Consider the following 461373-nt stretch of genomic DNA (forward strand, 5'->3'; position numbering starts at 1 on the left):
GATCTTTCCCTACGCCTTGCGCCTGATCATGTCAGCGCTTGTCGGGCAGGCCGACGAGGCGGAGCGGGCGGCGCGCTCGCTCGGCGCAGGACGCTGGACAACGTTCCGGCGGATCACGCTGCCGGCGATTCTGCCGGGCGTGGCGGGCGGCTGGGTGCTGGCATTCATCAACAGTTTCGACGAACTCACGGCCACGATTTTCGTCACGTCGCCTACGACGATCACGCTGCCGGTGCGCGTCTACATGAACATGAGCGAGACGGTCGATCCGAGTGTGGCGGCGATCTCGACACTGCTTATCGGGCTGACGCTGGCAGTGATGCTGGTGCTCGATCGGATCTATGGGCTGAACAAGGTTCTGGTTGGAAATCACTAAAACATGCAAAAGACATACGATATCGCCGTCATTGGAGGCGGCCTGGTCGGCATGGCGATCGCCTACGGGCTTGCCAAGCGCGGACAACGCGTCGTCGTTTGCGATGGCGAAGACAATTCGCTACGTGCCGCACGCGGCAACTTCGGATTGGTCTGGGTGCAGGGAAAAGGGGGCACCTGCACGGATTACGCTCGCTGGTCGCTGCACTCGGCCAACACCTGGCAAAGCTTTGCCGACGAGTTGTTCGCACGCACTGGCGTATCCGTCGGCTTTCAGCGGCCCGGCGGCTTCAACATCGCGCAAACGCCGGAGGAACTCGCGGTCAAGGTCGACAGCATGCGCAAGTTGCACGAAGCCGAGCCTTCGCTCGTGTACGAAGTGCTCGATCACGACGCGCTCGCCGAGCGCCTGCCGGCCATTGGCCCCGATGTAGCAGGTGGCATCTATTCCAAGAACGACGGTCACGTGAGCCCGCTATACACGCTGCGCGCGCTGTTCGCCGCCTTCGAGCAGGCGGGCGGCGAGTATGCGCCGAACGTGCGGGTCACCGACATTCGTCAGGTCGGCAGCGCCTTTCGCGTGAGCATGGGCGAGACGTCGCTCGACGCGGGACGCGTCGTGCTGGCGGCCGGTCTGGGCAATCGCGAGCTGGCGCCGATGGTGGGACTCAGCGCGCCCGTCAAACCGCTGCGCGGCCAGATTCTCGTGACCGAGCGTGTCAAACCTTTTCTCGACTATCCGACGATCTATGTGCGTCAAACGGTCGAAGGGTCGGTCATGCTCGGCGACTCTGCCGAAGACGTGGGCTTCAACGACGGTGTGACCCCCGACGTCCTGGCCGACATTGCCCGTCGCGCTATCGCGCCGTTCCCGCTGCTCAAGAACGTGCGCGTGGTGCGTGCCTGGGGCGCATTGCGCGTGATGACGGCGGATGGTCTGCCGATCTACGAAGCCTCCGAGGCCTGTCCGGGGGCGTACCTCGCCACCTGCCACAGCGGCGTGACGCTTGCCGCCGCCCATTGTGAAACCATCGCGCCGTGGATTCTCGGCGCGTCGCGTCCCGCGCTACTGGATCATTTCTATGCCAAACGTTTCGCTGCTTAAGTCGCTGGCGCGCAAGGATAGCGCGACGGTGCGCATCACGATCGACAGCACGCCGGTCGATGTGCCGGCCGATATGAATGTGGCGGCCGCGCTGCTCTTCGCAGGTGTCACGGCGTGCCGGACGACGCCCGTGACGGGGAGCGACCGTGCCCCGTTCTGCATGATGGGCGTGTGTTTCGACTGTCTCGTGGAGATCGACGGTGTGCCGAACCGCCAGGGGTGCATGACGCCTGTGCGTGAGGGCATGCAGGTGTGCCGAATGGACGGAGCGAGGAGTGTGGCATGAGCACGAAGATCGTAGATTTGCTGGTGGTTGGCGCGGGGCCTGCCGGATTGGCCGCGGCGCTGGAAGCCAGGCGTCATGGGCTTGCCCCGCTGGTCGTGGATGAAAACGGTTTGCCCGGCGGACAGATTTATCGCAGCGTCAGCCGCTCGCCGCTGGCCGACCCAGGGGTACTCGGGCCGGACTATCTGCATGGGCGGGCGCTGGTCGACGCGTTCACGTCGGCAGGCATCGCCTATTGGCCGCAGACGCTGGCCTGGCAGATTGGGGCAGACAAACGTGTGTCCGTCACGCGGCAAGGCGCGGGCGGTGGCACGTTGCAGATCGAAGCCGGTGCCATCGTTCTGGCGAGCGGTGCGCAGGAGCGCCCCTTCCCGATTCCCGGCTGGACACTGCCCGGTGTGATGGGAGTGGGGGCGGCGCAAACGCTGCTCAAGGCATCGGCGCTGGTGCCCGACTCGCCGGCGGTGTTGGCTGGGTGCGGCCCGCTGCTCTATCTGTTTGCGTGGCAACTGATCAATGCCGGTGTGCCGGTGCGCGCCATTCTCGATACGGCCGAGCCGAGCGCTCGGCGCAATGCGCTGCGCCATGCCGGTGGGGCCTTGCGTGCGCCGTCGTATCTGATGAAAGGCTTCAAGCTGCTGCGTGCGATTCGCGCAGCCGGTGTGCAGCACGTCAAGCATGTGGAGGCCTTGCGCGTCATCGGGGCCACACAGGCCGAGGGCATCGAGTATGTCGTTGGCGGACGCACCGAGCGCATCGACACGGCGCTGGTATTGCTGCATCAGGGCGTGATTCCGAACACACAGGTCACGCGTTCGATCGGTTGCGAGCACGTGTGGGACGAGGCGCAGTTGTGCTGGCGTCCGAAGACCGACGCATGGGGCGAGACGAGTTTGCCGGGCATCTTCGTGGCCGGTGACGGCGCGGGGATTGGCGGTGCGCTGGCGGCCGAGCCGTCGGGACGACTTGCGGCCGTGCAAGCCGCCGTCAAACTCGGCAAGCTCGACGGCGCGAAGCGCGACTCACGGGCACTTTCCTTGCGCCGCGAACTGGCGGCGCACACGGTGATTCGCCCGTTCCTCGACGCGTTGTACCGGCCGGCCGAGGCATTCCGCGCGCCGGCCGACGACAGCACCATCGTGTGCCGTTGCGAGGAGGTGACGGCCGGGGATGTGCGTCGCATGGCCGGGCTGGGGTGCGTCGGTCCCAACCAGACGAAGAGTTTCTCGCGTTGTGGCATGGGCCCGTGTCAGGGTCGTTTCTGCGGGCTGACGGTCGCGGAACTGCTGGCGCAGGCGCAGGGCTGTGCGGTGCCGGAAGTCGGGTACTACCGAATCCGTCCACCGATCAAGCCGGTCACGCTGGGCGAGTTGGCCACGGCGGTCGAGGCCCCCGAATTCCTGAGCGAGCGCGCAGGCTTCCCCAAGTAGGTGAGGTGGGCTCGCGCCTCTCACCTGCTTTTTTTATTCCTTTTGGAGACGTGGTCAATGAGCGATATTCAACGCCATCACACGAACGCACGGATGAGCCGTGTCGTGGTGCATAACGGAACGGTCTACATCGGCGGTCAGACGGCCGACGATCGCACGCAGGACATCACCGGGCAGACGCAGCAAGTGCTCGCGAAGCTCGACGGGTATCTGAAAGATGCCGGGATCGACAAGTCGCGTCTGCTCTCGGCACAGGTCTGGCTCAAGGACATCGAGTCCGATTTCGCCGGCATGAACGCCGTGTGGGATGCGTGGACCAGCCCGGGCAACACGCCCACGCGCGCCACCGTCGAGTCGCGTCTCGCGGCATCCGATCTGCTCGTCGAGATCGCGGTGATTGCAGCGGCGAAGTAAGCCCTAAAGGCATACGGCATGCGCCAGTCGGGCCCGCGATCGTTCGCGGGCCTTTTTCATGGGGAACGCGTCGCGCACATCAGAATGCTCAGCTAAATGCAGTGATGAATGGAATCCGTTCGTTGGTTGACGCCTCGTATCGTTGAATGGAAAGTCGCGCAGGCATAATGCGCAAGCCGGCAGGCGAAACGACTTTCTTAAACCAATGACGCCCCGGACGTTGGCGAAATGACGGATCAATCGAAACACCAGGTAACACGCAAAACATCGCAAAGAGGGCGGGACTTCTCTCGCCGCGTGCTGGGCTTGCGCAGTCTGGGCTGTGTCCTGAGCGCCATCGCCGTTTTCACCGTGTTTCAACATATCGGTGCGTCGCACTTCGCCTATGGCGTCTGGGCACTCAACGCGTTTCTCTGGCCGGCCTTTGCACACGCCATTGCCCTTTCCGCTGTCGACCCGGTCGCAGCCGAGCGTCGCAATCTGTTGTGCGACTCGGCGTTCGGCGGGGGCTGGGTGGTGGCGATGCACTTCAGCGGCGTGCCGTCCGCCGTTCTGATCTCGGTGTTGCTGATGCACAATGCGTCGGCGGGCGGCTACCGGCTGCTGCGCGACGGGATTCTGGCGATGATGGCTGGTGGCGTGCTCACCGGCGCGGTTATCGGGTTCGGGTTCGAGACCGACATTGCATTGTCAGAGTTGGTGGCGAGTCTGCCGCTGCTACTGATCTATCCGACGCTCGTCGGCCTGACCAGCTTCCGCTTGGCGAAACGGCTCTCGACAAGCGAGCGCGCGCTGCGCCGGATCAGCGATCAGGACGATCTCACATCGCTGCTCAATCGCCGGTCATGGATGCGGGCACTGACCCATTGCTATGCGGACAAACGCACCGGCCGGTCGGGGACGGCGAGCATTGCCTTAATCGATATCGATGGATTCAAGGAAATCAACGACTTCCACGGCCATCTTCAGGGCGATTCGCTGATCCGCATGCTCTCCGACGTGTTGTCGAGCGAATTGGGCAGTCATGACGTGATCGGCCGTTACGGCGGTGACGAATTTTGCGTGCTGTTCGACGGACAGACGGGCGACAGAGCGCGTAAGAAGCTGGAGAAGGTTCGTGCCATGTTTGCCGAGGCCACGCGCGGGCTGGATGCGTCGGGTAGCGTGACCTTGAGCGTGGGTGTTGCCGATTTCGACGGCGACCTCGTCTCGCCGACCGCATGGCTCGCACTGGCCGACGGCGCACTTTATTCGGCCAAACGCTCGGGAAAGGACCGGATCGTGATTGCGCATGTCGGCAGTCAGTTCGACGGGGCCGTGGTGAGATAGCCCCCGGGCACTGGCGCGTGGTGCTTGTCGATCAGGTCGTCGGAGCGCGTCCGAGCCGGCGTTCCAGCGCGGTCTTTGCCTCGGGCCACTCGTCGTCGATGATGCTAAAGCGCACCGAATTGCGCTTGCGCCCGTCGGGCATGATGCGTTCGTGGCGCACGATCCCTTCCTGCCTGGCGCCGATGCGCAGGATGGCGGCTCTGGACTTCTCGTTCAACTCGTCGGTCGTGAATTGCACGCGAACGCATTGCAGTGTCTCGAACGCGAACGTGAGCAGCAGATATTTGGCTTCGGTGTTGATGCTCGACCGCTGGGCGGACTCGCTCAGCCACGTATGACCAATCTCCAGCTTCCGGTTGGCCCGGTCGATTTTCCAGAATCGTGTGCTGCCGACGACCTTGCCGGTGGCCGTCGACACGATGACGAACGGCATGACGGTGCCGTCTTCGCGTCCCCGCAGCGCCTTTTCGACGTAGTCGTCGACCGTCTCCGGTCCAGGCACGACGGTCACTTTCAAATTCCACAGTTCCCCGTCGGCGGCGGCAGCGAGCAGTGCCGGCGCGTGGTGGGCTTCCAGGGGATGGAGTTCAACGCTGCTGCCGACCAGCGTGGGTCGCATCGCGTCGGATGGAGAATCAGTCGTGGCCATGGGGAAGCGCTTGGATGAGGGGGCTGCCTGCAAAACGTCGATTTTGCCCTGAGCGCCTTCCGGCGACAAGATGACGGCCGCGGGTCATGCATGGCTGCGTGCGAATGCGCCACCGCGCCTACATGCCGAATTCGCGTAAGCCTTCCAGATCGAGAATCGTCAACACGCCGTAGTCGACTTTGACCAACCCCGCCTGCTCCAGCACTTTGAGCGCGAGATTGACACGCTGACGCGACACGCCGGCGAGATAGCTCAGTTCTTCCTGAGAGATCTGCACGGTGTTGTCGTCGGACGGGTACAGGTTCGGATTGAACATCGACGAGAGCGAACGTGCGACGCGGGCATCGGTGTCCAGCAGACGTTCGTGTTCGACAGCCGCGATGAACTGGCCGAGACGCTCGTTAAGCTGGAGCGTCAGAAAGCGGTTGAACGGGATGCTGGTGTCGAGCAACCAGTCGAACGTGGCGATCGGCATGTGAGCGACCACAGAATCGCGCAGCGCCATCACGTCGTATTTTCGGATCTCGCGCTTGAGCACCGATCCTTCACCGAACCAGGCGCCCGCAGGCACCCCCGTGAACGTCACCGACTTCCCGCTGGCAGATGCCGTCGCAATCTTCACCAGCCCTTCGATCACGCCGAACCATGCGTGCGTGGGGTCCCCCTTGCGGCACACGTAGCCGCCATTCTCGACAGGTTTCACCTGAATTTCCGCTACCACGCGTGCGCGCTGTTCCGGCGTCAGACCTTGCGCCCACACGCTGCGCTGCAACAGGGTTTCGAGCGACATATAGGGATTTTCCCTTGATTGTCATCCGGGTGACAAATCCGCCGTGAGCCATGAGGTATCTTCGCCTTGCCTGGCAGCGCCGAGACAAGCATTCATGGCGGTTCGTACACGACGCCGAAACACAAGTATAGAAGCTGCCGACTGCCGGGCATAGCCGTCGTCGCTCCGTATTGCAGACTTGCAAGAACTAAGCAGGGTACCGAACCAACGCGTCGTTTCCGGACGCGACTTGCACCAGAGAATGAGAGAGCGTGCCACACGCACGCGCGCCGACCGAGCCACGCCACTCCCCCTCGACGGACGTCGAATGGTGGCGAGACACAGGAGACAGGCATGCAGGAGCGGACCACTTTCCCGCGCTTATTGCTGGCCCATGCGGCAACGCGTGGCGAGCGCACGGCGTATCGGGAAAAAGATCTGGGGATCTGGCAAAGCTGGAGCTGGCAGGAGGCCGCGCAGGAAGTCAGGATGCTGGCCTGTGCGCTGGCATGCGCCGGGTTCAAGCGGGGCGATAACCTCGCCATCGTCGGCAACAATCGCGTGCGCCTGTACTGGGCGATGACCGCAGCGCAATCGCTGGGTGGCGTGGCCGTGCCGTTGTATCAGGACGCCGTCGCGGCGGAAATGATTCATGTGCTGGAAGACGCCGAAATCGATTTCGCCATCGTCGAAGACCAGGAGCAGGTCGACAAGCTGCTCGAATTGCGCGAGCGTGTGCCGCGTCTGTCGAACATCATCTATGAAGACCCGCGAGGGCTGCGCAATTACGACGCCGCCGGCTTGCTGTCGTATGCCGATGCCGTGGAGCGGGGCCGCGACTTCAACGCCAGGCATCCGCGCTACTTCGACGAGGCGGTGGCCAGCGTCGATCCCGAGGACACAGCGACGATCCTTTACACGTCCGGCACGACAGGCAAGCCCAAGGGCGTGTGTCATTCGCACGCCGGTCTGATCGGCGCGGCGTTTCATGGCAGCGCATTCGACAAGCTCGCGCCCGGCGACGAAGTGTTGTCGTACCTGCCGATGGCATGGGTTGGCGATCATCTGTTCTCTTACGCGCAGGCATTGGTGGCGGGCTTCACCGTCAATTGCCCCGAGTCGCCCGACACGATCTCGACGGACATGCGCGAGATTGGACCGACCTATTACTTCGCGCCGCCACGCGTTTATGAAAACGTGTTGACGCAAGTGATGATCCGCATGGAAGACGCGAATCGCCTCAAGCGAAAGATGTTTGCGCATTTCATGAACGTGGCGAATCGTTGCGGCGCTGCGGTGCTCGACCGCCGTCCGGTGCCGCTACTCGACCGGCTGCAATATGCCGTGGGCAATCTCTGTGTCTACGGGCCATTGCGCAACACGCTCGGCATGAGTCGGATCCGCACGGCGTATACCGCCGGAGAAGCGATCGGCCCGGATCTGTTCCATTTTTATCGTGCTATCGGCGTCAACCTGAAGCAGTTCTACGGGCAGACCGAGACGTGCGCCTATGTCTGCCTGCAACCGGACCGTCAGGTGCGATTCGACAGCGTGGGGCCGGTCGCGCCGGGCATGGAAATCAAGATCGCCGACAGTGGGGAAGTGCTGGTGCGCGGCGTGGGATTGCTCAAGGAGTATTACAAGCGGCCCGACGCTACGCGCGAAGCGCTCGACGAGACCGGCTATTTCCGCACGGGCGATGCCGGCATCATCGACGCAGACGGTCATCTACGCATCATCGATCGCGCGAAGGACGTGGGCAAGCTCGCCAGTGGCTCGCTGTTCGCACCGAAATACATCGAGAACAAGCTCAAGTTCTTCGCGTACATCAAGGAAGCGGTCGCGTTCGGCGATGGGCGCGACGGTGTGTGTGCGTTCATCAACATCGACATGGACGCCGTGGGCAATTGGGCGGAGCGGCAAAGCCTGGCGTATGCCGGGTACGTCGATCTGGCCTGTCATCCACAGGTCGCCGAACTGATTCTGGGCTGCGTGGATGCGGTGAATGCGGATCTTGCCAAGGAGTCGGCTTTCTCGGCGGCACAGATTCAGCGCTTCGTGATTCTGCACAAGGAGCTGGACCCGGACGACGACGAACTCACTCGCACGCGCAAGGTGCGTCGCGCCTTTATCGCGGAGAAGTACGGCGTGCTGGTCGACGCGTTCTATTCGGGCAAGTCGTCGCAGTTCATCGAGACTCGCGTGAAGTTCGAGGATGGGCGCGAGGGCAGCGTGAGCGCCACGCTCACGATCCATCCCGCTCGCGTGGTGGGTGCTCGGGCCCCTGTCGACGACCCTGCGCCTGAAAAATTGCGCTGCGCCGCCTGATGCTCGCAACGACCCCTCATCGGAACTCGGCCAGTTCCATGTAATTCGCAAGAATTTCGCAGGAGAAGGCATGAACGACAACCGTAAAACCGGCGACATCTTGCTCGATTTGCAGCACATCAGTCTGTCGTTTGGTGGCGTGAAGGCATTGACGGACATCTCGTTCAACGTGCTGGAGCACGAGGTCCGCGCGATCATCGGTCCGAACGGCGCGGGCAAGAGTTCGATGCTCAACGTGATCAATGGCGTCTATCACCCGCAGCAGGGCACGATCGTTTTCCGGGGGCAGGTGAGACAGCGGATGCATCCGACGTCGGCCGCCCGTCAGGGAGTGGCGCGCACGTTTCAGAACATCGCCCTGTTCAAGGGCATGACGGTGCTCGACAACATCATGACGGGGCGCAACACCCGGATGCGCTCGGGCCTGCTGGCCAGCGCGATCTGGTGGGGCCGTGCGCGTCAGGAAGAAATGGCCAATCGCGCCAAAGTCGAGGAGATCATCGACTTCCTCGAAATCCAGCACATTCGCAAGACACCGGTTGGCCGGTTGCCGTACGGCTTGCAAAAGCGCGTGGAGCTGGCGCGTGCGCTGGCCGCCGAGCCGGAGCTGTTGCTGCTCGACGAGCCGATGGCCGGCATGAATCTCGAGGAGAAGCGCGATATGTGCCGCTTCATTCTCGAAGTGAACGAGGAGTTCGGCACGACGATCGTGCTGATCGAGCACGACATGGGCGTGGTGATGGATATCTCCGACCGGGTCGTGGTGCTCGATTACGGCAAGAAGATCGGCGACGGCACCCCGGCCGACGTCAGAAGCGATCCCGAGGTGATTCGTGCCTATCTGGGCGCGGCACAGGGGATGCCCGCCGCGGCATGACAGACAGACCGTCGGCGACGCCCGGCGACGCGTTGACGACTTGGAGACATCGATGCAGTTCTTTCTGGAAATTCTGATCGGCGGGTTGCTCTCGGGGGTGATGTATTCGCTCGTGGCGCTCGGCTTTGTGCTGATCTTCAAGGCCTCTGGCGTATTCAACTTCGCGCAGGGTGCGATGGTGTATTTCGCCGCGCTCAGCGTCGTCGGCCTGATGGAGCGGGGCTTGCCGCTGTGGCTGGCCGCCATTGGCGCGTTCGGCGTCATGGTGCTGGTCGGGGTCGCGACCGAGCGCTTCGTGTTGCGAAAGCTCGTGAACCAGTCCCCCATCACGTTGTTCATGGCGACGATCGGCTTGTCGTTCTTTCTCGAGGGATTGGCGCCGCTGTTGTGGGGCAACGAGGTGCGGCCGCTGTCGCTGGGCATTGTGGATGAACCCATCGCGTCGATCATGGACTCGACGGGCGTGCTCGTGAGCAGCTTCGATCTGGCGGCGGCCGGCATTGCCGCGGTTCTGGTCGCGTTGCTCGCGCTGTTTTTCAAGGCGACGAGCATCGGCCGGGCGCTGCGAGCCGTCGCCGACGATCATCAGGCGGCGCTCTCGCTGGGCATTCCGTTGCAGCGGATCTGGGTGGTGGTGTGGAGCGTGTCGGGGTTTGTCGCGCTCGTGGCGGGCATGCTCTGGGGCTCGCGCAACGGCGTGCAGTTCGCGCTGACCATGACCGCGCTCAAGGCGTTGCCGGTGTTGATTCTCGGTGGTTTCACGTCGATCCCCGGTGCGATTGTCGGCGGGTTGATCATCGGTGCGGCGGAAAAGCTTGCGGAGATCTATGTGCCGCAACTGCTGCAAAGTCAGTTTGGCGGAAATTTCGGGGGCATCGAAGGCTGGTTCCCGTATGTCTTTGCACTCCTGTTCCTGCTGGTTCGCCCGGAAGGGCTGTTCGGCGAGCGGCATATCGACCGGGTCTGATCCGGCGGTATTCAACGCAGAACGCACGCATTCATCGCAGAGGCCATCCATGTTTTATCGCGAAGCTGGGCAGTTCAAGACGTCTTATGAAGCCGACAGCCAGATTTTCCCGATCCGGCAAGATCGGATCGCCGTGTGCACCGTCCTCGCCATTGCCTTCGGCGTGCTGCCGTGGATTGCTACCGAATACTGGCTGACGGCGATTCTGGTGCCGTTTCTCGTGTTCTCGCTCGCCGCGCTGGGCCTCAATCTGCTGACCGGCTACGCCGGGCAATTGTCGCTGGGTACGGCGGCGTTCATGGCGGTCGGTGCTTACGCGTCGTACAACTTTCAGTTGCGTATCGAGGGCATGCCGATTCTGGCGTCGTTTGCGCTCGGGGGCGTTTGTGCCGCACTCGTCGGTATCGCGTTCGGCTTGCCGTCGTTGCGCATCAAAGGCTTCTATCTCGCGGTCGCCACACTAGCGGCACAATTCTTCGTGCTGTGGGTGCTCACGAAGTTTCCCTGGCTCTCGAACAACAGTTCGTCGGGCGTGATCACCGCACAGAAGATCTCCATTCTGGGTGTAGACGTCGATACGCCAGTGCGCAAATACCTGTTCGTGCTGGGCGTGGTGACGGTCATGGCGCTGGTGGCGAAGAATCTGGTGCGCTCGCATATCGGCCGCGCCTGGATGGCGGTGCGCGATATGGACGTGGCTGCCGAGGTGATCGGCATTCCGCTGATGCGGGTGAAGTTGCTGGCTTTCGCCGTGAGTTCCTTCTATTGCGGCGTGGCGGGCGCACTCTACGCCTACTGTTATCTCGGTTCGGTCGAGCCGGATGGCTTCTCGCTCGATCTGTCCTTCCGCATTCTGTTCATGATCATCATCGGTGGCGTGGGCAGCATTCTCGGCAGCTTTCTGGGGGCGGCCTTCATTCTGCTGCTGCCGATTCTGCTCGACAGCACGCTGCCCACGATCGCCACGTTCCTGCATTTGCCGTTCACCAACGCGACCGTCTCGCATATTCAGTTGATGGTGTTTGGCGGTCTCATCATCTTTTTCCTGATTGTCGAACCGCATGGGCTGGCGCGGCTTTGGCAGATTGCCAAGGAGAAGCTGCGAATCTGGCCCTTCCCGCATTGAGTTTCGCCTGGTTCGCGCACCGGGAGTTGCGCGCTGCCAGACACGTTTTGCCATGAATAAAACCACAGATGGAGACACAGCATGAACACGAAACAGTTAGCGGTCTCGTTGGGTACGGCGCTCGTGCTCGGCATGGGGAGCGTGGCCACATCGTTCGCACAATCGAACGATCAGTTCATCGCGCTTGCCGACTACCGCGTCGGCCCGTATGGCGCGAACGGGCAGTCGTTCTATGGCGGTTTCATCGATTATCTGCAATACGTGAATCTCAAGAACGGCGGTGTCAACGGCGTCAAGCTGACGTGGGAGGAGTGTGAGACGGAGTACAACAACGCCAAGGGCGTGGAGTGCTACGAGCGTCTCAAGGGCAAGAACCCCGTGACCAAGGGCACGGCGTATCACGTCATGGCGACGGGCATTTCCTATGCGTTGATCGACAAGACCGCAACGGATCAGGTGCCGCTGGTGATGATGGGCTATGGCCGCACCGACGCGGTGGACGGCACGGTGTTCCCGTGGGCCTTCCCGCTGGTCACCACGTATCAGATGCAGGCGTCGGCCATTATCAAGTTCCTCGCGGACAAGAATGGCGGCTCGCTGAATGGCAAGAAGATCGTCTTCCTCTATCACGACTCGGCTTACGGCAAGGAGCCAATCGTGGCCATGCAGGCAGAGTCGAAGATCAACAAGTTCAACCTGATCGAGATTCCGGTTGCGCATCCGGGTAACGAACAGGGAGCGCAGTGGCTGCGCATCCGTCAGGAGAATCCTGATTACGTGGTGTTCTGGGGCTGGGGCGTGATGAACCAGACGGCGCTCAAGGCGGCGCAGAAGGTTGGCTATCCGCGCGAGAAGATCATCGGTAGCTGGTGGGCCGGTTCCGAGGAGGACACCATTCCGGCAGGCCCGGCGGCCAAGGGATATATGAGCGCAACGTGGAACGTGGCGGGCAAACAGGTGCCGCTGATTGCCGACATCGAAAAGGTGGTCTACGGCGCGGGTAAGGGCAATATGCAGGATCCGTCGAAGGTCGGCTCGGTGCTCTACAACCGGGGCGTATCGGCGGCGGTGGCCACGGTCGAAGCGCTCAACACGGCGCAGAACAAGTTCGGCAAGGGGAAGGTCATGACCCCGGTGCAGGTGCGCTGGGCGCTCGAGAACCTGAATATCGACGCCGCCCGACTCAAGGCGCTGGGCGCGACCGGTCTGCTGCCCGATATCAAAACGAGCTGCGAGGATCACGAAGGGTCGGGCAAGGTGCGCATCCAGCAATGGGACGGCACGAAGTGGGTGCTTGTGTCCGACTGGATCGAGGGCAACCGCCGTCTGATTCACCCGCTCTTCGAAGCATCGGCCAAGCAGTATGCCAAGGAGAAGGGTATTACCCCCGCCTGTTACAAGATGTGATCGACGCCGTCGCCCGCGTGCCAAGGCGCGGCGCGGGCGACGGCTGGCGAACTACGGCCGGTGAATGAACCCGGCAGCATCGATCCCGGAGTCATGCATGGAAGCGAGTTTGCGCGTCAATAATATCGAAGTCATTTACGACCACGTCATTCTCGTGCTCAAGGGCGTGTCGCTGATCGTGCCGGAGGGCAAGATCGTGGCATTGCTCGGGGCCAATGGGGCTGGCAAGAGCACGACGCTCAAGGCGATCTCGAACCTGCTCCATGCCGAGCGGGGTGAGGTGACGAAGGGCACGATCGACTATCGCGGCGAACGTGTCGAGAAGCTCACCCCGAACGGGCTGGTCAAGCGCGGGGTGATTCAGGTGATGGAAGGACGCCACTGCTTCGGGCATCTGACCATTGAAGAGAATCTGCTCACTGGGGGGTATGTGCGGCATGCATCGCGCAGCGCCCAGCAGCATGCGCTCGAGCGAATCTACGCCTACTTTCCGCGCCTGAAGACGCGTCGGAAGTCGCAAGCGGGTTACACCTCGGGCGGCGAGCAGCAGATGTGCGCGATCGGCCGCGCCATGATGGCGCAGCCGTCGATGATCTTGCTCGACGAGCCATCGATGGGGCTCGCGCCACAGATTGTGGAAGAGATCTTTGCCATCGTGCGCGACCTGAATCAGCGCGAAAACGTCAGCTTCCTGCTGGCCGAACAGAACACGATGGCGGCGCTGCGCTATGCGGACTATGGCTACATCCTCGAGAACGGCCGGGTGGTGATGGATGGCGACGCGGCGTCGCTGCGCGATAACGAAGACGTCAAAGAGTTCTATCTCGGCATTGCCAAGGATGGCGCCAGCAGCGCAGGGAGCTTTCGCAACGTCAAGAGCTATCGGCGGCGCAAGCGCTGGATCGCATGAGCATTGGTGTGCCCGGGTGAGTCGCTGTCCGTTAATTCACAACGTATTTCCGTCTATATGAACGATTACTTCGACACGCTGGAAACTCGTGCGCCGGAGGTTCGCGAGAAGGCCCTGCTGGCCGCATTGCCGGCGCACGTGTCGCATGCCCAGACGCATGCGCCGTACTTCGCACAGGCGCTCGGGGATGTCGATGCGAAGGCCATCGGGTCGCGCAGCGCGCTGGCCGGTCTTCCCGTGACCCGCAAGTCGGATCTGACGGCGTATCAGGTGCGTCACCCACCGTTGGGCGGGATGAACGCCACACCTCTGAGCGGTCTGGCGCATGTGTACCAGTCGCCCGGTCCGATCTACGAGCCGGATGGGCGCGGTAGCGACTGGTGGCGTTTTGCGCGTGCCATGTTTGCGGCGGGCTTGCGGCCGGGCGACCTGGTCTACAACACCTATTCGTATCACTTCACGCCGGCCGGCATGATGATCGAGACGGGCGCGGCCCGGCTGGGATGTTGCGTGTTTCCGGCCGGGGTCGGGCAGACGGAGATGCAGCTCGATGCGATTCGTCATTTGCAACCCGTGGCGTATGCCGGCACGCCGTCGTTTCTGAAAATCCTGATCGAGAAAAGTGATGCGGCAGGGGCGGATATCGGCTGCATCCGCCGGGCGACGCTCTCGGGCGAGGCGCTGCCGCCGTCGCTACGCGACTGGTTCAAGACGCGCGGCATCACGGCGCGGCAGTTGTATGGCACGGCCGATCTGGGGTTGATCGCGTTCGAGAGCGATGCACAGGCAGGATTGATCGTCGACGAGAACGTGCTGGTGGAGCTGGTGGAGCCGGGCGGCACGAAGCCGGTGCCGGAAGGCGAGATCGGTGAAGTCGTGGTGACGAACTTCAATCCGGACTATCCGCTGATTCGCTTTGCGACGGGTGACTTGTCGGCAGTCGAGGCGGGCATCAGCCCGTGCGGACGCACCAACATGCGGCTCAAGGGCTGGCTCGGACGTGCTGATCAAACGGTCAAGGTGCGTGGCATGTTTGTTCACCCGGGGCAGATCGGCGAGATCGGGAAGCGGTATCCCGAGCTGGTTCGTCTGCGCCTGCGTGTCGAGGGCAGGGTCGGCGACGATCGGATGCGTCTGATTTGCGAGACGAACGCCGCGCCGGCCGAGGGTCTGGCGGCTCGCGTGCAAGAAACACTGCGCGATGTGACGCGGTTGCGAGGCGAGGTCGACTTTGTCGCCGCCGGGACACTGCCGACCGATGGGAAGCTGGTCGAGGACGCGCGGGCTTACGATTGATTTGCCGCCCGCGCCCGCAAGGCCGTGGTCGGAAACCGGCCCGATCGTAGCCATCGTAGTTCGACGCTACCGTGGGCCGGCCCGCCGCCGTCAGATCTTCGAAAGCGACGCTGGCGGCGCTGTCGGGACGGCCTCACTCTCCACCGCTCGCTTATGCTTCGAGCCTGCGAGCAGGATCCCCAACGCGGCCAGCACTGCCGGTATCGCGAGAATCAGGAACAGTCCGGCATTGCTCCAACCCGCTGCGAGCAGAATGGCCCCGCCAAACGAGCCCGCAACCGCGCCGATCCGTCCGATGCCGAGCGCCCATGCCACACCGGTGGCACGGTTGGACGTCGGGTAATACGCGGACGCGATCACGTTCGCGCAGACCTGCGATCCGCTCACACAGAATCCGGTCACGAAGATGCCCAGCGCCAGCCAGAGCGCGCCATCGGCAATCGCCAGCGACGCCAGCGCGAGCGCACCCAACACATAGGCCGCGGCGACCACTTTATATGGGTGGAACCGGTCGATCAGCACGCCCAGGACAATCGCGCCGAGCACACCGCCGCCCTGCAACAGTCCGGCAAACATCGACGCCTGTTTGAGTGTCAGGCCGCTGCGCTCGGCCAGAATCGGCAGCCAGTTGATGAGCAGGTAGAGCAACAGCAGACTCATGAAGAACGCCAGCCAGAGCAGCAACGTGCCGCGCCGGTAGTCGCGGTGGAACAGTTGCACCACGGGCGACGACGGGAGGCGATCGTCGGCAGCGGTGTATTGCTGACCGGTAACGACGCGTCCCGGCGCGACGCGCGCCAGAATTGCCGCGATCTGCGTCTGGGTGCCTCCCCGGATCGCCAGAAATCGCACCGACTCGGGCAACGTGAACCACAGCACCGGCACGAGCGCCAGCGGAAGCAGGCCGCCAACGGCGAGCAGTCCACGCCAGCCGATCCCTGCCACAAGGTAGGCCGTCACCACGCCCCCAAGTGCCGAGCCGAGGGAGAAGCCACAGAACATCAGCGTGAGCAGGGTGCCACGGCGTCGCTCGGGACTGAACTCCGAGGTGAGCGTGATCGCGTTGGGCATGGCGCCGCCCAACCCGAGGCCTGTCAGAAAGCGAAGCGCGATCAGCCATTCGACGTTCGGTGCGAACGCGGCGCCGGCGCTTGCGGCACCGAACCATGCGACGGACAGGAGCAGGACACGACGGCGACCGATCCGATCCGCCATCGGGCCACTACAGAACGCGCCCACCATCAGCCCGAGTAGGCCGGCGCTGAACAGAGGCCCAAGCGAGACCATCGACAACTGCCACTCGGCGCGGATGTGAGGGGCGATAAAGCCGATGATTGCGATGTCGAATCCATCCAGCGCCACGATCAAAAAGCACATCGCGCTGATCATGATCTGGAAGCGCGACACCGGGGTCGCGTTGATAAAGTCCCGCACGTCGACTGACGTGTGCCGGGTGTCGTGCTTGTCCATGAATGTGTCTCCTGTCCCGATGCGGCGATGCGATGTCGCCGTTTTATGTAGATGGTCCGGATGATGCTGACGGCTATGCGGCGTGTTCGCGCAATGGGGTGGCCTTGGCCTCCACCTGCGCGATGAACGCCGGATCTCGCTCACGAAGATCTTCGTGACTGACGCGTCCCGTGCGCCGCATGTAGTCGTATGCGAAGCTCACGGGGTCGAGGTGCATGCGCTGATCGACGGATTCGTACCAGTCGAGGCTGCGTCTGGCGGCGTCCTGAAAGCGATCCGACGCACTGCGGCGGCTTTGCTCGAACGATGCGAACGCGGCGGGCACGTCGTTGCGATGGGCCGACAGCGCTTCGAACAGGGCGATGGCGTCTTGCATCGCCATGCGCGTGCCCGAGCCGAGCGAGAAGTGCACACTGCGCAGGGCGTCGCCAAGCAGCACCACGTTGCCATGCGACCAGTGCGCATTGCTCACTACGCGTGCCTGAAACCAGTTCGACCGGTTGGTCAGCAGCGAATGGCCGCGCAGATCGTCGGCGAACACCGTCTCGCAAAACGCGCGGCTCTCGTCCTCGGTGGCGGTATCGAGGCCGCAGCGTTGCCACGTCTCGGGGTCGACTTCCACGAGGAACGTTGATCGATCGGGGCCGTATTGATACGCGTGCGCGATGAACACGCCATGCGGTGTCTGACGGAAGATCAGCGACACCGGGTGGAAAAGTTGCGAGGTGCCATACCACGCAAATTTGTTGCGTCGCTCGTCGAAGCTCGGCTGGAAGTGTTCCGCCATGTGCGTGCGCACTTCGCTGTTCACGCCGTCGGCGGCGACGATCACATCGGCGTCCGGCAATTGTGACGGATCGGCGATGTGGCTCTCATAGCGAACGTCGACGCCCGCGTCCGCGCAGGCTTGCTGCAACACGCGCAGCATGTCGATCCGGGACGTGCGCGAGAAAGGGTTGTTGCTCAGGCGAACGGGCACGCCCTGATGGACGATCTCCATGTCGTCGCAGCGCGTATGGTGCGCCGTGAATTTGCGGAAGAACGCCTCGTCCGCCTCTTTCAGAAAGGCGAGCGCAATGTCGGAGAAGACAACGCCCCAGCCATACGTGGCATGGGCGGCATTGCGCTCGTGGACGACGATCTCGTCTTGCGGATGGCGCTGTTTCATCAACAGCGAGAAATACAGGCCGGCGGGTCCGCCACCGATGACGGCGATTCTCATGATGGGCTCCTTGATCTTGGGCTGGCGAGGATGACGAGGACCTCAGGCAATGCGAGTCAGCGGTTGTGCGCTCGCCACGGCCAGCAGGGCGCCGGCGTCAGGCACCACCGGTGCCAGACCGAGGTGATCGAGCATCTGGCGCACGGTGCTCACGGCAGTCGACGTCACGGGCAGGCCGAGCCGGTCCTGTGCGATCTGGATCGCGGGCAACGATGGCATCTGCACGCAGGCGGACAGCACGACAACGTCGGCATTGGCCGTATTGAGCCGCTTCACGTCGTCGAGCAATTGCATGGGGTCGCGGCGTCCGACCTCGAGGTTGTCGGGAATTTCGAACGACAGGGCGTCGAGCACTTCGATGCCTTCGTGTTCGATGTACTCGACCACCGCCTGCGTCAGCGGCTTCATGTAGGGCGCCATCAGCGAGATCCTGCGTGCGCCCAGCGTCTTGAGCCCGGCCACGAGCGCCCCGGCCGACGTCATGACCGCGGCTTCGCAATGGTTCTCGCGCGCGACGCGACGCAGGTCTTCCTCGACCTGACGGTGGTAGCCCGGTCCCATCGCCATGATGGCGACGAGGCATGCCGTACTCATGACATCCACGCGCGCATCGGCGAGTTCGGCGGCGCAGCGCAGTCCCTCGGCGTTCATCGCCTCCAGTTCTTCCCTGACCACGCGATGCATGCGCATGCGGCTCGAATGGAAGGTGAAGCGTTCGGGCAGGATCTGCTCGCGCGAGCGCAGCATGGCGGGAATCTCGGTCTCCATGGTGGTGTTGGAGCTGGGCACGATCTGCCCGATGCGAAATGGAGTGGGGATGGGGGTCATGGGGTGATGTCTCCTGCGAGTGAGAGGGCTGCGACGTCTTGGCAACAGGCGCGGTATTGTTCAAGCGCCTCGCGTAGAACCGATGGCATCTCGATCGACTCGCGCGCGCCGCGCTGAATGCAGATCGGCGTGAGTCGTGCAATGAAGGCGATGTCGTTGTCGGCTTTGCGTGCCGTCATCAGCAAGGTGAAGGTTCGGGTGCGGATCTGCGCGACTTCCACGGTGACGTCGAAGGCATCGTCTGGCCAGAGCGAGCGGCGGAAATCGAAGTCCAGCGCCCGGGTAGGCGTGCCAAAGCCATGACGGTGCTTGACGGCCTGCGGTGTGCCGCCGAAGAGCGATCCGTAGAACAACTCGGCGATGGAGATCACATAGTCGGAGAAGGTCGCCGTGTAGACGACGCTGGCCGGATCGCACTCGCCCCAGCGCACCTGACGCCGCACCACGAAGGGGCGTTCGCTCACCACGTATTCGGTGCTGATCATGCGTCCGCCTTTGCCGTTTGCGCGGCATCGTAGGGAGTAATTCCTGCCGTTTCCGCGGCGAGGCGTGCGGCGATGGCGGCTCGCAGCGAGGCCTTGTCGACCTTGCCGACGCGGGTCACGGGAAATTCGTCGACCGCCTCGATGCGTTCCGGGCACTTGAACTTCGCCAACCCGTGGCCGACGAGAAACTCGGCAAGCTCGGGGACGGAAGGGGCGACATGCCCAGGGCGCAGGATGAGATAGACGCAACCGCGCTCGCCGTACAGCGGATCGGGCATGGCGACCAGCTTGGCGTCGGCAACGGCAGGATGATGGCTGACAAACGCTTCCACTTCCTCGCAGCCGATCTTCTCGCCGCCACGATTGATGTTGTCGCGCAGACGACCTTCGAAGGCGAAGCAACGCACGCCGTCGATGACCTTCTCCGTCACCATGTCGCCGGTGCGCACGAAGCCGTCCGGCGTCAGTGTCTGGGCCGTTGCCTCGGGAGCCTTGTAATAGCCGCGCAGGCTCGACGGTCCACGGAAGCAGAGTTCGCCGGCGGTGCCGTCCTCGGCGGGCGTATCCGTGCCCGGAAACAGCACGCGAATATCGTCGTCGTCGCATCCGGACAACCCCTGGGTGTGGTGACGCAGCGCCGCTGGCAGATGCGGGCCGGCCCCCATGAGCAGGCCTTCGGTCGTGCCATAGAGGTTGAAGCATGGCACGCCGAGGTGGGCTTCCAGGGAGTCGGCGCGGCTCATCGTGCCGAAAAGTTGCAGCGACGACAGATCGTGCTTGCGGACATCCTTGTACGCGATCATTTGCGGTGCAACGGGGCCGATCGACAGGCCATGCGTGACGCGGTGTGTCTCGATCAGCGTGAGCATACGGGCGATGTCGACACGCGGCATCAGCACGGTCGTCATGCCGGTCGCCACGGTGGACGCCAGCACGTAGAGCTGACCGGCGTTATGCAGCAGCGGCAGCGACCAGATCATGCGGCTGTGTTCGGTCATGCCGATGTGGTGCATCCACGTCAGCGAGTGACCGATGTATTCCGCATGAAAGCGCGGAATGATCTTGGGCACACCCGTCGTGCCGCCCGAGAGCTGGAAGCTCAGGACATCCTCGCTGCCGATATGAAGGTCGGCCAGCACGTTGCGGGCACGCTCAAGTGGCATCGCGTTGATCAGACACTCGACGGCGTGGTAGCCCTTGTCCGCCGGGTCGTTCTGCTCGGTCGGTTTTCCACGCGCCACCAGCAAATGCTCCAGCGACGGGTGCCGCGCCATCATCTGATGGGCAAACCCAACGAGATCGAAGGCAGAGAAATCGGCTTGCACGAAGTAGCCACGCGCCTCGGACTGTAAAACCAACTGACCGATTTCCACTTCCCGGTATTGCGGCACGGCGCACACGGGGACGACGCCCGCCTTATAGGCGCCCATCAACGCGACAACCGTGTCGACGGTGGTGCCCATCTGGAAGATTGCCCGGTCCCCCGGACGCAGGCCCAGTTCGATGAGCGCGGCGCCAAGCCGTTCGCTGCGCGCGTCGAGTTCCGCGAAGCTCAGCGTGGCCTCGTCACTGAGGTAGGCGGGGCGCTGAGGCACGCGCGCGGCGGTGGCCCGCAAGGCGTCGCCGAGGGTGGTGTCCACCCAGGCATTCGACGCGAAATACCGCTGCGCCAGGTCCGGCGGACAGTAAGTCACGCCGTCGATACGGTGATAGATACCGCTCATGTTGTCTCCTGCACGTTCCTGTGGCGACGTTATGTGCGCGGGGCGATCCGCACGACGTCGCGCTCGTAGCTTTCGATACGGCCGTTGAGCCCGCCAGTGAACAACCCGTACCAGACAGCGGGTTTGAGGCCCATTGCCCGACGCTCGAAGGCAATCGGCACGTCGCTGGAAATCACGGTGTAGTCGCCGAGGGTCTCGACGCGGCACGATGGCAGCCCACGAGCGGCCTCGGTCAGCGCCGAAAATTCGGGCACATTGAGGACGAAGATTTGCAGTGGCTGTTGCGGATGTTGCGATGACGCGCTCATGACTGACGCTCCCCATGCAGACGTTGACCGAGGCGCTGCGCTTTGCGTTGCCACACGGTATCGATGCAGGTGAAGGCAGCGCCCCCCGCCCGGGCCTCGTCCTCGATTTCCATGGCGGCTTCGAGCGTGGCCGACGCGTCGCGCGCATCGATGCCTTCCAGCGCGCGCAACTTCCGGGTGATCTCGATGAAGTAGCCGTTCGGGTCGCGGAAGTAGATCGACTCGATCACCTCGTGCGCCGTCTCGGTCGAGACTTCCACGCCGCGTGCTTCGAGCCGCATCTTCCAGGCGCGCAGCGTTTCCGGGCTGTCGACCAGCCATGCGGTGTGCGTGGCGTCGAACACGTGGTCGTCGGGCAAGGGAGGGCGGCCGGGACGTTGGGCGAGCGACGCCGGTTCCTCGCTGCCCAGATAGTAGAAGAAGGCGATCGTGCTGCCGTGACCGCTATCGAAGAAGAAGTGCAGGAAATCCGGATGCGTTGCCGGCCCCCAGCCGCGCGCGGAGATTGTGTGAATCAGCGGCAGACCGAGGACGTCGCGATAGAACTCGACCGTCTGTCGCAGTCGCCAGGTTGGCCGCGCCGTGTGATCCACGCCTTGCAGACGCAAGGCGAGATCGGCTGCGGGGATGTCGTTCAACTTCATGTCGGGTCTCCCGAAGTTCGGTAATGCCGTTGGGGGATAGGGCGTGTCATTGGGGGAAGGTCTCGCGCAGCCAGTCTTGCAGCAGGCGACCGGCGATGTAGCGTCCCGCCTCTTCACCTTCGGCCAGGGCGCGGCCGTGGTGATCGCCGCGCACGCGCCGGTGTGACTTTTGCGTTGTGCCGAGGCTGGCGTAGATGTCTGCGATGACGCTGGGAAAGCACGCCTGATCGCCCGTGTATTCGATGAGCAGTGTGGGCTGCACGATGGCCGGTGCCGTTTTCGACAGCAAGGCATTCGAGGACAGCCCGGACCATGTCGAGAGCCAGGCCTCGGGAGAGCAGACGCGGCCAAAACCCACGGAACCGTAGTTCGAGGTGAACGGGTCGCTGCCCCACAGGGAGCCGAAACGGCGCTCGGAGGGATCGAGCGTCAGGTCGAAGCAGCGCAGGTCGGCATCGGTTCGCCAGACGGTCATCAGCGGTGTGTGCGCTGCCATACGGCGCAGACGGGCGTCGGTCTGATCCGCTTCGCGCTTGAGACGTTCGCGTGCACCCTGACGTGCGGCGATCAAATCGCGCGCCATCGCGTCGAGGCGTGCCACACGTGCGGTCTGCGCGGCGCGGTAGCGTGTCACGAAGTCGGCGTCATACCGCGTTGCAAGGGCGGCCCCCGACTGTCGCGGCACGAACCCATTGGCGGGATCGAACGGGTCGAGTGTCGGGTCGACGGACAGTGCATCATGCTCATTGGTGACCGACGGATCGATGCAGGTCTGCAACAAGGCGCCTTGTCCGGGGTGAGGGGCAATGAAAACCATCCCGTCGATGAGGGGCATGTCGAGCGAGGCAAGCTTGGTCGGGCGGCCGCCGGGCGTGCGTTCGATACGGGCTTGTGGCGCTAGCCCGGATTGCTGCGTGTAAAGGGCGTAGAGGCCGCTGCCACCGGAATTGCCGAGCAAGACGATGCGCTTGAACCCGGCGTCACGCAGGAATCGCAGGCTGGCGGCAACGTCATAAAGTGCGAATTCGTGCTCCAGCCGCATGTCGTTGCCGACCGAGCGCGGAGCCTGTGTCCATGCGGCATAGCCGGCATCGACGATATCCGGGATCAGGTAGTGGCACGCCATGAATTCGCGCGGATGCATGATGCAAACCACCGTATCGGGCGAACCCGCGGTGTAAAGCGCGCCGCTGGTTGCCGCGCCGTCTGCCGTGCGAAGAACGACGTTGCGGGTTGTCGCACCCAGTGGCAGGTCTCGCGGATTCCAGTCCGTGTTGAGAAATCCCGCCGTCGCGCCTTGCGCGTCACTACGGCCAAGCTGTTGCTGACTCATCTCCTCACCTCCTTTTTTTACATACTAGTTCAATTTTTTACGAATGAGTAAACATTTTATTGAAAATTTGACGGAGGCGTAAAAAGTCTCGATCTTGAGCGTGCACAGGGCTTTGCGCGGCAAGGGAATTTGGTTATCGTTGGGGTTTTCTGACGCCTGCGTCAAAGTAAGGACTGAACGTCGTCATGAGCAAAGCACAGACAAAAAGCGACGCGTTGCGGGAAAACATTCTGGAAGTCGCCACGCGGCTGTTCATCGAGCGCGGGTTCGACGGGACGAGTTTCAACGACATTGCCGATGTGGTCGGCGTGAGTCGTCCGGCGCTGTACTACTACTTCAAGAGCAAGGAGGCGATTCTTGAGGTGCTGACCACGGTGGTCACCCGGGCGGCGGGGGAGTTGGCTTCTGAGGCCATGCCGGAGGACTTACGGCAGCCGTCGGCGATGTTGCGGCATCTGGTGATGCGTCACGCACATCTGATCCTGACGCATCCGCTGCAATTCCGTGTGGTGGAGCGCAACGAAGACAACTTGCCGCTCAAGCAGCGGAAGCTGGCCGAGCAGTCGCGTCGCGCCGTGCTCGAGCAGTTCCGGCAAGCGATTGAGTTGGGTATCGAACGCGGTCAGTTTCGCGTGATGGATGCGAAGGTCGCCGCGTTTTCGATCATCGGCATGTGTAATTGGACGGCGTGGTGGTTCACGCCGTCCGGTCCGCGCAACGCCGACGAGATCGCAGGGCAGATCGCCGATATGGCGCTGCGCGCCGTCGAGCAGGAGTCCGGACGGCAACTCAGCGAGCAGAGTGCAGCGGGGGTGTTGAAGCTGCTACGCGACGACATCGATTTGCTTGAACGGCATATCAAGCCGTAGCGCTCGCTTAACCGCCTGACGGAAACGGGCCCACCGTAGCTCGGGGCCGTTTCCCGCCAAGCGCCGTTCGTGTCGTTGCAACTTACTTGTCGGTCGTGGCTGCGATGCCGACAAGCACGTTCGGCGCGACGAAGGCGACATAATCCTGTCCCCGCAGCCGGGCGATCTGTTGGAGATAGCCGCTGAACTGTGACGACTTGTCGCTGGTTTTATTCCCGAGCGCCGAATCGATCTCAAAGCCGTAGTAGACCGGAATGACGGCCTTGTCGTTGACGACCCAACGGATCACTTCCGTGACGGATTTGACGCCATCGTACTGCTTGTGGAGATTGGCGATGTCGTCGGCGTAACGCTGCTGATAGCTCTGGCGCGAGGCCTCGAGCGATGCGGTATTCGCGCCTGAGTTAGCCTTGTCCAGTTCTGCTTGGTAGCGTTCCACTTCGGACGCTGCGTAAGCCCGGGCGGTATCCCACACCTGCTTGGCTTTCAAGGCCGAGGGGCCGTCCATGCCAGCCGTTTGTGCCTGACTCTTTTCGTCGATTTGCTGCAACTCGGCCTTCTTCTCTTCGAGGAGCTTCGCGTAGCGAGCGGCGTCGCCGGCGGACCCTTCGATCGCTTTTCCGAGGTTGTCGTTGCTCGCCTTGAGATAACCATTGATCTCGTCGATTTTTGCGTCGCGGACCTTGTTCAGGGCGGCGACGGCATTATCCAGTTCGCAGCGATATTCAACCGCCGTGCGATTGCTGTCGTCCTTGAGCTTTTTCCAACTGGTGGCCTTGCAGGCGGCGCGCTCGGACAACACGGAGCCGTAGGTGTGTGTGGCATCGACAGGGTCATTGGCGGCTTTCACCTGACCGACTTCGGAGTCCTCGCAACCGGCCAGAAGGGCGCAGAGCAGCGCGGTGACAACGCAATATCGTGATCTCAGATTCATGTCTTCTGTTTCTTGTAAAAACGATGGCCCCTCATCGCTGGCGCTGGCGATACGCAGATGCCCTCGATGTTGGACAGGGGGGGGGATTGCCACGGGTTGGCGGTAGACGCCGAACCGCCAGAGGGATAACGGCATTTTTATGAAGATGTTTAATAAGCCGGAGGATCCCTGTGGCGTGCGCTGAGGGCCGGGATACCGTTGCCCCATAAAAAATGGCGCCGAGAGCGAAATGCTCGCGGCGCCATGGTTCGGTGTAACGGCGCGAAACGCGCGCCGTAGTCCGACAGCAGACTTACATCGTTACCGTGTCGGCGACTTCCTTGAAGTCTTCGATCTGGTCGAAGTTCATGTACTTGTAGATCTTGTCGCCGTTGGTGGCGAGTACGCCCATGTCGGCCATGTACTCTTCCTTGCTCGGGATCTTGCCGAGGCGCGAGCAGATGGCAGCCAGTTCCGCCGAGCCGAGATACACGTTCGTGTTCTTGCCCAGACGGTTCGGGAAGTTACGGGTCGACGTCGACATGACGGTCGCGCCTTCGCGCACTTGAGCCTGGTTGCCCATGCACAGCGAGCAGCCCGGCATTTCGGTGCGCGCACCTGCCGTGCCGAAGACACCGTAGTGACCTTCTTCAGTCAACTGCTTCTGATCCATCTTCGTCGGAGGGGCCACCCACAGCTTGACCGGAATGTCGCGCTTGCCTTCGAGCAGCTTCGACGCGGCGCGGAAGTGACCGATGTTGGTCATGCATGAGCCGATGAACACTTCGTCGATCTTGGCACCGGCCACGTCGGACAGGGTCTTCACGTCGTCCGGATCGTTCGGGCAGGCCACGATCGGCTCGTGGATGTCGGCCAGATCGATCTCGATGACCGCAGCGTATTCGGCGTCGGCATCCGGCGAGAGCAGCTTCGGATCGGCCAGCCATTGCTCCATCGCCGTGATACGGCGTTGCAGGCTGCGCGGGTCCTGATAGCCCTGAGCGATCATCCACTTCAGCAGCGTGACATTGCTGTTGAGGTATTCGATGATCGGTTCCTTGTTCAGATGCACCGTGCAACCGGCGGCCGAGCGTTCGGCGGAGGCATCCGACAGTTCGAACGCTTGCTCGACCTTCAGGTCCGGCAGGCCTTCGATTTCAAGGATACGGCCGGAGAAGATGTTCTTCTTGCCTTGCTTGGCGACGGTCAGCATGCCTTGCTTGATCGCGTACAGCGGGATCGCATTGACAAGGTCGCGCAGCGTGACGCCCGGCTGCATCTTGCCCTTGAAGCGGACCAGCACCGATTCGGGCATGTCCAGCGGCATCGTGCCGGTGGCTGCCGCGAAGGCGACCAGACCCGAGCCTGCCGGGAAGCTGATGCCGATCGGGAAACGGGTGTGCGAGTCGCCGCCCGTGCCAACGGTATCGGGCAGCAGCATGCGGTTCAGCCACGAGTGGATCACGCCATCGCCCGGACGCAGGGCGATACCGCCGCGGGTGCTGATGAAGTTCGGCAGCGTCTGGTGCGTCTTCACGTCCACCGGCTTCGGATAAGCGGCCGTATGGCAGAACGACTGCATGACCAGATCGGCAGAGAAGCCGAGGCAGGCCAGATCCTTGAGTTCGTCGCGCGTCATCGGGCCGGTGGTGTCTTGCGAGCCGACCGAGGTCATCTTCGGTTCGCAGTAGGTCCCCGGACGGATGCCTTGACCTTCCGGCAGACCGCAGGCGCGGCCAACCATCTTTTGTGCGAGCGAGAAGCCACGGCCGCTGTCGGCCGGTTGCTGCGCCAGTCGGAACAGCGTCGAGGCGGGCAAACCGAGGGCTTCGCGCGCCTTGGTGGTCAGGCCGCGGCCGATGATCAGGGGAATGCGGCCGCCGGCGCGCACTTCGTCGAACAGCACGTCGGACTTGACCTGGAATTCGGCGATGACTTCGCCGTTCTTCAGCGCTTTGCCTTCGTAAGGGCGCAGTTCGATGACGTCGCCCATTTCCATCTTCGACACGTCGAGTTCGATCGGCAGGGCACCGGCGTCTTCCATGGTGTTGTAGAAGATCGGGGCGATCTTGCTGCCCAGGCACACGCCGCCGAAGCGCTTGTTCGGGATGAAGGGAATGTCTTCGCCCGTGAACCACAGCACCGAGTTGGTGGCCGATTTGCGCGAGGAGCCGGTGCCGACCACGTCACCCACATAGGCGACCAGATGGCCCTTTTCCTTGAGCGATTCGATGAACTTGATCGGGCCGCGCTTGCCGTCTTCTTCCGGGGGGATGCCGGGGCGTGCGTTCTTGAGCATCGCCAGCGCGTGCATCGGAATATCCGGGCGGGTGGTGGCGTCGGGTGCCGGCGACAGGTCGTCGGTGTTGGTTTCGCCCGTGACCTTGAACACGGTCACGGTCAGGCTTTCCGGCACTTCCGGACGGCTCGTGAACCATTCGGCATCGGCCCAGCTTTGCAGCACGGCGCGCGCATTGGCGTTGCCTTTGTCGGCCAGTTCCTTGACGTCGTGGAACTGATCGAACATCAGCAGGGTTTTCTTGAGGGCGTCGGCCGCGACGGTGCCGACTTCGGCGTCCGACAGCAGTTCGATCAGCGGCTGAATGTTGTAGCCGCCGAGCATCGTGCCGAGCAGTTCGGTCGCACGGGCACGTGAGATCAGTGCGCAGGCGGTCTCGCCCTTGGCGACGGCGGCCAGGAAGCCGGCCTTCACGCGAGCGGCTTCGTCCACGCCGGCGGGCACGCGATGGGTAATCAGGTCAAGAAGGGTCTGCGCTTCGCCGGCAGGCGGGTTCGTCAGCAATTCGACCAGTTCGGCAGTCTGCTGAGCCGTCAGCGGCAGGGGAGGAATACCAAGCGCGGCGCGAGCGGCCACGTGAGCACGATAGTTTTCAAGCATGGGGAGACCTGCTGTGTTGCGTTTCGGGGGAAGGCTTTTCAGGCCTCCAAGGCTATACCGGGCGCTACTTTGACCGTAATTTTAGTCTCGGGACTTCCTTCCGTCAAATGTCTTATATCTTATATAAGAGTTGAGTGGCGTGATTGAGACGCCGACAGGGGCGAATACCTGCCGACATCCGGTATCGGTTGCACGGAAACGTTTCAGTGCGGCTGTCGGGATTCGCAGGCCGCACGGGGACGGGAGGGCCGCCGCGAGCGCCCTGGAGCTTTGATTTTTCGGCCCGAGCGATTGAGTTTTGATGTGAGATGCCGCATGCCGGGCGATCTGTCTTGTGAAGCCGAGATGTCCCGGTTACGCTGGTTTCCAACGACTGCGCGGCTCAATTCGAAGGCGTTGATGCAGGCGAGTCGTTCTCCCCGCGGTGTACCTCCACCGCACCTCTCCTTGCTGTCCCCCCAGGTGGCAAGGAGCCTGAACCGCCTCTATTCGAGGCGGTCTTTTTTTGTGCGTCGTATCAGCGTGCGACTGCCCCGTTACACGTTTACTTCCCTTCGGGGGAGGAGGGAAGCATGGCGTCGGGCGCGCCGTCGTGCGATATGAGGATCGCCAGCCAGCGCGAGCTCTCGAATTGGGCTGCGATCACCATCACGAGGACAGTCAGCGGGGTCGACAGAATCGCACCCGGCACCCCCCACACCAGTGTCCAGATCCCCAGAGCGAACAGACCGAAGAGTGGATCGGTGTTGGTGCTTTTCGCCTGTAGTTTGGGCTGGACGAGATTGTGGGCGATCTGGAAGATCGACAGTGTGACGGCGAACACCACGAGCGGCACCGTAATCGAATCGCTATGGATCGCCGCGAATAACGCAGGCACGACGCTCGCGACGAACGGCCCGATCACAGGCATGAAGGCGAGAAGGAACACCGTCACCGCCCAGAAGGCCGTATTGGGCAGTTCGGCGAGGCGGAAGACCAGTGCGGAGATCACAGCAATCGCGAGATTGATTGCCGTCTGGGAGATCAGATACGCCTGAACGCCATGCACGATCTTGTTGAGCACAATGCGCTGCGAATTCGCCCGAGCCTCGTTCGTCGTAATCCGCAGAATTTTGGGGTTGTTGTTTCTCGTCGCCCCGAACAGCATGAACACCAGAAACAACACGGTCAGAAATGCCATCGATACGGCATTGCCCAACCAGGAGGCAAGGCTGTGCTCGAGTTTGGGTAAATCGATCAATCCGAGCACGGTTGCCAGATCGAACTTCCGTCCGAAGCCCACCGTAGCGGACCGGATGAGGCGATCGAGCTGGCCCGGCAAGTCGGGGGATTCCTTGATGAGATCGCTGATGCCTTGAAGCGTGATGATGAAGATGCTGTAGGCGCTGAAGCCCACAATCGCCGCGGTCGCGATCAGGATCAGCCATTTCGGTGCTCGCGGCAGCAGACGAACGACCACGGCGACAATGCCCGAGATCAGAATGCGCAGGAGAATGGCGAGGAAGAATGGAATGAGTACCGGGCGAAGAAAATACAGGATCGCCAGACCTGCGGCTACGCCCGTTGTTGTCTGTGCAACGGACCCGGGTGTTGTTGTCATGATGGATCTTCTTTACGGTGGAGGCTGAAAACGCGCCTCGATTCGCGCGTCTTTCGTCCGCAAGAATATCAGGCTAATTTGTTCCGGGGATAGGGCGTCCATATCGCATGACGGCGGAGCCATCGCGGGCCGGACGTGCAAAAAAGGGGCCGCCCTGCGATGTCCGCAGGCGGCCCCAGTCATCGTTCCAATCTTCTCGCGGATCACACCACTCGTTGGCTTGCGATAGCGCTTACTCCACTTCTTCGATCTCACCCGGTTTCCAGGTCTTGTCGAACCACGGATCAAGCGGGCCGTAGAGTCGCAGGATCGTGAACCACCCCTTGCCCGGCACCGTCTGCATCCAGTTGGCTTCCTTGCCCTTGGGCGCGACCGGGCCGAAGTACAGATCGACCGACCCGTCCGCGTTGGCGATCAGCTTGTCGCGCTTGTTGTTCTTGCTCGGGAACGGTTGCGAGGTCTGGAGTTCGGAGCGGGTCTGCGGATCATAGATGACCACCGACCAGAAGTCCTTTGCGGGTACGTTCTTGGGGATGCGCAGTCGATAGTGCTTCGCGCCGTCGAGGGGCTTGCCCGTCGAGTCGTCGCTGGCAACGGCATATTGCGAGCCCGCACCGACCAGTTTTGCCGCCATGGCCGGTGTGTTGACGGTTGCGACATAGAAGAAGTTCGTGCGCGCATCGAGGTCACGCCCCGAGAGGCCGTCACCGCCGAGCCAGCGATAGTCGTCGCCGATAAAGCTGATGCGCCATGCACTGTTCGGATACAGCGCTGCGCGCGGATCGCGACTGCGGAAGCTGATGGACCGGGCGGTGGCGTTACCGACGGCGACCGCATCGGTCAGAATCTTCGTCATCCGTTCGTCGGGCGAGAATTTCTTGCCTTTGCGAATGCCGATCGAGGCAGCCAGGCCCCGCAACTCGGGATCGATGAAGCCGATCGGCTCCTTCTGAATCACGTGATCGAGTTCTTCGAAGAACGCGAAGGTGTTGGCATGCACGGTGTTGAAGGCTTGCTTGGAGGAGTTGATGAACTCCATCTTCGGCGGATTCTTCGCCCGGCTCAGGGAGTAGATCTTGAAGCCGTCGCGGAACATCTTCGACGCGGCGTCAGGTTTGCCGTCCACCAGGAATCCGCGCAGGACCACGAAGTTGACATAGGAGGGCGAGTAGGAGATGAAGTACTCGCCACCGTCCTTCACGTCCTTGGGGAGCTTGCCCTTGTAATCCGGCGGCACGATCAGGTACTTGCCGCCCTTGCCACGATCCGGGCCGGGAGCGCCCATGTCGACCACGAAGCGGAAGAATGCATCGTTGACCGTCCCCGGGCCGCTGCCCGGCGGCACTTCGACCACGGTCGGGCCGTCGGTCTGCAAGTCGAGCATCGAGAACGCGTAGACCGTGTCGGTGTTGGCGGTGAGCAGAAGCGGATTGGAGTCCGCCAGTTGATCGTAGATCGTGGCCTGATTGCTCTTGGTGGCACCCAATGCAACCGTCGATCGACGAATGGCTTCGATGCTCGCGGCAGGCATGAGGTTGAGAAACACCTCCACGCCACGCAGGAAGTCGAGGTTGTCGAAGGCCAGCTTCGCGGTCTCCTGTGTCGGCACGCCGTCGACGAAGTTCAGCGTGCCGATGCGGGTCTGGACGGTATCCGGCGTCAGGATCTCTGGCGGAATGTAGGTATTGAAGCCGCGCGTGGGTGCTGCGCCTTCAGGGGCCTTTTGCGCATAGACGCTCGGGGCGCAAAGCGCGCCGATGAGTGTGGCCGCGACAAGGCTTCGGTTACGGTTGAATTTCATTCACTTCTCCATCGTTAAAGTTCTTGCAAAGGAGATGCCTGTTTAGAGCCGCTGAGAACCGCGCCTACGCGAGCATGACCTGAGCCGATTACGTCTGCCAAACAATCCTGTTGACGATGCTCAATCCCAGTGGCTGGGCATCCAACGCCAGCTCGCGCCGTACCGGACCCAGTGACCCGGTATCCAGCGATGCCCGACCCGCACCGGTTGCCAATGCCCGGGTTCCCAGATATATCCCGTTGCGGCCCAACGCCAGTGGCCGGGGTCCCAGACGTAACCCGCGCGTGCAGCTGGCACCACCTCCACTCGTGCGGCTGGCGGTTCGTGGGGGGCGATGATGATCGTTTCTGCAAAAGCGATGCCGGTCGCGAGCGTGAGCGCGGCGGCGCCTAGCCATGTGTAAAGGGACTTCTTTGTCATTCAGTTTCCGTTTTCTATGGACAAGCGATAACGTCCGGTGAGTTTGTTATTGCGCCGACAAGGCGGCTTCTTCTGCGCCGCAATTGGCTGTCGACGTAGCACCCTTGGCGCGGACGGCCTGAACTTCCTTGCGAGCGGCCTTCACGTCGGCGAGAAATTGCGCATTGGTATGCAGCTTGGCCACCGTGGCGGCGCCCATCGTGCGTCCGGCGTCCACGTCACTTTGCCAATGGGCATTGCAGACGACCCGGCTTTGGCCAAATTCCAGACCGCGTTTGAGCAGCGCATCGGCGCGATCCGGGCTGATTTCGGCCAATACGAGTGCCCAGGCCCAACCGGCAGCCGTGTGGCCCGACGGGTACGAGCCGTCGTGACGCAGCAACGGTTCCTGCTCAGGCAAACAGGTGCCTTCGTTGTGAACCACGAAGGGGCGAGTGCGGTTGTATTTGTTCTTGACGCCGTAGGTCGACATCCCGGCATCGGTCAGGACTCGCTCCATCAGGTGGTACAGGTGAGGCGTCTTCTTTTGGTCGATGTCGACGCCCATCGCGCAAGAGAAGTTCTTGGCCGGTTGTGGAAACACCAGATCGGCGTCGAGACGTGCGACGTCGGCACGCGCCTTGCCGCGCAACGGCACGGTGGCTTCGCGTGCGGCTTCGTCGCGGGCGAGTGCAGCACTGCCTTCGGCCGGCGGTGGTCCGAGCAATTCGAGACTGTTCGGCAAATCCTTTTGCGGGAGATAGCCGGCTGCGAACTTGAAGTGCGGGTCGGTGATCTTCGGATTTGCCGAGCTGTCTGACGCGCTCGCTGATGCGCTGGCAATACCCAGCAGTACTAAGCCGAACATGCACGTCAATGGGTGATTTCTAAGGCGCATGGATGATGATTCTCGCTTCAACGTGATGGAAAATTGATCGCGCATTGAGCATTGGATAGTCGGCTTTTGCGGCAACGAAAGTGACTGACGATCAGGGGGCTGGTGCAAAAAAGTCGGAAAACCATTCAGCGAATTGCTTCATGACAGTTGTTCCCGGACTGTACCCCGGGTCCTTTCGGGAAAAACGGCGCGAGCGGTCAAATGAGTCAAATTGGCGATAAGAATGAGACGAAATCGAGGCGTCATCGCGGTGGCGGACAATTGGCCGGGCTTTGCGCCGTTTTTTCGGGCGTCGTTATCAAACCGAAGGCACCGCCTGTATTGAAATCAGGAACTTCGTGACCTTGGCGGTTTTCGGGTCCATCAGGCATTCGAAGGAGAACTTGCGCCAGCCGGCGTCGAATCTCGCCTGACCGATACCGATCAATTTATCGTTGCGAATCAGGCTGAGGGTGTTGGGTTCGCTAGTGCCAAGGAAGACGCGATCCACGCCCTTGAGCTTGCCGTCGAAAGCCGACTGCGCGTTTGGGCGGCAAATGAATTCGGCGACCTGCTTGGCGCGCGACCATCCCCGTGCGACGGCGCGGTCGCTTGGCGAGCGCAGGCCGGCAATGTTCGCGTCGATCACGCGCTGCTGGGCCGGCGACACAACAGTTGCCGCCCGAGGTTCGGACGCGGTGTCTTCCAGAGACCCGCAGTAACCCAACGAGGCGACAACGAGTCCGCAGAAGCCGAAGAATGATCGTTTGCACATGGAGTCGACAGCACTATCAAAAATCGTCACCCCGACGTGAGCCAAGAGGCATGGCGGTCGCCGGGGCCTAGAACTTGAAACCGATACCGGTGAGGAAGATGTCGCTATCGCGATCCGACCTCGACATCACCCGTGACCATGCGACCTTCCCAACCCATCGCTTCGAGAACGAATAGGAAGCACCCATCGTCAACAGACCGGAGACGACGTCTCGCCGTCCGCCGGCTTCCGGGTTGGCATGGTATTGATGCCACGTGAAGTAGGGACCGAACCCTACGCTTAGCCCGAGGCGATCGCCGAGAAAGCTCTGGCCGAGCGATAGCTGCGCGGTCATGCCTTGCCGGTATCCGATATCGCTTTTTCCTTCGTTAATGAACGCTACTGCGCCGTCGAACCAATCATTGAAGGCGTGACGGTATTCCACTGAATAGGCCGGTGCGTTTTGCGACGTGCGGCTATTCACCACGGATAAGCCGCCCAATGCGTATAACGTGTGCTTTCCTGCAACTGCGGCGGGCGGCGCGTGTGGCTCGCCGCGTGCCAGATCGTTGAAGCGGTAGCGAACGCCGAGCATGTACGTCGCGGTGTCGATGCTGCGATGCGTGTGTACCCAGTTGGTCCGGAATGACACGGCCCAGTGAGGCCGGAAATACCATGCGAGGTACGCGCTGTACATCATGCCCACGCCATGCTTGTTTTCGTACGCCCGGTCTGGGCCGGTCGCAACCGTATCGAAGTAGGTATAGGGTCCGAGACCGATCCCTGCGTCGAAACGTCCCGCGAAAAATTCTCGGTGCGCCCAAAGCTGCAGTGCAAATCCATCGCGATGATGGTTCGTCACATGCCCTTCGTTGAGCCATGTGAAGGACACGTCGAAATAACGGTGTATGGGCTGCTGATAGTCGAAGCTCCACGCGTAGGTTCGTTCGCGCCCACCGTCCAGCTGCTTCATGTCACCGGGATAGACCCCCACTTGCTGTGCGTACACCCCCGAGCACCACAACGACAAAATTAACCACAGGCTTCGTCGAAACAATTTTTCAATTCCCTTGCGTCGTGCAAAAAAAGCACTTTGGGGGATTTGACGTCTTAATGCGCCGAAGGATGTTTGAAAAACCGAGCCTGATTTTTGATTTTTTGCTTGGGTGGCCGAGGGGGTGTTGCGGTCGGTTTTGACGGTGGTGGTTGTGCTCAATGCGCGGGATTTCGCATGTTTGGCAAACGCTATCGCCTCATATTCAAAGACCTACTTCTAAGCGCTCACCTATCGTGCTGGCATTCGTGGGCAAGTGTGCCACTGGGTAGTTGGTGTGTCCTCGCGTGATGAAACGGCGGCCGAGTCGCTTTGTGGATTTCGAGCGATGACGTTGAAAGATGGCGTCTGTGCCAATTGCCCGAGAAGGCAATGGGGCGTCGTTCCTCGTCAAACGCACCGCTGCCCATATATTTTTCGATAGAGTGGGCAATTCATGAACAAGAACCAATTTCGCAAGGTATTCAGTGAGCGTCTTGGGATGCTGGTAGCCGTAGGTGAGGACGCGAAGAGCCAAGACAAAGGACTGGGTGCTGGTAACGGAGGCGGTGCTGTCGCCGATGTCCATGTCGTCTCGGACATCAAAGGCGTAGTGCTGGCGATTGTTCTGGCGCTAGCGGAGACGACGGCATTTGCCCAGTCCTTGCCCACAGGCGGTCAATACACGGCGGGCTCGGGCACGATCAGCACGAACGGCGGCACCATGACCGTCGATCAGAACACCCAGCGCGGTGTGATCAACTGGAACACGTTCAACGTTGGCTCGGGTAATACGGTTCAGTTCAATCAACCGAACGCTCAGTCCAAGACGCTGAACATCGTCAGTGGTGGCGTGCCCTCGAATATTCAGGGCAGCCTGCTCGCCAACGGTCAGATCTTCATTCAAAACTCCAGCGGCATTCTCTTTGGTAAGGGCGCCGTGGTGAACGTCGGTTCGCTGCTGGCGACGACTAAAGCGATCGATCCGAACGCGTTTATGAATGGGGACGTACTGACGTTGTCGTCGACGGGCAAGAGCGGTTTAGTGCAGAACGACGGCAACATCCAGGCCTCGGGCTTTGTCACGCTGATGGGCGATCAGGTACGCAACACCGGCTCAATCACAGTGCCGGGCGGTCAAGTGGTGCTCGCGGCGGGCGATAGCGCCACGGTGGCGCTGGCCAACGGCCAGGGCTTGAGCCTGACGCTGACCAACGCGACAGCCAGTGCCTTGGTGGAGAACAGCGGTCAGATCGTGGCGGATAACGGTTCGGTCCTGCTGACCGCGCGCGGTAGCGACACGTTGCTCAAAACGGTGATCAATATGTCGGGCGTAGTGCAAGCCGGCTCAGGCGCCATCGTCGCGGATGCCGGCAGCACGGGCGACGTGATCGTCACAGGCAAGCTTGATGCGTCGAACCTGAGCGCAGGTGGTGTGGGCGGCGACGTGGTTCTCTCAGGCAACCGCATTGGCCTATCGGACACAGCGCGTATCGATGTGAGCGGCGATGGCGACGCAGGCTATGCGGTCATCGGTGGCGACACCCTACACAAGATTTCCGGCACCAAGGCAGCGGCATTGATCGACAACGTGACGTTCGCCGACGCGGTGCAGATCGACCGTGGTGCGCAGATCATGGCGCGTTCGGTGCATGGCAATGGCGGCTTTCTGGAGACATCAGGCCGCTATCTGAACATGCAAGGTCAGGTCGATGCGTCGGCACCGAACGGCAAGAACGGCTCGTGGCTGATCGATCCGACGGATGTGACGATTAGCACGGATGACGACACAAACTACACCGGCCCGTTGGGCAACGGCACGTTCAATTGGAATACCGGGTCCGAGACGGCGGTGGTGAACAACGGCTCGCTGGTCGACGCGCTGAACAGCGGCACGGACGTGACGATCACCACGGCGAGTGATGGCCCTGCCACGGGCAATATCTCGGTGAAGGCAGACATCGTCACGCATAGCGCCCAGAGCGCAAACCTGACGCTGCTTGCCAACAACAGCCTGTACATCGGCGATCAGACGGATGCGCGAATTGCGGCGGACGGCGACGGTGCGCTCAACGTCAATATGGTGGCAATTGACGGCACGGCGTATGTCGGAAGCACCGGCAACACTGTCACGTTTGACACGAAGGGCAACGTCAGTATCACGGGGGGGAGTGAGACCTCGGGTGCGGTGGGGCTGCAACTGGCCGGCAACGTGAACGTACTCTCCGGCAATGTGGCGCTCACGGGGGCGTCCGACAGCCAAAATGCCGTAGACGCCGTTAAGAACTCCTCGTTGAATGTGACCGGAGGCCGCCTTCGCGTCGACGGAACGTCTGGGTCCGGAGTGGGCGTCCACCTTACCAGTCTGCTAGTTAGCGGAAGCGGTGCAGTTGAAATTAACGGATCAGGTCAAACGGGGGTTTCGCTATCCAGCCTGAATGTATCCGATACCGGGGCCGCCAATATTTCCGGCCAAACCAGTCGGTCAGGTGGCTATGGAATCAGCATAACCAATGCGAATGCATCTGGTCACGGTGAAATCTATCTTCATGGAACGTCGTCGGCGACGACCGGGGTGGGGTATGGAGTTTATGTCTCTGCTACGAGTGCTGCTCAAGACTCTTTAGTTCGTATTGAAGGAGAGAGTAATGGCGGTGATAACGGCGTTGGAATCTACATAAAAAATGCCACTGTTCGGGACAATGGTTCAGCTATTTTCAGTGGAAGTAGCTCAGGGGCAGGGGATGCGGCTTATGTGTACGCCATGTTGGTTCTCGATCAAGCAAAACTCGATGTCACGGGTACCGCCACCGGTTCGGGCGTGGGCGTCGATGCAACAAACATCAACACTTTGGTTAACGGTTCTATCAATATCTCGGGGACTTCGGCTGACGGCGATGGGAGCCGAATCAATGGTGCTGTGGGCGTGGGCTCCAACTCCGAGGTCAACGTTAGCGGCAATAGCACGAATGGAAACGGCACAGTTTTGGGGGCGGGCGGTTCGGTCACTATTTCTGGTTGCGGTACGTTCGACATTTCAGGCGGCTCGGCGAACGGCACTGGGACTCTGATCAACGGCGGCGTGAACGTTTCGAACACCGGTACTGCCAATATCACGGGTAATTCGACCGAGGGAAACGGCACGGTGATCCACGGTTCGATGAATGTCTCCGGGAGCGGTACGCTCGACATTGGCGGTAGCAGCGCAAACAGCACGGGCACGCTGGTGGATCTGAATGGTTCTATCAGGACGGCTGACAACGGCGCTACCACCATCAAGGGAAATAGTACCGATGGTCCCGGCGTGCTCGTCAACGGCACCTTGAATGTCTCCGGGAGCGGTACGCTCGACATCAGCGGCAACAGCGCGAACAGTACAGGCACGCTGGTGGACCTGAACGGTTCCATGGGGACGACTGACAACGGCGCTACCAGCATCAAGGGAAATAGTACCGATGGCGCCGGCGTGCTCATCAACGGCACGGTGAATGTCTCCGGGAACGGCGCGCTCGACATCAGCGGCAACAGTGCGAACAGCACCGGAACGTTGGTGGACTCGAACGGTTCCGTCAGCACAATTGACCAAGGATCCTCCAACGTAGCTGGGCGTAGCACGGACGGCACCGGGGTGGTCGTTAATGGTTCGTTCAATGTGTCAGGCAACGGTTCCGCGAATGTCAGCGGCCACTCAGCCGACGGCAAGAGTCTGGTGGGGGAGTTTACTGCCAGTGATGACAGCTCGATATACGTCACCGCGCCAGGTGCGGGTGAGGGCGACATTGTTCTGCACCTGTCCGGTAACGTGAAGTGGGGCCTCGATATTCTTCCCGAGAACACTACGCCGATAGACCCGACCGATCCCGTCAATCCGACAAATCCAACGGACCCGACCAACAACACGCCGGAAAATCCGACCAGCGGGGATTCCGGCGGTGGGCACAGCAACACCGGTGCGATCGTGGGTGGCGTGCTTGGTGCCGCCGGTATTGGCGGGGCGCTGGTCATGAGCGCCCATGGGGTGATGTACCTGGAGCAGCCGGCAGAGTTGATTGTCGACATCGGCGACTTGTCTTATTGGGGCAGAGTGTCGCTCGAACATCTACAGATCGATTTGAAGGGCGGTCAGGCGGAACTTGCGCTCCGCAGTCCGACTGGGCCACTCAAACGTCAACTCAAACTTTTAGATGGTGGCGATGGTGTGAAGCACTACGCCTCGGTCGATGCGAAGACCGGCGTTAAGTCGGATCTGACGTTTGATCCGAAGACGAGCGAATACTTCTACACGGAGACGGGAATGAAGGCGGGGCAGCCGTACAAGGTCTCGGCCCACGGCTGGCTCAAAGCGCATACCTCGATTGGCGCGCCTGCACCATTGCCGGAGTCGGCAAGCTGGGCTATACGGCCAAGCGCAAATGCAAAGTGATACGAGGTGATTGGCAACCGGTCGTGACGCTCGTTTCGGGAACACCACCGCGTTCCCTTGTCTTGTTCACCTCCCCTTCACATTGGTGGTGGAGGGGAGACTCTCCCTGCTGTTCTTCAAATATCCCACCTCGCAATACGGCTCTGACGCAATCTCTCGTGCTTCCCTGAACGAGGTGTTTGCGAGCCTCGGATTCTTCATTCTTCAACGAAAGAACCTGACGACTGTCGTTTCGGTAAGGCCTGCGATTGCCGGTAGATGATGAGTCTCAGGTTGGCATTCAAACGAGAGCGTTCGTTATTCAAAGATTCGTTTCCAGGCGCTCACCTATCGTGCTGGCATTCGTGGGCAAGTGTGCCTTGGGGCACCGAATTTGTCCGCGCGCAAGACGAGAGTGCGCTTGGGTCGGTAGTTCGATCTTGAGCGACAACGTCGAGGGGGGCGTCGATTTGCCTGAAAAGGCAGAGCGGCGTGATCGTTCCTCGTTGCGCGCCGCTGCCCACATATTTATCGATAGGGTGGGTAATTCATGAATAAGAACCGATTCCGTAAGGTGTTTAGTGAGCGTCTGGGCATGCTGGTAGCCGTAGGTGAGGACGCTAAGGGCCAAGGGAAGGGACTGGGTACTGGCACCGGAGGTGGTGCTGTCGTTGATTTACATGTCGTCTCAGGGATCAAGAGCGTGGTGCTGGCGATTGTGCTTGCGTTGGCGGAGACGACAGCGTTCGCGCAGTCGCTGCCCACAGGCGGTCAATACACCGCAGGCTCGGGCACGATCAGCACGAATGGCGGCACCATGACCGTCGATCAGAACACCCAGCGCGGGGTGATTAACTGGAACACGTTTAACGTGGGTGCGGGTAATACGGTTCAGTTCAATCAACCGAACGCTCAGTCGAAGACGCTCAATATCGTCAGCGGTGGCATGCCGTCCAATATTCAGGGCAGTCTGCTCGCCAACGGTCAGATCTTCATCCAGAACTCCAGCGGCATTCTCTTTGGTAAGGGCGCGGTGGTTAACGTCGGTTCGCTGTTGGCGACGACCAAGGCGATCGATCCGAATGCGTTCATGAATGGGGACGTGCTGACCCTATCGTCGACGGGCCAGAACGGAAAAGTACAGAATGACGGCACGATCAATGCGTCGGGTTTTGTGACGCTGATGGGCGATCAGGTGCGTAATACCGGCTCGATCACGGTGCCGGGCGGGCAGGTGGTGCTCGCCGCGGGCGATAGCGCCACAGTGGCGCTGGCCAACAGCCAGGGCCTGAGCCTGACGCTGACCAACGCGACAGCCAGTGCCTTGGTGGAGAACAGCGGTCAGATCGTGGCGGATAACGGTTCGGTCCTGCTGACCGCGCGCGGTAGCGACACGTTGCTCAAGACGGTGATCAATATGTCGGGCGTGGTGCAAGCCGGCTCAGGAGCGATTGTGGCTGACGCAGGCAGCACAGGCGACGTGATCGTCACGGGCAAGCTCGATGCGTCGAACATGAGCGCGGGTGGTGTGGGCGGCGACGTGGTGCTCTCAGGCAACCGCATCGGCCTATCGGACACAGCGCGCATCGATGTGAGCGGCGATGGCGACGCAGGCTATGCGGTCATTGGCGGTGACACGCTGCACAAGGTGCCGGGCACCAAGGCAGCAGGATTGATCGGCAACGTGACGTTCGCCGACGCAGTACAGATCGACCGTGGCGCCCAGATCATGGCGCGTTCGGTGCATGGCAACGGCGGCTTTCTGGAGACGTCGGGCCGTTACCTGAACATGCAAGGGCAGGTCGATGCGTCGGCACCGAACGGCAAGAATGGCTCGTGGCTGATCGATCCGACGGATGTGACGATTAGCACGGATGACGACACAAACTACACCGGCCCGTTGGGCAACGGCACGTTCAATTGGAATACCGGGTCCGAGACGGCGGTGGTGAACAACGGCTCGCTGGTCGACGCGCTGAACAGCGGCACGGACGTGACGATCACCACGGCGAGTGATGGCCCTGCCACGGGCAATATCTCGGTGAAAGCAGACATCGTCACGCATAGCGCCCAGAGCGCAAACCTGACGCTGCTTGCCAACAACAGTCTGTACATCGGGGATCAGACGGATGTGCGAATTGCGGCGGACGGCGACGGTGCGCTCAACGTCAATATGGTGGCAACTGATGGCACGGCGTATGTCGGAAGCACCGGGCATAACGTGACCTTTGACACGAAGGGCAACGTCAGTATCACGGGGGGGAGTGAGACCTCTGGGGCGGTAGGGTTGCAACTGGCCGGCAACGTGAACGTTGTCTCCGGCAACGTGGCGCTTACGGGATCATCCAATAGCAACGTTGGCGTCAAAGGGCTTGAGAACTCCGCGATAAATGTGTCCGACGGTCATCTCGATATCAATGGTTCGTCGGGTTTGTCGACTGGCGTCGATATTTCAAACTTGACGATTGACGGAACCGCCACGGCTGGACTGACAGGCGCGGGAAGAACGGGCGTAGCCGCAGACAATATCGTTGTGTCGAATAGCGGCGCGCTTGACATTTCCGGTATCGGAACCCCGCCAAATGAGGGCTACCACGGAACGGGTGTCAAAGTCACGAACCTCACGATCGGAGGGAGTGGCTCTGTCAATATCACTGGTGAAGGCCGAGTCCTTACTAAAGACCTGGATAGCCACGGTGTCATTGCGGACAATATCAGTGTTTCCGAGCACGGATCGCTAAATATCGCCGGCGAGTCTCTTGGGAGAAATGATTCTTCCGCGGTGAACATCGCAAACCTCAGTGTTTTCGGCGACGGCAGGGTCAACGTGACGGGGAATAGTACCTATAACGGTTCATTTTCCCCCTTCGGCGTTATGGCGAATAACATTAGTGTGTCGGAAAATGGCTCGCTCAATGTCACCGGTGTCGCGCAAACAGGGCAAGCAGTTCACGTCACCAATGTCTCAGTCTCAGGCCACGGATCGCTCGATCTTGTTGGCACCTCGAACTTCAGTAATACCAATCAAAACGACGCGGCAGTCTTCGTCAACAATCTGAGCGTTGCTGACGAGGCTTCCGCCAATCTCACGGGGTCGGGTTTTATCGGAATTAATGTGAGTGTCGTTCGCGTCTCCGACCATGCCTCGGTCAATTTCACTGGCAATGGGGGTAAGTTCACTGGCGTCAGCATAGGAGGGCTTACCGTTTCTGGCGGGACCGTAGATTTCAACGGGACTGGCCGCGGCACGGGCTCGGGCGTTGTTGCCACTAATGTCAATGCGTCCAACGGCGCGTTAATTTCTTTCAACGGAACGACCTCCGGAACGGGTAACGCCGTTTGTATAACCACTGCTATCGTCTCCAGTGATGCCTCAATTGACGCCATCGGAACAGCGACTGGATCAGGCGCAGGAATCAATGTAACCAATGTGAGGGCCTCTACCGGCAGTTCACTCAATTTCACAGGGACTGCCGCTTCGGGGGGCGGCATTGTCGCAACGACCGTAAACGTTTCCGGTGGTTCGGCTAATTTCAGCGGGACCAGTGGGGGAGCGGGTGCAGGTATTTCCGCCAGCCACATCGTTGCTTCCGGCGGTTCAATCGATCTCACTGGAAATGGCACTGGATCCGGGGCAGGCGTCAGCGCCACCGACGTCACCGTTTCCGGCAATGGATCCATGCATTTCAATGGCGCCAGTGCGGCGAGCACGGGTGTTGACGCCAATCAGGTCATCGCTTCCAGTAACGGCGCAATCGATCTCATTGGACATGGCGCGACAGCGGGCGTCTCGGTCACTGACGGGAATGTCTCCGGTGGTTCAGTAAAACTGAACGGCACATCAGAAGCCGCGACAGGTGTCAATATTGCCAATCTCACGGTAAGTGGCGACGCTAAGGTAGAGGGTGTTGGTACCGGCGCGACGGGGGTGATTGCCGACCAGATCAATGTCCTGGACAACGGGGTGCTTGATATTGCGGGCAATGGCACCGGAGCGGGAGCGGGCGTCCTCGCCGCTAATGTCACCGCTTCCGGCAGCGGAGCCATTCATCTCAATGGCACAAGCGCGGCGAGTGCGGGTGTTGACGTCAATCACGTCGAGGCTGCCGGAAGCAGCGTCATCGATCTCGTTGGGAATGGCGCCACAGCGGGAATCTCGGCAACGGACGTGAATGCGACCGGTGGCTCGGTGGCGATGAACGGCACATCGGACACTGCAACGGGCGTCAATATTGCCGATCTGACAATCAGTGGCGACGCTAAAGTGGGGGTGGTGGGCACTGGCACGACGGGAGTGATTGCGGATCGCATCGATGTTGCAGACAACGGTGAGCTAGGAATTTCCGGCAATGGAATCTCGACGGATACGGCGCACGGTGTGATGCTGGCGAATCTTACGATTGAAGGCAGCGGCTCCGCCAATATCACTGGAATCTCGAACGGTAGCGACAAGGACAATATGTCTTTCGGCGTTGACGCAAATAACATTAGTGTCTCCGGTCTGGGGTCCCTCAATGTTGTTGGCAATACCGCAGGGCGAGAGAGATCTGCAGGGGTTAACGTAACCAACCTCGATGTCTCGGGCGACGCTTCAGTCGACGTGACCGGTTATTCGTCCTATGGTGGGTCGTATTCCGCCTATGGCATCAGAGCGACCGACGTCAACGTTTCCGGAGGCGGTACGTTCAATGCCACCGGTACCGCCGTGGCAGGAGAGGGCGTTGGGGCGACGAATGTCCATGTGTTCGAAAGCGGCTCAATCGATATTGTGGGTAGCGTTGCTTCCGCTAATCCCAATCAGACAGCCGCCGCCGTTGCGTTAAGCGGCTTTGAAGTCTCGGGAAGCGGCTCTGCGAATGTCACGGGGGCAGGGTTTGTCGGCATCAAGGCAAACAAGATCACCGTTTCCGACGATGGGAAAATCAATCTCTACGGTACCGCCACGAATACTTCGGGCATCGGCGTTGTTGCTACGAACGTCACTGCATCCGGCGGCTTGATCGATGTGGACGGTGCGAGCGCTGGCTCAGGCGCAGGCGTGAGCGCATCCAACGTTACCGCGGCTGGCGGCGTCATTCATCTCGCCGGCGTCAGCACTGGATCGGGGGCCGGCGTTAGCGCAACCAATGTCAGCGCGTCCGCAGGCGAGATCGATATCCTGGGAACCAACACCGGATCGGCGGCTGGCGTCAGCGCCACCAACGTCGCCGCTTCTGGCACGGGCTCTATCATTGTCAATGGCACAAGCACTACGACTGCTGGCATCGAGGCGCAGCATGTCGTTGCTTCCGAGAGCGGTTCCATTGATCTGACGGGAAGTGGCGTCACGTCGGGTATTGCTGCATCGGAGATCGATGTTTCCGGCGGCGTGGTGAAGATGAACGGCACGTCACAGACCGGAGACGGCGTCGTTCTGTTGGCCAGTGTGAAGGTATCCGGAGATGGGGCGCTGACGATCGCTGGCAACAGCGTCTCGGGAAGCGGCGTTTCTCTGCCGGCGGATGTCGATATCTCAGGCGGTCGCATGACGCTGATCGGATCATCCGAGTCTGGCGTTGGCCTTTCCGAGGCAGGCGGCTCAGTCAACGTTTCGGGAAATGGCGTAGCGGACCTCTCGGGTACGTCGAACGATAGCAGCGGTGTACAAATCGGGTCGGACGTCAATGTCTCAGGTGCCGGCGCTCTGAGCGTTTCCGGAATTTCGACCAATGGCACCGGCACGTTGCTCGATGGCGATATCAACGTGAACGACAGTGCAACGGTAGACGTCTCGGGCACCTCGACGAGTGGGGTCGGCACTCAAGCTGATGGAGCGATCCATGTTTCGGGCGATGGCCGGACAACCTTCAGAGGCACATCGACGAACGGCGTTGGCACCCAAGTCGGAGGGGCGATCGATGTCTCCGGCAACGGCCGCGTCAACGTCTCAGGTACCTCTGCGAGCGACGCAGGCGTACTTCTCGATCCGACCGGCTCGGTGACGGCATCGGGTGAAGGCTCCGCGACAATCTCGGGCAATTCGATGGATGGCGTTGGCGCGCAAATCAACGGAACCGTGAACGCTCGCGAGAACGGTTCGATCATTATCCTGGGACGCTCGGAGAACAGCACTGGCGCACTGATTGACGTCAACGGCTTGGCGAGTGCGTCGGACAACGGATCGATCGATATCTCTGGTGCGTCGACGAACGGTAGTGGCGCTCAAGTCGATGGCCTGGTCGACATTAAGGACTATGCGTCGGGTAACGTGTCGGGCATGTCGACGAACGCGCAAGGGATGGCCGTCGGAGCGGACGGTGTCATCAAGACATCCGATAACGGGTCGAGCCACATTACCGGAAGCAGTCTGAATGGTAGCGGCGTGAGCATCGATGGCTTGGTCGATGTGTCGGGAAGTGGTTTGGGGAATATCAGCGGCAACTCGACCAACGGCGTAAGTATGGTTCTGGGGAACCATGCCCTGATCGCCGCGAGCGACAACAGTGTGCTGAACGTGAGCGCACCGGGCAACGCGAACGGCTCCATCGCCGTGAATCAGTCGGGCGACGCAAAGGTCTACATCGACTACAACATTCCCGATAACAACGGCAATACGACCCCGGTAGACCCCACCGATCCGACAGGGCCAACGAATCCGACAAACCCCACCGACCCGACGACCAATACGCCGGGAGACGGCGGCGTCACCAATCCCTCAACCGGCGATTCGGGCGGCGGGAGCAACAGCGTCGGCGGAATCGTTGGAGGTGTGCTCGGTGCCGTCGGTCTTGGCACGTTGATCTTGAACACCCACGGTGTGATGTACCTGGAGCAGCCAGTGCCGTTGGCCGTGGATTCGGGGGATGTGTCGTACTGGGGCGAGGTGTCGCTCGAGCATTTACAGATCGATCTGAACGGCGATCAGGCGGAGATCGCCCTTCATACTCCTGACGGACCCGTCAAACGTCAGCTCAAACTCCTGGACGGCGGCGATGGCGTGAAGCACTACACCTCAGTCGACGAACAGACCGGCATCAAGTCGGATCTCACTTTCAACCCGAAGACGAGCGAGTACTTCTACACAGAAGCGGGGACAAGGGCGAGCAAGGCCTACAAAGTCTCGGCCCACGGATGGCTCAAGGAGCGGGCCACACTCGGGGCGCCGTCGCCATTGGCGAACGCGTCAATGCCGGTGGATCAGACGGCGCATGCCGCACAAGTCAGCTCGATTGCGAAGTGAGTGGATTGGCGCCGTGGCAGACACTGCTGCCGCGGCGCCGACTGACGACAAACGGAAGAGCCGAACTGTGCGGAACCTAACCGAAAGCCACCGAAATCGCTGGCGGAAAATCATCACGATCGCCGCTGTGCTGTGGGCATTGACGCCTTGTGCACAGGCGATTTCGCATGCTCCGGAAGTGCCGCTTTCGGTGCATCGGAACGGGCAAATCGTCGCCGGGAGCATCGCTATTCGGGTTGTGCCAGAGCTCGCGACGCTACCGGCAGGCATGCGTGAGGCACTGGAGTCTGCGCTCGCGCAGATGACCGAACCTGCGCCGAAAACACTTCAAGACGTCACGCAATGGTCGGAGCGTCTGACGCAAGCACTCCGGCAAGGCGGCTTTCCCGTGGGATTGGTCGTCATGACGGCAGACGATTGGGAAACAGCCAACCGCACCGGGTATACGGTGTTTTCCGTCTATCCCGGCCGGGTGAGTCACGTTGTCCTTCAGAACCACTCACGAGCCAAGGACGGGCACCTTATCAAGGTGATTCATCAGGCGTTGTGCAACACGCAGGATCTGAGCGCGACGTCGTGTGTCTTGCAAACGGCCAATCTCGAGCGCACGACGCAACTGCTTCAGGACATTCCTGGCGTCAGAATGGACGGCACGCCTCAGGCGGCACCGGGCGAAGGAACGGGGGCGGTGCAGCTTACGTTCAGCGTGGCAGAGCAGGGCGAACCGTACACGTTTGGCGCGAGCATCGACAACCAAGGGGTGGAGTCCACAGGGAAGACCCGCCTTGGTGCGTCGGTGTCCGGCAACAACGTGTTCGGCATCGGCGACAACTATGCCGCCAACGTGTTTGTGACGAACAAGCAAATGTGGACCGGCGGTGTGATGGCCAGCGTTCCGCTCGGCGATCAGGGGTTGCGCGCCACGGCGGGCTGGAGCGCACAGACGTACAGCATCAACGCCGGAACGGCGCTCTCCGGTCTTTCGAATACGGCGAACATCGGCATCGATTACCCCTTCACGCGTGGGCTGGACCGAAACGTTCGCGGGCAAATCCTGCTGTTGCACACCAACTCGAAGACGACCTGGGATGACTTCGACTTCAGTACACGCAGCACGCTCAGTTCGGTGCGCTTCCAGATGCAGGCCGACAACGGTGATCGCCAGATCGCCCTGAGGGCGGAGCCTTGGAGCGTCGTGGGCGCGATCACTGTTGGACATCAGAGTAGCGATGAAGCCAGTTTTGACGCAGGACCACAGCGCGCTGGCAACTATGCAAAGTTCACGCTGCTGGGTTCGAAGATCTGGCAGATCGGCGGCACCGGCAACACCTACGTGCTAAGCCGGTTGAACACGCAGTGGGCCAGCAAAAACCTCGACTTCAGCGAAAAGATGATGCTCGGCGGCCCAAGTGCCGTGCGTGCCTACCCCATCGACGAAGAATCCGCAGACGATGCCGCCGTGCTGAACCTTGGTCTCTATCACCGGTTCCCGATCTTCCCCGGCCATCAGCTACAGCTTGGCACGTTCGTTGACGTTGCCTTCGCCCGCATCAATCACGATCCGTGGCCGGGCTGGAGTTCCGGGTATGTCGGCATTCCCAATGTGCGCAATGAACGGCTGCTCAGCGGCTATGGCGTGAGCGCGGACTGGCTGACTCCGATCGGGCTGACGTTGTCGCTGTCGCTGGCGCGACGATTCCCGTTCTCGCCCGCGTCGTGGTCGCAGTCGGCGTTGCCGACGCAGGTATGGCTCGCGATGAGCTGGAGCCATTGAACCCGGTCCAATTTTCGAGAGAATCCAATGGATATCAGCCTGAACAACTTCGAGTACCTGTGTTATCGACGCGACTACGAAGCCGCTGGTCGAGAGCTTATCCGCTTGCTGCGCGTGCTCGATGAGAACTACGGGTACCTGCGCGGCCTCGATGGGTGGGCCCAATCGGCTGAGGCGCGACCGATTCTGGACGAGCACCTGCTGGTGCGCCTGACGTCCGCCATCAGTAGTCTGGTTGCCGATCCGGAATTCACATTTTCGGAACAGGGGCTCATGCAGATTACGCATTTTCAGCGCTGGATCGCTGCGCTATTCGCGTCGAGCCCGTTCCGGAATGCGGATCATATTCTGCGCGCATTGGGCATGGACAATATGGCGCGCACCGAGTTGAGCATTCCGCCCAAGCTGATGCACAAATTCCAGTTGTTCTATTTGCCGGAGTCGGAAGTCCGACTGGACTGGGACATGCTTTGGAAGTTCGACAAGAGGATGGCGGCAAGACTGGCGATTACGCTCATGTCGTCACGCTTTCTCGGCACGCCTGCCGCGCACCAAAAGCGCGAAATGCTGTTGCGCTGGCTGCCTGAGCGGCTCGACGAGATCGATAGCCTGGACGATCTGCCGGTCGGCGTGCTGCACGACGCCTACATGTTTTGCAGCTACGCCGATCTTCCGGGCAAGCACGACATCAAGAAGCCGATCAATACCTTGATTCGGCGCAAGCTCCAGAGCCTCGGTCTTTTTGACACGAAGCGACAAGCCGAGCGTCCGGCCGGTGCGAACAAGCCGGTCGCCGTAGTGGTATTGGAATGGTTCTCCAAGAACCATTCCATTTACCGGACGCATTCACTGACCATGTCGGCGATGCGTGAGCGGTTCCATGTGGTCGGTATGGGCTACGAGAGCCGCGTGGACGAAGTGGGGCGGGCCATCTTTGATGAATTTGTTCCCATCACGGGGGGTAATTCGTGGGCAGATGCCAGTCAGATTCGGGAGCTGTGCGAAGCACGAGACGCACAGGTAATGTACATGCCCAGCGTCGGTATGTTCCCTATCACCATGGTGATGGCCTGCCTGCGCGTCGCGCCGCTCCAGGTCATGGCGCTTGGTCATCCGGCGACAACGCACGGGCATGCCATCGACTATGTCGTTGTCGAAGAGGATTACGTGGGGGATGAGAAGTGCTTCAGTGAAAAGTTGCTGAAGCTGCCTTCCGACGGCATGCCCTATCGACCGCCAGCCGCCATGCTCGATATGGATCTCAAACCACTGCCCCGCACGAACAATGCCGTGCGTATCGCGGTGGCGGCCACGACCATCAAGCTCAATCCGCGGTTCTTCGAGATGTGCGGGCGCATTGCGCGCGAATCCAGCGTTCCCGTTGAGTTCCACTTCCTCGTCGGGCAGGCCATCGGCCTGATGCGCCCGCAGTTGCAGAATCTGGTCCGGCGCATGATGGGAGGCAGCGGCATTGTCTACGGCCATCAGGACTACGAGGCCTACATGAACGTCATCGCGGGATGCGATCTCTTCATGAATCCGTTCCCGTTCGGCAATACAAACGGCATTGTCGATACCGTCTGGGCCGGCTTGGTGGGCGTATGCAAGACGGGGCCGGAGGTCAACGAGCATATCGACGAAGCCATGTTCCGTCGGCTTGGATTCCCTGCGTGGATGATTGCCCGGAACGACGAGGAATACTTTTCGGCGGTCAAGCGACTGGTGGAGAACCCCCAGGAGCGCTCGGTGCTCGCAAAGAAGCTGGCCGGTCCGCAGGCCATTCAGAAGTTGATTTTCGAAGGTCGTCCCTCGATCCTCGGTCAACGGTTGGACGCGCTTTGGCAGCAATTGCACGAGGTGCGGCATGCATGAGACGCGAAAATCCGCACTGCGCCGATATACCGATCCGGTGTTTCGAGACCACTATTTCGTTGGGAGCGGCATTGATATCGGTGTCGGGAACGACCCGCTGTCCAACTACGCCTATCTCTTCCCGGGCATGCGCAATGTCGTGAGTTGGGATCTGGCGCAGGGTGACGCCTTGGCGATGGAGGGGCTTGAGGATCGCGCCTTCGATTTCGTGCATTCGAGTCATTGTCTGGAGCATCTCACCAATCCGTTCGAGGCAATCGGACGTTGGCTGGATCTGGTCAAGCCGGGCGGATACGTTGTCGTGACCGTACCGGACGAGGACCTGTACGAAAAGGGCGTGTGGCCGAGCCGCTTCAACGCCGATCACAAGTTCAGTTTTACGATTCATAAACCCCGCAAGGCGCTCGCGCAGTCGGTCAATGTCAGCGATTTGGTGCGAGCGTTCTCGAACGTGGCCGCTTGTGAGCGAATCGTGCTGGTCCGCCATCACTACGATGAGCGAGCGCACGATATCGATCAGACGATTGGCGGAAGTGCGGAATGCGCGATTGAGCTGGTGCTGCGCAAACGAGAGGTGCGTAGCGCGAGAGCCATGATGGCGAGTGCCGATCGACAACCCGACGCCGAGTCGGTCGTGACGGCGTACCGGCAAACGCTGGAGCATTACCCCTATCACTTTTCCGTCTATCACCAATTCTTCCTGGTCCTCCTGAACCTCGGACGCGTGGCCGAGACAGAGACGCTTTGGAACTACGCCGTGCAGCGACTCCCGAACAGGCACGACGTGTGGCTGTATCAAGCGCTTAACAAGATGGGGATGGGGGAGATCGAGTGGGGCTTTAGGCTTCGCGAGGCACTCATCAGGAAATGGCCTTGGGAGCGACGCACTGAGGCGCAGCCGCCGGTTTATCCCGCGTGGTCGGGGGAGTCGCTCGAAGGGCGATCCATTGTGATCTGGAGCGAGTTTGGTCTGGGCGACGAGATTTTCTTTCTGCGCTTTGCCGCAATGCTGAAGGATCAAATGGGCGCCAGCCATGTGAGCGTTGTGTGCCAGAACCCGCTGTATGAACTGTTTCAAGCCGCGTCGCGGGTCGATGCGGTGTACTCGGTCTCCCAAGCGCAAGCAGGCGAAGTGGCACACCACGATTACTGGGTGTACCCCTACGACATTCCGGCTTATCTGCCCCTGGATCTCGAGCATTTGTCTGCATCGATTCCGTACTGCCACGCGACGAGAACTGAACGGCTCCCGATGAAACCCGGCAGGGAAGGCGCATTGAAGGTCGGCATCGTTTTCAAGGGCGCACCGACTCACGAGAACGATCATTGGCGGTCGCTTTCGTCGCTCAGTGTGCTCGATCCGTTATTCGAACGAGACGATGTCACCTTCTACAGCCTGCAAAAGGGAGAAGGGGCTGCCGAGGCGGCGACTTATGCTGCACGACTTCCCAATTTCATCGATCTGGGGCCAACGCTTCAGACATTTAGCGACACAGCGGCATGCATGGCGGCGATGGATCTCATCATCAGTGTCGATACCTCGGTGGCAAATCTTGCCGGCGCGATGGGCAAGCCACTATGCGTGTTGCTCCCACCCTATGGCGATTGGCGTTGGCATTACCTCCGGGACGACAGTCCCTGGTATCCGTCGGCCGCACTATTTCGCAGGCCATTGCACGAGGACTGGCGGGGTGTCGTTTCGCGTGTGAAGGCGTATCTGGACACATTTGCGTCGAGCAATGCCCCTTGCCCCGCAGAGCGGGCAGCTGGCGCAGTCAAGGACAGGGAGGTGGCGAATGGTTGAAGGGGAGGCGTTCATGGGCGGTGTCGGGTGGGCGGGAATCATTACGCTGAGTGTCAACTTCGCGATATTCATGCTCGCCGACGGTGCCCTGGATGAGACGTGGCATTGGGTCGCCGTTGAAGTGGCGCTGGCGCTATTGCTCTTTGTCAGGCCGGCACTGGTCATCTTCGGTGTGATGGAGGGCCATCGCCTGTGTGACGGGATAAACACCGTGAAAAGCAACGCGAAGGGACGTTTGGTGGGAATGGCGCTTGGATTGCTGGGCGTCGGTTGGGCTTGGATTTTGGCCCGGTAACCCGCGCGTCCGGCGATCCCCAAGACGAGATAACAAAGCGATGCGGATTTATCGAACGTCTCATTGGCGGCAAGTCGTGCGGTCCGATGGTTACGCACCGAAATCTCATTTCAGCGCGGGATATCGGGTGTGCGCTTCGGGCGCCAGCGGCGTCTGTATACCCACGTTAAACATTCGCTTGTTCATGCGAATGATGGTGGTTTCCATGCTTCGGCCCAGGAAATGACCGGTCGCGGCGCGTCCGGCGCGCTTCGCAGCGACGGGCCGACACGCGACTGCGATGACTGAAGCAAGCCGGAGGACACACGGTGTTTGCATTGATACTGACTGAGTCGACGTTTCTCGACGCGAACACGTCGTCAGTTGAAGCGCCTTCAAGCGGGGATCACGCGAAAGTGGAAAGGCTCGTGCGCTCGATGTCGGACGACGGGCATTACTTCCTGACGTTTCACGTGCTCGAAAAAGCTCTGATGGCGATCGAAAAGGGTGTTCCCGACGTCGTCGTCATTGATTTACGGCGGGTGCGCTGGGCCTCGCTCGATCGGATCAGAGTCGTGCATCTGCGCAATCCGTCGGTGCCGATTCTGGTCATCGGCGTTCGAATGACAGACCACGAGGAGGTGATGGCGCTCGACGCGGGCGCAAGCGAATGCGTCGATGCCTCCTGCGCGCCACTCGTCTTTCTGGCGCGCTTGCGTGCGCTGGTGCGACGGCCACTCCGCAACACCCGACGCCCCACGCACATCCATATCGGCGCTTACGAACTGTGTGTCACCACACGTTCGGTGCAGGTGGCCGGGCATCCCATCGCGTTGACGGATCTTGAGTTCGATGTGGCCTGGACGCTTTTCTCCAACTTCGAGAAGACCGTCTCGAGAGAAGCGCTCTTGCGAAATGTCTGGCGCCTGAATGTCGATCGGGAAACACGTCGCATCGATGTTCTGGTGGTCCGGCTACGCAACAAGCTGCAATTCAGCCTCACGGGTGAGCTGCAACTGGCCGCTGTGCGAGGGCAAGGTTATCGGATTCTGCGTTCGGCAAAACCGGTTGATGAGGATCGCGAGTGGCCCGCGATCTCGCAACGACCGTGGCAGTCAGACCACGCTGCGCCGAATTCCAAACGCCGGTAATGCCTTTGATGCGGGAGGGGCGCGGCGGTGCGCTAATTCAATATCGTTCTTGTATTTGTCAAAGATGATGGCGAGGGACATTCAATAGGCTTGTGTTGCGGGGAGCGTTGACCCACTGGCGACGCCCCCGATCATCCATCGAGTCTGTGTCCAAGGGGGGGGCGTGCAAGCGAATGAAGCGGGTAGATTTGCATTTCCTCGGCGTTGGCACCTCTGGATCGCCATTGCCGTAGCCGTCGTCCCCATGATCGCGGCGGTCTGCCTCGCGTATTGGCATGCGAGCCGGGCGCTGGACGAGGAGGTCGAACTGCAAGCCCACCGGGTGCTTGTCCACGTCGACTGGATGCTGGGCAATGCGGCCGAGGCGGCAGCGAGAGTGCGCGGCGAGGCAGGAAGAAACTGTAACGACGTGGTCCTGGACCTGCGCAAGCAAGTCGACTCGGTACTGTTCGTCAGGTCGGTGGATTTGTTTGTCGATACCTCCACTGTCTACTGCAGTTCGCTGTACGGTAATTACCACCGCGAACACGATGTCTCGGACTACATCGACGGTCGTCTACAGATTCTTCCCCACAGCGGGACCCTTCCCGACTCCACTCTGTTCTTGTATCGGAGCGCCGCGCAAGGCCGCGGTGCGATTGTCGCCGTTGACGGACGGCACGTCCGCGATGTGCTGGTGCTGATGGCACGCGACGGCATCGAGATGACCGTGCACGTCGGGTCGGTGTCTATCGGGAAAGAGGGGCTCATTACCGTGCCGTCGAGCGCCCCGAGTAGCACGGTTGTGTTGCGTTCCAAGCGGTTCCCCGTGCTGGTCCGGGCGGATAGTCCCAAGCTGGAGCTGGCGCGGCGCGTGATCGCCGACTATTCCGGATTGTTGATCGCCTTCGCGATGCTGAGCGTGCTTGTCGGCGGCGTTGTGAAGCGGGGGCTGGCTGCCGTCGGCTCGCGGCGTCATGAAATGGTGCGGGCATTGCAGTTCGGTGAGTTCGTCCCCTATTTTCAGCCGCTGGTTTGCGCACAGGAAGGGCGATGGATCGGTGCGGAGATTCTCGTTCGGTGGATTCACCCGAAGGAGGGCGTGGTGATGCCGGACAGCTTTATCCCGCTGGCCGAGTCGAGCGGACTCATCGTGCCGATGACACAGGCCCTGTTTCACTCGGTTGGGGAAATGATGGCCGATGTGACGCTGCCGCCGAATTTCCGGCTGAGTTTCAACGTGAGCGCGCGCCATATGAGCGAACGCTCGATCATCTCGGATTGCGACGCATTGCAAGCAGCGCTGGGTAAGGGGCGCGTGCAACTTGTGCTCGAAGTCACGGAGCGCGATTTGCTGGACTCCGAAGTCGGCACCATCGCAATAATCGACGCGCTGCACGCGCGCGGCATCAAGATTGCCATCGATGATTTTGGCGTCGGGCATTCAAGTCTTGGCTACCTTCGCGACTTCGATATGGATGCCGTGAAGATCGACAAGACCTTCGTGGCCAAGATCGGTGGGGGAGCCCTCTCCCAGCGAGTGCTCGACAGCATTCTGGAGATGGCGATGAAGCTGGGGCTGATCATCATTGCCGAAGGCGTTGAGACATCGCGCCAGCGCGATTACCTGTGCGAGCGGGGCGTCCCGATTCTGCAAGGCTATCTGTTCGGCCGTCCGATGCCGTTTCATCTTTTTATTTCCCGACTGGCTGAGCGATGCCAGGCGGGCGCAAGCCCAGCGCAGCACACGTGCCCCACGGGTTCGTGATCCGCCGGGCGACTGCGATACGTTTTTCACAAGGTAGGGAGAAGGAAATGCGCGTAATTCTTGCTGACGATCATTCTGTGGTTCGTTATGGCATGCGAGCGGTGATCGAGAGCAATGACATGGGGCGCGTAGTGGGCGAGGCCGAATCGGTCGAGGGACTGATTCGCGTGCTGCGTGAAACGCCGTGCGATGTCGTTGTCGCCGATCTGTCGATGCCGTCGTCTTCGGAGTGCGATGGCCTGGTGCTGGTCGAACGCTTGCGCCGATTGTTTCCCGGCATCCCGGTTGTCGTTTTCACGGAGATTCGCAATCACGGCGTCGTGAACATGTTGATCGCGCGGGGCGTTGCCGGAATTGTGGACAAAAGCGGCAGTCTTCACGATCTGGTGCTGGCCCTGCGGGCCGTCTCCCGGGACCAGCGATTCATCAGCCCGGAGATCCGGAGTTTGCTTCGCGATGCGGAGATTCCCGACAGTCAGCTTGGGCGAGATGTGGAGCTGACTCGCTCGGAATTCGAGGTCGTCAGACTGTACGCCAACGATGGATTAACGATCTCCGAGATTGCCAAACGTTTGAATCGAAGTCCAAAGACCGTGAGCAAGCACAAACGCAGTGCGCAACACAAGCTGGGGCTTCTGACGAATCAACAACTCATCAGCTTCTATCGTGGCAATGCAGGCGTCGCGTAACGACGCGATGGCGTCAATGATTTGAAAGCGTTGACGGGCTGTCTCACCCCCTGTTGCTACCCGATTGGGGAAGGGGGAGACAAAAGAGACCGAATTCTGAGACGCAAGGGAGAGCCATGTTCTCCCATGTTGACGAAAATGCTCCCATGATCCCCGAGATGCCATTCGGCCGGATCGATTGGATGAGCAGCAACCACGAAGGCTTAACGGTGGAGGCGTGCCATACGGGAAAAAAGGACTTATCGGCTTCCGATAGCGAGAGTGTCTGGCTTGTATCAACGGGGGAATGCCATGCAACTGCAATCACAATCCGATCGTTATGTATTGGTGGACGGTGGAATCAGTCACATGACGGGCATCAGAGAAAGCGTCTATTCAAGCGGTATCGGTCTTCGCGTGGTGCGAAGCCTTATCGAGGCTTTGGGGGGCTGCACAGACGGCGAATTGCCCGATCTGGTACTGGTCGGCGTTCGCGATTCGAACGTCGACGCGATTTCCCGCTGTCATGACGTCTTGCGGCAACACGACACATCGATCATTGCGTTCGGCCCCGTCCAGGAGCCTGCGCTGCGGGTGCGATGTTTCAGGGCCGGCGCCGTCGACTACATCGATTCGGGCGCATCTGCCAAGGAGCTGGATTTACGCATCGGCATGCATCTCAAGCATCGACCGACATTTGCCGCAGTTCCGTCGTCAGGGGAGGGGCAGGAGATTACGGGATCGCGCAAACACGAAATCTATCATCTCGCTGTGAAGTACCTTGCCCAAACCGAGATCGGCAACATCTCTCAGCAATCTCTGGCTTCACGCATTGGCGTTTCGGTGGGACATCTAGACGCCGCCTTCCGGACTGTTCTGGGCTATAGCATCGTGCGATTTCTCAAGCGACGCCGCATGGAAATTGCGACGGTGCTGCTCAAGGGAAGCAACATGAGCGTGACCGCGATCGCCGAACTTCTGGGGTTTTGCGATGGCGCCAACTTTGCGACGGCATTCCGGCAGGAGATTGGGAAAACCCCTTCCGAATACCGGTTTGGATTGCGTGACGACTGCGAAGACGGATGTGCCGTAACGGTGACTGATCTGGTGGCCGCCGCCGGCGCGTCTCGATGGCGGTGCAGCGACTATGCGGGAGCGACGCCATGATGAACCCGCAGCGCCCCATCCCCTCGCGTGGGGATGGGAGTCGAGCTGGCACCAATGCCACGGTGCGCTCCACGATCTGGATACTGAACGAGCGCCCCGAGGCGTTCGCTGATGTGGTTGGCGAACTTCGCGCGCAACTCTTCGACGTGCGGGTGGTGAGCGATGGGTGGACGAGCTATTACGAAGCCCTCGTGTCTGCGCCGACCGCTTTCGTCGTCGATGGCGCGCTCACCGGAATGGATGCCAGAGCGTTCTGCTGCCTGGTGAGCGGCGCCCCCCGCCTTCGTGGCGTTCCCGTCATTTACATCGATGTCGAGGGGGCCAGTGAGGCTCGTAGCCGTGCGTTGGCGTCCGGGGCATCTGACTGCATCGTGTTCCCCTTCATGCCGGAGGAGTTGATTGCGCGCCTGCGGCTCCAAATTCGCATCGCGCGTAGTGCGAGCGATCCGGTAGAGCTTCAACGCGCTGACCGCGCATCTCGGAGCACGCGCACCGCGATGACGTTGATCAACGGTGGCCGGATCGCCGACATGAGTGCGAAGACGTTGGCTAACGCCGTAGGAGCGAGTGATCGTCGCTTGTCTCGGGACTTTAAGGAAAAGCTCGGGGTGTCCGTATCCGAGTACCTGCGGCGAGAAAAGCTGGGGCGCGCAGCATGGTTGCTGCAACACTCAGGCATTTCGATCACGGATGTGGCGCATGAAGTCGGTTTCCGGAGTCCGTGTAATTTCAGCGTCGCATTCAAGAAACACACTGGACTGACGCCTTCCCAATTCCGCGCCAATGGACAGTCGTCAATGGTGGACCGCGAGGGAGAGGACAATTCGGTTACCTCAGCGCGTTGAATGATCCTATGTGTCTTGCATACAAAATTCCATATATTCATATGTAGTGCTAGGTGATAGGTGATCCTCGCGTAAATGCAAGGCGATTCGAATGACGGAATCGGAAGGGTATGTGAGGTCAGACAAGACGAATAGACAGAAAGCGACGTTGCAGAAACGGAGTCTAGATGCTTAGTTTGGCTAAATTAGTGGTATTTTTACCGATTGCGGGCGACATCACTTCCTCATATTTCTGTAGGTGCCCCTAACATGGGTTCCGGTGAAGACAACCAATGCGTGATGTCTTCGGGTTCCACATATTGAACGATGGTGCTAAGGAAATTTAGGCATGCCCACCAACTCCGGAGCGGACGCTTACGGCCTGCAGTCGACTAACGGCGTCACATTTTCGACTGCCTACCTCCTTCCCGAGGTGCGCAACGACGCTTGCCGAAAGATCATCAGCCCGTTCTTCGATGCGCGTCATATCAAGAGTGAAAAGGGCGGGAATCTCGAAGGTGCATTGACGTCAACGCATATCGGCAGGCTTTTGGTCGGCGAGACGGCTTTCAATTCACAGCGACATGAGCGAAGCCGGAAGTTGGCGTTGAGCACCAGTCTCGATCAATACCTGATTCAGTTATTCGTTTCGGGCACGCTGGATGGCGATTGCGATGGCCGACCCGTTGTGGTGCGTCCCGGGGACATCATCGCGATGGATCTTTCGCGCGTTGCCAACACACAGATTAGTCCTGGCGCTACGGTGAGCTTGATCGTCCCACGTGAAGCCATCGACAAATCCACGGGCGGGCGGAGCATCCACGGCACCGTACTCAAGGCGGAGCATGCCGTCACTCGGCTGCTCGCCGGCTTTCTCGTTAGCTTGGCGGACGTGGCAGGCGAGATCGAGGGCGAGGAGGCGCTCGGTGTCGAGAGCGGCGCTGTCAATCTGCTCGCCGAGATCCTCGCCAAGAAATCCGATGCGGCGCTATTCAACGAAGACTCGGTGCTCTCGCGCGTCTTGCGCAGTCAGGTTCTCTCCTATATCAACGCCAATCTCACGTCCCCCTCCTTGGGGCTGGATGCCATCATCGCGCGATTCCGCGTCTCACGTGCGCATCTCTATCGTATTTTCGAGGCCGACGGTGGTATCGCAACGGTGATTCGCAACAAGCGACTGGACGCGGCTTATCGCGCACTGACGCAGGGGGGCGGGCGAGGGGCCTCGTCCATTACACGTCTCGCGCACGAGCTGGCTTTTTCCGGGAGCAACCATTTTCTGCGGGCCTTTCGGGCGCGGTTTGGCGTAACGCCGAGCGAGGCGCGTGAACTGGCCTTTTCGTTCGAGCTTGCCGATCAGGGCGTGGCTAGCCTCTATTCGCATCTGTTGAATTACGCAAATCCGGCCACGGAGCATTTGGTCGAACCGGTCTCGGTACCGTTGAAAAAACTAGCGCCATTTTCCGACGACCTTCTGAAGGCTGCCAGCGCCGGCGTCAGACCACCCAAATGAAACGGTGACGGCTATTGGCGCGGGATGTCGGCCGCGACATGGATAGCCAACTGTCCGTCTTGCGACATCGTCAGCGAGAGGCATTGCGGTGCGTCGCCCGAGACCCGGCTCGCCAGGATTTCCCGCGAGATTCTGGGCAGGATTTGCTGGTTGAGATAGGCGTCCACGCCGTGTGCACCGGCATTCAGTGTGAGGCACCGTCGTACCAGCATCGTCACCAGCGAGTCGTCTGCGAGAAGCGTGATCCCACGCTTGCGCTTCAGGCGCTGCGCGACTTTGGCGAGCTTCATCTGCACCACGTCCCCGAGCGCCGGCGTATCCAGGGGGCGGTACACCAGGGTCTGAACGCGAGCCAGCAACGCGCTGGGGAAGCGTGACGTCATCGCCGGTCGAATCGCGTCGAGCAGTGTGTCTTGGCCCGCATCCGCGTGGGTCGCGGCCATAGACTCGATCGTGTTGGCCCCGATACTCGACGTCATCAGAAAGACGCAGTTGCGGAAATCGATGGCCCGCCCGTCGTCATCGCGCGTCACGCGGCCATCGAAGATTCGGCAGAGCAGGTCAAGGACATCCCGAGGCGCATACTCAAGCTCGTCGAGCAGAACCACGCTGTACGGCCGTTGACGCACGGCCTCGGTCAACACGCCTTCCAGCCCGTGGCCGACGGCTTCCGGCAACGTTCCGGTTAGCCGGAACACGCTGTGCGATTCCCGGTGTTCGGAAAAGTTGAGCGGGATAAGCGCTGCCTCACTGCCGAACAAGATGTCGGCCAACGCTAATGCCGTTTCTGTTTTCCCGACGCCCGAGGGGCCGGTTAGCAGAAACGCCCCCGCCGGAGCATGCTCCGGCGTGAGTCCGGCATTGGCGGTGCGCAGGTGCTCGACGAGTCCCTGCACGGCGTCTTGTTGACCGGCCACACGCGATCTCAAAGGCGCATCCAGCGAGAGGAGGTCGCGCGGCTCGTCGACCATCAGATTGCCGACTGGAATCCCTGTCCACTCGGACACGATCTGCGCAACAACCCGTGCATCGACGTCAGCGGACACCAGCGGCGGCGCGTCCTGCGCTTGAGCCAGCGCTTCGCAGGCGAGTGCCAACGCGTAGGCATCGCGCGCCTCAGGCGCCGCGTCGCGCTGTGCTCTTATGGCATCGACAAGTTCGCGCTCGCTCGCGCAGCGCACGCGAACGTCGTCGACTTCCGCTCTGGCTGCATGAAGGGAGACCTCGAGATCCTTCAATCGTTGGGATGCGCTGGTGCCGCCTTCCGCGACATCGAATTCGAGCGTCGCCTGTTCAATTTCAAGCGCGCTGAGTGTTGCCGAGGCTTGTTGAAGCGCCGCAGGTTCGACGTCCAATGACATCCTTACGCGACCGGCGGCGGCATCGAGCAAGTCGAAGGCCTTCTCCGGTAGCTTGCGCGTCGGTATGTAACGACGCGCGAGTTTAACGGCGGCCACCAGCGCTTCGTCGCGAACGTGCACCCGATGGAAAGTCGCGTAGTGCCACTTGAGTCCGCGCAGCATCAGGCAGGCGGCATCGTCGTCCGGCTCGTCGACCTCGATCATCTGGCAACGGCGCGCCAGTGTGGCGTCGTGCTCGAAGATCGTCTTGTATTCGGCCCACGTCGTCGTTGTGATCGTTCTGACGTCGCCGCAGGCAAGTGTGCGCTTGAACAGATTGGCAATGTCGGTGCCGTGTATCGTGCGATGGGGGTTGAAGAGCGTTTGGACTTCGTCAATAAACAGAAGTACCGGCTCGGCGGATGCCTGCACGGCATCAATGACGGCACTCAGCTGCTGTTGGAATTCTGCCCCGTTTTCGGCGTTGGTCCTCAGTGACTCGAGGTTGAGCGCCAGGATACGAAGATCGCGAATCACATCGGGGACATCGCCATTGGCCACGCGCAGCGCCAGACCATCGATCAGGGCGGTTTTTCCCACGCCGGGGTCGCCAACCAGAATCGGGCTGTTCTTTCGACTCTTGGCAAGGACTTCCACCACTCGCTGGATCTCCCGATCGCGCCCGAAAACATCATCGAGTTCTCCGCTGCGTGCGCACTCCGTCAGATCGGTTGTGTAGCGTGCCAACGGTGCAACGGTACCCCCGCCGCTGGATGCCGATGCGCCGCACGAGGCTCCCGTGCCGGCCATGCTCGACTCGAACGAGGTTTGCAACATCGACTCGACGAGCGCGGAAGGGGCACTGAGGGGTTGCGGCGTTTCGCATGTTTGTGCGCCAAGTTCGGGGAGAAGCTTGCCGACCTGAGTGCTGCTGAAATTCAACAACGGCCAGAGAGACGGGGCGCGTAACACATGCGGGGAATCGACGATGACCTGAAGCAAGTTAGCCGAACGGATCGGCCAGTGGCGATGGTCGGCGCAGGCGTGCAGCAGGCTCACCAACTGCGAGGACAGTATCGGTTCCTTGCGCAGATTGCGCGGCAGGCGGTCGATGGTGGACATCAAGACGTCCCAGAGGACATCCACGTCGATGCCGTAGTGATTCATGATGGCGGGGATGTCGCCATCGCCGGCTTCGAGAAGCGTCAGCAACCAGTGTTCGACGGTGATCTCGTCGGAAAGTCGTAGCTTGCAGAGACTCGCGGCGGCCTCCAGCGCCATCGCGCAGTGGGTATTGAGGCGTTGCAGGACAGGGGTGGTATCGCGAGTTGTCATGTCAGGTAGGCAAGAAATCCGGGGAAAGGCGTGAGGCTCTGCAAGCATCCGGTGCTTGCGCGGGAGATGCGTTGGCAGTTTTCGCTAAACCGTATTACCCAGACTTGCCACCGCATTGAGTGGGCGCTTTCGGCTCGAGATGGGGCCGACGCCATGATTCACCTTAGCAATGCTCGCCACGCCTTGCCTTTGAACTTTTGCAAAGGCCGTTTGATCGCGATCCTGACGTACTTGCAGATTCCCGGCCGCCTTGCACAGCGCCGTCTCCGACATTGGCGCAGGGGCCGGATGCGGCTCCCCGCGCATTCCCATCACGGTGTCAGAGCTTGAGCTTCGTGACCTTCGTGCCGTTGATCGACACATCGCCCATCAAACCGGTGTTGGTCATCACGACGACCTGAACGGGTGCGGTGGCGGTGGTGGTGTCGACGGCACCGTTTGCACCGACCTTCACCAGCGCGACCGACGCCCCTGCACCCGCTGCCCAGCCTTCCGAATGGCGGAACTCGTCGAGCGCACTCTGCGTCATGAACAAGAAGACGATTGCCTTCGACTGCGCGCCGGCCTGAAGACCCACCGACAGCGACGACGTGTTGTAGTAGCCGACCGAGTTGCCGCCAATGCGCAGCGCGCCATTGCCGGACTGTCCGCCCACGATGAAGCCCGCCTGGATCACCTCCGGGAAGACCAGCACGCCGCGCGATTTCGCGACAAGCTCACGAGAACCTTTGACGGTGGAGTAAAGACGCGACAACGTTGCGTCGACGCTGGCGTCGATGGCGGCGCTCTTGGACGCATTGGTCGCAGCGGTGTCAGGTTTGTCGGCGGTGGTCGTGCAACCGGCGAGCGCAAGGCTGCCAACGACGAACGCAGCCGCGACCATCGACATGGGGTTTCGTTTCTGCATCGCTCTTCCTTATGGGTGGTAATTCGCAGTCAATTATCGGTACGGCTTATTCTGTCACGCAGCCCTTTTGGCACAAGATCCCACCGTCTCATTTTCCTCTCCAATTTGTCTCGCTCCGCCGTTTGTGGCTTGTCATCGCGAGCGATTTGAAACATTCTGATTCGACGCGTCTGCTTCGCGCGGTGACACTCCGAGCGCCGCAACCGCATGAACGTGCATGCTCGCCTGCGACTTCACTCGTGGGCGATTTTTGTTGTCCGAATGCAAAAGCCTATGGGGGCCGGACGATTGGGCTCTGGTTGCGATTCAAAGAAAAACGACGGTTATTCAAATGCTGGCATTCCGAATTTCTACTATTTTTCTCGCACGAACAGGCAGATGTCTTCGTTGGCGGCAATCGATGTGCACGAGTGCGTCGCGACAGGGCAATCGCATCCGATGCATCCGATATTGAGGTGAGGCTGCGCCAAATGCGTTTGCATCGACTCGTCGGCCGCATCTCTCGCTTCCCGGTAATCGTGGCCGGAAGCCTTAGCGCTTGACACCGGCCCCCAACCATTTCCATTGATATTTCGACCAACGCCAGGCGCATGCCCGGCCTTGACGCATGAGGACTTTCTCGTGATGCCACCCCGTCTGTTTCGCCGGATTTCACCCAGCGCGGCCTCGCTCCGGCGGCCTGCTTTCGCATTGGGTGCCGCGGCGCTCCTGGTGACAGCCGCCCCCGCCAGCGCCACGGAAGGTGCGCTAGGGCGCCCGATTACCGGTACGGCCGTACAGCCCGGTATCGGGGTTGTGTCGCCCGATCCGATCTGGATCGCGAGCTTCTCCCAGATCTATTTCGACGGGAGCGTAGGAGGAAATCGGCAAGTGCCCGTGGCGGGCAAGACGTCGCTCGGGCTTGACGGACAGATTGCCTTCACGCTCGCCACGCTGATGAGGACATGGGGGACGAGCGCGGGAGGATGGAATTTCGCGTCGAGCTTCACGCTGCCCTATATGTGGACCAACGTGAAAGCGTCGCTGGGCGTGGGTGGTCACAGCGCGAGTACCTCACAGCGCGCATCCAACCTGTTCGATATCAGCTTCGCACCGATCATTGCCGGGTATCACTTCTCGCAGAACGATCACATTGCGTTCTCGCTCAACATCTGGGCACCGACCGGGCAGTACGATCCCAACTCGTTGGCTAATACGGGCCTGAACAACTGGACTTTCATTCCCCAGGTGGCCTATACGAAGTACGTGCCGTCGTATGGACTGGAGTTCGACGTCGTGGCCGGCGTGCAGTTCTACACGCGCAATAACGCTACCGGCTATCAGAACGCGCCATTGTTCACGCTCGACGTGATGGGGTTGAAGAAATTCGCGAATGGCCTGGGCGTGGGTCTCGTCGTGGGCACGACGCAGCAACTTGGCCACGATAGCGGCGCTACCGCAGATCGTCTGGGCGGCTTTCGTGGGCAGGATGTGGCGCTTGGCCCGATCGTGACCTATGACACCAAGATCGACGGGAAACTGCCTTTGTCCGTCTCGGCGCGCTGGGTGCCGACCGTTTCCAGCACCAATCGATTCAAGAGCACGCAGACGTTCATGGCAACGGGCACGCTCATCTTCTAGCAACAGGAAATCTTAATGAAACTTGTGATATTGGCGTTGGGGCTGACGCTTGCCGTACCCGCATTCGCTCAGAAGCCAAGTGTCTATCCGGCGCATGGCCAAAGTATGGAGCGTCAGATGAATGACGACGGGGCATGTTACGGATGGGCACGGCAAAACACCGGCATCGATCCGACCATGTTGGCGATGCAGACGGTGCCTCCGCCGGTGCCGGTGGGTGGGCGCGCCGTAGGCGCCGCCCGCGGGGCAGCGGCAGGCGCTGTTGTCGGTGAGCTTGGGCACAACAACGTGGGGCATGCTGCGGCAGTCGGGGCAACGGTAGGTGCCGTTGCGGGCGGTGCGCGACAGCGGGGTCGCTACGTCGCCGAGGCCGAGATGGCACAAGGCGCGAAGATGTCGCAGATCGATACCTATTGGCGCGCGTATGGCGCCTGCATGGAAGGGCGCGGGTACACGGTCAGATGACGCCGTGATCGCTTGGGGGCTTTGGATTTTCGATAGTCGCGATTGAATATCCGCTCGGTCCGCACCAGGGTGCCTGAGTGTGCTTGCATGGACGATATGCCGGCGATTACTCTGTTTTTGGATCATCTGCGCGACCCCTTCCTCAAGGGGGAAGCCCCCGGCAGGTGATCTACCCCGACGATGCACACCATGCATCCTCCATATCCTGTCCCCGCAGTGGCATGGAGCCTGAACCGCCTCTTTCAGAGGCGGTTTTTTTTCGGCTCGTCGCGATCGGAGCCGTACATCTTTGGTTGCCGACGGAGGTCAGCTTCCCATCGTCCCGGCAGATGCCTCGCGTCGACAACGACGTGCATCTGCGTCCCGTTCTGCGTTTCAAAGGGAAATTGCCGCTATTCAAATGCGTATTTTCTCACCCTCACTTAACGTGTCGCCGTGAAGGGGAGCGTGTCCTTGTCGTCGGCTCATGATGCATTCCTATGCCTCACAAATTGGGCGTGGCGTGGGTCGAGCCGATCACCGAACGTATGCGGCGCTCACAGGTTCCGGGGTCGAAGCGGTTCGCTGCCGATGGGGTGGAAAACCAGGCACCGAGGCGTGAACGAGGCACAGAAGCCCATCTGTCTCATTCTTAGAAAGGTTGAAAAAAATATGTCTCGGCACTCGCAGAATCTACGGCGATTTCGTCCTGTCAAGAAAAGTCCGCGCGGACAAAGTCATAAGGTGCCTGCGGCCGTTCTTGTCATTCTGTTGAGTGGCGCATTGGGTGTGGCACATGCGCTCGACCCGCAACCCGTCGTGAAAAGCAGCACCAAATCGATGGATACGATCATGGCGTCACTGCTCGAAGTCGGCAGCGTCGGCCGTGCAGTCACGATTCCGCTAAGCACGCCGAAAGCTGCGCAGGATGCCGCCATCGACGACATGGTGACGCTCGGCCGGTCGCTTGCCCTGGCGGATTCGCATAGTGACGCGTTGGGCGCTGCGCAAGCGTCGGCCAATTCGGCACGCTGGGCGGCGCGCAGTACCGCTGGACATTACGGGCCTCGTCTGGATGTTCAGATTCAGGGCGGCCACGAGCATTCGACCTCGTCCGACGAGACTGCGAAGAATAATCCGATCGCTTTGCCGAATCACACACGAGTGGATTCGACAGTCGTGTTGCGTCAGCCGGTGATCGATATACCGGCGCTGCAAGCGTATCGGCGCGACGACAAGCTTGCCGCAGCCGCATCGGACAAGCGAGACCAGACGCAAACGGACGTCTTCTTCGAAACGGCGCAGGCGTTCGACCAATTGCTGCAATTTCAATTACTGATCGATTTAGCGCAGGAACATCGGGAGCGCATGCAGTCGTTGTTGGGCTATATGACGCGCCGCGCAGCGGGCGGGGGCGCGACGCATGCGGATCGCGACCGCGTCTACGCGATGTCGCTCGCTGCCGACCGGGATATGGTCGATGCCCGCAGTCAATACGAGCGGGCACAAGTCGCCTATGTGCGCTTGACGCGCGTGCGACCTTCCGCACTTCTGGTCTCACCGATCAAGACGTTGTTGCCGGATACCCCGGAGGAGGCCATCGATCAGATGCTCGCCGTCAACCCAGGGCTTCAGGGGTTGCGCAAGCAGATCGAAGCTGCTGACTACGACCGGGCCAGCACGCGCGCGGGCGTATTGCCCAAGGTGGCGATCGAGGCTGGCGATTACTACCAGCGCAATGCCAGCGGCATCAGCGGGTCCACTCGCGACAAGCGCGTGATGCTCGTCATGTCGATGAATGTGTTTAGCGGCGGCAGCGATTATTCCGCCGCTCGCGCTCAGGCCGAGCAGATCAATGAGCTGAAGTTGAAACTCGACGACACGGTTGCCAAGGCGCGCGAGCGATTGACCGTCAATTACCTGGCATTGGATTCGGTCCGCTTGCAGTTATCGATCGCCCGCGAAGAAAACAAGGCTAATAGCCAGGTCGCCAAGGCGTTCGATGCGCAGATGGCGTCGGCCAACCGATCGCTTCTCGATGTACTCGATACGTACCAAAAACTCTATCAAAGCCGAGTGAGTATCGTGAAGCTGTTCGTCGCCGAGCGCCAGGCAACGTATCAGGTCCTCAAGGACGTTGGCACGTTCGCGGCGCTCTACGACGAAAACGCAAAGACGACCGCGACGCCGTAAGTCGCCCAGAGCACCTCAAGCAATCGAGCACTAGACCAAACAGGAATCGAACATGGCTGGACATGGCGGGGAAAACAACAACTATTGGCCTGGCTTCGTCGATGCGTTGGCGAACATGATCATGGCCATGATCTTCATGGTCATGATCTTCATGATCCTGATGCTGCACTACAAGCTCAATTCCGGGCGCATTGTTCAGTCGGCCCTGGAACAACAAGCGAAAGCAGCGAGTGCCGCGTCGGCGTCTCCCTCTCCCCAGAGCGCGTCGCCTCCCTCGCCGCCACAGGAGGCGAAAACGCCGAGTCAGGAGTCCAAGGCTGAGGCGACTCAGAAGAGCCAGGATTCACAGGCGTTGCTATCGCCCCAGCAACCGGTCAGCGCCAGCACGAACGTCACAGGCGTGCTTGGGGACCCCGATCCTATTAAGGCGGACCACGGCGATTACCTCGGTGCGCGCCCCGGAGCGGGCAAGAATCCACCTACCGTGACTGGCACGGGAAGTGCCTTGCGAGTGGTCTATGCGGATCAAGGTTACGAGTTGGATACGCAGGCCAAAGCGAAATTGAATAGCCTGACGATGCCGTTGAAGTCGCGTCCTGGTATGCACCTCAAGGTGATCGCCGCGGCGACCCTGGGCGTGGGCTATTCGGATTCGCGGCGTCTTTCGTACTACCGGGCGCTTGGAGTGCGCAATGCCTTGATCGAAGCGGGCTGGTCTGCGGCCATGATCGACATCGAAATCATCGATCACAAGGACACCGGGCAATCCCAGGACGTGTTGATCCAACCGATTTCGCCACAGACGGCTGCATCAAATGGCACACCGTAGACCCATTACCGTGACCCCGAAGGGGTTTGTCGTGGCGTTGGCCGTGTGCGTGCTGGCGCTCCTCATCTGGTCGTGTTTCATGCCTATCGCCCGCATCGTGCGCGGCGATGGCCGAGTCGTGCCGTCCGGGCACAGCCAGATTGTTCAGCATCTGGAGGGCGGCATCATCAGTCAGATACGGGTACGCGAAGGCGAACAGGTTCGTCGCGGCGATGTACTGGTGCGGGTACAGGATACACAGGCCAGCGCCGCGCGCAGCGCCGACGAATCCAAGATGGCCTACCTTCGCGTGAAGATGTCGCGCTTGCAGGCCGAGGCACAGGATGGCCCGATGGTATTGGCCGATGGCACGGAGAAAGACTCGCCGCTGATCCGTTCGGAGATCGAGGCCTTCGAGGCACGAAGGACGCAGGCCGAGCGGCAACGCTCGGTGATGAAGGAAGAGCTTGCGCAGAAGAACAGCGAGATTGCGGTGGCGAGAACACGGTTGTCGAGCCTGCAAGGCGAGATCGCCATTGCGCAGAGCCAACTGCGTCTGATTACCGGGCTGGTCGCGCAGAAGGCGGCTTCGTCGCTGGAGTCACTGGAGGCGCAAAGCCGTGTGCAGCGCTTGAGTAGTGCGATTCAGGAGACGCAGGCCGAACTGGTCAAGCTCGGCGGTGCAGCCAAGGAGGCCCAGGCGCGCATTGCCGAATACGACGCGCGGCGGCGCTCGGAGGCAAGCGCGGAGCTGGCGACGAGTCAGTTGGAATTTTCGCGAACCGAACAGGAATTGCGCTCGCAATCCGATCGCCTCGAGCGCACCGAAGTGCGCTCGCCGGTCGATGGAATCGTCAACCATGTCTACATCAACACGATAGGTGGCGTGGTCAAGCCGGGCGAGCCGATCGTGGAGTTGACGCCTATCGACGATAGCGTGTTGATCGAGGGGCGCATCAGGCCGTCGGACCGCGGAGAAATCCGCGCAGGGCTGCCGGTGAAGATACGTTTCAGTGCTTACGACTACGCGGCCCTGGGAACACTGGCCGGCACCGTCGAAGAAGTCAGCGCGGACACGATCGCCGACGCGCATGGCGATCGCTTTTACCGGATGAGCGTGCGCGTGCTGGCAAAGACGCAGGCGCATGGCAAGTTTGCCAAGCCTGTCGTGCCGGGGATGACGGCCGTTCTCGATGTGGTGGTCGGTGAGCGAACGGCGATGCAGTACCTGCTCTCGCCAGCTTTCCGATTCTACGAAAGCGCGTTTCGAGAGGCGCGTTAAGGCTTGGCGAGCAGGAACAGATTTCATGAGATTGGAACGGATTTACTTAAGAGGGGCGGAACATGATTAAAACGTCGAGGTACTGGGTCGGGCTGATGTTGCCGTTGATCGTGATCCTGATCGGCGGGGTGATTTTTCGGGAATTCATTGTCGATGTGGTGAGCCGTAATCCGACATTGAATCTGTCGATCATGGCCGCCGGCGTCATCGGGATTTACGTGTGTCTGCAACGCGGGGTGGCGTTCCAGCGCGAAGTTCAAACCCTGAACCAGTTCACCGCGGTTTATGCGAAGGTGGCCGATCCTCTTGCGGCGGCCAAAAAGATTGCCAATCGCGAAACGCATATGGCGGAACTGCTCAATGTTCTCGGTGGATTGCGCGGGCAACTGAACAACCGTATCGAGCAGGTATCGCTGCTGCGGGCCTTTGAAGCGGTCAAGGGCGCCTATGGAGAGAGCTTGTCGCTGCCGAATTTTCTTTCGGGTTTCATGATCGCCATGGGGCTGTTCGGCACCTTCATCGGGCTGCTGGAGACGCTGCAGAACACGGCGAGCTTCATCACCAGCATCACGTCGTCGAACACCGACGGCAACGCCGACAAGGCGGTGATGGCCCTGATCGAGGGGATTGAAGGGCCGCTGTCGGGGATGGGCACGTCGTTCAGCGCGTCGTTGTTTGGCCTGATGGGGTCGCTGATCCTCGGTCTGATGATCAGCAGCTTGTCCGCGTTCAGTTACCGCATCGAGCATGCCGCCCGTCGGACCGTCGATGAGGTTGTCAACGTCGAAGAGGAGAGCGCGGCACCCGTCGAGGCGCTGTCGCCTCAGCAGATCATGCAACTGGCCTCGCAGATGGCCATTGGCCTGGACCGCATGACGAATTTCTCCGAGCAATTCGCGCATCAGGCGCAGTCGCTGTTGTCGGCTACGCACATGCATCACGACGACGCGGCGAAGTTGAGCGAGACCATCCAAAGGCAAACCGATGCCTTTATTGAGGATATGGCTGCGGCACGGCAAGCCCAGGCGGATTCGCAGCAAAGTCTGGCGCGTATTCACGAGTCTTTGCATGCCGGTGTCGTTCCGGTGTTGGGCGAACTGCATGAAACGGTGCAATTGCAGGGCAAGGAACGTCGGGTACAGGAAGCACAACGTCAGGTGCAGGACGCGCGCGAGCACGAGAAGGTTGAGCACATGCTGGCCGATCTGAGTGGGCGCCTCTCCGAAGTGTCGGCCGTTCAGGCGGCTCACACCGGCGAAGCGGCCACGATGGTCAGAGCGGCCAAATTGGCGGCGGATTCGGTGTCGCGCCTGTCGGGCGCCATCGTCACGTTCCAGTCAAGTTTCGAGGTCTTGCTCAGTGAGGTGTCGGCACAGATTGCCGAGACAGGCCGGCCGCCGACTGACGTGCATGCCCCCGAGCGCCGTAGTTGATTGGTTTGAGGACGTGCTTCGAACATTGAGCGCCCTCGTTGTGGTGGCTTGACCCTAGGTTGGGGCAGGAGGATTCAGATGGATACGAAACAGCAAACAGCATCGGGCGGTCACGCCCTTATCGTGCCGGTCACGCACGGCCAGACAATCGACATTCCCGTGCAGGCGTCGGCGGTCTCGCGCTACTACGTTCAGGGTGTCGACGTCGTTCTGGAGCTCAAGAGCGGCGAGCGGGTAGTGCTCGCCGGTGCGGGCCCGGAGGCGTTCGACAGCGCTCACCCTTTGCAGGTGACGTTTGAACACGGTGCGCCAACGCTGTTGAAAAGCCATTTGCTGCCGAGTATGGGCCAGGTGGTTGTCGCCGATACGGTCAAGACATTGGTTCCGCAAGACGCGAGCAAAGACGCGGCGAATGCCGCCAATGCCGCCAATGCCGCGAAGCTGGCGCATACCGAGAAAGCGCTCGCTCAAACGCAGAAAGCACTCGAAAGCACGAAGCAGACGCTGGCCGAAACGAAGCAGGAACTGGAACAGTCGCAGAAGGCGACGGCCTCGGCCGAGCCCACGCCGCCTGCGACGCCCGCGATCGGCGAGCTGCTCAAGGCAGGCAACGGCAACGAGCAAGGCGACGGCAATCCCGACGAGGTTCATCTGAGGAAGTTTGACGCTCAGGAGCCCCCGCAGATCGTTCCGCCGGCCGGGCGCACCGGCTCCCCTCCGACCGATCCGGGCTCACCTCAGGTGATCCATGTCGGCAAGGTCACGATGAACGTTGTGCTGCTGGCCTCGACGGATATTGTCGAATCAGGCAATACGATTTATGGCCCGTATGGTGCGCCGGGGGCGAATAAGGATTCGTCGCCACCTGCGCAAACGGCCATCGCGACGGTGCAGGTGCCGGAGGGGAAGACTTTCATCGCCAATCAGGGCGATGGGGGGACGTTCACCAAGATCATGCACCTCACCATGACCGGGGCGGGGGTGCCGAAAAGCCTGACGCTCAGTGGCGTGCCGGCGGACTGGACGATTCCAGGCGCCACCCGGAATGCCGATGGTACGTACACGATCGATCTCACGAAGTTCGCCAGCCCCAACGGCGAGAATCAGTACGACATTCCCGTGACTTATCCCATGGTCGCGGTCGATCCCAACGCCGTGATTCACAGCAGTAATCAATTGACTTTCACGATGGTGGTGGATCAGGGCGGCGACCTGGTCTCTGTCGACTGGGTGCAGACCGTCGTCGTCAAAGACGTGACGCCGGGTTCGGCCGACGACGGGCTCTATGTCGACCCTCATACGGGCGAATCCACCCTTGTGCTTCCGGCTCAGGGGATCGGCTACAACATCGTGGCAGGCGGTAACGACACGATCGTCGGCGGCTTGAACGACGATACGATCGTGAGCGGTACGGGCGGTAACAACATCGACGGCAACGGTGGCGTCAACACGGTGAGCTACGCGAACGCGAAGGCCAGCGTGGTCGTCGATCTGGGAGCGGGGACCGTCACCGGCGGGGGCGTGGCGGCGGATACGGTCAAGCATATCCAGAAAGTGATCGGCTCGGACTTCGGCGACACGATCATCGGTACGACCGATACGGTTGGGATCACCGGCGGGGCCGGCAACGACACGATCAAGCCGGGCGGCGCGTTGAACGTCGCCATCGACGGTGGTGGCGGCATCGATACGTTGAGCTTCGAGGGCACCTCGGGGGACGTGGTCGCCAATCTGAAAACGGGCGTCTTTTCCGGCGCCGGTGGTAACGGCACGGTCGTCAACGTCGAGAATCTCATTGGCGGCAATGGCAACGACACGCTGACGGGGACGACCAACACCACGTCCATCAAAGGGGGCGGGGGCAACGACACGTTCGATCCGGGCGGCGCGACTTATGTGGTCATTGAGGGCGGTGCCGGCGGCAACAATACGCTGAGTTTTGCGGGCACGAAGGGTGATGTGACCGCGAATCTGAAAACGGGCGAATTCTCCGGCGCCGACGGTAACGGCAGGGTCTCCAACGTCCAGAATCTCGTCGGTGGCGATGGCAACGACTTCCTGACGGGCACGACCGATACCAAGTCCATGATTGGAGGAGAGGGCGACGACACGTTCGATCCGGGCGGTGCCATTAACGTCGCTATCAACGGCGGTGGCGGCAACAATACGCTGAGCTTCGCGGGCACCGCCGGTGATGTGGTCGCGAATCTGAAAACAGGCGAATTCGCCGGTGCCGACGGTTGCGGCACGGTCGTCAACGTCCAGAATCTCGTCGGCGGCGATGGCAATGACTTCCTGACGGGCACGACCGGCACCAAGTCCATCAAAGGGGGCGGGGGTGACGATACGTTCGATCCGGGCGGCGCAACTTATGTGGTCATTGAAGGCGGCGCTGGCGGCAACAATACGCTGAGCTTTGCGGGCACGAAGGGGGATGTGACCGCCAATCTGAAGACGGGCGAATTCTCCGGTGCCGACGGTAACGGCTCGGTCTCCAACGTGCAGAATCTCATCGGTGGCGATGGCAACGACTTCCTGACGGGCACGACCGACACCAAATCCATGGTTGGGGGGCTGGGCGACGACACGTTCGATCCGGGGGGCGCCAGCAATGTCGTCATCAACGGTGGTGGTGGCACCAACAATACGCTGACCTTCGCGGGCGCCACGGGGGACGTGGTCGCGAATCTGAAAACGGGTGAATTCTCCGGTGGTGGCGGTAGTGGCACGGTTGTCGACATCCAGAATCTCATCGGCGGCAATGGCAACGACTTCCTGACGGGCACGACCGACACCAGGTTCATGACTGGCGGCGCAGGCGACGACACGTTCGACCCGGGGGGCGCCAGCAACATCGTCATCAATGGTGGCGGCGGCACCAACAATACGTTGAGCTTCGCAGGCACCACGGGCGATGTGGTCGCGAATCTGAGAGCGGGGGAGTTTTCCGGCGCCGACGGTAACGGTTCGGTCTCCAACGTGCAGAATCTCATCGGCGGCGACGGCAACGATTTCCTGACGGGCATGGTCGATACCCAGTTCATCAGGGGGGGCAACGGTAACGATACGTTCGATCCGGGGGGCGCGACTTATGTGGTCATCGACGGCGGTACAGGCGGCAACAATACGCTGAGCTTTGTGGGCACCAATGGGGACGTGACCGCGAATCTGCAAACAGGCCAGTTTTCTGGTGCCGATGGTAACGGCGAGGTCACCAACATCCAGAATCTCGTGGGCGGCAGCGGCAATAACATTCTGACGGGGACGACCGACACCTTATCCATTAATGGTGGCGCAGGGAATGCCGTGATCAACCCCGGGGGAGCCGGGGCCGGGCATTCTGTGTACATCGACGGCGGCGACGGCATCAATACGTTGAGCTTTGAGGGCTACACGGATTCGGTGACGGTAAATCTGTTCGTAGGCACCATGTCTACCGCCGACACCAGCGGTATTGTCACTCACATCCAGAGAGTCGTCGGTGGCGATGGCGATGACTACATAAAGGGCAGGGCCGATACCTTATCCATCGTCGGTGGCAAAGGAAACGACACGATCAATCCGGGCGGTGCCAAGAACATCAGCATCGACGGCGGTGGGGGCAACAACAATACGCTGACCTTTGCGGGTTTCAACGGCGTGACCGCGAATTTGAGCGACGGTACCTTTTCCGGCGCAGCGGGCGCAGGCACGGTCATCCACATACAGAATCTCGTTGGCAGCGATGGCAACGACGTCTTGACGGGCCGCAGCGATACCCTGTCCATCTTCGGTGGCGGCGGCAACAACACGATCAATGCCGGGGGCGCGACCCATGTGTCCATCGACGGTGGCACCGGGACCAACAATACGCTGACTTTTGTAGGGACCACGGATGAGGTGACTGTGAATCTGGCCGCCGGAACCTTCTCTGGAAACGGCGGGGGTACGGTCACCCACATCCAGCATGTCATCGGTGGTGACGGTGGTAACACGCTGACGGGCACCACGGACACGTTATCACTCGTCGGTGGCGCGGGCGACGATACGTTTAATCCCGGCAAAGCGGCCAACGTGACGATCGATGGCGGTGCCCATGGCACCAACACGCTGACCTTTGCGGATTTCACGGGGGACGTGGTCGTGAATCTGAGCGCCGGCACCTTCACCGATGCCTACGGCAAAGGCAAGGTCAGCAACATCCAGAATCTCGTCGGTGGCAACGGCAACGACATCCTGACCGGCAGAGTCGACACTTTGTTGATTGATGGAGGTGACGGCGACGACACGATCGACCCGGGGGGCGCTGCGAGTGTGATCATCAACGGTGGCGGCGGGACGAATACGCTGAGCTTCGCCAGCGCGACGAGTAGCGTGGAAGTGAGTCTGAAAGACGGCACGTTCTCGGGGGGCGACGGTGCTGGCAGCTTGAGCAATATCCAGAACATTATTGGAAGCCAGTTCGACGACACGATCACGGCCTCCGACGACGCGCCAACCCTGATCGATCCGGGGCAGGGCAATGACGTGATTATCGGCAGCACCGTGACGATGACCACGTTGACTTATGCAAACTCGAAGGCGGCGGTCACCATCGATCTCAACCATGGCAGCGTCACCGGCGGCTACGGCTCAGACACGTTCACGAATGTTCGAGGCTTCGTCGGTTCGAACCATGACGACACCTTTATCGGCGCCATTGCAGGCGCCAACCTCAATGGCGGTGGTGGCGTGAACACGCTCAGCTTCCAGGGGATGACGGATGGCGTGAATGTGAATCTTCTCGCGGGGACGGTGACGGGCAGCTTTGGTTCGGAAGTCGTCACCAATTTTCAGAATGTGATCGGCTCGAGTGGAGACGACACCATCATCGCCGCCGCCGGGATCAGCACGGTGGATAGCGGTGGTGGCAATGACACCCTCTTCGGCGACGCGCAGGGGGGGACGACACTGTCGTTCGCCGGAGCCGGGGCGGGATCGGCAATCGTCATCGATCTGAGCGACGGTAGTGTCGGTGGCCACGCGAGCGGAACTGCCTCGGGAACTTACGGCGCCGACTCGTTCACGAGTCTGACCTTTTCCGATATGGTCGCCGTCGTGGGAAGCAGCGGCGACGACATCTTCAAGGGTGCCGGGGTCGATGGTTTGACTTTGGACGGCGGCGGCGGCGTCAATACCTTGTCGCTGGAAGACGCGACCAGCCCTCTGACGATCAACCTTGGTGCAGGAACGGTCACCGGCGACTTCGGCTCGGAGACAATCTCCAACTTCCAGCGGGTGATCGGCGGCAGTGGCGACGATATCATCAATCCGGGCGGGGCGCATGGCGTGATCATCGACGGTGGAACCGGCACCGATACGCTGACGTTTTCGGGCACCACGGGTGCGGTGCAGGTGGATCTGGGCGCAAATACTTTTTCCGGTGCTGACGGCGACGGCACGGTTTTCAATATCGAAAAAATCATCGGCGGTGACGGCAACGATACGCTGATTGGCACAACCTCGACACAGTCCATTCTCGGTGGCGATGGCGACGATACGATCGATCCGGGGGGCGCTGCCAACGTGTTCATCGATGGCGGGGACGGAACGAATACGTTAAGCCTGACCCACGCAGTAAGCTCGGTATCAGTGAATTTGGGGACAGACACTACTGCAGGCGATCTGTCGGGAGGCGACGGTACCGGCAAGGTGACCCACATTCAGAACGTGATGGGAAGCGGTTTGGGGGACACGATCGACGGATCCGGTCAGACAGTTGGTTTGAACCTGAACGCTGGCACCGGTGCGGGGCATGCAACTATCACTGGTGGCAGCGGGAACGACATCATCGATGTCAGCCATTCCGGAGACGGCGCTACGGTCCACGGTGGCGGGGGCAATGACATCATTATTGTTGGCGAGGACTTCATTTCCGCCGCATCGCACTCGCTTGTCGATGGCGGAACCGGCAACAATACCGTAGAGTTCGCGGCGGGTTCATTTGCACCGAACTCAACATTCTCATTTTCCAATTTATCGCCGTCGATTCAGCACGTCAGTACGCTCGACGTAAGTAGTGCCGGAACGACTACCAACTTCACGCTTACGACTGACGATATCAACCGCATGGCTGGTGGCGGCACGGGCGAGACACTCACCGTCAAAACGGTGATCGGCGGTCACGTTAACGTGGCGATGAGCCCAGGGCAGACCTTGGATGTCTCGTCGGGAGCCGATGGCGCGGTGCAGACCGTCGTCTACAATCCTGGGGGCGATATGGTGGCCAAACTGCTGGTGACGCACTGAGATGACTCGTCCCCGCCCACTCCCCGAGTTTGTCGCACGGCTGCACAGCCTGACGGATCAATGGCCGATGGCTGCATGGTGGCACCGCTTCGTCGAAATCGGTTTGGCCAGCGTAGTGATCAACGTTTTCGGCCTGGCGACGCCGCTGTTCTCGATGCTCGTGTACGACAAGGTCATCGGCAACAACATTCCCGATACGCTTTACGGTCTGCTTATCGGCATGGTGTTGTGCGTTGGTCTGGACTGTGTGCTGCGCCTGATTCGAGCGTTCTATGTCGAGCAGATCGCGTGGCGCGCCGACATCGAGATGGATCAGCGCCTCGTCAGTAACATTTTCAACCAGCGCAAAGGCCTGACTTACGCTTCCGGCGCGTTGATCAGCCGTTATCGAGACCTCATGGTTAGCCGTGAGGTGCTCACTTCCAGTTATATGTTGGCGATCGCCGACATGCCATTTCTGGTGCTCTACCTTGTCGCGCTCGGCATTATCGGGGGCTACATCGTGCTGGTGCCCTGCGTGATCGGCGGGATACTCGTCGCCGTCAATTTGCTGCTCAAGCAACCCGTCACTGCCTACAGCACACGGGCGCGACAGGAAGATGCCGCCAAGCTCGCGCTACTTAGCGAGATCACCACTCAGGGTGACCAGATCAAGGTCAGCCCGTGGCGCAATGACTTCACGCAGCGCTGGACGGGGCTAGCCGAGAAGGTCGCGTTAAGCCGTAGCAAGATGCGGTTCTGGCAAGCGATTGGCTACACCTCGATCGCCGACGGTGGTTTGCTCATCTGGGTGGCGACCTTGACCCTTGGCGTGTTGATGGTCGATGGCAACACCCTGACGATCGGGGCATTGACGGCGTGCTCGCTGTTGTCCAGTCGTGCCGCCTCGCTGCTGGGAGGCGTGTTGCTGGTCATCGAGCGTTTCGAGATGCTACGCCGAACGCGACATGAGTTCGATACGATGATGACCTCCGCCAGTTCACCGGTGTCTCAGGAAGACATCGCAGAAATGCCCGCTCCGGAGACGGTGCGCGGGGAAGTTCGCGCCACCCAGGTGCACTTCCAGTTTCCCGGGCGCACCAAGCCGTCGTTGCAAGGCGTCGACCTTGTGATCCGGGCTGGCGAGCGCATCGGCATCGTGGGTAACAACGGATCGGGTAAGAGTACCTTGCTACGCTGTCTTGCCGGCGTCATCGAGCCGACGCAAGGCACGCTGACGCTGGATGGCGCGACACTGACCCGATACCCGGTCGATTGGCGTGCGCGGTGGCTGGCGTACAAGCCCCAGGATCCCCACCTTTACGAGGGGACGCTGGCGTTCAATCTACGCAGTCCCGATGCCACAGCGGACACGAAGACCCTTTGGGCCGCGATACATGTGGCCGGCATCGACAAAATGATCGAGCGTGCCACGCTGACCCTGGATAGTCCGATCACCTCGGGCGGTGTCAACCTTTCGGGCGGACAACGTCAAGCCGTTGCGCTCGCCAGAGCGTTAGCCACCGGGGCGGACTTCCTTTTGCTCGACGAGCCGACCGCAGGGCTGGATCAGGACGCCGAACGCGGCATTATTGAGCGTCTGCTGCCCTTTTGCGAAGACAAGACGTTAGTCGTCTGCACGCATAGCCTGGAGCTGCTCAAGAAAATGGATCGACTGATCGTGGTGCAGGACGGGCGCATTCTGGCCGACGGATTGACGCGAGAGGTACTGGTGGCTTGAGGGTGCTCGGACCGCTAGTAATTGACCTGCGAATTGAATGAAGCATGACTAAGACGTTGTATCGACGGAGGTATCCCCAACGCCTCAGGATGTGGGGCGCGACGTTCGGGGCCGGTAAATCTATGGGTAAAGGGCACAACAACGAAGTCCGACGTGAACCTCTCCTGCCTCGGCGCAGAGCCTGGTATGTCTGGTGGGCCGTCGTTGCGACAGTCGCCGCCTTGATCGGAGCGATTCCGGTGGTTCACGCATACCTCCTGAAGGTGCTTGGGTGAGCGGCAACCCCGGCCCCCCTCAAGGCCGGTCGGTAAACGGTATTCCACGCCGGCACGCTTAGTGGCATTGCCAATACCGATTCGTGCACCTCGTTTGTGCGCAGTGAGGAACGAGCCGCATGTGAAGCAAATGGCTCGGCGCCTCCTCACATCCAGCACGCGCGACCTATACTTTTTGAATGTTCTCATTCGCGAGAAGGAGGCGCATGTGTGCCCAATGGATTTCGCCGAACATCACGCGTAATCACGCATCCAACCCCTGCCTGTTTCTTTTCGTATGAGGAGAACATCATGGCCCGCAAATACATCGATTGCCGGGAATTTCCGAGCGATACGAACTGCTCCGTCGCACTCAGTGCCGATTCCGAAAGCGAGTTGCTGGAGGCGGCCGTGCAGCATGCGGTCACGGTTCACAAGCATGCCGATTCGCCGGAACTGCGCTCACAACTGAAGACGCTTTTCCATGACGGGACCCCGCCAGTCGACGCGCCGCGTCATTGAGAACGTATTCGTTCTTTTGCTGAGACTCTGCGCGGCGCCTGTCGCGCAGATAAGGATGTGAAGCGTTGCGCATATATGCAAAGCGCTGGAAATTGGTTATCGGCGCATGGGACTGGAGCAGATAATTCGCGGCTTCTGTCTTTTGTCTGGATCACCGTATGTCCGTGTCTCGTTTCCTGACCCGTATGGCGCATGCCACGGGAGCCGCCTCGCTTGCTGCGACGCTTTTTCTGACGGGTGGTGCGGCGCTTGCGGCCACGGATGTCGTTACCATCGGTGCCCCATTGCCTGTGACCGGGGCTCTCTCGCCCGAGGGCACGAAGCTTCGGCAGGGCTATGACCTCTGGGTGGAACGCGTCAATGCGCAGGGCGGCATTCAGGTGGGCAACAAGCGTCTGCCGGTCAAGCTTGTGTTCGCCGACTACCAGTCGAATACGCCGCGCGCCGTGCAACTGACCGAGCGCCTGATTACCGAAGACAAGGTCGACTTCCTGTTCTCGCCGTTCGGCTCCGGTGCCACGAAAGCGGCCAGTACCGTCGCCGAGCGCTATCAGGTGCCGATGATTGCCTCGTCGGCATCGTCCAACGAAGTGTTCGATCAGGGCTATAAGAACCTGTTCGGCATCTATACCGACAACAGCACGTTGAGTGAGCCGCTCGCCGAACTCGTGCACGACAAGATTCCGAACGCCAAGCGCGTTGCGATCCTGGCGCGTAATGACTTGTACCCCCTCTCGCTGGCGAGGGAGTTCGAGAAGTCGGCGGTCAAACGCGGCTTGCAGATCGTCTACTCGCAGCGCTACCAGATCGGCTCACTCGATCACTCGGCAGAAGTCACCGAGATCAAGGCTGCGCGTCCGGATTGGATCATCGTCACGGGGTATATCAACGATCTGATTCTCGTGCGCAAGCAGATGGCCGACCAGAAGCTTGGCGCACCGGCGGTCACGATGATCAACGGCCCGGCTTACGACGAGTGGATCGACGCGGTGGGCAAGCCGTTGGCCAATAACGTCACTACGGCAAGCTGGTTCCATCCGGTGTTGGCCTATCAATCGACCGACGTGTTCGGCTCGACGGCCGCGTTCGTCCGTGCGTTCCAGGGCAAATACCATAGCCTGCCAGACTTCACGCAGGCGTCGGGCGCTGGGGTAGGCGTGGTCTTGCAGCAGGCGATCGAACGAGCAGGTACGCTCGATCGTGAGACGGTGCGCGAGGCGTTGCGCAAGGGCGGTTTCAAGACGTTCTTCGGGACGATCTCGTTTGCGCCCTCGGGCATTGCAAACTCGTACACGCCGCCGGTCTTCCAGGTGCAGGGCGGCCAGGTGCGCGTTATCTACCCCGCCAATATCCGCGCGACCGAATTCCGCGTCGGTGTGCAATAACCGTTCGGGCGCAGTGCGATGTTGTCCGCGCAGATCGTTGCCAACGGCCTGATATTGGGCTGTCTTTACGCGAGCATCGCCGCTGGATTTTCGTTGGTCTGGGGCGTGCTCAATATCATTAACCTGCTGCACGGTTCGTTCATCGTGCTGGGCGCCTACCTGGCGTTTTACGCGCAGCGTGAGTTTGGCATCGACCCGTTCGTCTTTGCGCCGTTGGCTGGCGTGACGTTGTTCGGGCTCGGGCTGATCGTGCAGAAACTGGCGATCAACCGGGTGCTGGGGCGGCCGGTGTTGCTGACGCTCACGCTGACATTCGGCCTCAATCTCGCTTTCGGCGATGCGATGATCGAGGCGTTTAGCGCCGACTACCGCAAGGTCAATCTCACGCATGACTTCGGTTTGCTGACGCTGCCTGGTGTCGTGCTGCCGCTCGACCGTGTGGCGGTGGCAGCGGAATCTCTCGCGATCACGGCCTTGTTGTGGTTGTTACTGCGCTTCACGAAGCTGGGCCGCACCATCGTTGCTGTACGCATGGATGCCGAGGCCGCATCGCTCATGGGGGTGAAGACCGCGGCTGTCTTTTCGCTCGCGTTTGCCATCGCGGCCTTCACGGCTGGGGCGTCTGGCGCATTGCTGGCGGTGATCTTCCCGATCTCGCCGCTCATGGCTGCCGGATATCTGGGCAAGTCGTTCGTGGTCTGTATTTTGGGCGGGCTGGGTAGCGTGCCGGGCGCGATTGCCGGCGGACTGGTGCTCGGACTGGTCGAGAGTGTCTCGTCGGCGGTGTTTGGTCCCGCGTACACCACCACCGTTTCCTTCGTGCTGTTGCTGCTCTTGCTCTATGTCCGCCCGGGCGGCATGTTCGGCAGGAAGAGCTTTGCCTGATGCCGGGCTAGCCGATATCTCTGTAACTGTCTCAATGACTAAATCGAAGCTACTGGGCCCGGCGGGGCTGGTCGTGGCGCTGGCGCTCGCGGCGGTGGGGATCGCCTTGGACGGCGGCCCATATTGGATTCGGCTTGCCACCACGTTTGCGATGTACGGCACGTTGGCGCTGTCGTGGAACATCATCGGCGGCATGGCCGGGTATCCGTCTTTCGCGAGCGCGGCGTTCTTCGGGCTGGGCGCCTACACAGGCGGGATTCTGGTGACGCATGGCTGGCCGCTTGCGGCTGCGGTGCTCGGCGCGGCTGTGACGACGGGGGCCGTGGCGGCGCTGCTGGGTCTGCTTGTGTTGCATCTGCGCGGACATTACTTCGCCATTGCGAGTCTGATGATTACCGAGGCGTTTCGTGAGATATCCAACAATGCCGGTGATCTGACCGGCGGCGGCATGGGGCTGACGTTGCCCATGCCGGCGGGTGACGCACTCTCGCACGCGCGCCTTTTCCTGTTCGCCATGACGCTGTGCTGTGTGGGCGCAGCGATTGCCTGCGCGCTGATTTCGCGGGCGCGGCTTGGCGTCGCGTTGCGGTGCATTGCGCAAAATGAAGCGGCGGCGCTGACCATCGGCATCGATGTCCGTCGGGCCAAGAATCTGGCGTTCGCCTATTCGAGCTGTTTTGCGGGCGCTGCCGGTGCGGTCTATGCCGCGTGGGTCGGCTATATCGATCCGAATGATGTGTTCGACGTCATGCTGGCGGTCAAACCGCTCGTGATGGTGTTGCTCGGCGGCGCGGCCGTCTGGGTCGGTCCGCTGGTTGGCGCATTGGTCTTCATCGCTTTCGAAGAACTGGTGTGGCGCAACATGCTGCACTTCCACAGCGGCCTGTTGGGGCTTTTCATCGCATTGCTGGTGATCTATTTCCCAGGTGGTCTGGCCGGTGTGTCGGGCTGGTTCGGCGCTCGCTGGCGCCGGCTGGGTCTGACGTCTTCACGGAGTACGGCATGAGCGATCTGCTGACGCTCGAGGGCGTTACACACCGGTTCGGTGGCGTGGTGGCGGCGCGCGATGTTTCCTTTTCTCTGCGACCCGGCGAGATCGTCGGACTCATTGGGCCCAACGGTGCGGGCAAGACGACACTGATCAATCTCGTGACCGGCGTTATCAAGCCCAGCGCCGGCAGTATTCATTTTGAAGGGCAACGCATCTCGGGCTTGCCGCCGCATCGGATTGCGCGCAGTGGCATTGCTCGCACCTATCAGATCGTGCAGCCATTCCCTGCGATGACGGTCCTCGAGAATGTCGAGGCGGCCGCGTTATTTGGTGGTGGGGCAGCGTCGCGGGCTGAAGCGAGTCGTCGGGCGCAGGAAAGCCTCGAGACCTGTGGCCTGGGGGATATTGCCGAGGCGAACGCCGGGGCGCTATCGCTTGCCGAGCGCAAACGACTCGAATTCGCCAAGGCGCTCGCGTTGCGGCCACGCCTGTTGCTGCTCGATGAGGTCAACGCGGGTCTCAATGCGTCGGAACTGGACGAGGCGATCGCGCTCACGCGCCGGCTGGCGGCGCAGGGCGTGACGATTTTGCTGGTGGAGCATCTGATGCGGCTGGTGCTGCAGGTCTGCGACCGGATTCTGGTGTTGCATCAGGGCGCGTTGATCGCCGACGGGGCGCCGGCGCAGATTGTCGAGAACGACGCTGTGATCGCGGCCTATCTGGGGCAGCGGTATCAGTGTCGCAAGCGCGAGGGTACGTCATGACGCAGCCATTGTTGCGTGTTTCGTCACTTGGCGGTGGCTACGGGGACGTGAAGGTGCTGCACGACGTGTCGTTGTCGCTCGCGGCTGGCGATCTTGCCTGCATCGTCGGTTCCAACGGCGCGGGCAAGAGCACATTGTTGCGAACGCTGGCCGGACTGCAGAGGCCGTTTGCAGGCACGGTGCACTTCCGGGGTGTCGAAACTGGCGGCTGGCAGGCGCCTCGGGTGGCAGCGCAAGGACTGGTGCTCGTGCCGGAGGGACGACGTCTTTTCGCGGGGCTGAGCGTGGAGCAGAACCTGATGATGGGGGCGCATCTGCGCAGCGACGGGCGCGATGCTGTCCGAACGTCACTAAGCGATGTATACGCGCTGTTTCCCCGGTTGCACGAGCGTCGGCGGCAGGAAGCGACCACGCTCTCGGGGGGCGAGCAGCAGATGTGTGCGGTCGGCCGGGGGCTGATGGCTGCACCGGCCTTGCTGATGATCGACGAGTTATCTCTGGGGCTGGCACCCGCGATGGTCGATCTGTTGGTAGCGGCGCTAAGTGAAGTGAATCGCCGCGGTACGGGCTTGCTGGTCGTGGAGCAGGACGTTGGCGTTGCGCTGGAACTGGCGCGTCATGGTTTCGTGCTCGACCACGGCACGATCACTCGCAGCGGGGCGTCTGACGCACTGTTACGCGACCCCGCCATCGGGGCGGCTTATCTGGGTCTCGCGGCCGGCTAGGCGGCTGTACGTCGGCGTTGTGCACGGGCTTTGCATGACGCCGATGCCATGATTTTTCGCCTTTTAGTGTTCTTCGCATTCGACAGGAAATATCGCCATGACCACGCAAATCCACGACTCGCACGAGGCGAGCCCTGTGCGTAAATCGATCGACTTCTATTTCAGCTTCATTTCCCTGTGGTCCTACATCGGCAGCGAGCCGTTTCAGGCGTTGGTCGAGCGCCAGCAGTTGCAGGTCAACTACAAGCCGATGGATCTCTACCAGGTCTTTCAGGCGACGGGCGGCAAGCCTCCGCATGAACGTCCGCCTGCACGACAGGCCTATCGGCTTGCCGAGATGGCACGCTGGCAGGCCATTCGCGGCATACCGCTCAACGTATCGCCGAAGCACTATCCGGTACAGCCGTCACACGGACACCGCATGTTGCTCGCCGCGCAGGCGGATGGAGAGGACGTTAGCCGCTTCCTGCATCTGGCCCTGCGGGGCGTATGGGCCGATGAACTGAACGTTGAAGACCCCGACACGATTCGACGTCTGGCCGATCAGGCTGGTCTCGACGGGGCAGGGCTTTACGACATCGCAGCGGAACAGGTGTGGGTCGATCAGGAGGCGGCGCTTACGCAAGAGGCGCTGGCTCGTAATGTGTTCGGCGCGCCGTTCTACTTCTACCGAGACGAGCCATTCTGGGGGCAGGACCGGCTGGAGTTGCTTGAACGGGCGATTGGGCTTGGGTGAAGGGGCGTGTTTTCTACGACCATGGCAAGCAGGCATTCTTGCTGCGGCGAGATTCGAATACACGGAAGGGGGCCCTCTTCCTTTTTTGATGCAGCGGCGGCTGACGTCGGTGGCACTGAGGGGGGAGTGTAACCATACGCGGCCAACGTGGCAGCGGTACGCGGAATCCTCCGCGATTGCCACGTGAGGGCATCAACGGCTAACTTCACAGAATTACTAAGATGTACGATATATTCTTCGGGAATTCATGATTCGCTATAGATGAACCGGAGGGAGTGTGTCAAAGAACTACAAGTGGCTAAGAAATGGGGGCGGCAGAAAGGTCAATGTGAGTACACCCATGTCATGGAGTGCCCGTATCTCCACTGCTCGAGATTTTCTTGACCTGGTCTTTAAGATCGTAGTTGTGCTACTTCCTTTCCAAGGCATTGTGCTGTTTTTCTACTTAAACGGCATTGGGCGGCCGGATCTATTCTGGCCGACATTGTCTTCGGCCGCGGGTTTCTTCTCGCTCATACAGACTGCATTGGTGCTTGCCGGTCTCGTATTGTTCTGTCTTGCAACGCCTTCCATTATTGCAGCGCAGTTAAGCAGCTCATATATCAATGGGCAAAAAATGCCCATGCAAGCCTCTCTATTAATGATAGCTCCGGGCTTTGGCGCGTCGGTCGTGTACGGTATCCATTCCGTATTTCGAGCATATGACTACTCCATAAATCTAAGTTCTTATTGGAGTACGGGGGCTGCGTGTCTGATGCTCCTCGTTGCGTTTGGGGTCGTCTATGCAAGTCCAAGTTGGTTCCCAATTCTCACGGTTGACGAAAAGAAGTCGAAAAAGGCGAGGCTTTGGTGGTCTCTGCTCCGCGTCGGAATCGCCGGAGTCGCTGCTATTTATTCACTTATTGCGGTATTAGGGGCGACACTTTTTGCAAAGATCATCGGAGTCATTGATGGACCTAACATCGTGGTCACGATTTTCACGATGTTGGCCTGCTCTCTGCCTGGGGCGCTTTATCTCGTTGGTATCAGCCGAGGGCAGACCGTCGCCCGTTCAGTTGCTGCGGCGGTGTTCTTTGGCGCCGCCATCTTGATGCCCGTATTTTTTGTTGCGCGCAGTGCATTGCTTGCCTTCGCATTTTTTACACTTACCACGGTGGGGGTGGTTGATCGTGAGCAGCGCGACTTTGCTGTTTACGACAGTTCAAAGCGAGCAATGTTAAAGAAGCTAGGTTTCGAGGCAGAGGACGTGTTTGTAAAGGGATTTGTCCGGTTTCAGTTCGGAGATATAAAGCTCCTGTGCGTGGATGCCTTTGATCCAACGAAGACTGGGGTTGCCGATATGTTCCTTAACCGACGTGGCGAAAGTGCTCTTTCAGAGTTGCCCAAGACGGCATGTGCTGTATTGGGCAAAGACGAAATTAGGGTTGTGCAATTGCCAAAATAAGGTGGTCGGTAGCGCCCGATGTGAGAGTTGTCGCGCGCTGCATGCGCTTATTGGGCCTGTCGAGGTTAGGGGCGCGCGGATACGGACTTGAAATCTCCGATTGCCACTGAGGTTCCACAGGTCCAACGTCTGGTCTAGCTGGGCTTTTTTCGATGAAAACATGCTCATACGTGGATTTTGCCTCAAGACAACGGAGCCGAGACGACTTGGACGCGGTGCTCAAACCGGACTTCTGACGTTTCTAAAATTCAGATCAGCCAAAGCGATGCGGTACCGAGCGCTTCGGGCGGGGCGGTAGGGGCATTGATGCAATGGGAGATCGACGAGTGGATGCTCGAATCCATCGCCTCTCAAGTGCGTTGCCCTGTGTAATGGTTCATGGCCGGTAGAGATCAAAGGGGGAAGACTGAAATCGGCCAATTTCGGTCAGTCGACGTGACCGGCCCAGATCGTCGACAATTCGACTTTATCAAGAGCGGCGCTGAACGGATGGAGGCAAATATGGGACCAAAAACACAAGAGCTGGTTGAGGTGTTAGCCAAACTCGCCGATCTACTTAAAACCAACGGCGGACAGCACTGGCGCGCTTGGTTGCTTCGTGCCAAAGCTCGTTTAGAAAACGCGGATTACTCCGGTATTGAATATTTGCTTCAAGCGTACGGAGGTATGGGCTCGTTCAACGACTTTGTTGCGGCACAGAGCGCTATAGACGGGCAGCCCACCGGGAAACCCGGGTACGTTGAACTGGACGATGAGATAGATGGCTTAAGAACTAAGGCGTGGGAGCTTGCAACAGACATCAAGCGCAACCACGAAGTCCAGCGTACCTGACTATCGAATTCGTCTCGGCTAACCGCATCAGGCAGATCTCGGCCAAGAAGGGACGTTCGACGTCGACACCAAGATCTCGGATGATTCGCGCTTGGATGACTCATTTCCATTGGTAAGCTGCTGCTCGCACGAACTGCGCACGGGCCTCCTCTGGCAGCCATGAAAACCGACGGTTTAGCCAACTGTCACAAGCGTCGCAGCACTCCGAAATGTCCGCTTGCTGCCAGTTATCAAGGCGACACGCCTCCATCCAGAGCTGCCCAAATAGTGCCCGACCCTCAGAGTCATCTGCGAGTTGCTCTAATACAGCAGAAGCGAATGTCCATGGCTTTTCCCAATCGAGAAACGCAATCGCAGCCTTGATGAGTTCCGATTTGGCCATGATAAGAAAACGAACTATAGAGAGTCGACAATAGCACGACCGGTGTCTGGCTCTCGTGGAGGCTGAAAGACCGTTTCGGGTCGGAAGCCGCTATTAATCACACTGCAGCGCGTTCGTCATCGCCTTATCCAAACCGCCGCGTCTAATGGCGCAATTTCCTTCTTTTGCGGAGCACCGTCCAAAAAAGTCAATGACTACTATCGGGGAAATCAAAGAATTCTGGCGGAGGCGGTGAGATTCGAACTCACGGAAGGGTTACCCCTTCGCTGGTTTTCAAGACCAGTCCATTAAACCACTCTGGCACGCCTCCGGGGCGTTGCGCACGACCTGGTGTCGTGGCGTGGGATGCCGTCTGAGGTGACGGCTTTGGGATGCGTGCGGTCCGGGGGAATCGGCGTCGGTACCCCGGCGCAGTCCGGTACCGCACGGCAGCCGGCATTATACCCGCTCCTCTCGCCATGTGAAGCCTTCCTTGCGCCCAAATTGCCTCGCACCCCGCTCAAATCCTAGTGCTTTCCTCATCCACCCCTTGTCTTGTTCCCGTCCGGCATGCATCATGCTTCAAGACGTGCGGTGAACGCCCCCCGCGTTACCGTGCGAGGCCAGACATGACCCGGAGACACCGCATGGATGCCGACACCTCCCGCGATTCCGCCCAAGAGACGTCAAATGACGCCAGCGGCGAGCGCGTGACCGACGCCCCGCCTGCCAACGCTTTTTCCTGGCAGATTCCCACCCTGTACAACATCGGCGTCGATGTCTGCGATAAATGGGCCGATGGCACCAATCGTCTCGCCCTCATTCACGAAAGCGCCGACGGCTCGCTCGTGCGACTCACGTTCGACGTCCTCAAGCAACTCTCGAATCAACTCGCCAACGAGTGGCGCGCCAACGGTGTCAAGGCCGGCGACCGCGTCGGCATCTTCCTGCCGCAATCGCCCGCCACACTCGTCGCTCATGTCGCCGCCTATAAACTCGGCGCGATCGCCGTCCCGCTCTTCACGCTCTTCGGACCGGAAGCGCTTGCCTACCGGCTGCAAAATTCCGGCGCCGCCGTGCTAGTCACCGACCTCGCAAGCATCGGAAAAATAGACGACATCCGTGCCGAAATTCCGGATCTGCGACTCGTGTATGTCGTGCACGACGACCTCCCCGAAGCCCATCACCACGTCGCCGACGATCAGGATTGGGGCGTTGCCGAAGACGGCCTGCTCGCCCTCTGGCCCGCCATCGCCTCACGTGATCCGCACTTCGAGCCGGTTCAAACCCGCGCCGACGCCCCCGCACTCATCATCTATACCTCCGGCACCACCGGCAAACCCAAGGGCGCGCTCCATGCGCATCGGGTACTACTCGGCCATCTGCCGGGCGTGGAGACGTCGCACAACGGCTTTCCGCAAGACGGCGATCTGATCTGGACCCCCGCCGACTGGGCCTGGATCGGCGGACTACTCGACGTCCTGCTGCCGGCCTTGCACCACGGCGTGCCCGTCCTCTCGCGGCGCTTCGAGAAATTTGATCCCGTTGCCGCATTCGATTTGATGGCACGCCACGGTGTCCGGAATACCTTTCTGCCGCCGACAGCCCTCAAGATGCTGCGCACCGTCCCGTCGCCTCGTGAGCACTGGCCGCTGCAACTGCGCTCGGTCGCCAGCGGCGGCGAGTCGCTCGGCCCCGAATTGCTGGCATGGGGACGCGAGCACCTCGGTGTCGACATCAATGAGTTCTACGGTCAGACGGAATGCAACATGGTGGTGTCGTCATGCGCCGCAGAATTTCCGGCACTGCCCGGCGCCATCGGACGTGCGGTGCGTGGCCACGATGTCACCATCGTCGATGACGACGGCACGCCGCTTCCGCGGGGATCGGTCGGCAACATTGCGATCGCTCGACCCAATCCGGTCATGTTTCTCGGCTACTGGCACAACCCGGACGCCACGATGGAGAAATATCGCGGCGACTACCTGCTCACAGGAGATTCGGGATTTGTGGACGAACAGGGCTACATCACGTTCACCGGCCGCTCGGACGATGTGATCACCAGCGCCGGGTATCGCATTGGCCCCGGACCCATCGAAGACTGCCTGATCCGACATCCGTCGGTGCAGTTCGCGGCGGTGATTGGAGAGCCCGACGAGCTGCGCACCGAAATCGTGAAGGCGTTCGTGGTGCTGCGTGAAGGACACGTGCCGTCCGACGCCCTGGCAAAGGAAATTCAGGATTTCGTGAAGCAACGCCTCGCCGCGCATGAGTATCCGCGCAAGGTGGTCTTCCTGCCGGAGTTGCCGATGACAGTCACCGGCAAGATCATTCGCAAGGCATTGCGGGAAATGGGCACTGCGCTGGGATAATCCCCGCGCAGGGTGGATAGCGTCGGAGGAGGAGAGAGTGCGCCGGGTAACGGCGCATTTCTCTTTGAGGCACGTCGTTATCCGAGCGTGAGCAGCACGACAGTCAATTACTTTCCGTCGCGTTCCAGGAACATGCCCTGAAGGTCGTTCAGGAAGCGTTGGCCCAATTCGGTCGGGGCGATGCGCTGAGGGTCGTCCACGAGCAAACCCTTTGCGACGCCCGCCGTCAGCGCCTTGGCAATCTTCGCCATCGGCAAACCGGTCCGGTCCGCGAAAAGCTCGCTCTTCACGCCATCCGTCAGTCGCAGTGCATTGAGCATGAATTCGAACGGCAGATCACGCACGTCCACCTCCCGCTCTTCCTGAACCGCATTGCCGGCTGCCGCTGTTTCCATGAACCGTTGCGGATGCTTGTGGCGAATCTGCCGCAGCACCCGGTGTGGGAACGAAATCTTGCTGTGCGCACCGGCACCAATGCCGAGATAGTCGCCGAATTCCCAGTAATTCACGTTGTGCTTCGCGCGTCGATGCGGCTGCGCATACGCCGACACCTCGTAATGCCCATACCCCGCCGACGCCGTGCGCTGCGCGATCCAGTCCTGCATGTCTGCCGCGGTGTCGTCGTCCGGCACGGTCGGCGGATACTTGTGGAACTGTGTGTTCGGCTCGAGCGTGAGGTGATACAGCGACAAATGCGGCGGTGCGAACGACAGCGCGGTTTCGACATCCTGCTGGCACTGCGCCAGCGTCTGGTTCGGCAACGCGAACATCAGATCGAGGTTGAAATTGTCGAAGTTCGCCTGGGCGATCTCGATGGCGTGACGCGCTTCGTGACCGTCGTGAATACGTCCGAGCGCCTTCAGATGCTCGCTGTTAAAGCTTTGAATGCCGATGGACAACCGATTGATGCCGCTCGCCCGGAAGCTGCGAAACTTGTCGGCTTCGAACGTGCCGGGGTTCGCTTCCATGGTGATTTCGGCGTCGGCATCGAGCGGCAGCAGCGCGCGCAGATCCGAGAGCAGACGGTCCAGCCCGGCGGCCGACAGCAGGCTCGGCGTGCCGCCGCCAATGAAGACGGTGTGCACCGGACGTCCCCACACCAGCGGCAACGCCTGCTCCAGATCCTGACGCAGGGCGTCGAGATAGGCTTGCTCCGGGAACGCCTGCGCGCCGCCGTCGCCACGCCATTCGTGCGAATTGAAGTCGCAATACGGGCACTTGCGTACACACCACGGAAAGTGAACGTACAACGACATCGGCGGCAGCGCCGGCAAACTGATCTTGCCGGGCCGCAGGAAGTTCTGCACGGGCAGCACGGACTCACTCATACCGCTCACGCCTCCCGGCTCAATTTTTCCAGCAACACGCGCAAAGCCCGCGCGCGATGGCTATGAGCGTTCTTGACGGCCGGGTCGAGTTCGGCAGCCGTCTGATTCAGCGAGCGGATCAGAAAGTGCGGATCGTAGCCAAAACCATGGGCGCCGCGAGCGGTGTCGACGATTTCTCCGTCCCAGCGTCCCTCGGCAATGATCGGCTGCGGATCGTCGGCATGACGCACCAGCACAAGTGCCGCGAAGTAATAGGCGTCGCGATAGCCCGGGGTGTCGGCATGCGGCGCGAGTTGCTCGATCAGATGACGGTTGTTCGCGGCATCCGATTTTTCACGTCCGGCACGTGCAGCGTAGCGAGCGGAATACACGCCCGGTGCCCCCCCCAGGATCGGCACGCATAGCCCGGAGTCGTCCGCCAGGGCGGGCAGGCCGGTTGCCGACGCGGCATGCCGTGCCTTCGTCAACGCGTTCTCGATGAAGGTCACGTGGGGCTCTTCGGCTTCGGACACGCCGAGCATGCCCTGCGGCACCAGCTCGATGCCGAGCGGCTCGAACAACGACGCGAATTCGCGTAGCTTGCCCGGGTTGTTCGACGCCAGCACGATCTTCTGCATTGCCATCGTCAGACTCCCAATGCGCGCTTTTGGGCGTCGATCAATTGGCGAATGCCTGTATCGGCCAGATCGAGCAGCACGTTGCTTTGCGCGCGCGTGAACGGGGCGCCTTCGGCCGTGCCCTGAATTTCGACGAAACCGCCTTCGCTCGTCATGATCACGTTCATGTCGGTATCGCACGCGGAATCTTCCGCGTAGTTCAGATCGAGTACCGGATGCCCCTGATACAGCCCGACCGAAACGGCGGCGACGTGCGCACGGATGGGCGACGACTCGAGTTTGCCCTCGGCGATGAGTTTCGAGACAGCGTCGTGCGCGGCGACAAATGCACCGGTAATCGAGGCGCAACGCGTGCCGCCGTCGGCCTGAAGGACGTCGCAGTCGATCTGGATTGTGCGAGGGCCGAATTTTTCGAGGTCGAACACGGCGCGCAGCGAGCGGCCGATCAGGCGCTGAATTTCCTGCGTGCGTCCGCTTTGCTTGCCACGGGCGGCTTCGCGATCGCTGCGGGTGTGCGTGGCGCGCGGCAGCATGCCGTACTCGGCGGTCAGCCAGCCCTGGCCGGAGTCACGCAGGAAGCCCGGCACTTTCTCTTCCACGCTGGCGGTGCAGATGACCTTGGTTTCGCCGCATTCGATCAGCACCGAACCTTCGGCGTAGCGGGTGTATTGGCGGGTAATGCGCACGGGGCGCAGTGCGTCTTGCGCACGGCCGTCCGGGCGGGTGATTGGCGTCATGAGTGATTGTCCTGCGAGGTGAATTTATGCGGCAATACCCGAATGGTATCGCTAAACGCGTCTGGCTTGGCGCCGCGGCCCGGTGCCGCGTGCCGATTCCTGAGCGTCGGGCCGGAAAATGCGATAATCGCGTTTCATCCATGCATGCGAATCCGATTGCTGCACCCCCTCGCGGAAAAACTGTCACGAGGCTGTGGTACCGGACACCCCGATGAAAGACAACAACATCTACAGTATGACCGGCTACGCCAGCGTCACGCGCGACATTGCGCATGCCGATGGAGCCGCAGGCGCGAGCGTGTCGGTCGAATTGCGCACAGTCAATTCGCGCTTCCTCGATCTGGCATTCCGCATGCCCGAAGAAGCGCGTGCCTGCGAGCCAGTGCTGCGCGAAGCGCTCACTGCGAAGCTCTCGCGCGGCAAGGTCGATATTCGTATCAATGTGCAGCGTCCCGAGAGCGGCACGAACGGCGCCCTCAATCTCGACGCCGTCAAACAACTCTCCGATCTCGAACAACAAGTCCTCGCCATCTTTCCCGATGCGGAACGCATGCGCACCGGCGAAATCCTGCGCTGGCCGGGCGTGCTCGGCGAAGAATCGGTGACGGCCGAAGCGCTGCGTGACGCAGTGATCGACGCCGGACGCACCGCCATCGGCGATCTGGTCGACGTGCGCAAGCGCGAAGGCGCGCAGCTCAAGGCCAGCCTCATCGAGCGTATCGAAAACATGGAGAAGATCCTAACGGGCCTGCAACCGCTGGTGCCGGAACTGATCTCGCGCCATCAACAGAAGATCATCGATCGTTTGCAGGAAGCGCTGGGTATCGTGGTGCCGGAAGGCTCGGCCGCGCCCGGCAAGGACGAAATCGCCGAACGTATTCGTCAGGAAGTGACGATGTACGGCGTGCGTATCGACGTGGCGGAAGAACTCACGCGTCTGGACGCTCACCTGAAGGAAACCCGCCACATCCTCGACAAGGGGGGATTGGTCGGCAAACGGCTGGACTTCATGATGCAGGAGCTCAATCGCGAAGCGAATACGCTCGGCTCGAAGGCCGCCTCGAAGGAACTCGCCGATGCCTCGATGGAGCTCAAGCTCTACATCGAGCAGATGCGAGAGCAAGTGCAGAATCTGGAGTAAGTCGCATGACCCCGCAATCACAAGTCCCGCCGCCCGCCCTGCATGCCGAATACCCCGGCAATCTGTTCATGGTGGTTGCCCCCTCGGGCGCGGGCAAGTCCACGCTCGTCAACGCGCTGCTCGCGCAGGACAGCGAGGTTTGCCTGTCGATCTCGTGCACCACACGGCCACCGCGCCCGAACGAGGAAGAGGGCGTGCACTACAACTTCATTTCGGTCGAGCAGTTTCTGGAGCGCCGCAAGCGTGGCGAATTTCTGGAAAGCGCCGAAGTGCACGGTAACTACTACGGCACCTCGCGCGTGTGGATCGAGGATCAGATGCGCGAAGGTCGCGACGTGCTGCTGGAGATCGACTGGCAGGGCGCGCAGCAGGTGCGCAAGCGTTTTTCGAACGCGGTCGGCATCTTCATTCTGCCGCCGTCCATCGAGGCGCTGGAAGAGCGGCTGAAGAAGCGCGGCACGGATGAGCCGAAGGTGATTGCGCGACGTCTGCTGGCGGCGGGTGGCGAGATCGCCCACGCGCCCGAAGCCGACTTCATCATCATCAACGACGAGTTTCAGCGCGCGCTCGATCAACTGCAATCGGTCTTTACCGCTGTGCGTCTGCGCTTTGCTTCGCAGTACGCCCGTCACAAGACGTTGTTCACGGATCTGGACATCCACGCGCCGAACGATCACCAGTAGCACCCGACGCCTGTCGGCGGCACTCGCGTTTTGCGCGAGCCTTCGCCGGCTGCGATAGAATACGCCTTATATCAAGAAGGAACCTCCTTATGGCCCGTATTACCGTTGAAGACTGCCTGAAACGAATCCCGAATCGCTTCGAGTTGGCACTTGCCGCGACCTACCGCGCCCGCCAATTGGCGCAAGGTCACACCCCGAAGCTCGAGAACAACAAGGACAAGCCGACCGTTGTCGCGCTGCGCGAAATCGCAGCGGGTCAGGTGGGCATCGAGATGCTCAAGAAAGTGCCGCTCTGATCGGGAGACTGCACTGATGCGATGTGACGCTCCGGGCCGCTCGACGATGCAGGTACACGTATGAGTCATGCGAAATCACCGGCCGCGTCCATCGCTGCGGATGAACCCAAAGCGGGGGAGCCGAAGCCCGAGCGCAAGAAAAAGAAGGGCGAAAGCGCCACGCGGCAGTACATCGACGCGCTGCTAGAGCAGTCGTACCGGCATCTGTTCGGTCCGACGGCAACGCCTGAGCAGCCGCGTAAGCATGAGGTCGTTTCGATTGCCCGTCTCAAGGGCATGCTTGGGGAGTACCTCAAGGAAAACGACCTCGCGCAAATCAAAGAGGCATTCCAGTTCAGCGACGAGGCCCATCTGGGCCAATATCGCCAGAGCGGACAACCCTACATCACCCATCCCGTCGCTGTTGCCGAGATCTGTGCCGAGTGGAAGCTCGATGCGCAATCGATCATGGCCGCCCTGTTGCACGACGTGATGGAAGACCAGGGCGTGACCAAGGCCGAACTCGCCGAGCGATTCGGCCCGAAGGTCGCGGAGCTGGTCGACGGTCTGTCGAAACTCGACAAGATGGAGTTTCGCAGCCGGGAAGAAGCGCAGGCCGAGAGCTTCCGCAAGATGCTGCTGGCGATGGCGCGCGATGTTCGCGTCATTCTTGTCAAGCTGGCGGACCGCCTGCACAACATGCGCACGCTGGGCGTCACGTCGACGGAGAAGCAGCGCCGTGTGGCGCGCGAGACGCTCGATATCTACGCCCCCATCGCGCACCGTCTTGGCCTGAACAACACTTATCGCGAGCTGCAGGACCTGAGCTTCGCGAATTACCATCCGCGTCGTTACGCCGTGCTGGACAAGGCCGTGAAGGCCGCACGCGGCAACCGGCGCGAAGTGGTGGGCAAGATCCTCGACGCCGTCGAGAAGGCGCTCACCGACGGCGGTGTCAGCGCCGATGTCTTCGGGCGCGAGAAAACGCTTTTCAGCATCTATAACAAGATGAAGGAAAAGCAACTGTCGTTCTCGCAGGTGCTCGACGTGTACGGCTTCCGTGTCGTTGTCGAATCGAATGCGCAGTGTTATCTGTCGCTTGGCGTTCTGCACGCGCTCTACAAGCCGGTGCCGGGCAAGTTCAAGGACTACATTGCGATCCCGAAGGTCAATGGCTACCAGTCATTGCATACGACGCTCGTCGGCCCCTTCGGTACCCCCATTGAATTCCAGATTCGCACGCGCCGCATGCATGAGATTGCGGAAGCGGGCGTTGCCGCGCACTGGCTGTACAAGAACGGCGGCGCGGATATGAACGATGTGCAGAAGCATGCGCATCAATGGTTGCAGTCGTTGCTCGACATTCAGAGCGAGACCGGCGATTCGACCGAGTTCCTCGAGCACGTCAAGATCGACCTGTTCCCGGATGCCGTCTACGTTTTCACGCCCAAGGCGCGCATCATGGCGCTGCCGCGAGGCGCGACCGCGCTCGACTTCGCGTATTCGGTGCACAGCGATCTGGGCAACCAGTGCGTTGCGGTCAAGATCAACAACGAGTTGCTGCCGCTTCGCACCGAGTTGAAGAACGGCGACATCGTGGAAGTCATCACTGCGCCGTATTCGAAGCCGAACCCCGTCTGGCTCGGGTTCGTGCGCACGGGCAAGGCGCGCTCGGCCATTCGCCACTACCTGAAGACGATGCGTTTCGCCGAGTCGGTACAGCTTGGCGAACGTCTGGTGGAGCAGGCTCTCAAGGGCTACGGCCTGACCATGAACGAGATTACACCCGAAATCTGGGACAAGCTCGCGCAGTGGACCGGCAACAAGGATCGGCAGGACATCTTCGCCGATATCGGGCTGGGACGCCGTGTGGCGGCGGTCATGGCCAAGCGTCTCGCCGTGCTCTCGTCGGGCAAGGAGAGCGAGAACGATACCGATAGCCCGGACGATCCCGATTCGCCACGCACGGGCGACGAGAATGTCGGCCCGCCGGTGCTCATCACGGGCACGGAAGGCATGTCGGTGCAGTTCTCGTCGTGCTGCCGTCCGATTCCGGGCGACGCCATCATGGGGTACATCGGCATCGGCTTGGGCATGGCGATCCACACGACCGATTGTCCGGTCGCACGCCGCATTCATCGCAAAGATCCGACCCGCTGGATCGACGTCGCGTGGGCACCGCAGCCGGGACGTCTGTTCGACGTCGGCATCAAGGTGCTCGTGCATCACAACCGCGGGGTGTTCTCGCGGGTGGCGGCCGACATCACCGCGTCGGACGCCAACATCGTGCACATTGGCATGGACGAAGTCGTGCCGGACGAATCGGCCACGCTGCGCTTCCTCATTCAGGTGAGCGACCGCGTGCATCTGGCGAACGTGATGCGTCGTATCCGCGTGAGTCCGGATGTGATGCGGGTCGCGCGCGAGCGCCCGAGCGAGCGCCATCAGGAAGAACTACACGCCATGCGTGTGGCGCGCGAACGCGGCAACTTCTGACGAGACGGCCGGCGCCCCGTCGATCGTGGCGCGCCGGCGCAGTCTCTGCCGCTATTTCAACATCCCGCAAGTCTTTGTGAATGTCGTCGTCATTCCGACGGCGGATAATGCACGTCCAAAATCTCGATCTGTTCGAGTCCCGCCGGCGTGCGCAGCGGCACGATGTCGCCGATCTTCGCCTTGGTGATCGCGCGGGCGATGGGCGAAATCCAACTGACATGTCCCAGATCGAGATCGACCTCGTCGATGCCGACGATCATGATCTTGTGTTCGTCGCCCTGAGAATCGGCATAGGTCACTTCCGCACCGAAAAACACTTGATCGACGTTTTCCTGACGACGCGTGTCGACGACCTCGGCATTATCGAGACGTCGCGTGAGAAAGCGAATGCGACGGTCGATTTCGCGCAACCGCCGCTTGCCGTAGATGTAATCGCCATTTTCGGAGCGATCACCGTTGGAGGCCGCCCACGACACGATTTTCACGACTTCGGGACGTTGATTGTCGATCAGGTCGAGCAACTCTTCCTTCAGACGACGATAGCCGGTCGGCGTGATGTAGTTCTTGGTACCTGGCGGAATCTCCGGGGCACCGGCGTCGAGATCGTCATCGTCGTCGCCGCTGTCTTCCTTGACGAAGGCTTTGTTCATAAGTCCAGGCACGCGACGAGCGCGTACAGAAATGCGTTTCGGGATGCCTGCATTATAGGTTCGATGTGCTCCGGGCATATGGGCGAGTCCGATTTGCCCGGATTTGCCGGCTGGCCATCATGCACAGGTGTCATGGAGTGTGCCGCCAATGTCCTCTACAATCGGTTCACCCCGCCTACCTATGACCGCAGGAGAACAGCGCCATGACTGATTCCACGAGCCCCTTTCTTGCCGTGCTCAAGCCGCATCTGAGCGACATCGGCGCCTTTACCGTGCAGCGCAGCCTGCCCAGCCTGCCGTTCAAGACGGTCGGGCCGTTCATCTTCTTCGACCACATGGGGCCGGCTACGCTCGCGCCGGGGCAGGGCATGGACGTTCGTCCGCATCCGCATATCGGTCTGGCGACCGTCACTTACCTGTTCGACGGTGAGATCTGGCATCGCGACAGTCTCGGCAGCGACCAGCGCATCACGCCGGGGGCGGTGAACTGGATGACGGCGGGGCGCGGCATCGTGCATTCGGAGCGCACGCCGCAAGATGTCCGCGAGCGAGGCGGCGACGTGCACGGCATTCAGACGTGGGTCGCGCTGCCGCAGGCCGACGAAGAGACCGAACCGACGTTCGCCCATCACGAAGCGTCGGCGTTGCCCGACATCTTTTTGCCGGGCGTGCATATGCGCCTGATACTCGGAGAGGCGTTCGGCGAGAAGGCACCGGTGAAGGTGTTCTCGCCGATCTTTTATCTGGCCGTCGACATGGAGCCCTGCGCGGCATTCGTGTTGCCGCCCGAATACGCCGAGCGCGCCGTCTATACGGTGCAGGGCGAGGTGACGGTGAACGACGAGGCGTTGCCGGAACAGCGCATGGGCGTGCTCGCCCCCGATGCCGATGTGCGCATCGTCGCAGGCGATAAACCCGCGCGGCTGATGCTGCTCGGCGGTGCCCCGCTCGATGGCGAGCGCTTCATCTTCTGGAATTTCGTGTCGTCGAGCCGCGAGCGTATCGAACAGGCCAAGGCGGCCTGGACGGCCCAGCAGATGGGCACCGTGCCCGGCGAGACGGAGTGGATTCCGTTGCCCGAGCGCAAGCCGTCCGCAAATTAAGTCGCTTTCACGTGTCGCATTCCTGCGCCTGCTGCCGATGCCGTCGGCCGCAGGCGTTTTTGATGCGACGAGCGCTATGGCATATGCGTATCACGCACTTAGCACGATGACAGAACAGTGGCGCTCCTCAAGGAGTCGGTGCGAGACCGCGCCGAAGTTGAGGCGGTCGCCGAAACGTGGCTGCACGCCGAGGACGAGCAAATTGTGTTTGCCGTGGTGAATCTGGTGCAACACGGCCTCGTCGACCTTGCCACCGGCAAGCAGGCGGGTGCGCAGCTTTACGCCATTACGTTCGGCCAGCGCGTGCAGATTTTCCATCATGGCGGCCTCGGCGGCATCGGGCCGTAGCACGCGCGGACGCCAGCGCCGGTGGAGCATGCCCGGCGCGACGCGCGCGGAGACGTGCAGGGCCGTGACGGGCGCGTTTGCCGCCCGCGCCAACGTGATGGCGAGTTCGGCGGCGTGCCGCGAGTAGTCGGTGCCAGAGACCGGTACGAGGATGCTCAGCGGCGCGTCGGGGCGACGAACATGGTCGCCATGCGCGAGGACGATGCCGATGGCGCCATCGAACGCCTTGGTCAGCGGCAGGACACCCGTGGGCAAGGGGAGCGGCGGGACGTCCGAGTCCGATTCCTCGCCGGGAGCGTCGAAACCGGCAATCACGAAGCCGTACCCCTTGGCGATTTCGTCGGAAATCCGGGTGGCTTCGTGACTGCTGTCGGGGCGCGACGCCTCTTGTTCGTGCGCGGTATCCGACGGATCACTCGTGCCGAAATCGCCTTCCTCGGTCGCTTCGCTCACGCGCTTGTCGTCGTGCGCTTCGCCCACGGGTTCGTGTTTCGGGGCGTCGGTGTCACTGTCGGACGACGGTTTTGACTTGTCCCCGTCCCCCGTTGTCTCGCCTTCCTTAACCGGGCCGTGCGGCAGTTCGGGGGTCTTTTGCGGCGGTTTGCCCGTGCGCTCGCGTAACACCAGCCGTGACGCCTCGCGTGCGTGGTTCGGGTCCGAATCGTCTTCGACACCCGGCGTGCCGGGGGCGCGCGCCACCGCCAGCGTGGCTGCCGCGAGGGCGATGTCGTAGGCGTCGCGTCCCGCGCCTTCCTCGTCGGAGCCCTCGTCGTTTGGCGGGTTTTCGGGGTGCTTGACGGGTTTGCGCTCTTGGTCAGCAGTGTCAGACCTTTGTGTGCGCTCCGCCGTCTTCCCGCCATCGGTGTCGGCCGGCGCAGGCGCCAGCACCGTCGTGAGCGTGCCACGCACGCCGGCAGTCAAGCCGGCGATCCAGGCGGCGAAGCGTCCGTTGGCGCTGGCATCGACGGCGGCCAGAATGCGTTCGACGTTCGGGAGGAAGTCCTTCTCTTCGGCGGCCTCTTTCTCCAGCCGCGCCTTTTCCTGTTCGGAGAGCGGAATACGAACGAGCGCGCGCCGCAGCACCGGTGGCATGATGAGCGTGGTGATCAGCGCCATGATCACGATCATGGTGAACAGATCCTTGCTGAGGACACCGAGCGACAGCCCGATGCTCGCCACGATGATCTCGGTGGAGCCGCGTGCGTTCATGCCGGTCGCAAGTGCAAGTGCCTCGGCCGAGGACATGCCACCGAGGCGTCCGCCGATGAAACAGCCGGAGAATTTGCCGATGCTCGCGATGAGGATCAGGCCGGCGACCAGTCCGAGCATGCGCCAGTCGAACAGGATCGTCAGATCGACCGACAGGCCCGCCACGCCGAAGAACACGGGCGCGAAGAGGGCGACGATCAGACCGCGCAGTTGGGCTTCGATCTGTTCGGTGAGAATGGGCGACTGTCCGATCATGACGCCCGCCATGAAGGCGCCCAGCGCCGTGTGTACGCCCAGCTTGTCGGTCGCAAGCGCCAGCACGAAGGTGATGACGAGAATGGCGCTGAGCACGGGCATTTCGCTGGTGAAGCGGTCGTTGGTCCAGCGCACCGCCACAGCCACCGCCCGTTTTCCCACGGTGAAGCACAGCACGATGAACAGCAATGTGCCGCCGAGGCTGAACGACAGATGCCCGAGATCGATCGAGCCGCTCGCGCCCAACCCGGCAATGGCGGCGATGATGATCCACCCGGTGGTGTCGTCGAGAATGGCGGCTGCGAGAATGATCTGGCCGATGTTACGGCGCAGATAGTCGACCTCGCGAATGACCATCGCCACGACCTTGACCGACGAAATGGAGAGTGCCGTGCCGAGGAAAAGCGAAGTGACGAGTCTCGCCTCGGGGTGGGGCAGAAGGTGGTCGGGCAGGTGCCAGCCGAGTGCGAACCCGCAGGCGAACGGGATCAGCATGCCACCCGCGGAGGCAAAGATCGCCATTCGCTTCATGCGGCGAACGAGGCCGAGATCGGTTTCCAGTCCGGTGGAGAGCAGAAGCAGCAACACGCCCAGCTCGGAGACCGCGTCGAGCATCTTTTTCTGGGCTTCCGAGTCGGGGAAGACGGCGTGCTGCTAGGCGGGCATCAACGCGCCGAAGACGGACGGGCCGAGTAGCACCCCGGCCAGTAGCTGCCCCATGACCGCCGGCTGCCGCAGGCGCTGCATGACCTCGCCTAGCAGACGGCCTACGAGAACCAGCAGAAGCAGTTGAGTGAAGAAGATTGCCGTGCCGTGGCCTGCGTGCATGAGCCTCCCTGCCTGTCGTGGGACGGCGCGCGCGCGGGACGGGAACCCGGGGCGCTAAAGCGCGTCCGTACCGATTTGTCCAGTTTTGCGATTACCATGCTTCAAGCTGGCGGCTGTATCCGATGAGTGACGGCCGCTGTTAACGCAATTTACCATGCTCAATACGAACCTATGAACGATACCAACCTCGCCAGTTTCGACGCCGACGTGCTGGCCGTCTCGCATCAGGTGCCTGTGCTGGTCGACTTCTGGGCGCCCTGGTGCGGCCCGTGCAACGTGCTTGGCCCGTTGCTGGAGAAGCTCGAGGCGGAAGCCCAGGGGCGCATTCGTCTCGTGAAAATCAATGCGGATGAGAACGCGCAGCTTTGCGCAGAATATGGCGTGCGCAGCCTGCCGACGGTGGTGGCGTTCGTCGACGGCGAGCCTGTCGACCAGTTTGTCGGCGCATTGCCCGAAGGCCAGTTGCGCGCGTTCATCGACCGTGTGGTGCCGAATCCGGCGGAGATGGCGCGCCGTGTGGCGCGTCAGGCGTTGCAGGAAGGAAAGCCGGAGGTCGCTCGCGACGCGTTGCAGGCCGCCCTCGCGCTCGATCCCGCGCATGACGACGTGCGTCTCGATCTGGTGGACGTGCTGCTCGGCATGGGCGACGTCGCAAGCGCGCGCACCGAACTGACGTTGCTTTCCCCGCGCACGGCTGCCAGCGGCGACGCCCGCATTGCTGCACTGAATACGCGCATCGCTGCGGCGGAGCAGGCCAGCCATCTGCCCCCGGCGCAGGCATTGCTGGCGCGCGTGGCGGCGGAGCCGGATAACTTGCAGGCGCGCCTCGATCTCGCGAATCGTTATCTGGCGGATCGTGCCTACGAGCCGGCGTTGCAGGCGCTGCTGGACATCGTGCAGCGCGACCGCACGTTTGGTGACGACGCCGGCCGCAAATCGATGCTGGCGATTTTCGACGCGTTGTCGGAAACCGATCCGGCCACGGTCGCCGCGTGGCGACGCAAGTTGAGCGCTGCGCTCAACTAAACGCTCTTCCATTTCACTACTGACTGCATGCCGATGACTGTCCCGACTTTGATTACCTTTGCGCCCGATCAGGCGGGCGAAGCCGTCTTCGATCATCCCGCCGAAGCGCGCCGCGTGAGCGGCAATCCGCAACGGGTGACGCGCCCGTTCTATACCGATGCGCTGGGCGAGTTCGATTGCGGTGAATGGACGTGCGAACCCGGCGCGTGGCGCATCGCGTTCGGCGCGCATCGTCAGGAGTATTTTTCGGTGATCGAGGGGCGTATCCGCATCCGCGATCTGGATGGCAATGCGTCGGAGTTCGGGCCGGGCGATGCCTGCGTGATCCCGGCAGGCTTCGAAGGGGTTTTCGAGGTGGTGGAACCTGTGCGCAAGCACTTCGTGATGTTCGAGCGCAAGGCGCAATCATGACGCGCCTCGTATTCTTCTGCGGTCACTCGGGCGCCGGCAAGACGACGCTCGCGAAACGGCTGATCCGCCCACTGATCGCGCGCAGTGGCGAGGCGTTTTGTCTGCTGGACAAGGACACGCTTTATGGCGATTACAGCGCGTCGGTGATGGGCGCGTTGACCGGCAATCCGAACGACCGTGATAGCCCGCTGTATTTGCAGACGTTGCGCGAACCGGAGTACGCCGGACTGCTGGAAACGGCGCGGGAGAATTTGCGCCTTGGCGTGAATGTGCTGGTGGTCGGGCCGCTTTCGCGCGAGTTGCGCGAAGGGCTGCTGTTCGACCGGGCATGGCTCGGCATCGATGACGATGTGGGCGTTCACGTGGTCTGGGTCGATCTGGACGAGGCGCAAGCCAAGGCGCGCATCGAGAGTCGCGGCAATCCGAACGATGCCTACAAGCTTGCGCATTGGGACGAGTACCGCGTGCGTCGTTTTCTGCCGCCCGCTGCTGCGTTCCCCGGACTGGTCCGTTTCGACAACACGGCACCGACGCTGGACGACGACGAGCGGCTGTTGCAAACGCTGTTGGCACAGACGCGTTGATTGTCGAAATTCGTTCCAAGGGAAAAGTCTTAAAAGGCGGGTGACGAGGGGAAACGGGGGAGGGGCGTTGCTAAGGTATGGGCACTTTCCTCCCTGGCCCTATGCCGACCATGTCCCTGCCTCTTTGCCCGTTGTCTTCGTCTGCGGCTGGTGTCGCAGGCCGCTTGCGCAAGTTCCTGTCTCTCGTGCTGATGCCGGTGGTCGGCCTGAGCGTTGTCGTTTCGGCGATGGCGCACGCCGGTGGGCCACCGATGCCCGGCATGCCTCGGCTGAGTACGGTGGCGCTGCCGTTACCGTCATCCGCCGGAGATTCCCCGGCATCAGGCGATAACGCCGTCGGCCAAGCGCTCACGTCTGAAGACGCCCCCACGATGGCGCACATTCGCGAGCGCGGACGCATCGTGCTCGGCTATCGGCAAACCGCCGTGCCATTTTCGTATGTCGATGTGAAGGACAGACCGATGGGCTTGGCATGGGCACTCTGCCAACGCATTGTGCCCAAGCTGCAACGCGAACTCGACATGCCGGACCTGCGCATCACACCCGTTCGCGTGATCGAGCAGATGCGCGGCCCGCTGGTCAAGGCCGATGCCATCGACATCGATTGCGCACCGTCAACGGTCACCGCAGCGCGTGAGCGGCAGGTGGCGTTCAGTCTTCCCTACTATGCGGCCAATGTTCGCCTGATGGTCCGGCAGGGAGCCGGCATCGCGTCCATCGACGACATGCGTGGTCTGCGGCTCGCCGTCGTGCAAGGTACCACCGCCGAACGGCTTGTGCGCGCTCAGCACGTTCGCACGGGCTTCCAACTGCTCATGGCGCGCGACTACGCCGACGCGTTTCGCATGCTGCGCGAACATCGCGCTCAAGCCCTCGCGCTCGACGACGTGCTTCTCGAAGGACTACGCGCCACGAGCAAGTCGCCAGACGTGTTCGAGATCGTCGGGCCGCCGTTGTCCGATCAGCCAGAACACTACGCGCTGGTGCTGCCCAAGGACGATCCCGCATTCAAGGCCCGGGTGGACGGCGCGCTCGCCGAAATGTTCCGCAACGGCGAGGTCGCCAAGCTTCAACGGGAATGGTTTCAAACCACCGTGCCCCCCTTCGGACACCGCCTGAATGTGGAACCCTCCGCCGAGGTGCTCGCCGTCTGGGACGCCGGTGCCCGCTACGGTATCGCTTCCGATGGCGACCCAATAACGCCCCACCCGGCGCACGAGGCCTCCGCCACGCCTCAACCTCCCGGCAGCTAACGCTCGCTTTCCGTTTCCCCGCTTCCCATCACCCCCGTTGAGTGCCTCCGCGACACGTCGTCGCCCCCCCAACGAAGGACCGATGCCCCTTTCCGCCTCTCAGACATAAACCCAACTCGCTGCAGAAAGGGGCACCGGTCCGTCTCGCCCACTCCCTTCGGTTCAACTCCCTTGGGGGCGCATTTCCCCCTTTTTTGACTTCCCGCATAAGCTAATGACTAAGGTTTCTTTGCCCTACCCCCGTCGTACCTGTAAATTCCTATCGTGCTGTTAATCCGATAGGAATTTGCTGTGAACGGTTTCAAAGAAGTCAACTGGAAAGTCGCCGCCAAACGCGTCGCACTCGGTCTCTCCATCTGGTTTGTCGCCCAAGGCGCTGTGTCGACGGCCATGGCCGCCCCCGCCAAGACAGACGCCTCTGTCGTCGCGCTGCCCGCCGTGAACGGTGACCTGACCGGCACCCTCAAGAAAATCCACGACACTGGCCTGATCACGCTGGGGTATCGCGAAGCCGCGATTCCGTTCGCCTACGTGAACGACAAGGGCAAGCCCGTCGGCTATACGATGGATCTCTGCTACGCCGTCGTCGACGCTGTGAAGTCGGCCCTCAATATGCCGAATCTGCGCGTGCGCGAAATGTCCATTACCCCCCAGAACCGCATCCCGCTGGTCAAGAACGGTACGGTGGACCTCGACTGCGCACCCAATACGATTACGCCGGAACGCGCCGAACAGGTCGGCTTCAGCAATCCGTACTACGTCTCCGAAGTTCGCCTGCTGGTGAATAAGAAGGACAATATTCGCGGTCTGGAAGACCTTAAGGGGCAGAATCTCGTCGCCTCGGCCGGCTCTACCGGAGAACGCCTGGCCCGCCTTCAAGCCGATAAGGGCGGCTTTCGTGTGATCCCCGCCCGCGATCACGGCGAGTCGATGATGACGCTGGAAACCGGACGCGCCAAAGCGTTTGCGCTGGACGACGTGCTGCTCGCCGGCCTGCGCGCAACGGCACGCGAACCGGGGGACTTCGTCATTGTCGGCGCGCCCCTTGAGACGGAACTCAACGCGCTGATGCTGCGCCGCGACGATCCGCAATTCAAACGTTTTGTCGACACAACGCTGGCTCACCTCTTCAGCTCGGGCGAGATCCGCCGCATCCAGCGCAAGTGGTTCCAGCAACCGATTCCGCCGCGTAACGTCAACCTGAACCTCGAGCCGAGCAAGGAAGTGATCGAGGTCTGGCATAAAGGGGCGCAAGTGACCGAATGATGCGTGTCTGAGGCGCGCGCGGGCAGGGTGCCCGCTGCATTTGCCTCCGTGACCATGACCGGGTCTCGAGCCCGCCGATAACGATATCGGCGGGCTTTTTTGTTTACGCGTTGTTTACACCCGCTTTACCCCTTTTGTCCCCGTCTTTACACGCCGATCCGTATCTTTCAGTGCACGGCTGGCATGCGCATGCGAGGGCGCGTCGCGTCCGTGGCGTGCCGGCCGCCACACGATAGGGAGTTGTCATGGACTGGTTATATCTCGGCGTCATCGCGGTGTTCGTTGCCACGACCGTCGGCTTTGTCGCGTTTTGCGCGTCGGTAGGGGGGCAGCAATGACAGCCATGTACTGGCTGAGCGGCGGACTCACGCTCGCGCTGCTCGTTTATCTCGTCTACGCGCTATTCAAGCCGGAGGACCTAGCATGACACTCAATGCCTGGATCCAGCTCGGCGTCTTCCTCGTCGTGCTGCTGGTGCTCGCGCGCCCGCTCGGTCATTTCATGGCCGACGTGCTCGCCGGCGAATCTCGTGTGAACCGCTGGTTCGCACCCCTCGAACGTGGCCTCTACCGCCTGTGCGGTGTCGATCCTGAAAAGGAAATGCACTGGCGCGCCTACGCGGTGGCATTGATCGGGTTTAACGCCCTTGGCGCCGTTGCCGTCTACGCTCTGCAACGCTGGCAAGTCTGGCTGCCGCTCAACCCGCAAGGGTTCGGCGCTGTCACGCCGGATTCGTCGATGAATACGGCCGTGAGCTTTATCTCGAACACGAACTGGCAGGGTTACGCGGGCGAATCGACCATGAGCTATCTGACGCAGATGCTCGGTCTCGCCGTTCAGAATTTCATGTCGGCCGCAACGGGTATTGCGGTGGTCATCGCGCTCATTCGCGGCTTCGCGCGCCACACGGCACAGACGATCGGCAATTTCTGGGTCGATATGACCCGCATCACGCTTTACATTCTGGTGCCGCTGTCGATCGTTATCGCCGCTGTGTTCATGAGTCAGGGCGTGATTCAGAATTTCGACGCCTATCAGGACGTGGGCACGCTGCAAGCCACGCACTATGACAATCCGGTGGTGGGCCCGGACGGTCAGCCGAAGCTTGACGCCGCCGGCAAGCCGGTGACGACGCCCGCCGTGACGCAGACGCAAACGCTGCCGATGGGGCCGGTGGCCTCGCAGGAAGCGATCAAGATGCTCGGCACGAACGGTGGCGGCTTTTTCAATGCGAACTCGGCGCATCCGTATGAGAACCCGACGCCCCTGTCGAACTTCCTGCAAATCCTCGCGATCTTCCTGATCCCGGCAGCACTTTGCTCGACGTTCGGCCGTATGGTCGGCGATCGTCGTCAGGGGCTCGCCATTCTCGCCGCCATGACGATTGCATTCTCGATTGCTGCGGTCGCCACGGTGTCTGCCGAGCAGGCGGGCAACCCGGTGCTCACGACGCTCGGCGTCGACCAGCAAGTCAGCGCCACGCAAGCCGGCGGCAACATGGAAGGCAAGGAAACGCGCTACGGCATCGTCGCGTCGGGCATTTTTGCGACGGTCACGACGGCCGCCTCGTGCGGCGCGGTCAACGCCATGCACGATTCGCTCACGCCGCTGGGCGGCATGGTGCCGATGTTGCTGATGCAGTTGGGCGAGGTGGTCTTCGGCGGGGTCGGTTCGGGCCTGTACGGCATGCTGGTCTTCGCCATGCTCGCGGTGTTCGTGGCCGGGCTGATGATCGGCCGCACGCCGGAATACCTCGGCAAGAAGATCGAAGCCTTCGAGATGAAGATGGTCGCTGTAGCCGTGCTCATGACGCCGCTGCTCGTGCTGTGTGGCACCGCGCTCGCGGTGCTCGTCACGGCAGGTCAGGCGGGCGTTGCGAACCCGGGTACTCACGGCTTCTCGGAAATTCTCTACGCCTATAGCTCGGCGGCGAACAACAACGGCAGTGCGTTTGCTGGTCTGTCGGCCAACACGCCGTTCTACAACAACACGCTGGCGATTGCGATGTGGTTCGGCCGTTTCTGGGTGATTGTGCCGGTGCTGGCGATTGCCGGTGCACTTGCACGCAAGAAGCGCATTGCCGCTACGTCGGGCACCTTGCCCACGCATGGCCCGCTGTTCGTCGTGTTGTTGCTCGGCACGGTGCTGCTGGTGGGCGCGCTCACCTATGTACCGGCGCTTGCACTCGGTCCCGTCGCCGAACATCTGGCGATGATCGGTGCGCATTGAATATTGAAATGAGGCATTCGAGGCACTCATGAATCAAACCTCAGGAAATACCGTTACCCGGCCGGTCGGCGAAGGGCACACCTCGGCGACCAAGTCGATGTTCGACCCCGCCATTGTGAAGCCGGCCATCGTGGACTCGTTCCGCAAGTTGCATCCGCTCACTCAGGCCAAAAACCCGGTGATGTTCGTGGTGTATGTCGGCAGTCTGCTCACGACCGTGCTCTTCGGCATGGCCGTGGCAGGCCACGCCGAGGCGAGCGCACCGTTCATTCTCGCCATCACGCTCTGGCTGTGGTTCACGGTCTTGTTCGCGAACTTCGCCGAAGCGCTGGCGGAGGGCCGTAGCAAGGCGCAGGCTGCATCGCTGCGTCAGGCGAAGAAGAACGTGCCGGCCAAGCAACTGCGTGCGGCCAAACGCGACGCGGAATGTCTGGTGATCGACAGCGCCAGCCTGCGCCGAGGGGACTTCGTCCTCGTGGAAGCCGGCGATGTGGTGCCGGCCGATGGCGAAGTGGTGGAGGGCGTGGCATCGGTCGACGAATCGGCCATCACGGGCGAATCTGCCCCGGTGATCCGCGAATCGGGCGGCGACTTCTCGGCCGTGACCGGCGGCACGCGCGTGCTCTCGGACTGGGTCGTCATGAAGGTGACGGTCAACCCGGGCGAGGCATTTCTCGATCGCATGATCGCGATGGTGGAAGGTGCGAAGCGTCAGAAGACGCCGAACGAAATTGCCCTCACGATTCTGCTGGTCGCTCTCACGCTGGTGCTGTTGCTCGCCACGGCCACGCTGCTGCCGTATTCGATCTACAGCGTGTTCGTCACGCAGGCGGGGCATCCGGTCACGATTACGGTGCTCGTCGCGCTGCTGGTGTGCCTGATTCCGACGACCATCGGCGGCTTGCTTTCGGCCATCGGCGTGGCCGGCATGAGCCGCATGATGCAGGCGAACGTGATTGCCACGTCGGGCCGCGCGGTGGAAGCGGCCGGCGACGTCGACGTGCTGCTGCTCGACAAGACCGGCACGATCACGCTAGGCAACCGTCAGGCGTCGCAATTCGTGCCCGCACCGGGAGTGGATGAGCGCGTGCTGGCCGATGCCGCGCAACTCGCGTCGCTCGCCGATGAAACGCCGGAAGGCCGCAGCATCGCCGTGCTCGCGAAGCAGCGCTTCAATCTGCGCGAGCGCGAGATGAGCGGTCTGCATGCGGTCTTCATTCCGTTCACCGCGCAAACCCGCATGAGCGGGGTGGATCTCGCCGACAAGCAGATCCGCAAGGGCGCGGCCGATGCTGTCAAGCGTTACGTAGAGTCGGCCGGCGGTCTGTGGCCGGTCGCACTGGCCACGTCGGTGGACGAGATCGCACGCCGTGGCAGCACGCCGCTGGTGGTCGCCGAGCAAGACGCGCAAGGCACTCGCGCGCTGGGCGTGATCGAGCTCAAGGACGTGGTCAAGGGGGGTATCAAGGAGCGTTTCGCCGAGCTTCGCCAGATGGGGATCACGACGTTGATGGTCACGGGCGATAACCGTCTTACGGCGGCGGCCATTGCGGCCGAAGCGGGGGTCGACGATTTCCTCGCCGAAGCCACGCCGGAAGCCAAGCTCGCGACGATTCGCAAGTATCAGGCCGAAGGCAAGCTGGTGGCGATGACCGGCGACGGTACGAACGACGCCCCGGCGCTCGCTCAGGCCGATGTGGCCGTCGCGATGAACTCGGGCACGCAAGCCGCGAAGGAAGCCGGCAACATGGTCGACCTGGATTCGAATCCGACCAAGTTGATCGAGATCGTCGAGATCGGCAAGCAGATGCTGATGACGCGCGGCAGCCTCACGACGTTCTCGATTGCGAACGACGTGGCGAAGTACTTCGCGATCATTCCGGCCGCATTCGCCACGACGTATCCGCAACTCGATACGCTCAACGTGATGCGTCTGGCGAGCCCTTCGTCGGCCATTCTCTCGGCGGTGATCTTCAACGCGCTGATCATCGTGGTGCTGATTCCGCTGGCACTCAAGGGGGTGAAGTATCGCCCGCTTGGAGCGGCGACGCTGCTGCGCCGCAACCTCGTGATTTACGGTCTGGGCGGGATTCTGGTGCCGTTCGTGGGCATCAAGGTCATCGACATGTTCATTGCCGCGATGGGCTGGGCCTGATCGCGAGGCTTCCGGACACGACGGCCGAGGCTGGCCGCGTGTCCGGGCCACATTGCTGAAACTCTAAGGAATAGACGTCATGAAAACCCTCTTGCGCCCGATGCTGAGCCTGTTCGTCGTGCTCTCGGTCATCACGGGTCTGGTGTATCCGCTGGTCGTGACCGGCATCGGCCGGGCGGCGTTCTCGCGCGAAGCCGCCGGGAGTCTGATCTACAAGGATGGCAAAGCCGTTGGCTCGTCGTTGATCGGTCAGAACTTCGACGAACCGAAATACTTCTGGGGCCGTCTGTCGGCCACGGCACCGATGCCCAACAACGGTACGGCCTCGGGCGGCTCGAACTTCGGCCCGCTCAACCCGGCACTCGCCGACGCCGTGAAGGGGCGCATCGCCGCGCTGCGTGCCGCGGATCCGAGCGCCACGCTGCCGGTGCCCGCCGATCTGGTGACTTCGTCCGCGAGCGGTCTCGACCCGGACATCAGCCCGGCGGCCGCCGAGTATCAGGTCGCCCGCGTCGCCAAGGCGCGAGGCCTGAGCCCTGACGCCGTGCGCTCGCTCGTGGCGCGCTACACACAAGGCCGCCAATGGGGCATTTTCGGAGAGGCCCGGGTGAATGTTCTGAAGCTCAACCTCGCGCTGGACGGACTGACGCCCGGCAGCGTCTGAAAACCGTATCCGCAGGCGGGGCCGGCGAGTGAATCGCTGGTCTTGCCCGGGCGCCTGCGGTAGATTGGCGGCACGCCCCGGCGCGTGCCGCTTTTTTGCATCACCGGGCGACCGGTGATTTGATATTCGCCACGCCCGATCTTCTGGCGTGGCGCACGCCTTCACAGTGGACTGATCCGATGGCTGGCATGGAACGCCCCGATCCCGACGAATTGCTCGACAAGTTGCAGCGCGACGAAGCGCGCGATCAGCGTGGCCGGCTGAAGATTTTCTTCGGCGCGTCTGCTGGCGTCGGCAAAACGTTTGCGATGTTGCAAGCCGCACGCAAGTTGAGCGAGGAGGGCACCGACGTCGTTGTCGGTGTGCTGGAGACGCACGGCCGCGAAGAAACGGCGCGCCTGCTCGAAGGGCTGGAAGTCCTGCCGCAGAAGACCGTCGAGTACCGTGGACGCGTGCTGCGCGAATTCGATCTCGACGGCATGCTCGCGCGCAAACCGGCCGTAGCGCTGGTCGATGAGTTGGCGCACGCGAACGTACCAGGCGAGCGCCACATGAAACGCTGGCAGGACGTGCACGAGTTGCTCGATGCGGGCATCGACGTGTACACCACGCTCAACGTGCAGCATCTGGAGCGACTCAACGACGTGGTGGGCCAGATTACCGGCATCCGCGTGTGGGAGACGTTGCCTGACCGCGTGTTCGATCTGGCCGACGAGGTGAAGCTGGTCGATCTGCCGCCGGACGAATTGCTCGAGCGCATGCGTGAGGGCAAGGTCTACATGGCGGCGCAGGCCGAACGCGCCGTGCGCAACTTCTTCCGCAAGGGCAACCTGATTGCCTTGCGCGAACTGGCACTGCGGCGCACAGCCGACCGTGTCGACGCGCAGATGCGCGAGTACCGTGCGGATCAATCGATTCGTCAGGTCTGGCAGGCTCGCGAGCGGCTTCTCGTTGCCATCGGGCCAGGGCCGGAGGGCGTGGCGCTGGTGCGGGCGGCCGCTCGGCTGGCGGCGAGTCTGCGTGCCGACTGGCTGGCTGTCCACGTGGAGACCCCCGCGATTCTGCGGCAATCGGCGGCGCGCCGCGAAAGCACCTACGCTACGCTAAAACTCGCGCAGGAACTTGGCGCGGAGACGCTCACGCTCGACGGCGCGCAAGCCGCCACCACGCTGCTGGCCTATGCCCAGATGCGCAATGTCTCGAAGCTGGTTGTCGGTGCGAGTGGCGCACGGCGCTGGTGGACCGCCAGCACACCGCTCCACGAGCAACTGATACGGCTTGCGCGCGGTGTCGATGTGGTGCTGATCGGGCCGGCCGCCGGGGACTCGGCCGCCGACAAACGCGTGGTGCGCGGCGACTGGCGCGACTGGTTCGAGACCGTCCCCGAACTGGGCCTCGTCGGTGGTCCATGGCGCGCGTATGCGTGGGCGGTCGGTATCTGTGGCGCGGTGTCGCTTGTCGCTGCGGAACTGACATCGTTCCTCGACCTTGCGAATATTGCGATGCTGTATTTGCTCGGCGTGATCGTCGCCGCGATGCGCCTCGGGCGTGGGCCGGGGGTCCTGGCTTCGTTTCTGTCGGTGTTGGCGTTCGACTTCTTCTTCGTGCCACCGAAGATGTCGCTCTCGGTGTCGGATACGCAGTATCTGCTGACGTTCGCCGTGATGCTGACGGTCGCACTCGTCATCAGCCATCTCACAACAAGTCTGCGATTCCAGGCGAGGCTGGCCACGTGGCGTGAGCGCCGCACGGGGGCGGTGTATGCGATGGCTCGCGAACTGGCGGCGGCGCTGACCACGCCACAGATCGTGGAGATTGGCTCGCGCCACGTGCGCGAAGTGTTTCAGGCGCGTGTGGCGTTGTTGTTGCCGGACAGCCAGAGCAGTGTGCGTCAGCCGGTGGAGAACGCGAGGGCAGAGACGATGCCCGCGCACATCGATACCGATGTCGCGCAGTGGGTCTATGACCGTCAACAGGCGGCAGGGCAGGGCACGAACACGCTGCCGGCGTCGGACGCCTATTATCTGCCGCTGCGCGCACCGATGCGCACGCGTGGCGTGCTGGTGGTGGCGCCAGAACCCGATGGGGGCGGCGCTATCGGCACGCCGGAACAGCAGCGTCTGCTCGATACGTTCGCGGCGCAGATCGCGTTGGCGCTCGAGCGCGTGCATTACGTGGAAATCGCTCAGGACGCGCTGGTGACGATGGAGTCCGAGCGACTGCGCAACTCGCTGCTCTCGGCAATCTCGCACGATCTGCGCACGCCCCTGACATCCATCGTGGGTTTCGCGAGCATGCTCAGCCGCAATGCGCAAACGCCCGGGCCGCTGCGCACGGAACTCGTCGATGCCATTCACGAGGAAGCGCAACGCATGACGGGACTGGTGACCAATCTGCTCGATATGGCGAAGTTGCAGGCGGGCGGCGTGCAGCTCAATCGGCAGTGGCAGATGCTCGAAGAGGTGGTGGGTACGTCGTTACGCGCGAGCCGCCGGGTGCTTGCGGGACATGACATCACGACCCGATTGCCCGCCGATCTGCCGCTGCTGCGCTTCGACGCCGTGTTGCTCGAACGGCTCTTTACCAATCTGCTGGAGAATGCGGCGAAGTATTCGCCTGCCGGGTCCCACATTGAAATTGCCGCGCGTGTGCACGGCGACGACGTTGAAGTCAGTGTGAGCGACGATGGTCCCGGCCTGCCGGCGGGAATGGAGGGCCGTATCTTCGAGAAGTTCATGCGAGGAGAGAAGGAGTCCGCCAAGCCGGGTATCGGTCTCGGGCTGGCCATCTGTCGCGCCATTGTCGAGGCGCACGGCGGTAGAATTTACGCCACCAATGTGCCTGAGGGGCACGGCGCGCGATTCGTCTTCACGTTGCCGGTAGAGACACCGCCGGTAGCCCCGGAGGCGCCCGAAGGCGCTGACGAGGATGAGTCGAATACGATGGATGCGATGGACACGAAAGACGACGGCCCGCAGTCACCCCGCCGCGCAGGCGCAAACGCTACACGACAACATGAGTGAACCCACCATCACCATCGTGGTGATTGAAGACGAACGGCAGATCCGACGGTTTCTGCGCACCTCGCTGGAGGCCGAAGGCATGGTCGTGCACGAGGCGGAAGCCGGACGGCAGGGCATGGTCGAAGCCGCGACGCGCAAGCCCGACTTGCTCATCGTCGATCTGGGCTTGCCGGATATCGACGGCGTGGAGGTCATTCGGGAAGTGCGAAGCTGGACCGATATGCCGATCATCGTGCTCTCCGCCCGCAACGAGGAAGCCGAAAAGGTCGTGGCGCTCGATGTCGGTGCCGACGACTATCTGACCAAACCGTTCGGCGTGTCGGAGTTGCTTGCGCGGATTCGGGCGCAACTGAGGCGGCATCACCGGGGCGGTAACTCGGAAACGCTCGACGAAGCGTTCTCGTTCGGTGACATCAACATCGATCTGGCGAGACGCAAGGTCACCCGCGCGGGCGAGCCCGTTCACCTGACGCCCATCGAGTACCGGCTATTGGTCACGCTGGTGCGGCATGCGGGGCGTGTGCTGACGCACCGTCAGTTGCTCAAGGAAGTGTGGGGGCCGTCGCACGTCGAAAGCAATCACTACCTGCGCATCTACATGGGACACCTTCGCCAGAAGCTGGAGGCAGATCCGGCGCAGCCTCAGCACATCCTGACCGAGACGGGCGTGGGCTACCGGCTTGAGGTGGACGCGATCGGGTGACACGTTGGCCGGAGAGTGCCGACAAAGCGTGCGTGCCGAGGGCGGTGACATGCGGGTAGGCGGCTAGGGCAGCACGATGCCCAGTGCCCCGTGCTCAATGCCCGGCGGCCAACGCGCCATGACCCTGTCGCCGATGGGGCGTTCGGCGGCAATGCGCCAGCTTTGCTAAAATCGCGATGTTCCATCCGGCGTGTCTGGCAATCTCCCCTGCGGTGAGATGCCGAGCTGCAATCTTGCAACGTTGGCGCTCCGCCATTTCATTCGACATCCGATGGAATCCATTGTCAGGACGGCCTGACAATCGGCTCGCTTTTCTTCCGGGGACGACCCCGATTTATGTCATCGGAGTCAGTCATGGCCTGGATTCTTCTCGTTTTTGCCGGTTTGCTCGAAGTGGCGTGGGCCGTCGGCCTCAAGTACACGCAAGGTTTTTCGCGACTGGTGCCATCGGTCTTCACGATCGCGGCCATGGTCGGCAGCGTCTGGCTGCTGGCGCTTGCCGTGCGCTCGCTCCCCCTGGGGACGGCATATGCCATCTGGACCGGCATCGGCGCGGTCGGCGCTTTTGTTCTGGGCATCATTCTGTTCGGGGAATCGGCCTCTGCCGCCCGTATCGCGAGCGTGACGCTGATTCTGGCCGGACTGGTCGGACTCAAGCTGACGGCTGCCTGAAGGCGTTCCCGGCCCGGCGCCGATCGGGCGGTATCCCCAATGTTCGGCACCGGTGGTGCGTTGCCGCAACGCGCGGCATAATGGCGCGGTAACGGCCGAATTCCCTTTCGGCGGCGGTCCGGTGGCAAGGGTTCGCCCTCGGCCTTCATCCGTCACTTCAGTCCGGACGGCGTGGCGGTACCGCGCCCTGCCGGTTGGCCGTTATCGCGTCGGCAGTCTGAGGCGCGTGATCGTGCGACGCCGTCATGTCGGCGGCAGCGAGGTCACCATGCTTGAATCGATTGCGCTTGGCGCAGGGCTGTCCTGGGGCAGTGGTCTGCGGTTATATCTGACGGTGTTCTGCGCGGGACTGGCGGCGCGTCTGGGCTGGCTACATCTGCCGCCGTCGCTGATGGTGCTGACGTCGACGTGGGTTATTGCCACCGCCGGCGTGCTGACGCTCATCGAGTTCTTCGCCGACAAAATCCCCTTCGTCGATAGTGCTTGGGATGCCGTGCATACCTTCATCCGCATCCCGGCAGGGATCGTGTTGGGCGCGGCAGCGCTGGGGCAGATGGACCCGACAGTCACGGTGCTGGCCGGTCTGGCGGGCGGTGCCCTGGCAGGAACGGCGCATCTGGCCAAGGCGGGCAGTCGCGCGCTGATCAACACCTCACCGGAACCTTTCTCCAATGTCGCGGCCTCAGCCGGCGAAGATGTGTCGACGGTGGGCGGATTGGCGCTTGCGTTCTTCCTGCCCGCCGTTTTTCTCGTAATGTTGCTGGTCTTCGTCGTGCTGGCGTGGTGGTGGTTGCCCCGCGTCTGGCGCGGATGGCGCTCATTGCTGGCGCGGGTCAAAGGATTGAGGAACGATGGGGTTCACTGAGGTTGCCCGCCAGTCGTGGCGGATGTTCCTGCGCGACTGGCGCGCGGGCGAGTTGCATCTGCTTCTCGTCGCACTGTTGCTGGCGGTCGGCGCACTTTCCAGCGTCGGCTTTCTCTCGGATCGGATGCAGGGCGGGCTCGAGCGCGACGCGCGGCAGATGCTCGCCGCCGATCTCGTCGTTCGCAGCGACGCGCCGTTGTCACCCGACTTCACCCGTCAGGCGCAAGCCGACGGGCTGGCAACGGCGGTGGTCGCCAATTTTCCAAGTATGGCCAGCGCCATGGGCGAGGGCGGGCAGGTCAGCGCGAGCCGTTTGTCGTCGCTCAAGGCGGTCAGTGACGGCTATCCGCTGCGCGGACGCGTGCGGACCGCGCCGGATGCGGGGGCAAGCACGCCCGATGCGCCTGCTCCCGGCATTCCCGAGCCGGGCACGGTATGGGTCGATGCCGCCTTGCTCGACGCGCTGCATGTCAAACCCGGCGAGTCCATTCGTGTCGGCAACCGGGCGCTGCGTATCGCCGCCGTCATCACGCGCGAGATGGATCGCGGATATGGCTTCGGATCGCTGGCGCCCCGCGTCATGATGCGCTTCGACGAACTACCGTCGACGGGGCTCGTGCAGTTCGGCAGCCGCATTACCTATCGCCTGTTGCTGGCGGGCACAGACGCCCAGGTCGGCAAGTTCGCGGCATGGGCGCGTCCGGCGGCCGAGCAGGCGCGGGGCGTGCATCTCGAATCGTTAGAGGACGGGCAGCCGCAGGTGCGGCAGACGCTCGACCGCGCCGAACGCTTCCTGTCGCTGGTGGCTTTGCTCGCCGCCGTGCTGGCCGCCGTGGCGGTCGGTATCGCTTCGCGGCGCTACAGCGAGCGCCATCTCGATGCCTGTGCCGTGATGCGCTGCCTGGGACTGCCGCGCCGGGCGTTGCGCGGCATGGTCACGCTCGAGTTCGTTGGACTTGGCCTGATCGGCGGCGTGCTTGGCGTCGCACTCGGCTATGCGGCCCATTGGGTGCTGTTGGCTCAGTTGGGTGACGTAATTCCGGCGGGGCTGCCTGCACCGACGTGGCGTCCGGCGGTCTTCGGTCTGACGAGTGCACTGGTGATGCTGTTGGGGTTTGCTTTGCCGCCGTTGCTCCCGCTGTCCGAGGTCGCACCGCTGCACGTACTGCGTCGCGACGTGGTGGGCGGTGCCCGTCGGCAAGGCTGGCTGGCCTATGGCGCGAGTGCGCTCGCTTTCGGCGCCTTGTTGCTGTTTGCCGCACGAGACCTGCGCCTGGGGGCGATGGTGGCAGGTGGATTTGTGGCGGGTGCGGTGGTGTTTGGAGTGCTCGCGTGGTTGGCCATTCGCGCGCTGGCTGCGTGGGCCCGGCGCGCCGGCTCCGCCGGTGGCGCCATGGGGGGCATTGGATGGCGATACGCCATCGCCGGTTTGCGCCGTCGTGGCCTCGGCAGTGCCTTGCAGGTGGTGGCGCTCGGCCTCGGGTTGATGGCGTTGCTGCTGTTGGCGGTCACGCGCAACGATCTCGTGGCCGGCTGGCGTCAGTCGAGTCCGCCCGACGCCCCGAACCGTTTCGTCATCGATATTCAACCGGGGCAGGATGCACCGGTCCTCTCGCAACTGCGCGCGGCAGGGCTGCCGGATGTGCAGCTGTCGCCGATGATTCGCGCGCGTCTGACCGCCATCAACGGCAAACCGGTGACGGGAGAGCGTTATACGGAAGAGCGCGCGCGACGTCTGGCCGAGCGTGAGTTCAATCTGTCGTACACGGCGGGATTGCCCGAGGGGAACCGCGTGACGGCCGGGCAGTGGTACGGCGACACGACGACGCCACAGATTTCCATGGAGGAAGGCATTGCGAAGACACTGGGGCTGAAGCTCGGTGACACGCTGCGCTTCGAGGTCACGGGACAGACCATCGACGCGCCCATCACGAGCTTGCGCAAGCTGGACTGGGGCTCGATGCGTGTGAATTTCTTCGTCGTGATGCCGCCAGCGGCGCTGCGCGATTTTCCAATGACCTGGATTACGTCGTTCCATCTCGAGCCAAAGCAGCAGCGCGTGGCGGACGCATTGGTGCGCCAGTTCCCGAACGTGACGGTGATCGACACGGGCGCGTTGCTCGCGCAGATTCAGCAGATCCTGTCGCAGGTGATCGACGCCGTACAGGCGCTGTTCCTCTTCACGCTCGCCGCGGGTGTGCTGGTGCTGTACGCGGCACTCGCCGGCACGCGCGACGAGCGCATGCGCGAGAGCGGCATTTTGCGCGCGCTGGGGGCGTCGTCGCGGCAACTGCGCGACGTGCATCTGGCAGAGCTGGTGACGGTCGGCGCGCTCGCCGGGTTGCTGGCCTCGCTGGGAGCGGGTGCACTCGGCTGGGCACTGGCGCGTTACGTCTTCGAATTCGCGCTGACCTTCAATCCGTGGCTGCCGGTGCTGGGCGTGGGTGCCGGTGTGCTGTGCGCGCTGGCCGGCGGATGGAGCGGTCTGCGCGCCGTGTTGCGCCAGTCCGCGCTGCGCACGCTGCGCGAGGTCTGAGGGCCGGCCCCCGAGTCGACGGCCAGGCGGGCGCGGCATCATGCCGCGGCCTCCCATTGGGCGACGATGGCAGACGTTGTAGGCCTCGGGCACAATAGCGGCCATGACGACCGAAAACACCCCGCAAACCTCTCCGGCAGACGACGACACGCAGGATACGCCTGCGCAGCCGACTGCCTTCTCCCTGCTCGGCGGCGAAGATCGCGTGCGCGAACTCGTCGACCGTTTCTACGATTTGATGGATCTGGAGTCGGAATTTGCGGGCATTCGCAGCCTGCATCCGGCGTCGCTTGGCGACTCGCGCGACAAGCTCTTCTGGTTTCTGTGCGGATGGCTGGGCGGCCCCAATCACTACATCGAACGCTTCGGCCATCCCATGCTGCGCGCCCGTCATCTGCCGTTCCCGATCGCGTCCAGTGAACGCGATCAATGGCTGCGCTGTATGGCGTGGGCGATGCAGGACATTGGTGTGGAAGTGTCGTTGCAGGAGCGGCTCATGCAGGCGTTCCACGGAACCGCCGACTGGATGCGTAACCGCGCCGGCTAACACCTCGCTGCGGCAATTACCGGCTAGCCGACGCGGTCGCGCGTGCTGGCAGGGCAGGTTGCCCGTCCAGCACCGCAAACCTGCGTGACGGTATCGCGGGTCAGCCACGTGAGTGCAGACCTCGGCGTCGTGAGACCGAGGCGCGTGGCTTACGCGACTCTCTATGGCCTAGGGACGCGGGCTTTCCGTTCGTGAGAGCGTTTCCAGCGCGTCCTGGTAGTCATCCGAATCCTCCGAAACGAGCGTGCGCGTGTCGGATTCGGCATCGAAGAACTCGTCGTGGTCACCGGACACGAGCGACGCGGCGTCATTGATATCCGCATTATTGGAACGATCTGCCGGCGGTGTCGGATTCGCCGTCACGACGCGTGGAACGACCGTGACACCCTCCAGGACGAACTCCATCGTCGGACGGGGCTCCACGTGCACGTAGCCGTTATCGCCATCGATCACGACATAGTTCACACGGGCCTCCGCCGCGACCACCTGATCGACTGACGCGCGTCTGTCGCGGCCGTCGATGATGGTTCCCAGCACCTTGTTTTGCACGAAATCGGTTGCCGCTGCCACGCCGTCGACGATGGCGGTGCTGGTATCTTCGTTGGCGGCGTCCTTCAGCCAGGTGGGTACCGGTATGCCTAACGTCTCGAGCAACGGCGCGGCGCCGTTGTGCACGGCGCCGAACACCAGCGGGCCGTTGGTGGCCGCCATGTTCGCGATGCCGCCGTACTTCTTCAGCGATTCGATCCCCGTCCAGTGCCCAACCGTCTCGAAGAGGTTCGTGTCGCGAATCTCCGTGCCCGGAATGTCGGACGAGCGGGCGAACTTCGCGACGGCGATGAGCAGATTCGCAACTTGTACGGTGGCCGAAATGGCATGCAGAGGAATGTCGGCATAGTCTTTCCAGTCGTGTTCCATCGAGTTGACGGCAACGGCCAGTGCCGTGGTCTTTGCGATGACGTTGACCAGATGGCCGACGAGCGCGGCATTACGCGCGCCACGGTGTGACTGAATGGCGCTTTGAAATTCATCCCATCGCCCCATTGTCAGGTCTTTGGGGGCTTCCGGCATGGTGATTTGCACCTGAGCGCTGGCACCGGCATTCGCGGTGTAGGAGACCTGGGGAACGTGGGTGGAGGGTGTGGAGGACGAGGTGGAGCCTATCGACATGAGAATCTCCCGGGCGATGCGTTAGCGTTAAATCGTGGCGAGAAAGCGTTCGGCGTCTGCGCCGACGGCGGCATAGGCCGCGTTTTCCCGGGAGGTCTCCAGGGCGTGCATGGCGAGGTCCCTGGCGAGGGCACCATCCCCTAGCTTCGCCATGCACTGCGCGCAAATCCATGTCGGTTCCGGATCGTCGGGCGCGAACAGGGAAACGGTGCCGAGCGGTGCGATGGCCAGCGCGTACTCCTCGCGTGCAAAGTGGGCATAACCGACCAGTTTGTTCACGCTGATGTCCAGCGGGCGTTCCTTGAGGAGCGGATAGAGCAGATGGAGGGCGGCCTGGTAATCGGCAGCGTTGTACGCGTCGCGGGCCTCGTGATAGCGCAGCGTAGCGGTGTCTGGCGGGGCGGAGGAATGCGCATGCCCGGTGACATCGCCGCGGGGGGGCGGGGGGAGGTATTGCGTAGGGTGCATGAGAGTGACTTTCCGGTTGGCATCGTTTCGGATTGACGGGCACCGCGTGCAGGGCGCCCGGACGAATGCTACGGTCGACGCCATCACCGTCTCTTTCGAAACGTGGACAACAATGTCGTCAGTTCTCTATGCGTGAACACATTGGGAAAAGCGGGGTATCACGCGCTCCGCGTATGCCTAATTCGGCGGCGTTGGGCCGATGCCGTGAAACCTTTATCCGACGGCGGCGTCAGCGGTGTCCGCTGCACCGGAGACACCTTCGTGACCACGCAGCGACCGTACTGGTGTGACAGCGTCGGATTGTCCCTTGTCACTCATGCGTAGTTCGCGCGACTATGTGGCGTTAAATAAGGAGACGCCACATGAGTACCGAAGCCCTCTTTCGGCAAGACGCCTATCTGCGCCAGTGCGAGGCCCGTATCACGCATATCGACGAGACCGGCATCATGCTCGACCGCACCGTGTTTTATCCGCTCGGCGGCGGACAGGCGGGAGACGCTGGGCAATTCGTGTTGGCTGACGGCACGACACTCACAATTGCCGATACCCGGAAGTCGAAACAGGAAGGCGCAACACCCGACGATGCGGTGCATGTGCCCGCCGAGGGACAGGCGGACTGGCTGGCCCGCTTGTCGGTGGGAGATACCGTTCGTGCCGAGATCGATTGGGAACGACGCTTTCGCCATATGCGCTTTCACACGGCGTCGCATCTGATGTGCGCGGTACTCCCGCACGCGGTCGACGGGTGCAGCATCACTACGGAGTATGCGCGCCTCGACTTTGTGACGAACGAGCCGATCGAGCGCGAGACGGTCGAAGCCGGGTTGGCGGCGCTGGTGGCGGCGGCACGGCCGGTGGCGATCGACAGTATCAGCGACGAAGAAATGGCGGCGCGTCCTGAACTGGTTCGTACAATGAGCGTTAAGCCGCCGGTGGGGCTGGGACGCGTGCGGCTGGTGCGCATCGAAGGGATCGATTTGCAGCCGTGTGGGGGCACGCATGTGGCCAACACCTCGGAGATCGGGGCGTTGCGTGTGGCCAAGATCGAAAAGAAGACGTCGCGCACGCGCCGGGTGGTGTTGGCATTCGCCTGAGTCTGGCATCATGCGAGCCATCCCCTAATGTTCACCCCCGCATGAGGAAGATCGATGGCGACTCCGGCAGCAGACCTATCCCCGCAAACGCAACCGTGGCGAGCCGTGCTCGATTTCTGGTTCGGCACCCCGGATTCTCCGGAATACGGCATGTCACGTGTCGAATGGTTTCGTAAGTCGGAGACGTTCGACGAGGAGATCCGCACGCGTTTCGGTGCGCTGCATGCTCAGGCGCTTGCCGGGGAGTTGGAGGACTGGGCGCAAACGCCGCTGGGCGCCTGCGCGTTGATCGTGGTGCTCGATCAGTTCTCCCGCAACCTGTTCCGGCATCAGGCGAAGGCGTTTGCGGGCGACGCTCAGGCGCTGAGCGTCGCGCGGCGTCTGGTGGAAGCGGGTGACGACCAGCGCCTACCCACGGCGCAGCATCGGGTGTTCGCTTATCTGCCGTTCGAACACGACGAGTCGCTGGAGAGTCAGCACCTCTCACTGACGCTGTACGAGCAATTGGCGAAGAGGTCGGGGACGGTCGATAACCTCGATTACGCGCGCAAGCACGCGGTCATCATCGAGCGTTTCGGACGCTATCCGCATCGCAATGCGGCGCTGGGGCGCGTCTCGACGCCGGAGGAAATCGCCTTTCTGAAGGAACCGGGTTCGTCGTTCTGACGATGGCCGGATGGCGCTCAGCCCCGGCGGCGCTGGCGCCATTGAATCGCGATATAACCGATGACGTAAGCGAGTGCGCCACCGATCACGGCGCAAGCGGTGAGGCCCGCGGCGAGATGCAGCGTTGCGGTGCCGAAATCGAAACTCGTCAGTTGCGACCAGAAGGTCTCGCTGGCCTGTGCCGCGGCGGCCACCGTCGCCTCGATTTCCGCCTGTGGCGAGCCGTCGAACATCCAGCGGCCCAGACGATGCGCCCCCACATACACGAATGGCACCGTCAGGGGATTGGTGATCAGCGTGCCAAGGGCGGCAAGGAGGAGATTTCCGCGCAGCAAAGCCGCCGCGAGAATCGCCACGAGCATCTGACCGAACGGAATCAGAATCCCGAAGAAAACACCGCACGCCAGCCCAATGGCCACGCCACGCGGCGTGGGCTGCCACAAGCTACGGCGAAGCAGTAGGCCGGCATGCGGGCGTAGCCAGCGTGAACGCAGCAGCCGCATCGGGCGGAGCATCTTTAACATCATGGGCAGGTTGCTCGTCGAGGAAGGTGTTGACCCAGGCGGGCATGAGGTGGGTGCGGGTGTTGAATACCCGCATGCAACGGATGTCTGAGTGCTGGGTGCGGCAGGAGTTCAATGACGAGGGGAGAGGGCGCTGCGCGACGTCCCGGGCTGGCCGGCCGCAATGGTCGGAGGGAGACAAAACGGTCGCTGCGCAGCGGCAGTGCCGCGCAGCGATGACACCGATAGGCTTAGATCTGCGTTCGCTGATGCGCCCAGCGATCGACCTGCGACGGCTTGAAATGTCGCATTGTCTCGAGCAGCGTTTCCGGCGACGCGGCGATCTGCAACTGATCGAGCTGTGCCCCTTTGAGGAACTGTTCCGTCACCATCGACTGGAGGAACACCATCAGTGGATCGTAGTAGTTCTCGACGTTGAGCAGACCGATCGGCTTCGCGTGGTAGCCGATTTGCAGCCAGGTGAAGACTTCGAACAGTTCTTCGCACGTGCCGATGCCACCGGGCATGGCGATGAAGGCATCCGACAGATCGGCCATCATCTGCTTGCGCTGGTGCATGTTCTCGACGACGTGCAACTCCGTCAGCCCGGTGTGGCCGACTTCCTTTTCCATCAGCGCTTTCGGAATGATGCCGACGACCTGACCGCCATGGGCCAGCACAGCGTCGGCGATGATGCCCATCAGCCCGACCTTGCCGCCGCCATAGACGAGGCGAATGCCGGCTTCGGCCATGCGACGTCCCAACTCACGCGCTGCTTCGGCATACGCGGGGCGCACGCCTGTCGCGGCGCCACAATAGATACAGATGGATTTGACTTCCGACGACATGCTTTACTGCGCTCCCTTGATAGCTGCTTTGGCGGCGGCTGCCTTTTGCGCCATCTGTTCGTAGAGTTGGCGAGCGTTGCCCTTAAGAAAAGGCGCCATTTGCGAAACGATGTGATAGCTGGCTTGGTGCAGACCCGCGCCAATCTCTGCCGGATCGTTGTATTTGCGCGGATTCATCACGAACTGATAAGACAGCCAATACGTGGAAAGTACCACCATGTTGGTGGTCACCACGTCGATTTCCTCGGGCGTAATTTCCATTTCGCCATCGGCCACGAGCAGGTCGCACATTTCGCGTGCAAAACGCTTCTTGTGGCCAACGATCTGCTTGAAGTGCATCTCGAGCGTGCGATTGCGCGAAAGCAGATCGTTCAGGTCGCGATAGAGAAAACGGAAACGCCACAGAAATTCGGACATGTACTCCAGGTATGTCCCGACCTCTTCGAGGTTCGGTTTGTGATCGTCAGGCAGTCGCAACCGGCGTTCGATTTCCTCCTCGAACTGCGCGAAGATGCTGTTGATGATGTCGTCTTTGTTGCGGAAGTGATAGTACAGATTGCCGGGGCTGATTTTCATCTCCTCGGCAATCGTCGTGGTCGTTACGTTCGGTTCGCCGATTTCGTTGAAGAGTCGTAGCGACACTTCAAGAATTCGTTCGCGGGTACGGCGTGGCGGCTTTGCTTCCATGTCTGTCGGCCCCGGTTAGCGGCAAGCTCGGCGAAGGAGGTTCTCCGCTTGCGTCTCTCAGTTGAATGTCAGGTATACGGCGAACGATTATACCCGGCAGCCGCGTACTGCCAAACAGGGGGACGGGGACTCGGACCGATATCAGAAAACCGCTGTACGTACCAGATCGACGATGACGGGCCCGGCGAGCGAGGCCCAGGTGAGCAGGCAAAGGCCGAGTGCGATGAGGACCGCCGCGCTCCCAAAATCCTTCGCACGCTTGGAGAGTTCGTGCCGTTCGAGCGAAATACGGTCGATGGCGGCTTCGATGCTGGAATTGACCAGCTCGATGATGAGAACGAGCAGAACCGAGCCGATGAGCAGGACGCGCTCGACTGCAGTAACGGGCAGGAAGATTGCCGCCGGCAGGAGGATGGCGGCAAGCGCCAGTTCCTGCCGGAAAGCGCTCTCTTCGAACACGGCAAACTTGAACCCGGACAGCGAATACTTCAGGGCGCGCCAGGCGCGCATGACGCCCCGGTTGCCCTTGTACGGATTCGGTTGTTTGTCGCGTGGCGGCGGGTGATCGATGAACAAGCGTCAGGTTCCTCGCCGCAACGGGCTCTGGAGGTGGATCAGATCGCGGGCGCGAGCGACGGCTCGGGCTTGCGCGGATGCAGATGCGAGACGAATTCTTCCGACGCGGCCTGCCACGAGAACCGCTCGGCCCAGGCCCGCGCACTCGCGCGCGACACCTTGAGCGCATCGAGGCAGGCTTCACGCAGATCCTCCCGCAATGCGCCGGCGTCGCCCTCGGGGCAGCCGTCGAGTACATCGATCGGGCCCGTCACCGGGTAAGCGGCGACCGGCAGACCGCAAGCCATCGCCTCAAGCAATACCAGACCAAATGTGTCGGTGCGGCTTGGGAAGACGAACACGTCGGCCGACGCATAGACCTTCGCCAGCTCGGGCTGGGAGAGCATGCCAAGATAATTCACATCGGGGTAGCGCGAGCGGAGTTCGGCCAGTTGCGGCCCTTCGCCTGCGACCCACTTCGAGCCCGGCAGATCCAGCTTCAGGAAGGCTTCGATGTTCTTCTCCACGGCAACGCGCCCTACGTAGAGGAAAATCGGATGTGCTGAATTTAGCACATGTGCGTCCTGCACACGGAAGATGTCGAGGTCGACGCCGCGCGTCCACAGCACCACATTGCGAAAGCCGTTGGCTTCGAGATCGCGCTTGACCACCGGCGTCGGCGCCATCACCGCGCGCGACGGCTTGTGGAACCAGCGCAGGAACCGGTAAGTCGCGTTCAGCGGAAAGCCGAAACGTGCCTGCACGTATTCGGGGAAGCGCGTGTGGTAGGCCGTGGTGAACGGAAAGTCGTTGCGGATCGCCCATTTGCGCGCGGCCATGCCGAGCGGGCCTTCGGTGGCGATGTGCAAGGCGTCCGGGCCGAACTCCTCGATGCGGCGCGCTACGCGGCCAGCGGCAAAGAACGCGAGGCGGATCTCGGGGTAGGTCGGGCACGGAATCGTGCGGAATTCCTGTGGCGTGAGTAGTTCGACGCGGTGGCCGGCGGCTTCCAACTGAGCGCGCGTGTTCTTCAACGTGCGAACCACGCCGTTGATCTGGGGATCCCAGGCGTCGGTGATGACCATGATTTTCATTGGGCGCTCCTTCGCGCACAGGGTGCGCATCGGTGACACACACGCAATGGCGTGTGAGGGGGGCGCACGTGCGGCGAGACGCTGCCGTGCGTGCGCGCAGGGTTATCGAACCGGTTTCGCCGCAACGGCTGCGATCACGGAGAGTGACGCGGGCTATGCCCGCGGCATGGGGTCAGACGCTGACCGGCGTGGCTTTTACGCTGGCTCGTGTGTTGCGCTTTTGCGTCCAGTAGATGATGCGCAGCTCGCCTTCGGTGGTCTCGACGAGCGCCGAGAGGCTCTCGACCCAGTCGCCGTCGTTGCAGTAGAGCAGGCCGTCGATCTCGCGAATTTCGGGCTTGTGAATGTGGCCGCACACCACGCCGTCGCAACCGCGCCGCCGTGCCTCGTCCGCCATGACGTTTTCGAAGGCGGAGATGAAGTTCACGGCGTTTTTCACCTGATGCTTCAGGTACTGCGACAACGACCAGTACGGGAAGCCGAAGCGCGTGCGCACACGGTTGAACCAGCGATTGAGGAGCAGCGTGAGCGTGTAGAGCGAGTCGCCCAGATACGCGAGCCACTTGGCGTGCTGGATCACGCCATCGAACAGATCGCCGTGGGTGATCCACAGGCGCTTGCCGGTGAGCGTGGTGTGAAACGCCTCGTCGCGCACGGCGATGTCACCGAACGCCAGTCCGCAGAATTGGCGTGCCGCTTCGTCGTGATTGCCCGGCACGTAGATGACTTGCGTGCCCTTGCGTGCGCGGCGCAGCATCTTCTGCACGACATCGTTGTGCGCTTGCGGCCAGTGCCAGCCACGGCGCAGATGCCAGCCGTCGATGATGTCGCCGACCAGATACAGGTAGTCCGACTCGTGATGGCGCAGGAAGTCGAGCAGGTATTCCGCCTGACAGCCTTGTGTGCCGAGGTGAATGTCGGAGAGCCAGATCGTGCGGTAGCGGGTGATGCCTTCAGGGGGCGGATCGAGCGGGTCGGGCGTGTCGGGCGGCAGATCGATCGTGGAGGGCGGCGAGGCGGGGGGGCTGGCGGGCGGGGTGGCGGAGCGGCCCGGGGGCGTGTCGACAAAGTGACCGGCGCGAGCCGCAGGTGTTGAGATCGGCAACTCGAAGGTGGGTGTCGTCGTCATAGCGGCTCGCACGTCGCGTTGAACATGCGTGCATTGCGCCATGACTTCGTGAAGGGACGATGACAGTCATGCGCGTGTCGCGAAAGTGTCTTGAGACGTCGCGGCAATACGACACCGCAAGCGCGACCCGTGCGCGCGCGGTGCGTGCCTCAGACGTTGTGCCGCAGTCCTTGCGCCACGCGCTCCAGCGTTTCGAGCACCAGTGCCCGCGAGCGCGGGTGCGTGCCCAGCGAGACATGTCCCAGACGGTCGAGCGCGATGTTGTGCGCGCCGGGCAGCACCGAAGTCCGAACGGGATACACCACGTTGTCGTGATACGTGTAAATGGACGTGATGCGAGCGCGTTCCGCATCCGTTTCGCGGCTCGCAAGCGCGACGAGCCATTCGCTGCCGATGCTCATCTGACGAACGTTCTGGCCGATGCCGTGGCGCGCATGCAAGGTGCCGAAATGCGGCGAGCCGAGCGTGATCGTATGGACGACGGGCAAGGTCGGATAGCGTTGCAGGCAGGCGCGCGCCGCGAGTCCTCCCATGCTGTGGCCCACGATGACGACGGGCAACCGCGTGCGTTCTGCAAGCGATTGTGCGGCGTTCGCAATAGGCGAGGCGTAGTCGTCGATGTCGCCGAATATCGGGCCAAGGTTGATGGCGTCGCAGTGGTAGCCGGCATCCGCAAGATGATGCGAAAAACGCAACCAGAACGCACGATTGCAGCCGTAGCCGTGCAGCAGTAGCACCGCAACGGGACGCGCCGGACCGCCGGGAAGCGGGAGCGCAGCGGCGCTGCGCCAGGGCTGATAGAGGTCGAGCAGCAGGATCGACGCCGCGCATTCATACGCCCACACGGCGATATTCGTGCCGGCCGGCGTGCGCCGTTCCTGCGAGGGGTCGCCGTGGGCCGCCATGATGAAGCCTGCCGCCAGACCGATGGCGTGGGACACGGGCAGCCAGAGCAACGTCCACAGCACAGTCGTCCAGGGGCTGTGCCAGGCGGCCCAGGTCGCGACGGCGACGACGATGGACAGCGCGACTTCGATGCCGCCGTAGATCAGATGCGCTCGGGAAGGGCGCAGCACCGGGCGGTTGGCCGGCGATGGCGTATTCATTTGCCGAGCACGCTCACGAGACGCGTGCCGGCGAGCCGGTCGTGAACGAACTGGTGATCCGGCATCACACGCATGGCCAGCGCCCAGAGCACGACCCAGCCGGCGAGCAGGGCGACGCTACCCCAGCCGGTGAGGCCGAGCGCCCAATCGAGCGCCATGGCGGGCAGCACCCACAACCACGCGAGCGCGTATCGCAAGAGGGCGCGGCCGACGCGCACGGGTTGCCCCTGGGCATCGACCAGGCGAATCTTCCACGTCTTCATCGCCAGTGTCTGGCCACCGTGCGTCCAGAACCAGACGAAATACGCCCCAAGGACGAGGAATAGCCAGGTTTGCATCGCGTGGCGGTACATCAGGCCGCTGCGTTGCTGGGTCAAGGCGCTGAAAAGGTATCCGGCGAGGAACAACACGCCGAAGAGCAGCAGCGATTCGTAGACCATCGAGAGCAGGCGGCGGCGCAACGTCGGTACGGCGTAGGTGGCCGGCCTCCCGGGAGGCGGGGGTAACGATGTCGTGGTATCGGACAAGCGAGGCGGCGCGGTGGGCTGCGTGGGCTGGGTGGCGGAGTCGGTCATCGCGGCGTGGTCTGGAGTCTTTTTGTCGGGGGCCGGGAACCGCGCCGATGTGCCGAGGCGCCAATGTATCGGCGTTTCGACGTATCGGCGCAGGCAGCTTGTGGCCGGGCCTGTCGAGCCATCTGCCGCTCATTATGCGGAAGAATGCGCCGATGGGCCAGCCACGCCCCCAGGGGGCGCCCGGTAGCCGCAGAAATGCAAACGGCCGCCCGAAGGCGGCCGTGGCGGCACACATTGCTGACGGGTGCGTCAGTTGTGGTGGTAGATCTCGGAGTTGAAGACCGCGTCGCCGTTCTTGTCGGCGTTCGCCGCACCGGCACTGGCAGCGCCGGAACTGGCACCCGCAGGGGCCGACGCTGCCGACGAAGGTGCCGGGGCCGGCTGCGCGCTCGGCGCGGACGCTCCCGACGGCGCCGGGGTTGGCAACGCACCATTCTTGGCCGCGGGGCCCGTGTCCTTGCGATGCACGACGGCGTAGGGATTCTTCACACCGGGGCGGCCCGACGGCGGGGCGCTGACCACATTGGGGCGGTTCGCTTGCTTCTTGTCGTCGGCGGCCAGACGCTTTTTCTGTTCTTCGGTGAGTTGCTGGTACTGCTGCCACACCTGCGCCTTGCGCTCGGGCGGCAGGGTCTTGGCGTTCTGGTAGCTCTCACGCGCCAACTGGCGTTGTTCGGGGGTCAGGCCGACCCAATCGGCCATACGGTCGTGCAAACGCTTGCGGCCTTCGGGCGACAGCGTATGAAAGCGCTTGGCGATCTCGATCCACTTGTCGCGCTGGCGCTCGCTCATGCGATTCCAGTTTTGCGCGAGCGGGGAGAGAGCATCCTGCTGGCTCGGCGTGAGCTTGGCCCACAGGCCGCCGGGCGACGGCGCGGCGGCCACCGGTGCGCTCGCAGTCGCGGCGGCGCCGGTGGTGAGGCTGCCGACCGGAGCACTGGCCGGGCCGGCGGCGCCGGGCGCCGACGTGCCGGAGATGACCTGCGGCGCATCGGACACCGGATCCGGGGCTTGCGAGCGGCGCAGCGCGGCCGTGCCGGCGAGCGCGGCCACGATTAGCGCGGCGACCAGAAAAAGTACGTTGCGTCGCGTCACTGGTCGGTCTTGAGTGGGGGAACTACTGGGCACGCTTCAGATACGCGTTGAAACCGTGATCGGCATAGGCCGACAGCGGCAGTTCGTCGCTCAATACGGCGGCATCGATATCCGCCAGGTCCTGAATGTGCTGCTGATGTTCCCAGTACGCGATACCCGCCAAACCGATCACCAGCGCGGCGAGCGGCCACAGCAGGCCCAGGCGTCCCAGTTTGTCGAACACGCGCCGCGGCCCGCCAATGTCCGGCGAATGCACGGCGCCCACACCCGCGAGTACCAACGCCGGTTGCACGACGGCGACCGGTTCCGGCTTTTTACGGGCGAGCGCCTCCTGGCGAGCGGCAGCCAGCCGGGCCGCGATATTCGGCGACGGCGTGTCGGACGCTTCGTCCAATGCACGCCGCACGCGATTTGCGAAGCGGATTTCCCTCGTTTCCAGATCGTGACTCATAACCTGATCCCTTTTGCCTTCAACGCCTGCGCCAACGCGTGTGTTGCACGCGAACAGTGCGTCTTGACGCTGCCTTCTGAACACCCCATCGTGGCGGCGGTCTCCGCAACGTCCATGTCTTCCCAGTAACGCATGAGGAAGGCTTCTCGTTGACGTGTCGGTAGTTTCTGTATTTCCGTCTCGATGATGGTGAGGATTTCAGCACGCGAAACGGAGTCCTCGCTGCTCTCGGTCTGCACAGACCCATCCTCGCCCAGCAAGGTTTCCAACGGGTCGAAATCATCGCGTTCGTCGTCGCCGGGGCCGGCAAGATTCGAGAAGAGCGTGACCCAGGTGTTGCGCACCTTTTGCCGACGGAAATAGTCGTGAATCGTGTTCTGGAGGATGCGCGTGAAGAGCAGCGGGAGGTCGGCCGGCGGCTTGTCGCCGTACTTCTCGGCGAGCCGGATCATCGCATCCTGAACGATATCGAGGGCGGCCTCGTCGTCGCGAACGGCATAGACGGCCTGCTTGAAGGCGCGCCGTTCAATGCCCGCGAGAAAATCCGCCAGTTCCTTGTCAGATGCCATCCGGTGGGGTACACGCAGCGTTTGCCGCTGCGCCTGTGAAATGCCGTGTAAGCGTAAAGATCACGTAAAGTTCGCGTAGTCGGAGCGGATGCTACCAAAAACGCGCTTCGCTGTAACCGCTTTTGCTTCCGGTTGTGTCACGTTGCGACGGCGCCGGGCTCGCCAGGTTCCTATCGTGTGAAGATTGTGCACCAGCGTGGGGCGGCTTGGCGCGCGGTGTGGGAATTCCGCAAGCCTGACTTTGCAATCATGCTGCAAATGCATAAACTCGCTTGACCATTTTGCTGCGAACCGGTAAGGTTGCCAGTTCGCAATATCTGTGATTGTCTCAATATCGGCACGCCTATCCGGGGTGTCCATCATTCAGACGCGCAGCTTGAGCCCGAACCATAAGTTCGCGGGGAGAGCACCCGATCAAAATTTTTGCCGAAACTTTGAAAGGTCGACGATGAACATGCCAAGCGCGGAATTCTCCGAGGCGGAAGCTACACGCCACCAAAACACTTCCGAAGACATGATTGGCGCCGAAATTCTCGTGCGCTCGCTTCAGGAAGAAGGGGTCGAACATCTGTGGGGTTATCCCGGCGGTTCGGTTCTCTACATCTACGACGAACTCTACAAGCAGGACAAGATCCAGCACATTCTGGTGCGCCATGAGCAGGCAGCCGTGCATGCGGCCGACGCTTATTCGCGTTCCACCGACAAAGTCGGCGTGTGCCTCGTGACGTCGGGCCCCGGTGTGACCAATGCGGTTACCGGTATTGCCACGGCGTACATGGATTCGATTCCGCTCGTCATCATTACCGGGCAGGTGCCCACGGCCGCTATCGGCCAGGACGCCTTCCAGGAGTGCGACACGGTCGGGATCACGCGTCCGTGCGTCAAGCACAACTTCCTCGTGAAGGACGTGCGCGATCTCGCCGCCACCATCAAGAAAGCCTTCTATATCGCCAAGACGGGCCGTCCGGGTCCGGTGCTGGTCGATATTCCGAAGGACGTATCCAAGGCGCGTTGCCGCTTCGAGTATCCGAAGTCGGTGTCGCTGCGCTCGTACAACCCGGTCACGAAGGGCCACTCGGGCCAGATTCGCAAGGCGATGAGCCTGCTGCTCTCGGCCAAGCGCCCCTATATCTACACCGGCGGCGGCATCATTCTGGCCGATGCGTCGAAGGAACTGAATCAGTTCTGCGATCTGCTCGGCTATCCGGTGACCAATACGCTCATGGGCCTGGGCGGGTATCGCGCGAGCGATCCCAAGTTCCTCGGCATGCTGGGCATGCACGGCACTTACGAAGCCAACATGGCCATGCAGCACTGCGACGTGCTCATCGCCATCGGTGCGCGCTTCGACGACCGCGTGATCGGCAATCCGGAGCACTTCTCCTCGACCGCACGCAAGATCATCCACGTCGATATCGACCCGTCGTCGATCTCCAAGCGTGTGAAGGTCGACATCCCGATCGTCGGCGACGTGAAGGAAGTGCTGCGCGAAATGATCGAAAATCTGCAGACGGCCGAACATGGCCCTGACACCGCGGCACTTGCCGACTGGTGGAAGCAGATCGAGGAATGGCGTTCGCGCGACTGCCTCGCCTTCGATCGCAAGAGCGAGATCATCAAGCCGCAACATGTGGTCGAGACGTACTGGAAGCTCACGAACGGCGACGCCTTCGTGTGCTCTGACGTCGGTCAGCACCAGATGTGGGCTGCGCAATACTATCGCTTCAACCAGCCGCGTCGCTGGATCAACTCGGGTGGTCTGGGCACCATGGGCTTTGGCCTGCCGGCAGCCATGGGCGTGAAGATGGCGCATCCGGATGCCGAAGTTGCCTGTATCACCGGCGAAGGGTCGATCCAGATGTGCATTCAGGAGCTCTCGACGTGTCTGCAATACCGCACGCCGATCAAGATCCTGTCGCTCAATAATCGCTATCTGGGCATGGTTCGCCAGTGGCAGCAGATCGAATACAGCAAGCGCTACTCCAGTTCGTACATGGACGCGCTGCCGGACTTCGTGAAGCTCGCCGAGGCCTACGGTCATGTCGGGATGCGCATCGAGAAGTCGTCGGACGTTGAGCCGGCACTGCGCGAGGCGTTGCGCCTGAAGGATCGTACGGTATTCATGGATTTCCAAACGGATCCCACCGAAAACGTCTGGCCGATGGTCCAGGCGGGCAAGGGCATCAGCGAGATGCTGCTCGGTTCGGAAGATCTGTAAACAGAGGCGCGTGCGCCGTCAGTCGCCGCCGGTTGGGCCGGCGCGGGTGCGACGTCCCCACACTAGGACAATCCGGGATACACCATGAGGCACATTATTTCTGTTTTGCTCGAGAACGAGCCGGGCGCGCTGTCGCGCGTGGTCGGCCTTTTCTCGGCGCGTGGCTACAATATCGAGACGCTCACCGTCGCGCCGACCGAAGATCGGTCGCTCTCGCGCATGACGGTGGTCACGACAGGCTCCGACGACATCATCGAACAGATCACCAAGCACCTGAACCGGCTCATCGAGGTGGTGAAGGTGGTGGATCTGACCGAAGGGGCGCACATCGAGCGCGAGCTTATGCTCATCAAGGTTCGCGCCGTGGGCAAGGAGCGCGAAGAGATGAAGCGGATGTCGGATATTTTCCGCGGCCGCATCATTGACGTTACTGAAAAGACCTACACGATCGAGCTCACCGGGAATTCGTCGAAACTCGACGCCTTCATCGACGGGCTGGATCGTACGGCGATTCTCGAGACGGTTCGTACCGGTGGCTCGGGGATCGGGCGCGGAGAGCGCATCCTGAAGGTCTGACCGGCAACGGCAACGCGGTAAGCGGATTTCGATCCATTCTGATTTCAGTTATTTTTTGGCATGACGGGACAATTCCAAATGAAAGTTTTCTACGACAAAGACGCCGACCTCTCCCTCATCAAGGGCAAGCAAGTCACGATCATCGGTTACGGCTCGCAAGGCCACGCTCACGCACAGAACCTGAAGGACAGCGGTGTGAACGTGACGGTTGGTCTGCGCAAGAACGGCGCTTCGTGGAACAAGGCGGTCAACGCCGGCCTGAACACGCAGGAAGTGGCAGAAGCCGTGAAGTCGGCCGACATCGTCATGATGCTGCTGCCGGACGAGCAGATCGGCGACGTGTACAAGAACGAAGTGCACGACAACATCAAGCAAGGCGCTGCGCTGGCCTTCGCGCACGGCTTCAACGTGCACTACGGCTGCGTGATTCCGCGTGCTGACCTCGACGTCATCATGATCGCCCCGAAGGCCCCGGGCCACACGGTGCGCTCGACGTACTCGCAAGGCGGCGGTGTGCCCCACCTGATCGCCGTGGCGCAAGACAAGTCGGGCGCCGCTCGCGACATCGCACTGTCGTATGCGGCGGCTAACGGCGGCGGCCGTGCCGGTATCATCGAAACGAACTTCCGCGAAGAAACCGAAACCGACCTGTTCGGCGAACAAGCCGTGCTGTGCGGCGGTACCGTCGAGCTGATCAAGGCCGGTTTCGAGACGCTGGTCGAAGCCGGTTATGCGCCGGAAATGGCCTACTTCGAGTGCCTGCACGAACTCAAGCTGATCGTCGACCTGATCTATGAAGGCGGCATCGCCAACATGAACTACTCGATCTCGAACAACGCCGAGTACGGTGAGTACGTCACCGGCCCGCGCGTCGTGACCGAAGAGACGAAGAAGGCGATGAAGCAGTGCCTGACCGACATCCAGACCGGCGAATACGCCAAGTCGTTCATTCTGGAAAACAAGGCTGGCGCCCCGACCCTGATCTCGCGTCGTCGTATCACGGCCGAGCACCAGATCGAGCAAGTCGGCGGCAAGCTGCGCGCGATGATGCCGTGGATTGCCAAGAACAAGCTCGTCGACCAGTCGAAGAACTAAGTACGACGCGCCGCACGATGCGTATGCCCAAGCGGTTCCGGGCGTTCGCATCGGCGGCGGACGGTGGGGTGGAGTGAGCGCGTCACGCGCATTGCTTCGCGAACCGTCGCTCAGGGCCGTCCGTTTTGCCGTAGCCGTCGCTATGGCAGAGCGGACGGCTTTTTTCGTGTGTGCGCCGAATCGGCGGCGTTCCCGGGGAATTACCCAGGGCAGTCTCCGGCTTTGCCTTTATGACGCGAACGTGTCGATTGGGGAAAAAGTGTCGCCGCGCCGCGCGCATTGCTACAATGCCGCCACGCCACGGTTTGGCCCAAAGCAGGTCGACCCGCTCACTCAACCGTTTTACCAAGGACGCGAGTTCAATCGCATGAATTATCCTCACCCGATCATTGCCCGTGAGGGCTGGCCCTTCCTGGGTATCGCCGTCGCCGTCGCGCTCGTCGTGCATTTCATGGCTGGCGTGTTTTGGGCCGCGCCGTTCTGGGTGATTGCCCTGTTTGTTCTGCAGTTCTTCCGCGATCCGCCGCGTCAGGTGCCGCAACAGGCTGGTGCCGTGCTCTCGCCGGCCGATGGCCGCATTGTCGCCATCGAAACCACGCAGGACCCCTATGCAGGTCGTGAAGCGCTGAAGATCAGCGTGTTCATGAATGTCTTCAATGTTCACTCGAATCGTGCCCCGGTTGACGGCACGGTGACCAAGGTGGAATATTTCCCGGGACGCTTTTTCAACGCCGATCTCGACAAGGCATCGCTCGAGAACGAACGTAATGCGCTGGTGATCGACGTAGGGGGGCAGATCGTCACGAGCGTGCAGGTTGCCGGGCTCATCGCACGCCGGATTCTCTGCTATGTGAAGCCGGGCGACACGCTCACGCGCGGCCAGCGCTATGGCTTCATTCGTTTCGGTTCGCGTGTCGACGTGTATCTGCCGCTGGGCTCGCGTCCGCGTGTGGCGATCGGCGACAAGGTGTCGGCGACCTCGACGATTCTCGCCGAGCTGTAAGCCAGGCGCATACCCCGGAAACCCCGGCCGCCAACGGCGATGTGACGTCGAATCGTGCGTCGCTGTGTCGCGGCCTGCAACTGCTTTCGCTTCTCGCGTTCCAATAGCGGTGATCCGTCGCGGGTTCGCCCGCAGTCTCAGCATCGTCAAGGAGGTACAGATGCCGGAAAACCATCGCGGCCGCTTGCGCAACAATGTCAGGCATCTCTCGCCGTTCGGCCGTCACAAGAATCCATCCGCAGAGCCATCGATGAACGAAGACCACGACCAGGGTGCGGAGGACGATCTGCCGGTGCGTCCGCGCAACCGCGGTATCTACCTGCTGCCGAACGCTTTCACGACGGCCGCGCTGTTCTGCGGCTTCTTCGCGATCGTGCAGGCCATGAACGACCGCTTCGAGCAGGCCGCCATTGCGATTTTCTTCGCCATGGTGCTCGACGGCATGGACGGGCGCGTGGCGCGCATGACCAACACGCAGAGCGCATTCGGCGAGCAATACGATTCGCTCTCTGACATGACCTCGTTCGGCGTGGCGCCAGCGTTGGTGATGTACGAATGGATTCTCCACGAGATCGGCAAGTGGGGCTGGCTCGCGGCGTTCGTCTATGTGGCGGGGGCGGCACTGCGGCTCGCGCGCTTCAATACGAACATCGGTGTGGTCGACAAACGCTTCTTCCAGGGATTGGCAAGTCCGGCCGCTGCGGCGCTGATTGCCGGCTTCGTATGGATCACGATCGACAACAAGTTGCCGGTCAATGTCTTCTGGATGCCGTGGGTCGCCTTCGGTCTGACAATCTACGCAGGCATGTCGATGGTGTCGAACGCGCCGTTCTACAGCGGCAAGGCGCTCGATGTGCGCCAGCGTGTGTCGTTTGGCGTGGTGTTGCTCTTCATGGTCGGCTTCATTCTGGTGTCGTCCGATCCGCCGCTAGTGCTTTTCGGGCTGTTCTGCCTGTACAGCATTTCCGGCTATGTGCTCTGGGGGTTCCGCTTCCTCAAGGGCCGCCGTCAGCGCATTTTCGGCGAAGTCGACGAATAATTCGGTGGATGCAAGAGGCAAGGGGCGTCTCGGTGCGTCCTTTGTCACTTCGGGCTGTCAGTGTTGTCACGCGAATTCGCACGGCGATGCTGTAGTCTTGCGAATGCAGGCTCAGAAGTACCCCCTCGGCTCCGGGCATGTCGTGGTAAATCCGGCGGTTCCGGTGCCGTTTCCGTTGTTCTACGTGACGAAGGAGAAATCATGGGCATTCTGGACTTCGTAAAAGAAGCAGGCGAAGCGTTGTTGGGCAGCAAGGCGCAGGCCGCCGAGGCCCCCGCACCGGGCCCCGATGCGGACGACGCCAACCGCAAGGCTGCCGAGGCCATCGAGAACTACATCAAGACGCAGAATCTGGATGCCACTGGCCTGACCGTGACATTCGACGGTGCCTCCCGGACGGTGACCGTGTTCGGCGTGGCCGCCGATCAGGCGACCAAGGAAAAGATTCTGCTGTGCTGCGGCAATGTGAAGGGCGTCGAGAAGGTGGACGACAAGATGTCGGTGTCGACGGCTTCGGCCGAAGCGTCGTATCACACCGTGGAGAAGGGCGACACCCTGTCCGCCATCTCGAAGAAGGTCTATGGCGACGCCAACAAGTACAACGTCATCTTCGAAGCCAACAAGCCGATGCTCTCCAGTCCGGACAAGATCTATCCGGGACAGGTGCTGCGCATTCCGCCGGCCTGATCCGGCGTACGTTTCGTGATGCCCAGCCCGGCCCTGTGCCGGGCTGTTTCATTTGGGTGGTCGCTCAGGCCCGGCACCGGCGCGCGCCCGTCTGCATGCGGCTTGCGGCCCGCGCTGCGCGTTGCGAAATCACCTGATTGCGACTATATTGGCGCTCATGATTTCAGGCGTCACCCCGGCTTCGGGCCTTTCTCTCGCACCGCCATTGCTATGCCGCCATGCCGTTTCCCGCTTGCGGGCCGGCCATGCCTGCGAGCGCGTCGCGCGCTGATTCCCTCCCGGTAGTTGCCCGCCCGCAGGACGATCCGCCGGCTGTCTGGCTTGCGCCATGACGGCGGGGCGTGGGCGCCGGCGCGTCATTCGGCACGCGGGTACGCCGCATCGAGACATCAAGAACAAACCGAACCCTACAAGATCCCCACAGGAGAAAGTCATGGCCGATAAGCTGATCATTTTCGATACGACCCTGCGCGACGGCGAACAGTCGCCGGGCGCATCGATGACGCGCGATGAGAAGATTCGCATCGCGCGCCAACTGGAGCGTCTGCGTGTGGACGTCATCGAAGCGGGCTTTGCCGCCAGCTCGAACGGCGACTTCGACGCCATTCAGGCCATTGCCGGCATCGTGAAGGACAGCACGGTCTGTTCCCTCGCCCGCGCGAACGATCGCGATATCGCCCGTGCCGCCGAGGCGCTCAAGGGCGCGAACTCGTCGCGTATTCACACATTCATCGCCACGTCGCCGCTTCACATGGAAAAGAAGCTGCGCATGACGCCGGATCAGGTGTTCGAGCAGGCGAAGCTTGCGGTGCGGTATGCGCGTCAGTTCACGGACAACATCGAATTCTCGCCGGAAGACGGCAGCCGTTCGGATCTGGATTTCCTGTGCCGCGTGCTCGAAGCCGTGATTCACGAGGGCGCCACGACCATCAATGTGGCCGATACGGTGGGCTACGGCGTGCCGGAACTGTATGGCCAGCTCGTGCGCACGCTGCGTGAGCGCGTGCCGAATTCGGATAAGGCGGTGTGGTCGGTCCACTGCCACAACGACCTGGGCATGGCCGTCGCCAATTCGCTGGCGGGCGTGCAGTTGGGCGGTGCGCGTCAGATCGAGTGCACGATCAACGGTCTGGGCGAGCGCGCGGGCAACACGTCGCTCGAAGAAGTCGTGATGGCGCTCAAGACCCGCAAGGACTACTTCGGTCTCGAACTGGGTATCGATACCACGCAGATCGTGCCGGCCTCGAAGCTGGTCTCGCAGATCACCGGTTTCAACGTTCAGCCGAACAAGGCGGTGGTGGGCGCGAATGCATTTGCTCACGCGTCGGGCATCCATCAGGACGGCGTGCTCAAGGCACGCGACACCTACGAGATCATGCGTGCGGAAGATGTGGGCTGGACCGCGAACAAGATCGTGCTCGGGAAACTCTCGGGCCGCAATGCGTTCAAGCAGCGCTTGCAGGAGCTGGGCATCGAGATGGAGTCGGAGCAGGAGGTGAATGCTGCATTCACTCGCTTCAAGGAACTGGCCGACCAGAAATCCGAGATCTTCGACGAAGACATTCTGGCCATCGTCTCGAACGAAGCGCAGGCCGAGCGTGGCGAGCATTTCTATCTCGTGTCGATGGCGCAGCATTCCGAGACGGGCGAGCGCCCGAGCGCCCGCGTGGTGTTCACGGCGCAAGGCAAGGAGTTGATCGGCGAGGCCGAAGGCAACGGGCCGGTCGATGCGGTGCTCAACGCCATTGAGTCGCAAGTGAAGAGCGGTGCCGAGCAATTGCTGTATTCGGTCAACGCCATCACGACCGGCACCCAATCGCAAGGTGAGGTAACGGTGCGTTTGTCGAAGGCCGGGCGCATTGTGAACGGCGTGGGCACCGACCCGGATATCGTCGCGGCATCGGCCAAGGCGTATCTGTCGGCGCTCAACAAGCTGTATTCGAAGGCCGAGAAGCTCAACCCGCAACTCACACCGTGATCGATGCCGCGGCCATCGTGTCGAGGGTCGCGGTATCCGGTAAAACGCCCGCATCCGGAAGTCCGGTATGCGGGCGTTTTGCTTCGATTGGTTCTGAGTGATTCCGAGCGGCGATGGCGAGGGGCGGAAGCCGCGTCAGAACAGGTTGTTGTCCCGTTTCTCACGCAGCGGATCGGGGCTGATCTGTGTGGTTTTGACCACGCCGTCGGGGTCGAAATAGAAGTTCATCATCGAGTACCAGACCTCGTCCTGCTTGAAGCGGTAGGTCCAGACTTCACGCTTCATGAGCGGAAAATACGACGTCTCGACGGGCACGCCAAAGTGATGCAGCACGTCGGTCTTCGTCCACTTGTCGATTTCGACCTTGTTGAACTCCTGCGTCGAGAGCACTTGCGTGGTGCTCAACAAGCGGCCCTGAGCATCGAAGTCCGCTGCGATCGTCTCTTCGCCGAAGGGCTTGGTCGGATAGAGCCAGCGGGTGACACCCGGAGCGAGCGGGTAGACCTCTTTCGGCTTGCCCAATTGCGCCTGCACCTCGGCCTGCGACGCGCTGGGCGGCAGTTGCTGCCACGGGGGCGTGAAACAGGCGGTCAGCGACAGCGTGAGCGCGCCGGCGGCGAGCCAGCGCAGCGCGGCGACGCGGCGTGAGGTCAGGGGAGGCGTGTCGGAACGTGATGTTGTCGGGAATGCGATGCCCGCGCGTGCCTGGGGGAGATGCTTCATGGATGGCCTCGCGTCAATGGAAAAGGGCCGCAGAGCGGCATGCCGATAGCATACCTCCGTGTGCCTCATCGTGGGGCGTCTCGGCTTGCCCCACGGGGGCCGGGACGTTATGATTCGCGCCGAGACAGTTAATGGGGCCCCGATGAAAGTTCAAGTCTTGCTGGCGCGTTCGTGCGCGATGTTGTGCGCCGTCGGCCTGTTGGCAGTGGCCGGACTTGCGCACGCGGCGCCGCCGATCCGCCTCGCCCTCATCGAAGGGATGAGCGGGCCGTTCGGCAACGCCGGCGCCATGGTCGAACACAATTTGCGCTTCGCCATCGAGCGCGTCAATGCGCGCGGTGGGGTGAAGTTGCGCGACGGCGCGCATCCGCTGGAACTGACGGTGTTCGACAGCAAGGGCGCCGTTGAAGATAGCCTGGTGCAGCTCAAGGCCGCCGGCGATCTCGGCATCCCGTTCGTCTTGCAGGGCAACAGTTCGGCCGTCGCGTCGGCACTGATCGATGCAATCAACAAACGAAACGCCCGCGAGCCGGGGCAGCGCATGCTGTTCTTCAATTACTCGGCCGTCGATACGGCGTTGACCAACGAACAGTGCAGTTTCTGGCATTTCGCGTTCGACGCCAATGCCGCCATGCGGATGCAGGCGCTGACCGAGGCGATCAAAGACGACGCGAGCATCCAGAAGGTCTACCTGCTCAATCAGGATTACAGCTTTGGCCGGCAGGTCGCCGGTCTCGCCCGTCAGATGATCGGTGCGAAGCGTCCCGACGTGCAGATCGTGGGTGAGCAGTTCAGCCCGGTCGGGCGCGTGAAGGATTTCACGCCTTATCTCGCGCGGATTCGCGCGGCCGGTGCCGACACGGTGGTGACCGGAAGCTGGGGCAACGATCTGACGCTGCTCGTGAAAGCGGCGCGCGAGCAGGGGGTGGAACTCAAGTTCTACACGTTCTACGGCAACGCGCTGGGCGCGCCGGCGGCCCTGGGGGAGGCGGGCGTGGGGCGCGTGTATGCGGTGGCCGAGTGGCACCCGAACGTGGGGGGCGAGGCGTCTGATGCGTTTTACAAGGCGTTTCGTGCGCGCTATCCCGAAGCGCGCGACGACTATGCGTTGCTGCGCATGAGCGTGATGATCGACATGATCGCCGCCGCGCTTGAGCAGGCGGGCACGACCGATGTCACGACGGTGGCGCGTGCGCTTGAGAATCGCCGGATTCGCGAAGCCCCGGCCGACGCCTGGATGCGTGCCAACGACCATCAGATGATCGAGCCGCTGTACGTCTCGGTCATGCGTCGCGCGGGCGAGCCGGGCGTGAAGTTCGATAACGAAGGATCGGGCTTCGGTTTCAAGACGGTGATGGAGTTGCCCGCGAGCAAGGTGGCGCTGCCCAGCACTTGCCGGATGGCTCGCCAGCGCTGATTCGGCGAGGGGGGAGGCCGGCCGGGGCCGATGGCGTCTCGATTTGTTGCGATTTTCCGGATAATTGATGGAAATTTCCCTGATTATTCCGGGAAGATCGCGATTTTCGACGTCCGAATCCATCGGTTAGGCCCGCCCAGCGCGGCGAAGCGTGGAAAAATGTGGCATCTGGATAGCAACTCCCGTATAATCGCGCACTTGCAGTTTTGTTTATGTGCGGCAACGCCGCGCATGTTTTTGTAAGTTCACGGCACGGCCTTTCTTCCGTGACCGCATGTCTCCAAAGGAAATGAAATGACTGTTGAAACCACCAAGAAGTCGGACGTCGTGGCGCAATTCGCCCGCGCCGCCAACGACACCGGATCGCCCGAAGTGCAAGTTGCGCTGCTGACCACGCGCATCAACGAACTGACGCCGCACTTCAAGGCACACATGAAGGATCACCACAGCCGCCGCGGTCTGCTGCGCATGGTGAGCCGTCGCCGCAAGCTGCTCGATTACCTCAAGGGCAAGGATGCGGACCGCTACCGCGCCCTGATCGAGAAGCTGGGTCTGCGTAAGTAAGCGATTACGATTACGACGAGATGCCTGTATCAGCGTGCTGATGCAGGCATTTTGTTTTTGGGCATTGCCCGATGGATGTCATGAGGACATCTTCGGGTCTTCAAAAACCTGGCCATCGCGCCGGGTTCCCGGTTTACGGGGCCTCGTCGGCAAGCAGGGCTTGTGTCATTCCAGGGTCGCCTCTGACACGCACGGCAACGCGCCGAGCAACGCTGGAATGGCATAACACTCCCCCCTGTAAGGCGTCGGGATCACCCCGGCAGCGATATCGCGCCGCTGCTGCATTCGCGCGATTCGATATAGGAGTGCAAATGTTCAATAAAGTCGTGAAGTCTTTCCAATGGGGACAAAACACGGTTCGCATGGAGACCGGTGAGATTGCCCGTCAGGCATCCGGCGCTGTGCTCGTCGATATGGACGATACCGTCGTGCTCGCCACGGTCGTGGGCGCCAAGAAGGCCAAGGCAGGTCAGGACTTCTTCCCGCTGACCGTCGACTATCTGGAAAAGACTTACGCCGCCGGCAAGATCCCGGGTGGCTTCTTCAAGCGTGAAGGCCGTCCGTCGGAAAACGAAACGCTGACGTCGCGCCTGATCGACCGTCCGATTCGTCCGCTGTTCCCGGAAGGCTTCTACAACGAAGTTCAGGTCGTGGTGCAGGTCGTTTCGCTGAACCCGGAAGTGCCGGCCGATATCCCGGCCCTGATCGGTGCGTCGGCTGCGCTGGCCATCTCGGGTCTGCCGTTCAACGGCCCGGTCGGCGCTGCACGCGTTGCCTACGTTGACAGCCAGTACGTGTTGAACCCGTCGCGCGAGCAGATCGCCAAGTCGAAGCTCGACCTGGTCGTCGCTGGTACGGAACAAGCTGTGCTGATGGTGGAATCGGAAGCGCAGGAACTGCCGGAAGACGTGATGCTGGGCGCTGTGGTGTTCGGCCACGAGCAAATGCAAACGGCGATCAACGCCATTCACGACCTCGTGCGCGACGGCGGCAAGGCCGAGTGGGAATGGGCCCCGGCTGCCAAGAACGAGGCACTGATCGCACAAGTGCGCGAACTGGCCGAAGGCCCGTTGCGCGCCGCTTACCAGACGCGTGAAAAGCAAGCACGCACGCAACAACTGCGTGCCGTGAGCAGCGATGTCATCGCCAAGCTGGGCGAAGCCGCAACGGCCAAGGGCGAAGCTGCTCCGGACGACATCGAAGTCGGCAACATCCTGTTCGATCTGGAAGCCAAGATCGTGCGTAGCCAGATTCTGGCAGGCGAGCCGCGTATCGACGGCCGCGACACGCGCACCGTGCGTCCGATCTCGATCCGCACCGGCGTGCTGCCGCGTGCTCACGGTTCGGCGCTCTTCACGCGCGGCGAAACGCAAGCGCTGGTGGTGGCTACGCTGGGCACCAAGAGCGACGAGCAGATCATCGACGCGCTGCAAGGCGAGTACCGTGATCGCTTCATGCTGCACTACAACTTCCCGCCGTTCTCGACGGGTGAAACGGGTCGCGTGGGCTCGCCCAAGCGTCGCGAAATCGGTCACGGACGTCTGGCCAAGCGCGCGCTGGTGGCTTGCCTGCCGGGGGCAGACGATTTCGGTTACACCGTGCGTGTGGTGTCGGAAATCACTGAGTCGAACGGTTCGTCGTCGATGGCATCGGTGTGCGGCGGTAGCCTCGCCATGATGGACGCCGGTGTGCCGCTGACCTCGCCGGTCGCAGGTATCGCCATGGGCCTGATCCTCGATGGCAACAAGTTTGCCGTGCTGACCGACATTCTCGGCGACGAGGATCACCTGGGCGACATGGACTTCAAGGTGGCCGGTACGTCGAATGGCGTGACCGCACTGCAGATGGACATCAAGATCCAGGGCATCACGAAGGAAATCATGCAGGTCGCATTGGCGCAAGCCAAGGAAGGCCGTCTGCATATCCTCGCCAAGATGACGGAAGCCCAGTCGGGCGTGCGCACCGAGCTGTCGGAATTCGCGCCGCGCATGGTCACCATCAAGATCAACCCGGAAAAGATCCGTGACGTGATCGGTAAGGGCGGTTCGGTGATCCGTGCACTGACGGAAGAAACCGGCACGAGCATCGACATCTCGGACGACGGCGTCGTGACGATCGCCAGCCCGAGCGCCGAAGGTATCGCCGAAGCGAAGCGTCGCATCGAACTGATCACCGTGGAAGTCGAAGTCGGTCAGGTGTACGACGGTACCGTGCTGAAGCTGCTCGAGTTCGGTGCCATTGTCTCGGTGCTGCCGGGCAAGGACGGTCTGCTGCACATCTCCGAAATCGCCAACGAGCGCATCAAGGACATCAACGAGTACCTGAAGGAAGGTCAGCCGGTGCGCGTGAAGGTGATCCAGCAGGACGACAAGGGCCGTCTGCGTCTGTCGCACAAGGCGCTCACCGACGAAGAAAAGCAGGGTGGCCCGGCGCTGGTCAAGCGCGAAGGCGACGCCCAGTAATTCCGGTGTCGGCATGATGCCTGACGGCGCGCTTCGGGCGTGCCGTCAGGAGAAGGAAAAACGGCGACTCTGCTGAGTCGCCGTTTTTTCATCCATCGCACGGATCGGCAAAATAATGCGGAAAAAATGCGAGAAGGGTATTTACAGGAAATGGGTTTGTCATTAGAATCTCATTTCTCTGTTCGGGGGGTATAGCTCAGCTGGGAGAGCGCTTGCATGGCATGCAAGAGGTCAGCGGTTCGATCCCGCTTACCTCCACCACGGATTCAGAAGCTTGATTTTCAGGCTGCGTCGGAAGAGCAAGATTCTTGCAAAAACGATGCAAAAAACTTGAAAATAAAGCTTCACAAGCGAAGAAATGTTGTTTAGAATAGCGTTCTTCGCGAAATGCAGTAAAGCGAAACAGACAAAGTTTTGACGATTTTGTCCCCTTCGTCTAGAGGCCTAGGACATCACCCTTTCACGGTGAGTACAGGGGTTCGAATCCCCTAGGGGACGCCAGAATTGATGCCGGTAGCGAGTCGGTGTCAGTTTGAAAATGCCAGCAGTTTGTGGCGTAAAGCCCGCTGAAAGTTTGGCGGGTTTTTTTGTCGGTTTTGGAGCGGTAGTTCAGTTGGTTAGAATACCGGCCTGTCACGCCGGGGGTCGCGGGTTCGAGCCCCGTCCGCTCCGCCAAAACCCACGAAGTTCGGTGATTTGCGCATGAAAGTGCGGCAATGCCGGACAACGAGCAGGAAAGCAAAGTGAGTCACATCACGATGCTGCAGCAAGTTTGGAGCGGTAGTTCAGTTGGTTAGAATACCGGCCTGTCACGCCGGGGGTCGCGGGTTCGAGCCCCGTCCGCTCCGCCAAACGAAGAAAGCCCAGGCTGATGCCTGGGCTTTTTTTATCTTCTGACGCCTGTCTCATTCGTGTTTCGAGGCCTTGCAATGAGACCTTTCGGCGGTGCCGGGAGCGCGAATTTCCCTCAATGATCCTGTCTTAATAAGTCGTGCGGATTTTTCGCGTGTTATTGGAAAAATCTGTGAATCTGGTGCATAAGGGGGCGATGACAGGGTGAGGCGGATTTTTATGCCACCTCACCGTGAGTCCCTTCGATCAGCGCACGAGGCAAGGTCGCTTCGGATCGAATTTCCACTCGGGCACGAGGTATTGCATGGCCGCGCTGTCGTCGCGTGCGCCAAGGCCGTGTTCGAGATAGAGCGCATGGGCTGCTTCGACGGCATCCATGTCCAGCGTGACCCCGAGCCCCGGCACCGTCGGCACCTGAACATTGCCGCCGACAATTTGCAGCGGATGTTTCGTGAGGTACTGGCCATCCTGCCAGATCCAGTGCGTGTCGATGGCCGTGATCTTGCCCGGTGCAGCCGCTGCGACATGCGTGAACATCGCCAGCGAGACGTCAAAGTGATTGTTCGAGTGCGATCCCCACGTCAGGCCCCATTCATGACACATCTGCGCGACGCGCACAGAGCCCTGCATCGTCCAGAAGTGCGGATCGGCCAACGGTATGTCGACGGACTGCAATTGAATCGCATGACCCATCTGACGCCAGTCGGTGGCAATCATGTTGGTGGCTGTCGGCAAGCCTGTGGCGCGCCGGAATTCCGCCATGACTTCACGGCCTGAGTAGCCGTTCTCCGCCCCACAGGGATCTTCGGCATAGGCCAGCACGTCGTGCTTGTCGCGGCATAGTCGGACCGCTTCGGCGAGCGACCATGCACCGTTCGGATCGAGCGTCACACGTGCCTGCGGAAAGCGTTTGGCGAGTGCCGTGACCGCTTCGATTTCGGCGTCGCCGTCGAGCACTCCCCCTTTCAATTTGAAGTCCTGAAAGCCGTAGCGAGCGTGGGCAGCCTCGGCCAGACGCACGACAGCGTCGGGCGTCATGGCGACCTCGGTGCGAACACGTTCCCAGTCGTCGCGTGCTGCCTTGTTATCCGCGTAGGGCAGGTCGGTGACGTGTCGGTCGCCGATGAAGAACAAGTACCCGAGCATGGCGACTTCGCTGCGCTGCTGACCTTCGCCCAGCAAAGCCGCGACGGGTACCTCGAGATGCTGGCCGAGCAGATCGAGCAGTGCTGCCTCGAGCGCTGTCACCGCATGAATGGTCGTGCGCAGGTCGAAGGTCTGCAAACCGCGTCCCCCGGAATCGCGATCGGCGAAGACGCGACGTGTCCGACCGAGGATCGCCTGAAGGTTCGCGATCGACTGGCCGACCACATAGGGGCGTGCGTCGTCGAGCGTCTGGCGGATCGCTTCGCCGCCGGGCACCTCGCCAACGCCGGTGTGTCCGGCGCTGTCCTGAAGGATGATCAGGTTGCGCGTGAAGAAGGGGCCGTGCGCGCCGCTCAGGTTCAGTAGCATGCTGTCGCGGCCGGCGACGGGGACAACGCGCAGATCGGTGACGATGGGGGTTCGGCTCATGGCGGGTAGACGTTGATCAGACCAAAAGGAGTGAGATGTCATGACACACATTTGTTGTATGTCGTCAGACAACATTCTATGGAAAGTTCGCGTCTATGCCTTTGCGGGTTTACCCGTTTTTACTGAAGGAGCCAGAATTTAACGGTCTGAGCGACAGAGGGCGGTGCCACGCATCGCTCGTGGCGCCTGCGATTTTGTTGTCGTACAACTTGTGTTCGATGGGGGAGGGGCGCGTAAGCCACTGCCGCCCCTGACTGTCTGACGAAGCCGCTATCTTGCGATCGATACATCAACGTCGTTGCACTTCACCCGCACGACCCAGTGCAGATAAAGCAGCAACCCGACGGCGGCGATAGCGATGCTTGCCGTGTTGGCGAACCAGAAGCCTGCTGCGCCGTGCAGCCATGTGGGTGACAGACCGCCGACGTCGAATCCCAGCACATAACCGCCGCCGAGGCCGACGCCCCACAACGACACGGCATAGATGATGGTCGGCACGACTGCCACCTTCCATGCGCGCAGGACGAACACGGCGTTCACTTGCAGGGCATCGAACAGGTGGTAGAACGCGACGATGGCCAGTAGCGGTGTGGCGACCACCGCCACCTGTGCGTCGGACGTGTAGGCCGCCAGAATCAGCGGGCGGCAGAACCACATGAGCGCGGCGAGTATCAGGCCGAGCGTGCCGGCAAACTCGACGCCTCGCCGTCCGACCAGACGCGCCAGCGCAAAGTCGCGCGAGCCGATGGCCTGCGCGGTGAGCGTCGCCGTCGCAATCGCAATCGACATGGGCAGCATGTACATGAGCGCGCCGAGGTTCGCGGCAATCTGATGGCCGGCAAGCGTCACGTCGCCCAGACGGGCAATGAAAATCGCCATGAACGAGTACGCCGTCACTTCGATCAGGTAGCTCAGGCCCATCGGCACACCCAGCTTGAGCAGAGCACGAATGGCTTGCCAGTGCGGCCAGCAGAAGCGGGCGAAAATGCCGAACTCGCGCAGCTTCGCATGACGTGCCATCAGCGTGAGCCCCAGTGCGCACGACACCCAGTTGATCGCCGTCGTGGCGATGGCGCAGCCCGTGCTGCCGAGCGCGGGAATCCCCAGTCGCTCGATGCCATAAATCAGCGCGAGATTCAGTGGCACTTTCAGCGCCAGTCCCGTGACCTGAATCATCATGACGATGCGAGGCTGTGCCACGGCCGTCGAGAGCGACGAGTACACGCGAAAGAGCAGGGCGGCGGGCAAGCCGAACGCGAGAATCTGGAGATAGGCGCTTGCGCGGGCTTCGAGTTCCGGGGAGGCTTCGGAGAGTTGCAGAATGAACTGCGGATGCGACAGCAGCAGGGCGCCCGGCACAGCGAGGAACAAGGCAAGCCAGATCGCCTGGCGGACTTCCTCGCCAATGGCTTCGCGCTCGCCGGCACCGAACAGCTGAGCGGCAATCGGGGAGAGCGCCACGAGGATGCCCATCAGGCCGACATACACGGTGATGTAGATCGAACCGCCAAGGGCGAGCGATGCGAGATCGAATGCAGACGCGCGTCCGACCATCGCCGTGTCCATCACCCCGAAGGCGATGACGGCCAACTGGCCGATCAGGACCGGCCAGGCCAGCCCGGCAATGCGTTTGATGTCATGCCACATGGCGTCAGGCGATCAGCGCGGGCGCGCGGCGCGGCGCCACGGACGCTCTTGCAAGACGTAGAGGCGGAAGCGCTCGTCACGGTCGGCGGCACGGCGGCCTTCCCAGAGCTGACGCCATTCATACGGCGCGAGCGACAGCGGTTCGCTGTAATCTTGCGAGTCCTGGCGCAGCAGCACGTCGCAATCGTCGTTGGCCGAGCCGAAGCGCATCTTGCCGAAATACGCGAACGAGGCCAACTGTGCGTCGCCCACGCGCGCGGTGCGAATGCAGGTGTAATCCGCGGGCAGATGGGCGGCGATTTGCGCGGCCACGTCGCGATACGTTCTGCCGTAGTTCACGACCGGCAGCCACAGGGTCATGAGCAGCACCCACATGAGGGTGGTGCCGCCGGAAGACAGCACCACACTGCGCCACAGTACCTTCGGGCTGCGCGACACACGCCATGCCACCAGCGCGACCCAGGCGCCCGTGACGAGCAGGGCGCTGAACAGCGTGATCCAGCTGAATTCGGGTTGGAAGCCCGGCACCAGACGCCGCAGGTTGCGCGCCGTGGACGCCGGGAAGCCGGTAATGCCTGCCAGCCAGACGATCCAGACGAAGCCCGCCAGGACGGTAAACGACAGCACTGCGAACCAGTCGATGGCGTTGATCGTGCCGCGCTTGAGCGTGGGCAGGCCGAACGCGGCGATGACCGATAGCGGCGGCAGGGCCAGCATGAACAACTGGTTGCCCTGTTGCGCTTGCAGCACGATCAAGACAAGCATCGCGATGGTGAACGCCAGCGCAATCGCGATGTGCGGGGCACGTCGCATGCCGCGCCACGAGTACAGAGACCACGCTGCGAGCGGCCATGCCGGCCAGGCGAACAGCGCGAGGTTCTTGGCGATATAGCTGAGCGAGTTGAGTGTCGGGCCGCTGAACGCGTCTACGCCGATATCCGCCCATTCGCCGAGCCATTGGCGCGCGCCGTCGGCAAATTTGAGCGCGGCGAGTGGCCAGGTGCAGGCAATAAGCAATGCGATCGGCGTGGAGACCAGAAGCAGCATGCGCAGCGGCAGGGCGCGGCACACCACGGCCGTGGCAATGCCTGCGATCCAGAGCGAGAGCGTCATCAGTGGCGACGACGCGAGCGCCATCCCACCCAGCGCGAGGCCGAACCACACCGCACCCTGACGCGGCTTGTCGAGACTGCGAACGAGGCCGTAAATGGCCATCGAGATGAGCGTGAGCTGTCCGACCGTCGAGGTGGTTTCGTGCCCGCGCTCCGTTAGCCCGAAGCAGGCGAGCAGGATCAGCAGCGCGCCGTCGGCGAGCGTGCGTCCGTAGTCGCGCGGCTCCGGTTCGCCGCCGAATGCGTACTTGAATGGTTGCACTTCCGGGCGACGGCCGAGCAGGTAGGTGCCGTACCAGATGAACGTGCAGGTGATGTAGAAGCACAGGCCGGTGACGATGCGTGCGGCGTCGGGCGCGTCGAGCCAGGAGAACGTGCGAATAGCGAGCGCACCGAGCCACGAGACAAGGGGGCCGCTGTCGTAGATGGGTTTGCCGGCGATGTTCGGCAGCAACCAGTCAGACAACTGACCGTGCGCCATCGTCCACATGATGCCGAAGCCGGCAGCATCTTCGTTCTTCCACGGATCGCGACCGAATAACCCCGCCAGCACATAGATGACACAAATGGCGATCAGCAGCGAACGCGGTAGCGCGCTGGTGGCGGAGGCGGTGATGCGAACTCGTTTCATAGGCCAGACGACAGGACCGGCGCGGCGGCCGGATCGGGAAGACTCAGGGAGCGAGCCGGAACTGGCTCGGGGGTGAAACCTGGGGTGATGCTTGGGGTAACGCTACGGGAACACGTGCGGACACCGGAAAAGCCGACAGTATGACAGTAACCCATGCCATGGCGCAGGCCAGACCCAACAAAAAAGGGCAGCCTGAGCTGCCCTTTTCCGATGCTTTCCACAACGCCGGGGTGTTGCCCCTGATGTGCTGGCCCGCCAGTGTCTGCCGGGCCCCGCATCGCGTTGTCTGGCGCGTCGCCGATGAAACTTAGGCGATCTTGCCGCCGGCGCGGTTGCCGAACTTCTGGCGGAACTTGTCGACGCGGCCAGCCGTGTCCATGATGCGCTGTTCGCCGGTGTAGAAGTTGTGCGAAGCCGACGACGTTTCGATCTTCACGAGCGGGTAGGTCTTGCCATCCTTCTCGGCGGTTTCCTTGGTGTGGATCGTCGAGCGGGTGATGAATTCGAAGTCGACGCCGGGCGTCATGTCACGGAACAGGACTTCGCGGTAATCCGGGTGGATGCCTTCTTTCATGATGTACCTTGGGGTTAAGTCGGTAGCCAGTCTGCGCGGGAGGACGTTCGCCTGGAGGGAATGACCCAAGAGCCGCCCCGTTGGCCCGCTAACGCCGTCGCCGTCTTGCGACTGGGATGGCGTCAACCACTTTCCGGGTGAGTAAAACGCGCATTATGCCATGAAAACAATGACTTTCGCAAAGTTTTCATGGGGTTGCAGCCGGGGGCTGCGGCGTGCCGGGGTGGGCCTGGTCCTGGCTGCCGGGCGCCGCCGCGGGATCTTGCAGGAAATATCGGGAAAACAGCGTGTACAGGGCCGGATATTCGTCTCGGAAGGCCTCCGGGGCGACGAAGAATGCCTCGGCGCACACGGCGAAGAACTCCGATTCATGTTCGGTGGCGTAAGGATCGAGCAGCGATGTCGAGGCAAAGGCGTCCCACCGGGCGTCGGGGACGTTCGCCACGTGGTGGCAGAACTCCTCGTAGGCCGGGTCGAAGACGTCGCACCAGACTTCCGGCGTCAGATCGCCGTGCAGACGCCGCAACATGGGCGGTACCCCATCCGCTTCGCCGCCTTCCATATCGATTTTGTGGACAAATTCGTGGATCACGACGTTGTAAGCCAGTACGTCGCTCGCCTGCACGTCTTGCCACGACAACACCACCGGGCCGCCTTCCCAGGCTTCGCCGCTCGCCTCCTGCTCGACGTCGTGCACTACGCCGGCCTCGTCCTGCACGGTCTTGCGAATCAGGAATTCGCCCGGATACAGCACGATGCCGGTCCACCCGCGATACAGCGCGCTCGGCAAATGAAGGATGGGCAGACAAGCCTGCGCGGCCACCGACACGCACATGGCGTCGGTCAGAGGCAGATCGTGCGCAGTGGAAAAGTGCTTGCTGGCCAGAAAATCGGTCGCGAGTTCGCGAAGCTTGTCCAGATCCGCGGAGCTTCGTCGAGCGAGAAACGGCAATGCGCTCACGACCTCGTGCCAGAGGGTGTCGTCAATGGCCGGGCGCGGGGTCGAAAGTCGCAGGCGGGCAAGCAGGGTCTTGAGCATGAAAAGCGTAGCCGGAAATATGACGCTGCCAAAACGGGGCGGGCGCGTGCTCGTGCACCCGTGGCGCATCGATTCTAATTTAGCTGCTTTTGAATTGCCGCAAAGATTGCGCCGCACAGCGCCACGATGGCGATGAAGTGGAAGCCGTCGATAAACGACAGGAACGACGCCTGGCGCTGAATCATCTGGGCAATCTGAGCGAGTGCGGCGCCGTGGGCTTGCGAGGCAGCAACGCCGGCGTGGGTGAGCGCATTGGCGAGCGAGTCGAGCGTTTGGGTGAAGATCGGGTTGAACGGATTGGCGACTTCCGTCAGGCGCGTGCGATGCAGCGCTTCCCGGTGCTGATCGAACGCCACGATGGTCGACACGGCGAACGAGCCGGAGAGCTGGCGCAGAATGTTCTTTAACCGGTAGCCATGCACGAAACTCTCGTGATCAAAGGTGCGAAACGTCAGATTGGCGACGGGCAATACGGTGAAGATGCCAAACACGGCCTTGAGCGCCAGCACGCCATAGAGTTGCGACTGGCCGGCGTCCGGTGGCATCGAGCCGAGCCACAGGCTGGTGGCGATCGTCATGACGAAGCCGGTCACGATCAGCAGCTTCTTGTTCGTGATGAATTTGGCGACACGGAAGTACGCCATCAACAGGAATACGGTGAGCAGTGCCGAATAGCCGAGCAGTTGGCCGGTACGCTCGACGGTGAAGCCGAGCCCCTGTTCGAGCATGCGCGGCATCAGATAGCTTTGCGTATTCGCCAGATAGTAATAGGCGGCGTATAACACCAGCCCGACCTGAAACTCTTTGCGGCGCAGCGATTGCAGACGGATGAACGGCGATGGATGCTGCCACTGGTGATAGCCGAACCACACGAGCGCACCGACGCCGGCGACCGTCAGCAACGGTAGCCACGGCGTTTGCAGCCACAGCGAGTAGCGCATCTCCTGGAGCACGACCTGAAACGCGCCCATCGCGAGGGCGAACGCCATGAACGGCGCGAATGGATAGCTGCCGCCGGTCGCGCGATCGCGCAGGCGGCCGACGTCGGGCACCGAGAACCAGGCGAGTCCGGCAAGCAGCACGGCAGGTGGCGCGGTGCACAGGAACAGCATGCGCCAGGTGTATTCGGAGACGAGCAGCCCGCCGATGAGCGGCGCGGCGGCCGAGCCGGTGAACAGCAGGAGCGCGAATGTCTGCACGGTTTTGCCGCGCCGCTCCGCCGGCACGCTGACCTGTGCAAGGATGCGGCACGAACTCATCCAGCTTCCCGCGCAAAAGCCCTGGCATGCCCGGGCGATCACGAGTTGCGTCACGCTTTCGCTGGTGCCCGCGAGGAGGGCGCCACAGGCGTAGAGCAGCAACGACGCCGTCAGATACCGCCGGTAGCCAATGCGCTCGACGAACCACTGCTGCTTAAGGATGGCGAGGACCGATGCAATGCCATAGGCGGTCGTCATCCACACGAACTCTTTGGGGGAGGCATCGACGCCGCCCGACACGTAGACGGCGAAGTAGACGAGCAGCGCGTTCTCGAAGAACTCCAGCCCCGGGATCAGGCCGAGCGCGTAGCGATACGCCTCGACACGCATCGGCCGCAGCGGGTCGGCGGGCGGCGAAGCGTCGGAACCGGTCGGCGGGGCGGCAGATGTCATGGCGGGTGACAGCGATGAAGTTCAGGGGCCAGCGAGGCGTCAGGGCGACGAATGCTTGCGAATTCGCGCGGCGCGCTCTGCCAGCAATTCGTCTGCGGGCACGCCGCGCAGACGCTGTTCGATGTATTGCAGGTCGTGCGTGATCTGCGTCTCCAGCTTTTCCGCTTCGCGGAGTTCGCGGCGCACTTGCGCTGTGCGCTCGCGCAACGTGTCGAGTTGCGAGTGCAGGGCGTCGCGAACGACTTGCAGATCCTCTTCGTTCATGCGCGATTTGCCGGATTCGACCTGCCGCATCGGGCGCTTGAGCATTTCCGTGATCGCGGCGATCGAGAAACCGAGTGAGCGCATACGCAGAATGCGGCCGAACGTGGCGAGATCCGCCTCGGTGTACATGCGATAGCGTCCGCCGCTGCGGGCCGGCACCACGAGATTCAGTTCCTCGTAATATTTCAGCGTGCGCGCCGTCACGCCAAGCGCGGCGGCGGCCTGACCGACGGTCAGCAGGTGTGCGTCATCCGTCGGGGGGGTCGTGGATGACTGGGGAGCGAGATCTGCGGGCATGCGCTTGCCTCCGATCGGAAGATGAGCGCAATGCTAGCACAACCTATACGTGAACGTATAGGTTTGAGTTTTTGGTGATGTGAATCGAAAGCTTGGAGCGACACATATGCATCGGCCCGACGGGCTAGGGCGGGGAACGCCTGTGCTGGTCGGGCCGAAAGCCGCGGGGATATGACGGGGCGTCGCGGTATTGTTGTTAGCGCGCCGTCAGATTCGGTGCGGTTTCCCATCGAATGGCGCGAACCCCCGGCGTATCGCCGAGTGTCGAGACCAGGTGCACCAGCGCCGCGCGACGACTACGCTCGCATCGCAGCACGTAGTCGAGTTCCAGCAGGTAGCCGCCCGAGCGCTCGAGGCGGGAGGCGGTCTCCGGCATGAGTTTCTGCGAGCGCAGCGCGTAGCGTACCTTGGCGTCGATGGCATCGGCTTTGGACGCGAGCGTGAGCACGACCAGACGATATTGCGGCGATGTGAGACCGTCAGCCGGCGAGAGCATGGGATTCGATGCGCTTGAAGCGGGCGTGAGCCGGGCGCGGGCGCGATCGAACAGCGTAGGGATAAGCATGTGCAGCGTCATGGTGTCCTCCTGAATCAAGGGCCTGAGACGGCGGATGCCGGGGCTTGGCGACGCATGGCGATGGGTTCGCGCGCGGACTCGCAGTCCGGAGGGACGAACGAGGCGCGTGCGACGCACAAGGCCATACATGAATTCGACGCAAGCGTCGGCAGGCTTCGCATGCTGTTCGCCATCGACGAATCGAATACCGTCGAACAGAGGTGCCAAACGTGCCATTCCGGATGTGCGGACACATCCATCAATCGCTGAACTGCGGTCAGGGGTGCGGAAAACGGATCGCCTCGTGAGGTCGCCGGTGGCTGCGAGGCCATCGGGATGTGAGGCGATCAATGCACTACCGCTGCGGCATGAAGACCGGCAGCGGCAGTCGGAGACGACTGCGGGTTACCGGGCCAACGCCTCGCCGGACATTGCCGACGCTTGCGTGCTACTAGAGCAACTGCCCACGGAAAACTCCGTCGTTATTGGAAAGACGTCAGTGTAGGGATTTGACGCGCATCTGTAAAGGAAGAGGCGGGATTTCGCGGCGTTTTGTCGCGAAATTGACGACAATTCTTTCGATTTTGATGGGTTTTTGTGATTTTTCGGCGATTCGCCTCATGCGGCGGCAAGTGCGGATGGCCGTGCACGGCGCTCAGTCCGGCAGTACCTTGCCGGGATTCATCAGTCCGAGCGGATCGAACGCGTTTTTCAGCGTCCGCATCAACGCCAACTCGACCGGCGACTTGTACTTCGCCGAGGTGTCGCGCTTGAGTTGGCCGAGGCCGTGCTCTGCACTGATGGTGCCGCGATGCGCATGCACGCTGTCGTGGATGGCGGCGCTCACCGTCGACTGATATTGCGTGAGGAATGCGGCGGGATCGACGCCTTCGGGCGCCATTACGTTGTAGTGCAGATTCCCATCGCCCAGATGGCCGAAGGTGACCATGCGCGCGCCCGGCGCCACGCGTTGGACAATGGGGTCGGTGGCGTCGAGAAACGCAGGCACCTGCGACACCGGCACAGCGATGTCGTGCTTGATGTTGAGTCCGGTGGCCGATTGCGCGAGCGGAATGCTTTCCCGCAGATGCCAGAGCGCGTTCGATTGCGCGAGGCTGTTCGCGACGATGGCGTCGCGCGCGATGCCTTGTTCGACGGCGGCGCTGAGCAGGCGCTCCAGCAGATCGCGGGCATGGGCCTCGCTCTCGCTGTCGGAGAGTTCGAGCAGCACGGCTTGGGCGTAGTGATGGGCGAACGGGTAGCGCTGCTGAGGGAAGACTTGCGCCACGAGCCGGAGGCAAAAGTCCGACATCAACTCGAAGCCGGTGAGCAGGGGGCCCGCCATGCGTTGCGCCAGATTAAGCAGCGCGAGTGCTTTTGCCGGGCTGTCCAGCGCGGCGAGCGCTGTCGTGCGGGCGGCCGGTTCTGCAAAGAGTTTGAGCGTTGCTGCGGTGATGAGGCCGAGCGTGCCTTCCGCACCGATGAACAGATCGCGAAGGTCGTAGCCGGTGTTGTCCTTGCGCAGTCCACGCAACCCATCCCAAAGTTCGCCTTGCGGCGTGACGACTTCCAGCCCGAGACACAACTCGCGCGCATTGCCGTAACGCAGGACCGCGGTGCCGCCTGCGTTCGTCGCGAGATTGCCGCCGATGGTGCAACTGCCTTCTGCGGCAAGGCTCAGCGGGAACAGCCGCTGCGCCGCCGCGGCCGCCGTCTGCACATTCGCCAGCAGGCAACCGGCTTCGGCGGTCAGTGTCATGTTCTCGGCGTCCACCTGCCGGATACGGTCGAGACGACGCAGACTGATGACAACCTGACGCCCGCTCCGGTCGGGCGTTGCACCACCCGCGAGGCCGGTATTGCCCCCTTGCGGCACCATCGGCACGCCGTGCGCGACACACAGACGCACGAGTGAGGCGACCTGCGCGGCATCGGCGGGGCGCAGTACGGCCAGCGCATGTCCGGTATAGCGCTTGCGTTGGTCGATGAGGTAGGCGTCGGTGTCGGCGCGCTCAAGCAGCACATGATCGCGGCCCAGCAGGTCGCGACATGCGCTCAGAAAGGGGGCGCTATTCATGGCAGGAGGGCAGCATGGCGGAAGGGTTTTGCACCGATCGTGCAGTTCGCGAAAGCGGCGCGCGTGACTAGCGTGCCGCTGCGGCGCGGGCTTTTGCCGCCCGCTTGAAGGGCCGCAGATAAAAGATCGTCGAGAAGAAAAACACGATGGACAGTGCCGTCTCGATCCATGCGAGCGAGGCCGACGGCCCGGTATCCGTCATGCCGCGTACTACACCTTCTGCGAGAAACAGCAGGATGAACATGCTCGACCATTGCAGCGTGTACAGATTGCCGCGCAGCACACCGCGTAATGGCAGCAGCAGGAGTAGCGCCTTGAGGACGAGCCAGGAGCCCCCGGGACGCAACGGTGCGAGCCACAGCTCCCACGCGACCGACAGCACGATCAGCGCGAGCAGACTTGCAATGCTCAGCCTGCGCAGCCCTTGCGCGCCGTGGGGCGCTGCCTGGGTAGCGGGGATGGGGGGCGATTGCGGCGTCTGATGTGTGTGATGCGACATTCCCGCGTCGTAGGCATCGGCCCCTTGGGGCAGGTCGGGCGGTGTGGCAGTCATGGGCTTGTCTCGTGGGCCGGAACTACTGCAAGGGAGGCGTGCGTCACGCGCGGTGCGTGACGCAAACGCTCATTCTGCCAGCTTGGCGGCCGCGCGTGCGAGTCGCGCACCGAGTGCCGAGGCCAACTGGCGCTCTTCGGCGGAGAGCGGGTTGCCGTCATGCGCGAAATGCGTGGCCCCGTAAGGTGAGCCGCCGGTACGGGTGCTCGAGAGCGCGGGTTCTGTGTAAGGCAGCCCCATGAGCAACATGCCGTGATGCAGCAGGGGGATCATCATCGACAGCAGCGTGCTTTCCTGGCCGCCGTGCAGGCTGGCGCTAGACGTGAACACGCACGCGGGCTTCCCGGCCAGTGCGCCAGAGAGCCATTGCGGTGTGGTGCCGTCGAGAAAGTACTTCAACGCGGCCGCCATATTGCCGAAGCGCGTGGGCGATCCGAGGGCCAGGCCGGCGCATTCCTCGAGATCGCGCAATTCGACATAAGGCGGGCCGCTGTCCGGAATGTCCGGTGCGCTGGCCTCGCAAACGGTCGAGACGGCGGGAACGGTGCGCACGCGGGCCTGCGCACCGGGCACGCTGTCGATGCCGGCAGCGATGCATTGCGCGAGCTGTGCGGTGGTGCCGTGACGGCTGTAGTACAGGACGAGAATTTCGGTCATGAAGTCGAATTGGCTGGGGCAAGGGGCGACACTCGCCCGAGCCTCGTATCTTGAGGTGAAAAGCTGGCGAAAAGTGCGGGTATTATAGGGTGTTCCTATTGGCGTAACGGTGCGGGCGAGCGCCCGCCGTGCCAGCGTTCTCATTCAGGAGCCCGATTTGTTCAAACTGTCCCGCATCAATTGGAATAACGTTCGCCAACTGCTGAGATACGCGCTTGCGCGGGCTCAGGACGACCGGATTCCGCAAGTGGCGGGTAGTCTGACGTTCACCTCGATCCTGTCGATCGTGCCGCTGTTCGCCGTGACATTCGCCTTGTTCACGGCCTTCCCGATCTTCAATTCGTTTCGCGACGCCTTGCAGGGGTTCCTGCTCGAACACCTGATGCCCGAGAGCGTTAACGCGCAGATTTTCAACTACCTGAATCAGTTCGCCTCGAAGGCGAAAAGCCTGACGGCGTTCGGTCTGATTGGTTTGCTGGTGACATCGGTGCTCACGTTGATGACCATCGAGTCGGCGTTCAATGTGATCTGGCGCGTGCCGCGCCCGAGACCGCTTGCGCAACGGCTGCTCATTTACTGGAGCTTGCTGACGCTCGGTCCGTTGCTGTTTGGCGTGAGTCTGTCGATCAGTTCCTACGTGTTCACGCAGTCGATGTCGTTGGTGAGCACGCTGCCGCCGGTGGTGGCGTCGTTGCTCAGCCTGATTCCGCTCGCGCTGACCGGCGTGGCCTTTATGCTGATGTATGTCTACATGCCAAACTGCAAGGTTGACTGGCGCGATGCGTTGGTCGGCGGCATTGTGGCGGCGCTGGCGTTCGATCTGACCAAGCGTGGCTTCGGCATGTACATTCGTCAGTTCCCGACTTACACGGCGGTGTATGGCGCATTTGCGGCGGTGCCGATTTTCCTGCTCTGGGTCTATCTGTCATGGCTGGTCGCGTTGCTCGGGGCGACGATCACATCGGTCCTGCCTGCGTTGCGTCTCGGCCATTTTCAATATCCCCGGTTTCCGGGCAGCGATCTGCTTGACGGCCTGACGCTCATCCACCTGCTCAATCGCGATCGTGAAAACGGAGGCAGCGGGCGAACGACGGCGCAATTGGCGCGCACCATGCGCACGAGCCTAGATCACGCCAATGATCTGCTGACCCGGCTCGAGCGCATGGCATGGGTGGGTCGGTTGACCCTGCAGCCGCCGGCTGAACGTTGGCTGTTGCTCGCCAATCCGCGCACGACTACATTGGCCCCGCTTGTCGCGCAGCTTGCGCTTAACGTCGACGAGTTGGCGCGGCAAATGGAACGCCATGCGCTCGACGGCGCCCACGTTGCCGAGATGCTGCGCGAAGGCAAATGGGACGTACCGCTCGCCGACGCACTGCCGCGCGCCGTCACGTCGGACGATGATGGGGCGGACGCGCTGGCCGAGGCCGAGGCGGGGAGTCGGGAAGCCCCGGCGGGCCATCCGGATCAGGCAGGTTCCGACGGACAGGATGGAAGGGACGGAAGGGACGGAAGCGACGGACGTCGCGGACCTGATGGACCTGGCGGACGTCAGGGTCGCGAGAGCGCTAGAGCTTGATGCGCCCCAGACAGATGTCCCGGAACATCACCCAGTCGCCCATCAGACTGTAGAGCGGGTGACGAAACGTCGCGGGCCGATTCTTCTCGAAGAAGAAATGGCCCACCCACGCGAACGCATAGCCGCAAACGACAGCCGCGAGCAGCCACCATGCGTTGCCAGTCACGGCGAATGCCACCAGAAAGGCGATCACTCCCCACGAGCCGACGAAATGCAGGCGGCGGCAGACGGGATTGCGGTGCTCACCGAGATAGAACGGATAAAAGTCGGCAAACCGGCGAAATGTCGGTGCACCATCGTGCGTATCTCGCATGACAAGCCTCCTCGTTAGCGAAGGTGACGCGCTCAGTGTCGCATGAATTTCACGAGGGCATCGAGCAGCGCGTCCGGCTGTTCCGTCATGATCGCGTGCCCGGAATCCACGACCTCCACCGTCACCGGTGCACCGGCCGCGCGTAGCGCATCGAGCAGTGATTGTGCGGCACGCGGCGGTGTCATCTGATCGCGCTGTCCCAGCACGGCAAGCACCGGGCATTTGACGTGCGCGGCAGCTTCCGTCCCCTGATCGTAGCGATTACACGCCTCGAAGTCGGTGAGAAACACCTTGGCGGGATTGCGCTGTGACACCCGTTCCATCAGTCGTTGGTTACCACCCCAAGTCCAGAAACCCGGGCCGGGCGCCGAGGGCTTGGCTGCGAGTGTGCTGTGCGACCACGCGTTAACCAGCGCGATGGCCTCGGGTTCGCGCTCGGCGGCCGCTTCGAGCAGAACATCGGAGACCTTCATCGGGTAAGCGGTGCCCACGAGGGCGATCCGCGACACGCGCGCGGGATGGCGTGCGGCGGCGTCGAGCGCGATCAGCGACCCCATGCTGTGCCCGACCCACGCGGCATTGCCGACGCCGGCAGCGTCGAGCACGGCCACCACACGGTCGGCCATGTCGCCAATCGTCTTCAAGGGCGCACCCGTGCTGCGGTGGTGGCCCGGCAGATCCAGTGCGAGCACGTTCATGCCATGATGGGCAAGGTATCGGCTCTGCAATCCCCACACACTGTGATCGTGTTGCGCGCCGTGCAGAAAGACAACCGTGGGCTGGCCAGGGTCGATCGACTTGCCGGCGGTATAGGCATAAACGGTATGGCCTGCAATGTCGAATTTCATCGGGCTTGTCCCCTGGACGAAGGTTTGATCGCCGCTTTCAGGCCGCGCTTGAGATCCTGAATCAGGTCGTCGGGGTCTTCCAGACCAATCGACAGGCGTACCGTGCCTTCCCCGATACCGGCGGCGGCGAGTGCCGCGGCGTCCATGCGGAAATGGGTAGTCGATGCCGGGTGAATGACAAGCGAGCGGGCGTCTCCGACGTTGGCCAAGTGGGAAAAGAGTTGCAGCGACTCGATAAAACGACGTCCTGCCGCGCGGTCTCCGTTCAGGTTGAAACTGAAGACGGCGCCCGCCCCCCGTGGCAGCAAACGTTTGGCCAGCGCGTAATCGGGATGCGATGGCAACTCGGGGTAGGCCACGCTCGCTACGGCTTCATGCCCGGCCAGGAACTCCACCACTCGACGGGCATTGTCGACGTGACGTGCCATGCGCAGCGGTAGCGTTTCAATCCCCTGCAGCAACTGCCATGCTGCCTGCGGATGCAGGCAGGCGCCAAAGTCCCGCAAGCCCTCGCGACGAGCGCGTAGCAAAAATGGCGCGACGGAATTTTCTTCCGCGAACACCATGCCATGGAAGCCGTCATAGGGCTCGGTCAGTTCGGGGAATTTGCCGCTTTTCTCGAAATCGAATGTGCCGCCGTCGACCAGAATGCCGCCGATGGTCGTGCCGTGCCCGCCAAGGAATTTGGTGGCGGAGTGATACACGAGGTCGGCGCCGTGATCGAAGGGGCGAATCAGCCACGGCGTGGTGAATGTGCTATCGACCAGCAACGGCACGCCGGCGTCGTGGGCAATCTGGGAGACCTGCGGAATGTCGAGGACATCGAGCCCCGGATTGCCAAGCGTCTCGCCGAAGAACAGCCGGGTCTCAGGGCGCACGGCGGCGCGCCAGCCCTCCAGATCGCCCGGGCGGACAAACGTCGTCTCGATGCCGAAACGTCGCAAGGTGTAGTGCAGCAGATTGTGCGAGCCGCCGTACAGCGCACTCGACGCCACGATGTGTGCGCCGGCCCCCATGAGCGTGGCAATGGCCAGATGCAGCGCAGCCTGACCGCTCGCCGTCGAGATCGCGCCGGCGCCATTTTCCAGTGCTGCCATGCGCTCTTCGAAGACGGCATTCGTTGGATTGGAGATGCGCGAATAGACATGCCCTGCGCGCTCCATATTGAAGAGCGCGGCTGCCTGATCCGAATCGGAGAAGACGAACGACGTGGTCTGATAGATCGGGGTCGCTCGCGCACCGGTGACGGGGTCGGGGGCGGCCCCGGCGTGAAGGGCGAGTGTATCGAAGTGCGGGACTGACATGTCGGAGAGGGCCTCGCGGTTGGCTTGACGTTGACTTGGCACTGACTCGTGATGCGGGCTTTACGTATACGGCAATCCTAGCACCACCTTCGTGCGCTCCGACAGGCTTTGCAGACGTCATCAGGGAAATTGCGGTGTTGTCCGACGGGTAAGGTGCGGCAATGTCCGAACACTCACAAGGAATCGGCCGAAAACCCGCGCCATACGGACATGTGCGCGTCTTGCGCCTTTCCTTTTCAGGCGCTTTCCGATAGCATCCTTTGAACATGTTCTAATCACTAACTACGCGGAGACAACGGCGTGCGTGCCAGTGATCCGTCTCGCAAGGCGAAGTTTGGCGGAAGTCTGGCAATGCGTCCGGCGGCAGCGTTCTGCCACGATTGCCCGAGCAACACAAAGAGGAGTGTGTGCCATGCGTGTGTCTGACATCCTGAAAGTAAAGGGCAACACCCTTTTCACCGTGACCCCGGAGACGTCGCTGGCCGATGCTGTCGACACGATGGCGGAGCACGACATCGGTTCGCTCGTCGTGATGGAGTACGGCGATCTCGTGGGCATGCTCACGTTCCGTGAAATCATCAATACGATCAGCAAGAACGGCGGTACCGTGGGCAGCTCCACGATTCGCAAGGTGATGGACGATCATCCGCTCACCTGCACGCCCGAGACGGACGTCAACGAAGTACGGCGCATGATGCTCGAGCGTCACGCCCGCTATCTTCCGGTGATGGACAACCGCACGCTCATGGGCGTGATTTCTTTCTACGATGTGGCGCGCGCGGTCGTCGAGGAGCAATCCTTCGAAAACCGCATGCTCAAGGCCTACATTCGTGACTGGCCGGCCGAGGAAGCGGAAAACGCGAAGTGAGTGAGGCCAGCCAGCGCGGGGCACGCGGCGAGGGCCACCAATCACGTCTGCTGAAGGAACGGCGCTTCGCGCCGTTCTTCTGGACGCAGTTTCTGGGCGCGATGAACGACAACGTGTTCAAGATCGCGTTCACGTCGCTTGTCACCTACCACGCATCGCTATTCCAGAACGTCGACGGTAAGACCGCGGCGTTCCTGATTTCGGCCATCTTCATTGCGCCGTTTCTCCTGTTTTCCGCGACCAGCGGCCAGATTGCCGACAAGTGGGACAAGGCGCGCCTGATCCGCTTCGTCAAGTCGCTGGAGATCGCGATCATGGCCGTCGGCGCGGCCGGCTTCCTCTGGACGAGCGCGCCCTTGCTCTTCGTCTGCACGTTTTTGATGGGGCTGCACTCCACGCTGTTCGGCCCGGTGAAGTATGCGTATCTGCCACAGCATCTCGCCAGTCACGAATTGGTGGGGGGCAACGGCCTCGTTGAAATGGGCACCTTCGTGGCGATTCTGATCGGCACGATCGTCGGCGGAGAGATTGCCGGCGCAGGGGCGGGGTCGTTGCCATGGCTCGGCGGCGTCTGCCTTGGGCTGGCGTTGTTGGGACGCCTGGTGTCGACGTGGGTGCCGCAAACGCCGGCTGCCCAGCCGGATCTGCGCATCAACTGGAATCCCTTCACCGAGACGTGGCGCAATCTTCGGATCGCGCGCACCGACCGCGCGGTGTTCCAAAGCCTGCTCGGTATTTCCTGGCTTTGGTTCCTGGGAGCGACCTTTCTCGCGTCGTTCTTCAATTTCGCGCATGACGTGCTGAGCGCTGACCCGGACGTCGTCACGCTGCTGCTCGCCATGTTCTCCGTCGGTATCGGCGTTGGCTCGTTGCTGTGCGAGCGACTCTCGTCCGGCAAGGTGGAAATCGGGCTGGTGCCGTTCGGCTCGATCGGCATGACCGTATTTGCTGTCGATCTGTATTTTGCGAGCCGGGGCGGGGCTGGCGGTGCCGCACTGCAAACGGTCGGACAGTTCATCTCTCAACCGGCCCATTGGCGAATTCTCGCGGATCTGTTTCTGCTGGCCATGTTCGGCGGGTTCTACAGCGTACCGTTGTACGCGTTGATTCAGAGCCGCAGCAAGCCGTCGCATCGTGCGCGCATCATCGCCGCGAACAACATTCTCAATGCGTTGTTCATGATCGTGTCCGCGCTCATGGCGATGGCGCTCACGCGCGCCGGATTCAGCATCGATCAGTTGTATCTGGTGACCGGCATTCTCAATGCGCTGGTCGCGGTCTATCTCTACACGTTGCTCCCGGAATTCCTGATCCGATTCGTCATGTGGTTGCTGCTGCACACCATCTACCGTATCGACGTCAAAGGGGCCGACCAGATTCCGGACGAGGGGCCGTGCGTGCTGGTTTGCAATCACGTGAGCTTCGCTGACGCGGTGATCATCGGGGCATCGATCCGGCGGCCGGTTCGCTTCGTGATGGACCATCGAATTTTCCGCATCCCCGTGTTGTCCTGGTTCTTCCGAACGGTCGGTGCGATTCCGATTGCGCCGGCGCACGAGGATGCAGGGGGGCTCAACAAGGCCTACGAGCAGATCGCAAAGGCGTTGGAGGCAGGCGAGGTCGTCTGTATTTTCCCCGAGGGGAAACTCACGGCGTCGGGTGACGTGCAGGTTTTCCGTCAGGGCGTGCAGCGCATTATCGAGCGCAGTCCCGTGCCGGTCGTGCCAATGGCGCTGCGCGGACTGTGGGGGAGTTTCTTCTCGCGACACGGCGGCGCGGCAATGACGCGCCCGTTCAAACGCGGCATCCTGAATCGACTGGAGCTTGTCATCGGGGAACCGGTGGCGCCCGCCCAGGCTACCCCCGAGGCGCTGCGCGAAAAGGTGCTCAAACTGCGCGGCCCGTGGCCAGTCTGAACTGGCCTTAGGACTTAGGAGAAACGCGTCGCGTCGTCGGATGTTTCCGAAGCCGGGGGTGGGCATTGCTCAAAATGCGGTGATTCGGGCGTCCGACGTCACGGTATGCCGCACAGGGCGGGGCGGGGCGGCGGGATCGCTGGCATAATAGGGCCTTCCCGTCTCACCCGAACCTGATCCCCGTATGTCTGGCAATACGCTTGGAACCCTGTTTACCGTCACCACTTTCGGCGAATCGCATGGCCCGGCCATTGGCTGCGTCATCGATGGCTGTCCGCCGGGAATGGCGCTCACGGAAGCCGACATTCAGGTGGAGCTGGATCGCCGCCGTCCTGGCACGTCGCGTCACGTCACGCAGCGAAATGAGCCTGACGCCGTTGAGATCCTCTCCGGCGTATTCGAGGGCGTTACGACAGGCACGCCGATCGCGCTGCTTATTCGCAATACCGATCAGCGCAGCAAGGATTACGGCAACATCGTTCAGACGTTCCGTCCCGGCCACGCCGATTACACCTATTTGCAAAAGTACGGCGTTCGCGACTATCGCGGTGGCGGTCGCTCGTCGGCGCGTCTGACGGCACCGGTTGTGGCCGCCGGCGCGGTCGCCAAGAAGTGGCTGGCCGAACGATATGGCGTGCAGGTGCGCGGTTGCATGACGCAGCTCGGCGACATCGAGATCCCGCAGACCGATTGGTCGCAAGTGTCGCAGAACCCGTTCTTCGCGGCCAACGCCGACGTGGTGCCGCAACTTGAAACCTATATGGATGAGCTTCGCAAGGCCGGAGATTCCGTCGGAGCGAAGCTGCGTGTCATTGCGTCCGGTGTTCCGGTCGGGCTGGGTGAGCCGTTGTTCGATCGCCTGGACGCAGACATTGCCCATGCCATGATGGGGTTGAACGCGGTGAAGGGAGTGGAGATCGGGGCTGGTTTCCGTAGCGTCACCCAGAAGGGCTCGGAGCATGGCGACGAACTGACCCCGGAAGGCTTTGTCGGGAACAATGCCGGTGGCATTCTCGGCGGCATTTCCACGGGGCAGGATATCGATGTCTCGATCGCGATCAAGCCCACGTCGAGCATTCGGACGCCGCGTCGCTCGATCGATGTCACGGGCCAACCGTCGTCGGTGGAGACTTTCGGTCGTCACGACCCTTGCGTGGGTATCCGCGCAACGCCGATTGCCGAAGCGTTGCTGGCGCTTGTGCTGATCGATCATGCGTTACGCCACCGCGCGCAGTGTGGCGACGTGCACGTGAGCACGCCTGTCATCCCGGCACGTGTGCCGGAGTAAATACGCTGGACTGACGACGATGCGCGCGACCCGCAGCGAGTGCTGTCAGTTGCGCAAACCAAAAACGCCAGACGAGTTGTCTGGCGTTTTTTTTACGTCCTACTCCTTGCATTGCGTGATCGGGCGTTCGTCCTTCGCGGTGTAGAGCGTGCCTTCCGGTCCTTTGCTCCACCAGACGAGTGTCGATCCGACATGTTTCTCTCCGCTCGCTGCGCGCGCGGGCTTGAGGACCTCCCGCTTGCCCATCCAATACAGCGTAACGTTACCGCCCAGATTGTGATCGTCATAGACGACCAATGCGACGTGCGCGTTGTCACACAAGTACGACACCGACTTTGCCTGCACGGCGCCACCGGTGAGCGCGAGCGCGCCCGTCAGTGCGACACCCGACAACCTGATGGAAGTTCTCGACATCATGCCTCCTTGCCATTGGCGTTGATCCGACATCGATATGACGGCGATTGCGTGAGCGAGTTGCGAAATGGCGCGTCATCTATGGCTTGCAAACAAAAACCGCCGGACGAGCCGGCGGCAATACGACATTACATGTTCGGGTAGTTAGGCCCGCCACCGCCTTCCGGCGTGACCCACACGATATTCTGCGTCGGGTCCTTGATGTCGCACGTTTTGCAGTGCACGCAGTTCTGTGCGTTGATTTGCAGACGCTCCGAGTCGTCGTCGTTCTTCACGAATTCGTACACGCCCGCCGGACAATAGCGTTGTTCGGGGCCCGCGTATTCGGCCAAATTGATCCCGACCGGTACGCTCGGGTCCTTGAGCGTCAGGTGAGCAGGCTGGTTTTCTTCGTGGTTGGTGTTCGAGATGAAAACCGACGACAGACGGTCGAATGTGAGCTTGCCGTCCGGCTTCGGATAGACGATCGGCTGGCATTGCGCGGCCGGCAGCAGGCTTTCGTGATCGGCCTTCTTGCGATGGATTGTCCACGGCATTTTGCCGCCCAGCAGCTTCTGCTCGATGCCGGTCATGAGCGTGGCGACGGTCAAGCCCTTCTTGAACCATTGCTTGAAGTTGCGCGCCTTGTTCAGCTCTTCGTGCAGCCACGACTGCTCGAATGCTGCCGGGTAGGCAGTGAGTTCGTCGCGTTGACGCTCGGCGCTCAGCGCGTCGAAAGCGGCATCGGCCGCCATCATGCCGCTCTTGATGGCCGCGTGACTGCCCTTGATGCGACTCACGTTGAGGAAGCCCGCCTCGCAGCCAACGAGCGCCCCTCCCTTGAATACGAGCTTCGGCAGCGCCAGCAACCCACCCGCCGTAATGGCGCGGGCACCATACGAGAGGCGCTTGCCGCCCTCGAGGAAGTGGCGAATCGACGGGTGCGTCTTATAGCGCTGGAATTCCTCGAACGGGGACAGATACGGATTGCTGTAATCCAGACCGACGATGAAGCCCACGGCGACCTGATGGTTCGGCAGGTGGTAGAGGAACGACCCGCCGTAGGTCTGCGCATTGAGCGGCCAGCCGGCCGTGTGGATCACCAGGCCTTCCTTGTGCTTGGCCGGATCGATTTCCCACAATTCCTTGATGCCCAGACCGTAAGCCTGCGGATCGCGGCCTTCATCGAGGTTGAACTTGCGCATCAACTGGCGCCCGAGGCTGCCGCGTGCACCTTCCGAGAAAATCGTGTATTTGGCATGCAGTTCCATGCCGAGCTGGAAGTTCTCGGTCGGCTCGCCGTCTTTGCCAACGCCCATGTTGCCGGTCGCCACGCCCATGACCGCGCCATCGTCGTCGTACAGGATCTCGGCGGCCGGAAAGCCAGGGAAGATCTCGACGCCCAGCGCTTCGGCCTGCTGGCCGAGCCAGCGCACGACGTTGCCCAGACTGATGACGTAATTGCCGTGGTTCTGGAAGCAGGCCGGCAGCAGCCAGGACGGGGTGGGGGTGGCGCCCGTCTCGTTCAGGAACAGGAAACGGTCTTCCACGACGGGGGTGTCGAGGGGGGCACCGAGTTCCTTCCAATTGGGGATGAGTTCGGTCAGCGCACGCGGGTCCATGACGGCGCCCGACAGAATATGAGCACCGATTTCCGAGCCTTTTTCCAGCACGCAAACGGAAATTTCCTTGCCGGCTTCCTGCGCACGTTGCTTCAAACGGATAGCCGTGGACAGGCCGGCCGGACCGCCGCCAACAATGACGACGTCATATTCCATCGACTCCCTCGGGCCGTACTGCTCAAGCAGCTTGGGATCCATTGATGCTCCTGTTATAAACGTTAGAATTCGTGGGTGCGGCCATTTTCCGGGAATGGGGAACACCTCGCAACCGCATATTAATAGCACGATCGTTCGGTTTGGTAGGTAGGAAGCTCTAGCGGCGAGCCTTGCGGCGGTGCCGTTTTTCAACAGGTGTTTGGGGTTGAGGGAGACGACGATGGGGCGTTCGCTGAATCTGGAAGGCAAAGTGGCGATGGTGACGGGAGCATCGAGCGGGCTCGGCATGCAGTTTGCCAAGGTGCTCGCCCAGGCCGGGGCCAAGGTCGTGCTTGCCAGCCGCCGGGTGGAGCGGCTCAAGGAGTTGCGCGCGGAGATCGAGTCGCAGGGTGGGGCAGCCCACGTCGTACCATTGGACGTGACCGACTACGACAGCATTCGGGCGGGTGTCGCGCATGCCGAGACCGAGGCCGGGGCCATTGACATTCTCATTAACAATTCGGGCGTGTCGGCGCAGCAGCGGCTGGTCGATGTGACGCCTCAGGAGTACGACTACGTTCTCGGCACGAATACGCGAGGCGCTTTTTTCGTGGCGCAGGAAGTCGCCAAGCGCATGATCCGTCGTTCGAAGGGGGATCCGCAGCGTCAGCACAGAATCATCAATGTGGCGTCGGTTGCGGGGCAACGCGCCATTTCCATGCTCGGCGTGTATTGCGTCAGCAAGGCCGCGGTCATCCATATGACGCGAGCAATGGCACTGGAGTGGGGGCGTTTCAACATCAATGTGAATGCGCTGTGTCCGGGCTATATCGACACCGAGATCAACCACGAACATTGGCAGACCGAGGCGGGTCGCAAGTTGATTCAGATGTTGCCGCGTCAGCGGGTGGGGGAACCAAGCGATCTCGATGGACTGATTCTGCTTTTGGCCTCGGACGATTCTCGATTTATCAATGGCTCGATCATGACCGTCGACGATGGTCTGGCGGTGGGATGAGCCATTTCAAGCCGAGTGCCGCGATGATTCCGTCGATTGCGCAGGCCGGGTGCGATGCGGCAATCGGGGATTGCCCGAGGCAGTCAGCCGCGTGAGCACGGGCGCATAATTTGTCGATGCTCACGGGGTCGTGACGGGTGTTGCGTTGACGTCGGACCCCGAATCATCTTGAGGACAACATGCGTAATCCAGGCTGGCGGGGGCTCATCGGAGTCGCGCTTGCCCTCGCCGTTACTGCGCTGCCCGTGGCCGCGCAACCCTATAAGGCCGAATACTCGCTGTCGATCGTGCCGGACGCCGGCACGCCGTGGGGCAAAGGCACACAGCTCTGGGCGGACATGGTGCGCGAGCGCACTCGCGGGCGCATCAACATACGGTTACACCCGGGCGCCATGCTTGTCGGTGGCGATCAGACGCGCGAGTTCACCGCATTGCGCCAGGGCGTGATCGACATGGCGGTCGGCTCGACGATCAACTGGTCGTCGGCAATCCCCGAATTCAACGTCTTCTCCTTGCCGTTTCTGCTGCGCGGCTACCGGTCGCTCGACGCGCTCACACAAGGCGACGTTGGGCGTGAGCTGTTCCGCCGCGTGGAGGAGCAAGGGGTCGTGCCGTTGGCGTGGGGGGAAAACGGGTTCCGACAACTGAGCAATTCGCGTCGTCCGATCCGTGCGCCAGAAGATATGCGAGGCCTGCGTTTCCGCGTTGTCGGGTCATTGCTGTTCAACGACATCTTCACGGCGCTGGGCGCAGTGCCCACGCAGATGACATGGAACGAAGCCATTCGGGCGATACGCACACGCAAGATCGATGGTCAGGAAAATCCGATCACGATCTACAACAATGTGCGACTCGATACGCTGGGGCAACGCTACATCACGGTGTGGGATTACGTGGCAGATCCTATTCTGTTCGTCGTCAACCGTCAGGTCTGGGAGAGTTGGTCGCCACAGGATCGTGACATCGTGCGCGAGGCGGCGATGGAGGCCGCACGCTTCGAGGTCACGCTGGCCCGGGAAGATCTTCTGAGCACCGGGCGCGGCACCTGGGAGGATCTGGAGGCGCGCGGCGTCAAGGTCACGCGACTCACGCCGGATCAGCGTCAGCGCTTTGTCGATTCGACGCGCGCCGTCTATACGAAATGGAAGGCGCTGGTCGGGCGCGATCTGGTCGAAAAGGCCGAAGCAGCGGTGAAAGACGACGCGTCGCTCAACAAGCCGAACGATATGAGCGTGCGCAAGTAATCGCGGAGGACGTGGGTTCGGAAATGTCCGAGGTACCACGCTCACGTCGTCCGAAAAACCTGCCGGTTCAGGCAAATCACGGCGTGGTGCCACACGCCCATCCATCCGAAGCGCTACACTTTATCCCCATGGCGCCCTGTCATCGCACGACGGGGCGTTGATTTTCAATATGGGGAATTTGCAGTGTCGTCAGAATACAAAGAAGTCTTTCGCATGAGCATGCCTATTCGCTGGGGCGATATGGATGCGTTCGGGCATGTCAATAACACCGTGTACTTTCGCTACATGGAGCAGGTGCGGATCTCCTGGCTGGAGTCCCTGAACATTGCGTCGGAAGAGAGTTCGACGGGCGAAGGGCCGGTCATTATCAATGCGAACATGACGTTCTTGCGCCAATTGCGCTATCCGGGCGATATCGATTGCCGCATGTTCGTCGGTGCTCCAGGACGTAGCAGTGTCGACACCCGATTCGAGTTACGCCGTGCCGATACGCCCGACGTGGTCGTTGCCGAGGGCGGCGCGAAGATCGTCTGGGTGAACTACAAGGAGGAGAAGTCGGTGCCGCTGCCGGAAGCCGTGCGGGCGCTGATGGCGTGAGATCGCTGCCGGGGCATGAGGAGCGCGTCGTATGCGCTGCGCATTCTCTCGCGGTTCAGTTGCCGAGCAGTCGCTGAACGAGTTCGGTGGCCGTGCCTGCGCCGTACTTCTGCATCAGACGTGCGCGATAGATATCGACGGTGCGCGGGCTGATGTCGAGGATCTTGCCGATCTGTTTGCTGGTCTTGCCTTGCACGAGTTGCGCGGCGATTTCGCGTTCGCGGGCCGTCAGAGCTACGGCGACCCGGCGCGTAGCGGACATATCTTCGAAGGTCCAGAGGCCCGCGGCATGGGGATCCTGAACGTCGAGCGAGCGCCCTGTTACGTGGCACCAGAATAGCTCGCCGTTGGCGCGACGCATGATGCGCTCGTCAGCGTAGACCCCTTGAGTGCTCATGATCGGGGGGATACGTTCGCCGATGCGCTCGAACTCCTTCGGCGATGGATATAGCACTTGAAATGACTGGCCGATAAGGGATTCGTGCTCGTAGCCGAAGATTTTGCCGAGCTGACGATTGCAGTCTTCGATGATGCGCTGGCGAGAAATGACCAGGCCGACTGGCGCGATGTGAAAGGCTGTCTGGTAGTCGAACGTCGGCATGGGGGGCGGTGCGGGTCCGGTCAGGCCGCGTGCCGGTGCTGCGCGATGGCGGCTCGATACGCGGGGAGATATGTAATTTCACGTATTGTGCCCCATTTGCCCGCCACCGTAAGCTCTATGATTGCATGAGGTGCATTGTCCTGGCGGTTGGCGGGGCGGCGCAAGCCTCGCAACGCGTGAGAGCGCGGCATAATTTCAATTCTCAACCGAGGGAAAGGGACAAACGATGAACAAGGTATACGCCAGCGCCAAGGAGGCGCTTGCCGGTGTCGTCGCAGACGGGCAAACGCTCGCCGTCGGTGGCTTCGGCCTGTGTGGCATTCCGGAGGCCCTGATCGCCGCGTTGCGCGACTCGGGCGTCAAGGGGCTCACCTGCATCAGCAACAACGCCGGTGTCGACGGCTTTGGTCTGGGTCTGCTGCTCGAGACGCGTCAGATCAAGAAAATGATTTCCTCGTACGTTGGCGAGAACAAGGAATTCGAGCGCCAGTATCTGGCTGGCGAACTCGAACTCGAATTTACGCCGCAAGGCACGCTGGCAGAGAAGCTTCGCGCCGGTGGTGCGGGCATTCCGGCGTTCTTCACGAAGACCGGTGTGGGCACCGTGGTCGCCGAAGGCAAGGAAACGCGCGAGTTCGACGGCGAGACATACGTGATGGAGCGCTCGCTGCGCGCCGACGTCGCGCTGGTGAAGGCTGCCAAGGCGGATCGTGCCGGTAACCTTGTGTTCAATCGCACGGCGCGTAACTTCAACCCGATGGCCGCCATGGCCGGCAAGATCACGATCGTCGAAGTCGAAGAACTGGTCGACACCGGTTCGATCGACCCGGACGACGTGCACCTGCCCGGTATCTTCGTTCAGCGCATCGTGCTGAACGCGCATCCGGAAAAACGCATTGAACAGCGCACGGTACGTGCCAAGTAAGCGCCGAGATCAAGGAGATAACCATGGCATGGAATCGTGATGAAATGGCTGCGCGCGCGGCGCGTGAGCTCGAAGACGGCTTTTACGTCAACCTCGGCATCGGTTTGCCCACGCTGGTGGCGAACCATGTGCCGGCGGGCATGGAAGTGTGGCTGCAATCGGAGAACGGCCTGCTCGGTATCGGCCCGTTCCCGACGGAAGACGAAGTCGATGCCGACATGATCAACGCAGGCAAGCAGACGGTCACCACGCTGCCGGGCTCGTCGATCTTCTCGTCGGCGGACTCGTTCGCGATGATCCGCGGTGGTCACATCAACCTGGCGATCCTCGGCGCCATGCAGGTCAGCGAGAAGGGCGATCTTGCGAACTGGATGATTCCGGGCAAGATGATCAAGGGCATGGGCGGTGCGATGGACCTCGTTGCCGGCGTGGGTCGCGTGGTCGTGCTCATGGAGCATGTTGCCAAGGGCGATGCCCACAAGATCCTCAAAGCTTGCGATCTGCCGCTCACGGGCGTTGGCGTGGTCAACCGCATCATCACCGACCTCGGGGTGATCGATGTCACGCCGGATGGCCTGAAAGTGGTTGAGCTGGCGTCGGGTGTGACGAAAGAAGAAATTTCGCAGAAGACCGGGGCGCCGCTCGATACGAGCGCTGTCTGAGGTCAGGGTGAGGTGTCAGTCGGCTCCTGTTGCAATCGCGCAGAGGCCTCCTGACACGCGGTGTTGCTGAGGGTTGCCGTGGCCGTTGAACCCGGTGATCAGTGGAAGGCGAAACGGGCGGGGAATTTCCCCGCCCGTTTTGTTTTCAGGGTGTCGGCACACCCTCTGCGGCGTTTGCGTTCAGACGTTCGCCGAGCGTTGCAGGCGGGGCGGTTACTGCGCGACCCAGCCACCATCCATGTTCCATGCCACGCCGCGGACCTGCGCGCCGGCGTCGCTGCACAGGAAAACGGCTAGCGCGCCAAGCTGTTCCGGCGTCACGAACTCGCCCGACGGCTGCTTTTCGCCAAGTAGCGACCGCTTTGCCTCATCGCCCGAAAGATGCTCGCGTGCGGCGCGATCGTCGATTTGCTTTTGCACGAGCGGTGTGAGAACGAAGCCCGGGCAGATCGCATTGGCTGTTACGCCTGTCTGCGCGTTTTCCAGTGCGGTGACTTTTGTCAGGCCGACGATGCCGTGTTTGGCGGCGACGTAGGCCGATTTGCCAGCCGAGCCCACGAGCCCATGGACCGAGGCGATATTGATGATCCGTCCCCAGTTGCGCTGGCGCATGCCGGGCAAGGCGAGCCGCGTGGTATGAAACGCCGAGCTCAGGTTGATCGCGATGATCGCGTCCCATTTGTCCGTCGGAAAATCCTGAATCTCGGCAACGTGCTGAATGCCCGCGTTGTTGACCAGAATGTCGACGCCGCCGAATTCCGATTCGGCGTATTGCATCATCGCTTCGATCTCGCTGGCGCGGCTCATGTCGGCGCCGTGATACCCGATCAGCGTGCCGGTGTGCCCCGCCTTGGCCGCCGTTTCGGCAATGGCCCTGCGCGCTGCATCGGCGTCACCGAAGCCGTTTGTGATGAGATTGGCTCCCTGTGCCGCGAGTGCCTGTGCCATACCGAGACCAATGCCGCTGGTCGAGCCGGTCACGAGGGCGATTTTTCCTTTCAACATTGCATGGTCTCCGTGCGGATGAAGGGTGGGGGATTTGCCCGCAATCGATGAGCACGTCCGCGAACTGCGGTTTGATGCGGTTCATAAGTCGCCTCATTCTAGCTTACGGTTCCGGGCAGGCGCGGTAGAATTCGGGTCTGGAAACCGATCCGATGAGTCTGCCATGTCGAGCCACGTGCCACGTCTGTCGAACGTTCAGTGTCTGAGTCCCTCCGGTTTGCATCGGATGGCGTACACGGAATGGGGCGACCCCGAGAATTCACGTGTGCTGATTTGCGTGCACGGACTCACACGGTGCGGTCGCGATTTTGACGCGCTGGCGAAGGCCTTCGCGAACGACTACCGTGTCATCTGTCCCGATGTGGTCGGCCGAGGGCAATCCTCGTGGCTGACGAATCCCGCGGGTTATGTTGTGCCGCAGTATGTCGCCGACATGGTGACGTTGATTGCGCGACTCGGTGTGTCGTCGGTGGATTGGTTCGGCACTTCGATGGGCGGTTTGATCGGCATGGGGCTGGCAGGTTTGCCGGATACACCGATTCGCAGTCTGTTGCTCAACGATGTGGGGCCGCATATCGATGCCTCTGCATTGGCTCGCATCGGTCAATATGTAGGGATTCCGAAGCGATTTGCATCGTTGGACGAGGGGGCGGATTACCTTTGGTCGATTTCTTCGGCGTTCGGACCGCATACGCGTGAGGAGTGGCTCGCGCTGTGCGAGCCGTTGCTCAAGGCCGAAGGCGACGGTTACGTATTGCGCTACGATCCTTCCATCGGTGCTGCATTTACCGCAGTGCCGCCGGAGGCCATTGCGGCAGGCGAAGCGGTACTCTGGGCGTCGCTCGCCGCGTTTTCCGGGCGCACGCTGGTGGTGCGCGGGGAGCAGTCGGACCTGCTCTCGCGCACAACGCTCGAACAAATGCTGGCGCACGCACAACACGCGCGCGCCGTGGAAATCGTCGGCGTGGGACACGCGCCGACCTTTGTGCATGCGGATCAGATCGAGATCGCACGCCGATTTTTTGACGGATACGCCGACTGACACTCGCCGGATGGCGCAGTGCAGGGTGGTCCGAAGTGAGAAGAACACGAGGAGTCTTACATCATGGCAGTACAACGTTTCTACGTCGAAAAGCGCTGGTCGGACATGGCCGTACATAACGGCACCGTTTATCTGGCCGGTCAGACGCCCGATGACCGCTCGCAGGATATGGCGGGGCAAACGCGTCAGGTCCTTGCGCATATCGACCGTCTGCTGGCGGAAGCGAACAGCGACAAGTCGCTGATTCTCTCCTGTCAGATCTTCATTTCCGATATGAAGTACTTTGGTGAGATGAATCAGGTGTGGGATGAGTGGGTGCCTGCCGGCAATGCGCCCCCGCGCGCCACGGTGCAGGCGTTGCTCGCCGATCCTGCCATGCTCGTTGAAATCGTGGTCGTGGCGGCGCAGCGCGAAAGCTGAGTTCCCGACCCGCATCATCAGGGGCGCTCGTCGCCCCGTGTTCCGACATGAACCAACATCAAGCACCGACATCCGCAGGCACTCATTCGACAACGGCGCCCGGTGCTACGAATTCGGCGGCGGGCGGCAGTGAGCCGCCATTGCCCGCTACGCTGAGCGACGCCCTGGCGTTTGCCGAGAAGCTGTGCGCGGCGCATGTGCTCTCGTCCGGTGAGCCGATCATGGCGCATGCGCGAGGCATGCTTGCCATTCTCGACACGCTGCGCGTGGACGAGGCCACCCATCAGGCCGCAGCGCTGTTCTCGGCGGCCGAGTTCCTGCCGGACGCACAAGCCACGCTGACTCAGACCTTCGGTGCCGAAGTGGCCGCGCTCGTCATTGACGTGCGCAAGTTGCAAAGGCTCTCCGGGGCGGGCTCGCGCGCTGCGCAGGCCATGCCTTCCGACGGTCGCGATCGCGACGCCTCGGCCGAGCGCAAGTCGCAGGTCGAAGGGTTGCGCAAGATGCTGCTTGCGTTCGCGCAGGACATCCGTGTCGTGATGATCAGGCTGGCATCGCGTCTGCAATCGCTGCGCTGGTATGCGGCAGAGAAAAAGACGCCGCCCGAGGACATGCCGCACGAAGTGCTCGAGATCTACGCTCCGCTCGCGAACCGGTTGGGGATCTGGCAATTGAAGTGGGAGCTCGAAGATCTCGCGTTCCGCTTCCTTGAGCCGGTGACCTACAAGCAGATCGCGAAGTTGCTCGAAGAGAAGCGCGTCGAGCGTCAAACGTTTATCGAAGGGGCAATTCAGCGACTTCAGGACGAATTGGCGCGAGCCGGGGTGAAGGCCGAGGTTTCCGGCCGACCGAAGCACATCTACAGCATCTGGAAGAAGATGCGCGGCAAGGCGGTCGACTTTGCCGAGCTGTACGACGTGCGGGCGTTTCGCGTCATCGTCGACGACATCAAGGATTGCTACACGGTGCTGGGCATTGTCCACAACCTGTGGCAGCCGATTCCGAAAGAGTTCGACGACTACATCTCGCGTCCGAAGCCCAACGGTTACAAGTCGCTCCATACCGTAGTGATTGGCGACGATGGGCGGGCGTTCGAAGTGCAGATTCGCACCCACGAAATGCACCACTTTGCCGAGTACGGCATCGCTGCCCACTGGCGCTACAAGGAAGCGGGGCAGCGCGGCTACGGCGGCGCGTTTTCTGCGAGCGAGGCTTACGACGAGAAGATCGCATGGTTGCGTCAGTTGTTGGCGTGGAAGGACGACGTTGCCGACACGGTGGGCGCGGAAGGTGCCGTGCAGCCGTGGGAGCAGCTCAAGCGCGCGACCATCGACGACCACATCTACGTGCTGACGCCGCAGGCCCGCGTGATTTCGCTGCCACAAGGCTCGACGCCGGTCGACTTCGCCTATCACTTGCACTCGGAACTGGGGCACCGGTGTCGCGGCGCGCGCGTCGATGGGGCGATGGTGCCGCTCAACACGCCGTTGCAGAACGGGCAGACGGTCGAGATCGTGACCGTCAAGCAGGGGGGGCCGTCGCGCGACTGGCTCAATTCGCAACTGGGGTATCTGCAGAGTCATCGGGCACGCCAAAAGGTGCGCCAGTGGTTCAATGCCATCGACCTTGAGGAGACGATTGCCCACGGGCGCACGCTCATCGACAAAACGTTGCAGCGCGAAGGCAAGACGTCGGTCAATCTGGAGGAACTGGCGGCTCGCCTGGGTTTCCGGACGCCGGACGATCTTTATGCGTCCATCGCCAAGGATGAGTTCAGTCTGCGGCACGTCGAGCAGGCGCTTTCGGGCAACTTGCCGGGGCCGGAGCCTCGTGACGAGGACACACTTGTCGCGAAGAAGAGCCTTGATACGAGTGTCGCTCAGGGGGCGAAGAGTGGGGTGCTGGTTGTCGGCGTCGGCGCGTTGCTCACGCAGTTGGCCAAGTGCTGCCGGCCAGCGCCACCGGACACGATCGTGGGATTCGTTACTCGGGGCAAGGGCGTTTCGATTCACCGTCAGGATTGCGCGAGTTTTCAATCCATGAAAGCGCGTTCGCCTGAGCGGGTGATTCAGACTGCCTGGTCGGCAGATGTGCTCGAAGGGCGCGGTGTGGCAGCGTATCCGGTGAATATCCAGATCGAGGCTACGGACCGTCAGGGGCTATTGCGCGATATTTCGGAAGTGTTCTCGCGGGAGAAGCTCAACGTGACCGGCGTCAGTACTCAGTCGCGCGGGGCGCAGGCATTCATGCAGTTCACCGTGGAAGTGAGGGACGGCGGGCAATTGCAGCGTGCGCTTGCCCAACTCACCGGGGTGGCGGGCGTGGTGTCGTCGCGTCGGCGGTAAGCGGTTGTCTGAGGAGGGGGGCGGCTGGCGGGTGCTGGTGGTTTCAGCGGTATCAGCGAGTTGCGTGGAATCGGTGGCTGACCGATGTCAGGTTGGCTAACCAAAATTGGGCAACGTACTGACGTAAAGCCGTGTGAGGGAATACGCGCAAACGCCTTGTTTAATGCGGTTTTTCGTCGGCAGGCACAATAATCGCTTGGCGACTCGCTGAAACCTTGCTAGAATCTCGTTCTCTTGCAGTAGGCTCGTAGCTCAGCTGGTTAGAGCACCACCTTGACATGGTGGGGGTCGTTGGTTCGAGTCCAATCGAGCCTACCAACGAATTTGATGCATTACAGTCCGCGAGACCCCGCAGACACAGGCGCTGGAAAAAACACTCATGTTCATGATCGCCCGAACTTTCACAGTGGTGAAGGTGCGACGTTAAGTCGAGGGTGTTTTTCGTCTGGATGTAAGGAATGAAGAGACGGCCTCGACAACAGTCGAGGCCGTTTTTTTTCGTGGTTTGCCGCGTGGCATTGGCCGCGCGTGACGTTTTTGCGCATGGGAGTGCGACATGATTTCGGTACGTTTGCCTGATGGTTCGCAACGCCAGTACGAAGCCCCGCTGACGGTGGCGCAAGTCGCCGGTTCGATCGGTGCGGGTCTGGCCAAGGCTGCCCTGGCGGGCCGCGTTGACGGCAAGCTCGTCGATACGTCTTATCTGATCGAGCACGACGTGAGTCTTGCCATCGTGACGGACAAGGACGCCGACGGCCTGGACATCATCCGTCACTCGACGGCCCACTTGCTGGCCTACGCCGTCAAGGAGCTGTTCCCTGAGGCGCAAGTGACGATCGGCCCGGTGATCGAGAACGGCTTTTACTACGATTTCTCGTTCCATCGCGCTTTCACGCCGGAAGATCTCGCCGCCATTGAGAACAAGATGCACGAGCTGGCCAAGAAGGACGAGCCCGTGACGCGCGAGGTGCTTTCGCGCGACGACGCCGTGCGCCTGTTCATGTCGATGGGCGAAAAGTACAAGGCGGAGATTATCAAGTCGATCCCGGCAACGGATGAAATCGGTCTGTACCGCGAAGGCAAATTCGTGGATCTCTGCCGTGGCCCGCACGTGCCCTCTACGGGCAAGCTCAAGGTCTTCAAGCTGATGAAGGTCGCTGGCGCCTATTGGCGCGGCGACGCCAAGAACGAGCAACTTCAGCGCATCTACGGCACGGCCTGGACGAAGAAGGAAGATCAGGACGCGTACCTGCACATGCTCGAAGAGGCGGAAAAGCGTGATCACCGCAAGCTCGGTCGCGCGCTGGACTTCTTCCATATGCAGGAAGAGGCGCCGGGCCTCGTCTTCTGGCACCCGAAGGGCTGGACGCTCTGGCAGCAGGTCGAGCAGTACATGCGCCGCGTCTATCGCAACAACGGTTACCAGGAAGTGAAGGGGCCCCAGATTCTCGACCGTTCGCTGTGGGAGAAGTCGGGCCACTGGGATAACTACAAGGACAACATGTTCACGACGGAATCGGAGAACCGGGCGTACGCGCTCAAGCCGATGAACTGTCCGGGGCATGTCTTGATTTACAACTCGTCGCTGCATAGCTACCGCGATCTGCCGCTTCGCTACGGCGAATTCGGCCAATGCCACCGTAATGAGCCGTCGGGTGGCTTGCACGGCCTGATGCGCGTGCGAGGCTTCACGCAAGATGATGGCCACATCTTCTGTACGGAAGACCAGATTCTCGACGAATGCGTGAACTACACGGCCCTGCTGCACGCTGTGTACAAGGATTTTGGCTTCACGGACATGATCTACAAGGTTGCAACGCGTCCTGAGCACCGTGTCGGGTCGAACGAGAATTGGGATAAGGCCGAATTTGCGCTGATGGAGTCGCTGCGCCGTTCGAATTGCGAATTCGTCATTGCCGAGGGCGATGGCGCGTTTTATGGCCCGAAGATCGAATACACGCTCAAGGATGCGCTCGGCCGCCAGTGGCAGTGCGGCACGATGCAGGTCGACTTCTCGATGCCGGAGCGCCTGAACGCCGAATACGTGACGGAGGAAAATGGCCGCAAGCGCCCGGTCATGCTTCACCGTGCGATTTTGGGTTCGCTTGAGCGTTTCATCGGCATTTTGATCGAGCACCATGCTGGTGCAATGCCGGTCTGGCTCGCGCCGGAGCAGGTAATTGTGATGAATGTCGCCGAAAAAACGGCCGATTACGCTCAAGAAGTGACGAAAAAGTTGAAAGAACAAGGGCTTAGGGTCCGGGGCGATTTGCGCAACGAGAAAATTAGCTATAAAATACGCGAGCACTCGCTGCAGAAAGTTCCCTATCTCGTTGTAGTGGGGGACAAGGAGCAGGAGGCGAATACGGTAGCCGTGCGTGCCCGTGGCGGCGTGGATCTGGGTGTGATGCCCGTTGACGCGCTCATCGAACGTCTTGCGCAGGAATGCGCAACGTTCCAATAACGCCTGTCGGACAGCGCGGCTAAATTTTTGACTTTTTTCGAGGATAAGCAACATCGCTACCGATAAGTCGCATCGCATTAACGGCGAAATTACAGCGCCTGAAGTGCGTCTAAATGGCGTCGACAATGAGCCACTCGGCATTGTGAAACTGGCAGAGGCTTTCCGTCTGTCCGAAGAGGCTGATGTCGATCTGGTGGAAATTGCACCGACCGCGAATCCGCCGGTTTGCCGTTTGATGGATTACGGCAAATTCAAGTACTCGGAACAGAAGAAGGCGCACGAGAACAAGCTGAAGCAGAAGGTTGTTCAGATCAAGGAAGTCAAATTCCGACCTGGCACCGACGATGGCGACTACAACGTCAAGTTGCGCAATCTGAAGCGGTTCCTCGAAGACGGTGACAAGACCAAGATCACGCTGCGTTTCCGCGGTCGTGAGATGGCCCACCAGGAAATCGGCGCTCGTATGCTGGAACGTCTGAAGTCCGATCTCGAAGAGTTCGGCCAGCCGGAACAGATGCCGAAGATGGAAGGCCGTCAGATGATCATGGTCATCGCGCCCAAGAAGAAGTAATGCCGCGGCGGTGTCGAATGACACCGCCGGGTGGTAAGGAATTGCCGTCATTGCCCGTCAGGGCGTGACAGCGATGCAGGGTGCAGTCTGACCCTGAACACAAGTGATCCCGGGTTCTACAAGGGGCGCGATTTTGGCGTCACACCTGTGATCATGTTAAAAACTCGGAGTTTTTCATGCCTAAGATGAAAACCAAGAGCGGTGCCAAGAAGCGCTTTCGCGTGCGTCCTGGCGGTACCGTTAAGCGTGGTCAGGCCTTCAAGCGTCACATTTTGACGAAGAAGACCACCAAGAATAAGCGTCACCTGCGCGGTGCCGTCGGCGTTCATGAGTCTGATCTGAACTCCGTACGCGCAATGCTGCCCTTCGCTTAAACCCCGACTTAGATAGGAGAGAAATATGCCTCGAGTCAAACGTGGGGTCACCGCACGGGCCCGCCATAAGAAAGTCATCGCAGCAGCCAAGGGTTTCCGCGGCCGCCGCAATAACGTCTTCCGCATCGCCAAGCAAGCGGTTATGCGCGCTGGGCAATACGCCTATCGCGATCGCCGCAACAAGAAGCGCGTGTTCCGCGCTTTGTGGATTGCGCGTATCAATGCAGGTGTGCGTCAGCACGGTATGACTTACAGCGTGTTCATCGCTGGTCTGAAGAAGGCCTCGATCGAACTCGACCGTAAGGTGCTGTCCGACATGGCCATCAACGACAAACCGGCATTTGCCGCGATTGTCGCTCAGGTGAAAGCCGCCGTCGCAGCCTAAGCTGTAAATAGCGTATAGCGCGTTTTACCGCGCGCCATTCGCCAGGAGGGGGCTCTCATCGGAGCCCCCTTTTGTTTTTCGCTCGCCTTTTCATGCGGCCATCTCGACCGCCTAACTTGAGTCTGTAGCATATGGATCTGGAACTTATCGTCAGCGATGCGCAGCGTGCGTTCGCCGCCGCTCCCGACGCCGCCGCGCTGGAAAACGAGAAAGCCCGCTTTCTCGGCAAGACCGGCCAACTGACCGAGTTGCTCAAAGGCCTCGGCAAGCTTGATCCCGAAGCGCGCAAGAGCGAAGGCGCACGGATCAATGCGGCCAAGCAACAGATCGAAGGCGCCCTGCAGGCGCGCCGCCAGGCCATGGCCGACGCGTTGCTCGACGCGCGCCTGTCCGCCGAAGCCATCGACGTCACGCTGCCCGGCCGAGGCCTGGGCGCAGGCAGCCTGCACCCCGTGCTCAACACCTGGGAGCGCGTTGAACAGATTTTCCGTTCCATCGGCTTCGACGTGGCCGACGGCCCCGAAATCGAAACCGATTGGTTCAACTTCACGGCACTGAACAGCCCCGAGAACCACCCGGCGCGCTCCATGCAGGACACCTTCTATGTCGAAGGTAACGACGATGCGGGCAAGCCGCTGCTGCTGCGCACGCACACGAGTCCGATGCAGGTGCGTTACGCGCGCATGAACAAGCCGCCCATCAAGGTGATTGCACCGGGCCGCACGTATCGTGTCGACTCCGACGCCACGCACTCGCCGATGTTTCATCAGGTCGAGGGGCTGTGGATTGCCGAAGACATCAGCTTCGCCGATCTGAAAGGCGTCTACACCGATTTCCTGCGCAAGTTCTTTGAGCGCGACGACATTCAGGTGCGTTTCCGCCCGTCGTACTTCCCGTTCACGGAACCGTCCGCCGAAATCGACATGCAGTTCGAAACCGGCAAGAACGCCGGCAAGTGGCTGGAAATTTCCGGTTCGGGGCAGGTGCACCCGTCGGTGGTGCGCAATATGGGGCTCGACCCCGAGCGCTACATCGGCTTTGCGTTCGGCTCGGGACTTGAGCGTCTGACGATGCTGCGCTACGGCGTTCAGGATCTGCGCCTGTTCTACGAGAACGACCTGCGCTTCCTGCGCCAATTCATGTAATCGATGCCGATGGCCCCGGGCTGGCGCGCAAAGTCGCTGCCACCGGGCCTCGGAAGTGAAGACTTAACTGCGAGCGAACTGATCCATGCAATTCTCTGAATCGTGGCTGCGTACCCTGGTCGACCCGGATTTGTCGACGGACGCGTTGGCGCACGCCCTGACGATGTCCGGGCTCGAAGTCGAGGAAACCGACCCGGTCGCCCCGCCGTTTGCGGGCGTGGTCGTGGCCAAGGTGCTCGAAGTCGCCCGTCATCCGGACGCTGACCGTCTGAACGTCTGTCAGGTCGACGCCGGCACTGGCGAGACGCTCACCATCGTGTGCGGTGCACCGAACGTGGCGCCGGGCATCAAGGTGCCTTGCGCGACCGTGGGCGCCGCCTTGCCTCCGGCCGAAGCCGGTGGTGCGCCGTTCCAGATCAAGATCGGCAAGCTGCGCGGTGTGCAGAGTTTCGGCATGCTGTGTTCTGCACGTGAGCTGAAGCTCTCGGAAGACCACGCCGGTTTGATGATCCTGCCGGACGATGCGCCCGTCGGCATGAATATCCGCGAGTATCTCGATCTGGACGACACGGTATTCGTCGTCAAGCTCACCCCGAACAAGGCCGATTGCCTGTCGCTGCTCGGTATCGCTCGCGAAGTCGCCGCGATTACCGGCGCGCCGCTCAAGGATCTGCCGGGGCAGGGGGCTCAGGCGGCAACGATCGCCGACACGCTGCCGGTGCGCATCAGTTCGCCGGAAGGCTGTGGACGTTTCGGTGGCCGCATCATTCGGAATGTGAACGCTGCCGCGCCGTCGCCGCGCTGGATGGTGGAGCGCCTCGAGCGAGCCGGTCAGCGCAGCATTTCCGCACTCGTCGATATCACCAACTACGTGATGCTCGAGCTCGGTCAGCCGTTGCACGTCTATGACCTGAACCGTCTGCAAGGCGGTATCGATGTGCGCTTTGGCCGCGCGGGCGAGACGCTCAAGTTGCTCAACGAACAGACCGTGACGCTCGACGAGAGCGTGCTCGCGATTACCGATGCCAGCGGCCCGATCGGTCTGGCCGGCATCATGGGCGGCGACTCGACCAAGGCGGGGCTGGAAACACAGAACATCTTCCTCGAAGGTGCGTTCTTCTTCCCGCAGGCGATTCAGGGCCGTGCGCGAAAGTACAACTTCACCAGCGATGCGTCGCACCGTTTCGAGCGCGGCGTCGACTTCGCCGGAAACGTGCGTGCCCTTGAGCGCGCCACGCAACTCGTGCTCGAGATCTGCGGCGGCCAGGCGGGTCCGCTGGAAGATCACGTCGCGAAGTTGCCGGAGCGCCAGCCGGTGAAGATGCGCGTCGCACGTGCGATCAAGATTCTGGGTGTACCGGTTTCCGAGCAGGAGATGAGCGCTATCTTCACGCGTCTCGGTCTGCCGTTCACCCTGCAAGACGGCGTGTTCGAAGTCACGCCGCCGTCGTATCGCTTCGACATCGAGATCGAAGAAGATCTGATCGAAGAAATTGCCCGCATTTACGGTTTCGATCGTATTCCTGCCAATCCGCCGGTTGCCGCAAGCGCCATGCGCCCGACGCAGGAAGGCCGCCGGTCGCAGCACGCCGTGCGCCATGCCGTGGCGGCGCGCGATTACCATGAGACGGTCGGCTTCAGCTTCGTCGATGTCGAGTGGGAGGCGGACTTTGCCGGTAACGACAACCCGATCAAGCTGCTCAATCCGATCGCCAGCCACCTTGCCGTGATGCGCTCGACGCTCATCGGCAGCCTGATTGCGGCCACCCGTTACAACCTGAATCGCAAGGCATCGCGCGTTCGCGTGTTCGAAATTGGTCGTACCTACCATCGCGACAACACGGTGGCTTCGGGCGAACTGAGCGTCGGTGGTTATCGCCAGCCGTTGACCGTGGCGGCGCTGGCTTACGGTCCGGTGTTCGAGGAGCAGTGGGGGGCTACTACGCGTCAGGTCGACTTCTTCGATGTGAAGGGGGATCTGGAAGCGCTGTTGGCGCCGCGCACGGCACGCTTCGTGAAGGCCGAACACCCGGCGCTGCATCCGGGACGCAGCGCGGCCATCGAAGTCGACGGCAAGCGTGTGGGCTTCATTGGCGAGTTGCACCCGCGTTGGCAGCAAAAGTACGATCTGCCGCACGCACCGGTGCTGTTCGAGATCGAGGCAGAGGCACTCTTCGTGCGCGACGTCGCGAGCTACGAGGACATCTCGAAGTTCCCGCCGGTCACACGCGATATCGCCCTCGTGGTCGATCAGGCGCAGCCGGTACAAGGGCTGATCGATGCCATGCTGGCCGCCCGCGATGAAGACCCGGCGTGCAGCGTGGTGCAGTCGGTACGGTTGTTCGACGAGTTCCGGCCGAAGGCTGGCACGGCATCGGGCTCGCTTGGCGCGCAGGACAAAAGCGTGGCGTTTCGTGTTACTCTGCAAGACCCCTCGGGTACGTTGCAGGACGAGACGGTCCAGGGCGCCATTAACGCACTGGTACAACGGGTAGAAGGGTTCGGCGCACGTTTGCGCGCCTGAAACTCACTAAAAGATCCGGTTGCGAGTTGGTCATCGCACTGTCATCGCCATCGCGTGGGACGTATGAACGAAATGAATCCTGGTGAATTTGAAGCCATGCTTGCAGCGCAGCGTATCGCGCTGGGACGCAGCGAAGTGAACGAGGTCTCGACCGAAGCGCCGACGCTGACCAAGGCCGAACTGGCCGAGTTGCTGTTCGAGCACGTTGGTCTGAACAAGCGCGAAGCGAAGGATATGGTCGAGGCATTCTTCGAATCGATCCGCGACGCGCTTGAGTCGGGCGACAGCGTCAAGCTGTCCGGCTTCGGCAACTTCCAGTTACGCGATAAGCCGCAACGACCAGGGCGTAATCCGAAGACCGGCGAGGCGATTCCGATTGCCGCACGTCGCGTCGTCACCTTCCACGCCAGCCAGAAGTTCAAGTCGATCGTTGAGTCTGGCGCAGTGAGCAAGTAAATCCCGGCCGCCGCATTCTGTGGCGGCCGCTGGTTTTTCGTCCGCAATCTAACCGTCGTCCGACTCCGCTAACGCCGCGATGGATCACGTTGCCTTGCCGCCGATTCCCGCCAAGCGTTACTTCACCATCGGTGAAGTGAGCGAACTGTGTGGCGTCAAGCCGCACGTCCTGCGCTATTGGGAGCAGGAGTTCACGCAACTCCGCCCAGTCAAACGGCGCGGTAACCGGCGGTACTACCAACATCATGAAGTCCTGCTGATCCGGCGTATCCGGGAGTTGCTCTATGAGCAGGGCTTCACCATCAATGGCGCGCGTAACCGCCTCGAAGCCGACACGCCGCGTGGCGGTCGCGCCTCGGCGGGGGCTGCCGCAGAAGGTGGCGTGCCGCCAGCGGCCGAAGCCGACGCCGCGCTCGACGTCGGCGACTTGCGCCGCCGTCTCGAATCTCTCCTCGATCTGCTCAAGTCCTGAGTCACCGGTCGCGTCGATGTCCGACGCGTTCGCTTTTTCGCTATCGAATCGCCACGGTCACCCCTATCCAGGGCGAAGGGGGCACGTCATTTGACCGGGCCACCCTACCTCGGGATTCTCCTAATGCGGGGGCGGCCGAATTGTCCGTAATCCGAGATATGGCTCGGCTAGGGCAGGGAGGTGCTCGTCTGGCATGATGAGCGGCATACATTCCCCGATTGAGGCGACGTCAGACGACTTCCGGGGGCGCTTCGATTGCCTTACACTTGCCGGAAACGATGGCGTCCGTTAGCGATGCCCCTTGGATCCTATTGACGATCAGGCCAACACCGACCTTCTTGCGCGGGGGCGCAAAGGCTGAAAGGATCTCGACCTATGGCGGAACCGAGCACGACGGGAGCGCGGCGCTGGCGTTGGGCGACGTCTTATCGTTCAATCGTCGCGATTCTGATTTTCGGTTTCCTGATTCTGGTCCTCGTCTGGACCGCTGTGCTTTGGCGCATCGCCATCGAGCACAAAGCCATTCTGCGCGACACGGCAGCTTCTGCATCCACCGTCGCCACCGCACTCGAGCAGCAGACGCTGCGCGCCATCCGTCAGGTCGATCAAATCGCGCGTTTTGTGAAGTATGAGTACGAGCGGCGGCGCGGCGATTTCGAGCTGACGCGCACGCTGACCGAAGGCATCGTCACGGATCGCTTCATGGTGTTGGTCAGCGTGGCGGATGCGAAGGGGGATGTCATCGCCGCGACGATGCCCGGTGCTGCCGGCGTGAACATCGCTGACCGGGAGCACTTCCGGGTGCATCTGGACAATGCGAGTGACGGCCTGTTCATCAGCCATCCCGTGTTCGGGCGGGTCTCGCACAAGTGGGTCCTCCAGTTCAGCCGGCGACTGAATACTCCCGACGGTAGTTTCGCGGGCGTGGTCGTCGTATCGCAGGAACCGAGTTACTTCACGACCGACTTCTACACGAACGCCGTGCTGGGCCAGTACGGCCAGATCGCCGTGATCGCCGACGACGGCGCACTCCTCGCACGCAGTACCGGTGCCAGCGTTGCCATCACCGGCACGGGAGAGTTGCCGCCGTTCGCGGCCGAGCAGCGGAATTCCGGTGTCCATCGCGATCCCATCGATGGTGTCGAGCGCATCGTGGCGTACCGCCATTTGCGTGACTACCCGCTGGCAGTGCAGGTCGGTTTGTCGATGGATGAGGAGCTGGCCGAGTATCGCCACGTCGAGCGCGTGTATCTGACGATGGCGACCTTCGTGTCGGTGGCGCTCGTGGTGTTTTTCGCGCTCATTGCCTATCTGATGCAGCGGCTTATCGGTCGCGACCAGCAACTGACGCGTCTGATCTCCTACGACGCGCTGACCGGACTTCCCAACCGCTATGCCCTGATGGAATCGCTGCGACGGGCCTTGGCCGATCCCGATCAGGTTGGCAAAGTTGCGTTGCTGCACATCGATCTCGACAACTTCAAGAGCGTGAACGACACGTTGGGCCACGCGCAGGGCGACGAGATCATTCGGCAGGTGGCCGAGCGGTTTGCACCGCGCATGCCGCCGGGGGCGATGCTGTCGCGTTTCGCGGGCGACGAGTTCATGGTGCTGCTCGAAGGCGACAGCGCGCCGTCGCAAGCCGAGCCACTGGGCGAGACCCTGCTCGCTGCGCTCAAGGCGCCGATGGTGGCAGACGGCACGTCGTTTGCGCTGCACGCGAGTATCGGTGTGACGTTCTGGTCGAAGGCGGACGAGACCGAGGCGGATCTCATCAAGAAGGCGGATCTTGCGATGTACTCCGCGAAGGAAGCTGGCAAGAGCGTCGTCCGCGTCTATTCGCAGCAGATGACGTATCAGGCGCATCAGCTTGTCGTATGGGAACGGCAGATGGAGCAGGCGCTGGCCAACGGCGAGTTCTTTCTCGCTTACCAGCCCATCGTGGCGCTCGAGTCCGATTGTGTGCGCGGCGCGGAGGCGTTGATTCGCTGGCGCCACCCCGAGCGCGGCGTGCTGAGTGCGGGGGAGTTCATCCCGCTGGCGGAGACGACCGGGCAGATTGTCGCCATCGGCGAGTTCGTGTTGACGCAGGCATGCCGTCAACTCAAAGCCTGGCGAGGCACACCGATGGCGTCGCTGCGGCTTGCCGTGAATGTTTCGTCGGTGCAGTTCTGGCGCGGCGACATCGGTGAGCTGGTCGAGCGGCTCATGAAGGAATACGAGATTGAGCCGAACCGTCTCGAACTCGAAATTACCGAGTCGGTGATGGTCAAGAATCCGGCGCTCGTGGAAATGAAGATCGAGCAATTCAAGCGCGTGGGTGTGCGTATTGCGCTCGACGATTTCGGTACCGGTTATTCGTCGTTGTCCTATCTGACGCGTTTTCCAGTCGACACGCTCAAGGTCGATCGTTCGTTCGTGGAGTCGATTCCCGATTCGTCGCGATCGTGTCTCATGATTTCGAACATCGTCAATATTGCGCGCTCGTTGGGGATCGAATTGATTGTCGAGGGGGTGGAGAACGAACGGCAGCTCGATTGGCTACGTCATTTCGTGCCGTTGTGTGCTCAGGGTTATTTGTTTTCCCGGCCGGTGGAAATCGAACTGCTAGATTCGGTAATCGCGCGTTTCGGTATTTGCCGATAAAGCGGTGATAAACGAAAAGAAGACATTCTGCTAGTTAATAGATTAAATAGGCATTCGTAATAAATCGAACGCATGCCGTTTTTTCGTACGGATTCATCGTCGGAGTGCTATAGAATTAACGGGTTTTCGCGATGATGCCAAGCGATGTGTGTGGATGGCTGCGAGCCGTTGCCAGCGGTGCTTGAAAGCGAGGATGGCAGGTTGTCAACAGCTTGCAATTGTCGGGGTGGACAATGCAGGGTGATCAGGGTCCGAAGGCGCGGGGCGCGACATGCCGGGGATCGGGAACGAGGAAAAGAGTTTGACGCGCAGACCAGAATTGGCGGGAATTCGCCGGCACGATGGATGCCAGTTGCGACCAGAGCTTCTGTCCGGGGAAAAGACAGAACGCGACTCGAATGAGGCGGATACTTTGCCAACGTAAGAAATGAAAAATATTAGAACGAGCGTTTGATTTTCGGATGAGGATAAGGCATTGGCTTTATGCCGCCTGTATCTCGGTCGGCGTGCTGGTCGCCTGCTGGGTTGCGGCGGACAGGACTGCCACGTCGCTGGTCGGCGACAAGCTTGCACAGAGTGTCGACGCCGGGCAAACGGTGGCCGACCGGGTGGCCGACGGCATGATTCACGCGATCAATACGGATCTGGCGATGGTGCGGGCCATCCCCTCCACGTTGGCCGAGGTGGACCTGCTGCGCGACGTCCTGCGTCCGGAGAGCGGCGGCACGGCTCAGGCAGAGGTCGTGGATCGTGCCAATGAGTTTCTACGTGGGGCGCAGGGGTATTTCGGCGTCGACCGCGTATGGGTGATCGACACCCGCGGCGTGTGTGTTGCCGCAAGCAACTTCCGCGACGCACCGTCGCCCATCGGCCAGTCGGTCGCCGACAAGCCCTACGTCACCAATGCCTTGTTGGGCGCGCGTTTCGAGAGTTACGCGGCCGGTTGGGAGCATCAGGCGCCCGGCCTTTATTTCAGTGCCCCGGTATATCGTGAAGGCGCGCTGATCGGTGTCGTGATGACCAAGATCGGGCTCACACGCCTGCGTCATTGGGTCGGCAGCGGCGAGTCGTTCGTCACCGACGGCAACGGCGTAGTCATCATGGCCAACGATCCGCGTTTCGAGAATCGCTTCATGCTGGACGGCAAGGTCGGGGCGCTGTCCGACGCGCAGCGTCAGGCGCTTTACCAGCGCAATGACTTCGCCCGCATGCCGATCACCCAGTTCAAGCGCGCGCCGGGCCGCTCTAACGCCTGGGTGCCGCAGGAATTGCTCGACCGGATGTCGGAGTTCGACGAGTTCCGCAAACCGTTTGTCATCACCTCGCGGCCAAGCTCAAGCAACGATCTGATCGTCTATGCCGTGGAGCAGGTCGACGCCTGGGAAGCGCTCACGCGAGAGCACGCCAAAGACTTTGCCTTGTGTTTCCTGCTGTATCTGGGGGGTGTCGTCATCGTGATGCTTGCCGGCTGGACGTACTGGCGCGAGCGTGTGCAGCATCGCGAGACACGTCAGTCGAACGAAGAACTGCGTGCGGTGAACAATCAACTGGCGTTCGAAGCCAGTTACGACGAATTGACGGGGAGCCTCACGCGTCGTTATTTCTTCCATCGCTTCGACCAGTTGCTGGAAGCCGCACAACGCAAGAATGAGCCGATGAGCCTCATCGTGGCCGATCTCGATCACTTCAAGTCGATTAACGACACGTATGGGCATGCCATCGGCGATCAGGTGCTGTGCCGTTTCGTGCTCGTGTGTTCGTCGACGTTGCGGGGCGATGATCTGATCGGCCGTATCGGAGGCGAGGAGTTCGCGATTCTGCTGCCGGGGGCAAGCGAGCGCGATGCGCTGCGAGTGGCGGATCGTATCCGTGAGCGTTGCAAGCGTGAATCGCTCGAAGGCAGCGAACCGCCGCTGCGCTTCTCGGCGAGTTTCGGCATCACGGAATGGCAGGATGAAGATTCCCCGATGAACATGGTCGAGCGCGCCGATATGGCCTTGTACCGCGCCAAGCGCGCCGGTCGTGACCGCTGCTGGGTGTTCTGATCGGCCCACCGGGCTAAGGCCCCGGCATTCGCCGGGGGCCGCCAATCTCACGATATTCCGTCGCCGTTACCAATGTCACGTTTGGTAACCAAAGAACGGGCACTCCATTCCGCATTTCACGGGAACTCAGCGGTCTAACGAGTCAGGCAGGCGCGGTAAAGATCGACGACATGCGGAGATCCGGTACCGATCGCGCTGCGCGAGACTCGAATAGCTCATGCGGGAGGTTTCATCGTGAAACGCATACTCATGCTGGCAGGCGGTGCCGCCGTCGCTGTGATGATGGCCGGTTGTGTGGCCGTGCCGTATGGCGCACCTGCCTACGGTGGCGGCTACTACGACAGTTATGGCTACGCCCCGGGATACGACGCCGGATACGCGGGGTACGCGCCCGGCTATGCGGTAGCCCCCGCGCCGGTGGTCACCTTCGGGGTATCCAGTGGCTACTACGGCGGCAGATACTACCGGGGATGGCATGGCCGTGGCCGCGGTTGGGGCTGGCATCACTAATGCGACGCCGGTGGCTCAGGCTGCGGCGTCCGGCGCGTTGTGGTGGCCGGGCTCAGAACTCGGACAGCGCGAAATCTTCCTTCGAGACGTCGCATTCCGGGCAGCGCCAGTCCGTGGGGACGTCGGCCCAGCGAGTGCCGGGGGCAAGGCCGTCATTGGGTGCGCCTTCGGCTTCGTGATAGATCCAGCCGCAGATCAGGCAGATCCAGCTCTTGAATTCGGTCGGGGTGTCCAGCGTGGTGGTCATGGTGTCGGGTCAACTGGGAAAACTTATGCGACCCGCATTGTAAGGCACGCGCATGGCGGCGCACCGCTCGCGGGCGATGCCTCGTACGCAAAGTTAATCCAGATCAATTTGAGGGGGAAGTCTGCGCGGGGTAGGCCGGGTGGCCACGACGGCGGGGGCAGCAGAGCCAACGTGGGAGCGCGCGCGCCGGTAACCACCGGCGCGAGAGCCATTACCAGTGAATCTGGTTGAGGAAGATCGGCGCCATCTGCGCAAGCGAATTGAGCAGCGACATAGCGGTGTCGCGATGCGACACTTCCCGCCACAGCCGGCTTTCCTTGACCACGCGCTCGCGGTCTTCCGCCGTTTTCACCTCGGGCGAACGCAGCTCCTTGATCAGGTCGATGACGGACGCGCGATCGACGGTTTCCGTCACGGAGTGATGGGCGAGCAGATCGTCCAGATGCACACGCTCCGCTTCGGTAAGGGGCGTGTCGGCAGGCGAAGACTGGGTGGAAGGGGTAACGGACGGTTTGTCGGATTGGGTCATACGAGACGTTCTCCCGAAGTCACTGAAAAGCGAAACAGCCGCTGAATGTCAGACCTTGCAAGGGTCTGAGGTCATGCATGGCGAGGTATCGCGTGACTCCATCATAGGCCGATTCGCTTGCGCTGCGAACCCTTACCCGAGCGCGGCGTCTCGCGATTTCGCGCAAACCGGCAGGTGATTTCCCGCCGGTTTTCCGCATGTCAAAGCCATGACATCTCCGCACAGAAGCGAGGCGAAACGTCAAGCGTAAAAAATTTATCCAAGGCTGATGCCGAAACGGGCAATCCTCTTGACAACGTGTGTTGGCGGGCGTTTCGACGGGGTGTCGCCGGGTTATCCAGTGGGTTATCCACAGAAGCTGTGGGTAACTCATCGAGTCAGGGGCTGCGGCGTAACGGTGCCGGTAGGTGTCAGCGCCGTGACCTGCCGATGAACCGTCACCGGAACAGCGGGCGCAGCATCAGCAGCGCGAAGAAGAGCGCAACACCTACCGGCAACAGACCGGTGAAGAACGCGGGCCAGGGCATACGGCCCCGACGGCGTGCGCCGAACGATGAAATCAGGCCGGCACAAAGACACAGTACGCCAACGCCCCACGTAGGATGCGGACTCTTGAGCACCCACGCCGCAGCCGCCAACAATCCGACCCAGGCGAGCGGCATGGCGCCGGGCGGCGGCGGTGCGACCTTGACCGGTGCGGCTTTGGCGTGACGTGATTTGTCGGACGAAGTGGGCGAGTCGGGGGTGTTGGGCGTATTGGCTGGCATTGAGATTCCGGTAAATCGGGGCGTGCGCAGCACCGGATCGGGTGGGCACGCGAAAGACGCAGCATAACAAACGTCGACTGCGACCGCTCAGGACGTCAGGCCATGCCAGATGCTCGCCCCGGGCGACGGTGAGGTCGCGTAACTGTCGCGAGCCGGGGCGTCCACGTACCAAACGTTCGTCGAGTCGGTGTCGCGCGTGGGTGCGAAGGCCGGGGGCGTGGCACAGCGGTCGTCGAGGTCGACGTATTGCTTGTGGACGATGCGATTTCGCGTCGAGAGGGGAGGTGTCGCGGGCATCGCGAAGCTGCGAGGCGCTTCGACCGTCGTCGGGGAGGCTTTCACGGCAACACACGATTGATGGAACGGATCGGTGGGGGTTGCGACGCCCGGGGGCATCGATTGCGCGTGAACGCGAGCGACCCCGGACGCCATGAGCAGGCAGCAAGCGATGAGAGTACACCGCAACGAGGCGATGGCATGTGGCGCAGGCAGACCCTGGGGCGTGGCGTGTCTCGGGTGTCTCGGCGGCATGGCGGGCTCCGTCGGGGCGGTCGTGGGGACGTCGGCAGCTTGAGTATGGAAAGCTGCGGTATGACGTTTCCCAGACCCTTAAGCCAATATCGTGCCGGAATCCCTAAGTGGATGATTTTTTTGGGATAGTGAGCGGGAAGCGAAGGGGGCGCGCGGTTTGCCCATCATGAAGTGTTGCAGTTCCGAAACGTGCGCCTGAGAATCGAGCCATGCGCGCAGCACAATGAGACGCGAATTTCAGAGTGCTTCGATACTGTATATAATCACAGTATTTCCCTCCACGGCGAGACAGAACCTCTCATGAAAGCCAATTATTCCATCGCCGAAATCGAGCAGGCGATCAACTACTGGACGGGCCGTCAGGCTGCCGACAGCCACTGGTCGCTCTGTCAGTCGGCGCGCGTGCTGGCCAACGTTTATGGCGAGATGATTTATCGCCGCGAGACGAGTATCGCGGCCGACACACTCGATGCGGAACAGAGTCAGGCCATCGAGACGGCGCTGTACCAGATGGAGCTGGGCCTCGCGCCGTGATTCAGGAGGGAACGGGGTTCGGCGAGCGTTGGTGTGCCGAGCGCTGTTCGAGCCAGTGTTCGAGATCGCCTGCCGACAGCGCGGGCGAGAACAGATACCCTTGCGCTACGCGATAGCCCTGAGCGACGAGCAGATCGCGCTGGGCTTCGTCTTCCACCCCTTCCGCCACTACCGTCAAATGCAGATTGCGGCCGATGCTGATGATCGCGTTGGTCAACGCGCGCACCGTTTCGTCGCGAGTGATGTCGTGTACGAAACTGCGGTCGAGTTTGAGTTCCGAGACGGGCAGCCGGCGCAGATAACCCAGACTCGAGTAGCCGGTGCCGAAGTCGTCCAGCGACAGGCGCACACCCATGTTGTGGACTTCATCGATGATGCGCAGCGTGCTCGGGTTGTGATCCATCAGCACGCTTTCCGTGATCTCGATGGCCAGACAACTCGGCGGCAATTCATGATCGGCGAGGGTTTCGGCAATCAGGCGCGGCAGATCGTGATCGTGGAAATTGGTCGGTGAAAGGTTGACCGACACGTTCGGGATGCCGATACCGCGCCGCCGCCAGTCTGCCAGTTGACGGCACGATTCGCGCAGCGTCCACATTCCCAGTTCGCCGATCAGGCCGCATTCTTCCGCCAGCGCGATAAAACGCGACGGTGGTACCTCGCCGTGTTGCGGGTGTGTCCAGCGGGTGAGCGCCTCGGCGCCATACACGGAGTCGTCGAGCAGGTTGATCTGCGGTTGATAGAAAAGCTGAAGCGTTTCGCACCGCAGGGCATCGCGCATGGCGGTCTCCAGTTCGAGACGCTCCTGCGCGTGGATATTCATGTCTTCGTTATAGAAGCGCGCACTGCCCGGGCTGGTCATCTTCGCCTGATACATCGCCATGTCGGCCCGTTGCAGCAGCAGGTCGAACGCGTTGCCGTGGTTCGGGTACAGGCTGATGCCGAAGCTCCCCGAGGGGACCAGCGTCACACCATCGACCTGACATGGTGCGGTCAGTGCGCTGCGCATGCGTTCGACGGCGATGTCGAGGCGTTCGGGATCGCACTCGGTGAGCACGGCCACGAACTCGTCGCCCGACAGGCGCGCCACGATATCCGCACCGCGCAGTGCGCGTCGCAGGCGCTGGGCGATCGTGCGCAGCAGCACGTCGCCGGCCTGATGCCCGAGCGAGTCGTTGACCTGTTTGAAACGGTCCAGATCGATGAAGATGACGGCCATGCGCGTGTTCAACTCATGCGCGCTGGCAATCGCCTGCGCGGCGAGCACGCCGAGCATGCTTCGGTTGGGCAGGCCGGTAAGGCTATCGGAGAAGGCCAGTTGGCGGATGCGCGTGCGCGATTCGTCGCGCTCGAAGGCCAGCTTGCAAAGATGCACGCACACGTCGACGAGCCGCTCGTGCAGGGCGTCCGGGCCGCGCGGCGTTCGGTAATAGAACGCCAGCACGCCGAGCACCCGGCCGTCGTTCGCAATGATCGGCATGGCCCACGAAGCGGCCAGCCCGAATTCGGCTGCCATGGTGCGGAAATCGGCCCAACGCGGGTCGTTCGCGATGTCGGTGACGATGACCGGCCGCGCCTGGAAGGCCGCTGTGCCGCAAGTGCCGACATTCGGGCCGATCGCCACGCCGTCGATGATCTGGTGATATTTCGCAGGCAGGCTCGGCCCCGCCTGCGGCCGCAGCCGGCCCTCGGCATCGACCCGCACGACCGAGGCCATGACTTCGGGGGCAATCTGTTCCAGTTCCCGACAGACGAGCGTGAGCACTTCTACGAGAGGGGCGTCGCGCACCATCGCGGCGAGCGCCTTGTGTTGCAGCACCTCCTGAATCTTCGACTGCGTGATGTCGGTAAACAGCACCACGGCGTTGAGCAACTTGCCGTTCGCGTCGAGAATCGGGTTCGTCACGACCGAGACCCACAGCGGCTGATGTTGTGCGGTGTGCACGAGCACTTCGCAGTGCGAGCTTCGGCCATCGCGGGCCATCACGAGGCAGCCTGCGAGCGCTTGCTTGACGTCCACGGCCGGTGCGCCATCGGCAAGTTCGCCAACAGAGGGCTCACCAAACGGGACGTGAACGGACTGGCCAATCACTTCGTTTGCCGCGTAGCCGAGCATGCGTGTGAAGCCGGCGTTGATGTAGCAAACGTGGCCGTTCGCATCGGTGATGAGCACGGCATTATCGGTCTCGTCGACCCCGAGCGAGAGCAGGTGCAGGCGGGCGCTGTCGGCCGCCTGACGCTCTACGCGGGCAGTGACGTCGACCGCGAGCTTGATGACGAAATCGAGCTTGCCGGCCTCGTCGAATACCGGGTTGTAGGTGGCTTCGAGCCAGACGGCGCTGCCGTCGTGGCGACGACGGCGAATCTGTCCGGTGTGCGAGCGTTGTGTGCTGAGGACTTGGGCGAGGGCGTCACCGCAGGTGGGATCGTCCGGTTCGCACAGCATGGCGTGCGGCTTGCCGATCAGGTCGGCGCGCGTGTACCCGAAGACCCCGAGCAGTTTGTCGTTGACGTCGACGATGGTGCCGTCGGGCGTGAGCGTGAGCGTGCCCAGCGAGCGGTCGAGCGCTGCCAGCAGCGCCTCGCGCCCGGGGGCCAGGGCGGTGTCGGCGAGGGGCGGTGAACCGGGCACGACCATCGAAAGGGCCTCCTCGGACGTCCTTCGGTCATTGTCGGGGGTGACTTGAGCTGACACGCCAAAAACGCTTTCAAGTATAGCGACCTGCGGCGGCAGGCTCACATGGGAGAAACCGGGAGAGCGTCAGACGATGGCGCCATGCCGGGCAGACAACACGAGCTTGGGTGAGGTGTGCGGGCCGGTGTTGGGCCGGGCCCGCCGGCTTCAGGCTGCCTTGACGCGAATTCGCACGCCATCGACCGATACGGTCTGACCGGCGCGGATCTTGCAGGTTTTGCGGGTTTCGATCTGGCCGTCGACGCTGACCGCGCCGTTGGCCACCATGACTTTGCCCGCGCCGCCCGAATCCACAACGCCGGTGAGCTTGAGCAAGTCGTTCAGGGCGACGAATTCGCCCGTGAGTTCAAAAGTTACGTTTTGCATGATGGAGCGGATACTACGTAAAAACCCGATGCCCGTCGACTGTCGCGGCGCATCGCGCGAAAGAAGGCATCCCGTCGTCTCACGACTGGATCACCTGTTCGATCCGCCGATCGGGAATCAGCCACATGGCGGCAACCAGCGCGTACAGGGCGAGCGAGACGGCCGGCACCACGAAGGCCAGCCCGATGGCCAGCGCATAGGCCACCACCGACAGCTTGCCCTTGACGTCGCGCCCCAATGCGGCGGCGAGTTTCGCATTGCCGTCTTCTCCGTGCACGGCAAGCAGGGTGCGCGTGAGTAGGTAATACGCCACGGCCGCCATGAACAACACAATGCCGTAGAGCGCTGTCGGCCACGCGGTGAAATGATTGTCTCCCAGCCAGTGCGTGACGAACGGAATCAGCGACAGCCAGAAGAGCAGGTGCAGGTTGGCCCAGAGCACACCGCCCGAGACCCGCTGCACGACGTGAAAAAGATGGTGATGGTTGTTCCAGTACAGGCCGACGTAGACGTAGCTCAGGATATAGGTGAGGAACGTCGGCGCCACCGGCAGAAGGTCGGCCAGTTCGCTGCCGTGCGGTGCTTTCATCTCGAGCACCATGATCGTGATGATGATGGCGATCACACCATCGCTGAAGGCTTCCAGTCGGCTTTTGCCCATCGTGCTCGTCGCTCGTTGTCAGTCGTGGTTCGGGGTCACAGTACCGCCACGCGGTTGCGGCCGGCTTGCTTGGCCGAATACAGCGCGCGATCGGCGCGTTGCAGCAAGGTGCTGAATTCGACGTCGTCGGGCGCGAGGCTGCCGACACCGATGCTGGCGGAAAAACGCACCGGACCATTGGGACCTGGCACGCTGGCATTGCCGATGGCGGCGAGCAGACGTTCGGACGCCTGCAGCGCGCGCTGCGCATCGGCCTCGGGCAACAGGACAGCGAATTCCTCGCCACCGAGACGGCCGATCACGGTGCCCTTGCGTAACGTTGCCCGCAAGACCAGCGTCAACTCGACGATGACCCGGTCACCCATCGCATGCCCCCACGTATCGTTGACCCGCTTGAAGTGATCGATGTCGAGCATCAGTACCGACAGACGCCGCTGTTGCGTGCGGGCGGCGGCAAACAAACGGTCGGCCTGCATGAGGAAGGCGCGGCGGTTGAGTGCGCCGGTCAGACCATCGCGCATGGCCATATCGCCGAGCGCCTGATTGACACGACGCAGTTCGAGTGCGTCCACCACAAGCGCGGACAGATCGGCGAGCAGGGCGCGCTTCTCGTCGTCGAGCGTGCGCGGCCGGCGGTCGATCACACACAGCGTGCCCAGACGATGGCCCTCCGGTGTGCGCAGCGGTGCGCCGGCATAGAAGCGGATGTTCGGCTCTCCCGTGACGAGCGGGTTGTCGGCGAAGCGTCGGTCGGCGCGGGCATCGGGCACAACGAAGACGTCGTTGCCGAGAATGGCGTGTGCGCAGAAGGCCATCGAGCGCGGCGTCTGCGAAGTATCGATACCTTTGTGCGCTTTGAACCACTGGCGCGTTTCGTCAATCAGCGAGACGAGCGAGATCGGTGTGCCGAGCACGTAAGAGGCCAGCCGCACGATGCGATCGAACGCCGGTTCGGGGGGAGTATCGAGGATCTCATAGCGGCGTAATGCTGCGAGACGCTCCGCCTCGTTCAGACTGGCGGTCCCAGCCTGCGTCAGCCGAGGAGTGGGCGCGGGCACAGGCGTAATCGGTTCGTGTAGGTTGGTTCGGGATGCGGTCATGTCGTGGCGGGCGGGCAAGGCCCGGCGATGGGACGACAGCAGCGCCGCGGAGGCGGGCTCGGCCCACGCGTTCGGCGACTGCACGAAAGGCGATGCTGACTTCGCAGACGGCTCAGGCGATACGGGCGATTGGGTGTGCGACATCGGCGAGCCTCGATCGTTGTCGTCGACCAGGCCGAGGGGGTCGAAAACGCCCTTCACGCGAATAGTGCCGTCAATTCTGCCGCGCCTGTCGTCGCTTGGCAAATGCGGCGGCGTCACGCCGTCTGTAGCATTCGCCCCCTTCGCCCCCTTCGCCCCCTTCGCTCCGTTTGTGCGCCACAGCGCACGCGCGGCTTGCGCGATGTCGTGAGCGCTGTCGCGCATGGGGTCGACGTTGCCGGACGCGGGCAGAGCAGGGGTCATGATTTGACTTCGAATGCTTCGCCGGTTTCGAAGAAGTTGCCACCGGCAATGTAATGAAGACTGCGCGACACGCCGGGCTCGAATTGCCAGTGCCCGTCGCGGAACGCGCGTGGATCGGCCCAGGCCGCGACGACCTCGCCGAGAAACAGATCGTAGCGATCCTGATTGTGCGGTTCGGGAATCACACGGCATTCCAGCCACGCGAGGCATCCGTCGATGAGGGGCGCCGCGATGTGCGAACCGGCGAACGCCTGCACACCGGTGCCATCGGCGAACTTGTCGGTATCGCGTCCGGAGATTGAGCCGACGGCCAACGTTTCACGAGCGATGGCGCGTGCGGGCACGTTCAGCGAAAACTCGCCGGAGGCTTCGACCAGCTCACGCGTGAGCGTATTGCGGTCGATCACGACGGCGACTTTCGGCGGTGAGAAATCCAGCGGCATCGACCACGCGGCGGCCATGACATTGCGGCGCGACTCGTGGGCGCTTCCCACCAGCACGGTCGGTCCGTGATTGAGCAGACGGTAGGCTTTCGGCAGTTCGACAGGCAGGCGTTCGGTCATGGCGGGCACTCGGCAGGCGTGGTGTGATGTCAGGCGGCCAATGATAGCGTGGCCGGGAAAAACCGAGGGTGCCCATGACGAAGGCCGACATCCGAAAAAGGCGGCCCGCAGGGTGAGCTGCGGGCCGAACAAACGGCACGGTGCGGGGAGCGCGTGCCGGATCAGATGTGCCTGCAGTATTTCATGCGTTCGTCCTAGTCCGGTCCCCATGCTGTGGGGGAGTGCGACTCCTATGCTGAGGCGCTGAGGTGACAAGCGCTGCATCGTGCCGACGTTTTTCGCGCGGGGAACGCCCGCGAGTCTGTCGCGACCCCATGACACGATCGAAGCATGCTCGCCATGACGGTCGGCAGGAAAAGCGGGATGGGGGCATTTTCAGTTCCCGGCGTGGCTGTCGGGCGATGCCGTTCCCCCGCAGTGCCATCAGCGGGCGCCGATGAAGTACCATTTTCGGTGACGCGACGGTGATGCCATGCCGTCCGCCCGCTTATCACAGACGATGGACTGGAGACACGACATGACGACCGATCGGCGCATTACGTTCTTTCACGCTCCCAACACTCGTTCCTCCGGCGTGCTCGTGCTGCTCGACGAGTTGCAGGCCGAGCACGACCTTCACCTGCTGCGCTTCGCGACGGGCGAACAACGCGGGTCGGAGTATCTCGATCTCAATCCGATGGGAAAGGTGCCCGCCATTCGCCACGGCGATGCCATGATCACCGAACAGGCGGCCGTTTACATGTATCTGGCCGAGCTGTATCCGGAGAAAGGGCTGGCGCCCATGCCGGGTGATCCGCGTCGCGGGCCGTATCTGCGCTGGATGGTGTTTTACGGTTCATGCGTCGAGCCGGCCGTCGTCGACAAGTCGCTCGGTCGCGAAGGGGCCGAGCGTTCGCGCTCCCCGTATGGCGACTACGATTCGGTGATGTGGACGCTGGAGCGGCACCTGTCGCGTGACGCGGGGCCGTGGTGGCTGGGCGAGTCATTTACGGCGGCAGACGCCCTGTGGGGCAACGCCATGCATTTCCTCACGCACTTCAAGCTTGTGCCTGAGACACCGTCCGTGAAGGCCTACGTGGAGCGCTTTCGCGCCCGTGAGTCGTTTGCACGCGCGCAAGCACGCGATGCGGCGTTGGCGAAGCAGCTTGCCGCGTAATCGGGTCGGTTCGGCCTGACGGGGGGGGCGGCCTGGGCTTAGTCCGGCAGAACGTCGATGCGTGGTTCGCAGTCGATGGGGAAGTTGACCGAGTTGGCGACGTAGCATTTGGCGTGCGCTTCGCGGTGCAGTTCAGCCGCCAACTCGGCATTGCCGCCTGCACGGATCGTGACGTGCGGGCGCAGCAGAATGCGTGTGAAGCGGCCTTCCTGTGCCGTGTCGATCATGGTGCCGATGGCGTCGTCGGTGTACCGTTCGACGACAACCCCGGCTTCGGCACAGAGGTGCAGATACCAGAGCTTGTGGCAGGCACTGGCCGCCGCCACCAGCAGATCTTCGGGATTCCAGCGCGCCGGATCGCCGCGAAAGGCAGGATCGGACGAGCCGGGGATGGTCGGTTTGCCGTCGGCGCGAATCTCGTGATTGCGTCCGTAGTCGCGATAACCCGACGTGCCGCTGCCTTGGTTGCCAGTCCACTCGACGCCGATTCGATACTGGTGTTCGCCTGATGCCATGTCATCTCTCCGCAAAGGGGCGGTAGCCAGGGAAGTTGGGGAATTACCGGGCCCGCCCGTGATTCTCTCAATTGCGGACATTCCCGGCTGGCCATTTTCGGCCATCAATCGGTCCGATTCGGTCCCGCCTCTCCCGATCGATCCGGTGCGCCAGAGCGAGACGGCGTCAGGCCAGCGGCTCGGTCGTCAGTGCGCGCGTGAGGCCGTGCATCGGGCGACGCATCGCCACGTCGAACGGATTGGTTTGCGGCCCGATCAACTCGGCCTGACGGCGCAGCAACTCCACGACCATCGGCAGTCGATCCTGCGACAGCCGGGCGGCCAGCGTGCCCACGCTCAGCGCGGCGACCGCGTGCCCGGTGCGGTCGAAGACCGGCACCGCGACCCCTGCCATACCGTCGAGCACACCGCTATTGCTGCCGGCATAGCCCAACTGACGCACGCGTTCGATCTCGGTGCGCAGATAGACCTCATCGAGCACACCGTAACCGCGCAGTCGCGGCACGTTGAAGCGAATGATCTCCTCGCGCTCGGCTTCCGGCAGGAAGGCGAGAATCGCCAGACTTCCCTGACCGACGCCCAGCGCCACACGTCCTCCGATGTCGCCGGTAAACGAACGGATCGGGAAGGGGCCCTCGCACATGTCGAGACAGACCGCATCGAAGCTGCTGCGCACCAGCAGAAAGATGGTGTCGCCAAGGCTGGCGCAAAGACGTAGCAAGGATGGGCGGCACAGGGTGCGCATGCCGCTCGGGTTGCCGGCTTGCGCGGCCATGGCGAAGAAGTCGATGCTCAGCCGGTAGAGCTTGGACGTCTCGTCCTGCTCCACCACCTGCTCGGCGATAAGCGCGTGCAGAATCCGATGCACCGTCGCCTGGCTGAGACCAACCGCTTTGGCGATGTGGGTGACGCGCTCGCCTTCGGGCTTGGCGTCGCCCAGTGCACGAATGACGGCAAAGGTGCGTTGCAGAATGCCCGCGCCAGCGGATTCCAGCGTCGACGACTTCGGCGCGCGGGGGGAATCGGAGGTGTTCATCAGGGTCTCGAATATTCCGTCAAACGAAATACTATCGTAAGCGGATGTCTCTTGAAAACTAGCGCGCTGCGTCGAAACTCGCAAAAACCACCAATATTCGCCATAAGTTAGGGATTATCCCGAGTCGGTGATGCGAAATGAAACTGCTCGCCCATCCAACAAATATTCCGTCAAACGAAATAATCATAAAATTTATCTCATTTCACGGAATCGTTATCTTGCGGCAAGCAATTTGGCTCGCTACTGTTCGGTGCAATTGCATTTCTTGCGGCGTGCATGCGCCCGAAGGTAGTGACCATGTCTTTCCTGACTTTGACGGATGTTTCCAAGACGTTTGGCGAGTTGAACGCCGTCTCGAACGTCAATCTCTCGGTGGAAAAGGGCGAGTTCGTCTCGCTGCTCGGCCCTTCGGGCTGCGGCAAGACCACCACGTTGCAGATGATCGCGGGCTTTGTCGAAGCCACGACCGGGCGCATAACGCTCGACGGGCGCGACATCACGCATATGCGCCCGAACAAGCGCGGCCTGGGCATCGTGTTCCAGAGCTACGCGCTGTTTCCGCACATGACGGTGGCGGAGAACGTCGGTTTCGGTCTTGAGATGCGTGGGGTCGACAAGGCGCAGCGTCAGGAGCGAATTCGCGAAGCGCTGGCCCTGGTGCGTCTGGACACCCTTGGCCATCGCTACCCGCGCGAACTCTCCGGTGGTCAGCGTCAACGCGTGGCCATCGCCCGTGCGGTCGTGATCGCACCGCCCGTGCTGCTGCTCGACGAACCCATGTCCAACCTCGACGCGAAGCTGCGCGAAGACATGCAGTTCGAGTTGCGCTCGATCCAGCGCAAGATCGGCACGACCACGATCATGGTCACGCACGATCAATCCGAAGCGTTGTCGATCAGCGATCGTGTGGTCGTCATGGAAGCCGGACGCATCACGCAGGTCGACACGCCGTACCGTGCCTACGAGCGCCCGGAAACGCCGTTCGTCTCGCAGTTCATTGGCAAGGCCAACATGCTGGCCGGCCGTGTCACCGCGCGTGACGACCAACATCTGCACATTGAACTGGGTGCACAACTGATGCAGCGCGCCGCGCTGGCGGAGCTCTCGCCCAGAGATCGCGGCATGGCCGTGGGCGACGCCATCACCCTGTGCCTGCGTCCGGAAAAGGTGCGTCTGTGCGCGCCGTCGGCCGGCCGTCTGTCGGCCACAGTGACGAGCCGCTTCTTCCTCGGCAGTCAGTGGCTGTACCGCGTCGACAGCCCGTTGGGCGAAGTGCTCGTGTGCTGCCAGAACGAAGGCGGCGAGCCGCTGAACGAAGGGGTGCCGGTCGGGCTGGACTGGCAAGCGGAAGCGGTTCGCTTCGTCTCGGCAGGAGCCAGCGCAAATGGCTGAGACGCTGCAAGTTCCGCGTACCGAAGCGGCGCCCGTCACGCGTGCCCCCTGGCATGCGTATTTGCCGATGTGGGTCATGAGTGCGCCGGCCATGCTGCTGTTCGTGGCGCTCGTGCTCATCCCGCTGCTCATGACGCTGGCGCTCACGTTCTATCAGTTCGATCCGGCGAGCGGCCCGATTGCGGCGTTCCAGTTCGAGAACTATAAGGAAGTCCTGTTCGACGCGTACTTCCACACGATCTTCCTGCGCACGTTCGGCATTTCGCTCACCGTCACCGCGGTGTGCGCGGTGGTGGGGACGTTCGAAGCCTACGTGCTGTCGCGCATGGGCGACCCGTGGCGCTCGCTTTTCCTGCTGGTGATTCTCTCGCCGCTGCTCGTGTCCATCGTGGTGCGCGCCTTTGGCTGGAGCATGTTGCTCAGCTCCGGGGGCCTGATCAATCAGGCGTTCGGCCTGCTCGGGATGGGCCCATACAAGATGGAGTACACCAACTTCGCGATCATCGTCGCGCTGGTGCATGTGATGCTGCCGTTCATGGTCATTCCGGTGTGGACGTCGCTGCAACGTCTCGATCCGCAGACGGAAAACGCCGCGTTGTCGCTGATGGCATCGCCCGCGACCACGCTGCGCCGTATCGTGCTGCCGCAACTGGTGCCGGGCATTCTGTCGGGCAGCCTGATGGTGTTCGGTCTGTCGGCCAGTGCGTTTGCGATTCCGAGTCTGTTGGGCGGACGCCGTCTCAAGGTCGCCGCCACCGCCGTGTACGACCAGTTCCTGAGTTCGCTGAACTGGCCGCTGGGCGCCACCATCGCCGTGCTGCTGCTTGCAGCGAACCTGATCGTGATGCTGACGTACTACCGCCTGCTCGAGCGCCGCTATTCGCGCAGCATGGGTTAAGGCCAGGGCACGTCTCCCGCAGAACAGAACCTATTCGCCATCATGCGTAAAAACAGTCCTCTGGCGCTTGCGTTCCATACGCTCGTCATCCTTTTCGTCCTCGCGCCGATGATCATCGTCGTGCTGGTCGCGTTCACGCCGGAACAAACGCTATCGCTGCCCACACGCGGCCTGTCGCTGCGTTGGTTCCGGGCGATTCTCGACTACCCCGATTTCATCGCGTCATTTTTCACCAGCCTGAAGCTGGCGTTCCTGTCGGCCACGATCTCGTTGGTGATCGCGTTGCCGGCGGCGCTCGCCATCGGTCGTTCGCGCTTTCCGGGCCGTAATTTTCTCAATGGTCTGCTGCTTTCGCCGCTGGTGATTCCGGGGCTCGTGCTCGGCATTGCACTGCTGCGCTTCTTCGCGATGCTCGGCGTGAGCGGCTCGTTCGCGGCGCTCACGTTCGCGCACATGATTATCGTGACGCCGTTCATCATGCGACTCGTGCTGGCGTCGATCAGCGGTCTCGATCGCAGCGTCGAACATGCCGCGGCGTCGCTGGGCGCTGGCTCGTGGACGACCTTCCGGCGCGTGACCATGCCCATGATCCTGCCGGGCATTACCGGCGGCTGGCTGCTCGCGTTCATCAACAGCTTCGACGAACTGACGATGTCGGTCTTCCTCACGGCGCCGCAAACCGTCACGCTGCCCGTGCGTATGTACATGTACGCGACCGAATCGATCGATCCGATGATGGCGTCCGTCTCGGCGCTGGTCATCGCGGTGACGCTCGGCGCGATGCTCTTGCTCGACCGTGTCTACGGCCTGAACCGCATCCTGATCGGCCAGCACTGAACGCACGCGCAAAGAAGATTCTCATGTCCCGCTCTTCCCATTCATCGCAAGACTTGCGCGCGCCGGGTCATCCGCAACTGGCGCGCGTGGCCGAAACGTCGCGCCCGACGGTAACGTTCTATCTGGACGGCGAGCCGGCGCAGGCGCTGGCGGGCGATACGTTGCTCACCGCGATCCTCACGCATCAGCGTCACGTGCGCATCAGCGAATTCAGCGGCACGCCGCGCGCGGGCTTCTGCCTGATCGGCGCGTGTCAGGACTGTTGGGTGCGATGCGAGTCCGGACCATCCGGGCCATCTGCGGGGGGCGATGCACAGCTATCGCGCCTGCGCGCGTGCTCGACGCAGGTTCAGGACGGCATGCGCATCCTCACGCGTGCGGCTGAGACCCACGAGGTGCACGGGGGCTCGCATGACTGAGCGTTCCGACATCGTCATCGTTGGCGCCGGCCCTGCGGGCATTCGCGCTGCGCAGACGCTTGTGGCGGCCGGACTGCGTCCCGTCGTGCTCGACGAGAACATTCGCTGGGGCGGGCAGATCTACCGTCAGCCGCCGGCGGGCGCCGGGTTCACGCGAACCAAACAGGCGTTGTACGGCTTCGAAGCCGCCAAGGCCGATGCCATTCACAGCACCATGGCGGCGTTGCTGCCGCAGGTCGACTATCGACCGGAGACCCTGGTGTGGGCTTGCGATCCAAAGCAACTCCATACGATGCACGGTGGCCGCGAAACGCCGGTGTCGTTCACGCATCTGATCATTGCGAGTGGCGCGACCGATCGCGTATTGCCGCTGCCGGGCTGGACGCTGCCGGGTGTATACACGCTGGGCGGTGCGCAAGTGGCGCTCAAGGCGCAGGGCTGTGCCATCGGCGAGCGTGTCGTGTTCGCGGGCACCGGGCCGCTGCTCTATCTCGTGGCGTATCAGTACGTGAAAGCCGGCGCGAACGTGGTCGCGGTGCTCGACACGAGTGCGTTCGCGAATCAGGTCAAGGCAACGCCGCGACTGCTGAATCAGCCGGCCACGCTTGCCAAGGGCCTCTATTACGTTGGATGGCTGCGGGCACGCGGGGTACGCATCGAACATGGCGTCACGCTGGCAGGCGTTGACGGTACGGCAGGCGTGCGGGCGATTCGCTGGCAGCGCGACGGCCGCGAGCACACGCTCGAATGCACTGCCGTGGGACTGGGCTTTGGCTTGCGCCCCGAGACGCAACTGGCTGATCTGGCGGGCTGCCGTTTTGTCTTCGATGATCTCAATCGTTGCTGGCTGCCTGAGCGCGACGCTGCCGGGCGCAGTTCGCAGCCCGGCATCTATCTGGCGGGAGACGGCGCGGGCATTGCCGGTGCCGATGCCGCCGAACTCGCGGGCCGACGCGCAGCATTGGCCTTGCTCGAAGATCTCGGCATCGCGGCACCGGCCATGGCCGGCGCACCCGATGCCATCGCCATCGAACGTCAGCTCGCCAGTATCCGCCGCTTTCGCGAGGGGATCGAGCAGGCGTTTGCGTTGCCGGAAGACCCATCGGTGCAATGGCCTGACGACATGCTCGTGTGCCGTTGTGAGGAGGTCGATGCCCGCACGTTGCGCGATTGCGTGCGCTATGACGGCGTGACCGAAATTAACCGGCTCAAGGCGCTGACCCGCGTGGGCATGGGGCGCTGTCAGGGGCGTATGTGCGGCGAAGCGGCGTGCCATCTGCTGGCGGAGGCGAGCGGGCAAACGCTTGCTCAGGTGGGACGCCTGCGTGCGCAGGCCCCGATCAAACCGATTCCGATTGCGCCGATGCTGTTCGACGAAAACGTTGCGGCCATCCCCGAGGAGGCACGCGATGAGTAAGACCTTGCATTACGACGCTGTCGTCGCCGGTGGCGGTCTGGTGGGTGCGTCGGCCGCGCGTGCGCTGGCCGAGCGCGGCCTGCGCGTGGCGCTGTTCGAGCGACGCTATTGCGGTGCGCAGGCCAGCGGTGTGAATTATGGCGGCGTGCGCTGCCAGGGCCGCCCGGAAGAACAACTGCCGCTCGCCATGCGTGCGCGCAAGCTCTGGGATCGCCTGCCGGCGTTGATCGGCATCGACGGCGAGTTCGTGCGCTCGGGCCATCTGCGTCTTGCGCGTCGCGAGAGCGATCTGGCGCCGCTCGATGCCTGGTCGGCGATGGCGAGCCGTTATGGACTGGACACAACGGTGCTACGCGGCGCCGAATTCCGCCAGCGCTTTCCGTGGCTGGGTGACGGTGCGGTTGGCGGCTCGCTGTGCATGAGCGACGGCCATGCGAATCCGCGTCTGGTCTCGCCAGCGTTTGCGCGTGCGGCCCGTGCGCTGGGCGCCGACGTTCGCGAGCGCACCCCGATCACCTCGGTGGTTCACGACGGCGTGCGCTTCCAGCTCACCGCGCAACCCGAGCAGGGCGACGCATTGCATGTCAGCGCCGACTGGCTGCTCAATACCTCCGGTGCCTGGGCGAACCACATCGCGGGCACGTTCGGCGAGCGTGTGCCGATGCATGCCATCTACCCGAACATGTGGGTCACGGAGCCGTTGCCGAAGTTCATCGGCCACAACCTCGGCGTGTATGGCGGTGGCGTGTACGCGCGTCAGGTCGAGCGCGGCAACTGTGTGATCGGCGGCGGACGCGGCACCGGCGACGGCGAATACGCACAGCCATCGGCCGACACCACGCGTGCTGTGATGCGCGAGGCGTGCGCCTTGCTGCCGGCGCTGCGCAATGCGTTGCTGATCCGCACATGGAGCGGCGTGGAGGGCGAGACCCCCGATAACAACCCGATCATCGGCATGAGTCGCACGACACCGCGTCTGGTGCACGCCTTCGGCTTCTCGGGCGGCGGCTTCTTGCTGGCGCCGGGCGTTGGCGAGGTGCTCGCGGATCTGGTCGCCGACGGCGAGACAGCGACACCGATCGATGCGTTTGCCGTCGACCGGTTTGCGCCGGTGACGGCCGAGGCATGACAGGCAAACGATTCCCGCACGTTCGAAGTTCGTCCCAACACAACATTCCTGACATCCTGAAAACGCAAGGAGAACCACGATGAAGCTCACCCGAAAGGTCGTCATGTGCGCTGCGGCGCTGGCATTGGGCGCGAGCAGCGCGGCCTGGTCGCAGTCCAAAACGCTCTACATCGGCATGAACGGCGGCCCGATGGAAAAGGCTTATACAAGCCAGGTGTTCCCGGAATTCGAGAAGGCCAATAACGTGAAGGTCGTGGTCGTGCCGGGCACGTCGTCCGATGTGCTGGCCAAGTTGCTCGCCAACCGCAACAGCCCGCAGATGCATGTCGTGTTCCTGGACGATGGCGTGATGGCGCGCGCCATCAGCATGGGCGTGTGCCAGAAGCTCGACGACTCGCCTGTGCTCAAGGAGCTGATGCCGTCGGCTCGCGTGAAGGACGACATGGGCGCCGGGGTGCAACTGGGCATGACCGGTATCGGCTACAACACCAAGCTGTTCAAGGAGAAGGGCTGGGCTGCGCCGACGTCATGGACCGACTTTGCCGATCCGAAGTACAAGGGCAAGGTGGTGTTCCAGTCGGCCTCGAGCAGCACCTTCGGTTTGCACGGCTTCCTCGCACTGAACCGCATCTGGGGCGGCAGCGAGACGAACGTCGAGCCGGGCTTTACCAAGTGGGCCACGACCGTGGGGCCGAACGTTGTCGAGTACATTCCGAACTCGGCCAAGCTCTCGGAAATGATCCAGACGGGCGAAGCGGCCATCTTCCCGCTGACCCCGACGGCCGTGAGCGATCTGCAGGACAAGGGCATTCAGGCCGGCTATGTGGCGCCGAAGGAAGGCGCGGTGCAGTTGCTCGTGGACCTGTGCGTCGTGAAGAACAGCCCGGACAACGCCATGGCGCAGAAGCTCGCGCAATATCTGCTGTCGGCCAAGGGCCAGACGCTGGCGGCCGCCGCCGGTGCTTACATCCCGACCAACCCGCAGGCCACCGTACCGCCGGCGATGCAAAAGCGCCTGGGCAAGATCGACGAACTGGCCAAGAACCTCAAGACGGTGGATTGGGACGCCATCAATCAGCGTCGCGCGCAGTGGGATCAGCGCTGGAACCGTCAGATCGAGCAGTAATCCGGACGCGGCGGTCGCACGTGTGCGCGTGAAATCGTTCGTGCGCCGTGTGAATGAACAACGCCGGGCCCCTCAGGGTGGCCCGGCGTTGTCGTTTGTATCGCTGTGTTCGCACAAGGCGCGTCGCTCAAGTGCCGTTACATCGCATCGGACGTGGCGGCGAGTGCGGCGAAGGCGCCCACGAGTTCGGCATGATCGGCGGGGCTCGTGAAGGCATGAAGCGATTGGGCCGGCTCTTCCAGCATCAGGTAGCCCAGACTCCACGTGGAGAACGCCCCGAGGGTGTCCGGCGGGCCGTCGAGCAACACCTGAATGCCGGTGTGGTTACGCGACGCCTCGATGCGCTGACGGGCGTCGGCGAGCGCCACGCTGGGGCCTTCGATGTATTGGTAGAACCTGGCGCCATCGAATAGCAACACGCCGGTAATGTCCTCGGCGGCGTTGAATCCGCGCGAGTTGACGATAATCTTCGAGAGTTCTCGCAAATCGAGATCGGGCACTGCGCGACTTAGGTAGGCATAGCACTCGATCATCCGATTCGTCTCCGCTTAGTCATCCGATTCGTCTCCTTTTAGGTAGGTCGTGTCCCGGTGCGCGACGTTGGCGTCGATGTCGCGTCAACGCGCATTAGAATACCCCATGTGCCAAGCCCGTGAGCTCAAGTGCCATGCCGATCAACTACCTACGTGGATTCACCCAGCCGGTGCGCACGGACGCGGCCAACCGGCGCCTGGGCTGCTCGCTCGCGTTTGTGGCGGGTGCGGCGAATGCGGGCGGTTTCCTTGCCGTCGGGCAGTACACGTCTCACATGTCGGGTATCGTCGCGGCGCTCTCCGACAATCTCGCGCTCGGACAAGTCCTTCTCGTGCTCGCCGGCCTCAGCGCTTTACTGGCGTTCCTGCTGGGCGCGGCGACCTCGTCCGTGCTGATCCTTTGGGGGCGACGTCACCATACCCATAGCGAATATGCCGCGCCGCTCATGCTCGAAGCGTTGCTGCTGTTGACGTTTGGCGCCATGGGCGCCAACCTCGAAGACCAGCGCGTGCTGTATGTGCCGGCGACCGTGGGCTTGCTGTGTTACGTCATGGGGTTGCAGAATGCCATCATCACCAAGATTTCCCGGGCCGAGATTCGAACGACACACGTGACGGGGCTGGTGACCGACATCGGCATCGAGCTGGGCAAGATGGGCTACTGGAACCGGCCCGGTATCACGGGCGAACTGCCGCACGTGGCGGGAGACCGGCAGAAGCTGCGATTGCTCTGTGCGCTGCTGGGAATGTTTTTTCTGGGCGGGCTGACCGGTGCGCTCGGTTTCAAGCACTTGGGTTTCTCGGCGACGATTCCGCTCGCCGTGGTGCTCATCATGTTGGCCATTGTGCCGTTGCTCGACGATATCGCACGACATCCTCACTGATCTTGGCGCTGGCATCTCATCGGGCCATCGAATATGACCACACGCTCGGGTGTACCCCGTCTGCGGACGAGGGCTGGAAAGCGGTTACGCGCCTTATTCGACAAGTTCGACGACTATCCGTCGTTGGTCGGCGTTGTGGGGACGGTCATCGCGTTGGCGATTCTGATCGGGGTGGTGATGCTGTTGTACGCCGATCGGCGGGCACGAGACGTGTACGCACTGGAGCGTGCCCAGAGCGTGGCATCCGTCGTGGCGACGAGTCTCGGCGGCAACATTGCCCTCTACGAGGCGCTGCTCAAAGAGATGGTGCGCGAGGCGGAGAATTCGAATACGCCGCTTTTTCCCGAGCGGGTGCGTGACCGCGTGCGCTTCGGGCAGGCACTGAGCCGCGATTTTCTCGACGATGCCTACATCGTGGACAAGACGGGGCAAATTGCCGCGCCGCTCGAGAGCACCGATGGCAAGCCAGTGAATGTTGCCGATCGCGACTATTTCCGCTCGCACGAGGCGAACCCATCGCTAGGCCTCTATGTCTCTCAACCCTACTCGTCGCGACTACACAAGGGGGTACTGTCGGTTGCGCTCACCCGGCGCATTGCCGGCCCCGATCATTCGTTTGCCGGTGTGGCAGTCATCGCGTTGCGGCTCGACCGGCTGAACGCGCAGATGCACGATGTCGACTTCGATGACCTCAAGAGCATCAGCGTCGTGGAAGAGAAGGGGACGGTACTCGCGTGCAAGCCATGCGCGCAAGGTCAGCCGGGGACGTTGGTCAAATTGCCGGGCGACGCGACACGCTATCGGAATCTGACGACGGCGTTGTCGTTTCCGGCAGGGGCTCGTGCCGTGGACTACCGATCGGTGCGCGTGCCGGGTGTCTCGATGTTCGTGGTGGTGACGCCTTCGACACAGGCGCTCATCAGTGGATGGCGCCGTCACGCGGTGCTGCTTGGCCTGATTGCGGCCACGTGCGCAGCCACGCTTATCGCAGGCTCATGGCTGCTCGTAGCGGCGATCCGCACACGTGCCAGTACGGCGGCGCAACTCGTGAGCCTGTCCGTGACCGATGGCCTCACGGGGCTGAGCAACCGACGTGCACTCGACGCCAAGCTCGCGAGCGAATGGCGTCGGGCAAAACGCTCGGGCAACCCGCTCTCGGTGCTGTTCGTGGACATCGATCACTTCAAGCACTTCAACGACAAATACGGCCATTTGACCGGCGACGATGTTTTGCGTGCTGTCGCGAAGAATATCGGGGGGCATACCCGCCGCGACACCGATATGGTTGCGCGATATGGCGGCGAGGAGTTTGCGGTGGTTCTGCCCGATACGGACGCTGTGACTGCGGCTGCCATGGCCGAGCAAGTCCGCCGTGACGTCGAGCGACTGCATATCGCGCACATAGGCAGCACGACCGGCATGGTGACGGTCAGCGTCGGCGTGGCCACGGGCGTCGCGGGGGAATGCGATAGCGCAGAGGCCGTTCTGAAGGCTGCCGACGAGCAGCTTTTCGTCGCCAAGCAAAGTGGCCGAAATCGCATCAGCATCATCGTGCTGCGCAAGCCGGAAACGTCCGGCGATGGCTTGGGGAAGTCGGGGCCGGCGGGTAGCGCAGGTGGAGCGGGTGGAGCGGGTGGAGCGGGCGGCACGGACAACGCAAAGTGACCAAGGCAACGGCGTGCCGGCGCTAGGGCGCCCCCTGCGCGGCTACGGTGTCAGCATGGCGGCAAGTCGTAGCAGTTCGCCTTGGCGATGGCAGCCGGTCTTGCGCAGTATCGCGGACAGTTGGGTGCGCAGTGTGCTGGTGCCGAGACCCAGGACTTCACTACATTCGCCAATGGTCAGTCCCGCCACGAGATGATGAAAGAGGCGGGCTTCGGCTTGCGTCAGGGAAAAGTGCTGGCGCAGGGCGGTTTCGGTCGGAACATTGAAGATGCTGCGCCGTTCGATTCGCACGCCGATTGCGGCGCGCAGACCGTGATTCATTGGGCTGCTTAGCGGGCGCAGCGTCATCCGGTACGCATGTCCCCAGGAGTCGGGCAGCACCAGCGATACGGGTTCGCGGCTGACGCCGACCTGCCTGAGGGAATGCACCAGGCGAGTTTGCCATTCGGGCTGACGATGCATCAGGCGGCGCTGCTTGAGCAGGAGCTGGCTGTCGTTGCCGCCCAGCAGCACATCGAGCCCTGGCGCAAACTCCAGCACCCAGCCATCGGGCGACGCGATGAGAAAGCCTTCGCGCGCCGGATCGAGCATCTGGCTGAGTGCACCGAGGCTGGCGCGCGCGGCCGCGCGTCGGGCGAAGAACGCGGCGGCGAGCTGGCGTTCGTACTCGGCGATTTTGGACGCATGAGCGAACGACGGTTCAACGATATGCATGCGCTGAATGCTCAGGGCGGTGAGGGCATCGTCGTCGTTGCAGATCACGACACCTACCAACTGCTGGAGTTGGTAGGGGCGCATGAATTCGTTCCAGAACACGCGGTCGTTCGGCGACTCGTGCTTCAGGGCGACGGACGAGTCGTACCAGGTGCCGGCAGGGGCGTCCCAGAAGCGGCGGGTTGAGTCGTCGTACTGGTAATAGCGCTGCGCGTACTCCTCGATCAATCGAGCTTCGTGCCCGGCCTGTTCGACGAAACGAACCGAGCGGCTCTGTTTGTCATGGCAAAGGAATGTCGCGGCGTCTGCGCCGAGAAATTCGCGCGCTGTCTGCACGACATCGAGCCAGTCCGCATCTCCCGCGCCGACTGCCCGGACCGCCTCCGATGCCCGCCGAAAACTGACGTCGTTCGACATGGAACTCCCCCGCTATCGCTTTATTTCTGCTGAGCCTGATGCCCGATTTTCGCGAAGTGTAGCAGAACGGGCTGTCGGATTTGAGAGGGGCGTCAACTGTGATTTGTGCAGGCGACAAGCTGTCGCGGCGCTGCGACAATGCAGCCATGTCGGGAAAGCCGCAGGCGACCGGGAATCATCGATGCAAACGTATCCCGGCGCAGATTCAATACACTCAACACGTCATACGGGGAGCACCATGCGCTATCGCCAATTCATTGCAGCTTGCCTGTGCCTGACAGGGGCACTGATGTTCGGCCAGGCGAACGCCCAGTCGTATCTGGGCGCGGGAGATCTGGGCAGCATCCGGCAGTCGAATCAGACACCGGCGCTCAGCCCGGCCGTGTCGGCGGTGAGTGGGCGTGCCGAGAGTGTGACCGATGCCCAGAGCGCCAGCGCGAGCATCAATCGCACGGCAAGCGAGCGCAACGGCCCGGCTACCGGGCCGAGCCAACAGGAGATGGCAGCAACGGCCCGTGCGCTCGATACGCGCGATCTTCAGCATCCGCGCCAGACTCGCACGTTTGACAGCCTTTCCCGGCCGTCGCGGCCGGAGTAATCCGCATTGCCGGGATGAGGCTTACTCCGCCATGGCGGGAATGGCACCTTCCTGGAACAGAATGCGCGGTGCGTCCATCGTGCCGTCTTCTGCATCGACCAGCACTTCGTAAGCGGCGATACCGGCGAACCCGGACGCCATCGATTGCGCAATGCGCACGGCGCCGAATTCGGTGCTCGCCTGACGCAACTCGCCGGGCTGCAATACGCCGTCTTTGTTCTTGCGGTAGGGCACGACGATGTATTTGGTGGATTTGGCGTCGCTCATGGTGTCACTCACGATGAAGTTGTGATGATGGGGAATGTAGCATGAGTACTGTATAAAAATACAGGCCTTTTTGTGCCATCCGACATGTCGTGAAACGGCGTCGATACCGCGTCGTGCCGCGGGCGTCGCGCCTGCCGAAAGGGGATGGGGGATGCAACAGCGCTGCAAAGGGTCTGCTCAGCCGACGCTGTGAGGCCTTTTTTGTGTGCGCGAGGTAATTTTTCTCGGTCGGTTGAGGAGGGGATAGCGCTCCGTCTGGCGGGGCTGTCGAGCCCAAACAACGTCACGTAATGAGTAAATAACTACTAAATGGTCGTATATTCCCGCCTCGCTTGATAGCCTGCCGGTCGACTCGCGACTTGCGACCAAAACGAAAAGCACTGAGAGCGTGGAATGACTGCAGGCAACCTGATTTCGGCAAACCGGCTACACGACGGCTTGGTCGTGTGGCTGGACAAGCAACACAACTGGGTGGACGACCTGACGCAGGCGCATGTGTTCGACGCGCAGGATCTCGACCAGGCCCAGGCGGCTGCGCAGGCGGCGCAGACGGCCAATTTGATCGTCGATCCCGTACCGCGTCCTGCGCAAGTGGGCGATGCGGGCCCCATCCCGGTGGATTTTCGCGAGCAATTGCGCTCGCGCGGCCCGTCGGTTCGCGAAGACCTCGGCAAGCAGGCCGCCGAAGACACGTTGCAAGCGGCGCTGGCCCACGCTCCCGCATTGACCGTGGCACCGGAGCACGCCGGCATCTACCGCTATGACCCATCTGAGCGAGAGTTCCTCAAAGACCGTGCGAAGGAGTTCGGCCAGCAGGTCGCCCGTCGTCTGAGCGGCGAACTCAGCGAAGACGCGTTCAAGGTCTATCGCCTGATGAACGGCCTGTACCTGCAACTGCACGGCTACATGCTGCGGGTTGCCATTCCGTATGGCACGTTGAGCGCGGTCCAGTTGCGTCAGCTCGCCTATGTGGCGAATCGGTTCGACAAGGGGTATGGGCACTTCACTACGCGCCAGAACCTTCAGTTCAATTGGCCGACGCTCACGGACTCGCCAGAGATCCTGTCGAAGCTCGCCGATGTCGATCTGCACGCCATTCAGACGAGCGGCAACTGCATTCGGAACGTGACGACCGATCAATTCGCCGGTGCGGCGAAGGACGAAGTGGTCGATCCCCGCGTGTACGCCGAGATTCTGCGTCAATGGTCGACGGACCATCCCGAATTCACCTATCTGCCGCGCAAGTTCAAGATCGCCATCACCGGCGGTCAGACCGACCGTGCTGCCGTGCGTTTTCATGACATCGGCATTCTCGCCCGCACGAACGACCGCGGCGAAGTCGGCTTCCAGATTTACGCGGGCGGTGGCCTGGGTCGCACGCCGATCGTGGGTACGTTGGTGCGCGAGTGGCTGCCCGAGGCGGATTTGCTGCGTTTCGTCGAAGCCATCCTGCGCGTGTACAACGCGCTGGGGCGTCGCGACAATATCTACAAGGCCCGCATCAAGATCCTGATCAAGGAGATGCAGCCTGCGAAGTTCATCGAGATGATCGAGGAAGAGTTTGCGCGCATTGCACTCTCGCATCGCCCGCTTGGCGACGACGTCATTGCCGCGATTCGCGATCGTTTCGTCGTGCCCGAATTCGAAACGTTGCCCGAGGTCTCGAGCGAGTTTGCGCAAGCCTACGAGCGCGACATCGAATTCCGTCGCTGGGTCGACACCTGCACGCACGAGCACAAGGTGCCCGGCTATATCAGTGCGGTGGTCTCGCTCAAGCCGGCGGGCGGCATTCCGGGCGACGCCAGTTCGAAGGAAATGCTGCTGCTGGCCGATCTCGCCGAGCGCTATTCGTTCAATGAGCTACGCGTGACGCATGAACAGAATCTGGTGTTGCCGCACGTCAAGCGCGACGAACTGCACGCGCTGTGGTCGCGCTTGAAGGAGGGCGGTTTGGCTACGCCCAACATTGGCCTGATTTCCGACGCGATTGCTTGCCCGGGGCTGGACTATTGCGCGCTGGCCAACGCGCGCTCTGTGCCGGTGGCGCAACGCATCGCGCTGCGCTTCTCGGAGGAGCAACAACGCGATATCGGGCCGGTGACGCTGAACGTGTCCGGCTGCATCAATGCCTGCGCGCATCACCACGTCGCCCATATCGGCATTCTGGGTGTCGACAAGGCGGGCAAGGAAAACTATCAGATCACGCTGGGCGGATCGGCCGACGAGAACGCTGCCGTCGGCAAGATTCTCGGCCCGGGCGTCACTTACGAGGCTGTGCCGCAGGTGATCGAGAACATTCTCGACCGTTACCGCGCGCTGCGTCACGAGGGCGAGCGCTTCATCGATACGTTGGGACGCGTTGGGGCAGAGGAATTCAAGGGAGCTTTGCATGTTGATTGATCGAAACGGACTGCCTGCCGCGGACGTCTGGACTTATCGCGGCGCGGACGAGCCGGTCGCCACTGTCGCTCGCAGCAAGGACGTGTTGCCGCTCGACGCGTGGCTTGCCGCGAACGAACAGGGCACGGCGCCTGCCGGCATCCGTGTGCAGGGCCATGACGATCCGGAACGCATTGCTGCGCTCTTGCCGCAACTTGAACTGATCGTGATCGAGTTTCCGAAGTCGCGTGATGGGCGGGGTTTCACGCTGGCGAAATTCCTGCGTGAGAAATGGCATTTCGAAGGCTCGATCCGCGCTGCGGGGCCGTTGCTGCCGGATCAACTGGCGATGTTGTGGGCCTGCGGTTTCGACAGCCTGCTCTCACCCTCGGATGTGCCCACGGCGCGCTGGCACGAGGCCGCGCTGGCGGCGCAAGGGCGCGCAGCGCGACCCCGCACGCTGCTGGAACGTCTGAGCGCGTGATGCTCGCGCGTCGGGCTGGTTGTCCTTAGACGCAGGCGTGAACCGAACCACACGATCTACCTGTCGGAATTCGCCAAGCAGTATATGGCGGTGTTGATACGACTAGCCCGCAGCAACGAGTGGGTACACCTCGCAGGCAGACCGATGGTTCGGTACGCGCAAAGTCGGTCACGAAGCAAACAGGCGATGATTGCACGCGACCCCGGACCGCCATGGTGATGGCGCTCCGGGAGGCGGCAATCAATACGTCAACGAAATATTGATAAGGTCATTGAATGCACCCGAGGTCACTGCCGACGAATCATCAGTCGCCAGATTCACGCCAAGCTTCAGTTTGACTGGAGTACTGGCCCCGATCGAGGGGGCGGTCACGCCCGACATAGCGAAAATGTTGTCCCCGGCAGGGAGTTGCTGGCCGTCGGTCAGGCCAAACTGGGCGCCGGAAGAGACGATGTGGTACGAAAGATGCGACTTGCTCGACGTATAGTCGCCGGATGCCGGGTTCGAGTCGCCTTCGGCCGCGGACGGCTGCATGGTTAGCCCGACGGGTGTCGTTAGCGCGTTGCACGAAATGGTCAGGGACTGGACCTTCTTTGTGGCAGCGGCCGTGTTCAGGTCAGTGACGCTGACCTTCCCGAAGTCGATGGCCGGGCCGGCATCGATCGTGCAGCTAGGCTGAAGCACGTGCACGGTGTAGTGCATTTGCGGGCTATTGATCGTGGTGGTGGCGGCTATGGCTGGCATTGAGCAGACAGCGGCGAGCAGGAAAAGGGAGTGTTTCGTCTTCATAGTCTATTCTCAGTACGTGATCGCGTATGTGGCACCCATCACGTAGTCGCCGGGCGGAGCGTTCCTGTGCACGAAAACCAGAACTGGCACGAAGTTCTGATAAGAACCATGGGCAGCGATGGAGATCGTTTCGCCGTTAGCTAGCACGTTTACCTCGCCTGGTACCTGCACCCCGCCGTTTGCTAACGGCGTCTTCCAAATATCGTCCCTCGTTGTATCCCATCCATCTACGGGGATTTGTGCTTGTATCTCGACGCCATGATCTGAATCGGGTGCGTACCAGGAAAAGCCCTGGACCTCGAGATCCGGCGCAGCGACGAGTTTTACGGCGGAGATGGTCGCTGGTGTCTCACAAGAGATTTTTACGTGTGCGGCCGTCGGCACGTCTGGATTCGTTACCAGATCACCCGTCCCTCCCCCTATCGCTTCGGTACCCGTGACAGCGTTCAACTCATAGTCTGAATTGAGCATATTGGCGACACAGCCAGTGGTGACCTGCTCACCATGGATATGAAGAGTGCCTTTTGACGTTTCCTCTGCCCGCGACGGGAGCGCAAGCATCAAGGCGGCGAGCGACAGGGCGGCCCCTGCGATCAGTTCAAGTTTTTGCGATTTCATTTTCTATTCCCATGGAACCCGGTCAGTACGACATCGTCACCTGGATCGGCGTGTTCACTTCGTGGCCCAGCGTTGTCGTGTTACCAGTCTCGGTGGCGCCCGTTAATACCCTGAGTTTCAGCTTCAGGTCTAAGCTGCCGCCGTCGGCGATTGGCGGAATGCCATCGCCGCCTGTGGCGAGTAGGTCCTCGTTAGGGCGGATCACATGGCCATCGGTTGCATTGGTGCCCCAGTCAGGCTGGACGCCATCGACACTCAACTGGAAGGCAGTGTCGGTATCCGGATCCGCAACGCCATCTGTGCCCAAGCCGACCGCAAACCGATCGGGTCTGTTGGTGGTGGCCGTACCGGCGAACTTCAGTGCGCTCGGCGTGGCGCTCAGGCCATCACATGACATATGCAGGGAAAGCGGCTGCGTGAGGCGGCCCGCAGACACTTGGGATTCCGTAATCTGACCAAAGTTGACTTGTGCCTGGTCGACCACGCAGGTGTTGGTCACGATGACACCTTTCAGTTCTAGGTTGTCCGTGGCCGTTTTGGCAGATGCGGTGCTGCTCAGCATTGCCAGTGCGGCCAACGCTGCAAGGGGGGGAAGGAGTTTCATAAAGTATCTGGTTGACTGATGACGCGTGCGGCTCAGTAGGTCAGCGCGACGGTAACGTCCGTCGAGAAATGGTTGGCACCCACCGGCGCGCCGCCCGTTTTACCTTGTACCGGCTGCGCCTGCAGCTTGAGGTGGTAGGTGCCGTGCTTGAAGTCGGTCGCTACGCTATCGAGCAAATCGGTGTTCGGGGTGATCACGGACTTATCCGAGGCCTTGGTGCCAAACGTGTCTGTTTGGTCGCCGTTGACCGTCAGCTTGACGGCGATATCGCTGTCGGCGTTCGGAGCGGTTCCGTTATCGCCAATCGCCACGGCGAAGCTATCCGGGTTGCCGGTGGAGGCAGTGCCATTGAAAGACAGGCTCGATACCTTGACCGTGGTGCCCGTGCACTCGATATCCACCGAGAACGATTTGGGGGTTGCAGTGCCGCCTGTCACTTCGCTCGGGGTGACCTGACCCAGGTCGACGTCCGTCTTGGAAACGGTGGAGCAGGCGGTGGGGACGATATCGGCGCGCACGGTAATTTTGCCGGTCGCGTCGGTGGCGTGTGCCATGCCAATGCTGGCCGCCAGGAGCGACGTCGCCAGCAGCGATTGATGAAATTTCAACGTTCTTTCCTCGAAGGGATGATAAGGACCGGGATGTGCTGCCTGCCGGTTGCCTATTGCCTATTGCCTGTTGCGACGAATGAAATCGATCCCACATGTCTTCACGTGGCGTGCCTGTGAAGGGGGGCTTCTGCCATGTGAGCATTCATCATTCAATTCAAAGCAATGTGAAAAACTGTCGATATATCAGTATTGAGTTTGGTGATTAGGAGTTGATGGGATAATTAAGTTGGTCGGGTGGGGGAATTTAGAAATAAAAATACTGTTAATGATTAATAATGTCTGTCATCGATGATAATTTAATCTTATTAATAAAAATAAAATTATAAATAAGATTTTTAAAGTGGTTCGGTAGGAAAATTTTCCATGGAGAAAATATTTCTCCGGCCAGTCGTCTCCGCGCTTCGATTGGTAGGGAATTTAATCCAATGAGTCGATCTGCTGCATTAACGTAATCTAGTCGCCAAAATTTTATGAGAGAGCCGAAATTCATCCCGGGATTTCGGTGGATTGATTATCAAATAATCAGTCGTGGTGCCGATCTTTGCGCGCACCAGATAACAGCGGCGATACTCTCTTGAGCGAATGGATTTGCGTAATGGATCCAAGGTGTCGTGGATTTTTCTCAGAAAAAATGTCACCTGGAAGCGCAACACATGATCAATCGATGCGAAGTAATCATTGGCGTTCAGATTGTATTGAGCATGAAGCAAAGAGTTCAAATGCAAGTGCGCAAAAATGAGAAAAGTCTCGGCATATTGTGAGATTTCCTTGATGTCGCGCCTTTCCCATGTGTTTGCATGTCGTGGCTTGCGTGGCGTCACGCGGCATGACCCACGCGTTGTCCCATGCTGACTCCGTCGCATGGGGCATTTCGGGGCTGATCGGCGATAGATGTCGCCGTTGCGGGGGGGGCACAGACGAGGCATCCTGAATACCCGCAACCCCATTTGCACAGTGGGGCTTCAATACCTGCGGAGTTTCGGATTGTTTGAATTTAACCAGGGAAAATTGCGAATCGTCTCATTTCCCTGGCGCGCTGCTCAGAATACACTCTCCCCTCTTTCGTTTCGAATGGTTATGTCTGTCTAGTTTTTTTCGGCATACATAGGTGGCAACGATATTCATTGCTCGAAGACGAGGCGGAGATTTAAAAATTGATAGGTGAGGTCATGTGGAATGGGCGGATCGGTACGTGTTGGTTGGTGACTGTCTTGCTGGTTGTGTTCGCTCCGCATTGTGTTGCGGTAATGCCCATGTCCCCGACCGTTTCGCGTCTCTCACCGGTGAGAAATGCAAATGTTGGTGAGTGCACGTTTTCGGCACCTCCTTTGGAATTCGGGAGCGTCAGGCTCACCGATATTCGTTCATCCGTCGTTCAAAAGAATTGGGATGTAACGCTGACCTGCCCAGGCGTGGTAACCCTGACCAAACTTATGCTTACAAGCCCGGCCGTAGGGGGAGGCGCAAGGAGTGGATACGCGTCTTCGAACCAGAACCTCAGGGTGCAGGTGCGGTTGCGCGAGAGTTGGCATGGTTTGCCTGCGCATACGGTGATCGAAGGTGGCAAGAATTTGCTGCTGGGCCATCCAATAACGGGCGTTTCATTTTCGCTGCCGCTTGAACTGACGTTACTTCCTGCGGACGGTATCGACTGGTCGAAGCGAGATCAACTGGCGCTCATCGTCGGAGCACTTGCGGGTAAGTTGCGGTTTTCCGCGAGGTATTGAGCACGCTAACGGGGTATTTAATGAAAACAAAAACCGTTGCTCAGATTTTTATTGCTGTTTTTTTGTTTTCGGTGCTGCTGAATCCGAATGTTGGTTTGGCTGCGACCGTAGATGCAAGTTTTGGCTTCTCCGCGTTGGTTAGCAATGGTGTCTGTGAAGTTCCAAACGTGACATTCGATTTCGGGGAGGTTTCGCAAAGCGCGTTTAATGCAGGAAATGTGAAAAAACAGTTTGGCATAAACGTGCAGTGCGATGGTGCAACGTTGCCCGTTAGCATCGCGTTTTCCGCGGAAAATGGAGACGAGGTATTTCGGTATTCGGCAAGTCCTGGTGTTGGGTTGGCTCTGACAATCAAGTCACCTAACTACCCATTGATAAATAATATTCGCGTAAAAAACGATATGCCTATCGATCTGAGTGGGTTAGACGCCAATTCGAAATTTGATATCTTGATGGATGCAAGAATTTTTCCGATGGCGGATTCGGGAGAAAAGCCTTTTGTCGGTCAATTCAATGGGATTGTCACTGTGAAATTTACGTATTAATCGAGGGGAAAATGTTTTCAAGACTGCTGAGATATTTTTCGATCTCAATGATGTTGATGCCCATGCTTGTACATGCTGGCGTGGAAATCGTACCGCTACAGACGAATGTGGTTGACTCGGAAAAAGAGGCGACCCTCACTGTTGAAAATAAGGATGTCAAAGCTATTCTTGTTCAGGTTTGGGCAACTCCGCATGAGATCGTTGGGGATCATGGCGAGAAGGTGCCCCTTGTTTTTTCGCCACCACTTTTCAAGCTCGAGCCCGGGGCGACTCAAAAAGTTCGAGTCATTTACCTAGGTGGTCCGGTTGTTGATCAAAAATTGTATCGACTCGATGTCCAGGAGGTACCGCCGGCGCCGGAAAAAGGTGGGGCGGTTGTGCAATTTGCATTTCGTCACATTCTTCCCTTGACGATAAGCAACGAACACATGACACGAGAGGCGATGGAGGACGCCGAAAAATCTCTCAAATGGAGTATGGAGGGAGAGAATCTGAAGTTGGAAAATCCCACGCCGTTTGTATTTATTATTGATCAAGTAATTATCGGGGAATCGAAAATAAAACTGGATGAAAATAATCAGCTCACTGTTTCCGCGCATTCCAGCCGGGTTATTAAGGCTGCTGATGTGCAAGGAAAGATCCCCCGGGCGAGCGGGAATGAGGTGAAGTTCCGGTGGTTTAATGATATGCATGTTCCCGTGGATGCAGTATCAAAGTATTCCGCATTAAATGATGTTGGGGCAGTCGCTGCGGAGGACGCGCCTGCCAAGTGAGTCAATGTTGTTCATGAAATATCGATCTATATGTTGGTGTAATGGAACGTAAATTTAATTGTTGAAATCATAAAAAATACTAAGAAAATGTCCTCGCTTTTGGCTCGGCTTCTGGTTATGTCTGGCGTAGGGTTGTGTGTGGTAACGCCGCCGGCTCGCGCCCAAAAGTTCAATGCCGAATTTCTAAAAGGCTTGCCGGGAGGTCCCTCGGTAGATCTGAGTTATTTTGATAAATCTTCAGGGCCGCCGCCTGGAGATTACAAATATGATCTTCGTCTGATGGGGCGGCTGATGGCGTCTCGCAGTGTTCGATTTGGTAAGGACGGCGAGCCGCAAATCACGCTGGCGATACTTGATGCTGTTGGCGTTGATGTGAGCAAGCTCGAAGGTGCTGCAGTTGCCAAAGCGCCTGCAGCTTCGGCCGCCGATGAAGCGACCAATCATGCTGATTCTCTTCAGGCAGACGCCGGAAAATCCGTTGCCGATCCGGCGTCGGAAGTCATTAATCTGCCAGAGTTATTGCCCGGTGCACGCGTAGCTGTTAAGGCGAACGAGAATGTCCTGGATTTCGAGATCCCGGGGAAGTGGCTCAAGGAGAATGTGTCGAATTCAGAATCGAAATTCGATGCATTAAGCTATAAGAATGGGGTTCCCGCAGGGTTTCTCAGCTACAACGTGGTAGCAAATCGCCAGTGGAATCACACTAATCGAAGTACATACTCGGGAATTTTTAATTACGGTGCCAGCGGCGGCGAAGACCTGGACGGCTGGGGGTTTGTGGGTAGCGGCTCGTATTCGCAGGGGGACGGCAACGGATCGAAGTTTCAAACAGGCGATAATTACCTGGCCAAAGATTTTCCCCAGATACATGGCCGTCTTGCCGCTGGCGCTGCCAGTGCCGGCAGTAGTCTATTTGGTGGGTATTCCCTGAAGGGGGTGAACCTGTCTAGCGACATGCTCATGTACCCCCCTGGGTATGATCAGTCCACCCCAACCATACGCGGAATTGCCAATTCGAATGCCACTGTGACGATCTATCGTGCCGGTCGCCCGATTGCAACGAAAGTGGTCCCTCCCGGTCCGTTCGCGATCGACGATCTCGTGAGCGGCTTTGCCTCCGGAACGTATGACGTGGTCGTCCGGGAGGCGGATGGTCGTGAAACGCATTCGCCGGTGACGTTTAACAGTGTGGCTCAGCAGCTCCATCAAGGTGTTTGGACCTACAATTTTTCCGCCGGTTTGCCGAACCACGCCACAGTCGGGGGCAGTTCCCCGCTATTTGAGGCCGAAGCTTCGTATGGTTTTACCGACAGTTTGACGTTCCTCGCGGGGGCGGCTTATCACAGCAGATACCAAGGAGTGGGCGTTGGCATCGCCTCCAGTTTAGGTGTGCTCGGAGGCGTAAGCGGGATATTGAGTTTTGCTCGTAGCCGGGTATTTGGGCCCAGCGCTTCCGGAGCAAGCCTCAACGCCAGCTATGTAAAATCCTTCGGCCTTTTTACGGTGAACCTCAACGAAGTTCATAACTTCGGTAATTATCGTTCGCTTCAGGACACCTTCGAAGGCGTGGGTGGGGGCGTTGAATATGATCAATTTGGTAATGTGCTCAGCAGCTCCGCACCGAAGTTTCTTATTACACGAGATAACTGGAATGCTGGTGTATCTGCGGCACTTGCCGGTGGTTCGCTATCGGCTTCGTTGAACGAAACGAAATATACGAGCGGAGATGTCAGTAGGAATATTTCCTTGTCCTACTCGCATTCATTGGGGCGTGTCGGGAGCGTTGCGCTCACATACAGTGACATGCACAACATCAACCAACGTGCCGAGCAGCAAATCATGGCGACCTGGACCTTGCCGCTCGGGAAGAGTATTGACGTTTCATATAGTTATGCAAATTCATTTGGCGATGGCGCCCAGAACCAGGTCACTGTTTCGCAATCGCAACTCGGCGACCGGCACCAGTTCGACTATTCGGTCGTAGGGCAGCTCGGCGCCGGGGCAAACGGTGTCCAGGCTAGCGCGACTTATCGATCGCCATTTGTAAAGCTTCAGGCGTTTGATTATCAGGCGGGCGCGACTAACAGTTCGCAACTGTCGATGTCGGGGAGTGTGGTGGCGCACGGCCATGGCCTGACGGCATCGAGTCAGCAGATCAACGACTCGTATGTGATTGTTGATGCGGGATTGCCGCACATCGCCTTGGAGAATTATCTGGAACTGGAAACGGACCCTTGGGGGTTCGCAATTCTCGGAAATGGCGAACCGTATCGGCGGGAGAATTTGTCTCTGGTCACAAGAGATATTCCTCAAGGATACGACGTTAAAAATGGCACCGTAACCATAAGGGCACGACACCACGCTGCATCGATCGCCAAATTCGATACGTTTGAAAACAGGCGGGCGTTGGTTACCGTCACACTACCCGATGGCAAGGCGGTGCCGTTCGGCGCCTATGCGGAGGACAGCGCTGGACGGGAGGCTGGGTGGGTGGGGCAAGATGGTCAGTTGTTTGTCGAGAATCTTGTGGCTCATGGAAATGTTTTCCATATCAAGCACTCGAATCAGCATTGCGACATTCGTTTCGATTTACCTGAACATCCTGTGGGAATATATGATACCGCCGCTGTTACATGTGAGATGAAAGAGTCCTCCCCATCACCGGCTCAGGAAAATGCAAAGCATCCGCTTGGGACGCGCGTGGATCGTCCTGATCGCAATGTGACCGCTTCGGGGGCGGCGGCAAAGGATGCAATTCACCCGAAAGCAGCTCACGTTGCGAGTCTTGATCAAGAGATCGGTGATCGTAAAAATAACGCGGCCGAAAGTCAGCCGTTGCGCAACAGGCAATCCGCTTCCGCACTAGATATGGTGATGGATGTGGTGGCTACCCCGATTATTCCGGATCGGCCTGGTTCCGTTCCCATTGGGCCGTCCAAAATGTCGGCAGAGATTCATTCGGAGTTGACTGGGCGTCCGACGGATCAAATGCTATTGCCTTCGGTTGCGCCGAAGGAGCGAACGGATTGTCGCGTTGCCGCTGCCCTACCGGGACAAGCGTTCATAGGAAAAATGGGGGCCGCTCCTCTCGGCGAGAATAGTCCGTCTAACTGCTTCGCTTCCACGTTGTCGAAAGATTTCGCGCAGCTTTATGCTCGTCCTTAGGTGCTGGGGATTCTGCCTTGATCAGCTTTGTGCGGCGTCATGAATTTGTGCCAATCCCATCGCCTTCGGCATAAAAGCGAATCCACCGTTGCACCATCCCGGTTCACGGATTGTCCATGGGCCCCGGCATGATCCTGTGGGCATGACCTTGCCACCGGGCGATTCCGGGTGGCGAATTGCCTTTCTTTGTATTACATTCGGTCTCCGATGCGCTAGGGGAATAGGTCGCATCGTCCCAGCGCTCAATATATTCAAATCGAACGGCATCTCAGAGCACTGGTGTTCGAGAACTGCCGTACTGCGGGGGAAAGGCCGAATCTTCTCGGTCGCCGGTCGCCATGCACGGCCCAATACGAGAGGATATCCGTGGTCTCACGCAAACTCAGGCGTGCTTCGCGCCGTACTCAAAAAGCTCAATTCCCATCGACCACAGCGCTGGCGAATCCCGGCGTGCGCGACGCGCTTCCGTCGTTGGCCAGACGTCCGTTTGGTATGCGAATCGTTCGAACTGCTGGCAGTACAGCGGTCGCACTGGCGCTCGCCGGGACCGCGCCCGCGCTATGGGCCGCCGGGACATGCAGCACGGGTGACATAAGCGGCTGCGGTGCATCGGGAGGCGATGGTGCCTCGGAGCGAGGTGGCGCAGGCGGGGTCGGCAACGGGCAGGGCGGCGGTTCGAGCACGATGGATACCAACGGCGTGACGGTGCCGGTTCCCGGCGCTTGGGGACTACAGGGGACAGGCGGCACCGGCGCGTCCGGCGACGGCATCCCGGCGTCGGACGGGTCGCCGGCAGTTGTCATCGCCTCCGGTAACTTAACGATCAACACGTCGATGAGCGGCCTCGACGGCAGCGCCGGCACCAGCGGCACTAACTTTGCCACAGGTGGCAATGGCGGCAACGCCGGACTTTTTTATTCCGGCAGAGAGATCTTCGTTGCGGCCGCGCTTACCGGCGGTGCCGGGGGCAAGGGCGGCGCCGCCGTCGGTGGCGTAGGCAACGGTGGCGGCGGCGGCGGTGGCGGGGCCGGCATGATGTCTGCCGCGGGATCGGCGCCGATCAACAATTCGGGGACGATTACCGGAGGGGCTGGCGGTGTCGGCGGTTCCGGGGCCTTTGGCGGTGGCGGTGGCGGGGGCGGCGACGGGTTGCTCGCGCTCGGCGGGCGCGCCGACATCGTTAACACGGGCACGATCACGGGCGGTGCCGGAGGGGCCGCCGGTACCGCTACCGTCGCCGGCGGCACAGGGGGCAGTGGCGGCATCGGCGTCAATCTCGCGGGCACAACCAACGCGCTTGCCAACGCGGGAACCATCTCGGGCGGCGCCGGTTTGATCGGCGGTGTCGGCGTACGTACGCGCGGTAACGACTCGATCGTCAATGCGGGCCTCATCATGGGCGGGATGGGTAACGGTGGCACGACGCGCGCCGCGGCCATCGAGTTCGGTGGCCTGAACAACGCGCTGAAGCTGCTGTCCGGCTCGGTGATTCTCGGCGATCTGTTATTCGACGCAGGCGCAAGTGCGACTATCGCCGCCCGCGAACCCGGGCTGACGCTGAACAATGCTGTAGTTCTGAGCGACGCCGCCTCGAACGTGATTGTCTCTACCGCGGAATCCAGTTTGACGATGTCGGGCGCGGTATCGGGCGCTGGCACACTGACGCTCGGCGGCATCGATTCGAATGTTCTGACGATGACGTCGGTCAATACATACACCGGAGCTACAACGATCGGCAGCGGCACGCTGGCGCTAACAGGCAACGCAAGCATAGCGGCATCGTCGGGGGTGACGGTGGCCGGTGTGGGCGGTGTAGGCGGCGTGTTCGATATTTCGGGCGTGACGGCCGGCACATCGATCAAATCGCTTTCCGGAGGCGGCGCCGTGCGGCTCGGCGGCCAGACGCTGTCGCTCACCAACGCGGCCGGGACATTCGATGGCGTCATCGACGGCGCCGGCGGAGTACATCTGGTCGGCGGCACGCAGACGCTGACCGGCGTGAATACCTATTCCGGTGCGACGACCGTCGATAACGGCGCGGTGCTGGCCCTGACCGGCAGCGGAAGTGTTGCGTTGTCGAGCGGTGTGACGAATAACGGCACGCTCGATATTTCTGCGACGACGAATGGCGCCTCGCTGACGGGCCTGACAGGGCTGGGGACGGTCTCGCTCGGGGCGCGCACGCTAACGTTGACGCAAGCAGCAGGCGTCTTCTCAGGCACGATCGCCGGCACAGGTGGCCTGACGCTGAACGGCGGCACGCAGACGCTCGCGGGCGCGAACACCTATACCGGGGCAACGACAATCAATGCGGGCACGCTCGCGCTTGGCGCCGGCGGACAGTTGTCGTCGGCGACGACAGTGACGCTGGCCGGCAGCGGCGCTACGTTCGATGCCTCCGCTGCGGGCGCGCTAACCCTGTCCGGTCTTTCGGGTGCGGCGGGTACGCGCTTCGCCCTTGGCGCGAGCACGCTGACGGTCGATGCTGCGACCAACGCCACCTATGCCGGCGATCTCACCGGCAGCGGGGTTTTCGTCAAACAGGGCGCGGGCATGCTGGTGCTCAATGGGGCAAGCTCCGCTTTCACCGGTACGACCACTGTCGGGGCAGGCGCGCTGGAGATCGGCGACGCCGCGCATGAGAGCGCAGTGCAGGGCGGCAACGTCGCGGTCGGTTCGCAGGGCACATTGCGCGGGCACGGCACGATTCTCGGCAACGTGACCAACGGCGGCATCGTGGCGCCGGGCGGGTCTATCGGTACGTTGAGCGTCGCCGGAAATTACACGCAAGCGTCGAATGCAACGCTGGCGATCGAGGTCAGTCCGACGACGGCATCGCTGCTCAAGGTGTCGGGCAGCGCGACATTGAACGGCGTGCTCGCGATTACCTACGACCCTGGCACCTATCGGTCGACGCGATACACCCTGTTGAGCGCGGTGAACGGTGTGAGCGGCAGATTTTCCTCAGTGACCGAGGCGGTCTCGGCCGGTACCGAACTTGGCAATCTTCGCTCCGCCCTGAGCTATGGAGCGAACGACGTGACACTCGCGCTCAACGAGTCGGCATCCGGCGGCCTGGGGGCTTCCGATCCGTCGGGGGGCGTGGTCATTGCGCCTAAGAACACGAGCGTTTTCACCGCCCTGGGGACGGCGGCGCTGATGAACGCCCAGTCGGCGACGGCAGCGGTGCTCGACCAGGCCACGAGGCGGTCCGTCGGGACGGGGCTGGCGACCGGCGATGCCACCTCTGACGGCCCCACGGTCTGGGCGAACGCGACGGGACTTCACGGGCGTTTGTCCGGCGCCGACGGCCAGCCAGGGTTTCAGGAAAACCGCTACGGCTTCCTCGCGGGCGCGCACAAGCGCGTGGCGGGCGATACCTTCGGGTTGGCAGGCGGCTATTCCCATGCCGATCTCTCGGAGGCGGGCACGGCGAACTCGGGCATGATCGATACCCTGCGGCTGGCCGCCTACGCGAGTCGCGAGATCGGCCCGGTCGACGTTGCGGCATCAGTCGGTTACGGCCTAGATTTCATATCGCAGAAGCGCCCGTTCGCTGGCATCGGCACGGCGCAAGGTGATCATATCGGGCAGGAGTTCACGGCAGCGGCACAGGCGAGCGCGCCGTTGTCGATCGCCGGAGTGGTGGTCACGCCGCGTGTCGGTTTGCGTTATGCCTATTTCCACGCCAACGGCTTCGACGAAAGCGGGGCGGGTGGACAGGATCTGCGTGTTGGGACGGACAATACACGCAGCCTTCAGCCGTTCGTGGGCGTAACGTTCGATAAGGCATTCGGAGATGCGGTGCGTCCGATGCATGCGCAATTTCGCGCTGCCTATGCCCACGAATTGCTCGATGCCGGACGGGCAATCACCGTGGCCTCACAGGACGGCACGATTTTCGTGGCGCCGGGCACGCGCCTGGCGCGCGGCTATCTGACGCTTGGCGCGAGCTTCGGCGTCACGCTCGCTAAGCATCTGGACGTCTCCCTCGCCTACGATGCGCTCATCAACACCGCTCGCGCATCTGCGCAGGCGGGCAGCCTGAAGGTGACCTACCGGTTCTGATCGAGATCGGCGTGGTCGACGTGCTGAGGACCCGGTCTCGCCAGCACCGAACGCAGGAACCGGTGTTAAGCCCTGGCAGGATGGCGTTTGCGCTACCGTACTCACAACACGGGGCGCGGGACATTTCGGTCAATGCCGCAAATGATCCCGTCGACCCCGGACACATGTTTGCTCGAATAGACGTGTCCCACGCTGCTATCGAAGTAAAGACTGTCCCCGGCACCAGCCGAAACTCGGCATCGTTCTCGAACTGCAAGCGCAAACTGCCCGACAGGGCGAGAACAAATAGCTGGATTGCGAGGAGGCTGGGGATGAGGTGTGGGGCTGGACTGGCCAGCCTTTTATAGACAATTAAGCTGTACGAACCAACGGATTGACTCAAACGAAAAAACCCGCACAGTCAAAGACTGTGCGGGTTCAATTCTTGGTCGGGGCGAGAGGATTTGAACCTCCGACCACCTGCACCCCATGCAGGTACGCTACCAGGCTGCGCTACGCCCCGTGAGAAATGCGTCGTTTAGATGCATTGCTCGAAAGCAGGCGATTATAGCAGAGCTTTTCGCGGGAAAGGAAGAGGCGATGCGCATCGCCCGCATATTTTTTTACATCATGCGCGAACGGTACAGCGTATGCGGCGCGCGAAACCCCATGATGGTTATCCCGGATGTGGAATTCGAGGGGCCTCACGATAATGGAATTCCGCCTAAATCCTGCCCGTCGGGGCCCGGAGACAAGCAATGCCGCAAATCCTGGGGTTTGAGGCCGCACGCGATCTTCTTCTCGCGCAGCGCGCGCACTACGATGTGGCGTATCGTGATTTTCGCTGGCCGGTTCTCTCTCACTTCAACTGGGCGCTGGACTTCTTCGACCCCCAGGCGCAAGGCAATCATCATCCCGCCCTCTGGGTGGTAGAAGAGGACGGTCGCGAGGTGCGCCTGTCCTTTTCCGAGATGTCCGCGCGCTCCAATCGTGTCGCCAATTTCCTGCGCGCCCAAGGGGTATCACGCGGCGAGCGCGTGTTGCTCATGCTGCCTAATCAGGTCGAACTCTGGGATCTCATGCTCGCCTGCATGAAGCTCGGCGCCGTCATGATTCCGGCAACGACCTTGCTCGCTGCCGCAGACCTCGTCGACCGGCTCGAACGCGGCCGTGTACGCCACGTCATTACTACCGCACGCGACGCGCTCAAGTTCGCCAACCTGGCCGGCGACTACGGGCGCATTGCCGTCGGCGATAACCCGCCCGGCGGATGGACGTCGCTTGCCCCGGCCTACGATGCCTCGGACGTATTCACGCCCGACGGCGCCACGCTCGCCACCGATCCGCTCCTGCTGTACTTCACCTCCGGCACTACGTCGCGCCCGAAGCTCGTGCTGCACACGCATCAGAGTTACCCCGTCGGCCATCTCGCCACCATGTACTGGCTCGGCCTGCAACCGGGCGACGTTCACTGGAACATCAGTTCGCCAGGCTGGGCGAAACACGCATGGAGCTGCTTCTTCGCGCCGTGGAATGCGGGCGCCACCATCTTCATCTACAACTTCGCCCGCTTCGACGCGCGTGCCGCGCTGGAGACGGCGGCCCGCTGCGCTGTCACCACGCTGTGCGCACCGCCCACTGTCTGGCGGATGATGATCCAGGAAGATCTGGCAAGCTACGCCGTGAAGTTCCGTGAACTGATCGGCGCCGGCGAGCCGCTCAATCCCGAGGTGATCGATCAGGTCAAACGCGCCTGGAACATCACGATTCGCGACGGCTATGGTCAGACCGAAACGTGTTGTCAGATCGGCAATTCGCCGGGACAGCCGGTGAAGCCGGGGGCGATGGGGCGGCCAATGCCGGGATATCGCGTCGTATTGCTCGATCACGACGGCAATGAGGCCGACGAAGGTGAGATCGCACTCGTCCTTTCGTCACGGCCGACCGGTTTGATGCAGGGCTATGAAGACGACGGCGAGAAGACCGCCGAGGCCATGCGCGATGGCTATTACCACACGGGGGACGTCGCCATGCGCGACGAGCGGGGCTACTTCACCTATGTCGGCCGTGCGGACGATGTCTTCAAGGCATCGGACTATCGCATCAGCCCGTTCGAGCTGGAAAGCGAACTGATCAAGCATCCGGCCGTGGCCGAGGCCGGTGTGGTGCCAAGTCCCGATCCGGTGCGGCTCGCCGTGCCGAAGGCATTCATCACCCTGCGGGCAGGCTTTCACGCAGACGACGCCCTCGCACTCGATATCCTGCGCTTCTGCCGCGATCACCTCGCACCGTACAAACGTATCCGACGCATCGAATTCTGCGATCTGCCGAAGACGATTTCCGGCAAGATTCGTCGCGTCGAGCTTCGTCGCACGGAAGAGGGGCGCGATCTGCAAGGCCGTCGCGAGATGGAGTTCTGGGACGTTGATTTCGCCGATCTCAAGTGACGACAAGGACGCGGCGAGCGGCGAGTGCCGGTAGCCAACCGTCGCTTCGCCACTCGTCGCGTCGCCCGTCCCGCCGTCGTCGTGCGGGCATGCTTCACCGCATGTGTTGAATCACCAGCTCCGCACCCAGCATCGCCAACCCCACGAAGAAGCAGCGACGGAATACCACGGCGCTGACGCGCCCTCGCACCCACTGGCCGAAGAACATCCCGCCAAGCGCCGGTGCCAGCGCCAGCAGTGACACACCGATCGCATGGCCGTGGAAGATGCCGTCACGCGCCAAACCGGCGGCAAGTGCAATCGTGGAAACGGTGAACGACAGACCGAGTGCCTGTACCAGATCGTCCTTCTCGAGATCGAGCGCCTGCAGGAACGGCACGGCGGGAATGACGAATACGCCGGTTGCCGCCGTCACCAGTCCCGTGACGACGCCGATGACGCCGCCAAGCGCACTGACCCGCGCACCGGGCCAGCTTTTCGGCACATGCAGCCGCACCGCCGCGAGCCCTAGTGCGGCGTAGGCGAGCAGCGCCACACCAAGCGCCATGCCGGCGAAGTCACCGCCATTGGCCAGCCAGCCACCCCCCGCCCATGTACCAATGCAAATGCCGATCAGCATCGGCCACAACCGCCTCGCGAGCGCGACAAAGCGCGGTCCCGCCAGAAGTTGCCAGATATTGGTCACGAGCGACGGCACGATGAGCAGCGCCGCAGCTTCGGCGGTGGGCATGGCCAGGCCGAGCAGTCCTACCGCCACTGTCGGCAGGCCCAGCCCGATCACGCCCTTGACGAAGCCGGCGAGCAGGAAGGTCACGAGCCCCAGCGATAGCAGGGGGAGGAGAGCGTTCAGGTGTTGTGTATTCATCATGACGCCAGTATCGGCGTGCGATGCCGGGTCGCCAATGCGGCTTTCGCGCAGGTGGGCTCAGGCAGACGCTGAGGCTGTGCCGGTCGCCGGCAGCGCCGTGTCCGGCGCCGCCCGATGGTGGCCCTTCGGCGGATAAGGTCAATGGGTTGGATGATCGCGATTCATCGGGCATTCATGCGCGTTCATCGCTTAACTGGCGTCAGTCGTCCGGCATGTCGGAGGCGGCGCGCCGGATTGACGTGGCGTCCGACGCGCTTTGGCATTTTCAGTTATGCTCAGGCCAAATTCGCGCCGTGCCGCGCATCGAGCGTGTCCCCCGGAGTTCCGGCTCCGGCGGTCGTTCCGGTGCCGTCGGCACCCCGTAGACCCCCGTACGCCGCCGAACTCGCACCGCTCACGGCCTTGCGCCGTGAATAGTCTCGGCGACGAAAGCCATGCCAAAGCATTGCGCCAGTCCAGAGGGATGGAAGTTGGAAAAACAGAATCGTCAACACGAACACACCGCTCACACCGGGCAGCACGACGCTCATGCGCTGCTTGACCGGCGTCTGGCACTCATCATGCAGCCCGCTCATCGCGCCCTGCTCGGCGAGGGGCTGTCCGGCATCGAACGTGAAACCCTGCGCGTCGAAGACGACGGGGCGCTCGCCCTGACGCCGCATCCGCGTGCGCTCGGCTCGGCCCTGACGAACGAAGAGATCACGACCGATTACTCCGAAGCGTTGCTCGAGTTCATCACGCCGCCGCAGCGCGACGCCGCCGACGTCATCGCACGTCTGCAAGAGATCCATCAGTTCGCCTATCGCAAGCTCGGCACGGAGTTGCTCTGGAGCGATTCGATGCCGCCCGCACTGCCGCCGGAAGCGGTGATTCCCATTGCCGACTACGGCACGTCGCACATCGGCATGCTCAAGCATGTCTATCGCCGCGGCCTTGCGCTGCGCTATGGCAAGCCGATGCAGTGCATCGCCGGCATTCACTACAACTTCTCGCTGGCCGAACCGGTGTGGGAGTTGCTGCGTGAAAGCGAAGGCGCGAAGGATTCCGCCCGCGACTATCAATCGGCTCGCTACGTCGCGCTTATTCGCAACTTCCGCCGCTATAGCTGGCTGCTAATGTATCTGTTCGGCGCCTCGCCGGTGCTGCACGCGGAATTCCTGCGTGGCCGCCAGCATGGCCTGGAGTCGTTCGACGAAGGCACGCTCGGTCTGCCGTATGCGACTAGTCTGCGCATGAGCGATCTGGGCTATCAGAACAGCGCGCAGTCCGAAGTTTCGCCGTGTTACGACTGCCTGCCCAGCTATATCGATGCACTCACGCAAGCCGTGAGCCAGCCGCATCCGGCTTACGAGGCGCTGGGTACCAAGCGTGACGGCGAGTGGATTCAACTCTCGACCAACTTGCTGCAAATCGAGAACGAGTTCTACGCCACCATTCGCCCGAAGCGCGTCACGTACAGTGGCGAACGCCCGGTGCAGGCGCTGGCGCGCCGTGGGGTGCAATACGTGGAAGTCCGCTGCATCGATATCGATCCGTTCCAGCCGACTGGCATCGACGTCGATACGGCTCGCTTCATCGACGCCTTCCTGCTGTTCTGCGCGTTCGAAGACAGCCCGTCGTGCTCGAACGCCGAGAACCTCGAGAATCGCGACAACTTCGCTCACGTCGTCAAGGAAGGTCGCAAGCCGGGCCTCGTGTTGCATCGTGGTGGCGAAGCGATCACGCTGTTCGACTGGGCTGAGGAACTCCTCGATCGCATCGACCGCACGGCCGCCGCCTTCGACGCACAGCGCGGCGCAGCGCACTACGCACATACGATGTCCCTGCAACGCGCCAAGGTGCAAGACGTGTCGCTCACGCCGTCGGCGCGCGTCATGGCGGCGCTCGAGCCGCTGCGCGGTACGAAGGGCGGCGCGTTCCAGGCGTTTTCGCTCGAGCAGAGCAAGCGCCACGCGCAAACGCTGCGCGACATGCCGCTCGACGCAAGCGTTATCGAGCACTTCGAGACGCTGGCCCGCAAATCGCTCGACACGCAGGCCGAACTCGAACGCACGCAGGTCGGAGACTTCGATGCCTTCGTTGCCGCCTACCGTGCAGGCACGCTTGGTACCGTTTCCGTCTGACGCACGGACCACCACGCCACGAAAAAAGCGCCTCTCGGGGCGCTTTTTTCATGCGTGCGATGTCGGCGAGATTACGCCATGCGTTACCCCAGAACGCCCAACTGCCATGTGAAGAAGACGGCAAGCCCTGCGCCGATGGTGAGCAACTGGTGACGCGTCGCCGCACAGACCGCAATCGCCACCAATGCCGCCACGAGCTGGGGATTGCGCCACGTCAGTTCGAGCCCGTTGCCGTGCGGTGCAAGCGTCATCGGCACGATGATCGCGGTGAGTACCGTCACCGGAACGAACGACAGTGCCTCGCGCAGCCATTCGGGAAACCGCACGCGGTCGCCCAGCACGAAGATGCCCGCCTTGATGGCGAACGTCACCGTCGCCATGCCGAGAATCGCCAGAACGTAGTTCATTTCGCACCTCCTGCGGATGCGTCTTGCGAGCGCAGACCGGTGCGGTCGTCGGGCGTGTTGGCGCCGAGGCTGCCCCCGCGCTTGCCATTGGGCGATGCCCGCCTGCCATCGCGACGTTTCGCGTGCAGCGCCAGCATGCCGGCAGCGATCCCGAGCGTCACGGCCACGAGCAAACCGAGCTTGTACGGCAGGCCCTGACAAAGATAGGCGCTCGCCCCTGCAACTACGGTGGCGATGGCCCACGGCATGCGGGCCATCTGCGGCACGATGATCGCGATGAACGTGGCGACCATGGCGAAGTCCAGCCCGAGCGTCTGCAAGCGTGGGAATGCGGCGCCGAACAACAGGCCGGCGAGCGTCCAAATCTGCCAGTTGATATACATCGACAGGCCCGAGCCGAGGAAATACCAGTGCCCCATCGGGTCGTCCGGCTGTCGGTGAAAATGACTGCTGGTCACGGCGAAGGTCTCATCCGTGAGCAGGAAGCCGAGCAACGCCCGCCAGCGAAGGTTCAGATGCCGCACGTGGGGCAACAGGTTCGCGGCATACAGCATGTGACGCAGATTGACGATCAGTGTCGTGGCCCACAGCACGACGTAGCCTACGCCGGTTGCGAATAGCCCGGCGGCGATGAACTGGCTGGACCCGGCGAAAACGGCGAGCGACATGAGTTGACCGTGCCACGTGGCCAGCGGCGTGGTCGCGACCAACGCCCCGAAGATCAGGCCGAACGGGGCCGCGCCGACGATCATCGGTACGGTATCGCGGACACCCGCGACAAAGCTGGTCGCTCGGGACGGAACCGGCATGGTGAGGACTTTCCTGAGAGTGAGCGGTGGAGAATGACTGCCTGGAGGATAGCGCCAGCACCGGCCCGGACGCTTGTACATTCTTGCGCTTGCCCGCCGAGACGAAAACGGCCACCCGTCGGGTGGCCGTGTGTGCGAGGCGACCGTCTGTCAGTTTGCGCGGGCAGACATGGCAGACGTTGAACTGGCCTCAGGGATGCTTGAACATATCGAGAATGCGAGCTTTCTCACTGGCGTCCACTCCCCCCGGCGAAGGGGGCTGGCCGGCAGCCGGCGGCGGCGCCGCAGGCGAGGGCGAACGGTTGCCGAAGAAGGGCAGCGAGAAACCACCGCTGTCGTCGTCGATACCGATGTTCGCGACAAAGCCGTTGCCCGGCAACTTATCGGTCTCATAAAGCTCGCCGTTCACCACGCTGACGCCTTCGGGCATCGCCATCTGCTGCTGCGGCACGCCATTGAGCGCTACGCCCATGTACTTGGTCCAGACCGGCAACGCCAGTTGTGCGCCGAATTCACGGCTGCCCAGCGTCTTGGGCTGGTCGAAGCCAAGCCATGCCACGGCCACCAGCGAGTGCTGATAACCCGCGAACCAGCCGTCGAGCGCGTCGTTGGTCGTGCCGGTCTTGCCCGCCAGATCGGTGCGCTTGAGCACATTCGTGCCCGAGCCGGTGCCGCGCTGCGCCACCGTTTGCAGCAGGCTATTCATGATGAACGCGTTCGGTGCCGAGATGGCGCGGGCGGCGTTCACGCCGGCCACTACCGGCGTGGCCTTGTTCAACACGTTGCCGCGCGCGTCGCGGATCTCGCCGATCAGGTACGGCGCCACGCGATAGCCGCCGTTGGCAAATACCGCGTAGGCACCGGCCAATTGCAGCGGCGTCGTCTGCCCGGCACCCAGCGCCATCGGCAGATACGGCGGCACTTTGTCGGCATCGAAACCGAAACGGGTCGCGTAGTCCTGCGTGTATTGCGTGCCTGCGAATTGCAGCAGGCGAATCGCCACGAGGTTCTTCGAGCGTTGCAGACCTTCGCGCACGGTCATCGGGCCGCTGAAGGCATCGTCGTCGTGCGGATCCCACGCCTGTCCACCGGTTTGGGCGGGCGGCAGGTTGAGCGGGCCGTCGAGCACCATCGTCGCGGGACTCACGCCTTTCTCGATGGCCGCCGAGTACACCACGGGCTTGAACGTCGAGCCCGGTTGGCGCCATGCCTGCGTGGCGCGATTGAACTTGCTCTGATTGAAATCGAAGCCACCGACCAGCGCACGGATGGCGCCGTCGTCCGGCGAGAGCGAGACAAGCGAGCCCTGAACTTCCGGCAACTGAACGATGCGCCACTTGCCACGCGGGTCCTTCATGACGCGAATGATCGAGCCCGGACGGATGCGCAGCTTTTCGCTGGCTTTGGCCGAGAGCGCCGACGCAGCAAAGCCGATCCCGTCGCCGTTGACCGTCACGGCGTCGCCCGAGAGCGGAATCGCCGTAATCTGAGACGAACTGGCGGCCACCACGACGGCGGCGATCAGGTCGCCATTGTCGGGATGTTCGAGCAGCGTGTCTTCGATCAGTTGCTGACGGTCGGGCATCGCGGCAGGTAGCTCCACGAAGCCTTCCGGGCCACGGTAAGCGTGGCGTCGTTCGTAATCGAGCACGCCCATGCGCACGGCCTCGTAGGCGGCTTGCTGCTTCTTCGAGTCGAGTGTCGTGATGACGGTCAGGCCGCGCGTGTAGGTATCGTCCTTGTATTCGTCGTACACGGCCTGACGCACCATTTCGGCGACGTACTCGGCGTGCACGTTGTACTCGTTGCCGGACGTGCGCGTGCGAATCGGCTCATGCAGAGCGTCTTCGTATTGATTGCGCGAGATATAGCCCAGATCGAGCATGCGCTTGAGGATGTATTCCTGCCGGATCTTCGCGCGCTTCGGGTTGACGATCGGGTTGTAGGCGGACGGCGCCTTGGGCAGTCCGGCCAGCATGGCCGCTTCGCCGAGCGTGATGTCCTTCAGGTCTTTGCCGAAGTAGATGCGTGCCGCGCTTGCAAAACCATACGCCCGTTGCCCCAGATAGATCTGGTTCATGTACAGCTCGAGAATCTTGTCCTTGGACAGGGCGGACTCGATCTTGTAGGCGAGCAGCATTTCGTAGATCTTGCGCGTGGCCGTCTTCTCCCGCGAGAGGAAGAAGTTGCGCGCGACCTGCATCGTGATCGTACTGGCGCCTTGTGCGGCGCCGCCGTGCAAGACGTCGGACACGCCAGCGCGCAGAATGCCGATGAAATCGACGCCGCCGTGGTCGTAGAAGCGGTAGTCCTCGATGGCGAGCACAGCCTTCTTCATGACATCCGGAATCTGATCGATGGTGACCAGACTGCGACGTTCCTCACCGAATTCGCCGATCAGTACGTTATCGGACGTGTAAATGCGCAGCGGCACCTTTGGCCGGTAGTCGGTAATGACATCCAGCGGCGGCAGGTTCGGGCGCATGACGATCAGCGCATAGCCGACGATCAGCGCACCAACGATGGCCAAGCCTGCCAGCGTGACAAGGATCGCGGCAATCGTGCCGAAACCGCGTTGTCGCCCGGAGGTGGATGGCGAGGCAGCAAGGGCAGACGGCGCCCGGGGCGTATTGACGGGGGAGGTGCGGTGCACCCGATCAGACGGTGCACGAGGCGGCAAACAATGCTTCAAGGACATACCCAACGAAAATTGCAGGATGGGAACAGGCCAGCCGGCCTAGCGCTGCGTGGATCCCCGCCGCGCGGCGAAATCGGTGCAGTATGCCACGCCCGGCGTACCACCCTCCAAAAAAATGGAGGAGGCGTCTGCACGGCAAACCGCGAGAAGTTGGTGCGGCGGCGAGGGCGCGGGAACGTTTCCCGCTCGCCCCTGGGTGACGAAGTCAAAAAAACGGGACTCACGCAGCCAGTGCCGGTCGCCGGCTCAGCGACGCGCTTCGGTCGCCATGCGCAAGGCCAGCGCGCCCAGCACGCCGCCCATCAGCCAGCGTTGAATGCGCAGCCAGGCTGGGCGTTGCCCGAGGAATCGGGCGATGCTGCCGGCCGACAGTGCAACACAGGCATTCACGGCCACGCTGGCAACGATCTGCGTGGCGCCCAGCGCCAGCGATTGCGTGAGCACACTGCCGTGCTCGGGGTGCACGAACTGCGGCAGCAATGCGAGGTAAAGCATCGCGATCTTCGGGTTGAGCACCGAGGTGAACAGGCCCATCAGGAACAGACGCCGATTGCTGTCACGCGCGAGCGGGCGCACTTCGAATGGCGAACGGCCGCCCGGTTTGAGCGCCTGCCAGGCTAGCCAGAACAGGTAGATCGCGCCGCCGAAGCGCAGCAAGTCGTAAGCGAACGGCACAGCGAAGAGCAGGGCGGTGATACCGAACGCCGCACTCAACATATAGAAGACGAAACCCAACGCCACGCCGCCCAGTGAGACCAGACCCGCGGCCGGCCCCTGACACAACGAGCGCGAGACCAGATACATCATGTTCGGTCCCGGTGTGAGGGCCATGCCGATGGCCACCAGCGCGAAGGCCAGCCAGGTCGAGATTGCGGGCATTTGAATGGCGTATGAATAAGGCAAACCGCACGATACCACGCTCGCGAGGTGCACGCCGGTTGAGTGAAAGCGGGGTTCGTTCGCTGCGAATTCAGCCGAGCCGTTTGAGAAAAACGGTCATTTCCTTCTCGGCCTGCCGGTCGCCGTGCGCTTGTGCGGCGGCGATACCGCGCGTCCACGCATCGCGGGCACCGTCGATGTCGCCTGCTCCCTGCCGGGCTTTGCCCAGCAGCTTCCAGGCCGCCGTATATGCGGGATCGAACGCCACGCAACGGGTCAGATGGTCCGCTGCAATGGCGAAGTGCTGTCCGTCCAGATAGGCCTTGCCGAGCCCAAAGCGCAATAACGCGTTGTCTTTGCCGGCCGCCAGGAGTTTCTCAAGTCCTTCGATCATGTTTTGAATATATCGTATGTATATATAAAAAATGACATAAGATCATGCGCTCTTCCCGAGTTACCAGTCGTGTCGAGCGATGGGGTGCCCGGCGTTTGCCGTTTCGGCTTGCAAGACAGGTGGTGCAAGGCGTCCCTGTACGTTGCCCCCTTGATTTGCATCAATCCGACGTCGGCCGATGGCTTGGCGCGTGGGCACGTAAACCCGCAGGATGCTCAAGTCTGGCGTGCGACACGCCGATGTGACAAGTATGACCGGTCCGACAGAGGCCGGCCCCGGGGTGAGAAAACCCACTACGTAAGACGGAGACGACAGCATGTTGCGTAGCTTTTCGATCAAGGCGCGCCTGGGCATCACGATGGCGCTGCTGGCGGTATTGCTGATTCTGTTGGGCGCGCTCGGCATTGCCGGCATGACACGCACGGGAGATGCCCTTCGCGAAACTTACGCCAATCACCTTGCCGCCACTGTGGCGCTAGGCAAGGACAATGCCACGCTGGCGCGCACTCGTGCCATTCTCGATCGCGTGGTGCTTCATCCCGAATCTCCCGATGCCGACAAAGTGGCGGCCCGCGCGCGCGGCATGATCAAGGACGCGAACGCCGCATGGGCCGCTTATCAGGCGTTACCGCATGGCGCCGAGGAGAAGCGGCTGGCCGACGATGTGGCGGCACGGCGCGCCACGTTCTTCGCGCAGGGGATGGACCCGATGCTGGCAGCCATCGACGCGCGCGATCGCGCGGCGATGGACGACCTCACGATGAATGTGCTGCCCAAACATTACGCCGCACTCACCACCGCCAGCGACGCGTTGGCTGCCTACAAGTTGAAGCTCGGGCAAGAGACTTACGAGGCGTCCATGTCGGAACTGGCGGCGTTTCGCTGGTTGAGCATCGGTGCGACGGCGTTGGGCGTGCTCATGGCGATTGCCTGCTACTTCTCGTTGCGTGGCGCGATCATGCGTCCGTTGGCCGAAGCGTTGAGCGCTTTCGAGAACATCGCGGCCGGTCGACTCGACAACCAGGTGCAGGTGCGCGGCAAAGACGAAATGTCGATGCTCATGCGCGGACTGGACACGATGCAGTCGCGACTTGCCGGCACGATTCGCGGCGTGCGCCGCAGTTGTGACGCCATGGCGACGGCCACGGCGGAAATTTCGGCGGGCAATACCGATTTGTCGGCGCGCACCGAGCAGCAGGCGGCGTCGCTGGAAGAGACGGCCTCGTCGATGGAGCAATTGACCGCGACCGTCAAACAGAATGCCGACAATGCCCGACAGGCGAGCCAATTAGCCGTCAATGCCTCGGATATCGCGGCGCGAGGCGGTCAGGTCGTGGCGCGGGTGGTCGATACGATGCAGGGCATCTCGACGAGTTCGTCGCAGGTGGTGGACATCATCAGCGTGATCGACGGCATTGCGTTCCAGACCAATATTCTTGCGCTCAACGCTGCTGTGGAGGCGGCCCGAGCCGGCGAGCAGGGGCGCGGTTTCGCTGTGGTGGCGGGCGAGGTGCGCACGCTGGCGCAGCGCAGCGCCACGGCCGCGCGCGAGATCAAGACGCTCATCGAGGCGTCGGCACAGAAGGTGGCCGATGGCTCGACACTGGTGGCCGAAGCCGGTCGCACGATGGACGATATCGTTCAGGCCGTGCAGCGCGTGACCGACATCATGGGCGAGATTTCCGCGGCGTCCGATGAGCAGAGCGGCGGCATCGAGCAGGTGAATCAGGCCGTCACGCAAATGGACACTGTCACGCAGCAGAACGCCGCGCTCGTGGAGCAAGCGGCGGCGGCCGCCGCGTCGCTGGAGGATCAGACCCATGCGTTGCGCGAGGAAATGGCGCGCTTCCAGTTGGGCGACGAAGCACTGGCGGCGGGCGGGGCACGGCGTCCGGCCCTGCATGCCGTGGGCGCGGCGTCGCTTTCGATGGCTGCGTGATGGGCGTTCGGCACGCATGCCGAAGACACCGTGAAAGGGCTCGGCAGGGTGGCACAGGGGCTGGGTTCATGGCGGTGGCGGGCTGAACCGGGTACCATTGCCCATCTTTTGCTCAGTTGAGGGTGTCGAAGTATGAAGCGAGTGGCGCAGATGGCGGCGGTGACGATTCTGGTCGGCGTTGTGGCCGGCATGGCGGGATGTGGCCCGATCAATCAGATGAGCCGGCCCGATCCGGCAACAGGTCGACTGCTCGACCAGGGAACCGAGGCCGATCGCTTCATGGTGCTCAACTGTATCTATCACGGCTGGAGCGAGTTGTCGCAAAACGTCGACTCGACGTCGTATGCCCGTAAGGGCGCTGATCGTGTACGTGTCTATCGCGGTCAGGACGCCGAAGGCAAAGCGATTTACAACCCGTATGTCGACATCATGCAAGGCGGTTTTGGTTCACGCCTGCAGTATTTCGAGCTGCCCGGCAGCAACCTGTCGCGAGACTACGAGAAGACGGTCAAGCGCTGCATGGTGCCGTACTCGGGCAGCAACGACTGACGATTGATACGTTGACGAAGACTGCGCATCGGCAGTCAGTGGTTCGGAAAAGAAAAGCCCCGGCAGGTCTTGTCGGGGCTTTTCTTTTTGCGGTGTGGTGCGCGGGCGCACGGCGCTTGATCGCGATAGACACGCCTCAATAGGAGGAACGTTGTTCCCAGTTTGAGGATGTGCGTCCGAACCCCTTAGCCGTGAAAGTCCTCGCGGGCTTCGACGACTTCCTTCACTACCCCCTGACGCACGAGGAAATCGCCGAATTTTTCGCCCGCGTCGCGCTCCTTTGCATAGCGCTGGAAGAGCGGCGTCAGTTCGGCAACGATCTGATCTTCGCTGAGCGACTCCTTGTACAACTTGTTCAGCCGCTGACCGTGAAAGCCAGCACCCAGGTACAAGTTGTACTTGCCCGCCGATTTGCCGACCAGACCGATTTCGGCAATGTAGGGCCGGGCGCAGCCGTTCGGGCACCCCGTCGTCCGAATGGTGATTGGCTCGCCGGCAAGTCCCACGTCGTCCAGCACGGTTTCCAGTCGCGTGACGAGGCCGGGCAGGGCGCGTTCGCTCTCGGCCAGCGCCAGGCCGCAGGTCGGGAAGCCGACGCACGCCATCGAATTGATTCGCAGCGCGCTTTGATGCTTGCCGTCGAGCAGGCCGAATTCCTTGACCAGCGCTTCGATCTGCGGCTTCTTTGCGTCGCTCACCCGGGCGACGATCAGGTTCTGATTGCCCGTGATGCGGATATCGCCGTCATGTACTTTTGCGATCTCGCGCAAGCCGGTCATGAGCCGGTAGTCGTCCCAGTCCTTCACGCGCCCGTTCTGGATGAAGAGCGTGAGATGCCACAAATCGTCGGCCCCTTTGAGCCAGCCGTACTGATCGCCGTTGGTCGTGAAGTGGAACGATCGGGCGGGCGCGAGCGACCAGCCGAGGTAGCGGTTGAGCTCTTCCTTGAACCACTCCACACCACGGTCGTCGATCGTGTATTTCAGGCGCGCATGTTTGCGGTTGGTACGGTCGCCGAAGTCGCGCTGCACGAGCAGCACTTTCTCCGACACCTCGACAATGCGATCCGCCGGGATATAGCCGATGACGGTCGCCGTGCGCGGGTACGTCGCCGCGTCGCCGTGCGTCATGCCCATGCCGCCGCCGACACTCACGTTGAAACCTTCGAGCTTGCCGTCCTCGCCCACCATGGCGATGAAGCCCAGATCGTTGGCATAGAGATCGACGTCGTTGTTCGGCGGAATGGCGATCGCGATCTTGAATTTGCGCGGCAAATAATGCTTGCCGTAAATCGGCTCGTGATCTTCCTTGCCCTCGCCCAGACGCTTGTCGCCCAGCCAGATCTCGCGGTATGCCGTGGTTTGCGGCAGCAGATGCCGATCGATCTTCAGGCACCAGTCGAGTGCCTCGGCGTGGGCGGGGGAGAGGTGCGGATTGTTGGAGACGAGGGTGTTGCGGTTGACGTCGCCGCACGCGGCAATGCTTGTCATCGCCACTTCGTCGATGCCTTTGATGAGAGGTCGCAACTGGTGCTTGAGCACGTTGTGATACTGCACCGTCTGACGCGTCGTCAGGCGAATCGTGTTGCCGCCGTACTTTTGCGCGAGATCGTCGAGCTTGAGCCATTGCGCGGGCGTGCACACACCGCCCGGCATGCGCAGGCGGATCATGAACTGGTACGCCGGTTCGAGTTTCTGCTTCTGACGTTCGCCGCGCAGATCGCGGTCGTCCTGCATGTAGGAGCCGTGAAACTTGAGTAGCTGGGCGTCTTTCTCGAAGATGGCGCCCGTGAGCGGATCGGCCAATCCCTCGGCGATCGTGCCGCGCAGGTAATTGCTGACGTCCTTGATCTTCTCGACCTCGGAGCGCGCCGCCGACGGGGCGGCGCTGGCTGGCTTGGTTTGCGTCATGTGGGCTGCTGTGTCGGTAAGTGCGCTGCGTGGCGCGGATCTTGTGGGGGCATGTGCCGCGATCAGTAGACGTCGCGCTGATAGCGCTTCTCGCGCTGTAACGTCTTCACATACTCGGCGGCCGCGTCCTGCGCCAGCCCGCCGTGCTCCGCCACGATGTCGACGAGCGCCGTATGAACGTCGCGCGCCATCTGGTCGGCGTCGCCGCAGACGTACAAGTGTGCGCCTTCCTGCAACCATTCATACAGGGCTTTTCCCTGCTCGCGCATGCGGTGCTGCACGTAGACCTTGTCGTGTGTGTCGCGCGAGAACGCGAGGTCGATGCGGGTCAACGCGCCATCTTTCACGTAACGCTGCCATTCGCGCTGATAGAGAAAGTCGGTGCGGAAGTGGCGATCGCCGAAGAAAAGCCAGTTCTTGCCCGGCGCGTCCAGTGCCTGACGCTCCTCGACAAACGCCCGGAACGGCGCGATACCCGTCCCCGGGCCGATCATGATGACCGGCGCATGGGTATCCGACGGCAACTTGAAGTTGCGGTTGGCTTCAATGTAGACCGGCACCGTCTCGCCTTCGCGGGCCGTGTCGGCCAGGTACGTCGACGCCACGCCGCGGCGCGCACGACCGTGACTCTCGTAGCGCACGGCGCCAACGGTGATGTGCACGGCGTCCGGGTTGGCGGCAAGACTCGAAGCAATCGAGTACAGGCGCGGCTGTAGCGTGCGCAATGTGCCGACGAACTCCGCGGCCTTCACCTTGCGGGCCGGGAACTGACGCACCACGTCGAGGACGTCGCGCCCATAGAGATAGTCGCGCAACGCCGTCTCGTTACCGGCAGCGAGCAGTGCCTTGAGTTCGGTAGACGCGGTGAGCGCCGCGTACTTTTCCAGAAACGCACGGGATAAGGTGGTGATGTCGTAGGCGCGCAGGAAGGCCTCGCGCAAGGAGAGCGTGCTGTCCTGTGTGGTCGTAGTGGCTTGCGGGTCAAGCGCAAGGGTGTCGATGAGCTCGTCGACCAGCACGTCGTCGTTTTTCACGACGACACCCAGCGCGTCGCCCGGTTCGTAGGTAAGGCCCGCGCCTTCGAGCGACAACTCGATGTGATGCACTTCCTTCGACGACCCCCGACCGGACAGCGTGATGTTCTCGATCACGGTGGCGTCGAACGGGCGCTTGCGGCTGTATTGCGTCGACGCCGCGGCGGCGGGCGTGCCACTGGCGAGGGCCGCCAGGGTCAGGCTTTCGGCCGACCCGATTCCCTTGACGGAAGCCGTAGCCGGGGCAGCGGGGGCTGCCGGCGTGGCAACTCGCTTGAGGGCTTCGACGGTGTCCTCGATCCAGCGCTCGGCGGGGGCGTCGTAGTCGACATCGGTGTCAACGCGGGCGACGAGGCGTTCGGCGCCCAGTGCGGCCAGCCGGGCATCGAAGTCCTTGCCTGCCTGGCAGAACTTCTCATAGCTCGAATCCCCCAACCCGAACACGGCGAATCGCGTGCCTTCGAGTTTGGGCGCCTTCGCACCCTGCAGGAAATCGTAGAAATCGCGGGCGTCGTCTGGCGGTTCGCCTTCGCCCTGAGTCGACACGGCCACGAGCAACAGCTTGTCACTCTTCAGACGCGACGCCTTGTAATCCCCCATTGCAAACAGGTCGACCTTGAAGCCCGCGTCGAGCGCACGCGCCTTCGCGTGCTCGGCGACTTCCTGTGCGTGGCCGGTTTGCGAGCCGTAGAGAATGGTCAGGTGCGGGGCGGCGGCGCTGGCAGTGGTGGCCACAGGCGCTGGCGCACCGGCCTGTCGCACCGCGTGATTGATGCCCGCAAGAAACCCTCGCACCCAGGCGAGCTGCTCGGTGGAAAGGCCGTCGACCAATTGACTGAGCAACTGGGACTGCTGGGCATTAAGGGGCGTGGTCTCTTGCATGTCGTTCCTGACTCCAGGGGCCGGACCCGTGCGGAAGCCCAGGCGGGTCAGACCCGTCAAGCCACCCCCCGATGGACCGGCAAGGGGATACTCAACACCATATCGGCCAGCCTTTAGAAATTAAAATAATAAAATTTAATTTTTATATATCCAATTTCCATATGGGAATATAGCGGGAGCCGGAAGCCGGCCTGTGGAGGCGTCATGGACGTAGGCTGGAATACGCGCGATGACAGCATGTTCGCGGTCAAATCGAGGGCAGGTGATGCGTAATCGGGGTCGGATGTGCGCACGATGCTCACGCGTCGAACGGGTGTTCGACGGTCCGGTGCGCGGGATCTGCGACGTATGCGGCGGACACGCCGGAAGTCCCCGTGTGACGGCTTTCCCGCTCGGTGGGTGCTGGGAAAACGTGCTATGCTCCTCGCCGTGATTGATCAGGTCCTTCCAAGCACCACTTGATTCTCGCAATCCGCTAATCGGTCAGGCCGTGTCGCGGAAGGTTTCGTAACCCGCTATTTCTCGAGACACTCGTAGAAAAGGTGAGCGCAAAATGAGTTTGATGGAACAATTCCAAGCGAACTCGTACCTCTTCGGTGGCAATGCCCCCTACGTCGAAGAGCTGTACGAATCGTATCTTGATAATCCGGCTTCCGTGCCGGACAACTGGCGCCAGTATTTCGACGCGCTGCAAAACGTTCCCGCTGTTGATGGTTCCAACGCCAACGACGTGGCTCACGCCCCGATCGTGGAGTCGTTCGCCCAGCGCGCCAAGGCCAATGCCTTCGTGTCGCGTGCGGGTGCGTCCGACCTGGCGGTGGCACGCAAGCAGGTTCACGTGCAGTCGCTCGTTGCCGCCTACCGCTTCCTCGGCGCACGCTGGGCCAATCTGGATCCGCTCAAGCGTCAGGAACGTCCGGCAATTCCCGAACTGGAACCCGCGTTCTACGACCTGACCGAAGCCGACATGGACAGCGTGTACTCGGCAGAGAACACGTACTTCGGTTTCGAACAGGCCAGCCTGCGCGACTTGCTCAAGGCGCTTCGCGATACGTACTGCGGCTCGATCGGCGCCGAATACATGTACATCAGCGATCCGGTGCAAAAGCGCTGGTGGCAAGAGCGTCTGGAGAAGGTGCGTGCAACGCCCAACTTCACCGCTGAAAAGAAGAAGCACATCCTCGAACGCCTGACGGCCGCTGAAGGCCTCGAGCGTTACCTGCACACCAAGTTCGTCGGCCAGAAGCGCTTCTCGCTCGAAGGCGGCGAATCTTTCATCGTGGCGATGGACGAACTCGTCCACCACGCCGGTGCCAAGGGCGTGCAGGAAATCGTGATCGGCATGGCCCACCGTGGCCGTCTGAACGTGCTGGTCAATACCCTCGGCAAGATGCCGGCGGACCTGTTTGCCGAATTCGAAGGCAAGCACGTGGACGACCTGCCGGCCGGTGACGTGAAGTACCACAAGGGCTTCTCGAGCGACGTCTCGACGAGCGGTGGTCCGGTCCACCTGTCGCTGGCGTTCAACCCGTCGCACTTGGAAATCGTGAACCCGGTGGTCGAAGGTTCGGCCAAGGCGCGTATGGATCGCCGCGGCGAAGCCGATGCAGCCAGCGTGTTGCCGGTGCAAGTTCACGGCGACGCCGCGTTCGCGGGTCAGGGTGTCGTGATGGAAACGCTGAACCTCGCGCAAACGCGTGGTTACGGCACGCACGGCACGGTGCACATCGTCATCAACAACCAGATCGGCTTCACCACGTCGGACCCGCGCGATGCCCGTTCGACGACGTATTGCTCGGACGTGGTCAAGATGATCGAAGCGCCGGTGCTGCACGTGAACGGCGACGATCCGGAAGCGGTCGTGCTGGCCATGCAACTGGCCCTCGAATTCCGTCAGGAATTCAAGAAGGACGCCGTCGTGGATATCGTTTGCTACCGCAAACTGGGCCACAACGAACAAGACACGCCGGCTGTCACGCAGCCGCTGATGTACAAGAAGATTGCCCAACACCCGGGCACGCGCGCGCTGTACGTCGAAAAGCTGGTCACGCAAGGCGTGATCACGGCCGAAGAAGGTGCGGGCTTCGTCGCCGCCTACCGCAAGGCCATGGACGACGGCCATCACACCGTCGATCCGGTGCTCTCGAACTACAAGAGCAAGTACGCCGTCGACTGGGTGCCGTTCCTGAACAAGAAGTGGACCGACGCCGGCGATACGGCGGTGCCGCTGAACGAACTCAAGCGTCTGGCTGAGCGCATCACCACGATTCCGGCGAACTTCAAGGTTCACCCGCTCGTCGAGAAGGTCATCAACGACCGTCGCAAGATGGGCGAGGGCGAGCAGCCGCTCGACTGGGGTATGGGTGAGCACCTGGCGTTCGCATCGCTGGTCTCGTCGGGCTTCGCTGTGCGCCTGACCGGTCAGGATTCGGGCCGCGGCACGTTCACGCACCGCCACTCGGTGCTGCACGATCAGAACCGCGAACGTTGGAACGACGGTACCTACGTGCCGCTGCAACACGTGGCCGACGGTCAGGCCAACTTCACGGTGATCGACTCGGTGCTGTCCGAAGAAGCCGTGCTGGGCTTCGAGTACGGTTACTCGACCGCCGAACCGAACACGATGGTGTTGTGGGAAGGCCAGTTCGGTGACTTCGCCAACGGTGCGCAGGTCGTGATCGACCAGTTCATCTCGAGCGGTGAAGTGAAGTGGGGCCGCGTGTCGGGCCTGACGATGCTGCTGCCGCATGGCTACGAAGGCCAGGGTCCGGAGCACTCGTCGGCACGTATCGAGCGCTACCTGCAACTGTGCGCCGATACGAACATGCAAGTGGTCCAGCCGACCACGCCGGCTCAGATCTTCCACCTGCTGCGTCGTCAGATGATCCGCCAGCTGCGCAAGCCGCTGATCGTGTTCACGCCGAAGTCGCTGCTGCGCCACAAGGAAGCTGTGAGCGATCTGTCGGAACTCGCGAAGGGCGGTTTCCAGACGATCATCGGCGAAACCGATGCGTCGATCGACGCCAAGAAGGTCAAGCGCGTCGTCGCCTGCTCGGGCCGCCTGTACTACGACCTGATCGCCCGCCGTCGCGAAGAGAAGTTGAACGACGTTGCGATCATCCGCGTGGAACAGCTCTATCCGTTCCCGCACAAGGCGTTCGAGAACGAGTTGAAGAAGTACGAAAACCTCGCCGAAGTGGTGTGGGCCCAGGACGAGCCGCAAAACCAGGGTCCGTGGTTCTACATCGAACACCACCTGATCGAAAGCATGAGCGCCGGTCAGAAGTTGGCTTACGCGGGTCGCGCGGCCTCGGCCTCGCCTGCCGTGGGCTACTACGCCAAGCATTACGAACAGCTCAAGCAGTTGCTCGATACGGCTTTCGGTCGCCTCAAGGGCGCGACCGTGGTGCAGTAACCGGTTAGGTCTTACAGCGGTCGTCCTCCCCCAGGGACGGCCGCTGCCGTATTTCCGAATTGAACGTTTATCGAATCCAGGATCCAGAAATGGCCATTGTTGAAGTTAAAGTCCCCCAGTTTTCCGAGTCGGTTTCCGAAGGCACGCTGCTCGACTGGAAGAAGAAAGTCGGCGAAGCCATCGCCCAAGATGAAACCGTGATCGAAGTCGAGACCGACAAGGTCGTGCTCGAAGTGCCGGCGCCTGCCGCTGGCGTGATCGTCGAAGTGAGCGCCGGTGCCGGCGACACGGTGACGTCGGAACAGATCATTGCCAAGATCGACACCGAAGCCAAGGCAGGCGCTGCCGCACCGGTCGCCGCCAAGCCGGCGGAAGCCGCTGCGCCGGCTGCCGCTGCTGCCCCGGCCGCTGCCCCCGCAGCCGGTGGTGCTTCGGGTGGCATCGCCAGCCCGGCCGCCGCCAAGGTGCTGGCCGAGAAGAACCTTTCGGCAACCGACGTCGCCGGCTCGGGCCGCGATGGTCGCGTGACCAAGGGCGACGCGCTGGCAGCGGGTGCCAAGCCGGCCGCTGCTGCCTCGTCGATCCCTGCTCCGGCACAACGTGCCGCGCTGCCGTCGGTGGCCGCTTCGGTGGGCCGCGACACGTCGCTGGAAGGTCGTCCGGAACAACGCGTGCCGATGTCGCGCCTGCGCGCCCGCATCGCCGAGCGTCTGCTCCAGTCGCAACAGACCAACGCCATTCTGACCACGTTCAACGAGGTCAACATGAAGCCGGTGATGGATCTGCGCAACAAGTACAAGGACAAGTTCGAGAAGGAACACGGCGTGAAGCTGGGTTTCATGTCGTTCTTCGTCAAGGCCGCTGTGCACGCGCTCAAGAAGTACCCGGCCGTGAACGCCTCGATCGACGGTAACGACATCGTCTACCACGGCTACTTCGACATCGGTATCGCTGTCGGTTCGCCGCGTGGTCTGGTGGTGCCGATTCTGCGTAACGCCGACCAGATGAGCCTGGCCGACATCGAGAAAAAGATTGCCGAATACGGCAAGAAGGCTGCCGACGGCAAGCTGTCGATCGAAGAAATGACCGGCGGCACGTTCTCGATCTCGAACGGTGGTGTGTTCGGCTCGATGCTGTCGACCCCGATCATCAACCCGCCGCAATCGGCCATTCTGGGCGTGCACGCCACGAAGGACCGCGCTGTGGTGGAGAACGGCGAGATCGTGATCCGCCCGATGAACTACCTGGCCATGAGCTATGACCACCGCATCATCGACGGCCGCGAAGCCGTGCTGAGCCTCGTCGCAATGAAGGAAGCGCTGGAAGATCCGGCTCGCCTGCTGCTCGACCTGTAAGCGTTAGCGCGCATTGCGCGGTGTTGCCCGGCCATGCAAGTGGCCGGCGCACCGCGCCTCCCCCTGCCGTCAACCTTCACTGAGTCTCAAAATGGCAAATAAAGAATTTGATGTCGTCGTTATCGGCGCCGGCCCTGGCGGTTATATCGCCGCTATCCGCGCCGCACAACTTGGTTTCTCGGTCGCTTGCGTCGAAAAGTGGACCAACCCGGCCGGCAAGATGGTGCTGGGCGGTACCTGCCTGAACGTCGGTTGCATCCCGTCGAAGGCACTGCTGGCCTCGTCGGAAGAGTTCGAAAAGGTCGGTCATCACCTGGCCGAGCACGGTATCACCACGTCGGATGTCAAGATCGACATCGAGAAGATGCTCACGCGCAAGCAAGGCATCGTCGACAAGATGACGGGCGGTATCGAGTACCTGTTCAAGAAGAACAAGATCACGTGGCTCAAGGGGCACGGCAAGATCGTCGGCAAGAGCGATGCCGGCTATCAGATCGATGTGGCGAGCGACCCGGCCGAGTCGGTCATCGCCAAGAACCTCATCATTGCCACGGGTTCGAAGGCGCGTCATCTGCCGGGCATGGCGGTCGACAACAAGCTCATCTCGGATAACGAAGGTGCGCTCTCGTTCGACACCGTGCCGAAGAAGCTGGGCGTGATCGGCGCTGGCGTGATCGGTCTGGAACTGGGGTCGGTGTGGCGTCGTCTGGGTGCCGAAGTGACCGTGCTCGAAGCCTTGCCGGACTTCCTCGCAGCCGCCGACGCCGGCGTTGCCAAGGAAGCCGCGAAGCAGTTCAAGAAGCAAGGTCTGGACATCACCGTTGGCGCGAAGGTCAGCGAAGTGAAGACCGGCAAGAACAGCGTGACCGTCAGCTACACCGACAAGGAAGGCAACGCCAAGACGCTGGAAGTCGACCGTCTGATCGTGTCGGTTGGCCGTGTGCCGAACACGGAAAATCTGGGCCTGGACAAGATCGGTCTGGCGACCGACGAGCGCGGCTTCATTCCGGTGGATGACCACTGCCGTACCAAGCTGCCGAACGTGTATGCGATCGGTGACGTGGTACGTGGCCCGATGCTCGCGCACAAGGCCGAAGACGAAGGCGTGCTGGTCGCCGAAGTCATCGCCGGCCAGAAGCCGCACATCGATTACAACTGCATTCCGTGGGTGATCTACACCTCGCCGGAAATCGCCTGGGTCGGCAAGACCGAGCAGCAGTTGAAGGCCGAAGGCCGTGAGTTCAAGCCGGGCCAGTTCCCGTTCGCGGCCAACGGCCGCGCACTGGGCATGGGCTCGTCGGACGGTTTCGTGAAGGTGCTGGCCGACGCCAAGACCGACGAAATCCTCGGCGTGCACGTGATCGGTCTGAATGCTTCGGATCTGATCGCCGAAGCCGTGGTGGCGATGGAGTTCAAGGCCGCGTCGGAAGACATCGGCCGTATCTGCCACCCGCACCCGTCGCTGTCGGAAGTGATGCGTGAAGCCGCTCTCGACGTCGAGAAGCGCGCGCTGAACAAGTAAGTCGCTTTACGCTGACGTGTATGAACAAAGGCGAGGTGACTCGCCTTTGTTTTTTCTTGATCCCCTCTGCCCCCCGGCCCGTCGCCGCTCTGCATGAACGTTCGCGAATATTACCAACAAGAATTGGCCGCGCGCGGCTACCAGCCCGATGAAGCGCAGGAGCGCGCTGTCGAGCGTTTGCAACAGTGCTATGACGAATGGGCGGCCTACAAAGCCAGGCGCTCGAACACGCTCAAGAAGTGGCTCGTGCATCCCGACTTGCCCAAGGGCGTCTATCTCTGGGGCGGTGTGGGGCGCGGCAAGAGCTTCCTGATGGACAGCTTCTACTCGGTGGTGCCGTTGCAGCGAAAAACGCGTCTGCACTTCCACGAGTTCATGCGTGAGGTGCACCACCAGTTGCAGGCGCTCAAGGGGTTGCCCGATCCGCTGGACGAACTGGCCAAGCGCATCGCCAAGCGATATCGCCTGATCTGCTTCGACGAGTTTCACGTCTCGGACGTGGCCGACGCCATGATCCTGCACCGCCTGCTCGCAGAGTTGTTCAAGAATGGGGTGCAGTTCGTGATGACGTCGAACTACCGCCCCGACACGCTGTACCCGGACGGCCTGCATCGCGATCGTGTGCTGCCCGCGATCCGTCTGCTCGAAGAGAAGCTCGACGTGCTGAACGTCGACGCGGGCGTGGACTATCGCCGTCGCACGCTGGCGCAAGTGCAGGTGTATCACTATCCCCTCGGGAACGAGGCGAACCGCGCATTGCGCGCGGCGTTTGCCGAGATCGCCGGGGTGCCGGACGAAAGCCCGCTGCTGCATATCGAGCAGCGTGAGCTCAAAGCACTGCGCCGCGCGGGCGGGGTGGTGTGGTTCGACTTCCATACGCTGTGCGGCGGCCCGCGTTCGCAGAACGACTATCTCGAACTGGCCAATCGCTTCCACACGGTCGTGCTGTCGGACGTGCCGAAGATGGCGCCGCGCATGGCCTCTGAAGCGCGCCGCTTCACGTGGCTGGTCGACGTCTTCTACGATCACAAGGTCAAGTTGCTGATGTCGGCTGAAGTGCCGGCCGAGGAGCTGTACACCGAAGGCACGCTCGCCAGCGAATTCACGCGCACGGTGTCGCGTCTTGTGGAGATGCAGTCGCTGGAATATCTCGAAGCGCCGCGTCGCGTGGTGGATACCTCGCTGACGTGAGCTCGATCGTCTGATCGCTGTTCATCTGGACGCACTACGCCCCTCGACGGCGCTTGCGGGCTGTCCGATCTCAGGCCCCGGTGGATATGCCTGAATTGTCCTGTCGTGCCGGGCGCGCAGGCTCAGCGTCCGTTACGATCACGCTGACGTTGTCGCGGGTCGGAAGCGGGCGACGATGGTGCAGAGGGCGGCTGCGGCTGCCGCTGCTCGCGCAGATGGTTGTAAATATCGCCACGCAAGTCCCCCTGCGGACGCACTTCCTGGGGCTGTGGCGTTCGTGACGGTCCGGGGCGTGCGCCACCATGGTTGTCACCGTGCCCGGTCGGGCGATCGGCAGCTTGTGCGAACCAGCCCTGGAAAAAGCGGTCGCCCGACGACGATCTGGCCGATGCACCGAGTGCGGCGCCGGCCAGCATGACGAAGCACATCATCCGGACAAGTCGGGTGTGACGCATGTTGCCACCTCCTTGTCGGTTGAACTGCCGTGTGCCGCACACCGGTATCGCTTGCCGGAACGGCATGCGCCAAAGGGTGTCACGGTCTTGCGGCTACGCTTTGAGAGTAAGAGGGCGCGAGCCTGCCTGCTGTAATGATTTGTAAAGCAATGTAAGCCCGCAGGTGGGGTTGCCATACGTCGCCTACCATGCGCTGTTTGATCGACGGAGTTTTGCGATGCGTAAGTTGTCAATCGCCGGCATTTCCCTTGGGGCGCTGGTTGTCGTGTTGGGGTTGCTCTTCGGCACGCCGTATTACACATTGTGGCGCGCACGCGACGCCGCGAATGCCCGCGACGCGACCGCGCTGTCGTCGTATGTGGACTATCCGGCCGTTCGGGAGAGCCTCAAGACAAGTTTGCACGACGAACTCGCGCGTCAGATGGACAAACAGCGCGGCAACGCGTTTGGGGCGCTGGCTCTCGCACTTGGCGGTTGGGTGTCGGATCGCGTGGTCGAAGCGCTGCTGACGCCCGAAGCGGTGGCCGCCATGTTGCGTGGCGACAGCACCGGGCTGCCACCCGCGCCGGGGGCGCCGGCCCCGCGCGATGCCGTGCCGCAGCCTGCGCCGTCGCCGCAAGGCGAGAGCAGCCCGCCAGCAGCGCCAGCCGCCCCGTCGGGCGGCAGCGAGTCGTCAGCCCCGGATACTGCCAATGGATCGTCGGCACCGCCGCGCACCATCACGCGCACCGAATTTCAGGACTTCAGTCACTTCCTCGTGCATGTCTCGCGTAGTGACCGTCCGGAGCGCGTCGTGACGTTCACGCTCACGCGCCGTAATCTCGTGCAATGGCGTCTGACGGCGATTGCCTTGCCGCCCCTGTAGTCGTCAATTTCATTTCTGTATCGGGGACGTAGGTCATCTTGAAAGCGATTTTGAATCTGGTGTTGTGGCGACGCCTGTGCGTGGCGATTGCGTTGTTGGGCAACACGCTCTTCGCGATGGCGGCCACCGATTTGCCGACGCCGGTCGGTGTATGGCGAATCGTCGATGAAACCGGCGATCCGAAGGCGCTCATCACCATCACGGAGAAGGAGGGTGAATACGTGGGCGCGCTAACCAAGAGTCTCGGCAGAAGCGACGCGCTCGAGCGTCGCTGCAACGACTGCACCGACTGGCGCAAGGGCAAGAAGCTCCAGGGATTGCAGATCATGCGTGGCTTGCGCAAAGACCCGGACAGCGACGAATACGTCGGCGGGAGAATTCTTGATCCGGACAGCGGCAGCGAGTACGGCTGCAAGGTGCGCGTCGTCGACGGCGGCCGCAAGCTCGAAGTACGCGGCTACTTTGGCATCTCGCTGTTGGGCCGCACGCAGACCTGGATACGGGAGCAGTAACGTCGACAGTTGTGCCGTCACCCGACGGAATTGTCGGTATTCGTCAGAGGAGCAGGGCGCTTTTCGGCTAGAGGACTTCCTCAGCACGGCGCCACGCCTTTGGCGTAATCTTCAAAGCGACTCACGCATGCCATCGGGCGCAAACGCGCGGTAAGCGGTGGCTATCGCGAGTCCAACGACAATCAATTCCGTATCCGGGAGGATGACAACCATGAAGCAGATTTCTAACGCGACGTCGTGGCGACGTCTGGGTGCTCACGCGCTCGTCGCAGTAGCGCTGTTGGGTGGTGTGGCCAAGGCCGCAATGGCAGCCGACGACACGTCGCCGGTCGGCGTTTGGAAGACCATCGACGACAACACCGGCAAGCCGAAGGCACTCGTCACGATCTCCGAAAAGGACGGCGAATACGTCGGCACCATCACCAAGGGACTGGGCGAGAGCGATGATCCCGAGCGCGTATGCACGGCCTGCACGGACGCCCGCAAGGGGCAGAAGATGCTCGGTATGCAGATCATTCGCGGCGTGCGCAAGGATGGCGACACTTACGGTGGCGGCAAGATCCTCGATCCGGAAAACGGCAAGGAATACAACTGCAAGATGACGGTGGTCGACGGCGGCAAGAAGCTCGATGTGCGCGGCTTCATCGGCATTTCATTGATCGGTCGCACGCAGACCTGGATTCGCGAGCAATGAGCGTGACGTAATGGTTTCGGCGCGACACGCGTCTGCCCAATTGCAAAATAAAAAGACCCGGACGAGATGAAGTCCGGGTCTTTTTTGCTTGAGCGGTGTCTCGCTGCGTGGTGTCCGGCATCGAACGGTGTCGTTAGACGTGCTCCAGCAAGTGCACACGGCAAAGCCCGGGCAGTGTCGCTTCACTGTCCGGGTTCGCCGTCGTCGTTGGAGCCTGCCCTCCGTCGACGTTCCCCCTCTCGCGATTCTCTTGTGTCCCTCGATGCCTGACCGGCGCCGCCTCGCCTTACTTGCCGAGCCCGCCCAGGCCACCCAGTAACCCGGTAACAGGTGCGAGCAGGCCACCTGCGCCTCCTGCGCCACCAGTGCCGGAACTGGCCAGCGTCGTCAAAGGTGAGGTGACGGTACTCAGCAGGGTCGTGACGGGCGCCAATGCGTTGCCTGCACCGCCGCTGCCGCCACCCCCTGTGGGGTTCGTCGCCCCACCCAGCAGACCAGTGACTGCGCCCAGCGGATTGCTGCCCGTCGAGCCTGTTCCCCCGGACAGTCCGCCGAGCAAACCGGTCACGGCGCCTAACGGATTGCTGCCGCCCCCTGTGGTCGGTGTCACGGTCGTGTTGCCGACGTTGGCAAGCACATTGCCCAACGCGTTTGGATTCGCCGTGCTGGTGCTGCCGGAGAGCAAGCCACCTGCACTCGTTACGGTGTTACCCAGCGCAGCCAGCGGATTGCCGAGGCTGGCAACGACGGCGTTCGGTGCTGCGCCCTTGACCTGCGCACTCGCCGAATTCAATGCACCGCCCAACGTACCGAGCAAGCCCGCAACCGGCGCACCGAGACCGGTCGTGTTGCCGACCGTCTGCGTGGTCGTGACGACCGTGTTCGTGATCGGAGAGATCGCCGAGGAGAGCGCCGTTGTCGCTTGCACGACAGGGGCGCTGGTCAGTGCCTGGGTGAGCGCCGCGCCGCCTTGCACGCCGCCCTGACCGACTGTCGCGACGACGTTGCCCAGCACGCCGGTGAGTGTATCGACCGGCGTGTTGGCGAGCGGCCCGCTCTTGCCGATGCCGGCGATGCCACTACCCAGCGAGATCCCCGCTTTGCCGAGATCCGACACGACACCACCGGTGCTCGAGAGCGTGGTGCCGACCGGGTCGGTGCCGGATTTGCCGAGTTGGCCGAGGCCGTTGCCAACTCCCGTCCCCAGATCCGTGACGGCGTTACCGGTTTGCGTGAGTGCGCCACCAAAGCCTTGCGTGGCTTGCGGCGATACCCCGGGAATCGTCGTGCCGGAAACCTGATTGCCGACGGCGCTCACCACCGAGCCGACCGAGCTGACTACGCCGTTGCTGGTCGTGGCCGGATTCGTCGGGTTGGTCGGATCGGTCGGTGAGTTCGGGTTCGTGGGGTTGGTGGGCGTGTTGGCTGTGGCCCCACTGCCGCCTCCCGAACTGGAGCAGCCGGTAACACCGACGATGCCCGCCACCATGGCAGCCAGCAACGTAGGGTGCAGAATCTTCGACATGACGTTTCTCCTCGTGAGGCCGTCGCGCGTGCGCTCAGACCTTGGTCGACGCACCGCGGTTGTTCGAGACCAGACCGGCGATATCCTGATCGGCCTCGAAACGAAGACGGAAGGTTTCGCTCTTCAGGGTGCGAATGCTCTGCACCAGGAAATCGTGAATCGCGGCGAGTTCGCTGTGGTCGTAAGCGGCGCTGACCGCTGTGAGCTCACGCGAGACCGACGACAGGAATTGCTCGATCTGCGCACAGCGTTCTTCGATGGGGTGAATCATCACCATGCGGCGGTCGTGCGGGTTCTTCTCGCGCTCGACAAAGCCCGCACGCTCGAGCCGGTCGATGACCGTGGTGATACCGCCCGAGCTCACACCCATGAGTTCGGCAAGCTGACCCGCAGTGATCGATTCCAGTTCGAGAATCAGATCGAGGGCGTTCAGGTCGGTGACATTCAGGCCGAGCTGCTCGGCAAGTGCCGAGTGATAGAGCGCGGTGTACACGGCGAGCCGGCGTCCGAGCGAGCGGACGATGCCGGCGACGAGTTCGTTACGGTTCGTGTGTCGGTCGCTCATGGTGCCGTGCGTTCCGTTGAGCGGGGAGGCAGTCGACGTCGCCCCGGAGGCGGCACCCGACTCGGTGCCGTAGGTGTTATGACTGTGGCCATTTGTGAAGCCGTTGCCGGTCTCGCGCATTGCCACGGGTTCGGAAATTTGCGGGGCGGATTCGCCATGACCGCGCATCAGAACGCCGGTGTCGGATATGAAGCGGGCCATGGCATCTCCTTATCGGTTCAACATGTGATGCATGCGCACAATGCGCGATGCAACGTTGGGCTGGCGATTACTTGCCGACGCTCGCCACGCTGCCGAGCAAACCGGTCACCGGTGCGAGCAGCGAGCCGAGACCACCGGTAGCGCTACCCGAGCTGCCACCTGCGGCGCTCGTTACCCCCGAGAGCAGGTTCGTGACGGGGGCCAGCGGGCTGCTGCCGCTACCCGACGAGCCACTTCCCCCCGTCAGGCCACCGAGCAGACCCGTGACCGGCGCCAGCGGGCTGCTGCCACCCGAGCCACCGAGTCCGCCAAGCAGGCCCGTGACGGAGCCAAGCGGGTTCGACGCACTACCGCCACCGCCGGCGGTCGTCGTGCCGAGATTGCCGAGCAGCGAGCCGAACGGATTCGACGAGCCGGTCGACGTCTGGCCGTTCACGAAGCCGCCGAGACCCGAGACCGTGTTGCCGGTGGCGATCACCGTGTTGCCCAGTGCACCGACGACCGGATTCGGCGACGCGCCCTTGATCGTCGAGCCGACGGTGCTGACCGTGCCGCCAAGTACCGTCAGCAGGTTCTGCACCGGACCGCCGAGGCCCGTGGTGGCGCCGACTGTGCGCGTGGTGTCCGAGAGCACATTGGTGATCGGATTGACGGCTGCCGAGAGGGTCGACGTGACCTGTGTGACCGGGCCGCCCGAGAAGGCTTGCTTCAGGATTGACCCGCCGGCGATGCCGCCCTGGCCGACCGTAGCGACCACATTGCCGAGAGCACCGGTGAGCGTGTCGACCGGCGTGCCGGCGAGGGGGCCGCTCTTGCCGATGCCGGCAACGCCACTACCCAGCGATACCCCTGCCTGCCCCAGATCGGTCACGACGTTGCCGGTGCTCGCGAGCGTGATACCTACCGAGTCTGCCGAGGTGCCGGTTTTGCCAAGGCCGTCGCTGACACCGGTACCCAGGTCGGTCACGGCCTTGCCGGTATTCGAGAGGGCGCCGCCGAAGCCTTGCGAGGCTTGCGTGGAGACGAGCGGCAATTGGGTGCTGGAGACCTGATCGCCCAGCGCGCTGACGACGTTGCCGGCGGAGCTCACGACCCCGCCTGCGCCGCTGGCCGAGGTGCCGATGGCATTCGGTGCGCCCGTGGTGCTGGCTGCGGGGGCGCCGCTGCCGCCACCGCCGCTGGAGCAGCCGGTGAGGGCGATGACGCCGATGGCGGCCGAGGCCAGAAGGGTGCGTTGAAGTACGTTGGACATGATGGCTATCTCCCTTGATCGTTCTGAATGTTTGCCGGCGACGTGTCGCGCGGTGATGTCGTTACTTCCACTTGATGAACCGGGGCCGCTCGCTGTGATGCCGTTGTGTCCGGGCGGCATGCGGGGTGCGCCGGATCCGGACCCCTCCGGCCCGATGCGTAGGCATCGGAGCGAGGGCCGGATCGCGGCGGTCACAGGCGGGCGGAGGAATCGCGCGGGTCATGATCGATCTGCCTCTGGATGACGTTATCGAGTCCGGGGTGCCGAGTTACTTCTTCGCGCCGAGCAGGCCGCCGAGCAAGCCGGTCACCGGTGCGAGCGGGCCGCCGTTGTTGCTACCCGAACCACCTGTTGCACCACCGACAGCCCCCGTCACGGCGCCGAGCAGCGAGGTCACCGGGGCGAGAACGCCACCCGAAGTCGAGCCGGAACCGCCCGAGCCAGCCGACGTACCTGCCCCAGCACTTACCGAGAGCGAGCCGCCGAGGCCGCCCGTCAGACCGGAGACGAGGTTGGTGACCGGTGCGAGCGGGTTGCTGCCCGAGGCACCGCCTGTGGCGCCGCCGAGGCCGCCCGTCAAGCCGGCGACGAGGTTGGTAACCGGGGCGAGCGGGTTGCTGCCCGAGGCACCGCCCGTGGCGCCGCCGAGGCCGCCCGTCAGACCGGAGACGAGGTTGGTGACCGGGGCAAGCGGGTTGCTGCCCGAGGCACCGCCCGTGGCGCCGCCGAGGCCGCCCGTCAGACCGGAGACGAGGTTGGTGACCGGGGCGAGCGGGTTGCTGCCCGAAGCACCGCCGAGCGAGCCGGTCAGACCCGACAGCAAATTGGTGACGGGCGCGAGCGGGCCGGTGCTCGTCCCCGTGCCGCCGCCGAGGCCACCGAGGGCCGAGGTGAGCGGGGCGAGGGGGTTGGTGCTCGTCGGGGTGCCGTGAACGACACCGCCGAGGCTGGCGACCGTGTTGCCGACACCGGCGACGATACCGCCCACATCTGCTGCGATCGGGTTGTTGAGCTGGCCGCCGATCTTGGTGCCAACCCCTGCCAGACCACCGCCAACCTGCGCGAGCAGACCCGCGACCGGTGCGCCGAGACCCGTGGTGTTGCCGACCGTTTGCGTGGTGTTGGTCACGACGTTCGTGATCGGCGTGATGGCCGACGAGAGCGACGAGGTGAGTTGTTGCACCGGACCACTTGTGATGGTTTGCGTCAGCCCGCCACCGAGCGCTTCGCCTGCCTTGCCCACCGAGGTCACGACGCCGCCGAGCAGCGTGGTGACACCGTTGATCGGGGTGTTGCCCAGCGGCCCGATCTGGCCGAGGCCTGCGACGGCGCTGCCGAGTTGTGTGCCGGCCGTACCGAGGTTCGAGACCACGCCGCCTACGCTGGCGAGCGTCGGATTGAGTGGGTCCTTCACGGAGCCGAGCTTGCCCAAGCCGTTGGTCAGGCCGTTACCGAGCGTCTGTACGGCGTTACCGGTGGAGACGACCGCGCCGGCCAGACCGCTTTGGGTTTGCGAGCTGAGCAGCGGCAATTGGGTGCCGGCGAGCGTCGTGCCCACGTCGCTGACCGTCTTGCCGACTTGCGTGACAACGCCCGTGCTGGCCGTGCCGGCGACGGTGCCGATCGGGTTGGTCGCGGCGGGGCTGCCGTTGCCGTTTCCATTACCGTTGCCGTTGCCATTCCCATTCCCGTTTCCATTTCCGTTCCCGCTGCCGTCGCTGCCGGGACCCGAACCGTCGGGAACCGTGCCAGCGCCCGTGCCGCCGCCACCGCCGGTGCCGGCGCTGGTGCCACTGCCACCACCGTCACCGAGCGAGCCACTGGTACCGCCCGAGCCGGAACTGGCGCAGCCGGTCATCGTGATGACGGCAAGCAAGCATGCGGAAGCAAGGAGGTTGCGTTGGAAGTTGTTCATGATGGTGTCCTCTATCTGGTCTGTTTGGTCTTCAGGCAAGCGCTTCTTGCGCGGCCAATCGGGTGTTCATGCGTTGTGCGATGAGTGCGAACAGGAGCGCATTGACGACCGCGCTATCGGGGCCCGTCATCGCCTGGGCCGAATTCGTATGGCTGCTGCTGTGAGCGCCGGCCGCGTCGGTCGGTGTGGCGGTGGCGCGTACGCCACCGCCTTCTTCACCGCCCCTCCCTGGGCTTGCGCCTCTACGATCGTCTTCGGCAGCAGCGCTGCGCTGCATGGCCGCGATGCGTTGCCGCTCGGCCGTGACGGCTGCGACGGGTTGCATCGTTTGTTTGGTATTGCCAATGATCATGGTGTCCCCCGGTGATCTTTAGCGTTGCGATGCAGGGATATCCGCAAGAGCTGTGCCAATCTCTAAATCCGGGTTTGAATAAGCCTTCTAGTTTTTCTCGCGATGGGCTGGAAAGCCTGTATTTATTTGCGTTTCAGAAAACAAGAATCTTTATGATCGAGAGATCGGTGGCTGTGCGACGAAGGGGGGGATCAGGGTTAACGCCATCGGAAATTGGCGAATTTCGGACGAATTGCTGTTCCCGTTACGGGGGGCGTTACGGGGGACGTTACGTAACGCTGGCAGGGGAAATGACTTTGGAACTCAGTGAATATGAAGTTGGATGAGCGATTCGGGTAATGCCTGAGCAGAGAAATTGATGTGCGCGCCGTAATTACCAATAATTACGAGGGCGTGCCAGCACAAACCGCCGTTGAATTTGTATTGCAATACGAATGAAAAACCGATGGGCGAGCGTGCTGGATGCGGGGGGCTTGTCGGCGAGGCGGGCGCTGGCAGGGGCGTGGCAGGCAAGATGGCCGGCGGGTAGGGATAACACCGTCTGACATTGATGCCCGGATCGGGCGCGTGATCAGACAGGTAACGACGACACAATGAATAGTTATTTAAATAAGCGCTGCATTTATTGATGGAGGCTTCCCCGCTGTGTGTGGCGCCGCAACAATCATGGTTTTCCCTCTCGAGGGTTGCATTGCCTGGTTTTGGAGTATTGTTTGATCAATTCATGTAACGCTTTTTTACATTCTCCCGGGTGATTGGTAGTAAGACTCTAGTTTTTGTGATTTAGATTAAATTAGCATCGGAAAAAAATAGTACGCCACAGCAATGGTTGTTCCTACAAGCAAAGAAATATTGGCGTACAACGTAAAAGAGGTTCGAAAGCCTTGCGGCGCAACGAATCCATGGCCGAAGTCAAGAGTTGATAAGCGATACGGCGAGTCTGCGCCACACGACCGAAAGGCCGGTGACCTCTCGCTGTGTATGTCAACGGGCGCCTGTCGCCTAAATGAGGGAGGGTGATATGAAACTCAGCAATCGTTTTCGACTGTTTGCTCGCGACGAGCGAGGCGTGACGGCATTGGAGTACGGCATCCTCGCCGCCATCGTCGCGGTAGTGATTGGTGGCACGGTCTTCGGCAGCCTGGGGACAACCTTCAGCCAGGTCTTCTCAAAGATTTCGTCGGCAGTGACTGCCGCGGGCGCCTGATCGATCCACACACGCAGTACGAAGCCAGTCAGCAAACGATAAATGTCAGCATGCGGCGCGTCTAGCGTAGAGGCCCGTGCTGGCAATATGGGGAAGGGCGCCGTTCGACAGATGGCGTCATTCGCGGCGATGAAAGGCTGTATTCGCGAGGGTGCGGACCATGCGAGTCAGGCAAGCAGGCAAGGTCGGTCGACAGCGCAGACTGTCACGGCAACGAGGTGTCACGGCACTTGAGTACGGCATTCTGGCCGCGATCGTGGCGGTGGTGATCGGCGCTACGGTGTTCACGAATCTGAGCGGCGTGTTGTCGAGCGCCTTCAGCACCGTGACGTCGGCAGCCACCTCGGCGGCGTCGCACTGATGCGAGATCTCCGGTGCTGACCCTGCTGTGGCTGTTGTGTGTGCCGATCGTGATGACCGACCTGATTGCCCGTCGTATCCCGAATGTCTGGTTGTTGTGTGTCGGGGCGCTGGCGCTGGTCTGGGTCGTGTGGCAGGCGTGGCACGGCGGACCTCGCGTGTTGTGGGTTCACGGCCTTGGCGCGCTGCTGGGATTGGTCGTACTGCTACCTTTCTGGTGGCGTGGTGTGATGGGGGCCGGTGACGTCAAGCTCTTTGCGTTGATCGGTCTGGTGGCGGGTTACCCGGCGCTCTTGCCGGTATGGTGTCTGGCCAGTGTGGCCGCCGGCGTACATGCGCTGGTGTTGCTCACGGGACGGTTGAAGTGGCTGGCACGGTGGGGCGATGCACTGGCCACCTCGCGTGTGTGGCAACGAATTCTGCATTGGCGGGACGGGCGAATCGGATTGCCTTACGGAGCCTATCTCGCGGCGGCGGCGCTGGTGGTGAGGTGAGTCAGGTGGTGGAAGTGCGGCGGCGCCGCGTGAAACCAAAGATCCAGCGCTAACTGAGGTGTGGCAGTCGCGGGGTGATGAGTGCTGCTTCAGGCAGCACCATAAAAACGGGAGGCGCGGGCGACGCCGCGCAAATGGGTCGGACCAATGCGTCGCCAAACACGGCCACTGAGCGCCGTGCGCGACGGGGAGTATCGGCATGAAACGGTCTGGGGCGCAGGCAAGGGCAGGGTGGCGACGCGCGAGTTCTCGCGGCGTCGCTGCGCTGGAATTCATGCTCATCCTGATGATTCTGCTGCCCGCGTTTTATGTCGCCGTCGCCTTCTCCATCAATATTCTCGCCCGCCAGATGCTCACGCAGGCCGCCTCCGAGGCCGGCCGGGCGATGCTGCGCGCCGGCACGATGTCGCAGCGTCAGGCCTATGCCACGCAGGCGATCAACAACACGTTGACCTGGCCGTCGGCATCGGCCGTGACCACGAGTTTCGCATCGGATGCGAGCGCACCCTGCCCAGCGTCGGCCACCAGCGCCAGTTCGCAATGCATCGCGCGCGTCACGTTGACGTTGGCACAGCCGATGGTCGTCAGTTGGCCGGGGCTGAGCAACCTGGTGCCACAAAACATTGTCGGTACGGCGGCGGTCACGCTGGATACGTCGACGTTGGGCGGGAATTGAACCCGCATTGAGCGGTTGTCGGTGGGGTAGCGCAAGCATCAAAGCGACGTGAGGTTTTGCCAGTTGTCATGCCGCCGGTCAACCGGCGTCCCGCAAGTTGTGACTGAACGGCCGACAGGCCCCAAGCCATGAACAAAGCCACCAAGATTCTTGCTGCTGTGCTGGTTGTCGCCGGCGTGCTGCTGGCGCTCTTCGCGTTGCGCCTCGGGACGGCTAACGCACCGGCGCCGGCCACGACGCCGTCGCCGGTGACACAGACGCTCACGCAACGCTATCCGGCCGTGGTGGCGGCCAAAGCGCTCGTGCCGGGTCAACCCATCGGGGCGGACGGCGTGAAGCTCGAACAGTTCGATAGCCAGACAGTAGGCGGTTTCGCGAACCCGGCCGACGTCGTGGGGCGCGTGCCGCTCGTCGCCCTCGCGGCGGGGGTGCCCGTCACCCAAAACACGCTCGCACGGGGTCTGGCGTTGCAACTCGCGCCCGGCGAGCGCGCCGTGGCCATTCCCGTGACCGAAACGGTGGGTGTGAGCAACCGCATTCGTCCGGGCGACTACGTGGACGTCTTCTTCACGATGAAGACCACTCAGCCGGCGGGAGCGACTGGCGGACTGGTCGATGACACGCAGTCGCGTCTACTGGCGTCTCGCGTGCGTGTACTGAGCTATGGCGTGGCGTCGCTCGACGACGTGACGCCGCCGCCTGCGGCGCCCGGCGTGGCGTCCACCGTGCAGGCCGCAACGAACCCGCCGCCACCGCCCCAGCAAGCGCCGGCAGTCAGCAATCAACCGCCCATGCCGGCAACCGCAGCGGTCGTGGCCGTGCCCGTGGCCGACGTCAACCGTGTGGTGCTCGGCACGCAGCAGGGCAAGATCACGCTCGCCCTGCGTAACCCGAGCGACGATGCCCTGCCCGATACGGCCCTGTTCCCGTCGCCCCCTCCGGTCCTTGCCGGCAAGTCGAGCCTGAAGGGGGATGACAAGGCTGCGCTGAACACACCGGAGAATCAGGCCTATGCCGGGATCGCCACGACGGGGCTCGCCGGAGAGCCGGTACGCCGGCCGGCTGCCCCGCGCGCGCCCGGTGGCGGAAGCGGAGGTGGGGGGAGCGGCACGATCGAGGTCGTGCGCGGCGCAGAACGCACCACGGCGTCCTACTGAATCGTTGGAAAAGCTTGCAAAGACCGAACTTGTTGATGTTACCGATGCAGTGACGTTGGACCGAAAACGCCACGCCACTTAACCGACACAGTGACCGATACAGCCACGCCATGATCAGAAGCCAGGTTCGCACTGCCAGACGAGACGCCAGACGGGTGACGGGAATGCTGTTGTGCTTCGCCGCGCTGATCGCGTGCGGCGCCACGGTCGCGGTGCGTCTGGCGGATGCCGCGGACCCCGCTTCGGGCGCCGGGGCGCGCTCGCTGACGATGGGTGTTCACGAGCAGCGCGAATTGCAGGTGCCGGGCTCGCTCGAGCGTGTCGCCGTGGCCGATCCGTCCGTGGCCGATATTGTCGTGCTAAAGGGCACAGGCGGGCGGCGCGGCTCGGTGCTGGTCGTGGGCAAGAAGGCCGGCACCACACAGGTCTCTGCGTGGCCGCGCGGTGGCGAACCGGTGCGCTGGCAAGTTCACGTGACGGGTGATCTGCAGAGCGCGTTGGGCGATACGGGCACGGCGACTGTCGACGCACGCGGCAATGCGGCCCTCATCAAGGGGCATGCGAACACCATCATCGAACACAGTGGGCTGCAATCGGCGGCAGTCGATGCGACCGGCAAAGGCGGTGTCGTTGTCGACCGCTCGACGGTGGGCGATACCGGTGTGGTGCAGGTCGACGTGAAGATCGTCGAAATCAACCGCAACATCCTCAATCAGTTGGGTGCGAGCTTCAGCGCGTCGAAGAAGACAGGGTCGGGGAGCTTTGGCGTGGCCTCGGCGCTCAACTCTGCATTCGGCGGCGGTTCCGGCGCGAGCAGCGTGTCGAACTTCGGGTCGTTCTTCGGCTCGATTACCCGGGGCGCCTTCAGCATGTCGGCCGAGATCGATCTGCTGCAATCGAACGGCCTCGGCCGGGTGCTGGCCGCCCCGACGCTGGTGGCCCTTTCGGGGCAGAGCGCGAGCTTCCTCGCCGGTGGCGAGATCCCGGTGCCCCAATCGGGCGGCCTCGGCACGACGACGATCGTCTATAAACCGTTTGGCGTGGGCCTGACCGTCACGCCGACGATTCTCTCGCCGAATCGCATTGCATTGAAGGTCGCGCCCGAAGCGTCGGACATCGACTATACCAACGCCATCGTGACCGATTCGACACAGATTCCCGCGATCACCACTCGTCGTGCGGACACGACCGTCGAGCTGGGCGATGGCGAGAGCTTCATCATCGGCGGTCTGATTTCGCGAACGACGACCTCCGCTGTCGACAAGGTGCCGCTGCTCGGCGATTTGCCGCTCATCGGCGCGTTTTTTCGTAATCTGAAGTACAGCAGCGCCGAAAAGGAACTGGTCATCATCGTGACACCGCATCTGGTCAAGCCGGTGGCCCGTGGGGCGGATATCCCGCTGCCGGGCGATACGCGAGAGCGTCGCCCGGGCCCGGTCTGGGGGGCCTACCTGATGGGCGTGGCAAGCGACAGCGAATTACCGGGATTCTCGAAATAGCGCCGATATCGGCAGGAAGGCGGCATCGAGCGAGCAACAGCGAGAGCCGGGGACAGGGCAGTAAGGAGTGCACAAATGAACGCACCGACGCGAATACTGGACACCATGACAGAGTTGCATCGCTTCCTTTTTTGCAGTGCGCATGCCGGCCACGGGCAGTGGCTTTCGGCGGCGCTGCGCGAAGAGGGGGTTGTGCTCCAGGAGGCTGGCCGTCCGGCGCAATTGCAGCAGCGCATCGGCGATCTCGACCCGCAGGTCGTGCTGCTCGATTTCTCCGGCGAGCCGACAGGGCACGCGGAGGACAGCCCCGACGGCGGCATCGCTGCGGCCACCGAACTTGCGCACATGCTCAAGCGCGTGGCGCCCAAGCTACCTCTGGTGGCCGTGGGCTCGATGGTGCGCGCCGACGGCATGAAAGCGGCCATTCGCGCCGGCGTGCACGATTTCATCGACATGCATTCGACGCACGAGGAGGCGCTCGACGTCATCCGCCGGGTGGTCGAACACACGCCCACCGCCAACGTTGCATCACCGCAGCGGCATGGCCGTTTCGTGGTGCTGCTCGGTGCTCGGATCGGAGTCGGGTGCAGCACGCTCGCGGCACATCTCTCGCAACTCGGGCAGGAGCTGTCCGTAGGGGGACATCCCGAGAAGACGGTCAAGGCTCCGAAGGCGCCGAACAACAAAGACGACAAATTCGATTCGTCGCTCCTCGGTCACGTCGCGCTGCTCGATCTCGGTTTGCCCTCGGGCGATGGCCTGTTGTATCTCAACACGCAGAGCCAGTTCAGTTTTGCCGAGGCGGTGCAGAACCTGCGGCGTTTCGACGAGACGCTCGTGCATACCGCTGTCTCGCACGCGCCCAGCGGCCTGGCGGTGCTTCCGCTACCGCTCGATCTCGGCGACATGCGCAGCGTGGCGGCGGCCGACGCGTTGGCGCTGACCGACCGTCTGCGCGCGTTCTTCGATCTGATCGTGGCAGATCTCGGCGGCTTCTCGAATCCGGCGTTCGTGGCGAGCCTCGTGCGTGCGGCCGACGAAGTCTGGCTTGTAGTCGACCAGAGCGTGGGGGCAATCGTCTCGCTCGCGTCGTTGCTGCGCGATCTCGAAGAGAAGAGCGTCGAGCGCGACCATCTGCATCTCGTGCTCAATCGTTACGATCCCCGTTATGGCATGGCCGCCGATCAGATTGCCAAGCGATTCGACGTGCCGCTGCTCGCCACGTTGCCCGATCGTCCGCTGGCGATGCTCTCCGCGACCAATCAGGGCAAATTGATTCTCGATACCGCGCGCAGCGACCCGTATGTGCGCGCGTTGCAACCGCTTGCCGAACGGCTGCTCTCGGCGCAACACGCCGGCGCGGCGCAACGTCAGTCCTCGGGCTGGCTGGGCCGATTCATGGGAAAGCATTGATATGACCGACTCCATCGAATTTGCCGACGACAAGCGCGCGTTTGCCAATTCGCAGCAATTCCAGGACATCAAGACCGCTGCGCACGAACACCTGCTCGCGCGGATCGAGGAACTCGGCGCCGAGTTCGGACGTTGGAGCCGTAGCGCGATTCAGCAGTTCGTCGATCTGGAGATGGACGGCTTCGTGCGGCTGCGTCGCATTCCGATCAACGAATCGGAGCTGCGCCAGATCTCGGATGCCCTCACGAAAGAACTCGCCGGTTTCGGCCCCATCGAAGATCTGCTCGCAGACGCGGCGGTGGAAGACATTCTGATCAACGGCTACAACGACGTCTACGTTTCGCGCCACGGGGTGCTGGCCCGCGAGGCATTGCGTTTCTCGGACAATCAGCATCTGCTGCGCATCGTGCGCCGCATTCTCGCCCCCATCGGCCGGCGTCTGGACGAGTCGAATCCGATGGTGGACGCGCGTCTGCCCGACGGCGGGCGTCTTAACGTCGTCATCGAGCCGCTCGCGGTGGACGGGCCGGTCGTCTCGATTCGTAAGTTTCGCAAGGACCCGCTCAAGCCGTCCGACCTGCTCGCGCTCGGCAGCTTCAACGAGGAGATTTACGGTCTGCTCGAAGCGGCGGTGCGCTCGCGTTGCAACATTCTCGTCTCCGGCGGGACCAGCTCGGGCAAGACGTCGCTGCTCAATGCGCTGGCCAGCTTCATTCCGGCGACCGAGCGCGTGGTGACGGTCGAAGACACCGCGGAACTCTCGCTCAATCACCCGCATGTGGTGCGGCTCGAGTCGCGTCAGGGCGGCTTCGACGGCTCGGGGGAAGTGACGATTCGCGATCTGATTCGCAACAGCTTGCGGATGCGTCCCGACCGGATCATCGTGGGCGAAGTGCGCGGCTCGGAAGTGCTGGAAATGATGCAGGCGATGAATACGGGCCATGAAGGATCGATGGCGACGATTCACGCCAATTCGCCGCGCGAGTGTCTCTATCGTCTCGAGATGCTGGCGGGCTTTGCCGGCTTCCAGGGCAGCGAAAGCAGCCTGCGCCGGCAGATCACCAGCGCGCTCGATTTCATCGTGCAGATTGGCCGGCTGTCGAGCGGACGCCGGCGCATCCTGTCCATTACCGAAGTCACCGGCGTGTCGGATACGGTCATCTCCACGCAGGAGCTCTTCCGTCACGAATCGGTCGTCGGCCCCGACGGCGAAGAGAAAGATCGCTGGATCTCGCTGGGCATTTCGCCGCACTCGCCGAAGTTGCAGCGATACAAAGAGCAAACGCGCAATGCGGCGGCCGCCGCGCAGGCCCAGAACAATCCGCCGCCGGACTCGGGCGGTGGCGGCTTCTTCGGACGCCGGCGATGAATCCCGTCGTGCTGTGGGTCATCTGCATCGCACTGCTGCTGATCGCGGCAGGGCTGGAGCTATGGCGCCGCACGCAAAAGCGGGTGAGAGATCAGGCGACGAGCGCGTTTCTCGAACGGCAACTCGCGAACAATGCGCCGCGATTCGCTGCCAGCGAAGGGGCCGTTTCCCGCACGCCGCGTCGCAAATCGTTGCCGTGGGAGTTCTTCTTCGAGCGCGCCGGCGTCAAGCCCGATCCGACGTTCTATACGTTGCTCATTGCGCCAGGGGTGTTGCTGGTGTTTGTGTTCTGGGTCTGGCAGGGGCCGTTCTCGGCCATCGTCATTCTGGCGCTGTATGTCATCGGGAATGTGTTGCGTTACTGGTTCAAGGCGGCTCGCCGCCATCGTGACATCGTGCGTCAGCTACCGGTGTTTCTCGATGGCATGGTGCGCATGCTGACGGTCGGCAACAGTTTGCCGGCCGCGTTCCAGACGGCCTCCACGAACGCCGATATGCCACTGCGCGAATTGCTCGAGCGGGCAGTGCGACAGGTGCAGGCCGGGGTGGATCTGGACGTGGCGCTCAAGCAGATTGCGCGCGTGTATCAGGTCGAGGAGATTTATCTGTTCGCGTCCGTGGTCGATCTGTCGACTCGCTTCGGCGGGCGCGCCGATCAGATCCTGTCGCGCATGGCGGGCTTCATGCGCGATCGCGAGCAGGCACAAGCCGAGCTGTACGCGTTGTCGTCCGAGACCCGTCTGTCGGCATGGGTGCTGGCCGCGCTGCCGATCATCGTGAGTGCCGTGCTGATGTTGCTGAATCCGAAATTCTTCGAGCCGATGTTTCAGGAGCCTTCCGGTCTGAAGCTGTTGGGCATCGGTCTGGGTCTGGAAGTGTTTGGTGGCTTCGTGTTGTACCGGTTGGCGAAGTCGCTGTGAGCGCGAGGGATCTAACGAGATGAACCTGACGTCGCTGTCGTCCTTGATGTCGTCTGAACCGCATCTGTGGATGATGTTGGGCCTGCTGATGGTTGCGGCCGGATTGCTGCTGGGCGCGTCGGCCATTTTGCTGCGCGCGGTGCGGCAGGGACGTAGCGAACGCATGATCGATCAGGTGCTGGCAAACCGTCAGCAACAGGCGCTGGCGGCGTTGCGTGCCGCGACGGCTTCGGGCGGATTGCGTGCGCAGGGCGATGACGAAGGCGCGCAGACGATCGACGGTGGGCAGCGGGGGTGGCGCTCGCTCATCGACCGCGCGTCGGCACTTGGCAAGCAGTGGTCGGAGACGCGCCTCGGGCAGCATCTGATCGCCGCCGAAGATCGGTTGTTACTCGCGCAATGTGGTTACGACAGCGTGCGGGCCAAATCGCTCTTTCTGTTCGCCCGGGTGGCGCTGGCCGTGACGCTGCCGTTGCTTGTCTGGCTGTGGTTTCCCGGGGGCGGCGGCCTTGGCACGATTTTGCGTTTGATCGGCGCGGCCGGAGCCGGGCTGCTCGCCCCGAAGTTCTACGTGCAGCGCAAGGCAGGACAGCGCCGTCGCGATCTGGTCGAGGAACTGCCGCTGCTCATCGATTTGCTGCGCTTGTTGCAAGGCGTGGGGCTGTCGATGGATCAAAGCTTGTACGTGGTGGTTTCCGACTTCCGCGAGGTGCTGCCGATTCTGTCCAAGGAGTTCGAGAACGCCAACCGCCAGCACGCCTCGGGGCGCGGGCGCGAGGCATCGATGGGCCGGCTGCGCGAAGTCTACGACAACGACGATCTGCGCGCGCTGGTCCGCCTGATCGTGCAGGTCGAGCAACACGGCGGTGCGGTACAGGAACCGCTGCAACAGTTCAGTGACCGTCTGCGCGAGCAACGCCGCCAGACGATGAAAGAGCGCATCGGCAAGCTCACCGTGAAGATGACGTTGGCGATGATGCTGACCCTCCTGCCTGCACTGATGCTGGTGGTTGCAGGCCCGGCGATTCTGTCGCTGACCAAATCGATGGAGGCCATGCAGTGACTATGCCAATTCCGACACCGCTGCACTCGGGCACTGTGGCGATGACTGGTGTCCGACACGACCACAAGACCGGACGCGCGATTCGCGTGATGACGGGCTCGTTCATCGCTGCACTGTGCGCGGCAACGCTCGCCGGATGCGGTGGGCCGCGCATTGGCGGATATGGTGCGCCCTCGGCTGCCGCGCTGATGCAGGCGCAGCAGAACGACGAGGAGAAGGCCAAGGCCGCCAAGCCGGACTCGCGTGAGCTGTATCTGTCGATGATTCGTCAGATGCAGGAGCAGGGCTCGTATTTTGCGTCGCTCGCGCACATCGAACAGTTCCGTATTCAGTACGGCAGCGCTCCGGATATCGACATTCTGCGAGCCGATGCCCTGCGCGAGACCGGGCAACCTGAAGCTGCCGAGCAGGCGTACCGCACGTTGCTGAGCGGTAACGAAGCCGCTGCGGCGTGGCATGGACTCGGGCTGGTAGCGGCGCAGCGCAAGGATTACGCGGCGGCGGCGCAGTCGTTGCGCGAAGCGGTGTCGCGCGCGCCGACGGAGGCCTTCTATCTGAGCGATCTCGGCTTCGCGCTGTTGAACAACGGCGATACCGGCGCGGCACGCGTGCCGCTGGCGCAGGCGGCCGAGTTGCGGCCCGACAGCCGCAAGGTGCTCAGCAATCTGGCGGTGTACCTCGTGGTAACGGGCGAGCGCTCGCGTGCCGACGACATGATGATGCGCGCGAAGATGCCGCAGGCCACGCGCGACGCGATCGACAAGCTCGCCGCCGATATCAGCGCGCAGGTGAAAGCCCGTCGGGCGGCTGCGAGTGCCACCGCCGCACGTGCCGCTGCGCAAGCCGCAGCGACGATTGCACCCCCGATGGGGGTATCGACGTCGTCGGCGACTTCGCCTACCGTGTTGCCATCCGCTTCGTCGTCAGCGTCGCCTGTGCAGGGCGGGGCGGGAAGCCTCGGTGGGACTGGCGCTATCGATGGCCCCGTGGTTGTGCGTCTGACCTCGGGCAGCGATTCGGGCACGGGACAAACCAAAACGCAGGGCAAGGCCACAACGACGGACGCCAAGCTGGCGCGTGCCGGAGATGCGACGCGCAGCGACATGCCGACGTCGATGCTCGATCGCTTTGGTCATTCCCAATGAAGCCATGAAGCTGTGAGGCAGTGCTTTCTCCATTCATGCACGGCGCAGAACATCAGATGCAAGTCACGCAATATCAGGGAGACGCGATGATGGCAGTCCAGAAATTACAAGGAAAGTCGGGCTCCCGGCCGCTGCGGGTGGCGCAGCTTACCGTCGCGGCAATTGGGCTTTTGGCAGGCGTGGCCGTCGCGCAAAGCAACGCGCCGATCACCGGTTCGATGGGCAGTGCGGACGCCCGAAACGTGGCGGCCCCGGTGCAGGCGCAAGCCACTCCCGTGGTGCAGCAGATGCCTGCTGCCGGCGATGCCGGGCAGGCACAGGTAGCGCAGACCGCGCCGGCGGCACAACAATCACAAGCGAAATATGTGCCGCAAAACGTGGTTCGTCGAACTACGCCGCTGCGCGTCGGCGAGCATGCTCGCGACGGCATGCTGGGCGACGAGACCGAAGGATTGCTCGCGCTGCAAGCCAGCAATCTCGCTGCCGGACCGGGTTTGCCGATGCTGGGGTCGACCGCCTCGCGTGCCTACAAACGCTATCTGGATAGCTTCAGTTATCCGATTCCCCAGTTCTATCCGACGATGATTCAGAGCGACAGCGGAAGCGGCGGGGGGGCTGGCGGTGGCGGCGGTGCTGCGCCGGCAGCGACGGGGGCTGGCGCGAGCCAGTGAGGCGTCATGACATCGCGTGCGCGTGTGCGCCAAATGGATCGCTCAACGCCTTCAATGCCTGAAACGCCTCCCGGCGGGCGGCAGCGTGGATCTGTGCCGGTCATGTCGCTCATCTTCGTGATCGTGGTGCTGATCCTCGCGTTTGCCCTCGACGCAGGCAACGCATTCATGCAGCGCCGCAATTTGCAGCGCGCCGCAGATATGGCAGCACTCGCGGGCGCGCAAACGCTTCCGGGCTGCGCCAACACCACGTCGTTCGCCGCAGTAGCGTTGGCGAATGCGAACGCGAATATCAATGCGCCGACGCTGAAAGTGTCGTCGGCATGCGGCGTATGGACGTCGCCCGCCGCTAACGCGACCGGCCCGGGTACGTTCGTTGCCTCTACGCCGGGCAATGCGGCGAGCGGTAACGCCGTGTCGGTCACGCTGTCGCTGGACGTGCCGTCGTTCTTTGATATTGTCGGCACCCGCACGATCACCGCTAACGCTATTGCTCGCAAGGCTCCCCCAGTGGTGACGTTCACGGTCGATTCGGGGCTGCTCGCGCTTAACGCCAGTAATTCGCTCCTTGCCCCGTTGCTAACCCAAGTTGGACTTACGCCGACGGTTTATGTCGGTGCAGCTCAAAAGCTGGTCGGGGTCAATATCACGCCGATGGGGTTGCTTCAGGCACTCGGGATCGGCGTGACAGGGGACATCGACGTCGGGACGCTATCGGGATTGGTCAATGCGAAGAGCCTCAAAATTAGCGATTTGCTCCAAGTCACGAGAACCGCACTGGCGACGCAGAATGGTGCCCTTTCTTCATCGGTATCGGCTTTGGATGGTTTGATCAGCGTGATGGCGGGAGGGACAGGCAGTGTGATGTCATTGCCTGTCAAATTATTCGGGACCGCGACGACGCCGGGTATTTTGGCCAATATTGATATGGCGGGTGTGAGTGCCGCGAATGCGCTTACGGCAAACGTTGGCGTGGGTGATTTGATTACCGCTGCGATCATTGGGGGCAACGGAACAAACGCGATCAGTATTCCGTCACTTTCAATTCTTGGCGGCACGGTGTCCGCCACCGCCAACGTGATTTCACCGCCTCAAATCGGTATCGGCGGTGTGGGGGCTCAGGCTACCTCTGCGCAAGTTCGCCTGGTTCTCGGCGTGAACACTACGGGAAGCCTGCTGGGCGGGATCTTGAGCGGGCTGAACACTTCGCTGTCGCTACCCCTGACACTGGAAGTCGCGCAGTCTACTGCAAAGGTTACAGCGCTCCAATGCGGTGCGGTTCCGTCCGCAACACTGACGGCAACGTCGGGGCTGGTGAATGTCTGCGTCGGTGAAGATCCCTCCGGAGCGACAGTTACCACGAGCACTAACAGTTGCACGACTGTTTTGACTCAGCGGACAAAGATCGCGCACTTGCTTGGACTGATCGACGTGAAGGCAAATGTCAATCTGTCGCTTGGAACTAACGCCGCCGGACCTCAACTGTTCTCCGGGCCGTTTCCACAGGTGTGGGGGCCGGTAGGAACGAGTGTGAATTTGAGTCAGATCGTGGGCGCGTTGCTGACCGGTTTGACGCTGGACGTCAGTGCTTCGGGGGCTGCTGCTACAGGAGACATCGGGTCGGGACTGGCAGGCAATGTTCCTGCGGCATTGGCTGGCAGTACGATCTCGACCGTCAATTCCTTCCTCAGTCAGGCGGCTAATGGCGTAAAGGGCTTGACAACCGGGTTGACGGCAACCCTCGGCGGGGTGCTGGCGCTCAACTTACCTCAGGTGGCCGGCGGCGTTACTGGTCTTCTTACGGGCCTGGGGAATACGTTAAACGGTATTGTGACCGGCCTGCTCGGTGGCGTTTCCGATTTCGTATGCAACTTGATGGGGAGCGGGGCGCAAAGCTGCCGAGCTTCAGCCATAGGCGGCTCCATCAGCACCAGTAATGTCTCCCCTGTACTCGGCAGCATTCTGTACACCTTGCTCAACCCGTTGCTCACACCGCTCAGCAACCTGTTGAACACGCTGCTCTCGTCGCTGGGGATCACCCTCGGCATGACGACGGTAACGGTAGACAGCATCGACTGCCAGAACGGCCTCGTACAACTCGTGCAGTAGCGAGGCCCCGCACGACGGGGCCACATCCGGAGCGCAAACGTAGCAAGACTGAAACATTGAACTTCACCATGACGACCGCAGAGTGCAGTCGTCGACCAGCGGACCAGCATGAAAAGCAAGCCAGTACGTGAAGATCTCGACGTGTACGTGTGGGAAGGCAAGTCGGACATTGCCGACCGTGTGGCGCATTGCCTTGCGAGCTTCGATATGGAAGTCATTCGCGCCGACGGCATGGACCTGTCGCGCGAGCGTACCAAGACGCGGCCGTCCATCGCGGTGGTCAGCGTATCGGTGATCGAAGGCGCGTCGACCAATGCGCAGGAATGGCAACTGGGCCACGGCATGCCCGTGATCTGGGTCGCGACCACGCCGCGCGAGAACGATCCGCGCGTCTATCCGCCCGAATACAGCAACATCCTCACGCTCGACTTCTCCGGCGCGGAACTGCGCACGCTCATCTTCAAGCTCTCGGGCGCCATCGCCGAAGCCGACCGTGCACCGGCACCGGCCGACCCGCTCGTCGCCCAGTCGAGCGCGATGCTCGGGCTGCTCGCCGAAGTGGACGCCTTCGCCGACTGCGATTCGAACGTCCTCATCCACGGCGAGACCGGCGTGGGCAAGGAGCGCATCGCCCGGTTGCTGCACGACAAACAGAGTCATTACGGGCAGGGGCCTTTCGTTGCCGTGAACTGCGGCGCGATTCCCGACGGGCTGTTCGAGTCCCATTTCTTCGGTCATGCCAAAGGGGCCTTCACCGGCGCCCTGTATTCGCACAAGGGCTATTTCGAGCAGGCCAACGACGGCACGCTCTTTCTCGACGAAATTGGCGACCTGCCGCTGTACCAGCAGGTCAAGCTGTTGCGGGTGCTCGAAGACAGCGCCGTGACGCGTCTCGGGTCGGCGCAGCCGGTGAAGCTCGATTTCCGGCTGGTCGCGGCGACCAACAAGAACCTCAAGACGATGGTGCGCGACGAACTGTTCCGTGCCGATCTGTTCTATCGGCTCGCCGTGATCGAGCTGCATATTCCAAGCCTCGAAGAGCGCGGCCCCGTCGATAAGCTGGCTGTCTTCACGGCTTACCTCGGGAAGGTCGTGGGCGACAGCGAGGTGGGCGCCCAGGTGCCGCCATGGCTGCGCGAACTCGTCGAGGGCGGGGTGTTTCCCGGCAATGTTCGCGAGATGCGCAATATCGCCGAGCGCGTGGGCATCATCTACCGCCAGTTGGGCGGCTGGGACGAACGGCGCATCCGCCCGATCTTCGACGCCCTGGCCATCGGCACGGTCGTTCGCAGCGACGATCCGTCACGCGGCGGGGCGCTTACCGATCGCGCCCGTTGGGACGCGACCGAGCGCGCCCGCATCGTCACGGCGCTCGACGCGAATGGCTGGCGGCGTCAGGACACGGCCAACGCCTTGGGCATCAGCCGCAAGGTGCTCTGGGAGAAAATGCGCAAGTATCAGATCCTCGGCAACGACTCGGAACTGGCCAACGAATACGAAGCGTGAACCGATCCCCGTCTTTCGCGTGGGCAACGGCTTGATTTTCGTTGGCATGACGGGATTTGTCTGACAAGAGGGTTCCACCCGGAGGAACTCTCATGGACCCCGTAGTTGCGCGGTGTCAACAGATGAAATCGGGCGGACACAATTGCGCATTCCCTGCTTGGAAGAGCGCGTCGCAATGGATAGAATTGTCGGCTATTGCGGGCATGCGGTTATCATTCCACAAATACGCAGGTCTCAGATCCTCGGGACGGAGTCCGGGGTGGCGATTGAATGCGACGAATAAGGGTCGTGAAACGATCCGGTCGATAACAGGAAAACAGATCAGATGAAAATCAGTGATTGCCGGGGGCGGTTATGGTTGGGCGTGGGGGTGGCATGCCTGGCAGCCTGGGGAACGTCAGCGGGAGCGGCAGATGCCGTCAGGGATGTCACCGGTGCGACGCCCGCGCAACTCGCGGCTCCGGCAGTGCCTGCGCAATCGGCCGCGGCTCCGGCAACCGCCTCGGGGGCGATTCAGGAACTGCGCGACCGGATCCAGAACAAGGAAGTGACCGAACTCCGCACGACCTACAACGGCCGTTACGGTGCAAGCCTGCTGTTCTATCCGCAGACGATGGGCTACTACGTTGCGCTGTTCCATGAAGGGCAGTTCTGGCGCGTGGTGAAGGTGAACAACGAGAAGAAGGCCGAAGCGCTGTACGGCGACTTCGTCCGCCAGACGCAGGTGCTCGCCGACGTCGAAATTCGTCGCATCAAGCTCGAAGCCCAGAAGGCGATGATGGAGCGTCAGCTTGCCGAGAGCGAAGCGCGCCTGAACGCGGTGCAGAGCGACCTGGCGATCCAGCGTCAGCAGGAGCAGGCACTGGCTCAAAACCAGCAGGCCGTGCGTGAGCAGGCTTCGGCACTGGAAACGGAACGCACCGCCGCGCGCATTCGCCTGACGGACCTGCAAGGCCAGATCCGCTCGCTGGAAGCCGAGCAGAACAGCGCCGATTCGGATCTCGTGCGCTCGGTCAAGGGCACCAGCAACCGCAAGACGACGCGTCGTCATTAAGTGCGTTGCGCGTCGGCCGCCTGTCGGTCGACGTTTCAGAATATGGGAAAGCCGCCTTCATTCGGGCGGCTTTTTTCATGGGCGAGCGATGTGCAGCGTGGCCGGCAACGCCCGTCTGGCGGGGCGGTGCGCAGTTTCGCGCGTGGGCTTACACCCAATCGGCAGGACTGTCGACACGCGATTCGCACAGGATTGGTATATGTCTCGCATTTGCAACTCGAAAGGCGGTGCCGTGCGTAGGCTGCCGTCGCGCGAAGGGGAGGCTAAACCCTTGCTGTGTCGCGCTGGTCATGGGGCTCCGGCCGAATTATCCTAGCGGAGCCTGTCATGTAGAACGTCCGGTACTCAGCAACTGTCCGGACTGGCGAGGGAACCGGCGCCCAGTTAGAATAGCGCCCATTTTGTGCAGCGCAATAAAGCGATTACCCAAACCTTATGACGCAAAACATACGACACGGGCAGCGCCCTCAGGCCATGCCCGCGCTCATGGTGGCGGCCATCGGCGTGGTCTTCGGCGATATCGGCACCAGCCCGCTCTATGCGCTCAAGGAATGCTTCGATCCACAGCACGGCATTCCGTTTAATCCGCAGGCCGTGTTCGGCATCATCTCGCTGCTGTTCTGGGCGTTGGTCATTGTGGTTTCCCTTAAGTACGTGCTGTTCGTGATGCGCGCGGACAACCGTGGCGAGGGGGGCGTGCTCGCGCTCATGGCGCTGAGCCTGCGCAGCGTGCGTGCCGGCAGCCGGTGGGCAACGGTGCTGATGATGCTCGGTATGTTCGGCGCATGCATGTTCTACGGCGATGCGGTGATTACCCCGGCCATCTCGGTGATGTCGGCGGTCGAGGGGCTGGAGATCGCTGCACCGTCGCTATCGCGCTTTGTGCTGCCGATCACGATCGTCATTCTCATCATCCTGTTCTCGATGCAGAAGTCGGGGACGGCCAAGGTGGGCCGTCTCTTCGGGCCGGTGATGGTGACGTGGTTCGTGATTCTGGGCGTGCTAGGTGTGTACAACATCGTTGCCGCGCCGGAGATCATCAAGGCGATCAACCCGTACTACGGCATCCATTTCATTCGCACGCATGCGTTGCAAGCCTATATCGTGCTTGGCTCGGTGTTCCTGGTGCTGACCGGCGCCGAAGCGCTGTATGCCGACATGGGGCACTTCGGGATTCGTCCGATCCGGTTCGCATGGACGGCATTGGTGTTCCCGGCGCTGGCGTTGAATTACTTCGGGCAGGGCGCGCTGCTGCTGACGAACCCGAAGGCCATTGAAAACCCGTTCTTCCTGCTGGCTCCGGACTGGGCGCTGCTGCCGCTGGTGATCGTGGCGACGGCGGCGACGGTGATCGCCTCGCAAGCCGTGATCTCGGGAGCGTTCTCGCTGACCAGTCAGGCCATTCAGCTCGGCTACGTGCCGCGCATGAAGATCCTGCATACGTCGGATCGCGAGATCGGGCAGATCTATATGCCGGTGATCAACTGGTCGCTGCTGCTGGTCATTATCTGGATCGTGCTGGCGTTCAAGTCGTCGAGCAATCTGGCGGCTGCGTATGGTATCGCCGTGACGACGACGATGGTCATCACGACGATCCTTGCCTGCGTGGTCATGGTGAAGGTCTGGAACTGGAACAAGTTCCTGGTGGCGCTGATCATCGCCGGCTTCCTTGTGGTCGACTTCGCGTTCTTCGGCGCGAACCTGATCAAGGTGGAAGAGGGCGGGTGGTTGCCGCTGGCGCTGGGCGCATTCCTGTTCTTCATGCTGATGACGTGGCACAAGGGACGCCAGTTGCTGCGCGAGCGAACGGCGGCCGACGGGATTCCGCTCGGGCCGTTCCTGCAGGGGCTGCTCGCGCATCCGCCGCACCGTGTGGCCGGTACCGCGATTTATCTGACGGGAGGCAACACGCTGGTGCCCGTGAGCCTGCTGCACAACCTCAAGCACAACCGCATCCTGCACGAGCGCACCATCTTCCTGACCTTCCGCACTGTCGATGTGCCGTATGTCGAGGATGCCAACCGTATCGAAGCCAAGGATCACACCGGTGGCCTGTACAGCGTGGTCGCCACCTTCGGTTTCAATGAGACGCCTGATGTGAAGGAGGTATTGCACCTGCTCGAAGAGAAGACGGACATGCACTTCGAGTTGATGGATACGTCGTTCTTCCTGGCGCGTGAGACGGTGGTGCCGACCAAGCTGCCGGGCATGTCGATCTGGCGCGAGCGTCTGTTTGCCTGGATGCACCAGAATGCGGCCAAGCCGACCGATTTCTTCAGCATTCCTGCAAACCGCGTGGTCGAGCTGGGAACGAAGATCGAAATTTGATGGCGGTGCCGCGCCGGTGCGAAGAGGGCGTGGCACGCGATAAGGAAAGCCGGTGGAGCGAAATCTCCACCGGTTTTTTTACGTCCGCCGGGGGCAAAGAAAAGGCCCGCGATCCGAAGATGGCGGGCCTTTGCGTCGCGTTCACTCGCAGCGCGCAAGTCACGCGCCGACGGTGTGTTGCTTACCGCTTGAGCTTGGCAAACGCTGCGGCCATGGCGCTCACCGTTTCCGGTTCGCGCTGACGACCCCCGCCACTACCCCCGCGATGGCCTCCGCCGTTACCGCTGCGCGCACCGCCGCCGCTGCTCGGACGGTCGGAAGCACCCGCCACCGGCAGATCGTCGTTCAGTCGCATGGTGAGCGAGATACGCTGACGTCGCGGATCGACTTCGAGCACCTTGACCTTCACGATATCGCCGGCCTTCACGACTTCGTGCGGGTCTTTGATGAACTTCGTCGACATGGCGGAAACGTGTACCAGGCCGTCCTGATGCACGCCGATATCGATGAACGCGCCGAATGCCGCCACGTTCGTCACCACGCCTTCGAGTTGCATGCCCGGCTTCAGGTCGCTCAGTTTCTCGACACCTTCCTGGAAGGTTGCCGTCTTGAACTCCGGTCGCGGATCGCGGCCCGGCTTCTCGAGTTCGGTCAGGATGTCCTTGACGGTCGGCAGGCCGAAACGTTCGTCAACAAATTCCGTGGCCGAAACGCTGCGCACGACCGAGCCGTTGCCCATGACTTCGCCGATGGTCTTCTTGATCTTCGCCAGAATGCGTTCCACCACCGGGTACGCTTCCGGGTGGACCGACGAGCGATCGAGCGGATTGTCGCCGCCATTCACGCGCAGGAAGCCTGCGGCCTGCTCAAAGGTCTTGTCGCCCAGGCGCGGCACCTTCTTGAGGGATTCGCGGTTCGGGAACGGACCGTTGCTGTCGCGGAAGTCGACGATGTTCTTGGCGAGCGTGCTGTTCAGGCCCGAAACGCGGGCGAGCAGCGGGGCGGATGCCGTGTTGACGTCGACACCGACGGCGTTCACGCAATCCTCGACAACCGCATCGAGCATGCGTGCCAGCTCGCGCTGGTTCACGTCATGCTGATACTGCCCCACGCCAATGGCCTTCGGCTCGATCTTGACGAGTTCGGCCAGCGGATCCTGGAGACGGCGGGCGATAGAGACGGCGCCGCGCAGCGAGACGTCGAGGTCGGGGAATTCCTTTGCCGCAAATTCCGACGCCGAGTACACCGAAGCGCCCGCTTCGGACACCACGATTTTCTGAAGCTTGAGTTCGGGGTGGCGCTTGATCAGTTCGAGGGCGAGCTTGTCGGTCTCGCGCGACGCCGTGCCGTTACCGATACTCACGAGTTCCGCGCCGGTGGCGGCGGCGATCTTCGAGAGTCGCGAGAGCGAGCCGTCCCAATCGCGGCGCGGCTCGTGCGGGTAAATGGTGTCGGTGCCCAGCAGCTTGCCCGTGGGGTCGACCACGGCCACCTTCACGCCGGTGCGCAGGCCCGGGTCCAGACCGATCACGCCCTTCGGGCCGGCCGGCGCGGCGAGCAGCAGCGCCTTGAGATTGCGTGCGAACACGCGAATGGCCTCGTTCTCGGCGCTTTCACGCATCTGCGTGAGCAGTTCGGATTCCAGGTGCGGTTGCACCTTCACGCGCCAGCACCAGCGGCAGACATCCGCCAGCCACTTGTCGGCGGCGCGGTTCTGCTGGCGAATGCCGAAGTGACCGGCGATCACGCCTTCGCACGGATGCGGGACCTGGGCGTCGAGTTCTTCGCCGAGGCCCAGCTTGACCATCAGAATGCCGAGGTTACGGCCACGGAAGAGGGCGAGCGCGCGATGCGACGGCACCGCCGCGATCGGCTCGTCATAGTCGTAGTAATCGCGGAATTTCTCGCCTTCCTCGTTTTGCTTGCCGTCGACGACCTTTGACGACACGACGCCCTGATTCCACAGGTAATCGCGCAGTTTGCCGAGCAACTCGGCGGTTTCGCCGAACTGCTCCGACAGGATGTCGCGGGCGCCATCGAGCGCAGCCTTGATGTCGGCCACGCCTTTCTCGGCGTCGACAAATTTGGCGGCTTCGGTTTGCGGGTCGAGCGTCGGATCGGCGAGCAACGCCTGTGCGAGCGGGTCGAGACCGGCTTCGCGGGCGATCTGCGCGCGCGTGCGGCGCTTCGGCTTGTACGGGAGGTAAAGATCCTCGAGCGTCTGCTTCGTGTCGGCTGCGACGATGGCGGTGCGCAGTTCGTCGGTCAGCTTGCCTTGCTCTTCGATGCTTGCCAGGATCGCCGCACGGCGCTCTTCCAGCTCGCGAAGATAAAGCAGCCGCTCTTCGAGCGTGCGCAACTGCGTGTCATCGAGATTGTCGGTCACTTCCTTACGGTAGCGAGCGATGAAGGGCACGGTGGCGCCTTCGTCCAGCAGTTGCACGGCGGCGGCGACCTGACGCGGCTGCACGCTGAGTTCGTCGGCGATGCGTTGAACGATCTGAAGGGCTACGTTTTGCGTCATGAGTGTTGCGAGTTACCCAAGTGCCAGGAGCGGGGCATTTTGCCATAAACCGCGGGCGCGTCCGGGCAGGCAATGCTAAAATTTGGCATTACTCTGCTCAACCTCATGATTTCCTTCGAAAAATTGTTTTCGCGCCTGTATTCACGTCATCACGCGCTTGCATCGCTGAGCGCGGTTGGGGCGTTCGGCATCATGACGGCGGCTGCCGTCCTGCCCGGTGCATCGTTCGCGCAGGGGCTCTCGGCGGTCGAGGCCGCCGGCCGCACGACCGAACAGCTTCGTGTGCCGCACGTTCCGTTCGATGCCACGGCCGATCGCACGCCGTCCGCGGCCAGCAAGGCCAGCGCCGCTGCGGCCGACGAGGACGACAAGCCTGTCGCCTACGACGATCAACTCGACCAGCATCCCGCCGATGACGATTTCGCCGGGCGCCGTGCCTTGCTCGATCGCCAGCGCGCCTGGGTCGACTACCGTTTCGAGGAAGCGAAGTACGAGTGTGCGTCGAAGTTCTTCGTGAACTACTGCATCGATAACGCCCGCGACAAGCAGCGCGAAGACCTCAAGGCCATTCGCAGTCAGCGACTGGTGCTGGAAGATCAGGAGCGTAAGGCGCGTGCGCAGGACCGCGACGAGCGTCTGGCCGAGAAGCGTGCACAAACGGCGGCTGAAGCGCCGCAACGTGCTGCAGAACGTGCGCAGAACGTAGCTGACTACCAGACCAAGCAAGCTGAGTACCAGCAACGTGTGACCGAACGCACGGGGCAGGCCCCGCAGCGTGCGGCAAACACGGAACAGTACAATGCCAAGCAGGCCGAGCAGCAGCAGAAGCTCAACGATGCGAAGGCAACGGCGGCGCAGAAGGCGGCCGAGCGCGAAGAGAACGTGCGCAAGTACAACCAGAAGCAGCAGGAAGCCATCGAGCGTCAGAAGAAATCCGACGAGCGCCGCAAGGATTCGGAATCGGGTAGCACGCCGGCACAAAAGGCGTTGCAGGGACAGTGAGTGATAGCTGGGCCGGTGGTGCGGTGCATCAGGCGGCCCGGGATTTTGCCGTTTGTGCCCGCGCCCCTTTTCGCAGGAACCGGAATCATTTGAGAGTCGCAGGAGAGTTGCCAAGATGCAGCACGATCTTCACTCCATTGGACGCCGCATCATCGAATTGCAGATCGAACACCGGGATCTGGACTTCCTGATCGACAAATTGCTGACGGAGCCCACGTACGACGAACTTCAGGTCACCCGGCTCAAGAAGCGCCGTCTGAAAATCAAGGACACGATCACCCTGCTGCAGGTGCAGCAAATGCCGGACCAGCCTGCTTGAGCAGGCGTCCCGCGCGACGTTCATGCTGTTCTTCGGAGCGTTCGCGTCGTTTTTTCCATTGCCGGCGTCGTGAATTTTGTTGGTGAGATTCGCGGCGCCTTTGAGTGTTTCCGCCGTTTTGACCGATTCTGCCGCCGCAACCAGCGATTCTCCTGATATCTCCCAAAGCCCCGACGCGCCCACTTTCCACGGACTCAAGCCGCTTGCCGCAAAACGCGAGCGCGAGTTGCAGGAAATTTTTGGCGACGGCGGGATGCTCGCGCGCGCCATCGACGGGTATCGCTCGCGTGAACCTCAGACGGAGATGGCGCGCGCCGTGGCGGCTGCCATGGATACGCACGACACGCTGATCGCCGAGGCGGGCACGGGCACGGGCAAGACCTACGCCTATCTGGTGCCCGCCATGTTGTGGGGCGGCAAGACGATCATCTCGACCGGCACCAAGCATTTGCAGGACCAGATCTTCGCGCGCGACATCCCCACGGTGCGCAAGGCGCTTGCCGTACCGGTGACCGTCGCCATGCTCAAAGGCCGCGCGAATTATCTCTGTCACTACTATCTGGAGCGCACCCAGCAGGAGGGGCGCTTCGCTTCGCGCCACGAGGCCGCACAACTGCGCGAGATCGTGACGTTTGCGCAAATCACCCATAGCGGTGACAAGGCGGAACTGGCATCTGTGCCCGAGAACGCCCCGATCTGGGCGCAAGTCACGTCCACGCGGGATAACTGCCTCGGCCAGGAATGCCCGCGTTACAAGGATTGTTTCGTGATGCAGGCGCGCAAGGAAGCGCAGCAGGCGGACCTTGTCGTCGTCAATCACCACCTGTTCTTTGCCGACGTGATGCTGCGCGACACCGGCATGGCCGAGTTGCTGCCGAGCGCGAATACGGTGATCTTCGACGAAGCGCATCAGTTGCCCGAGACGGCCACGCTGTTTTTCGGCGAAACCGTGTCGACGGGGCAAATGCTCGAACTGGCGCGCGATTGCGTTGCTGAAGGGTTGATTCATGCGCGCGATGCGGCCGATTGGGTCAAGCTCGGTGCGAATCTCGAGCGGGCGGCGCGCGACGTGCGTCTGACGTTCGGGCAGGACAACACGCGCATGTCCGTGGCGCAATTGGCGGACGATCATGAGTTGTTCGGCGCACTCGACGGCGTGGACGTCGCGTTGCTGGACATGATCGAGACGCTCCAGCACCAGTCCGAGCGGGCTGAGGCGCTGGGGACTTGCTTGCGTCGTGCGCTGGAGTTGCATCAGCAACTGGAGCGTTGGCAGACCGGGGCGGCACCGCCCACGCCCGGCGAGCAGCCGTTGCCTTTGCTGGACCCGGACGCCCCGCGTGTCACCGACGGCAAGCGTGAAAAGGCCGCCAAGGCGCGCGAGGCAGAAGCGGCGCGTCTGGCGGCCGAAGCCAAGGCGGCGGACGACAAGTCGACAGGTGAGGGCGGCGCGCAGAAGACTTACACGCCGCCGGAGACCGTGCGCTGGATCGAAGTGTTCTCGCAGGCGGTGCAGTTGCACCAGACACCGCTGTCGATTGCGCCGATTTTCTCGAAACAGCGTGCCGGTGCTCCGCGAGCGTGGATCTTCACGTCGGCGACGTTGTCGGTGAAGGGCAATTTCATGCACTATGCGGCGCAATTGGGCCTCGATGCCGATAAGTCGCTCACGCTCGCCAGTCCGTTCGATTACCCGAATCAAAGTTTGCTGTATGTGCCACGCGGGCTGCCGCAGCCGTCATCCCCCGGCTTCACCGACGCGGTGCTCGATGCGGCATTGCCTGTACTGGAAGTGAGCGGGGGACGCGCCTTCGTGTTGTGTACGACGCTGCGAGCGGTGAATCGGTCAGCCGAGCGTTTGCGTGAAGAATTCGAGCGTCGTGGCTGGCCCTATCCACTGCTGGTACAGGGCGAGGCGAGCCGCACCGAGTTGCTCGATCGTTTCCGTGCGCTTGGCAATGCCGTGCTCATCGGCAGCCAGAGCTTTTGGGAGGGAGTCGATGTGCGCGGCGAGGCATTGTCGCTCGTCATCATCGACAAATTGCCGTTTGCGCCGCCGGACGATCCCGTGCTGGCCGCGCGACTCGATGCCCTCACGAAGAAGGGGCTCAGTCCGTTTGCCGTGCACCAGTTGCCGCAGGCGGTCATTACGCTCAAGCAGGGCGCAGGGCGGTTGATTCGCTCGGAGGGGGATCGCGGTGTGCTGATGATCTGCGATCCGCGACTGGTCGATAAACCCTACGGGCGACGGATCTGGCAAAGTCTGCCGCCGTTCAAGCGCACCCGCGAGCTGCCCATCGTGCGCGGCTTCTTCGACGAGATTGCCGCTAACGCAGGCGGTTGATGCGGTGAACTTCTGCGCAAGGGCCGGATCTCCGGCCCTTTTGACGACACACGCATCACGTCAGGCCGGCATCGCATCGAGCCAACGGCCAATCACTGCCGGGGCGACTTGGGACAAGCGCGCGTGATGTTCGCGTGCCTGAGTGCGCAACGTCACCGGATCGATCTTCGCGGCACCCAATTCGCAAGCATGGCCCACCAGCCACGATTCGATGCGCGCGGCATCGGCTTCGAGGTGAAATTGCAGCCCCAGCGCATGCTTGCCGAACGCGAATGCCTGATTCGCGCCCGTTGACGTGCGTGCCAGATGCTCGGCCCCCGCCGGGATGTCGAATTGATCGCCATGCCAGTGAAGGACGCTGGCGTCGCCCAGCGCGGCCAACGGGGAGACCTGTCCGGCATCGGTCAGCGTCAAGGGGGCATAACCGATTTCCTTGACCCCCAACGGATACACCTTGGCGCCCAGTGCGCGCGCCATCAGTTGTGCGCCAAGACAGATGCCAAGGATCGGTGCGCGCGCCGCCAGGCGTGCTTTCACCCATGCCAGCTCATCCGAGACGAACGGGTACATCGCTTCGTCGAACGCCCCGATAGGGCCGCCCAACACGACCACCAGGTCGGGCGCAATGACGTCGATCGAGCGCAGATCGGCGAGGGGGACGTCCAGATACTCAATGGCATAACCCCGTTCGGCAAAGGTGGGCGCGAGCGTGCCGAGATCCTCGAAGTGCACGTGGCGCAGGGCGAGCAGCGTTTTAGGGGAAGCGGTCACGAAACCCTCTCCAGAGAAGACGCCCTCACGCGTTTGTCATGACGGCGGAAACAAAAAGCCCTCGCAGGAGCGAGGGCTTTTCAGTGAAGCAATCGAGCGACGAGCGTAATGAAGTTACGCCAGACTTAACGCCAGATCTGCCACCAGGACTTCTTGTCGCTGCCGTCGCCGTCGATGCGACGGCCAACCGTCAGGTAGCCACTCTTCGGGTAAGTCTTTTCCATCACACGGCGGGCGTCGTCACGCAGTTCGGTCATGCCGAGTTTGTCGTAAGACTTGATCATGATGCCGAGTGCGTCTTCCAGCGCCGGCGCCTGATCGTAGTCCTGCAGTGCGGTTTGCGCGCGATTCACCGCGGCAAGATAGGCACCACGGCGATAGTAGTACTCGGCAGCGTGCACTTCGTGAGCGGCCATGGCGTTGACGGCATAGCGCATGCGCAGAGCGGCGTCGTTCGCGTATTTGCTGCTCGGGTAGTGTTCGACCAGATACTTGAAGCTGTCGTAAGCGGCGCGCAGTGCCTTCGGATCGCGTTCGCTCAGATCCTGGCCCGAGAAGCGGCCGAACAGACCCAGATCGTCGTTGAAGTTGATCAGTCCCTTGAGGTAATAGGCGTAATCGATCGACGGGCTGTCCGGATGCAACCGGATGAAGCGATCAACGGCGGCGAGTGCTTGCGCCGGCTCATTGTCCTTGTAATAGGCGTAGGCCGTATTGATCTGCGCTTGCTGCGAGTGCGGGCCGAACGGGTCGCGCCCTTCGAGCAACTCGTAGTATTTGGCGGCCTTGGTGTAGTCGCCGCTATCGAAGCTGTCCTTGGCTTCCGAGTATAATTTGTTCGTCGACCAGCTGGCCGTTTCGTCGACTTTCTCCGGCAGAATGCCGCAGGCGGCCACACCGCCGACCACGAAAGCGGCCAGCGTCAGATGTTTGACAAGTTTCAGGGCTTGCATGCTCGTTAGCTTCACTTCTCGATGACCCGTTCAATTCTGCCGGATTATAGCGTAACCGCCTCATTTGCCACGGAAAATGCGGAGGATTCGTCTGATGACGACCTCGACTCGCTTCCGGAGGCTTTCCCGAGCGCTTCCCACAGCCCGATTTCCGGGGTGTCTTTAACCGACCCTGCCTTGTCTGACGTGGGGGGCGCGAATGCGCCGCTCAGCGCGACGCTCCCCGACGCCCTTGCAGGAGAACGCCTCGACAAGGCGCTCGCGCAATGCTTTCCCGAATATTCCCGCAGTCGTTTGCAGGCCTGGGTCGAAGATGGCCGCGTCACGCTTGACGGCGAAACGGCCAAGGTTCGTCAAAAGGTGGCGGGCGGTGAGGTGGTCCTCATCACGCCGGCAGCGCTGCCCGAGCAACTCGCGTTCGCACCCGAGCCGGTGCCGCTCGACGCGATTTATGAGGACGCCACGCTCGCTGTCTTCAATAAACCGGCCGGTCTGGTCGTGCACCCGGCCGCAGGCAACTGGTCTGGGACATTGCTCAACGGTCTGCTGCATCGCTATGGACAGGCGGCTGCCGACTTGCCGCGCGCGGGCATTGTTCATCGACTGGACAAGGAGACGTCGGGCCTGATGGTCGTGGCGCGCACGCTGATTGCGCAGACCGATCTGGTGCGCCAGTTGCAGGCACGTACCGTCAAGCGGCACTACGCAGCGCTCGTGTGGGGACGCCCTCCGCAGCGTACCGTCGTGGACGCCCCCATCGGCCGCGATCCGCGTGAGCGTACGCGCATGGCGGTGGTGCCCGGGCAGGGTGGCAAACCGGCACGCACGCGCGTGGTCACCGTCGCCAGCGCGGAATGGGACGGTTCCCCAGTGTCTTTGGTCCTTTGCTCGCTGGATACGGGGCGCACGCACCAGATTCGCGTGCATCTTTCGCATCTCGGTCACTCGTTGCTGGGGGACCCGCTCTATAAACCCCGTCACAAGCGTCCGGCGTTGCCGGGCGATTTCGCGCGCCAGGCGTTGCACGCCTGGCGGCTGGGGTTGATCCATCCCGAAGACGGCCGTTCCATGCACTGGCAAGCCCCCTTGCCTGACGACATGCGCGTCCTCATGACCGCCATCGGGCTCGACTTCGATTTCACTACGCTCCCAGACTCGTTAGATGACTTCTTCCCCGCCTGAGCAAGACGCGATGCCCGCCGATTGGATCGTGCCGGACTGGCCCGCGCCGACGAACGTTCGTGCCGTGTTCACGACGCGTGCGGGCGGCGTGAGTCAGGGGCCGCAAGCGACGTTCAATCTCGGTTACAAGGCAGACGACGATCCTGGCGCAGTACGCACCAACCGTGCGTTGCTTGCCGCGCGCACCGGCGTGCCGTCGGCGTGGGTGGCGCAGGTTCATGGGCCCCGTGTGGTCGATGCGCAAGCCGCGCTCGATGCGGTGAATGCCGGCGATCCCCTGCAGGCCGATGCGAGCGTGACGAGCGCGGCGGCGCTGGCGAGCACCGTCATGGTGGCGGATTGCCTGCCGGTGTTGCTCTGCGATGCGCAGGGACGCGCCGTCGGTGCTGCACACGCTGGCTGGCGTGGCCTTTGTGCCGGCGTCATCGAGCAGACCGTGCAGGCATTGCGCGCACGCTTGCCGCAGGGCGGTGCGGACGCGCAGGTCATCGCATGGCTCGGCCCTTGCATTGGTCCGCAAACGTTTGAAGTGGGGCCGGAAGTGCGCGAGGCATTTCTCGCTGCGGCGACGCCGGAAGAACGAGACGCGACAAGCGCTGCGTTCGTCCCGCATGGGGATGCCGTCGTTGGAAAGTCGTTGGCAGACCTGTGTGCGCTCGCCCGATTGCGGCTCGCCCGGGAAGGCGTGACGAGCGTGTCGGGCGGACAGTGGTGTACGGTCAGCGATCCGGCTCGCTTCTATTCTTATCGGCGCGATCGAACGACAGGCCGCATGGCGGCGCTGGTCTGGCGTACCGTGTGAACGGCGACACGGCTCGCGTCGTCTTGTGCCTGACGCATTCAGTGCGGCTGTGTGGGAGATGAAGGCGGCGTGGGCTCGCGATCTGACGACGTGTCTGCCTGTGCCGATGCGTCATCGGGTCGCATGAGGCGTGCGCGTCGTATGCGGCTTCCCGCGATATACAGCCATAGCAATACAGGGGCCAGCCCGCCCGCGAGAAAGATGAAGAGCCCCAGCCAGACGGACGGCGCCGTGATGGCGACCATGGCAATGACATAGAGCCAGCCGAGAATCACGATAAACATCGGGGCAAACGCGCATTCAAAAAAGGGTGGGGCAACGGGACAATGCACTCAGGACGTTCGCCGCAAGCATTGACACACCTGCGCGCGCACGCAAGAATGCTTCACAGGCGGGGCGCATCGCTCATCAGGCGAAGCACGCCGCCGCGTTTCGGGCGCCGGCCCGTGAACGCAACGGACGTGACACTCAGGCTATCATGAATCGCGCCAGTGCCAACTTCGATCCGGCCTCGTTTGCCGCCTCGTTTGCCCAGCAGTTTCCCTCCGCTTCGCTCTCCGCTCAGGACATGTCGCAGTGGTTCAAGGCCGCCCAACAAATGTTCGGGGCTTTGCCTGGAACTGCTGGCCCGTCGTTCTCCGCTGCCAGTGGGGCAGCGAGCGCCGCGAATCCGTTCGCGGGACTTTTCGAGCTTTTCAGCAAGGCAGGTAGTCTGCCGCAACCGACACCGCTGCACGTCGATCCGACGCGTCTGAATGCGCTTCAGACGGAATACGCACGCGAATTTTCCGAACTTGTCGCCAGTTTTAATCAACCTGGTCTGGACGCAGCGCCCGCCTTGGGCGACCGGCGTTTTGCAGGGGATGGCTGGCGTAATCCGTTTTATGCGTTGCCCGCAGCGCTTTATCTGCTCAACGGGCGCTTCCTGATGCGCATGGCCGATCTGGTCGATGCCGATGCCAAGACGCGCGAAAGGATTCGTTTTGCGGTCGAGCAATGGGTGGCGGCCAGTTCCCCGGCCAATTTCATTGCGACCAATCCCGATGCGCAGCAGCGCCTCGTGCAGACGCACGGCGATAGCCTGCTGGCCGGCATGCAGCATTTGCTCGTCGACATGGGCAAGGGCAAGGTGTCGCAGACCGACGAGGCAGCCTTTGAAGTCGGCCGCAATGTGGCGACGACCGAAGGCGCCGTGGTCTTCGAGAACGACCTGATCCAGCTCATCCAGTACAAGCCGCTCACGCCAACGGTGCACCAGCGCCCGTTGCTCGTCGTGCCGCCTTGCATCAACAAGTACTACATCCTCGATCTGCAACCCGAGAACTCGTTGATCCGCTATGCGGTGGAGCAGGGGCATACGGTGTTCGTCGTGTCGTGGCGCAACCCCGATGCATCGCTTGCTCACAAGACGTGGGACGACTACGTCGGTGAAGGGCCGATTGCCGCCATCGACGTGGTTCGCGAGATCAGTGGACAGCCGCAGATCAACGCGCTGGGATTTTGTGTCGGCGGAACGTTGCTCGCTGCCGCACTTGCCGTGTTGGCCGCGAAGGGGCAAAAGGGCAACAAGTCGCCGGTGGCGAGCGTGACCTTGCTCACGACGTTGCTGGATTTTTCCGATACCGGCGTGCTCGATGTCTTCGTCGACGAGCCGCATGTGCAGTTCCGCGAGCAGACGATCGGAGGCGGGCTGGGTCAGCCGCCGGGCCTGATGCGCGGTGTGGAACTGGCCAATACGTTCTCGTTCCTGCGGCCGAACGATCTGGTCTGGAATTATGTGGTCGACAGTTATTTGAAGGGCAACGCGCCCCAGCCGTTCGACCTGCTGTATTGGAACGGTGACGGCACCAATCTGCCGGGGCCGATGTTCTGCTGGTATCTGAGGCATCTTTATTTGCAGAACGAACTGAAGCAGCCCGGTGTGGTGCAGACGTGCGGCGTGCCTGTGGATCTGGGGAGCATCGACGCCCCGGCCTACGTGTTCGGTTCGCGCGAAGATCACATCGTGCCGTGGACTTCTGCCTTCCGTTCGCTGCCGCTGTTGGGGGGGGAGCGTCGCTTCGTGCTGGGCGCGTCCGGTCACATTGCCGGGGTGGTCAACCCGCCGGCGAAAAAGAAGCGCAGCTACTGGCGCAACGACGACATCGGTGTCGACTCGAGCGACTGGCTCGCCGGTGCGACGGAGCACCCCGGCAGTTGGTGGAGCGACTGGAGCGAGTGGCTGGCGAACTACGCGGGAAAACGCGTCAAACCGCCAAAAGCGTATGGTAATGTTGCTTATGCACCTATCGAACCTGCGCCCGGCCGCTATGTAAAGGCCAAGGCCTGAGCGGGCGGCAACTCAAGGGCATCCCCCCTGGTTCGATTCATTTGAAAACGAGGAAAGAGACATGACGGATATCGTGATTGTGTCGGCTGCGCGCACCGCAGTCGGTAAATTTGGGGGCTCGATTGCCAAGGTGGCCGCGCCGGATCTTGGGGCCATCGTGATCGACGAAGTTCTCAAGCGTGCGAAGCTCAAGGGCGAGGACATCAGCGAAGTCATCATGGGGCAGGTGCTCACGGCGGGGTCGGGTCAGAACGTGGCGCGTCAGGCATCGATCAAGGCGGGGTTGCCCGCCATGGTGCCGGCCATGACCATCAACAAGGTATGCGGCTCGGGACTGAAAGCCGTGATGCTCGCCGCCAACGCGATCACCGCAGGCGACGCCGACATCGTGGTGGCGGGTGGTCAGGAGAACATGAGCGCGTCGCCGCATGTGCTGCCGGGGTCGCGCGATGGCTTCCGCATGGGCGACGCCAAGCTGATCGACACGATGATCGTCGATGGCCTGTGGGATGTGTACAACCAGTACCACATGGGTATCACGGCCGAGAACGTCGCCAAGGAATATGGCATCACCCGCGAAATGCAGGACGCTTTTGCCGCTGCATCGCAGAACAAGGCGGAAGCTGCGCAGAAGGCCGGGCGTTTCGACGCTGAAATCGTGCCGGTCACGATTCCCCAGCGCAAGGGCGACCCGGTCGTTTTCAAGACCGACGAATTCGTGCGCCATGGTGTGACGGCCGAGTCGCTTGCCGGCTTGAAGCCGGCGTTTGCGAAGGACGGCACCGTGACGGCCGCCAACGCCTCGGGCATCAACGATGGCGCCGCAGCGGTGGTGGTCATGACGGCCAAGCGTGCCGAGCAACTGGGGCTTACGCCGCTCGCGCGCATCGTGGCATATGCCAACGCGGGCGTGGATCCGTCGGTGATGGGGATCGGTCCGGTGCCGGCCTCGCAGCGTTGTCTGGCCCGTGCCGGCTGGAAGGCGAGCGATCTCGATCTGATGGAAATCAACGAAGCGTTTGCCGCGCAGGCGCTGGCCGTGAACAAGCAGATGGGCTGGGACACCTCGAAGATCAACGTGAACGGTGGTGCGATTGCCATCGGTCACCCGATCGGGGCGTCGGGCTGCCGTATTCTCGTGACGCTGCTGCACGAAATGGCGCGTCGCGATGCCCGTCGCGGTCTGGCCTCGCTGTGTATTGGCGGCGGCATGGGCGTGGCGCTGGCGGTCGAGCGCGTCTGACGGCACGGCTGTGCCCGAATCGCTGTCGAAAAAAGGATCGAATCGGCATCGCCTGTGCGTGCAATGCGCACGGGTTCATGCCGGGGTAGTCAGGAGACGAAAGGGACGCGCGGGAACGCGCGGCCTGCGCGTCGGTCAATTGGCAGTCGCAACAGGCGGCAGATTTGCCGTTATTTAGGGGGAAGCGTTCCATGACTCAACGCATTGCATATGTGACAGGCGGGATGGGCGGTATCGGTACGTCCATTTGCCAGCGGCTGTACAAGGATGGTTTCCGGGTCGTGGCAGGGTGCGGTCCGAATTCGCCGCGCCGCGTGAAGTGGCTGGAAGACCAAAAGGCGTTGGGTTTCGATTTCGTCGCATCCGAAGGCAATGTCGGCGACTGGGAATCGACCCGGGCGGCGTTCGACAAGGTGAAAGCCGAAGTCGGCGAAGTCGACGTGCTGGTGAACAACGCGGGCATTACGCGCGATATCGTCTTTCGCAAGATGACGCGCGAGGATTGGGATGCCGTTATCGACACCAACCTGACGAGCCTGTTCAACGTCACCAAGCAGGTGATCGAAGGCATGTGTGAGCGCGGCTGGGGCCGCATCATCAACATTTCGTCGGTCAACGGACAGAAGGGCCAGTTCGGTCAGACGAATTACTCGACAGCCAAGGCCGGCATTCATGGCTTCACGATGGCGTTGGCGCAGGAAGTCGCGACCAAGGGCGTGACGGTCAACACCGTGTCGCCGGGCTATATCGGCACGGACATGGTGCGCTCGATCCGTCAGGACGTGCTCGACAAGATCGTGGCGACGATTCCCGTCAAGCGTCTGGGCGAGCCGGGCGAGATCGGTTCCATCGTGGCATGGCTGGCATCGGAAGATTCGGGCTTTTCGACGGGCGCGGACTTCTCGCTGAACGGCGGCCTGCACATGGGCTGAGCGGTCACGGGGCGGGCGCAGTTGCGGGCCGACGTATGCCGCTGCGCTCCGTTGCGGGTTAGGGCTTTGCCGCATAGCAGCAAACGTCCTAGAATCGATAATATGTGACTAACCCCGACCGTCGGTCGGGGAAGTCCTTCATAAATGCAGGAAACCCACCGCATGACCGCGAGCAAGAAGACTGACGAACGCCTGATCAAAAAGTATCCGAACCGGCGTCTGTACGATACCCAAACCAGTACGTACATCACCCTTGCCGATGTGAAGCAATTGGTGCTCGAGACCGAGGAGTTCAAGGTCGTCGACGCCAAGACGGGCGAGGACCTGACCCGCAGCATCTTGCTGCAGATCATTCTGGAAGAAGAGACCGGCGGCGTGCCGATGTTCTCGAGCGCCATGCTGTCCCAGATCATTCGCTTCTACGGCCACGCGCTGCAGGGGATGATGGGCACGTATCTCGAGAAGAATATCCAGACTTTCATCGAAATTCAGAACAAGCTGGCCGATCAGTCGAAGGGCATCTATGAGGGCGCAGCCTTCAATCCGGACGTCTGGGCGCAATTCATGAACATGCAGGCGCCGATGATGCAGGGCATGATGACCAACTACATCGAGCAGTCGAAGAACCTGTTTGTGCAGATGCAAGAGCAGATGCAAAGCCAGGCGAAGAACATGTTCAGTACGTTCCCGTTCCCCGGCACGCCGGGGGCGCCCGGTGCACCGGGCAAGGACCCGAACAAGAAGCCCTGAGCGCGTTGTCAACGTTGCGATGTGGCACGGGGCGCACATCGCAACGATAGTTGGAACGTACCGCGGACGAACAAGGTAAAATACGCGGTTCTTCGCCGCAGGCCAGGTCTTGCGGCGGTTTCGGCGGCAAGCGGAGTTGCGCGTTTGCGGGCGTTGCGTTGGCAATGCCGGTAACGCAAAGGGAATGGCTGAGGCCCTTCCGGTCTTTCCGTTCATTTGCCGCTCGATCGTCACACGTATTTACTAGATCAGGATTTCGCCCCATGTCCCGCCCATCGCCCGCCGGCACCCCCAAAGTCGGCTTCGTTTCGCTCGGCTGCCCCAAGGCTTTGGTCGACTCCGAGCAGATCCTGACCCAACTGCGCGCAGAAGGCTACGCCATCTCCGGCACCTATGACGGTGCCGACCTCGTCGTGGTCAACACCTGCGGCTTTATCGACGACGCAGTGCAGGAAAGCCTCGACGCCATTGGCGAAGCGCTGGCCGAAAACGGCAAGGTGATCGTCACCGGTTGTCTGGGCGCCAAGAAAGACGCCGCCGGTCAGGACATCGTGAGCGCCGTGCACCCGAAGGTACTGGCGGTCACCGGTCCTCACGCCGTGGGTGAAGTGATGAGCGCAGTGCACCTGCACTTGCCCAAGCCGCACGATCCGTTCGCGGATCTCGTGCCGCCGGCTGGCATCAAGCTCACGCCGCGCCACTACGCGTATCTGAAAATCTCCGAAGGCTGCAATCATCGCTGCACGTTCTGCATCATCCCGTCGATGCGTGGCGATCTCGATTCGCGCCCCGTCGCCGAAGTGATGCTCGAGGCCGAGAATCTCTTCAAGGCCGGCGTGAAGGAGTTGCTGGTGATTTCGCAAGACACCAGTGCGTATGGCGTGGACGTGAAGTACCGCACCGGTTTCTGGGCCGGTCGTCCGCTCAAGACCCGCATGACCGAACTGGTCACGGCGTTGGGGGAGTTGGCCAGGCAATACGGCGCATGGGTGCGGCTGCACTATGTGTATCCGTACCCGCACGTCGACGAGATCATCCCACTGATGGCGCAAGGCCACATCCTTCCGTATCTCGACGTGCCGCTGCAACACGCCCATCCCGATGTCCTCAAGCGCATGAAGCGTCCGGCCTCGGGCGAGAAGAATCTCGAGCGCATTCAGGCATGGCGCAAGATGTGCCCGGATCTGACGATTCGCAGCACGTTCATTGCAGGCTTCCCGGGCGAGACGGAAGCTGAATTCGAATATCTGTTGGACTTCCTGCGCGAAGCCGAACTGGACCGCGTGGGTTGCTTTGCCTATTCGCCGGTCGAGGGGGCAAAAGCCAACGAACTGCCGGGTGCCTTGCCCGATGAAGTTCGCGAAGAACGACGCGCACGCTTCATGGAAGTGGCGGAAGAGATTTCGGCGGCGCGTCAGCAGCGCAAGGTCGGCACCACGATTCAGGTGATTGTGGACGAGATCAATCAGGATGGCGGCGTGGCCCGCTCGGCCGCCGACGCCCCGGAAATCGACGGCCTCGTGTACATCGAGCCCACACCGAAGGCCGCCAAGTCGTTGAAGGTCGGCGAGTTCGTGACGGTGACAGTGACCGGTGCCGATGGTCACGATCTGTGGGGTGAGGTGGTCTGATGTCGCAAGCGCATTTGCCCGTTCCGCAGGTGCTCGCCATGGGCGAAGCCATGGTCGAGTTCAACCAGTCGCCCATGGATCCCCGCCAGTACTTGCAGGGCTTCGGTGGCGATACGTCCAATTTCGTCATTGCTGCACGCCGTCAGGGCGTGAGCACGGGGTTCGTGAGCGCTGTCGGCGACGATCTCTTCGGCCGCATGCTGCTTGATCTGTGGCGCGAAGAGGAAGTCGATACGCGTTACGTTCGCGTCGACGGGCAAGCGCCGACCGGCGTTTATTTCGTGTCCCACGACGAGAGCGGGCATCATTTCGATTACCTGCGCGCCGGTTCTGCCGCAAGTCGCTATCGTGCGCAGGATCTGCCGCAAGAGGCGCTGGCCAGTGCGTCGTTCCTGCATCTGTCCGGTATCAGTCTGGCGATCAGCGTGAACGCCTGCGACGCGGCGTTTGACGCCATGTCGAAGATCCGCGCTGCCGGCGGCAAAGTGTCGTTCGATACCAATCTGCGCCTGAAGCTGTGGCCGTTGGCCCGCGCCCGCGCCACCATGCGTGAAGCGTTCAGCCTCACCGACGTCTGCCTGCCGAGCTGGGACGATGTCACAGCCGTCACCGGACTGGAAGATCGCGATGCCATCCTCGACGAACTTCTCTCCCACGGGGTGAAGGTCGTGGCGCTCAAGCTGGGCCGCGAGGGTTGCTACGTTGCCACGCCGCAGGAGCGTCGTATCGTGGCGCCATACCCGGTGCAGGCGATTGACGCCACCGGGGCGGGTGACTGCTTCGGCGGTGCATTCGTGGCGCGTCTGGCACTGGGCGACGATCCGTTTGCGGCCGCCCGTTACGCCAATGTGTGTGCGGCGTTGTCGACGACCGGATACGGGGCGGTGGCACCTGTGCCGCGTGCGGAGCAAGTGCTCCGGCAATTGGCCAGCTAAACCGTTTGGCGCTCGCCAACGCATGACTTCACGGGGCACGTCGTTGCCCCGGATTCCCTGCCGTTCCCGCCGTTTTCGCAAGCGATGGGGGGCGCACAACAGTGCCGCCGCCTGCGCAAGCGCTCCCATCGAAGTTTCCCTCCACTGAGCCTGCCATCGCGGTAACCCCCTCAGCGCTATATACTCGTTGCAAACGGATATCTACCTGGAGAAGAGACATGCAACGAGAGGTCGTGATCGTCAGCGGTGTACGCACCGCCATTGGTGATTTTGGGGGCAGCCTGAAGGATTTTGCGCCGACGCAACTGGGTGCCATCGTCGCCCGCGAGGCGATGGCCCGTGCGAATGTCAGCGGTGACGACGTTGGACACGTCGTGTTCGGCAACGTCATTCATACCGAACCCAAGGATATGTATCTGGCGCGCGTGGCGTCCATCGAGGCCGGCGTGAGTCAGCATGCGCCTGCGATGACCGTGAACCGCCTGTGCGGCTCGGGTTTGCAGGCCGTCGTTTCCGCCGCGCAGTCGATCCTGCTGGGCGACACCGACGTGGCGATGGCAGGCGGTGCCGAGAGCATGAGCCGCGCGCCTTACGTCATGCCGGGCGCCCGTTGGGGCACGCGCATGGGCGAGTCGCGTCTCGTCGACATGATGCTCGGCGCATTGCATGACCCGTTTGCCAACATCCACATGGGGGTGACGGCCGAGAACATCGCGAAGAAGTGGGGCATCACGCGCGAAGATCAGGACCAGTTGGCCGTTGAGTCGCATCGGCGCGCCGCCCATGCGATGGCAGCGGGTTACTTCAACGATCAGATCGTGCCCATCGCGATCAAGTCGAAGAAGGGCGAAATCTCGTTCACGACCGACGAGCATGTCCGCGCCGGCCTGAGCATGGAAGACATGGCGAAGCTGCGCCCGGTGTTCGAGAAAGACGGCACTGTGACGGCAGGTAACGCCTCGGGGCTGAACGATGCCGCCGCCGCACTCATCCTGATGGAGCGTGCGCAAGCCGAGCGTCGCGGTGCCAAGCCGCTGGCACGACTGGTGAGCTATGCCCATGCGGGCGTCGATCCGAACTACATGGGGATTGGTCCGGTGCCGGCGTCGCGCAAGGCGCTCGAGCGCGCCGGTCTCAAGGTCGAGGACATCGATGTGGTGGAGGCCAACGAGGCGTTTGCAGCGCAGGCGTGTGCCGTCACGCGCGATCTTGGCTTCGACCCGGCCAAGGTGAACCCGAACGGCTCGGGCATTTCGCTGGGGCACCCGATCGGCGCCACCGGTGCGCTCATTACGGTCAAGGCGCTGCATGAGTTACAGCGTATCGGCGGCCGTTATGCGCTCGTCACCATGTGTATCGGCGGCGGGCAGGGCATTGCCGCCGTGTTCGAGCGCGTGTAAGTTACTCCCCGGGGGCCGGCGGTGTTTCCGGCCCGAGTATTTCCGGAGCCGTGATGACGCAAGATAACCGCAAGCCCCTCGATACGCCGGAAGCCAACGGCTGGCACTGGCAAACCAATGTTCTGCACACCGACACACAATTACCCGCAGGGTTTTCCGCCATGCCGGTGCCTGTGGCGCGTGCGTCGACAGTGATCTTCCCCGATCTGGCCGCCATGCGCTCGCTCGACTGGAAGAACGACAGTCAGTGGCGCTACGGTCTGCATGCGACGCCGACCTCGATGGAGTTGATGCGGCGTCTGGCGGCGCTCGAAGGCGGCAAGCATTGCCTGCTCTTCCCCTCGGGCCTCGCGGCCATCTCCAATGTGTACTTCGGCCTCGTCAAGAACGGCGACGACGTGCTCATTCCCGACAATGCCTACGGCCCGAATCGTGAGCACGGCGACTGGCTGGCCGAATCGTTCGGCATTACGGTGCGCTACTACGATCCGATGATCGGCGACGGTATTGGCGCATTGGTTCAACCCAACACCAAGTTGATCTGGCTAGAAGCGCCGGGCTCGGTGACGATGGAAGTGCCGGATGTGCCGGCCATCGCGCGAGTCGCGGGGGAGCGCGGTGTGTTGACTGCAATCGACAACACGTACTCCGCCGGTCTCGCGTTCCGCCCGTTCGATCACGGTGTGGATATCTCGGTGCAGGCGCTGACCAAATACCAGTCGGGTGGCAGCGATGTGCTGATGGGCGCGGTGGTCACCGTCGACGACGAGGTGCATCACCGGCTGAAGCAGGCGCGCATGCGCATGGGCGTTGGCGTGTCGGTTGACGATTGCAGCCTTGTGCTGCGTAGCTTGCCTAACATGCAGTTGCGCTTCGAGGCGCACGATCGCGCCGCGATGACCTTGGCGACATGGCTGGGCACGCGTCACGAGATTGCGGCGGTGCTGCACCCGGCGTTTGAGGATTGCCCGGGCTATCAGCATTTCCGCCGCGACTTCACGGGCGCAGGTGGTTTGTTCTCGGTGGTGTTCGACGAACGCTATTCGCAAGCGCAGATCGATGCGTTCATCGAGGCGCTGCGCCTATTCAAGATCGGTTTCAGTTGGGGCGGCGCGCACAGCCTGGTCGTGCCGTATCGAGTGCCGTCGATGCGTACGGCAACGCCGTGGCCGCACAAGGGCGCGCTCGTGCGCTTCTATATCGGTCTGGAGGATGTGCGCGATTTGCAGGCGGATATCGAAGCGAGCCTGAAGGCGCATCTCGGCACCTGACAGGCGGATCCGAGGCGGGAAGGTGGGCGGGCAGGTCGCGCTCACGGTGCCCGCCCGGCAGCCGCACTCAGTCCTTGCGGAATAGCGAGAGGAGTCCGTCCAGCCCGGCGTAGTTGAACGCGACGGACGCTTTCTCTCGCACCACGGGTTTGGCACGAAACGCCACCGACAATCCGGCAATCGCCATCATCTGAAGATCGTTCGAGCCATCGCCCATGACGATGGCCTGATCGGGGCGGGCGCCGAACTGCGCCGCCACTTCCGTGACCGTGCGCGCCTTCACTTCGGCGTTGACGATCTCACCCAGCACACGGCCAGTGAGCTTGCCGTCGACGATCTCCAGTGTGTTCGCGCGGGTGACGTCCAGATTCAGGCGTGTCTTCAGGCGCTCCGTGAAGAACGTGAAGCCGCCGGAGACCAGCAGCGTGCGGATGCCGAGCGACTGCACGCCGCGCAGCATGTTCTCTGCGCCGGGCGAGAGTTGCAGGCGTTCATCGAAGACTTTCTCCAGCGCGCTCGCATCAAGTCCCTTGAGCAACGCCACTCGGCGCGTCAGGCTCTCGTTGAAATCCTTGATCTCGCCGCGCATGGCGGCCTCGGTAATCGCCGACACTTCTGCCTTCAATCCACAGTAATCCGCGATTTCGTCGATGCACTCGATGGTGATGAGCGTCGAGTCCATGTCCATGGCCACGAGCTTGAAATCCGCGAGGCGGCGCTGGCTGTCGACGAGTACGGCATCGACCTCGTGTTGTTGAGCAAACGCACGCATTGCCGTGCGCAGGGCCGGGCTATCGGTGACGTCGGCAATGCGCGCGGCACCCGGCGTGAACGTGACGCTGGCACCGGGCACGAGTGCGCCGATGGCGGCCTGCAGAGGTGACGGGAATGCCGTAGCAGGGGCAGGGGGTGCGGCGGACGAAGCGCTGCCCAGAATGACGAGGTCGTTGGCCATCTTGAAGTCGAGAGTCGTGCGTTTTACGTGCGACCGACATTCTACCGGGTTGCGGCGTGGGCGAGCCGGTTTCCCCGGAAAGGCCCGGCGTGGCGGACGTCAATCTACCGCCCTAGGCCCGATCTGCGGGTGAGTCCCTGTCTCAGCCGTCGTGCGTGAAGCGACGTGCGCGGCTCGGCGGAAGGGCCTCGAATTTGTGCCAGACACGGCGCAAATGACGGCTCGATCCGAAGCCGGTGCGCTCGGCAATGCGTTCCAGATCGAGACGGCTATTGCCGAGCATCTCACGCGCGAGCGCGATACGCAGTCGATGCAGATAGTCGATGGGCGCCACGCCGGCGTGTTCGCGAAAGAGGCGTGTGACGTGCCGCTCGCTCGCGCAGGCGATTTCCGCCATGGTGGCCAAGGTCCAGTCGTGGGCGGGATCGGCGGCGATGGCATCCTGCACCCGATGCAGCGCAGGGTGCAGGTGATTGCGGCCTTCGAGCCAGGGGGATAGCTGGGGGTCGGCCCCGGCACGCCGCGCGTAGACGACCATCTGACGCGCCACCGCCGCGGCGCACAGTGGCCCGGCGGCGTCGGCAATGAGCGTGAGCATCAGATCCAGTCCCGTCGTCACCCCGGCACTCGTCCATACGTTGCCGTCGTGCACGTAGAGCCGGTTGTCGGCCACACGTGCGCTGGGGGCCAGCGTGCGCAATTCGTCGCAACTGCCATGGTGGGTGGTGCAGGCACGCGTGTCGAGCAGGCCCGCGCGCGCCGCCAGCAGCGCGCCCGTGCAGATGCACGCGAGTTGATGCGTGGGGCGAACCACTTGCCGAAGCCACGCGACGGCGCGCGTTTCGGCATCGTTCGCCGACGAGTCCGAGCGTGCCGGCATCGCGTCATCATCCGTCACCTGCACCGGGAGCGGTTTCTCGACGGTCCCCGTGACGACCAGCCAGGCGTCGTCGGGGATATCGAGGGGCAGCACATCGAGCGGCGAGACGCGCAAGCCGATCGATGTATCCACTGAGCGTTGCGTACCGACGTAGCGCAATACGAAGCGCACGTCATCCTGCTGATGATTGGCGATGCGCAAGGCTTCGGCCGGCGCTGCGACGTCGAGTAGCAGCGTATTGGGCATCACCAGCAGGTAGACGGGTTGCAGTCGTGGCATCGCAGCAGGCGTTCAGGACAAATTCGGACAGTGCCGGGTCGATAGCGACATTACACCGCCGCGAGCGCTTCCTCAACCGTCACGATACGGGCGAAACGGTCGACGAGCACGGTTTCCGTGCGTTCCTTGAGTTCGGCCACCGACAGCTCGCGTCCGGTGCGCGGATGCTGCATCGGGAAGGTGAGCGTGGCTTCGGTAACGAAGTCCACTTCGTAACCGGCGTCAGACGCCGCACGGGTCGTCGTCTCGCAGCATTGTTCGGTGCGGATGCCCGAGACGATCAGGCGCGTAATGCCATGCTGGACGAGCCACGCGCCCAGTGTGGAGCCGGCCAGTGCGCTGTGTTTCACCTTGTCCACCGTGAAGGTCGGGGCGATGTACAGCTCTTTCAGGGTGCGCACGAAGCCCGAGTCGCGCGAGAACGCGCCCGTGGCGATGTGGAATACCTGCACGACGGGCACGCCACGCGCAACCGCGCCATCGACGAGCGCCTGCTGGCGCTCGAAGTACGTCGCGAGGTCGTCTTCGCGCCAGTACGGGCGTTGGCGGAACGATTCCTGAGCGTCGATGACGAGCAGGGCGGTGCGGGACGTCTGGGCGGATTGGTTTTGCGACATGAGCGACTCCGGAAGGTTGGATGACGATGGCACCATCTTACGAGTCGCCCTGCCTGCACGACAGACCGCCTGCGGACCGGAATCGGACGTATCCGGACATGGATGGCGCTGCCTGTGCTGCGCCATCCTCTATACGCCGGTGCAATGCCTGACGTTCAGATCTGCGCGCGAGTGCCGACCCCGGCGACTTGCGCCCGCTGATACAGCGCGGCGGCGAGGGCAACATCCTGTGCGCCCATGCCAAGCGACTTGAACAAGGTGACGGCTTCGGCGTCGGTGCGTCCGGGATGGGTGCGAATGACCAACTCGCCGAGTTCCGCCAGCAAGTCCTCCGGTCCAATACGGCCCTCTGCGGTGGCGGCGAGATAGTCGCCGGACTCATGGATCGTGGACTCCCGCCGATCGACGAACAACTGCGCACGTGCCATGAGTGTCGTGTCGGCTTCGCGATGCCGCGGCGTGCTGCTGCCCACCAGATTGACGTGCGTGCCCGGCGCGATCCAGCCGGCTTGCAGTACCGGGTCGGTGGCGTTGGTCACGGTCACCACGATGTCGGCGTCGCGCACCGCGGCCTCGACGCTTTGCGCCGCTTCGAGGCGAAAACCATAGTTCGGTTGTTCCTTCTCGACGAACGCCTGCGCCGTGGCGAGCGAACGGCTGGCGACGCTCACATGATGCAGCGGACGGGCCGCCGCGAGGGCTGCGAGATGCCAGTGCGCCTGATGACCCGCGCCGATCAGTGCCAGACGGGTAGCGTCGTGCCGGGCAAGCAGGCGCGTCGCCAACCCGGTCACGGCGGCCGTGCGAATGCCGGTGATCTCCGCGGCGTTCATGACGGCGAGGAGTTCGCCCGTCTCGCCGCTCATCAGCAGCACACAGCCCTGATGCGGGTCTTTGCCGAGCGCACTGTTGCCGGGAAAGAAGGTGCCGACCTTCGCACCATAGACCGGCATGCCGGCCGCTGCACTGCCGAGGAACGCGGGCATCATGCCGAGCATGCCTTTGGCGCCGAGTGCGTCCGGCGGACGAACGATCTGTCGTAACGGCAGGTGAATCTGCTCGCGCGCGAGCGCACCGAACATGTCGGACATGACGGGGATGGCGTCAGCCACGGGCATGAGCGCGGCGATTTGCGGCGCGTCGAGGAGCAGGACGGGGGGCGTGGAAGCGGTGGCGGACATGCAGGATCCTTGTAGTCGTCCGGGCAGATACCGGAGGGCCAAGCGAAGACGCGACCGTCAGGTCGCGTCAGGGGGCTTCGTCAATGATGCGCGATGGCGCTTAGCCGTTCGCCTCGGCGGCGAGCGCCGCTTCGATATGACGGTTGAATGTTGCCGTGTCGGTGTTGGTGCCGCACAGCAGCACGCCCACGCGCTTGCCCATGAGTTTGTCGCGCAGCGGGCCCATCAACGCGGCCGTGGCTGCCGCGCACGCCGGTTCCACTGCGAGCTTCAACTGGCGGAACAGGGTGAGCATGCCTGCGCGCATCTGATCGTCGGTCACCGTGACCAACTCGTCGACGTGACGGCGGCACAACGTGTAGCCGTACAACTCGGTGTGCGGGGCCATCAGGCTGTCGGCGATGCCGGTCATCGGTCCCATCTTGACGGGGCCGCCCGCGGCGAAGCTCTGCGCCATGGCATCGGCACCGGCCGGCTCCACGCCGTACACCTTCACGTGAGGGGCGAACAGCTTGAACGCCGTGGCGATGCCGGCAATCAGGCCACCACCACCGATCGGCACGATCACGGCGTCGAGGTCGGGGGCTTGCTGCGCCCACTCGTAACCCAGTGTGGCGGTACCCAGCACCGTGCGGTAGCCGTTAAAGGGATGCACGAAGTAACGGCCTTCTTCCTGCTCGACACGTTTGACGATGTCGAACGCCTCGTGAACGTTCTCCGCGAGAATCAGATCCGCGCCATATTCGCGGCACAGGGACGAGCGTGCGGGACTGGCGGTCTTGAGCATCACCGTCTTGGCACCGATGCCGGCGGCTTGCGCGGCATACGCCACAGCCACGGCGTGGTTGCCGGCAGACACGCACGTCACGCCCGCCTTGCGTTGCGCCTCGTCGAGCGAGAGCACGTTGGAGAACGCCCCGCGCGCCTTGAACGTGCCCGACGCCTGCAACAGTTCGTATTTGAACGTCACCTGAGTGTCACCGAGCGTCGGAAAGTCGTTACGCGTGAACACCGGCGTCTTCCGCACATAGGGCAGCAGCTTTTCGTGCAAATCGGCGATGGCGTTTTTCGTCGGAACGGGTTGCCCGTCGATGGTTTCGGCGTGCAGGTCAGGGGTCGGTTGCGTCACTTGGGCGTTGTCTCCGTAGTTGTGAAGGGGCGGGAGGGACGCACACCGATGTGCGGGTATGCGTCCCTCTCGTGGCTGCCTGGCGTTTGCCGGGCTCGACGGTTCAGCGAAGGCCGAGCTTGCGGCTGCGCAGCAGCGCGGTAATGCTGATAATGGCAGCGAAAATCAAATAGAAGCTCGGCGCGAGCTTGTTGCCCGTTGCGCCAATGAGCCACGTGATGATAAACGGTGCGAAGCCGCCGAACACGGTGGCGGCAATGTTATAGCCAAGCGAGAGGCCGGTGGTGCGCACCTGCGTCGGGAACAGTTCGGTGAGCAGGGCGGGCAGGGCGCCGAAGTATGTCGTCATCAGCAGACCGAGCACGATCTGGAACACCATCAGCGAGCCGAATGTCGGGTTCGCGTCGAGGAAGCGGAACATCGGGTACACCAGCACCAGCAACGCCACGGCGGCGGCGAGCATCGGCTTGATCCGGCCGTGGGTGTCCGACCAGTGGCCCACGATCGGCGCGACGATCAGTTGCACCACGCCCGTCAGCAGCACGGCCGAGAACGCAGCGGAGGACGGCAGTCCCAGTTGCTTGACGGCGTAGGTCGGCATGTAGAGCACCAGGTAGGTCGCTACCGTGGCCATGACGACTACGCCGATGGCGAGCAGCAGGCGTTCCTTCTGACTCGCGAACGTGTCGCGCAGCGGGCTTTGCGTGGGCTCGATGTCGAGGAATTCGGGCGTCTCGTCCAGACGGCGGCGAATGTAGTACGCCACCGGGCCGATCAACAAGCCGAAGAAGAACGGAACACGCCAGCCCCACGACGCCATGGCTTCCGGCGACAGGTTGCCGGTCAGCAGTGCGCCGAAGCCTGCGGCGAGCAGCGTAGTGAGACCCTGCGAGGCGACTTGCCAGCTCGAGAAGAAGCCCCGGCGTTGCGGCGCGTGTTCGGCGAGGAAGGCCGTGGCGCTGCCGAATTCACCGCCGGCCGAGAAGCCCTGCACCATACGGGCGATGACGATACCCACCGGGGCCAGCACGCCGATGGTGGCATACGTCGGCATGAGCGCGATGAGCAGCGTGCCGACCATCATCAGCAGGATCGACAGCGTGAGCGCGGCTTTGCGGCCGGCGCGGTCGGCATAAGCGCCGATCACGATGGCGCCGAGCGGACGCATGAAGAACGACACGCCGAACGTGCCGAGCGTGAGCAGCAGCGAGACGGTGTCGTTGCCGGTCGGGAAGAACAGTTTCGCGATCGTCACGGCGAAGAAGCCGTACACCACGAGATCGAACCACTCCAGGGCGTTACCGATCGATGCCGATACGATCACACGCCAGGCGTGCGGGGTGGTGCGAGCGGCCGGGGCCGTCGCGTTAGGGGCTGCGCTTGCGCTCATGAGCGAGATCTCCAATACCTGTCTGGCGTATGTGCTTTGTTATGTTGCGAAGGGATGTCCTGTGCGCCCTTGCGATAGGCGTCTGTCACTGCGTATTGCTCGTTACTTATTGCGTTGCTGCCTTGCGCGAGGCCGCAACGGCACCGCCAAGGCAACGGGCCGCATCCCGCTAGCGGAATACGGCCCGGTAAGACGACAGTCGATGCCTTGGCCTGAAGCAATTCAGGCGACGGCTCAGGCGTCGACGGTGTTGCTGCGAATCAGCTTGCGCAGGAACGACTCGCACTGGGCGATCTGCTCGAGCGACACGAATTCGTTGGGCTTGTGCGCTTGTTCGATATTGCCCGGACCGCACACGATCGACGGCACGCCTGCCAGTTGGAACTGACCGGCTTCGGTGCCATAGGCGACCTTGCGCTTGTCGGTGTCCTTGGTCAGGGCGCGCACGAGTTGCGTGATGGCGTCTTGTTCCGAGGCATCCAGCGCCGGGGCGGCGGCGATCTTCTTGAACTCGATGCCCGCGTTCGGATGCTCCTTCTGCATCTTCGGCACCAGTTCGTCCAGGGCGTATTGCTGAATGCGCTGGAAGATGCCTTCGGCGTCCACGCCCGGCAGATTGCGATATTCGAAGACGAATTCGCACAGGGCCGGAATGGTATTCAGCGCGATGCCGCCCGAGATCGTGCCCGTCTGCGCCGTGGTGAACGGCACGTCGAACAGCTCGTCGAACGGGCCGTTCTGCTTGAAGTGATCGGCCAGATCGCGGATGTAGCAGATCAGACGCGCAGCGTACTCAATGGCGTTCGAGCCCTTGGGCGTGAGCGACGAGTGAGCGGCGTGACCGCGCACGCAGCACTGATAGGCGTTGATGCCCTTGTGGGCGACGATCACACGCATGCTCGTCGGTTCGCCGACGATGCAACCATCCGGGCGAATGCCACGCTCGCGCAATTCGGCGAGCATCACCGGGGCGCCCACGCAACCGATCTCTTCGTCGTAGGAGAACGCGAAGTGGAACGGCGTCTTGAGCTTGGCGTCGCGCATTTCCGGCAGCATCGTCATGACCGAGCCGATGAAGCCCTTCATGTCGCACGTGCCGCGGCCGTACAGATTACCGTCGCGCACGACGGGCTTGAACGGATCGGTATCCCACGGCTGGCCATCGACCGGCACCACGTCGGTGTGGCCCGACAGCACGATGCCGCCTTGGGTGTTGCCGTCGGCAGCGGGCAGGGTTACGAACAGATTGGCCTTGCGCTTGGTCGCGTCATACGAGAGCCACGGCTCGACACCCAGTTGCGTGAGGCTGTCGCGCACCGTCTCGATCAGTCCGAGGTTCGACTCACGGCTGGTGGTGTCGATGCTGACCAGCTTCGTGATCCAGTCGAGCGAAGCCGGCTGGGCCTCGTTGGCGGCTTGCGGCGCAATGGCCTGGGGGGAAGCGCTTGTCATTCGAATCTCCGGGATCTTCCAGTCATACGTACCGGGAAATGGTACTCAAAAATAATTTAGAGGTAAAAGGTTGTATGAACAACCATTCCTGCCTCACGGGAATTGGGGCGCCCGACAGGGGTTTGCCCGGGGGCGCTGGTGCGGCATGTCGACGCAATTGCTGCGGTGCACACCGGTTTCGGAGCGTCTCTGGCACATTTGTACTGTAGACGCCCCGAGGCACCGTCGCCCGTCGCCCGTCGGATGGCCTTCGATGTCACGCCGCCTTCGCGCCGGGGGAGCCGAGCGCGCGCAACGTTTCCTTGATCGCGCGAACGCGGTCGGTCAGTTCTGCGTGCTTCACTTCGATGCGCAGCTTGTCCTGTCCGGCGAGTTTGATGTGGCGATGCTTCTGCACCAGCTCGATGATGCGCATCGGGTCGACGGCCGGCGTCGGCTCGAATTGCAGAGCGATGGCTTCTTCGCTCGCGTCGATTTTCACAATGCCCAGCGGCTTGGCCAACAGCCGCAGACGGTGTGTCTCGATGAGTGCCTGCGCCTGTTGCGGCAACTTGCCGAAGCGATCGACGAGTTCTTCCTGAGTCGTGTCGATGGCGTCGGGGTCGGTGCCGTTGGCGAGCCGCTTGTAGAGCGAGAGCCGTTCCTGTACGTCGCCGCAGTAATCGCTCGGCAGAATGGCGGGAACGTGCAGATTGATCTCGGTCGTCGCGGCGAGCGGTGCATTGAGATCCGGTTCGCGGCCGGCTTTCAGCGCGCTTACCGCGTCGGCCAGCATGTCGGTGTATAGCTGGAAGCCGATCTCGTGGATTTCGCCCGATTGCTTGTCGCCCAGGACTTCGCCTGCGCCGCGAATCTCGAGATCGTGCATGGCGAGATAGAAGCCCGCACCGAGTTCTTCCATCTGTTGAATCGCTTCGAGACGGCGTTGCGCCTGCTTGGTCAACGCTTTCGGATCGTGCACAAGCAGATAGGCATAGGCCTGATGGTGGGAGCGGCCGACCCGGCCACGCAACTGGTGCAACTGTGCGAGACCGAACTTGTCGGCGCGATGCATCAGGATCGTGTTGGCCGTCGGCACGTCGATGCCGGTCTCGATGATGGTCGTACACAGCAGTACGTTCGCCCGCTGGGTCACGAAGTCGCGCATGACGCGCTCCAGATCGCGTTCGTGCATCTGCCCGTGGGCCACCACGATGCGAGCCTCGGGCACCAGTTCCTCCAACTGCGCCTTGCGGTTCTCGATGGTCTCGACTTCGTTATGCAGGAAGTACACCTGTCCGCCGCGTTTGAGTTCGCGCAGCATGGCTTCGCGGATCACGCCGTCTTCCTCGCGCCGCACGAACGTCTTGATCGCCAGCCGCTTTTGCGGCGCCGTCGCGATCACCGAGAAGTCGCGCAGGCCTTCGAGGGCCATGCCCAACGTGCGCGGAATCGGGGTGGCGGTCAGCGTGAGCACGTCCACTTCGGCACGCAGGGCCTTGAGCGCTTCCTTCTGACGCACGCCGAAGCGGTGTTCTTCGTCGATGATGACGAGGCCCAGACGCTGGAACTGGATGTCGTTCGAGAGCAGCTTGTGCGTGCCGATCACGATATCGACCTGTCCTTCGTTGATCGCCTTAACGCTCGCGTTGACTTCTTTCGTGGTCTTGAAGCGAGACAGTTCGGCAATGCGCACCGGCCAGTCGGCGAAGCGATCGGAGAAGGTCTGCGCATGCTGTTCGGCGAGGAGCGTGGTGGGCGCGAGCAGGGCGACCTGCTTGCCGTCGAGCACGGCGATGAACGCGGCGCGCAAGGCCACTTCGGTCTTGCCGAAGCCGACGTCGCCGCACACCAGACGGTCCATCGGACGTCCGCTCGTCATGTCGCCCATGACCGCGGTAATGGCGGCCGCCTGATCGGGCGTTTCTTCGAAGCCGAAGCTGTCGGCGAACTTCTCGTAGTCGCGCGGCGACAGCTCGAAGGCGTAGCCTGATCGCGCGGCGCGACGGGCGTACAGATTGAGCAGTTCGGCGGCGGTGTCGCGAATCTGTTGCGCCGCTTTGCGTTTGGCCTTCTCCCACTGGCCCGAGCCGAGTGAGTGCAGCGGCGCGGTGTCGGGATCGGCGCCGCTGTAGCGCGAGATCAGATGCAACTGCGAGACCGGCACGTACAGTTTGCTGTCGCCCGAGTATTCGAGATGCAGGAATTCGGTCTCGCCCTCGCCGAGGTCCATGCTAACGAGACCCTGATAGCGGCCGATGCCATGCTGGCTGTGAACGACAGGGTCGCCGATCTTGAGTTCGGCAAGGTCGCGCACCATCGAATCGACGGACGTGGCCTGTTCCTGACGGCGCTTGCCGGCACGGCGTGCAAGGCCTTCGTAAAGCTCGTTCTCGGTGATGAACGCGAGGTCTTCCGCCGGCAGCAGGAAGCCGGCCGCCAGTGGGGCGACGCCGATGGCGAAGCGGGTGTCGGCCGTCAGGAAGTCTTCGAGCGACTCGACCGTGGACGGGCGCAGATCGTTGTCATGCAGAAGTTGCAGCAGCGTCTCGCGACGACCGGCCGAGTCGGCGCACAGCAGCACACGCGCCGGCGTGCGTGCCAGATAGGCGCGTAGCGCGGCGAGCGGATCGTCGGCCCGACGATTGATGGCCAGCGGAGGCAGCGCAATGGCCCAACTGCCGTCGCCCGGTGTGGGCAGCGTGAGCCGTGCGAACGGCTTGGCGAGCGTAAAGAAGTCCTGATCGAGGAGGAACAACTGTTCGGGTGGCAGCACCGGACGCTCGCGATCGTGCGACAGGAAGTTGTAGCGCTGGCGCGTGTCGTTCCAGAAGCGATGGATTGCGGCGTCGAGATCGCCCACGAATATCAACTGGGCGTCGGCAGGCAGATAGTGGAACAGGGTGGCCGTGTCTTCGAAGAACAGCGGCAGGTAATACTCGATGCCTGCCGACGGCACCCCGCTGCCAATGTCCTTGTAAATCGGGCTTCGGCTCGGATCGCCTTCGAAGACTTCACGCCAGCGGCCCCGAAACGCCGTGCGGGCGGGTTCGTCGAACGGGAATTCGCGGCCCGGAAGCAGGCGGACTTCCTTCACCGGATACAGGCTGCGTTGCGTATCGGGGTCGAACGCCCGAATGCTGTCGACGGTGTCGTCGAACAGATCGAGTCGATAGGGCAGCGCCGAGCCCATCGGGTAGAGATCGATCAGCCCGCCGCGCACGCAGTATTCGCCGGGGCGCATCACCTGACTGACGTGCTCATAGCCTGCGAGCGTGAGTTGCGACTTCAGGCGGGCTTCGTCGAGGCGTTCGCCCTGCGTGAAGAAGAACGTATAAGCCGCCATGAAGCTGGCCGGCGCCATGCGATAGAGCGCCGTGGTCGCGGGCACTAGCACGATGTCGCAGCGCTTCTCGCCGAGGTCGTGCAGGGTGGCAAGGCGTTCCGAGACGAGATCCTGGTGCGGCGAGAAGGTGTCGTAGGGCAGCGTCTCCCAATCCGGAAGCAGCCGCACGCGGGCCTCGGGGGCGCACCACTTCAGTTCCTGCTGCAGGCGCAGGGCATCGGTGGCTTGGGCGCAGACCACCGCGAGCAGTGGCAGACGCTCGCGGTTCTCCTCGAAATAGCGGGCGATGAGCAGGGCGTCGCTGGACGCGTGCGAGCCGGCGAAAGCGTAACGCTGTCCCGCTTTCACGAGCGGCACAGGCACGGTACTACGGGATATGGCGTTGGCGGAGGACATAGAGAAAACGTTGCAGAAATGGCAAAGCACGAGGCTCCATTCGCATGGGGCCCCGTGACAGTCAGCGTCTATTATAAAATCCCTGCTTTACCCTTACCTGCGTTTTATCGTGAGCGACCGACTTTTTGCCGTCATCCCGTGTGCCGGGGCTGGTGTACGCGCCGGGGCGGACGTGCCCAAGCAATACCGAAGCGTCGGCGGACGTGCCATGCTTCACTATGCGCTCGCCGCGTTCGACGCCTGTTCCGAGTTCGCTCAGACCGTGCTGGTGCTGGCCCCCGACGACGATCACTTCGACGGACGGCGCTTCGGCACGCTGCGTTTTGCCGTGCGCCGCTGCGGCGGCCCGTCGCGCCATGCCTCGGTACTTGGCGGTCTGCAAGCGCTCACCGAGTTCGGGGCGCAGGACAGCGACTGGGTGCTCGTGCACGACGCCGCGCGTCCGGGCATTACGCCTGCGTTGATTCGCGCGCTCGTCGAAGCGCTGCGTGACGACCCGGTCGGCGGCATTCTCGCATTGCCCGTGGCCGACACGCTCAAGCGCGAGCAGGCGCCGGCAGACAAGGGCGGGCTGGCCGCCGTGCTCGCAACCGAGTCGCGCGACGGACTCTGGCAGGCGCAAACGCCTCAGATGTTCCGTCTCGGCATGCTGCGTCAGGCGTTGGAGGATGCACTTGCTTCGGGGGCCGAAGTCACCGACGAGGCCAGCGCCATCGAGCGTATTGGCCACGCGCCGAAGCTCGTGCGCGGTAGCCTGCGCAACTTCAAGGTGACGTATCCCGAAGATTTCGCTCTCGCCGAGGCATTCCTCGGTGCGGCCAAGTCCGCCTGAACGCCGGGCGATCATTGGTCGCACCGATTTGACGTATTGTTTTTTCGCATTTGGCGACTCCCCATGACTGAACAAGCTGTTTCCAACGCTTCGCTGGCCACGTTGCCTAATTTTCGTATCGGGCAGGGCTACGACGTGCATGCGCTCGTGCCGGGCCGTCCGCTCGTGATGGGCGGCGTGACGATTCCGTTCGACCGTGGCCTGCTGGGCCATTCGGATGCCGACGTGCTGCTGCACGCCATCACCGATGCTGTGCTGGGTGCGGCGGCACTGGGCGACATCGGGCGCCATTTTCCCGACACCGATCCCACGTTCAAGGGCGCGAATAGCGTTGTGCTGCTCAAGGAGGCGATGCGTCGCGTGCGCGAGCATGGCTATGAGATCGTCAACGTCGACTGCACGGTGATCGCGCAGGCACCGAAGCTCGCACCGCATATCGCCGCCATGACGCAGTCGATTGCCGATGCACTGGGCGTCACTGTGGGGCAGGTGAACGTGAAGGCGAAGACGAACGAGAAGCTGGGGTATCTTGGCCGTCAGGAAGGGATTGAAGCGCAGGCCGCGGCACTGCTCGTCGGGCGCTGAGCGCACGCCGGCCACAAGCGACTGGCCCCAAGGCAAAAACGGCGCTACCGGACGATTCCGGTAGCGCCGTTTTGCTTTCAATGGCGCGCGCAACGTTGGGACGTCGTGCGCTGACACCGTGCCAGGGCTTACGCGGCCTCGGCAGCGAGAACCTGCGCAGCAGCGTTGATGACGGCGGCGATACGGCCGACGTCGCGCAGTTGCGCGGTGCTCATGCCATGCTCGGCGAGAAGCAGGTGATAGTGCGACTTCACGCAGAAATGGCACTTGCCGACGATGGACGCCGCCAGGGCGTACATCTCGAAACGACGCTGATCGACACCGCCACGCGTGGCGTAGCCGTTCATGCGCAGTTGCGCCTTCTCGTTCTTGAGCTCGTCGTTATCGGCCATCTCAAGATACGGATACCACGTGTTGTTCATGCCCATGAGCGCGGCGGCGGTCAACGCGCCTTCAAGCTCTTCCGGGGACAGTACGCCGGCTTCGCGAATCGCCTTGATCAGCGGCTGGCTCTTGGCCGCGAACGCGGCTGCGAGGGCCACACCCACGGCGTCGTTGCCTTCCAGCGAGGAGCGGGCGATCGTGCCGTCGAGGTTCAGGCGAATGTCCTTGGCGTAGTCAGGGATCTGCGCCTTAATCGCGGTGATGAATTCCATAAATTTCTCCTATTGCTTTGGGCTGAAAAAGCCCGCTTGCGCGGGCTTCGAGACGACGCTTACAGCGTTGCACCGCCGACCGCGCGGTTGCACGGGCAGAGTTCGTCGGTTTGCAGGCCGTCCAGAATACGCAGCACTTCTTCCGGGTTACGGCCGACGTTCAGGTTGTTCACCGAAACGTGCTGGATGACGTTGTCCGGGTCAACGATGAACGTTGCACGCAGGGCCACGCCGGCTTCCTTGTCGCGGATACCGAGTTGGTCGATCAGGGCACCCGTGGTGTCGCCGAACGAGTAGTGGTTCAGCTTGTTCAGGTCCTTGTGCTCACGGCGCCATGCGAGCTTCACGAATTCGTTGTCGCCCGAACCGCCGAGCAGAACAGCGTCACGATCTGCGAAGTCGTTGGCCAGCTTGCCGAATTCAACGATTTCGGTCGGGCACACGAAGGTGAAATCCTTCGGGTAGAAGTAAATGATCTTCCACTTGCCCGGGAACGAGGCTTCGGTGATCGTTTCGAAAGCCGACACACCGTTTTCTTCGTGGTTGTTGAAACCAGGCTTGGCAGCTGCTACCGAGAACGCTTCGAGTTTGTCGCCGACAGTCTTCATCGATTTACTCCTAAATTAGTGCGGTTTATGTCGAGATGTCACAGGTACATCGCAACCAGCAACTGACCGGGATCGCACGATCCCGGTCAACCAAAGCATTATACGCTATCAAACTTATGATAGCAATAGTTTATTTTTATGTTGGGGATAGTTAAATCAAATCCCGTCGATAGGATTTTGCGTGATGCCGCGCGGGGAAGCCTTGAGCATAGCCAAATTTCCGCGCGATCACATCTATTTAGCAAGCGGAAATGACACGATGATTTCAAGGCCGGAGCCGGGGCGGACATTGCGCAACGACGCCACGCCCTTGTAGCGCATGGCGATGCGTTGAACGATCGCCATGCCCAGGCCTGTGCCGTCAGCCTTCGTGCGGGCGGTGTCCACACGATAGAACGGACGGAAGACCAGCGCCAATTGTTCCTCGGGAATGCCCGGTCCCGTATCGCGCACCCGCATCTCGACGCGCTCGCCGAGCACGCGTGTCGTGATGTGGACGTTGGCGATATCAGTGTCGGCGTCGCGGCCATATTTGCGCGCGTTCTCGATCAGGTTCGTGAGCAGACGTTTCAGGTCGGTACGCTCGGCCAGCACCGGCGCGACCTCGGCGAGTTCGACGCTCAGATTGAGATCTTCGCGGCCATCGAACGATGCGGTGGTTTCCCGCACGATGTCCGTGAGGTCCAGCGCCTGCATGGCGCGTGACGCCGGACGGGCGTAATCGAGGAAGCGGCCGATGATCTCGTCCATCTGTTCGATGTCGCTGATCATGTCCCGTTTGACACTCTCGTCGGACGGACTCATCTCCGTCTCAAGCCGCAGCCGGGCGAGCGGCGTGCGCAGGTCGTGCGAGATGCCGGCGAGCATCAGCGCGCGGTCGGCTTCGAGTCGATCGAGTTCGTCCACCATCTGATTGAAGCTGCGATTGGCTTCGGCAGCCTCGCCCATGCCGCGCTCGGGCAGTGGGTCGGGGCGTTGTCCTTCGCCGATGGCCCGCGCGGCGTGGGCGAGCCGGGCGAACGGTCGGTTCACCAGCGCGGTGATGAAGGCGGCGCCGATGAGCGAGAGCGCCAGTGCGAACGTTCCCCAACTGAAGAGTTGAAGGCCTGTGGCAGTGTCGATCCGGTCTTGCTCGATGGCCACCCAGTAGTCATCCTCGTCGATCTTGAAACTGATCCACATGGCGGGGATCTCGTTGACCGAAGCGGCGATGATCGTGTCGGTGCCAAGACGCCGTTGCACGTCACGCACGATCAGATCCTGCACCACACCGCCCGGTTGCTTCTCGATCTTGTCGGCGGGTTCTCGCGGGTACACGCGAATGCCTTCATTGCTCTCCAGATCCTGCAGCAGGGCGCGACGCAGATCGGGTTCGGAATAGAGCAGGGCGGTGCGCGTGAGCTTCACGATCGACACCAATTGCTGCGCAACGCGCTGTGCGCGCGGCTCGCGCTCGATCACGCGAAAACTCTGATACCAGGCGGCCAGACTTACGCCGATGAGCAGAGCGATGAGGAAAAAGGTACGCCAGAAAAGACCGCCGAACAGCCCGCGTACCATCCGGATCGGATGCATGGGGTTGCTCCGTCTAAAGCGTGATGTGTGCGTGTTCGCAGGCCGGGGGTGCCGGAGGGCGCGTGCCTGAACGAAGAGCGAAGTACGACATGGGGCGCGGCATGAAACAAGACACAACGCCGGTGCGCGAAGGTGTCGCGACCGGCGTCGTTTTGCTGCGTGAGACGCGAAGGCGGAAGATCACGCGCCGCCGTCCGGGATGAACACGTAGCCGAGGCCCCAGACCGTCTGAATGAAGCGGGGGCTGCCCGGATCCGGTTCGATGAGCTTGCGCAGACGCGAGATCTGCACGTCGAGGCTGCGATCGAACACTTCGTATTCGCGACCGCGTGCCAGCTCCATCAGCTTCTCGCGCGACAGCGGCTGGCGCGGATGGCGGGCGAACACCTTGAGCACCGAGAACTCGCCCGTGGTGAGCGCAATTTCCTGACCATTCTTGGTGAGCGTGCGCGTGGCGAGGTTCAGGGCGAAGTCGCCGAACTCGAACGTCTCCATGGTTTCGCTGGGCGCACCGGGAAGTTCCGGCGGTGCCTGGCGGCGCAGGACAGCGTGAATCCGGGCGACGAGTTCGCGCGGATTGAACGGCTTCGGCAGATAATCGTCGGCGCCCATTTCCAGGCCGACGATACGGTCGACATCCTCGCCTTTGGCCGTTAACATGATGATCGGCGTGCGGTCATTCGCGCCACGCAGACGGCGACAAATAGACAGACCGTCTTCACCGGGGAGCATCAGGTCCAGCACGAGCAGATCGAAGCGCTCGCGCACCCAAAGCTTGTTCATGGCCGTTGCATTTTCAGCCACAAAGACATTGAAACCTTGTTCCCCGAGGTAACGACGGAGCAGGTCGCGCAGGCGCGGATCGTCGTCGACAACCAGAATTTTGGGAGAATTTTTGTTTTCCATGCCACGTATCTTAGCCCGAAATGTTGCGAACTGAGGAGGCCGCCAAAGCGGGTTACAAAGGGTTACACAATTTACCCTACCGCTTGTGCGCTGACCATAGGCTGTGGGTACACTTGCACCCCTGCCAGGGCGAAAACCTGCTGCATGGCATGAAGGACATACGCACAAGATGAGATGGGCTGCTGAGTTGACGCTACTGTTCGGGGGAATCATGCTCTGGGGACACCTGGGCGTGACGTATGCCCGTCCCGTGCCCCATTTCAGTACGCAGTCGCATGGCGTGAGCCAGTCGGGGCAGCAGCGTGCGGTACCGGCGCCGTCGCCTCGCAACCCTTCGAAGAATGCGCCGTCTCAGGCAGACGGCGCCGCAGATCGTCGCAACGACGATCTGCCGAATACGCCGCCGGGCCGTCGCCCCAATGGCCATATGTCGGCGGAAGACCGACGCTTGCTTCGTCAGCATATTCAAGACGCCGTGCGAGAGTTGTACAGTCACTAATATGAAGATGACGCGCATGACGTCAGTGTCCGCCACGTTTCAGAAACGTCGCCAAACGCTTCTCCCAAAACGCCAGTGATGTCACTTTGACGCGAGCGTCTCATGAAGCCGAAACCCACACCGCCAGCCGCTGTCGACGCTGGCTTTTTTTGCGCTCGTCGCAAGCGTATTGAGGCCGCGAAGGGCGGGAAAACGACGGCGACGGAGACACTGCCATCGCCATCGGCATCCTCTCGCCACATGAAACCACTTGCCTCTCGACGGCTTGTGCCTGGCTTGCTCGCCGCGCTTTGGCTGGCGTCCCCATTGTCGGCCACCGCGGTGGGAACGAAGCACGCGGGCACCGCACATGCCAGCCGCTCGGCGTCATCGCGCACCGTCGATCCTTCGACACGCCCGCTCACGGCCGACGATGCCCGCTACCTCCTCACCCGCACCGGCTATTCGCCTGACGCCCGCGAGTTGGCGCCGTTCGTCGGGCTCACGCGTACGCAGGCCGTCGACCGTCTGCTGGACGAATCACGGCGCACGGCGGTCACGCCGCCCCCCGCTTGGGCCGCCGACCCGCCGCTTTACGGCGCACCCGTCAAGAACCTGACCGACGAGCAGAGGCGCGAACTCAATCAGCGTCGCGATCGCATGGCGGCGTCGTTGTCCGCCTGGTGGGCGCAGGAGATGGCAAGTACGCCGTCGCCGCTCACCGAGCGAATGACGATGTTCTGGCACAACCACTTCGTATCGAGCGACGACAAGGTGCGTGAGCCGGTTGTGCTTTACCGGCAGAACGTGCTGCTGCGCGCCAACGCGTTGGGCAATTTTGGTGTGTTGCTGCATGAGGTGTCGAAAGACCCGGCCATGCTGATTTATCTCGATGGGGCCGGCAGCCGGAAGGGGCGGCCGAACGAGAATTTCGCGCGGGAGGTCATGGAATTGTTCACGCTCGGGGAGGGGCATTACACCGAGCAGGATGTACGCGAGGCGGCGCGTGCCTATACCGGCTGGAGCATTGATCGTCCGACGATGCGCTATGTCTGGCGCGCCAATGTACATGACACGGGCACGAAGACTGTGCTGGGTCAGACCGGCGACTTCGACGGTGATCAGATGCTCGATATCTTGCTGGCTCGCCCGGAGACGGCGACGTTCGTCACCGGCAAGTTGTGGCGTGAATTCGTGTCGCCCACGCCTGATCCGGCGCAGATGCAGCTTGCAGCAAGCGCCTTTCGCGCGAGTAGCTACGACATCCGTGTCGTGCTGCGGGCGCTCTTGCTGAGCCCGGCGTTCTGGGACGTGCGAGCGCGCGGCACGCTGGTCAAGTCGCCGTCGGAGTTTGTGACGGACACGGTGCGCGAGTTCGATATCGGCTACGACGATCCGCAGATGCTGGCGCAGCAGATGCGCGTGCTGGGGCAGGACCTGTTCCGGCCACCGAATGTGAAGGGGTGGCCGGGCGGCGACGCGTGGATCGACAGCACCACGTTGCTCGCGCGAAAGCAGTTCGTCGAGCGGATGTTCCGGGCGACGGAAAACGCGAACGCGGGTGGGCCATCGACGATGTCGTCGTCGTTGTCGGCGACTCCGGGCGTGCAACGCACGGCGCTTCGTTCCGCAACGGCAACGGCGATGCCGAGGACGGTTGCAGGCGTTCGTTTCGACCTGTCGCGCTGGCTGCAACCTTACGCGTTGGGGCCGGTCGATGTTCCTGACGAGGCATCGCGCGAAGCATTGCAGCGCGCAGTATTGCCCTTCGCGCCGGCAGCGCCGCAAACGGCCGGGGTGAACAGTGCTGCTTATTTGCAGGCGTTGCTGATGGACCCCGCGTATCAGTTGAAGTGACGGTGTCGGGGTTTGACGGGCGGGGTGGCGCGCAAGCGCGCAACACGGCATGGGTGTCATTGGGCGAAGTCTCCGTATCCATTCCTACGGGACGCGCCGTGAGAGGTGTGAGATGCGTCGACGCGATTTTCTGACTTTCGCCGGTGGCCTGGGGGCTGCGTGGCTGGCTCCGATGCCGGTGTTTGCTGCTACACGTGACTTGTCCGGGATGCTGCCGGCGACGGGCGGCAATTACGGCAACCTGCTGATTCTGATTGAACTGAAGGGCGGCAACGACGGCTTGAATACCGTCATTCCGTATACGGATCCGTTGTATGCGAGCTTGCGTCCGACGATCGGCATCAAGCGCGAGCAGGTTGTGCAACTGGACGAGCATAGCGGCCTGCATCCGGAGATGCGGGCGTTGCTGCCGATGTGGCAGGCGAAGGAGTTGGCGATTGTGCAGGGTGTGGGGTATCCGCAGCCGAATCTGTCGCACTTCCGCTCGATCGAGATATGGAATACGGCGTCGCGTTCCGACGAGTATTTGCGCGACGGTTGGTTATCGCGTGCGTTTGCCGAGCAGGCGGTTCCGCCCGGTTTCGACGCCGATGGTGTGATCGTGGGCAGCGCGGAATTGGGGCCATTGGGCGGTGGTGCCAGGGCGGTGACGTTGACGAATCCCACGCAGTTTTTGCGTGATGCAAATTTGGCGTCGGCGAATGCGGCGCAGGTGAGTAATCCTGCGCTTGCTCATGTATTGCGCGTGGAGAACGACATCGTGAAGGCGGCGGATGGATTGCGGCCGCGTCAGGGGCAGTATGTGTTGCGCACGCCGATGCGCCCGGGGGCTTTTGGCAATGTGGTGAAGACCGCGCTACAGGTGGTGGCGGCAGCGGATTCGCCGACGGGTGTGCCGCAGCCGGGGCGTGGCGTTGCGGTGTTGCGTCTGACGCTCAATGGGTTTGATACGCACCAGAATCAGCCGGGGCAGCAGGCGAATCTGTTACGCCAGTTGTCGCAGGGGATGATGGCATTGCGCTCGGGGCTGACCGAGTTGAATCGATGGCAGTCGACGATGATCGTGACGTATGCGGAGTTTGGCCGGCGTGCGCGCGAGAACCAGAGCAATGGGACGGATCATGGCACGGTGGCGCCGCATTTCATCGCGGGCGGGCGTGTTCGGGGTGGTCTCTATGGCGACGTGCCCCGACTGGATCGGCTGGATGGAAACGGCAATTTGCCATTTGCTGTGGATTTCCGCGATGTGTACGCGACGGTGCTGCAGCGTTGGTGGGGGCTGAATCCTCAGCCGGTGCTGGACGGTGCATTCAAACCGTTGGATGTGTTGCGGGTTTGATGCTGCGCTGACGGTTTGGACGGAGTCGACGGAAAGGGTGGTCTGCCGTTCGCGCTGGAGGCTTCAAACGTGAGGGCGGCGCTGCGGAAGTGTTCGGGAGGGGCCTCGGCTGTGTCGCGTCTGGGGGGGGGCGTGTTTGAGATCGTTGGATCTGAGCCGGTCAGTGGTGTTGATGTGGTGGGTCGTAAAGTGCGCTGGCAGGATCCGCGAGTCGTAGGGGCGACATCGCGGATGGCCTGACGGATGCGGGGCGACGACTTAGCGAGCGCGCCAGGCGCGCCAGAATTTGCGCAGCGGCGTGAGGTCGATGCGTTGATGCAGGACTTGATAGTCGCTGGCGGCGACTTCGTCCATCAACGCCAATTGCAGCGCAGCGAGGGCAAGTAACGGCCTTTGTTTGCGACGGTCTTGTTTGGGGATGGCTGCGGCGGCCTCGGTGATGGCCTGACGCGCGCGGGTGTGTTGGAACTTCATGAGTTCCACGAACGCGGGCGAGTATTTGCCATTTTGCAGGTCGGCTGCGGTGACACCGAAGCGCTGTAGCTCGTCGATGGGGAAGTAGACGTAGCCGGCACGTGCATCGACACCTGCGTCGGTGACGCGGCGGCCGAGCGAGATGGCGTGGCCGAGCGCGCGGGCGAGTGAAGGGGTTTGCGGGTCGTCGAAGCCATAGATGCGCGAGACGAGTTCGGCGGGGGCGCCACCGGCGGCGTCGCAGTAGTGCGAGAGGCCTGCGAAGTCGAGATAGCGCATCTGGGAGAGGTCCATCTCTGCGCCATGAAGGACGGCTTCGAACATGTCGCGGGTGATGTCGCTGTGCCGGACGACGGGAGCGAGCGCGCGGGGGACGGGATGGGCGGGCGTTCCGGCGAAGAGTCGTGTGAGTTCCTGACGCCACCAGTCGAGCTTTGCGTGCGCGACGCCGGGGTCCTGGACGGCGGTGTGGATATCGGCGATTTCCTGGCAGAAGGCGTGGGCGGCGTAGGCGGCGTCGCGTTTGGAGGGGGGCAGTTGGAGCAGGGCGTAGTAGAGCGCGGAACCGGGAGGGCCTGCCTTCTGACGACAGTAGTCGTTGGCTTGTGCGGGACTGGCGTGGGTGCCGGAGGAATCGTCGGCGGTCTCGTGGGGTTGCATGCGAATGGGGTATCGGTTTGGTCAGGTGCCCGGATGTCGGTGCGCGGGCGCGCAACCGGGGCAAGAGCCATGAATTGGTGCGAATTCTAGCATTGCGGGGGCGGAGGGCGAGCGGGAGGGGGATTGATGTTGGCGAGATTGCCGGCCAATTTCACTTCATGTAGAATGCTCGCCTGCTTTGACGCATGCAGCGGGGCGACCAGTCGCCCCTTTTCATGTCCGCCAGGACCGCATGCCGTCAACCCGATGCCGGGATGTCGCTTCCTCAAAAAGGTAGCGACGCCCACGGGCTGCGAGGATGGCGAAATTGGTAGACGCACCAGGTTTAGGTCCTGACGCCCGCAAGGGTGTAGGGGTTCGAGTCCCCTTCCTCGCACCAACTCCCCGTTTTGGCATCGGTTTCGTAGGTCTCACTTCTTCCCGCAAAAACTCGCAAACGCTCGCCGAATAAGGCGGGGCGGGGTTTTTGCGTCGATTCCGATTGTTCGCAGTACGCACCAAATCTCACCTCTTCACACCTAAAATCGTGGCCGGTCCCCCATTTTTTACCCGAGGATTCCCCACGGATGGCATCAATTCAGAAGGTGGCGAAGGGCTGGCGCGTGCAGGTCATGGTCGATGGTCAGCGCGATAGCAGGACGTTTGATACGAAGGCGGCCGCGATGGCTTGGAGCGCGCAGCGGGAGACGGAGCTGCGGTCGATTGCTAACGGCTCAGGGAGTAAGACGCTGACGGTTGGCGATGTGCTCAAGGAATATGAGCTGAAGGTGAGTCCGACTAAGCGCGGGGCTAGGTGGGAGAGGCTGCGGCTGCCGTTGATCGGGAGCAGGGTGATTGGCGGCAGGAAGTTCGGGGATATCAAGCTGGCGGATCTGCGGCCTGGTCATATAGCGGCTTGGCGGGATGCGCGGATGCGGGAGGTTTCAGGGGCGTCGACGTCGCGGGAAATGTCGTTGATGTCGCATGCGTTTCTCGTGGCCCGGAAGGAGTGGGGCTGGCTGGTGACGAATCCGATGGCGGAAGTGAAGCGTCCGCCAGATCCGCCTGGGCGCGAGCGCTTGATTTCGCAGGAGGAAATCGACGCATTGCTTGCGAGCATGGGGTACGAAGAGGGGCTTCCCGTAGAAAAGCCGATTCAGCGCGTAGCAGTGGCATTTCTCTTCGCGATAGAAACCGCCATGCGCTCCAGCGAAATCCTGACCCTCACGGCTTCGTCCGTGAACTACAAGGGCAAGTTCGCGCGCCTTCCGATGACCAAGAACGGTACGGCGCGAAATGTACCACTGTCTTCCCGTGCAATTGAACTGCTGAAGGTGCTGCCGACTGTGGAGAAGGGCAAGGCGCTATTTGCGTTGTCAGCATCTAGCCGTGACGCACTTTTCCGAAAGGCACGCGATAGAACGCAGATCCCAGATGTAATCTTTCACGATACCCGTCATGAGGCTATCACGCGTCTCGCGAAGAAATTGCAGCCCCTGGATTTGGCCAGAATGACTGGTCATAGGAACATTTCGGAATTAATGACGTACTACAACGCGACGGCAACGGATATAGCAGGTCGTCTCGGCTAACTGTAGCAGAGGCATAAGTTCCGAAAGATGCCTCATCGATGAAGGGTTACTTCGGTTGTTTGGGACCCGCTTGGCAATTGTTGCGATCATCCAGTACTGAGGTCAAGGGCAAAGGGTGATCGCTCTATAAAATGTCAATTCGGGTCGCGTACATGTCAAAGGGGGTTCTCGCTAGTAGTCGCTTGTCGTTGTTCTCACTCCATACTCGGCCAGTAGAAATTCTAAGCCACAAGATGCGGACTAGGAGGTGGAGCTGGCGTATCAAACCCGTCTGCGGATGGGCCGATATTGGAAATAATTCGGCGATTGATATAAGCGCAGAATTCCCGGCATTGATTTAAACCATGCCATAACCTTGCATCCCACGCATTTACACCTAGTCGCGATTGGGCTTCGGCATATTTTGTGCGAAGAATATTTCTCATCGCCACGTCGGAGATTCCTCGAGGAAATGTAGTCCGAATTTCTCCAATAAAACCACTTACCAAACTTGCAGCTTCGCCTTTAAATCTATTTTCCAATCTAAGCCTCGATATATGTTCCTCAGCAATGGCCGCCAAATGTTCGTGCTCAGGTGGGGCTGCACAGTAGTATCTTATGGCGAGCTGGTCATTGCTTACGGACACCAAGCAATGCAACAAGGATATTCCGTTGGGAACTGTAAAGTAAGGATGGCAATACAAAAGGTATGAATCATGATATTCATCGTGTTTTCGATGATTGCAGCCGAAACATACGTATACCATGTTTGCGTGATACGACGAGTACTCTGGATAGTACGTTTTCGGAAGATAGTGATCCCAAGTTTTAGGGTCGTTCAGCATGCAATACGGACAACGTTGCAAATTAATTTCTGCGTCAATTTGCAAAGATTTTAAAATTTCGTCCTTTAATTTGTTTAATGGCTCGGTCGCGCTGTTGTAGCAAGACTGCAGAGACTCCACCACATCAGCATGCCACTCTTCCCTTGGGGGTGGGCGCAGAATTGAAAGTTGTTCAGCATAAACCTCACATCGCTGGAGAACTCTATCCTGTGCGGCAATCAACAAATCTCGTCTCGGTTGATGCTTGGCTCTAAAAATGGCGGCGAGATAGGTTCCCTCATCGAGATCGGCAATTGGTTGAAATCTCATGATCAAACATCCTTGGAAGCTCGAAGTGATTCAAGATATATGTTGGCATTTAAGCTAAGCTGATTGTCAAAAATTCGGAGAATCGCATCAACATCTCCGTTGTTGTCGATGAACATTTTGTCGAGAATGTTTCGGTAATCACGATCTGATTCAGTGGCTGAAAATACAAAGCGGGTTATGTCAGATACGTTTTCCCCGAAGGTCTGGAACGTGGGTTTTAATATCAAAGGAGTGCTTCTATCTCGTTTGACAATGTGAACACACTCTTTTGGGAGCTGTTGGATGACGAGAGGTGAGTGCGTTGCGATAATTGAAAAAGAATCTTGTTTTTCAAGAATTTCCGACAAGGAGTTGAGCAAGCCAGTCAAGAGTTGCGGATGCAGATGCAACTCTGGTTCGTCAAATAAGACCAGTGTTCTGGGGCCAATTTTCGAAATTATGTGAAGAATACAATTTAAGGCCAATCGCTGTCCTGCGCTCAGCCTCTCGTAAAGTGATGAGTATTGATTTGGGTAATCGACGAAATCATCAATGTTGTCGACTCGCACGAGGTGCTTCAAAGCGCTTTTCAAAAGAATGCGCTTCTCATCCTCCATGGAGTTAGATAGCATTTCTTTGATTTCTGACAATAGAGTTTCTTTATTCTTCAATCGCCCACCGCTGCCTTGTAAGCCGCAGTAGCTGTATTTGAAGTTCTCTCCTTGGATCTTTGTTGGTCGGTCGAATTCGTCGAAAGCGCTGAATGAGACTGCAACGACCGTGTAAATCGAAGGGAGTGGCTCTAACATCCCTTCCGTACCTAAGGTGGCGCGCCTTTCCTTTGTGGCGGCTTTCGAAAAGCCACTCAAAAGCATCGCCAAACGTGCCATGACCTGCGTCTTGCCAACGCCGTTCAGCCCCACAATCGAATTGATTCGATGTGGAACGCCTTGGCGCTCCCGGAAATCGAAATCAAATCGATGAGGTACACTTGCACCCGGAAGTGGGATCTCAGCCTGAAAGCGGCTGATTAATTTCTGTTCGGTCCCAAATCTTGGGCCCGCTGTGTCCAGCAACTCCCTTGCAGTTGATTCTCTCAATAAGGAAATTTTAAAACACGGCTCAGATTGAAATTCTTCTCGAATTTCTTTCATTAGTGACGCGTCTCGCAAGGTCGTGAGAATCTCGCGCGCTAATTCTGAATCAAGCTTTTCGAGGGCGTCGTAATATTCTTGATTGCTCGATAGAGAACAAATTTCTCGGAGAGTTGCTTCGGGGATTTCGACGCAATCCCCCAGCTCTTCGAAGGGGCGATTCTCCAACCCCTCTCTCTGCCCCTTTCTCATAATGGACGTCGATTTTAGTGAAATTCGCTCTTCAGACGAATCTTTCCTCAATCGCAACTCCACACCAAATAGAGTGTAGTAGGAGTAATCGTTCCAACTGTCGCGAGTGAGTACTAGGTGTGGATAGGTGGCTTCGTCAATTGAGCGTGTGCTGCGTCGGTTGCGAACATATACTTTCATGAAATTAAACTCGATGTTTTATTTTTTAACAATTTATCCTTGATTTGAAGATTTTGCAACCTTGTCGGAGCAGCATTGGTTTTTTAACGTGTTCGGTGTATCGTCGGCTATTACCAAGAAAAGTGGGGTTAACGTGTATTATCCGTTTTTGTATGCACGCCAAAGCGAGCTTCTGGCTGTTCGGGACGTGGCGGCACTTTTATCCGACGATGGGACTACCATTCCGATAATTGAGCCGATAAACCATAAGGCTGACAGCTTGCGGTTAACGGTTGAGGCAACAACGCACGTGAATCAGCCAGTCTATGTTGTGGTTAACCCTGAAAAGGGGAGATTCAAGGAGGAAGATGGACAAAGCAAGGCATGGGCCGGAGAAATATCACGCCTAATCGAAATGCACGAAATCGTCCGGCCGACGTTTGTCGCCGGGGGCAGTACGACTATCACAAGTCTGCGCGCATTCCTGAAAACATGGAATGCATCAAAGATTGGGATCGTGCTACGAAATTCGGCGATCTCCCCCGCTGAAATCGCAACATTGGTAGATGGGGTGGCATCGGATTGCCTGTATTTTCTTTTGGGTGAAATGCCTTCCAGTTGCGATCTAAAAATTCTATCTGAAGAACGTTGCGTTCCTGTTGGTGAGAATTTTCGAACCCAAGCGAGGAATGCCTTTTATGCGGGCATTGAGCCATTCACTGACATGCATAAGCGTTATCGCACCCTTGGATTTGCCGGATTTGGCGACTTTACGACGCTTTCTGGGAGTTATCGGGAAATGGGGGCAATTCCAAGAGCGATTGCTATTCATCTAACTTTTGCGAATCGCGTAACGCATGAGATTTTTGTTGAGCATTTTGTATCAAATATCGATGATTCGGAAAATAGCAATTTGACAGAAAAAATGCGTCAGGCAATCGATCGAGTCGCCGAAGGGGGGCGGAGACTCCAAAATTCAATTGCGCAGACTGCCGCTTATGATAAATACCTAGCGGCTAGTGCGGCTAAATCTGCTGTCTCGTTAGCAACAAATAAACGTTGGAGCATATCTCACCATCTAGATTTTATAAGTGGATTTATGGCAGGACGTTATATATGAATCAAGTGAATTCAATTTTTGTCCTGCCATTGGCGCTGATCACGAATGAGACAAGTCCGCCTAGGCGAAGCTCTGCTCGTTCAGCAGATCTGCCGATGTTCTCCGGCGCGATTCGTCCTATTAGGACTCTTTTCCTTGTATCAATCGATGCTCAACGTTGGGTGTAAAGAAACGCTGGATGCCCCGATTGCGACGGAGTTGGGCGTCTGATTTTGTTTTGAGATGTTTTCGGCGTGTAGTCGACGATGCCCCAACTGGCAGTAAGGGTGTTGAGTTTCCGGAGACGGGCCTATGACTTCACGTCAACTGGTTTTCTGTGGACGTCCGATTCGATGCTCCCTGTGTGAGTCCACCCATGCAACAACTTCAATTGCTTTCCAGAGTGGTTGCCCGGTGGCTCCGGCAAAGCGTAGGCTGTTCTCGCCGTTTGATTTGGCTCGCGTAGAAGGCAGGCGAATTGGAGTTGGGAAGCCGGGAAGGGTAACTACTCTTTCGAGCACCACAGCTGGAGAGCGTCGCAAGTATGCTCCAATTGTCTTTGCGGTCCAGAGCTGAATTGATAAGGGCAACGCTGGTTCGAGTCTTTCTGCCAGAGAGTGAGCAATGCGCTCTAACAGATGATTGATTTCGAGGTCATTGACCGCTAGTTCGGGCTCACCCATTAGGCCACTCCTTGGTCGCCAGCCAAAAGCAGCCGAGGTCCTGATTCCAAAAAACTTGACAGTGATCTAAGCTTGCACCGACCTCCTGTGCCGCCTCAAACGCTAGCACGATGGCTTTTGCGGCGTCATCACTAAGGACACGATTCCGCGGCTGGTCCAGTATCGCTTCTCGTTCATCTTGTGGTCTGCGAAGTCCTTCGTCAGATACTTGCCGAGATATGCTGCAAGTTTGTGGCGCAGGCCTCGCTGACGGAACGGGTTACGCACGTCGACGTTACCATTGTCTGCGCCGACGACGGATTGCCATATGGCGCGAAGCAGACGATAGTTCTGGCGCCCCTTTACTGCGGTGAAGGTGCCACGCGCCCCGCTTGGCGAACTTCTCAACGGCTTTATCACCCGTCTTCAAGTCCGCCGTCGGCATCCATCGGCCGTAGACGCGCGCGATCATCGTCCAGTCAGCATGTCCCATTTGCTTCGCTCTCCACCTCGGGTGTTCCCCCGCCGACAGCATCATTGACGCATACGTATGTCGGGTTTGATATGGGTTTCTGTATCGCACGCCAGCGCGTTTCAGCGCCGAGTTCTGGCTGACTCTTGGGAGTGTCGACGATATATGCACCAACTACCGCGTTCCCGATCGGCGAGTGGCGCGACGAGGTCTACAAGGACTATTTCGCCCCGATCATTCGCGGGGACGGAGAGGCGCGGCGGTCTGATCTAGCGTCGTTCGGGATGGTGCCGCGCGAGAGGATACCGCCAGGCGTGAAGGTGTTCGACACAATGAACGCGCGCGCCGAGACGGTGGGGGAGAAACGTAGCTTCAGCAGCGCGTGGAAGAAGCAGCTTTGCTTGATCCCGACATAGGTGTTCTTCGAGCCGGCTTACGAGACGGGGAAAGCGGTGCGGTGGGCGATCGGCATGGCCTCGGGAGAGCCGTTTGCGATCGCCGGGCTATGGCGCGAGTGGGAGGGCGAGGGCGGCCCGCGCTTCTCTTTCACGATGCTCACACGCTCAACGCGGACCATCACCCGCTTATGAAACGCGTCCACAAGCCGGGGAGTGAGAGGCGGTCGGTGATCATCATCCGGCCGGACGATTACGACTACTGGCTTGGTGCGCGTTCGATCGACGAGGCGAAGTTGTTCGTGACGCTGCCGGGCGCTGTGTCAATGGCGGCAGTGCAGGCGCCAAAGTGGGCAATATTTGAAAGAGTCCCGTTGGAAGAAAAGCAATAATCAGAGCCCACCATTTGCCGAAGGGATGGAGTTCGCATGCTCGAAAGTGACCGTCCAATAGTAAATCACGGCCTTCCTACATGCCGCCCCGCCGATACCGCAGCTTCCTTAAATTGGTCGCATGTGATGCCCTCCGCGCTCGCAGCAGATTTGACGCAAGTCCGCTCAGCTCCGCGATGGGCTATCGCACACGTCGAAGAGGGTGCATTGAATTTGTCGAGTTGGCGCGGAAGCCCGGAAGAACTGGGCCGCCAAATGAAGAAATTTTCGACACCGATTGTCTCCAATGCCTTGGGACCCGATCGTCCGCAAACACCCGCAAAATTGCAGTCACTTGCTGCACAGGCCTTTTGGGGGCCAGTTGAAAGCTCAGTCGACGTTGATCGCGTAGCGCTTCAAACTGCAATTTTGGATAACGTAACCGACGGTCTGACGACCTCGCTGGTGGAGGGCGCGATGCTCGCGCTGCGTAAAGAGTTCAAGCCATTCAGAATGAAGGCCAGACCCTGGGTTAAGGTAAAGTCCAAGGTGTTGACGAAACCCCAGAAAAGGTCTATCCGTACCAAAGATAAATTTCAGCGGATGGAGACGGCTAAGAAAGCCGTGAAGCACGGGAAGTCGTGTGAGCTAGTAGGCAAGATGTGCAAACTGACTGGTAGACAACGCAATCAGTTAGAGCGCTATGCCGTGCAGCATCTGGGTATGCCTCGAGTGCAAAAAGGAGAATCCTGCAAGTTAGTACTGATGGATCTCGGTGTTAGCGCCTCTGGATCCGCTAAGGAATTGTTGCAGGCGTTTGCGGTAGAAGGGCCCGGCGTCATTCGCGTAGCCAATGGCGAAGACTGGCGTACGGTATACACGAGTCTTGGCGTCGATGCACGTAAGATGGAACGCTTTCCCGACAGCAACTTCGAATTCATACTACGATCAAACGCCGCCATTAGGCACGGCTTTGATCGTATGAAAAACGGTGAGGACGGTGTGGCTATAGCCCGCGAATTCGGCTTCTCTCCAAGCAGCGATGTAGCCTACCGTCTAACGTCCCAGGAGCGGGCCCAACACTGGTATGCTGACCTGATGAGTTTAATCGAGGCCCCCGAAGAGCACTACAAAGAGGTAGCCGAGAGGTTGCTCAAAGCATTCGGCAATCCTCCAATAGACGCGTAGTGGGTCCAATCCATCTGAACACTGATGCAGGTGAAAATGCTCGCTCTGATGAGGTGTCCGACGAGCAAACGACGTTGTTCGTTTGCTCTTGGCGGAAGCTGAAGAAAAACTTGGCGCAGTATCCGGAAAGGGTTGATCACTACGCACAGCGCGACCGATCGCCAGCATTGTGCCAGTGTGGCGTCTGGGTTGCTGCCGGTTTCAGGGGCGTCGGCGTCGCGAGAAATGTCGTTGATGTCTCATGCATTTCTTGTGGCCTGGAAGGAGTGGGGGATGAAGAAGAGTCGGTACAACGATAAACAAATTGTTCGGATACTGCGCGAGGCATCTCACTCCAGCTTGCTTGAGCGCCAACTGCCAAAATGCGCCAGACGAGGTTCGCTAGACGCTTGTTGGATACCTCGGTTTTGCGTGCTTCGTCGACAGTCGTCACCCCGTTTCGGATAGGAGCCCGCTTTCCGGCCAACTCCCTTGCACTTTCCCGTGTGCCTGGATGCCGGAGTATGTCGAGACAACTCGCAGATTTTATTTCAGTGCCCGCTTCATTCGGTAAATCGGTCGTTTGATATCGAACCGCACGGGTATTCCTTAGCCATGGCCGTCAAAAAGGGGCGTAGCCTGAGTTGACCGTTAGCCAAAATGCCCCCGGCGACCGGATTCAAGCCCTCGCAATGCCGTGGGCTTCTTTTTGCCGTAGCCGGTGGGCAGTCATGCCGCGCCGGGAATCCGTTCCGTTTTCGGTTGCCCGTCCTTGCTCACCATTGGCGCTCCGTCGGTCATCGTTTTAGTCCACTGGTACTTGATCGTCAGGCTGGTCTATCGATTGCGATGGCGCACCGATCGTTATTGATCTTGGATAAAAATTGCATCGTATCCCTAAGCATCTTGCACGCACACTTTCTTCGAGAGCGATAAGCGTTGCCACGCCATAGCCGGCCGTGCGAATTCTCTCGCGCGCGGTGTCATCGCGTATATCGGAGGTAATGATGGAAAGAACGATTGCGTATCGTGGCTTCGAGATCAGCGTCAAGTTGGAGCCGAGTGCGAAGGACATGTTTGATGCATGGTTTCGTGTTGATGGTCCCAAAGTGCCTACGGGCGTCTTAGCGCTTGGCACACCCATCATGGTTCGCAACGGCCCGTTTTCTCGTCGATGGGCCTATCTCGTTGCTGAAATCGCCGGGCAGGCAGCGATCGATGTGATACTTGGCGCCAATGAGTAACGAGGTTCATCACGGTGCATGGCTAACGCGTATTCCCGCATTAGGCTTGCGGCCCTGTCGGCGTTGCCGAGTCCATCTTGTGCGGATGGGTTGAGTCGCTCCTGCTTGAATGCTCGCTCATCGATGGTTGGTCGACCAATTGCGCCCAGTGAAGACGACCTAACAGCCCTTCCTCGCTGACGCGGGCCGCACGAAAGCCGCCCAAAGTGGCGTTACCGTCGTTCGTTTCAGGCCTGAGAAAGAAAATCGCCAAGGGGATTGACGGGCAACCGACCAACTAGTAGATTGGCACGCTACTGCATGCGATTCACGTCGCATTGCGCGTCGTGACTTCATCGAGCGAGCGTTCATGAGCGTTGAGCTGTCTCCCCGGGCAACCGAAATTGCCGACCACACGAAGCAACTGCTTGCCGCAGGGGGGTATCACGGCTTCAGTTATGCCGATCTGTCCGAGCGGGTTCAAATCGGCAAGCCCAGTATTCATCATCATTTTCCAAGCAAGGCGGATCTGGTGTTGACGGTGGTCAAGCGCCATCGCGAGCAAACACGGGATGGCTTGGCGGCGCTCGACCGGCAGGTTGCAGACCCCATGGCGCGCTTGACGGCCTACACCAATTATTGGGCGGACTGTATTCGCGACGGCACCGCGCCAATTTGCATATGCGCCATGCTGGCTGCGGAACTTCCCATGATCCCGGAAGCCGTTGCCGACGAGGTCCGCCGATATTTCGACGATTTGACGGCGTGGATCGAGGCGGTGCTGGAAAGCGGCGTCGCGGCGGGGAACATCAAGTTGCGAGACGGTGCACGCGTCGAAGCGCAGACGTTCATGTCCAGCGTGCATGGCGCCATGCTGACGGCGCGTGTGTTGGGCTCCGCTGACGCATTTCAAGCCGTTTGTCGCGTGGCAATCCTCCGGTTGAATGCAGGCACCTGAATCGTCTTATGCAGGCAGGGCGCCACGGCGCTCTTTTTTTGAATTGCGTTATCGACCAACTAGTCGGTTGTTTTTGGATGTTGATAACCCGCCGTGCTGTCTCGCGGCACTCATGCCGCGCCGCTTCCTGGCGCCATTTCCTGAAGGAGTCATCGTTCCATGCCACATCCCATTTCCTCGTTGGGCGCAGGTCACACCCTCGTCAGTCTGGTGACGTTCGCCGCAGGTCTCATCAGCTTCGCTCGACATCGAAGGATTGATCGCACGACCCTGTCCGGCCAGATTTATCTGGGCGGGATGGTGGTCTCAGTACTCACGTCGTTTGGATTGTCCAGCACAGGTGGCTTCAATGCGGGACACGCGCTGGGCATTCTGGCGTTGCTCGCGACGTTGGGCGGAGTCGTCATTCCCAAGATCGCTTTTCTAGGACGTGCCCGGCAGTATCTGTCGCAGTTCGCTTTTTCGTTCAGCTTCTTCCTACTGTTGGTTCCGGGAATCAACGAGACGCTGACACGTTTGCCCGCGAGGCACCCACTGGCGAGCGGCCCTGACTCTCCTCTGGTGCGCGGATCGCTCGCGGTGTGGTTGGTCATTTTCGCGCTGGGATCGGTGTTGCAGTTCTTGTGGCTTCGCTCCCGTCGTAGCCACGCGTGAGTCGTGGGTGCGGAAGAGGTTTCGCCATCGCTGTGGCGTCCGATCCGCGCTTACCTCTGCATCCGAACACCGATCCCAAGCGTATTGGTAAGTGCTTCCATTTTGAGAAGCCTTACCAATAGGGTGTGAACATGAAAATGCATAAATCGGTGAAGTGCCTCGCGACGGCAGCGTGCATCGGGATGTCGTTGGGACTGACGGTCACCTCCGCATTGGCGGCGATGGATGGTGGCGAGACGTCAGTGATGGTCGGCGGCGCGGCGATGTACCCGTCGAAAACCATTGTGCAGAATGCCGTGAACTCAAAAGACCATACGACGCTCGTCGCGGCCGTCAAAGCCGGCGGGCTTGTCGACACGTTGAATAGCGCCGGACCGTTTACCGTCTTCGCTCCAACCAATGAGGCGTTCGCCGCGCTCCCGTCCGGGACGGTCGACACACTACTCAAGCCCGAGAGCAAAGGCACGCTGGTCAAGGTGCTGACCTACCACGTCGTACCAGGGCGCCTCACCGCGCAGGACTTGATGAGGGCCGTGAATGACGGCGGCGGCAAGGCCGTGCTCAAGACCGTGGAAGGCGATTCGCTTACCGTCATGCAGCAAGGAAATCGTCTGACCGTAACGGATGACAAGGGAGGCGTTGCCCGAGTGACGATCGGCGACGTCATGCAATCGAACGGTGTTATCCACGTCGTGGACAAAGTGTTGATGCCGTAACAACGACAGGGGCATCGATAACGCCGATGCCCCGCTTTCGGGCGCAGGAAGTGCCCCCGTCGTCGATAGATACTGAAAGAGATTCCCGCCGTTCGTTTGCCGTCGCGCCGCACTGGAGGTGGCCGCCGGCAAACGCGTTGCCTTATCCCGCAAACCGAACTGCGGAATCACGCAATGGTGAAATGGCGGCGCGGCGATCTCAAATGAATCGCCGCATACTCACCATGATGGCCGTATTGCATAAGCATTGCGGCAATACGACCGACCGAATTGCGTCGGCTCGAAGTGCTTCCCGACCCGATGGATCAGTTCGCGGGCAAGTAGGGCATTGATGACTGCCTCAGAGGGCTGTTTGGCGCTCTTTTCTGCAATGCGCTGGAGTGCGACGGTGATGGCCTGCGTCGAGAGGGTGAGCATGACATGCTCCTGTAAAAGTTCTATGGACCCTTAGGGCCTTCTTTGACAAGCGTGCTTCTCAATTAGGCGATTTGTATTCGCCGTGACCGGGCAGGCAAAACCATCTGGCGATTCGACGATGCTGTGCCAGTTGGGTTGCGAGGCTTCTGCGACTCAATCCGATGGCATAGGCCACGGCGGCGACAGAGAAAAGTTTGGCGCTGTCTGGTGGCACATACCCAGCGTAAAGAAACCAGTGCGGGTCGATGGCCATAGCAACCTCAGGTTTTGACGAGACCGTCGCGGACGATGTCGTCAATCAGCGACTGTGCATAGCTGTTCCCCGCACGTCGTGCTTCTCCAATGGAGTCGAACGGCAGGCTCTCCAGGCGAAACACTTTGGGGTCTGTTGACTGCGCCGGATCTTCCAGCGTGGTTCGGGAGATGCGAACGGAGACGCCGAACGTCCGGTCGTGCTGTCGCTTGACCGAGTCAGTGTCGTGGTGACGGAAAACGAACGTCTCCAGGCGGAAGCCCCGGTAAAACGGGATTACGTAGGCCATACTGCCTCCGGCTGTGCGAGTCCCCGCGTCACTACGCGCTCAGTGGCGGTGACACGAGGAAGTCGCAAAGGGGAATATTAGGTTGGCTTGATGTTCGAAGCCTGCAAGCCCTTCGGGCCGCGCGTGACGTCAAATGAGACGTGCTGATTTTCTTGAAGGCTTCGGAATTCAGTGCGTCCTTGCGGCTGAATTTCCGAAAAATGCGCGAACAGATCGTCGCCGCCGTCATCCGGCTTGATGAAGCCAAAACCCTTGCTATCGTTGAACCACTTAACAATTCCGGTACTCATGCGAACTCCTGGTTTTCCCGGCGCGCAGCCATCGCGGAATGCGTGGGTCGCCGCCAGTGGCGGACAAACAAGAAATTCAGAGATCGGAAGAGTCTCGCAAAGATCGGTGAGATCGACGCTGGATCGATAAAAGTCAGACTTGATGTTCGATCAGCTACTTATACGCGGATTTGGCCGACAAAACAATAGTTTTCCGCGCGTGTAGTGAATGTCCCATGTGTATGACGACCTGCCATCAAGCGGTAACAACGCCTCCCTCTCAGGCAGGTCACGACCGTCAGAATCGATAACTCATCACCAGTTCCGCTCGCCGGTCGTTGCCGAGCAGCCATTGCGTACTGTTGTAGTAGGCGGTCTGCACGTAATGGCGGTTGAAGACGTTGTAGACGCGTCCCGTCAACGTAAGATCGCGCCGCGGTTTCCACGCCAACGCCAGATCGACTGTCGTGTAAGAGGGCAGCGCGAGGGTGTTCGCCGTGTCGGCATACCGCTTGCCAACGTACTTCAGGCCACCGCTCGCCGTCCATGCCTGAGCTACTCGCCAGCTCATCCAGAGATTCGCCATTTGCTGCGGCACGTTCACTGGAATGTTCCCTGCACGCGAGACTGACACGCCGCCTACGCTCTCGTCAAACGCGTCATATTTCGCGCGCAGCAGCGTGCCGTTGAGATCGACCCGGACATCACGGGACAACTGCGCCCCCAGGGTGAGCTCGACACCGCGCGACGATTGCTGCCCCACCTGCAAGCTTTGCGACGGATTCAGCGGATCGACCGACAGCAGATTATTTTTGACGATGCGGTACACCGAAAGCGTGCCGTCAACGCGTCCGTCGAGCCAATCCTGCTTCACCCCCAACTCGATCTGCTTGCCGGTCGCCAGATCGAACTTCGCCTTGCTGGCAGTGAGCATCAGCAGGGAACTGACAGGATCCGCCGCCACGGAATACTGTCCGTACACGCTCGTATGCGCCGTAACGTCATACACGGTGCCCACACGCCAGCCCGTATAGCCGAGATCTTTCGAGAACGCCGCACCGGTGATGAGGTCGTCGCGATGGATGCTGGCGTGGTCGTAACGCACGCCACCGACCACAGACCAGCGAGACGTCACCTTGAGGCGATCCTCCGCAAAGAACGCGTACTGATTCGCTTGCGATCGGTACTTGGGATAGGTGCCGGCCACGTTGATGAAACCGCCCGGCGTCGGGTTGTAGAGATCCACGAGCGATGTTCCCGAGTACGGCGAGTTGTTCGTGTGTTGGAACGTGGTGTGGTTGAACTCGACGCCTGCGGAGGCGGTGTTCTCCATCCCGAATACATGTCCCTTTAGCGTGGCGCTCGTGACGTTTCCGATCTGCGCCTGATCGTGCAGGATCTCGGTGTAGCTGCTGCGCTGAACGAGTCCGGATGACGGCAGGTACGTGTAGTACTCGGCGTCCTTCCAATGCCGCTTGCTTTTCATGTGGTACAGCGTGCTGGTGATCGTGAGGTCGTCCGTCGGTCGCCACGCCGCCGCGAGTGTTGCCCAACTGTCGCGGTACGTGATCAGTGCATCCTCGACGTTGTAGTTCTTTTTGTAGGTCGCCGGGTCCAGACGGCCGCCGACCAGCGGCACGCCGAAGTACTGCATGGGATGCTGGTTGCCCTCGGCGAGCGATGCCGTGACGGAAAAGCGCGGCGTGACATCGTATTTGACGGCTGCCGAGAACGACGCATTGCGCGAATCCCCCCGGTCCACCCAATTGCCGGAGCGATTGGCACTGGCGTCGAAGCGATACGAGAGCTTGTCGTTGATCGCGCCGCCGCTGCCAAAGGCGATGCGTCCGGTTTTCTCGGTGCCGATGCCGAGTTGAATCTCGTTGTCGACGGGGGCCTGCTCAGGCTTCCTGGGCACGATGTTGACCACGCCGCCAATGGCGCCTTCGCCATAGATGACCGAGGCCGGGCCGCGCAACACTTCGATCCGCTCGACCGACCAGGTGTCGAATGGAAACGTGACGCCGATGGCGCCGTAAGGGCGCACTCCGTCGTAAAGCTGTGTGACCGACGCGTTACCCACAAAGCCGCGCGCCCCCAGTTCCGAGCCGCCGTTGCCGGGATGAGGCGATGCATTGATGCCGGTCGCACGGCTCACCGCGTCGACGATGTTGGCATCGCCGCGTTCCACAAGCTGCCGGCGATCGATGATCTCGACGCTGGCGGGCGTTTCCTTGATCGAAAGGCCCAACCGGCTGCCGGTCTGCACGGGTTCGTCGAGTGATGTGACGCTGGCTGCCTGCACCTGCGTGGCGGGTAATTCGACGCTTTGCGCCGCACCGCCGTTGTTGTCCGCCGCGTGAGCAAAAGCACACAGCAGGCTGATAGCCACCGCCACGGCGGTGCGCACAGGAAAGAACGTTTTCATGAAGCTGTCTTGTCAGGTGTAGTCGAACGCACGCAATCCCCTCGCACCGGTCGGCGCGACGATGGGCAAACGCATGCAGGCCGTTGCCTGCTACAGGCAACAGCGTGTCTTCAGTTCAGGTCAGTCGGCATGGCCGACGCGCGGCGTCATCGACGTCATCAGGCGACGTCGACGAACGTGCGGCGAACGGCAAGCAATGCTCAGGCGAGAGGCGGTGCGCGCGAGGGCGGTGTGAGTCGGCGCGGCGCGCCGGTGACGGTGAATGCTGGCGACGGCGCGAGACGCACGCTGCCGAGGTCAATGTCGGCAAGCGCCAGCGAGAAGGGCGGAAGTGGTGGTGTATGTGCGAGTAGCGAACAGTACCCGCAGGCGGCGCTGGCTCCCGCACCGTGGGATACCGGTGTGTGCCGACCCTGCGCCGCCGTTTCGTCGAGACTCGTGCAGAACGTGCTCGACAGGGCGTCATCGATCGATGACGGATGGGCACGCAAATACTGGCTGATCAGCGGCGCGCAAAGCAGCATCCACATGGCGGCGAGGCCGATCCATGCAATGCGTTTGCTGCGTGACCATACCGGCATGTTCAGGGGGTGCGGCATCGTGCCGCGTTCATGACGACGAGCTCGGATGCTATCACGCCGGCTGGAGAATCATTTCGTCATGCCAACATCATTCACGATGGATGCGACGCCTTGCGGCAATTTGTCGCGATCGTGACGACGAACAGCGTCGGTAGTCCGAGAACCGCCGGCGGCAATATCGCGGGAAAGTACGACGGCAGCAACGAGAGCAACGGAAGACACCAGGCGAGGCAGACGATGGCGCGCTCGCGTTGGGTCCATGCGCTCCGGGTCGCCCGATCACGGCAAAGGTAGACGATCGGCAGTAACAGCCACGCCAGATCGTAGTGAAGGATGTACGGCTGAATCATCAGCGTGGCGATGACGGCGGCCGCTGCCTTGAGGTCGAGAGGTATCTCCTCACGTGTCCAGAGCCACAGCGTTGTCAGCACCACCGGGACGGCAACGATGGCGTGCACCGTGTACGCCGCCGGCACGCTCCCCCCGAGGCGCCGGACGGTGGCAAATACCGACGTCATTGCCCGCATGACACCGCCCGAAGCATGATCGGTGACGGTGGCGTTGAACCACGATGCGACCTCGAAGCACTTGACCCACAGCGGAACGCCAAAGACGAGAGTACTGATAGCGACGAAAAGCGTCGCGGTCACCGTCATCGCAGCCAGCGCCCGGAAATGACGCCCGCAGAGGAATAACAGGGGAAAGAGCACGGCGAGTTGGGGCTTGAACATCAGCATGCCGGCGCACATGCCGGCCAACCATGGGCGTCGTGCCAGTTGGCCGAACGCCCCGGCAGCCAGCGCAGCGGTGAGTAGCGAATTCTGGCCGTGTGCTGTCGCTATCCAGATGCCGGGGAATGCCACCACAGCGATCCACGGCAACGATCCGCGCTTGCCCGCCGGCGGGAATGCCCACAGCACACACGCGATGCCGATGGCGCAAAAGCTCACATAGGACAGCGCGTAGGGAAGCCGGGCGAGCGGGTAGACCAGCAATTGAAACGTCGGAGGATAGACCCACGGTGCGTAGCGACCGGGGAACATGCTGTCCTCGACGTCCGCGATCTTGAGCAAATCGAATGCCGCCAGGGGGCTGTCGTGCAACGACAGATACGACGCGCTCCAGAACACCCGGAAGTCCACGCCCATCGGGGGAACGCCGGGCTCGTGGAGCGCCCAGCGCACTGCCCAGATACCGAGTACCAGCAGTTGGCACAGGAGCAGCGCGGCGCCATACACCACCACGCGCTCACGCGTGAGCCACCCCGGCTTTGGCGGTGCGATACCTTTGGCAATCTCACTGTCTGCGATTTGCATAGGCACATCGGCTGAGGTTGGACGAGGTTTGACGCGGCTGCCGATTCATCTTGCTGAGCGTCATCATATCGGGAGCGACGTCACGTGCGCTCGAGGGAATGAGACGAGACAAATTCGCACGAGCCTGCTAATATACGTTTCGTAGTCATTTCGTATATAAAGGTCCGCAACATGGGTATCGTCAAGATATCGGAGCAAATGCATGAGGCGCTGCGCAATACCAGCGGTGCGCTCAGTCGCTCGATCAACGCGCAGGCTGAGCATTGGCTGCGTGTCGGCATGCTCGCCGAACTGAATCCCTCGCTGAGCTACGGTGACATTTGCCGCAAGCTCATCGAATCCGATGCAGCATCGGCCGCTGAGGCCGGTGCGATCGCTCCTCCAGCAACCGGTGCACCTGTCACCGCATTCAATAAGGTGGCGTAATGGTGCGCGAACGCGTTGTTATTCGCTCGAAAGAAGAAATTGCTTTGTCGCGCCGAGCCGGTGAAATGGCCGCCCAGGTGCTCGCGATGATTGGCGAGTACGTCAAGCCGGGTGTCACGACCGACGAACTCGACCGCATCTGTCACGACTTCATCGTGAACGAACTGAAGGCGATTCCTGCGAACATCGGTTATCACGGCTATCCGAAGACGGTGTGCGCGTCGGTGAACCATGTCGTCTGCCACGGCATTCCCGGTGAGAAGAAGCTCCACGACGGCGATATCGTGAACATCGACGTCGCCCTCATCAAGGACGGCTGGTTCGGCGATACGAGCCGCATGTATTACGCCGGCAAGCCGAGCATTCTCGCCAAGCGACTGGTCGACACGACGTATGAAGCGATGCTCGCGGGCATTCGTGCGGTACGCCCAGGGGCAACGCTCGGCGACGTGGGTTATGCGATTCAGACGGTGGCGCACCGCGAAGGCTTCAGCATCGTGCGCGATTACTGCGGGCACGGTATCGGCACTACCTATCATGACGATCCGCAAGTGCTGCACTATGGACGTCAGGGCGCTGGGCTGACGCTGCGACCGGGCATGATCTTCACCATCGAGCCGATGGTCAATGTCGGCAAGCCGGATACGAAGCAACTCGCAGACGGCTGGACGGTGGTGACCCGCGACCGCTCGTTGTCGGCACAGTGGGAGCACATGGTGGCCGTTACCGAGACGGGCTTCGAAGTGCTGACGCAATGGCCCGACGGCCTCGGCGAGTACGCGCGCTTCGGTTCGCTCGAAGGCGGTGCGGGCGGCGCGGTTGCCGCCAACGCGGCCTGAGTCTGACGGCTGCGTGATGGTGATGCTGAGGCGCGGCATACGCGCCTCAGACCACGCTTCAGCCGCCATCACACATCGTCCGGCGCGTCCTCAAGCGTCAACAATCGGTCGGCGAAGCGGTGGTACAGCCAGCCCGAAACACTGGTAGCGACTGCCACCCACGCGATGGAAAGCACGGTTTGCAGAATCAGTGTGCCGAGTACGACGGTTGTCGCGGCCGGCATGAAATGCAGGACCACCGCGAACAACAGCGCCATGATTGCGCCGACAATGACCAGCGGCAGAATCGTGCCGACGGTCGTGCCGAGCATCACCCAGAAGTGACCGCGAGCGTCGAGCCACGCTGCGCGCCAGCGCTTGCTGCGTCCCGCGCCGATCTGCGGGAAAATCAACGACACGCGAATCAGCACGAAGAGCAACGCGCACAGCAATAGAACGAAAAACGTGCCGAGGATGGCGTAGGAGTCGCCGCGACCCGCAACGCGCAAGGCGAATGCAGCGCACAGGGCTGCAATGAACCACACCGCGAACAGACCCACACAGATCTGTATCGACGTCCAGAGATATCGCCAAAGATCGCGTCCGTACCAATGGGAATGCCGAGCGGCGTCGGGGCCGAGGATCGTGTAGCGCACGACATGAACGGCGAGCACCGAGAACGCCACGATGTTCACGAGCACCACACCAAAAGACACGAGCGCCAGGCGCAGTTGGAAGGCGGCTGGCTCGCCGCTGCGCGACGCCGTGAGCGCAAGTTCTTTGAGCGAGAGGCTAAGCGCCGAGGTGACCAGCAGAACAATGGCCACCGACAGACATAGCAGAGGACGATTGCGTATCGCGTTGAAGCCGTCGCGCCATGCTCCTTTGAAACACTGTTTGAACGTAATCGGTTCCATGTTTCCCCTTGAGCGAATATCGCTTCGTTGATCGAAGCTGTCTGGCGTGAACGCGTCACGACGCCGCCATTCTTGCAGATCGGCCCGGGACTGACAAATACGGGGATTGGCGCAGCCTGACTGGCTTCGGCAAGCGTGCCGGAGGCGGGGCGCTGGCAGGGGGGGTGAACGCCCGCGACGCGTCACGCGCCCGGCGGGCGGGTGTCGCGGGGCGGCGCTTCAGGCGGCCATGACCTTGCGCAGAACTTCCGCGTGCGTGACGACACCGACAAGCCGCGCGGCGTCGTCCAGCACGGGGAGCGTGCCGTGCCGTTGCGCCATGAGCAGCGGCACCAGCTCCGAGAGTGGCATGCTCGTCGTGGCAGCCTTCGGGTTTCCTTGCATCAGATCGCGCACTGACGGACGTTGTGCTGTGCCGAGCGCTGCGCCGAAACCTGGCCACCGCTGACGTCGAGCACGACGCGCATGAAGGTCGTGACGCGTGAGCAGCCCGATCACTCGCGCGTCGTCATCGACCACTGGCAAGGCGTCGAGTCCGTGCCGTTGTAACAGACGCCAGGCGGCAGGCACATCGTCGTTTGCCTGAACCTTCGCGAGCGGTGCCGACATGACGTCGGCGCAGGTCAGCTCCCGGGCGCGTCGTGCATAGGCTTCGCGCTGGGTGTCACGCAGCAGACTGGCCAGATCCTCCGCGGAAATGTCGAACAGTTCGCCGCGACGCTCGAGCGCTTTCTCCGCGTCAGCCGTGGTCACCGGGATGGCTGCGGCGTTGACTGGACGGGCAGGGGCCTGAGCACGCACGGCATGCGGATAGCGATGGCCGGTGAGGGCGTGATAACCGATCGCAGCGCCAAGCAGCAGCACCGATTGCAACGCAATGGGTTCGAGCACGAAGCCGTAGCCCAGCGAGTGCACGGCCGGGCCGCCAAGCACGGCGGTCAGCGCCACGGCGCCCGAAGGCGGGTGCACGCAGCGAAACGTGAACATCAGCGCGATGGAGACGCCGACCGCCGTAGCTGCCGCGACCACCGGCGACGGGATGAACGTTGCGCAAGTCACGCCAACGAAAGCCGACACCAGATTGCCGCCAAGGATCGACCACGGCTGAGCGAGGGGGCTGGCAGGCACACCGAAGAGCAGCACGGCCGAGGCCCCCATCGGGGCGACCAGCCAGGGGATATAGGTGGCCGGGCCGAACATCCAGAGCATCAGCCCACCGGTCAATGCGATCCCGCACAGTGCGCCAATCCCTGCGCGAAGGCGCTCTTTCCAGTGCACTGCCACCACGGCGGGCAAAAACCCTGCCAGCCAATCCCTTACGTCCCGTTGCGTCATTGCCATGTTGCCCCTCTCCATCGGCCGCACCGACTTGGGGCGACGTCTTGATATTTTGCGCATGATATATCGTATATCGATGGATTGGGCGGGAGGAGGGCGTGATTTTAATGCTGCGACGCAGCGAAAACACCGCGCTGTGCCGATGCGCGGCGAAATGGTGCACCAAATCAAGGAAAACGAGACGTCGAAGGCGTGTCGATTGCTTTAGCGAGCGACGCCTGATGGGAGGGGCAGGGACGAAGCGTCAGGGGGCAGGGCGAAGTGGACAAACAAATGCGGCAGGGGGTGAGCCCTGCCGCGAGACTGGCGAGTCAGTCGACGTTGGCCTGCCCCATGGACAGGCGGACAGGCGCTGCGAATCAGCGACCGCTACCGAGCACGATCTGCGAAATCAACCCGGTGCCGATGGCTACGAGCAGGAAGTCACCGCCCACGCCGACCCAGTGATAACCGCGTGGCGGCGGGTTCAGGCGGTACTGGTGATAGTCCTCGACGACGTATTGGCGATCGCGATATTGCTGCGGCACGCGGTCGCCCTTGCGCCAGTCGGGATGTTGCCAGGTGTCTTCGGCCGGGCCGCGCGGCGGCGGGCCGCCGTGTTGACCCTTGGGGCCGCCGTGCTGCGGACTGTGTCCCGGCGGTCCGCCGTGGGGTCCGCCCGGTCGTTGTCCCGGCGGGCCACCCCGGTCATCCGGGCGGCCTTGCGGTGGCGGTCCACCCTGGGCGAAGGCGAGAGAGGAGGAAACCGCCAGACCGGCGGCGAGGCAAAGCGACAGTGTCTTGCGCATCTTCATTGTTTGCACTCCTTGTCGTAGGGTCGGAAGACCGAACGCGGGGGAAGCATTCGAGATGACTTGCCAGTGACGGTCGTCGTCGCCAGTGCCGCTTTGCAGCCCGTGCGACGCCAGGCGAGCGCGAAAACCGTGCGTCCATCCTACCATCGCAGCGCAAAAAAAAGCCCGGGCATGCCGAATGTCGTTTGACTCAGGCATGCGCCGGGCAAGCAGGGACGCAGGGAAGAAACCTTGACAACACTGACCGTCAGATGACCGGGTGCATCGAAACCGGCGGCGTGCGTGGCGCGCGTCGGGGGCGGGTCGGCGTGCCACTCGTCTTGGGGGACACGAGTGCGGCCGCCGGTTCGATGCGTCCGATGCCGGGTGACGGTCCGCTCAGCCGGGCCGTCACCTGTCTTGCTGACGTGCTATTTCGTAACGCTGATTGACCTCAGCGAGCGGCCACGGTGGCATTGCCAACGGTGGCCGCCGCTGCGGTGGCAGGGGCAGCCGCAGCCGCCGGTGATGCGGGTGACGTCGGTGCGCCCGCCGCCGGCGCATCGCCCCAGCCGCCGCCGAGGGCGCGGATGAGGTTGACGGTCGACACGGCTTGCGCGCCCGCGAGTTGCACGGCGCTGCGTTGCGACTGCAGCACGGTACGCTCGGCATCGATGACATCGAGATACGCAATCGAGCCTTCCTGATACTGCGTGCGCGAGAGTTGCGCCGCGCGGCTCGACGCTTTCACGGCATCGTCCTGCGCGCGCGTTTGTGCCGCGAGCAGACGCAGATTCGACAGGTTGTCCTCGACTTCCTGGAACGCCACGAGTACCTGCTGACGGTAGTTCGCGACGTCTTCTTCATACTGCGCACGGGCACGCGACAGATTGCCGCTGCGCGCGCCGCCATCGAAGATCGGCATCGAGAGCAGGCCGCCGACGACCGGACCCAGCAGGAACGTGCGGCTCGACCAGTTGAACAGGTCACCCAGCGTGGCCGCTTCGAAGCCACCCGATCCGGTCAGCGAGAGCGACGGGAAGAATGCCGCTTTCGCGACCCCGATGCGCGCGTTCGCGGCGGCCATGGCGCGTTCGGCCGCCGCGATATCCGGACGCCGTTCGAGCAGCGCCGACGGCAGACCCGCCGGAATACGGATCGCGACCGGCACGAGCGGCGACGGCGTGAACGTGAATTCCGCCGGCGTCTTGCCCAGCAGAATCGCCAGACTGTGTTCCGACGCTGCACGCAGGCGTGCGACAGCCAGCGCATCCGATTGCGCCGTAGCCAGTTCGGCCTTGGCGCGCGCCACGTCCAACTCGCCGATATCGCCTTCGGTAAAGCGGCGCTGCACCAGCTTGAGGGCCTCTTCGCGCAGCGTTACCGTTTGCGTGTACAGCGCCTGTTCGGCGTCGAGTTCGCGCAGGTTGAAGTAGTTCTGCGCGACGTCCGCCTGAAGGGCGAGCTGTACCGAGTGGAACAGGGCTTCGCTCTGTTCGGCGTCGGCACGCGCGGCGGCCACGTTATCCGACACGCGGCCGAACAAATCGACTTCGTAGCCGACGCTCGCCTGCGCACGCCACAGCGTGTATGGCGCGATGTTCGTGCCGTCCGGCTGAAGCTGCGACGCGGGCGAGATCTTCTGACGCGTCGGGCCGAACCCGGCGTCGAGTGTCGGGAACAGGGCGGCACGCGCCTGACGCTGCACGCCGCGAGCTTCCTGCACGCGGGCGGCGGCCGCCTTCAGGTTCTGGTTGGCGGACAGCGCGTCTTCCTCGAGCTTGTCGAGTGTGGCGTCGCCGAACACCTTCCACCATTCGCCACGCGCCACGGCCTCGGAGGGCTCGGCGGTTTTCCACGTACCGGCTTCACCGGCCGGGAGTGCGGCTTCCTTGAATGCCGTCGGCGTTCCCTTGTCGGTCACCTTCGGCACTTCGTATGTGGGGGCCATCGAGCAGCCCGCCACCACCAGCAGGGTGGCGAGCAGGCCCGAGACACCCAGACTGCGTTTCATCCATTGCGATTGCATGATTGGCATCCTTCAGACTTCGGCCTTGACGTTGGCGGGCATGGTCGACGCGTGCGCACTATGCAGCGGCTTCTTGCCTGCCAGCGTGCGGAGCAGCACGTAGAACACCGGCGTCAGGACCAGACCGAAACCGGTCACCCCGATCATGCCGAAGAACACGGCCACGCCCATGGCATGACGCATTTCCGAACCGGCACCGCTCGACGTCACCAGCGGCACCACACCCATGATGAACGCGATGGACGTCATCAGAATCGGGCGCAGACGCAGACGGCTTGCCTCGATGGCGGCGGCGACGGCGCTGCGGCCTTGCATTTCCAGTTCGCGGGCAAATTCCACGATCAGAATGGCGTTCTTCGCGGACAGCCCCACCAGCACCATCAAACCGATCTGCGTGAAGATGTTGTTATCGCCTCGCGTGAGCCACACACCGAACAACGCGGACATGATGCTCATCGGCACGATCATGATCACGGCCAACGGCAACGTCAGGCTTTCGTACTGCGCGGCCAGCACCAGGAACACCAGCAGCACGGAGATCGGGAACACCCACAGTGCCGAGTCGCCCGCGAGAATCTGCTGATACGTCAGGTCGGTCCATTCGAACTTCACGCCGCGCGGCAGCGTTTCCGCGGCAATGCGTTCCACCGCGGCTTGCGCCTGACCCGACGAATAACCTGGGGCCGGGCCCCCGTTGATGTCGGCAGCGGTGTAGCCGTTGTAGCGCACCACCATCTCCGGACCATACGTCGGCGTAACCTTCACCAGCGACGAGAGCGGCACCATGTCGCCATTGCCGTTGCGCGTCTTGAGCAGGCCGATGTCGTCGGCATGCGCACGATACGGCGCGTCGGCTTGCACACGAACCTGATACACGCGACCGAACTTGTTGAAGTCGTTCACGTACAGCGAGCCGAGGTAGATCTGCATGGTGTCGAACACGTCGGTGATCGGCACACCCAACTGCTTGGCCTTCACACGATCGAGATCCACGTTCAGTTGCGGCACATTGATCTGGTACGACGAGAACGTCGGGCCCAGTTCCTTCGTCTGCGATGCCTTCTTGATGAACGCCTGCGTGGCGTCGTTCAAGGCTTCGTAGCCGAGTGCACCGCGGTCTTCGACCTGCAGCTTGAAGCCGCCGAGCGTACCGAGACCCAGCACCGGCGGGGGCGGGAACACCGCGATGAACGAGTCCTTGTTCTTCGAGTATTCGCCATTGAGTTTCGCCGCGATGGCAGCGGCCGACAGCGACTTGTCCTTTCGCTCGCTAAACGGCTTGAGCGTGACGAACACGATGCCTGCCGAGGACGAGTTGGTGAAGCCGTTGACCGACAGACCGGGGAAGGCGATGGCGCTCTTCACGCCAGGCGTCTTGAGTGCGATCGCGGACATGTCGCGGATCACGGTCTCGGTGCGGTCGAGCGACGCGCCATTGGGCAACTGAGCAAATGCGATCAGATATTCCTTGTCCTGCGCCGGCACGAAGCCGCCCGGAACGACCTTGCCCAGCAATACCGTCACACCCAGCAACACGGCGAAGATCGCCATCATGACGGCCTTGCGGCCAATCACGCGGGTCACGCCGTGCCCGTATTTCTCTGAGCCGCGATGGAACACGCGGTTGAACGCGCCGAAGAAGCCACCCAGATAACGGTTCATCTGGCGCGTGAGCCAATCCGGCTTGGCGTGATGGTCCTTGAGCAACAGGGCGGCCATGGCCGGCGAGAGCGTGAGCGAGTTGAATGCCGAGATCACCGTCGAGATGGCGATGGTCATGGCGAACTGCTTGTAGAACTGCCCCGTCAGGCCCGACATGAAAGCGAGCGGCACGAACACGGCGACCAGCGTAAGCGCGATGGCGATAATCGGACCGCTCACTTCCCGCATCGCCTGATACGTCGCTTCCTTCGGCGACAGTCCGGCTGCGATGTTACGTTCCACGTTTTCGACGACCACGATCGCATCGTCGACCACGATACCGATGGCGAGCACCATCCCGAACAGCGACAACGCATTGATCGAGTAGCCGAAGCCAAGCAGCAGGGCAAACGTCCCCACGATCGACACCGGCACGGCGAGCAGCGGAATGATCGACGCACGCCACGTTTGCAGGAACACGATCACCACCAACACCACCAGCGCAATGGCCTCGAGCAGTGTGTGCACCACGGCGCTGATCGACGAGCGCACAAATTGCGTCGGGTCGTACTCGATGCGGTACTCCACGCCTGGCGGCATATCTTTTTGCAGATCAGCCATCGCCGCGCGGACATCGTCCGAGATTTGCAGCGAATTTGCCCCCGGTGCCTGATTGATACCGAGGCCCACGGCCGGCTTGTTGTCGAGCAACGAGCGCAGGCTGTAGGTCGAGGCGTCGAGTTGCACGCGGGCCACGTCGCTCAGATGCGTGACGGCACCGTCGGGCGAGGTCTTCAGGATGATGTCGCGGAACTCTTCTTCCGTGTTCAGTCGGCCGCGCGCATTCACGTTCAGTTGCAGCGGGGTATTCGGGCCGGCCGGGGTCGCGCCGATCACACCGGCGGCAACCTGCACGTTCTGCTCGCGAATGGCCTTCACCACGTCAGACGCCGTCAGGCCACGCTGGGCCACCTTGGCCGGATCGAGCCACACGCGCATCGAGTAGTCGCCTGCGCCCCACAACTGCACTTCACCCACGCCCTTGATCCGCGAGAGGCGGTCCTTGACGTTGATGAGCGCGTAGTTGCGCAGGTAGGTCATGTCGTAGCGATCGTTCGGCGAGATCAGGTGCACCACCATCGTGAGCGTGGGCGAGGACTTGATGGTCGTCACGCCAAGACGCTGCACGTCGTCCGGCAGGCGCGGCAGCGCTTGCGAGACACGGTTTTGCACGAGCTGCTGGGCCTTGTCCGGGTCGGTGCCCAGACGGAAGGTCACGGTCGTGGTGAGGTTGCCGTCGCTGTTGGCCTGCGACTGCATGTACAGCATGTTTTCCACGCCGTTGATCTGCTCTTCGAGCGGCGAAGCCACCGTCTCGGCGATCACCTTCGGGTTGGCGCCGGGATACTGGGCATGCACGACGACCGACGGCGGGACCACTTCCGGGTACTCCGAGATCGGCAACTGGAACACGGCGATTAAGCCGGCCAGCAGCGTGATGACCGACAGAACCCCTGCAAAGATGGGTCGATCGATAAAGAATTTTGAGATGTTCATGACGAAACTCTGGGGTGTCGTTCAGCGTGCGATGAATCCGTGTGCCTGCACGCGACTTACGAACGGAAGGGACGGTCCGGTCGTGATCAGCGCGACGCCGTCTTCGTCACCGCACCCGTCTGGGGCGCGGCGGCCGAATGCGCAGCCGCACCGTCCTTGCTGCGGTTCTGCGACGTCTTCTGTGCGGCGTTGGCGCTATTCGCGGCCGGCGTAGCCGCTTTATCCGAAGCCTGGGCGGCACCGTTGGCAGCGACCGCAGTAGCGGCCACGTCGTGGGAGTCGCCGGTATCGCCGGCCATCTTCACCGTCTTCGGCGAGACCGCGTCACCCGGGCGCACGCGCTGCAGACCGTTCACGATGATGCGTTCGCCGTCCTTCAGGCCGCCGGCGATTTCCACGAGACCGCCGTGACGCTCGCCCAATTGCACTTCGCGGTACTGCACCTTGTTCTGCGAGTCGACGACCATCACGAACTTTTTGCTCTGGTCCGTGCCGACAGCGGCCTCGTCCACGAGCAGTGCCGGATGCGGTTCACCGCCACCCACGCGAATGCGGGCGTACAGGCCCGGCAGGAGCGCGCCGTCGGCGTTGTCGAAGCGTGCTCGCACGCGGATCGTGCCCGACGTCGTATCGAAACGGTTATCCACGGAATACACGGTGCCCTTGCGCGAGTAGCCGGACTCGTTGGCCAGGCCCAGATCGACGGGCACACCGCTCGGCTTCGCCGTATCGCGCGACAGATAGCGCAGATAAGTTTGTTCGTCGACGTCGAACGCGGCGTAGATCGGCGAGACCGACACCACCGTGGTCAGTGCGGGCGACTGCGCGCCTGCCGACACGGTGTTGCCGACCGTGATCTCCGCGCGCGACACGCGCCCGGCGACCGGGGCCACGATTTGCGTGTAGCCCAGGTTGATGCGTGCCGTTTCCAGTGCCGCCTGCGCAGCTTTCACATTGGCTACCGCTTCACGCGCCGCGTTTTCCTTCTGGTCGAAGTCCTTTTTCGCGATGGCGTTATCCGCGATCAGGCGTTGCGCGCGGGCCAGGTCGGTGCTGGTGAAGACGTCGCGGGCCTTGGCCGAGGCGAGCTGCGCGGCCGCACGGTCCACTTCCGCTGCATACGGACGTGGATCGATGGTGAAGAGGGCGTCACCCTTCTTCACGAGTTGACCGTCCTTGAAATGCACGGCCGTGATGGTGCCTGACACGAGCGGTTTGATATCGACGCGATCCACGGCGTCGAGCCGGCCGGAATAGCTCTGCCAGTCGGTCACGGTGCGCGAAATCACGTTGGCCACATCCACCTCCGCAGTCGGCATGACTTGGGCGGCGGGCGTGCTGGCGTCAACGCGCACGACGGTGAGCGTGCCGATGGCCAGAAGCGCCACGGTGGCGGCGGCGGCAATGAGTACAGGTTTGCGAGCGAGGGTGGTCATTTTTGAAATCTCCGGGATCGGATGGACTCACTGGGTAGAGCCGGTGGCGGGGGGCGCCAGCCGGCGTGTCAGGAACGCGGCCACCTCCCGCAACGCGGCGGGAAGGGCGGCCAGGCCGTGATGGGACGCGCTGCGATGGCGCGTGACTTGCGTCGGCACGCCGGCCGCGATGAGTTCGGCAGCGTATTTTTCGGCTTCGACGTGCAGCAGGTCGTGTTCGGCGGAAGCGATCAACGTGGGCGGCAAGCCCGCGAGACGGCGCGATTCGAGCGGCGCGGCATACGGATGCAAGCGCTGCGTGGCATGCGGCAGGTAAGCGCGATAGCACCGGGCGCATTCGCTGGCTTCGATATCGCTAGGCGTGCGGCCATCGGCCAGACGCGTCATGCTGGGATCGAGCAGCGGGGCAAGCAGTACCTGCGCGGCGACAGCAACTTCGCCACGGTCGCGCGTGATCATCGTGAGTGCCGCCGCGATATTGCCCCCGGCGTCGTGACCGACCACGGCCAGGCGACGCGGACTGGCGCCATAGCGACGGGCGTGACGTTGCAGCCAGAGCGCGGCGCACCAGGCGTCTTCCGGCGCGGCGGGAAACGGGTGTTCCGGCGCCAACGAGTAGCCAACCGAGACGACCAGCGCCGGCACGTGCGAGGCGAGGTAGCGCGCCGCGACGTCGCCGTCATCGAGCGAGCCCTTGCAGAACCCGCCGCCGTGGAAGTACAGCACGGCAGGCAGATGCGCCTCGAGCGGCACCACCACGCCGGGCTCCCCGGCATGCTCATGGGCGGCGCCCGCAGCGGCGGGGCCAACGGGCCGATAGAGGCGCAGCGTCACCGGACCGACATGGCCCGCGATACTCACCTCTTCGATGCGCAGTCCGTCTTCGGTGCGGTGCGATGGCACCGGTGTTCCCGATTTCGGCTTGGCGTTGCTTGACATATGGCTTCGGGTTCGCGCGAGCGATACCCCTCTCATGACATTCGATGGAGCGAAGTCTAGAGGCCACGGACATTAGGATAAACGCCTATAATTTGGCAACACTGTTCGGCCAGCTCGACTAATCGGTGTCGGCCTTATGGGCATTGGCTTATGCCTCCGACCAATATGCATATGCATCGGGGGTGCAGGCAAAAAATGCCGGATCGGCTAGTGCAACAGTGCTTTTGAATGGGGAAACAGCATGGATCGCTTGCAAGCGATGCAGGTCTTCACGCGAGTGGTCGAGGCGAACAGTTTTTCGCGCGCGGCCGACAATCTCGGGTTGCCGCGCACCTCGGTGACCACGATTATTCAAAACCTTGAGTCCCATCTGGGCACGCGGCTGTTGCAGCGCACGACCCGGCGGCTCAATCTGACACCCGACGGCGCGGCGTATTACGAGCGCTGCCTGCGCATCCTCGCGGATATCGAGGAGACGGAGTCGTCATTCCGCGAGAGCAGCCAGCGGGTGCGTGGCAAGCTGCGCATCGACATGCCGGGCTCGCTCGGCAAGCTCGTGGTGCTGCCGTCGTTGTGCGAGTTTCACGACCGTTATCCGGAAATCGAACTCATGGTCGGCATGGGCGATAAGCCGGTCGATCTGATTCAGGAAGGCGTCGACTGTGTGTTGCGCGTTGGCACGCTTCAGGATTCGAGCCTTGTCGCGCGGCGCGTGGGCATGTTTCAGAGTCTGACGTGTGCGTCGCCGGCGTATCTGGAGCGCATGGGCATGCCGCATACGCTCGAGGATCTGCAACGGCACACGGCGGTGCATTACTTCTCGAGCCGGACAGGGCGCGTGATCGAGGAGCAGTTCCTCGTGGACGGCAAGGAAGTCGAGATCAGCATGCAGGGTTCGGTCGCCGTGAACGACGCCGAGGCCTATCTGCAACTGGGGCTGGCGGGCTTCGGCACGGTGCAACTGGCGCGTTTCATGGCGTTGCCGTATCTGCAATCGGGCCAACTGGTCGAGGTGCTGCATCAGTGGAAGCCGCCGCCCATGCCGATTTCAGCGGTATATCCGCATAATCGTCATTTGTCGCCTAAAGTTCGCGTATTTGTTGATTTCATCGCTGAACTCTTCGAGCGCTGCCCGTTGCTCCAGGGGCTCGACGAGACGGCTGGGCAATGCAAGCCGACCGTGGCGGCGACCGATGCCGATGGCCGCTGGGCTTCGTATGGCACCGAAATGGCACCGCAGGAAGTCGTGGTTTGACGATGACACCGGTCGCGCGAGTTCGCCTCGCCACGCCGGAGGATGCGCCCGCACTGCCGCCTGTCGAGCGAAGTGCGGGTGCATTGTTTCGCACCTTGCCGACGTTGGCATGGTTGGCGGACAGTGAGGGCACGCCACTGGCGCGGCACCGCGAACTGATCGGGCAGGGCACCGTGTGGGTGGCTGCCGATTCAGGCGATACGCCGGTCGCATTTCTGGAAGCCGAGGTCGTCGGTGACGAATTGCATGTGTGGGAAATGTCGGTGCATCGCGATTGGCAATCGCGGGGACTGGGGCGGGCGTTGCTGACGGCAGCCATCGAGCACGCAAGGCGCGCGGGATTGGCGGCGCTGACGCTGACGACGTTTTGCGACGTGCCCTGGAATGCGCCGTTCTACGCGCGCCTGGGTTTTGTGCCCATCGCCGAGTCTGCGCTAAGCGAGCGGCTCAGGCGCGTGCTGGCTCACGAGGTTGCTGCCGGACTACCTGCGGCGCGACGTTGGGCAATGCGCAAGGGACTTGCGTCGCGCCGCCTTGGATAGCCCTGGCTCAAGCGTATTGAGCCAGTCCGTTACCCAGGGACCAATTCTCTTTCAAAACCTCCACAAGGCTCACGAATACGTCCTCTGAGCGAATGCCCGGGTTTTCGCCGAGCAATTCCGCTGTCCGCCGGAACAGCGCTTTTTTCTGCGCTTCCGTGCGAGTGTTGTTCGCCGTGATCTGGATGAACACAAGGTCGTCGCTTCGCGCAACGCCAAGATAAGAGGCCCCGTAACGAAAATTGGCAGCGTCATGCTCGGTAATGGTCATGAACTGATCATCTTCGGGAACGTTGAACGTTTCGCGCAGCGCAAGATAAACGCTGTCGAAGATTGCCTGCTTGTAGGCGTCAGTTTTCCCGGTGCGCAGCGAGATGTGGGCGAGAGGCATCATGTGTCCTTTTCAAGTGGTGTCGCTCCATATTATTTATAATTTGTGCTTATCGTAATTAATTTCAAAGATAACGATTTGAAATGATTGGATCCCCTCTTGATCTCGATGCCGTCACCGCCTTCGTTCGTGTCGCCGAATTTGGCAGTTTCACGCGGGCCGCCGAAGCCATGGGGACGACGCAGGCAGCGATCAGTCTGAAACTCAAGCGGCTCGAAGACCGGCTCGGCTTCCGGCTCGTTGAGCGAACGCCCCGATACGTAGCGCTTTCGGCACGCGGTACGACTTTCCTTGAGCATGCCCGCGAACTGCTGGCGGTTCATGATCGTGCACTTTCTGCCTTTGCCAGCGCCCGGCAACGTCTTGCTATTGGCATCAGTGACCACGTGGCGGGGCCGGAACTCCCCGCGCTCATCGCGCGTATGAACGCGCAGGATCCGGATTTATTGATCGAAATCCGGATCGCCACGTCCGGTGACCTGCTTCAGCGTTTCGATCGTCGCGAGCTGGACGCCGTGGTGGTACGCCTGCATGTTGGCCGGAGCGACGGGAAGGTTCTTGCCGAGGAAAAACTGGGCTGGTTCGCCGCGCCAAACTGGCAGCATCGGGCAGACGAGCCCTTGCCGATTGCCACACTCGCCGAACCCTGTGGTGTGCGTGCGTTGGCCGCCGAACTTCTCGATGCGGCCGATGTGCCATGGAGAGAAATTTTTGTCGGCGGTGGCGTGGCCGCGGTCGCCGCTGCCGTCATGTCGGGACTCGGCATTGCCGCCCTGGCGCCTCGAATGCTGCCGTTCGGTGCCGTCGACATCGGGGCGAGGCTCGGGCTTCCCGAACTGCCGCAGCTCCCCATCTTGCTTCACACGCGGATCAAGGAGGGGCGGGCGCATGACGCGCTCGTCGCGCTTGGCGCCGCCTTCAGGGGGGCCGTGCGCAGCTAGCGAGTCGGGCCGCAGCGATGGCTCAATCGGCGCTGAGCGTCTTTGGCACCGGATACCGCGTGCCGTCGTATTCCAGTGTGACGCTGGGCCGCTTCGATGTGCTTTCCTTGCTCGCACAGTCATTACGCGTCGGCTTGTTTGTCGTCGTCACGGTTTTCTCGCTGACGACGAGTTTTGCATAGCCGTCCTTACCCGCCGGGCCCACAGCGACCGCACGCGAGGTATCGGAAAAACTCCCCGCGCAATTCCCGTCCCATTCGCCACCCCCAGCCTGCGTCGCCAGTTTGTCGACGACTTTGCGCAGCGTCGCGCCATCGATCACATACAGACTCAGCGACGATTGCGAGAAGGGATTCACGCGCGACGACCCCTCGAAATCCGCCCGCACGCCAAACGCGAGCACCTGCGGCGTCAGCCGCCATGGCGCCGTGTCGAGTGAAATACTGCGCAGTCTGACGGCGTCGGAAATCAGCGCCGATGGCTCGAAGCGATGAGCGACCACTTTCCCCGTCTGACTGTCGGTCACGAGCACATCCACGTCGTAGACCTTGTCGTCGTCCGTGTCACCTGGTTGCGGCAATGGCAATGCGGCCAGCGTGAGCGCCGGATTGGCGGGCCAGACCTTGCAACTGGCCAGATCGGTGTCGAGCGTGCGACCTGGGTGCAGAGTCTTCGTCCACGCTTCAAGACGATCACGGCAATCCGCCTGTGCCAGTAATGGCACGAAGAGGACAGCGCATGCAGCGAGCATTTTCATCGGGTCGTTCTCCATATTCGCATCGTCAATCGCGCGATTCTACGTCGTCGCGAGAGCACGAGCCTAACCCTCGCGCGTGACGCTACGGACATTGATCGATAAGGGAGCAAGGCAAGGGCTAGCAGCATTGTGCGTTCAGCGCTTTGCCAAAAGATCAGGGGCGCCGAAGCGCCCCTGCTGACAGTCATGCAATCCAACGAGTTCAGCGAGCGCTGGCCTCGGCGACGCGTTGCGAGATGTGCGCCAGGGCTTCGTCCACCTGATCGATGAGGATCAGGCACAGGTCGCCGGGTTGCAGACGGGCAAGCGCCGTGTCGATGGCCACGAACTCACCGTGAATTTCATCGATATGGCTCGCACGACGCGCATCGACCAGACCTTCGCGCAACAGTCGCAGCACTTCACCGTCTTCACGGCCGCGTTGGCATTGGTCCTGATAAAGCAACACGTCGTCGAATGCGTCGCCGAGGATCTGCGTCTGGCGGCGAATGTCTTCGTCACGACGGTCGCCTGCGCCCGAAATCACCACTGAACGGCGACGTGCCGGCATCGTTTCCACGGCCTGCGTCAAGGCGGCGATGGCGTCCGGATTGTGGCCGTAGTCGGCAATCACGGTCGCGCCCTTGTAGTCGAACACGTTGAAGCGGCCCGGTGCGGTCCCCGCGTCGTTCACGAACGTGGCCAACCCGGCACGGATCGTGGTCGGATCGATATTCAGCGCCCACGCGGCACCGACGGCCGCCATCGCGTTCTCGACCTGGAAGCCGATGGCGCCACCGCGCGTGAGCGGAATCGCTGCCAGCGCATAGCGGGTCTCTTCGCTACCGTGCGAGGTCACGATGTTGCCGCCGTCGACGTACACCACACGCTTGCCTTTCGCGCGATGCGTGGCGAGGACCGGGTGCGAGGCGTCGAGTGCGAAGTACGTCACGTCTCCCGGGCAGGCATCGGCCATGCGCGCGACCATCGGGTCGGCCGCGTTGAGCACGGCCATGCCGCGCGGCGCCACATTGCGCACGATCACGCTCTTGAGCACGGCGAGATCTTCCACCGTATGGATGTACGACAGGCCCAGATGGTCGCCCATGCCGATGTTGGTCACTACGGCGACGTCGCAACGGTCATAGGCCAGACCTTCGCGCAGCAGGCCGCCGCGCGCAGTCTCGAACACCGCGGCGTCCACATCCGGGTGCATCAGCACGTTGCGGGCACTGCGCGGGCCGCTGCAATCGCCCGTGTCGATACGTTGGCCGCTGATATAGATGCCGTCGGTGCCGGTCATGCCGACGCGCAGGCCTTGCTGAGCGATCAGATGCGCAATCAGACGAACCGTGGTTGTCTTGCCGTTCGTGCCGGAGACGGCCACGACCGGGATGCGGCCATCGTCACCGTCTTCGAACATCGTCGAAACGATGGCTTCGCCGACCGCGCGGCCTTTGCCATACGACGGCTGAAGGTGCATGCGCAGTCCTGGCGCTGCGTTGACTTCCACAATGCCACCGGCCTGATCTTCAAACGGCTTGATGACGGTCTCACATACGGCGTCCACACCGGCGATGTCGAGACCGACTTGCTGGGCCGCTGCCACGGCGCGCGCCGCGATTTCCGGATGCACGTCGTCGGTCACATCGGTGGCGGTGCCGCCGGTCGACAGGTTGGCGTTGTTGCGCAACACGACACGCGCACCGGATTCCGGCACGGAGTCGGCGTTGAGCCCCTGCTTGGCGAGCGTGGCGAGTGCGATGTCGTCGAAACGAATCTTGGTAAGCGACGTGGCATGGCCTTCGCCACGGCGCGGGTCGGCGTTGACCGTTTCGACCAGTTGACGCACGGTATGTACGCCGTCGCCGGTCACTTGCGGCGGGTCGCGCCGGGCTGCCGCTACCAGCTTGTTGCCGATGACGAGCAGACGGAAATCGTGGCCCGGAATGTAGCGCTCGATGATGACGTCGCGGCTGATGTCCTGCGCTGCCTCGAAAGCCGTCTCGATTTCTTCGCGCGTGCGCAGACGCACGGCCACACCCTTGCCCTGATTGCCGTCGCGCGGCTTGACCACGACCGGTGCGTCGATTTCCTGTACCAGCTTCCACGCGTCTTCGATGTCGCGCACCGTGCCGCCGAGCGGCACGGGAACACCGGCGGCGTGCAGCAGCGTCTTGGTCAGATCCTTGTCCTGTGCAATCGATTCGGCCACGGCCGACGTGCGGTCGGTTTCGGCAGCTTGAATGCGACGCTGCTTGCTGCCCCAGCCGAATTGCACCATCGACCCTTCGGTCAGGCGGCGATACGGAATACCGCGCGCCACAGCGGCGTACACGATCGAGCCGGTCGAGGGCCCAAGGCGCACGTCTTCATCCAGATCGCGAAGGCGGTAGAGGGCGTCGGCGAGATCGAACGGCGCGTCTTCCAGTGCGGCGTTGATCAGTTGCTGCGCCAGCTCGAAGGCAAGACGACCAACCGGCTCTTCGCTGTACTGCACCACGACCTGGAACGTGCCCGGCTCGATGGTTTGCGTCGTCTGGCTGAACGTGACCGGGCAGCCGGCCGCGGCTTGCAGTTGCAAGGCCGTGGTGGCGAGGGCATCGGCCAGCGACACCGGACGCTCTTCGGCGTCGGGCGTGAGCGCATGCAGCTCGGGAAAGCGCGCGCGCAAACGGGCCTCGAAACCGGCCAGATTGCCGATCGAGTATTCCAGATCGGTGCACGTCACGATGGCCTCGATGGCGGTGTGACGGCTCCAGAGGTTCGGCCCGCGCAGGGCGCGGATACGGGAGACTTCCATAAATTGCAATCCCTGTCTGTCCACTTCGCGTCCCTGAATAACGGATGGTTGGCGAGAAAAACGACTGTGGCTTGGGTATTCGGTTCTATCTATATATGGCCGGCGGCGGCAGAGTTTCCTGCGCGCCGCCTCTTGCGGCTGACCCGGCTCAGGCAGCCAGCGCGGGCATCGGCTGGCCCATCCACAGATGCACGAGATCGAGCATCGCGGTGGCGCCGCCTTCGTCGGCCTGCAACACGAGCAGATCGCCGCTTACCAACTGCGCCAGTGCAGCTTGCGCGGCAACCCGACGCTCGGCGGCATCGGTGACTTGCACCTTGCAGCCTGCGGCATCGATGCCCGCGCGCAGTTGCGCACGAGACTCTGCCAGCGCTCGCTTGCGCTCGACGCTCACGTCGTCGCACAACACCACACGGTCAAACGTCTGCGCCAGCAGCTTGCCTTCGGCCTGCAAGTCTTCGTCCATGCGGTCTACGCCGGGGCCGTACACCGCAATGCGGCGCTCGGCGGGCAGCTTGGCCAGCGCTGCCGCGAGGGCAGCCAGCGCCGGGGCGTTATGGGCATCGTCGACGATGACGGTTGCGCCTTGCTTTTCAAACAGCGTGAAGCGGCCCGGGGCATCTACCTGACCCACGTCGAACGTGGTCACGCCGGTGCGCAGCACGTCGAGCGCTACGCCCATCGACCAGGCCGCCGCCACGGCGGCAAGCACGTTCTCGATCTGGAAGTCGACCCGACCTGCGTAGGTCAGCGGCATGTTGGCCGTGGCGCCCACGCCGGTTTCTTCCGAACCGGTGGCCAGCACGACCTGGCCGTTGCGCACAAAGACCACGCGCTTGCCGGCGGCGCGGTGCGCCACGATAGCCGGCAGGTGTTCGTCCAGCCCGAAGAAGATCACGTCGCCATCGCACAGCTCTGCCATTTCCACCACGAGCGGATCGCGGGCATTGAGCACGGCCACGCCGTCGGGCAGGACCACGTCGACTTGCGTGCGAAGCACACTGAACATGCGGTCGACGTCTTCGACGAAATACTGGCCCAGGTGGTCGGGGCGGTCGATGTTGGTCACGATACCGACCTGGCAGCGATCGTAGGCGAGACCTTCGGAGAGGATGGCGGTGCTGTCGTTTTCGAAGACGGCGGCCGTCACGCTGGCATTCATCAGCACGCGGTGCGCTGCATCCCAATTGGCGCAGTCGCCGCGTTGCACCAGACGCTTGTCGAGGAACAGACCATCGCTGCACGCGAGGCCGGTATGCTCGCCCGCCAGTTGCAGCAGGTGGGTGAGCAGACGCGCCGTGACGGTCTTGCCGTTGGTGCCGGTGATGCCGACGACCGGAATGCGTCCGGCGTCCCCGTCGGGGAACAGATGGTCGACGATGGCTCGGCCGACCGGGCGCGGTGTGCCATCGGCCGGCTTCAGGTGCATGAGCAGGCCGGGGCCGGCGTTGACTTCCACGATGGCGCCCCGTTGTTCTGCCAACGGACGGGAAATGTCTTCCGCCACCAGATCGACGCCGGCGATATCCAGACCGACAATGCGCGCGGCCAGCGACGCGTGGGCGGCCACGCTCGGGTGCACGCGGTCGGTGACGTCGAAAGCGACGTTGCCGTTGCGCTGGATCAGCACGTTCTTGCCCTCGGGCGGTACGGCGTCGGCGTCGAAGCCCTGGCGCTTGAGTTCAAGGCGAGCCGACGAATCGATACGCACGCGGTTCAGCGGCTGGTCTTCGGCGCTGCCGCGACGCGGATCGCTGTTGATCTGCAGTTCGATGAGTTCCGAGACAGTGTGCTTGCCATCGCCGACCACCGAGGCCATTTCGCCCATAGCGGCGGCCACGACACGGCCACCCACGACCAGCAGGCGGTGCTCCAGCCCCGACACGAAGCGCTCGACGATCACGCCGTTGCCTTCTTCCAGCGCGACGTCGAATGCCGTGGTGACTTCGTCTCGCGTGGTGAGATTGATAAACACACCACGACCATGGTTCCCGTCGTATGGTTTGACGACCACCGGCAGGCCGATGTCCTGTGCGGCGTCCCAGGCGTCTTCGGCGCTCTCGACCAGACGGCCTTCCGGCACGGGCACGCCGCACGATTCGAGCAGTTGCTTGGTCAGGTCTTTGTCGCGCGAGATGCTCTCGGCAATGGCGGGGGTGCGGTCGGTCTCGGCGGTCCAGATGCGTCGGGCGGCTGCGCCGTAGCCAAGTTGCACCAGATTGCCGTCGGACAGGCGGATATGCGGGATGTCGCGGTCGTCGGCGGCATCGACAATGCACGCGGTGCTCGGGCCGAGACAATGCTTGTCCACCAGACCGCGCAGGTTCTCGACGGCGGCTTCCACGTCGTAGGGGCGGTCTTCGATGGCCGCCATGACCAGATCGCGGGCGGCAAACAGGGCTGCGCGGGTCACGTCTTCATGCCAGGCGCGCACGATCACCTTATAGACGCCGGAGATCGGAGTTTCGCGGGCCTTGCCGAAACCGCCGGGCATGCCGGCGAGGTTTTGCAGCTCGAGCGTGACATGCTCGAGAATATGGCCGGGCCACGTGCCTTCGCGCAGGCGCTGAAGGAAGCCGCCACGCTCGCCGATGCTGCAGCGATGCTCGATGAGGGAGGGCAGCCACTCGGACAGCCGCTCGGGGAACCCCGGGATCTTGTTGGACGGGAACTCCTCGAGTTCGCCGATATCGACCCATGCCTCAAGCACCGGCCGATATGTCCACATATTCGGGCCGCGCAGCGACAGGACATCGAAAATCTCAATGTCTTTCTTTTTCATTCTTAAGGCTAATTCACGCGTCAAGGCTGGGTTCGGAGAAGCCGGCGAGGCCGATTTCAGGCGGCACAGCCGGTCGCGCTCGTTCAGTTAACTGGTTACTTAACGTAAAAATCCGTAAACGGTTGACCGTCGCAACAATATTTCCATGCTGCACCGTGTCATCGGGGAACTCCGCGCCGCAAAAGGCATCGCTGTGGTTATACTTGCGGCAATTTCGCGGACTGACAGGGAAAGTCCGCCTCGATTTTTCCTCGTTTGCCTCGTTGTCCGCCCCTTGAGGACACGTCTGCCGCAGCAATGACCGACACCTCCGCTTCTGCGGCATCTTCTGCCGCCACCCCGACACCGTCGTCCGAGCGCAACCCTGCCGGTGCCTCAGGCGGTGCGGCCTGCACGTCCCCCGTTTCTGCCCGCAATGCCGCCGCCGAGACCTGGTATCCGGATCTCGCCGCGCAACTGGCCGATGGCGAGACGGTGCTGGCCTGGCTCACTGTCGACCTGGACGCTCAACTGCACTTCGCCCGTGGCCTGGTGGTCGCCACCGAGCGCCGGTTGCTCGCCCGTGAGGCGCGTCGTGAGGCGTCGCGCAGTGGCGAGGGCTGGCAGTCGTGGCCGTATCGCGCCGACCTGTCGCTCACGCACACCGATCACGCGGGCGTTGGCTCGCTGGAGTTGTGCGATGCCCGCGAGAAGCTGGCGAACTGGCGTTACACCCTCGGTCACAACCCGGCGGCGCTGACGCTGATGGACACCGTCGCGCGTCACCGTGAGGCATTGGCGGCGGGACATGCGGCCAGCCATGAGGCGGCGGGCGAGACGGGCACATGTCCGATCTGTCAGGCCGAGCTGCCGCCCGGGGTGGACGATTGCCCGCAGTGCAACCCGGAGGTGGAAGCCCCACCGTCCACGTGGGCATTGCTGCGCTTGTGGCGCTTCGCCCGCCCGTATCGTTTCCAGTTACTCGCCGGTTTTCTGCTCACGCTTTGTGCGACGGGCGCCACGTTGATCCCGCCGTATCTGACGATGCCGCTCATGGACAACGTGCTGATCCCGTTCCAGAACGGTCAGCCCATCGATTATCAGCTGGTGGGAATGTACTTGTCGGGCCTGTTGGGCGCGGGTGTCGTCGCCTGGGTGCTCGGTTGGGCGCGCACGTATTTGCTCGCGAAGGTGTCGGAGCGCATCGGGGCCGATCTGCGCACCGCGACCTACTCGCATTTGCTGCGTCTCTCGCTCGAGTACTTCGGCGGCAAGCGCACGGGCGACCTGATGGCGCGCATCGGCTCGGAGAGCGATCGCATCTGCGTGTTTCTCTCGCTGCACTTGCTCGACTTCGCGACCGATGTGCTGATGATCATCATGACGGCGGTCATCCTCGTGTCGATCAACCCGTGGCTTGCCGTGGTTACACTCGTGCCGCTGCCGTTCATTGCATGGTTGATTCATCTGGTGCGTGATCGTCTGCGTCATGGCTTCGAGAAGGTCGACCGGATCTGGGCAGAGATCACCAACGTGCTTGCCGACACGATTCCGGGCATTCGCGTGGTGAAGGCATTTGCGCAGGAGAACCGCGAAGTCGCGCGTTTCAAGGAAGCCAACCGCCACAACCTCGTGGTCAATGACCGCGTGAACAAGGTGTGGTCGTTGTTCTCGCCGACCGTGACGTTCCTGACGGAAGTGGGCCTGCTGGTGGTCTGGATCTTCGGTATCTGGCAGATCTCCAAGCATGAGATCACCGTCGGTGTGCTCGCGGCGTTCCTGACCTACATCAGCCGCTTCTATACCCGTCTCGATTCGATGAGCCGCATTGTGTCGGTCACGCAAAAGGCCGCCGCAGGCGCGAAGCGCATCTTCGATGTGCTCGATCACGTCTCGAACGTGCCGGAACCGGTCAATCCGGTGCATCTGAAAGAGGTGAAGGGCGCGATCGATCTGCGCGACATTGGCTTCCGCTATGGCAATCGGTCGGTGATCCGCGGCATGGATCTGCGCATTGCACCCGGCGAGATGATCGGTCTGGTCGGTCACAGCGGGTCGGGCAAGAGCACGCTGGTCAACCTGATCTGCCGCTTCTACGACGTGGCGGAAGGTTCGATCCAGATCGACGGTGTGGACATTCGCGCGCTGCCGGTCTCGGACTTCCGCCGCAATGTCGGGCTCGTGTTGCAGGAGCCGTTCCTGTTCTTCGGCACGATTGCGGACAACATCGCCTACGGCAAGCCGGAGGCCACGCGCGCCGAGATCGTGGCCGCCGCCCGCGCGGCGCACGCCCACGAATTCATCCTGCGTCTGCCGCACGGCTACGACTCACTGGTTGGCGAGCGCGGGCAGGCACTCTCGGGGGGCGAGCGTCAACGCATTTCGATTGCGCGCGCGCTGCTGATCGATCCGCGCATTCTGATTCTCGATGAGGCGACGTCGTCGGTCGACACGGCCACCGAGAAGGAAATTCAGAAGGCGCTCGACAACCTCGTCAAGGGCCGCACGACGATTGCCATCGCGCACCGGTTGTCGACGCTGCGCAAGGCCGACCGGCTGGTGGTGCTCGACCGCGGCAAGATCGTCGAAGTGGGTAACCACGATGAACTGATCGCTCGCGAAGGCGCGTACTACAAGCTCTATCAGGCGCAGCAGCGCAATGTCGATACGGATATCGATGCGGTGGTCGAGTCGGCCGAAGCGGCAGCGACCGTCGCCGCCGTGAGCGCAGCGCCGGCCCAGCAGCTCTCCGTCAACTGAACGTTCGCGAAGCCATTTATGCAGATCGATTTCACTTTGTCGCGCAACGCCTTCGGACGGTTGGTGCTGACGGATGCCAATGGCATCTCCCACGAAGGCGTGGTGCCCGTGCGGGCATTTCCGATTGCCGCGCCGAACGACGGCCTCGCGCTCGTGAGCACGGAAGGGCGCGAGCTGGTCTGGCTCGATTCGCTCGACGAACTGCCCGCCGACATGCGTGCCTTGTTGGGGGAAGAACTTGCCGCACGCGAGTTCATGCCCGAGGTGCTGCGCATTCTGGGCGTGTCGACGTATGCCACGCCGAGTACCTGGACCGTCGAGACGAACCGGGGCGAGGCATCGTTTGTCTTGCGCGGTGAAGAGGACATCCGGCGGTTGGGCGGACAGACGTTGCTCATCTCCGACAGTCACGGCATTCACTTCCTTATTCGCGACGCGGGCAAGCTCGACAAGCCGAGCCGGAAGATCCTCGACCGCTTTCTCTGACGTCATTCGTGTAACTGAACTTCGCCGGACCGCGCAGCACTGGTAAAATCGCCGTTTTGCTTTTTGCGGTGATGCCCGATGTGGTTCAAGAATCTTCAGTTGCACCGAATTCCTGCCGGTTGGTCCATGAGCGTCGCGCAAATGGAAGAGGCGCTCGAGAAGCACGCCTTCCGCGAGGGCGGCAGCCTCGAAATGCAAGTGCAGGGCTGGGCGCCGCCGCGTGAGGGCGGCGAACTCGTGCACAGCATCAACCGCCAGTTCCTGTTGGCCTACCGCGCCGAGAAGAAGCTGCTGCCGTCGACCGTGGTCAATCAGGTCACGCGCGCCAAAGCGGCCGAGCTTGAAGAGCAGCAAGGCTTCAAGCCGGGCCGCAAGCAGATGAAGGAACTCAAGGAGCAGGTGACCGACGAGTTGTTGCCGCGTGCGTTCGGTATTCGCCGCGACACGCGTGTGTGGATCGACCCGGTCAATCGCTGGCTGGTGATCGATGCCGCTTCGCCCGCCAAGGCCGACGAAGTGCGCAGCCTGCTGCTCAAGACGCTTGATATCACACTCGAGAACGTGGAACTCAACGAAGCGCCGGTGTCGGTGATGACGTCGTGGCTTGCCGGCAACGATGCGCCGGGGGGCTTCACCGTCGATCAGGACGTGGAACTGCGCTCGAACACCGACGAGAAGGCCGCCGTGCGCTATGTGCGTCACCCGCTCGACGGTGCGGATGTGCGTCAACACATCGAAGCGGGCAAGCGCTGCACCAAGCTTGCCATGACGTGGAACGATCGCATCTCGTTCGTGCTGACCGACAGCTTCGTCATCAAGCGCGTGACGCCGCTCGACATCATCAAGGACGCCGCCGACCCGACGGCCGAAGGCGAGGCCGAGAAGTTCGACGCCGACGTTGCCCTCATGACCGGCGAACTCGCTCGCATGCTCGACGATCTGATCGAGGCTGTGGGCGGTGAGCGTCAGATGGACAAGGCTGCCTGACGCGACGCGTATTCGTCTGTCGCGAACTCGCGAGTCTCGCAAGACAAACGCCGCGATGCCCGTAGGGGCGTCGTGGCGTTTTTGCGTTTGATGCGTCGTGCGCTCCGGACTATGCGCGTGCGGCCGGGTCCAGCAGATAAATGCCCTGCGAGAGCGCTTGCTTGACCTGACGCGTGGCGTCGTCCACGGACACTTCCTCTGCTCCGGCCTCGATGGCGTCGAAGGCCTGACGCACGACGTCCGACGGTGCCAGCTTCTCTGCCTCGAAACCGCGCGTGAGGTCGGTATCGATGTACCCGGCATGCAAGCCGACCACCTGCGTGTGCTGCGGGCGAAGTGCCTGACGCAGGCCGTTCGTCAGCGACCACGCCGCCGACTTGGTAATCGAATACTCGGGAAGCGCGTCCGAGCTGATCCAGCTAACGATCGAGAGCACGTTGAGCAGGGCGCCGCCGCCGTTGCGTCCCAGCGTGCCGGCGAAGGCCTGCGACATGGCCAGTACGCCGAAGAGGTTGGTCTCCAGCGTCTCACGCAGCAGTTCCGCCGAGCCTGGGCGCGTCAGGCCTTCCGTCACGCGCGCGATGCCCGCATTGTTGATGAGCAGCGTGACGTCACCGGCCAGCCGGGCAGCGGCGGCCACGTCTTCCGGACGGTTCACGTCCAGCTTGACCGGGATCACACCCGGCAATGTGACGTTGGACGGATCGCGTGAACCGGCGTACACCTTCCTCGCGCCGCGTGCGAGCGCCTGTTTTGCAAACTCCAGCCCCAGACCGCGATTGGCACCGGTGACGAATACGACGGCATCTTTGATCTTCATTTCAGAACTCCAGCAAGGGATGAGACCGCGCGAGCCATAGGGCCGACATGCGGTTTGGGCTATACTGCATGACAATTGTGATCGCCATCGTCATGGGGTGATGCATTGTGCCGAGTGGGATGCCGGCATGTCAATGGTGATCGACATTGTCTTTTTCGATGGCCGCGATAGGTGCGATTGCGCAAGCGGACGTGAGGAGCAGGAGATGGGCATTTCCAGAGAGCAGGCCGCAGAAAACCGCGAGGCGATTATCGCCGCGGCGGAACGGCTGTTTCGTGAGCATGGGGTAGACGCCGTGGGACTGACGGCGCTCATGAAAGCGGCCGGTTTCACCCAGGGCGGGTTCTACAACCACTTCAAGTCGAAGGATGCGCTCGTCGCCGCGGTCATGGCGCGCGCGGTTGCGGCCAGCGAAGGGGCGCTGGCGGGAGGGGATCCGGCGTTGGAGGTGGCGTTATCGCCCGAGGAGCGTGTCGGACGGTATCTGTCGCCCGCCCATCGGGACGACGTGGCATGCGGCTGTCCGATGGCGGGATTCGCTGGCGATGCGCCACGCCTCGGTGACGAGGCACAGGCGTGCTATGCGAAAGGCCTGTCGGAGGCGATCGCCCGGATGTCGGCAGCGGGTGTCGAGCGGGGGCTGAGCCCGGAACAGGCGACGCAAGCGGCGATGGCACGCTTCGCGCAGATGGTCGGCACGCTCGTCCTGTCGCGTGCGGTCTTGAGTGCCGACCCCGTGTTGTCCGACGCGTTACTGGCCGCAGGGCGTCAGGCGCTCAACGGGCGCGGGGCGCACGACTGAACGCACGGCCGGGACGTTGTCAGCGCTGCGGCCAGCGCCACGTTGCGCGCAACCGATCGCGCAGAAAATCCACGAACGCGCGTGTGCGCGGCGCGAGGTGCCGGCTATGCGGATAGACCGCATGCAGTGGCGACGCGGGGATTTGCAGCGATGGCAGCACACGCACGAGGCGGCCTGCCTGGATATCGTCCCCGACATCCCAGATGGACTTTTGCGTAATGCCTGCGCCATGCAGTGCAAGCTCGTGGGCCGTGTCGCCATCGTCGACGACATAGGTATCGCGCACCTGAATTCGTAACGTTTCGGATTGCCACACAAAGCGCCAGTCGCCGTGCGGTGCGTGGCCGAACAGAATGCAATCGTGCTGTTGCAGATCGCCCGCGTCCTGCGGCGTGCCGCGCCGGGCCAGATAGTCGGCGGACGCGACCAGCACGCGGTAGTTCGGGGCCAGTTCCTGAGCGACGAGGCTGGAGTCGGGCAGGGTGCCGACGCGGATGGCAACGTCGATACCGTGTGCGACCAGATCGACCCACAGATCGCTCAATTCGAGATGCACCTTCAGATCCGGATGCCGTTCGCGAAACGCGACCAGCAGCGGGGCAAGGTGGCGGCGTCCGAATGCGCGCGGGGCGCTGATTCGAAGCACGCCGCCAACGGTGCCTGCCTGACGCGTCATCAACCGCTCGGTCTCGCTGATCTCCGCCAATATGCGCTGGCAGCATCCGTGAAATACCTGACCCTCTTCCGTGAGCGCCTGCTTGCGCGTCGTGCGATTGAGCAGGCGCACGCCCAGGCGCTGCTCGAGCAGCCCAAGCCGCTTGCTGACGACCGCGAGCGACAGGCCAAGCTCTCGCGCCGCCGCCGACATGCTGCCCGTGGTAACGACCCGGTCGAAGAGGGTGAGGTCCAGCGTCTGGTCGATCATCGCGGTTCGATTCTCAAAAATTTGAAGAGAGTCATTCAGTTTCTCCGGGGATTATCGTTCGTCGCGACGAGGATCACAATGGCGCCAAGACATCGCGCAACGGTGCTTGCCTTGGGAGGCAGGGTTGCCCAGCGATGTCGTAGCGCATTCATCGTTACGATCACTTTCTGGAGGCTCATCATGTTCAATTTCGAAGGTCAGCGCGTGTTGGTCATTGGCGGTAGTTCCGGTATCGGCCGTGCGGCAGCTCAGGCGTTCGCCAAAGCCGGTGCCGCGGTGACGATTGCCTCGCGGAATCAGGCCAAGCTTGACGACGCGCTCGCCACGATCGGCACCACGGCTCGCGCTGTCGTGCTCGACACAGGGGATGCGGCGGCCGTGGAGCGATTCTTTGCCGATCACGCCCCCTGGCAGCACGTGGTCATTTCGGCCGCACAAACGCCGACCGGGCAAGTTCGCAAGCTCTCGCTGGAAGATGCGCACACGGCTTTCGGCAGCAAGTTCTGGGGTACGTATCACGTGGCACGCTATGCACGGATCGAAGACGGTGGCTCGCTCACCCTGACGTCGGGGTATCTGAGCGTGCGTCCGAGTACGTCGTCGGTCGTGCAGGGCGCGATCAACGCGGCGATCGAAGCGCTGGGTCGCGGGCTGGCGCTGGAACTGTCTCCGGTGCGTGTGAATACCGTGTCGCCGGGCCTGACGGTCACGCCGTTGTGGAACAAGCTGGCCGAAACCGATCGCGAGGCGATGTATCGCAACGCGGCCGAACGGTTGCCGGCGCGCCGTGTGGTGGCTGCCGAGGACGTTGCCAACACGATTCTCTACCTGGCCGGCACGCCGAGTGCGACGGGCTCGACCGTGCTGATCGACGCCGGTGGCGCGATTGCCTGACGGTCATCGTTCTGGAGACTGAGTCATGAATATCGATCTGAAGGAAAAGGTGGCGCTGGTCACGGCGTCGACGGCAGGTATCGGGTTCGCCATCGCTTACGGGCTCGCGGCAGCCGGGGCCACGACTCTTGTCAACGGCCGTTCGAAACAGCGTGTCGATGCTGCCGTTGAGAAGTTGCGCGAGGCGCTGCCGGACGCGCAGGCGCGTGGCGTGGCGGCGGATCTGGCGACGGCCGAAGGTTGCGAGGCGCTCGTCGGCGCCGTGCCCGACGTCGACATTCTCGTGAACAACGCGGGCATTTTTGGCCCGCAGGACTTCTTCGAGGTGCCCGACGAGGTGTGGCAGCGCTTTTACGACGTCAACGTGCTGTCGGGGGTGCGGCTCTCTCGCGCGTATTTACCGGGGATGGCAGAGCGCGGCTGGGGGCGTGTGATCTTCATTTCATCGGAGTCCGCATTAAATATCCCTGAAGACATGATTCACTACGGTATGACCAAGACCGCGCAACTGGCGGTATCTCGCGGTCTGGCCAAGCGCATGCGCGGCACGGGTGTCACCGTCAACGCCGTGTTGCCCGGCCCGACGCTCTCGGACGGTATGGTCGAGATGCTGCATGAATCGGGCGTGGCGGCGAACGCCGATATGGCGCAGGCGGCGGCCGAGTTCGTGCGCGAGAACCGGCCCAGTTCGATCATCGGACGTGCGGCTACCACGACGGAAGTGGCGAACATGGTGGTCTATGTTGCATCGCCGCAAGCTTCGGCAACGACCGGGGCGGCGCTACGCGTTGACGGTGGTGTCGTCGATTCCCTCTGAGGTGAGTGTCAGATGGCCGGCCGCCCGGCCGGCGTCAGGTTGCCGCCATCGCCGTGTCAGATCGGAAATGGTGCGCTGCGCAAGCGCTCAAGCCCTTTGTGATGCAGAGACCTCGATATAAGGCAAACGCCGTATACCCGGATCACTTTCGGGTATCCCTTTCGATAGGGATTGCCTAGAATTGAAGCGTGCCATCCCGCCATGTCGAAGTTAGGAGGCCGCTATGCTCACAGGGAGCTTGATTGCAATGTTGGTGATTGTGCTGGTCGTCGGCGCTGCCGTCGCCTGGCTGGTGGATCGCAACTGGTGCCGGGAGCACCCGTCGGCACGGCATACGTGGCGGCGGCAGCGTCGTAACGTCCGGCACGGTTGACTCTCGTTAGACCGCTAGGGGAACGCCTCCCCACAAATGAAAAGCCCGCCTTCCGGCGGGCTTTTTGTTACTTCAGACACCTCAACAGCAGGCTGGACGCTCAGGCAACGGCCTGAAGGACATACTTGCCCTGGACAGTCAGGCGCGGGGACTTCTCACCCGAGGCCAACTCTTCCCACTCGATCAGTTTGCTTTCAAGCAGCGATTCGAGGTCCGGGCGATTGTGCTCCACTTGCTCCGGAGCGTCCTTGACCAGCATCAGGGTGGCAAATTCATGATGACTCAGCATCTTTCGTCTCCCGGTTTGCGGTTCCACACAGGGGGGTCCCTCGTCAGGGACTTTAAGGATAGGTCACGAATATGGCACTTGCGCGACAAAATTCGCACTTTCGATGCTGCTTTGCAGCACTTCTCGTGTTGGACTTTCCCACCGCCAGCATAGGCTTTCGTGATGACATTGGCATGTCAATCGACTAGCATTTGCATACGCCAAAAGCGTATGCAAAATGCACGATTTTTTGCGGTGCAGCAATGGTGATATTTGGGCAAATCGCTGCGTTATCGCGCTTATTTGCGGTTTGCTCGCACGCAAGAACGGTAGAATGCCCAATTTGCCAGCAATTCGCGCACAACAACCTGACATGCCGCAAAAGAAAACGCCGTACTTCGAGTTACGCAGCGGAGCAGTCGATACCCTGCATTTCGTTGTCAAGACGCCTCAACTGGATACGTTGCGCACCGAATTGGCGCAGCGATTCGAGGCAACCCCGGAGTTTTTCGCAGGCGACACGGTCGCCATCGACGTACGGCGTCTGGCCGGCGACGAGCGGGTTGCCGTGCCCGCGCTGGCTGAAATGCTGGCCGAATTCCGCATGAAGCCGATCGGCGTGGTAGCCAACAGCGAGCAGGCCGATTGGGCAGTGGTCGACGGTCTGCCGCGGCTCGACAGCCATGAACGTCGCGTATCGCGTGCGTTGCGCGAGAGCGAGGCGGCACCCGAACCGGCGGCGGAGCCTGGTGAAACGGCCTCGGCACCGGCGGTGTCCGAGGGTAGCGCTGTGCCCTCGACCATCATCGACAAACCCTTGCGTTCGGGCCAGCAGGTCTATGCAAAAGGGGATCTGATCATCCTCGATTTGGTCAGTTACGGGGCCGAGGTGATCGCGGAAGGTAATATTCACATTTACGCGCCGCTGCGGGGGCGGGCACTGGCAGGGGTGAAGGGCAAGCTCGATGCGCGCATCTTCTGTACCTGTCTGGAGCCCGAGCTGATTTCCATCGCCGGTATATACCGGACTGGCGAATATGCGCTGCCGCCCGATGTGCAGGGGCGTTCGGTGCAGGTGCGGCTGGTAGACGACAAACTGATTTTCGAGCCCCTCGGGCTCAAATGATTCGTAGCTAAATTCATCCTCAAGTTTGGGAAGGCATCGACAGATGGCAAAAGTGATTGTGGTGACCTCTGGCAAGGGTGGTGTCGGCAAGACGACAACCAGCGCCAGCTTTTCCGCCGGCCTCGCCTTGCAGGGGCACAAGACGGCAGTCATCGATTTCGACGTCGGCCTGCGCAATCTCGATCTCATCATGGGTTGCGAGCGCCGTGTCGTGTACGACCTGATCAACGTGATTCAGGGCGAAGCAAATCTTAACCAGGCGCTTATCAAAGATAAGGCCTGCGAGAACCTGTTCATCCTGCCCGCCTCGCAGACGCGCGACAAAGAAGCGCTCACGCAAGCGGGTGTCGAGAAGGTCATCAAGGACCTGGCCGACATGGGCTTCGAATACATTGTGTGCGACTCGCCCGCCGGTATCGAGTCGGGCGCATTGCTCGCCATGCATTTTGCCGACGAAGCGCTCGTGGTCACGAACCCCGAAGTGTCGTCGGTGCGCGACTCGGACCGCATTCTGGGCATTCTGTCGTCGAAGACGAAGCGCGCCATCGAAGGCGGCGAACCGATCAAGGAGCACCTGCTCATTACCCGTTACAACCCGAAACGTGTCAACGACGGCCAGATGCTGTCGCTCGAGGACATCCAGGAAATTCTGCGAATCAAGCTCATCGGCGTGATTCCGGAATCGGAGTCAGTGTTGCACGCCTCTAACCAGGGTACGCCGGCGATTCATCTCGACGGCACCGACGTGGCCGACGCCTATCGCGACGTGGTGAGCCGATTCAAGGGCGAAGACAAGCCTATGCGCTTTACCGACTATCAAAAGCCGGGGCTGTTGCAGCGCATTTTCGGCTCGAAGTAAGGAGCGCCCATGTCCTTCCTGTCCTTCCTCCTGGGGGAGAAGAAAAAGACCGCCGCCGTTGCCAAAGAGCGCCTGCAGATCATTCTGGCGCACGAACGCGCGGGCTCGTCGCCGCCGGCAGATTATCTGCCAGCCCTGCAACGCGAGCTGGTCGCTGTCATCTCCAAGTACGTCAAAATCGCACAAGACGACATCAAGGTCAGCGTCGAGCATCAGGACAACCTGGAAGTGCTCGAAGTGAAGATCGAACTGCCGCAGACCTGAACGGTCCTGGCAGGACGGCGCCGCCAGACATCGCGGTGCCCGTCAGATGTTCCGACAAGCGAAAGCCCGCCACCCTCGATGAAGGGTGGCGGGCTTTCGTCGTGCTTGCTTCCGTGACCAGCGCCGGTCTGCGGTACGCGTCGCGTCAGAATTTATAGTCGGGATGCTTCGGATCGAAGGTGGCATCGGTCCATTGTTCCCTGCGCACTTTCTCGAAGCGCATTTCCTCGATCTTTTGCCCCGAAGCATCCCACGCTTCGATGCCACGCGGGCGTCCCGTCTTCAGATCGATCAGTACGCGCGATTTGTTCGCGTAATGCTGCGGCGGGCCCGACGGGGCGTCCCACTCCAGTGCCATCGTGCGCACGCCATTCGATTCGGAAACCGAAATTCTTGCGGGTTTCTCGGACAATCCGGCGGCGCGGAAGCTGCGGCCGTCGTGCGCGATCTGTTCTGCAATGAACGCGAAGCCGAGATCGCGCACCGTGTGATTGGACTGTGAACGGGCAAGCGTGCCGTCGATACTGCTCCAGATCGACGTGAAGCCGAGAATGCCACCGAGATGGCCGTACATCTCCTTCGGGTTTTTCGTCTCGTCGTAGATGATTTCCTGCCCTGCGTGGGCGCCATCGGGGAGCCACTTCGCGTAGATTTGCAACGGCTTCTCGCGAATCTTCACGAGCATGCGGTCGGGAGTCGTCTGCCACTGGTTGTTGATGCGTTCGTGGCGCGTCAACTCATACTGGTATTCGGGCAGGGCGGCCGACTCGGCTTTCAGGAACCGCACGAGCGCTTCGGGTTGAATGGCCTGCATGCGAGCGACGATCTGGTCGTCGCTCAGCTTCGCGAGTTCGCCGCTCTTGATCGCGCGCGACAACCATTGCGTTTGCGCGGCGACCGGCAGGGCGGCCAGCTTGGAGGTTTCGACATCGCCCGGCGTCGCGGCACCAGGGGCGGCATTCGCATCAGGTGACGCCGGCGCAGACGCGCCAGCAACCGCTTGGGTCTGTGCGATGGCGACGGACGTGCTCAACGCGCCGGCCACCAGCGCGCAGGGTACCCAGGCAAGGGCAAGGGCGAGGCGACGCATCGTGACGGTGGGCAGGCGCCGACTCAGGTCATGTCCGCGACGATCGGCGGCGCAGGCGGTGCGCAAGGCAGATTGCATGGTCATGTTATTTGTCTCCCTGAGCCGAGGCCACCGGCTCGCGAAGTTCGCGCCGCAGGATCTTGCCGACGGTGGTCTTGGGTAACTCGCCCTGACGAAACTCGACGATGCGCGGCACCTTGTAGGCGGTCAGATGCTGGCGGCAGTGCGCGAGCATTGCCTCCGCGTTCAACGCCGGGTCTTTCGCCACGACCACGAGCTTCACGCGCTCGCCGGCGACCGGATCGGGCACGCCGACCACCGCCGCTTCACGCACCCCCGGGTGCAGCATGACAACGTCCTCGATTTCGTTCGGGTAGACGTTGAAGCCCGACACGAGAATCATGTCCTTCTTCCGATCGATGAGGCGAACGAATCCGCGCTCATCCATCACACCGATGTCGCCGGTCATCAGCCAGCCGTCGGCGTCGAATGTCTTCGCCGTGTCTTCCGGACGCTGCCAGTAGCCGCGCATGACCTGCGGCCCGCGCACGCACAACTCGCCCGGCTCGCCCAGTTCGGCCCATGTGCCATCGTCGCGTTTGAAACGCACATCGGTGGAGGGGGCCGGCAGGCCGACGGAGCCGGTGAAATCGACGTCGTCCATGTGCGCAAGGTCGACCGGGTTCATCGTGACGATGGGCGAGCACTCCGTCAGGCCGTAGCCCTCGATGATCGGCTTGCCTGTCACTTGCTTCCAACGATCGGCGATGGCGCGTTGTGTTGCCATGCCGCCCGCGAGCGACAGCTTCAATCGCGAGAAGTCGCGCGCGCAGAAATCGGCGTTCTCAAGCAGACCGTTGAACAGCGTGTTCACCCCGGTGACGCCAGTGAACGTTTCGTTGCGGATGATGTAGACGACCTTCTTCACATCGCGCGGATTCGCAATCAGGATGTTGCGCCCGCCAAGACTCATGAACACCAGGCAGTTCACCGTGAGCGAGAGGATGTGATACATCGGCAGCAACGACAGATTCACCTCGATATCGCCGTCGAGCTGATCGGCGGCCCATGCCTCTGTCTGGAGCAGATTGGCCAGCACGTTACCGTGCGAGAGCATGGCGCCCTTGGCGACGCCGGTGGTGCCTCCCGTGTATTGGAGGAAGGCGAGGTCGTCGCGCGTGAGGGGCACTGGCGTGGGCGTATGCTTCGCCCCGTCGGCAAGCGCCTGCCGCAGCGGTACCGCCTGCGGTAGTGCGTAAGGCGGCACCTGCTTGGCCACGTGCCGCATGAGGAAGTTGACGATGCGTCCCTTGATGTTGGCGCCCGGAGCGAGCAGGTCGCCGATCTGGGTAAGGAGGACGTTGCGAACGCCGGTGCCGGGAATCGCATCCTGTACCGTTCTGGCGAAGTTCTCGAAGACCACGATGGTGTGCGCACCGCTGTCCTGTAGCTGGTGTTTCAACTCGCGAACGGTGTACAGCGGATTGACGTTGACGACCACGGCACCCGCGATGAGCGTGCCGAAAAGGCAAATCGGATACTGGAAGCAATTGGGCATCATGAGCGCGACACGCTCACCTTGCTTCACGCCCTGGGCTTGTAGCCACGCAGCGAATGCATGGGCCTGACGCGCGACCTCGGCATAGGTGATCTCGCTTCCGAGACTCACAAACGCAACCCGATCACGATATTTTTCGATCCATTCGTCGAAAGCCTGCACGAGCGACGAGTAACGCGTCACATCGATGTCGGCGGGCACCCCCGGGGGGTAGGCGTCGAGCCAGACACGTTCCTGCTGAACCGCTTGATCCATCGTTGTCTCCATGCTTGTGCACGGGTCTCCGCAGCCGACGGGTCGCTCTGTTGGCAACTCGCGATCGTGCGCGGGGCCGTGGTTCCGGCTGCCCCTGTTTCGCTGGCTCCTTAGGTTGTGCTAGCGCTCCAGCATTGCGACGACGCCTTGTCCACCGGCCGCGCAAATCGAGATGAGGCCACGCCCGCCACCGCGCTCGTTCAGCAGCTTGGCGAGGGTGGCGAGAATGCGCCCGCCGGTTGCGGCGAACGGGTGACCGCAAGCGAGCGAACTGCCGGTCACATTCAACCGCTGCCGGTCGATGCTGCCCAAGGGGGCGGCCAGTCCGAGCTTGTCGCGGCAATATTCCGGGTCTTCCCACGCCTTGAGCGTGCAAAGCACCTGTGCGGCGAAAGCCTCGTGAATCTCGTAGAAATCGAAGTCCTGCAACGTGAGTCCGGCCTGCGCCAGCATGCGCGGCACCGCGTAGGCGGGTGCCATGAGCAACCCTTCGCGCTGCGTCTCGTCAGGGTTGAAGAAATCGACGGCGGCCGTTTGCGAGTAAGTCAGATACGCGAGCACCGGCACGTTGTGCGCGTGCGCCCAGTCTTCGCTGGCGAGCAACACACAAGAGGCGCCGTCGGTGAGCGGTGTCGAGTTGCCCGCCGTCAGGGTGCCGGTGGCGCTGCGATCGAACACCGGCTTGAGGCTGGCGAGTTTCTCGAGCGTGACGTCGGCGCGCAGGTTGTTATCGCGTTGCAGGCCACGAAACGGCGTCATCAGATCGAGGAAGAAGCCGCGCTCATACGCGGCGGCCAGATGCTGATGGCTTGCCAGCGTGAGTTCATCTTGCGCGGCCCGTTCAATCTGCCATCGTTTGGCCATCAGTTCGCAATGCTCGCCCATCGACAGGCCTGTGCGCGGCTCACCATTGCGCGGCAATGCCGGGCTGAACAACATGCCGGGCCTCACCTTGGCGAGCGCGCCGAGCTTGCCGCCGGTGCTGCGCTGTCGATTCGCTTCGAGCAGGATCTTGCGCAGCTTTTCGTTCACGCCGATAGGGGCGTCCGACGCGGTGTCGACACCCCCAGCGATCGCGACCTCGATCTGACCCAGCGCGATCTTGTTGCCGGTGAGGATCGCTGTCTCCAGGCCCGTGCCGCACGCTTGCTGCACATCGTAAGCCGGTGTTTGCGGGGCGAGCGTGGTCGATAGCACGGATTCGCGCGTGAGGTTGAAGTCGCGGGCGTGTTTGAGGACGGCGCCCGCGGCAACCTCGCCAAGCCGCTGGCCGTGCAACTCGAAACGATCGACCAGGCCCTGGATCGACGCCGTCAGCATGTCTTGATTCGAGGCGGTGGCGTAAGCCGTGTTCGAGCGCGCGAACGGGATGCGGTTGCCGCCGAGAATGGCGACGCGACGCAGGGCCGGGGCCGGTGCTGTAGGTTTGAAGGCGCTCATGACGGGTCCGTAGCGAACGTGTTGATGGAAGACGACGGGATCGGCGCGGCTTGCCAACGCCCGCGCAGGTGCGGCACGGTGCCTGCGGCGTCGCGCAGTTCGAACCCACTGTCGTAGGGATCGCACCAGAGAGTGGCGCTGCCGGGCAGCACCAGCGGTGTCTTGAATTCCACGAGAAGGTCGAGGTGCTGTGCGTCGGCGGGCAGAACCGCGGCGAGCGTGCGGGCGAAGCTCCACATGCCGTGAATGATCGGTCGGGGGAAGCCGAACCACCTCGCCGTGAAGGGCCAAAGATGAATGGGGTTGTAGTCGCCGGAAATACGCGCGTACTGACGACCGAGGTCGCCGGGCACTTGCCATGCGGCAGTCTGCACGAGCGACGGATTCGCGCTTAACTCGGCGCGATAGGGGGCGCCAAGCGCATCACGAATGCCGGTGCGCAGGTACAGGCTTTCCCCTGACCACACGACGTCGCCGTCGCGGCGGGCGGTCGTCAGCACGGTGAAGACCTGTCCTTTGTCGTGCGCGTACAGCGCGCCGCAACGCACGTCGATGTCAAGCCGATCCCCTGCCACGAGTGCCGCGTGCGTGCGGATGCGATTTGCCAGATGCACCATGCCGAGCATGGCGAACGGAAACGCGCGGTCTGTCATCAGCAGCATATGCAACGGGAAGGCGAGCAGGTGCGGCCATGTGGGCGGGACACCATGAGGGGCGCGCGCTTCGTGAGTGTGACTGCCATTGGCAAAGCCACACAAGCGGGCATAGCGAGCGATATCGCTCGCGTCGAGCACGACGTTCCGACGCGCAAACGCCAGCGGCGGCAAAGTTTGCGCCCGCGCCGGCTTGCGAGCCGACATCAGCGCGCGAAGATACAGCGTGAGCGGCGAGGGGAGATGGGTGACCTCTGTGGCGACGTGTCCTGTCGCCGACGAGGACAACGCATGCTCAGGCGGGTCGCGGGGACGGTCATTGGGCATCGTCACGCTCCCAGCAGGCTCTGGCCGCAGACGCGCACGACCTGTCCGGTCAGTGCGCCCGATGCAGGGTGAGCAAGCCACGCGATGGCCTCGGCCACGTCGACCGGCTGGCCGCCCTGACCCAGCGAGTTCATGCGGCGTCCCGCTTCGCGAATGGCGAACGGCACGGCGGCTGTCATCTGCGTTTCAATGAAGCCGGGCGCGACGGCGTTGATGCTGATGTGGCGCTCGGCGAGCACCGGCGACCACGCTTCGACCATGCCGATCACGGCGGCCTTCGACGCGGCATAGTTCGTCTGCCCGCGGTTGCCAGCGATGCCGCTGATCGACGCCACGCCGACAATCCGGCTGCCGGCGCGCAACACGCCGGCATCGAGCAGTGCGGCGTTCAGACGTTGCGGGGCCCCGACGTTGATGTCGAGCACGCTCTGCCATTGCGCCTCGCTCATCCGCACGAGGGTCTTGTCGCGGGTGATGCCAGCGTTATGGACAAGGATGTCGAGGCCGCGTGGCGCATGCGTTGCCAGATGCGCGAGCAGTGTGGCGCCGGCCTCCGGGGCAGCGATGTCGCATGTCAGGGCGCTGCCGTCAAGACGTGCGGCGACCGCTTCGAGCGGGGCCTGTGCCGCCGGAATATCGACGCATACGACGTGGGCGCCGTCGCGTGCCAACACGGTCGCTATGGCCTCGCCGATGCCGCGCGCCGCGCCCGTCACGACGGCAACCTGGCCTGCGAGCGGACGCTGATCGCGCATTGGCGGCGTTTCGAAGACGGGGTCTTGCAAGGTCACGGCCTGCCCGCTGACATAGGCGGCGCGTGGCGAGAGGAAGAAGCGCAATGTGGAGTGCAACGCTTCGCGGGCGTGCGGCGCGACGTAAAGCAACTGGGCTGTGGCACCACGTTTGAGTTCCTTGGCAAGCGAGCGCACGAAGCCCTCGAGCGCGCGTTGCGCAACGCTGGCTTGCGGTGTCGCTGCCATCGTTGGCGGCAAGCCCAGCACGAGCACCCGTGCGCATCGATCCAGCGTGGCGAGGGTGTCGTGGAAGAACGTGTAAAGCGCGCTCAGTTCGTCGGTGCTGGCGATGGCGCTGGCGTCGAACAGCAGGGCCTTGGGACGCACCCCTTCGTTCGGATTGAAGCGCCCGCTCATCGTGCCCGCCTTGTTGGCATAGGAGATCCAGTCGAGTCGTTCCGAGTGCGCCAGACTGGGAACGCCGAGCCAGTGCAGTTCGCGCGCGAGGCCGGGCAGCAGCGGGGCCTCGCCGGCGCCACCCACGACGGCGAGCGGCGCGGGAATGGTATGCGCTTCGGTGTCGCCGAAGGGCGGCATGCGCTCGAGCGGTACAGGGCGCGGCAACCCCAGCGCATTGGCCAGACGGCTGCCCACGGCGGAGTTTGCGAAGGTCAGGTATCGGTCGGACGTCGTCACGGCGCGTAGATCCTCAGAGTGATGGGGCGGGCGCAGACGGACCGGCTCACGAGGTGAGCGTTTCGTCGGCAGCTTCCTGTTGCTGGGCATGTTGCATGTCGGTCAGGCGTCCGAAGTCGGCAGGGAAGTCGTCGACGGCAACCGCACGGGCGGCGTAATCGGCGTACTGGGTCAGTACCTGACGCGCATCGGCGCTCACCAGTTGCAGCTTCGCTGCGTGGTCCACCCACTCGGTAAATTCGGGCAGGCTTTGCGGCATGGCCGGTAGACGGCCTTCCTTGATCGCCGTGCGCAGGCGCTGCTCGATGGCATTCACCTGTGGCGTCATCTGGAAGACGATTTCGCCATAGGCAAGTCCGTCGATTTCGACGCGCGGCGAGTAGCTGCCGGCAATCAGGCGCTCGCGGGCGTCGCCCGGCGTTTGCATCACTTCGGCGACGCGTGCGGCCAGCGCGTCGGAGGGCTTGGCATAAGGCAGGCCGAACGGTGCGAGCTTCCAGTGCATCCACCAGGCAACCGCGCGCGAGGGATAGTTTGCCAGCACGCCTTCGAACGCTTCGCGTGCCTGCCAGAGCGCGTCTTGCGCGGCCCAATGCACCAGCGGCAGATCGGCTTCGGGGCGGCCTTCGTCTTCGAAGCGCTTGAGCGTTGCCGTGAGCAGGAACAGCTGCGAAAGGATGTCGCCCAGCCGGCCTGTGATGCTCTCGCGACGCTTGAGCGAGCCGCCGAGGACGGCCATCGATACGTCGGATGCGATGGCGAGAAGCGTCGACATGCGATTCGCAGCGCGGTAGTAGGTATGCAACTCGGGCGCGGCGTTTGACGGCACGGCGGAGAACCGCGCATGCGTGATACCCTGCAACGCGCCACGCACGATATTGCTCGTCACGAACGTCAGGTGACCGAAGAGGGCGTCGTCGAAGGCGCGCACGGCCGCGGTGTGATCTGCCATTTGCGCGGCGGCAAGTTCTTTCAGCACATAAGGATGGCAGCGGATCGCGCCCTGACCGAAGATCATCAGACAGCGCGTCATGATGTTCGCGCCCTCGACGGTAATCGAGACGGGAATCTGCTGGTAGGCACGGGCGAGGAAGTTGTTCGGGCCCATGCAGATGCCTTTGCCCGCCACGACATCCATGCCGTCGTTCACCACTTTGCGCGCGCGTTCGGTGACGTGGTACTTCGCGATGGCCGAGATCACCGAGGGTTTCTCGCCGAGGTCGACAGCGAGCGCTGCCATGCGGCGTGCCGCGTCCATGGCGTACAGATTGCCGGCCATGCGTGCGAGTGCTTCCTGTACGCCTTCGAACTTGCCGATCGGCGTGCGGAACTGCCGGCGCACCGCAGCGTAGGCACCCGTTGCCCTCACCGCGATCTTCGAGTAACCGACGTTCGACGAGGGCAGCGAGATCGCGCGACCCGCGGCGAGACACTCCATCAACATCCGCCAGCCCTTGCCGACTTGCGCCTGACCCCCGATGACCCAGTCCAGTGGGATGAAAACGTCCTTGCCGGAATTGGGGCCATTCTGGAAAACGGCGTTCAGCGGCCAGTGACGGCGGCCGATGACCACGCCCGGATGGTTCGTGGGGATGAGTGCGCAAGTGATGCCGGGTTCGCTGTCGTCGCCCAGCAGATGATCGGGATCGAGTGCGCGGAATGCGAGGCCGAGCACGGTCGCGATCGGGCCGAGGGTGATGTAGCGCTTGTTCCATGTCACGCGAAAGCCCAGCGTTTCGCGGCCTTCATGGATGCCGCGGCACACGATGCCGACGTCGGGGATGGCGGCGGCGTCAGAGCCCGCGTAGGGGCTGGTGAGCGCGAAGCAGGGGATCTCTTCGCCCTTTGCCAGTCGCGGCAGGTAATAGTCTTTTTGCGCCTCGGTGCCGTAGTGCAACAGCAACTCGGCCGGGCCGAGCGAATTTGGCACCATGACCGACACGGCGGCCGCAGAGCAGCGCGACGCCAGTTTCATCACGACTTGCGAATGCGCATAGGCTGAGAATTCCAGCCCCCCGTAGCGCTTGGGGATGATCATGCCGAGAAACCCCGCGTCCTTGGCGTATTGCCACGCCTTGGGCGGCAGATCTTGCCAGACCTGCGTGCTTTCCCAATCGTTGGACAGGTCGCACAAATGCTCGACCTCGTTGGCCATGAAGGCCTGCTCTTCGGCAGACAGGGCAGGCGCGGGCAGCGCCATGAATTTCTGCCAGTCGGGGCGGCCGGAGAACAGATCGGCATCCCACCAGACGGTGCCGGCTTCGATGGCGTCTTTCTCCGTATCCGACATCTCCGGCATGATCGTTCGGAACTTCGCCAGCATGGGCGCGGTGACCCACGCCCGCCGCAATGGGCTAATGCTCAGCACCAGGGCCGGCAACACGAACACGATCGCGAGCACCACCGTGGCAACCGTCCCCGTGAGACCTGCCATTGCGCCGGCACCGACCCACAGCACCGTGGCGACGAGCCACTGCCAGGCATGTGCGCGATAGAAAAGCAGGGCAGACACGCCCACGACAAACGCGAGAATCCATACGGCCATCATTTTCTCCTCCCTTTCGGTTCAGCTTCCCCGCCGTGGCGGCGACGCACGCCTGTGATGGCAATACGTCATGCCGGGCAATCGTTGGGGGGGCTGTTGTCTTCGTGCCGTCTGCCGCTGTCCGCTGGCATTGCGCCCGCTTCGCACCGGCGACGGCGTTATGGTTGGATCGTTCGATTACACGTTGGTGCACCGGGAATTCGAGCGATACGTCGAAATCGCGATGGCTTGCTGCAAAAGGCGTTGTCGTAGCCGCAGCGCCGGTCGCGCGCCCTGCGGCGCCTTCGGAAATGCTTGTCCGCGACGGTGGTGCGTGACCCGACTCAGGCGTTTGCGAACGTGTGGCCCTTATCGGTCGATGCGGTGGATCCGGTGGATGCCGGGCCGGCGCCATCCACTGGCGATGCGAGGCCGGGTTGATCCGCGACATGCCCCGCCTCGCGTGGCGGTGTGATGTCGGCGTCTTTTGCCAGCGCGAAGACCGCAGCGAAGCTTGCCAGTTGTTCCTCTCCGGGCATCGGCGCCTTGAGTGCTGCCACCATCAATGCCGTAAGTCTCGCGACAACTTGCAGGTCGCCCATGGGTTGGCCTTGTGCAAAGGTGTCGATCAGCCGCGTGGTATCGCTGCTCGCCAGCACGCCGGACAACGCTTGCAGGGCGAAGTGCAGCCGCCAGCCCAGTTCCTGACGCGGTAACTCGGGCAGCGCGCGTGCAAAGGCTTCGAAGAAACGCTCGAATACCGGTGCATAGTGCAGTTGCAGATAGTCGCGGATGAATGGCGACGGATCGGCGTAGACACGCCCGAGCAGCCGCAGAAACGCCGGGCCGCCAATATCGCGATGGTGCGAAATGGCCAGGGCAGGGATGAACATTGCCCCGAGCACGTGTTCACACGTTAGCTGTGGAGACGGCCAAACGTCTTCGGCGCGGGTCAATAGCGCGAGGCGCTCCTCGTTGAGCCGGTCGAGCCGGCGCGAGAGCATCGCCTGAAGCAGGGTTTCCTTGCTTCCGAAGTGATAGTTGACGGCCGCCAGATTGACCTCTGCGCGCGACGTAATCTGGCGCAGGGACATGGCTTCGTAGCCGTATTCGATAAAAAGATCTTCTGCGGCATCGAGGATGCGCAGTTTGGTATCGCCAGCTTGTCGGCCGGCCGAGAGGCGTGGGCTCACGACGAACCTCCGGTAAGACGCAGCACTACGCTACGTCGCTTCAATGAACTTATGTTTCATTCAAACGTTCGATTGAATCCTAGAACGTCAATGCACGTCTCCCAAGATCTTTTTGTGGATGGCGCCCTCTAAAGCATTGTTCCGGTCAATAGGGGCGCGGCTGCCGCGGCGACCGACGCTGGAAGGAGCGCGAAGGTGAAATCGTCCGATTTCCCTGATTTCCGGCCGGAAAGTCTGGAGGCGGTGCAATAGTTTGCTAAAATGTCCCGCTTTGTGTGCAAAACCGTTTTGGGGCTACCCCGATTTGTCGGGGGCGGAGGGAAGCCAGCGTCGTATCGCTGGTTCCGGCCCAAGGTTGATTAACTGACTGGGTCCGCTTGTGGCATTCCCTCGCCACAACACAGAACGACCCTCTGGATGGACGAATATCCTCATGACTATCGCTGTTGAAAACCTCGGCAAGCTCGAGCGTCGCTTTACCATCGCCCTGCCCAAGCAGGAAGTCGAAAAAGAAGTCGCGGCTCGTATTCAGAAACTGTCGAAGACGGTTCGTATGCCGGGCTTCCGTCCGGGCAAGGTGCCCCTGAAGATGGTCACCCAGCAATACGGTGGTCAGGTCGAAGCCGAAGTCGTGAGCGACAAGGTTGGCCAGCAATTCTTCGAAATCAGCAAGGAACAGGACCTGCGTGTGGCCGGTCAGCCGCGCTTCGCGCCGAAGGCCGACGCTGCCGACACCGAATACGCATTCGACGCCACGTTCGAGATCTATCCGGAAGTCAAGATTGGCGATCTGAGCGCTGCTGAAGTCAGCCGCACCACGACCGACGTCTCGGAAGCCGAGATCGATCGCACCATCGACATCCTGCGCAAGCAACGCGTGCACTATCACGTGCGTGGCGAAGCGGGTGCGCATGGCGACGGCGGCACGGTGGAAGCCAAGGACGGCGACCGCGTGACGGTCGACTTCGTCGGCAAGATCGATGGCGAAGTGTTCGCTGGTGGTAGCGCCGAAGATTTCGTCTTCGTGCTGGGCGAAGGCCGCATGCTGCCGGAGTTCGAAAAGGCAACGCTGGGTCTGAAGGTCGGCGAGTCGAAGGAATTCGAACTCAAGTTCCCGGACGAGTACCACGGCAAGGAAGTCGCGGGTAAGACCGCCACGTTCACCGTCACGCTCAAGAAGGTCGAGTGGGCGCACCTGCCGGAAGTCGACGGCGAGTTCGCCAAGTCGCTCGGCATCGCCGACGGCAGCATCGAAAAGATGCGCGCCGACATCAAGGAAAACCTCTCGCGCGAAGTGAAGCGTCGCACGCAAGCCCTGCTCAAGGATCAAGTGATGAATGCACTGATCTCCGTGGCAGAGCTGGAAGTGCCGAACGCGCTGATTGCTCAGGATCAGGAGCGTCTGGTGGCGATGGCCCGTCAGGATCTCGCACAGCGTGGCGTGCCGAACGCCGGCAACGTGCCGATCCCGGCCGAAATGTTCAAGGAACAAGCTGAGCGGCGCGTGAAGCTGGGCCTGATTCTGGCTGAGCTGGTCAAGCAGAACGACCTGCAAGCCAAGCCGGAGCAAATCAAGGCCGAAGTCGAAGAGTTCGCGAAGAGCTACGAAGACCCGCAAGAAGTCGTCCGCTGGTACTATGGCGATCAGCAGCGCATGGCGGAAATGGAAGGTTTCGTCGTCGAGAACAACGTTGTCGAGTTCGTCCTGGGTAAGGCCAAGGTGACCGACAAGCAAGTCAGCTTCGAAGAGCTGGCTGGCAACACGCAGTCCTGATCGAACGCGACATGACCGACTGAACCGCCGCGGCCGCAAGGCCGTGGCGGTTCTTTTCCAAATGGCCTCCGGGCCTCCTCCCTGCGGCGCGCAAAACCATCTCGATAGAAGGGTCGAACCGATATGATTACCCGTTCCGAATTGCTCGCCCAACTCGCCTCCCAGACACACAACTCCGCTCTCGAAACGCAAGGCCTCGGCCTCGTGCCGATGGTCGTCGAGCAAAGTGGTCGTGGCGAGCGCGCTTACGATATCTACTCGCGACTCCTCAAGGAGCGCATCATTTTCCTGGTGGGCGAGGTCAACGACCAGAGCGCCAACCTCGTCGTCGCCCAATTGCTGTTCCTCGAGAGCGAAAATCCGGACAAGGAAATCTCGATGTACATCAACTCGCCGGGCGGTTCCGTCTCGGCGGGCCTGGCGATTTACGACACGATGAAGTTCGTCAAGCCGCCGGTCTCGACGCTGTGCCTCGGCATGGCGGCAAGCATGGGTGCATTCCTGCTGGCTGCTGGTGAGAAGGGCAAGCGTTTCGCGCTGCCGAACGCGCGCATCATGATTCACCAACCGCTGGGCGGCGCCCGCGGCCAGGCGTCGGATATCGAGATTCACGCCCGGGAAATCCTTTTGCTCAAGGAGCGCTTGAATCATCTGCTCTCCATTAACACCGGCCAGCCGATCGAGACTATTGCGCGCGACACCGATCGAGACAACTTCAAGTCGGCGGCCGATGCCGTCGAGTATGGGTTGATCGATCTCGTGCTCGAAAAGCGTCCCTGATTCGATCTCCAAATCTGGGCGCCTGAGCGCAAAAAGGCTGGCGCGGCATCGGGTGTTGTCGTCTCGAAAGGCCGGGTGATCGCGCCAAGTCTTTGTCGTAAAAGGGAATTTAGGGTTGTCGCGGGTGGGCCACACGCTCGCGCGGCATGGCGTTACAATGGGATTCATGTATGCCGCGTTTGCCGCCCCCGACGGGGGACGACCGGGGCGCAAATTGCTAGCAGGCTGACACAGATATGGTGGATAAAAAAAGCACTTCCAACGGCGAAAAGCTGCTCTACTGCTCCTTCTGCGGAAAGAGTCAGCACGAGGTCAAGAAGCTCATCGCAGGGCCGTCCGTGTTCATCTGCGACGAGTGCATTGATCTGTGCAACGAGATTATTCGCGACGAGGCCGCAGCGGCCGAAGACGAGAGCGGCAGTGGCGGCAAGTCCGATTTGCCATCGCCGCAGGAAATTCGCGAGAGTCTCGATCAATATGTGATCGGTCAGGACCGCGCCAAGAAGATTCTGGCAGTGGCGGTCTATAACCATTACAAGCGATTGAAGCACCTCGGCGACAAGCGCGACGAGGTTGAACTTTCCAAGAGCAACATCCTGCTGATCGGGCCGACCGGCTCGGGCAAGACGCTGCTCGCGCAGACGCTCGCGCGTTTGCTCAACGTGCCCTTCGTGATTGCCGACGCCACCACGCTGACCGAAGCCGGTTACGTGGGGGAAGACGTCGAAAATATCATTCAAAAGCTGCTGCAGAACTGCAATTACGAGATCGAGCAGGCGCAGAAGGGCATTGTATATATCGACGAAATCGACAAGATCAGCCGCAAGTCGGACAATCCGTCGATTACGCGCGACGTGTCGGGCGAAGGCGTGCAGCAGGCACTGCTCAAACTGGTGGAAGGCACGATGGCGTCGGTGCCGCCGCAAGGCGGTCGCAAGCATCCGAACCAGGATTTCATCCAGGTTGATACGACGAATATCCTGTTCATCTGCGGCGGCGCGTTCGATGGTCTCGAGAAGATCATCATGAACCGCACCGAGAAGACGGGTATCGGCTTCGGCGCGACGGTCAAGACGGGTGAAGAGCGTGACGCGGGCGAGTTGCTGCGTGACGTCGAGCCGGAAGATTTGATCAAGTTCGGTCTGATTCCGGAACTGATTGGCCGTCTGCCGGTGGTTGCCACGTTGGGTAAGCTTGATGAAGACGTGCTGGTCACGATCCTCATCGAGCCGAAGAACGCACTGGTCAAGCAATACCAGCGTCTGTTCCTGATGGAAGGGGTGGAGCTGGAAATTCGTCCGGCAGCGCTGCACGCGGTGGCTCGCAAGGCCATCAAGCGCAAGACCGGCGCGCGCGGCCTGCGTTCGATCATCGAACAGGCACTGCTCGAGGTCATGTACGAGCTGCCGTCGCTCAAGGGCGTTACCAAGGTGATCCTGGACGAGAACGCGATCAGCGGCGACGGAAAACCGCTTTTGATCTACCAGGAGTCGCCCAAGGTTGCCGGCTCCAATTGAACGGTCAACTCAGTGCCACCCGAAGCCGTTCATGGAAACATGGGCGGCTTTTTTTCCTTCATACTACTGCCACGGGCAATGAAACCCCGAGTGGTGCAACTTGTCGGCGAAAGGGCCCTTCGTCCCTCTTGTAATTCACGCCGGCGGCCTCAATTAGCTGGAACACAACGGTATCGTTAAATATGGGGAACGAGATGTCAGGCACCCAAATCCTCCCGCCCGAAGCGATTCAACTGCCCCTGTTGCCTTTGCGCGACGTGGTCGTGTTTCCGCACATGGTGATTCCCCTTTTCGTGGGGCGTCCGAAATCGATTAAAGCGCTTGAAACCGCCATGGAAGGCGGCAAGCACATCATGCTGGTCGCGCAAAAAGCAGCGGCCAAGGATGAGCCCACGTCCAAGGATCTCTACGAGATCGGGTGCGTGGCCAACATCCTGCAAATGCTCAAACTGCCCGACGGCACCGTGAAGGTGCTGGTGGAAGGGATTCAACGCGCCCGCACCCTGAGTGTGGATGAGGAAGAAACCCAGTTCACGTCGGAAGTCATGCCGCTCGAGCCGGACGATGGCAATTCGCCGGAATCCGAGGCCCTGCGTCGTGCGATCGTGGCGCAGTTCGATCAGTACGTGAAGCTCAACAAGAAGATCCCGCCCGAGATCCTGACGTCGTTGTCGGGCATCGACGAGGCCGGTCGTCTTGCGGATACCATCGCCGCGCACCTGCCGCTCAAGCTCGAGCAGAAGCAGAAGATTCTGGAGATGTTCCCGGTCATCGAGCGCCTCGAGCATCTGCTCGCGCAACTCGAGAGCGAGATCGACATTCTTCAGGTGGAAAAGCGCATCCGTGGCCGCGTAAAGCGCCAGATGGAAAAGAGCCAGCGCGAGTACTACCTGAACGAACAGGTCAAGGCCATCCAGAAGGAATTGGGCGAAGGCGAAGAAGGCGCCGATCTCGAGGAACTCGAGAAGCGTATCAAGGCTGCGCACCTGCCGAAGGAAGCCAAGAAGAAGGCCGACGCCGAACTCAAGAAGCTCAAGCTGATGTCGCCGATGTCCGCCGAAGCGACGGTTGTGCGTAACTACATCGACACGCTGGTCGGTCTGCCGTGGCGCAAGAAGAGCAAGGTGAACAACGACCTGTCGAACGCTGAGAAGGTGCTCGACGAGGACCACTTCGGTCTCGAGAAGGTCAAGGAACGCATTCTTGAGTATCTTGCCGTGCAACAGCGCGTGGACAAGGTCAAGGCGCCGATCCTGTGCCTGGTCGGGCCCCCCGGCGTAGGCAAGACCTCGCTCGGTCAGTCGATCGCGCGTGCAACGAACCGCAAGTTCGTGCGCATGGCGTTGGGCGGCGTGCGTGACGAGGCCGAGATTCGCGGTCACCGTCGCACGTACATCGGGTCGATGCCGGGCAAGATTCTGCAGAGCCTGTCGAAGGTCGCGGTGCGCAATCCGCTGTTCCTGCTCGACGAAGTGGACAAGATGGGCATGGACTTCCGGGGCGATCCGAGTTCGGCGCTGCTCGAAGTGCTTGATCCCGAGCAGAACCACACGTTCTCGGATCACTACGTCGAAGTCGACTTCGACCTGTCGGATGTGATGTTCGTGGCGACCTCGAACTCGCTGAACATTCCGGCGCCGTTGCTCGACCGTATGGAAGTGATTCGCCTGTCGGGCTACACGGAAGACGAGAAGGTCAACATCGCCCAGCGTTATCTGCTGCCGAAGCAGAAGAAAAACAACGGGTTGAAGGAAGGCGAGATCGATCTCACGGAAGCCGCAATCCGCGACATCATTCGCTACTACACGCGCGAAGCCGGTGTACGTTCGCTCGAGCGCGAGATCTCGAAGATCTGCCGCAAGGTCGTGAAGATGTTGTTGCTCAAGAAGGTCGATGGTTCGTCCATCAAGGTCGACGCGAGCAATCTCGACAACTTCCTGGGTGTGCGCAAGTTCGACTTCGGTCTGGCCATGAAGGAAAACCAGATCGGTCAGGTCACGGGTCTGGCGTGGACGGAGGTGGGCGGCGATCTGCTGACCATCGAAGCCGCGCTGATGCCGGGCAAGGGCAATATCATTCGCACGGGTTCGCTCGGCGACGTGATGAAGGAGTCGGTCGAAGCTGCACGTTCGGTGGTGCGTTCGCGCGCCCGTCGCCTCGGTGTGACGGACGAGCAATTCGAGAAGAAGGATATTCACATCCACGTGCCGGAGGGCGCGACGCCGAAGGACGGTCCGTCTGCCGGTATCGCGATGACGACGGCGCTCGTCTCGGTGCTCACCGGTATTCCGGTGCGTGCGGATGTGGCGATGACTGGTGAGATCACGCTGCGCGGTGAAGTGCTGCCGATCGGCGGTCTCAAGGAGAAGCTGCTTGCAGCGCATCGCGGTGGCATCAAGCTCGTGTTGATTCCGGAAGAGAACGTGAAGGATCTCGCCGAGATTCCAGATACGGTCAAGAACGCGCTGGAGATCGTGCCGGTGCGCTGGATCGACAAGGTGCTTGAGCTGGCGTTGGAGCATGCGCCGGTGCCGATTCCGGAAGACGAGGCGAAAGCTGCCCCTGTCACGCCGAATACGGATGCCAGTGGCAAGCAAGAAGTCATCAAGCACTGATTCTCGTTTTTCGTCCGGCGTGACGGCATTTGTGTAGCCGCCCACCGGATCGAAAATGGGCAAAAAGCTCGGGGTTTTCCCCGGGCTTTTTTTATTCACGCAAAGTAATCGAAAATAGCGACCGGAATGCGCAGATTCAGGAGTGCTTCCTATGCAGCCAAAAGGGCGCAAAACGGCTTGACATCAGGGTTTGCGGCTTGTCTAATGGCAAAGCCAGCGGACCTCGCAGATCAATGTCAAGGCGCGCAAAGAGCGCCTCCGCGGCTCAATCGCCTACTATCCTTGCAAGGGGGTTACAGTGAATAAGACGGAACTGATCGATCATATCGCGGGTGAGGCAGACATCTCGAAAGCTGCCGCCGGTCGAGCACTTGAAGCATTGGTGGGTGCAGTAAAGAAAGCGCTGAAGAAGGGAGATTCCGTAACGCTTGTCGGCTTTGGCACGTTCCTCGTGGCCAAGCGAGCGGCGCGCATCGGGCGGAATCCGCGCACTGGCGGCGAGATCAAGATCAAGGCAGCAAAGGTTCCGAAATTTCGCCCTGGCAAAGGTTTGAAAGATACGTTAAACTAACGAGCTTTCCTGCTTCGGCAGGGAGCAGTAGCAAGAACAACACTTGAATCGGGAACGGGTGCTTAGCTCAGTTGGTAGAGCGGCGCCCTTACAAGGCGTAGGTCGGGGGTTCGAGCCCCTCAGCACCCACCAGTTCCAGATATCTTGGGGAGCGGTAGTTCAGTTGGTTAGAATACCGGCCTGTCACGCCGGGGGTCGCGGGTTCGAGCCCCGTCCGCTCCGCCAAATTGTGAAAAGGCGAACTTCGGTTCGCCTTTTTTGCCATATGACGTCCTAAGACGCTCTAGACGACTTTTCCGATTTCGTATGTTCGACTTCATCCGCCGTCATCAACGCTTGGTCCTCATCTTCCTGACGGTGCTGATCGTCCCGTCATTCGTGGTGTTCGGCGTTCATGGCTTGCAAGAATACGCCGCGGATGCCAGCACGATTGCCAAGGTCGGCGATCAGACCGTGACACGTCAGGAATACGACAGCGTGCTCCGTTCGCAGACCGAGCGCATGCAACAAATGTTCGGTGGCGCAGTCGATGCGAGCCAGATCAACACCCCGGAAATGCGTGGTGCTGTGCTCGACAACCTGATCCAGCAGAAGCTGCTGCTGCAAGAAACCCTCAAAAAGAATCTGTCGGTGCCGGATGCCCAGGTGCGCGACGCGCTCCTCGCCATTCCCGCTATTGCGCAAATGCGTCGTCCGGACGGCTCGATCGATCAGGCCAAGTACGAACAATTGCTCGCTGCGCAGAACCTCACGCCGCAGCGACTCGAAGCGCAAATCCGCTTCGAACTGGCATCGAATCAACTGCCTGCGAGCGTACAGGCGAGCGCCATGCTGCCGAAGGCAGTGCTCGATCGCTTCGCGCAACTGCGCGCGCAACAGCGTGACGTGTCGGTGTTGAATTTCCCGGTCTCGGATTTCGCAGGCAAGGTGGTGCCGACGCCGCAGCAGATTCAGGCGTACTACGATGCGCACAAGGCTGCGTTCCAGACGCCGGAGTCGGCCGAAATCCAGTACGTGGTGCTCGACCCGAAAGCCATGCCGGCTGCGGCGGAAACGCCTGCGAGCGATGACGTGCTGCGCAAGATGTACAACGACAATCTGAAGCAATACACGACGCAGGAAGAGCGTCGTGCGTCGCACATCCTGATCGCTTCGCCAGCCGATGCGTCGCCGGCCGATCATGCGAAGGCGAAGGCCAAGGCGGAAGCACTGCTCGCACAGATCAAGAAGAACCCGAACGACTTTGCCAAGCTGGCCAGCGAGAACTCGGAAGATCCGGGCTCGAAGGCGAACGGGGGCGACCTCGGCTTCTTTGCGCGCGATGCGATGGTCAAGCCGTTTGCCGATGCCACGTTTGCCCTCAAGGCTGACGGCGACGTGAGCGATGTCGTCAAGAGCGATTTCGGTTATCACATCATCAAGCTGACCGGTATCAAGCCGCAGCAGACCAAGTCGTTCGATGAGGTGAAGGGGCAACTGGCCGATCAGTATCGCCAGCAAGCTTCGGCGAAGGCGTATGCCAAGCTGGCGGATCAGTTCACCAACGCAGTGTATGAGCAACCCGACAGCCTGCAGCCGGTGGCCGACAAGCTGAATCTGAAGGTGCTGTCGGCGAAGGTCACGCGCACGCCGGATCCGTCGCAAGCCCAGAGCCCCTTGGGTAACGAGAAGTTGCTCAAGGCAGTGTTCGGCGACGAGGCACTCAAGAACAAGCGCAACACCGAAGCCGTGGATGTGGGGCAGGGTGTGCTCGTGTCGGCTCACGTGGTGAACTACCACCCCGCCGCAACGCCTCCGCTCGCGCAGATCGAAGCGCAGGTCAAGGAGAAGGCGGTAGCCGATCTGGCGGATCAGGAAGCCAAGAAAGCCGGTGAAGCCAAGCTTGACGCGCTGAAGAAGGGGGGCGACGCGGCTTTCGGTGCTGCTCAGACCGTTTCGCGTGATAACCCGGGCAAGCTGTCGGCCACGGCGCTGACCGCGATCTTCGGTGCTGACACGACCAAGCTGCCGGCATACGTCGGCGTGGCGCTGGGCGAAGGTCAGGGCTATGCGGTGTATCGCATCAGCAAGGTGACGCAGCCGGCGGAGCAAGATGCACAGCGTCTCGCGGCCGAAGCGCAGCAACTCAACCAACTGGCCGCTCAGGCCGAGTGGAATGCCTGGTTGGGGGATCTGCGGGCACGCTCGAAGGTCAAGGTCGTGAACGACGTCACGAAGGCAGGTTCGTAATCGGGTCACCGAACTACGAGCGGAAAGAGAAACGCGGCCAATTGGCCGCGTTTTTTTATGCGCCGGATTTTGGCGTCCGGGAGTCCGCCGCTTTGGCGGGAGGTTTGCCGGCGGGTTTGAGCAACGGTTTTACCGTCGGCCAGACGTTCTGCAAGATTTGTGGATGGGCTTTTGCCAGCGGGTGAATCTGGTCTTGCTGGAACCAGTCCTGGTGCTCGATGACGCCTGCCAGCAGGAAGGGCACATAGGCGGTCTTTTCCTGCTTGGCCACGGTGGAGAACATGTTGAAGAACTGTTCGCTGTAATCCGGGCCGTAGTTGGGCGGGATGCGCATGCCGACAACGACGACCCGGCTACCCGACTTGCGTGCGGCAGCGATCATCTCAAGCAGGTTTTGACGTGTCAGATCCAGCGGAATGCCGCGCAGTGCATCGTTGCCGCCCAGTTCGAGAATCGTGATGGCGGGATGATAGCGCTCCAGCAATGACGCCAGACGAGCCCGTCCACCGCTTGTTGTGTCACCACTGATGCTGGCGTTCACGACGTTATAATCGAAACCGTTTTGCGTGATTGTCTGCTGCATCAGATTGACCCAGCCGGCGCCCCGCGCGATGCCATATTCCGCAGAAAGGCTGTCGCCGACGACCAAAATCGTCGGTGCGCCCGAACTTGCCGCGTTTGCCGCGGTCCCTGACAGCATGCCCCAGCCCACGAGGACTGAGGCGGCCAATTTCAAGAACTCTCTTCTTGCCATGTCGTTTTCCGAAAACGTAATTGAGGTGCGGGGGCTGGGCAAACGGTTGCGTGACGCGACCGGTGAGCTAGTCATTTTGCAGGATATCGATTTCTCCGTCGCGAAGGGCCAGAGCGTGGCCATCGTCGGGGCATCGGGGTCCGGAAAGTCGACGTTGCTTGGCCTGATGGCGGGACTCGACACTGCGACCGATGGTGCTATCACGTTGCTGGGCAAGTCGCTCGGCGAGCTTGACGAGGAAGGCCGTGCAGCGCTGCGACGCGGTGCTGTCGGCTTCGTCTTCCAGTCGTTTCAACTCATGCCGCATTTGACTGCGCTCGAGAACGTCATGCTGCCGCTCGAATTGTTGGGTGAGACACGCGAGGTGCGCAATCGTGCCGTCAAACTGCTCGAGCAGGTGGGGCTGGGGTCGCGCCTGACGCATTATCCCAAACAACTCTCGGGCGGCGAGCAGCAGCGCGTGGCGCTGGCACGTGCCTTTGTCACGGAGCCGGTGGTGCTGTTCGCCGATGAGCCCACGGGCAGTCTGGACACGGCCACCGGTGAGCGCGTCATCGATCTGATGTTCTCGCTCAACGAGGCGAGCGGCGCGACGCTGGTGCTGGTGACGCACGATCTGGCGATTGCGCAACGTTGCGACGCGACGGTGCAACTCGCAGGCGGTCGGCTGGTGAACGGCGCGACTGTTTGACGGTGACGAAGCGGGGCGAGTCCGCCCCGTTCGAGGATGGCGGCCGCCGCAGTCAGCGGCGGCGCAGTGAGGGCGCCGAGGGCGTCAGTCCTTCGCTTTCAGTGCTTCACCCGCCATGCGAATCAGCGAGGTCGTCGAGGCGTCGTGCGCGCCCGGCTTGAGCGAATCGGGATCGGCAAGTTCAGGTTCAATTGCCCGGCATAATGTCTTGCCCAGCTCCACACCCCATTGATCGAACGGATTGATGTTCCAGATGGCGGCCTGCACGAACACCTTGTGTTCATAGAGCGCGATCAGCGCCCCCAACCGTTCAGGCGACAGCTTGTCGATGACCAGCGTATTGCTCGGTCGGTTGCCATCGAAATGGCGTTGCGCGGCCAACGGACCGCCCGCTTGCTCGGTCGTCGCCATCGAGCCGCCCTGCAACAGCGCTTCGCTCTGCGCAAAGCAGTTGGCGAGCAGCTTGCGGTGGTGGTTGAGATAAGCCGGCGCGTCGTACTGCGGTTCGAGCACGGCGATGAAATCTACCGGTACGAGTGTGGTGCCTTGATGCAGCATCTGGAAATAGGCGTGCTGCCCGTTCGTGCCGGGTTCGCCCCAGATGATCGGCGCAGTTTGCCATCCGACAGGTGCTCCGTCGACCTGCACCGACTTGCCGTTGCTCTCCATGTCCAGTTGCTGGAGATACGGCGGCAGCTTCTGGAGGGCGTCGGTGTACGGGGCGATGGAGAGTGTCTGCGCATCGAAGAAATTCCGATACCAGATGCCGATCAAACCGAGCAGCACCGGCATGTTGGCTTCGAGTGGCGCACTGCGGAAGTGTTCGTCCATCGCATGCGCACCCGCGAGCAGGGCATCGAAATGCTGAGCCCCCAGATACAGCATGATGATGAGGCCGATCGACGACCAGAGCGAATACCGGCCGCCAACCCATTCGCCGAATTCGAACACGTTCTCACGGCGAATGCCGAACCTCATGGCTTTTTCGGCGTTCGTCGACACAGCGACGAAATGCTTGCCGAGTTCGCCATCCGGAATGCCGTTCGCGACGAACCATGCGCGAATGGTGTTCGCGTTGGTCATGGTCTCCAGCGTGGTGAACGTCTTCGAGCAAACGACGACGAGCGTAGTCTCCGGATCGAGCGTAGGCAGCATACGCGCCAGTTCGGTCGGGTCGATGTTGGCGATAAAGTGCGCGCTCAAATCCTCGCGACCATAGACGGCGAGTGCGTCGCACACCATGCGCGGCCCGAGATCCGAACCGCCAATGCCCACGTTGATCAGATGCCTGATGCGCTTGCCGGTCGCGCCGACCCAGCGTCCGTCGCGCACACGTTCGCTGAACGCACGCATGCGCGCGAGTGTTTCGAGAATGCCGCTGCTGACATCGCTCGTCGCGTCGCGAAAGGCCATGCCTTTCGGCGCACGCAGTGCAACGTGCAGCGCTGCGCGGTTTTCCGTGACGTTGACATGCTTGCCGGCCCACATGGCGTCGCGTTTGGCCGGAAGGTCGCATTCACGCGCGAGAAGCGTGAGCAACGTGCGCGTTTTCTCCGTAATGCGATTCTTCGAGTAGTCGAGATACAGGCCGGCCGCATGCAGTGAGAATTGTTCGACACGAGCGTTGGCGCCGGCCCCGGAGAACCAGTCGCGCATGTGCTGGGCGGCGATATCGTCGCGATGCGTGAGCAGGGTACGCCAGGCGGGGAGTTGATCCAGACGAGCGGAAGGCGCGGATGGCTTGTACGGCATGTGCGATAGAGACATTTCGATAAAGCGAAGTATAACGGGAGTCGCGGGGCAATCGCGCTGAAATGCAGCGGTGGGCGGCCTTGTTGCCTTCGCACAGCCACAGTGCCAGGCATTTCAGGTGGGATCGGCGCGTGACCCGTAAGGGGGGCGAACGAATGGCGTCGCACGCGTCGCTTCGGTCAGCAGATCTGTCAGTTCGGCGCGTATGGCGGGCAAAAGTTCAGAGGCCGTCAGTCCGGCAGGCCCGGCCCCTGCGCACACGCAACGCTCGGCCGCCCGACCATGCAGCCAGACGGCGGCCAGTGCCGCCTGCGTGGCGGGCATGCCCTGCGCCAGCAGCGCGCCGATGGCGCCGGTGAGGACGTCGCCCGTGCCAGCCGTGGCGAGCCCGGCATTCCCCGTCGTGTTGATCCAGGTGTGGGTTCCGTCGTCGATGACGCTGCCTGACCCCTTGAGCACGATGGTCGCGCCGAAATGCCGTGCGAGCGCGCGGGCGCAAGCCAGTCGATCCGATTGAATGCGCGCCACATCGCAGCCCGCCAGGCGTGCGGCTTCGAGCGGATGCGGCGTCAATACCGTCGGCCCGGCACGGCGGCGCACACGTTCTGCGAGCGACGGCTCGGCGGCGAGCAGATTCAGTGCATCGGCATCGATGACGAGCGGCGTGTCGTCGAGGGCAAGCGCGCGCGACAGGCACGCGGAGGACGCGGCGGATGTGCCGAGTCCCGGGCCGATGGCCACCGCCTGCATTGTCGAAAGATCGAGATTTTCGGCATGACGCAGCATCAGTTCAGGATGCACCGGGTCCCAGGCGGGTGCCTCCTGTGCGACGAACCCCACATAGACGCGCCCTGCGCCCGTCATCAGACCTGAGCGTGCCGAGAGCAGCGGCGCGCCGACCATGCCGTCATATCCACCGAGTACCGCCAATGATCCGTAGCTTCCCTTGTGGGAGGCGTGATGGCGTTGCGGCAGTTGTGCGAGAAACGCGTCGGGCCCGCTCGTTGCGATATGGGCGTCGTTGGGAAGTGCTGCCCGTGTCGCGGCAAGCGCTTCCTCTGCGCCCAGTGACGCCACGAGAACGTCTCCGGCGATGTCGCGGCCGCTACCGGTGAACAGCCCAGGGCAGGCGCCGAGCATCGCCATGGTGACGTCCGCGCGAATGGTGCTGCCTGCCGCAATGCCGGTGGCCGCAGCCAATCCGCTGGGAATATCGATGGCGAGCACAGGCGTGCCTTGGCGATGGGCGTAGGCGATGTTCTCGACCAGCGCGGCAGCGGCCCCTTCCAGCGGGCGCGACAGGCCGATGCCGAACAGGCCGTCGACGATCCAGGCGTATGCCGAAGGCTCGGGCCAGGTGTCTGGGGCAGGGCGCACCGGCACGCCGGCGGCGAGCGCGTCGGCGAGTGCCCAGCGGGCGTCGTCGGTGGTGGGCGGTGCGAGTTGCCAGACGTCGACGAGCACACCGCGCCGGTGTAATTCGCGCGCGGCAACGTAGGCGTCGCCCCCGTTGTTGCCGGGACCCGCAAGGAGCAACACCGCTTGGCGGCCGGCGCTCGCCAGTGCGGGCAGGCGGGCGTATAGCCATTCGGCGACCGCAGCCCCGGCGCGTGACATCAATGTATGTGCAGGGAGTGTGGCGGCGGCGGCTCGTTCGACGTCGCGCAGGGTGCCGGGAAGGTGCAGGTCGAGTGACACCGTGGCGCAGGCCGTCACGAGGCTGGCGACGGGGCAGAGCGCCGGGGGGCGCGCCAGCGGACTCGGACTGGCAGTGATGGCAGGAACGTTGACACGCAGGGAATCGGACATGGCAGGCAATGCTCCCGGTAGCGAGTGCAGCGAGCGCAGCATTGTGCCGCGACGTTGGCCGGCCCTAATGTGCGCTACATGCTTATCGAGAGATTATGCCGTCATCGTGAGGTTCTGCCTGCCGGTGTGAATCCCGATGCCGTGTCGGTCTTCTCCCACATGACGGCCGGGTTGCCGTCAGCGAACACGATGTGCAGACGTGCTTGGGCGCGCTTGATGCATTGATACGAGGGCAACGGAGGGTGCCCTCGTAACTTGAAGCGGGCGAATTAGCGGTCGTAACGCGCGAGCGTCAGGCCGTTCAAATCGATTTCAGGCGTTTGTCCGGAGATGACGTCAGCCAGTACGCGACCGGAGCCGCAGGCCATCGCCCAGCCGGTCGAGCCGTGGCCAACGTTCAGGAAGATGCCGGGCAGATGCGTGGCGCCGAGCAAGGGCGGGCCGTCCGGAAGCATCGGGCGCGCGCCCACCCAGGCACGTGCCTCGCGATACTTGCCAGCGCCCGGAAACCAGTCCGTCGCGACCTTGTAAAGCGTGGCGATGGCGCGTTCGCGCAGCACGAGTTCGGTGTCGCCCAGTTCGGCCGTCCCGGCGATGCGCAGACGATTGCCTTGCGGTGTGATGGCTGTCTTGTACGACTCGTCCATCACGGCAATGCGTGGGCTGAAGAGTTCCGTCTTGACCGGCACCGTGATCGAGTACCCCTTGATCGGCCAGAGCGGCAGATCGATGCCGAGCGGGCGCAACAGCGCGGTGCTGGTCACCCCGGCGGCGATCACCACGGCGTCGGCTTCGAGCGTTGCACGTTGCGTCGGTTGCGCGGTGCTCGTCGTCTCGACGGTGACGCCGGTACGGCCCACGTTCGGGCGTACCGAGAGCACGGTCGTCTCGGTGGCGAGCGTCACGCCCATGTCGCGGGCGATTTGGGCAAGTCGCTTGGTGAAGAGCGGGCAGTTGCCGGTCTCGTCGCGCGGCAGATGCAGACCGCCTGCCAATTGGGCGTCGGTCGACAGCGCGGGCTCGAGCTTGCGGCACTCGTCGGCAGTGAGCAAGCGGTGCGGCACCTCGTTCTCGGTGAGCATCGCACGCGCCGGCTCGTTCATCTTGATTTCGCGCTCGGTGCGAAACAACTGGAGATAGCCCTGCGTGTGTTCGTATTCGAAGACGTGGGTCTCCCGCAACTCGTGCAGGCAGCGTTGGCTGTAGAAGGCGATGCGCTGCATGCGTTCGCGATTGGCGCGGTAACGTTCGAGCTTGCATTCGCGCAGCCACCGGGCGGCCCAGCGCCACGTGCCGGCCGACAGACCGGGCCGGAAGATGAGCGGACTGGCCGAGCTGAACATGTAGCCCAGCAGCTTGCGCGGCATGCCTGGCGCCGCCCAGGGCGTGACGTACCCTGGCGCGATGACGCCCGCATTGCCGAAGCTGCTCTCCTGCGCAACCGTGCTGTTGCGCTCGACGAGCGTGACCGTGTGCCCCGCGGTGGCCAGATAGTAGGCAGTACACGTGCCGATAACCCCGCCGCCGATAACGATGACCTTCATTCCCAACCGTCTGGTGTGTGGCGAACGCCCGTTCGTTCGCTTGTTAGTGTCGTTCTTTGCCGTGCCGCCGCCGGGATCCGGTTTCGCGGCCCGTGTTGGTTACGGGGCGCATAGGTTACCAGAGAGACGCCTTCCCAGGGCGGGAGGCTGCCCGGAATGGCTGTCGCGCACTCGGGTATAACCCGGGGTAAGCAGGGTATAATCCCGGTTTGTCGTTCCCCCGCGTTTTGAACGCCTCGCCTTCCGTCCTTCCATGACTCACATTGCCTGCTTCGCCGGCGCCTTGGCGCTTTCCGAATTCCGCCAGCAACGTCTTCTGCAGACCCTGCAAGCCATCGACAGTTCGATCGTGCGTGTCGACGCCCGCTACGTTCATCTCGTAGCCAGCGCCGAACCGCTGTCGAGCGAAGACGTGGCCCGCGTCGCCGGTCTGCTCACTTACGGTGAGCCGGTGGGCGATGAACCGGTGGGCGACCAGTTGCTGGTGATCCCGCGTCTCGGCACGATTTCGCCGTGGGCGAGCAAGGCGACGGACATCGCCCGGAACTGCGGCATCGATCATGTGCGCCGTATCGAGCGCGCCGTCGAATACACCATCGGCGTGAAGTCGGGCCTGCTTGGTGGCAAGAAGTCGCTGCCGGCCGACGTGCTGGCGCGTGTCGCCGGTGTGCTGCACGACCGCATGACCGAGACGGTCGTTGCCACACGCAGCGACGCCGAGGCCCTGTTCGTCGAACTGCCGGCCAAGCCCCTGCAGACGGTCGACGTGATCGGCGTGGGCCGCAGCGCGCTCGAAGCCGCGAACCGTGACTTCGGTCTGGCGTTGGCCGATGATGAAATCGATTATCTGGTCGACGCGTTCACGAGCCTGAAGCGCAACCCGACCGATGTGGAACTGATGATGTTCGCGCAGGCCAACAGCGAGCATTGCCGTCACAAGATTTTCAATGCGCAGTGGACCATCGATGGTCAGGCGCAGGACAAGTCGCTGTTCCAGATGATCAAGAACACGCACCAATTGCACCCGCAGGGTACGGTGGTGGCGTATTCGGACAACGCTTCGGTGATGGAAGGCGCCGAAGTGGAGCGTTGGTATCCGCGCGGCGCCGATGGCAAGTACGGTCGCAGCGTTGAACTCACGCACACGCTGATGAAGGTCGAGACGCACAATCACCCGACGGCGATTTCGCCGTTCCCGGGCGCGTCGACGGGCGCCGGCGGCGAGATTCGCGACGAGGGCGCGACGGGCCGCGGGTCCACGCCGAAGTCGGGGCTGACGGGCTTCACCGTGTCGAACCTGGCGCTGCCGGGGGCGCGCGAGTCGTGGGAAAACGACCGCGACGTGGCCGTGCCGCCGACGCTGCGCAAGCCCGACGATACCGGTGCCGACTACGGCCGTCCGGACCGCATTGCGTCGCCGTTGCAGATCATGATCGAGGGTCCGCTGGGCGGCGCTGCGTTCAACAACGAATTCGGCCGACCGAACCTTGGCGGCTACTTCCGTGCCTATGAACAAAACGTGGGCGGTCGTGTGCGCGGCTATCACAAGCCGATCATGATCGCGGGCGGTATGGGCAATATCGCGGCACAGCACACCCACAAGCACGACCTGCCTGCCGGCACGCTGCTCATCCAGATCGGTGGTCCGGGCATGCGTATCGGCATGGGCGGCGGCGCTGCCAGCTCGATGGCGACCGGCACCAACACGGCTGAACTCGACTTCGATTCGGTGCAGCGCGGTAACCCGGAAATCGAGCGTCGCGCGCAGGAAGTCATCAACTGGTGCTGGCGTCAGGGCGACGCCAACCCGATCCTGTCGATTCACGACGTTGGCGCGGGCGGTATTTCGAACGCGTTCCCGGAACTGGTCGATGGCGCGAACAAGGGCGCCCGTTTCGACCTGCGTCAGGTTCAGCTCGAAGAGTCGGGCATGTCGCCGGCCGAAATCTGGAGTAACGAAGCGCAGGAACGTTATGTGCTGGCGATCGCGCCGGACAGCTTCCCGGCGTTCCAGGCCGTCTGCCAGCGTGAGCGTTGCCCGGTGGCGGTGATCGGTATCTCGACGGATGAGCGTCAACTGAAGCTGGTTGACCCGCTGCATCCGGAGTCGCCGGACCCGGTCGACATGCCGATGGACGTGCTGCTCGGCAAGCCGCCGCGCATGCACCGCGACGTCACGCGCATGAAGGCGGAGCTTCCGCCGGTCGACGTCACGGGCCTGTCGCTCGACGACGTGGCGCGTGCCGTGCTGCGTCACCCGACGGTCGCGAGCAAGTCGTTCCTCATCACGATTGGTGATCGCACTGTGGGTGGTTTGACGGCGCGCGACCAGATGGTCGGCCCGTGGCAGGTCCCGGTGGCTGACTGCGCGATTTCGCTGATGGACTACGCCGGTTATCGCGGCGAAGCCATGACGATGGGCGAGCGCACGCCGTTGGCCGTGATCGATGCGCCGGCATCGGGCCGTATGGCCGTCGGCGAAGCCATCACCAACATTGCGGCGGCGCCGATTGCGTCGCTCGATCAGATCAAGCTGTCGGCCAACTGGATGGCAGCATGCGGCACCGAGGGGGAAGACGCTGCGCTGTTCGATACGGTCAAGGCCGTCGGCATGGAGCTGTGCCCGGCGCTGGGCTTGTCGATCCCTGTCGGCAAGGATTCGCTGTCGATGCGCACCAAGTGGGAAGACGCGGGTCGCAGCAAAGACGTGATCGCGCCGGTTTCGCTGATCGTGTCGGCCTTCGCGCCGGTCGAAGACGTGCGTGGCCATCTCACGCCGCAACTGCGTTCGGTCGCGGAAGCGGGTGAGACGGTGCTGATCGCCATCGATCTGGGGCACAACAAGAACCGTCTGGGCGGCAGTATCCTCGCGCAGGTCACGCAGCAAATTGGCGACGTGACACCGGATCTGGATGATCCGGCCGACCTCCAGCGTTTCTTCGACGCCATTCAGAAACTCAATCGCGAAGGCAAGTTGCTCGCCTATCACGATCGTTCGGACGGCGGTTTGTTCGCCACCGTGGCGGAAATGGCCTTTGCGGGCCACGTTGGCGTGTCGCTCAATGTCGACATGCTCACGCTCGACGAAGGCTTCGAGTCCGATTACGGCGACGCCAAGGATTGGGCCAAGCAGACGGTCGGCCGTCGTGAAGACAAGACGCTGCGCGCGCTCTTCTCCGAAGAGCTTGGCGGCGTGATTCAGGTGCGGGCGTCGGAGCGCGACGCCGTGTTGCAGGCGCTGCGCGAAGCCGGTCTCTCGAACTGCACGAACGTAATCGGCAAGCCGAATACGAACGACGTCATCGAGATCTATCGCGACGCCAAAAAGGTCTTCGGCGCACCGCGTGCCGAGTTGCAACGCGTATGGTCGGAAGTGAGCTGGCGCATTGCACGTCTGCGCGACAACCCGGCCGCCGCCGATGCCGAATACGAAACGCTGAACGACACGAGCGATCCGGGGCTCTCGCCGAAGGTGACGTTCGACGCGAGCGAAGACATCGCCGCACCGTTCATCGCGACGGGCGTGCGTCCGAAGATCGCGGTTCTGCGCGAGCAGGGCGTGAACTCGCATCTTGAGATGGCCTACGTATTGGACAAGGCCGGCTTCGAGGCTTACGACGTGCACATGAGCGATTTGCTCGCGGGCCGTCACACGCTGGAAGCGTTCAAGGGCTTCATCGCCTGTGGCGGGTTCTCGTATGGCGATACGCTTGGGGCGGGCGAGGGCTGGGCGAAGACGATTCTGTTCAACCCGGCGTTGGCAGAGCAATTCGCTGGCTTCTTCAATCGTGCCGATACGTTCGCATTGGGTGTCTGCAATGGTTGCCAGATGATGAGCAACCTCTCGAACCTGATTCCGGGCGCCGTCGCGTGGCCGAAGTTCACGTACAACCAGTCGAAATACGAGGCACGTCTCACGCAGGTGGAAGTGCTCGACTCGCCGTCGCTGTTCTTCAAGGACATGGCGGGCTCGCAATTGCCGATCGTCATCGCGCACGGCGAAGGCTTCGCCAACTTCGGTCAGCAGGGCAACATCGACCAGGCAATCGCCGCGATGCGTTTCGTGGACCACCGAGGTCAACCGACCGAGCAGTATCCGTTCAACCCGAACGGCTCGCCGCGTGGCCTGACCGCAGTGACGACGGGCGACGGGCGCTTCACGGTCATGATGCCGCACCCGGAGCGCGTGTTCCGCACGGTGCAGATGAGCTGGGCGCCGGCGCAGTGGGGCGAGGACAGCCCATGGATGCGCATGTTCCGCAACGCTCGCCGTTGGGTGGCTTAACGGTATCGCTAACGGTATCGCGAAAGTCGCGACGATATTCCGCACGGCATCCCCGTGCGGAATGGGTCACCGGAAATAAAAAAATCCCGCCGAAAGGCGGGATTTTTGTTTCAGTGCCATGCAGGCGAGGCTTACTGGATCTTGGCTTTTTTCTCGAGGCCTTCGATGAAGCCTTGCAGCTTTTCTTCCTGCATTTGCTGCACGAGTTGCGGCTTGACGTCGGCCAACGGCGGGATCTGCGCGTCGCGCGTGTCGTCCAGCTCGATCACGTGGTAGCCGAACTGCGTCTTGACCGGTGTCTGCGAGTACTGCCCCTTCTGGAGCTTTTGCAGGGCATCGGCAAACTCGGGCACATAGGCGTTGGCCGGCGACCAGTCGAGATCGCCGCCGTTCTGTGCCGAACCGGGGTCCTTCGAGTATTGCTTGGCGAGGTCGGCGAACTTCGCACCGCCCTTGAGCTTCGCGATGATGTCCTTGGCCGTATCTTCGCTCGGCACCAGGATGTGACGGGCGTGATATTCCTTGTCGCCGAACTGCTTCTTCAGTTGGTCGTAACGCGCCTGAACTTCTGCGTCGGTCACGGGCGAGGTCTTCTGGAAGTCGGCGATGAGGGCGCGGATCAGCACGCCTTGTTCGGCCAGCTTGAGCTGTGCCTTGACGTCCGGCTGAGTGGCGATTCCCTTGCTGACGGCTGCCTGCGCGAGGACTTCGCGCTTGACCAGTTCTTCGCGCACTTGCTGTTGCAGTTGCGGCGAGTTCGGCTGACCCTGACGGACCATTTCGCGAACCATGGCGTCGGCACGTGCCACAGGCACCGGCGTGCCGTTCACAACGGCGACGTTCTGGGCAAGGGCGGGGAGGGATACGGCGGTCAGCGACACGGCGGCGCCGAGCGCCAGAGCCGTGCGGGCGAGTTTCAATGCCATGCTGTTTTTCCTAACGAATGACGAAGGCAAGGTTAATCGACGGGGGACGCGTCGCATGCGAGTTACGCTTCGCCGGGGGCGAGCGCGACAATGGCGAGGGCGTGAATGCCGTTTTGCATCAAATCGGCTAGCGCATCATACACCAGGCGGTGACGCGCAACGCGGTTACGGCCGGTAAACGCGGCCGAAACGATCCGGAGGTTGTAATGACCGCCCGACGCGGCGCCGGCATGACCGGCGTGGCGGGCACTGTCGTTCTCGAGGGCGAATTCCAGAGGGGAGAGCGCAGCGGTGAGCCGCGCTTCGATTTGCTGTTCCATGGTCATGGCAGTGACTTCCTGACGGACGTTATTCGTCCTGCTTGATGTACTTCGCGAGCCACAGACTCTGCACGACGATAAACACGACCATGAGGCCCATGCCGCCGAAGAGCTTGAAGTCGACCCAGGTGTCGGTCGAGAAATGGTAGGCGATGACGAGGTTGAGCACGCCCATGGCGAGGAAGAACAACGCCCAGCTGAAGTTCACTGCACGCCAGAGCTGTTCGGGCAATGCCATCTGCTTTTCCATCATGGCGCGGATCAGGTTCTTGTCGAAAACGAGCTCGGCAACGAACAGCGTGATCCCGAACAACCAGTACAGCGCCGTGGGCTTCCACTTGATGAAGGTCTCGTCGTGCAGCAGCATGGTGGCACCGCCAAACACCACGATGATCCCCAGGCTCACCCACTGCATGGGCTCGACCTTGCGGTGACGCAGCCACATCCAGATGACTTGCGCGATCGTCGTCACGATCGCGATGCCGGTGGCGACGTAGATGCCGGCGAACTTGAAGGCGACGAAAAACAGAATGACCGGTAATAGGTCGAAAAGGAATTTCATGAAGTCTCGACTTGGGGGCTTCGGGGGCAAACGCCCAGCGCTCGACGCGTCTGGGGGAGCAAACACCCATTATATTTCAAAGGCCCGGCGAGGAACGCGGCGAATCTCCGAAAGCGCGGTGCAGCGCGCGTTGCTGCACCGCCAACCCGTCAGGCGGGCGCTTTGCCTTACTGCAGGATTTCGATGCGCTTCACGTCGATATCGTTCGGGCGGAAGCGATGACGGTCGACTTCGCCGGTGATACGCACACGCGTCTTGTCGCTGATTTGACGGCCCGGCGGCAGATACTTGTCGTCAAGGTCGATCTCGATGGTCTTGCCGGCGTCGTCGCGGAAGGTGTAGTGCTCGTGCTTGAGCCGGTTGACGATATAGCCCTCGATCACGGCCACGGCGTCGTCGGGGGCTGCCAAGGCCTGTTCCACGGTCGAGACGTTGGATGTCACCGACGGCACGACCACGCTTCCGGTTGTGCCCGCCGCGGCCGTCGGACCCGTGTATTGCGCGATGGCGGGTGCCGCACTTAGTACGCCGAAAAATGCCGCTGCCGTGCAGAGAAGCGGCGTGAAGCGAGTGATTTTGCTTGGCATGAGCGACGTTTCCTGTTTTTGATGAAGGAGGCGTCAGCTTAGCAGACGTACGATCGGTGTCCGAACACTCGCACGGAGGTCATCCTCCCAAAGCGTTCGCGGTCGATCGCAAAACGGAGATGGCCCCCACCGGCAGCGGGCCGGTGGGGTGGGGTGTTCAGCCCTCGACAGGCTTGTCGGACTGGCCTTCCTTGTCCTCGAAGTTAAGCGAGGCCGAATTGATGCAATAACGCAAGCCGGTCGGCTGGGGACCGTCTTCGAACAGGTGCCCAAGGTGAGCATCGCAGTTGTGGCAGCGCACTTCCACACGCACCATGCCGTGGCTGTAATCCATGACTTCGTCGATGCCGGCCTTGTCGACCGGGGCCGAGTAGCTGGGCCAGCCGCAGCCTGCATCGAACTTCTCGGTCGATTCGAACAGTGGCGCACCGCAGCAGACACAGCGGTAGGTGCCGTCTTTCCAGTGATCCCAGTAACGGCCCGTGAATGCGCGCTCGGTGGCCGCATGGCGCGTGACCTGGTATTCCACGTCGTCGAGTTGGGCACGCCAGTCGGCGTCGTTCTTTTCCACTTTGCTCATGAGAGTCTCCTGAGGGGCGGCGGCCCCGGAATTGCCGCCGCGCGTCGTATTTCGTCAGACCCGGCTCAGATGGGGGCGGCGCGCCGTTTTGCAATGTGCCGAAACGCCTCGCCGCCTGTCGATGCCAGGCCGTCAATCAAGACGAGCAACTGACTTCGAGCTGACCGGCCCAGTCGGGCGGCAACTCGGCATAGCGCTCGAATTCGGGTTGTTCATCGTAGGGGTGCGAGAGCACGCGCAGCAGCGTGTCGACTTCCGAGAAGTCCCTTTCACCGGCACGGCGGATCGCGATCTCGGCCAGGTGATTGCGCAGGATGTACTTCGGGTTGACGAGCCGCATCGCGACTGCACGTTTGGCGTCGGTGCTCGCTTCGTGGCGAAGTCGTGCGCGGTAATCCACGGCCCAGGCGTCGAATCCTGCCCGGTCGATGAACATGTCGCGCAGCGGTTCGTCGGCGGCGGGGTTATCGAGTTCAAGCGTGGCGAGCGTGCGGAACAGGTGCGTAAAGTCGACGCGTCCCTCGTGCATCAGCTTGAACAGACGATTGATGAGCGTTTCGTCGTCGGCGTGCGATTCGCGCAACCCGAGTTTGGCGCGCATGCGCAGGTCGATTTCTTCGGCAAAGCGCGTCTTGAACACGGGCAGCACCGACTGCGCTTGCTCGATCGCCGCATCCCCTTCGCCGAACAACGGCAACAGGGCCTGCGCGAGGCAGAACAGGTTCCAGTACGCGACGTTCGGCTGCGCCTGATAGGCGTAGCGCCCCTGCGTGTCGGAGTGGTTGCAGATGTGGTGGGCGTTGAAGCCGTCGAGAAAGCCGAAGGGGCCGTAGTCGATCGTCAGCCCGAGAATCGACATGTTGTCGGTATTCATCACGCCGTGGCAGAAGCCCACCGCCTGCCAATGCGCCACCATTTCCGCCGTGGCATCGCAGACCGCGCTCAGCAGGGCGAGGTAAGGATTGGCTTCGTCGCGGCAGTGCGGGTAGTGATGATCGATGGTGAAGTCTGCGAGTTGACGCAGCGCTTCGTATTGATCTCCCGCCCAGAAGTGCTCGAAGTGACCGAAACGGATGAAGCTCGGCGACAGGCGCGTGACGACGGCCGCCGTCTCGATGGTCTCGCGGCGTACGGGGGCGTCCGAGCCAATGACGCACAGGGCGCGTGTCGTCGGCACGCCGAGATGGAACATGGCTTCCGAGCCAAGGAACTCCCGGATCGACGAGCGGAGCACGGCACGTCCGTCACCCATGCGGGAATAGGGCGTCAGACCGCCGCCCTTGAGCTGAATTTCCCAGCGACCGCCGGGGCCGTCCGATTCGCCAAGCAGCAACGCCCGGCCGTCGCCGAGTTGACCGGCCCAGACGCCGAACTGATGTCCTGAGTAGACACTGGCGAGCGGATCGCCCCCTGGCAGCGGCGTATTGCCGGCAAAGGTCGCAAGAAACTCCGGATCGCGTGCCGCTTCGGGCGACCAGCCTAGCAGGCGGGCGGCGTCGACCGAAAAACCGACCAGATAGGGCGCTGGCAGCGGCTGCGGCGCCAGGCGCGTATAGAAGCTGTTGCCGAGTGACGCAAACCGGTTCGCCATTGGCAGCGGTCCATAGGGCTTTAGCGAAGCGGAAACAGAAGCGGGACGGTCGGTTGCCGACATTGGGGACGTTCCTGAAGGTGAACAAACATTCTACTTGAGGTGCCCGTCCTGCGCTGCCGGGTTGCGTACACTGGCGTAGCCCCGATCTGCTGCGCCGCACAAGCGAAGGGCGTTGACCCGGCGCTCGCACGCGTCAAGAATGAATCTCCGCGGTGCCTGTAAGTGCACGCATCAACCGCACCAACACGCTGGGCACGAATGCTCGAACGCCTGAACGCTATTCCCGACGTATCCCCGTAATTCCGGTTTTCCCGACTTTTCTGGAGATTCGACGCATGGCAACACCGCTCCTCGGCCAGATGATGGCCGCGCCGCTCCTGATTTCCTCGCTGCTCACGCATGCTGCGCGTCACCACGGCGACACCGAGATTGTGTCGCGTCGCGTGGAGGGCGACATCCACCGCTACACCTGGCGCGACGCCGAGCAGCGCGCCCGCCAACTCGCACAGGCATTCCGCCGGCTGGGGGTGGAGGATGGCGAGCGCGTGGGCACGCTGGCATGGAACGGCTATCGGCATCTCGAGTTGTACTACGGCGTCTCGGGCATGGGCAGCGTCATCCACACCGTCAATCCCCGCCTGTTCCCGGAGCAGATCGCTTATATCGTCAACCACGCAGAAGATCGCTTCGTGGCGTTTGACATCAATTTCCTGCCGTTAGTGGAGACGATTGCCCCCATGTGCTCGGGCGTGCAGGGTTGGATCGCGATGACGGATCGTGCGCACATGCCCACATCGAGCTTGCCGTTGCTGTGCTACGAGGAACTGATTGCCGCCGAGGACGGCCAGTTCATCTGGCCGACGATGGACGAGTCGACGGCGTCTGGCCTTTGCTACACATCGGGCACGACGGGCAATCCCAAAGGTGTGCTCTACAGCCATCGCTCCACGGTGTTGCATGCCTTCGGCGCCTCGCTGCCGGACGCGATGGCCATGTCGGCACGCGACGCCGTGTTGCCCGTGGTGCCGATGTTTCATGTGAACGCGTGGGGCCTGCCGTACTCCAGCGCACTCGTCGGCGCGAAGCTCGTATTCCCCGGCAAGGATCTCGACGGCAAGTCGCTGTACGAACTCTTCGAAGCGGAGGGGGTGACGTTCTCGGCGGGAGTGCCCACCGTCTGGCTGGGGCTGCTGACGCACGTGAAATCCATCGGCGCGCGTTTCTCGACGCTGGAGCGCACGGTGATCGGCGGATCGGCCTGCCCGCCGGCCATGCTCCAGACGTTCGAAAAGGATTACGGCGTGCGTGTCATTCACGCGTGGGGCATGAGCGAAATGTCCCCGCTCGGCACGTTATGCCATCTGCGCAAACATCACCGCGACCTGCCGGCCGACGCGCAGCAACACATTCTGGAGAAACAAGGGACGGCCATCTACGGTGTCGACCTGAAGATCGTGGGGCCGGATGGCGAAGAACTGCCGTGGGACGGGAAGGCGTTCGGCGATCTGCACGCACGCGGGCCGTGGGTCATCGATCGCTATTTCGGCTCGGAGGCGTCGCCGCTGATCGACGGCTGGTTTCCGACCGGAGATGTGGCCACGATCGATGCGGAAGGCTATGTACAAATCACCGATCGCAGCAAGGACGTCATCAAGTCGGGCGGCGAGTGGATCAGCTCCATCGATGTCGAGAACGTTGCGATGGCGCATCCGGAGATTCACGAAGCCGCCTGTATTGCCGTGAAACACCCGAAGTGGGAAGAGCGGCCTTTGCTGGTCGTGGTTCGCAAGCCCGGCTCGACACTGACCCGCGAAGCGGTGCTGGCGTTCTACCAGGGGCGTGTCGTGAAATGGTGGATACCCGACGATGTGGTGTTCGTCGATGAGATTCCCCACACCGCGACCGGAAAGATGCTCAAGCTCAAACTGCGTGAGAAATTCCGCGACTATCAGGCGGCGTCGTAGATTGTCGGTCATGGCGCCCGTCATGACAGTGACATCCGTCGTGTACCCGCTCGGAATTTTCTGAGCGAGTGCACGGTCGCTGCCTGAAATCCAGCAGTGACGCCGCTTTTCGGGCGATCCCGGGTCATTTCGGTCGCACGTCCCCTCTATAATGTCAGCCTGAATTTCCCCCGATACGGCAGGCGCTGCCGCGTCTTTCATCGGCTTTCCAAAGGAGATGGTGTGCATCTGCTGAGTGCCACTGCGGGCCTCGTGCTTGTGAATGGTGTGAGCTATGGTTTGCTGTTGTTCATGCTATCGAGCGGCCTCACGTTGATCTTCAGCATGCTGGGCGTGCTGAACTTCGCGCATGCCAGCTTTTACATGCTGGGGGCGTATTTCGCCTACGCGTTGTCGGCGGCAGTGGGGTTCTGGCCTGCATTGGTTGTGGCGCCGCTGATCGTGGGCGGACTCGGTGCCGTCTTCGAGCGCGGCGTATTGCGGCGATTGCGCGCACGCGGTGCGCTCGCGGAGCTGCTCGCCACGTTCGGACTGGCCTACATCGTGGTGGAACTGGTGCAACTCGCGTGGGGGCGCGGGCCGGTCGATTACGCAGTGCCAGCCGCCCTCGACGGCGTGTTGATACCTGTGGCGGGTATCGCCGTGCCCGCATACCGATTGTTCCTCATGGGGTTGGCGTGCACGATCGCCGTACTGGTATGGGTCGCGTTTCGCGCCACGCGCGCCGGACTGATCTTGCAGGCAGCCTTGTCGCAACCGGCGATGACGCAGGCCCTCGGCTATAACGTGCCGGCGCTCTACACAGGCGTGTTCGTGTGTGGCGCGGCGCTGGCGGCGCTGGCCGGGGCCGCTGGCGGGAATGTGCTGGTGACGGAGCCCGGCATGGCGGCAACGGTTGGCAGTGTCGTGTTTGTTGTGGTGGTCGTGGGTGGACTGGGTTCGCTGGGCGGCGCATTCGTTGCCTCGCTGCTGATTGGCTTACTGCAGACATGGGCTGTCACGAGCGACGCGAGTCTCGCGCCATGGTGGCCTCAAAGTGCGATGGAGCCCGTTGGTGGGGCGGGCGTACTGGGGGCATTGCAGGCTGCCATCGCGCCAATCGCACGTCTGAGCGTTGCACAACTCGCACCGGCGGTGCCGTATTTGCTAATGGTGGCGGTACTGCTTTGGCGTCCGCGCGGACTTTTTGGCGTTCGGGAGGGCTAATGGACGACGCTATCGTCAGTTCGCCAGCCGCCGCGCCTGCCTCGCCTCCTATGTCGTTACGCGGTCGTGCGGTCGTGTGGCTGGTCTTTGCCGCCATTCTCGGCCTGGCTCCCTGGTGCTTCCCCTCCGACACGGCGCTCACCCTGATGACGCAGATGGGCACTGCCGCCATTCTTGCATTGTCTTTCAACCTGCTGCTCGGCTCGACGGGGCTGTTGAGTTTTTGCCATGCCACCTATGCAGGCATTGGCGCTTATGCGGGCGTGTGGTGCATGAATCGTATCGGCGCTCTGGGCATTCCGGTATCGATGGCTGTGGTTCCGTTCGCGGGGGCGTTCGCGGGGGGCGTGGCGGGTGCCACGCTGGGGTACGTCACCACGCGTCGCGCGGGCATGACGTTCGCGATGATCACGCTCGGCGTGGCGGAACTGGTCTGGGTAATGGCGGCGATGCTGCCCGAGTGGTTCGGCGGCGAGCGCGGCATCCCGACCGACAGAACCCTGGGTGCGGCGTGGTTCGGTGTGACATTCGCCACGCAGCGCGAAGTCTATGCGCTGGTGGCGGTTTGGCTGTTCGTTTGCGCGGGCCTGATGTATGGCGTCACGCGCACGCCATTGGGTTTTCTTGCTCGCGCGGTACGTGACAACACCGTGCGCGTAGCCTTCCTCGGTCAGTCACCGGCGGCGGTGCGCTATCGCATGCAAATCATTGCGGCGGCTTTTGCTGGCGTAGCGGGCGCACTGGGCGCATTGAATTTCGAATTGGTCAGCGCCGATACCTTCAGCCTGGAACGCTCCGGCATCGTGCTCGTCTTCACGGTGCTTGGCGGTACGACTTACTTCGCGGGACCGATGCTGGGGGCCGTCGTCGGTGTGTTCGCAACGGTGGTGCTGGCAACGTTGACACGAGCGTGGCAGCTCTATCTCGGGTTGGGATTTCTTGCCGTCGTGATATTGGCGCCGGGCGGCATCGCCGGGTTGAGCGCGGCCCTGCTACACATCTGGCGCGATGGCAGGGTGCGTGTTTTATGGCGGCCCTATGTCGCGGTTTGTGTCGGTTTGGCACTCTTCGTGGGCGGACTGATCGGCATCGTGGAAATGACCTACGGCGCGCGACTTGCAGACGCCGCCGGGGTGATCGTGACACCCGGTCAGCGTGCGGTTGCTGCCACCGCGATGACGTGGGGGGCGGCAGTCGCGATGGCAGTGGGCGGGCTTGCCATGTTGGCGCTCGCCAGACGTCGTCTGCGGCGCAAGGCGTCGAGTGCGGCGCTTGGTGAGGAGGCGCCGCGATGATCGACATCGAGACGCCAGTTCGTTCGTCGGGGCACGCACTCAGCGTGCGAGGCGTGCGCAAATCGTTCGGACGCACACAGGTGCTGTGTGGCGTCGACCTGACACTCTCGCCGGGCGAGCGGCTTGCCATCATTGGTCCCAACGGTGCGGGCAAAAGCACCTTGTTCGACGTCATTACGGGCAGAACGCGGCCGGACCAAGGGCGCGTCCTGATGAGCGGGGGCGACGTCACCGGACGCGCCCCGCATGTCATCAGCCGGCTCGGCTTGTCGCGCAGTTTCCAGACATCGCAGTTATTCGGCCAGATGAGCGTCATCGATCATCTGCGTTGCGCAGGACTTTGGCCGGATGGGCACCGGTATACGTTCTGGCGAAGGATGCGTGGACTGGATAACGTTACCCGGCGTAGTGAGCTTTGGCTGACGCGCCTCGGGTTGGAGGCACGCCGCGACGTTGCTGCGGGCGAATTGAGCTACGCGGAGCAACGCGTACTCGAAGTCGGTTTGTGTGCGGCGTCGGCGGGGAGTGTGATGTTGCTCGACGAGCCGACGGCTGGCATGAGTCAGTCGGAGTCTGCCCGAATGGTGGCGCTGATCGCTGAACTAAGCCGGGGCCGCTCGCTGTTGATGATCGAGCACGATATGCAGGTGGTCTTCTCGCTCGCCGATCGGATCGCCGTGTTGGCCCGAGGCGCGATCATCGCCTGCGATACGCCGGCACGGATTCGCATGCATCCCGACGTGCGCACTGCCTATCTCGGGGACTACGCCGACGCCTATGACGGCGATGCTGCCGGGGAGGTGCGCGATGCTTGAGTTAATCGACGTCAGAGCAGGGTATGGCGGTAGCCGTGTGCTGCATGGCGTGACGATGCGCGTTGCACCGGGCGAGATTGTGGCTGTTCTCGGCCGCAATGGTGCGGGGCGCTCCACGCTGGCTCGCGCGATCATGGGGCAGTTGCCGCGCGAGGGCGATATCCGGTGGCAGGGAAAGTCGCTGACCCCGCTCGCGCCGCATCAGATTGCCCGACTGGGCGTGGGCTATGTGCCGGAGACGCGCGATGTCTTCGGGCCGTTGACGGTCACGCAAAATCTGGTGCTCGGGCAGCGTGATGGCAAAGCCCGGGCAATGCAGGGCACGCCCGGCATCGACCGATCGCTGACGCTTGCCGACGCGTTCGAGCGCTTCGAAGAGCTGGCGCCACGGCGTAACGCACCCGCAGCGTCGCTATCTGGCGGTGAACAGCAATTGCTTTCGCTATGCCGGGCAATGATGGCGGGGCCTGAGTTACTGATCGTCGACGAGCCGACAGAAGGGCTGGCGCCTCGGGTCGTGGCTCGTATTGGCCGGATTCTGACCGACTTGCGGGCGACCGGCGTGGCGATTCTGCTGATCGAGCAAAAGCTGTCGCTCGCGCTCAGTTGTGCGCAGCGTGTGGCGGTGATGGGACGTGGCACGCTCGTCTTCGAGGGGCCGCCCGACGCGCTGGCAGCCGCGCCCGCGATTCGCCGTGAATGGCTTGAGGTCTAGCGCTGCGCTAGAATCGAACGATCGTCTTGCCGCAGCTCGCGCGCTCGCGGCGCCCCCAAACGACGCACAAAGATAAGGAAAGAGACAACGATGAGCACGGCTTATGAGGTTCGTGACGGCGTAGCCGTCATCACGCTGGAAAATCCCCCGGTGAATGGGCTGGGACATGCCACTCGGGCGGGCATTGCCGACGGTATCGCCCAAGCTCAGGCCGACGCTCAGGTGCGTGCTGTGGTGCTGATCGGCGGTGGGAAGGCCTTTTCCGGTGGTGCCGATATCCGTGAGTTCAACACGCCGAAAGCGACGCAGAGCCCGCTGCTGGTTGACGTGATTGCGGCGCTCGACGCTTGCGAAAAGCCGGTTGTCGCGGCAGTCCACGCCGTTGCGATGGGCGGCGGTCTCGAATTGGCGCTGGCGTGTCACTATCGTGTGGCGTTGCCGGGGGCACAGATCGCATTGCCCGAGGTAAAGCTAGGCCTGTTGCCCGGCGCGGGCGGTACGCAGCGTCTGCCGCGCGCCATCGGCGTCGCGCGCGCGCTCGATATGGTGGTGTCGGGCCGCGTCGTGAAGTCCGAATCGCTCGTCGGCACACTTTTTTCGAAGCTGATCGAAGGGAGTCATAACGATCTCCTGGCAGGGGCGATTGCCTTCGCCCGCGACGTCGCTGCGCAAGGCGGCACGTTGCCGCGATTGCGCGACGTGGCTATCGACGATGCGGATGGCTCGGGGCAGGCCGCCATCGAGGCTGCGCGAGACAAGGTGCAGCGCGAGCAGCCCCATTTTCCAGCGCCTCATCAGTGCGTGGCGGCAATCGAAGCGGCGTTGCAACGCCCGTTCGATGCTGGGGTGAAGTTCGAGCGCGAGTGTTTTGTCGCGCTGGTCAGCTCGCCGGAGTCGAAGGCGCTGCGTCATGCGTTCCTGGGGGAGCGCGCTGCGGCCAAGATTGCCGATGTGCCCGACGATACGCCGGTGCGCAACATTGAGCGCGTGGCAGTCATTGGCGCCGGGACGATGGGCAGCGGCATCGCCATGACCTTTGCCAACGCGGGTATCCCGGTCACGCTGGTCGACACGACCGAGGCGTCGCTGGCGCGCGGGATCGAGTCGATGCGAGGTAATTACGCCCGTGCCGTCACGCGGGGCAAGCTCGCCGCAGACGAGGCGGAAAAGCGGCTGGCGCGCGTTCACGGGAGTACCGATTTCGCCGCGGTGGCCGATGCCGACCTGATCGTTGAAGCGGTGTTCGAGGATATGGCGATTAAGCAGGTGGTGTTTCGCGAACTCGACAAGGTGGCCAAGCGCGGTGCAATTCTGGCGTCGAACACGTCGACGCTCGATCTCGATGCGCTGGCCGAAACCACGTCGCGGGCGCAGGACGTCATCGGTATGCACTTCTTCAGCCCGGCCAACGTCATGCGCTTGCTTGAAGTGGTGCGAGGCGCCCACACGGGCAAAGACGTGCTGGCGACGGTCATGAAACTCGCCAAGCGCATCGGCAAGCTGGCTGTCGTGGCTCGTGTGTGCGACGGTTTCATCGGCAATCGCATGCTCGAACCCTATTTCAAGCAATCTCAATGGATGGTCGAGCAGGGCGCAACGCCCGCGCAGGTCGATGCCGCCATTGAGCGCTTCGGGTTCGCGATGGGGCCGTTCCGCACGAGCGATCTGGCCGGCAACGATGTCAGTTGGGCAATTCGCAAGCGTCGTCACGCCGAACATCCGGATATCGCGTATCCCAGAATTGCCGATGTGGTTTGCGAAGCCGGCCGCTATGGACAGAAAACGCATGCCGGCTGGTATGACTACGCCGAGGGGGACCGCACGCCGCGCGAGTCGGCCAAGATCGCGCAGATGCTCGACGACTACCGCAAGACGAACGGTATCGCGCCGCGTGTGTTTTCCGACGACGAAATTGTCGATCGCCTTGTTTATGCGCTGGTGAACGAAGGCGCGAAGGTGCTGGCTGATGGAACGGCGGCGCGCGCGTCCGACATCGATATGGTGTATCTGAACGGCTATGGTTTTCCGCTGTGGCGCGGCGGGCCGATGCTCTATGCCGACACGGTCGGGCTCGACAAGGTGCTCGCGCGGGTGCGGGAGTTCGAACAGGGCGCGCACGGCGAGGATTGGGTACCGGCAGCGCGGCTGGTGGAGTTGGTGGAAGCCGGCAAGCGTTTCAACGCGTGAGCTAACCCGACGCGACAAGGGGGATGGCCGGAGCACTAACGCCAACGTGAAACGGTTGGCGGTCTTGCGGGGTGAATCGAGGGGCAATGAAATGAAGCCGATGGACGAAGTGCTGCTGGTGATCGATGTGCAGAACGATTTCATGCCCGGTGGCGCGTTGGCCGTGTCTCATGGCGACGAGGTGGTGCCGGCAATCAACGCTTTGGCGGGTAAGTTTTCGCACGTCGTGTTGACGCAGGACTGGCATCCGGCGGGGCACGTGTCGTTTGCCGAAAATCATGCGGGGCGACAGCCATTCGAGACGATTGCGTTGCCGTATGGCGAACAGGTCTTGTGGCCCGCCCACTGCGTTCAGGATACGCAGGGGGCGGCATTGCACGCGGATCTGCATATTCCGCATGCGCAGGCGGTGGTGCGCAAGGGGTATCAGGTGGCCATCGACAGTTATTCCGCGTTTCTTGAGGCGGATCGCAAGACGCCGACGGGACTGGCGGGGTACTTGCGGGACAAGGGCGTGCGACGCGTGCATTGCGTGGGACTGGCGACCGATTTCTGCGTGGCGTGGAGTGCGCTCGACGCCAGGGCGGCGGGGTTTGACGTTTGCGTGATCGAGCACGCCTGTCGTGCCATCGATCTGAACGGCTCGCTGGCCAACGCGTGGACATCGCTGGCCGCGGCGGGGGTATCGCGCGAGTAGCGCGTGGATGGTGAGTGGGTGGTCAGTGAATATCCGACGCAGCGCACGACGCGTTGCGTCACTAATCGACGTCATGACGATGGACAGGTTTTACCGTAATGGCCAATGTGGCCGGAGTATCCGATGAGCACGCTCTCGATCAGTTCAGGTTTTATCGATCATCTCGGCATCGAGTTGCTGAGTGCCGAGGGAGGCGAGTCGGAATTGCGGCTCTCGCTGGCGTCTCAGCATCTCAATAGCTGGGAGGTGATGCACGGCGGCGTGACGATGGCGATGCTCGACGTCGCGCTCAGTACGGCATGCCGGAGCGTGGCGCCGGAAGGCGCCGGGGTGGTGACGATTGAAATGAAGACGAGCTTCATGCAGCCGGGCACCGGCGAGATGCGCGCGTTTGGTCGCTTGCTGCATCGGTCCACGACAATGGCTTACTGTGAGGGCGAGGTGCGCGACGCCAATGGCAAGCTCGTGGCCAAGGCGATGGGTACCTTCAAATACTTGCGCCGTCTTGCGGTCGGTCGCACGGTGCGTGAGCAGCGACGTCCCGACGACCCTCGCGGCGACTGATCGTCAGATGGACTGACGGATGGATGGACTGATATCCGCCCGATAGGCGTGTTGTCGTGAACGATGCGGCTGGCGGGCGGCGCCTATATGAATCGTAAGTGACGCGAATGTCACGGGCAGCGAATACTGTTGCCTCCAACCCATGTAGTGAACGCGGAGGGAATGCCATGACGATCAATCGCCAGATTCTGCTGGTTTCGCGCCCGAAGGGCGAAGCCACGTTGGACAACTTTCATTTGGCCGCACCGGAGTTGCCGGAGTTGGGTGACGGGCAGGTACTCGTGCGTAACTTCTATCTTTCGCTTGACCCGTACATGCGAAGCCGGATGAACGACACGAAGTCCTATGCCCCGCCGCAGCCGCTCGATACGGTCATGATCGGCGCGACAGTGGGTGAGGTGATCGAATCGCGACATCCCGACTGGCAGCCGGGCGATGCCGTCACCGCTATGTTCGGCTGGCAGGAGTACGGCATTTCGGACGGCAGCAACCTGCGCCGGCTGCACGACGCGCGCGTGCCGATGAGTGCCTATCTCGGGGCAGCCGGCATGCCCGGCGTGACCGCGTGGTACGGGTTGAACCGCATCATCGCACCGAAAGCCGGGGAGACGGTGGCGGTCAGCGCGGCCTCCGGGGCGGTGGGGAGCGTGGTGGGGCAACTGGCCAAGCGCGCCGGGTGCCGAGTTATCGGCATTGCCGGTGGCGAGCAAAAGTGTGCCTATGTCGTGGAGACACTCGGCTTCGATGCGTGCATCGACTACAAGGCGGGCAATCTGAACGACGACCTGCGCGCGGCGGCGCCGGATGGCATCGACGGCTATTTCGAAAACGTTGGGGGCGACGTATTCGACGCCGTCATGCGCAATCTCAATGCGCACTCGCGCATCGCCCTGTGCGGCATGATTTCCGGCTACAACGGCGAACCCATTCCGATGAAGTATCCGGCGCTATTGCTGACGAACCGGGTGCGGCTCGAGGGCTTCATCGTGAGCGAGCACATGGACGTGTGGCCGCAGGCGCTGAAGGAGTTGACCGATGCCATCGCCACCGGAGCGTTGCGCTATCGCGAGACGATGGCGCAAGGCATCGAGAACGCACCCGCCGCGTTCCTTGGTCTGCTCAAGGGTGAGAACTTCGGCAAGCAGATCGTGCGGCTGGTTTGACGTGGGAGCGCAGGATTTTTCCCGGTGGGGCTGAACGGCGCTGTAGGGCGTCGTCAAGTACGCAGGCTGTCGATAGTGAAAGCGAAATCGCGGCGTCCGGATAACACATTGGGCGATTGGCCCGGTGTGACGGTCGCCTCGATCATATCGACGCGGCCATCGCGATGGTAGCGAAGCAGTGTCGTACAGCGGGTTCCGTAGGCCGGCGACGCGATGAATGCGGCCGAAAGCGAGCGCTCCCATGCGCGCGAGACACCGGTGTCGGGCAGCGCGTCGTCAGGGGCTTCGTCCGGGTTGCGCATGATCTGCAACAGCGTGGCGTCGTCGGCGTTGCGGGACAGGGCGTTAGCAAGCGCGTCGCGCCGACTGAGGAGTTTCGGCCACGGGGTATCCAGCACGGCGTTGGACAGGCCGTGAAGCCCGGGCGCAATGGCATGGGCGACGGGGGTGGCCGGTGGCGCCGAAGCCTTACCGCCGACATGATCGGCACGGTTCCCTAACCAGAACAACTTGCCTGCGGGCAAGTCGCCGGCGAGCAGGTTAAAACCTGCGTATTCATGCGCGTGACGTTCGACACGGGCGAGATCGTTGTCGAACGAGGTGGCGTCGAGCATGGCCGAGACCAGCAGGCCACGCGACGGTACATTCTTCGGCGCCATCGGGGCGCGACCATCGCGGAAGTTCGTGAGTGCGGCGAAACGGCCCGCACGATTGATTCCCATCCACGTCCCGCCCCCTCTCAGGTCACGCCCTGCGAGCACGTCGGGGCGGTCTTGCCACCAGTGCATCGGTTCGGCGGGACGCTCGAAGAACTCATCGCGATTGGCGAGTAGAACCAGCGGCGTATCGGTGTCGGGTTGCCACGAGAAAACGATCAGGCACATGGAGTTTGCGCGTCGACGAAGCACTCGGCATGTCGTTCGCCTTCGATCAGCGCCGTCAGGCCCGATTCGACCGCCAATTGCGGCAGCGAGGCGACGAAGGCGGGACTCGCCCCGTCGTAGCGTTCCATCCACGTTGTGGTGCCGGCGGCCGCGTCGTTGACGGAGGCGTCGGCACGCCATTGCAGCCGCCCCGGCACGCCGAAGCGCGCCCCCGTCAGCGCGAAGAGGCGCGTGACAGCGGCATGTGCGGCGGCGGCGTTGTGTGACGAGACACGGTAGTAGACGTAACAATCCATGAGCAGTCGCCGGGTGGCCGTATCAGGAGGCCGCCGCAGACGACGCGGGCGTTTCCGTCGGATCGATGATCTCGTAAGGCAAATCGGCGAAAACGAGCACCGGCCCCTCTGCGCTGCCAAGCCGCACGTCGTCCGTCTCGCGCGCGGCCAGCTTCACCTCAACGAGCAGATCGAATCCGCCGTCCGGGGCGGGCGCGGCCTGTACCACCATGCCGCACGGCTGATCGGGATCGCTGGTCTCGACCAGTTCCTGTCCCGGCACCGGTTGTGGGCCGTCGACATGGGCAAGATGCAGGCGACGCTTGATCGTGCCGCGATACTGGCTACGGGCAACCACTTCCTGTCCCGGATAGCAGCCTTTGCGGAAATTCACGCCACCCACGACTTCCCAGTTCACCATCTGAGGGACGAACTGCTCTTGCGTCGCGGTCGTGACACGTGCCACGCCGCTGTGCACGTCGAGCCATGCCGCGAGGTCCGGCGCGACGACGGTGAGCCCCGGCGCCTGCGTCAGGCCTGACCACACCTCGGCGGCGTGCGCGACCGGCACGCTCCACAGGAAGCGCGAGAGCGCGCGCGCTGTGCCCGCGTCGGGCAGGCGGATCAGGCTGGTGGGTGCATCGCCGAGCGTGGCATGGACGGCCGCGAGCGGGCCGGCGGGCAACGCCTGGAACGTTTTGCCCAACACCGCCTCGGCGGCTGGGCCGCCGACCTGAAGCAGGACATGGGTGGCAGCGCCGTCCGTCAGTTTGGCCTTTGCGCGCAGCACGAACATCGACAGGCGCTTCTGCACGGCGGCTTGTACATCAGCGTCGCACGCCAGATAGATCGTGGCGTCGGCGGACGCGTCGCGCCACATCAGGAAGGTGGCGAGCAACCGTCCCTTGGCCGAGCAATAACCGGCCAGACGCGCCTGTGCCGAGGAAAGACGCTCGACGTCATTGGTCAATTGGCCATGCAGGAAGGCCGCCGAATCGGCGCCATTCACGGCAATGAGGCCGGTGTCGCTGGCAAGCGAGACGAAACTGCCGGTGCGCAACGCCGCGAACTGTGCAGCGCGAGCGCTCGCGTCGGACGTCACGTCGAAGGAAGAAGCGGCTGCCGCTTGGGGCAGAAGATCACGCCATTGGGAGGTCATAAACGGAAGGGCCTGTCAATCTGTGAGGGTTCGGCAAGTCAAAGTATTATATTGGGTCTTCCGCCAGGACGTGCGAGCCCGGTTCGACGTGCGAAATGCGCCTCTCGATACCGTCACTGCCACGCACATCCGGCTGACCGAGTCCCCCGAACCCGCTGCTGTCGACACACGGCTTACCCTGCAATTCATGTCTTTCATCAAACGCCTGTTGGTCCTGCTGATTGTCGCCTCGCTGGCGGCGGGCGGCGCTTTCTATTATTGGGCGCAGGCTCCCCTGCAACTGGGCAAGCCGACACTCGACGTCACGATCAAGCCGTACAGCTCGGTGCGCAGTGTGGCCGCGCAACTGCGCAACGGCGGCGTGCCGGTGCCTCCTCTTCTATTCAATCTGCTGGCCCGTGTGATGGATGTGGGCACGAAGCTCAAGTCAGGCAACTACGAGTTCGCGACTGGCATCACGCCCATCGAAGTGGTGGAAAAGCTCGCGCGCGGCGACGTGAATCAGTATGTGGTGACGATCATCGAAGGATGGACCTTCAAGAAGATGCGCTCGGAGATCGATGCCAATCCGGCGTTGCGTCACGACACGGCGGGATTGCCCGATGCCGACATCATGCAACTGGTGGGCGCAGAGCGCGCTGAAGCCGAGGGCATGTTCTTCCCCGACACCTACCTTTTTCCGAAAGGCACGAGCGACGTCGATGTCTACAAGCGGGCCTATCGTCTGATGCAGAAGCGTCTGGACGAAGCCTGGGCCGCGCGCGCACCGGGGCTGCCGTACACGACGCCTTACGAGGCCCTTATCATGGCTTCGCTCGTCGAGAAGGAAACGGGGCAGTCGGTGGAGCGCGGGCAGGTTGCCGCCGTGTTCGTCAATCGGCTGCGCAAGCGCATGCTGCTGCAAACCGATCCGACGGTGATCTATGGGATGGGCGATCTGTACACCGGGCGGTTACGCAAGCGCGACCTGCAAACCGATACGCCGTATAACACCTACACGCGCGCCGGTTTGCCGCCGACGCCCATCGCGTTGCCGGGCGTGGCATCGCTGGCGGCGGCGCTGAACCCTGCACCGACCGACGCGCTGTACTTTGTAGCGCGCGGCGACGGCACAAGCCATTTCTCGACGAATCTTCAGGAGCACAATCGCGCCGTGGACAAATATCAGCGAGGTGAACAATGACGCAATCCTCCGTGGCACCGGCAGCGGTGCCGGGCAAGTTCGTGACGTTCGAGGGCATTGACGGTGCAGGCAAGAGCACGCACGTCAACGCCTTCGTCGATACGCTGCGTCAGGGCCTCGCCAGCGTGGGACGCAATGTCGTCGCCACGCGTGAGCCCGGCGGTACACCGCTGGGCGAGGCCCTGCGCAAGCTCGTGCTCGATGAGCCGATGGATATCGAGACGGAGGCGCTGCTGATGTTTGCCGGACGCCGCGAACATCTGGTCAAGGTGATCGAGCCGGCGCTCGCCCGTGGCGACTGGGTGGTCTCGGACCGCTTCACCGACGCAACATTTGCATATCAAGGTGGCGGGCGTGGTCTGTCGCTCGACAAGCTTGCGACGCTGGAGCGCTGGGTGCAGGGCACGCGTCAGCCCGATCTGACGATCCTCTTCGATCTCGATCCGGCCATCGCCGCCGCCCGATTGGCAGGGGCTCGCGCGCCGGACAAGTTCGAACGCGAATCGGCAGCGTTCTTCACGCGGGTGCGTGAGGAGTATCTGCGTCGCGCCGAAGCATCCGAGGGCCGCTTTGTCGTGATCGATGCCGCGCAGAGTATCGAAGCGATTGCCGGCCAACTCGCCAATGTGTTCGCCCGCCTGGGCTTGCCCGGGCACTGAGCGCGCCAACGCGCGATAATCCGCTAATTCCATCGACGCGCGGGACATCCGCGGGGTATCGTCAGAACCAACGGGGCAAGGCGCCCCGCCTGCGTGCTTCGCCGTTCCGCCCGAGACGCCTCATCCGGCCAAGGAGCCCACATGCTGTATCCGTGGCAGTCACAGGACTGGACACGCCTTAACGATCTGCGCGCCCAGATGCCGCACGCGCTGCTGTTGCAGGCCGTGCCGGGCATTGGCGAGATTGCGCTTGCCAGTACGTTCGCGCAGGCGTTGCTGTGCGAATCGCCGCGCGACGACCACCTGCCGTGCGGCACCTGCGGGGCATGCCAGTGGCTCGCCAGTGGCAATCACCCGGACTTTCGCGCTGTCTGCCCGGAGATCCTGGCGGACAGCCTGCCGGGCGCCGAGGCGCGTGCCGAGGCCGACGGCGACAAGAAGTCCAAGACACCAAGCAAGGAAATCAAGATCGAGCAGGTGCGCGAGGTGATCGACTTCGCAAGTATCGGCTCGCATCGTCAGGGGCTGCGCGTTGTGTTGCTGTATCCGGCCGAGTCGCTCAACGTGCATGCGGCGAATGCCTTGCTCAAGACGCTCGAAGAACCGCCGGAAGGGGTGATCTTCCTGCTGGTGACGACGCAGCCGGACCGACTGTTGCCGACGATTCTGTCGCGCTGCCGTCGTCTGGTGCTCACGCGTCCGGACGGCGCTCAGGCCTCGCAATGGCTGATGGCGCAAGCGGGACTCGATGCGGCCAAGGCCGCCGCGGTGCTGGCCGAAGCCGGTGGTGCGCCGCTGGCAGCCCGTGCGCTGGCTGAACCTGAGGAGCGTGGCTGGCGCGACTGGCTGCTCGGTCAACTGGCGCAGGGAGCGGCGATCGACGCCTTCGCCTGTGCCGAGCAACTCCATAAGGGCAGCCTGCCGGGCATTCTGGAGACGTTGCAGCGCTGGTGCTTCGACGTGCTGGCAGAACGCATGGCCGGGACCGTCCGCTTTTTCCCGAGTCACGCGCAGGCGCTGCGCCGCTGCGGCGACACGACGGACGATGTCCATCTGCTGGGTTTTCTGCGCGAACTGGCGCAGCAGCGTCAGGTGCAGAACCATCCGCTCAATACGCGCGTGCTGCTCGAGGCGCTTTTCCTGCAATACAAACAGTTGTTCGGCGGACCGGCATCGCTTTGATGCAGGCCGCAGGCAACCGATCGCACATCATGTTCATCGATTCGCACTGTCATATCAATTTCCCGGAACTGGCCGAGCAGATGCCCGACCTGCTCGCGCGTATGCGCGAGAACAAGGTGAGCCACGCGCTGTGCGTCTCGGTCGATCTGCCCACGCTGCCGCAAGTGCTGGAGATCGCCGCGCAGCACGAGAACGTCTACGCCTCGGTGGGGGTGCATCCCGATTACGAAGACACGCCCGAGCCGAGCGTCGACGATCTCGTGCGTCTTGCCGCAACGCCGAAGGTGGTGGCCATTGGCGAGACCGGACTCGACTACTACCGCCTGGAAGGCCGTAGCATCGAGGAGATGGCGTGGCAGCGCGAGCGCTTTCGCACGCACATTCGCGCGGCTCGCGCCACGGGCAAGCCGCTCATCATTCACACGCGCTCGGCCGCCGACGACACGCTGCGTATCATGCGCGAGGAGCACGCAGGCGAGCCGGCGGGGGTGATGCACTGCTTCACCGAAAGCTGGGACGTTGCGCAAGGCGCGCTCGATCAGAATTTCTATATCTCGTTCTCGGGCATCGTCACGTTCAAGAGCGCGCGCGATTTGCAGGAGGTGGCGCGTCGCGTGCCGCTGGAGCGCATGCTGATCGAGACGGATTCGCCGTACCTCGCCCCCGTGCCCTATCGAGGCAAGCTCAATCAACCCGGCTACGTGCGCCATGTGGCGGAGTTCATCGCCGACCTGCGCGGCGAGCCGTTGCAAAAGATTGCCGAAGCGACGACGGAGAACTTCTTCCGTTTGTTCGCGACGGCAAAGCCCTGACCCGTATCACCCGATTGACCGAATTGCCTCTACGATTTTCAACGGACTACCGACAGGAGCCCCCGATGCGCAAATTTCCGATGATCCGAGCCTGGATGTTGCTCAGTGTGCTTTGGCTGACGGCGTGTGCCACGGCGGCCACGTCCAACTCAGCGCTGGTCAAGGCGGTTGTCTTCAACGATACGAAGGCTGTGGCTCAGGCGCTCAAGGCTGGCGTCGATCCGAACTCGACGGACGAGAAGGGCAACCCGCTGCTGGTGATCGCCATGCGCGAGAAGTCGGTCGATGTGGCGCGTTTGCTGATCGACGACAAGCGCACGGACCTCGATGCGACCAACGCGGCAGGCGAGAACGCCATGATGATCGCGTCGCTGCAAGGTCTGGCGCCGATGGTCAAGCTGCTGATCGAGAAGGACGCGGAGGTCAACAAGAAGGGGTGGGCCCCGCTGCATTACGCGGCGACCAATGGGCATGACGACATCGTGCAGATCCTGCTCGATGCCTCGGCCTACGTCGATGCCGAATCGCCCAACGGCACCACACCGCTCATGATGGCCGCGCGTGGTGGACATATCACCACATGCAAGGTGCTGCTCGATGGCGGCGCAGACGTGCGTCTGAAGAACCAGATCGGTTTGACGGCCATCGACTTCGCCACGCAGGCGAATCAGAAGGAAATTGCGGACGGTCTGCGCAAGCGCCTCGAACAGGTGCAGCACGCGCGTCCGGCAGGCAAGTAAGAGGACTCGACGGCACCGACTCACCGCGATCGTCGCGCTAGCGCAGCATCCCCGTCTTGTCAGACCTTGTTGCGCGGCGCTCCGTGACGGCCAGCGCCACCGAGGAATTCGCGGGCGCCCGCGATGCCCTCGGTGAACACCACCGCATGGCCGGCTGCGCCTTCCTGGCGCAGCGCGGCCTCCAGCGACATATCCCACTGCGCATAAGCGGCCCTGCGGTCTGCCCGCAGGGCACCTTGCGGCAGGGCGGCGAGTTGCTGTGCCAGCGCCAGTGCTCCCTGACGCGCCATGCCTTCCGGCACCAGGCGGTTCACCAAGCCGATTTCGTAGGCTTCCTGTGCGCCAACGGCGCGTCCCGTGAGGATCATATCGAGCGCACGGCTCATGCCGATCAATCTCGGCAGGCGTACCGTGCCGCCATCGATCAGCGGTACACCGAAGCGCCGGCAGAAGACGCCGAACGTTGCCGAGTCGTCCGCGACACGAAGATCGCACCACAGCGCGAGTTCCAGCCCGCCCGCCACCGCGTGACCGCTGACGGCTGCGATCACGGGTTTGTCCAGATGCCGTCGTGTGAGCCCCATTGGGCCGTCGCCGCTGCCGTCGGGGGTGACTTCGTTGCGGCGTTCGGGATCGTCGAACGCGGAGAGATCGGCACCCGAGCAGAACGACGCACCCTTGCCGCACAACACGGCAACACGAGCGTTGTCGTCCTGCTCGAAGGCCAGCAGGGCATCGCGCAGTGCAACGGCCATATGGCGGTCAACCGCGTTACGGCGTGCCGCGCGCGCGAGTGTGACGATGGTCACGGGCCCGTCGGTCTCGACTTCGACAGAGGGATCGCGTTGGCTCATGACATGTCTCCTTGCGGGCTTCGGCAGTCACCGTCGTCAGGCGGCTGCCGGTTGAGGGCAACGCAGCAGGGCCGGTTTGCCGGCGCCCACCGGCGCGCGAAGATCGGCAATGAAGCGGTCGCGCCATGTCGACAAATTGTGCTCGCGCAACGTCAGCATCATGGTGGCGTGACGCGCTTGCCGCTCGGATAGCGACATGTTCAGTGCGGTGCGCAGCGCTTCGGCCATGCCGTCGATATCGTAGGGATTCACGATCAGCGCACCGTCGAGTTCCTGGGCCGCCCCCGCGAAGCACGACAACACCAGCACGCCAGGGTCCGCCGGGTCTTGCGAGGCGACGTACTCCTTCGCGACAAGGTTCATGCCGTCGCGCAGCGGTGTGACGTAGCCCACCTGCGAGGCGCGGAAGAACGACATCAGCACCTCGTGATCGTAACGTTTGTTGATATAGCGAAGCGGCGTCCACGCCAGATCGGAAAAGCGGCCGTTGATATGGCCGGCTTCGGTTTCCAACTGCCGACGGATCTCGCCGTATCCGGCCACGTCAGAGCGGCTGGGCGGCGCGACCTGCACGAAGCTGACCGTTCCTTGCTGATTCGGCCACAGTTCGAGCAGCCGTTCGAACGCGCGGAAGCGCTCCAGCATCCCCTTCGAGTAATCCAGACGGTCCACGCTCATGATGAGCTTGCGTTCCTGCAACCCTTGCTTCAGATCGAGGATGTGCTTCACCGTGGCGCGGGCGGTCGCTTGTTGCTGGATCTCGTCGGGATAGACGCCGATCGGGTAGACCCCTGTGCGAAACGTGCGCTCGTACGCGGTGACCGTGCCGTCGTCGTGCAATGTGCCCCCGGCATGACGGACCAGATAGTCGGTGAAGGCCATGCGGTCGGTTTCGGTCTGAAAGCCGACGAGATCGTATTCGCACATGGCACGCACGAGCGCCTCGTGCGGCGGCACGGTCATGAGGACTTGCGGTGACGGAAACGGGATATGCAGGAAGAAGCCTAGCCGCTGCTTTAGCCCGATCTGACGGCAAGCCTGCGCGAACGGCAGCAAATGGTAGTCGTGAACCCAGATCAGATCGTCTTGCTCGAGCAGCGGGGCGAGCAGTGCGGCGAAACGCGCGTTGACATGGCGATAGCCGTTGTAATCGTCACGCTGATAACGAGTAAGGTCGTCGCGATAGTGGAACGTCGGCCACAGCGTCGCATTCGAAAAGCCGCGGTAGTACGTGTTGTAGTCGCGGCGCGTCAGCGGCACTGTGGCAAAGGTAACGTTATTGCGATGGGCGATCTCGGGCGCACTCGCCGGCTCGGCGTTGATCTCGCCGTTCCAGCCGAACCACATGCCTCCGGTGTCTTTGAGCGCGTCGAACACGCCGATGGCCAGACCGCCGGCGGTAGGTTTGCCTTCGGTGATCGGGGCAACCCGGTTCGACACGATGACTAAGCGACTCATACTCCATTCTCCTGTGAGGGTTGGCGTGGGAAGCCATGACGCAACGTCAGCAGCCAGGCCGTAAGTGCTTCCGGCGACGGCAAACGATGGTGGGCGCAAGTCTCTCCCTCGCCGATCTTGATCGTGATGCCACCCAGCGCATTCACGTCGGCAAATCCGGCCTCGTCGGTCAGGTCGTCGCCGGCAAACAGCGGCGTTTTTCCGGCAAACGGGGCCTCCTTCAGTAGCGTGGCAATCGCGCGGCCCTTGCTGACATGGCGTGGCCGCAGTTCGAAGACAAATTTGCCGGGCTGCAACGCAAAGCTGTCGGCGTGCAGATCGGCCAGCGCGCGCATGGTGTCGCGCGCGACGCCCGCCAGTTCGGGCGCATTGCGGTAATGCAGCGCCACGGCGCTGCCTTTGTTCTCCAGCAACAGGCCGGGATGCTGCGCGACGAGCGCGTGGAGCGGGGCCACCATCGCCGCGACCTGGGCAGTGTCGGCGGCATGCCCCTCGGCCCGTACCAGTTCGCCGTCGGCGTGACGGATCTCGGCACCGTGCAAACCGGCGGCGGCAACGCGCAGCGGAGCGAGCAGGCCGTCGATATCGTCAATGGCACGGCCGGAGACGACCGCAATGGCGCCGTTCGTTCGCTCGAAGAGGCGCGCCAGCACACTGGCCGTGTCGCGCGGCAGCCTGACCGCATCGGGACGGGGCGCGAGCGGTGCCAGCGTGCCGTCGAGATCGAAGAAGAATGCCACCGTGGCAACGTCGACATCGCAAGTGTCGGCCGGTGTCGTCGTCGATGAGGCGCTAAGGGAAGACGCTAGGGGTTGCATGGCACTCCGTCGCTGTCGTGCCGCAGGTCGAAAGTTCGTATCCGGGGCCGCGCGGCGGGCGCAGGGGGTTGGGGGACGAGGTGTGACTTGCGGCGGTTTGGTGGGCAGGAGCGCGGACATCCGCGCCGATAAATTCATCCTAACCGTTCAAAAAGCGACGAGGCGTCGTCCTTTCTATGAAATTCCTGTCGGATGAGGCCTACAACGCAGGGAAAGTTAAGTAGGTATTGAATATGAGAATCGTTTGCAATACCATTCGTTAATTGCCGCATAGTGCTCCATCGGGGAATTGCGGCACGGCACACTTGCCACGCACGCGCCACCACCGGCGCACGGACGTGCGTCGGACGACAACAATGATGAAAAGACTGTGGTTTCAGTTGCACTGGTTCTTCGGCATCACCGCCGGTCTGGTGCTGGCAGTGGTCGGGCTCACTGGCGCGCTGCTTTCCTATTACGAAGAACTCACCCGGGCGTTCAGTCCCGGCGTGATGACCGTGGCCGTGCGCGACACGCCACCGTTGCCTGTTCCCGAGTTGATTTCGCGGGTGCACGAGGCGGTGCCGGATCGGCGTATTTTGCTCATGACGGTCACGCGCGCGCCGGAAGACGCCGTCGGTGTGCGCCTGTCAATCGGCGACGGGACACGCGGCGAGACGTACTTCGTCGACCCGTACACCGGGCAGATGCTGGGTCGTTCGCAGGCCGACGTCGTGTTCCGCTTCATCATGGACATTCACCGGTTCCTGACGGTGGACGGCATTGGCAAGCAGATCACGGCAGCGGCGACGTTGTTGCTGTTCCTTCTGGCGTTGAGCGGCTTGTACTTGCGATGGCCGCGCCGGATCGGCAACTGGCGCGCCTGGCTCCATATCGACTTCAAGAAGCGTGGCCGGCCGTTCCTCTGGAATCTGCATGCGGTGATCGGCACGGTCGTGCTGGTGCCGTATCTGCTGTCGGCCACCACGGGACTCTACTGGTCATACGACTGGTGGCGCGGCATGCTGTTCTCGATGGCCGGTGTGCCGCAGCCGGTGCGCAACAAGCCGCCCGCACAGCCGAAGATGGCCAGGCAGGGTGAGGGCAAGAAGGCGGCACTGCCGGATCTGGCCTCGACGTCGGCCAACGACATGGGCACGGTGTGGCGAAGCTTCACCGCCCGCGTGCCGGATTACACCAAGGTTTATCTGCGTCCGGCGCAAAAGCCGGGCGGATCGCTTCAACTGACGTGGCTCGACACGTCGGTGCCGCATGAACGGGCGTTCAGTCGAATGGATGTCGACGCGGCGTCCGGTGAGATCCGCAACGAAGACCGTTACGCGGAGAAAACCACCGGCGGCCAGTTGATGACAAGCATCTATGCATTGCATCGTGGCAGCTTCTTCGGTCAGGCCGGCATCATTGTCATGTTGCTCTCGAGCCTGATGATGCCCGTGTTCTTCGTCACCGGCTGGATGCTGTATCTGGATCGGCGGAAGAAGAAGCGCGCACTGGCGGCGGCCCGTCCGGTCGCCGTGAAACATGGCGCGCCGGGCCCCGCCGCGACGTCGCTCGCAGACGAGGGGGTGCTGATCGGCTACGCGAGCCAGAGCGGTGTGGCCGAGGGGCTTGCTTGGCAGACGGCCGGCATGTTGCAGGGGGCCGGCGTGCCCGCGCAGATCCAGCCGCTGGCGCGTATCGGGCAGGCGCAATTGGGCACCGCCAAGCGGGCATTGTTCATCGTCAGTACATTTGGCGATGGCGAACCGCCCGACAGCGCACGCCGGTTTGCGCAGCAGTTGATGAATCAGGCGATGGCGCTGCCGACGTTGCGCTTCGCGATGCTGTCGCTCGGGGATAGTCATTACGACCGATTCTGCGGATTCGGACGCAAGCTCGATGGCTGGCTGCGGGCGCAGGGCGGCGTGGCTGCGTTCGAGCCTATCGAAGTCGACCGGGGCGATCCGGGCGCATGGGCGAGTTGGCAGGAACGCCTTGGCGAATGGCTCGGCCGTCCGCTGGTGTCGTCGAAGCGCGAAGACGGCCCGCGCTTCCAGTCGTGGCCACTGGCCGAGCGCGAAGTGCTCAATCCTGGCAGCACCGGTTTGCCGGCCTATCACCTGGCCTTCACCCCGCCGCCGGGCGCGACATGGGTGGCGGGCGATCTGGTCGAGGTGTTGCCGCGTCATACGGCGGCACGCGTTGAAACTTTCCTTGCGGGGAGTGTCTGGACCGCCGACGTGCGCGTGAGTGCCGCCGCACGCGAGACGACATTGGGCGACGCGTTGCGCGAACGCGTGTTGCCCGACACGGCGCCGCCGGCAGGGATCGATCTGCAGGATTGGCTGGATCGGCTGGCACCGCTGCCCGAACGCGAGTATTCGATTGCCTCGACACCGGACGAAGGCCACCTGATGTTGCTTGTGCGACAGACACGCAATCCGGATGGCTCGCTCGGACTCGGCTCCGGCTGGCTCACCGACGGCGTGGCGTTGGGCGAGAGCGTGACGATGCGCGTGCGTCCCAACCCCGGCTTCCATGGGCCGTCGCACGCTGGCGGCATGATCCTGATCGGTAACGGCACCGGATTGGCCGGGCTGCGCGCGCATCTTGCCGAACGAATTGCGCAGGGGCACGGGCGCAACTGGCTGATTTTCGGTGAACGTCAGGCGTCCCATGATCGCTTTTACGACGCGACCTTGCGCGAATGGCAGGCGCAGGGCGGCCTTGCCCGCGTCGATCTCGTGTTCTCGCGCGATCAGGCACAGCGCATCTACGTACAGGATCGGGTGCGCAAGGCGGCGCAAGACATTGCAGATTGGGTGGCCGATGGCGCCTCGATCTACGTGTGCGGCAGCCTTGCCGGTATGGCCCCTGCGGTCGACGCCGCGCTGACCGATGCGATCGGAGCAGACGTTCTGCTCGACCTGTCGGCGCAGGGTCGCTATCGCCGCGACATCTACTAGACGTCTGCCGGCGGTGTGCTAACGTAATGAACAGGGCTCGATGTGAATCGAGCCCTTTTTCATCGTGTCGTACATCCATCTACCGATCGCAAGCAGGAGGGGCAATGACGGCAACGTGGCAGATCGTAGTGCATGGGCTGGTGCAGGGTGTCGGTTATCGCGCAGCGTGTGTGGTCGAGGCGCGCAGGATCGGGCTCAGCGGATGGGTGCGCAACCGTCGCGACGGCACGGTCGAGGTCATTGCGCAGGGAGAAGCCGCGCAATTGCTGGCGTTATGCGAATGGATGCGGCAGGGACCACCGGGGGCGCAGGTATCGGCGTGCGATGTCGATAAGGCGTGGGTGGCGGAGTTGCCGCTCACGGGCTTCGAGCAACGCGCAAGCATCTGACACGACGCCACGGGGCAGGCATTGCACGGCATGTCGAGGGCTTGCCGGCATCCGGCGACGCGCTCGTCATGCCGCCGGCGCTGCGTGAGTGGATGCCTGCGGTGCCAACCGGCGCGGTGCCGTACCGGTTGGCGGGTGATCGTGACGGGGGATCAGGCGGCTAGCGCCAGCGTGCCGGGCGTTGCGTTGTGCGTCATGTCGCCGCTGCTGCCCGCGTGCGAGTGCGTCGCTTCGTGAGCCGACAGACGGAACAACGCGACCGATTCACGCAGACGTGCTGCCTGTGATTCGAGGGCTGCTGCGGCGGCGGACGCCTCTTCCACCAACGCGGCGTTCTGCTGCGTCATCTCGTCCATTTGCGTCACGGCCCGGTTGACCTGCTCGATGCCGCTCGACTGTTCGATGCTCGCGGCCGAAATCTCGCCCATGATGTCGGTCACGCGTTTGACCGACTGCACCACTTCCTCCATCGTCGCGCCGGCACGCTCGACCAGGCGAGTGCCGGTCTCGACGCGGTTGCCCGACGCCTCGATCAAGCCCTTGATTTCCTTGGCGGCCGACGCGCTGCGTTGTGCCAGCGTGCGCACTTCGCCAGCCACCACGGCAAAGCCTCGGCCCTGTTCGCCGGCTCGCGCCGCTTCGACGGCGGCATTAAGCGCCAGGATGTTTGTCTGGAAGGCGATGCCGTCGATGACCGTCAGGATGTCGGTGACCTTTTGCGACGCTTCGGCGATACCGCGCATGGTGGTCACGACTTCCTGCACGACTTCGCCACCGCGCGAGGCGGTGTCGGATGCCGTGACCGCCAACTGGCTGGCGGCACGGGCATTCTCGGCGTTCTGTTTCACGACGGCGGTCAGCTCTTCCATGCTCGCGGCCGTTTGCTCCAGCGACGAGGCCTGCGATTCGGTGCGTTGCGAGAGGTCGGCGTTGCCGTCGGCAATCTCGCGGGCGCTTGCGTGAATGGCCTCCGTGCTCTCGCGGACGGTGCCGACGGTGCTGGCGAGACCGTCGCGCATCCGGCCGAGGGCGCCGAAGAGTTGGCCCATCTCGTTACGCGTGCGTTGCTCGACGCGCTGGCTCAGATCGCCGGCGGCCATGCGCTCGAAGTGCGAGATGACCTCGCGGATCGGCCGCAGCACGGCGCGCGCGAGCATGGCGCGGCCCCACAGGGCAAGCAGCAGGGCCACAGCCAGCGTGGCGCCCAGGGCGATGCGCATGAGGTTGTAGCGCTGCTGAGCGGCTTCGAATCGGGTGTTCTGGCGCGCGACCTGAATGTCCTGAAGCTCGCGCAAGGCCGAATCGAGGCCGTTGTAGGCCGACGGCGCGACGCGCGCCTGGATCTGGTGAAACCCGGCCACGTCGCCCTGCTTGAGCGCGTTGAGGGCCGGCGTCACGACCTTGTCGAAAAAGGCTCGGCGCTTTTCGTCGGCCGCCTTGGCCAACTCCGCTTCGTGCGCATCTTCTTTGGGACGTTTCAGATAATCCTTCCAGAGCGCGTCGGACGCCGCGATGTATTGCGCCCCCCGATTGAGAACTTTTTCCGACTCTTCCGGATTGGCCCCGAGGCTGACATACGAGGCGTAGGTCGCCATCGACAGCCGGGTCCGCAGAATCTGCTCGCCGGTGCCCTTGAGTTCGGCCAGGGCAGGGGTGTCTTCGGTGGCCATCTTGCTCAGGGAATCATTGCTGGAACTGAGCGCCTGAAGGCCCAGAACGCTAACGAGGACGAGTAGTGCACCAAGCAAACCTAGGACCAGTGTCAGGCTGGTCCGAATCGTAATGTTCTTATACATATGGATCGATGGATTGAATGCTCAGGTCGCGCCGTGAGAGCGTGCGGCCTCCCCGCCAGTCGGAAAGTGCAAGACGGGGCATAGGGATTATCGGCAGATGAGAGGCAGAACTTGAGACAAGTCGGCCCGGGCGAGTCCGAAAGTGCCGTATCCACGAAAAAAGTTCGGAATTTGCGCAGTCGCAAGCGTCTTGCAAAAGGCCAGACTTGAAGGCTCCTGCAGTTCTTCAGTACGCCGAAGCGCGTGAATCGTGATGAGGCGTCAACGACGCGATGAATCTCGACAAATCCAATTTCCGGCGCGGTGGCGCCGATGCCGGACGGTATGAACCTGATGGGTTGCTGGCAGCGACGTCGCCCGGTTCGCAAGGCGATGTAAGGGGCGGCCGTGAGGACGTCAGCATTTTTCGAATGGCGCTGGTGCATGAGTTGCGGGCCCCGCTACAGGTGCTGCAAGGGCATCTCGACGCGCTGTGCTGCGGTGCGGGTATCGATGGCAGTCCGGGTGCCATAGGGGGAGAACACGGCGCAATGGCACCGCGCGAGCGGTTTGGCGCGATGCGCCGCATGCTCGAGGTGGTGGCGGGTGCCGTGGACGACGTGTTGCAACTGGGGCAGGGCGAGGTCACGCATCTGCCCCTGCGCGAGGCGGTTTTCGAGGTGCGTGCCTGCCTCGACGAGGAGGTCGACTCGTTTGCGGGCATCGCCCATGCGAAGGGGCTCTTGCTGGCTTGCCATATCGCCGACGATGTGCCCGTCATGCTGTGGGGTGACGCGACTCGCTTGCGTCAGATGCTGCGAACGCTGCTCGACAATGCGTTGAAGTACACGGTTTGCGGTGGCGTCACGGTCAGGGCGTCGTGGGGCGCGGTGAATCCGCCGGATTCGCGTCCGACGGCGCTGCGAGCCACCATGGCCTCGGGGGAGTTGACGATTGTTGTCAACGACACCGGACCGGGAATTCCGGCGGGTATGGAAAACGCAGTGTTTGCAGCGTTTGCGCGCGCAGATTGTTCGGTGCCCGGCACAGGGCTGGGGCTCTGGATCGCCCAGCAATGGGCGCAACGCATGGGCGGCTCGCTGTGCGTGGTGCCTTCGACGTCGGGAGCACGGTTTGAGTTGGCCGTCCCCTTGGCATTGCCATCGGTAATGCCTGACCCCGGGGAAACGCGTCAGGACGTGCCATGTCCCGCAGTTGCGGACATGACGGTCGCCCGCATTGACGTGCGTGCGGGGCTGCGCGCGTTAGTGGTCGACGACCATGTGATGAATCGCGCCATTCTTGCGGATCAATTGATGTCGCTCGGGTGCGTCGTCGAGCGGGCGGAAGATTTGACAGCGGCACTTCTGCAATGGATTTCGCGTGACGTCGATGTCGTGCTCACCGATGTGCAACTCGATGGGGCGAGCGGGCTGACGTTGGCGAAGACGCTTCACGCTTTGGCGCCGGCGCTCGGCCGTCGGGCGCCTGTCGTGTTTGCCGTGACCGGGTCGGTCGTTGAGGCGCGTGCGGCGCGAGAGGCCGGTATCGACGATGTGCTGACGAAACCGGTGTCACGGCAGCGGCTCGCTCAGACGCTGGCGGTACGTTGGCCGAGCCCCGGTCTGGATGGCGCGGAAGGCGATGCGGAGGGCGAAGGCGCGAAGGAGGTTGTGTCGGGGCCGACGGATGCGCGCCCGAAAGTGACAAGGCCGTCGCTCTTGGACGATCCTTACGCGCGCCGTTTGATGCGTGAGGAAATGGCCAAGGATCTCGCGCGCTTTCGCCGGTTGATCGCCACGCGTCGCCCTGCCGATCTCGACGCCGCAGAGGCGCTGCTCCATCGCATGCGTGGGGCGTGCCGGATGTTCGGGGATCCGGCGCTCACAGCGCGATGCGACCGGCTATCCGAAAAACTGGCAGATTGCCGGAGCGCACCGGGAGATTACAGATAACGACAGACGGCGAGGTAGTGGCAGGCGGTGCCGCCGATGGCGAACAGGTGCCACACGAGATGCCCGAACTTGATGTGGCCGTCGAGCGAATAGAAGATGGCGCCGACGGTATAGGCGACACCCCCTGCGTAGAGCCATCCTGCGCCGGGGCCCGGGATGGCTGCGAGCACCGGGCCAGCGACCAGTACGGCCACCCAGCCCAGACCGATGTACAGCAGGGTGGAGACCAGTGGCCGGTCGAGCAGGCCGAGCGTCTTCGCGATCAGCCCCGCGAGGGCCATCACCCAGACGCCGGTGAGCAGCGGCACGCCCCACGGATCGTGGAGAATCTTGATCGTGAAGGGCGTGTAGGTCCCGGCGATGAAAAGAAAGATGGCACAGTGGTCGACACGCATGAACAGCCGTTTCGCGCGGCCATCGGGCAGCCCGTGATACAGCGCGGAGGCCAGATACACGACCACCATCGTGACCGCAAATACGCCGATGCCTATCTGCTGTATCGTGCTCGGCAAGGGCGGGCGGACCGCCGTGAAAAGGAAGGGGATCGCAGCGAGCGCCGCCAGACAGGCAATGCCGTGACTGACACTATTGGCGAGTTCCTCGCTGCGAGTTTGTGCACGTGCTATGACTTTCATGCCGCATCATCCCGTGATTGAACTGCGATCACGCAGGGTGTGCGGCACGCCACTTGCGGACGGCTTCCATGGTGTTGGCGACGTGCTTGTCCGGATCGAGGCTGACGTAGCTGTAGATCACCTTGCCGTCGGGCGCAATCACGTAGGAGACGCGGTTGGCGTAGTCGGGTTTGAGCGAGAGCACGGCGTCATAGGCACGCATGATGTGCTGGTCGGTATCGGCCGCCACGGCGAACTTGCTACGGCACTCTGACACGGAGAACTTGTTGAGCGTATCGATATTGTCGTGAGAGACACCGATGACCGTCGCGCCCATCTCCTTGAATTGGTCGGTCGCTTCGGCGAAGTCGTGGGCTTCGATCGTGCAGCCCTGGGTGAAGGCCGCCGGATAGAAATACAGCACGACGGGGCCACGCTTGAGCGCATCGGCCAGCGAGAACGTAAATACTTTGCCGCCGAGCGATGCCTGGGCTGAGAAGTCCGGCGCCGGGGTACCGTTTTTCAGAGCGGCATGCGCGGGGATGAAGCACCAGGCCGTCACGCCGATGATGGCGGCTGCGGCAGTCAGTCCGAACCAACGTTTCATGCAAGGCTCCCGTAGTGGATGCTTAAGGATAGAGGCTTGCGAGGGCGCTGTCCAACGTGCGCCAACGACTTCCACAATGCCGGTTGCGCGACGTCGCTGGCCGGCAAGCGCTCGACAGTCTACTGCCAGCGTGATGACATGGTCTTGTCAGCGTGGCGTCATGAGGCGCCGGGGGAAGCCCCGGTCGTGCCGTCGCCGATCGGCAGCACCGTGGTCGATTTGATTTGCGAGAGCGCAATCATCGAGTTGACCTCCTGCACCATCGGCAACTGCGAAAGTCGCTCGAAGAAGAAGCGCTCGTAAGCGTCGACATCGCGCGTGACGATGCGTAACAGAAAGTCGACGTTGCCCATGAGTACGTGACACTCCAGGACTTCCGGGAATTCCTGAATGGCCTTCGAGAATTCCGGTAGCGCGTTGCGGTTGTGTCCGGCCAGTTTCACGTGGGCGAACAACATCACGTTCAACCCGACCTTCTTGCGGTCGACCAACGCGACGCGCCGCTCGATGATCCCCTCGGCATCGAGCCGGTCGATGCGACGCCAGCATTGCGACTGGGACAGACCGATGCGCTCACCGATCTGGGCGGCCGAGAGCGAGGCATCCACCTGAAGAAGTGCGAGAATTTTCTCGTCGAATTCATCAATTTGCATGATTAATTCCTCTATCAATTAAAATTTGAATAAATCATGTGAAATTGATGGCATTTTGTCAACGATACGCGAAGCATTTACCGTCGGATGGCCGTAAGCTTGAGGCTTATTAGGCATATTTGCCGCAACAATCCGTCCTGGTTGGATGGAATCTGCAGGAAATCACGTACCCATGAAACTCGACCTGACTTTGCCCGCTGCCGAAGCCGCGACCGGTGCCGTCGCCCAGCCTGTTGCCCCGCTGTCTGCCAAAGGCGCGGACCTCATTGCGCGCACGCTGGTCGATATCGGCGTCGATACGGTGTTCTGCTATCCGGGCGGAGCCAACCTCGAGATGCTCGACGCGCTCTCGCGCGTCGCCATCACGCTGGTACGCACCGAACACGAGCAAGGCTCGGTCTTCGGCGCGCAGGGTTATGCGCGAGCCACCGGCAAGCTGGGCGTTTGTCTGGCGACCTCCGGTCCCGGGGCGACCAATCTGGTGACGGGGATTGCCGATGCCGCCAGCGATTCGGTGCCTGTCCTCGCCATCACCGGTAACGTCGCCACGCATTGGCTCGGCAAGAACGCGTTTCAGGAGGTGGACATCGTCGCTATCACCCGGCCTGTGACGAAGCTGGCTCGCCAGGTGCGCGAGCCTCGCGACATTCCCGCCGCGCTGCGTGAGGCGGCCGCGTGCGCGCTGGCGGGCCGGCCCGGCCCCGTTCTGCTCGATTTCCCGAAAGACATTCAACAGGCGCGTCCCGATCAGCCGACCGACAAGCGCTTCACCGCGCCGGTGCCGGCCGGCATGAGCGACGAGACGGCTCAGCGGATCGCCGCCTTGCTGGCGAAAAGCGAGCGCCCGGTGATCTACGCTGGCGGTGGGGTGATTGCTTCAGGCACCGGTGCCCGGCTTGTGGCGTTGGCCGAGGCGCTCGATTGTCCGGTGGCGCTCACGATGATGGGGCTCGGCGCCATGCCGGACGACCATCCGTTGCTGCTCGGCCCGCTCGGCATGCACGGCGCATATGCGGCCAACGTGGCCGTGAACGAGGCCGACCTCGTGTTGGCGCTCGGCGTTCGCTTCGACGACCGTGTGATCGGTGACCCGGCGTCGTTCGCACGTCACGCAAAGATCGTCCATGTCGATGTCGACGCCGCCGAAATCGGCAAGAACAAGCCCGTCACGCTCGGCGTGCATGCGGATCTGCGCGACGCCTTTGCCGGTCTGCTCGCTCACGCGAAGCGACGCGACGTGCCGGATTGGCATGCGTATCTGCGCGAGCGCCGCGCCGCTCATCCGCTGCGCGCGGCCCAACGAGGTGCATCGGAAGTGTCGGGAGCACAGGACACAGCCGGCGAGACAAGCACGGCCACCGTGCTGACGGGGGTCGACGTCATCTCGGCACTGGCGGCGCTGCTGCCGCCGCAGGCCATTGTGACCACAGGCGTCGGCCAGCATCAGATGTGGGCAATGCAGCACCTGCGACTGCGCCAGCCGCGCACGTTCCTGTCCAGCGCGGGCTTCGGCACGATGGGCTTTGGTTTGCCGGCGGCGATCGGTGCCAAGGTCGCGTTGCCCGACGTGCCGGTGATCGATATCGACGGCGACGGCAGCCTCAACATGTCCGTGAATGAGCTCTCGACGTGCCGCCGTTACGGGCTGGGCGTGAAGGTGCTGGTGATCAACAACCAGTGGCTGGGCATGGTCCGGCAGTGGCAGGACATGATCTACGCGCGCAATCGCGTGGCTTCGTCGCTGGTCGATCCGAACGTGCCCGAGGGGGCCGACGACGGCCGGCCATATCCGGACTTCGTGACCATCGCGGCCGGTTACGGCGTGGCGGGGGCTCGTGTGACCCGTGCAGAGGAACTGCCCGCCGCACTCGCCCGCATGCTGGAAGACCCGAGCGAGCCGTATCTGCTGGATGTCCTCGTCGCCCGGGAAGACGACGTCTACCCGATGATTCCTGCGGGCAAGACCTATCGCGATGTGGTTTTCGGTCCGGGACAGGCCGCCGGTCCCATCGCGGCAGGGGCATTCTAAGGCCGTTCCGGCGTCGCATCGGCCGGGCTGGGCGAGGGCGCAAGCAGCCGTCGTTCGTGCCCGGCGGCCATTATCACGACATGAGAATTTCGTGCCTCGTCGCGAGATCGCAACGACACTACCCGCTTCGGCGGGTTTTTTTCGTTTTGGGGGCGTCGAGGAGTATCATTGCGCTCTTTCAAGAATTCTCGCCAAGGAAATCAACATGTTGACGAAGCGCCTCGTGCTGGCCGCCGCCTGTTTTTTGACGACATTCGCCGCGGTGCCGGCAGCGCAGGCCGCCGATCCCACGTACACCGTGGGTGCCGGCGGCACGTATCGTCCGTTCGAGTTCGAAACGGCGCAAAAGGAACTGGTCGGCTTCGACATCGACGTTATCAAGGCGATCGGCAAAGCAGGCGGATTCAACGTGAAGCTGGTCAGCACGCCGTGGGAAGGCATCTTCGCCACGCTGGATCAGGGCGATCGCGACATCATCATTTCCGGCATCACCATCACCGACAAGCGTCGTGAAATGGTGGACTTCTCGACCCCGTACTTCCCGGCCGATCAGGTCATCATCACCTCGCCGGGCGCCAAGGTGGCGAACCTTGCCGATCTGAAGAAGCTGCAAGTGGGTGTGGTCAACTCGAGCACGGGTGACATTGCCGTGTCGGAAGAGCTGGGCAAGGCAAGCACCGCGATCCGCCGCTTCGACAACACGCCGCTGATGCTCGAGGAACTCTATCGCGGGGGCGTGGACGCCGCCGTGGGCGACGTCGGCGTGATCAAGTTCTACATCAAGAGCCATCCGGAAAAGCCGTTCAAGTTGGTCTACGACGCCAAGTTCAAGCGCCAATACTTTGGTATTGCGGTGAAGAAGGGCAACAAGGTGGCGCTCGACAAGATCAATACCGGTCTGAAGAAGATCGTGGCTGACGGCACCTACGCCAAGATCTACAAGCAGTGGTTCGACGCCGACGTACCGACCCTGCCGCAACAATAAGCAACGCGTGTAAGATTCGCGCCACGCGCGCCAGATATCTGGCCTCTCGCGGCCCGTGAGCTGATCGTCGATCACCGACGTCAACCCCCGGGCCGCGAGCGTTTTTCTGCCGGGCAGCCGGTTCGTTTCATTTTGTGAGAAAGGTGCTTCATGGGTGGGTTCCAGTGGAACATCATCAGCGAATACATGCCCCTGTTTGTCGAGGGCACGCTGATGACGCTCAAGTGCACGGTGATCTGCGTGATCGCCGGCACGTTACTTGGGCTCGTGCTTGGCGTCGGCCGTCTGGCCGAAGCGCGTCACGGCTTCTATAAGTATTTCCTGCGCTTCGCGGTGCAATATCCGGTTCGCTTCTACGTCAGCTTCTTCCGCGGCACGCCGCTGTTCGTTCAGATCCTGCTGATTCACTTCGCGCTGATGCCGCTGTTGATCAACCCGTCGGGCGGTCTGCTCGTGAGTGGCGATCTGGCGCGTGAAATCCGTTCGCAATACGGCGCGTTCATGTCGGCGGTGCTGGCGATTTCGCTGAATGCCGGGGCATACGTTTCCGAAATTTTCCGCGCGGGCATTCAGTCGATCGACCGCGGTCAGGCCGAAGCCGCCCGCTCGCTGGGCATGACCTACATGCAAACGCTGCGCAAGGTCGTGCTGCCGCAAGCCTTCCGCCGCATGCTGCCGCCGCTGGGTAACAACGCGATTGCGATCGTGAAGGACTCGTCGCTGGCGTCGGCCATCGGTCTGGCCGAACTGGCTTACGCCGCGCGCACCGTGTCGGGCGCCTATGCCCGCTACTGGGAGCCGTATCTGACGATTTCGCTCATCTATTGGGTGATCACGCTGGTACTTTCGGCATTTGTTCAACATCTGGAAACGAGGTACGGCAAAGGTGATCGTCGTCAATAACCTGCAGAAGCAGTACGGCGAGGCGCACGTGCTGCGCGGCATTACGTGCCGCATCGAAGAAAGCGAAGTTGTGTGTGTGATCGGGCCGTCGGGCTCGGGCAAGAGCACGTTCCTGCGCTGCCTGAATGGTCTGGAAGACGTGAGCGGCGGCGAGGTGCTGGTCAACGGCTTCCATGTGGAGGACCCGAAAACGAACATGAATGCCATGCGCGCCAGCGTGGGCATGGTGTTCCAGCGTTTCAACCTGTTCCCCCACATGTCGGTGCTCGAGAATCTGGTGCTCGCGCCGATGCAGGTGAACGGCATCAAACGCAGCGAAGCCGTGACCATCGCGGAGCAACTGCTGCGCAAGGTCGGTCTGATCGACAAGATCGACGCGTTCCCGAATCAGCTCTCGGGCGGCCAGCAGCAGCGTGTGGCGATCGCACGCGCACTCGCGATGCAGCCCAAGGTCATGCTCTTCGACGAGCCGACCTCGGCGCTCGACCCGGAACTCGTGGGGGAAGTGCTCGAAGTCATGAAGTCGCTGGCCGACGAGGGCATGACGATGGTGGTCGTCACGCACGAAATGGCGTTTGCGCGCGAAGTCTCCGACCGTGTTCTCTTCATCGATCAGGGGGTGATCATGGAAGAAGGCAAGCCGGAACAGATCTTCTCGGCGCCGAAGCACGAGCGTACGCGCGAATTCTTGCGCAAAGTCCTGTAATTCTCACGATTGCGACGCGCGCAGAGGTATATCCGCGCGTCGCATCTGATTACAATGCGGGGGTACGCGCGCCGAGTGCCGTTGCGAAGCTCGTTCGCACGAGGCGCGTCGCAGGCACCCTGAGCCCCCAGCCAGGTTTTTTCACAGGGCAGTGACCTTTGTCCGGGCCTGCCCCGCAATCGAAGATTGCACTCCGATTTCACGAGGTAGTCATGAGCCAGCCAATCGCTGTGACCCGCCAGACGTTCGACGACGTGATGGTGCCCAATTACGCTCCTGCCCAGATGGTGCCCGTGCGTGGCGAAGGCTCGCGCATGTGGGACCAGCAGGGTCGCGAGTATGTTGATTTCACCGGCGGGATCGCGGTCAACGCGCTCGGCCATGCCAATCCCGAACTGGTGAAGGTCATCGAGGAGCAGGCGCGCAAGGTCTGGCACATCGGCAACGGTTACACCAACGAGCCGGTGCTGCGTCTGGCCAAGGCACTGACCGAAGCGACGTTTGCCGACAAGGCGTTCTTCTGCAATTCGGGCCTCGAAGCCAACGAAGCCGCGCTCAAGCTGGCGCGCCGCTACGCCTACGACCACGCGGCCGAGCGTGGCGGCAAGGAGAAGAGCGAGATCATCTCGTTCTTCAACTCGTTCCATGGCCGTTCGCTCTTCACCGTCAGCGTGGGGGGGCAGGCGAAGTACACCGAGGGTTTCGGCCCGATTCCGGCCGGGATCATGCATCTGCCGTACAACGATCTGAAGACCGTCGAAGCGACGATTTCGGACGCCACGGCCGCGGTCATCGTCGAGCCGGTGCAGGGCGAAGGCGGCGTGCTGCCGGCCGATCCGTCCTTCCTGAAGGGTCTGCGTGCGTTGTGCGACAAGCATGGCGCACTGCTGATTTTCGACGAAGTGCAGACGGGCGTCGGTCGTACCGGCACGTTGTACGCCTACGAGCAATATGGCGTGACGCCGGATATCCTGACCACCGCAAAGGCGCTGGGCAATGGGTATCCGATCGGCGGCATTCTCACCACGAGCAAGATCGCGGCGAGCTTCTCGCCGGGCACGCACGGCTGCACGTATGGTGGCAACCCGCTCGCTACGGCGATCGCCGGGCGTGTGCTCGAATTGATCAACACGGCTGAGACGCTGAACGGCGTGAAGGCGCGTCACGATCATTTCATCAAGGGCATCGAAGGCATCAACGCGCGTCATGGCGTGTTCGAGCAGGTGCGCGGCATGGGGTTGCTCATCGGCGCGGTGCTCAAGCCGGCCTTTGCCGGCCGTGCCAAGGACATCGTGACGGAATCCGAGAAGAACGGCCTGATGCTGCTGGTGGCCGGCGCTGACGTGGTGCGTTTCGCCCCGTCGTTGAACATCCCGTTCGCCGACATCGACGCCGGTCTCGCGTCGCTGGAAAAGGCGGTGGCGACGGTGGCTGCGACGGCGAAGGCGGCCTGACGGCAGCGCGTCACCTCACCTCGCGCTGAGCCATCGTGCACAGCCCCTCGGGCCGGACCGGCGGATGACGTCGCTCCGGCCCTTGTTTCACCGACTTCGCCGGATGTGCCCATGACCCGTCAATCGAAAATGGTGACTTCTCCGCAAGCCTCGACCCCAGTGAGGTCGTCAGCCTCGACGGAACTGCCGGCCGACGGTGCCACCACGTCGCTGCGTGTGGTGCGTCTGGCACGCCCTGGCGATCTCCCCGCGTTGCTGAAGCTGGCGGCACTGGCCGGGCCGGGCATGACCTCGTTCAAGCCGGATCAGGCGGCGCTCGAAGCGCGTCTGGCGCGCGTCGCGGCCACGGTGCAGGGACATGCGCCAACGGGCGAGCAGGGCTATCTGTTCGTGATGGAGGACGTGCAGACCGGCGAGATTGCCGGTGTGTGCGGGCTGGAAGCCGCCGTCGGGCTGGAGCAACCGTTTTACACGTATCGCAAGGATACGATCGTGCACGCGAGCCGAGAGTTGAACGTCTGGTCGCGGATGCTGACGCTCTCGCTCTCGAACGATCTGACTGGCTACAGCGAACTCTGCTCGTTGCTTCTCGACCCGTCCTGGCGCGGGGCCGGCAATGGCGCATTGCTGTCGAAAGCGCGCTTCCTGTTCATGGCGCAGTTCCCCGAGCGATTCGGCCCGCATGTCTGCGCCGAGTTGCGCGGCTATTTCGACGACGAGGGGCAAAGCCCGTTCTGGCAGTCGCTGGGGCAGCATTTCTTCAAGATCGATTTCGATCAGGCGGACTATCTGACCTCCATCGGCAAGAAATCCTTCGTTGCCGAACTGATGCCGAAGTATCCGATCTACGTCGACTTTCTCTCCCCACAAGCGCAAGCGGCCATCGGCGTGACGCATCGGGACACACTCCCGGCGCGCCGGTTGCTGGAGCAGGAAGGCATGCGCTCGGGGGCGCACGTCGACATCTTCGACAGCGGCCCGGTGCTCGAAGCCCGTGTCGCCGACCTCCGCGCAGCACGTGACAGCCGGTATCTCAGCGTGAACATCGCTTCGGCATCGGGCGAGGACAGTAGCCCTGCGCCTGCGGTACAGAGCGCCGAACCGTATCTCGTCGCCTGTCTCGCGCTGGACGGGTTCCGCGCCACGCTGGTCACGGGGCGCCCGGAGCGACGCGCGTTCACGCTGAGTCCGCTCGCCGCGCAAGCGCTGGGCGTCAAGCAGGGCGACCGTATCCAGGTCCTGCCGCTCAAACCGCCGCGCGCCGAAGCGATATAAGCCGCACGAACGCTGCACCGCGTCATCGTCAAAACTCAATTGTGGCCGTCACGGTGTCCGTGTAGACACCAGGCGCGGGTGTCGATTGCGCCGGCACCAGGGCGTAGATCGGAATGAACTGCACGAGCCCGCTGCCCACGCCGGTCAGTTGTGACGTCCCCGACGTGCCATCCCCCCAGATCGTGGCGTAACCACTATCCAGATAGAGTTGATAGCTGACACTGCTGCCGGTGACGCCGGTCATGCTGCGCGACGTGACGGTGCCCAGCAACCCGCCGGACAGGCTGACGCGATAGGCGTCGTTCTTCGTGCATTGCACCGTGATCTGCCCCGTGCTGGTGACGGGACTGGCCAGCGCCGATTGCGTCGCGAAGGTGATGTTGGCAGCGGCAATGGTGCAGTTGTTGATGACCGTTACGTTTGCGTTGAACGGGGTGCCCGGCACCGCCGTCATGGCGCTGCCGCAGGCGGGGGCGGGCGACAACGCGCCATAAGACGCGTATTGCAGACTCATATCCCCTGTCGCGAAGACACGCGTATAGACGGTGTTGCTGCTGCCTGAGGTCGGCACGGTCGTCTGCGCCGCGGCAATCTTTCCGTAGACGTTGACGTTCTGCGTCAGCGTGCCCCCCAGGAGCGGACGCGCCAGGGTGATGGCGATGACGCTGCTCGTCGCGGTTCCCCAGGCGTTGGAATACGCGGGGTCGGTGAAGAGTCCGAACGTAATGGCGTTGCCCGCATTGGTGAGTGAGAGCGGCTGACTGGCGTTGAGTGCGAGGCAGACTTTGACGTTGGGATTGCCACCGACTATGGGCCATGTGCATGAGACGGGGATCGTGCCCGTCGCGGAAAGGGCCGCGCCCGAGATCGGGCTGAACGCCGAGAACGCGAGCGTCGGCGTCCCGAGCGAGCAGGTCTGCGCGTGCGCGGCTGCACTCAGCAGGCCGAGCCCGGCGCTGGCGACACATCGCCGCCAATACTGGAATTTCCGGCGCATGCACGTCATGAGTGATCCTCCTTCGCCGAGGGCGCAGGCGACGGGGGCGCTTCCGGCGAAGTCTGCGCGGGACGCTCGCCGGCCAGCGTGCCGAAGGCGACACACGCCAGCGGTCCCACGCGCGCAATCCGGCCCTCGGGAGACGCCGTCCAGTCGAACGACACGCGGCACCGCTGGCGGCCATCGCGAGACTCAAGGGTGTTGCGGGGTTCGAGGGCGTCGATAAAGACTTCTCCGTCGTAGCCGACTACGGTGACGGCACCGCTCTGCACATGCTGCACCCGGGTGCCCGGGCGCAATGGCTGGCCGGTCATGTCCACGAGCGTGACGAGAGCCGCATGGTAGCGGCGCACCGGAAAGCGAACGAGTACGCCACTGCCTGCCTGTGGCGCAATGCGCTGCTCGGTGGTGACGACCTCCAGATCGGCCGGCAAATGCATCGGGTCGATGTCGATGCGGGTAGCTTCGAAGCCGTTCAGATCCGGTACGAGGAAGTAGCCGCGCGAATCCGTGTGACCAATGGGCACCGATTCACGCAGTACCGGGATGTCGGATTGCCCATCGGCGCTCACGAGCGCGAAGGCGTCGTAGGTGCGGCGCGTGGCATGCACGCTGTTGTCCATGACGACGAGCGCCCCCGTCATGCCGAGCGAGGCGCCCGTCTGGTGCCCGACCTGTTGCGCGAGCGCCGAGATCTGGCCGTGGCGGCCGAGATACTGCAATTCGCCCTGTACCGTGCGTTGCGAGAAGGCGTGTCCTCCCAGCACTTGCCAACCCCAGCCGCCGCTGTAATCCGGCGTGCGGCTGGCCCCCACCCACGCTTGCGTCTGTCCATCCTGTTGATTGAACGACGTACTTCCCAACGCGCCACCCCCCAGCAATACGCTCAGCATGGCGAACACGCCGTGCGAGCGGCGCCGGGCGAAGTCGCGAAACCCGCCCACCGAGAGCATGCCGCGTGTGCCTGCCGGCAGCGAAAGACTGGCAGATAGCACACGCGTTGCCGGTTGGCGCGGCACGCGTTGCGCGAACCAGGCGAGCGAGGCCGTGCTACTGCGCGCGAACGGAACGGAAACGCTCACGCGGTCGCTGGCGTGAGGCGCTGGCGCGCCGTCGAGCGATGCGATATCCCGGTAATGCCCGGCAGTCCGAATCATTTGCGCATCGATGCCAAGGCGGCGCGACAGATATTGATAGCCGACGCTCCATTGACTCCCCGTGTCTCGCCCGCCCGATAGCGCCGTCGATGCGCTGACGACGCCCGCGCGGCCCAGTGCCAGCAGGGCGCCCGCACCGCCCAGCGCGAGCCGGCGTCCGGCTTGCGCCTGCGCTTCTATCGTCAGGGTGTCGGTCGCGCCGTAGCGTGCGGCAAACGAGGCGACAGGATGGCGCCGATACGAGAACGAGCGCACACCGTAATCGTCGCGCGGCAGACCGGCTTCTACGGAGAAGCTCGACAGTCCGCGCGCGAGCAGTCGAGGGTCGATGTAGAGCGGCACTGTGGTGATCTGCTCGCGCCCGAGCGCATCGCGTGTCACAACGCTCGCTTGCAAGTCGCCGGTGAGGCCCGGCGCCTCCTGAATCACGAACGGCCCCGGCGGAACACGCCCGCCCATGCGCCGCACGCCGTCGAGGTACAGATCGACCGACGACGGCACCACGGCACTGCCACGCAAGGCGGGGATGGGAAATGTGACGAGGTCCGGGCGCAGGCTGAAATTGCGCCGCCATTGCAGACCGGCGATGCGCAGGGAGCGTGTCCATGAAAGCGAGCCGGTGATGAGGTCGCCCGCCGTCCAACTGGTCAGACGGGCCGGATCGTCGTGTTGCCACCACGTGTCGTAGCGGCGATATCCGCGTCGCCAGGGGGAATGTTCGACGAGTCCCGTCTGACGCAGGGTGCCGCCTGACCAGAAGCCCCGCACCTCGCTCCAGACGGATGCCCGCGTGAACCGGTCGCGTTGGACATAGCCGTCGTAGTTGACGAGTACGCCTGCGCCAGACGTTGCCTGCACGACGACGGGTGGCGGCCCGCCGAGCTGGTAGGGCGTTAGCCACGCATCGCTCACTTGCAGCGCCAGCGTCTGGTGTGTGGCGTCGTATGTCGCATCGATGCCCTCGAGCGAATCCAGGGCGACTTCTGTGCCGTCGGGCTTCGGCAGATTGTCGGAGGTCAGGCCCAATGCGCGCAAATCTCCGGCACGAACGAACCATCGTCCTTGTCTGTGCACAACGGGGGCGAGTTGTTCCGTCGACTCGCCGTTCACGATCACTTCGAGGACGTAGCGTCCGTCCAGCCGTGAGTCGCTATCGGTGCGCGACGGCGCGACCGCGGTGGCGCCCGAGCGTGCGGCGTCGTCGAGCCGCCTAGTACCCGATATGCCTTGCGCTGAGAACCGGCCATCGCCCATCACCAGCGCGGCAGACGCGGCGTGCCCGTCGCTCGTCTTGCCAAGGGCCGACATGCCGAAGGTCATCGTGGTGGCGACTGCCGTGGCCACGGCACCCGATGCGGCCTTCGTCCACCCCGGCCGGGCGGAGGGGCGGGCGCGGCGGGCGGCGGCGACGGCAGGGGCGCGGCGAACGCGGGCACGGCTAACGCTCGCCATCCGACGCCGGTCCAGCGGCAAAGCGCATCGGGACTGCGTCGATGCGCGACTCCACTGTGAAGGGGCCGATGGGCGGAGCGCCGGCGGGCCAGCGCACGGGAAAGCGACGTGTCTGCCCGGCGAGAACATAACCGAGCAGGCCGCGGGTCAGTTCGACGCTGCGCCCCGTGGCGTCCAGCACGCGCGTCGCGCCCAGTTGCGCATGCCGCTCGCCGTCGTTGTGCACTTCGAGCTCGCCCTGCGCCATACGCACGTCGAAACGCAACGACGGCGCCTGTGCTGGGCCCGCCTGCACAAAGACCGGCAGCGAGTACCGTAGACGGATCGAGACGCCTTCGGTCAACGCGGCGTCGGCAGACGGAAGTTCGTCGACCAGCAGCCGGTAGCTTTGCTCGTCGTGCCCGGGCTTGCGCGCCACATGCACGAGCCGGACGATCTGCCGCTCGCCAGGCTCGATGCGCACGATCGGCGGGCTGGCGATCAGGGCCTCGGTCGGCGTCAGGACGTTGTCGCCGTTGCGTTGTGTCCATGCGTACAGCCGCAACTGGCCGTGAATCGGCAGATCGCCCGAGTTGCCCAGCGTGAGCGTGGTGGCGGGCTGCGTGGGCAGGATATTGACGATCACCGGCGAGACTTGCAGCGTCGCGCCATTACCGTCGGTCACGCAGAGTGTGAGCAGGGCCGCGAACGCGCCGCCGCAGGCGTAGGCCGTGGGACGGCGAACGACAGGTCTCGATGGGTTCATGATCGATCCCGGGTCTCAGAAGTACACGGTCGCCGTGACCGTCGACGAATAGACGTCTGGCGCGGGCATTGTGGCCGAGAGCGTAGCCTGTCCGTAGACGGTGTACACCTTCACCACGCCCGTGCCGGCGTCGCTCAGTGTGTTCGTGCCTTGCGTGTTGCCCCACAGCGTGGCGTAGCCGGCGTCCTGGTAGAGGCCGAACGGAATCGTGGTGGTATTGCCCGTGAGCGTGCCTGCGAGCAGACGATTCGTCTCTGTTGAGCTGGGCACCGTGCCGGCGTTCAGGCCGATGTTGTAGCCGGTCGATGCCGTGCAAATCACGGTGAGCGACGAGGTGCTGGCCACTGGGCCGGTCGCCGAGCCCTGAACCGCGTTGAACGTCATGGGCGTGGCGGCAATCGTGCAGCCGGGAAGGATCGTCAACTGCACGCGCATCTGCGCCGTTGCCGAGCCGTTCGAATAGACGGCGGCGTGCGCGGGGCTCACTTGACTTAGTGCGTAGACAACCGCGGAAAAGGCCAGACACAGCAGCGATCGATTCATTGTCGTTCTCCTTTGGAGTCCTACGTGAAGTTGCGATGCGGGGACTACGTAAGTGACGGCGATATGGGCGTCATTTGAAGACGCTTTTTACGTAGTCTATGGAGTCATTTGCCCTAAATGCTCGCGAGCGGAGGGTTTTCAGAATCATCCTATTGGTTTATCGGGGCGCCGCACGTCGGGTGTCGCTGACATACGCGCAAAGCGCATGTTTTGGTGTGACGCAGTGCGCACGGTGGTGCGAAGCGGGGCGTGACGTGTCATCGATTGCCTGCGGCATGCGACGCAATGCCGCGGTGCTGGACGGGCGAGGTGCGTGAGATTGAGAAGAGAACGGGACCAGACGTGCGAAGTGGCATGACGTGAATCAAAGTGCGTGCCGATGGCACAAGCAATCGCACATATTTCACTTGATCTCGCGACAAAGCAGTCTCTAGAATGACCTCTTGACGCGCACCGAACGCCATTCACGCCATACGTGTGATAGGACGATCATTGCGCGTGTTCGCTACCTGCGGATATTTCACGAGAGGGATGCCATGCTCAGACTTCTGTCGAAATACTGGTGGTTGCTGGTGTTACGCGGTGTGCTGGCCGTGATTTTCGGTATTGCGGCGTTTGCGTTGCCCGGCGTGACGATTGCGGTGCTGGTGTTGTGTTTCGGCGCGTTTTCGTTCGTCGACGGCATCTTCTCGCTGGGTGCCGCGTGGAGTGCTCGCCAGGAGCACGCCGATTGGTGGCTGCCGCTGTTGCAAGGCATTGCGGGCATTGTCATCGGTGTCCTGACTTATCTCAACCCGGCGTTGACCGCCGTTGCGTTGCTTATCTATATCGTGGCCTGGAGTTTTGTCACCGGCATATTGCAGGTGGCCGCCGGCATCGCGTTGCGTCGCGAGGTCAAGGGCGAACTGTGGGTCATTCTCTCCGGTGTGTTCAGCATCCTGTTTGCCATCTTCATCATGTGGCAACCGGGCGCGGGTGCGCTCGCGCTTATCTGGGCCATCGGGTCGTGGGCCATCATCTGGGGTGTGTTGCTCGTGATGGCGGGTTTCAAGTTGCGGGGTGTCACGCACGGCGCACCGCAGGCACCCCCGAGGCACCTGCGCTCGTAGTCTGAGCGCGGCGCCGGGTCTTGCACGTTTCCCTTCGTCCGCGCGGGCGGTGAGTGTTGCGTCCGCTGCCGACGGCTTCCCCCGGCAGCCTGCGGGCTGCCAGACGTCAGGAGTGTCAAATGGCTCTGAATCATACGCGTAACACCCTCGATGAAAAGATTCGCATCGAGTCGGTCAATCTGCTCAATCGCGGACTGGTCAACGGCATCGACGTTCAGCGTCAGGCCAAGCAGGCGCACTGGAACGTTCATGGGCCGGGCTTCATCGAGCTGCACCTGCTCTTCGACGAGGTCTACACGGCAGCCATCGAATGGACCGATCTTTGCGCCGAGCGTCTGGTGGCGCTGGGCGGTGTGGCGGACGGTCGGGTGCAGACCGTGTCAAAGAAAACTGAATTGGAGCCCTACAAGAATGAGTTCGAGCGCGGTCTCGACCATGCCGCGGCACTCGCAGAAGCACTGGCGGCGTATGGTGAAATCACGCGCGGTTTGATCGATGCGTCGGCGAAGGCCGAAGACGCCGTCACCTCGGACCTCTTCACGCAAATCGGCCGCAGCGTCGACGAACATCTATGGAAGGTGGAAGCCCACTTGCGAGGCAAATGATCGCCATGTCTCCGGGCGCCTGTTCGGGTGCCCACTCGCACGGCCGTTAGTCCGACGGCTCAGCACATGACAAGGAACGCGCGCGCCGGCCATGGCCGGGGCGCGCGTTTGCGTGCCTTCCTCTCGATCCCCCGGAGTCGCCATGACCACCCGCAATCTGAGCCAGATGTTCCAGCCGAAATCGGTCGCCGTGATCGGCGCGTCCAATCGCGAGCGACGCGTGGGCACGACCGTGCTGCAAAACGTCATCGACGGGGGCTTCCAAGGCGACATTTATCCGGTCAACCCCAAATACTCGGCGCTGGCAAATCTGCGCTGCTACCGCGATGTCGCCGATTTGCCGCAAGCGCCCGATCTTGCCGTGATCTGTACGCCGCCGGCGACGGTGCCCGATCTCATTCGCGAACTCGGCGAGCGCGGCACCCGCGCGGTGGTGGTCCTCACCTCGGGACTGGCGCGCGAGCGCGATCGCCAGGGAGTCACGTTGCAGGAGCGCATGCTCAAGAATGCGAAACCGCACGTGTTGCGTGTACTCGGGCCGAATTGCATCGGGCTGCTAAGTCCCGGCATTGGGCTGAACGCCAGTTTTGCGCATATGGGCGCACGGGCAGGCAAGCTCGCCTTCGTGTCGCAATCGGGCGCATTGACCACCGCCGTGCTCGACTGGGCCGACGCTCGCGAGATCGGCTTCTCGCATTTCGTCTCGCTGGGCGACAGTGCCGACGTGGACTTCGGCGACATGCTCGATTATCTGGCGAGCGATCCCGGCACCGATGCCATCCTGATGTACATGGAATCGATTCGCGACGCGCGCAAATTCATGTCTGCGGCACGCTCGGCGGCGCGCAACAAACCTGTCGTCGTCATCAAGTCCGGGCGCGTGCCTGAAGGGGCGCAGGCAGCGGCATCTCACACCGGGGCGCTGGCTGGTTCGGACGACGTGTATGACGCTGCGATTCGTCGTGCCGGCATGTTGCGTGTGGATACGACGGATGAACTGTTTGCCGCCGTCGAGACGCTCGCTCGGCTGCGTCCGTTCTACGGCGACAAGCTGTCGATCATGACCAACGGCGGCGGTGCCGGGGTGATGGCGACCGACGCGCTCGTGCTCGATGGCGGCAAGCTCGCGCATCTGAGCGACAAGACGCGCGATGCGCTCGACGCCGTGCTGCCCAGGACACTTGGCCGCGTGAACCCGGTGGACATCGGCGGCGACGCGGATCTCACCCGCTACACCGCGACGCTCGCGGCGCTGTGCGAAGACCCCGAGACGGCGGCCGTGCTGTTCATTCAGGCGCCCACGGCGGTCATGCCGAGTCTGGATGTGGCAAATGCGCTCGCCGCACTGCCCAGGCCGTCGAAGAACGTGTTCACCTGCTGGCTGGGGGGCGAGACGGCCGAGCGTGCTCGCCGCATCTGCCGCGAGGCCGGATTGCCGACATACGACACACCGGAGAACGCCGCGAGGGCGTTTCTCGAAGCCGTGAATTATCGCCGCAATCAGTCGTTGCTGATGGAAACGCCGCCGTCGATTCCGCCGGGCTTCGCGCCCGATGTGGCGCGTGTGCGTGCCATCGTCGACAGTGCGATGCGCGAAGGGCGCACGTTGCTCTCCGAGCCGGAGGCGAAGGGCGTGCTCGCGGCCTATGGCATTCCGGTGGTGGAAACGCTTGTCGCCGAAACGCCGGAGCAGGCGGGCGAGCTGGCGCAGGGCATCGGCTTTCCCGTCGCCGTCAAACTGATTTCGCCGGACATCACCCACAAGTCGGACGTTGGCGGGGTGGTGCTCAATATCGAATCTGCCGAACAGGCGCGCGAGGCGGCCTGTCAGATTCGCAAGCGTGCGCTGGCGGCGAAACCGGATGCGCGTGTGACGGGCTACTCCGTGCAACGCATGGCCAATGGCGCGGAAGCGTTCGAGCTGATTGTGGGCGTGGCGACGGATAGCGTGTTCGGTCCGGTGCTGTTGTTTGGACAGGGCGGGACGGCTGTTGAAGTGATCGCCGATCGCACGATCGGTCTGCCGCCGCTGAACCTGAACCTTGCGCGCGACATGGTGGCGCGTGCGCGCGTGTCGAGGCTGCTTGCCGGCTATCGCAACCGGCCTGCCGCCGATCACGAGGCGATCTACCTCACGCTGGTCAAGCTCTCGCAACTCGTGTGCGACGTGCCGGAGATCGCCGAACTCGACATCAACCCGTTGTTCGCAGATGCCCACGGCGTACTCGCGCTCGACGCGCGCATCGTGGCACGCGCCCCGACATTGCCGGGGCATGGACGTCTGGCGATCCGTCCATATCCACAGGAACTCGAAAGCACGGTCGATGCCGGCGGCAAGCCGGTGCGCGTGCGTCCGATCCGGCCGGAGGACGAGCCGGCCTACAATGCGTTCTTCCACACGCTCACGCCGCAGGATGTGCAGTTCCGTTACTTCGGCCTGATCAAGGAGTTGTCGCATTCGCAGATGGCGCGCGTCACTCAGATCGACTACGACCGTGCGATGACCTTTGTTGCGACGGAAAAGGACGACGCGGGCAATACGCGGTTGCTTGGCGTGGTGCAGGCGCTGGCCGATCCTGACAACACGGTGGCCGAGTTTGCCGTGACGGTCAGCCCGGCGGCGCAGGGGCGTGGCCTCGGGCGCGCGCTCATGGAGCATATCGTCGACTACAGCCGCAAGCGCGGCACTGGGGAACTCATCGGCTATGTCCTCACGGCAAATACGCGTATGCTGACACTCGCCCGTCATCTCGGATTTGTCGAAGACAAGGAAATGGAGGCGGGCATTCTTCATATCCGGCTGCCGCTGCAACAGACGGCGCAGGCGCAGGAGACACGCAAGGGGTGACGGTTGTGGCCGGCACGCCCGACGTTCCTGACGCTCGCACCGGGGGCAGGGCGGTCGCCTCGAACAGGAAGACGAATGCTAGTGAATTGTGTGGCCTATGAGGATGGCCGCAAGATTGCCGACCTGCACCCCGACGAAATCTCGGATTATCTCGAGCGTCCCCATTGCTTCGTCTGGGTGGCGCTCAAGGACCCGGGGCCGGGGGAACTCGCGCTCATGCAGCATGAATTCGGCCTGCACGACCTCGCGGTCGAAGACGCGCAGCACGGTCACCAGCGTCCGAAAATCGAGCAGTACGGCGATTCGCTTTTCGCCGTGCTGCACGTACTGAACAAGGACGCCGAGGGCGATTTCTCCATCGGAGAAGTGGCGATTTTCGCCGGACACAATTACGTGTTGTCGGTGCGCTCGAACGCCACGCAGGGGCTTGGCGCGGTGAGGGCTCGCGCGGAGAGGGAGCCACTGCTGTTGCGTCAGGGCTCGATCTTCGTGCTCTACGCGCTCATGGATGCCATCGTCGACAGCTACTTCCCTGTGCTCGATGACCTCGAAGCGCAACTCGAAGCGATCGAGGCGCAGATCTTTACGCCGAACGAACCCGCGAAGGGGCGGGCGATCATCGAAGACCTGTATCAGCTCAAGCGCCGGCTCATCACGCTTCAGCATGCTTGCGTACCGCTGATGGAGGCCGTCAGCAAGTTGTTCGGGGCGATGGCGCCCAAGTTGTGCGGCGGCATGCAGGAGTACTTTCGCGACGTGTTCGACCATCTGCAGCGCATTACGAAGAACATCGATCTGCTGCGCGAAATGGTCACGACCGCACTGTCGGTCAATCTGGGGATGATCTCGCTGTCGGAGAACGAAACGACCAAGCGGCTGGGGTCGTTTGCCGCATTGTTCGCTGTGCCCACGATGATTGCCGGGATCTACGGCATGAACTTCGCCGACATCCCCGAACTGAAATTCCAGTACGGCTATCCGGCGTGTATCGCCGTCATGATCATCATCGATCTGCTGCTGTTCCTGAAATTCCGTAAGGCCGGCTGGCTATGATGCCGTGGGCGGCGCGAGGTCTGCGCGAAGACGTTTCGTCGCCCTGAATGACCGGCGGTCTCTATGTCAGGTGCATGTCTGGATGGGGGTGGCGAGATCCCTGTTGCCCGGTGGCAACGAGGAGCGTCGACCCGCTATTTTCCACAGTGACCGGCGTCGAATAATTGCTCTAGAATGCCTCAACACCGCGCCAGACGGTTGCCAAGGAATCAAGAATTACAACAAATGCCAGGCAAATTAGGGGTCAGATATTGAACGCACCACTCTCGGGGATCCGCGTCATCGAGTTCTGTCGTGGCGCGGCGGGTGCCTACTGCGGCTTGCTGTTGGCCGACATGGGGGCAGACGTCATTCTGGTCGACGATCCGGTCGACGACATCACCAGCGATAGCATGAACACGTCCGCAGAGCCGGCTCAGTCGGGCTTGCGGCGCAATAAGCGCTCGGTCGCGCTCGATTTGCTCACGCTTGAAGGCCGTAGCCTCGCTCACACACTGGTGCGCGGGGCCGACGTCGTCATCGAATGTCTGCCGCCGGGTACGCTCGCGCGCGCCGGGTTGGGATACGACGCGCTGGCAGCCGTGCAGCCGCATCTGGTCTACGTATCGATTTCCGCGTTCGGTCAGGACGGCCCGCGCTCTGGCGCTGCGGCGCAGCCGGGGGTGCCGGCGCTGGAAGCCCTGCGCGGGATGCTGGGTACTGCACCGAGTGGCCTTGAGCCGCCGCGCGACCTGCCGGTGGCAGATCTGGCCGCAGGACTCTACGCAGCGTTTTCCGCGTCGGCCGCGCTGGTCGCCGCCAAATTGCAGGGGCGCGGCGTGCATATCGATGTGCCGATGTTGGGCGCCACGCTTGCCATTGCTGCTCTGCGCGCGGGCGACGAGGGCGCGGAGGCTGCACATCGTGCCGGTCTGGTTCCTGCGGCGGGTTTTACGGCGGATACGATGCCGGGCTCGACTGGCGGACTTTCCCGGCTGGGGCTGGCGGAAGGGGCGGTGCATGGCAAGGGCTCACCGCTCGCCACGGACGACGCGTCACGCTTCGGCGGGCCGGTTGCACCGTGGCCGACCTTCCGGGCCAGAGATGGCTATTTCGGGATGGATCTGGACGGCCAGGCTCACTGGCAGGCCATCTGCGCGCTGGTGCACCGTGTCGATCTGCTCGAAGATCCGCGATTCACCAACGCACGCGAGCGTGCGCGTCATCAGGCTGCACTGCGAGATGTGCTGGAGGCGGTGTTTGTGCTGGAGGATCGCAGTGTCTGGCTTGCCCGGCTGATGGTTGTCGGTGTGCCATGTACGGCGATCAGCACCTATTCCCGCGTTCTTGCCGATCCGCAGGTGGCTCATATGGGGTGGGTGCGCCCGATGGTGCTCCCCAGCGGCCAGACGACACACACGATCGTCTCGCCGGTGCGGCTGAATGGGCAAAGTCCGGTCACGCATATCGATCCGCCAGCGCCGGGCGCCCATACGGGCGATATTCTCGCCGAGCTTGACGCGGGCACGGCGCCCGTTGCGACGCGCGCAGAACCGCCGGAAAGTCGGTAACGTCCGTCGTCTGCGGACAACTTCCTTGACGGCAGGGCCGCGATGGCGCCGCCGGTGTCTGCTTGCCAACGTAGCCCTGCACGTTGCTGTCAAGCTCCCGTCGTCTTTCCGAAAGCCTCTGTTTCCGCTCGACGGCCCCGCCGGGTGGGGCTTTCCTGCTATCCGCAATTTCTATATAATCCGTTGTCATAAGCTTATGACTAATAGTGATTTGGGTGACAAATCACTTTCTGCCGGATTTCCGCCCCATGCTTGCCGAACTCTCAAGTGCTTCGCCGATGGCCGCCTTGTTGGGCGCTGCGGTCGGTCTCGTATTGGGACTGACCGGGGCGGGGGGCGGCATCTTTGCCGTGCCGGCGCTCGTTTTCGGTCTTGGATGGGGCGTGCCGCAGGCGGGGCCGGTCGCGTTGCTTGCCGTGGGGGCAAGCGCTGCTGTCGGTAGCGCGCAGGGGCTGCGCGCCGGGCTGGTGCGCTATCGCGCTGCGATGCTGATGGCCGGGATCGGTGTTTGCGTCGCACCGCTCGGGACATGGATGGCGCACCGGTTGCCAGAGCGCTGGCTCGTCGGCCTTTTCGCCATCGCCATGTTGATTGTGGCCGCACGCATGTATCGCGCGTCGCGCGCGAGCGCTGCTGCCTCAGGGAAGAGGCCAAGCAATGGCGAATCAGCCAACTGCGCGCCATTGCCGCCTTGTCGGCTGAACCCGGCCACGGGGAGATTGCACTGGACGCGGCGCGTTGCTGGCACGCTTGCCAGTATCGGTGCGGTGTCGGGCTTCGCTTCGGGATTACTGGGCGTGGGCGGCGGATTCGTGATTGTCCCTGCGTTGCGACGTTTTACCGATATCACGGTGCACGGCGTCGTAGCGACATCGCTTTTCGTCATCGCGCTGATTTCCGCGGGGACCGTCGCCAACGCCTGGTGGCACGGCATGCATCCCGGCGCTCAGGGGTGGACGTTCGTGGCAGGTGCCATCGTGGGCATGCTGCTCGGACGCGCGCTCGCCCCCCGTCTCGCGGCATCGAAGTTGCAACAGCTTTTCTCGATGCTGATGGCTGCCGTTGCGTTCGGCATGTTCGTCAAAGCCTTCGGCGTCTGACGTCTAGCGACAGCTCCGTAACGCCGCTCAGGCGCATTCGTCACTCTCGCGATTAGCCACATCATCCGAGTGACGTCCTGTCTCACGTGAGTTTACGCATGCTGCCCGTGTATTGACGGTGGTTGACACGTGCACATCGCGTCGAATGAATCTTTTGGTCATCCGTCTGTCCATTTGAACGTGGCCTATGCATGAGCGGTACGTGATTCGGGTTGTTCCCGCATGAAACTACCGCATCTTGCGGGCGGCACATGGGTTTCGCCTAGTAATCCGCCTAATTTGGTCTAGGATATTTCCTATAAGTAGATCCAAAACGGCTGGATTTTGTAGATTTATCCTATATTTCTGCTGGTCGCAAAACGACGCGTAACGTCGATGTGTCACGCGGCGAGGCGATGGGCTTTGCACTGATGACCACGACACACGCTGACTCTCTTCTGTCTTCTTCATCCCGATGCCTGAGCGCCGGGCGAGCTACGGGCCGACGTGTCATCGTCACCCTGGCCAACCTGAGCGGCGCGCTCGCGATCGCCTGGCTTGCGGGGTGCAGCGAATACAAGGCGTCGACGGCGGCGGTGTCCGGTGCGACGCACGAGTCGGAAAGTACCGGCGCGTCGCTCTCCGAAGCGACACCACCGGTGGCGCCGCCGCGTGAGATCGAAGCCCGTATGCGGCCGGTGGCTGCGGCGGTCGCGATGAGCGGCACGCCACAGGTCGGCAGTGTGGTGAGAGGGACGTATCGATGGATGGCCGACTGGCCTGAAACCGATACGGTGCATCTCTGGGAAGCGGCGGCAGGACCGACACGTATCCGAGTGGTCGGACGTGCACGGGAAATGATGCCGTCGGCGGGGTTGCGCGGCGTGCGTATTCGTTACTGCGTCAAGCCAGTCATCGGCGAAGGGACTTCGCGACTCACGG

385 protein-coding genes, 10 tRNA genes and 4 pseudogenes (2 of these 399 running past the window's edge) are annotated in these 461373 nt (G+C 62.3%); 234 read left to right on the forward strand and 165 right to left on the reverse strand.

Features of this window, described 5'->3' with window-relative positions:
- The 6 genes from PI93_RS12550 to PI93_RS12575 form a co-directional block, all read left to right on the forward strand.
- Nucleotides 1-376 carry the 3' portion of an ABC transporter permease gene (locus tag PI93_RS12550; protein ID WP_039371393.1) on the forward strand. Its footprint begins 440 nt before the window's first position, so only the last 376 of its 816 coding nucleotides appear in the window; the start codon falls outside the window, past its left edge; its stop codon occupies nt 374-376.
- Nucleotides 377-379: 3 nt separating this feature from the next.
- Nucleotides 380-1480, forward strand: coding sequence for an NAD(P)/FAD-dependent oxidoreductase (locus PI93_RS12555; RefSeq protein WP_039371394.1), 1101 nt, complete (start codon nt 380-382; stop codon nt 1478-1480).
- Nucleotides 1458-1766, forward strand: a complete 309-nt coding sequence (locus PI93_RS12560; protein WP_080759223.1) for a (2Fe-2S)-binding protein — start codon at nt 1458-1460, stop codon at nt 1764-1766. The genes PI93_RS12555 and PI93_RS12560 overlap by 23 nt, the downstream gene beginning before the upstream one ends.
- The gene (locus tag PI93_RS12565) at nt 1763-3196 is read left to right on the forward strand and encodes an FAD/NAD(P)-dependent oxidoreductase (protein ID WP_039371397.1); all 1434 of its coding nucleotides are present in this window, start codon (nt 1763-1765) and stop codon (nt 3194-3196) included. Before PI93_RS12560 ends, PI93_RS12565 begins: the two co-directional genes overlap by 4 nt.
- Nucleotides 3197-3253: 57 nt before the next feature.
- On the forward strand, nt 3254-3610 hold the full coding sequence (locus PI93_RS12570) for a RidA family protein (protein WP_039371400.1): 357 nt from the start codon (nt 3254-3256) through the stop codon (nt 3608-3610).
- A 297-nt stretch (nt 3611-3907) separates the two neighbouring features.
- The gene (locus tag PI93_RS12575; RefSeq protein ID WP_052240722.1) at nt 3908-4939 is read left to right on the forward strand and encodes a diguanylate cyclase; all 1032 of its coding nucleotides are present in this window, start codon (nt 3908-3910) and stop codon (nt 4937-4939) included.
- A 31-nt stretch (nt 4940-4970) separates the two neighbouring features.
- Here the strand turns inward: PI93_RS12575 and PI93_RS12580 are convergent, their stop codons facing one another.
- Nucleotides 4971-5588 carry a GNAT family N-acetyltransferase gene (locus PI93_RS12580; RefSeq protein WP_039371403.1) on the reverse strand — a complete coding sequence of 206 codons (618 nt, stop codon included), beginning with the start codon at nt 5586-5588 and terminating at the stop codon, nt 4971-4973.
- A 118-nt stretch (nt 5589-5706) separates the two neighbouring features.
- A complete protein-coding gene (panV, locus tag PI93_RS12585) occupies nt 5707-6378 on the reverse strand; it encodes a pandorabactin biosynthesis transcriptional regulator PanV (RefSeq protein WP_039371407.1) in 672 nt (223 codons plus the stop codon).
- Nucleotides 6379-6711: 333 nt separating this feature from the next.
- Here panV and PI93_RS12590 point away from each other — a divergent pair, with 333 nt between their 5' ends.
- From PI93_RS12590 to PI93_RS12620, 7 genes are all read left to right on the forward strand, one after another.
- The gene (locus PI93_RS12590; protein WP_039371409.1) at nt 6712-8685 is read left to right on the forward strand and encodes an AMP-dependent synthetase/ligase; all 1974 of its coding nucleotides are present in this window, start codon (nt 6712-6714) and stop codon (nt 8683-8685) included.
- A 70-nt stretch (nt 8686-8755) separates the two neighbouring features.
- Entirely contained in the window at nt 8756-9562 is an 807-nt protein-coding gene (locus PI93_RS12595) for an ABC transporter ATP-binding protein (RefSeq protein ID WP_039371412.1), read from the forward strand.
- Between the two features lie 52 nt (nt 9563-9614).
- Nucleotides 9615-10529, forward strand: coding sequence for a branched-chain amino acid ABC transporter permease (locus PI93_RS12600; RefSeq protein WP_039371416.1), 915 nt, complete (start codon nt 9615-9617; stop codon nt 10527-10529).
- Between the two features lie 49 nt (nt 10530-10578).
- Nucleotides 10579-11655: a branched-chain amino acid ABC transporter permease gene (locus PI93_RS12605; protein WP_039371418.1), complete on the forward strand. Its 1077-nt coding sequence runs from the start codon at nt 10579-10581 to the stop codon at nt 11653-11655.
- A gap of 132 nt (nt 11656-11787) precedes the next feature.
- Nucleotides 11788-13062 carry an ABC transporter substrate-binding protein gene (locus PI93_RS12610; RefSeq protein ID WP_236105868.1) on the forward strand — a complete coding sequence of 425 codons (1275 nt, stop codon included), beginning with the start codon at nt 11788-11790 and terminating at the stop codon, nt 13060-13062.
- A 97-nt stretch (nt 13063-13159) separates the two neighbouring features.
- Nucleotides 13160-13972, forward strand: a complete 813-nt coding sequence (locus PI93_RS12615) for an ABC transporter ATP-binding protein (protein WP_010806196.1) — start codon at nt 13160-13162, stop codon at nt 13970-13972.
- A 57-nt stretch (nt 13973-14029) separates the two neighbouring features.
- Nucleotides 14030-15268, forward strand: a complete 1239-nt coding sequence (locus PI93_RS12620; RefSeq protein WP_039371424.1) for a phenylacetate--CoA ligase family protein — start codon at nt 14030-14032, stop codon at nt 15266-15268.
- Between the two features lie 90 nt (nt 15269-15358).
- Here PI93_RS12620 and PI93_RS12625 read toward each other — a convergent pair whose 3' ends face one another.
- The 8 genes from PI93_RS12625 to PI93_RS12655 all read right to left on the reverse strand — a co-directional run bounded on the left by PI93_RS12625 (nt 15359) and on the right by PI93_RS12655 (nt 23282).
- Nucleotides 15359-16738, reverse strand: coding sequence for an MFS transporter (locus PI93_RS12625; RefSeq protein ID WP_039371427.1), 1380 nt, complete (start codon nt 16736-16738; stop codon nt 15359-15361).
- A 73-nt stretch (nt 16739-16811) separates the two neighbouring features.
- Nucleotides 16812-17960, reverse strand: a complete 1149-nt coding sequence (locus PI93_RS12630; protein ID WP_039371429.1) for an FAD-dependent monooxygenase — start codon at nt 17958-17960, stop codon at nt 16812-16814.
- Nucleotides 17961-18002: 42 nt separating this feature from the next.
- A complete protein-coding gene (locus PI93_RS12635; protein ID WP_039371431.1) occupies nt 18003-18788 on the reverse strand; it encodes a maleate cis-trans isomerase family protein in 786 nt (261 codons plus the stop codon).
- Complete coding sequence (locus PI93_RS12640) at nt 18785-19273, reverse strand: acyl-CoA thioesterase (protein ID WP_039371433.1); 489 nt, start codon at nt 19271-19273, stop codon at nt 18785-18787. The genes PI93_RS12635 and PI93_RS12640 overlap by 4 nt, the downstream gene beginning before the upstream one ends.
- Nucleotides 19270-20997 (reverse strand): AMP-binding protein, encoded by a 1728-nt coding sequence (locus PI93_RS12645; protein WP_039371436.1) that lies wholly within the window; start codon nt 20995-20997, stop codon nt 19270-19272. Before PI93_RS12645 ends, PI93_RS12640 begins: the two co-directional genes overlap by 4 nt.
- 29 nt (nt 20998-21026) lie before the next feature.
- Nucleotides 21027-21305 (reverse strand): hypothetical protein, encoded by a 279-nt coding sequence (locus PI93_RS24995; RefSeq protein ID WP_306439135.1) that lies wholly within the window; start codon nt 21303-21305, stop codon nt 21027-21029.
- Nucleotides 21302-21949, reverse strand: a complete 648-nt coding sequence (locus tag PI93_RS12650; protein ID WP_328803329.1) for a VOC family protein — start codon at nt 21947-21949, stop codon at nt 21302-21304. The genes PI93_RS24995 and PI93_RS12650 overlap by 4 nt, the downstream gene beginning before the upstream one ends.
- 46 nt (nt 21950-21995) lie before the next feature.
- The gene (locus PI93_RS12655) at nt 21996-23282 is read right to left on the reverse strand and encodes an alpha/beta fold hydrolase (RefSeq protein WP_039371438.1); all 1287 of its coding nucleotides are present in this window, start codon (nt 23280-23282) and stop codon (nt 21996-21998) included.
- A gap of 185 nt (nt 23283-23467) precedes the next feature.
- On the opposite strand from PI93_RS12655, the gene PI93_RS12660 reads away from it, so the two are divergent.
- Nucleotides 23468-24151, forward strand: coding sequence for a TetR/AcrR family transcriptional regulator (locus PI93_RS12660; RefSeq protein WP_039371441.1), 684 nt, complete (start codon nt 23468-23470; stop codon nt 24149-24151).
- Between the two features lie 82 nt (nt 24152-24233).
- On the opposite strand, the gene PI93_RS12665 is transcribed toward PI93_RS12660, so the two are convergent.
- From PI93_RS12665 to PI93_RS12700, 8 genes are all read right to left on the reverse strand, one after another.
- Nucleotides 24234-25085 carry a hypothetical protein gene (locus PI93_RS12665; RefSeq protein WP_039371445.1) on the reverse strand — a complete coding sequence of 284 codons (852 nt, stop codon included), beginning with the start codon at nt 25083-25085 and terminating at the stop codon, nt 24234-24236.
- Between the two features lie 292 nt (nt 25086-25377).
- Nucleotides 25378-27963, reverse strand: a complete 2586-nt coding sequence (gene acnB / locus PI93_RS12670; RefSeq protein ID WP_039371447.1) for a bifunctional aconitate hydratase 2/2-methylisocitrate dehydratase — start codon at nt 27961-27963, stop codon at nt 25378-25380.
- 544 nt (nt 27964-28507) lie between these two features.
- Nucleotides 28508-29563 carry an AI-2E family transporter gene (locus PI93_RS12675; RefSeq protein WP_039371450.1) on the reverse strand — a complete coding sequence of 352 codons (1056 nt, stop codon included), beginning with the start codon at nt 29561-29563 and terminating at the stop codon, nt 28508-28510.
- Nucleotides 29564-29795: 232 nt separating this feature from the next.
- On the reverse strand, nt 29796-31364 hold the full coding sequence (locus tag PI93_RS12680) for a DUF1254 domain-containing protein (protein WP_052240724.1): 1569 nt from the start codon (nt 31362-31364) through the stop codon (nt 29796-29798).
- Between the two features lie 120 nt (nt 31365-31484).
- Nucleotides 31485-31784, reverse strand: a complete 300-nt coding sequence (locus PI93_RS12685; protein WP_080759226.1) for a YXWGXW repeat-containing protein — start codon at nt 31782-31784, stop codon at nt 31485-31487.
- Between the two features lie 46 nt (nt 31785-31830).
- Nucleotides 31831-32631, reverse strand: a complete 801-nt coding sequence (locus PI93_RS12690; RefSeq protein ID WP_039371453.1) for an acid phosphatase — start codon at nt 32629-32631, stop codon at nt 31831-31833.
- A gap of 328 nt (nt 32632-32959) precedes the next feature.
- Entirely contained in the window at nt 32960-33415 is a 456-nt protein-coding gene (locus PI93_RS12695; protein ID WP_144400260.1) for a hypothetical protein, read from the reverse strand.
- A gap of 67 nt (nt 33416-33482) precedes the next feature.
- The gene (locus tag PI93_RS12700; protein ID WP_144400261.1) at nt 33483-34610 is read right to left on the reverse strand and encodes a hypothetical protein; all 1128 of its coding nucleotides are present in this window, start codon (nt 34608-34610) and stop codon (nt 33483-33485) included.
- Between the two features lie 274 nt (nt 34611-34884).
- Here PI93_RS12700 and PI93_RS12705 point away from each other — a divergent pair, with 274 nt between their 5' ends.
- The 12 genes from PI93_RS12705 (at nt 34885) to PI93_RS12760 (ending at nt 58842) form a co-directional block, all read left to right on the forward strand.
- Nucleotides 34885-38850, forward strand: a complete 3966-nt coding sequence (locus PI93_RS12705; protein WP_039371461.1) for a beta strand repeat-containing protein — start codon at nt 34885-34887, stop codon at nt 38848-38850.
- 529 nt (nt 38851-39379) lie between these two features.
- On the forward strand, nt 39380-46048 hold the full coding sequence (locus PI93_RS12710) for a two-partner secretion domain-containing protein (protein WP_080759228.1): 6669 nt from the start codon (nt 39380-39382) through the stop codon (nt 46046-46048).
- A 268-nt stretch (nt 46049-46316) separates the two neighbouring features.
- Complete coding sequence (locus PI93_RS12715) at nt 46317-47822, forward strand: ShlB/FhaC/HecB family hemolysin secretion/activation protein (RefSeq protein ID WP_144400263.1); 1506 nt, start codon at nt 46317-46319, stop codon at nt 47820-47822.
- Nucleotides 47823-47849: 27 nt separating this feature from the next.
- Nucleotides 47850-49694, forward strand: a complete 1845-nt coding sequence (locus PI93_RS12720; protein WP_039371467.1) for a peptide transporter — start codon at nt 47850-47852, stop codon at nt 49692-49694.
- Complete coding sequence (locus PI93_RS12725; RefSeq protein WP_080759229.1) at nt 49687-51498, forward strand: methyltransferase domain-containing protein; 1812 nt, start codon at nt 49687-49689, stop codon at nt 51496-51498. Before PI93_RS12720 ends, PI93_RS12725 begins: the two co-directional genes overlap by 8 nt.
- Nucleotides 51491-51793, forward strand: coding sequence for a hypothetical protein (locus PI93_RS12730; protein WP_039371470.1), 303 nt, complete (start codon nt 51491-51493; stop codon nt 51791-51793). Before PI93_RS12725 ends, PI93_RS12730 begins: the two co-directional genes overlap by 8 nt.
- 416 nt (nt 51794-52209) lie before the next feature.
- On the forward strand, nt 52210-52923 hold the full coding sequence (locus PI93_RS12735; protein ID WP_236105867.1) for a response regulator transcription factor: 714 nt from the start codon (nt 52210-52212) through the stop codon (nt 52921-52923).
- Nucleotides 52924-53167: 244 nt separating this feature from the next.
- Entirely contained in the window at nt 53168-54670 is a 1503-nt protein-coding gene (locus PI93_RS12740; protein WP_052240726.1) for an EAL domain-containing protein, read from the forward strand.
- Nucleotides 54652-55359 (forward strand): response regulator transcription factor, encoded by a 708-nt coding sequence (locus PI93_RS12745; RefSeq protein WP_158453269.1) that lies wholly within the window; start codon nt 54652-54654, stop codon nt 55357-55359. Before PI93_RS12740 ends, PI93_RS12745 begins: the two co-directional genes overlap by 19 nt.
- A 291-nt stretch (nt 55360-55650) precedes the next feature.
- Entirely contained in the window at nt 55651-56505 is an 855-nt protein-coding gene (locus tag PI93_RS12750; RefSeq protein WP_080759231.1) for a helix-turn-helix domain-containing protein, read from the forward strand.
- Nucleotides 56502-57350, forward strand: a complete 849-nt coding sequence (locus PI93_RS12755) for a helix-turn-helix domain-containing protein (RefSeq protein ID WP_052240727.1) — start codon at nt 56502-56504, stop codon at nt 57348-57350. Before PI93_RS12750 ends, PI93_RS12755 begins: the two co-directional genes overlap by 4 nt.
- Nucleotides 57351-57678: 328 nt before the next feature.
- Complete coding sequence (locus PI93_RS12760) at nt 57679-58842, forward strand: helix-turn-helix domain-containing protein (RefSeq protein ID WP_052240728.1); 1164 nt, start codon at nt 57679-57681, stop codon at nt 58840-58842.
- 11 nt (nt 58843-58853) lie between these two features.
- Here PI93_RS12760 and PI93_RS12765 read toward each other — a convergent pair whose 3' ends face one another.
- Complete coding sequence (locus PI93_RS12765) at nt 58854-61517, reverse strand: AAA family ATPase (protein WP_039371478.1); 2664 nt, start codon at nt 61515-61517, stop codon at nt 58854-58856.
- A gap of 319 nt (nt 61518-61836) precedes the next feature.
- Complete coding sequence (locus PI93_RS12770) at nt 61837-62424, reverse strand: BPSL1445 family SYLF domain-containing lipoprotein (RefSeq protein ID WP_039371484.1); 588 nt, start codon at nt 62422-62424, stop codon at nt 61837-61839.
- A gap of 711 nt (nt 62425-63135) precedes the next feature.
- On the opposite strand from PI93_RS12770, the gene PI93_RS12775 reads away from it, so the two are divergent.
- The 17 genes from PI93_RS12775 (at nt 63136) to PI93_RS12855 (ending at nt 86728) form a co-directional block, all read left to right on the forward strand.
- Nucleotides 63136-64044 carry a SphA family protein gene (locus PI93_RS12775; RefSeq protein WP_306439075.1) on the forward strand — a complete coding sequence of 303 codons (909 nt, stop codon included), beginning with the start codon at nt 63136-63138 and terminating at the stop codon, nt 64042-64044.
- Nucleotides 64045-64059: 15 nt separating this feature from the next.
- Complete coding sequence (locus PI93_RS12780; protein WP_039371487.1) at nt 64060-64509, forward strand: hypothetical protein; 450 nt, start codon at nt 64060-64062, stop codon at nt 64507-64509.
- A 723-nt stretch (nt 64510-65232) separates the two neighbouring features.
- Nucleotides 65233-66681 carry a TolC family protein gene (locus PI93_RS12785; protein WP_158453270.1) on the forward strand — a complete coding sequence of 483 codons (1449 nt, stop codon included), beginning with the start codon at nt 65233-65235 and terminating at the stop codon, nt 66679-66681.
- A 52-nt stretch (nt 66682-66733) separates the two neighbouring features.
- Nucleotides 66734-67510 carry an OmpA family protein gene (locus PI93_RS12790; protein WP_039371492.1) on the forward strand — a complete coding sequence of 259 codons (777 nt, stop codon included), beginning with the start codon at nt 66734-66736 and terminating at the stop codon, nt 67508-67510.
- Entirely contained in the window at nt 67497-68771 is a 1275-nt protein-coding gene (locus PI93_RS12795) for an HlyD family type I secretion periplasmic adaptor subunit (protein ID WP_080759235.1), read from the forward strand. Before PI93_RS12790 ends, PI93_RS12795 begins: the two co-directional genes overlap by 14 nt.
- A 236-nt stretch (nt 68772-69007) precedes the next feature.
- Nucleotides 69008-70204 carry a hypothetical protein gene (locus PI93_RS12800; protein WP_144402265.1) on the forward strand — a complete coding sequence of 399 codons (1197 nt, stop codon included), beginning with the start codon at nt 69008-69010 and terminating at the stop codon, nt 70202-70204.
- Nucleotides 70205-70327: 123 nt separating this feature from the next.
- Nucleotides 70328-76471: a beta strand repeat-containing protein gene (locus PI93_RS12805; protein ID WP_159372145.1), complete on the forward strand. Its 6144-nt coding sequence runs from the start codon at nt 70328-70330 to the stop codon at nt 76469-76471.
- Between the two features lies 1 nt (nt 76472).
- Nucleotides 76473-78191 (forward strand): peptidase domain-containing ABC transporter, encoded by a 1719-nt coding sequence (locus PI93_RS12810; protein WP_039371497.1) that lies wholly within the window; start codon nt 76473-76475, stop codon nt 78189-78191.
- A 566-nt stretch (nt 78192-78757) separates the two neighbouring features.
- Nucleotides 78758-78967, forward strand: a complete 210-nt coding sequence (locus PI93_RS12815) for a DUF1059 domain-containing protein (RefSeq protein WP_039371499.1) — start codon at nt 78758-78760, stop codon at nt 78965-78967.
- 158 nt (nt 78968-79125) lie between these two features.
- Nucleotides 79126-80352 carry an amino acid ABC transporter substrate-binding protein gene (locus PI93_RS12820; protein ID WP_039371501.1) on the forward strand — a complete coding sequence of 409 codons (1227 nt, stop codon included), beginning with the start codon at nt 79126-79128 and terminating at the stop codon, nt 80350-80352.
- 18 nt (nt 80353-80370) lie between these two features.
- A complete protein-coding gene (locus PI93_RS12825; RefSeq protein ID WP_039371504.1) occupies nt 80371-81237 on the forward strand; it encodes a branched-chain amino acid ABC transporter permease in 867 nt (288 codons plus the stop codon).
- A 34-nt stretch (nt 81238-81271) separates the two neighbouring features.
- Nucleotides 81272-82243 carry a branched-chain amino acid ABC transporter permease gene (locus PI93_RS12830; protein ID WP_039371506.1) on the forward strand — a complete coding sequence of 324 codons (972 nt, stop codon included), beginning with the start codon at nt 81272-81274 and terminating at the stop codon, nt 82241-82243.
- Entirely contained in the window at nt 82240-82992 is a 753-nt protein-coding gene (locus PI93_RS12835) for an ABC transporter ATP-binding protein (RefSeq protein WP_039371508.1), read from the forward strand. Before PI93_RS12830 ends, PI93_RS12835 begins: the two co-directional genes overlap by 4 nt.
- Nucleotides 82989-83717, forward strand: a complete 729-nt coding sequence (locus PI93_RS12840; protein WP_039371510.1) for an ABC transporter ATP-binding protein — start codon at nt 82989-82991, stop codon at nt 83715-83717. Before PI93_RS12835 ends, PI93_RS12840 begins: the two co-directional genes overlap by 4 nt.
- A 97-nt stretch (nt 83718-83814) precedes the next feature.
- A complete protein-coding gene (locus PI93_RS12845; RefSeq protein ID WP_052240730.1) occupies nt 83815-84453 on the forward strand; it encodes a 2-hydroxychromene-2-carboxylate isomerase in 639 nt (212 codons plus the stop codon).
- 277 nt (nt 84454-84730) lie between these two features.
- Nucleotides 84731-85897: a hypothetical protein gene (locus PI93_RS12850; RefSeq protein ID WP_144400267.1), complete on the forward strand. Its 1167-nt coding sequence runs from the start codon at nt 84731-84733 to the stop codon at nt 85895-85897.
- A gap of 435 nt (nt 85898-86332) precedes the next feature.
- Nucleotides 86333-86728 carry a DUF6966 domain-containing protein gene (locus PI93_RS12855; RefSeq protein ID WP_201279547.1) on the forward strand — a complete coding sequence of 132 codons (396 nt, stop codon included), beginning with the start codon at nt 86333-86335 and terminating at the stop codon, nt 86726-86728.
- Between the two features lie 602 nt (nt 86729-87330).
- On the opposite strand, the gene PI93_RS12860 is transcribed toward PI93_RS12855, so the two are convergent.
- Nucleotides 87331-87420: transfer RNA gene (locus PI93_RS12860), tRNA-Ser, on the reverse strand.
- Between the two features lie 316 nt (nt 87421-87736).
- On the opposite strand from PI93_RS12860, the gene PI93_RS12865 reads away from it, so the two are divergent.
- Nucleotides 87737-89461, forward strand: coding sequence for an acyl-CoA synthetase (locus PI93_RS12865; RefSeq protein WP_144400269.1), 1725 nt, complete (start codon nt 87737-87739; stop codon nt 89459-89461).
- Between the two features lie 107 nt (nt 89462-89568).
- On the opposite strand, the gene hemW is transcribed toward PI93_RS12865, so the two are convergent.
- From hemW to rph, 3 genes are read right to left on the reverse strand one after another with little or no spacing between them, the layout of a single operon-like run.
- Complete coding sequence (gene hemW, locus PI93_RS12870; protein ID WP_039371519.1) at nt 89569-90789, reverse strand: radical SAM family heme chaperone HemW; 1221 nt, start codon at nt 90787-90789, stop codon at nt 89569-89571.
- A gap of 5 nt (nt 90790-90794) precedes the next feature.
- Entirely contained in the window at nt 90795-91412 is a 618-nt protein-coding gene (gene rdgB / locus PI93_RS12875) for an RdgB/HAM1 family non-canonical purine NTP pyrophosphatase (RefSeq protein ID WP_039371522.1), read from the reverse strand.
- Between the two features lie 2 nt (nt 91413-91414).
- Nucleotides 91415-92143, reverse strand: coding sequence for a ribonuclease PH (gene rph, locus PI93_RS12880; RefSeq protein ID WP_039371525.1), 729 nt, complete (start codon nt 92141-92143; stop codon nt 91415-91417).
- A 211-nt stretch (nt 92144-92354) separates the two neighbouring features.
- Between rph and PI93_RS12885 the strand changes: the two genes are divergently transcribed.
- From PI93_RS12885 to PI93_RS12900, 4 genes are all read left to right on the forward strand, one after another.
- Entirely contained in the window at nt 92355-93284 is a 930-nt protein-coding gene (locus PI93_RS12885; protein ID WP_039371528.1) for a YicC/YloC family endoribonuclease, read from the forward strand.
- Between the two features lie 5 nt (nt 93285-93289).
- Nucleotides 93290-93967, forward strand: a complete 678-nt coding sequence (gmk, locus tag PI93_RS12890) for a guanylate kinase (protein WP_039371531.1) — start codon at nt 93290-93292, stop codon at nt 93965-93967.
- Nucleotides 93968-94056: 89 nt separating this feature from the next.
- A complete protein-coding gene (gene rpoZ / locus PI93_RS12895; RefSeq protein WP_010804294.1) occupies nt 94057-94263 on the forward strand; it encodes a DNA-directed RNA polymerase subunit omega in 207 nt (68 codons plus the stop codon).
- Nucleotides 94264-94323: 60 nt separating this feature from the next.
- Complete coding sequence (locus tag PI93_RS12900) at nt 94324-96738, forward strand: RelA/SpoT family protein (protein WP_039371536.1); 2415 nt, start codon at nt 94324-94326, stop codon at nt 96736-96738.
- An 89-nt stretch (nt 96739-96827) separates the two neighbouring features.
- Here the strand turns inward: PI93_RS12900 and greB are convergent, their stop codons facing one another.
- Nucleotides 96828-97388, reverse strand: coding sequence for a transcription elongation factor GreB (greB, locus tag PI93_RS12905; protein WP_039371539.1), 561 nt, complete (start codon nt 97386-97388; stop codon nt 96828-96830).
- 203 nt (nt 97389-97591) lie between these two features.
- Between greB and PI93_RS12910 the strand changes: the two genes are divergently transcribed.
- Nucleotides 97592-98491, forward strand: coding sequence for a pirin family protein (locus PI93_RS12910; RefSeq protein ID WP_039371542.1), 900 nt, complete (start codon nt 97592-97594; stop codon nt 98489-98491).
- Between the two features lie 90 nt (nt 98492-98581).
- Here PI93_RS12910 and PI93_RS24710 read toward each other — a convergent pair whose 3' ends face one another.
- Together PI93_RS24710 and PI93_RS24715 are read right to left on the reverse strand one after the other, a co-directional pair.
- Nucleotides 98582-100918 (reverse strand): cation:proton antiporter domain-containing protein, encoded by a 2337-nt coding sequence (locus PI93_RS24710; RefSeq protein ID WP_052240731.1) that lies wholly within the window; start codon nt 100916-100918, stop codon nt 98582-98584.
- 39 nt (nt 100919-100957) lie between these two features.
- Nucleotides 100958-101131 carry a cation:proton antiporter gene (locus PI93_RS24715; RefSeq protein WP_201278388.1) on the reverse strand — a complete coding sequence of 58 codons (174 nt, stop codon included), beginning with the start codon at nt 101129-101131 and terminating at the stop codon, nt 100958-100960.
- A 171-nt stretch (nt 101132-101302) separates the two neighbouring features.
- Between PI93_RS24715 and trxA the strand changes: the two genes are divergently transcribed.
- The 15 genes from trxA (at nt 101303) to PI93_RS12990 (ending at nt 119065) form a co-directional block, all read left to right on the forward strand.
- Complete coding sequence (gene trxA / locus PI93_RS12920) at nt 101303-102157, forward strand: thioredoxin (RefSeq protein ID WP_039371545.1); 855 nt, start codon at nt 101303-101305, stop codon at nt 102155-102157.
- 33 nt (nt 102158-102190) lie between these two features.
- Nucleotides 102191-102568, forward strand: coding sequence for a cupin domain-containing protein (locus PI93_RS12925; protein ID WP_039371548.1), 378 nt, complete (start codon nt 102191-102193; stop codon nt 102566-102568).
- Nucleotides 102565-103152 carry an AAA family ATPase gene (locus PI93_RS12930; protein ID WP_039371551.1) on the forward strand — a complete coding sequence of 196 codons (588 nt, stop codon included), beginning with the start codon at nt 102565-102567 and terminating at the stop codon, nt 103150-103152. Before PI93_RS12925 ends, PI93_RS12930 begins: the two co-directional genes overlap by 4 nt.
- 110 nt (nt 103153-103262) lie before the next feature.
- On the forward strand, nt 103263-104405 hold the full coding sequence (locus PI93_RS12935) for an amino acid ABC transporter substrate-binding protein (RefSeq protein WP_158453272.1): 1143 nt from the start codon (nt 103263-103265) through the stop codon (nt 104403-104405).
- Between the two features lie 291 nt (nt 104406-104696).
- On the forward strand, nt 104697-105671 hold the full coding sequence (locus PI93_RS12940) for an amino acid ABC transporter substrate-binding protein (RefSeq protein ID WP_236105576.1): 975 nt from the start codon (nt 104697-104699) through the stop codon (nt 105669-105671).
- Between the two features lie 334 nt (nt 105672-106005).
- The gene (gene kdpF / locus PI93_RS12945; protein ID WP_064675054.1) at nt 106006-106098 is read left to right on the forward strand and encodes a K(+)-transporting ATPase subunit F; all 93 of its coding nucleotides are present in this window, start codon (nt 106006-106008) and stop codon (nt 106096-106098) included.
- Entirely contained in the window at nt 106095-107900 is a 1806-nt protein-coding gene (gene kdpA / locus PI93_RS12950; RefSeq protein ID WP_039371554.1) for a potassium-transporting ATPase subunit KdpA, read from the forward strand. The genes kdpF and kdpA overlap by 4 nt, the downstream gene beginning before the upstream one ends.
- 28 nt (nt 107901-107928) lie before the next feature.
- Complete coding sequence (kdpB, locus tag PI93_RS12955) at nt 107929-110055, forward strand: potassium-transporting ATPase subunit KdpB (protein WP_052240733.1); 2127 nt, start codon at nt 107929-107931, stop codon at nt 110053-110055.
- A gap of 79 nt (nt 110056-110134) precedes the next feature.
- Nucleotides 110135-110719, forward strand: coding sequence for a potassium-transporting ATPase subunit KdpC (kdpC, locus tag PI93_RS12960; protein ID WP_039371557.1), 585 nt, complete (start codon nt 110135-110137; stop codon nt 110717-110719).
- Between the two features lie 188 nt (nt 110720-110907).
- Nucleotides 110908-113742 (forward strand): sensor histidine kinase, encoded by a 2835-nt coding sequence (locus PI93_RS12965; RefSeq protein ID WP_052240743.1) that lies wholly within the window; start codon nt 110908-110910, stop codon nt 113740-113742.
- On the forward strand, nt 113735-114445 hold the full coding sequence (gene kdpE, locus PI93_RS12970) for a two-component system response regulator KdpE (protein ID WP_039371560.1): 711 nt from the start codon (nt 113735-113737) through the stop codon (nt 114443-114445). Before PI93_RS12965 ends, kdpE begins: the two co-directional genes overlap by 8 nt.
- A gap of 354 nt (nt 114446-114799) precedes the next feature.
- Nucleotides 114800-115117, forward strand: a complete 318-nt coding sequence (gene sugE, locus PI93_RS12975) for a quaternary ammonium compound efflux SMR transporter SugE (protein WP_039371562.1) — start codon at nt 114800-114802, stop codon at nt 115115-115117.
- 268 nt (nt 115118-115385) lie between these two features.
- Nucleotides 115386-115982, forward strand: coding sequence for a DUF4126 domain-containing protein (locus PI93_RS12980; RefSeq protein ID WP_039371716.1), 597 nt, complete (start codon nt 115386-115388; stop codon nt 115980-115982).
- Nucleotides 115969-118518, forward strand: a complete 2550-nt coding sequence (locus tag PI93_RS12985) for an ABC transporter permease (protein WP_236105575.1) — start codon at nt 115969-115971, stop codon at nt 118516-118518. Before PI93_RS12980 ends, PI93_RS12985 begins: the two co-directional genes overlap by 14 nt.
- Before the next feature lie 103 nt (nt 118519-118621).
- Nucleotides 118622-119065 (forward strand): group II truncated hemoglobin, encoded by a 444-nt coding sequence (locus PI93_RS12990; RefSeq protein WP_039371567.1) that lies wholly within the window; start codon nt 118622-118624, stop codon nt 119063-119065.
- A 168-nt stretch (nt 119066-119233) separates the two neighbouring features.
- On the opposite strand, the gene PI93_RS12995 is transcribed toward PI93_RS12990, so the two are convergent.
- Both PI93_RS12995 and PI93_RS13000 read right to left on the reverse strand, forming a co-directional pair.
- Entirely contained in the window at nt 119234-120235 is a 1002-nt protein-coding gene (locus PI93_RS12995) for a hypothetical protein (protein ID WP_144400271.1), read from the reverse strand.
- A gap of 27 nt (nt 120236-120262) precedes the next feature.
- Nucleotides 120263-120703 carry a tetratricopeptide repeat protein gene (locus PI93_RS13000; RefSeq protein WP_039371573.1) on the reverse strand — a complete coding sequence of 147 codons (441 nt, stop codon included), beginning with the start codon at nt 120701-120703 and terminating at the stop codon, nt 120263-120265.
- A 362-nt stretch (nt 120704-121065) separates the two neighbouring features.
- Here PI93_RS13000 and PI93_RS13005 point away from each other — a divergent pair, with 362 nt between their 5' ends.
- On the forward strand, nt 121066-121797 hold the full coding sequence (locus tag PI93_RS13005; protein WP_039371576.1) for an alanyl-tRNA editing protein: 732 nt from the start codon (nt 121066-121068) through the stop codon (nt 121795-121797).
- A gap of 54 nt (nt 121798-121851) precedes the next feature.
- Nucleotides 121852-122463 carry a DUF924 family protein gene (locus PI93_RS13010; protein ID WP_039371578.1) on the forward strand — a complete coding sequence of 204 codons (612 nt, stop codon included), beginning with the start codon at nt 121852-121854 and terminating at the stop codon, nt 122461-122463.
- Between the two features lie 17 nt (nt 122464-122480).
- Here PI93_RS13010 and PI93_RS13015 read toward each other — a convergent pair whose 3' ends face one another.
- The 11 genes from PI93_RS13015 to PI93_RS13065 form a co-directional block, all read right to left on the reverse strand.
- Nucleotides 122481-122990 carry a DUF2062 domain-containing protein gene (locus PI93_RS13015; RefSeq protein ID WP_052240734.1) on the reverse strand — a complete coding sequence of 170 codons (510 nt, stop codon included), beginning with the start codon at nt 122988-122990 and terminating at the stop codon, nt 122481-122483.
- Between the two features lie 227 nt (nt 122991-123217).
- Nucleotides 123218-123814: an LOG family protein gene (locus tag PI93_RS13020; RefSeq protein ID WP_039371581.1), complete on the reverse strand. Its 597-nt coding sequence runs from the start codon at nt 123812-123814 to the stop codon at nt 123218-123220.
- A 3-nt stretch (nt 123815-123817) separates the two neighbouring features.
- Nucleotides 123818-124501 (reverse strand): TetR/AcrR family transcriptional regulator, encoded by a 684-nt coding sequence (locus PI93_RS13025; RefSeq protein WP_039371585.1) that lies wholly within the window; start codon nt 124499-124501, stop codon nt 123818-123820.
- 141 nt (nt 124502-124642) lie between these two features.
- Nucleotides 124643-125077: a diacylglycerol kinase gene (locus PI93_RS13030; RefSeq protein ID WP_052240735.1), complete on the reverse strand. Its 435-nt coding sequence runs from the start codon at nt 125075-125077 to the stop codon at nt 124643-124645.
- Nucleotides 125078-125115: 38 nt separating this feature from the next.
- The gene (locus tag PI93_RS13035) at nt 125116-126150 is read right to left on the reverse strand and encodes a glycosyltransferase family 4 protein (RefSeq protein ID WP_039371587.1); all 1035 of its coding nucleotides are present in this window, start codon (nt 126148-126150) and stop codon (nt 125116-125118) included.
- Nucleotides 126151-126322: 172 nt separating this feature from the next.
- Nucleotides 126323-127279: a UDP-2,3-diacylglucosamine diphosphatase gene (locus PI93_RS13040; protein WP_407945331.1), complete on the reverse strand. Its 957-nt coding sequence runs from the start codon at nt 127277-127279 to the stop codon at nt 126323-126325.
- A gap of 149 nt (nt 127280-127428) precedes the next feature.
- On the reverse strand, nt 127429-128385 hold the full coding sequence (locus tag PI93_RS13045; RefSeq protein ID WP_052240975.1) for an esterase/lipase family protein: 957 nt from the start codon (nt 128383-128385) through the stop codon (nt 127429-127431).
- Nucleotides 128382-128960: an RDD family protein gene (locus PI93_RS13050; protein WP_080759398.1), complete on the reverse strand. Its 579-nt coding sequence runs from the start codon at nt 128958-128960 to the stop codon at nt 128382-128384. Before PI93_RS13050 ends, PI93_RS13045 begins: the two co-directional genes overlap by 4 nt.
- A gap of 249 nt (nt 128961-129209) precedes the next feature.
- Nucleotides 129210-130055: a DUF3106 domain-containing protein gene (locus PI93_RS13055; RefSeq protein WP_052240973.1), complete on the reverse strand. Its 846-nt coding sequence runs from the start codon at nt 130053-130055 to the stop codon at nt 129210-129212.
- A 22-nt stretch (nt 130056-130077) separates the two neighbouring features.
- Nucleotides 130078-130506: a DUF3619 family protein gene (locus PI93_RS13060; RefSeq protein ID WP_039374164.1), complete on the reverse strand. Its 429-nt coding sequence runs from the start codon at nt 130504-130506 to the stop codon at nt 130078-130080.
- Complete coding sequence (locus tag PI93_RS13065) at nt 130503-131075, reverse strand: RNA polymerase sigma factor (RefSeq protein ID WP_039374162.1); 573 nt, start codon at nt 131073-131075, stop codon at nt 130503-130505. The genes PI93_RS13060 and PI93_RS13065 overlap by 4 nt, the downstream gene beginning before the upstream one ends.
- A 448-nt stretch (nt 131076-131523) precedes the next feature.
- Between PI93_RS13065 and PI93_RS13070 the strand changes: the two genes are divergently transcribed.
- The 7 genes from PI93_RS13070 (at nt 131524) to PI93_RS13100 (ending at nt 139671) form a co-directional block, all read left to right on the forward strand.
- Complete coding sequence (locus PI93_RS13070) at nt 131524-133293, forward strand: acetolactate synthase 3 catalytic subunit (protein ID WP_039374160.1); 1770 nt, start codon at nt 131524-131526, stop codon at nt 133291-133293.
- An 84-nt stretch (nt 133294-133377) separates the two neighbouring features.
- Entirely contained in the window at nt 133378-133869 is a 492-nt protein-coding gene (gene ilvN, locus PI93_RS13075) for an acetolactate synthase small subunit (RefSeq protein WP_039374158.1), read from the forward strand.
- Between the two features lie 78 nt (nt 133870-133947).
- Nucleotides 133948-134964, forward strand: coding sequence for a ketol-acid reductoisomerase (gene ilvC / locus PI93_RS13080; RefSeq protein ID WP_039374157.1), 1017 nt, complete (start codon nt 133948-133950; stop codon nt 134962-134964).
- A gap of 367 nt (nt 134965-135331) precedes the next feature.
- Entirely contained in the window at nt 135332-135967 is a 636-nt protein-coding gene (locus PI93_RS13085) for a phosphatidylserine decarboxylase (RefSeq protein ID WP_039374244.1), read from the forward strand.
- A 160-nt stretch (nt 135968-136127) separates the two neighbouring features.
- Nucleotides 136128-137006 (forward strand): CDP-alcohol phosphatidyltransferase family protein, encoded by an 879-nt coding sequence (locus PI93_RS13090; protein WP_039374156.1) that lies wholly within the window; start codon nt 136128-136130, stop codon nt 137004-137006.
- Between the two features lie 201 nt (nt 137007-137207).
- A complete protein-coding gene (gene lysM / locus PI93_RS13095) occupies nt 137208-137693 on the forward strand; it encodes a peptidoglycan-binding protein LysM (protein ID WP_039374155.1) in 486 nt (161 codons plus the stop codon).
- 433 nt (nt 137694-138126) lie between these two features.
- The gene (locus PI93_RS13100; RefSeq protein ID WP_039374154.1) at nt 138127-139671 is read left to right on the forward strand and encodes a 2-isopropylmalate synthase; all 1545 of its coding nucleotides are present in this window, start codon (nt 138127-138129) and stop codon (nt 139669-139671) included.
- A 135-nt stretch (nt 139672-139806) separates the two neighbouring features.
- On the opposite strand, the gene PI93_RS13105 is transcribed toward PI93_RS13100, so the two are convergent.
- Nucleotides 139807-140394 carry a hypothetical protein gene (locus PI93_RS13105; RefSeq protein ID WP_080759396.1) on the reverse strand — a complete coding sequence of 196 codons (588 nt, stop codon included), beginning with the start codon at nt 140392-140394 and terminating at the stop codon, nt 139807-139809.
- Nucleotides 140395-140536: 142 nt separating this feature from the next.
- Here PI93_RS13105 and PI93_RS13110 point away from each other — a divergent pair, with 142 nt between their 5' ends.
- From PI93_RS13110 to PI93_RS13140, 7 genes are all read left to right on the forward strand, one after another.
- The gene (locus PI93_RS13110) at nt 140537-141811 is read left to right on the forward strand and encodes a branched-chain amino acid ABC transporter substrate-binding protein (protein WP_039374152.1); all 1275 of its coding nucleotides are present in this window, start codon (nt 140537-140539) and stop codon (nt 141809-141811) included.
- 294 nt (nt 141812-142105) lie between these two features.
- Complete coding sequence (gene rpsO / locus PI93_RS13115) at nt 142106-142375, forward strand: 30S ribosomal protein S15 (RefSeq protein WP_010806083.1); 270 nt, start codon at nt 142106-142108, stop codon at nt 142373-142375.
- A gap of 305 nt (nt 142376-142680) precedes the next feature.
- Nucleotides 142681-144837: a polyribonucleotide nucleotidyltransferase gene (gene pnp / locus PI93_RS13120; RefSeq protein WP_039374151.1), complete on the forward strand. Its 2157-nt coding sequence runs from the start codon at nt 142681-142683 to the stop codon at nt 144835-144837.
- A gap of 185 nt (nt 144838-145022) precedes the next feature.
- Nucleotides 145023-145098: transfer RNA gene (locus tag PI93_RS13125), tRNA-Ala, on the forward strand.
- A 164-nt stretch (nt 145099-145262) separates the two neighbouring features.
- Nucleotides 145263-145338: transfer RNA gene (locus PI93_RS13130), tRNA-Glu, on the forward strand.
- Between the two features lie 97 nt (nt 145339-145435).
- Nucleotides 145436-145512 (forward strand) — tRNA-Asp (locus tag PI93_RS13135).
- A 99-nt stretch (nt 145513-145611) separates the two neighbouring features.
- Nucleotides 145612-145688, forward strand: a tRNA-Asp gene (locus tag PI93_RS13140).
- A 247-nt stretch (nt 145689-145935) separates the two neighbouring features.
- On the opposite strand, the gene gudD is transcribed toward PI93_RS13140, so the two are convergent.
- The 11 genes from gudD to wrbA all read right to left on the reverse strand — a co-directional run bounded on the left by gudD (nt 145936) and on the right by wrbA (nt 158323).
- Nucleotides 145936-147264, reverse strand: coding sequence for a glucarate dehydratase (gene gudD / locus PI93_RS13145; RefSeq protein WP_039374150.1), 1329 nt, complete (start codon nt 147262-147264; stop codon nt 145936-145938).
- 270 nt (nt 147265-147534) lie between these two features.
- Nucleotides 147535-148911, reverse strand: a complete 1377-nt coding sequence (locus PI93_RS13150) for an MATE family efflux transporter (RefSeq protein ID WP_039374149.1) — start codon at nt 148909-148911, stop codon at nt 147535-147537.
- 12 nt (nt 148912-148923) lie between these two features.
- Nucleotides 148924-150654 carry an ArnT family glycosyltransferase gene (locus PI93_RS13155; protein ID WP_039374148.1) on the reverse strand — a complete coding sequence of 577 codons (1731 nt, stop codon included), beginning with the start codon at nt 150652-150654 and terminating at the stop codon, nt 148924-148926.
- A gap of 307 nt (nt 150655-150961) precedes the next feature.
- Entirely contained in the window at nt 150962-151228 is a 267-nt protein-coding gene (locus PI93_RS13160; RefSeq protein WP_010806078.1) for a type B 50S ribosomal protein L31, read from the reverse strand.
- 187 nt (nt 151229-151415) lie between these two features.
- Nucleotides 151416-152267, reverse strand: a complete 852-nt coding sequence (locus tag PI93_RS13165) for a M90 family metallopeptidase (protein ID WP_039374147.1) — start codon at nt 152265-152267, stop codon at nt 151416-151418.
- A 74-nt stretch (nt 152268-152341) separates the two neighbouring features.
- On the reverse strand, nt 152342-153919 hold the full coding sequence (locus tag PI93_RS13170; RefSeq protein WP_039374146.1) for an MFS transporter: 1578 nt from the start codon (nt 153917-153919) through the stop codon (nt 152342-152344).
- A 39-nt stretch (nt 153920-153958) separates the two neighbouring features.
- Nucleotides 153959-154480 (reverse strand): MerR family transcriptional regulator, encoded by a 522-nt coding sequence (locus PI93_RS13175; protein ID WP_052240972.1) that lies wholly within the window; start codon nt 154478-154480, stop codon nt 153959-153961.
- A gap of 196 nt (nt 154481-154676) precedes the next feature.
- On the reverse strand, nt 154677-155057 hold the full coding sequence (locus PI93_RS13180; protein WP_039376071.1) for a hypothetical protein: 381 nt from the start codon (nt 155055-155057) through the stop codon (nt 154677-154679).
- A 634-nt stretch (nt 155058-155691) separates the two neighbouring features.
- A complete protein-coding gene (locus PI93_RS13185; protein ID WP_039374144.1) occupies nt 155692-157113 on the reverse strand; it encodes an FAD-binding oxidoreductase in 1422 nt (473 codons plus the stop codon).
- Nucleotides 157114-157180: 67 nt separating this feature from the next.
- Entirely contained in the window at nt 157181-157612 is a 432-nt protein-coding gene (locus tag PI93_RS13190; protein WP_052240980.1) for a DUF2069 domain-containing protein, read from the reverse strand.
- Nucleotides 157613-157735: 123 nt separating this feature from the next.
- The gene (gene wrbA / locus PI93_RS13195) at nt 157736-158323 is read right to left on the reverse strand and encodes an NAD(P)H:quinone oxidoreductase (protein ID WP_039374143.1); all 588 of its coding nucleotides are present in this window, start codon (nt 158321-158323) and stop codon (nt 157736-157738) included.
- 157 nt (nt 158324-158480) lie between these two features.
- On the opposite strand from wrbA, the gene PI93_RS13200 reads away from it, so the two are divergent.
- A complete protein-coding gene (locus PI93_RS13200) occupies nt 158481-159902 on the forward strand; it encodes a YihY family inner membrane protein (protein ID WP_236105574.1) in 1422 nt (473 codons plus the stop codon).
- Here PI93_RS13200 and PI93_RS13205 read toward each other — a convergent pair.
- The 3 genes from PI93_RS13205 to PI93_RS13215 are packed head-to-tail and all read right to left on the reverse strand — an operon-like array spanning nt 159892 to nt 162367.
- Nucleotides 159892-160215, reverse strand: coding sequence for a DUF962 domain-containing protein (locus PI93_RS13205; RefSeq protein WP_039374142.1), 324 nt, complete (start codon nt 160213-160215; stop codon nt 159892-159894). The genes PI93_RS13200 and PI93_RS13205 overlap by 11 nt on opposite strands.
- 32 nt (nt 160216-160247) lie before the next feature.
- Entirely contained in the window at nt 160248-161063 is an 816-nt protein-coding gene (locus tag PI93_RS13210) for an alpha/beta fold hydrolase (protein ID WP_039374141.1), read from the reverse strand.
- Nucleotides 161060-162367, reverse strand: coding sequence for an O-acetylhomoserine aminocarboxypropyltransferase (locus tag PI93_RS13215; RefSeq protein ID WP_039374140.1), 1308 nt, complete (start codon nt 162365-162367; stop codon nt 161060-161062). The genes PI93_RS13210 and PI93_RS13215 overlap by 4 nt, the downstream gene beginning before the upstream one ends.
- Before the next feature lie 412 nt (nt 162368-162779).
- Between PI93_RS13215 and PI93_RS13220 the strand changes: the two genes are divergently transcribed.
- The 3 genes from PI93_RS13220 (at nt 162780) to aroC (ending at nt 166439) form a co-directional block, all read left to right on the forward strand.
- Entirely contained in the window at nt 162780-163235 is a 456-nt protein-coding gene (locus tag PI93_RS13220; protein WP_039374139.1) for a CBS domain-containing protein, read from the forward strand.
- The gene (locus tag PI93_RS13225) at nt 163232-165151 is read left to right on the forward strand and encodes an MFS transporter (protein ID WP_052240971.1); all 1920 of its coding nucleotides are present in this window, start codon (nt 163232-163234) and stop codon (nt 165149-165151) included. Before PI93_RS13220 ends, PI93_RS13225 begins: the two co-directional genes overlap by 4 nt.
- Nucleotides 165152-165335: 184 nt before the next feature.
- Nucleotides 165336-166439, forward strand: coding sequence for a chorismate synthase (gene aroC, locus PI93_RS13230; RefSeq protein ID WP_039374138.1), 1104 nt, complete (start codon nt 165336-165338; stop codon nt 166437-166439).
- A 99-nt stretch (nt 166440-166538) separates the two neighbouring features.
- On the opposite strand, the gene PI93_RS13235 is transcribed toward aroC, so the two are convergent.
- On the reverse strand, nt 166539-166856 hold the full coding sequence (locus PI93_RS13235; RefSeq protein ID WP_158453273.1) for an MliC family protein: 318 nt from the start codon (nt 166854-166856) through the stop codon (nt 166539-166541).
- Between the two features lie 125 nt (nt 166857-166981).
- Entirely contained in the window at nt 166982-168652 is a 1671-nt protein-coding gene (locus tag PI93_RS13240) for an electron transfer flavoprotein-ubiquinone oxidoreductase (RefSeq protein WP_039374136.1), read from the reverse strand.
- A gap of 178 nt (nt 168653-168830) precedes the next feature.
- Here PI93_RS13240 and PI93_RS13245 point away from each other — a divergent pair, with 178 nt between their 5' ends.
- From PI93_RS13245 to PI93_RS13255, 3 genes are all read left to right on the forward strand, one after another.
- Complete coding sequence (locus PI93_RS13245) at nt 168831-169607, forward strand: SDR family oxidoreductase (RefSeq protein WP_039374134.1); 777 nt, start codon at nt 168831-168833, stop codon at nt 169605-169607.
- Nucleotides 169608-169786: 179 nt separating this feature from the next.
- A complete protein-coding gene (locus PI93_RS13250) occupies nt 169787-170851 on the forward strand; it encodes a DctP family TRAP transporter solute-binding subunit (RefSeq protein ID WP_039374133.1) in 1065 nt (354 codons plus the stop codon).
- A gap of 213 nt (nt 170852-171064) precedes the next feature.
- A complete protein-coding gene (locus tag PI93_RS13255) occupies nt 171065-171448 on the forward strand; it encodes an acyl-CoA thioesterase (protein ID WP_039374131.1) in 384 nt (127 codons plus the stop codon).
- A 55-nt stretch (nt 171449-171503) separates the two neighbouring features.
- On the opposite strand, the gene PI93_RS13260 is transcribed toward PI93_RS13255, so the two are convergent.
- Nucleotides 171504-172049 (reverse strand): PAS and helix-turn-helix domain-containing protein, encoded by a 546-nt coding sequence (locus PI93_RS13260; RefSeq protein WP_039374130.1) that lies wholly within the window; start codon nt 172047-172049, stop codon nt 171504-171506.
- Nucleotides 172050-172275: 226 nt separating this feature from the next.
- On the opposite strand from PI93_RS13260, the gene PI93_RS13265 reads away from it, so the two are divergent.
- The gene (locus PI93_RS13265) at nt 172276-172974 is read left to right on the forward strand and encodes a CoA transferase subunit A (protein WP_010806057.1); all 699 of its coding nucleotides are present in this window, start codon (nt 172276-172278) and stop codon (nt 172972-172974) included.
- Between the two features lie 23 nt (nt 172975-172997).
- Nucleotides 172998-173636 carry a CoA transferase subunit B gene (locus PI93_RS13270; protein ID WP_039374129.1) on the forward strand — a complete coding sequence of 213 codons (639 nt, stop codon included), beginning with the start codon at nt 172998-173000 and terminating at the stop codon, nt 173634-173636.
- A gap of 213 nt (nt 173637-173849) precedes the next feature.
- Here the strand turns inward: PI93_RS13270 and PI93_RS13275 are convergent, their stop codons facing one another.
- Nucleotides 173850-174641, reverse strand: a complete 792-nt coding sequence (locus PI93_RS13275) for a 3-hydroxybutyrate dehydrogenase (protein WP_039374128.1) — start codon at nt 174639-174641, stop codon at nt 173850-173852.
- Nucleotides 174642-174804: 163 nt separating this feature from the next.
- On the opposite strand from PI93_RS13275, the gene PI93_RS13280 reads away from it, so the two are divergent.
- The 15 genes from PI93_RS13280 (at nt 174805) to PI93_RS13350 (ending at nt 192040) form a co-directional block, all read left to right on the forward strand.
- Nucleotides 174805-175683 (forward strand): alpha/beta fold hydrolase, encoded by an 879-nt coding sequence (locus PI93_RS13280; protein WP_039374127.1) that lies wholly within the window; start codon nt 174805-174807, stop codon nt 175681-175683.
- Between the two features lie 63 nt (nt 175684-175746).
- A complete protein-coding gene (locus tag PI93_RS13285) occupies nt 175747-176103 on the forward strand; it encodes a RidA family protein (protein WP_023595507.1) in 357 nt (118 codons plus the stop codon).
- A gap of 47 nt (nt 176104-176150) precedes the next feature.
- The gene (locus PI93_RS13290; RefSeq protein ID WP_407945332.1) at nt 176151-178448 is read left to right on the forward strand and encodes a RelA/SpoT family protein; all 2298 of its coding nucleotides are present in this window, start codon (nt 176151-176153) and stop codon (nt 178446-178448) included.
- A 241-nt stretch (nt 178449-178689) separates the two neighbouring features.
- Nucleotides 178690-178766 (forward strand) — tRNA-Val (locus PI93_RS13295).
- 238 nt (nt 178767-179004) lie between these two features.
- Nucleotides 179005-180912, forward strand: a complete 1908-nt coding sequence (thrS, locus tag PI93_RS13300) for a threonine--tRNA ligase (protein ID WP_039374122.1) — start codon at nt 179005-179007, stop codon at nt 180910-180912.
- Between the two features lie 52 nt (nt 180913-180964).
- Nucleotides 180965-181483, forward strand: a complete 519-nt coding sequence (infC, locus tag PI93_RS13305; RefSeq protein ID WP_072617484.1) for a translation initiation factor IF-3 — start codon at nt 180965-180967, stop codon at nt 181481-181483.
- A 176-nt stretch (nt 181484-181659) separates the two neighbouring features.
- Entirely contained in the window at nt 181660-181857 is a 198-nt protein-coding gene (gene rpmI / locus PI93_RS13310; protein ID WP_010806049.1) for a 50S ribosomal protein L35, read from the forward strand.
- A gap of 25 nt (nt 181858-181882) precedes the next feature.
- The gene (rplT, locus tag PI93_RS13315; RefSeq protein ID WP_010806048.1) at nt 181883-182242 is read left to right on the forward strand and encodes a 50S ribosomal protein L20; all 360 of its coding nucleotides are present in this window, start codon (nt 181883-181885) and stop codon (nt 182240-182242) included.
- 131 nt (nt 182243-182373) lie between these two features.
- Nucleotides 182374-183387 (forward strand): phenylalanine--tRNA ligase subunit alpha, encoded by a 1014-nt coding sequence (gene pheS / locus PI93_RS13320; RefSeq protein ID WP_039374118.1) that lies wholly within the window; start codon nt 182374-182376, stop codon nt 183385-183387.
- A gap of 85 nt (nt 183388-183472) precedes the next feature.
- Complete coding sequence (gene pheT / locus PI93_RS13325; RefSeq protein WP_039374117.1) at nt 183473-185911, forward strand: phenylalanine--tRNA ligase subunit beta; 2439 nt, start codon at nt 183473-183475, stop codon at nt 185909-185911.
- Between the two features lie 63 nt (nt 185912-185974).
- Nucleotides 185975-186367 (forward strand): integration host factor subunit alpha, encoded by a 393-nt coding sequence (locus PI93_RS13330; protein ID WP_039374116.1) that lies wholly within the window; start codon nt 185975-185977, stop codon nt 186365-186367.
- A gap of 79 nt (nt 186368-186446) precedes the next feature.
- On the forward strand, nt 186447-186839 hold the full coding sequence (locus PI93_RS13335) for a MerR family transcriptional regulator (RefSeq protein ID WP_039374114.1): 393 nt from the start codon (nt 186447-186449) through the stop codon (nt 186837-186839).
- A gap of 375 nt (nt 186840-187214) precedes the next feature.
- Nucleotides 187215-189485, forward strand: coding sequence for a bifunctional diguanylate cyclase/phosphodiesterase (locus PI93_RS13340; protein ID WP_052240970.1), 2271 nt, complete (start codon nt 187215-187217; stop codon nt 189483-189485).
- Between the two features lie 461 nt (nt 189486-189946).
- Nucleotides 189947-191530, forward strand: coding sequence for a sensor domain-containing diguanylate cyclase (locus PI93_RS13345; RefSeq protein ID WP_080759393.1), 1584 nt, complete (start codon nt 189947-189949; stop codon nt 191528-191530).
- 234 nt (nt 191531-191764) lie between these two features.
- Nucleotides 191765-192040 (forward strand): hypothetical protein, encoded by a 276-nt coding sequence (locus tag PI93_RS13350; protein ID WP_201278389.1) that lies wholly within the window; start codon nt 191765-191767, stop codon nt 192038-192040.
- 52 nt (nt 192041-192092) lie between these two features.
- On the opposite strand, the pseudogene PI93_RS13355 reads toward PI93_RS13350, so the two are convergent.
- From PI93_RS13355 to PI93_RS13370, 4 genes and pseudogenes are all read right to left on the reverse strand, one after another.
- Nucleotides 192093-192263 (reverse strand): annotated as a pseudogene (locus PI93_RS13355) (rubredoxin); the annotation flags it as partial.
- Between the two features lie 235 nt (nt 192264-192498).
- Entirely contained in the window at nt 192499-192816 is a 318-nt protein-coding gene (locus tag PI93_RS13360; protein WP_039374108.1) for a hypothetical protein, read from the reverse strand.
- 437 nt (nt 192817-193253) lie between these two features.
- Nucleotides 193254-193583 (reverse strand): hypothetical protein, encoded by a 330-nt coding sequence (locus tag PI93_RS13365; RefSeq protein ID WP_039374107.1) that lies wholly within the window; start codon nt 193581-193583, stop codon nt 193254-193256.
- 87 nt (nt 193584-193670) lie between these two features.
- Complete coding sequence (locus tag PI93_RS13370; RefSeq protein ID WP_144400273.1) at nt 193671-193925, reverse strand: hypothetical protein; 255 nt, start codon at nt 193923-193925, stop codon at nt 193671-193673.
- 489 nt (nt 193926-194414) lie between these two features.
- On the opposite strand from PI93_RS13370, the gene PI93_RS13375 reads away from it, so the two are divergent.
- Nucleotides 194415-194648, forward strand: a complete 234-nt coding sequence (locus PI93_RS13375) for a DUF3717 domain-containing protein (RefSeq protein WP_039374104.1) — start codon at nt 194415-194417, stop codon at nt 194646-194648.
- Nucleotide 194649: 1 nt separating this feature from the next.
- On the opposite strand, the gene PI93_RS13380 is transcribed toward PI93_RS13375, so the two are convergent.
- From PI93_RS13380 to PI93_RS13400, 5 genes are all read right to left on the reverse strand, one after another.
- Nucleotides 194650-197286, reverse strand: coding sequence for a sensor domain-containing protein (locus tag PI93_RS13380; RefSeq protein WP_039374102.1), 2637 nt, complete (start codon nt 197284-197286; stop codon nt 194650-194652).
- 204 nt (nt 197287-197490) lie between these two features.
- Nucleotides 197491-197709 (reverse strand): RNA-binding S4 domain-containing protein, encoded by a 219-nt coding sequence (locus PI93_RS13385; protein WP_039374101.1) that lies wholly within the window; start codon nt 197707-197709, stop codon nt 197491-197493.
- Nucleotides 197710-197788: 79 nt separating this feature from the next.
- Nucleotides 197789-198370: a TMEM175 family protein gene (locus PI93_RS13390; RefSeq protein ID WP_039374100.1), complete on the reverse strand. Its 582-nt coding sequence runs from the start codon at nt 198368-198370 to the stop codon at nt 197789-197791.
- Nucleotides 198371-198405: 35 nt separating this feature from the next.
- Entirely contained in the window at nt 198406-199875 is a 1470-nt protein-coding gene (locus tag PI93_RS13395) for a GGDEF domain-containing protein (RefSeq protein ID WP_236105573.1), read from the reverse strand.
- A complete protein-coding gene (locus PI93_RS13400) occupies nt 199872-200438 on the reverse strand; it encodes a flavin reductase family protein (protein ID WP_039374099.1) in 567 nt (188 codons plus the stop codon). Before PI93_RS13400 ends, PI93_RS13395 begins: the two co-directional genes overlap by 4 nt.
- 517 nt (nt 200439-200955) lie before the next feature.
- Here PI93_RS13400 and PI93_RS13405 point away from each other — a divergent pair.
- Entirely contained in the window at nt 200956-201594 is a 639-nt protein-coding gene (locus tag PI93_RS13405; RefSeq protein WP_039374098.1) for a glutathione S-transferase family protein, read from the forward strand.
- A 38-nt stretch (nt 201595-201632) separates the two neighbouring features.
- On the opposite strand, the gene PI93_RS13410 is transcribed toward PI93_RS13405, so the two are convergent.
- The gene (locus tag PI93_RS13410) at nt 201633-202109 is read right to left on the reverse strand and encodes an OsmC family protein (protein ID WP_039374097.1); all 477 of its coding nucleotides are present in this window, start codon (nt 202107-202109) and stop codon (nt 201633-201635) included.
- Between the two features lie 166 nt (nt 202110-202275).
- Nucleotides 202276-203145, reverse strand: coding sequence for an IclR family transcriptional regulator (locus tag PI93_RS13415; RefSeq protein ID WP_039374096.1), 870 nt, complete (start codon nt 203143-203145; stop codon nt 202276-202278).
- A 297-nt stretch (nt 203146-203442) separates the two neighbouring features.
- Here PI93_RS13415 and PI93_RS13420 point away from each other — a divergent pair, with 297 nt between their 5' ends.
- From PI93_RS13420 to PI93_RS13450, 7 genes are all read left to right on the forward strand, one after another.
- Nucleotides 203443-204537: an ABC transporter ATP-binding protein gene (locus PI93_RS13420; RefSeq protein ID WP_039374095.1), complete on the forward strand. Its 1095-nt coding sequence runs from the start codon at nt 203443-203445 to the stop codon at nt 204535-204537.
- The gene (locus PI93_RS13425) at nt 204530-205435 is read left to right on the forward strand and encodes an ABC transporter permease (protein WP_039374094.1); all 906 of its coding nucleotides are present in this window, start codon (nt 204530-204532) and stop codon (nt 205433-205435) included. Before PI93_RS13420 ends, PI93_RS13425 begins: the two co-directional genes overlap by 8 nt.
- A gap of 42 nt (nt 205436-205477) precedes the next feature.
- Complete coding sequence (locus PI93_RS13430; protein WP_039374093.1) at nt 205478-206272, forward strand: ABC transporter permease; 795 nt, start codon at nt 205478-205480, stop codon at nt 206270-206272.
- Nucleotides 206273-206295: 23 nt separating this feature from the next.
- Nucleotides 206296-206691 carry a (2Fe-2S)-binding protein gene (locus PI93_RS13435; RefSeq protein WP_039374092.1) on the forward strand — a complete coding sequence of 132 codons (396 nt, stop codon included), beginning with the start codon at nt 206296-206298 and terminating at the stop codon, nt 206689-206691.
- Nucleotides 206684-208108, forward strand: coding sequence for an FAD/NAD(P)-dependent oxidoreductase (locus tag PI93_RS13440; RefSeq protein WP_039374091.1), 1425 nt, complete (start codon nt 206684-206686; stop codon nt 208106-208108). The genes PI93_RS13435 and PI93_RS13440 overlap by 8 nt, the downstream gene beginning before the upstream one ends.
- On the forward strand, nt 208101-209237 hold the full coding sequence (locus PI93_RS13445) for an NAD(P)/FAD-dependent oxidoreductase (RefSeq protein WP_039374090.1): 1137 nt from the start codon (nt 208101-208103) through the stop codon (nt 209235-209237). Before PI93_RS13440 ends, PI93_RS13445 begins: the two co-directional genes overlap by 8 nt.
- A 79-nt stretch (nt 209238-209316) precedes the next feature.
- Nucleotides 209317-210363 carry an ABC transporter substrate-binding protein gene (locus PI93_RS13450; protein WP_039374089.1) on the forward strand — a complete coding sequence of 349 codons (1047 nt, stop codon included), beginning with the start codon at nt 209317-209319 and terminating at the stop codon, nt 210361-210363.
- A gap of 137 nt (nt 210364-210500) precedes the next feature.
- On the opposite strand, the gene PI93_RS13455 is transcribed toward PI93_RS13450, so the two are convergent.
- Entirely contained in the window at nt 210501-210896 is a 396-nt protein-coding gene (locus PI93_RS13455) for a BLUF domain-containing protein (RefSeq protein WP_039374088.1), read from the reverse strand.
- Nucleotides 210897-211030: 134 nt separating this feature from the next.
- Between PI93_RS13455 and PI93_RS13460 the strand changes: the two genes are divergently transcribed.
- Nucleotides 211031-211780 (forward strand): YoaK family protein, encoded by a 750-nt coding sequence (locus tag PI93_RS13460; RefSeq protein ID WP_039374087.1) that lies wholly within the window; start codon nt 211031-211033, stop codon nt 211778-211780.
- 33 nt (nt 211781-211813) lie between these two features.
- Nucleotides 211814-213445 (forward strand): sensor domain-containing diguanylate cyclase, encoded by a 1632-nt coding sequence (locus tag PI93_RS13465; RefSeq protein ID WP_052240969.1) that lies wholly within the window; start codon nt 211814-211816, stop codon nt 213443-213445.
- A gap of 42 nt (nt 213446-213487) precedes the next feature.
- Here the strand turns inward: PI93_RS13465 and PI93_RS13470 are convergent, their stop codons facing one another.
- Nucleotides 213488-214576, reverse strand: coding sequence for a helix-turn-helix transcriptional regulator (locus tag PI93_RS13470; RefSeq protein ID WP_039374086.1), 1089 nt, complete (start codon nt 214574-214576; stop codon nt 213488-213490).
- A 238-nt stretch (nt 214577-214814) separates the two neighbouring features.
- Between PI93_RS13470 and PI93_RS13475 the strand changes: the two genes are divergently transcribed.
- Nucleotides 214815-215174: a hypothetical protein gene (locus PI93_RS13475; protein ID WP_039374085.1), complete on the forward strand. Its 360-nt coding sequence runs from the start codon at nt 214815-214817 to the stop codon at nt 215172-215174.
- Nucleotides 215175-215195: 21 nt separating this feature from the next.
- Here the strand turns inward: PI93_RS13475 and PI93_RS13480 are convergent, their stop codons facing one another.
- Nucleotides 215196-215441 carry a hypothetical protein gene (locus PI93_RS13480; RefSeq protein ID WP_039374084.1) on the reverse strand — a complete coding sequence of 82 codons (246 nt, stop codon included), beginning with the start codon at nt 215439-215441 and terminating at the stop codon, nt 215196-215198.
- A gap of 393 nt (nt 215442-215834) precedes the next feature.
- Here PI93_RS13480 and PI93_RS13485 point away from each other — a divergent pair, with 393 nt between their 5' ends.
- Nucleotides 215835-217841, forward strand: coding sequence for a DUF2849 domain-containing protein (locus PI93_RS13485; protein WP_039374083.1), 2007 nt, complete (start codon nt 215835-215837; stop codon nt 217839-217841).
- The gene (locus PI93_RS13490) at nt 217831-218304 is read left to right on the forward strand and encodes a DUF934 domain-containing protein (protein ID WP_039374082.1); all 474 of its coding nucleotides are present in this window, start codon (nt 217831-217833) and stop codon (nt 218302-218304) included. The genes PI93_RS13485 and PI93_RS13490 overlap by 11 nt, the downstream gene beginning before the upstream one ends.
- 240 nt (nt 218305-218544) lie before the next feature.
- On the opposite strand, the gene PI93_RS13495 is transcribed toward PI93_RS13490, so the two are convergent.
- From PI93_RS13495 to PI93_RS13515, 5 genes are all read right to left on the reverse strand, one after another.
- On the reverse strand, nt 218545-219093 hold the full coding sequence (locus tag PI93_RS13495) for a fimbrial protein (RefSeq protein WP_039374081.1): 549 nt from the start codon (nt 219091-219093) through the stop codon (nt 218545-218547).
- 9 nt (nt 219094-219102) lie between these two features.
- On the reverse strand, nt 219103-219711 hold the full coding sequence (locus tag PI93_RS13500; RefSeq protein ID WP_039374080.1) for a hypothetical protein: 609 nt from the start codon (nt 219709-219711) through the stop codon (nt 219103-219105).
- Nucleotides 219712-219733: 22 nt separating this feature from the next.
- A complete protein-coding gene (locus tag PI93_RS13505) occupies nt 219734-220315 on the reverse strand; it encodes a fimbrial protein (RefSeq protein ID WP_039374079.1) in 582 nt (193 codons plus the stop codon).
- 32 nt (nt 220316-220347) lie between these two features.
- Nucleotides 220348-220923 carry a fimbrial protein gene (locus PI93_RS13510; RefSeq protein ID WP_052240968.1) on the reverse strand — a complete coding sequence of 192 codons (576 nt, stop codon included), beginning with the start codon at nt 220921-220923 and terminating at the stop codon, nt 220348-220350.
- Nucleotides 220924-221369: 446 nt separating this feature from the next.
- Entirely contained in the window at nt 221370-221747 is a 378-nt protein-coding gene (locus tag PI93_RS13515; RefSeq protein ID WP_144400275.1) for a hypothetical protein, read from the reverse strand.
- A 432-nt stretch (nt 221748-222179) separates the two neighbouring features.
- Between PI93_RS13515 and PI93_RS13520 the strand changes: the two genes are divergently transcribed.
- The 5 genes from PI93_RS13520 to PI93_RS13540 all read left to right on the forward strand — a co-directional run bounded on the left by PI93_RS13520 (nt 222180) and on the right by PI93_RS13540 (nt 231204).
- A complete protein-coding gene (locus PI93_RS13520) occupies nt 222180-222653 on the forward strand; it encodes a hypothetical protein (protein WP_144400277.1) in 474 nt (157 codons plus the stop codon).
- A gap of 20 nt (nt 222654-222673) precedes the next feature.
- Nucleotides 222674-223198 carry a type 1 fimbrial protein gene (locus tag PI93_RS13525; protein WP_080759392.1) on the forward strand — a complete coding sequence of 175 codons (525 nt, stop codon included), beginning with the start codon at nt 222674-222676 and terminating at the stop codon, nt 223196-223198.
- A gap of 11 nt (nt 223199-223209) precedes the next feature.
- Entirely contained in the window at nt 223210-223971 is a 762-nt protein-coding gene (locus PI93_RS13530; protein WP_052245647.1) for a fimbrial biogenesis chaperone, read from the forward strand.
- 87 nt (nt 223972-224058) lie between these two features.
- Nucleotides 224059-227136: a fimbria/pilus outer membrane usher protein gene (locus PI93_RS13535; RefSeq protein ID WP_080759391.1), complete on the forward strand. Its 3078-nt coding sequence runs from the start codon at nt 224059-224061 to the stop codon at nt 227134-227136.
- Between the two features lie 492 nt (nt 227137-227628).
- A complete protein-coding gene (locus tag PI93_RS13540; protein WP_268893790.1) occupies nt 227629-231204 on the forward strand; it encodes an autotransporter outer membrane beta-barrel domain-containing protein in 3576 nt (1191 codons plus the stop codon).
- 425 nt (nt 231205-231629) lie between these two features.
- Here the strand turns inward: PI93_RS13540 and PI93_RS13545 are convergent.
- Nucleotides 231630-231706: transfer RNA gene (locus PI93_RS13545), tRNA-Pro, on the reverse strand.
- Nucleotides 231707-231941: 235 nt separating this feature from the next.
- Here PI93_RS13545 and PI93_RS13550 point away from each other — a divergent pair.
- Entirely contained in the window at nt 231942-233630 is a 1689-nt protein-coding gene (locus PI93_RS13550) for an AMP-binding protein (RefSeq protein ID WP_039374076.1), read from the forward strand.
- 94 nt (nt 233631-233724) lie between these two features.
- Here the strand turns inward: PI93_RS13550 and PI93_RS13555 are convergent, their stop codons facing one another.
- The gene (locus PI93_RS13555) at nt 233725-234498 is read right to left on the reverse strand and encodes a sulfite exporter TauE/SafE family protein (RefSeq protein ID WP_039374075.1); all 774 of its coding nucleotides are present in this window, start codon (nt 234496-234498) and stop codon (nt 233725-233727) included.
- A 560-nt stretch (nt 234499-235058) separates the two neighbouring features.
- Here PI93_RS13555 and gshA point away from each other — a divergent pair.
- On the forward strand, nt 235059-236621 hold the full coding sequence (gene gshA / locus PI93_RS13560) for a glutamate--cysteine ligase (RefSeq protein WP_052240964.1): 1563 nt from the start codon (nt 235059-235061) through the stop codon (nt 236619-236621).
- An 83-nt stretch (nt 236622-236704) separates the two neighbouring features.
- Here gshA and PI93_RS13565 read toward each other — a convergent pair whose 3' ends face one another.
- The 5 genes from PI93_RS13565 to PI93_RS13585 all read right to left on the reverse strand — a co-directional run bounded on the left by PI93_RS13565 (nt 236705) and on the right by PI93_RS13585 (nt 241808).
- Entirely contained in the window at nt 236705-237028 is a 324-nt protein-coding gene (locus tag PI93_RS13565) for an AzlD domain-containing protein (RefSeq protein WP_039374074.1), read from the reverse strand.
- Nucleotides 237025-237837 (reverse strand): AzlC family ABC transporter permease, encoded by an 813-nt coding sequence (locus tag PI93_RS13570; RefSeq protein ID WP_236105572.1) that lies wholly within the window; start codon nt 237835-237837, stop codon nt 237025-237027. The genes PI93_RS13565 and PI93_RS13570 overlap by 4 nt, the downstream gene beginning before the upstream one ends.
- Before the next feature lie 190 nt (nt 237838-238027).
- Nucleotides 238028-240490 carry a penicillin-binding protein 1A gene (locus tag PI93_RS13575; RefSeq protein WP_407945364.1) on the reverse strand — a complete coding sequence of 821 codons (2463 nt, stop codon included), beginning with the start codon at nt 240488-240490 and terminating at the stop codon, nt 238028-238030.
- Nucleotides 240491-240781: 291 nt separating this feature from the next.
- A complete protein-coding gene (locus tag PI93_RS13580) occupies nt 240782-241414 on the reverse strand; it encodes a LysE family translocator (protein ID WP_039374072.1) in 633 nt (210 codons plus the stop codon).
- 91 nt (nt 241415-241505) lie between these two features.
- Complete coding sequence (locus PI93_RS13585; RefSeq protein ID WP_039374071.1) at nt 241506-241808, reverse strand: hypothetical protein; 303 nt, start codon at nt 241806-241808, stop codon at nt 241506-241508.
- Between the two features lie 316 nt (nt 241809-242124).
- Between PI93_RS13585 and PI93_RS25000 the strand changes: the two genes are divergently transcribed.
- Nucleotides 242125-243747 (forward strand): methyl-accepting chemotaxis protein, encoded by a 1623-nt coding sequence (locus PI93_RS25000; protein ID WP_039374069.1) that lies wholly within the window; start codon nt 242125-242127, stop codon nt 243745-243747.
- Nucleotides 243748-243879: 132 nt separating this feature from the next.
- The gene (locus PI93_RS13595) at nt 243880-244296 is read left to right on the forward strand and encodes a hypothetical protein (RefSeq protein WP_039374068.1); all 417 of its coding nucleotides are present in this window, start codon (nt 243880-243882) and stop codon (nt 244294-244296) included.
- A 185-nt stretch (nt 244297-244481) separates the two neighbouring features.
- Here the strand turns inward: PI93_RS13595 and PI93_RS13600 are convergent, their stop codons facing one another.
- Both PI93_RS13600 and PI93_RS13605 read right to left on the reverse strand, forming a co-directional pair.
- Nucleotides 244482-246206 carry an NADPH-dependent assimilatory sulfite reductase hemoprotein subunit gene (locus PI93_RS13600; protein ID WP_039374066.1) on the reverse strand — a complete coding sequence of 575 codons (1725 nt, stop codon included), beginning with the start codon at nt 246204-246206 and terminating at the stop codon, nt 244482-244484.
- Nucleotides 246207-246268: 62 nt separating this feature from the next.
- Nucleotides 246269-248122 carry an assimilatory sulfite reductase (NADPH) flavoprotein subunit gene (locus tag PI93_RS13605; RefSeq protein WP_039374064.1) on the reverse strand — a complete coding sequence of 618 codons (1854 nt, stop codon included), beginning with the start codon at nt 248120-248122 and terminating at the stop codon, nt 246269-246271.
- A 553-nt stretch (nt 248123-248675) separates the two neighbouring features.
- Between PI93_RS13605 and PI93_RS13610 the strand changes: the two genes are divergently transcribed.
- The 4 genes from PI93_RS13610 (at nt 248676) to zapE (ending at nt 255605) form a co-directional block, all read left to right on the forward strand.
- Nucleotides 248676-251537, forward strand: a complete 2862-nt coding sequence (locus PI93_RS13610; RefSeq protein ID WP_144400279.1) for a 2-oxoglutarate dehydrogenase E1 component — start codon at nt 248676-248678, stop codon at nt 251535-251537.
- Nucleotides 251538-251626: 89 nt separating this feature from the next.
- Nucleotides 251627-252892, forward strand: coding sequence for a 2-oxoglutarate dehydrogenase complex dihydrolipoyllysine-residue succinyltransferase (gene odhB, locus PI93_RS13615; RefSeq protein ID WP_039374063.1), 1266 nt, complete (start codon nt 251627-251629; stop codon nt 252890-252892).
- 91 nt (nt 252893-252983) lie between these two features.
- Nucleotides 252984-254414: a dihydrolipoyl dehydrogenase gene (gene lpdA, locus PI93_RS13620; RefSeq protein WP_039374061.1), complete on the forward strand. Its 1431-nt coding sequence runs from the start codon at nt 252984-252986 to the stop codon at nt 254412-254414.
- Between the two features lie 93 nt (nt 254415-254507).
- Nucleotides 254508-255605, forward strand: coding sequence for a cell division protein ZapE (gene zapE / locus PI93_RS13625; protein WP_039374060.1), 1098 nt, complete (start codon nt 254508-254510; stop codon nt 255603-255605).
- A 122-nt stretch (nt 255606-255727) separates the two neighbouring features.
- Here the strand turns inward: zapE and PI93_RS13630 are convergent, their stop codons facing one another.
- Nucleotides 255728-256060, reverse strand: a complete 333-nt coding sequence (locus tag PI93_RS13630; RefSeq protein WP_144400281.1) for a hypothetical protein — start codon at nt 256058-256060, stop codon at nt 255728-255730.
- A gap of 217 nt (nt 256061-256277) precedes the next feature.
- Here PI93_RS13630 and PI93_RS13635 point away from each other — a divergent pair, with 217 nt between their 5' ends.
- The 3 genes from PI93_RS13635 to PI93_RS13645 all read left to right on the forward strand — a co-directional run bounded on the left by PI93_RS13635 (nt 256278) and on the right by PI93_RS13645 (nt 258131).
- Nucleotides 256278-256925, forward strand: coding sequence for a DUF2939 domain-containing protein (locus tag PI93_RS13635; protein ID WP_039374057.1), 648 nt, complete (start codon nt 256278-256280; stop codon nt 256923-256925).
- Nucleotides 256926-256963: 38 nt separating this feature from the next.
- Nucleotides 256964-257437 (forward strand): DUF2147 domain-containing protein, encoded by a 474-nt coding sequence (locus tag PI93_RS13640; RefSeq protein ID WP_052240963.1) that lies wholly within the window; start codon nt 256964-256966, stop codon nt 257435-257437.
- 211 nt (nt 257438-257648) lie between these two features.
- Nucleotides 257649-258131, forward strand: coding sequence for a DUF2147 domain-containing protein (locus PI93_RS13645; RefSeq protein WP_052240962.1), 483 nt, complete (start codon nt 257649-257651; stop codon nt 258129-258131).
- A gap of 286 nt (nt 258132-258417) precedes the next feature.
- Here PI93_RS13645 and PI93_RS13650 read toward each other — a convergent pair whose 3' ends face one another.
- The 5 genes from PI93_RS13650 to PI93_RS13670 all read right to left on the reverse strand — a co-directional run bounded on the left by PI93_RS13650 (nt 258418) and on the right by PI93_RS13670 (nt 263941).
- Entirely contained in the window at nt 258418-259656 is a 1239-nt protein-coding gene (locus tag PI93_RS13650) for a collagen-like triple helix repeat-containing protein (RefSeq protein ID WP_052240961.1), read from the reverse strand.
- A gap of 34 nt (nt 259657-259690) precedes the next feature.
- Complete coding sequence (locus PI93_RS13655) at nt 259691-260422, reverse strand: MarR family winged helix-turn-helix transcriptional regulator (RefSeq protein ID WP_052240960.1); 732 nt, start codon at nt 260420-260422, stop codon at nt 259691-259693.
- A gap of 67 nt (nt 260423-260489) precedes the next feature.
- Entirely contained in the window at nt 260490-261674 is a 1185-nt protein-coding gene (locus PI93_RS13660) for a collagen-like triple helix repeat-containing protein (RefSeq protein ID WP_039374055.1), read from the reverse strand.
- A gap of 268 nt (nt 261675-261942) precedes the next feature.
- Nucleotides 261943-263589, reverse strand: coding sequence for a collagen-like triple helix repeat-containing protein (locus PI93_RS13665; RefSeq protein ID WP_039374054.1), 1647 nt, complete (start codon nt 263587-263589; stop codon nt 261943-261945).
- A 31-nt stretch (nt 263590-263620) separates the two neighbouring features.
- Entirely contained in the window at nt 263621-263941 is a 321-nt protein-coding gene (locus PI93_RS13670; protein WP_039374052.1) for a hypothetical protein, read from the reverse strand.
- Nucleotides 263942-264962: 1021 nt separating this feature from the next.
- Between PI93_RS13670 and PI93_RS13675 the strand changes: the two genes are divergently transcribed.
- From PI93_RS13675 to PI93_RS13750, 16 genes are all read left to right on the forward strand, one after another.
- Nucleotides 264963-265148, forward strand: a complete 186-nt coding sequence (locus PI93_RS13675; RefSeq protein WP_039374051.1) for a Flp family type IVb pilin — start codon at nt 264963-264965, stop codon at nt 265146-265148.
- 160 nt (nt 265149-265308) lie between these two features.
- Complete coding sequence (locus PI93_RS13680; RefSeq protein WP_039374049.1) at nt 265309-265509, forward strand: Flp family type IVb pilin; 201 nt, start codon at nt 265309-265311, stop codon at nt 265507-265509.
- 13 nt (nt 265510-265522) lie between these two features.
- The gene (locus PI93_RS13685) at nt 265523-266002 is read left to right on the forward strand and encodes an A24 family peptidase (protein ID WP_201278390.1); all 480 of its coding nucleotides are present in this window, start codon (nt 265523-265525) and stop codon (nt 266000-266002) included.
- 199 nt (nt 266003-266201) lie between these two features.
- Nucleotides 266202-266678, forward strand: coding sequence for a TadE/TadG family type IV pilus assembly protein (locus PI93_RS13690; RefSeq protein WP_144400283.1), 477 nt, complete (start codon nt 266202-266204; stop codon nt 266676-266678).
- 128 nt (nt 266679-266806) lie between these two features.
- Nucleotides 266807-267835, forward strand: a complete 1029-nt coding sequence (cpaB, locus tag PI93_RS13695) for a Flp pilus assembly protein CpaB (protein ID WP_039374046.1) — start codon at nt 266807-266809, stop codon at nt 267833-267835.
- A 164-nt stretch (nt 267836-267999) separates the two neighbouring features.
- The gene (locus PI93_RS13700; RefSeq protein WP_052240959.1) at nt 268000-269334 is read left to right on the forward strand and encodes a type II and III secretion system protein family protein; all 1335 of its coding nucleotides are present in this window, start codon (nt 268000-268002) and stop codon (nt 269332-269334) included.
- A gap of 75 nt (nt 269335-269409) precedes the next feature.
- Nucleotides 269410-270747 carry an AAA family ATPase gene (locus tag PI93_RS13705; RefSeq protein WP_039374044.1) on the forward strand — a complete coding sequence of 446 codons (1338 nt, stop codon included), beginning with the start codon at nt 269410-269412 and terminating at the stop codon, nt 270745-270747.
- Nucleotide 270748: 1 nt separating this feature from the next.
- A complete protein-coding gene (locus PI93_RS13710) occupies nt 270749-272116 on the forward strand; it encodes a CpaF family protein (RefSeq protein WP_080759389.1) in 1368 nt (455 codons plus the stop codon).
- Nucleotides 272113-273036 (forward strand): type II secretion system F family protein, encoded by a 924-nt coding sequence (locus PI93_RS13715; RefSeq protein WP_039374043.1) that lies wholly within the window; start codon nt 272113-272115, stop codon nt 273034-273036. The genes PI93_RS13710 and PI93_RS13715 overlap by 4 nt, the downstream gene beginning before the upstream one ends.
- Before the next feature lie 19 nt (nt 273037-273055).
- Nucleotides 273056-274099 carry a type II secretion system F family protein gene (locus PI93_RS13720; RefSeq protein ID WP_236105571.1) on the forward strand — a complete coding sequence of 348 codons (1044 nt, stop codon included), beginning with the start codon at nt 273056-273058 and terminating at the stop codon, nt 274097-274099.
- A gap of 2 nt (nt 274100-274101) precedes the next feature.
- A complete protein-coding gene (locus PI93_RS13725) occupies nt 274102-275244 on the forward strand; it encodes a tetratricopeptide repeat protein (RefSeq protein ID WP_052240958.1) in 1143 nt (380 codons plus the stop codon).
- 56 nt (nt 275245-275300) lie between these two features.
- Complete coding sequence (locus PI93_RS24720) at nt 275301-275915, forward strand: DUF3613 domain-containing protein (protein WP_158453274.1); 615 nt, start codon at nt 275301-275303, stop codon at nt 275913-275915.
- 102 nt (nt 275916-276017) lie between these two features.
- Complete coding sequence (locus PI93_RS13735) at nt 276018-278024, forward strand: pilus assembly protein TadG-related protein (RefSeq protein WP_039374041.1); 2007 nt, start codon at nt 276018-276020, stop codon at nt 278022-278024.
- Between the two features lie 108 nt (nt 278025-278132).
- Nucleotides 278133-279530, forward strand: a complete 1398-nt coding sequence (locus PI93_RS13740; RefSeq protein ID WP_039374040.1) for a sigma 54-interacting transcriptional regulator — start codon at nt 278133-278135, stop codon at nt 279528-279530.
- A gap of 325 nt (nt 279531-279855) precedes the next feature.
- Nucleotides 279856-280584 (forward strand): DUF2968 domain-containing protein, encoded by a 729-nt coding sequence (locus PI93_RS13745; protein ID WP_080759387.1) that lies wholly within the window; start codon nt 279856-279858, stop codon nt 280582-280584.
- Between the two features lie 435 nt (nt 280585-281019).
- Nucleotides 281020-282912 (forward strand): potassium transporter Kup, encoded by a 1893-nt coding sequence (locus PI93_RS13750; RefSeq protein WP_039374039.1) that lies wholly within the window; start codon nt 281020-281022, stop codon nt 282910-282912.
- Nucleotides 282913-283093: 181 nt separating this feature from the next.
- On the opposite strand, the gene PI93_RS13755 is transcribed toward PI93_RS13750, so the two are convergent.
- Complete coding sequence (locus PI93_RS13755) at nt 283094-285436, reverse strand: Tex family protein (protein WP_039374037.1); 2343 nt, start codon at nt 285434-285436, stop codon at nt 283094-283096.
- 105 nt (nt 285437-285541) lie between these two features.
- On the opposite strand from PI93_RS13755, the gene PI93_RS13760 reads away from it, so the two are divergent.
- The 3 genes from PI93_RS13760 (at nt 285542) to PI93_RS13770 (ending at nt 289101) form a co-directional block, all read left to right on the forward strand.
- Entirely contained in the window at nt 285542-286438 is an 897-nt protein-coding gene (locus PI93_RS13760; RefSeq protein ID WP_052240955.1) for a hypothetical protein, read from the forward strand.
- Nucleotides 286439-286553: 115 nt separating this feature from the next.
- Nucleotides 286554-286757, forward strand: coding sequence for a YdcH family protein (locus tag PI93_RS13765; RefSeq protein ID WP_039374035.1), 204 nt, complete (start codon nt 286554-286556; stop codon nt 286755-286757).
- Between the two features lie 118 nt (nt 286758-286875).
- Nucleotides 286876-289101 (forward strand): ATP-dependent DNA helicase, encoded by a 2226-nt coding sequence (locus PI93_RS13770; protein ID WP_144400289.1) that lies wholly within the window; start codon nt 286876-286878, stop codon nt 289099-289101.
- 60 nt (nt 289102-289161) lie between these two features.
- On the opposite strand, the gene PI93_RS13775 is transcribed toward PI93_RS13770, so the two are convergent.
- Complete coding sequence (locus tag PI93_RS13775) at nt 289162-289872, reverse strand: glutamine amidotransferase (protein WP_039374033.1); 711 nt, start codon at nt 289870-289872, stop codon at nt 289162-289164.
- A gap of 125 nt (nt 289873-289997) precedes the next feature.
- Nucleotides 289998-290825, reverse strand: a complete 828-nt coding sequence (locus tag PI93_RS13780; protein ID WP_052240954.1) for an outer membrane protein assembly factor BamD — start codon at nt 290823-290825, stop codon at nt 289998-290000.
- 21 nt (nt 290826-290846) lie between these two features.
- Here PI93_RS13780 and PI93_RS13785 point away from each other — a divergent pair, with 21 nt between their 5' ends.
- Entirely contained in the window at nt 290847-292007 is a 1161-nt protein-coding gene (locus tag PI93_RS13785; protein ID WP_201278391.1) for an RluA family pseudouridine synthase, read from the forward strand.
- Complete coding sequence (gene pgeF / locus PI93_RS13790) at nt 291988-292809, forward strand: peptidoglycan editing factor PgeF (RefSeq protein ID WP_039374031.1); 822 nt, start codon at nt 291988-291990, stop codon at nt 292807-292809. The genes PI93_RS13785 and pgeF overlap by 20 nt, the downstream gene beginning before the upstream one ends.
- A 38-nt stretch (nt 292810-292847) precedes the next feature.
- Here the strand turns inward: pgeF and PI93_RS13795 are convergent, their stop codons facing one another.
- The gene (locus PI93_RS13795) at nt 292848-293093 is read right to left on the reverse strand and encodes a hypothetical protein (protein WP_039374030.1); all 246 of its coding nucleotides are present in this window, start codon (nt 293091-293093) and stop codon (nt 292848-292850) included.
- Between the two features lie 284 nt (nt 293094-293377).
- On the opposite strand from PI93_RS13795, the gene phaC reads away from it, so the two are divergent.
- The 8 genes from phaC to PI93_RS13835 all read left to right on the forward strand — a co-directional run bounded on the left by phaC (nt 293378) and on the right by PI93_RS13835 (nt 303300).
- The gene (gene phaC / locus PI93_RS13800; RefSeq protein ID WP_407945365.1) at nt 293378-295138 is read left to right on the forward strand and encodes a class I poly(R)-hydroxyalkanoic acid synthase; all 1761 of its coding nucleotides are present in this window, start codon (nt 293378-293380) and stop codon (nt 295136-295138) included.
- A gap of 61 nt (nt 295139-295199) precedes the next feature.
- Nucleotides 295200-296381 carry an acetyl-CoA C-acetyltransferase gene (locus PI93_RS13805; protein ID WP_039374027.1) on the forward strand — a complete coding sequence of 394 codons (1182 nt, stop codon included), beginning with the start codon at nt 295200-295202 and terminating at the stop codon, nt 296379-296381.
- A 191-nt stretch (nt 296382-296572) separates the two neighbouring features.
- On the forward strand, nt 296573-297313 hold the full coding sequence (locus PI93_RS13810; protein ID WP_039374025.1) for a 3-ketoacyl-ACP reductase: 741 nt from the start codon (nt 296573-296575) through the stop codon (nt 297311-297313).
- A 162-nt stretch (nt 297314-297475) separates the two neighbouring features.
- On the forward strand, nt 297476-298063 hold the full coding sequence (gene phaR / locus PI93_RS13815; RefSeq protein WP_010808847.1) for a polyhydroxyalkanoate synthesis repressor PhaR: 588 nt from the start codon (nt 297476-297478) through the stop codon (nt 298061-298063).
- Between the two features lie 263 nt (nt 298064-298326).
- Nucleotides 298327-299694, forward strand: a complete 1368-nt coding sequence (gene rimO / locus PI93_RS13820; protein WP_039374023.1) for a 30S ribosomal protein S12 methylthiotransferase RimO — start codon at nt 298327-298329, stop codon at nt 299692-299694.
- Entirely contained in the window at nt 299694-300629 is a 936-nt protein-coding gene (locus PI93_RS13825) for a sugar kinase (protein WP_039374022.1), read from the forward strand. Before rimO ends, PI93_RS13825 begins: the two co-directional genes overlap by 1 nt.
- A gap of 218 nt (nt 300630-300847) precedes the next feature.
- Nucleotides 300848-302029, forward strand: a complete 1182-nt coding sequence (bktB, locus tag PI93_RS13830; protein ID WP_039374020.1) for a beta-ketothiolase BktB — start codon at nt 300848-300850, stop codon at nt 302027-302029.
- Between the two features lie 53 nt (nt 302030-302082).
- Nucleotides 302083-303300, forward strand: coding sequence for a cystathionine beta-lyase (locus PI93_RS13835; RefSeq protein WP_039374018.1), 1218 nt, complete (start codon nt 302083-302085; stop codon nt 303298-303300).
- 67 nt (nt 303301-303367) lie between these two features.
- Here PI93_RS13835 and serB read toward each other — a convergent pair whose 3' ends face one another.
- The 8 genes from serB to mfd all read right to left on the reverse strand — a co-directional run bounded on the left by serB (nt 303368) and on the right by mfd (nt 314904).
- A complete protein-coding gene (serB, locus tag PI93_RS13840; protein ID WP_080759386.1) occupies nt 303368-304255 on the reverse strand; it encodes a phosphoserine phosphatase SerB in 888 nt (295 codons plus the stop codon).
- 142 nt (nt 304256-304397) lie between these two features.
- The gene (locus PI93_RS13845) at nt 304398-305414 is read right to left on the reverse strand and encodes a GlxA family transcriptional regulator (protein ID WP_039374017.1); all 1017 of its coding nucleotides are present in this window, start codon (nt 305412-305414) and stop codon (nt 304398-304400) included.
- Between the two features lie 50 nt (nt 305415-305464).
- Entirely contained in the window at nt 305465-306031 is a 567-nt protein-coding gene (locus tag PI93_RS13850; RefSeq protein WP_039374015.1) for a cysteine hydrolase family protein, read from the reverse strand.
- 155 nt (nt 306032-306186) lie between these two features.
- Nucleotides 306187-307212 carry an ornithine cyclodeaminase family protein gene (locus tag PI93_RS13855; RefSeq protein ID WP_039374013.1) on the reverse strand — a complete coding sequence of 342 codons (1026 nt, stop codon included), beginning with the start codon at nt 307210-307212 and terminating at the stop codon, nt 306187-306189.
- A 100-nt stretch (nt 307213-307312) separates the two neighbouring features.
- On the reverse strand, nt 307313-308341 hold the full coding sequence (locus tag PI93_RS13860) for a pyridoxal-phosphate dependent enzyme (protein ID WP_039374012.1): 1029 nt from the start codon (nt 308339-308341) through the stop codon (nt 307313-307315).
- Between the two features lie 103 nt (nt 308342-308444).
- A complete protein-coding gene (locus PI93_RS13865; RefSeq protein ID WP_039374010.1) occupies nt 308445-309731 on the reverse strand; it encodes an MFS transporter in 1287 nt (428 codons plus the stop codon).
- Between the two features lie 234 nt (nt 309732-309965).
- Nucleotides 309966-311183 carry an acetylornithine deacetylase gene (gene argE / locus PI93_RS13870; RefSeq protein WP_052240953.1) on the reverse strand — a complete coding sequence of 406 codons (1218 nt, stop codon included), beginning with the start codon at nt 311181-311183 and terminating at the stop codon, nt 309966-309968.
- 256 nt (nt 311184-311439) lie between these two features.
- Complete coding sequence (gene mfd / locus PI93_RS13875) at nt 311440-314904, reverse strand: transcription-repair coupling factor (protein WP_039374008.1); 3465 nt, start codon at nt 314902-314904, stop codon at nt 311440-311442.
- A gap of 109 nt (nt 314905-315013) precedes the next feature.
- On the opposite strand from mfd, the gene ispD reads away from it, so the two are divergent.
- Both ispD and ispF read left to right on the forward strand, forming a co-directional pair.
- A complete protein-coding gene (gene ispD, locus PI93_RS13880) occupies nt 315014-315736 on the forward strand; it encodes a 2-C-methyl-D-erythritol 4-phosphate cytidylyltransferase (RefSeq protein WP_039374007.1) in 723 nt (240 codons plus the stop codon).
- A gap of 63 nt (nt 315737-315799) precedes the next feature.
- Entirely contained in the window at nt 315800-316321 is a 522-nt protein-coding gene (ispF, locus tag PI93_RS13885) for a 2-C-methyl-D-erythritol 2,4-cyclodiphosphate synthase (RefSeq protein ID WP_052240952.1), read from the forward strand.
- 128 nt (nt 316322-316449) lie between these two features.
- On the opposite strand, the gene PI93_RS13890 is transcribed toward ispF, so the two are convergent.
- From PI93_RS13890 to ompR, 4 genes are all read right to left on the reverse strand, one after another.
- On the reverse strand, nt 316450-316977 hold the full coding sequence (locus tag PI93_RS13890; RefSeq protein ID WP_039375393.1) for a carboxymuconolactone decarboxylase family protein: 528 nt from the start codon (nt 316975-316977) through the stop codon (nt 316450-316452).
- Between the two features lie 59 nt (nt 316978-317036).
- Entirely contained in the window at nt 317037-317585 is a 549-nt protein-coding gene (locus PI93_RS13895; protein ID WP_039375391.1) for a peroxiredoxin, read from the reverse strand.
- Nucleotides 317586-317819: 234 nt separating this feature from the next.
- The gene (locus tag PI93_RS13900) at nt 317820-319160 is read right to left on the reverse strand and encodes an ATP-binding protein (protein WP_144400455.1); all 1341 of its coding nucleotides are present in this window, start codon (nt 319158-319160) and stop codon (nt 317820-317822) included.
- A 180-nt stretch (nt 319161-319340) separates the two neighbouring features.
- On the reverse strand, nt 319341-320066 hold the full coding sequence (gene ompR / locus PI93_RS13905) for an osmolarity response regulator transcription factor OmpR (protein WP_010808867.1): 726 nt from the start codon (nt 320064-320066) through the stop codon (nt 319341-319343).
- A 169-nt stretch (nt 320067-320235) separates the two neighbouring features.
- Here ompR and PI93_RS13910 point away from each other — a divergent pair, with 169 nt between their 5' ends.
- From PI93_RS13910 to PI93_RS13920, 3 genes are all read left to right on the forward strand, one after another.
- Nucleotides 320236-320565, forward strand: coding sequence for a hypothetical protein (locus PI93_RS13910; RefSeq protein WP_144400456.1), 330 nt, complete (start codon nt 320236-320238; stop codon nt 320563-320565).
- A 240-nt stretch (nt 320566-320805) separates the two neighbouring features.
- Entirely contained in the window at nt 320806-322401 is a 1596-nt protein-coding gene (locus PI93_RS13915; RefSeq protein WP_201278392.1) for a DUF1800 domain-containing protein, read from the forward strand.
- Between the two features lie 112 nt (nt 322402-322513).
- Nucleotides 322514-323740 (forward strand): DUF1501 domain-containing protein, encoded by a 1227-nt coding sequence (locus tag PI93_RS13920; RefSeq protein WP_039375388.1) that lies wholly within the window; start codon nt 322514-322516, stop codon nt 323738-323740.
- A gap of 258 nt (nt 323741-323998) precedes the next feature.
- Here PI93_RS13920 and hpnD read toward each other — a convergent pair whose 3' ends face one another.
- The gene (hpnD, locus tag PI93_RS13925) at nt 323999-324874 is read right to left on the reverse strand and encodes a presqualene diphosphate synthase HpnD (protein ID WP_052241109.1); all 876 of its coding nucleotides are present in this window, start codon (nt 324872-324874) and stop codon (nt 323999-324001) included.
- 292 nt (nt 324875-325166) lie between these two features.
- Between hpnD and PI93_RS13930 the strand changes: the two genes are divergently transcribed.
- Nucleotides 325167-325253, forward strand: a tRNA-Leu gene (locus PI93_RS13930).
- 187 nt (nt 325254-325440) lie between these two features.
- Nucleotides 325441-326445, forward strand: coding sequence for a tyrosine-type recombinase/integrase (locus PI93_RS13935; protein ID WP_039375387.1), 1005 nt, complete (start codon nt 325441-325443; stop codon nt 326443-326445).
- Nucleotides 326446-326666: 221 nt separating this feature from the next.
- Here the strand turns inward: PI93_RS13935 and PI93_RS13940 are convergent, their stop codons facing one another.
- Together PI93_RS13940 and PI93_RS13945 are read right to left on the reverse strand one after the other, a co-directional pair.
- On the reverse strand, nt 326667-327578 hold the full coding sequence (locus PI93_RS13940) for a hypothetical protein (RefSeq protein WP_144400457.1): 912 nt from the start codon (nt 327576-327578) through the stop codon (nt 326667-326669).
- Between the two features lie 2 nt (nt 327579-327580).
- Complete coding sequence (locus PI93_RS13945; RefSeq protein ID WP_080759505.1) at nt 327581-329083, reverse strand: AAA family ATPase; 1503 nt, start codon at nt 329081-329083, stop codon at nt 327581-327583.
- 61 nt (nt 329084-329144) lie between these two features.
- Here PI93_RS13945 and PI93_RS13950 point away from each other — a divergent pair, with 61 nt between their 5' ends.
- Nucleotides 329145-330182, forward strand: coding sequence for a sce7725 family protein (locus PI93_RS13950; protein ID WP_144400458.1), 1038 nt, complete (start codon nt 329145-329147; stop codon nt 330180-330182).
- Between the two features lie 654 nt (nt 330183-330836).
- Here PI93_RS13950 and PI93_RS25085 read toward each other — a convergent pair.
- Both PI93_RS25085 and PI93_RS25150 read right to left on the reverse strand, forming a co-directional pair.
- A pseudogene (locus PI93_RS25085) lies at nt 330837-331217 on the reverse strand (rolling circle replication-associated protein); the annotation flags it as partial.
- Nucleotides 331218-331427, reverse strand: a pseudogene (locus tag PI93_RS25150) (site-specific integrase); the annotation flags it as partial.
- A 152-nt stretch (nt 331428-331579) separates the two neighbouring features.
- On the opposite strand from PI93_RS25150, the gene PI93_RS24840 reads away from it, so the two are divergent.
- The 7 genes from PI93_RS24840 (at nt 331580) to PI93_RS13980 (ending at nt 336779) form a co-directional block, all read left to right on the forward strand.
- Nucleotides 331580-331711, forward strand: coding sequence for an SOS response-associated peptidase (locus PI93_RS24840; RefSeq protein ID WP_236105859.1), 132 nt, complete (start codon nt 331580-331582; stop codon nt 331709-331711).
- A gap of 170 nt (nt 331712-331881) precedes the next feature.
- The gene (locus PI93_RS24845) at nt 331882-332082 is read left to right on the forward strand and encodes a hypothetical protein (protein WP_052241107.1); all 201 of its coding nucleotides are present in this window, start codon (nt 331882-331884) and stop codon (nt 332080-332082) included.
- Between the two features lie 36 nt (nt 332083-332118).
- Complete coding sequence (locus PI93_RS13960) at nt 332119-333249, forward strand: hypothetical protein (protein WP_144400459.1); 1131 nt, start codon at nt 332119-332121, stop codon at nt 333247-333249.
- Between the two features lie 986 nt (nt 333250-334235).
- Nucleotides 334236-334472 (forward strand): hypothetical protein, encoded by a 237-nt coding sequence (locus PI93_RS13965; protein ID WP_039375383.1) that lies wholly within the window; start codon nt 334236-334238, stop codon nt 334470-334472.
- A gap of 349 nt (nt 334473-334821) precedes the next feature.
- On the forward strand, nt 334822-335409 hold the full coding sequence (locus tag PI93_RS13970; RefSeq protein ID WP_039375382.1) for a TetR/AcrR family transcriptional regulator: 588 nt from the start codon (nt 334822-334824) through the stop codon (nt 335407-335409).
- 159 nt (nt 335410-335568) lie between these two features.
- Complete coding sequence (locus PI93_RS13975) at nt 335569-336063, forward strand: hypothetical protein (protein WP_039375381.1); 495 nt, start codon at nt 335569-335571, stop codon at nt 336061-336063.
- 182 nt (nt 336064-336245) lie between these two features.
- The gene (locus PI93_RS13980; RefSeq protein WP_052241112.1) at nt 336246-336779 is read left to right on the forward strand and encodes a fasciclin domain-containing protein; all 534 of its coding nucleotides are present in this window, start codon (nt 336246-336248) and stop codon (nt 336777-336779) included.
- A gap of 219 nt (nt 336780-336998) precedes the next feature.
- Here PI93_RS13980 and PI93_RS13985 read toward each other — a convergent pair whose 3' ends face one another.
- From PI93_RS13985 to PI93_RS14010, 6 genes are all read right to left on the reverse strand, one after another.
- The gene (locus tag PI93_RS13985; protein WP_039375379.1) at nt 336999-337196 is read right to left on the reverse strand and encodes a hypothetical protein; all 198 of its coding nucleotides are present in this window, start codon (nt 337194-337196) and stop codon (nt 336999-337001) included.
- A 260-nt stretch (nt 337197-337456) separates the two neighbouring features.
- Nucleotides 337457-337738: a hypothetical protein gene (locus PI93_RS13990; RefSeq protein WP_039375377.1), complete on the reverse strand. Its 282-nt coding sequence runs from the start codon at nt 337736-337738 to the stop codon at nt 337457-337459.
- 77 nt (nt 337739-337815) lie between these two features.
- Entirely contained in the window at nt 337816-338028 is a 213-nt protein-coding gene (locus tag PI93_RS13995; protein ID WP_010808134.1) for a cold-shock protein, read from the reverse strand.
- Between the two features lie 277 nt (nt 338029-338305).
- Nucleotides 338306-340435 (reverse strand): TonB-dependent receptor, encoded by a 2130-nt coding sequence (locus PI93_RS14000; protein WP_039375376.1) that lies wholly within the window; start codon nt 340433-340435, stop codon nt 338306-338308.
- 200 nt (nt 340436-340635) lie between these two features.
- Nucleotides 340636-341034 (reverse strand): DUF2946 domain-containing protein, encoded by a 399-nt coding sequence (locus PI93_RS14005; RefSeq protein ID WP_052241106.1) that lies wholly within the window; start codon nt 341032-341034, stop codon nt 340636-340638.
- Nucleotides 341035-341108: 74 nt separating this feature from the next.
- Complete coding sequence (locus tag PI93_RS14010) at nt 341109-342332, reverse strand: glycosyltransferase family 87 protein (protein ID WP_052241105.1); 1224 nt, start codon at nt 342330-342332, stop codon at nt 341109-341111.
- A 171-nt stretch (nt 342333-342503) separates the two neighbouring features.
- On the opposite strand from PI93_RS14010, the gene PI93_RS14015 reads away from it, so the two are divergent.
- Nucleotides 342504-342758 (forward strand): ParD-like family protein, encoded by a 255-nt coding sequence (locus PI93_RS14015; protein ID WP_039375375.1) that lies wholly within the window; start codon nt 342504-342506, stop codon nt 342756-342758.
- Entirely contained in the window at nt 342758-343597 is an 840-nt protein-coding gene (map, locus tag PI93_RS14020; protein ID WP_039375371.1) for a type I methionyl aminopeptidase, read from the forward strand. The genes PI93_RS14015 and map overlap by 1 nt, the downstream gene beginning before the upstream one ends.
- A 68-nt stretch (nt 343598-343665) precedes the next feature.
- Here map and PI93_RS14025 read toward each other — a convergent pair whose 3' ends face one another.
- From PI93_RS14025 to PI93_RS14055, 7 genes are all read right to left on the reverse strand, one after another.
- Nucleotides 343666-344493 (reverse strand): hypothetical protein, encoded by an 828-nt coding sequence (locus tag PI93_RS14025; RefSeq protein ID WP_039375370.1) that lies wholly within the window; start codon nt 344491-344493, stop codon nt 343666-343668.
- A gap of 219 nt (nt 344494-344712) precedes the next feature.
- The gene (locus tag PI93_RS14030; protein WP_039375402.1) at nt 344713-345828 is read right to left on the reverse strand and encodes an HPP family protein; all 1116 of its coding nucleotides are present in this window, start codon (nt 345826-345828) and stop codon (nt 344713-344715) included.
- A 362-nt stretch (nt 345829-346190) separates the two neighbouring features.
- Nucleotides 346191-346625, reverse strand: a complete 435-nt coding sequence (locus PI93_RS14035; protein WP_039375367.1) for an RcnB family protein — start codon at nt 346623-346625, stop codon at nt 346191-346193.
- A 433-nt stretch (nt 346626-347058) separates the two neighbouring features.
- Complete coding sequence (locus PI93_RS14040; protein ID WP_039375363.1) at nt 347059-348633, reverse strand: efflux transporter outer membrane subunit; 1575 nt, start codon at nt 348631-348633, stop codon at nt 347059-347061.
- Nucleotides 348634-348645: 12 nt separating this feature from the next.
- Entirely contained in the window at nt 348646-351831 is a 3186-nt protein-coding gene (locus tag PI93_RS14045; RefSeq protein WP_039375362.1) for an efflux RND transporter permease subunit, read from the reverse strand.
- Between the two features lie 86 nt (nt 351832-351917).
- Nucleotides 351918-353267: an efflux RND transporter periplasmic adaptor subunit gene (locus PI93_RS14050; protein ID WP_080759502.1), complete on the reverse strand. Its 1350-nt coding sequence runs from the start codon at nt 353265-353267 to the stop codon at nt 351918-351920.
- 27 nt (nt 353268-353294) lie between these two features.
- On the reverse strand, nt 353295-354206 hold the full coding sequence (locus tag PI93_RS14055; protein WP_052241104.1) for an alpha/beta hydrolase: 912 nt from the start codon (nt 354204-354206) through the stop codon (nt 353295-353297).
- A 241-nt stretch (nt 354207-354447) separates the two neighbouring features.
- On the opposite strand from PI93_RS14055, the gene PI93_RS14060 reads away from it, so the two are divergent.
- On the forward strand, nt 354448-355461 hold the full coding sequence (locus tag PI93_RS14060) for a LysR family transcriptional regulator (RefSeq protein WP_039375361.1): 1014 nt from the start codon (nt 354448-354450) through the stop codon (nt 355459-355461).
- A 2-nt stretch (nt 355462-355463) separates the two neighbouring features.
- The gene (locus PI93_RS14065; RefSeq protein ID WP_039375360.1) at nt 355464-356003 is read left to right on the forward strand and encodes a GNAT family N-acetyltransferase; all 540 of its coding nucleotides are present in this window, start codon (nt 355464-355466) and stop codon (nt 356001-356003) included.
- Nucleotides 356004-356010: 7 nt separating this feature from the next.
- Here PI93_RS14065 and PI93_RS14070 read toward each other — a convergent pair whose 3' ends face one another.
- Entirely contained in the window at nt 356011-356391 is a 381-nt protein-coding gene (locus PI93_RS14070) for a tautomerase family protein (protein WP_039375399.1), read from the reverse strand.
- An 83-nt stretch (nt 356392-356474) separates the two neighbouring features.
- Between PI93_RS14070 and PI93_RS14075 the strand changes: the two genes are divergently transcribed.
- Nucleotides 356475-357332, forward strand: a complete 858-nt coding sequence (locus tag PI93_RS14075) for a LysR family transcriptional regulator (RefSeq protein WP_039375359.1) — start codon at nt 356475-356477, stop codon at nt 357330-357332.
- 22 nt (nt 357333-357354) lie between these two features.
- Here the strand turns inward: PI93_RS14075 and PI93_RS14080 are convergent, their stop codons facing one another.
- From PI93_RS14080 to cphA (PI93_RS14090), 3 genes are all read right to left on the reverse strand, one after another.
- Nucleotides 357355-358089, reverse strand: a complete 735-nt coding sequence (locus tag PI93_RS14080) for a PA3715 family protein (protein WP_052241103.1) — start codon at nt 358087-358089, stop codon at nt 357355-357357.
- A 202-nt stretch (nt 358090-358291) separates the two neighbouring features.
- Complete coding sequence (gene cphA / locus PI93_RS14085; RefSeq protein WP_039375358.1) at nt 358292-360871, reverse strand: cyanophycin synthetase; 2580 nt, start codon at nt 360869-360871, stop codon at nt 358292-358294.
- A 148-nt stretch (nt 360872-361019) separates the two neighbouring features.
- Nucleotides 361020-363653, reverse strand: coding sequence for a cyanophycin synthetase (gene cphA, locus PI93_RS14090; RefSeq protein ID WP_039375357.1), 2634 nt, complete (start codon nt 363651-363653; stop codon nt 361020-361022).
- Nucleotides 363654-363950: 297 nt separating this feature from the next.
- On the opposite strand from cphA (PI93_RS14090), the gene PI93_RS14095 reads away from it, so the two are divergent.
- The 3 genes from PI93_RS14095 (at nt 363951) to PI93_RS14105 (ending at nt 367865) form a co-directional block, all read left to right on the forward strand.
- Entirely contained in the window at nt 363951-366392 is a 2442-nt protein-coding gene (locus PI93_RS14095) for a cyanophycin metabolism-associated ABC transporter (RefSeq protein WP_236105570.1), read from the forward strand.
- Nucleotides 366393-366410: 18 nt separating this feature from the next.
- Nucleotides 366411-366878, forward strand: coding sequence for a cyanophycin metabolism-associated DUF1854 family protein (locus tag PI93_RS14100; RefSeq protein ID WP_039375355.1), 468 nt, complete (start codon nt 366411-366413; stop codon nt 366876-366878).
- Nucleotides 366879-366956: 78 nt separating this feature from the next.
- Nucleotides 366957-367865 carry a recombination-associated protein RdgC gene (locus tag PI93_RS14105; RefSeq protein WP_039375354.1) on the forward strand — a complete coding sequence of 303 codons (909 nt, stop codon included), beginning with the start codon at nt 366957-366959 and terminating at the stop codon, nt 367863-367865.
- Nucleotides 367866-367974: 109 nt separating this feature from the next.
- Here the strand turns inward: PI93_RS14105 and PI93_RS14110 are convergent, their stop codons facing one another.
- Nucleotides 367975-368685 carry an SDR family oxidoreductase gene (locus tag PI93_RS14110; protein ID WP_039375353.1) on the reverse strand — a complete coding sequence of 237 codons (711 nt, stop codon included), beginning with the start codon at nt 368683-368685 and terminating at the stop codon, nt 367975-367977.
- Between the two features lie 205 nt (nt 368686-368890).
- On the opposite strand from PI93_RS14110, the gene PI93_RS14115 reads away from it, so the two are divergent.
- A complete protein-coding gene (locus PI93_RS14115) occupies nt 368891-369487 on the forward strand; it encodes a TetR/AcrR family transcriptional regulator (protein ID WP_039375396.1) in 597 nt (198 codons plus the stop codon).
- Nucleotides 369488-369506: 19 nt separating this feature from the next.
- Here the strand turns inward: PI93_RS14115 and PI93_RS14120 are convergent, their stop codons facing one another.
- A complete protein-coding gene (locus PI93_RS14120) occupies nt 369507-370412 on the reverse strand; it encodes a LysR family transcriptional regulator (protein ID WP_039375352.1) in 906 nt (301 codons plus the stop codon).
- Between the two features lie 180 nt (nt 370413-370592).
- Between PI93_RS14120 and PI93_RS14125 the strand changes: the two genes are divergently transcribed.
- The 3 genes from PI93_RS14125 (at nt 370593) to PI93_RS14135 (ending at nt 372496) form a co-directional block, all read left to right on the forward strand.
- Nucleotides 370593-371306, forward strand: coding sequence for an SDR family oxidoreductase (locus PI93_RS14125; protein ID WP_039375350.1), 714 nt, complete (start codon nt 370593-370595; stop codon nt 371304-371306).
- Between the two features lie 25 nt (nt 371307-371331).
- Nucleotides 371332-372123 (forward strand): SDR family NAD(P)-dependent oxidoreductase, encoded by a 792-nt coding sequence (locus PI93_RS14130; RefSeq protein ID WP_039375348.1) that lies wholly within the window; start codon nt 371332-371334, stop codon nt 372121-372123.
- 223 nt (nt 372124-372346) lie between these two features.
- Complete coding sequence (locus PI93_RS14135; protein ID WP_158453296.1) at nt 372347-372496, forward strand: hypothetical protein; 150 nt, start codon at nt 372347-372349, stop codon at nt 372494-372496.
- A gap of 100 nt (nt 372497-372596) precedes the next feature.
- Here the strand turns inward: PI93_RS14135 and PI93_RS14140 are convergent, their stop codons facing one another.
- Nucleotides 372597-372785, reverse strand: a complete 189-nt coding sequence (locus PI93_RS14140; RefSeq protein WP_010808105.1) for a hypothetical protein — start codon at nt 372783-372785, stop codon at nt 372597-372599.
- 352 nt (nt 372786-373137) lie between these two features.
- Between PI93_RS14140 and minC the strand changes: the two genes are divergently transcribed.
- From minC to minE, 3 genes are read left to right on the forward strand one after another with little or no spacing between them, the layout of a single operon-like run.
- On the forward strand, nt 373138-373890 hold the full coding sequence (gene minC / locus PI93_RS14145) for a septum site-determining protein MinC (protein ID WP_039375395.1): 753 nt from the start codon (nt 373138-373140) through the stop codon (nt 373888-373890).
- 43 nt (nt 373891-373933) lie between these two features.
- The gene (minD, locus tag PI93_RS14150) at nt 373934-374749 is read left to right on the forward strand and encodes a septum site-determining protein MinD (RefSeq protein ID WP_039375345.1); all 816 of its coding nucleotides are present in this window, start codon (nt 373934-373936) and stop codon (nt 374747-374749) included.
- A 9-nt stretch (nt 374750-374758) separates the two neighbouring features.
- Nucleotides 374759-375013, forward strand: a complete 255-nt coding sequence (minE, locus tag PI93_RS14155; protein WP_010808102.1) for a cell division topological specificity factor MinE — start codon at nt 374759-374761, stop codon at nt 375011-375013.
- 145 nt (nt 375014-375158) lie between these two features.
- Here the strand turns inward: minE and PI93_RS14160 are convergent, their stop codons facing one another.
- The 7 genes from PI93_RS14160 to PI93_RS14190 all read right to left on the reverse strand — a co-directional run bounded on the left by PI93_RS14160 (nt 375159) and on the right by PI93_RS14190 (nt 385483).
- The gene (locus tag PI93_RS14160; RefSeq protein WP_236105568.1) at nt 375159-376187 is read right to left on the reverse strand and encodes a DUF1571 domain-containing protein; all 1029 of its coding nucleotides are present in this window, start codon (nt 376185-376187) and stop codon (nt 375159-375161) included.
- A gap of 1 nt (nt 376188) precedes the next feature.
- Complete coding sequence (locus PI93_RS14165; protein WP_039366013.1) at nt 376189-377928, reverse strand: AMP-binding protein; 1740 nt, start codon at nt 377926-377928, stop codon at nt 376189-376191.
- A gap of 108 nt (nt 377929-378036) precedes the next feature.
- Nucleotides 378037-379356 (reverse strand): acetyl-CoA C-acetyltransferase, encoded by a 1320-nt coding sequence (locus tag PI93_RS14170; RefSeq protein WP_052240397.1) that lies wholly within the window; start codon nt 379354-379356, stop codon nt 378037-378039.
- Nucleotides 379353-380336: a MaoC/PaaZ C-terminal domain-containing protein gene (locus tag PI93_RS14175; RefSeq protein WP_052240396.1), complete on the reverse strand. Its 984-nt coding sequence runs from the start codon at nt 380334-380336 to the stop codon at nt 379353-379355. The genes PI93_RS14170 and PI93_RS14175 overlap by 4 nt, the downstream gene beginning before the upstream one ends.
- A 2-nt stretch (nt 380337-380338) precedes the next feature.
- Entirely contained in the window at nt 380339-381766 is a 1428-nt protein-coding gene (locus PI93_RS14180) for a 3-oxoacyl-ACP reductase (protein ID WP_039366012.1), read from the reverse strand.
- Between the two features lie 46 nt (nt 381767-381812).
- Nucleotides 381813-384311, reverse strand: coding sequence for an acyl-CoA dehydrogenase (locus PI93_RS14185; protein WP_039366010.1), 2499 nt, complete (start codon nt 384309-384311; stop codon nt 381813-381815).
- A 323-nt stretch (nt 384312-384634) separates the two neighbouring features.
- Nucleotides 384635-385483 carry a TetR/AcrR family transcriptional regulator gene (locus tag PI93_RS14190; RefSeq protein WP_039366008.1) on the reverse strand — a complete coding sequence of 283 codons (849 nt, stop codon included), beginning with the start codon at nt 385481-385483 and terminating at the stop codon, nt 384635-384637.
- A gap of 433 nt (nt 385484-385916) precedes the next feature.
- Here PI93_RS14190 and tig point away from each other — a divergent pair, with 433 nt between their 5' ends.
- The 8 genes from tig to PI93_RS14230 all read left to right on the forward strand — a co-directional run bounded on the left by tig (nt 385917) and on the right by PI93_RS14230 (nt 394969).
- Nucleotides 385917-387257 carry a trigger factor gene (gene tig, locus PI93_RS14195; protein WP_039366006.1) on the forward strand — a complete coding sequence of 447 codons (1341 nt, stop codon included), beginning with the start codon at nt 385917-385919 and terminating at the stop codon, nt 387255-387257.
- A 126-nt stretch (nt 387258-387383) separates the two neighbouring features.
- Nucleotides 387384-388037 (forward strand): ATP-dependent Clp endopeptidase proteolytic subunit ClpP, encoded by a 654-nt coding sequence (gene clpP, locus PI93_RS14200; RefSeq protein ID WP_080759029.1) that lies wholly within the window; start codon nt 387384-387386, stop codon nt 388035-388037.
- A 236-nt stretch (nt 388038-388273) separates the two neighbouring features.
- A complete protein-coding gene (gene clpX, locus PI93_RS14205; RefSeq protein WP_039366003.1) occupies nt 388274-389554 on the forward strand; it encodes an ATP-dependent Clp protease ATP-binding subunit ClpX in 1281 nt (426 codons plus the stop codon).
- Between the two features lie 194 nt (nt 389555-389748).
- A complete protein-coding gene (gene lon, locus PI93_RS14210; RefSeq protein WP_039366227.1) occupies nt 389749-392169 on the forward strand; it encodes an endopeptidase La in 2421 nt (806 codons plus the stop codon).
- Between the two features lie 298 nt (nt 392170-392467).
- Complete coding sequence (locus tag PI93_RS14215) at nt 392468-392740, forward strand: HU family DNA-binding protein (RefSeq protein WP_039366000.1); 273 nt, start codon at nt 392468-392470, stop codon at nt 392738-392740.
- A 56-nt stretch (nt 392741-392796) separates the two neighbouring features.
- Nucleotides 392797-392872: transfer RNA gene (locus PI93_RS14220), tRNA-Val, on the forward strand.
- 16 nt (nt 392873-392888) lie between these two features.
- Nucleotides 392889-392965, forward strand: a tRNA-Asp gene (locus PI93_RS14225).
- An 81-nt stretch (nt 392966-393046) separates the two neighbouring features.
- A complete protein-coding gene (locus tag PI93_RS14230; RefSeq protein WP_039365998.1) occupies nt 393047-394969 on the forward strand; it encodes a SurA N-terminal domain-containing protein in 1923 nt (640 codons plus the stop codon).
- A 55-nt stretch (nt 394970-395024) separates the two neighbouring features.
- On the opposite strand, the gene PI93_RS14235 is transcribed toward PI93_RS14230, so the two are convergent.
- A complete protein-coding gene (locus PI93_RS14235; RefSeq protein WP_039365996.1) occupies nt 395025-395669 on the reverse strand; it encodes an arylesterase in 645 nt (214 codons plus the stop codon).
- Nucleotides 395670-395721: 52 nt separating this feature from the next.
- On the opposite strand from PI93_RS14235, the gene PI93_RS14240 reads away from it, so the two are divergent.
- Nucleotides 395722-396414 (forward strand): ABC transporter ATP-binding protein, encoded by a 693-nt coding sequence (locus PI93_RS14240; RefSeq protein ID WP_039365994.1) that lies wholly within the window; start codon nt 395722-395724, stop codon nt 396412-396414.
- Nucleotides 396415-396498: 84 nt separating this feature from the next.
- Here PI93_RS14240 and pgi read toward each other — a convergent pair whose 3' ends face one another.
- The 3 genes from pgi to PI93_RS14255 all read right to left on the reverse strand — a co-directional run bounded on the left by pgi (nt 396499) and on the right by PI93_RS14255 (nt 401519).
- On the reverse strand, nt 396499-398166 hold the full coding sequence (pgi, locus tag PI93_RS14245; RefSeq protein ID WP_039365993.1) for a glucose-6-phosphate isomerase: 1668 nt from the start codon (nt 398164-398166) through the stop codon (nt 396499-396501).
- A 114-nt stretch (nt 398167-398280) separates the two neighbouring features.
- Entirely contained in the window at nt 398281-399975 is a 1695-nt protein-coding gene (locus tag PI93_RS14250; RefSeq protein WP_080759028.1) for an NAD(P)H-hydrate dehydratase, read from the reverse strand.
- Between the two features lie 269 nt (nt 399976-400244).
- Complete coding sequence (locus PI93_RS14255; RefSeq protein WP_039365990.1) at nt 400245-401519, reverse strand: D-amino acid dehydrogenase; 1275 nt, start codon at nt 401517-401519, stop codon at nt 400245-400247.
- Between the two features lie 253 nt (nt 401520-401772).
- On the opposite strand from PI93_RS14255, the gene purL reads away from it, so the two are divergent.
- Nucleotides 401773-405804, forward strand: coding sequence for a phosphoribosylformylglycinamidine synthase (purL, locus tag PI93_RS14260; RefSeq protein ID WP_039365988.1), 4032 nt, complete (start codon nt 401773-401775; stop codon nt 405802-405804).
- 131 nt (nt 405805-405935) lie between these two features.
- On the opposite strand, the gene PI93_RS14265 is transcribed toward purL, so the two are convergent.
- The 6 genes from PI93_RS14265 to PI93_RS14290 form a co-directional block, all read right to left on the reverse strand.
- Entirely contained in the window at nt 405936-406730 is a 795-nt protein-coding gene (locus PI93_RS14265) for a peptidylprolyl isomerase (RefSeq protein WP_039365986.1), read from the reverse strand.
- 62 nt (nt 406731-406792) lie between these two features.
- A complete protein-coding gene (locus PI93_RS14270) occupies nt 406793-407056 on the reverse strand; it encodes a BolA family protein (protein ID WP_039365984.1) in 264 nt (87 codons plus the stop codon).
- Nucleotides 407057-407078: 22 nt separating this feature from the next.
- Nucleotides 407079-407612, reverse strand: coding sequence for a septation protein A (locus PI93_RS14275; protein WP_039365982.1), 534 nt, complete (start codon nt 407610-407612; stop codon nt 407079-407081).
- A 167-nt stretch (nt 407613-407779) separates the two neighbouring features.
- Nucleotides 407780-408199, reverse strand: a complete 420-nt coding sequence (locus tag PI93_RS14280) for a YgiW/YdeI family stress tolerance OB fold protein (protein ID WP_039365980.1) — start codon at nt 408197-408199, stop codon at nt 407780-407782.
- A gap of 157 nt (nt 408200-408356) precedes the next feature.
- A complete protein-coding gene (gene msrB / locus PI93_RS14285) occupies nt 408357-408779 on the reverse strand; it encodes a peptide-methionine (R)-S-oxide reductase MsrB (protein WP_039365978.1) in 423 nt (140 codons plus the stop codon).
- A gap of 136 nt (nt 408780-408915) precedes the next feature.
- The gene (locus tag PI93_RS14290; protein WP_039365977.1) at nt 408916-410433 is read right to left on the reverse strand and encodes a protein adenylyltransferase SelO; all 1518 of its coding nucleotides are present in this window, start codon (nt 410431-410433) and stop codon (nt 408916-408918) included.
- Between the two features lie 275 nt (nt 410434-410708).
- Here PI93_RS14290 and PI93_RS14295 point away from each other — a divergent pair, with 275 nt between their 5' ends.
- The 10 genes and pseudogenes from PI93_RS14295 (at nt 410709) to PI93_RS14335 (ending at nt 420979) form a co-directional block, all read left to right on the forward strand.
- Nucleotides 410709-412337, forward strand: a complete 1629-nt coding sequence (locus PI93_RS14295; RefSeq protein WP_039365975.1) for a 3-(methylthio)propionyl-CoA ligase — start codon at nt 410709-410711, stop codon at nt 412335-412337.
- A gap of 291 nt (nt 412338-412628) precedes the next feature.
- Complete coding sequence (locus PI93_RS14300; protein WP_236105857.1) at nt 412629-413543, forward strand: branched-chain amino acid ABC transporter permease; 915 nt, start codon at nt 412629-412631, stop codon at nt 413541-413543.
- Nucleotides 413543-414838: a branched-chain amino acid ABC transporter permease gene (locus tag PI93_RS14305; protein ID WP_080759017.1), complete on the forward strand. Its 1296-nt coding sequence runs from the start codon at nt 413543-413545 to the stop codon at nt 414836-414838. The genes PI93_RS14300 and PI93_RS14305 overlap by 1 nt, the downstream gene beginning before the upstream one ends.
- 98 nt (nt 414839-414936) lie before the next feature.
- Nucleotides 414937-415332 (forward strand): annotated as a pseudogene (locus tag PI93_RS25090) (ATP-binding cassette domain-containing protein); the annotation flags it as partial.
- A gap of 234 nt (nt 415333-415566) precedes the next feature.
- On the forward strand, nt 415567-415653 hold the full coding sequence (locus PI93_RS25095) for a hypothetical protein (protein ID WP_407945366.1): 87 nt from the start codon (nt 415567-415569) through the stop codon (nt 415651-415653).
- Nucleotides 415646-416368 carry an ABC transporter ATP-binding protein gene (locus PI93_RS14315; RefSeq protein WP_039365970.1) on the forward strand — a complete coding sequence of 241 codons (723 nt, stop codon included), beginning with the start codon at nt 415646-415648 and terminating at the stop codon, nt 416366-416368. The genes PI93_RS25095 and PI93_RS14315 overlap by 8 nt, the downstream gene beginning before the upstream one ends.
- Before the next feature lie 90 nt (nt 416369-416458).
- Nucleotides 416459-418555: a 3-hydroxyacyl-CoA dehydrogenase NAD-binding domain-containing protein gene (locus tag PI93_RS14320; RefSeq protein ID WP_039365969.1), complete on the forward strand. Its 2097-nt coding sequence runs from the start codon at nt 416459-416461 to the stop codon at nt 418553-418555.
- Nucleotides 418556-418646: 91 nt separating this feature from the next.
- On the forward strand, nt 418647-419252 hold the full coding sequence (pncA, locus tag PI93_RS14325; protein WP_039365966.1) for a bifunctional nicotinamidase/pyrazinamidase: 606 nt from the start codon (nt 418647-418649) through the stop codon (nt 419250-419252).
- A 123-nt stretch (nt 419253-419375) separates the two neighbouring features.
- Nucleotides 419376-419816 carry a PaaI family thioesterase gene (locus PI93_RS14330; protein WP_080759016.1) on the forward strand — a complete coding sequence of 147 codons (441 nt, stop codon included), beginning with the start codon at nt 419376-419378 and terminating at the stop codon, nt 419814-419816.
- Nucleotides 419817-419983: 167 nt separating this feature from the next.
- Nucleotides 419984-420979 carry an NADP-dependent oxidoreductase gene (locus tag PI93_RS14335; protein WP_039365963.1) on the forward strand — a complete coding sequence of 332 codons (996 nt, stop codon included), beginning with the start codon at nt 419984-419986 and terminating at the stop codon, nt 420977-420979.
- Between the two features lie 53 nt (nt 420980-421032).
- Here PI93_RS14335 and PI93_RS14340 read toward each other — a convergent pair whose 3' ends face one another.
- Genes PI93_RS14340 through ygfZ form a run of 3 tightly spaced genes read right to left on the reverse strand, consistent with a single transcriptional unit; the run spans nt 421033 to nt 423297 of the window.
- Nucleotides 421033-421863 (reverse strand): NRDE family protein, encoded by an 831-nt coding sequence (locus PI93_RS14340; RefSeq protein WP_052240394.1) that lies wholly within the window; start codon nt 421861-421863, stop codon nt 421033-421035.
- On the reverse strand, nt 421854-422159 hold the full coding sequence (locus tag PI93_RS14345; protein WP_039365961.1) for a DUF4936 family protein: 306 nt from the start codon (nt 422157-422159) through the stop codon (nt 421854-421856). The genes PI93_RS14340 and PI93_RS14345 overlap by 10 nt, the downstream gene beginning before the upstream one ends.
- Before the next feature lie 22 nt (nt 422160-422181).
- Complete coding sequence (gene ygfZ / locus PI93_RS14350) at nt 422182-423297, reverse strand: CAF17-like 4Fe-4S cluster assembly/insertion protein YgfZ (RefSeq protein WP_052240393.1); 1116 nt, start codon at nt 423295-423297, stop codon at nt 422182-422184.
- A 187-nt stretch (nt 423298-423484) separates the two neighbouring features.
- Here ygfZ and mltG point away from each other — a divergent pair, with 187 nt between their 5' ends.
- The 5 genes from mltG (at nt 423485) to PI93_RS14375 (ending at nt 427873) form a co-directional block, all read left to right on the forward strand.
- On the forward strand, nt 423485-424480 hold the full coding sequence (mltG, locus tag PI93_RS14355; protein WP_039365959.1) for an endolytic transglycosylase MltG: 996 nt from the start codon (nt 423485-423487) through the stop codon (nt 424478-424480).
- Complete coding sequence (gene tmk, locus PI93_RS14360) at nt 424477-425139, forward strand: dTMP kinase (protein ID WP_052240392.1); 663 nt, start codon at nt 424477-424479, stop codon at nt 425137-425139. The genes mltG and tmk overlap by 4 nt, the downstream gene beginning before the upstream one ends.
- Nucleotides 425140-425280: 141 nt before the next feature.
- Nucleotides 425281-426321, forward strand: coding sequence for a DNA polymerase III subunit delta' (gene holB, locus PI93_RS14365; protein WP_039365957.1), 1041 nt, complete (start codon nt 425281-425283; stop codon nt 426319-426321).
- Between the two features lie 29 nt (nt 426322-426350).
- Complete coding sequence (locus tag PI93_RS14370; RefSeq protein ID WP_039366209.1) at nt 426351-427133, forward strand: TatD family hydrolase; 783 nt, start codon at nt 426351-426353, stop codon at nt 427131-427133.
- Nucleotides 427134-427198: 65 nt separating this feature from the next.
- Nucleotides 427199-427873: an ankyrin repeat domain-containing protein gene (locus tag PI93_RS14375; RefSeq protein WP_039365954.1), complete on the forward strand. Its 675-nt coding sequence runs from the start codon at nt 427199-427201 to the stop codon at nt 427871-427873.
- 59 nt (nt 427874-427932) lie between these two features.
- On the opposite strand, the gene PI93_RS14380 is transcribed toward PI93_RS14375, so the two are convergent.
- From PI93_RS14380 to otsB, 3 genes are read right to left on the reverse strand one after another with little or no spacing between them, the layout of a single operon-like run.
- Nucleotides 427933-428727 carry a crotonase/enoyl-CoA hydratase family protein gene (locus tag PI93_RS14380; protein ID WP_039365952.1) on the reverse strand — a complete coding sequence of 265 codons (795 nt, stop codon included), beginning with the start codon at nt 428725-428727 and terminating at the stop codon, nt 427933-427935.
- Between the two features lie 36 nt (nt 428728-428763).
- Nucleotides 428764-430185, reverse strand: coding sequence for an alpha,alpha-trehalose-phosphate synthase (UDP-forming) (gene otsA, locus PI93_RS14385; protein WP_052240391.1), 1422 nt, complete (start codon nt 430183-430185; stop codon nt 428764-428766).
- On the reverse strand, nt 430182-431003 hold the full coding sequence (gene otsB / locus PI93_RS14390) for a trehalose-phosphatase (protein WP_080759015.1): 822 nt from the start codon (nt 431001-431003) through the stop codon (nt 430182-430184). Before otsB ends, otsA begins: the two co-directional genes overlap by 4 nt.
- A 356-nt stretch (nt 431004-431359) precedes the next feature.
- Between otsB and PI93_RS14395 the strand changes: the two genes are divergently transcribed.
- Nucleotides 431360-433948, forward strand: a complete 2589-nt coding sequence (locus PI93_RS14395) for a PepSY domain-containing protein (protein ID WP_039365949.1) — start codon at nt 431360-431362, stop codon at nt 433946-433948.
- Nucleotides 433949-434052: 104 nt separating this feature from the next.
- The gene (locus tag PI93_RS14400) at nt 434053-434337 is read left to right on the forward strand and encodes an acylphosphatase (protein WP_039365947.1); all 285 of its coding nucleotides are present in this window, start codon (nt 434053-434055) and stop codon (nt 434335-434337) included.
- A gap of 152 nt (nt 434338-434489) precedes the next feature.
- Here PI93_RS14400 and PI93_RS14405 read toward each other — a convergent pair whose 3' ends face one another.
- Complete coding sequence (locus PI93_RS14405; RefSeq protein ID WP_039365945.1) at nt 434490-436133, reverse strand: methyl-accepting chemotaxis protein; 1644 nt, start codon at nt 436131-436133, stop codon at nt 434490-434492.
- Between the two features lie 272 nt (nt 436134-436405).
- Between PI93_RS14405 and PI93_RS14410 the strand changes: the two genes are divergently transcribed.
- Nucleotides 436406-438067 (forward strand): ATP-binding response regulator, encoded by a 1662-nt coding sequence (locus tag PI93_RS14410; protein ID WP_039365943.1) that lies wholly within the window; start codon nt 436406-436408, stop codon nt 438065-438067.
- Here the strand turns inward: PI93_RS14410 and trhA are convergent.
- From trhA to PI93_RS14425, 3 genes are all read right to left on the reverse strand, one after another.
- On the reverse strand, nt 438058-438702 hold the full coding sequence (trhA, locus tag PI93_RS14415) for a PAQR family membrane homeostasis protein TrhA (protein ID WP_039365941.1): 645 nt from the start codon (nt 438700-438702) through the stop codon (nt 438058-438060). The two genes, PI93_RS14410 and trhA, sit on opposite strands and share 10 nt — an antisense overlap.
- 28 nt (nt 438703-438730) lie before the next feature.
- Nucleotides 438731-439288 carry a peroxiredoxin gene (locus PI93_RS14420; RefSeq protein ID WP_039365939.1) on the reverse strand — a complete coding sequence of 186 codons (558 nt, stop codon included), beginning with the start codon at nt 439286-439288 and terminating at the stop codon, nt 438731-438733.
- 158 nt (nt 439289-439446) lie between these two features.
- Complete coding sequence (locus PI93_RS14425; protein ID WP_039365937.1) at nt 439447-439941, reverse strand: Lrp/AsnC family transcriptional regulator; 495 nt, start codon at nt 439939-439941, stop codon at nt 439447-439449.
- Nucleotides 439942-440113: 172 nt separating this feature from the next.
- Between PI93_RS14425 and ilvB the strand changes: the two genes are divergently transcribed.
- From ilvB to astA, 6 genes are all read left to right on the forward strand, one after another.
- Nucleotides 440114-441970 carry a biosynthetic-type acetolactate synthase large subunit gene (ilvB, locus tag PI93_RS14430; protein WP_039365935.1) on the forward strand — a complete coding sequence of 619 codons (1857 nt, stop codon included), beginning with the start codon at nt 440114-440116 and terminating at the stop codon, nt 441968-441970.
- A gap of 205 nt (nt 441971-442175) precedes the next feature.
- Complete coding sequence (locus PI93_RS14435; RefSeq protein ID WP_201278394.1) at nt 442176-442955, forward strand: basic amino acid ABC transporter substrate-binding protein; 780 nt, start codon at nt 442176-442178, stop codon at nt 442953-442955.
- Nucleotides 442956-443105: 150 nt separating this feature from the next.
- Nucleotides 443106-443858 carry an amino acid ABC transporter permease gene (locus PI93_RS14440; protein ID WP_039365933.1) on the forward strand — a complete coding sequence of 251 codons (753 nt, stop codon included), beginning with the start codon at nt 443106-443108 and terminating at the stop codon, nt 443856-443858.
- Nucleotides 443842-444564, forward strand: a complete 723-nt coding sequence (locus PI93_RS14445) for an amino acid ABC transporter ATP-binding protein (protein ID WP_039365932.1) — start codon at nt 443842-443844, stop codon at nt 444562-444564. Before PI93_RS14440 ends, PI93_RS14445 begins: the two co-directional genes overlap by 17 nt.
- A gap of 212 nt (nt 444565-444776) precedes the next feature.
- Nucleotides 444777-446018, forward strand: a complete 1242-nt coding sequence (locus PI93_RS14450) for an aspartate aminotransferase family protein (protein ID WP_039365930.1) — start codon at nt 444777-444779, stop codon at nt 446016-446018.
- 210 nt (nt 446019-446228) lie between these two features.
- Nucleotides 446229-447293: an arginine N-succinyltransferase gene (gene astA, locus PI93_RS14455; RefSeq protein ID WP_039366198.1), complete on the forward strand. Its 1065-nt coding sequence runs from the start codon at nt 446229-446231 to the stop codon at nt 447291-447293.
- 28 nt (nt 447294-447321) lie between these two features.
- Here the strand turns inward: astA and PI93_RS14460 are convergent, their stop codons facing one another.
- Genes PI93_RS14460 through PI93_RS14475 form a run of 4 tightly spaced genes read right to left on the reverse strand, consistent with a single transcriptional unit; the run spans nt 447322 to nt 452187 of the window.
- Nucleotides 447322-448299, reverse strand: coding sequence for a Csu type fimbrial protein (locus PI93_RS14460; protein WP_052240388.1), 978 nt, complete (start codon nt 448297-448299; stop codon nt 447322-447324).
- Entirely contained in the window at nt 448296-450899 is a 2604-nt protein-coding gene (locus PI93_RS14465; protein WP_052240387.1) for a fimbria/pilus outer membrane usher protein, read from the reverse strand. The genes PI93_RS14460 and PI93_RS14465 overlap by 4 nt, the downstream gene beginning before the upstream one ends.
- Entirely contained in the window at nt 450886-451644 is a 759-nt protein-coding gene (locus tag PI93_RS14470) for a fimbrial biogenesis chaperone (RefSeq protein WP_052240386.1), read from the reverse strand. Before PI93_RS14470 ends, PI93_RS14465 begins: the two co-directional genes overlap by 14 nt.
- Nucleotides 451645-451659: 15 nt before the next feature.
- Nucleotides 451660-452187, reverse strand: coding sequence for a Csu type fimbrial protein (locus PI93_RS14475; protein WP_039365928.1), 528 nt, complete (start codon nt 452185-452187; stop codon nt 451660-451662).
- Between the two features lie 536 nt (nt 452188-452723).
- On the opposite strand from PI93_RS14475, the gene PI93_RS14480 reads away from it, so the two are divergent.
- The 7 genes from PI93_RS14480 to PI93_RS14510 form a co-directional block, all read left to right on the forward strand.
- Nucleotides 452724-453296 carry an HdeD family acid-resistance protein gene (locus PI93_RS14480; protein WP_039365926.1) on the forward strand — a complete coding sequence of 191 codons (573 nt, stop codon included), beginning with the start codon at nt 452724-452726 and terminating at the stop codon, nt 453294-453296.
- Between the two features lie 119 nt (nt 453297-453415).
- Nucleotides 453416-453901, forward strand: a complete 486-nt coding sequence (dps, locus tag PI93_RS14485; protein ID WP_039365924.1) for a DNA starvation/stationary phase protection protein Dps — start codon at nt 453416-453418, stop codon at nt 453899-453901.
- Between the two features lie 142 nt (nt 453902-454043).
- A complete protein-coding gene (locus PI93_RS14490; protein WP_039365922.1) occupies nt 454044-456749 on the forward strand; it encodes a bifunctional acetate--CoA ligase family protein/GNAT family N-acetyltransferase in 2706 nt (901 codons plus the stop codon).
- Between the two features lie 75 nt (nt 456750-456824).
- Nucleotides 456825-457802 (forward strand): magnesium/cobalt transporter CorA, encoded by a 978-nt coding sequence (gene corA / locus PI93_RS14495; RefSeq protein ID WP_039365920.1) that lies wholly within the window; start codon nt 456825-456827, stop codon nt 457800-457802.
- Nucleotides 457803-458053: 251 nt separating this feature from the next.
- Nucleotides 458054-459352, forward strand: a complete 1299-nt coding sequence (locus tag PI93_RS14500; protein WP_052240385.1) for a CaiB/BaiF CoA transferase family protein — start codon at nt 458054-458056, stop codon at nt 459350-459352.
- 248 nt (nt 459353-459600) lie between these two features.
- Nucleotides 459601-460452 (forward strand): sulfite exporter TauE/SafE family protein, encoded by an 852-nt coding sequence (locus PI93_RS14505; RefSeq protein WP_236105562.1) that lies wholly within the window; start codon nt 459601-459603, stop codon nt 460450-460452.
- 410 nt (nt 460453-460862) lie between these two features.
- Nucleotides 460863-461373, forward strand: the 5' portion of a protein-coding gene (locus PI93_RS14510; protein ID WP_144400167.1) for a hypothetical protein. 65 nt of this gene lie beyond the right edge of the window; the window shows 511 of its 576 coding nt (coding positions 1-511); the start codon lies at nt 460863-460865; its stop codon lies off the right edge, out of view.

This window comes from Pandoraea fibrosis (assembly GCF_000807775.2).
Classification (GTDB): domain Bacteria; phylum Pseudomonadota; class Gammaproteobacteria; order Burkholderiales; family Burkholderiaceae; genus Pandoraea; species Pandoraea fibrosis.

Bases quoted from the DNA above. Each gene is read 5' to 3' on its own strand.
- PI93_RS14405 (WP_039365945.1), bottom strand. From the start codon at position 436,133: ATGTATAAGAACATTACGATTCGGACCAGCCTGACACTGGTCCTAGGT.
- PI93_RS13580 (WP_039374072.1), bottom strand. From the start codon at position 241,414: ATGCCCGCAATCTCGACCTGGCTGGCCTTCGCGCTGGTGGCCATCGGC.
- PI93_RS13265 (WP_010806057.1), top strand. From the start codon at position 172,276: ATGAACAAGGTATACGCCAGCGCCAAGGAGGCGCTTGCCGGTGTCGTC.
- PI93_RS24845 (WP_052241107.1), top strand. From the start codon at position 331,882: ATGAAACGCGTCCACAAGCCGGGGAGTGAGAGGCGGTCGGTGATCATC.
- PI93_RS13395 (WP_236105573.1), bottom strand. From the start codon at position 199,875: ATGACCCCTGCTCTGCCCGCGTCCGGCAACGTCGACCCCATGCGCGAC.
- PI93_RS13845 (WP_039374017.1), bottom strand. From the start codon at position 305,414: ATGCCACGACTGCAACCCGTCTACCTGCTGGTGATGCCCAATACGCTG.
- PI93_RS12750 (WP_080759231.1), top strand. From the start codon at position 55,651: ATGCAACTGCAATCACAATCCGATCGTTATGTATTGGTGGACGGTGGA.
- PI93_RS14335 (WP_039365963.1), top strand. From the start codon at position 419,984: ATGACGATCAATCGCCAGATTCTGCTGGTTTCGCGCCCGAAGGGCGAA.
- PI93_RS13945 (WP_080759505.1), bottom strand. From the start codon at position 329,083: ATGAAAGTATATGTTCGCAACCGACGCAGCACACGCTCAATTGACGAA.
- PI93_RS12690 (WP_039371453.1), bottom strand. From the start codon at position 32,631: ATGTTCGGCTTAGTACTGCTGGGTATTGCCAGCGCATCAGCGAGCGCG.
- PI93_RS12795 (WP_080759235.1), top strand. From the start codon at position 67,497: ATGGCACACCGTAGACCCATTACCGTGACCCCGAAGGGGTTTGTCGTG.
- PI93_RS14470 (WP_052240386.1), bottom strand. From the start codon at position 451,644: ATGAACCCATCGAGACCTGTCGTTCGCCGTCCCACGGCCTACGCCTGC.
- PI93_RS13670 (WP_039374052.1), bottom strand. From the start codon at position 263,941: ATGATCATTGGCAATACCAAACAAACGATGCAACCCGTCGCAGCCGTC.
- PI93_RS13960 (WP_144400459.1), top strand. From the start codon at position 332,119: ATGCTCGAAAGTGACCGTCCAATAGTAAATCACGGCCTTCCTACATGC.
- PI93_RS13750 (WP_039374039.1), top strand. From the start codon at position 281,020: ATGACGCAAAACATACGACACGGGCAGCGCCCTCAGGCCATGCCCGCG.
- PI93_RS13335 (WP_039374114.1), top strand. From the start codon at position 186,447: ATGGATCACGTTGCCTTGCCGCCGATTCCCGCCAAGCGTTACTTCACC.
- PI93_RS13715 (WP_039374043.1), top strand. From the start codon at position 272,113: ATGAATCCCGTCGTGCTGTGGGTCATCTGCATCGCACTGCTGCTGATC.
- PI93_RS13725 (WP_052240958.1), top strand. From the start codon at position 274,102: ATGCCAATTCCGACACCGCTGCACTCGGGCACTGTGGCGATGACTGGT.
- PI93_RS14110 (WP_039375353.1), bottom strand. From the start codon at position 368,685: ATGAAGATCAAAGATGCCGTCGTATTCGTCACCGGTGCCAATCGCGGT.
- PI93_RS13420 (WP_039374095.1), top strand. From the start codon at position 203,443: ATGTCTTTCCTGACTTTGACGGATGTTTCCAAGACGTTTGGCGAGTTG.
- PI93_RS13220 (WP_039374139.1), top strand. From the start codon at position 162,780: ATGCGTGTGTCTGACATCCTGAAAGTAAAGGGCAACACCCTTTTCACC.
- PI93_RS12835 (WP_039371508.1), top strand. From the start codon at position 82,240: ATGAGCGATCTGCTGACGCTCGAGGGCGTTACACACCGGTTCGGTGGC.
- PI93_RS13565 (WP_039374074.1), bottom strand. From the start codon at position 237,028: ATGAACTACGTTCTGGCGATTCTCGGCATGGCGACGGTGACGTTCGCC.
- pheT (WP_039374117.1), top strand. From the start codon at position 183,473: ATGCAATTCTCTGAATCGTGGCTGCGTACCCTGGTCGACCCGGATTTG.
- PI93_RS13450 (WP_039374089.1), top strand. From the start codon at position 209,317: ATGAAGCTCACCCGAAAGGTCGTCATGTGCGCTGCGGCGCTGGCATTG.
- PI93_RS13920 (WP_039375388.1), top strand. From the start codon at position 322,514: ATGCGTCGACGCGATTTTCTGACTTTCGCCGGTGGCCTGGGGGCTGCG.
- PI93_RS13360 (WP_039374108.1), bottom strand. From the start codon at position 192,816: ATGACCCAATCCGACAAACCGTCCGTTACCCCTTCCACCCAGTCTTCG.
- PI93_RS25095 (WP_407945366.1), top strand. From the start codon at position 415,567: ATGCATCCCGACGTGCGCACTGCCTATCTCGGGGACTACGCCGACGCC.
- PI93_RS12935 (WP_158453272.1), top strand. From the start codon at position 103,263: ATGTCCCTGCCTCTTTGCCCGTTGTCTTCGTCTGCGGCTGGTGTCGCA.
- PI93_RS13390 (WP_039374100.1), bottom strand. From the start codon at position 198,370: ATGGGCAAAAGCCGACTGGAAGCCTTCAGCGATGGTGTGATCGCCATC.
- cphA (WP_039375358.1), bottom strand. From the start codon at position 360,871: ATGGAAGTCTCCCGTATCCGCGCCCTGCGCGGGCCGAACCTCTGGAGC.
- PI93_RS13010 (WP_039371578.1), top strand. From the start codon at position 121,852: ATGGCGACTCCGGCAGCAGACCTATCCCCGCAAACGCAACCGTGGCGA.
- PI93_RS12995 (WP_144400271.1), bottom strand. From the start codon at position 120,235: ATGTCGATAGGCTCCACCTCGTCCTCCACACCCTCCACCCACGTTCCC.
- lpdA (WP_039374061.1), top strand. From the start codon at position 252,984: ATGGCAAATAAAGAATTTGATGTCGTCGTTATCGGCGCCGGCCCTGGC.
- PI93_RS13345 (WP_080759393.1), top strand. From the start codon at position 189,947: ATGAGGATAAGGCATTGGCTTTATGCCGCCTGTATCTCGGTCGGCGTG.
- PI93_RS14100 (WP_039375355.1), top strand. From the start codon at position 366,411: ATGCAGATCGATTTCACTTTGTCGCGCAACGCCTTCGGACGGTTGGTG.
- PI93_RS14235 (WP_039365996.1), bottom strand. From the start codon at position 395,669: ATGCTGTCAGGGACCGCGGCAAACGCGGCAAGTTCGGGCGCACCGACG.
- PI93_RS13090 (WP_039374156.1), top strand. From the start codon at position 136,128: ATGCCGGAAAACCATCGCGGCCGCTTGCGCAACAATGTCAGGCATCTC.
- PI93_RS13380 (WP_039374102.1), bottom strand. From the start codon at position 197,286: ATGGTCGTGCCCGGTTCACCGCCCCTCGCCGACACCGCCCTGGCCCCC.
- PI93_RS13165 (WP_039374147.1), bottom strand. From the start codon at position 152,267: ATGCTCAAGACCCTGCTTGCCCGCCTGCGACTTTCGACCCCGCGCCCG.
- PI93_RS14135 (WP_158453296.1), top strand. From the start codon at position 372,347: ATGCTCACAGGGAGCTTGATTGCAATGTTGGTGATTGTGCTGGTCGTC.
- PI93_RS13050 (WP_080759398.1), bottom strand. From the start codon at position 128,960: ATGACCGACTCCGCCACCCAGCCCACGCAGCCCACCGCGCCGCCTCGC.
- ompR (WP_010808867.1), bottom strand. From the start codon at position 320,066: ATGGAAAACAAAAATTCTCCCAAAATTCTGGTTGTCGACGACGATCCG.
- PI93_RS14290 (WP_039365977.1), bottom strand. From the start codon at position 410,433: ATGTCGGCAACCGACCGTCCCGCTTCTGTTTCCGCTTCGCTAAAGCCC.
- wrbA (WP_039374143.1), bottom strand. From the start codon at position 158,323: ATGACCGAAATTCTCGTCCTGTACTACAGCCGTCACGGCACCACCGCA.
- PI93_RS13980 (WP_052241112.1), top strand. From the start codon at position 336,246: ATGTCGTTGGGACTGACGGTCACCTCCGCATTGGCGGCGATGGATGGT.
- PI93_RS14095 (WP_236105570.1), top strand. From the start codon at position 363,951: ATGACCGACACCTCCGCTTCTGCGGCATCTTCTGCCGCCACCCCGACA.
- PI93_RS12610 (WP_236105868.1), top strand. From the start codon at position 11,788: ATGGGGAGCGTGGCCACATCGTTCGCACAATCGAACGATCAGTTCATC.
- PI93_RS13650 (WP_052240961.1), bottom strand. From the start codon at position 259,656: ATGTCGAAGATTCTGCACCCTACGTTGCTGGCTGCCATGGTGGCGGGC.
- PI93_RS14450 (WP_039365930.1), top strand. From the start codon at position 444,777: ATGAGCCAGCCAATCGCTGTGACCCGCCAGACGTTCGACGACGTGATG.
- PI93_RS12725 (WP_080759229.1), top strand. From the start codon at position 49,687: ATGCATGAGACGCGAAAATCCGCACTGCGCCGATATACCGATCCGGTG.
- PI93_RS13660 (WP_039374055.1), bottom strand. From the start codon at position 261,674: ATGTCCAACGTACTTCAACGCACCCTTCTGGCCTCGGCCGCCATCGGC.
- PI93_RS12685 (WP_080759226.1), bottom strand. From the start codon at position 31,784: ATGACAAAGAAGTCCCTTTACACATGGCTAGGCGCCGCCGCGCTCACG.
- PI93_RS13735 (WP_039374041.1), top strand. From the start codon at position 276,018: ATGTCGCTCATCTTCGTGATCGTGGTGCTGATCCTCGCGTTTGCCCTC.
- PI93_RS14130 (WP_039375348.1), top strand. From the start codon at position 371,332: ATGAATATCGATCTGAAGGAAAAGGTGGCGCTGGTCACGGCGTCGACG.
- PI93_RS13435 (WP_039374092.1), top strand. From the start codon at position 206,296: ATGTCCCGCTCTTCCCATTCATCGCAAGACTTGCGCGCGCCGGGTCAT.
- PI93_RS13990 (WP_039375377.1), bottom strand. From the start codon at position 337,738: ATGGCCTACGTAATCCCGTTTTACCGGGGCTTCCGCCTGGAGACGTTC.
- PI93_RS14330 (WP_080759016.1), top strand. From the start codon at position 419,376: ATGAGCACGCTCTCGATCAGTTCAGGTTTTATCGATCATCTCGGCATC.
- PI93_RS12615 (WP_010806196.1), top strand. From the start codon at position 13,160: ATGGAAGCGAGTTTGCGCGTCAATAATATCGAAGTCATTTACGACCAC.
- PI93_RS13785 (WP_201278391.1), top strand. From the start codon at position 290,847: ATGACCCGTTCAATTCTGCCGGATTATAGCGTAACCGCCTCATTTGCC.
- thrS (WP_039374122.1), top strand. From the start codon at position 179,005: ATGATTTCGGTACGTTTGCCTGATGGTTCGCAACGCCAGTACGAAGCC.
- PI93_RS13970 (WP_039375382.1), top strand. From the start codon at position 334,822: ATGAGCGTTGAGCTGTCTCCCCGGGCAACCGAAATTGCCGACCACACG.
- PI93_RS14055 (WP_052241104.1), bottom strand. From the start codon at position 354,206: ATGTCAAGCAACGCCAAGCCGAAATCGGGAACACCGGTGCCATCGCAC.
- PI93_RS14395 (WP_039365949.1), top strand. From the start codon at position 431,360: ATGATGAAAAGACTGTGGTTTCAGTTGCACTGGTTCTTCGGCATCACC.
- PI93_RS14045 (WP_039375362.1), bottom strand. From the start codon at position 351,831: ATGAACATCTCAAAATTCTTTATCGATCGACCCATCTTTGCAGGGGTT.
- PI93_RS14375 (WP_039365954.1), top strand. From the start codon at position 427,199: ATGCGCAAATTTCCGATGATCCGAGCCTGGATGTTGCTCAGTGTGCTT.
- PI93_RS13260 (WP_039374130.1), bottom strand. From the start codon at position 172,049: ATGCCGACGTTCGACTACCAGACAGCCTTTCACATCGCGCCAGTCGGC.
- map (WP_039375371.1), top strand. From the start codon at position 342,758: ATGGTGCGCGAACGCGTTGTTATTCGCTCGAAAGAAGAAATTGCTTTG.
- tmk (WP_052240392.1), top strand. From the start codon at position 424,477: ATGACGCAATCCTCCGTGGCACCGGCAGCGGTGCCGGGCAAGTTCGTG.
- PI93_RS14320 (WP_039365969.1), top strand. From the start codon at position 416,459: ATGAGCACGGCTTATGAGGTTCGTGACGGCGTAGCCGTCATCACGCTG.
- PI93_RS14230 (WP_039365998.1), top strand. From the start codon at position 393,047: ATGTTCGACTTCATCCGCCGTCATCAACGCTTGGTCCTCATCTTCCTG.
- PI93_RS13155 (WP_039374148.1), bottom strand. From the start codon at position 150,654: ATGAAACGAGTTCGCATCACCGCCTCCGCCACCAGCGCGCTACCGCGT.
- PI93_RS12590 (WP_039371409.1), top strand. From the start codon at position 6,712: ATGCAGGAGCGGACCACTTTCCCGCGCTTATTGCTGGCCCATGCGGCA.
- PI93_RS13275 (WP_039374128.1), bottom strand. From the start codon at position 174,641: ATGTTGAAAGGAAAAATCGCCCTCGTGACCGGCTCGACCAGCGGCATT.
- PI93_RS14015 (WP_039375375.1), top strand. From the start codon at position 342,504: ATGGGTATCGTCAAGATATCGGAGCAAATGCATGAGGCGCTGCGCAAT.
- PI93_RS14305 (WP_080759017.1), top strand. From the start codon at position 413,543: ATGGACGACGCTATCGTCAGTTCGCCAGCCGCCGCGCCTGCCTCGCCT.
- pgeF (WP_039374031.1), top strand. From the start codon at position 291,988: ATGACTTCTTCCCCGCCTGAGCAAGACGCGATGCCCGCCGATTGGATC.
- PI93_RS13940 (WP_144400457.1), bottom strand. From the start codon at position 327,578: ATGAGATTTCAACCAATTGCCGATCTCGATGAGGGAACCTATCTCGCC.
- PI93_RS13690 (WP_144400283.1), top strand. From the start codon at position 266,202: ATGAAACGGTCTGGGGCGCAGGCAAGGGCAGGGTGGCGACGCGCGAGT.
- kdpF (WP_064675054.1), top strand. From the start codon at position 106,006: ATGACAGCCATGTACTGGCTGAGCGGCGGACTCACGCTCGCGCTGCTC.
- mfd (WP_039374008.1), bottom strand. From the start codon at position 314,904: ATGTCCTCCGCCAACGCCATATCCCGTAGTACCGTGCCTGTGCCGCTC.
- PI93_RS13700 (WP_052240959.1), top strand. From the start codon at position 268,000: ATGCTGTTGTGCTTCGCCGCGCTGATCGCGTGCGGCGCCACGGTCGCG.
- PI93_RS12695 (WP_144400260.1), bottom strand. From the start codon at position 33,415: ATGTGCAAACGATCATTCTTCGGCTTCTGCGGACTCGTTGTCGCCTCG.
- PI93_RS13375 (WP_039374104.1), top strand. From the start codon at position 194,415: ATGAAAGCCAATTATTCCATCGCCGAAATCGAGCAGGCGATCAACTAC.
- PI93_RS14165 (WP_039366013.1), bottom strand. From the start codon at position 377,928: ATGGAGACAACGATGGATCAAGCGGTTCAGCAGGAACGTGTCTGGCTC.
- panV (WP_039371407.1), bottom strand. From the start codon at position 6,378: ATGTCGCTCGAAACCCTGTTGCAGCGCAGCGTGTGGGCGCAAGGTCTG.
- trhA (WP_039365941.1), bottom strand. From the start codon at position 438,702: ATGAAAGTCATAGCACGTGCACAAACTCGCAGCGAGGAACTCGCCAAT.
- pncA (WP_039365966.1), top strand. From the start codon at position 418,647: ATGAAGCCGATGGACGAAGTGCTGCTGGTGATCGATGTGCAGAACGAT.
- gmk (WP_039371531.1), top strand. From the start codon at position 93,290: ATGACCCCGCAATCACAAGTCCCGCCGCCCGCCCTGCATGCCGAATAC.
- PI93_RS14040 (WP_039375363.1), bottom strand. From the start codon at position 348,633: ATGCAATCGCAATGGATGAAACGCAGTCTGGGTGTCTCGGGCCTGCTC.
- gshA (WP_052240964.1), top strand. From the start codon at position 235,059: ATGCAGCCCGCTCATCGCGCCCTGCTCGGCGAGGGGCTGTCCGGCATC.
- PI93_RS14075 (WP_039375359.1), top strand. From the start codon at position 356,475: ATGATTGGATCCCCTCTTGATCTCGATGCCGTCACCGCCTTCGTTCGT.
- PI93_RS12810 (WP_039371497.1), top strand. From the start codon at position 76,473: ATGACTCGTCCCCGCCCACTCCCCGAGTTTGTCGCACGGCTGCACAGC.
- PI93_RS12580 (WP_039371403.1), bottom strand. From the start codon at position 5,588: ATGGCCACGACTGATTCTCCATCCGACGCGATGCGACCCACGCTGGTC.
- PI93_RS12840 (WP_039371510.1), top strand. From the start codon at position 82,989: ATGACGCAGCCATTGTTGCGTGTTTCGTCACTTGGCGGTGGCTACGGG.
- PI93_RS14255 (WP_039365990.1), bottom strand. From the start codon at position 401,519: ATGAAGGTCATCGTTATCGGCGGCGGGGTTATCGGCACGTGTACTGCC.
- PI93_RS24840 (WP_236105859.1), top strand. From the start codon at position 331,580: ATGGTGCCGCGCGAGAGGATACCGCCAGGCGTGAAGGTGTTCGACACA.
- minD (WP_039375345.1), top strand. From the start codon at position 373,934: ATGGCAAAAGTGATTGTGGTGACCTCTGGCAAGGGTGGTGTCGGCAAG.
- PI93_RS12730 (WP_039371470.1), top strand. From the start codon at position 51,491: ATGGTTGAAGGGGAGGCGTTCATGGGCGGTGTCGGGTGGGCGGGAATC.
- PI93_RS24710 (WP_052240731.1), bottom strand. From the start codon at position 100,918: ATGCTCGACGCGGTCTCCGAGCTGGGCGTGTTGCTGCTTCTGCTCTCC.
- PI93_RS13000 (WP_039371573.1), bottom strand. From the start codon at position 120,703: ATGCACCCTACGCAATACCTCCCCCCGCCCCCCCGCGGCGATGTCACC.
- PI93_RS13460 (WP_039374087.1), top strand. From the start codon at position 211,031: ATGCCGATCAACTACCTACGTGGATTCACCCAGCCGGTGCGCACGGAC.
- PI93_RS13465 (WP_052240969.1), top strand. From the start codon at position 211,814: ATGACCACACGCTCGGGTGTACCCCGTCTGCGGACGAGGGCTGGAAAG.
- PI93_RS24720 (WP_158453274.1), top strand. From the start codon at position 275,301: ATGCAAGTCACGCAATATCAGGGAGACGCGATGATGGCAGTCCAGAAA.
- PI93_RS12665 (WP_039371445.1), bottom strand. From the start codon at position 25,085: ATGAATCTGAGATCACGATATTGCGTTGTCACCGCGCTGCTCTGCGCC.
- pgi (WP_039365993.1), bottom strand. From the start codon at position 398,166: ATGCCGTACAAGCCATCCGCGCCTTCCGCTCGTCTGGATCAACTCCCC.
- kdpE (WP_039371560.1), top strand. From the start codon at position 113,735: ATGAGTGAACCCACCATCACCATCGTGGTGATTGAAGACGAACGGCAG.
- PI93_RS14425 (WP_039365937.1), bottom strand. From the start codon at position 439,941: ATGCAAATTGATGAATTCGACGAGAAAATTCTCGCACTTCTTCAGGTG.
- PI93_RS13720 (WP_236105571.1), top strand. From the start codon at position 273,056: ATGAACCTGACGTCGCTGTCGTCCTTGATGTCGTCTGAACCGCATCTG.
- PI93_RS14315 (WP_039365970.1), top strand. From the start codon at position 415,646: ATGCTTGAGTTAATCGACGTCAGAGCAGGGTATGGCGGTAGCCGTGTG.
- PI93_RS12565 (WP_039371397.1), top strand. From the start codon at position 1,763: ATGAGCACGAAGATCGTAGATTTGCTGGTGGTTGGCGCGGGGCCTGCC.
- PI93_RS13470 (WP_039374086.1), bottom strand. From the start codon at position 214,576: ATGTCGAACGACGTCAGTTTTCGGCGGGCATCGGAGGCGGTCCGGGCA.
- PI93_RS14460 (WP_052240388.1), bottom strand. From the start codon at position 448,299: ATGACGTGCATGCGCCGGAAATTCCAGTATTGGCGGCGATGTGTCGCC.
- PI93_RS14050 (WP_080759502.1), bottom strand. From the start codon at position 353,267: ATGACCACCCTCGCTCGCAAACCTGTACTCATTGCCGCCGCCGCCACC.
- PI93_RS13975 (WP_039375381.1), top strand. From the start codon at position 335,569: ATGCCACATCCCATTTCCTCGTTGGGCGCAGGTCACACCCTCGTCAGT.
- lysM (WP_039374155.1), top strand. From the start codon at position 137,208: ATGGGCATTCTGGACTTCGTAAAAGAAGCAGGCGAAGCGTTGTTGGGC.
- PI93_RS13935 (WP_039375387.1), top strand. From the start codon at position 325,441: ATGGCATCAATTCAGAAGGTGGCGAAGGGCTGGCGCGTGCAGGTCATG.
- minE (WP_010808102.1), top strand. From the start codon at position 374,759: ATGTCCTTCCTGTCCTTCCTCCTGGGGGAGAAGAAAAAGACCGCCGCC.
- PI93_RS24995 (WP_306439135.1), bottom strand. From the start codon at position 21,305: ATGAGCGCGTCATCGCAACATCCGCAACAGCCACTGCAAATCTTCGTC.
- PI93_RS14490 (WP_039365922.1), top strand. From the start codon at position 454,044: ATGACCACCCGCAATCTGAGCCAGATGTTCCAGCCGAAATCGGTCGCC.
- PI93_RS13175 (WP_052240972.1), bottom strand. From the start codon at position 154,480: ATGCCCGCAGATCTCGCTCCCCAGTCATCCACGACCCCCCCGACGGAT.
- PI93_RS12605 (WP_039371418.1), top strand. From the start codon at position 10,579: ATGTTTTATCGCGAAGCTGGGCAGTTCAAGACGTCTTATGAAGCCGAC.
- PI93_RS12760 (WP_052240728.1), top strand. From the start codon at position 57,679: ATGCCCACCAACTCCGGAGCGGACGCTTACGGCCTGCAGTCGACTAAC.
- PI93_RS14120 (WP_039375352.1), bottom strand. From the start codon at position 370,412: ATGATCGACCAGACGCTGGACCTCACCCTCTTCGACCGGGTCGTTACC.
- clpX (WP_039366003.1), top strand. From the start codon at position 388,274: ATGGTGGATAAAAAAAGCACTTCCAACGGCGAAAAGCTGCTCTACTGC.
- PI93_RS13865 (WP_039374010.1), bottom strand. From the start codon at position 309,731: ATGAGCGCAAGCGCAGCCCCTAACGCGACGGCCCCGGCCGCTCGCACC.
- PI93_RS13535 (WP_080759391.1), top strand. From the start codon at position 224,059: ATGTCCTCGCTTTTGGCTCGGCTTCTGGTTATGTCTGGCGTAGGGTTG.
- PI93_RS12980 (WP_039371716.1), top strand. From the start codon at position 115,386: ATGCTTGAATCGATTGCGCTTGGCGCAGGGCTGTCCTGGGGCAGTGGT.
- PI93_RS13170 (WP_039374146.1), bottom strand. From the start codon at position 153,919: ATGACATCTGCCGCCCCGCCGACCGGTTCCGACGCTTCGCCGCCCGCC.
- PI93_RS13190 (WP_052240980.1), bottom strand. From the start codon at position 157,612: ATGTCGCATCACACACATCAGACGCCGCAATCGCCCCCCATCCCCGCT.
- PI93_RS13645 (WP_052240962.1), top strand. From the start codon at position 257,649: ATGAAGCAGATTTCTAACGCGACGTCGTGGCGACGTCTGGGTGCTCAC.
- PI93_RS14140 (WP_010808105.1), bottom strand. From the start codon at position 372,785: ATGCTGAGTCATCATGAATTTGCCACCCTGATGCTGGTCAAGGACGCT.
- PI93_RS12640 (WP_039371433.1), bottom strand. From the start codon at position 19,273: ATGATCAGCACCGAATACGTGGTGAGCGAACGCCCCTTCGTGGTGCGG.
- PI93_RS12570 (WP_039371400.1), top strand. From the start codon at position 3,254: ATGAGCGATATTCAACGCCATCACACGAACGCACGGATGAGCCGTGTC.
- mltG (WP_039365959.1), top strand. From the start codon at position 423,485: ATGTCTTTCATCAAACGCCTGTTGGTCCTGCTGATTGTCGCCTCGCTG.
- PI93_RS12630 (WP_039371429.1), bottom strand. From the start codon at position 17,960: ATGAGAATCGCCGTCATCGGTGGCGGACCCGCCGGCCTGTATTTCTCG.
- PI93_RS13065 (WP_039374162.1), bottom strand. From the start codon at position 131,075: ATGGCATCTGACAAGGAACTGGCGGATTTTCTCGCGGGCATTGAACGG.
- ispF (WP_052240952.1), top strand. From the start codon at position 315,800: ATGACTGAACAAGCTGTTTCCAACGCTTCGCTGGCCACGTTGCCTAAT.
- PI93_RS13605 (WP_039374064.1), bottom strand. From the start codon at position 248,122: ATGCAAGAGACCACGCCCCTTAATGCCCAGCAGTCCCAGTTGCTCAGT.
- PI93_RS12930 (WP_039371551.1), top strand. From the start codon at position 102,565: ATGACGCGCCTCGTATTCTTCTGCGGTCACTCGGGCGCCGGCAAGACG.
- PI93_RS12645 (WP_039371436.1), bottom strand. From the start codon at position 20,997: ATGAGCGGTATCTATCACCGTATCGACGGCGTGACTTACTGTCCGCCG.
- PI93_RS13910 (WP_144400456.1), top strand. From the start codon at position 320,236: ATGAGATGGGCTGCTGAGTTGACGCTACTGTTCGGGGGAATCATGCTC.
- PI93_RS12820 (WP_039371501.1), top strand. From the start codon at position 79,126: ATGTCCGTGTCTCGTTTCCTGACCCGTATGGCGCATGCCACGGGAGCC.
- PI93_RS13755 (WP_039374037.1), bottom strand. From the start codon at position 285,436: ATGACGCAAAACGTAGCCCTTCAGATCGTTCAACGCATCGCCGACGAA.
- PI93_RS13855 (WP_039374013.1), bottom strand. From the start codon at position 307,212: ATGTCCGCCACCGCTTCCACGCCCCCCGTCCTGCTCCTCGACGCGCCG.
- PI93_RS12715 (WP_144400263.1), top strand. From the start codon at position 46,317: ATGCGTGAGGCACTGGAGTCTGCGCTCGCGCAGATGACCGAACCTGCG.
- PI93_RS13915 (WP_201278392.1), top strand. From the start codon at position 320,806: ATGAAACCACTTGCCTCTCGACGGCTTGTGCCTGGCTTGCTCGCCGCG.
- PI93_RS13895 (WP_039375391.1), bottom strand. From the start codon at position 317,585: ATGAAGACTGTCGGCGACAAACTCGAAGCGTTCTCGGTAGCAGCTGCC.
- PI93_RS13150 (WP_039374149.1), bottom strand. From the start codon at position 148,911: ATGTGGCATGACATCAAACGCATTGCCGGGCTGGCCTGGCCGGTCCTG.
- PI93_RS13505 (WP_039374079.1), bottom strand. From the start codon at position 220,315: ATGAAACTCCTTCCCCCCCTTGCAGCGTTGGCCGCACTGGCAATGCTG.
- PI93_RS13530 (WP_052245647.1), top strand. From the start codon at position 223,210: ATGTTTTCAAGACTGCTGAGATATTTTTCGATCTCAATGATGTTGATG.
- gudD (WP_039374150.1), bottom strand. From the start codon at position 147,264: ATGAGCCGAACCCCCATCGTCACCGATCTGCGCGTTGTCCCCGTCGCC.
- PI93_RS25000 (WP_039374069.1), top strand. From the start codon at position 242,125: ATGTTGCGTAGCTTTTCGATCAAGGCGCGCCTGGGCATCACGATGGCG.
- rpsO (WP_010806083.1), top strand. From the start codon at position 142,106: ATGACTGTTGAAACCACCAAGAAGTCGGACGTCGTGGCGCAATTCGCC.
- PI93_RS14170 (WP_052240397.1), bottom strand. From the start codon at position 379,356: ATGAGCGCCTTCAAACCTACAGCACCGGCCCCGGCCCTGCGTCGCGTC.
- purL (WP_039365988.1), top strand. From the start codon at position 401,773: ATGACTCACATTGCCTGCTTCGCCGGCGCCTTGGCGCTTTCCGAATTC.
- PI93_RS14060 (WP_039375361.1), top strand. From the start codon at position 354,448: ATGGATCGCTTGCAAGCGATGCAGGTCTTCACGCGAGTGGTCGAGGCG.
- PI93_RS13205 (WP_039374142.1), bottom strand. From the start codon at position 160,215: ATGCGAGATACGCACGATGGTGCACCGACATTTCGCCGGTTTGCCGAC.
- PI93_RS13215 (WP_039374140.1), bottom strand. From the start codon at position 162,367: ATGTCAGTCCCGCACTTCGATACACTCGCCCTTCACGCCGGGGCCGCC.
- PI93_RS12595 (WP_039371412.1), top strand. From the start codon at position 8,756: ATGAACGACAACCGTAAAACCGGCGACATCTTGCTCGATTTGCAGCAC.
- PI93_RS12635 (WP_039371431.1), bottom strand. From the start codon at position 18,788: ATGACCCCCATCCCCACTCCATTTCGCATCGGGCAGATCGTGCCCAGC.
- PI93_RS12720 (WP_039371467.1), top strand. From the start codon at position 47,850: ATGGATATCAGCCTGAACAACTTCGAGTACCTGTGTTATCGACGCGAC.
- PI93_RS14465 (WP_052240387.1), bottom strand. From the start codon at position 450,899: ATGGCGAGCGTTAGCCGTGCCCGCGTTCGCCGCGCCCCTGCCGTCGCC.
- kdpB (WP_052240733.1), top strand. From the start codon at position 107,929: ATGAATCAAACCTCAGGAAATACCGTTACCCGGCCGGTCGGCGAAGGG.
- PI93_RS14300 (WP_236105857.1), top strand. From the start codon at position 412,629: ATGCTATCGAGCGGCCTCACGTTGATCTTCAGCATGCTGGGCGTGCTG.
- PI93_RS13745 (WP_080759387.1), top strand. From the start codon at position 279,856: ATGAAAATCAGTGATTGCCGGGGGCGGTTATGGTTGGGCGTGGGGGTG.
- PI93_RS12705 (WP_039371461.1), top strand. From the start codon at position 34,885: ATGAACAAGAACCAATTTCGCAAGGTATTCAGTGAGCGTCTTGGGATG.
- PI93_RS13680 (WP_039374049.1), top strand. From the start codon at position 265,309: ATGCGAGTCAGGCAAGCAGGCAAGGTCGGTCGACAGCGCAGACTGTCA.
- rimO (WP_039374023.1), top strand. From the start codon at position 298,327: ATGTCCCGCCCATCGCCCGCCGGCACCCCCAAAGTCGGCTTCGTTTCG.
- PI93_RS14115 (WP_039375396.1), top strand. From the start codon at position 368,891: ATGGGCATTTCCAGAGAGCAGGCCGCAGAAAACCGCGAGGCGATTATC.
- PI93_RS12740 (WP_052240726.1), top strand. From the start codon at position 53,168: ATGATCGCGGCGGTCTGCCTCGCGTATTGGCATGCGAGCCGGGCGCTG.
- PI93_RS13405 (WP_039374098.1), top strand. From the start codon at position 200,956: ATGACGACCGATCGGCGCATTACGTTCTTTCACGCTCCCAACACTCGT.
- PI93_RS13015 (WP_052240734.1), bottom strand. From the start codon at position 122,990: ATGATGTTAAAGATGCTCCGCCCGATGCGGCTGCTGCGTTCACGCTGG.
- PI93_RS13455 (WP_039374088.1), bottom strand. From the start codon at position 210,896: ATGATCGAGTGCTATGCCTACCTAAGTCGCGCAGTGCCCGATCTCGAT.
- msrB (WP_039365978.1), bottom strand. From the start codon at position 408,779: ATGAGCAAAGTGGAAAAGAACGACGCCGACTGGCGTGCCCAACTCGAC.
- odhB (WP_039374063.1), top strand. From the start codon at position 251,627: ATGGCCATTGTTGAAGTTAAAGTCCCCCAGTTTTCCGAGTCGGTTTCC.
- PI93_RS12965 (WP_052240743.1), top strand. From the start codon at position 110,908: ATGGAACGCCCCGATCCCGACGAATTGCTCGACAAGTTGCAGCGCGAC.
- phaC (WP_407945365.1), top strand. From the start codon at position 293,378: ATGTCGCAGTGGTTCAAGGCCGCCCAACAAATGTTCGGGGCTTTGCCT.
- rpoZ (WP_010804294.1), top strand. From the start codon at position 94,057: ATGGCCCGTATTACCGTTGAAGACTGCCTGAAACGAATCCCGAATCGC.
- PI93_RS13900 (WP_144400455.1), bottom strand. From the start codon at position 319,160: ATGCATCCGATCCGGATGGTACGCGGGCTGTTCGGCGGTCTTTTCTGG.
- sugE (WP_039371562.1), top strand. From the start codon at position 114,800: ATGGCCTGGATTCTTCTCGTTTTTGCCGGTTTGCTCGAAGTGGCGTGG.
- PI93_RS12655 (WP_039371438.1), bottom strand. From the start codon at position 23,282: ATGAGTCAGCAACAGCTTGGCCGTAGTGACGCGCAAGGCGCGACGGCG.
- PI93_RS13825 (WP_039374022.1), top strand. From the start codon at position 299,694: ATGTCGCAAGCGCATTTGCCCGTTCCGCAGGTGCTCGCCATGGGCGAA.
- PI93_RS13105 (WP_080759396.1), bottom strand. From the start codon at position 140,394: ATGAAGCATCTCCCCCAGGCACGCGCGGGCATCGCATTCCCGACAACA.
- acnB (WP_039371447.1), bottom strand. From the start codon at position 27,963: ATGCTTGAAAACTATCGTGCTCACGTGGCCGCTCGCGCCGCGCTTGGT.
- PI93_RS13180 (WP_039376071.1), bottom strand. From the start codon at position 155,057: ATGACGCTGCACATGCTTATCCCTACGCTGTTCGATCGCGCCCGCGCC.
- PI93_RS13025 (WP_039371585.1), bottom strand. From the start codon at position 124,501: ATGGAAGCAAAGCCGCCACGCCGTACCCGCGAACGAATTCTTGAAGTG.
- PI93_RS13475 (WP_039374085.1), top strand. From the start codon at position 214,815: ATGCGCTATCGCCAATTCATTGCAGCTTGCCTGTGCCTGACAGGGGCA.
- PI93_RS13185 (WP_039374144.1), bottom strand. From the start codon at position 157,113: ATGAATAGCGCCCCCTTTCTGAGCGCATGTCGCGACCTGCTGGGCCGC.
- PI93_RS14175 (WP_052240396.1), bottom strand. From the start codon at position 380,336: ATGCCCAATGACCGTCCCCGCGACCCGCCTGAGCATGCGTTGTCCTCG.
- PI93_RS14065 (WP_039375360.1), top strand. From the start codon at position 355,464: ATGACACCGGTCGCGCGAGTTCGCCTCGCCACGCCGGAGGATGCGCCC.
- PI93_RS13430 (WP_039374093.1), top strand. From the start codon at position 205,478: ATGCGTAAAAACAGTCCTCTGGCGCTTGCGTTCCATACGCTCGTCATC.
- PI93_RS14000 (WP_039375376.1), bottom strand. From the start codon at position 340,435: ATGAAAACGTTCTTTCCTGTGCGCACCGCCGTGGCGGTGGCTATCAGC.
- PI93_RS12825 (WP_039371504.1), top strand. From the start codon at position 80,371: ATGTTGTCCGCGCAGATCGTTGCCAACGGCCTGATATTGGGCTGTCTT.
- PI93_RS14125 (WP_039375350.1), top strand. From the start codon at position 370,593: ATGTTCAATTTCGAAGGTCAGCGCGTGTTGGTCATTGGCGGTAGTTCC.
- PI93_RS14295 (WP_039365975.1), top strand. From the start codon at position 410,709: ATGGCAACACCGCTCCTCGGCCAGATGATGGCCGCGCCGCTCCTGATT.
- PI93_RS13045 (WP_052240975.1), bottom strand. From the start codon at position 128,385: ATGAATACGCCATCGCCGGCCAACCGCCCGGTGCTGCGCCCTTCCCGA.
- PI93_RS12650 (WP_328803329.1), bottom strand. From the start codon at position 21,949: ATGAAGTTGAACGACATCCCCGCAGCCGATCTCGCCTTGCGTCTGCAA.
- PI93_RS14380 (WP_039365952.1), bottom strand. From the start codon at position 428,727: ATGAGCCAACGCGATCCCTCTGTCGAAGTCGAGACCGACGGGCCCGTG.
- PI93_RS13540 (WP_268893790.1), top strand. From the start codon at position 227,629: ATGCGAATCGTTCGAACTGCTGGCAGTACAGCGGTCGCACTGGCGCTC.
- PI93_RS13385 (WP_039374101.1), bottom strand. From the start codon at position 197,709: ATGCAAAACGTAACTTTTGAACTCACGGGCGAATTCGTCGCCCTGAAC.
- PI93_RS14270 (WP_039365984.1), bottom strand. From the start codon at position 407,056: ATGACCATGGAACAGCAAATCGAAGCGCGGCTCACCGCTGCGCTCTCC.
- PI93_RS13985 (WP_039375379.1), bottom strand. From the start codon at position 337,196: ATGCTCACCCTCTCGACGCAGGCCATCACCGTCGCACTCCAGCGCATT.
- PI93_RS13705 (WP_039374044.1), top strand. From the start codon at position 269,410: ATGAACGCACCGACGCGAATACTGGACACCATGACAGAGTTGCATCGC.
- PI93_RS13710 (WP_080759389.1), top strand. From the start codon at position 270,749: ATGACCGACTCCATCGAATTTGCCGACGACAAGCGCGCGTTTGCCAAT.
- PI93_RS14420 (WP_039365939.1), bottom strand. From the start codon at position 439,288: ATGAAACGTTGGTTCGGACTGACTGCCGCAGCCGCCATCATCGGCGTG.
- PI93_RS13415 (WP_039374096.1), bottom strand. From the start codon at position 203,145: ATGAACACCTCCGATTCCCCCCGCGCGCCGAAGTCGTCGACGCTGGAA.
- PI93_RS14005 (WP_052241106.1), bottom strand. From the start codon at position 341,034: ATGCCGCACCCCCTGAACATGCCGGTATGGTCACGCAGCAAACGCATT.
- PI93_RS13245 (WP_039374134.1), top strand. From the start codon at position 168,831: ATGGGGCGTTCGCTGAATCTGGAAGGCAAAGTGGCGATGGTGACGGGA.
- PI93_RS12830 (WP_039371506.1), top strand. From the start codon at position 81,272: ATGACTAAATCGAAGCTACTGGGCCCGGCGGGGCTGGTCGTGGCGCTG.
- cphA (WP_039375357.1), bottom strand. From the start codon at position 363,653: ATGAAAAAGAAAGACATTGAGATTTTCGATGTCCTGTCGCTGCGCGGC.
- PI93_RS14030 (WP_039375402.1), bottom strand. From the start codon at position 345,828: ATGACGCAACGGGACGTAAGGGATTGGCTGGCAGGGTTTTTGCCCGCC.
- trxA (WP_039371545.1), top strand. From the start codon at position 101,303: ATGAACGATACCAACCTCGCCAGTTTCGACGCCGACGTGCTGGCCGTC.
- PI93_RS14025 (WP_039375370.1), bottom strand. From the start codon at position 344,493: ATGGAACCGATTACGTTCAAACAGTGTTTCAAAGGAGCATGGCGCGAC.
- lon (WP_039366227.1), top strand. From the start codon at position 389,749: ATGTCAGGCACCCAAATCCTCCCGCCCGAAGCGATTCAACTGCCCCTG.
- rph (WP_039371525.1), bottom strand. From the start codon at position 92,143: ATGACGCCAATCACCCGCCCGGACGGCCGTGCGCAAGACGCACTGCGC.
- ygfZ (WP_052240393.1), bottom strand. From the start codon at position 423,297: ATGACCTCCCAATGGCGTGATCTTCTGCCCCAAGCGGCAGCCGCTTCT.
- PI93_RS13330 (WP_039374116.1), top strand. From the start codon at position 185,975: ATGAACGAAATGAATCCTGGTGAATTTGAAGCCATGCTTGCAGCGCAG.
- PI93_RS13110 (WP_039374152.1), top strand. From the start codon at position 140,537: ATGAAAGTTCAAGTCTTGCTGGCGCGTTCGTGCGCGATGTTGTGCGCC.
- PI93_RS12845 (WP_052240730.1), top strand. From the start codon at position 83,815: ATGACCACGCAAATCCACGACTCGCACGAGGCGAGCCCTGTGCGTAAA.
- PI93_RS12780 (WP_039371487.1), top strand. From the start codon at position 64,060: ATGAAACTTGTGATATTGGCGTTGGGGCTGACGCTTGCCGTACCCGCA.
- PI93_RS14410 (WP_039365943.1), top strand. From the start codon at position 436,406: ATGAATCTCGACAAATCCAATTTCCGGCGCGGTGGCGCCGATGCCGGA.
- PI93_RS13780 (WP_052240954.1), bottom strand. From the start codon at position 290,825: ATGCAAGCCCTGAAACTTGTCAAACATCTGACGCTGGCCGCTTTCGTG.
- PI93_RS14480 (WP_039365926.1), top strand. From the start codon at position 452,724: ATGCTCAGACTTCTGTCGAAATACTGGTGGTTGCTGGTGTTACGCGGT.
- PI93_RS12770 (WP_039371484.1), bottom strand. From the start codon at position 62,424: ATGCAGAAACGAAACCCCATGTCGATGGTCGCGGCTGCGTTCGTCGTT.
- PI93_RS13655 (WP_052240960.1), bottom strand. From the start codon at position 260,422: ATGGCCCGCTTCATATCCGACACCGGCGTTCTGATGCGCGGTCATGGC.
- corA (WP_039365920.1), top strand. From the start codon at position 456,825: ATGCTAGTGAATTGTGTGGCCTATGAGGATGGCCGCAAGATTGCCGAC.
- PI93_RS12865 (WP_144400269.1), top strand. From the start codon at position 87,737: ATGGATGCCGACACCTCCCGCGATTCCGCCCAAGAGACGTCAAATGAC.
- PI93_RS13610 (WP_144400279.1), top strand. From the start codon at position 248,676: ATGAGTTTGATGGAACAATTCCAAGCGAACTCGTACCTCTTCGGTGGC.
- greB (WP_039371539.1), bottom strand. From the start codon at position 97,388: ATGAACAAAGCCTTCGTCAAGGAAGACAGCGGCGACGACGATGACGAT.
- PI93_RS14275 (WP_039365982.1), bottom strand. From the start codon at position 407,612: ATGAAATTCCTTTTCGACCTATTACCGGTCATTCTGTTTTTCGTCGCC.
- PI93_RS14250 (WP_080759028.1), bottom strand. From the start codon at position 399,975: ATGTCCGATTCCCTGCGTGTCAACGTTCCTGCCATCACTGCCAGTCCG.
- PI93_RS13500 (WP_039374080.1), bottom strand. From the start codon at position 219,711: ATGAAATCGCAAAAACTTGAACTGATCGCAGGGGCCGCCCTGTCGCTC.
- PI93_RS14475 (WP_039365928.1), bottom strand. From the start codon at position 452,187: ATGAATCGATCGCTGCTGTGTCTGGCCTTTTCCGCGGTTGTCTACGCA.
- PI93_RS12600 (WP_039371416.1), top strand. From the start codon at position 9,615: ATGCAGTTCTTTCTGGAAATTCTGATCGGCGGGTTGCTCTCGGGGGTG.
- PI93_RS13280 (WP_039374127.1), top strand. From the start codon at position 174,805: ATGTCGAGCCACGTGCCACGTCTGTCGAACGTTCAGTGTCTGAGTCCC.
- PI93_RS13965 (WP_039375383.1), top strand. From the start codon at position 334,236: ATGGAAAGAACGATTGCGTATCGTGGCTTCGAGATCAGCGTCAAGTTG.
- PI93_RS12985 (WP_236105575.1), top strand. From the start codon at position 115,969: ATGGGGTTCACTGAGGTTGCCCGCCAGTCGTGGCGGATGTTCCTGCGC.
- PI93_RS13635 (WP_039374057.1), top strand. From the start codon at position 256,278: ATGCGTAAGTTGTCAATCGCCGGCATTTCCCTTGGGGCGCTGGTTGTC.
- PI93_RS13595 (WP_039374068.1), top strand. From the start codon at position 243,880: ATGAAGCGAGTGGCGCAGATGGCGGCGGTGACGATTCTGGTCGGCGTT.
- PI93_RS14280 (WP_039365980.1), bottom strand. From the start codon at position 408,199: ATGCCAAGCAAAATCACTCGCTTCACGCCGCTTCTCTGCACGGCAGCG.
- PI93_RS14400 (WP_039365947.1), top strand. From the start codon at position 434,053: ATGACGGCAACGTGGCAGATCGTAGTGCATGGGCTGGTGCAGGGTGTC.
- PI93_RS13425 (WP_039374094.1), top strand. From the start codon at position 204,530: ATGGCTGAGACGCTGCAAGTTCCGCGTACCGAAGCGGCGCCCGTCACG.
- PI93_RS13585 (WP_039374071.1), bottom strand. From the start codon at position 241,808: ATGATCGAAGGACTTGAGAAACTCCTGGCGGCCGGCAAAGACAACGCG.
- holB (WP_039365957.1), top strand. From the start codon at position 425,281: ATGCTGTATCCGTGGCAGTCACAGGACTGGACACGCCTTAACGATCTG.
- PI93_RS13480 (WP_039374084.1), bottom strand. From the start codon at position 215,441: ATGAGCGACGCCAAATCCACCAAATACATCGTCGTGCCCTACCGCAAG.
- PI93_RS13060 (WP_039374164.1), bottom strand. From the start codon at position 130,506: ATGAGTCACGATCTGGAAACGAGGGAAATCCGCTTCGCAAATCGCGTG.
- PI93_RS13570 (WP_236105572.1), bottom strand. From the start codon at position 237,837: ATGCCGGTTCCGTCCCGAGCGACCAGCTTTGTCGCGGGTGTCCGCGAT.
- PI93_RS13035 (WP_039371587.1), bottom strand. From the start codon at position 126,150: ATGAAAATCATGGTCATCACCGACGCCTGGGATCCCCAGATCAACGGC.
- PI93_RS12560 (WP_080759223.1), top strand. From the start codon at position 1,458: ATGCCAAACGTTTCGCTGCTTAAGTCGCTGGCGCGCAAGGATAGCGCG.
- minC (WP_039375395.1), top strand. From the start codon at position 373,138: ATGCCGCAAAAGAAAACGCCGTACTTCGAGTTACGCAGCGGAGCAGTC.
- dps (WP_039365924.1), top strand. From the start codon at position 453,416: ATGGCTCTGAATCATACGCGTAACACCCTCGATGAAAAGATTCGCATC.
- PI93_RS13290 (WP_407945332.1), top strand. From the start codon at position 176,151: ATGAACCAACATCAAGCACCGACATCCGCAGGCACTCATTCGACAACG.
- PI93_RS13665 (WP_039374054.1), bottom strand. From the start codon at position 263,589: ATGAACAACTTCCAACGCAACCTCCTTGCTTCCGCATGCTTGCTTGCC.
- PI93_RS13835 (WP_039374018.1), top strand. From the start codon at position 302,083: ATGACGCAAGATAACCGCAAGCCCCTCGATACGCCGGAAGCCAACGGC.
- ilvC (WP_039374157.1), top strand. From the start codon at position 133,948: ATGAAAGTTTTCTACGACAAAGACGCCGACCTCTCCCTCATCAAGGGC.
- PI93_RS13525 (WP_080759392.1), top strand. From the start codon at position 222,674: ATGAAAACAAAAACCGTTGCTCAGATTTTTATTGCTGTTTTTTTGTTT.
- PI93_RS12885 (WP_039371528.1), top strand. From the start codon at position 92,355: ATGAAAGACAACAACATCTACAGTATGACCGGCTACGCCAGCGTCACG.
- PI93_RS14240 (WP_039365994.1), top strand. From the start codon at position 395,722: ATGTCGTTTTCCGAAAACGTAATTGAGGTGCGGGGGCTGGGCAAACGG.
- PI93_RS13485 (WP_039374083.1), top strand. From the start codon at position 215,835: ATGACTGCAGGCAACCTGATTTCGGCAAACCGGCTACACGACGGCTTG.
- PI93_RS12555 (WP_039371394.1), top strand. From the start codon at position 380: ATGCAAAAGACATACGATATCGCCGTCATTGGAGGCGGCCTGGTCGGC.
- PI93_RS13040 (WP_407945331.1), bottom strand. From the start codon at position 127,279: ATGACGACGACACCCACCTTCGAGTTGCCGATCTCAACACCTGCGGCT.
- PI93_RS12660 (WP_039371441.1), top strand. From the start codon at position 23,468: ATGAGCAAAGCACAGACAAAAAGCGACGCGTTGCGGGAAAACATTCTG.
- PI93_RS13255 (WP_039374131.1), top strand. From the start codon at position 171,065: ATGAGCATGCCTATTCGCTGGGGCGATATGGATGCGTTCGGGCATGTC.
- PI93_RS13890 (WP_039375393.1), bottom strand. From the start codon at position 316,977: ATGGAATTCATCACCGCGATTAAGGCGCAGATCCCTGACTACGCCAAG.
- PI93_RS13760 (WP_052240955.1), top strand. From the start codon at position 285,542: ATGATTTCCTTCGAAAAATTGTTTTCGCGCCTGTATTCACGTCATCAC.
- PI93_RS12790 (WP_039371492.1), top strand. From the start codon at position 66,734: ATGGCTGGACATGGCGGGGAAAACAACAACTATTGGCCTGGCTTCGTC.
- PI93_RS14105 (WP_039375354.1), top strand. From the start codon at position 366,957: ATGTGGTTCAAGAATCTTCAGTTGCACCGAATTCCTGCCGGTTGGTCC.
- PI93_RS12735 (WP_236105867.1), top strand. From the start codon at position 52,210: ATGTCGGACGACGGGCATTACTTCCTGACGTTTCACGTGCTCGAAAAA.
- PI93_RS13795 (WP_039374030.1), bottom strand. From the start codon at position 293,093: ATGTTTATCGTGATTCTCGGCTGGCTCTATGTCATTGCCATGGTCGCC.
- PI93_RS13520 (WP_144400277.1), top strand. From the start codon at position 222,180: ATGTCCCCGACCGTTTCGCGTCTCTCACCGGTGAGAAATGCAAATGTT.
- PI93_RS12900 (WP_039371536.1), top strand. From the start codon at position 94,324: ATGAGTCATGCGAAATCACCGGCCGCGTCCATCGCTGCGGATGAACCC.
- PI93_RS12755 (WP_052240727.1), top strand. From the start codon at position 56,502: ATGATGAACCCGCAGCGCCCCATCCCCTCGCGTGGGGATGGGAGTCGA.
- ilvN (WP_039374158.1), top strand. From the start codon at position 133,378: ATGAGGCACATTATTTCTGTTTTGCTCGAGAACGAGCCGGGCGCGCTG.
- PI93_RS14160 (WP_236105568.1), bottom strand. From the start codon at position 376,187: ATGACCATGCAATCTGCCTTGCGCACCGCCTGCGCCGCCGATCGTCGC.
- PI93_RS14185 (WP_039366010.1), bottom strand. From the start codon at position 384,311: ATGGCCGTATGGATTCTCGCGTTTGTCGTGGGCGTGTCTGCCCTGCTT.
- tig (WP_039366006.1), top strand. From the start codon at position 385,917: ATGACTATCGCTGTTGAAAACCTCGGCAAGCTCGAGCGTCGCTTTACC.
- PI93_RS12620 (WP_039371424.1), top strand. From the start codon at position 14,030: ATGAACGATTACTTCGACACGCTGGAAACTCGTGCGCCGGAGGTTCGC.
- argE (WP_052240953.1), bottom strand. From the start codon at position 311,183: ATGACAAGCGCTTCCCCCCAGGCCATTGCGCCGCAAGCCGCCAACGAG.
- PI93_RS13340 (WP_052240970.1), top strand. From the start codon at position 187,215: ATGGCGGAACCGAGCACGACGGGAGCGCGGCGCTGGCGTTGGGCGACG.
- PI93_RS13490 (WP_039374082.1), top strand. From the start codon at position 217,831: ATGTTGATTGATCGAAACGGACTGCCTGCCGCGGACGTCTGGACTTAT.
- PI93_RS13160 (WP_010806078.1), bottom strand. From the start codon at position 151,228: ATGAAAGAAGGCATCCACCCGGATTACCGCGAAGTCCTGTTCCGTGAC.
- PI93_RS14440 (WP_039365933.1), top strand. From the start codon at position 443,106: ATGGGTGGGTTCCAGTGGAACATCATCAGCGAATACATGCCCCTGTTT.
- rpmI (WP_010806049.1), top strand. From the start codon at position 181,660: ATGCCTAAGATGAAAACCAAGAGCGGTGCCAAGAAGCGCTTTCGCGTG.
- PI93_RS14345 (WP_039365961.1), bottom strand. From the start codon at position 422,159: ATGGATTGTTACGTCTACTACCGTGTCTCGTCACACAACGCCGCCGCC.
- PI93_RS14010 (WP_052241105.1), bottom strand. From the start codon at position 342,332: ATGCAAATCGCAGACAGTGAGATTGCCAAAGGTATCGCACCGCCAAAG.
- PI93_RS13250 (WP_039374133.1), top strand. From the start codon at position 169,787: ATGCGTAATCCAGGCTGGCGGGGGCTCATCGGAGTCGCGCTTGCCCTC.
- pheS (WP_039374118.1), top strand. From the start codon at position 182,374: ATGGATCTGGAACTTATCGTCAGCGATGCGCAGCGTGCGTTCGCCGCC.
- PI93_RS13555 (WP_039374075.1), bottom strand. From the start codon at position 234,498: ATGATGAATACACAACACCTGAACGCTCTCCTCCCCCTGCTATCGCTG.
- PI93_RS14370 (WP_039366209.1), top strand. From the start codon at position 426,351: ATGTTCATCGATTCGCACTGTCATATCAATTTCCCGGAACTGGCCGAG.
- bktB (WP_039374020.1), top strand. From the start codon at position 300,848: ATGCAACGAGAGGTCGTGATCGTCAGCGGTGTACGCACCGCCATTGGT.
- PI93_RS13740 (WP_039374040.1), top strand. From the start codon at position 278,133: ATGAAAAGCAAGCCAGTACGTGAAGATCTCGACGTGTACGTGTGGGAA.
- kdpC (WP_039371557.1), top strand. From the start codon at position 110,135: ATGAAAACCCTCTTGCGCCCGATGCTGAGCCTGTTCGTCGTGCTCTCG.
- PI93_RS13400 (WP_039374099.1), bottom strand. From the start codon at position 200,438: ATGACCGAACGCCTGCCTGTCGAACTGCCGAAAGCCTACCGTCTGCTC.
- PI93_RS14035 (WP_039375367.1), bottom strand. From the start codon at position 346,625: ATGAAGATGCGCAAGACACTGTCGCTTTGCCTCGCCGCCGGTCTGGCG.
- kdpA (WP_039371554.1), top strand. From the start codon at position 106,095: ATGACACTCAATGCCTGGATCCAGCTCGGCGTCTTCCTCGTCGTGCTG.
- PI93_RS12815 (WP_039371499.1), top strand. From the start codon at position 78,758: ATGGCCCGCAAATACATCGATTGCCGGGAATTTCCGAGCGATACGAAC.
- PI93_RS13070 (WP_039374160.1), top strand. From the start codon at position 131,524: ATGAACATGCCAAGCGCGGAATTCTCCGAGGCGGAAGCTACACGCCAC.
- hpnD (WP_052241109.1), bottom strand. From the start codon at position 324,874: ATGCAACCCCACGAGACCGCCGACGATTCCTCCGGCACCCACGCCAGT.
- PI93_RS13675 (WP_039374051.1), top strand. From the start codon at position 264,963: ATGAAACTCAGCAATCGTTTTCGACTGTTTGCTCGCGACGAGCGAGGC.
- PI93_RS13285 (WP_023595507.1), top strand. From the start codon at position 175,747: ATGGCAGTACAACGTTTCTACGTCGAAAAGCGCTGGTCGGACATGGCC.
- PI93_RS12765 (WP_039371478.1), bottom strand. From the start codon at position 61,517: ATGACAACTCGCGATACCACCCCTGTCCTGCAACGCCTCAATACCCAC.
- cpaB (WP_039374046.1), top strand. From the start codon at position 266,807: ATGAACAAAGCCACCAAGATTCTTGCTGCTGTGCTGGTTGTCGCCGGC.
- PI93_RS13240 (WP_039374136.1), bottom strand. From the start codon at position 168,652: ATGGATCCCAAGCTGCTTGAGCAGTACGGCCCGAGGGAGTCGATGGAA.
- PI93_RS13440 (WP_039374091.1), top strand. From the start codon at position 206,684: ATGACTGAGCGTTCCGACATCGTCATCGTTGGCGCCGGCCCTGCGGGC.
- PI93_RS12710 (WP_080759228.1), top strand. From the start codon at position 39,380: ATGAATAAGAACCGATTCCGTAAGGTGTTTAGTGAGCGTCTGGGCATG.
- PI93_RS14070 (WP_039375399.1), bottom strand. From the start codon at position 356,391: ATGCCTCTCGCCCACATCTCGCTGCGCACCGGGAAAACTGACGCCTAC.
- PI93_RS14080 (WP_052241103.1), bottom strand. From the start codon at position 358,089: ATGAAAATGCTCGCTGCATGCGCTGTCCTCTTCGTGCCATTACTGGCA.
- PI93_RS13020 (WP_039371581.1), bottom strand. From the start codon at position 123,814: ATGTCGTCGGAAGTCAAATCCATCTGTATCTATTGTGGCGCCGCGACA.
- PI93_RS14435 (WP_201278394.1), top strand. From the start codon at position 442,176: ATGTTGACGAAGCGCCTCGTGCTGGCCGCCGCCTGTTTTTTGACGACA.
- PI93_RS14340 (WP_052240394.1), bottom strand. From the start codon at position 421,863: ATGTGCCTGATCGTTTTCTCGTGGCAACCCGACACCGATACGCCGCTG.
- otsA (WP_052240391.1), bottom strand. From the start codon at position 430,185: ATGAGTCGCTTAGTCATCGTGTCGAACCGGGTTGCCCCGATCACCGAA.
- PI93_RS13100 (WP_039374154.1), top strand. From the start codon at position 138,127: ATGGCCGATAAGCTGATCATTTTCGATACGACCCTGCGCGACGGCGAA.
- PI93_RS13235 (WP_158453273.1), bottom strand. From the start codon at position 166,856: ATGATGTCGAGAACTTCCATCAGGTTGTCGGGTGTCGCACTGACGGGC.
- PI93_RS13210 (WP_039374141.1), bottom strand. From the start codon at position 161,063: ATGAAATTCGACATTGCAGGCCATACCGTTTATGCCTATACCGCCGGC.
- PI93_RS12990 (WP_039371567.1), top strand. From the start codon at position 118,622: ATGACGACCGAAAACACCCCGCAAACCTCTCCGGCAGACGACGACACG.
- PI93_RS13005 (WP_039371576.1), top strand. From the start codon at position 121,066: ATGAGTACCGAAGCCCTCTTTCGGCAAGACGCCTATCTGCGCCAGTGC.
- PI93_RS13805 (WP_039374027.1), top strand. From the start codon at position 295,200: ATGACGGATATCGTGATTGTGTCGGCTGCGCGCACCGCAGTCGGTAAA.
- PI93_RS12925 (WP_039371548.1), top strand. From the start codon at position 102,191: ATGACTGTCCCGACTTTGATTACCTTTGCGCCCGATCAGGCGGGCGAA.
- PI93_RS13445 (WP_039374090.1), top strand. From the start codon at position 208,101: ATGAGTAAGACCTTGCATTACGACGCTGTCGTCGCCGGTGGCGGTCTG.
- PI93_RS13365 (WP_039374107.1), bottom strand. From the start codon at position 193,583: ATGCCAGCCAATACGCCCAACACCCCCGACTCGCCCACTTCGTCCGAC.
- PI93_RS13810 (WP_039374025.1), top strand. From the start codon at position 296,573: ATGACTCAACGCATTGCATATGTGACAGGCGGGATGGGCGGTATCGGT.
- hemW (WP_039371519.1), bottom strand. From the start codon at position 90,789: ATGAGTGAGTCCGTGCTGCCCGTGCAGAACTTCCTGCGGCCCGGCAAG.
- aroC (WP_039374138.1), top strand. From the start codon at position 165,336: ATGTCTGGCAATACGCTTGGAACCCTGTTTACCGTCACCACTTTCGGC.
- otsB (WP_080759015.1), bottom strand. From the start codon at position 431,003: ATGCAACCCCTAGCGTCTTCCCTTAGCGCCTCATCGACGACGACACCG.
- PI93_RS12680 (WP_052240724.1), bottom strand. From the start codon at position 31,364: ATGAAATTCAACCGTAACCGAAGCCTTGTCGCGGCCACACTCATCGGC.
- PI93_RS12675 (WP_039371450.1), bottom strand. From the start codon at position 29,563: ATGACAACAACACCCGGGTCCGTTGCACAGACAACAACGGGCGTAGCC.
- PI93_RS13995 (WP_010808134.1), bottom strand. From the start codon at position 338,028: ATGAGTACCGGAATTGTTAAGTGGTTCAACGATAGCAAGGGTTTTGGC.
- PI93_RS13600 (WP_039374066.1), bottom strand. From the start codon at position 246,206: ATGACGCAAACCAAGCCAGCCAGCGCCGCCCCGTCGGCGGCGCGCTCC.
- PI93_RS14505 (WP_236105562.1), top strand. From the start codon at position 459,601: ATGCTTGCCGAACTCTCAAGTGCTTCGCCGATGGCCGCCTTGTTGGGC.
- ilvB (WP_039365935.1), top strand. From the start codon at position 440,114: ATGAAACTCGACCTGACTTTGCCCGCTGCCGAAGCCGCGACCGGTGCC.
- rdgB (WP_039371522.1), bottom strand. From the start codon at position 91,412: ATGGCAATGCAGAAGATCGTGCTGGCGTCGAACAACCCGGGCAAGCTA.
- PI93_RS13550 (WP_039374076.1), top strand. From the start codon at position 231,942: ATGCCGCAAATCCTGGGGTTTGAGGCCGCACGCGATCTTCTTCTCGCG.
- PI93_RS13630 (WP_144400281.1), bottom strand. From the start codon at position 256,060: ATGCGTCACACCCGACTTGTCCGGATGATGTGCTTCGTCATGCTGGCC.
- PI93_RS13765 (WP_039374035.1), top strand. From the start codon at position 286,554: ATGCAGCACGATCTTCACTCCATTGGACGCCGCATCATCGAATTGCAG.
- serB (WP_080759386.1), bottom strand. From the start codon at position 304,255: ATGGCCAACGACCTCGTCATTCTGGGCAGCGCTTCGTCCGCCGCACCC.
- zapE (WP_039374060.1), top strand. From the start codon at position 254,508: ATGAACGTTCGCGAATATTACCAACAAGAATTGGCCGCGCGCGGCTAC.
- PI93_RS13495 (WP_039374081.1), bottom strand. From the start codon at position 219,093: ATGAAGACGAAACACTCCCTTTTCCTGCTCGCCGCTGTCTGCTCAATG.
- PI93_RS13410 (WP_039374097.1), bottom strand. From the start codon at position 202,109: ATGGCATCAGGCGAACACCAGTATCGAATCGGCGTCGAGTGGACTGGC.
- PI93_RS12910 (WP_039371542.1), top strand. From the start codon at position 97,592: ATGACTGATTCCACGAGCCCCTTTCTTGCCGTGCTCAAGCCGCATCTG.
- PI93_RS14265 (WP_039365986.1), bottom strand. From the start codon at position 406,730: ATGGCATTGAAACTCGCCCGCACGGCTCTGGCGCTCGGCGCCGCCGTG.
- phaR (WP_010808847.1), top strand. From the start codon at position 297,476: ATGACCGCGAGCAAGAAGACTGACGAACGCCTGATCAAAAAGTATCCG.
- rplT (WP_010806048.1), top strand. From the start codon at position 181,883: ATGCCTCGAGTCAAACGTGGGGTCACCGCACGGGCCCGCCATAAGAAA.
- PI93_RS13085 (WP_039374244.1), top strand. From the start codon at position 135,332: ATGAATTATCCTCACCCGATCATTGCCCGTGAGGGCTGGCCCTTCCTG.
- PI93_RS24715 (WP_201278388.1), bottom strand. From the start codon at position 101,131: ATGCACGCAGGCCACGGCACGGCAATCTTCTTCACTCAACTGCTTCTG.
- PI93_RS13850 (WP_039374015.1), bottom strand. From the start codon at position 306,031: ATGTCGCAAAACCAATCCGCCCAGACGTCCCGCACCGCCCTGCTCGTC.
- PI93_RS13270 (WP_039374129.1), top strand. From the start codon at position 172,998: ATGGCATGGAATCGTGATGAAATGGCTGCGCGCGCGGCGCGTGAGCTC.
- PI93_RS12625 (WP_039371427.1), bottom strand. From the start codon at position 16,738: ATGGACAAGCACGACACCCGGCACACGTCAGTCGACGTGCGGGACTTT.